This window comes from Bradyrhizobium sp. USDA 3315 (assembly GCF_054056795.1).
The window spans coordinates 7,863,127-8,320,840 of record NZ_JBSRYP010000001.1 but is presented as its reverse complement, the minus strand read 5'-3'; the positions used below and the strand labels follow the sequence as shown (position 1 = coordinate 8,320,840).

Annotated in this window: 410 protein-coding genes, 10 pseudogenes and 1 riboswitch (2 of these 421 running past the window's edge); of the genes and pseudogenes, 258 read left to right on the top strand and 162 right to left on the bottom strand. The window is 63.6% G+C overall.

The annotated features are described in order from the left end of the window. A protein-coding gene (locus ACVIYL_RS39075) for an autotransporter domain-containing protein (protein WP_456781064.1) crosses the window boundary here: on the bottom strand, positions 1–2,923 show its 5' portion. It extends 2,072 nt beyond the left edge of the window; the window shows 2,923 of its 4,995 coding nt (coding positions 1–2,923); the start codon lies at positions 2,921–2,923; its stop codon lies off the left edge, out of view. 325 nt (positions 2,924–3,248) lie between these two features. Next, positions 3,249–6,656, bottom strand: a complete 3,408-nt coding sequence (locus tag ACVIYL_RS39070) for an autotransporter outer membrane beta-barrel domain-containing protein (RefSeq protein ID WP_456781063.1) — start codon at positions 6,654–6,656, stop codon at positions 3,249–3,251. A gap of 267 nt (positions 6,657–6,923) precedes the next feature. On the opposite strand from ACVIYL_RS39070, the gene ACVIYL_RS39065 reads away from it, so the two are divergent. Beyond that, positions 6,924–7,721 (top strand): helix-turn-helix transcriptional regulator, encoded by a 798-nt coding sequence (locus ACVIYL_RS39065; protein WP_456781062.1) that lies wholly within the window; start codon positions 6,924–6,926, stop codon positions 7,719–7,721. 117 nt (positions 7,722–7,838) lie between these two features. On the opposite strand, the gene ACVIYL_RS39060 is transcribed toward ACVIYL_RS39065, so the two are convergent. Further along, positions 7,839–8,345, bottom strand: a complete 507-nt coding sequence (locus tag ACVIYL_RS39060; protein ID WP_456781061.1) for a DUF2147 domain-containing protein — start codon at positions 8,343–8,345, stop codon at positions 7,839–7,841. 133 nt (positions 8,346–8,478) lie between these two features. Here ACVIYL_RS39060 and ACVIYL_RS39055 point away from each other — a divergent pair, with 133 nt between their 5' ends. The 7 genes from ACVIYL_RS39055 to ACVIYL_RS39025 all read left to right on the top strand — a co-directional run bounded on the left by ACVIYL_RS39055 (position 8,479) and on the right by ACVIYL_RS39025 (position 13,623). Beyond that, positions 8,479–9,036 (top strand): DUF2975 domain-containing protein, encoded by a 558-nt coding sequence (locus tag ACVIYL_RS39055; protein ID WP_225642012.1) that lies wholly within the window; start codon positions 8,479–8,481, stop codon positions 9,034–9,036. A gap of 11 nt (positions 9,037–9,047) precedes the next feature. Next, positions 9,048–9,290 (top strand): helix-turn-helix domain-containing protein, encoded by a 243-nt coding sequence (locus tag ACVIYL_RS39050; RefSeq protein ID WP_026192543.1) that lies wholly within the window; start codon positions 9,048–9,050, stop codon positions 9,288–9,290. A 182-nt stretch (positions 9,291–9,472) separates the two neighbouring features. Then, entirely contained in the window at positions 9,473–9,658 is a 186-nt protein-coding gene (gene napE / locus ACVIYL_RS39045) for a periplasmic nitrate reductase, NapE protein (RefSeq protein ID WP_225163708.1), read from the top strand. 43 nt (positions 9,659–9,701) lie between these two features. Then, the gene (locus ACVIYL_RS39040; protein ID WP_256559050.1) at positions 9,702–9,989 is read left to right on the top strand and encodes a chaperone NapD; all 288 of its coding nucleotides are present in this window, start codon (positions 9,702–9,704) and stop codon (positions 9,987–9,989) included. Between the two features lie 18 nt (positions 9,990–10,007). Next, positions 10,008–12,521, top strand: a complete 2,514-nt coding sequence (gene napA, locus ACVIYL_RS39035; protein WP_310882813.1) for a nitrate reductase catalytic subunit NapA — start codon at positions 10,008–10,010, stop codon at positions 12,519–12,521. Next, positions 12,518–12,988: a nitrate reductase cytochrome c-type subunit gene (locus ACVIYL_RS39030; RefSeq protein ID WP_225163706.1), complete on the top strand. Its 471-nt coding sequence runs from the start codon at positions 12,518–12,520 to the stop codon at positions 12,986–12,988. Before napA ends, ACVIYL_RS39030 begins: the two co-directional genes overlap by 4 nt. After that, complete coding sequence (locus tag ACVIYL_RS39025; RefSeq protein ID WP_456781060.1) at positions 12,985–13,623, top strand: NapC/NirT family cytochrome c; 639 nt, start codon at positions 12,985–12,987, stop codon at positions 13,621–13,623. The genes ACVIYL_RS39030 and ACVIYL_RS39025 overlap by 4 nt, the downstream gene beginning before the upstream one ends. Positions 13,624–13,739: 116 nt before the next feature. Here the strand turns inward: ACVIYL_RS39025 and frc are convergent, their stop codons facing one another. From frc to ACVIYL_RS39010, 3 genes are all read right to left on the bottom strand, one after another. Next, complete coding sequence (gene frc / locus ACVIYL_RS39020) at positions 13,740–15,017, bottom strand: formyl-CoA transferase (RefSeq protein ID WP_456781059.1); 1,278 nt, start codon at positions 15,015–15,017, stop codon at positions 13,740–13,742. A 59-nt stretch (positions 15,018–15,076) separates the two neighbouring features. Then, entirely contained in the window at positions 15,077–16,810 is a 1,734-nt protein-coding gene (gene oxc, locus ACVIYL_RS39015; RefSeq protein WP_283062524.1) for an oxalyl-CoA decarboxylase, read from the bottom strand. 89 nt (positions 16,811–16,899) lie between these two features. Continuing rightward, on the bottom strand, positions 16,900–17,595 hold the full coding sequence (locus tag ACVIYL_RS39010) for a GntR family transcriptional regulator (RefSeq protein ID WP_050387017.1): 696 nt from the start codon (positions 17,593–17,595) through the stop codon (positions 16,900–16,902). A 217-nt stretch (positions 17,596–17,812) separates the two neighbouring features. Between ACVIYL_RS39010 and ACVIYL_RS39005 the strand changes: the two genes are divergently transcribed. The 6 genes from ACVIYL_RS39005 to ACVIYL_RS38980 all read left to right on the top strand — a co-directional run bounded on the left by ACVIYL_RS39005 (position 17,813) and on the right by ACVIYL_RS38980 (position 23,083). Then, entirely contained in the window at positions 17,813–19,942 is a 2,130-nt protein-coding gene (locus ACVIYL_RS39005) for an acetate--CoA ligase family protein (protein ID WP_456781058.1), read from the top strand. Positions 19,943–20,212: 270 nt separating this feature from the next. After that, complete coding sequence (locus ACVIYL_RS39000) at positions 20,213–21,010, top strand: sterol desaturase family protein (RefSeq protein ID WP_456781057.1); 798 nt, start codon at positions 20,213–20,215, stop codon at positions 21,008–21,010. Then, positions 20,997–21,374, top strand: a complete 378-nt coding sequence (locus ACVIYL_RS38995) for a hypothetical protein (RefSeq protein WP_456781056.1) — start codon at positions 20,997–20,999, stop codon at positions 21,372–21,374. The genes ACVIYL_RS39000 and ACVIYL_RS38995 overlap by 14 nt, the downstream gene beginning before the upstream one ends. A gap of 12 nt (positions 21,375–21,386) precedes the next feature. Beyond that, positions 21,387–21,584, top strand: coding sequence for a hypothetical protein (locus ACVIYL_RS38990; RefSeq protein WP_024579640.1), 198 nt, complete (start codon positions 21,387–21,389; stop codon positions 21,582–21,584). Between the two features lie 40 nt (positions 21,585–21,624). After that, positions 21,625–21,933 carry a DUF6166 domain-containing protein gene (locus tag ACVIYL_RS38985; protein WP_028345228.1) on the top strand — a complete coding sequence of 103 codons (309 nt, stop codon included), beginning with the start codon at positions 21,625–21,627 and terminating at the stop codon, positions 21,931–21,933. A gap of 40 nt (positions 21,934–21,973) precedes the next feature. Next, on the top strand, positions 21,974–23,083 hold the full coding sequence (locus ACVIYL_RS38980; protein ID WP_456781055.1) for a Zn-dependent alcohol dehydrogenase: 1,110 nt from the start codon (positions 21,974–21,976) through the stop codon (positions 23,081–23,083). A gap of 6 nt (positions 23,084–23,089) precedes the next feature. On the opposite strand, the gene ACVIYL_RS38975 is transcribed toward ACVIYL_RS38980, so the two are convergent. Then, entirely contained in the window at positions 23,090–23,848 is a 759-nt protein-coding gene (locus tag ACVIYL_RS38975) for a GntR family transcriptional regulator (protein WP_253609454.1), read from the bottom strand. A gap of 105 nt (positions 23,849–23,953) precedes the next feature. After that, on the bottom strand, positions 23,954–25,366 hold the full coding sequence (locus tag ACVIYL_RS38970; protein WP_057020275.1) for an MFS transporter: 1,413 nt from the start codon (positions 25,364–25,366) through the stop codon (positions 23,954–23,956). A gap of 365 nt (positions 25,367–25,731) precedes the next feature. On the opposite strand from ACVIYL_RS38970, the gene ACVIYL_RS38965 reads away from it, so the two are divergent. The 4 genes from ACVIYL_RS38965 to ACVIYL_RS38950 all read left to right on the top strand — a co-directional run bounded on the left by ACVIYL_RS38965 (position 25,732) and on the right by ACVIYL_RS38950 (position 29,078). Next, a complete protein-coding gene (locus ACVIYL_RS38965) occupies positions 25,732–26,139 on the top strand; it encodes a hypothetical protein (protein WP_456781054.1) in 408 nt (135 codons plus the stop codon). A 148-nt stretch (positions 26,140–26,287) separates the two neighbouring features. Continuing rightward, on the top strand, positions 26,288–27,067 hold the full coding sequence (locus ACVIYL_RS38960) for an NYN domain-containing protein (protein WP_253609452.1): 780 nt from the start codon (positions 26,288–26,290) through the stop codon (positions 27,065–27,067). Between the two features lie 214 nt (positions 27,068–27,281). Further along, a complete protein-coding gene (locus ACVIYL_RS38955; RefSeq protein ID WP_016842369.1) occupies positions 27,282–27,671 on the top strand; it encodes a DUF1236 domain-containing protein in 390 nt (129 codons plus the stop codon). A gap of 345 nt (positions 27,672–28,016) precedes the next feature. Continuing rightward, a complete protein-coding gene (locus tag ACVIYL_RS38950) occupies positions 28,017–29,078 on the top strand; it encodes a ketopantoate reductase family protein (RefSeq protein WP_456781053.1) in 1,062 nt (353 codons plus the stop codon). A 61-nt stretch (positions 29,079–29,139) separates the two neighbouring features. Here the strand turns inward: ACVIYL_RS38950 and ACVIYL_RS38945 are convergent, their stop codons facing one another. The 3 genes from ACVIYL_RS38945 to ACVIYL_RS38935 form a co-directional block, all read right to left on the bottom strand. Continuing rightward, positions 29,140–30,243, bottom strand: coding sequence for a tetratricopeptide repeat protein (locus ACVIYL_RS38945; protein WP_456781052.1), 1,104 nt, complete (start codon positions 30,241–30,243; stop codon positions 29,140–29,142). 232 nt (positions 30,244–30,475) lie between these two features. Then, a complete protein-coding gene (locus ACVIYL_RS38940; RefSeq protein ID WP_456781051.1) occupies positions 30,476–31,078 on the bottom strand; it encodes a thiamine pyrophosphate-dependent enzyme in 603 nt (200 codons plus the stop codon). A gap of 8 nt (positions 31,079–31,086) precedes the next feature. Next, complete coding sequence (locus ACVIYL_RS38935) at positions 31,087–31,638, bottom strand: thiamine pyrophosphate-binding protein (RefSeq protein WP_092079801.1); 552 nt, start codon at positions 31,636–31,638, stop codon at positions 31,087–31,089. 187 nt (positions 31,639–31,825) lie between these two features. Here ACVIYL_RS38935 and ACVIYL_RS38930 point away from each other — a divergent pair, with 187 nt between their 5' ends. The 4 genes from ACVIYL_RS38930 to ACVIYL_RS38915 all read left to right on the top strand — a co-directional run bounded on the left by ACVIYL_RS38930 (position 31,826) and on the right by ACVIYL_RS38915 (position 35,626). Next, positions 31,826–32,791, top strand: coding sequence for a Bug family tripartite tricarboxylate transporter substrate binding protein (locus tag ACVIYL_RS38930; RefSeq protein WP_456781050.1), 966 nt, complete (start codon positions 31,826–31,828; stop codon positions 32,789–32,791). A gap of 3 nt (positions 32,792–32,794) precedes the next feature. After that, positions 32,795–33,691, top strand: coding sequence for an amidohydrolase family protein (locus ACVIYL_RS38925; RefSeq protein WP_456781049.1), 897 nt, complete (start codon positions 32,795–32,797; stop codon positions 33,689–33,691). A gap of 15 nt (positions 33,692–33,706) precedes the next feature. Further along, the gene (locus tag ACVIYL_RS38920) at positions 33,707–34,756 is read left to right on the top strand and encodes a hydroxyacid dehydrogenase (RefSeq protein WP_456781048.1); all 1,050 of its coding nucleotides are present in this window, start codon (positions 33,707–33,709) and stop codon (positions 34,754–34,756) included. 657 nt (positions 34,757–35,413) lie between these two features. After that, on the top strand, positions 35,414–35,626 hold the full coding sequence (locus tag ACVIYL_RS38915) for a hypothetical protein (RefSeq protein ID WP_028345217.1): 213 nt from the start codon (positions 35,414–35,416) through the stop codon (positions 35,624–35,626). A gap of 241 nt (positions 35,627–35,867) precedes the next feature. Here ACVIYL_RS38915 and ilvD read toward each other — a convergent pair whose 3' ends face one another. Beyond that, entirely contained in the window at positions 35,868–37,712 is a 1,845-nt protein-coding gene (gene ilvD, locus ACVIYL_RS38910; RefSeq protein ID WP_456781047.1) for a dihydroxy-acid dehydratase, read from the bottom strand. Positions 37,713–37,930: 218 nt separating this feature from the next. Between ilvD and ACVIYL_RS38905 the strand changes: the two genes are divergently transcribed. The 3 genes from ACVIYL_RS38905 to ACVIYL_RS38895 are packed head-to-tail and all read left to right on the top strand — an operon-like array spanning position 37,931 to position 39,900. Next, positions 37,931–38,488 carry a carboxymuconolactone decarboxylase family protein gene (locus ACVIYL_RS38905; protein ID WP_456781046.1) on the top strand — a complete coding sequence of 186 codons (558 nt, stop codon included), beginning with the start codon at positions 37,931–37,933 and terminating at the stop codon, positions 38,486–38,488. Positions 38,489–38,492: 4 nt separating this feature from the next. After that, positions 38,493–39,356, top strand: a complete 864-nt coding sequence (locus tag ACVIYL_RS38900; protein WP_310882800.1) for an SDR family NAD(P)-dependent oxidoreductase — start codon at positions 38,493–38,495, stop codon at positions 39,354–39,356. 16 nt (positions 39,357–39,372) lie between these two features. Beyond that, positions 39,373–39,900, top strand: coding sequence for a VOC family protein (locus ACVIYL_RS38895; RefSeq protein WP_310882799.1), 528 nt, complete (start codon positions 39,373–39,375; stop codon positions 39,898–39,900). A 5-nt stretch (positions 39,901–39,905) separates the two neighbouring features. Here ACVIYL_RS38895 and ACVIYL_RS38890 read toward each other — a convergent pair whose 3' ends face one another. Further along, positions 39,906–40,898: a LysR family transcriptional regulator gene (locus ACVIYL_RS38890; protein WP_456781045.1), complete on the bottom strand. Its 993-nt coding sequence runs from the start codon at positions 40,896–40,898 to the stop codon at positions 39,906–39,908. 91 nt (positions 40,899–40,989) lie between these two features. Between ACVIYL_RS38890 and ACVIYL_RS38885 the strand changes: the two genes are divergently transcribed. The 10 genes from ACVIYL_RS38885 (at position 40,990) to ACVIYL_RS38840 (ending at position 54,639) form a co-directional block, all read left to right on the top strand. Continuing rightward, complete coding sequence (locus ACVIYL_RS38885) at positions 40,990–42,015, top strand: ABC transporter permease (protein WP_456781044.1); 1,026 nt, start codon at positions 40,990–40,992, stop codon at positions 42,013–42,015. 70 nt (positions 42,016–42,085) lie between these two features. Then, complete coding sequence (locus tag ACVIYL_RS38880; RefSeq protein ID WP_028331499.1) at positions 42,086–43,111, top strand: sugar ABC transporter substrate-binding protein; 1,026 nt, start codon at positions 42,086–42,088, stop codon at positions 43,109–43,111. Positions 43,112–43,406: 295 nt separating this feature from the next. Then, positions 43,407–45,539, top strand: a complete 2,133-nt coding sequence (locus ACVIYL_RS38875) for an ABC transporter permease (protein ID WP_456781043.1) — start codon at positions 43,407–43,409, stop codon at positions 45,537–45,539. Beyond that, positions 45,539–46,660 carry an SMP-30/gluconolactonase/LRE family protein gene (locus ACVIYL_RS38870; RefSeq protein ID WP_456781042.1) on the top strand — a complete coding sequence of 374 codons (1,122 nt, stop codon included), beginning with the start codon at positions 45,539–45,541 and terminating at the stop codon, positions 46,658–46,660. The genes ACVIYL_RS38875 and ACVIYL_RS38870 overlap by 1 nt, the downstream gene beginning before the upstream one ends. 11 nt (positions 46,661–46,671) lie before the next feature. Continuing rightward, positions 46,672–48,207, top strand: coding sequence for a sugar ABC transporter ATP-binding protein (locus ACVIYL_RS38865; RefSeq protein ID WP_229191393.1), 1,536 nt, complete (start codon positions 46,672–46,674; stop codon positions 48,205–48,207). Between the two features lie 566 nt (positions 48,208–48,773). Then, a complete protein-coding gene (locus tag ACVIYL_RS38860) occupies positions 48,774–51,089 on the top strand; it encodes a bifunctional salicylyl-CoA 5-hydroxylase/oxidoreductase (protein WP_456781041.1) in 2,316 nt (771 codons plus the stop codon). Continuing rightward, a complete protein-coding gene (locus ACVIYL_RS38855; RefSeq protein WP_456781040.1) occupies positions 51,086–51,865 on the top strand; it encodes an SDR family NAD(P)-dependent oxidoreductase in 780 nt (259 codons plus the stop codon). The genes ACVIYL_RS38860 and ACVIYL_RS38855 overlap by 4 nt, the downstream gene beginning before the upstream one ends. 11 nt (positions 51,866–51,876) lie before the next feature. Beyond that, entirely contained in the window at positions 51,877–52,716 is an 840-nt protein-coding gene (locus tag ACVIYL_RS38850) for an enoyl-CoA hydratase family protein (protein ID WP_193375388.1), read from the top strand. A gap of 1 nt (position 52,717) precedes the next feature. Continuing rightward, on the top strand, positions 52,718–53,113 hold the full coding sequence (locus ACVIYL_RS38845) for a RidA family protein (RefSeq protein WP_456781039.1): 396 nt from the start codon (positions 52,718–52,720) through the stop codon (positions 53,111–53,113). 284 nt (positions 53,114–53,397) lie between these two features. Then, entirely contained in the window at positions 53,398–54,639 is a 1,242-nt protein-coding gene (locus ACVIYL_RS38840) for a flavin-dependent oxidoreductase (protein WP_253609435.1), read from the top strand. A gap of 134 nt (positions 54,640–54,773) precedes the next feature. Here the strand turns inward: ACVIYL_RS38840 and ACVIYL_RS38835 are convergent, their stop codons facing one another. Both ACVIYL_RS38835 and ACVIYL_RS38830 read right to left on the bottom strand, forming a co-directional pair. Further along, positions 54,774–55,226, bottom strand: coding sequence for a cupin domain-containing protein (locus ACVIYL_RS38835; RefSeq protein WP_057015936.1), 453 nt, complete (start codon positions 55,224–55,226; stop codon positions 54,774–54,776). 21 nt (positions 55,227–55,247) lie between these two features. After that, a complete protein-coding gene (locus tag ACVIYL_RS38830) occupies positions 55,248–56,414 on the bottom strand; it encodes an ABC transporter substrate-binding protein (protein ID WP_456781038.1) in 1,167 nt (388 codons plus the stop codon). Positions 56,415–56,708: 294 nt separating this feature from the next. On the opposite strand from ACVIYL_RS38830, the gene ACVIYL_RS38825 reads away from it, so the two are divergent. From ACVIYL_RS38825 to ACVIYL_RS38815, 3 genes are all read left to right on the top strand, one after another. Further along, positions 56,709–57,203, top strand: coding sequence for a MarR family winged helix-turn-helix transcriptional regulator (locus ACVIYL_RS38825; RefSeq protein ID WP_016845834.1), 495 nt, complete (start codon positions 56,709–56,711; stop codon positions 57,201–57,203). 3 nt (positions 57,204–57,206) lie between these two features. Continuing rightward, positions 57,207–58,022 (top strand): alpha/beta hydrolase, encoded by an 816-nt coding sequence (locus tag ACVIYL_RS38820; protein WP_456781037.1) that lies wholly within the window; start codon positions 57,207–57,209, stop codon positions 58,020–58,022. Positions 58,023–58,179: 157 nt separating this feature from the next. After that, positions 58,180–59,823, top strand: a complete 1,644-nt coding sequence (locus ACVIYL_RS38815; RefSeq protein ID WP_456781036.1) for a benzoate-CoA ligase family protein — start codon at positions 58,180–58,182, stop codon at positions 59,821–59,823. A 45-nt stretch (positions 59,824–59,868) separates the two neighbouring features. On the opposite strand, the gene ACVIYL_RS38810 is transcribed toward ACVIYL_RS38815, so the two are convergent. Next, positions 59,869–61,482 carry a DHA2 family efflux MFS transporter permease subunit gene (locus tag ACVIYL_RS38810; RefSeq protein WP_456781035.1) on the bottom strand — a complete coding sequence of 538 codons (1,614 nt, stop codon included), beginning with the start codon at positions 61,480–61,482 and terminating at the stop codon, positions 59,869–59,871. Between the two features lie 8 nt (positions 61,483–61,490). Beyond that, on the bottom strand, positions 61,491–62,675 hold the full coding sequence (locus ACVIYL_RS38805; protein WP_456781034.1) for an HlyD family secretion protein: 1,185 nt from the start codon (positions 62,673–62,675) through the stop codon (positions 61,491–61,493). Between the two features lie 155 nt (positions 62,676–62,830). On the opposite strand from ACVIYL_RS38805, the gene ACVIYL_RS38800 reads away from it, so the two are divergent. Continuing rightward, positions 62,831–63,535: a TetR/AcrR family transcriptional regulator gene (locus ACVIYL_RS38800; protein ID WP_456781033.1), complete on the top strand. Its 705-nt coding sequence runs from the start codon at positions 62,831–62,833 to the stop codon at positions 63,533–63,535. Between the two features lie 9 nt (positions 63,536–63,544). Here ACVIYL_RS38800 and ACVIYL_RS38795 read toward each other — a convergent pair whose 3' ends face one another. Further along, positions 63,545–65,260, bottom strand: a complete 1,716-nt coding sequence (locus ACVIYL_RS38795; protein ID WP_456781937.1) for an ATP-binding protein — start codon at positions 65,258–65,260, stop codon at positions 63,545–63,547. Between the two features lie 139 nt (positions 65,261–65,399). Beyond that, on the bottom strand, positions 65,400–66,326 hold the full coding sequence (locus ACVIYL_RS38790) for a LysR family transcriptional regulator (RefSeq protein ID WP_076833602.1): 927 nt from the start codon (positions 66,324–66,326) through the stop codon (positions 65,400–65,402). A 155-nt stretch (positions 66,327–66,481) separates the two neighbouring features. On the opposite strand from ACVIYL_RS38790, the gene ACVIYL_RS38785 reads away from it, so the two are divergent. The 12 genes from ACVIYL_RS38785 (at position 66,482) to ACVIYL_RS38730 (ending at position 80,716) form a co-directional block, all read left to right on the top strand. Then, positions 66,482–67,513, top strand: a complete 1,032-nt coding sequence (locus ACVIYL_RS38785) for a class 1 fructose-bisphosphatase (protein ID WP_456781936.1) — start codon at positions 66,482–66,484, stop codon at positions 67,511–67,513. Between the two features lie 10 nt (positions 67,514–67,523). Then, on the top strand, positions 67,524–68,399 hold the full coding sequence (locus ACVIYL_RS38780; RefSeq protein WP_057015938.1) for a phosphoribulokinase: 876 nt from the start codon (positions 67,524–67,526) through the stop codon (positions 68,397–68,399). Further along, positions 68,396–70,417: a transketolase gene (gene tkt, locus ACVIYL_RS38775; RefSeq protein WP_456781032.1), complete on the top strand. Its 2,022-nt coding sequence runs from the start codon at positions 68,396–68,398 to the stop codon at positions 70,415–70,417. The genes ACVIYL_RS38780 and tkt overlap by 4 nt, the downstream gene beginning before the upstream one ends. Positions 70,418–70,432: 15 nt before the next feature. Beyond that, positions 70,433–71,515, top strand: coding sequence for a class II fructose-bisphosphate aldolase (gene fba, locus ACVIYL_RS38770; protein WP_057015872.1), 1,083 nt, complete (start codon positions 70,433–70,435; stop codon positions 71,513–71,515). Positions 71,516–71,545: 30 nt separating this feature from the next. Next, entirely contained in the window at positions 71,546–73,009 is a 1,464-nt protein-coding gene (locus ACVIYL_RS38765; RefSeq protein WP_456781031.1) for a form I ribulose bisphosphate carboxylase large subunit, read from the top strand. 12 nt (positions 73,010–73,021) lie between these two features. After that, the gene (locus tag ACVIYL_RS38760; protein WP_076833455.1) at positions 73,022–73,447 is read left to right on the top strand and encodes a ribulose bisphosphate carboxylase small subunit; all 426 of its coding nucleotides are present in this window, start codon (positions 73,022–73,024) and stop codon (positions 73,445–73,447) included. Between the two features lie 109 nt (positions 73,448–73,556). After that, positions 73,557–74,498 (top strand): CbbX protein, encoded by a 942-nt coding sequence (gene cbbX, locus ACVIYL_RS38755; protein ID WP_456781030.1) that lies wholly within the window; start codon positions 73,557–73,559, stop codon positions 74,496–74,498. Further along, positions 74,495–75,211, top strand: coding sequence for an HAD family hydrolase (locus ACVIYL_RS38750; RefSeq protein ID WP_456781029.1), 717 nt, complete (start codon positions 74,495–74,497; stop codon positions 75,209–75,211). Before cbbX ends, ACVIYL_RS38750 begins: the two co-directional genes overlap by 4 nt. A gap of 615 nt (positions 75,212–75,826) precedes the next feature. Beyond that, complete coding sequence (gene chvE / locus ACVIYL_RS38745) at positions 75,827–76,900, top strand: multiple monosaccharide ABC transporter substrate-binding protein (protein WP_057015877.1); 1,074 nt, start codon at positions 75,827–75,829, stop codon at positions 76,898–76,900. A 157-nt stretch (positions 76,901–77,057) separates the two neighbouring features. Continuing rightward, the gene (mmsA, locus tag ACVIYL_RS38740) at positions 77,058–78,638 is read left to right on the top strand and encodes a multiple monosaccharide ABC transporter ATP-binding protein (RefSeq protein ID WP_456781028.1); all 1,581 of its coding nucleotides are present in this window, start codon (positions 77,058–77,060) and stop codon (positions 78,636–78,638) included. Beyond that, positions 78,635–79,825 (top strand): multiple monosaccharide ABC transporter permease, encoded by a 1,191-nt coding sequence (mmsB, locus tag ACVIYL_RS38735; protein WP_456781027.1) that lies wholly within the window; start codon positions 78,635–78,637, stop codon positions 79,823–79,825. The genes mmsA and mmsB overlap by 4 nt, the downstream gene beginning before the upstream one ends. Before the next feature lie 57 nt (positions 79,826–79,882). Beyond that, complete coding sequence (locus tag ACVIYL_RS38730; RefSeq protein ID WP_456781026.1) at positions 79,883–80,716, top strand: inositol monophosphatase family protein; 834 nt, start codon at positions 79,883–79,885, stop codon at positions 80,714–80,716. A gap of 240 nt (positions 80,717–80,956) precedes the next feature. Here ACVIYL_RS38730 and ACVIYL_RS38725 read toward each other — a convergent pair whose 3' ends face one another. Next, positions 80,957–82,318 (bottom strand): glycosyltransferase family 87 protein, encoded by a 1,362-nt coding sequence (locus tag ACVIYL_RS38725; RefSeq protein WP_456781025.1) that lies wholly within the window; start codon positions 82,316–82,318, stop codon positions 80,957–80,959. Positions 82,319–82,529: 211 nt separating this feature from the next. On the opposite strand from ACVIYL_RS38725, the gene ACVIYL_RS38720 reads away from it, so the two are divergent. Continuing rightward, positions 82,530–83,225 carry a DUF4336 domain-containing protein gene (locus tag ACVIYL_RS38720; RefSeq protein ID WP_456781935.1) on the top strand — a complete coding sequence of 232 codons (696 nt, stop codon included), beginning with the start codon at positions 82,530–82,532 and terminating at the stop codon, positions 83,223–83,225. A 32-nt stretch (positions 83,226–83,257) separates the two neighbouring features. On the opposite strand, the gene ACVIYL_RS38715 is transcribed toward ACVIYL_RS38720, so the two are convergent. Then, positions 83,258–84,184 carry a GlxA family transcriptional regulator gene (locus ACVIYL_RS38715; RefSeq protein WP_456781024.1) on the bottom strand — a complete coding sequence of 309 codons (927 nt, stop codon included), beginning with the start codon at positions 84,182–84,184 and terminating at the stop codon, positions 83,258–83,260. A 104-nt stretch (positions 84,185–84,288) separates the two neighbouring features. On the opposite strand from ACVIYL_RS38715, the gene ACVIYL_RS38710 reads away from it, so the two are divergent. Then, positions 84,289–85,116: a dienelactone hydrolase family protein gene (locus tag ACVIYL_RS38710; RefSeq protein WP_283062426.1), complete on the top strand. Its 828-nt coding sequence runs from the start codon at positions 84,289–84,291 to the stop codon at positions 85,114–85,116. Here the strand turns inward: ACVIYL_RS38710 and ACVIYL_RS38705 are convergent. From ACVIYL_RS38705 to cobU, 5 genes are read right to left on the bottom strand one after another with little or no spacing between them, the layout of a single operon-like run. After that, positions 85,099–85,845, bottom strand: a complete 747-nt coding sequence (locus tag ACVIYL_RS38705) for a CbtA family protein (protein ID WP_456781023.1) — start codon at positions 85,843–85,845, stop codon at positions 85,099–85,101. The genes ACVIYL_RS38710 and ACVIYL_RS38705 overlap by 18 nt on opposite strands. A 10-nt stretch (positions 85,846–85,855) precedes the next feature. Next, on the bottom strand, positions 85,856–86,068 hold the full coding sequence (locus tag ACVIYL_RS38700) for a CbtB domain-containing protein (protein WP_141339884.1): 213 nt from the start codon (positions 86,066–86,068) through the stop codon (positions 85,856–85,858). Then, a complete protein-coding gene (locus ACVIYL_RS38695) occupies positions 86,065–86,409 on the bottom strand; it encodes a hypothetical protein (protein WP_456781022.1) in 345 nt (114 codons plus the stop codon). Before ACVIYL_RS38695 ends, ACVIYL_RS38700 begins: the two co-directional genes overlap by 4 nt. After that, the gene (gene bluB / locus ACVIYL_RS38690; protein ID WP_456781934.1) at positions 86,387–87,019 is read right to left on the bottom strand and encodes a 5,6-dimethylbenzimidazole synthase; all 633 of its coding nucleotides are present in this window, start codon (positions 87,017–87,019) and stop codon (positions 86,387–86,389) included. Before bluB ends, ACVIYL_RS38695 begins: the two co-directional genes overlap by 23 nt. Before the next feature lie 32 nt (positions 87,020–87,051). Then, positions 87,052–87,555 carry a bifunctional adenosylcobinamide kinase/adenosylcobinamide-phosphate guanylyltransferase gene (gene cobU / locus ACVIYL_RS38685; protein WP_456781021.1) on the bottom strand — a complete coding sequence of 168 codons (504 nt, stop codon included), beginning with the start codon at positions 87,553–87,555 and terminating at the stop codon, positions 87,052–87,054. A 148-nt stretch (positions 87,556–87,703) separates the two neighbouring features. Between cobU and cbiB the strand changes: the two genes are divergently transcribed. Then, complete coding sequence (gene cbiB, locus ACVIYL_RS38680; RefSeq protein WP_456781020.1) at positions 87,704–88,645, top strand: adenosylcobinamide-phosphate synthase CbiB; 942 nt, start codon at positions 87,704–87,706, stop codon at positions 88,643–88,645. 11 nt (positions 88,646–88,656) lie between these two features. After that, positions 88,657–89,625: a threonine-phosphate decarboxylase CobD gene (cobD, locus tag ACVIYL_RS38675; RefSeq protein WP_456781019.1), complete on the top strand. Its 969-nt coding sequence runs from the start codon at positions 88,657–88,659 to the stop codon at positions 89,623–89,625. 252 nt (positions 89,626–89,877) lie between these two features. Here the strand turns inward: cobD and ACVIYL_RS38670 are convergent, their stop codons facing one another. Together ACVIYL_RS38670 and cobO are read right to left on the bottom strand one after the other, a co-directional pair. After that, positions 89,878–91,326: a cobyric acid synthase gene (locus ACVIYL_RS38670; RefSeq protein ID WP_057015889.1), complete on the bottom strand. Its 1,449-nt coding sequence runs from the start codon at positions 91,324–91,326 to the stop codon at positions 89,878–89,880. Positions 91,327–91,337: 11 nt separating this feature from the next. After that, positions 91,338–91,991 carry a cob(I)yrinic acid a,c-diamide adenosyltransferase gene (gene cobO / locus ACVIYL_RS38665; RefSeq protein WP_168857103.1) on the bottom strand — a complete coding sequence of 218 codons (654 nt, stop codon included), beginning with the start codon at positions 91,989–91,991 and terminating at the stop codon, positions 91,338–91,340. 36 nt (positions 91,992–92,027) lie between these two features. After that, positions 92,028–92,239: riboswitch (cobalamin riboswitch) on the top strand. 94 nt (positions 92,240–92,333) lie between these two features. Here cobO and ACVIYL_RS38660 point away from each other — a divergent pair. The 7 genes from ACVIYL_RS38660 to cobJ are packed head-to-tail and all read left to right on the top strand — an operon-like array spanning position 92,334 to position 100,241. After that, positions 92,334–92,708 (top strand): DUF1636 family protein, encoded by a 375-nt coding sequence (locus ACVIYL_RS38660; protein WP_456781018.1) that lies wholly within the window; start codon positions 92,334–92,336, stop codon positions 92,706–92,708. After that, positions 92,705–93,739, top strand: a complete 1,035-nt coding sequence (gene cobW / locus ACVIYL_RS38655) for a cobalamin biosynthesis protein CobW (protein ID WP_253609414.1) — start codon at positions 92,705–92,707, stop codon at positions 93,737–93,739. Before ACVIYL_RS38660 ends, cobW begins: the two co-directional genes overlap by 4 nt. After that, a complete protein-coding gene (cobN, locus tag ACVIYL_RS38650) occupies positions 93,739–96,987 on the top strand; it encodes a cobaltochelatase subunit CobN (RefSeq protein ID WP_456781017.1) in 3,249 nt (1,082 codons plus the stop codon). Before cobW ends, cobN begins: the two co-directional genes overlap by 1 nt. Beyond that, positions 96,984–98,147: a precorrin-3B synthase gene (gene cobG / locus ACVIYL_RS38645; protein ID WP_456781016.1), complete on the top strand. Its 1,164-nt coding sequence runs from the start codon at positions 96,984–96,986 to the stop codon at positions 98,145–98,147. Before cobN ends, cobG begins: the two co-directional genes overlap by 4 nt. Further along, positions 98,147–98,776, top strand: coding sequence for a precorrin-8X methylmutase (locus tag ACVIYL_RS38640; protein ID WP_456781015.1), 630 nt, complete (start codon positions 98,147–98,149; stop codon positions 98,774–98,776). The genes cobG and ACVIYL_RS38640 overlap by 1 nt, the downstream gene beginning before the upstream one ends. Before the next feature lie 2 nt (positions 98,777–98,778). Beyond that, positions 98,779–99,510, top strand: a complete 732-nt coding sequence (locus tag ACVIYL_RS38635) for a precorrin-2 C(20)-methyltransferase (RefSeq protein ID WP_456781014.1) — start codon at positions 98,779–98,781, stop codon at positions 99,508–99,510. Then, positions 99,507–100,241 carry a precorrin-3B C(17)-methyltransferase gene (gene cobJ / locus ACVIYL_RS38630; protein WP_456781013.1) on the top strand — a complete coding sequence of 245 codons (735 nt, stop codon included), beginning with the start codon at positions 99,507–99,509 and terminating at the stop codon, positions 100,239–100,241. The genes ACVIYL_RS38635 and cobJ overlap by 4 nt, the downstream gene beginning before the upstream one ends. On the opposite strand, the gene ACVIYL_RS38625 is transcribed toward cobJ, so the two are convergent. Next, positions 100,217–100,966 carry a cobalt-precorrin-6A reductase gene (locus tag ACVIYL_RS38625; protein WP_456781012.1) on the bottom strand — a complete coding sequence of 250 codons (750 nt, stop codon included), beginning with the start codon at positions 100,964–100,966 and terminating at the stop codon, positions 100,217–100,219. The two genes, cobJ and ACVIYL_RS38625, sit on opposite strands and share 25 nt — an antisense overlap. Between ACVIYL_RS38625 and cbiE the strand changes: the two genes are divergently transcribed. From cbiE to cobF, 6 genes are read left to right on the top strand one after another with little or no spacing between them, the layout of a single operon-like run. Then, positions 100,965–102,146, top strand: coding sequence for a precorrin-6y C5,15-methyltransferase (decarboxylating) subunit CbiE (cbiE, locus tag ACVIYL_RS38620; protein WP_456781011.1), 1,182 nt, complete (start codon positions 100,965–100,967; stop codon positions 102,144–102,146). The genes ACVIYL_RS38625 and cbiE overlap by 2 nt on opposite strands. Next, positions 102,143–102,511 (top strand): cobalamin biosynthesis protein, encoded by a 369-nt coding sequence (locus tag ACVIYL_RS38615; protein WP_456781010.1) that lies wholly within the window; start codon positions 102,143–102,145, stop codon positions 102,509–102,511. Before cbiE ends, ACVIYL_RS38615 begins: the two co-directional genes overlap by 4 nt. Further along, a complete protein-coding gene (gene cobM, locus ACVIYL_RS38610) occupies positions 102,508–103,305 on the top strand; it encodes a precorrin-4 C(11)-methyltransferase (protein ID WP_456781009.1) in 798 nt (265 codons plus the stop codon). Before ACVIYL_RS38615 ends, cobM begins: the two co-directional genes overlap by 4 nt. Next, positions 103,302–104,612 (top strand): cobyrinate a,c-diamide synthase, encoded by a 1,311-nt coding sequence (locus tag ACVIYL_RS38605; protein ID WP_456781008.1) that lies wholly within the window; start codon positions 103,302–103,304, stop codon positions 104,610–104,612. Before cobM ends, ACVIYL_RS38605 begins: the two co-directional genes overlap by 4 nt. Then, positions 104,609–105,337 carry a uroporphyrinogen-III C-methyltransferase gene (gene cobA / locus ACVIYL_RS38600; protein WP_456781007.1) on the top strand — a complete coding sequence of 243 codons (729 nt, stop codon included), beginning with the start codon at positions 104,609–104,611 and terminating at the stop codon, positions 105,335–105,337. The genes ACVIYL_RS38605 and cobA overlap by 4 nt, the downstream gene beginning before the upstream one ends. 7 nt (positions 105,338–105,344) lie before the next feature. Then, positions 105,345–106,094 (top strand): precorrin-6A synthase (deacetylating), encoded by a 750-nt coding sequence (gene cobF / locus ACVIYL_RS38595; protein ID WP_456781006.1) that lies wholly within the window; start codon positions 105,345–105,347, stop codon positions 106,092–106,094. A 574-nt stretch (positions 106,095–106,668) separates the two neighbouring features. Here the strand turns inward: cobF and ACVIYL_RS38590 are convergent. Further along, positions 106,669–107,175, bottom strand: a complete 507-nt coding sequence (locus ACVIYL_RS38590; RefSeq protein WP_229189277.1) for a YkgB family protein — start codon at positions 107,173–107,175, stop codon at positions 106,669–106,671. 37 nt (positions 107,176–107,212) lie between these two features. Next, a complete protein-coding gene (locus ACVIYL_RS38585; RefSeq protein WP_253609403.1) occupies positions 107,213–107,749 on the bottom strand; it encodes a carboxymuconolactone decarboxylase family protein in 537 nt (178 codons plus the stop codon). Between the two features lie 131 nt (positions 107,750–107,880). Between ACVIYL_RS38585 and ACVIYL_RS38580 the strand changes: the two genes are divergently transcribed. Next, on the top strand, positions 107,881–108,873 hold the full coding sequence (locus tag ACVIYL_RS38580) for an AraC family transcriptional regulator (RefSeq protein WP_253610050.1): 993 nt from the start codon (positions 107,881–107,883) through the stop codon (positions 108,871–108,873). Between the two features lie 54 nt (positions 108,874–108,927). Here ACVIYL_RS38580 and ACVIYL_RS38575 read toward each other — a convergent pair whose 3' ends face one another. The 4 genes and pseudogenes from ACVIYL_RS38575 to ACVIYL_RS38560 form a co-directional block, all read right to left on the bottom strand. Continuing rightward, positions 108,928–109,599 carry a peroxiredoxin-like family protein gene (locus tag ACVIYL_RS38575; RefSeq protein WP_253609402.1) on the bottom strand — a complete coding sequence of 224 codons (672 nt, stop codon included), beginning with the start codon at positions 109,597–109,599 and terminating at the stop codon, positions 108,928–108,930. A 166-nt stretch (positions 109,600–109,765) separates the two neighbouring features. Then, entirely contained in the window at positions 109,766–110,644 is an 879-nt protein-coding gene (locus ACVIYL_RS38570) for a LysR family transcriptional regulator (protein ID WP_253609401.1), read from the bottom strand. 98 nt (positions 110,645–110,742) lie between these two features. Beyond that, positions 110,743–111,713: pseudogene (locus ACVIYL_RS38565) on the bottom strand (response regulator). Then, a complete protein-coding gene (locus ACVIYL_RS38560) occupies positions 111,703–115,071 on the bottom strand; it encodes a hybrid sensor histidine kinase/response regulator (RefSeq protein WP_456781005.1) in 3,369 nt (1,122 codons plus the stop codon). The pseudogene ACVIYL_RS38565 and the gene ACVIYL_RS38560 overlap by 11 nt, the downstream one beginning before the upstream one ends. A 169-nt stretch (positions 115,072–115,240) precedes the next feature. On the opposite strand from ACVIYL_RS38560, the gene urtA reads away from it, so the two are divergent. The 7 genes from urtA to ACVIYL_RS38525 all read left to right on the top strand — a co-directional run bounded on the left by urtA (position 115,241) and on the right by ACVIYL_RS38525 (position 121,932). After that, positions 115,241–116,503 carry an urea ABC transporter substrate-binding protein gene (urtA, locus tag ACVIYL_RS38555; RefSeq protein WP_057015907.1) on the top strand — a complete coding sequence of 421 codons (1,263 nt, stop codon included), beginning with the start codon at positions 115,241–115,243 and terminating at the stop codon, positions 116,501–116,503. Between the two features lie 171 nt (positions 116,504–116,674). After that, complete coding sequence (urtB, locus tag ACVIYL_RS38550) at positions 116,675–117,601, top strand: urea ABC transporter permease subunit UrtB (RefSeq protein WP_076833517.1); 927 nt, start codon at positions 116,675–116,677, stop codon at positions 117,599–117,601. Positions 117,602–117,618: 17 nt separating this feature from the next. Beyond that, the gene (urtC, locus tag ACVIYL_RS38545; protein ID WP_092079986.1) at positions 117,619–118,755 is read left to right on the top strand and encodes an urea ABC transporter permease subunit UrtC; all 1,137 of its coding nucleotides are present in this window, start codon (positions 117,619–117,621) and stop codon (positions 118,753–118,755) included. A gap of 12 nt (positions 118,756–118,767) precedes the next feature. Continuing rightward, positions 118,768–119,523 (top strand): urea ABC transporter ATP-binding protein UrtD, encoded by a 756-nt coding sequence (gene urtD / locus ACVIYL_RS38540; protein ID WP_057015909.1) that lies wholly within the window; start codon positions 118,768–118,770, stop codon positions 119,521–119,523. 12 nt (positions 119,524–119,535) lie between these two features. Beyond that, entirely contained in the window at positions 119,536–120,225 is a 690-nt protein-coding gene (gene urtE, locus ACVIYL_RS38535) for an urea ABC transporter ATP-binding subunit UrtE (RefSeq protein WP_253609398.1), read from the top strand. Between the two features lie 28 nt (positions 120,226–120,253). After that, positions 120,254–121,483, top strand: a complete 1,230-nt coding sequence (fmdA, locus tag ACVIYL_RS38530) for a formamidase (protein ID WP_253609397.1) — start codon at positions 120,254–120,256, stop codon at positions 121,481–121,483. A 101-nt stretch (positions 121,484–121,584) separates the two neighbouring features. Further along, the gene (locus ACVIYL_RS38525; protein WP_253609396.1) at positions 121,585–121,932 is read left to right on the top strand and encodes an FmdB family zinc ribbon protein; all 348 of its coding nucleotides are present in this window, start codon (positions 121,585–121,587) and stop codon (positions 121,930–121,932) included. 143 nt (positions 121,933–122,075) lie between these two features. Here the strand turns inward: ACVIYL_RS38525 and ACVIYL_RS38520 are convergent, their stop codons facing one another. The 5 genes from ACVIYL_RS38520 to ACVIYL_RS38500 all read right to left on the bottom strand — a co-directional run bounded on the left by ACVIYL_RS38520 (position 122,076) and on the right by ACVIYL_RS38500 (position 126,886). Further along, entirely contained in the window at positions 122,076–122,861 is a 786-nt protein-coding gene (locus tag ACVIYL_RS38520; protein WP_253609395.1) for an ABC transporter ATP-binding protein, read from the bottom strand. Beyond that, positions 122,858–123,631, bottom strand: a complete 774-nt coding sequence (locus ACVIYL_RS38515) for an ABC transporter permease (RefSeq protein WP_018270830.1) — start codon at positions 123,629–123,631, stop codon at positions 122,858–122,860. Before ACVIYL_RS38515 ends, ACVIYL_RS38520 begins: the two co-directional genes overlap by 4 nt. A 78-nt stretch (positions 123,632–123,709) precedes the next feature. After that, positions 123,710–124,654: an ABC transporter substrate-binding protein gene (locus ACVIYL_RS38510; RefSeq protein ID WP_253609393.1), complete on the bottom strand. Its 945-nt coding sequence runs from the start codon at positions 124,652–124,654 to the stop codon at positions 123,710–123,712. A gap of 133 nt (positions 124,655–124,787) precedes the next feature. After that, positions 124,788–125,531 (bottom strand): histidine utilization repressor, encoded by a 744-nt coding sequence (hutC, locus tag ACVIYL_RS38505; protein ID WP_253609392.1) that lies wholly within the window; start codon positions 125,529–125,531, stop codon positions 124,788–124,790. Then, positions 125,528–126,886 (bottom strand): formimidoylglutamate deiminase, encoded by a 1,359-nt coding sequence (locus tag ACVIYL_RS38500; RefSeq protein WP_253609391.1) that lies wholly within the window; start codon positions 126,884–126,886, stop codon positions 125,528–125,530. Before ACVIYL_RS38500 ends, hutC begins: the two co-directional genes overlap by 4 nt. Positions 126,887–126,971: 85 nt before the next feature. Here ACVIYL_RS38500 and hutI point away from each other — a divergent pair, with 85 nt between their 5' ends. The 15 genes from hutI to ACVIYL_RS38425 all read left to right on the top strand — a co-directional run bounded on the left by hutI (position 126,972) and on the right by ACVIYL_RS38425 (position 145,280). After that, a complete protein-coding gene (hutI, locus tag ACVIYL_RS38495; protein ID WP_456781004.1) occupies positions 126,972–128,186 on the top strand; it encodes an imidazolonepropionase in 1,215 nt (404 codons plus the stop codon). Next, the gene (gene hutH, locus ACVIYL_RS38490; protein ID WP_456781003.1) at positions 128,183–129,742 is read left to right on the top strand and encodes a histidine ammonia-lyase; all 1,560 of its coding nucleotides are present in this window, start codon (positions 128,183–128,185) and stop codon (positions 129,740–129,742) included. Before hutI ends, hutH begins: the two co-directional genes overlap by 4 nt. 27 nt (positions 129,743–129,769) lie before the next feature. After that, the gene (gene hutU / locus ACVIYL_RS38485) at positions 129,770–131,437 is read left to right on the top strand and encodes a urocanate hydratase (RefSeq protein WP_253609387.1); all 1,668 of its coding nucleotides are present in this window, start codon (positions 129,770–129,772) and stop codon (positions 131,435–131,437) included. 363 nt (positions 131,438–131,800) lie between these two features. Further along, entirely contained in the window at positions 131,801–132,955 is a 1,155-nt protein-coding gene (locus ACVIYL_RS38480) for a transporter substrate-binding domain-containing protein (RefSeq protein WP_253609386.1), read from the top strand. Beyond that, complete coding sequence (locus ACVIYL_RS38475) at positions 132,952–133,593, top strand: ANTAR domain-containing response regulator (protein ID WP_016845707.1); 642 nt, start codon at positions 132,952–132,954, stop codon at positions 133,591–133,593. The genes ACVIYL_RS38480 and ACVIYL_RS38475 overlap by 4 nt, the downstream gene beginning before the upstream one ends. Before the next feature lie 127 nt (positions 133,594–133,720). Beyond that, a complete protein-coding gene (locus ACVIYL_RS38470; protein ID WP_057015919.1) occupies positions 133,721–134,971 on the top strand; it encodes a transporter substrate-binding domain-containing protein in 1,251 nt (416 codons plus the stop codon). Positions 134,972–135,100: 129 nt separating this feature from the next. Continuing rightward, positions 135,101–135,970, top strand: coding sequence for an urea ABC transporter permease subunit UrtB (gene urtB / locus ACVIYL_RS38465; protein WP_253609385.1), 870 nt, complete (start codon positions 135,101–135,103; stop codon positions 135,968–135,970). Between the two features lie 16 nt (positions 135,971–135,986). Beyond that, positions 135,987–137,126: an urea ABC transporter permease subunit UrtC gene (urtC, locus tag ACVIYL_RS38460; protein ID WP_456781002.1), complete on the top strand. Its 1,140-nt coding sequence runs from the start codon at positions 135,987–135,989 to the stop codon at positions 137,124–137,126. Beyond that, positions 137,123–137,875 carry an urea ABC transporter ATP-binding protein UrtD gene (urtD, locus tag ACVIYL_RS38455; RefSeq protein WP_253609383.1) on the top strand — a complete coding sequence of 251 codons (753 nt, stop codon included), beginning with the start codon at positions 137,123–137,125 and terminating at the stop codon, positions 137,873–137,875. The genes urtC (ACVIYL_RS38460) and urtD (ACVIYL_RS38455) overlap by 4 nt, the downstream gene beginning before the upstream one ends. Further along, complete coding sequence (urtE, locus tag ACVIYL_RS38450) at positions 137,868–138,560, top strand: urea ABC transporter ATP-binding subunit UrtE (protein WP_050386944.1); 693 nt, start codon at positions 137,868–137,870, stop codon at positions 138,558–138,560. The genes urtD (ACVIYL_RS38455) and urtE (ACVIYL_RS38450) overlap by 8 nt, the downstream gene beginning before the upstream one ends. A gap of 33 nt (positions 138,561–138,593) precedes the next feature. Further along, positions 138,594–139,631, top strand: coding sequence for an aliphatic amidase (locus ACVIYL_RS38445; protein WP_028331418.1), 1,038 nt, complete (start codon positions 138,594–138,596; stop codon positions 139,629–139,631). 95 nt (positions 139,632–139,726) lie between these two features. After that, a complete protein-coding gene (locus tag ACVIYL_RS38440; RefSeq protein WP_456781001.1) occupies positions 139,727–141,061 on the top strand; it encodes a purine-cytosine permease family protein in 1,335 nt (444 codons plus the stop codon). A 34-nt stretch (positions 141,062–141,095) separates the two neighbouring features. After that, complete coding sequence (locus tag ACVIYL_RS38435) at positions 141,096–142,115, top strand: alpha/beta fold hydrolase (protein ID WP_225647402.1); 1,020 nt, start codon at positions 141,096–141,098, stop codon at positions 142,113–142,115. 34 nt (positions 142,116–142,149) lie between these two features. Then, complete coding sequence (locus ACVIYL_RS38430; RefSeq protein ID WP_051002629.1) at positions 142,150–142,977, top strand: CbbQ/NirQ/NorQ/GpvN family protein; 828 nt, start codon at positions 142,150–142,152, stop codon at positions 142,975–142,977. A 14-nt stretch (positions 142,978–142,991) separates the two neighbouring features. Further along, positions 142,992–145,280, top strand: coding sequence for a nitric oxide reductase activation protein NorD (locus ACVIYL_RS38425; protein ID WP_253609380.1), 2,289 nt, complete (start codon positions 142,992–142,994; stop codon positions 145,278–145,280). 8 nt (positions 145,281–145,288) lie between these two features. On the opposite strand, the gene ACVIYL_RS38420 is transcribed toward ACVIYL_RS38425, so the two are convergent. After that, complete coding sequence (locus tag ACVIYL_RS38420; RefSeq protein ID WP_253609379.1) at positions 145,289–145,876, bottom strand: ANTAR domain-containing response regulator; 588 nt, start codon at positions 145,874–145,876, stop codon at positions 145,289–145,291. Beyond that, positions 145,873–147,036 carry a transporter substrate-binding domain-containing protein gene (locus tag ACVIYL_RS38415; RefSeq protein ID WP_456781000.1) on the bottom strand — a complete coding sequence of 388 codons (1,164 nt, stop codon included), beginning with the start codon at positions 147,034–147,036 and terminating at the stop codon, positions 145,873–145,875. Before ACVIYL_RS38415 ends, ACVIYL_RS38420 begins: the two co-directional genes overlap by 4 nt. A gap of 423 nt (positions 147,037–147,459) precedes the next feature. Here ACVIYL_RS38415 and ACVIYL_RS38410 point away from each other — a divergent pair, with 423 nt between their 5' ends. The 9 genes from ACVIYL_RS38410 (at position 147,460) to ACVIYL_RS38370 (ending at position 156,931) form a co-directional block, all read left to right on the top strand. Then, positions 147,460–148,860, top strand: a complete 1,401-nt coding sequence (locus ACVIYL_RS38410; protein ID WP_253609377.1) for an amidase — start codon at positions 147,460–147,462, stop codon at positions 148,858–148,860. A 17-nt stretch (positions 148,861–148,877) separates the two neighbouring features. Then, a complete protein-coding gene (locus ACVIYL_RS38405) occupies positions 148,878–149,873 on the top strand; it encodes an acetamidase/formamidase family protein (protein WP_057015930.1) in 996 nt (331 codons plus the stop codon). A gap of 58 nt (positions 149,874–149,931) precedes the next feature. After that, complete coding sequence (locus ACVIYL_RS38400; RefSeq protein ID WP_092080051.1) at positions 149,932–151,146, top strand: urea ABC transporter substrate-binding protein; 1,215 nt, start codon at positions 149,932–149,934, stop codon at positions 151,144–151,146. Positions 151,147–151,239: 93 nt separating this feature from the next. After that, positions 151,240–152,106 (top strand): ABC transporter permease subunit, encoded by an 867-nt coding sequence (locus tag ACVIYL_RS38395; RefSeq protein ID WP_253609376.1) that lies wholly within the window; start codon positions 151,240–151,242, stop codon positions 152,104–152,106. A gap of 13 nt (positions 152,107–152,119) precedes the next feature. Beyond that, positions 152,120–153,193: a branched-chain amino acid ABC transporter permease gene (locus tag ACVIYL_RS38390; protein WP_057015931.1), complete on the top strand. Its 1,074-nt coding sequence runs from the start codon at positions 152,120–152,122 to the stop codon at positions 153,191–153,193. Positions 153,194–153,196: 3 nt separating this feature from the next. After that, on the top strand, positions 153,197–153,916 hold the full coding sequence (locus ACVIYL_RS38385) for an ATP-binding cassette domain-containing protein (RefSeq protein WP_456780999.1): 720 nt from the start codon (positions 153,197–153,199) through the stop codon (positions 153,914–153,916). After that, positions 153,906–154,616: an ABC transporter ATP-binding protein gene (locus tag ACVIYL_RS38380; RefSeq protein WP_016845725.1), complete on the top strand. Its 711-nt coding sequence runs from the start codon at positions 153,906–153,908 to the stop codon at positions 154,614–154,616. The genes ACVIYL_RS38385 and ACVIYL_RS38380 overlap by 11 nt, the downstream gene beginning before the upstream one ends. 63 nt (positions 154,617–154,679) lie before the next feature. Then, on the top strand, positions 154,680–155,441 hold the full coding sequence (locus tag ACVIYL_RS38375; protein ID WP_225647396.1) for an SDR family NAD(P)-dependent oxidoreductase: 762 nt from the start codon (positions 154,680–154,682) through the stop codon (positions 155,439–155,441). An 86-nt stretch (positions 155,442–155,527) separates the two neighbouring features. After that, entirely contained in the window at positions 155,528–156,931 is a 1,404-nt protein-coding gene (locus ACVIYL_RS38370) for an amidase (protein WP_456780998.1), read from the top strand. A gap of 5 nt (positions 156,932–156,936) precedes the next feature. Here the strand turns inward: ACVIYL_RS38370 and ACVIYL_RS38365 are convergent, their stop codons facing one another. Both ACVIYL_RS38365 and ACVIYL_RS38360 read right to left on the bottom strand, forming a co-directional pair. Beyond that, positions 156,937–158,526, bottom strand: a complete 1,590-nt coding sequence (locus ACVIYL_RS38365) for an ABC transporter substrate-binding protein (RefSeq protein ID WP_456780997.1) — start codon at positions 158,524–158,526, stop codon at positions 156,937–156,939. Between the two features lie 22 nt (positions 158,527–158,548). Continuing rightward, positions 158,549–159,751 (bottom strand): serine hydrolase domain-containing protein, encoded by a 1,203-nt coding sequence (locus ACVIYL_RS38360; protein ID WP_253609371.1) that lies wholly within the window; start codon positions 159,749–159,751, stop codon positions 158,549–158,551. 234 nt (positions 159,752–159,985) lie between these two features. Here ACVIYL_RS38360 and ACVIYL_RS38355 point away from each other — a divergent pair, with 234 nt between their 5' ends. Both ACVIYL_RS38355 and ACVIYL_RS38350 read left to right on the top strand, forming a co-directional pair. Next, positions 159,986–160,660 (top strand): helix-turn-helix transcriptional regulator, encoded by a 675-nt coding sequence (locus ACVIYL_RS38355; RefSeq protein WP_028345120.1) that lies wholly within the window; start codon positions 159,986–159,988, stop codon positions 160,658–160,660. A gap of 351 nt (positions 160,661–161,011) precedes the next feature. After that, entirely contained in the window at positions 161,012–162,301 is a 1,290-nt protein-coding gene (locus tag ACVIYL_RS38350) for an IS4 family transposase (protein WP_225642830.1), read from the top strand. Positions 162,302–163,098: 797 nt separating this feature from the next. Here the strand turns inward: ACVIYL_RS38350 and ACVIYL_RS38345 are convergent. Continuing rightward, positions 163,099–164,025: a D-alanyl-D-alanine carboxypeptidase family protein gene (locus ACVIYL_RS38345; RefSeq protein WP_456780996.1), complete on the bottom strand. Its 927-nt coding sequence runs from the start codon at positions 164,023–164,025 to the stop codon at positions 163,099–163,101. A gap of 504 nt (positions 164,026–164,529) precedes the next feature. On the opposite strand from ACVIYL_RS38345, the gene ACVIYL_RS38340 reads away from it, so the two are divergent. The 10 genes from ACVIYL_RS38340 (at position 164,530) to ACVIYL_RS38295 (ending at position 176,352) form a co-directional block, all read left to right on the top strand. Further along, the gene (locus tag ACVIYL_RS38340) at positions 164,530–166,107 is read left to right on the top strand and encodes a gamma-glutamyltransferase family protein (RefSeq protein ID WP_456780995.1); all 1,578 of its coding nucleotides are present in this window, start codon (positions 164,530–164,532) and stop codon (positions 166,105–166,107) included. A 547-nt stretch (positions 166,108–166,654) separates the two neighbouring features. After that, complete coding sequence (locus tag ACVIYL_RS38335; protein ID WP_456781933.1) at positions 166,655–168,181, top strand: amidohydrolase; 1,527 nt, start codon at positions 166,655–166,657, stop codon at positions 168,179–168,181. Further along, complete coding sequence (locus ACVIYL_RS38330; RefSeq protein WP_456780994.1) at positions 168,178–169,269, top strand: CobW family GTP-binding protein; 1,092 nt, start codon at positions 168,178–168,180, stop codon at positions 169,267–169,269. Before ACVIYL_RS38335 ends, ACVIYL_RS38330 begins: the two co-directional genes overlap by 4 nt. Before the next feature lie 45 nt (positions 169,270–169,314). Continuing rightward, on the top strand, positions 169,315–170,628 hold the full coding sequence (locus ACVIYL_RS38325; RefSeq protein WP_456780993.1) for an ABC transporter substrate-binding protein: 1,314 nt from the start codon (positions 169,315–169,317) through the stop codon (positions 170,626–170,628). 1 nt (position 170,629) lies between these two features. Continuing rightward, positions 170,630–171,361: an ABC transporter ATP-binding protein gene (locus ACVIYL_RS38320; RefSeq protein WP_456780992.1), complete on the top strand. Its 732-nt coding sequence runs from the start codon at positions 170,630–170,632 to the stop codon at positions 171,359–171,361. Then, positions 171,348–172,046 carry an ABC transporter ATP-binding protein gene (locus ACVIYL_RS38315; protein WP_456780991.1) on the top strand — a complete coding sequence of 233 codons (699 nt, stop codon included), beginning with the start codon at positions 171,348–171,350 and terminating at the stop codon, positions 172,044–172,046. The genes ACVIYL_RS38320 and ACVIYL_RS38315 overlap by 14 nt, the downstream gene beginning before the upstream one ends. A 16-nt stretch (positions 172,047–172,062) precedes the next feature. Further along, a complete protein-coding gene (locus ACVIYL_RS38310; RefSeq protein WP_057017060.1) occupies positions 172,063–172,929 on the top strand; it encodes a branched-chain amino acid ABC transporter permease in 867 nt (288 codons plus the stop codon). 5 nt (positions 172,930–172,934) lie between these two features. Beyond that, positions 172,935–173,954, top strand: coding sequence for a branched-chain amino acid ABC transporter permease (locus tag ACVIYL_RS38305; RefSeq protein WP_456780990.1), 1,020 nt, complete (start codon positions 172,935–172,937; stop codon positions 173,952–173,954). Positions 173,955–174,022: 68 nt separating this feature from the next. Further along, positions 174,023–176,035: a copper amine oxidase gene (locus ACVIYL_RS38300; protein ID WP_456780989.1), complete on the top strand. Its 2,013-nt coding sequence runs from the start codon at positions 174,023–174,025 to the stop codon at positions 176,033–176,035. Next, positions 176,032–176,352 (top strand): hypothetical protein, encoded by a 321-nt coding sequence (locus tag ACVIYL_RS38295; RefSeq protein WP_456780988.1) that lies wholly within the window; start codon positions 176,032–176,034, stop codon positions 176,350–176,352. Before ACVIYL_RS38300 ends, ACVIYL_RS38295 begins: the two co-directional genes overlap by 4 nt. Here ACVIYL_RS38295 and ACVIYL_RS38290 read toward each other — a convergent pair. From ACVIYL_RS38290 to ACVIYL_RS38280, 3 genes are all read right to left on the bottom strand, one after another. Further along, positions 176,338–177,690: an aminotransferase class III-fold pyridoxal phosphate-dependent enzyme gene (locus ACVIYL_RS38290; protein WP_456780987.1), complete on the bottom strand. Its 1,353-nt coding sequence runs from the start codon at positions 177,688–177,690 to the stop codon at positions 176,338–176,340. The genes ACVIYL_RS38295 and ACVIYL_RS38290 overlap by 15 nt on opposite strands. A gap of 118 nt (positions 177,691–177,808) precedes the next feature. Beyond that, the gene (locus ACVIYL_RS38285) at positions 177,809–178,474 is read right to left on the bottom strand and encodes an HAD family hydrolase (protein WP_456780986.1); all 666 of its coding nucleotides are present in this window, start codon (positions 178,472–178,474) and stop codon (positions 177,809–177,811) included. Beyond that, positions 178,471–179,733 carry a Tm-1-like ATP-binding domain-containing protein gene (locus tag ACVIYL_RS38280; RefSeq protein ID WP_456780985.1) on the bottom strand — a complete coding sequence of 421 codons (1,263 nt, stop codon included), beginning with the start codon at positions 179,731–179,733 and terminating at the stop codon, positions 178,471–178,473. Before ACVIYL_RS38280 ends, ACVIYL_RS38285 begins: the two co-directional genes overlap by 4 nt. Positions 179,734–179,950: 217 nt before the next feature. On the opposite strand from ACVIYL_RS38280, the gene ACVIYL_RS38275 reads away from it, so the two are divergent. The 5 genes from ACVIYL_RS38275 to ACVIYL_RS38255 all read left to right on the top strand — a co-directional run bounded on the left by ACVIYL_RS38275 (position 179,951) and on the right by ACVIYL_RS38255 (position 184,817). Next, positions 179,951–181,435, top strand: a complete 1,485-nt coding sequence (locus ACVIYL_RS38275) for an aldehyde dehydrogenase (RefSeq protein ID WP_456780984.1) — start codon at positions 179,951–179,953, stop codon at positions 181,433–181,435. After that, positions 181,432–182,820 carry a transaminase gene (locus ACVIYL_RS38270; RefSeq protein ID WP_456780983.1) on the top strand — a complete coding sequence of 463 codons (1,389 nt, stop codon included), beginning with the start codon at positions 181,432–181,434 and terminating at the stop codon, positions 182,818–182,820. The genes ACVIYL_RS38275 and ACVIYL_RS38270 overlap by 4 nt, the downstream gene beginning before the upstream one ends. After that, a complete protein-coding gene (locus ACVIYL_RS38265; protein WP_456780982.1) occupies positions 182,820–183,617 on the top strand; it encodes an SDR family oxidoreductase in 798 nt (265 codons plus the stop codon). Before ACVIYL_RS38270 ends, ACVIYL_RS38265 begins: the two co-directional genes overlap by 1 nt. A gap of 53 nt (positions 183,618–183,670) precedes the next feature. Beyond that, positions 183,671–184,441 carry an SDR family NAD(P)-dependent oxidoreductase gene (locus ACVIYL_RS38260; protein WP_456780981.1) on the top strand — a complete coding sequence of 257 codons (771 nt, stop codon included), beginning with the start codon at positions 183,671–183,673 and terminating at the stop codon, positions 184,439–184,441. Positions 184,442–184,553: 112 nt separating this feature from the next. Then, positions 184,554–184,817 (top strand): hypothetical protein, encoded by a 264-nt coding sequence (locus tag ACVIYL_RS38255; protein WP_076826182.1) that lies wholly within the window; start codon positions 184,554–184,556, stop codon positions 184,815–184,817. Between the two features lie 62 nt (positions 184,818–184,879). Here ACVIYL_RS38255 and ACVIYL_RS38250 read toward each other — a convergent pair whose 3' ends face one another. Next, positions 184,880–185,254: a hypothetical protein gene (locus tag ACVIYL_RS38250; protein WP_456780980.1), complete on the bottom strand. Its 375-nt coding sequence runs from the start codon at positions 185,252–185,254 to the stop codon at positions 184,880–184,882. A 329-nt stretch (positions 185,255–185,583) separates the two neighbouring features. Here ACVIYL_RS38250 and ACVIYL_RS38245 point away from each other — a divergent pair, with 329 nt between their 5' ends. Both ACVIYL_RS38245 and ACVIYL_RS38240 read left to right on the top strand, forming a co-directional pair. Beyond that, positions 185,584–186,168, top strand: a complete 585-nt coding sequence (locus tag ACVIYL_RS38245; RefSeq protein ID WP_456780979.1) for a DUF3617 family protein — start codon at positions 185,584–185,586, stop codon at positions 186,166–186,168. Between the two features lie 268 nt (positions 186,169–186,436). Then, positions 186,437–186,991, top strand: a complete 555-nt coding sequence (locus tag ACVIYL_RS38240) for a DUF3617 domain-containing protein (protein WP_456780978.1) — start codon at positions 186,437–186,439, stop codon at positions 186,989–186,991. Positions 186,992–187,035: 44 nt separating this feature from the next. On the opposite strand, the gene ACVIYL_RS38235 is transcribed toward ACVIYL_RS38240, so the two are convergent. After that, positions 187,036–187,476 carry a hypothetical protein gene (locus tag ACVIYL_RS38235; protein ID WP_456780977.1) on the bottom strand — a complete coding sequence of 147 codons (441 nt, stop codon included), beginning with the start codon at positions 187,474–187,476 and terminating at the stop codon, positions 187,036–187,038. Between the two features lie 238 nt (positions 187,477–187,714). On the opposite strand from ACVIYL_RS38235, the gene ACVIYL_RS38230 reads away from it, so the two are divergent. Continuing rightward, positions 187,715–197,383, top strand: coding sequence for a beta strand repeat-containing protein (locus ACVIYL_RS38230; RefSeq protein WP_456780976.1), 9,669 nt, complete (start codon positions 187,715–187,717; stop codon positions 197,381–197,383). A gap of 84 nt (positions 197,384–197,467) precedes the next feature. On the opposite strand, the gene ACVIYL_RS38225 is transcribed toward ACVIYL_RS38230, so the two are convergent. From ACVIYL_RS38225 to ACVIYL_RS38200, 6 genes are all read right to left on the bottom strand, one after another. Beyond that, positions 197,468–198,481 carry a transglutaminase-like cysteine peptidase gene (locus ACVIYL_RS38225; RefSeq protein WP_253609347.1) on the bottom strand — a complete coding sequence of 338 codons (1,014 nt, stop codon included), beginning with the start codon at positions 198,479–198,481 and terminating at the stop codon, positions 197,468–197,470. Between the two features lie 220 nt (positions 198,482–198,701). Further along, positions 198,702–199,952: an HlyD family type I secretion periplasmic adaptor subunit gene (locus ACVIYL_RS38220; protein WP_018270880.1), complete on the bottom strand. Its 1,251-nt coding sequence runs from the start codon at positions 199,950–199,952 to the stop codon at positions 198,702–198,704. 14 nt (positions 199,953–199,966) lie between these two features. Beyond that, a complete protein-coding gene (locus tag ACVIYL_RS38215; protein ID WP_456780975.1) occupies positions 199,967–202,093 on the bottom strand; it encodes a type I secretion system permease/ATPase in 2,127 nt (708 codons plus the stop codon). Between the two features lie 294 nt (positions 202,094–202,387). Then, a complete protein-coding gene (locus ACVIYL_RS38210) occupies positions 202,388–204,088 on the bottom strand; it encodes a TolC family outer membrane protein (protein ID WP_256558762.1) in 1,701 nt (566 codons plus the stop codon). Positions 204,089–204,358: 270 nt separating this feature from the next. After that, positions 204,359–204,817 (bottom strand): hypothetical protein, encoded by a 459-nt coding sequence (locus ACVIYL_RS38205; RefSeq protein ID WP_456780974.1) that lies wholly within the window; start codon positions 204,815–204,817, stop codon positions 204,359–204,361. A gap of 122 nt (positions 204,818–204,939) precedes the next feature. Beyond that, a complete protein-coding gene (locus ACVIYL_RS38200; RefSeq protein WP_253609343.1) occupies positions 204,940–205,476 on the bottom strand; it encodes a LabA-like NYN domain-containing protein in 537 nt (178 codons plus the stop codon). A 755-nt stretch (positions 205,477–206,231) separates the two neighbouring features. Between ACVIYL_RS38200 and ACVIYL_RS38195 the strand changes: the two genes are divergently transcribed. The 4 genes from ACVIYL_RS38195 (at position 206,232) to ACVIYL_RS38180 (ending at position 208,193) form a co-directional block, all read left to right on the top strand. Beyond that, positions 206,232–206,885 (top strand): hypothetical protein, encoded by a 654-nt coding sequence (locus ACVIYL_RS38195; RefSeq protein WP_456780973.1) that lies wholly within the window; start codon positions 206,232–206,234, stop codon positions 206,883–206,885. Positions 206,886–206,993: 108 nt separating this feature from the next. Continuing rightward, positions 206,994–207,203 (top strand): hypothetical protein, encoded by a 210-nt coding sequence (locus tag ACVIYL_RS38190; protein WP_456780972.1) that lies wholly within the window; start codon positions 206,994–206,996, stop codon positions 207,201–207,203. Positions 207,204–207,413: 210 nt separating this feature from the next. After that, on the top strand, positions 207,414–207,878 hold the full coding sequence (locus ACVIYL_RS38185) for a nuclear transport factor 2 family protein (RefSeq protein WP_456780971.1): 465 nt from the start codon (positions 207,414–207,416) through the stop codon (positions 207,876–207,878). Positions 207,879–208,034: 156 nt separating this feature from the next. Then, positions 208,035–208,193 (top strand): hypothetical protein, encoded by a 159-nt coding sequence (locus ACVIYL_RS38180; RefSeq protein WP_456780970.1) that lies wholly within the window; start codon positions 208,035–208,037, stop codon positions 208,191–208,193. Positions 208,194–208,863: 670 nt separating this feature from the next. On the opposite strand, the gene ACVIYL_RS38175 is transcribed toward ACVIYL_RS38180, so the two are convergent. From ACVIYL_RS38175 to ACVIYL_RS38160, 4 genes and pseudogenes are all read right to left on the bottom strand, one after another. Further along, positions 208,864–210,213 (bottom strand): IS701 family transposase, encoded by a 1,350-nt coding sequence (locus ACVIYL_RS38175; protein ID WP_253605578.1) that lies wholly within the window; start codon positions 210,211–210,213, stop codon positions 208,864–208,866. 296 nt (positions 210,214–210,509) lie between these two features. Beyond that, a pseudogene (locus tag ACVIYL_RS38170) lies at positions 210,510–211,970 on the bottom strand (IS1182 family transposase). Positions 211,971–212,095: 125 nt separating this feature from the next. Next, a complete protein-coding gene (locus ACVIYL_RS38165) occupies positions 212,096–212,578 on the bottom strand; it encodes a hypothetical protein (RefSeq protein WP_456780969.1) in 483 nt (160 codons plus the stop codon). A gap of 148 nt (positions 212,579–212,726) precedes the next feature. Then, entirely contained in the window at positions 212,727–214,166 is a 1,440-nt protein-coding gene (locus ACVIYL_RS38160) for an IS1182 family transposase (RefSeq protein ID WP_456780968.1), read from the bottom strand. Between the two features lie 178 nt (positions 214,167–214,344). Between ACVIYL_RS38160 and ACVIYL_RS38155 the strand changes: the two are divergent. From ACVIYL_RS38155 to ACVIYL_RS38125, 7 genes and pseudogenes are all read left to right on the top strand, one after another. Further along, positions 214,345–215,054, top strand: a pseudogene (locus tag ACVIYL_RS38155) (IS5 family transposase); the annotation flags it as partial. Between the two features lie 85 nt (positions 215,055–215,139). Next, complete coding sequence (locus ACVIYL_RS38150; protein WP_456781987.1) at positions 215,140–215,388, top strand: hypothetical protein; 249 nt, start codon at positions 215,140–215,142, stop codon at positions 215,386–215,388. Between the two features lie 1,008 nt (positions 215,389–216,396). Next, positions 216,397–226,011: a VCBS domain-containing protein gene (locus ACVIYL_RS38145; protein WP_456780967.1), complete on the top strand. Its 9,615-nt coding sequence runs from the start codon at positions 216,397–216,399 to the stop codon at positions 226,009–226,011. 406 nt (positions 226,012–226,417) lie between these two features. Then, entirely contained in the window at positions 226,418–227,638 is a 1,221-nt protein-coding gene (locus tag ACVIYL_RS38140) for a hypothetical protein (protein ID WP_456780966.1), read from the top strand. Between the two features lie 214 nt (positions 227,639–227,852). After that, positions 227,853–229,565, top strand: coding sequence for a type I secretion system permease/ATPase (locus tag ACVIYL_RS38135; RefSeq protein WP_456781932.1), 1,713 nt, complete (start codon positions 227,853–227,855; stop codon positions 229,563–229,565). A gap of 8 nt (positions 229,566–229,573) precedes the next feature. After that, positions 229,574–230,944 carry an HlyD family type I secretion periplasmic adaptor subunit gene (locus ACVIYL_RS38130; RefSeq protein ID WP_456780965.1) on the top strand — a complete coding sequence of 457 codons (1,371 nt, stop codon included), beginning with the start codon at positions 229,574–229,576 and terminating at the stop codon, positions 230,942–230,944. Positions 230,945–231,549: 605 nt separating this feature from the next. Next, positions 231,550–232,002 carry a pilus assembly protein N-terminal domain-containing protein gene (locus ACVIYL_RS38125; RefSeq protein WP_456780964.1) on the top strand — a complete coding sequence of 151 codons (453 nt, stop codon included), beginning with the start codon at positions 231,550–231,552 and terminating at the stop codon, positions 232,000–232,002. Positions 232,003–232,209: 207 nt separating this feature from the next. On the opposite strand, the gene ACVIYL_RS38120 is transcribed toward ACVIYL_RS38125, so the two are convergent. Continuing rightward, positions 232,210–233,427: a glycosyltransferase family 87 protein gene (locus ACVIYL_RS38120; protein ID WP_456780963.1), complete on the bottom strand. Its 1,218-nt coding sequence runs from the start codon at positions 233,425–233,427 to the stop codon at positions 232,210–232,212. A 583-nt stretch (positions 233,428–234,010) separates the two neighbouring features. Between ACVIYL_RS38120 and ACVIYL_RS38115 the strand changes: the two genes are divergently transcribed. From ACVIYL_RS38115 to ACVIYL_RS38025, 19 genes and pseudogenes are all read left to right on the top strand, one after another. Next, positions 234,011–234,805 (top strand): hypothetical protein, encoded by a 795-nt coding sequence (locus tag ACVIYL_RS38115; RefSeq protein WP_456780962.1) that lies wholly within the window; start codon positions 234,011–234,013, stop codon positions 234,803–234,805. Further along, entirely contained in the window at positions 234,798–235,082 is a 285-nt protein-coding gene (locus ACVIYL_RS38110) for a hypothetical protein (protein WP_456780961.1), read from the top strand. The genes ACVIYL_RS38115 and ACVIYL_RS38110 overlap by 8 nt, the downstream gene beginning before the upstream one ends. A 438-nt stretch (positions 235,083–235,520) precedes the next feature. Next, positions 235,521–235,721 carry a hypothetical protein gene (locus ACVIYL_RS38105; protein ID WP_456780960.1) on the top strand — a complete coding sequence of 67 codons (201 nt, stop codon included), beginning with the start codon at positions 235,521–235,523 and terminating at the stop codon, positions 235,719–235,721. A gap of 76 nt (positions 235,722–235,797) precedes the next feature. Continuing rightward, a complete protein-coding gene (locus ACVIYL_RS38100) occupies positions 235,798–236,016 on the top strand; it encodes a hypothetical protein (RefSeq protein WP_456780959.1) in 219 nt (72 codons plus the stop codon). A gap of 230 nt (positions 236,017–236,246) precedes the next feature. Further along, positions 236,247–236,753, top strand: coding sequence for an A24 family peptidase (locus ACVIYL_RS38095; RefSeq protein WP_456780958.1), 507 nt, complete (start codon positions 236,247–236,249; stop codon positions 236,751–236,753). 13 nt (positions 236,754–236,766) lie between these two features. Continuing rightward, the gene (cpaB, locus tag ACVIYL_RS38090) at positions 236,767–237,720 is read left to right on the top strand and encodes a Flp pilus assembly protein CpaB (RefSeq protein WP_456780957.1); all 954 of its coding nucleotides are present in this window, start codon (positions 236,767–236,769) and stop codon (positions 237,718–237,720) included. Beyond that, positions 237,717–238,913, top strand: coding sequence for an AAA family ATPase (locus ACVIYL_RS38085; RefSeq protein ID WP_456780956.1), 1,197 nt, complete (start codon positions 237,717–237,719; stop codon positions 238,911–238,913). The genes cpaB and ACVIYL_RS38085 overlap by 4 nt, the downstream gene beginning before the upstream one ends. Then, entirely contained in the window at positions 238,910–240,385 is a 1,476-nt protein-coding gene (locus ACVIYL_RS38080; protein ID WP_456781931.1) for a CpaF family protein, read from the top strand. The genes ACVIYL_RS38085 and ACVIYL_RS38080 overlap by 4 nt, the downstream gene beginning before the upstream one ends. Further along, the gene (locus ACVIYL_RS38075; RefSeq protein WP_456780955.1) at positions 240,382–241,317 is read left to right on the top strand and encodes a type II secretion system F family protein; all 936 of its coding nucleotides are present in this window, start codon (positions 240,382–240,384) and stop codon (positions 241,315–241,317) included. The genes ACVIYL_RS38080 and ACVIYL_RS38075 overlap by 4 nt, the downstream gene beginning before the upstream one ends. Before the next feature lie 56 nt (positions 241,318–241,373). Continuing rightward, positions 241,374–242,216, top strand: coding sequence for a type II secretion system F family protein (locus ACVIYL_RS38070; RefSeq protein ID WP_456780954.1), 843 nt, complete (start codon positions 241,374–241,376; stop codon positions 242,214–242,216). 15 nt (positions 242,217–242,231) lie between these two features. Further along, positions 242,232–242,714: a hypothetical protein gene (locus ACVIYL_RS38065; RefSeq protein ID WP_456780953.1), complete on the top strand. Its 483-nt coding sequence runs from the start codon at positions 242,232–242,234 to the stop codon at positions 242,712–242,714. A gap of 7 nt (positions 242,715–242,721) precedes the next feature. Then, positions 242,722–244,224, top strand: a complete 1,503-nt coding sequence (locus tag ACVIYL_RS38060; RefSeq protein WP_456780952.1) for a pilus assembly protein TadG-related protein — start codon at positions 242,722–242,724, stop codon at positions 244,222–244,224. Continuing rightward, on the top strand, positions 244,224–244,640 hold the full coding sequence (locus ACVIYL_RS38055) for a TadE/TadG family type IV pilus assembly protein (RefSeq protein WP_456780951.1): 417 nt from the start codon (positions 244,224–244,226) through the stop codon (positions 244,638–244,640). The genes ACVIYL_RS38060 and ACVIYL_RS38055 overlap by 1 nt, the downstream gene beginning before the upstream one ends. A gap of 486 nt (positions 244,641–245,126) precedes the next feature. Next, positions 245,127–246,788: a type II and III secretion system protein family protein gene (locus ACVIYL_RS38050; protein WP_456780950.1), complete on the top strand. Its 1,662-nt coding sequence runs from the start codon at positions 245,127–245,129 to the stop codon at positions 246,786–246,788. 12 nt (positions 246,789–246,800) lie between these two features. Further along, positions 246,801–247,205, top strand: a complete 405-nt coding sequence (locus tag ACVIYL_RS38045; RefSeq protein ID WP_456780949.1) for a hypothetical protein — start codon at positions 246,801–246,803, stop codon at positions 247,203–247,205. Between the two features lie 169 nt (positions 247,206–247,374). After that, the gene (locus ACVIYL_RS38040; RefSeq protein ID WP_198400107.1) at positions 247,375–247,911 is read left to right on the top strand and encodes a tetratricopeptide repeat protein; all 537 of its coding nucleotides are present in this window, start codon (positions 247,375–247,377) and stop codon (positions 247,909–247,911) included. 135 nt (positions 247,912–248,046) lie between these two features. Further along, a complete protein-coding gene (locus tag ACVIYL_RS38035; protein WP_456780948.1) occupies positions 248,047–248,583 on the top strand; it encodes a hypothetical protein in 537 nt (178 codons plus the stop codon). A 181-nt stretch (positions 248,584–248,764) separates the two neighbouring features. Beyond that, positions 248,765–249,889: an acyltransferase family protein gene (locus ACVIYL_RS38030; protein ID WP_456780947.1), complete on the top strand. Its 1,125-nt coding sequence runs from the start codon at positions 248,765–248,767 to the stop codon at positions 249,887–249,889. Between the two features lie 29 nt (positions 249,890–249,918). Beyond that, a pseudogene (locus tag ACVIYL_RS38025) lies at positions 249,919–250,759 on the top strand (IS5 family transposase). A 101-nt stretch (positions 250,760–250,860) separates the two neighbouring features. Here ACVIYL_RS38025 and ACVIYL_RS38020 read toward each other — a convergent pair. Genes ACVIYL_RS38020 through istA form a run of 3 tightly spaced genes read right to left on the bottom strand, consistent with a single transcriptional unit; the run spans position 250,861 to position 253,457 of the window. After that, positions 250,861–251,145: a hypothetical protein gene (locus ACVIYL_RS38020; RefSeq protein WP_456780946.1), complete on the bottom strand. Its 285-nt coding sequence runs from the start codon at positions 251,143–251,145 to the stop codon at positions 250,861–250,863. A gap of 18 nt (positions 251,146–251,163) precedes the next feature. Then, the gene (gene istB / locus ACVIYL_RS38015; protein WP_076828398.1) at positions 251,164–251,907 is read right to left on the bottom strand and encodes an IS21-like element helper ATPase IstB; all 744 of its coding nucleotides are present in this window, start codon (positions 251,905–251,907) and stop codon (positions 251,164–251,166) included. An 11-nt stretch (positions 251,908–251,918) separates the two neighbouring features. After that, the gene (istA, locus tag ACVIYL_RS38010; protein ID WP_456781930.1) at positions 251,919–253,457 is read right to left on the bottom strand and encodes an IS21 family transposase; all 1,539 of its coding nucleotides are present in this window, start codon (positions 253,455–253,457) and stop codon (positions 251,919–251,921) included. A gap of 305 nt (positions 253,458–253,762) precedes the next feature. Here istA and ACVIYL_RS38005 point away from each other — a divergent pair. Further along, a pseudogene (locus tag ACVIYL_RS38005) lies at positions 253,763–253,906 on the top strand (transposase domain-containing protein); the annotation flags it as partial. Here the strand turns inward: ACVIYL_RS38005 and ACVIYL_RS38000 are convergent. Then, on the bottom strand, positions 253,882–254,232 hold the full coding sequence (locus ACVIYL_RS38000) for a hypothetical protein (RefSeq protein WP_456780945.1): 351 nt from the start codon (positions 254,230–254,232) through the stop codon (positions 253,882–253,884). The pseudogene ACVIYL_RS38005 and the gene ACVIYL_RS38000 overlap by 25 nt on opposite strands. 67 nt (positions 254,233–254,299) lie before the next feature. Continuing rightward, positions 254,300–255,166 (bottom strand): cache domain-containing protein, encoded by an 867-nt coding sequence (locus ACVIYL_RS37995; protein WP_456780944.1) that lies wholly within the window; start codon positions 255,164–255,166, stop codon positions 254,300–254,302. 77 nt (positions 255,167–255,243) lie between these two features. On the opposite strand from ACVIYL_RS37995, the gene ACVIYL_RS37990 reads away from it, so the two are divergent. Then, the gene (locus tag ACVIYL_RS37990; protein WP_456780943.1) at positions 255,244–255,573 is read left to right on the top strand and encodes a hypothetical protein; all 330 of its coding nucleotides are present in this window, start codon (positions 255,244–255,246) and stop codon (positions 255,571–255,573) included. Between the two features lie 224 nt (positions 255,574–255,797). Here the strand turns inward: ACVIYL_RS37990 and ACVIYL_RS37985 are convergent, their stop codons facing one another. Genes ACVIYL_RS37985 through ACVIYL_RS37975 form a run of 3 tightly spaced genes read right to left on the bottom strand, consistent with a single transcriptional unit; the run spans position 255,798 to position 258,374 of the window. Then, on the bottom strand, positions 255,798–256,352 hold the full coding sequence (locus ACVIYL_RS37985; RefSeq protein WP_456780942.1) for a hypothetical protein: 555 nt from the start codon (positions 256,350–256,352) through the stop codon (positions 255,798–255,800). Next, positions 256,349–257,536 carry an ERF family protein gene (locus tag ACVIYL_RS37980; protein WP_456780941.1) on the bottom strand — a complete coding sequence of 396 codons (1,188 nt, stop codon included), beginning with the start codon at positions 257,534–257,536 and terminating at the stop codon, positions 256,349–256,351. Before ACVIYL_RS37980 ends, ACVIYL_RS37985 begins: the two co-directional genes overlap by 4 nt. Further along, the gene (locus ACVIYL_RS37975) at positions 257,520–258,374 is read right to left on the bottom strand and encodes a YqaJ viral recombinase family protein (RefSeq protein ID WP_456781929.1); all 855 of its coding nucleotides are present in this window, start codon (positions 258,372–258,374) and stop codon (positions 257,520–257,522) included. Before ACVIYL_RS37975 ends, ACVIYL_RS37980 begins: the two co-directional genes overlap by 17 nt. Positions 258,375–259,236: 862 nt before the next feature. Between ACVIYL_RS37975 and ACVIYL_RS37970 the strand changes: the two genes are divergently transcribed. Both ACVIYL_RS37970 and ACVIYL_RS37965 read left to right on the top strand, forming a co-directional pair. Continuing rightward, positions 259,237–259,458, top strand: a complete 222-nt coding sequence (locus ACVIYL_RS37970) for a hypothetical protein (RefSeq protein WP_456780940.1) — start codon at positions 259,237–259,239, stop codon at positions 259,456–259,458. An 804-nt stretch (positions 259,459–260,262) separates the two neighbouring features. Beyond that, a complete protein-coding gene (locus ACVIYL_RS37965) occupies positions 260,263–260,682 on the top strand; it encodes a hypothetical protein (RefSeq protein ID WP_456780939.1) in 420 nt (139 codons plus the stop codon). 160 nt (positions 260,683–260,842) lie between these two features. Here ACVIYL_RS37965 and ACVIYL_RS37960 read toward each other — a convergent pair whose 3' ends face one another. After that, the gene (locus tag ACVIYL_RS37960) at positions 260,843–261,088 is read right to left on the bottom strand and encodes a helix-turn-helix domain-containing protein (protein WP_456780938.1); all 246 of its coding nucleotides are present in this window, start codon (positions 261,086–261,088) and stop codon (positions 260,843–260,845) included. Positions 261,089–261,320: 232 nt separating this feature from the next. On the opposite strand from ACVIYL_RS37960, the gene ACVIYL_RS37955 reads away from it, so the two are divergent. Together ACVIYL_RS37955 and ACVIYL_RS37950 are read left to right on the top strand one after the other, a co-directional pair. Beyond that, positions 261,321–262,298 carry a restriction endonuclease gene (locus ACVIYL_RS37955; RefSeq protein WP_456780937.1) on the top strand — a complete coding sequence of 326 codons (978 nt, stop codon included), beginning with the start codon at positions 261,321–261,323 and terminating at the stop codon, positions 262,296–262,298. Between the two features lie 234 nt (positions 262,299–262,532). Then, positions 262,533–263,663, top strand: coding sequence for a hypothetical protein (locus ACVIYL_RS37950; protein WP_456781928.1), 1,131 nt, complete (start codon positions 262,533–262,535; stop codon positions 263,661–263,663). A 153-nt stretch (positions 263,664–263,816) separates the two neighbouring features. On the opposite strand, the gene ACVIYL_RS37945 is transcribed toward ACVIYL_RS37950, so the two are convergent. Next, entirely contained in the window at positions 263,817–264,815 is a 999-nt protein-coding gene (locus ACVIYL_RS37945; protein WP_456780936.1) for a DNA-methyltransferase, read from the bottom strand. A 138-nt stretch (positions 264,816–264,953) separates the two neighbouring features. Here ACVIYL_RS37945 and ACVIYL_RS37940 point away from each other — a divergent pair, with 138 nt between their 5' ends. Continuing rightward, a complete protein-coding gene (locus ACVIYL_RS37940) occupies positions 264,954–265,142 on the top strand; it encodes a hypothetical protein (protein ID WP_456780935.1) in 189 nt (62 codons plus the stop codon). Positions 265,143–265,220: 78 nt separating this feature from the next. Here the strand turns inward: ACVIYL_RS37940 and ACVIYL_RS37935 are convergent, their stop codons facing one another. The 5 genes from ACVIYL_RS37935 to ACVIYL_RS37915 all read right to left on the bottom strand — a co-directional run bounded on the left by ACVIYL_RS37935 (position 265,221) and on the right by ACVIYL_RS37915 (position 268,817). Next, complete coding sequence (locus ACVIYL_RS37935) at positions 265,221–265,670, bottom strand: hypothetical protein (protein ID WP_456780934.1); 450 nt, start codon at positions 265,668–265,670, stop codon at positions 265,221–265,223. Between the two features lie 52 nt (positions 265,671–265,722). Beyond that, positions 265,723–266,208: a DUF5681 domain-containing protein gene (locus ACVIYL_RS37930; protein WP_456780933.1), complete on the bottom strand. Its 486-nt coding sequence runs from the start codon at positions 266,206–266,208 to the stop codon at positions 265,723–265,725. Further along, positions 266,192–266,758, bottom strand: coding sequence for a hypothetical protein (locus ACVIYL_RS37925; protein ID WP_456780932.1), 567 nt, complete (start codon positions 266,756–266,758; stop codon positions 266,192–266,194). Before ACVIYL_RS37925 ends, ACVIYL_RS37930 begins: the two co-directional genes overlap by 17 nt. 424 nt (positions 266,759–267,182) lie before the next feature. Continuing rightward, positions 267,183–268,223 (bottom strand): hypothetical protein, encoded by a 1,041-nt coding sequence (locus tag ACVIYL_RS37920; protein ID WP_456780931.1) that lies wholly within the window; start codon positions 268,221–268,223, stop codon positions 267,183–267,185. A gap of 327 nt (positions 268,224–268,550) precedes the next feature. Then, entirely contained in the window at positions 268,551–268,817 is a 267-nt protein-coding gene (locus tag ACVIYL_RS37915; RefSeq protein ID WP_016846025.1) for a hypothetical protein, read from the bottom strand. A 726-nt stretch (positions 268,818–269,543) separates the two neighbouring features. Between ACVIYL_RS37915 and dinB the strand changes: the two genes are divergently transcribed. Together dinB and ACVIYL_RS37905 are read left to right on the top strand one after the other, a co-directional pair. Further along, positions 269,544–270,791 carry a DNA polymerase IV gene (dinB, locus tag ACVIYL_RS37910; RefSeq protein ID WP_456780930.1) on the top strand — a complete coding sequence of 416 codons (1,248 nt, stop codon included), beginning with the start codon at positions 269,544–269,546 and terminating at the stop codon, positions 270,789–270,791. Between the two features lie 114 nt (positions 270,792–270,905). Continuing rightward, positions 270,906–271,115 carry a hypothetical protein gene (locus ACVIYL_RS37905; protein WP_016846027.1) on the top strand — a complete coding sequence of 70 codons (210 nt, stop codon included), beginning with the start codon at positions 270,906–270,908 and terminating at the stop codon, positions 271,113–271,115. Between the two features lie 81 nt (positions 271,116–271,196). Here the strand turns inward: ACVIYL_RS37905 and pyk are convergent, their stop codons facing one another. From pyk to ACVIYL_RS37875, 6 genes are all read right to left on the bottom strand, one after another. Next, positions 271,197–272,612 (bottom strand): pyruvate kinase, encoded by a 1,416-nt coding sequence (gene pyk / locus ACVIYL_RS37900; RefSeq protein ID WP_456780929.1) that lies wholly within the window; start codon positions 272,610–272,612, stop codon positions 271,197–271,199. A 3-nt stretch (positions 272,613–272,615) separates the two neighbouring features. After that, positions 272,616–273,911, bottom strand: a complete 1,296-nt coding sequence (locus ACVIYL_RS37895) for a glycerate kinase type-2 family protein (protein ID WP_456780928.1) — start codon at positions 273,909–273,911, stop codon at positions 272,616–272,618. A gap of 30 nt (positions 273,912–273,941) precedes the next feature. Next, positions 273,942–275,300, bottom strand: coding sequence for an oxalate/formate MFS antiporter (gene oxlT, locus ACVIYL_RS37890; protein WP_229190205.1), 1,359 nt, complete (start codon positions 275,298–275,300; stop codon positions 273,942–273,944). A gap of 65 nt (positions 275,301–275,365) precedes the next feature. Then, entirely contained in the window at positions 275,366–276,148 is a 783-nt protein-coding gene (locus ACVIYL_RS37885) for a fumarylacetoacetate hydrolase family protein (RefSeq protein ID WP_253609300.1), read from the bottom strand. Positions 276,149–276,153: 5 nt separating this feature from the next. Further along, positions 276,154–277,173 (bottom strand): 2-dehydropantoate 2-reductase, encoded by a 1,020-nt coding sequence (locus ACVIYL_RS37880; RefSeq protein WP_253609299.1) that lies wholly within the window; start codon positions 277,171–277,173, stop codon positions 276,154–276,156. An 85-nt stretch (positions 277,174–277,258) separates the two neighbouring features. After that, positions 277,259–277,672 (bottom strand): CBS domain-containing protein, encoded by a 414-nt coding sequence (locus ACVIYL_RS37875; RefSeq protein WP_253610049.1) that lies wholly within the window; start codon positions 277,670–277,672, stop codon positions 277,259–277,261. A gap of 238 nt (positions 277,673–277,910) precedes the next feature. Here ACVIYL_RS37875 and ACVIYL_RS37870 point away from each other — a divergent pair, with 238 nt between their 5' ends. The 4 genes from ACVIYL_RS37870 (at position 277,911) to ACVIYL_RS37855 (ending at position 282,563) form a co-directional block, all read left to right on the top strand. Next, positions 277,911–278,759: an IclR family transcriptional regulator gene (locus tag ACVIYL_RS37870; protein WP_225159455.1), complete on the top strand. Its 849-nt coding sequence runs from the start codon at positions 277,911–277,913 to the stop codon at positions 278,757–278,759. Between the two features lie 181 nt (positions 278,760–278,940). After that, positions 278,941–280,728, top strand: a complete 1,788-nt coding sequence (gene gcl / locus ACVIYL_RS37865; RefSeq protein WP_456780927.1) for a glyoxylate carboligase — start codon at positions 278,941–278,943, stop codon at positions 280,726–280,728. 36 nt (positions 280,729–280,764) lie between these two features. Next, positions 280,765–281,550, top strand: a complete 786-nt coding sequence (hyi, locus tag ACVIYL_RS37860; RefSeq protein ID WP_057017099.1) for a hydroxypyruvate isomerase — start codon at positions 280,765–280,767, stop codon at positions 281,548–281,550. A 125-nt stretch (positions 281,551–281,675) separates the two neighbouring features. After that, positions 281,676–282,563 (top strand): 2-hydroxy-3-oxopropionate reductase, encoded by an 888-nt coding sequence (locus ACVIYL_RS37855; RefSeq protein ID WP_253609296.1) that lies wholly within the window; start codon positions 281,676–281,678, stop codon positions 282,561–282,563. 142 nt (positions 282,564–282,705) lie between these two features. Here ACVIYL_RS37855 and ACVIYL_RS37850 read toward each other — a convergent pair whose 3' ends face one another. From ACVIYL_RS37850 to ACVIYL_RS37750, 21 genes are all read right to left on the bottom strand, one after another. After that, positions 282,706–285,066 carry a xanthine dehydrogenase family protein molybdopterin-binding subunit gene (locus ACVIYL_RS37850; RefSeq protein WP_253609295.1) on the bottom strand — a complete coding sequence of 787 codons (2,361 nt, stop codon included), beginning with the start codon at positions 285,064–285,066 and terminating at the stop codon, positions 282,706–282,708. 15 nt (positions 285,067–285,081) lie between these two features. Further along, positions 285,082–285,540 carry a (2Fe-2S)-binding protein gene (locus tag ACVIYL_RS37845; RefSeq protein ID WP_253609294.1) on the bottom strand — a complete coding sequence of 153 codons (459 nt, stop codon included), beginning with the start codon at positions 285,538–285,540 and terminating at the stop codon, positions 285,082–285,084. Positions 285,541–285,556: 16 nt separating this feature from the next. Next, complete coding sequence (locus tag ACVIYL_RS37840; RefSeq protein WP_253609293.1) at positions 285,557–286,444, bottom strand: FAD binding domain-containing protein; 888 nt, start codon at positions 286,442–286,444, stop codon at positions 285,557–285,559. Further along, positions 286,441–287,454, bottom strand: coding sequence for an ABC transporter permease (locus ACVIYL_RS37835; RefSeq protein ID WP_253587235.1), 1,014 nt, complete (start codon positions 287,452–287,454; stop codon positions 286,441–286,443). Before ACVIYL_RS37835 ends, ACVIYL_RS37840 begins: the two co-directional genes overlap by 4 nt. Beyond that, on the bottom strand, positions 287,447–288,463 hold the full coding sequence (locus ACVIYL_RS37830) for an ABC transporter permease (RefSeq protein WP_253609292.1): 1,017 nt from the start codon (positions 288,461–288,463) through the stop codon (positions 287,447–287,449). The genes ACVIYL_RS37835 and ACVIYL_RS37830 overlap by 8 nt, the downstream gene beginning before the upstream one ends. Beyond that, a complete protein-coding gene (locus ACVIYL_RS37825) occupies positions 288,460–289,998 on the bottom strand; it encodes a sugar ABC transporter ATP-binding protein (protein WP_253609291.1) in 1,539 nt (512 codons plus the stop codon). Before ACVIYL_RS37825 ends, ACVIYL_RS37830 begins: the two co-directional genes overlap by 4 nt. A gap of 72 nt (positions 289,999–290,070) precedes the next feature. After that, the gene (gene torT / locus ACVIYL_RS37820) at positions 290,071–291,171 is read right to left on the bottom strand and encodes a TMAO reductase system periplasmic protein TorT (RefSeq protein WP_057017107.1); all 1,101 of its coding nucleotides are present in this window, start codon (positions 291,169–291,171) and stop codon (positions 290,071–290,073) included. 103 nt (positions 291,172–291,274) lie between these two features. Then, entirely contained in the window at positions 291,275–293,236 is a 1,962-nt protein-coding gene (locus ACVIYL_RS37815; RefSeq protein WP_253609290.1) for a hydantoinase B/oxoprolinase family protein, read from the bottom strand. 3 nt (positions 293,237–293,239) lie between these two features. Beyond that, on the bottom strand, positions 293,240–295,267 hold the full coding sequence (locus ACVIYL_RS37810) for a hydantoinase/oxoprolinase family protein (RefSeq protein WP_456780926.1): 2,028 nt from the start codon (positions 295,265–295,267) through the stop codon (positions 293,240–293,242). A 165-nt stretch (positions 295,268–295,432) separates the two neighbouring features. Then, a complete protein-coding gene (locus tag ACVIYL_RS37805; protein WP_057017110.1) occupies positions 295,433–296,392 on the bottom strand; it encodes an AraC-like ligand-binding domain-containing protein in 960 nt (319 codons plus the stop codon). 105 nt (positions 296,393–296,497) lie between these two features. After that, entirely contained in the window at positions 296,498–297,463 is a 966-nt protein-coding gene (locus tag ACVIYL_RS37800) for a LysR family transcriptional regulator (RefSeq protein WP_253609288.1), read from the bottom strand. Between the two features lie 218 nt (positions 297,464–297,681). Beyond that, positions 297,682–298,659 (bottom strand): 5-oxoprolinase subunit C family protein, encoded by a 978-nt coding sequence (locus ACVIYL_RS37795; protein WP_253609287.1) that lies wholly within the window; start codon positions 298,657–298,659, stop codon positions 297,682–297,684. Next, positions 298,649–299,524 (bottom strand): 5-oxoprolinase subunit B family protein, encoded by an 876-nt coding sequence (locus ACVIYL_RS37790; RefSeq protein WP_225646064.1) that lies wholly within the window; start codon positions 299,522–299,524, stop codon positions 298,649–298,651. The genes ACVIYL_RS37795 and ACVIYL_RS37790 overlap by 11 nt, the downstream gene beginning before the upstream one ends. A gap of 42 nt (positions 299,525–299,566) precedes the next feature. Beyond that, positions 299,567–300,967 (bottom strand): acetyl-CoA carboxylase biotin carboxylase subunit, encoded by a 1,401-nt coding sequence (locus tag ACVIYL_RS37785; RefSeq protein WP_456780925.1) that lies wholly within the window; start codon positions 300,965–300,967, stop codon positions 299,567–299,569. 16 nt (positions 300,968–300,983) lie between these two features. Continuing rightward, complete coding sequence (locus ACVIYL_RS37780) at positions 300,984–301,226, bottom strand: acetyl-CoA carboxylase (RefSeq protein ID WP_018270951.1); 243 nt, start codon at positions 301,224–301,226, stop codon at positions 300,984–300,986. Between the two features lie 40 nt (positions 301,227–301,266). Continuing rightward, on the bottom strand, positions 301,267–301,995 hold the full coding sequence (gene pxpA / locus ACVIYL_RS37775; RefSeq protein ID WP_028345053.1) for a 5-oxoprolinase subunit PxpA: 729 nt from the start codon (positions 301,993–301,995) through the stop codon (positions 301,267–301,269). A gap of 90 nt (positions 301,996–302,085) precedes the next feature. Continuing rightward, positions 302,086–303,273 (bottom strand): ABC transporter substrate-binding protein, encoded by a 1,188-nt coding sequence (locus ACVIYL_RS37770; RefSeq protein ID WP_028345052.1) that lies wholly within the window; start codon positions 303,271–303,273, stop codon positions 302,086–302,088. A 31-nt stretch (positions 303,274–303,304) separates the two neighbouring features. Then, positions 303,305–304,378 carry a branched-chain amino acid ABC transporter permease gene (locus ACVIYL_RS37765; protein WP_253609285.1) on the bottom strand — a complete coding sequence of 358 codons (1,074 nt, stop codon included), beginning with the start codon at positions 304,376–304,378 and terminating at the stop codon, positions 303,305–303,307. A 3-nt stretch (positions 304,379–304,381) separates the two neighbouring features. Further along, the gene (locus ACVIYL_RS37760; RefSeq protein WP_057017115.1) at positions 304,382–305,296 is read right to left on the bottom strand and encodes a branched-chain amino acid ABC transporter permease; all 915 of its coding nucleotides are present in this window, start codon (positions 305,294–305,296) and stop codon (positions 304,382–304,384) included. 1 nt (position 305,297) lies between these two features. Continuing rightward, on the bottom strand, positions 305,298–306,020 hold the full coding sequence (locus ACVIYL_RS37755; RefSeq protein WP_057017116.1) for an ABC transporter ATP-binding protein: 723 nt from the start codon (positions 306,018–306,020) through the stop codon (positions 305,298–305,300). Beyond that, positions 306,017–306,790, bottom strand: coding sequence for an ABC transporter ATP-binding protein (locus ACVIYL_RS37750; RefSeq protein ID WP_253609284.1), 774 nt, complete (start codon positions 306,788–306,790; stop codon positions 306,017–306,019). The genes ACVIYL_RS37755 and ACVIYL_RS37750 overlap by 4 nt, the downstream gene beginning before the upstream one ends. Before the next feature lie 100 nt (positions 306,791–306,890). On the opposite strand from ACVIYL_RS37750, the gene ACVIYL_RS37745 reads away from it, so the two are divergent. Next, a complete protein-coding gene (locus ACVIYL_RS37745) occupies positions 306,891–307,811 on the top strand; it encodes a LysR substrate-binding domain-containing protein (protein WP_092084505.1) in 921 nt (306 codons plus the stop codon). A 103-nt stretch (positions 307,812–307,914) separates the two neighbouring features. On the opposite strand, the gene ACVIYL_RS37740 is transcribed toward ACVIYL_RS37745, so the two are convergent. Both ACVIYL_RS37740 and ACVIYL_RS37735 read right to left on the bottom strand, forming a co-directional pair. Then, positions 307,915–308,277, bottom strand: a complete 363-nt coding sequence (locus tag ACVIYL_RS37740; protein WP_253609283.1) for a hypothetical protein — start codon at positions 308,275–308,277, stop codon at positions 307,915–307,917. Between the two features lie 8 nt (positions 308,278–308,285). Further along, entirely contained in the window at positions 308,286–308,816 is a 531-nt protein-coding gene (locus tag ACVIYL_RS37735) for a hypothetical protein (RefSeq protein WP_456780924.1), read from the bottom strand. A gap of 66 nt (positions 308,817–308,882) precedes the next feature. Here ACVIYL_RS37735 and ACVIYL_RS37730 point away from each other — a divergent pair, with 66 nt between their 5' ends. Together ACVIYL_RS37730 and ACVIYL_RS37725 are read left to right on the top strand one after the other, a co-directional pair. Continuing rightward, the gene (locus tag ACVIYL_RS37730) at positions 308,883–309,494 is read left to right on the top strand and encodes an exopolysaccharide biosynthesis protein (protein ID WP_225646071.1); all 612 of its coding nucleotides are present in this window, start codon (positions 308,883–308,885) and stop codon (positions 309,492–309,494) included. Positions 309,495–309,603: 109 nt separating this feature from the next. Then, entirely contained in the window at positions 309,604–309,876 is a 273-nt protein-coding gene (locus tag ACVIYL_RS37725) for a DUF2312 domain-containing protein (RefSeq protein ID WP_016842183.1), read from the top strand. Positions 309,877–310,090: 214 nt separating this feature from the next. Here ACVIYL_RS37725 and ACVIYL_RS37720 read toward each other — a convergent pair whose 3' ends face one another. Continuing rightward, positions 310,091–310,666 (bottom strand): alpha-ketoglutarate-dependent dioxygenase AlkB, encoded by a 576-nt coding sequence (locus ACVIYL_RS37720; RefSeq protein ID WP_253610048.1) that lies wholly within the window; start codon positions 310,664–310,666, stop codon positions 310,091–310,093. A gap of 528 nt (positions 310,667–311,194) precedes the next feature. On the opposite strand from ACVIYL_RS37720, the gene ACVIYL_RS37715 reads away from it, so the two are divergent. The 9 genes from ACVIYL_RS37715 (at position 311,195) to ACVIYL_RS37675 (ending at position 322,382) form a co-directional block, all read left to right on the top strand. Further along, entirely contained in the window at positions 311,195–312,181 is a 987-nt protein-coding gene (locus tag ACVIYL_RS37715) for an ABC transporter permease (protein WP_057017121.1), read from the top strand. Between the two features lie 59 nt (positions 312,182–312,240). After that, positions 312,241–313,263, top strand: a complete 1,023-nt coding sequence (locus tag ACVIYL_RS37710) for a sugar ABC transporter substrate-binding protein (protein ID WP_028334112.1) — start codon at positions 312,241–312,243, stop codon at positions 313,261–313,263. Between the two features lie 115 nt (positions 313,264–313,378). Next, positions 313,379–315,490, top strand: coding sequence for an ABC transporter permease (locus tag ACVIYL_RS37705; RefSeq protein WP_253609281.1), 2,112 nt, complete (start codon positions 313,379–313,381; stop codon positions 315,488–315,490). Between the two features lie 3 nt (positions 315,491–315,493). Then, complete coding sequence (locus ACVIYL_RS37700) at positions 315,494–316,612, top strand: SMP-30/gluconolactonase/LRE family protein (protein ID WP_253609280.1); 1,119 nt, start codon at positions 315,494–315,496, stop codon at positions 316,610–316,612. Beyond that, on the top strand, positions 316,609–318,150 hold the full coding sequence (locus tag ACVIYL_RS37695) for a sugar ABC transporter ATP-binding protein (protein ID WP_253610047.1): 1,542 nt from the start codon (positions 316,609–316,611) through the stop codon (positions 318,148–318,150). Before ACVIYL_RS37700 ends, ACVIYL_RS37695 begins: the two co-directional genes overlap by 4 nt. Further along, entirely contained in the window at positions 318,110–318,955 is an 846-nt protein-coding gene (locus ACVIYL_RS37690) for a GntR family transcriptional regulator (protein WP_309249274.1), read from the top strand. The genes ACVIYL_RS37695 and ACVIYL_RS37690 overlap by 41 nt, the downstream gene beginning before the upstream one ends. Positions 318,956–319,066: 111 nt before the next feature. Beyond that, the gene (locus ACVIYL_RS37685) at positions 319,067–320,743 is read left to right on the top strand and encodes an AMP-binding protein (RefSeq protein WP_253609279.1); all 1,677 of its coding nucleotides are present in this window, start codon (positions 319,067–319,069) and stop codon (positions 320,741–320,743) included. 11 nt (positions 320,744–320,754) lie between these two features. After that, positions 320,755–322,059: an acyl-CoA dehydrogenase family protein gene (locus ACVIYL_RS37680; protein WP_309144975.1), complete on the top strand. Its 1,305-nt coding sequence runs from the start codon at positions 320,755–320,757 to the stop codon at positions 322,057–322,059. Positions 322,060–322,193: 134 nt separating this feature from the next. Then, positions 322,194–322,382: a hypothetical protein gene (locus ACVIYL_RS37675; RefSeq protein ID WP_253609278.1), complete on the top strand. Its 189-nt coding sequence runs from the start codon at positions 322,194–322,196 to the stop codon at positions 322,380–322,382. A 128-nt stretch (positions 322,383–322,510) separates the two neighbouring features. Here ACVIYL_RS37675 and ACVIYL_RS37670 read toward each other — a convergent pair whose 3' ends face one another. Then, positions 322,511–322,912 carry a hypothetical protein gene (locus ACVIYL_RS37670; RefSeq protein WP_253609277.1) on the bottom strand — a complete coding sequence of 134 codons (402 nt, stop codon included), beginning with the start codon at positions 322,910–322,912 and terminating at the stop codon, positions 322,511–322,513. Between the two features lie 115 nt (positions 322,913–323,027). Here ACVIYL_RS37670 and ACVIYL_RS37665 point away from each other — a divergent pair, with 115 nt between their 5' ends. Beyond that, entirely contained in the window at positions 323,028–324,320 is a 1,293-nt protein-coding gene (locus ACVIYL_RS37665; RefSeq protein WP_253609276.1) for a c-type cytochrome, read from the top strand. 64 nt (positions 324,321–324,384) lie between these two features. On the opposite strand, the gene ACVIYL_RS37660 is transcribed toward ACVIYL_RS37665, so the two are convergent. Both ACVIYL_RS37660 and ACVIYL_RS37655 read right to left on the bottom strand, forming a co-directional pair. Continuing rightward, complete coding sequence (locus ACVIYL_RS37660; protein WP_456780923.1) at positions 324,385–324,666, bottom strand: hypothetical protein; 282 nt, start codon at positions 324,664–324,666, stop codon at positions 324,385–324,387. 16 nt (positions 324,667–324,682) lie between these two features. After that, positions 324,683–326,655: pseudogene (locus tag ACVIYL_RS37655) on the bottom strand (4Fe-4S binding protein). Between the two features lie 152 nt (positions 326,656–326,807). Here ACVIYL_RS37655 and ACVIYL_RS37650 point away from each other — a divergent pair. The 10 genes from ACVIYL_RS37650 (at position 326,808) to ACVIYL_RS37605 (ending at position 335,976) form a co-directional block, all read left to right on the top strand. Beyond that, complete coding sequence (locus tag ACVIYL_RS37650) at positions 326,808–327,563, top strand: biotin/lipoate--protein ligase family protein (RefSeq protein WP_253609273.1); 756 nt, start codon at positions 326,808–326,810, stop codon at positions 327,561–327,563. Further along, positions 327,560–328,099 (top strand): DUF6505 family protein, encoded by a 540-nt coding sequence (locus ACVIYL_RS37645; protein ID WP_253609272.1) that lies wholly within the window; start codon positions 327,560–327,562, stop codon positions 328,097–328,099. Before ACVIYL_RS37650 ends, ACVIYL_RS37645 begins: the two co-directional genes overlap by 4 nt. Then, the gene (locus ACVIYL_RS37640; protein ID WP_253609271.1) at positions 328,096–329,103 is read left to right on the top strand and encodes a DUF6352 family protein; all 1,008 of its coding nucleotides are present in this window, start codon (positions 328,096–328,098) and stop codon (positions 329,101–329,103) included. Before ACVIYL_RS37645 ends, ACVIYL_RS37640 begins: the two co-directional genes overlap by 4 nt. Further along, positions 329,100–329,615, top strand: coding sequence for a DUF3305 domain-containing protein (locus tag ACVIYL_RS37635; protein ID WP_253609270.1), 516 nt, complete (start codon positions 329,100–329,102; stop codon positions 329,613–329,615). Before ACVIYL_RS37640 ends, ACVIYL_RS37635 begins: the two co-directional genes overlap by 4 nt. Next, complete coding sequence (locus ACVIYL_RS37630) at positions 329,612–330,229, top strand: DUF3306 domain-containing protein (protein WP_253609269.1); 618 nt, start codon at positions 329,612–329,614, stop codon at positions 330,227–330,229. The genes ACVIYL_RS37635 and ACVIYL_RS37630 overlap by 4 nt, the downstream gene beginning before the upstream one ends. 130 nt (positions 330,230–330,359) lie before the next feature. After that, positions 330,360–331,139 (top strand): Cro/CI family transcriptional regulator, encoded by a 780-nt coding sequence (locus ACVIYL_RS37625; protein WP_253609268.1) that lies wholly within the window; start codon positions 330,360–330,362, stop codon positions 331,137–331,139. A 29-nt stretch (positions 331,140–331,168) separates the two neighbouring features. After that, complete coding sequence (locus tag ACVIYL_RS37620) at positions 331,169–331,387, top strand: twin-arginine translocation signal domain-containing protein (RefSeq protein ID WP_028334130.1); 219 nt, start codon at positions 331,169–331,171, stop codon at positions 331,385–331,387. A gap of 2 nt (positions 331,388–331,389) precedes the next feature. Further along, a complete protein-coding gene (locus tag ACVIYL_RS37615; RefSeq protein ID WP_253609267.1) occupies positions 331,390–334,332 on the top strand; it encodes a formate dehydrogenase subunit alpha in 2,943 nt (980 codons plus the stop codon). A 13-nt stretch (positions 334,333–334,345) separates the two neighbouring features. After that, the gene (gene fdh3B, locus ACVIYL_RS37610) at positions 334,346–334,942 is read left to right on the top strand and encodes a formate dehydrogenase FDH3 subunit beta (RefSeq protein WP_011088224.1); all 597 of its coding nucleotides are present in this window, start codon (positions 334,346–334,348) and stop codon (positions 334,940–334,942) included. A gap of 41 nt (positions 334,943–334,983) precedes the next feature. Next, complete coding sequence (locus ACVIYL_RS37605) at positions 334,984–335,976, top strand: formate dehydrogenase subunit gamma (RefSeq protein WP_253609266.1); 993 nt, start codon at positions 334,984–334,986, stop codon at positions 335,974–335,976. 30 nt (positions 335,977–336,006) lie between these two features. Here the strand turns inward: ACVIYL_RS37605 and ACVIYL_RS37600 are convergent, their stop codons facing one another. Next, a complete protein-coding gene (locus ACVIYL_RS37600) occupies positions 336,007–336,129 on the bottom strand; it encodes a hypothetical protein (RefSeq protein WP_256520575.1) in 123 nt (40 codons plus the stop codon). 698 nt (positions 336,130–336,827) lie between these two features. On the opposite strand from ACVIYL_RS37600, the gene ACVIYL_RS37595 reads away from it, so the two are divergent. Together ACVIYL_RS37595 and ACVIYL_RS37590 are read left to right on the top strand one after the other, a co-directional pair. After that, positions 336,828–337,481, top strand: coding sequence for an ATP-dependent Clp protease proteolytic subunit (locus ACVIYL_RS37595; RefSeq protein ID WP_253609265.1), 654 nt, complete (start codon positions 336,828–336,830; stop codon positions 337,479–337,481). A 442-nt stretch (positions 337,482–337,923) separates the two neighbouring features. Further along, the gene (locus tag ACVIYL_RS37590; RefSeq protein WP_028334134.1) at positions 337,924–338,241 is read left to right on the top strand and encodes a hypothetical protein; all 318 of its coding nucleotides are present in this window, start codon (positions 337,924–337,926) and stop codon (positions 338,239–338,241) included. Between the two features lie 36 nt (positions 338,242–338,277). Here ACVIYL_RS37590 and ACVIYL_RS37585 read toward each other — a convergent pair whose 3' ends face one another. Further along, complete coding sequence (locus tag ACVIYL_RS37585; RefSeq protein ID WP_253609264.1) at positions 338,278–338,697, bottom strand: hypothetical protein; 420 nt, start codon at positions 338,695–338,697, stop codon at positions 338,278–338,280. A gap of 360 nt (positions 338,698–339,057) precedes the next feature. Here ACVIYL_RS37585 and ACVIYL_RS37580 point away from each other — a divergent pair, with 360 nt between their 5' ends. Together ACVIYL_RS37580 and ACVIYL_RS37575 are read left to right on the top strand one after the other, a co-directional pair. Continuing rightward, positions 339,058–340,137, top strand: coding sequence for an AI-2E family transporter (locus tag ACVIYL_RS37580; protein WP_253609263.1), 1,080 nt, complete (start codon positions 339,058–339,060; stop codon positions 340,135–340,137). Further along, positions 340,137–340,574 (top strand): potassium channel family protein, encoded by a 438-nt coding sequence (locus tag ACVIYL_RS37575; protein ID WP_038374727.1) that lies wholly within the window; start codon positions 340,137–340,139, stop codon positions 340,572–340,574. The genes ACVIYL_RS37580 and ACVIYL_RS37575 overlap by 1 nt, the downstream gene beginning before the upstream one ends. Positions 340,575–340,580: 6 nt before the next feature. On the opposite strand, the gene ACVIYL_RS37570 is transcribed toward ACVIYL_RS37575, so the two are convergent. Next, positions 340,581–341,249: a helix-turn-helix domain-containing protein gene (locus ACVIYL_RS37570; protein WP_456780922.1), complete on the bottom strand. Its 669-nt coding sequence runs from the start codon at positions 341,247–341,249 to the stop codon at positions 340,581–340,583. A gap of 348 nt (positions 341,250–341,597) precedes the next feature. Between ACVIYL_RS37570 and ACVIYL_RS37565 the strand changes: the two genes are divergently transcribed. The 3 genes from ACVIYL_RS37565 (at position 341,598) to ACVIYL_RS37555 (ending at position 344,640) form a co-directional block, all read left to right on the top strand. Continuing rightward, positions 341,598–343,346 carry a sensor histidine kinase gene (locus tag ACVIYL_RS37565; protein ID WP_456780921.1) on the top strand — a complete coding sequence of 583 codons (1,749 nt, stop codon included), beginning with the start codon at positions 341,598–341,600 and terminating at the stop codon, positions 343,344–343,346. A 117-nt stretch (positions 343,347–343,463) separates the two neighbouring features. Next, the gene (locus tag ACVIYL_RS37560) at positions 343,464–344,096 is read left to right on the top strand and encodes a response regulator transcription factor (RefSeq protein WP_456780920.1); all 633 of its coding nucleotides are present in this window, start codon (positions 343,464–343,466) and stop codon (positions 344,094–344,096) included. A gap of 196 nt (positions 344,097–344,292) precedes the next feature. Next, positions 344,293–344,640: a response regulator gene (locus ACVIYL_RS37555; RefSeq protein ID WP_312009813.1), complete on the top strand. Its 348-nt coding sequence runs from the start codon at positions 344,293–344,295 to the stop codon at positions 344,638–344,640. Between the two features lie 16 nt (positions 344,641–344,656). Here the strand turns inward: ACVIYL_RS37555 and ACVIYL_RS37550 are convergent, their stop codons facing one another. Continuing rightward, positions 344,657–345,238: an invasion associated locus B family protein gene (locus tag ACVIYL_RS37550; RefSeq protein WP_456780919.1), complete on the bottom strand. Its 582-nt coding sequence runs from the start codon at positions 345,236–345,238 to the stop codon at positions 344,657–344,659. A gap of 27 nt (positions 345,239–345,265) precedes the next feature. Next, complete coding sequence (locus ACVIYL_RS37545; protein ID WP_456780918.1) at positions 345,266–346,153, bottom strand: alpha/beta hydrolase family protein; 888 nt, start codon at positions 346,151–346,153, stop codon at positions 345,266–345,268. 163 nt (positions 346,154–346,316) lie between these two features. Between ACVIYL_RS37545 and ACVIYL_RS37540 the strand changes: the two genes are divergently transcribed. The 3 genes from ACVIYL_RS37540 to ACVIYL_RS37530 all read left to right on the top strand — a co-directional run bounded on the left by ACVIYL_RS37540 (position 346,317) and on the right by ACVIYL_RS37530 (position 351,473). Then, a complete protein-coding gene (locus tag ACVIYL_RS37540) occupies positions 346,317–348,011 on the top strand; it encodes a SulP family inorganic anion transporter (protein WP_456780917.1) in 1,695 nt (564 codons plus the stop codon). Positions 348,012–348,196: 185 nt separating this feature from the next. Next, positions 348,197–350,947 carry a decarboxylase gene (locus ACVIYL_RS37535; RefSeq protein ID WP_456780916.1) on the top strand — a complete coding sequence of 917 codons (2,751 nt, stop codon included), beginning with the start codon at positions 348,197–348,199 and terminating at the stop codon, positions 350,945–350,947. A 91-nt stretch (positions 350,948–351,038) separates the two neighbouring features. Continuing rightward, positions 351,039–351,473 carry a hypothetical protein gene (locus tag ACVIYL_RS37530; protein ID WP_057017289.1) on the top strand — a complete coding sequence of 145 codons (435 nt, stop codon included), beginning with the start codon at positions 351,039–351,041 and terminating at the stop codon, positions 351,471–351,473. 42 nt (positions 351,474–351,515) lie between these two features. On the opposite strand, the gene ppk2 is transcribed toward ACVIYL_RS37530, so the two are convergent. Together ppk2 and ACVIYL_RS37520 are read right to left on the bottom strand one after the other, a co-directional pair. Next, on the bottom strand, positions 351,516–352,316 hold the full coding sequence (gene ppk2, locus ACVIYL_RS37525; RefSeq protein WP_456780915.1) for a polyphosphate kinase 2: 801 nt from the start codon (positions 352,314–352,316) through the stop codon (positions 351,516–351,518). A 23-nt stretch (positions 352,317–352,339) separates the two neighbouring features. Beyond that, complete coding sequence (locus tag ACVIYL_RS37520; protein ID WP_057017151.1) at positions 352,340–352,795, bottom strand: hypothetical protein; 456 nt, start codon at positions 352,793–352,795, stop codon at positions 352,340–352,342. A 155-nt stretch (positions 352,796–352,950) separates the two neighbouring features. Here ACVIYL_RS37520 and ACVIYL_RS37515 point away from each other — a divergent pair, with 155 nt between their 5' ends. The 12 genes from ACVIYL_RS37515 (at position 352,951) to ACVIYL_RS37460 (ending at position 362,383) form a co-directional block, all read left to right on the top strand. Then, a complete protein-coding gene (locus tag ACVIYL_RS37515) occupies positions 352,951–353,388 on the top strand; it encodes a hypothetical protein (RefSeq protein ID WP_194295332.1) in 438 nt (145 codons plus the stop codon). After that, positions 353,381–354,613: an HlyD family secretion protein gene (locus tag ACVIYL_RS37510; protein ID WP_456780914.1), complete on the top strand. Its 1,233-nt coding sequence runs from the start codon at positions 353,381–353,383 to the stop codon at positions 354,611–354,613. The genes ACVIYL_RS37515 and ACVIYL_RS37510 overlap by 8 nt, the downstream gene beginning before the upstream one ends. Positions 354,614–354,637: 24 nt before the next feature. Continuing rightward, entirely contained in the window at positions 354,638–355,051 is a 414-nt protein-coding gene (locus tag ACVIYL_RS37505) for a hypothetical protein (protein ID WP_253609252.1), read from the top strand. A gap of 91 nt (positions 355,052–355,142) precedes the next feature. Then, positions 355,143–356,465, top strand: coding sequence for a TAXI family TRAP transporter solute-binding subunit (locus tag ACVIYL_RS37500; protein ID WP_229189525.1), 1,323 nt, complete (start codon positions 355,143–355,145; stop codon positions 356,463–356,465). A 99-nt stretch (positions 356,466–356,564) separates the two neighbouring features. Further along, entirely contained in the window at positions 356,565–358,286 is a 1,722-nt protein-coding gene (locus tag ACVIYL_RS37495; protein WP_456780913.1) for a DUF3300 domain-containing protein, read from the top strand. Beyond that, positions 358,283–359,215 carry a DUF2950 domain-containing protein gene (locus ACVIYL_RS37490; RefSeq protein ID WP_456780912.1) on the top strand — a complete coding sequence of 311 codons (933 nt, stop codon included), beginning with the start codon at positions 358,283–358,285 and terminating at the stop codon, positions 359,213–359,215. Before ACVIYL_RS37495 ends, ACVIYL_RS37490 begins: the two co-directional genes overlap by 4 nt. A 28-nt stretch (positions 359,216–359,243) precedes the next feature. Then, positions 359,244–359,666: a hypothetical protein gene (locus tag ACVIYL_RS37485; RefSeq protein ID WP_456780911.1), complete on the top strand. Its 423-nt coding sequence runs from the start codon at positions 359,244–359,246 to the stop codon at positions 359,664–359,666. 97 nt (positions 359,667–359,763) lie between these two features. Beyond that, positions 359,764–360,285, top strand: a complete 522-nt coding sequence (locus tag ACVIYL_RS37480) for a universal stress protein (protein ID WP_456780910.1) — start codon at positions 359,764–359,766, stop codon at positions 360,283–360,285. Between the two features lie 53 nt (positions 360,286–360,338). Continuing rightward, positions 360,339–360,635, top strand: coding sequence for an HdeA/HdeB family chaperone (locus ACVIYL_RS37475; RefSeq protein ID WP_456780909.1), 297 nt, complete (start codon positions 360,339–360,341; stop codon positions 360,633–360,635). Continuing rightward, positions 360,632–360,952 (top strand): HdeA/HdeB family chaperone, encoded by a 321-nt coding sequence (locus ACVIYL_RS37470; protein WP_456780908.1) that lies wholly within the window; start codon positions 360,632–360,634, stop codon positions 360,950–360,952. The genes ACVIYL_RS37475 and ACVIYL_RS37470 overlap by 4 nt, the downstream gene beginning before the upstream one ends. 211 nt (positions 360,953–361,163) lie before the next feature. Then, a complete protein-coding gene (locus ACVIYL_RS37465; protein WP_456780907.1) occupies positions 361,164–361,430 on the top strand; it encodes a hypothetical protein in 267 nt (88 codons plus the stop codon). Between the two features lie 215 nt (positions 361,431–361,645). Beyond that, positions 361,646–362,383 (top strand): outer membrane protein, encoded by a 738-nt coding sequence (locus ACVIYL_RS37460; protein WP_229189086.1) that lies wholly within the window; start codon positions 361,646–361,648, stop codon positions 362,381–362,383. A gap of 105 nt (positions 362,384–362,488) precedes the next feature. Here the strand turns inward: ACVIYL_RS37460 and aspD are convergent, their stop codons facing one another. Further along, a complete protein-coding gene (gene aspD, locus ACVIYL_RS37455; RefSeq protein WP_456780906.1) occupies positions 362,489–364,114 on the bottom strand; it encodes an aspartate 4-decarboxylase in 1,626 nt (541 codons plus the stop codon). Between the two features lie 362 nt (positions 364,115–364,476). On the opposite strand from aspD, the gene aspT (ACVIYL_RS37450) reads away from it, so the two are divergent. Then, positions 364,477–366,168 (top strand): aspartate-alanine antiporter, encoded by a 1,692-nt coding sequence (gene aspT / locus ACVIYL_RS37450; protein ID WP_456780905.1) that lies wholly within the window; start codon positions 364,477–364,479, stop codon positions 366,166–366,168. Positions 366,169–366,194: 26 nt separating this feature from the next. Continuing rightward, positions 366,195–367,889 carry an aspartate-alanine antiporter gene (aspT, locus tag ACVIYL_RS37445; protein ID WP_456781927.1) on the top strand — a complete coding sequence of 565 codons (1,695 nt, stop codon included), beginning with the start codon at positions 366,195–366,197 and terminating at the stop codon, positions 367,887–367,889. On the opposite strand, the gene ACVIYL_RS37440 is transcribed toward aspT (ACVIYL_RS37445), so the two are convergent. Further along, entirely contained in the window at positions 367,864–368,799 is a 936-nt protein-coding gene (locus ACVIYL_RS37440) for an AraC family transcriptional regulator (protein ID WP_456780904.1), read from the bottom strand. The genes aspT (ACVIYL_RS37445) and ACVIYL_RS37440 overlap by 26 nt on opposite strands. A gap of 185 nt (positions 368,800–368,984) precedes the next feature. On the opposite strand from ACVIYL_RS37440, the gene ACVIYL_RS37435 reads away from it, so the two are divergent. From ACVIYL_RS37435 to ACVIYL_RS37335, 21 genes and pseudogenes are all read left to right on the top strand, one after another. Beyond that, a complete protein-coding gene (locus ACVIYL_RS37435; protein ID WP_456781926.1) occupies positions 368,985–370,160 on the top strand; it encodes an MFS transporter in 1,176 nt (391 codons plus the stop codon). A gap of 19 nt (positions 370,161–370,179) precedes the next feature. Next, positions 370,180–371,055, top strand: coding sequence for a glycine reductase (locus ACVIYL_RS37430; protein ID WP_456780903.1), 876 nt, complete (start codon positions 370,180–370,182; stop codon positions 371,053–371,055). Continuing rightward, the gene (locus tag ACVIYL_RS37425) at positions 371,052–372,362 is read left to right on the top strand and encodes a tetratricopeptide repeat protein (protein ID WP_456780902.1); all 1,311 of its coding nucleotides are present in this window, start codon (positions 371,052–371,054) and stop codon (positions 372,360–372,362) included. The genes ACVIYL_RS37430 and ACVIYL_RS37425 overlap by 4 nt, the downstream gene beginning before the upstream one ends. 91 nt (positions 372,363–372,453) lie before the next feature. Beyond that, complete coding sequence (locus ACVIYL_RS37420; protein WP_456780901.1) at positions 372,454–373,134, top strand: cupin domain-containing protein; 681 nt, start codon at positions 372,454–372,456, stop codon at positions 373,132–373,134. 352 nt (positions 373,135–373,486) lie between these two features. Continuing rightward, positions 373,487–373,687, top strand: a pseudogene (locus tag ACVIYL_RS37415) (acetyl-CoA C-acyltransferase); the annotation flags it as partial. Positions 373,688–373,812: 125 nt separating this feature from the next. Next, positions 373,813–374,865, top strand: coding sequence for an NAD(P)-dependent alcohol dehydrogenase (locus ACVIYL_RS37410; RefSeq protein ID WP_253609242.1), 1,053 nt, complete (start codon positions 373,813–373,815; stop codon positions 374,863–374,865). Between the two features lie 496 nt (positions 374,866–375,361). Continuing rightward, positions 375,362–375,568, top strand: coding sequence for a hypothetical protein (locus ACVIYL_RS37405; RefSeq protein ID WP_225646124.1), 207 nt, complete (start codon positions 375,362–375,364; stop codon positions 375,566–375,568). A 631-nt stretch (positions 375,569–376,199) separates the two neighbouring features. Continuing rightward, the gene (locus tag ACVIYL_RS37400) at positions 376,200–377,870 is read left to right on the top strand and encodes an aromatic/alkene/methane monooxygenase hydroxylase/oxygenase subunit alpha (RefSeq protein ID WP_225646125.1); all 1,671 of its coding nucleotides are present in this window, start codon (positions 376,200–376,202) and stop codon (positions 377,868–377,870) included. An 82-nt stretch (positions 377,871–377,952) separates the two neighbouring features. Beyond that, complete coding sequence (locus tag ACVIYL_RS37395; protein WP_225646126.1) at positions 377,953–378,993, top strand: 2Fe-2S iron-sulfur cluster-binding protein; 1,041 nt, start codon at positions 377,953–377,955, stop codon at positions 378,991–378,993. Positions 378,994–379,052: 59 nt separating this feature from the next. After that, positions 379,053–380,123, top strand: coding sequence for an aromatic/alkene monooxygenase hydroxylase subunit beta (locus tag ACVIYL_RS37390; RefSeq protein WP_225646127.1), 1,071 nt, complete (start codon positions 379,053–379,055; stop codon positions 380,121–380,123). Between the two features lie 6 nt (positions 380,124–380,129). Then, a complete protein-coding gene (locus tag ACVIYL_RS37385; protein ID WP_028345441.1) occupies positions 380,130–380,501 on the top strand; it encodes an MmoB/DmpM family protein in 372 nt (123 codons plus the stop codon). Positions 380,502–380,617: 116 nt separating this feature from the next. Next, entirely contained in the window at positions 380,618–381,640 is a 1,023-nt protein-coding gene (locus ACVIYL_RS37380) for an amidohydrolase family protein (protein WP_253609241.1), read from the top strand. Positions 381,641–381,646: 6 nt separating this feature from the next. Continuing rightward, entirely contained in the window at positions 381,647–382,450 is an 804-nt protein-coding gene (locus ACVIYL_RS37375; RefSeq protein ID WP_253609240.1) for an iron-sulfur cluster assembly protein, read from the top strand. 122 nt (positions 382,451–382,572) lie between these two features. Beyond that, positions 382,573–384,204, top strand: a complete 1,632-nt coding sequence (gene groEL, locus ACVIYL_RS37370) for a molecular chaperone GroEL (protein WP_253610040.1) — start codon at positions 382,573–382,575, stop codon at positions 384,202–384,204. A 110-nt stretch (positions 384,205–384,314) separates the two neighbouring features. Next, entirely contained in the window at positions 384,315–384,995 is a 681-nt protein-coding gene (locus tag ACVIYL_RS37365) for an MIP family channel protein (protein WP_225646130.1), read from the top strand. Positions 384,996–385,134: 139 nt separating this feature from the next. Next, complete coding sequence (locus ACVIYL_RS37360; protein ID WP_456780900.1) at positions 385,135–385,629, top strand: hypothetical protein; 495 nt, start codon at positions 385,135–385,137, stop codon at positions 385,627–385,629. A gap of 121 nt (positions 385,630–385,750) precedes the next feature. Continuing rightward, positions 385,751–387,790 carry a sigma-54-dependent Fis family transcriptional regulator gene (locus ACVIYL_RS37355; protein WP_225646132.1) on the top strand — a complete coding sequence of 680 codons (2,040 nt, stop codon included), beginning with the start codon at positions 385,751–385,753 and terminating at the stop codon, positions 387,788–387,790. 14 nt (positions 387,791–387,804) lie between these two features. Continuing rightward, positions 387,805–388,254 (top strand): hypothetical protein, encoded by a 450-nt coding sequence (locus ACVIYL_RS37350; RefSeq protein ID WP_253609236.1) that lies wholly within the window; start codon positions 387,805–387,807, stop codon positions 388,252–388,254. Beyond that, complete coding sequence (locus ACVIYL_RS37345) at positions 388,251–388,559, top strand: hypothetical protein (protein ID WP_225646134.1); 309 nt, start codon at positions 388,251–388,253, stop codon at positions 388,557–388,559. Before ACVIYL_RS37350 ends, ACVIYL_RS37345 begins: the two co-directional genes overlap by 4 nt. 8 nt (positions 388,560–388,567) lie before the next feature. After that, positions 388,568–389,677, top strand: coding sequence for a WD40 repeat domain-containing protein (locus tag ACVIYL_RS37340; protein WP_456780899.1), 1,110 nt, complete (start codon positions 388,568–388,570; stop codon positions 389,675–389,677). 49 nt (positions 389,678–389,726) lie between these two features. After that, the gene (locus ACVIYL_RS37335) at positions 389,727–389,912 is read left to right on the top strand and encodes a hypothetical protein (RefSeq protein ID WP_028345431.1); all 186 of its coding nucleotides are present in this window, start codon (positions 389,727–389,729) and stop codon (positions 389,910–389,912) included. A 512-nt stretch (positions 389,913–390,424) separates the two neighbouring features. On the opposite strand, the gene ACVIYL_RS37330 is transcribed toward ACVIYL_RS37335, so the two are convergent. The 9 genes and pseudogenes from ACVIYL_RS37330 to ACVIYL_RS37290 form a co-directional block, all read right to left on the bottom strand. After that, complete coding sequence (locus ACVIYL_RS37330) at positions 390,425–391,495, bottom strand: threonine aldolase family protein (RefSeq protein WP_456780898.1); 1,071 nt, start codon at positions 391,493–391,495, stop codon at positions 390,425–390,427. A 17-nt stretch (positions 391,496–391,512) separates the two neighbouring features. Continuing rightward, on the bottom strand, positions 391,513–392,049 hold the full coding sequence (locus tag ACVIYL_RS37325) for an ABC transporter permease (protein WP_375167145.1): 537 nt from the start codon (positions 392,047–392,049) through the stop codon (positions 391,513–391,515). A 333-nt stretch (positions 392,050–392,382) separates the two neighbouring features. Further along, a pseudogene (locus ACVIYL_RS37320) lies at positions 392,383–393,150 on the bottom strand (ABC transporter permease); the annotation flags it as partial. Beyond that, the gene (locus ACVIYL_RS37315) at positions 393,147–394,208 is read right to left on the bottom strand and encodes an ABC transporter ATP-binding protein (RefSeq protein WP_225648224.1); all 1,062 of its coding nucleotides are present in this window, start codon (positions 394,206–394,208) and stop codon (positions 393,147–393,149) included. The gene ACVIYL_RS37315 and the pseudogene ACVIYL_RS37320, both read right to left, overlap by 4 nt. Before the next feature lie 4 nt (positions 394,209–394,212). Beyond that, the gene (locus tag ACVIYL_RS37310) at positions 394,213–395,187 is read right to left on the bottom strand and encodes an extracellular solute-binding protein (RefSeq protein ID WP_225648225.1); all 975 of its coding nucleotides are present in this window, start codon (positions 395,185–395,187) and stop codon (positions 394,213–394,215) included. Positions 395,188–395,251: 64 nt separating this feature from the next. Continuing rightward, positions 395,252–396,322, bottom strand: a complete 1,071-nt coding sequence (locus tag ACVIYL_RS37305) for a pyridoxal-phosphate-dependent aminotransferase family protein (RefSeq protein WP_253609231.1) — start codon at positions 396,320–396,322, stop codon at positions 395,252–395,254. A gap of 104 nt (positions 396,323–396,426) precedes the next feature. After that, positions 396,427–396,924 (bottom strand): LeuD/DmdB family oxidoreductase small subunit, encoded by a 498-nt coding sequence (locus tag ACVIYL_RS37300; protein ID WP_253609230.1) that lies wholly within the window; start codon positions 396,922–396,924, stop codon positions 396,427–396,429. Next, positions 396,921–398,183, bottom strand: a complete 1,263-nt coding sequence (locus ACVIYL_RS37295) for a 3-isopropylmalate dehydratase large subunit (RefSeq protein WP_253609229.1) — start codon at positions 398,181–398,183, stop codon at positions 396,921–396,923. The genes ACVIYL_RS37300 and ACVIYL_RS37295 overlap by 4 nt, the downstream gene beginning before the upstream one ends. A gap of 2 nt (positions 398,184–398,185) precedes the next feature. Then, a complete protein-coding gene (locus tag ACVIYL_RS37290; RefSeq protein ID WP_225648229.1) occupies positions 398,186–398,866 on the bottom strand; it encodes an RraA family protein in 681 nt (226 codons plus the stop codon). A 91-nt stretch (positions 398,867–398,957) separates the two neighbouring features. Here ACVIYL_RS37290 and ACVIYL_RS37285 point away from each other — a divergent pair, with 91 nt between their 5' ends. Beyond that, positions 398,958–399,692, top strand: coding sequence for an IclR family transcriptional regulator (locus ACVIYL_RS37285; RefSeq protein WP_225648230.1), 735 nt, complete (start codon positions 398,958–398,960; stop codon positions 399,690–399,692). 342 nt (positions 399,693–400,034) lie between these two features. On the opposite strand, the gene ACVIYL_RS37280 is transcribed toward ACVIYL_RS37285, so the two are convergent. The 4 genes from ACVIYL_RS37280 to ACVIYL_RS37265 all read right to left on the bottom strand — a co-directional run bounded on the left by ACVIYL_RS37280 (position 400,035) and on the right by ACVIYL_RS37265 (position 403,803). Continuing rightward, the gene (locus tag ACVIYL_RS37280; protein WP_225648231.1) at positions 400,035–400,616 is read right to left on the bottom strand and encodes a hypothetical protein; all 582 of its coding nucleotides are present in this window, start codon (positions 400,614–400,616) and stop codon (positions 400,035–400,037) included. Beyond that, complete coding sequence (locus tag ACVIYL_RS37275) at positions 400,604–401,152, bottom strand: M48 family metalloprotease (protein WP_456780897.1); 549 nt, start codon at positions 401,150–401,152, stop codon at positions 400,604–400,606. Before ACVIYL_RS37275 ends, ACVIYL_RS37280 begins: the two co-directional genes overlap by 13 nt. A 255-nt stretch (positions 401,153–401,407) precedes the next feature. Then, positions 401,408–402,610: an ABC transporter substrate-binding protein gene (locus ACVIYL_RS37270; RefSeq protein ID WP_456781925.1), complete on the bottom strand. Its 1,203-nt coding sequence runs from the start codon at positions 402,608–402,610 to the stop codon at positions 401,408–401,410. 53 nt (positions 402,611–402,663) lie between these two features. Continuing rightward, positions 402,664–403,803: an acyl-CoA dehydrogenase family protein gene (locus tag ACVIYL_RS37265; protein ID WP_057017207.1), complete on the bottom strand. Its 1,140-nt coding sequence runs from the start codon at positions 403,801–403,803 to the stop codon at positions 402,664–402,666. A gap of 81 nt (positions 403,804–403,884) precedes the next feature. Between ACVIYL_RS37265 and ACVIYL_RS37260 the strand changes: the two genes are divergently transcribed. The 4 genes from ACVIYL_RS37260 to ACVIYL_RS37245 are packed head-to-tail and all read left to right on the top strand — an operon-like array spanning position 403,885 to position 409,073. After that, positions 403,885–404,751 (top strand): FadR/GntR family transcriptional regulator, encoded by an 867-nt coding sequence (locus ACVIYL_RS37260; protein ID WP_083714940.1) that lies wholly within the window; start codon positions 403,885–403,887, stop codon positions 404,749–404,751. Between the two features lie 57 nt (positions 404,752–404,808). Further along, positions 404,809–405,618 carry an enoyl-CoA hydratase/isomerase family protein gene (locus tag ACVIYL_RS37255; RefSeq protein ID WP_456780896.1) on the top strand — a complete coding sequence of 270 codons (810 nt, stop codon included), beginning with the start codon at positions 404,809–404,811 and terminating at the stop codon, positions 405,616–405,618. A gap of 13 nt (positions 405,619–405,631) precedes the next feature. Next, on the top strand, positions 405,632–407,869 hold the full coding sequence (locus ACVIYL_RS37250) for an acyl-CoA dehydrogenase (RefSeq protein ID WP_253609227.1): 2,238 nt from the start codon (positions 405,632–405,634) through the stop codon (positions 407,867–407,869). A gap of 10 nt (positions 407,870–407,879) precedes the next feature. Then, complete coding sequence (locus tag ACVIYL_RS37245) at positions 407,880–409,073, top strand: CaiB/BaiF CoA transferase family protein (RefSeq protein WP_253609226.1); 1,194 nt, start codon at positions 407,880–407,882, stop codon at positions 409,071–409,073. 21 nt (positions 409,074–409,094) lie between these two features. Here the strand turns inward: ACVIYL_RS37245 and ACVIYL_RS37240 are convergent, their stop codons facing one another. Further along, entirely contained in the window at positions 409,095–409,505 is a 411-nt protein-coding gene (locus ACVIYL_RS37240; RefSeq protein WP_225648240.1) for a MarR family winged helix-turn-helix transcriptional regulator, read from the bottom strand. 289 nt (positions 409,506–409,794) lie between these two features. Here ACVIYL_RS37240 and ACVIYL_RS37235 point away from each other — a divergent pair, with 289 nt between their 5' ends. The 7 genes from ACVIYL_RS37235 (at position 409,795) to ACVIYL_RS37205 (ending at position 416,683) form a co-directional block, all read left to right on the top strand. Beyond that, the gene (locus ACVIYL_RS37235; protein ID WP_456780895.1) at positions 409,795–410,070 is read left to right on the top strand and encodes a hypothetical protein; all 276 of its coding nucleotides are present in this window, start codon (positions 409,795–409,797) and stop codon (positions 410,068–410,070) included. Between the two features lie 65 nt (positions 410,071–410,135). After that, positions 410,136–411,455, top strand: a complete 1,320-nt coding sequence (locus ACVIYL_RS37230) for a Rieske 2Fe-2S domain-containing protein (protein WP_141342321.1) — start codon at positions 410,136–410,138, stop codon at positions 411,453–411,455. Further along, entirely contained in the window at positions 411,452–412,417 is a 966-nt protein-coding gene (locus ACVIYL_RS37225; RefSeq protein ID WP_253609223.1) for a PDR/VanB family oxidoreductase, read from the top strand. The genes ACVIYL_RS37230 and ACVIYL_RS37225 overlap by 4 nt, the downstream gene beginning before the upstream one ends. 27 nt (positions 412,418–412,444) lie before the next feature. Continuing rightward, on the top strand, positions 412,445–413,668 hold the full coding sequence (locus ACVIYL_RS37220; protein ID WP_253609222.1) for an ABC transporter substrate-binding protein: 1,224 nt from the start codon (positions 412,445–412,447) through the stop codon (positions 413,666–413,668). Positions 413,669–413,721: 53 nt separating this feature from the next. Continuing rightward, on the top strand, positions 413,722–415,005 hold the full coding sequence (locus ACVIYL_RS37215) for a CaiB/BaiF CoA transferase family protein (protein ID WP_057017215.1): 1,284 nt from the start codon (positions 413,722–413,724) through the stop codon (positions 415,003–415,005). Beyond that, positions 415,002–416,198, top strand: a complete 1,197-nt coding sequence (locus tag ACVIYL_RS37210) for a thiolase C-terminal domain-containing protein (RefSeq protein WP_456780894.1) — start codon at positions 415,002–415,004, stop codon at positions 416,196–416,198. The genes ACVIYL_RS37215 and ACVIYL_RS37210 overlap by 4 nt, the downstream gene beginning before the upstream one ends. Positions 416,199–416,281: 83 nt before the next feature. Further along, positions 416,282–416,683: a Zn-ribbon domain-containing OB-fold protein gene (locus tag ACVIYL_RS37205; protein ID WP_225648246.1), complete on the top strand. Its 402-nt coding sequence runs from the start codon at positions 416,282–416,284 to the stop codon at positions 416,681–416,683. A gap of 219 nt (positions 416,684–416,902) precedes the next feature. Here the strand turns inward: ACVIYL_RS37205 and ACVIYL_RS37200 are convergent, their stop codons facing one another. Then, positions 416,903–417,412: a ParB N-terminal domain-containing protein gene (locus ACVIYL_RS37200; RefSeq protein WP_253609220.1), complete on the bottom strand. Its 510-nt coding sequence runs from the start codon at positions 417,410–417,412 to the stop codon at positions 416,903–416,905. 188 nt (positions 417,413–417,600) lie between these two features. Here ACVIYL_RS37200 and ACVIYL_RS37195 point away from each other — a divergent pair, with 188 nt between their 5' ends. Continuing rightward, entirely contained in the window at positions 417,601–418,395 is a 795-nt protein-coding gene (locus ACVIYL_RS37195) for an enoyl-CoA hydratase/isomerase family protein (RefSeq protein WP_225648248.1), read from the top strand. A gap of 209 nt (positions 418,396–418,604) precedes the next feature. Here ACVIYL_RS37195 and ACVIYL_RS37190 read toward each other — a convergent pair whose 3' ends face one another. The 10 genes from ACVIYL_RS37190 to ACVIYL_RS37145 form a co-directional block, all read right to left on the bottom strand. Then, positions 418,605–419,024 carry a DUF2000 domain-containing protein gene (locus ACVIYL_RS37190; RefSeq protein ID WP_057017218.1) on the bottom strand — a complete coding sequence of 140 codons (420 nt, stop codon included), beginning with the start codon at positions 419,022–419,024 and terminating at the stop codon, positions 418,605–418,607. Positions 419,025–419,108: 84 nt separating this feature from the next. Beyond that, positions 419,109–419,927, bottom strand: a complete 819-nt coding sequence (locus ACVIYL_RS37185) for an SDR family oxidoreductase (protein ID WP_225648249.1) — start codon at positions 419,925–419,927, stop codon at positions 419,109–419,111. 4 nt (positions 419,928–419,931) lie between these two features. After that, positions 419,932–420,795, bottom strand: coding sequence for an enoyl-CoA hydratase/isomerase family protein (locus ACVIYL_RS37180; RefSeq protein WP_253609219.1), 864 nt, complete (start codon positions 420,793–420,795; stop codon positions 419,932–419,934). A 40-nt stretch (positions 420,796–420,835) separates the two neighbouring features. Beyond that, positions 420,836–422,038, bottom strand: coding sequence for an ABC transporter substrate-binding protein (locus ACVIYL_RS37175; RefSeq protein ID WP_456780893.1), 1,203 nt, complete (start codon positions 422,036–422,038; stop codon positions 420,836–420,838). Between the two features lie 92 nt (positions 422,039–422,130). Then, positions 422,131–422,883 (bottom strand): enoyl-CoA hydratase/isomerase family protein, encoded by a 753-nt coding sequence (locus ACVIYL_RS37170; RefSeq protein ID WP_253609217.1) that lies wholly within the window; start codon positions 422,881–422,883, stop codon positions 422,131–422,133. 45 nt (positions 422,884–422,928) lie between these two features. Continuing rightward, the gene (locus ACVIYL_RS37165; RefSeq protein ID WP_253609216.1) at positions 422,929–424,929 is read right to left on the bottom strand and encodes an acetyl/propionyl/methylcrotonyl-CoA carboxylase subunit alpha; all 2,001 of its coding nucleotides are present in this window, start codon (positions 424,927–424,929) and stop codon (positions 422,929–422,931) included. 16 nt (positions 424,930–424,945) lie between these two features. Further along, the gene (locus ACVIYL_RS37160; protein ID WP_456780892.1) at positions 424,946–426,553 is read right to left on the bottom strand and encodes a carboxyl transferase domain-containing protein; all 1,608 of its coding nucleotides are present in this window, start codon (positions 426,551–426,553) and stop codon (positions 424,946–424,948) included. Positions 426,554–426,720: 167 nt separating this feature from the next. Then, positions 426,721–427,137, bottom strand: a complete 417-nt coding sequence (locus tag ACVIYL_RS37155) for a Zn-ribbon domain-containing OB-fold protein (protein ID WP_253609214.1) — start codon at positions 427,135–427,137, stop codon at positions 426,721–426,723. After that, the gene (locus ACVIYL_RS37150) at positions 427,137–428,318 is read right to left on the bottom strand and encodes a thiolase C-terminal domain-containing protein (protein WP_253609213.1); all 1,182 of its coding nucleotides are present in this window, start codon (positions 428,316–428,318) and stop codon (positions 427,137–427,139) included. The genes ACVIYL_RS37155 and ACVIYL_RS37150 overlap by 1 nt, the downstream gene beginning before the upstream one ends. Continuing rightward, entirely contained in the window at positions 428,315–429,856 is a 1,542-nt protein-coding gene (locus ACVIYL_RS37145) for a class I adenylate-forming enzyme family protein (protein WP_253609212.1), read from the bottom strand. The genes ACVIYL_RS37150 and ACVIYL_RS37145 overlap by 4 nt, the downstream gene beginning before the upstream one ends. A gap of 132 nt (positions 429,857–429,988) precedes the next feature. Here ACVIYL_RS37145 and ACVIYL_RS37140 point away from each other — a divergent pair, with 132 nt between their 5' ends. Beyond that, entirely contained in the window at positions 429,989–430,798 is an 810-nt protein-coding gene (locus ACVIYL_RS37140; RefSeq protein ID WP_057017228.1) for an enoyl-CoA hydratase/isomerase family protein, read from the top strand. Between the two features lie 102 nt (positions 430,799–430,900). On the opposite strand, the gene ACVIYL_RS37135 is transcribed toward ACVIYL_RS37140, so the two are convergent. Next, positions 430,901–432,847, bottom strand: coding sequence for an AMP-binding protein (locus ACVIYL_RS37135; RefSeq protein WP_456780891.1), 1,947 nt, complete (start codon positions 432,845–432,847; stop codon positions 430,901–430,903). Positions 432,848–432,916: 69 nt separating this feature from the next. On the opposite strand from ACVIYL_RS37135, the gene ACVIYL_RS37130 reads away from it, so the two are divergent. Continuing rightward, entirely contained in the window at positions 432,917–433,729 is an 813-nt protein-coding gene (locus tag ACVIYL_RS37130; protein WP_253609210.1) for an enoyl-CoA hydratase/isomerase family protein, read from the top strand. Between the two features lie 7 nt (positions 433,730–433,736). On the opposite strand, the gene ACVIYL_RS37125 is transcribed toward ACVIYL_RS37130, so the two are convergent. Together ACVIYL_RS37125 and ACVIYL_RS37120 are read right to left on the bottom strand one after the other, a co-directional pair. Next, positions 433,737–434,501, bottom strand: a complete 765-nt coding sequence (locus ACVIYL_RS37125; protein ID WP_253636042.1) for a TetR/AcrR family transcriptional regulator — start codon at positions 434,499–434,501, stop codon at positions 433,737–433,739. A gap of 1,328 nt (positions 434,502–435,829) precedes the next feature. Further along, complete coding sequence (locus ACVIYL_RS37120; RefSeq protein WP_253609208.1) at positions 435,830–436,039, bottom strand: hypothetical protein; 210 nt, start codon at positions 436,037–436,039, stop codon at positions 435,830–435,832. A 760-nt stretch (positions 436,040–436,799) separates the two neighbouring features. Here ACVIYL_RS37120 and ACVIYL_RS37115 point away from each other — a divergent pair. After that, positions 436,800–437,306: a hypothetical protein gene (locus ACVIYL_RS37115; RefSeq protein WP_253609207.1), complete on the top strand. Its 507-nt coding sequence runs from the start codon at positions 436,800–436,802 to the stop codon at positions 437,304–437,306. A gap of 181 nt (positions 437,307–437,487) precedes the next feature. After that, entirely contained in the window at positions 437,488–437,703 is a 216-nt protein-coding gene (locus ACVIYL_RS37110; RefSeq protein WP_253609206.1) for a hypothetical protein, read from the top strand. A gap of 52 nt (positions 437,704–437,755) precedes the next feature. Here ACVIYL_RS37110 and ACVIYL_RS37105 read toward each other — a convergent pair whose 3' ends face one another. Both ACVIYL_RS37105 and ACVIYL_RS37100 read right to left on the bottom strand, forming a co-directional pair. Beyond that, positions 437,756–438,079 carry a hypothetical protein gene (locus tag ACVIYL_RS37105; RefSeq protein WP_456781986.1) on the bottom strand — a complete coding sequence of 108 codons (324 nt, stop codon included), beginning with the start codon at positions 438,077–438,079 and terminating at the stop codon, positions 437,756–437,758. A gap of 47 nt (positions 438,080–438,126) precedes the next feature. Then, positions 438,127–438,612 (bottom strand): annotated as a pseudogene (locus tag ACVIYL_RS37100) (3'-5' exonuclease); the annotation flags it as partial. A 258-nt stretch (positions 438,613–438,870) separates the two neighbouring features. On the opposite strand from ACVIYL_RS37100, the pseudogene ACVIYL_RS37095 reads away from it, so the two are divergent. Then, a pseudogene (locus ACVIYL_RS37095) lies at positions 438,871–439,308 on the top strand (TrbI/VirB10 family protein); the annotation flags it as partial. A gap of 3 nt (positions 439,309–439,311) precedes the next feature. Then, the gene (locus ACVIYL_RS37090) at positions 439,312–439,527 is read left to right on the top strand and encodes a DUF2274 domain-containing protein (RefSeq protein ID WP_212022616.1); all 216 of its coding nucleotides are present in this window, start codon (positions 439,312–439,314) and stop codon (positions 439,525–439,527) included. Between the two features lie 214 nt (positions 439,528–439,741). On the opposite strand, the gene ACVIYL_RS37085 is transcribed toward ACVIYL_RS37090, so the two are convergent. From ACVIYL_RS37085 to ACVIYL_RS37075, 3 genes are all read right to left on the bottom strand, one after another. Next, entirely contained in the window at positions 439,742–439,957 is a 216-nt protein-coding gene (locus tag ACVIYL_RS37085) for a dodecin family protein (protein WP_253609203.1), read from the bottom strand. Between the two features lie 442 nt (positions 439,958–440,399). Next, positions 440,400–441,749 (bottom strand): IS701 family transposase, encoded by a 1,350-nt coding sequence (locus ACVIYL_RS37080; protein ID WP_456780890.1) that lies wholly within the window; start codon positions 441,747–441,749, stop codon positions 440,400–440,402. Further along, on the bottom strand, positions 441,746–441,967 hold the full coding sequence (locus tag ACVIYL_RS37075; RefSeq protein ID WP_456780889.1) for a hypothetical protein: 222 nt from the start codon (positions 441,965–441,967) through the stop codon (positions 441,746–441,748). The genes ACVIYL_RS37080 and ACVIYL_RS37075 overlap by 4 nt, the downstream gene beginning before the upstream one ends. Positions 441,968–442,821: 854 nt before the next feature. Here ACVIYL_RS37075 and ACVIYL_RS37070 point away from each other — a divergent pair. Both ACVIYL_RS37070 and ACVIYL_RS37065 read left to right on the top strand, forming a co-directional pair. Then, positions 442,822–443,085, top strand: a complete 264-nt coding sequence (locus ACVIYL_RS37070) for a PilZ domain-containing protein (protein ID WP_375167096.1) — start codon at positions 442,822–442,824, stop codon at positions 443,083–443,085. Positions 443,086–443,199: 114 nt separating this feature from the next. Next, a complete protein-coding gene (locus ACVIYL_RS37065; protein WP_253609201.1) occupies positions 443,200–443,391 on the top strand; it encodes a hypothetical protein in 192 nt (63 codons plus the stop codon). An 8-nt stretch (positions 443,392–443,399) separates the two neighbouring features. On the opposite strand, the gene ACVIYL_RS37060 is transcribed toward ACVIYL_RS37065, so the two are convergent. Further along, a complete protein-coding gene (locus tag ACVIYL_RS37060) occupies positions 443,400–443,621 on the bottom strand; it encodes a hypothetical protein (protein WP_456780888.1) in 222 nt (73 codons plus the stop codon). A 108-nt stretch (positions 443,622–443,729) separates the two neighbouring features. On the opposite strand from ACVIYL_RS37060, the gene ACVIYL_RS37055 reads away from it, so the two are divergent. Beyond that, complete coding sequence (locus ACVIYL_RS37055; RefSeq protein WP_456780887.1) at positions 443,730–444,266, top strand: glutathione S-transferase N-terminal domain-containing protein; 537 nt, start codon at positions 443,730–443,732, stop codon at positions 444,264–444,266. On the opposite strand, the gene ACVIYL_RS37050 is transcribed toward ACVIYL_RS37055, so the two are convergent. Continuing rightward, positions 444,166–445,062 (bottom strand): tyrosine-type recombinase/integrase, encoded by an 897-nt coding sequence (locus tag ACVIYL_RS37050; protein ID WP_456780886.1) that lies wholly within the window; start codon positions 445,060–445,062, stop codon positions 444,166–444,168. The two genes, ACVIYL_RS37055 and ACVIYL_RS37050, sit on opposite strands and share 101 nt — an antisense overlap. A gap of 134 nt (positions 445,063–445,196) precedes the next feature. Here ACVIYL_RS37050 and dusA point away from each other — a divergent pair, with 134 nt between their 5' ends. Next, the gene (gene dusA, locus ACVIYL_RS37045; protein ID WP_456780885.1) at positions 445,197–446,192 is read left to right on the top strand and encodes a tRNA dihydrouridine(20/20a) synthase DusA; all 996 of its coding nucleotides are present in this window, start codon (positions 445,197–445,199) and stop codon (positions 446,190–446,192) included. A gap of 9 nt (positions 446,193–446,201) precedes the next feature. Here dusA and ACVIYL_RS37040 read toward each other — a convergent pair whose 3' ends face one another. The 5 genes from ACVIYL_RS37040 to ACVIYL_RS37020 all read right to left on the bottom strand — a co-directional run bounded on the left by ACVIYL_RS37040 (position 446,202) and on the right by ACVIYL_RS37020 (position 450,611). Further along, entirely contained in the window at positions 446,202–447,119 is a 918-nt protein-coding gene (locus tag ACVIYL_RS37040; protein WP_456780884.1) for a LysR substrate-binding domain-containing protein, read from the bottom strand. 165 nt (positions 447,120–447,284) lie between these two features. After that, positions 447,285–448,463 (bottom strand): muconate/chloromuconate family cycloisomerase, encoded by a 1,179-nt coding sequence (locus tag ACVIYL_RS37035; RefSeq protein ID WP_253609193.1) that lies wholly within the window; start codon positions 448,461–448,463, stop codon positions 447,285–447,287. 67 nt (positions 448,464–448,530) lie between these two features. Then, entirely contained in the window at positions 448,531–449,400 is an 870-nt protein-coding gene (locus ACVIYL_RS37030) for an intradiol ring-cleavage dioxygenase (protein ID WP_253609192.1), read from the bottom strand. 72 nt (positions 449,401–449,472) lie between these two features. After that, positions 449,473–449,997 (bottom strand): flavin reductase family protein, encoded by a 525-nt coding sequence (locus ACVIYL_RS37025; protein WP_076826430.1) that lies wholly within the window; start codon positions 449,995–449,997, stop codon positions 449,473–449,475. Continuing rightward, positions 449,994–450,611 carry an FAD synthetase family protein gene (locus ACVIYL_RS37020; protein WP_253609190.1) on the bottom strand — a complete coding sequence of 206 codons (618 nt, stop codon included), beginning with the start codon at positions 450,609–450,611 and terminating at the stop codon, positions 449,994–449,996. Before ACVIYL_RS37020 ends, ACVIYL_RS37025 begins: the two co-directional genes overlap by 4 nt. A gap of 251 nt (positions 450,612–450,862) precedes the next feature. Here ACVIYL_RS37020 and ACVIYL_RS37015 point away from each other — a divergent pair, with 251 nt between their 5' ends. Together ACVIYL_RS37015 and catC are read left to right on the top strand one after the other, a co-directional pair. After that, positions 450,863–452,440 carry a 4-hydroxyphenylacetate 3-hydroxylase N-terminal domain-containing protein gene (locus ACVIYL_RS37015; protein ID WP_456780883.1) on the top strand — a complete coding sequence of 526 codons (1,578 nt, stop codon included), beginning with the start codon at positions 450,863–450,865 and terminating at the stop codon, positions 452,438–452,440. 87 nt (positions 452,441–452,527) lie between these two features. Beyond that, a complete protein-coding gene (gene catC / locus ACVIYL_RS37010; RefSeq protein WP_253587165.1) occupies positions 452,528–452,818 on the top strand; it encodes a muconolactone Delta-isomerase in 291 nt (96 codons plus the stop codon). Between the two features lie 22 nt (positions 452,819–452,840). Here catC and ACVIYL_RS37005 read toward each other — a convergent pair whose 3' ends face one another. The 4 genes from ACVIYL_RS37005 to ACVIYL_RS36990 all read right to left on the bottom strand — a co-directional run bounded on the left by ACVIYL_RS37005 (position 452,841) and on the right by ACVIYL_RS36990 (position 456,655). Then, on the bottom strand, positions 452,841–453,431 hold the full coding sequence (locus ACVIYL_RS37005; protein ID WP_253609188.1) for a TIGR02281 family clan AA aspartic protease: 591 nt from the start codon (positions 453,429–453,431) through the stop codon (positions 452,841–452,843). A 19-nt stretch (positions 453,432–453,450) separates the two neighbouring features. Beyond that, entirely contained in the window at positions 453,451–453,654 is a 204-nt protein-coding gene (locus ACVIYL_RS37000) for a DUF1289 domain-containing protein (RefSeq protein ID WP_253609187.1), read from the bottom strand. A gap of 256 nt (positions 453,655–453,910) precedes the next feature. Beyond that, positions 453,911–455,518, bottom strand: a complete 1,608-nt coding sequence (locus tag ACVIYL_RS36995) for a sensor histidine kinase (protein ID WP_253609186.1) — start codon at positions 455,516–455,518, stop codon at positions 453,911–453,913. A gap of 264 nt (positions 455,519–455,782) precedes the next feature. Next, positions 455,783–456,655, bottom strand: coding sequence for an NAD(P)-dependent oxidoreductase (locus ACVIYL_RS36990; protein WP_253609185.1), 873 nt, complete (start codon positions 456,653–456,655; stop codon positions 455,783–455,785). A 200-nt stretch (positions 456,656–456,855) separates the two neighbouring features. On the opposite strand from ACVIYL_RS36990, the gene ACVIYL_RS36985 reads away from it, so the two are divergent. Beyond that, positions 456,856–457,293, top strand: a complete 438-nt coding sequence (locus ACVIYL_RS36985; protein ID WP_016843272.1) for a VOC family protein — start codon at positions 456,856–456,858, stop codon at positions 457,291–457,293. Between the two features lie 57 nt (positions 457,294–457,350). After that, positions 457,351–457,714: the 5' end (the start) of an Mrp/NBP35 family ATP-binding protein gene (locus tag ACVIYL_RS36980; protein ID WP_456780882.1), read on the top strand. Its footprint extends 767 nt past the window's final position; the window shows 364 of its 1,131 coding nt (coding positions 1–364); the start codon lies at positions 457,351–457,353; its stop codon lies off the right edge, out of view.

Here is a 457,714-nt window from a genome sequence, read left to right as displayed (position 1 = left end):
TGTTGTTGGTGATCGTGGTCAGGCCCGAGGTATCGGCGTTGACCACCTCGAAGGTGGCGTTGTTGAGCACGCTGCCGATGAGGTTGGCCTGATGCGTGGTATCGCCGAGCTGCAGCGTGCCGGCCTGGATCGTGGTGCCGCCGGTGTAGTTGCTGGTGCCGGCCAGCACCTGCTTGTAGCTGCCGTCCTTGACCAGCCCGCCCGCGCCGGTGATGGCACCATAGTAGAGCGCGGTGGTGATGGTCGAATTCAGGCTGGTGGTGAGATTGCCGGCGGCCAGATCGACGGTGCCGAAATCGGTGGCGCCGGACGACAGCGTTGCGACTTTCTCGTTGCTGAGCAGGCGCAGCGTGCTGTTGCCGAGCACGATGACGCTGGAATTGTCGCCAATGGCGTTGCCACCTTGCACGACCAAGGTGCCGCCGAGCAGCTGCGTGCCGCCGGTATAGGTGTTGTTCCCGGAGAGCGTCAGCGTGCCGGTCCCGCTCTTGGTGAAGAGGCCGCCGCCGCTGATCGAACCGGCAAAGGTGCTGTCGTCGGAGCGGTTGAAGATCAGCCGTCCGTTGTTGAAGACGTTACCGGTGATCGCGCCCGACGTGCCGCCATTGCCGATCTGCAGCGTGCCGTTCGCGATCGTGGTGCCGCCGCCATAGCGGCCGGTGCCGGTCAGGATGGTGGTGCCGCTGCCCTTCTGCACGAACCCGCCGCTGCCCGAGATGTCGCCGCCGAAAGTATAGGTGTCGGAGCGGTTGATGGCGAAGGTGCCATTGTTCACCACCTGGCCCAGGATGGAGCCGGAGGTGCCGCCGTTGCCGAGTTGCAGCGTGCCCGCGCTGATTGCGATGCCGCCGGTCAGGCTGCTGTTGCCGGTCAAGGTCAGCGTTCCGGCGCCGAACTTGAACAGGGTGCCGTTTCCGTTGATCGACTGGCCCAGAGTGAAATTGTTGGCGGCATCGGCGATATCGAACGCTCCGCCGCCGCTGCCCAGGTTGATGGCGCGCGTGGTGCCGGTGAAGGCTGTGCCGGTGACCCGCAGCGTGCCACCGCCGTCGAAATTCAGCGCGCCCGACGCGGCGCCGAGATTGGTGTCCGATGACACCTGCACTGTGCCACGCGACATAGTCGTGCCGCCGCCATAGCTGTTGGTGCCGGTCAGCATGGTGGTGCCGATGCCGATCTGCGCGAACGCACCGCTGCCCGAGATCGTCCCGCCGAAGGTATAGATGTCCGATCGGTTGACGGCGAAAATGCCGTTGTTCACCACGTTGCCGGTGATGGATCCGAAGCTGACGCCGTTGCCGAGTTGCAGCGTGCCGGCGGAGATGGTGGTGCCGCCGGAGTAGTTGTTGCTGCCGGTGAAGGTCAGCGTTCCGGCGCCGGACTTGGTCAGCCCGCCGTTGCCCGTAAACGAGTTGCTGACGACGAAATTGTTGGTGCCATCGACGATCTCGAAGCCGCCGCCGCCCCAATTGATGGTGCGTGACGTACCGGTGAAGCTCGTGCCGGTCACCTGGAGCGTGCCGCCGTTGAAGGTCAGGGAGCCCGAAGCCGCGCCGAGGTTGGCCTCTGACGACACCGACAGCGTTCCGCCCGCCAGCGTCGTTCCTCCGGTGTAGCTGTTGTTCCCGGAGAGTGTGAGCGTGCCTATTCCGGTCACGGCCACGCTGCCGGCGCCCGATACCACACCGGTGACTGAAAAATTGGCCGGCGTGGTGTTGAAGGCGACGAGGGAGCCGGAGCCGAGCACGATGTTGTTGCCGAGCGCGAACCCGTTGTTTTGTGCTGCAATCGTTGCAGCGGCACCCGTAATCAATTGAATATCGCCGACAAGCGTCGAGCCGGTCAGCAAATTCAGGACGTTGCTGGTTCCACCGAAACGGATCGCGGCCGCATGGGTTGCGCCGTCGGCGTTGAGCCCGCCGCTGATCGTGCCGGCATTGTTGATGGTGCTGTTTCCATTGGTCATGACACCGACGCCGGCCGTACCTGTGCCGTTCGCGGCACCGCCCGTGATGGTGCCGGTGTTGCCCAGTGTATTATCGCTGCTGACCAGATTGACGCCGGCGCCGCTGCCGCCGGTGCCGGCTCCGCCAAGGGAGCCGATCCCGCCGCTGCCGCCGCCGCCTCCGGTAATGCTGCCGGCGTTGCTGATCGACGTTCCATCGCCGAGCACCAGCAAGCCATCGCCGCCGCCCCCGCCGCCGCCGCCGAGTCCGGTCCCGCCGCCTCCGGTCCCGCCTTGCCCTCCCGTGATCGTCCCCGCATTCGAGACGAAGGCGCCAGCTGCGGTGGAGACCACGCCGGCGCCACCGCCGCCGCCGCCACCACCGCCACCGGCGCCGGGAGAATTTCCGCCAGCACCGCCGTTACCGGCGTTGACTGTCACTCCGCCATTGACGGTCAGGGATGTGCCCGAAAAATACACCCCGGTGCCGCCGCCGCCGCCGCCGGACCCAAAATGAAACCCGTCCGGTCCGGTGTCGCCGGTCACGCCGGTGGTTGGTGTCGTCACGACAGCCGTTCCGGTTAGTGCCGAGCCCGGCGCGCCGCCGTTTCCTCCAGCGTTCTCCCCCGCACCGCCGATCCCGCCGGTGCCGCCGCTGCTGGGGCTGCCAGGCACTTGCACGGTGTCGGCGCCCACCAGGTTGGTGCTGTTGCCGCCGACGCCATTGCCGTTGCCGCCGAAGCCGCCACGCCCGCCGGAGTTGGGACCACCGGCAGCGCTGCACGCCGTGGTGTCAGCCGTGCAGGCCGCCTGGGCGTGAGCCGGCAATGTCAGGCCGGCCGTGCCGAGGATCAGCGCAAGCGGCGAGACCGTGGCGAGGGTACGAAAATAACTCGCGCGCGACTTCGCATCGAGACGGGCGGTCTGCGCGCCACCGAACTGTCCTACAGCGAAATCCTTCGCCGCGTATTCCCGCATTGTCACCGCATTCCAGCCTTGCCAGACTTAAGATGTCGCCGTTTTCATCGGGCCTGCGCGTGCCAGGCCCTGATGATGTCGCGCGATGTGTCGGAGTCGACACCGTCGACAGATTCCGCAATGGACCACAATCTGGCCACTACCCGAAAGGGTACATCAACGTGCGCGCGTACGATCAGTCGCCAAGCGAGGCATAGCTGCAACAGAGCGGTCCGCAATCGCCGCGAATTGCGCGCAAAATCGAATCAAAGCTGCTGCTCTTCCCGCTAGCGGGAAGAGCGATGGTTGCAACTGTTCGGCTTCCGCGACGAACTCAAAACCGTCGTTAGAACTTCCAGCTGAAGCTGCCCTTCGCCGAATGATCCTGCACGCGATCGGCAAGCTGTCCGACATAGGAGATGCCGACGGTTGCCTGTGCGGTGATGCGCAGGTCGAGCCCGCCTTCCACCAGCGCCGCGTTGCGCGCGAGCGGCACGCCGTTCACCGTGAAGCTTGCGCCGGTGCTCTGGAACGCGAGCGCCGCGGTCGGCGAGACATCGCCGAACGCGTATTGCCAGGCGACCGAGGCGCGCGGCGTCAGCCACATGCCGTTGCCGAGCGCAAGATTGCTGGCGAAGCGCGCGCCGACAGTGGAATAGCCGACGTCCTGGTTGCTGCGGCCGCCGAACAGCGCCGCGCTGCCGCCGGTCTCGTTGAAGCTGTCGGTGTCGAGATGCGCCCAGGCGAGGCCGGCGAACGGCTCGAGCGCGACCTTGCCGAGGTTGAAGCCGTAACCGACCTCGCCGAACACCTGTGCTGACGTGGCGTTGTAACGCGCACGCGTGGTGTCGAAGAAATCCGGGAAGATGATCGAGCGGCTGGTGTCGAGCGTGCTGAAGCTGGCGCCAGCGCCGCCGCGCAGGCTGAGCGCGCCGTAGGTCGCGCCGACATAGCCGGCGAGATGCGCGGTGTCGATGTTGGCCGAGCTCGTGCGGTCGCCGATGCGCAACGAGGAATTGGTGTAGCCGCCGGCGATGCCGGCGATCCAGTTCGGCGCAAAGCGATGATCGACGCCGCTGAAGAACCCGGCGAGGTCGCGCGTCATGCCGCTCGCATTGCCGTCGCCGCCGAAGCGGCCCCAGGCGCCGACGCCCTGGGCCCAGAATGCGGTGTCGGGAATCCGCGCGGGCGCGGCGAGCGGCGGCGCCTTGATCGGGAAGCCGGGACGGCTCGCGCCGGCATAGGCGAGGGCGGAGGAGGCCGCCATCGAATCCATCGCCGCCAGCTGCGGACCGCCGGCGCTGAGCGCGGCCATCGGCCCTGCATCGCCGGCAAACGCGGATTGCCGCAACCGGCCGAGCACAGCGTCGCGCAGGTAGCGTGAATCGTCGAGCATTGCGGTCTGTGTGCTGGCATGCAACTCGCCCGACAGCGCATCGAACGCCTGCCGTGCGCCGGCGGCGTTCTGATTGAGGATGCTGACCACCAACGGGCTGGTCTGCGCGCTCGCTTCGAGTGCGTTCGACACCGCGAGCTGGTTCGGCGTCTGCGCGACGTCGGGGAAGGTCGTGCTGTTGCGCGCCAAGGTCAGATACACATTGCTCGGATCATAGGTCAGCGACGGGTTCAGGAAGGTAAGGCTGCTGGTGACATCGGCAAAGCTGCCGGTGACGCCGCTGTTCGCGGTGAGGATGGTGTAGGTGGTTTGCGGCGCATAGGTGCCGTTCTGCGCCAGCGCTAGCACGCTGCCGCCGCCGAGTGTCGCCTTGCCGGTGGCGACGATCCTGTCGGACTGGCCGGCGGCATTGGCTTCGACCTGATAGATCGAGCCGGCCGCGAAGCTGACATTGCCCGAGACGTTCAGCGTGCCGATCGAATTGCCCGGCGCCACGGTGCCGCCGCTGGCAATGGTGAGGTTGCCGACGGTGCCGTTGCCGCCGAGCGTGCCGCCCGCGTTGACTGAGGTGAGGGACGAGGACGCAATCGAGCCGTTGACGCTGAGCGTGCCGCCGTCGACCGTGGTGGTGCCGGTGTAGGTGCTGTTTGCGGTCAGGATGGTCTTGCCGGCCTCCACCAGCACCGACCCTGCGCCTGATATGGCCGGGTCGAAGCTGTAGCTCGCAGACGTGTGGTTGAAGACGATGCTGCCGGTGCCGGCGCCGAACGTGACGGTCGGCGTGTTCAACGTGCCCGGCGCCGCGGCGGCCTGACCGAGCCCGGCGCCGATGTTGACCGTGCCGGTCGAGCCGGCCTGATTGGCAACACCAAAAAGCGGCGTCGTTACGATGCCGCCGTTCTGGATCGTCAGCGTGCCGCTGCCGGCATCGCCGACAAACAGGGCGAAGCTGTTGGTCCAGGACGAGCCGGAGCCGGTGACCGTGGCCGTGCCTTTCGAGCCGGCGAGGAAGCCGATGTCGCTGCCGATCATGCTGGCCACTGCGCCGTTCCGGATGGTCAGCGTGCCGGTGCCGCCACCTCCGACATTGAGAATGCCGCCATGGGTCCAGGACGACCCGGCGCCGTCGATCGTCACCGTGCCGTTCGAGCCTGCAACGACGCCGATACCGGCAATCCCGCGCGTCGCGCTGGGGGCGGTGGTGACCGTGGCGTCATTTTGAATGTCGAGCGTGCCGGTGCCGGAGTAGCCGACATACAGGAAGTCAGCGCTGCTCAGCGACGAACCGGCGCCGGTGACGACAACGTTGCCGTTGGAGCCCACATTGGAGCCGATGAAGGTCGTGTCGTTGCTGACCGCGCCGCCGTTCTGGATGTTGAGGACGCCGGTGCCGACATAGCCGACATGAAGCTCCTTGCCGACGAGAAGCGATGAACCGGCGCCATCGACGGTTACGTTGCCGTTGGATCCGAAGATATAGCCAAGGTAGGCATTTGAGTCGGCGCCGTTGCTCACGACGCCGCGGTTCTCGATGTTCAGCGTGCCGGTACCGGCGGTGCCGACATAGAGCTCGGCGGAGTTGGTCCAGGACGAGCCGGGGCCGGTGACGGTGACGGTGCCGCTCGAACCGGGAACAAAGCCGACGCGGCCGTTGCGATCGCTCACGGTGCCGCCAGCCTTGATTGTCAGCACACCGGTTCCGTTTGTGCCGACAGAGAGATCGTCAGTCATGTTCCAGGACGAGTTGGGTCCGGTGACCGTTGCGGTCCCGCTCGAGCCAGGCAAGGACCCGATCAGGCCGTTGGTACCGGCCACGGTGCCGCCGTTCTGGATCGTCAGCGTGCCGGTGCCGGCCACGCCGACATTGACACCGACACTGAACCACACCGAGCCGAAGCCATCGACCGTCACGGTGCCGTTCGAACCGGCATTGTTTCCGATGAAGCCATTGACGTTGTTCATCGTGCCGCCGCCGCTGATCGTCAGCTCGCCGATGGCGTTTTGGCCGATATAGAGGTTAGTGGCCTGCCCCGCGGTCCCCGCGATCGTCGTGGCATGCGGCGAGGTGGTGTCGATCACCGCATTGTTGGGGGAGGCCGGAAGGATGTTCGGGAGCCAGTTGGTCGGGTCGGTCCAGGTCGACGAGTTGGCGCCGGTCCAGACGATGTCCGCCGCATGGGACGGTACCGGCGTTACCGTGAGCAGCGCGAGCGCGACCAGCGATGTCGTGCCCAGCAGCGCGCCGCGGAATAATGCTTGCTGGTGCTGCGCGCGCAGTCTCGCTTCAAAGCAACCGTTACGTGAATCTTCGAGCTGTCCTACAGCGGGACGTTCCGCTGCGTCTTCCAATGGGGTCACCGCATTCAGTCCCGATAGTAACTCGAATTGTTGCAACTTTCGCCGGGCCATGCGTGTTGCTGTCCCTGACGACGTCGCGCGATGTGTCGGGCTCGACACAGCGGAGAGATTCCGTAATCGAATGCGATCTGGCCATTACCCTAAGGGGTATACCAACGCGCGCACGAACGATAAGACGGCGAGCGAGGCTTTGCTGCAACATGTGGGCACGTCGCGACGTTGCAGTGATCGCCAAAAAATTAATCAAACCTGGTCGATCAGAATCCCATGCAACGGGACAGCACACTCGACGACGAAATCATTCGTCTCTACGAATCCGAGTCCAACCTGCACACGCTGCCGGGTGTCCTGTTCGCCGGCGTCGGCCGCCTGGTCGATGCGGAGGTGGTGAGCTTCACCGAGTTCCATCGTCCGAGCTGGGATTTCCGGTCGTTGATTTCGGTCGGCGACGATCCGGAGGTTCGTGCCGGCGGCATGCAGGCGTTTGCGAAGCACATGCACTCGCATCCGTTCTGGCAGCACGATCCGGCGTTCTATGGCGAACGCGCGCTGCGCGAGTCGGATTTCTTCAGCGACGAGGAATTCGTCGAGCTGCCGATTGCCAAGGAGGTGTTCCTGCCGTCGGGGGCGCGGCGGATCATGGGGGTCGCGTTCGAGCACGCCGGTTATGTGGTCACGGTTGTCGGGCATCGCGTGGTGGGACGGCCGGCGTTCAGCGACGAGGAGCGCGACCGGATGCAGGGTTTTCGTCCGCACATCCTACGCGGCTACCGCCAGGCGCAGGAGCGAACGCTGGCGGCGCTGACACCGAGCGACCGCCTGCGTCTGGCATTTCCCGCGCTGACGCCGCGCCAGATCGAGGTGGCGTCGTGGATCGCGCAGGGCAAGTCGAACGAAGAGATCGCGGGCATCCTCGGCGTCGGGCTCGATGCCGTGAAGGCGCACGTCAAGGCGATCAACAGCAAGATCGATTCCGACAGCCGGCGCGCCGCGATCGTCATCGCCCACACCACGCCGCCCTTCGCCGATCTGCCGCCGCTGTGGAAGCTCGGCCTCGAAGATTGAGGCGGGCGGCGCGTTTATAAAAGAAGGCCGCCCAAATGCGGCGGCCTCGAGTGAGCGGGTTTGCTTTTCTTCTTGGCCGATGAAGGGTCGGGGCCAAGTCCCTTCACCGCATTCGCTTCACCGCGTCCAGTCTTCGCCGGCGCACAGCGTTCCCATGCAGCCGCGAACGTTCAGCGTGCCCGGCGAGACCAGCGTCACCGAGCTCTCATAGGTCTTGCCGTCGTCGGCGTTGTAGATCCGGCCGGCCCATTTGTTCGGGCCGGCGGGCTGCATGTTGATGAACAGCGACATGCCTATGACCGGTCGGGTGCGCTGCGCGCGATCGGCGTTCTTGTCGTCGAGCTGCGGCTTGCCGGTGGCCCTGTCTGTCGGCTCCTTCAACCAGACGACGCGGCCGCACAGCGCGCTGCCGCAGCGGTGGACCTTGATCCTGGCGTCGCCGGATTGGGTCAGCCAGACGCCGGCCGGATCGTTGGCCTTGTCGCTCGCCTTGGCGGCATCGGCGGGGCTGCCGAGCAGCGGGATGTGGAACGCGGCCACGATCAAGCGGCGCGTGAGGTGAGCGTGGATCAATTGCTTCAGGGCCTTGCGCAGGCCGTTTTGGTCTGGGAATACCGTCATCATCCACCTACTTCATGAAAAATTTCATGATAAACATGAAATAAATCACGTTTAAGGTTGAGTCAATGACATTGCCTAGGCATGATGCAATCCGGCCGTACCGGCTTTTTGGCAAAGAATTTTTCGGATGGGTGCGATGGGGAAATCGGTTCGTGAGCAGCGCCAGCTCTGGTTTCGCAGGCTCGATCGGGCGTTCTGGTTGATCTGGGCGGCACTGCCGGTGGTGCTGTGGCTGGCCTATTACCGCACCACCACGGCGTCGGCGACGATCGCCGAGAGCCTGATCGGCGAGCAGGCGAAGTGCGCCAGCATCGTCGCCAACCCGCTGACCATGTCCGCCAAGGGCCAGGTGCTGTTCTGGTCGCTGTTCGCGCTTGGGGTATCGTTTTACGCCGTGCTGATCGGCATCCTACATCGCATGGTGAACCGATTCGCCAACGGACGGATCTTCGTGTCCGAAACGCTGCAGGGTGTCTGGTGGATGGGGATCTTCCTGGTGGTCTGGCCGTTTGTGGATACGATCACGACCATCGCGGTGACCTATGCGCTGTATCAGTTCGGCGACATCAAGTTCTTCCTGCCGAGCTACGGCGTCGACGTCGGCACGGTCGCGGGCGGCGTGTTCCTGATGGCGCTGAAATTCGTGATCGAGCAGGCCATCCTGTTGCAGTCCGAAAACGATCTGACGATCTGAGGGTGATGCTTGTGCCCATCGTGGTGAACCTCGATGTCATGCTCGCAAAGCGCAAGCGCCGCCTCGGAGACCTCGCGGACGCGATCGGCATTTCGATCCAGAACCTGTCGATCCTGAAGACCGGCAAGGCGAAGGCGATGCGCTTCTCGACGCTGTCGGCAATCTGCCGCGAGCTGGACTGCCGGCCGGGCGATATCCTGGAATATGTGCCGGGCGACGAGGGCGGTGACGGCGAGAGCGGCGAGGGTGGTTGATCCGGCGTGCGATAGATTACCACGTAGAGTCGTCTCGCTCGCCCGAGATATGTTTGCTGCGTGAGGCCGTCGCTCCGCACATTGATCTGAATCAATGTCCGCTCACCGCCGCTCCTTAGGTTGATGTCCAAGGCAGCGGCCCGGATGCCGTCCCCCCAACGTCCCAAGCGAGAGACACGATCATGGCGGTCGCAGACGGCGACGCAGATGCACGGCGTCGCCGAACGCGAATGGAAATCTTCGCCTTCCTGTTCCTGACCGCCATCCTGATGCCGGGGCTCGCGGTCGCGACTGTGGGGTCATACGGACTCGCGATCTGGATCTACCAAATGGTGGCCGGCCCTCCCGGTCCGCCCCCACCGCACTGACAGGGAGAGCATCGTTGTGCGCAAGACCGCGATCAATCGCCGTATGTTGATTACCGGCCGCGCCTTGACAGCGGAGCGCGTCGTGACGCCCCCGGGGGGCGAGATCGCCAGCATCCTGGTGCAGGCCCGCCCCGAGAGCCTTGATGCGGTCGAAGCCGACATCCTCGCCGTTTCCGGCTGCGAGATTTTCGGCCGCGACCCCAGAGGCAAGCTCGTCGTGGTGGTCGATGCACCCGATGCCGGTGCGCTCGGCGCGACGTTGAACACGATCGCTCTGTTACCGCACGTCCATTCCGCCTCGCTGGTGTTTCACGCCATCGACGTCTGCTGAAGTGCCGGGAGGCAAGCCATGACCGAAACCAAGCTCGACCGCCGCCAGATGCTGAAGCTGGAGGCCGCCGCGATTGCCGCTGCGGCCGGCGGAATGCCAGTTGCGTCGGTCGCGGCAAACCTCGTCGCTGACCGTGATGCCAGCGAACTCGACTGGAACAAGGCTCCCTGCCGCTTCTGCGGCACCGGCTGCAGCGTCATGGTGGCAACCAAGGACAATCGCGTCGTTGCCACCCACGGCGATATCAAGGCCGAGGTAAATCGCGGCCTCAACTGCGTGAAGGGCTACTTCCTCTCCAAAATCATGTACGGCCACGATCGCCTGACGCAGCCGATGCTGCGCAAGACGAACGGCAAGTACGACAAGAACGGAGACTTCACCCCGGTCGCGTGGGACGAGGCGTTCGACATCATGGCCGAGAAGTTCAAGGCGGCGCTGAAGCAGCGCGGGCCGAGCGGCATCGGCATGTTCGGCTCCGGCCAATGGACGGTCTGGGAGGGCTATGCGGCTTCAAAACTGTTCAAGGCCGGCTTTCGCTCCAACAACATCGATCCCAACGCGCGCCACTGCATGGCCTCAGCCGTGGTCGGCATGATGCGCACCTTCGGCATGGACGAACCGGCCGGCTGCTACGACGACATCGAGGCCACCGATGCCTTCGTGTTGTGGGGCTCCAACATGGCGGAGATGCACCCGATTCTGTGGACGCGGGTGACCGACCGCAGGCTTTCGGCGGCGCATGTGCGGGTCGCCGTGCTTTCGACCTTCGAGCACCGATCGTTCGACCTTGCCGACATCGGGATCGTGTTCACGCCGCACTCCGATCTCTACATCCTCAATGCGATCGCCAATCACATCATCAAGACCGGGCGCGTGAACAAGGATTTCGTCACCGCGCATACCGTGTTCAAGCGCGGCCAGACCGACATCGGCTACGGCCTGAGGCCCGATCATCCGCTGCAGAAGAAGGCGACGGGTGCGGCCAAGGCCAACGATGCCACCGATATGAGCTACGACGACTACGTCAAATTCCTCGCCGACTACACGCTGGAAAAGGCGGCGAAGATGTCGGGCGTTCCGCTCAATCGCCTGGAGGCGCTGGCCGAGCTCTACGCTGACCCGAAGACCAAGGTCGTCAGCTTCTGGACCATGGGTTTCAACCAGCACACCCGCGGCGTCTGGTGCAACAATCTGGTCTACAATCTTCACCTTCTGACCGGGAAGATCGCGGAGCCCGGCAACAGCCCGTTTTCGCTGACCGGCCAGCCCTCGGCCTGCGGTACCGCACGCGAGGTGGGTACCTTCTCGCACCGCCTCCCGGCAGACATGGTCGTCACCAACAAGGCGCATCGCGACAAGGCGGAGGAGATCTGGAAGTTGCCGGAAGGCACGATTCCGGACAAGCCGGGCTATCACGCGGTGTTGCAAAGCCGGATGCTGAAGGACGGTCTGCTCAACGCCTACTGGGTGCAGGTCAACAACAATTTGCAGGCCGGTCCCAACATCAACGAGGAAACCTATCCCGGTTTCCGCAATCCCGACAATTTCATTGTCGTTTCGGAAGTCTATCCGACCGTCACCGCGCTCGGCGCCGACCTGATCTTGCCGACCGCGATGTGGGTGGAAAAGGAAGGCGCCTATGGCAATGCCGAGCGGCGCACCCAGTTCTGGCACCAGCTCGTCACCGCTCCGGGCGAGTCGCGTTCAGATCTCTGGCAATTGATGGAGTTTTCCAAGCGCTTCAAGATCGAGGAGGTCTGGCCGGAAGAGTTGCTGGCAAAGAAGCCGGAGTATCGTGGCAAGACGCTGTTCGACATGCTCTATCGCAACGGCCAGGTCGACAAGTTTCCGGTCTCCGACGTCGCGTCGGGCTACGCCAACGACGAATCCAAGGCGTTTGGCTTCTATGTCCAGAAAGGGCTGTTCGAGGAATATGCCAGCTTCGGCCGCGGCCACGGCCACGATCTCGCGCCGTTCGATGCCTATCACGGCGAGCGCGGGCTGCGCTGGCCCGTCGTGAACGGCAAGGAGACGAAGTGGCGTTTCCGCGAAGGCTCGGACCCGTATGTCGGGCAGGGCAGAGGCGTGCAGTTCTACGGTTTTGCCGATGGCAAGGCGCGCATCTTTGCGCTTCCCTACGAACCGCCGGCGGAATCGCCTGATAGCGAATACCCCTTGTGGCTTTCCACCGGCCGGGTGCTGGAGCATTGGCACTCCGGCACCATGACCCGCCGCGTGCCCGAACTCTATCGCGCGTTTCCCGAGGCCGTCTGCTTCATGCATCCGGATGATGCGCAGGAGGCCAAGCTGCGACGCGGTGACGAGGTCAAGGTGATCTCTCGCCGCGGGTTCATCCGGGCGCGGCTGGAGACCCGCGGCCGCGACCGGCCGCCGCGAGGTCTGGTGTTCGTCCCCTGGTTCGACGAGTCGAAGCTGATCAACAAGGTGACGCTCGACGCCACCGATCCGCTTTCGCTGCAGACCGATTTCAAGAAATGCGCCGTGCGCATCGAGAAGGTGCTGCCGTCATGATCAGGGACCTGCGCGTCGTTCTGCTCGTCCTGGCGATAGGGGCCGGCACCGGCACATTGGCGGCGCAATCGCTCGATTCCGGGCTGCGGGGGCCGACGCCGCTCGATAATGAAGGCCCGGCTCCGCCGATGATGCCGACGCGCAACACGTCCGAGCGGGAGGTCAGGAACTATCCCGAGCAGCCGCCGGTGATTCCGCATTCGATCGACGGCTACCAGATCGATCTGAACAGCAACAAATGCCTGTCCTGTCACGCGCGCGCCCGCACCGGCGAGTCGCAGGCGCCGATGGTCTCGATTACTCATTTCATGGATCGCGACGGCCAGTTCCTTGCGTCGATCTCGCCGCGCCGTTTTTTCTGCACTGAATGTCACGTACCGCAGAGCGTGAGCAATCCGCCCATCAGCAACGACTTCGTCGACATCGACACCATGCTGAGCCGCGCGGGTCCGGGCGGCCGTCGATGAAGGCGGCCGACCCCCAAGCCTCGAAGGAGGGGCTCTTCCAACGCGCATGGGCCTTCGCGCGCGAGCTGTGGGACGTGCTGGTGCGGCCGAGCACGGTGTTTGGGCTCGGCGTGCTGGTGATCGCGGGCTTCGTCGCCGGGGTGATTTTCTGGGGCGGGTTCAATACCGCGCTCGAATTGACCAACACCGAGAAATTCTGCACCGGCTGCCACGAGATGCGCGAAAACGTGTTTGCGGAACTGAAGTCGACCATCCATTTCACCAATCGCTCCGGCGTCCGCGCCACCTGCCCGGACTGTCACGTTCCGCACAACTGGACCGACAAGATCGCACGCAAGATGCAGGCCTCCAAGGAGGTGTGGGGCCACCTGTTCGGTGTCATCGACACCCGCGACAAGTTTGTCGACAAGCGGCTCGAGCTCGCGCTGCATGAGTGGGCGCGTTTCAAGGCCAACGATTCACTCGAATGCCGCAACTGTCACAGCGCGGAATCGATGGATATCACCAAGCAGTCACCGCGCGCGTCGGTGGCGCACCAGCGCTTCCTGTTTACCGGCGAGAAGACCTGCATCGATTGCCACAAGGGCATTGCACATCACTTACCCGACATGCGTGGAGTTCCGGGCTGGCAATGAGCGCCGGCTTTCGCCGGGGACCTTGATCTCGCCACGACGGCTGAACTGACGACCGGCCGGAACGAAAATGGCCGCGGTTGCCCGCGGCCATTCGTGTTTCTGCTTGAGCGCTGCCCTTACTCGGCCGCCTGCTTGCGTGGCGGGTCGAGCGCGCCGGAGTCGTGGATCTCGGCGACCTGGTGATCGCTGAAGCCGAGCACCTCGCGCAGGATCTCGTCGGTGTGCTCGCCGAGCAGCGGCGAGCGCTGAACGTCGCTCGGCGAATCCGACAGCTTGATCGGGTTGCCGACCGAGACGTACTTGCCGCGGGTCGGGTGGTCGACCTCGACCACGGTGCCGGTCGCGCGCAGCGACTGGTCTTCGGCGATCTCCTTCATCGAGAGGATCGGACCGCAGGGGATGTCGTCCTTGTTGAGGATCTCCATCGCCTCGAACTTGGTCTTGGTCATAGTCCACTGCTCGATGCGGGCGAAGATCTCGTTGAGGCGCGGCAGGCGGGCCGGCGGTTTGGCGTAGTTCGGATCGGTCTTCCAGCTCGGCTCGCCGATCACGTCGCAGATCTTCTCCCAGACCGGGGCCTGGGTGATGAAGTAGATGTAGGCGTTCGGATCGGTCTCCCAGCCCTTGCACTTCAGGATGCGGCCGGGCTGGCCGCCGCCGGAATCGTTGCCGGCGCGCGGCACGGCATCGCCGAACGGAATGCCTTCGCCGAACTGGCTGTATTCCTTCAGCGGACCGTGGGCGAGCCGCTGCTGGTCCCGCAGCTTGACGCGGGCGAGATTGAGCACGCCGTCCTGCATCGCGGCGGTGACGCGCTGGCCCTTGCCGGAGTGGGTGCGATGGTACAGCGCGGTGACGATGCCGAGTGCGAGATGCAACCCGGTGCCGCTGTCGCCGATCTGCGCGCCGGTGACCAGCGGCAGGCCGTCGCGGAAGCCGGTGGTCGAGGCGGCGCCGCCGGTGCACTGCGCGACGTTCTCGTAGACCTTGCAGTCTTCATACGGGCCCGGGCCAAAGCCCTTGATCGAGGCGACGATCATCTTCGGGTTGATGGCCTGGATCTTCTCCCAGGGGAAGCCCATGCGATCGAGCACGCCGGGGCCGAAGTTTTCGACCAGCACGTCGCACTGCTTGATCAGCGCGGTCAACACTTCCTTGCCCTTCGGGTTCTTGGTGTCGAGCGTGATCGAGCGCTTGTTGTGATTCAGCATGGTGAAATACAGGCTGTCCACGTTCGGGATGTCCTGCAGCTGGCCGCGTGTGATGTCGCCGACGCCGGGACGCTCGACCTTGATCACGTCGGCGCCGAACCAGGCCAGCAATTGCGTGCAGGTCGGACCCGACTGGACGTGGGTGAAATCGAGAATGCGAACGCCCTTCAGCGCCTTGGTCATAATGTTTGCTCCGTACTCTGTCTGCCCCTGCACCCGCAGGGAGTGATGGGGGTTAGGGGTTACTTCTTCTTCTGCAGAACGCTCTGCGGATTGAGGTTGCCGATGCGGCCGCTCTCCGAGCCCGCCGCCGGATCGATCACCGCGTTGATCAGCGTCGGCTTGCCGGAATCCAGCGCCGCATTGACCGCGCGCTTCAACTCGTCCGGCGAGGTGGCGTTGACGCCGACGCCGCCGAAGGCTTCCATCATCTTGTCGTAGCGCGAGCCCTTGACGAACACGGTGGTCGCCGGATCGTCGCCGGCGCTGTTGACGTCGGTGCCGCGATAGATGCCGTCATTGTTGAAGATCACGACGCAGATCGGCAGCCTGTAGCGGCAGATGGTCTCGATCTCCATGCCCGAGAACCCGAACGCGCTGTCGCCTTCGACGGCGAGCACGGGCAGGCCGGTCTCGACCGCAGCGGCGATCGAATAGCCCATGCCGATGCCCATCACGCCCCAGGTGCCGACGTCGAGCCGCTTGCGCGGCTTGTGCATGTCGACGACGCCACGGGCGAGGTCGAGCGTGTTGGCGCCCTCGTTGACGAAGATGGTGTCCGGACGTTCCGCGATGATGGCGCGCAGCGCGCCGAGCGCGCCATGGTAATCCATCGGCGAAGCGTTGCTCATCAGCTTCGGCGCCATCTTGGCGACGTTGTCGTCGCGCTTCTTGGCGATGGTCGAGAGCCAGTCGGACGGCGCCGCGGTCCAGTTCGCGCCCATGGCGTCGAGGAACGCCGAGACGCAGGAACCGATGTCGCCGACCACGGGGGCGACGATCTCGACGTTGGAATCCATTTCCTTCGGCTCGATGTCGACCTGGATGAACTTCTTCGGAGCTTCACCCCAGGTCTTGCCCTTGCCATGCGAGAGCAGCCAGTTGAGGCGGGCGCCGATCAGCATCACGACGTCGGCTTCCTTCAGCACGGTCGAGCGCGCCGCACCCGCGCATTGCGGATGCAGATCGGGCAGCAGGCCCTTGGCCATGCTCATCGGCAGGAACGGCACGCCGCTCTTCTCGACGAAATTCTTGATCGCCTCGTCGGCCTGCGCGTAGGCCGCGCCCTTGCCGAGGATGATGAGCGGACGCTTCGCGCTCTTCAGCACGTCCAGCGCGCGCTTGACCGAAGACGGGGAGGGGATCTGCTCGGGCGCGGCGTCGATCACCTTGACCAGCGACTTCTGACCGGCGTCGGCGTTCATCACCTGCGAGAACAGCTTTGCGGGCAGGTCGAGATAGACGCCGCCCGGACGGCCCGACACCGCGGCGCGGATCGCGCGCGCAAGGCCGATGCCGATGTCCTGGGCGTGCAGTACGCGGAACGCGGCCTTGCACAGCGGCTTGGCGATCGCGAGCTGATCCATCTCTTCATAGTCGCCCTGCTGCAGGTCGACGATCTCGCGCTCGGACGAGCCCGAGACCAGGATCATCGGGAAGCAGTTGGTGGTGGCGTGGGCGAGCGCGGTGAGGCCGTTGAGGAAGCCGGGCGCCGACACCGTGAGGCAGACGCCGGGCCGCTTGGTCAGGAAGCCGGCGATCGAGGCCGCATAGCCGGCATTCTGTTCATGGCGGAACGAGAGCACGCGAATGCCCGCCGCCTGGGCCATGCGGCCCAGGTCCGTGATCGGGATACCCGGCACACCATAGATGGTGTCGATGCCGTTGAGCTTGAGCGCATCGATGACGAGATGGAAGCCATCGGTCAGTTCTTGCTCGGTGCCCGGTGCCTCGGACTTCGTAGCGGTATTCAGCATCGGCATCGTCTCCCTGATCGTTCTTTGTTCGGACGATCTGATTGTCGTCTGAAGCGGGTGTGGACTCTCAAACTTAAGTGAACGGTTCTCTACGTGAATAATTCTTGGCCGTGCGCCTCGACATAGGCGGCAAGCCCAAGCGTGTGGTCGCGCGCGCGCTTCTCGGCAAGCTCGGTGTCGCGCGCTTCCAGCGCCTCGATGATCCCGAGATGCTCGGGCAGCGAGGTCGCGGTGCGGTCCTTGCGGCCGATCGTGAGCTGGCGATAGCCGCGCACATGCAGCAGCAGGTCATTGGTGAGGTCGACCAGAACAGGCGATTCCGACAGCGAGATCAGCGCCTGGTGGAAGGCGATGTTGGCCTTGGAATATTCCTCGACGTGATCCTGCGGCAGGCGATCGTCGCTGAAGTCCTTGAAGAAGTCGCGCAGCGCCGAGATGTCCTTCTTGCGCGCGGTGGTCGTGATCAGGCGGGCCGCCATGCTCTCCAGCGCCGCCCAGGCGCGAATCATGTCGACGATCTCCGCCTTGGTGCGGCGGACCACGACGATGCCGCGGCGCGGCACGGTCTTCACGAATCCGTCCTGCTCGAGCATCGCGATCGCTTCGCGGATCGGCGTGCGGCTGACGCCGAGGCGCTCGGACAGTGCGCGCTCGTCGAGCATCACCGGCTCCGGCGTCGCGTAGATGTCCATCTTCAGGATCGCTTCCTTCAAGGCTTCATAGGCCTTGTTCTTGAAGCTCGTCTCCGGCGCGATCCGGACGATGGCGATATCTGTGTCAGCCATGGTGGGCGACGCCTTGGTCTGTTTCGGTTCTGGCACGACTCGTCTCCTCCTCTTGGAGACGTCTTCTTAGCAGAAGAAATTACCTTAGATTTTTGGCATGCCAAATACCAGAATGTCAAGCTGCCTATATTTTTCGATCTTTTTGGACCTCGACCGACCTTGACAATTGCGTTTTTGGCATACCAAATGCCACGAAATCTGTCCCAGGAGGAAGCCAATGTCAAATTCGAAGGATGCGGTCCGCAAAATTCTCGATGCGGTCAGGGCCGACAAGCGCACGAGCCTCACCGCGCCTGAAGGCAAGGTGGTGTGCGATGCCTACGGCATTCCGGTGCCGAAAGAGGGTGTCGCCAAGTCGGCGGCCGAGGCCGCCCGCATCGCCTCCGACATGGGCTTCCCGGTCGTGATGAAGATCGTCTCGCCCGACATCCTCCACAAGACCGAGGCCGGCGGCGTGGTGGTCGGCGTCAAGAGCGCCGCCGAGGCCGAGAAGAGCTACGAGACGATTCTCGCCAACGCCAGGAAGTACAAGGCCGACGCCAAGATCGAGGGCATCCAGGTCCAGCAGATGCTGGGCGGCGGCACCGAGGTGATCGTCGGCTCGATCACCGACGGCTCGTTCGGCAAGCTGGTCGCCTTCGGCCTCGGCGGTGTGCTGGTCGAAATCCTCAAGGACATCACCTTCCGCCTCGCGCCCGCGACCAAGGATGATGCGCTGTCGATGCTCGACGGCATCCAGGCGCATGAGATGCTGAAGGGCGTGCGCGGCGGCGAGGCGGTCAATCGCGAGGCGCTCGCCGACGTCGTCGTCAAGGTGTCGCAGCTGGTCAGCGATTTCCCCGAGATCGTCGAGCTCGACCTCAACCCGGTGTTCGCCACCAGCAAGAACGCGATCGCGGCCGACGTCCGCATCGTCGTCGACTTCAACTACAAGCCGCGCCCGGCGCCGCGTCCGACCGAAGAGATCGTCGCCGCGATGAACCGAATCATGCAGCCGAAGGGCGTTGCTGTGATCGGCGCCTCCGCCGAGGACGGCAAGATCGGCAACTCCGTGATGAAGAACCTCATCAACGGCGGCTACAAGGGCGAGATTTATCCGATCCACCCCAAGGCCGACGAGATCCTCGGCTACAAGGCCTACAAGAGCGTCAAGGACGTGCCCGGCGTGATCGACACGGCGGTGTTCGCGATCCCGGCGAAATTCGTCGCCGGCGCGCTCGCCGAATGCGGCGAGAAGAAAATCCCCGGCGCGGTGCTGATTCCCTCGGGCTTTGCCGAGGCCGGCGCGCCGGAATTGCAGGCCGAGATCGTCGAGGTCGGCAAGAAGTACAATATCCGCCTGATGGGGCCGAACATCTACGGCTTCTATTATACCCCGGCCAATCTCTGCGCCACGTTCTGCACCGCCTATGACGTCAAGGGCCACGCCGCGCTGTCGTCGCAGTCGGGCGGCATCGGCATGGCGATCATCGGCTTCTCGCGCTCGGCCAAGATGGGCGTGTCGGCGATCGTTGGCCTCGGCAACAAGTCCGACATCGACGAGGACGATCTGCTCGCCTTTTTCGAGCAGGATCCCAACACCAACCTGATCGCGCAGCACTGCGAGGACCTGAAGGATGGCCGCGCCTTCGCGGAAGCCGCCAAGCGCGTCTCCAAGAAGAAGCCGGTGGTCGTGCTCAAGGCCGGCCGCACTTCTGCGGGTGCGAAGGCGGCCTCGTCGCACACCGGCGCGCTCGCCGGCAACGACAAGATCTACGAGGACGTGTTCAAGCAGTCGGGCGTGATCCGTGCCCGCAGCCTGCGGCAGCTGCTCGAATTCGCCCGCGGCGTGCCGGTGCTGCCGACGCCGAAGGGCGAGAACGTGCTGATCATCACCGGCGCCGGCGGCTCCGGCGTGCTGCTCTCCGACTCCGTGGTCGACAACGGCCTGTCGCTGATGCAGATGCCGCCGGATCTCGATGCGGCGTTCCGCAAGTTCATCCCGCCGTTCGGCGCGGCCGGAAATCCTGTGGATATCACCGGCGGCGAGCCGCCGATCACCTACGTCAACACGGTCAAGCTCGGCCTGTCGGATGAGCGCATCCACGCGCTGATCCTCGGCTACTGGCACACCATCGTGACGCCGCCGATGGTGTTCGCGCGCAACATGGTCGAGGTGAAGAAGGAGATGGAGGCCAAGGGCTTCGTCAAGCCGATCGTCGCCTCGCTCGCCGGCGACGTCGAGGTCGAGGAAGCCGCCGAGTATCTCTACCAGAACGGCATCCCGGCCTACGCCTATTCGACCGAACTGCCGGTCGAGGTGCTCGGCGCCAAGTACAAGTGGGCGCGCGGCGCGGGCCTGCTCTGATCTTCTGATCTGTCGAATGCCACAGGCCGCCCCGGACACCGTCCGGGGCGGCCTTTTCGCTGGGCTGTCCCCATCCGCAATGGGCCGCCGAGATGAGCGGGAAGGGCGCGGTCAGCCCGATCGTGCGAAACCAAGCCAGGCTTTCTGATCCTCCTGCGCGGGTTCCGCGCACCATCTTCTTTTCCGGACCCGCGCGCGGCTGACGAAGCTTGCCTTCCGCATCTGATGTGCTACTGATATATCAGATCAGGAATGACGGAGGGACCCGCGATGGAGTTGGCTGCAACAGGGATGACCGACCGCCAGCGCAAATATCGCGCGACCTACCGCGAGCGCGTGGTGGGCTGGTACAATGGCTGGCTGCATGTCGTGCTGATCTACACGATCGGCTTCACGGCGCTGTATGTCTATCTGGCCAATGTGCACGACGTGAAATGGTGGGAATACCTCACCATTCCCGTGGTCTTCCTGATCGCAAACTTCTTCGAATGGGCGGTGCACCGCTTCGTCATGCACCGGCCCTCGAATGTGCCATTGCTGCGCGCGATCTACAGCCGCCACACGCTGATGCACCATCAATTCTTCACCGAAGAGGAGATGCGCTTCGCCGATCATCACGACTGGCGCGTCACCTTCTTCCCGCCCTATGCGCTCGTGGTGTTCACCCTGATGTCGATCCCGCCGGCGATCGTCGCGGGCCTTGTGATCTCGGCCAACACCGGCTGGCTGCTGATCACCACGACGACCTCGATGTACCTGATCTACGAGTTCATGCACTTCTGCTGCCACGTCGAGGAAAATGCCTTCGTGCGCAACATGCCGTTCGTCAACACCATTCGCCGGCATCATACCGCCCATCACAACCAGTCGATCATGATGGAGCGGAACATGAACCTGACCTTCCCGGTGATGGACTATGTGTTCGGCACCTCCGATCTCAATCGCGGCCTGCTTGGCCACATCTTCAACGGCTACAGCACGCGCTACGTGAAGACCGACATGCGCCGCACGGCGCGGACGCCGCGGGTCGTGGCGAAGGAGCAATCGGTGCCGCATGCCGCAGCTTGAACCCAATCTCGCAGGCCTCGCCTGGTTCGGCCTGCTGTGGAGCGTGTGCTGCATCGGCTTCCTGCAACTGGCCGGCATGTACCCGCTGCGCGGGCGCGCCGTTCTGCCGGTGACGATGACGACCGCACTATGGGTGGTGCTGCTCGCCGGCACGCTGGCATTCGCGCTGGCCGAATTGCGCTGGACAACAATCGTTATCGTCGGCGGCGTGCTGTTCTTGTTTTTGCCCGGGCTGTTTCAGGCGCTGCCGGAATGGTGGCGCGACGGACGCGCGGGGTTGCGGCTGTCCTGTTGCGCCATGATCGCCGCGCTCGCGCTGTTGGTCCGCGTGGCGGCACCGTCGTTTCACAACTGGATGACCTGAAGGGAGGTCTCGATGCCAAGCCACATCAAGCTCATGCTGTCGCTGGCCTGCCTCGCCACGGCGGCCTGCGGATATTTTTTCATGGTCTATCTGGGACAGCAGGGACCGAGCTATGCGGTAGCCTTCCTCGGCGTGTTCGCAACCGTCGCGATGTGGATATTCCCCGAGGTCGTCAAGAAGGACCTCAAGATGCGTCCGCCGGGATCCTGACCGAGCTCCTGATATGATGCTGCAGCACAGGGAGGATCCGATGGCGAGCTATACCGGGGACCGCACCATCGACGGCATTTCGGTGCTGGTCGACGGCAAGCCGCTGTCACCGCATTACGACCAGCTTCGTCTCACCGAACACGGCTTTGAATGGAGCTACGAGGGGCCCGAGCCGGCACAACTGGCCTTCGCGCTGCTCTATGACCATCTGCACGATGCCGCTGCCGCGAAAGCGTTGCACGAGAGCTTCATGCGGCGCGTCGTCGCCAATTTCGACAATGAATGGGAGCTCTCCTCGGCCGATCTCGACGAGGCGGTCGCGGCGCTGCGCTCCGGACAGACGGCCTGAGCCCGTGCTGATCTGATGCCCCCGGCAGAGAATTCCTGAGATGACCCTGACCTGTCGCGCGGCGGTGCTGCATCAAAGCGGAACGCCGCTCTCCGTCGAGCGCGTATCGCTTGCGCCGCCCATGCCGACCGACGTCGTGGTGAAGGTGCGCGCCGCGGGGCTCTGCCACACCGATCTGGAAGTCATCGACGGATCGCTGCGCTATCCCTTGCCGATAATCCTCGGGCACGAGGCGGCCGGCGTGGTCGAGGAAATCGGCAGCGCGGTGCGCGACATCAGCGTCGGCGATCGCGTCATCCTGTCCTGGAATCCGCATTGCGGGCACTGCTTTCACTGCGACCGCGCGCAGCCGATCCTGTGCGAGACCTATCTCGCGCGGGGCGCGGAAGGCGTGCATTTCGACGGCGCATCGAAGGCGCAGCTCGCGGACGGACGCAAGCTGACGCACCTGATGTTCCTCGGCGCGTTCTCGGAATATGTCGTGCTGCCGGCCCAGCAGGCGATCGTCGTGCCGAACGACATCCCGTTCGACCGCGCGTGCCTGATCGGCTGCGGCGTCATGACCGGCGTCGGCGCCGCGCTGAACGTCGCCGCCATCGGTCACGGCGATACCGTGATGGTCACCGGCTGCGGCGCGGTCGGGCTGGCAGCGGTGCAGGGCGCCCGGCTTGCCGGCGCAGGTGCTGTCATCGCGGTCGACCTCGATGATGCAAAGCTGGCGCTGGCGCGGCAGCTCGGCGCCACGCACGTCGTCAACGCGGCCCGCGAGGACCCGGTCCAGTTCGCAAAGCAGGCGACGGGCGGCCGCGGCGCCGACGTCATCCTTGAAGCGGCGGGCCATCCCAACGCGTTTCGGCAGACCGCGGAGGCGGTACGGCCGGGCGGCGAGGTGATCTGGCTCGGCAAGATCGACGTCACGCGGGACGTGAGTTTTCGCTGGGGCGCGTTGATGGGCGAGAAGCGATTTCGCCGCTCGAGCTATGGCGGCGCGCGGCCACGGCGCGACTTTCCCTTGCTGGCGCAGGCCTATCTGGACGGCCGGCTCAAGCTCGACGAACTGATCACAGGCCGCTGCAGCCTCGACAGCATCAATGACGGCTTCGAGGCGCTGCGGCGCGGACGTTCGATCCGCACGGTCGTCGAGCTCTGAGAGCCGTTACAGCGTCGAACGTGCAAAACTCTCGATGTAGTCGATCAGGCTATCGGAGGCCGCGCCCGCGGCGTCGACGCGGCGCTCGGCGACGGCTTCGGCGACGTCGGCATGCAGCCGCGCCGCGAGCGGCAGATCGGCCGCTTCTTTGTAATGCTGGTACCAGAACCGGCGCGACAGGCCATGCATCAGGCCCATGGCGCGGGAGGCGAACTCGTTGCGCGACGCCGCGGAGATCAGGGTGTTGAACTGGTGATCCAGCCGCATGAACAGCAGGTCGTCGGATTTCTCCGCCGCGCGCCGCATGCCGGCGGCGATCTCGGAGAACTGGGTGCGCTGCTCGCTGGTGGCGCGCTCGGCGGCGCCGCGCGCCATCAGCCGTTCCAGCTCGCGCCGGACTTCGAGCAGGCGCAGCTGGGCCCTGAGGTCGATCTCGGACACCAGCACGCCGCGGCGGGCCAGGATGTTGACGAGGCCGTCGCGCGACAGGCGCTGCAAGGCCTCGCGGATCGGGGTTCGGCCGATGTTGAGCCGCTTGGCGAGCACGAGCTCGGAGAGCGCGGTGCCCGGCGGCAGTTGCAGCGTCACGATCAGCTCTTCCAGCTCGGCATAGGCGCGATCGGTGAGCGTGACGTCGCTTTGCGGGAGCGGGGCCGGCGCGGAACCGCGCGGCTTGTCGCCGGCGGCGGACGATTGCCGTGCCGGCCGGCGGCTTCCTGCTGTGCGCACGCGCACCGTGCTGGATCGTTTGCTCGAATTTACCATCAGGATCGTGAGTGCTGCTGTACAGCAGATATCTCACACGCCCGATGGCAATGACAAGGCCGGTCGATCGGCCTAAGCCGAATCGGACGGCGCGCCGCGCGCCCATCAGTGCGAAATGCTTTCCAGCGTCCGGCCGCGGGTTTCCTCGCCGAGCAACAGCACCGCAAGCGCCGCCACCACGAACGCGCCGGCGCCGAGCGCAAACACGCCGCCTTGTCCAGCCGCCGGCAGGATCACGCCGATCACATAGGGGCCGATCAGCGAACCGATTCGGCCGACCGCGGAGGCAAAGCCCGTTCCGGTGGCGCGGACATGGGTCGGGTACAGTTCGGGCGTATAGGCGTAGAGCGCCGACCACATGCCGAACAGGAAGAACTGCATGCAGAGGCCGGCAATGATGAGCTGGGTCTGGTCCGCCGCCGAGCCGTAGAAATGGCAGGCGATCGCGCCGCAGAGCAGGTTCATCACCAGCGTCGCCTTGCGGCCCCAGGATTCGACGAGCCACGCCGAGACCAGGAAGCCGGGGATCCCCGCGAGCGAGATCAGGATGGTGTAGAACACCGATTTGGTGATCGGGAAGCCCTTGGCCTGCAGCAGCGCGCCGAGCCACGTGGTCAGGCCGTAGAAGCCGAGCAGCGCGAAGAACCACAGGGTCCACAACATCGTGGTCCGCTTGGCATAGATGCCCGAAAACAGCGTTCTCAGGCCGGTCACTTCGGACGCGGGGGCGGCCACCTGGCGCACCACCGGCGGCAGCTCCTTGCCGCCGAGACGGTCGCGGACCCTGGATTCGATGTCGCGCACGGTCGCTTCGGCCCGCTCCGAATAACCGTGGGACGCAAGCCAGCGCGGCGATTCCGGAACGAAGCGGCGCACCACCAGCACGAACACGGCCGGGATTGCCTGCAGGATGAAGACCCAGCGCCAGTCGGCGACCTGCAGCACGAAGTAGGTCAACAAGCCCGACGCGATGAAGCCGAGCGGCCAGAATCCTTCGAGGAACGCGATGTAGCGGCCGCGGTTGCGCGCCGGCATGATCTCCGAGACCATCGACTGCGCGACCGGAAACTCCATGCCCATGCCGAAGCCGAGCAGCAGGCGGGACGCACCGAGCGCGGTCGCCGTGGTGGACAGACCGCAGCACAGGCTGCCCAGTCCCCAGAAGATCATGCTGACCTGGAAGACGCGGGCGCGGCCGAAACGGTCGGCGAGCAGGCCGGCGGACGCGGCGCCCGCGAACATGCCAAGGAAGCTCATGCTGGACAGCAGCCCGGTTTCCGCCGTCGACAGGCCGAAGGTCTGGCGGATCGAACCGAGCACGAAGGTGAGCGCGGCCAGATCCATGCTGTCGAAGAACCACGCGGTCGCGATGATTCCGAAGATCCAGCGCTGATAGGAGGTGAGCGGCAGGCGTTCGAGCCGCGCCGCGATATCGGCGACCTGCTGCGCCTGCGCGGTTCGCGCAACGGCGGCAGGAGCCCGGCTTCCCGCTGCCGCGGTGACGTCGGAAATGGTCATTGCTGCCTCCCCAAGTGGAGATTGATGGGCTCTAGTCGGCCCCTTTTAATAAAATGTCACACGGATAGCAGTGATATGTCAATTGCTGATCACGCGCGAATTGGCGGCGGGGACCGGGCTGCGGCACCGGGCGGGGCCGCGGACACATCGGCGCGTAGCGCGGTCCTCCCGTGATCCGGCCGACCATCCTTGTCGCGTCGAGCATCCTGTGAAGCGGCATCAAGAGCCGGTTAACGGCATCCGAGAAATCGGGGGCTAACGGATAATCCGGCTTTAATGGGGAGCCGACTAAACGTCACGTAGTTGCAAGGTGCCGGATGCCTGGAGGTATCCGATGTTGCGTCGGGCGGAGGCGTTTTCCCCATATGTCAGTTCAGGCCGATCTGGATTTTGCGAGCGACGATCGCGCGAGGGCGCAGATCGGCGCGGCGGTGAACTATCTGCTCAGGGACGCGACCGGCGTCGCGCGTGAGCATGCCGTCGAGACCATTGTCGAGATGGTGCGCGACGTCGCAAGCCGGCCGCTCACTGTCGAAGCGGCATCGATTCAGCCGCTGATGAGCGGCGTCAGCTATCGGGATTTTGTCATCGATGCCTACCGGCGCGATGTCGATCGCTGGCGCGCGACCATCCGCCGTTCGAACGGCAAGAAGATCCGGATCGCTTCGCCGCCGTCGGTGCGCGACGAGGCGACGACCACAGCGGACGCGATCACCGCCGAGAAGGCCATCGAGTTCGCCAGGCGGGCGATCGACTTGGGCGAGGTAATCTGACCTCGCCGCCTCAAGGCTCGCATCGCCGCGACGTCTTGGCGATGCCGCCTATGCTTGGGACGCGCGATGTGCTCCGATACGGCAGCTGCGCCGGTTCCGCAGCTGTCTGCGGAATTGTCCATTCATCCTGTCCCAGCCGAGAAATGCCATGCCTTCCGAACTCCGTTCGCCTCGTCTGGCCGTCCTGATCGACGCCGACAACGCATCTGCCAAGATCGCCGATGGGCTGTTCGAGGAGATCGCCAAGATCGGCGAGGCCAGTGTGCGCCGCATCTACGGCGACTTCTCCAATCCCAGGTCCAAGGGCTGGGCCGACATACTGTCGAAGCACGCCATCATCCCGCAGCAGCAATTCGCCTATACGACCGGGAAGAATGCATCCGACATCACCTTGGTGATCGACGCCATGGACCTGCTGCACAGCGGCCGGTTCGACGGGTTCTGCCTGGTGTCGTCGGACAGCGATTTCACCCGGCTTGCCGCCCGCATCCGCGAGCACGGCATCGACGTGTTCGGGTTCGGCGAGCAGAAGACGCCGGAGAGTTTTCGGCAGGCCTGCCGCCGGTTCGTCTATACCGAGAATCTGCGCGGCGGCGCGCCGAGCAATCAGGATGCCGCCGTGCGGGCGCAGCCGTTGCAGCCGCCCGAGGCCGCCACGCCGATCATCAAGAAGGTCATCAGCCAGATGGCGAGCGAAGACGGCTGGGTCACGCTTGGCGAGGTCGGACGGCAGCTGGCCAATTTCGCGTCGGATTTCGATCAGAGGACCTACGGCTTCCGCACCCTCGGCGAGCTGGTGCGCAGGACCAACGCTTTCGAGATCGAGTCGAAGGGCGGGACGATGCGAATCCGCATCAAGCCAGCGGCTGCACCGCCGCCAAGACGGCGAGCTCCGAGACGGCGAGCCGATCAAAAGCCGTCGGAATGAACGGCGCGCCGCGCGCTCTGTTCTGAACGATCTCTGAATCTGAACCCAGGATGAATGCTGCTTCGGACATTGTTCGGAGCGGCATTTTCGTTTGTGTTGGAATCAAGCGAATTGCGCACGGAACTGGAGTTGCGCGGGTTGCAGCATTGGAACTGGAACGTTCTCGTTGCTTGCGATGTTGAGGGGGCATCGATCAATTCGGAGGAGGAGAATCATGAACAAGCGTTTTGCTGTGTCCCTTGTCGCTGCTGCGTCGCTGCTCGCGTCCGGCTCGGCCTTCGCGCAGTCCACGACCGCGGCGGGTGCCGCGAACGGCGCGCGGGCCGGTGGCGAAATCGCGGGCCCTGTCGGCGAGATCGTCGGCGGCACGGTGGGTGCCGCAGTCGGCGCCGGCCTCGAGATTCCGAATGCGGTGATCACCTCGATCCCGCGCAACGAGCCGTCGGTGGTGGTGCGTGAACGCGTCGTGGTCGGCGAGCCGCTGCCCGACACCGTCGTGCTGCGCCCGGTGCCGCGCTACACCGAGTATCGCTACGCGGTCGTCAATGATCGCCGCGTGATTGTGGAGCCGCGCACCCGCCGGATCGTCAAGATCATCGACTGATCGCGTGATCGCGCCTGTTCCACCGTCATTGCGAGGAGCTCGCGACAAAATTGCAAGCAATTTTGCGCTGAAGCGACGAAGCAATCCGTCGCGCCGCGTATGCTGAAGCATGGATTGCTTCGCTACGCTCGCAATGACGAAAGCAAGGAAATGACATCCTCGCGGGCCCATCGCCCGCGGGGATTTTCTTGGTCCGATTTTCGTGGGTCCCATGAATACCGGCATGGCACGGGCCCGCTTTTTTCATGAAGCGACCGGTTGGCCTGACGCCGCGATCCCCTAAACTGATCCGCAACGGATGGACGCAGCCAGCGTTCGTCTCAATCAAGAGCAGGGGATGGAGACATGGCTCGGAAGATCGCGATCGTCGGCGCGGGCGCTGTCGGCGGCTATGCCGGTGCGCATATGGCGCAGGCAGGGGAGGACGTCACCTTCATCGATCCCTGGCCCGCGCATGTCGAGCACATGCGCAAGCACGGCCTGCGCGTCACGCACGCGATGGACGTCGCGGAATTCTCGGTGCCGGTGCGCGCACTTGATGTCACCGACGCGCAGCAGCTGGCGAAAGAGAAGCCGGTCGACATCGCCTTCGTCTGCATGAAGTCCTACGACACCGCCTGGGCCACCATGCTGATCCGGCAATATCTGGCGGCGGATGGCTACGTCGTCTCGCTGCAGAACTGTATGAACGAGGAAACCATCGCCGGCATCGTCGGCTGGGGCAAGACGCTCGGCTGCATCGCAAGCAGCATCACCGTCAATTTGCCGGAGCCGGGCCATATCCACCGCGGCGCCGGCAAGGGCGGCGCAGCGCACACCGTGTTTCGCGCCGGCGAGGTGCATGGTCGCATCACGGCGCGGGCGGAGGAAGTCTGCCGCCTGGTCGGTTATTCCGACAGCGCCAAGGTGACCTCCAATCTCTGGGGCGAGCGCTGGTCCAAGCTCGTCGCCAACGTGATGGGCAACGGGCTCTCGGCCTGCACTGGTCTAACGGGCGGCGAGGTGCTGCAAAGCGAGCCGCTGCGCCGCTTCTCGACGCGACTCGGCAGCGAGGCGATCCGGGTCGGCCAGGCGCAGGGCTATCAGCTGGAGGAGATCCTGCATCTGCCGCCCGAGACCATCGCCCGCGCCGGCGAGGGCGACGAGGCCGCGACGCGCGCCTGCGACGAGCAGCGCTTCAAGGATGCCAAGCGCACCTCATCGGCGCAGCGCCCCTCGATGGGCCAGGACATGCAGAAGGGCCGCCGCACCGAGATCGAATTCCTCAACGGGCTCGTGGTTCGCGAAGGCGAGAAGCTCGGCATCACCTGCAATGCCAATGCCGCGCTGACCGACATCGTCAAGCGCGTCGAGCGCGGCGAGCTCGCGCCGGATCCGCGGCACATCACGGAGTTGAGGATGAATTGAGGGCGAGTTCAATATCGCGAACCGGCGCGCCACCGCTCTGATGGGGTAATGGGCATGGTCGTCACTTGATCCCATACCTTGCCAAATCGTCGGCAACATTTGGCCTCACCGCCAACGCAGCGGCAATATCGACGTCGCCGGCCTCGACGTCTCCCTTCTGGCGCTTGGCCGTTCCACGACCGTAAAGCGAAAGCCCTATTTTGGGATCGATTCGCAGAGCGGAATCATAGTCGGCGATGGACTTATCGAGTGCGCCTTTCTTGAGATAGGCAAGGCCACGACTATCGAGAATGCTGGCATCATCTGGCTTGATACGTAGGGCCTCATCGCAATCGGCCAGTGCGGCATCGAGGGCGCCCAGCATGACCCGGAGCAGGCATCGACTGTTAAACAAGGCGGCGTTGCGGGGCTCAAGCTTCAAGGCTTGCTCAAGGTCAATCAGGGCGCGATTATAGTCGTGCTTTCCCGCGTATGCACGGGCCCGACGCCAGCGAGCGGTCGCATTTCCGGGATCAGCGTCAAGAGCGATCGCCCGCTCGTAATCCGAATTGGCGCGCTCGCGATCGCCTCCTAGCTCAAACGCTTCGGCTCTCGTGCTATAGCCGGCCGGGCACATCGGGTCCAGCTTGATCGACTGGTCCAAGTCTTCGATGGCCCGTCCATATTCGCGCTTACTGATGTAAATCTGGCCGCGGATCACATAAGCGCGGGCGTTGCTAGGATACAGTCTGATGGCTTCGCCGGCGTCCTCAATTGCGTGCTCATGGTCCGCCATTCGGAAATAGGTCCCGGCACGTCCGAGCAAGGCGACCGAAGAACTGGGATCGAGAGCAATCGAACGATTGTAGTCCTCCAGTGCTTTGTCGGGCTGGCGGATTCCCAGATAAAGTCTGGCTCGTCGGGCAAATAGCCGCGCGTTGTCCGGATCGAGCTCAATCACGCGGCCAAGGCCTTCTATGGCTCTCTCGTAAGCGCCCGTGGACGATAGTGCGGTGCTCGCAACCATCGCACCAGCCTTTCTGCTTTTGGCGAGCGCAGGGGCATCGGGAATTCTGCCTTCGGCTGCTGGCGGTGCATCGTTACGGCAGGCCGACACGATCCTTTGCTGCTGCTGCGCGTTCTGCGCTCGAGCACCGTCAGTTCCACCAGCGATGATCAGGAGCACCGATAACGCGGAAGCCATAGTTGGCCGCACTATCGTATTCCCAAGGGATTGGAGACCTACAGACCTACACGCCATAGTGTCGTTTCAATCAAGGCTAGGTTCGCCTTGGGACATGGAGATGACGACATTCGAATGTCTCTACCGGGCATCGACGTGGCGCGTATTGTTCACATACCTAGCATTGCTGCGCGGTGTCTACCACCACGACCAGGATGCTTCGTGCGGCAGGCCCCTACAGCAGCTGCCTCACCCCCATCCCATGCATGAACCGCTCGCGGATCTGCACGGGGTCGCGGCGGGTGGTGCCGGTGCCGGGCTTATCGTCGATGCGGACGCCGATCAGGGTTGGGCTGGAGGCCTGTTTCGACTGCTCGATCAGTCGCTCGAAATCGTCCTCGTCGGCGGCCCATGAGCTGCTCGCGATGCCGCTGGCGATTGCGACCTGAACGATATCGGTATGGCCGGCGGCCGGCGTCGGCTGCGCGCCCGTGATCTGGTAGATACCGTTGTCCATCACCACCATGGTGAGATTCTTCGGCGCCAGCGTCGCGATGGTCGAGAGGCAGCCGAGCTGCATCAGCAGCGAGCCGTCGCCTTCCAGTGCGAACACGCGCCGCTTCGGCTGCGCCAGCGCGACGCCGAGCGCGATCGGAAACGCGAGTCCCATGCTGCCCAGCATGTAAAAATTCTGCGGGCGGTGGCCGGCGGCCCAGAGGTCGAAATTGGTGTTGCCGATGCCGCCGATCACGGCCTCGTCCTTCAGCCCGGCGACGAGGCGCTGGGTGAGCTCGAAGCGGTTCATCACCTTGGTGTTGCGCGCGGGGGTGCTGGTCATGGCTGATCTCACTTGTCGAAGGTCTTGCCGCCGGTCAGCAGCGGCGAGAGGATCAGCGCCACCGGCGCCTGGGTCGTGACGGCCTGCTTGATCGAGCGGTCGGCGATGAATTCGAGCTCGTCGAGCCGGGTGACGGTGTGATGCTCCATCGCGAGCGAATCCAGCACCGGGCGCATGGTGCGGCAGACCAGCGCCTGGCCGTAGTTGAACTCGCCGAGCGTGCCGCGCTCGGAGACGAACATGATCAGCGGGATCTGGTAGGGCACCGCGAGCGAGGCCAGCACGTTGGCGAGCGTGGCAAAGCCCGAGGTCTGCATCAGCACCGCGCCGCGGGTGCCCGCCATCCACGCGCCGGAGACGATGCCGACCGCTTCTTCCTCGCGCGCGGTCGGAAACGTCGTGAAATAGGGATCGGCGTGCAGGTCCTTGATCAGCGTGGTCAGCACCCGGTCGGGCACATAGGGCACCAGCTTGATCTCGTTCCGCTTCAGCGTCTGCAGCACGATGCCGTGCCAGGTGGTTGCCGTCTTCTGGGACGAGGCTTGTTCCGCGGCCGCCATCCTGTTCTCCCTGCTCGCGCGACGCTGGTGGCCGCTTGCCGCACGAAACTTGACGCGGTGCCTGCGATTGTCAACATGCCGCGGCCGCAACGCGATCTGCGGAATTCGGCCATCGCAGCGCCGAACCAACGTGCGATACAGGCGTAACGAAAAAGGGACGGTAGCGATCAAGGGACGGGAGGCGTCGATGGCCGGATGGGTCTGGCGGACCGCCATTGCGGCAGCGGCCACGGTTGTGGCCGGCCTTGCGTCCGCGCAGCCGTTCCCGGCCAAGGCCGTTCATATTCTCGTTCCCTATCCGCCCGGCGGCGGCGTCGATGTGCTGACGCGGACGCTTGCCGAAGCGGTGTCGAAGACCTGGACGCAATCGATCGTGGTCGAGAACCGGCCCGGCGCCGGCGGGGTGATCGCCTCGCAGGCGATCGCGACCTCCGCGCCCGACGGTTACAATCTGATCATGGTGGCGAGCGGCCACGCCACCAATCCGTTCCTTTATCCAAAGCTGCCCTACGACACCTTCAAGGATTTTTCGCCGATCTCGCTCTTGGCGTCGTCGCCGAACGTGCTGCTGGTGCGCGCGGATTCGCCGTTCAAATCGGTCGCCGACGTCATCGCTGCGGCGAAGGCGAAGCCCGGCAGTCTCTCCTTCGCCCATGCCGGCAACGGCACCTCGACCCATCTGGCCGGCGAGCTGCTCAACAATCTCGCCAAGATCGAGATCAGTGCGATCCCCTACAAGGGCGGAGCGCCCGCGATCAACGATCTGCTCGGCGGGCAAATTCCGCTGTCGTTCAACAACGGACCAGAATCGGTCGGGCAGCTGCAGGCCGGCACGGTTCGCGCGCTGGCGGTGACGACCGGCTCGCGTGCGCCGTTCCTGCCTGACGTGCCCAGCATGTCGGAGACCGTGCCGGGCTATGACACCGAGGTGTGGTGGGGGCTGCTCGGGCCCGGCAACATGCCGGCCGACCTCGTCGCCAAGATCTCGCATGATTTCGTCGCGGCGGTGAACACCGATGCCGTGAAGGAGCGGCTCGGCAAGCTCGGTGCGATTCCGATCGGCTCCACGCCGGACAAGTTCGCCGCCAAGATCAAGGCCGACTACGACAAATGGGGGCCGATCATCAAGGCCGCCGGCATGAAGGCGGAATAGAACATGGCTGCGTCGGAGATTCCCGCCTGCCTGCCGCCGCGTCCGGTGACGCCGCCAAGGGACAAGCTGCCGCCAAAGGCCTGCGATACGCATGCGCATGTGTTCGGCCCGGCTGACCGCTTCCCCTATGCCGGCGATCGCAGCTACACGCCGCCGGACGCGCCGCTCGCGACCTATCTCGGCATGCTCGATACACTCGGTTTCGCCCGCGGCGTGCTGGTGCAGGGCAGCGCGCACGGCCACGACAATTCGGCGATGCTGGATGCGTTGCAGCGTGAGCCCGCGCGGCTGCGCGGCGTCGCGGTGGCCGATGCCGATGTTTCGGCAGGCACGCTGCGGCAATGGCATGTGCTCGGCGTCCGCGGTCTGCGCTTCAACCATTTCTTCCGCGGCGGGCAGTTGCACTATCGCGGCGGCATTCCCCTGAACGTTGCCGAGACGCATGCGGGCGTGATGGCCGAACTCGGCTGGCATCTGCAGCTCTGGATCGACGTGAAGGATTTGCCTGACACGATCCCGACGCTGAAGACGCTCGGGTTGCCGGTCGTGGTCGATCACATGGGCCGCACCGATGCTGCCGCTGGCATCAACACCGCGGGCTTTCAGAGCCTGCTGCGTGCGGTGGACGAAGGCTGGTGCTGGGCCAAGCTCTCGGGCGCGCATCGCCTGAGCCGGCGGGCCCCTGATTATCCCGATGCGCGGCCGTTCCACGAGGCGCTGGTGTCGACCAATCCTGAAAGGCTGGTGTGGGGCGGCGACTGGCCGCATCCGCGGGTCGAAGGCGAAATGCCCGACGCTGGCCATCTGCTGACGCTGTTCCAGGACTGGACGCCGGACGCGGCGACCCGGCACCGTATCCTCGTCGACAATCCCGCACGACTCTATGGCTTCCCAAACTGAAAGCTGCTCGAAGACATGACCGTCAACAACAAGCGCGTGTTCTACGTCAAATACCTCGCCCACGAGATCTACGTCGATATCCTGAAGAAGCGGCTGGACGTCAGGCTCGATCGTCTCGAGAACGAGACGCCGGAGGCGACGTTCGCGCCGGTTCTTGCCGACGCGCATGCCTATCAGATCGGCGCGGCGCGCGATGAGCTGGCGCCGCATTTCCATGCCCACGCCGAGCTGTTGAAGCGTGCGCCGAATCTTCTGATCGTGTCGTCGAATGGTGCCGGCTTCGATCCCGTCGATGTCGATGCCTGCACCGCGGCGGGCGTGCTTGTCGTCAACCAGTCCGGCGGCAACGCCAATTCGGTCGCCGAACACGCGCTCGGCATGATGCTGACGCTGTCGAAGCGGATCATCCAGTCCGACCGCAGGCTGCGGCGCGAGGCCAATGTCAACCGCAACGACCTGATCGGCAACGAGCTGAAGGAGAAGACCGTCGGCATCGTCGGTCTCGGCAATGTCGGCCGCCGCATCGCCGAGCTGTGCAGAGGCCTCTTGCACATGAAGGTGATCGCCTACGATCCCTATCTCACGGCGGATGAGATGGCGAAGCGGGGCGGGGAGAAGGTCGAGCTCGACGATCTCCTGCGCCGCGCGGACTTTGTTTCGATCTCGTGTCCGCTGGACAAGAACAGCCGCGGCATGATCGGCGCGCGCCAGTTCGCGCTGATGCAGCCGCACGCCTACTTCGTCACCACCGCACGCGGCTTCATCCACGACGAGAAGGCGCTGGAGGAAGCGCTGCGTGACAAACGCATCGCCGGGGCCGGGCTCGACGTCTGGGACAAGGAGCCGCCGCCGCCGGATCATCCGCTCTTGCAGTTCGACAATGTGCTGGCGAGCCCGCACACCGCCGGCGTCACCCGCGAGGCGCGCATCAACATGGGCCGGATCGCCGCCGAGCAGATCCTCGATGCCCTCGACGGCAAGCGCCCGCCGCGCATCATCAATCCCGAGGTCTGGCCGGTCTACGCAAGACGGTTCGAGAAGGCGTTCGGGTTCATGCCGGGGTAGGGTCGGCAGTGCCCCTGCGGGGCCGCGGCTGCGCGCGGTCAAAAATATCGAAAACAACCCCATGCAAAGGAGCTGGCGGCTGTCGGCGTTCGAGCAGGCATCTTGACGCGTCGGGCAACTCAGGGGTACATTTCCAATATTCAGAAATCGTGCAAGCGCTGGGCTTTGCGGGGGGAGAATACCCGCAAGGGCGGAAGGGAACTCTTCCGCCGGTGCTTCCCTCGCACAAGCGGCCAGCCGTGCGAGGGTTGTTGCGCGGGCAAAAACACCGGAGAAAATCTCCTTCGTTGCAGCCTCGATCGGGGCAATAAACCCACTGCCGAACGACCGCCTCGCAACACGTCCGTTTTTATTTTCCCTGAGATATCGACGGCTTAGCCCGAAATCGCCATTTTCCGTCTGTGCCCGACCAACCCGGGCACGGAAGGAAGATTTTCATGCGACAGGTCCAGTCATTGCTCCGCAACGCGCCCGCCAGGATCGGCCGCCGTCTTGCGCAGATCGTCGCGATCGCCGCCGCCAGCCTGCCCCAGGCCGGCGCGTAGCTTTTCCCGCTGCGAACAGTCGCACGCGTATCAGCCGAATTAACTCACTACCCTTTCGTGTTAGTGCTAGCGTGGTACCCCCGGGCTCTGCCGGTGCAGCAGGGAGGGTTCCATGTCACGCTTCGTCGTTCATTTCATGAAAGACGTGCTCGGCGGCAATGGCCGCGAGCGCGAGGTTTGCCAGGGCGCGCTTGAGATCGACGCCTCGAGCGAGGGCCAGGCCACCGAGATGGCCAAGGTCAAGTTTTGCCAGGAACAATCGCTGTGCGACTGGTCACTGCATGCCGACCGCATCCGGATCGAGGCGGCCGACTTGCACGCCTGAACCAGATGGACCGCGTGTGGCGGCATCCGACCTCTCCCTGTGGGAGTTTGGGGCGCGATCCAATGGTGCCGTCATTGCGAGGAGCTCGCGACAAAATTGCAGAGCAATTTTGCGCTGAAGCGTGGAAGCAATCCATGGTTCCGCATGTGCGGACAGAAGGATTGCTTCGCTGCGCTCGCAATGACACAGGAGAAGCCAACTCGCTCTTGCGAAGTGAACGGCCGAGTTCAGCTCGCCCCGATCACTCCGGCAGGATGCGAACCGCGCCCTTGGCCGCGCTGCTGGCGAACGCCGCATAGGCCTTCAGCGCGGTTGAGACGGCGCGCTTGCGTGGCGCTGCCGGCTTCCAGGCCGCGTTGCCCCTGGCTTCCATCGCTGCGCGACGGCGCTTCAGCTCGGCATCGTCGACCTTGAGGTTGACCTTGCGGTTCGGGATATCGAACTCGATGATATCGCCTTCCTCGACGAGGCCGATCAGGCCGCCTTCGGCGGCTTCCGGCGAGACGTGGCCGATCGACAGGCCCGACGATCCGCCCGAGAAGCGGCCGTCGGTGATCAGCGCGCAGGCCTTTCCGAGGCCTTTCGACTTCAGATAGCTGGTCGGGTACAGCATCTCCTGCATGCCCGGGCCGCCGCGCGGACCCTCATAGCGGATCAGCACGACATCGCCGGCCTTCACCTTGTTGCCAAGGATGGCTTCGACCGATGCGTCCTGGCTCTCGAAGATGCGGGCCGGGCCCGAGAACTTCAGAATGCTCTCGTCGACGCCGGCGGTCTTCACGATGCAGCCATCCTCGGCAAGGTTGCCGAACAGCACGGCGAGGCCGCCGTCCTTGGAATAGGCGTGCGCGGCATCGCGGATGCAGCCCTTGGCGCGGTCGAGATCGACCTCGTCGAAGCGGCGGTCCTGGCTGAAGGCTTCCTGGGTCGGCACGCCGCCCGGCGCGGCGCAATAGAAGTTGCGTACTTTGTCGCTTGTGGTCCGCACGACGTCCCAGCGGTTCAGCGCATCGTCCAGCGTTGCGGCGTGCACGGTCGGCCCGTCGGTCGTGAGCAGCTTGGCGCGGTCGAGCTCGCCGAGGATCGCCATGATGCCGCCGGCGTGATGCACGTCCTCCATGTGGACGTCCTGCACCGAGGGCGCGACCTTGCAGAGCACCGGCACCTTGCGTGACAGGCGGTCGATGTCGGTCATCGTGAACGGCACTTCGCCCTCGCGCGCGGCGGCGAGCAGATGCAGCACGGTGTTGGTCGAGCCGCCCATCGCGATATCGAGCGTCATCGCGTTCTCGAACGACTTGAAGTTCGCGATGTTGCGCGGCAGCACCTTGGCGTCGTCCTGCTCGTAGTAGCGGCGGGCGAGGTCGACGATCAGATGGCCGGCCTCGACGAACAGGCTCTTGCGGTCGGCGTGGGTCGCCAGCACCGAGCCGTTGCCGGGCAGCGCGAGGCCGAGCGCCTCGGTCAGGCAGTTCATCGAGTTCGCGGTGAACATGCCGGAGCAGGAGCCGCAGGTCGGGCAGGCCGAGCGCTCGATCACCGCGACGTCCTCGTCCGACACGTTGGAGTCGGCGGCCGCGACCATCGCGTCGATCAGGTCGACCGCGCGCTTCTTGCCCTTGAGCACGATCTTGCCCGACTCCATCGGTCCGCCCGAGACGAACACGGTCGGGATGTTGAGCCGCAGCGTCGCCATCAGCATGCCGGGCGTGATCTTGTCGCAGTTGGAGATGCAGACCATCGCGTCGGCGCAATGCGCGTTGACCATGTATTCGACGCTGTCGGCGATCAGCTCGCGCGAGGGCAGGCTGTACAGCATGCCGTCATGGCCCATCGCGATGCCGTCATCGACGGCGATGGTGTTGAACTCCTTGGCGACGCCGCCGGCCTTCTCGATCTCGCGCGCGACCAGTTGGCCGAGATTCTGCAAATGGACGTGGCCGGGCACGAACTGGGTGAAGGAATTGACCACCGCGATGATCGGCTTGCCGAAGTCCTCGTTCTTCATGCCGGTGGCGCGCCAGAGGCCGCGTGCACCCGCCATGTTGCGGCCGTGGGTGGTGGTGCGGGAGCGATAGGCGGGCATCGTAAATCCTTCTCAAATCCTTGGGCAAAGGGCATTTTTTAGGGGAGTTGGCGCTCCTTATGCCTGCCCGTGGATGCGGATTCAAGCGCGGAACCGCATGGCTGAACCCCGCAATTCGGGCAATGTCGCGCGGGCGGCTTGATCTCGGTCGGCCCGGTGCATTAGCTGGTCGCACCGACGGCAAGAATAACGAACAAGCAAAAAAGGGAGAGACACGCGTGGCAAGGCTGCCCCTGATTGATCCGGAGACGACGAGCGGAGAGATCCGCGCCTCATTCGACCGCATGCCGGTCAAGCTCAACATCTTCCGCATGATGGCCCATGCCGAGGCCAATATGATCCCGGCGATGCGGCTCGCCAATTCGATCCTGCACAAGCAGAAGCTGTCGGCGGTCAACCGCGAGCTCTTGATCCTGCAGGCCGCGCAGCTCGAGGGCGGCGCCTATGAATGGCGGCAACATGTGCCGATCGCGCTCGGTGTCGGCGTCACCCAGACGCAGATCGATGCCGTCGAGCGCGGCGAATACGACGATGCTGCACTCAACGCAGCCGAGCGTGCGCTGCTTCGCTTCGGCCGCGAGGTGGTCGAGAAGGTCCGCGTCGGCGATGCGGCCTTTGCCACGGTGCGCGAGCATTTCAGCGATCAGGAGATCGTCGAGACGATCGTCGCGCTCGGCTTCTACATGATGATGGCGCGGCTGACCGAGGCGACCGAGACCGATCTCGATCCGGCCGCCGGCATGGCCGTGTTCGAAGGCGGCAAGAAGCGGGATTGACGAGATGTCGGAGATTTCGCAAGAGGCCAATAAAGACACGAAGCCGGAGCGCTATGTCAGTCCGCTCAGCGCGGAATCGGCCGGCACCGCGCCGGGCAGGGGGCGGCTCAACGGCCGCCGCATCCTCGTGGTCGGCGGCGGCCAGCGGGTGTTCGATGCCGCCACCGATCCGATCGGCAACGGCCGCGCCATGAGCCTGCTGTTCGCACGCGAGGGCGCGCATGTCGCGGTCGCCGACCTCAACCGCGCCTCGGCCGAGGACACGGTTGCGCGCATCGCTGCTGACGGCGGCCACGCTTTCGCGATCGCCGCCGATGTCACCATGGAAGCCGACGTCATCAGGATGATCGACGAGGCGCATCGCACGATGGGCGGGCTCGACGGCATGGTGCTGAACATCGGTACCTTCGGCAAGACCGGGCTCGACAATGTCAGCGCGGAGGAATGGAACAGGATCTACGACGTCAATGTCCGCGGCCCGATGCTGTGCTGCCGCGCGGCCTTGCCGAAATTCGAAGACGGCGGCTCGATCGTGTTCATTTCCTCGATCGCGGCGCTGAAGGCGGGATCGCAGATGGCGGTCTATGATTCCTCCAAGGCCGCGCTCGGCGGCCTGATGCGCAACATCGCACACACGGGCGCGCGGCGCGGCATCCGCGCCAATCTGGTCTATCCCGGGCTGGTCGACACCCCGAACGGCCGCGAGGCCGGCGCGGGCCGGCCGTCGCGCGGCAAGGGGCATATCCCGTTCGGCCGTCAGGCGACGGCGTGGGAGATCGCCTATGCCGTGCTGTTCTTCATGTCGGATGAAAGCGTCTATGTCACCGCGCAGACGCTCGCGGTCGACAGCGGGCTCAGCGGTTTGTGAGCGGCGGGGAGGGCGCATGAGCGCATTGTTCGGCAAGGTCTGTCAGAACGGCTACGTCGTTCGCGACATCGATGCGGCGCTGAAGTTCTGGACCGAGACACTGCGGGTCGGGCCATTCTTCCTGATCCCCTCGGTCAAGGTCGATTGGTTCCGCTATCGCGGCGTGGACTCCGCGGTCGAGATGTCGATCGCGCTGGCCAATTCCGGCGATCTGCAGATCGAGCTGATCCAACAGCGCAACGACGCGCCGTCGATGTATCTGGATTTTCTGGCGCGCCACGGCGAGGGCCTGCAGCACATGTCGTACTGGAGCACGGACTACCAGTTGCTCTATGACCGCGCCGTCGCGGCAGGCTTCACGGTCGGTCATGAAGGCCAGATCGGCGGCCCCAAGGGACGCTTCGCCTATTTCGACACCGCCGGCCATGCCGGCACCGTGATCGAGATCTCAGACATCTCGGGATCGAAGGGGCGGTTCTTCGAGAAGATCAGGACCGTGGCCGCGACCTGGGACGGCTCGGACCCGATCCGCGTGGTGGGCTGACGCGGCTATTCGGCGGCGAGGCTGGCCGGCGCCGGATATCCCACGCGGGGCCGCATCTTCGCGCGCCCGTTCTTGCGGCCGAACTGGCTGCCGGCCAGCAGCGCCGCCGCGGCGCGCAACTGCTCGCGCAGCCATTGATTGGTGGTGTCGTCCTCGGCGGTGGCGTGCCAGTAGAGATAATTGACGTGCGGACTGATCGGGAACGGGCAGGGGAAGCACTGCAGCAGCCCGGGATCTTCCAGCACGGAGGCGGCGCTCTCCGAGGCGGTCAGCAGCATGTTGCTGCGGCTCACGACGTGGCAGGCGGTTGCGAAATTCTGACAGGTCAGGCGAACAGTGCGGGTCAGGCCGAGGCGCTGGAGCTGAAAATCCTCGAACGACAGCCCGCTGCGCCGCGACGTCACGCAGACATGCTCCATGCGTAAATAAGCCTTCTTGTCGAGCCGGCTGCCGAGCTCGGGATGGCCGCGCCGCGCGAACACCGCGATATGCTCGGTCAGGATCTGCTCGCGCCGCACCTCCGCCGACAGCGGCAATAGCGTATCGATCGCGACGTCGAGGGTGCCGGCGGCAAGCTCGCGCTCGAGATTGTTGCGCTCGCTGCGCACGGTGGCGATCTCGACCAGCGGCGCCACGGTGCTGATCCGGTTGACCAGCGCGCTCAGCATCGGTGCCTCGAGATTGTTGCGCAGCCCGATCACGAACCGCTTCGGCGTCTGCGCCGGATCGAACCGGTGGGTGTGGGTCAGCGTCGTCTCGAGGCCGTTGAGCGCCTGGCGCACCGTGGTGATGATCTGCCGGGCCAGCGGGGTCGGCGTCATCACGTGGTTGCGGCGCACGAACAGCGGATCGTTGAACATCGCGCGCAGCCGGCTCAGCGCGTGGCTGACCGCGGGCTGGGTCAGGTTGAGGCGGAAGCAGGCGCGGCTGACGCCGCCCTCGGAATAGATCGCGTCGAACACGACGAACAGGTTCAGATCGACGTCGCGTACATGCATGGAAATGATCAATCCGTATCCGTCGAATGCATTTGACGAATACTAATCGGCACTCTTAAAGTCTCAAGCAAAATAATACCTGGAGGAAACGATGAGCGTGCAATCGCCATCGCGCGGCGTTGCTGTCCCTGCGGCATCATCTCGCCTGGGCGCAATGTTTGCGAAGCCGAGCCAGGAGCAGATCGTGCTCCTGATCACCATCGCGCTCCTGATCGTGTTTGGCCTGACGCTGAACGGCTTCGCCACCGTCTCCAATCTCCTGAATTTGTTGCGGAGTATTTCCATCCTCGGCGTGCTCGGCCTCGGCATGGGGCTGATCGTGATCAGCCGCGGCATCGACCTCTCCGAGGTCGCGATCATGGCGGGTTCCTGGGCGATCGCTTTGATCTACATGCAGAACGGCATGCCCGTTTTCACGGCAGTGCTGCTGGCGCTGGCGGTCGCGGTGCTGATCGGCGTCGTCAACGGCGTGATGGTCGCCTTCGTCGAGGCGCCGGCGCTGTTCGTGACGCTGGCTGCCGGCTTCGTGATCTATGGCCTCGCCTTCTGGATCGCGCCGGCCTGGGTGGTCTATGCGCCGAAGGATGCGCCGGGCCTGACGTATCTCGGCGCCGGACGGCTGTTCGGCATCCCGGTTCCGATCCTGGTGTTCGCGGCCTGTGCAATCGCGATGCATTTGTTCCTGTCGCGCACCTCGATCGGCCGCTTCATCTATTCGCAGGGCGACAATCCGGAGGCCGCGCGGCTGACCGGCGTCGCGCTGCGGCCGCTGATCGTGCTCGAGCACGTGCTGGTTGCACTACTCGCCTGGATTGCGGGCCTGGTCTGGGTCGGCACCACGGGCAGCATGCAGATGGCGATCACCCAGGGCACCATGATCTTCGACGTCGTGCTCGTTGTCGTGATCGGCGGCATCAGCCTGATCGGCGGCCGCGGCAGCGTGTTCAGCGTCGTGGTCGGCTGCATCCTGATCGGCACGCTGCTCAACGCCTTCACCATCATGGACGTCAACAGCGAGGTGCAGAACATCATCAAGGGCGTGGTGCTGCTGGCCGCCATCGTGCTCGACAACTGGCTGCATCCCCGCGACGAGGAGACCGCGCGGCAAGGGGACTGAGACGAGGCGACTGAGCCGGCCGCCGCGCCAAATAGATCAATCAAAAGAAATTGCTTTGTGGAGGGAGACGATGAAGACGACGACAAAATTCTGGACGATCCTGCTGGCCGGCGTGACGCTGGCCGCGATGCCGTTTGCGGCATCGGCGCAGGAGGAAGGCACCAAGACCGCGCGCGAGCTGCGTGCCGTCTACGACAAGGCGCTGCAGGGCAAGACGATCGCCTATCTGCCGATCGCGCTCGGCGTGCCGCTGTCCGACGAATGGGGCCGGGTGGTGCAGGAGGAAGCCGAGTGGCGCGGCATGAAATATGTCGTGCGCGATCCCAACAACAACCCCTCGGCAATGCAGCAGGCCCTGACCGCGCTGGTCGACCAGAAGCCCGACGTGCTGATCGTGCAGAATCCGAGCGTCACGCTGTTGATGAAGGATCTGAAGCGCGCCGAAAGCCAGGGCACGCATGTGATCCAGATCAACATGTCCTCGAACTACAAATCCGGCGCCTTTGTCGGCGCCGACTGGCGCGAGATCGGCAGGATGCTGGCGAACGAAGCCGTGAAGGCCTGCGGCACCGGCTCCGGCAAGTCGGGCAAGGTCCAGATCGTGCAGGGCGAACTGACCGCGGCCGCCAGCGTCGATCAGGTCGGCGGCATCATGGAGGTGTTGAACAAGGATCCGAACATCAAGGTGGTCTCGAACCAGGCCGCGAACTGGGACGCCAACACCGCGCTCAACGTCACCGCGACGGTGATCCAGCAGCATCCCGACCTCTGCGCTTCGATCGGGTTCTGGGGCATCATGGAATCGGGCGCGGCGCAGGCGATCCGCAATGCCGGCAAGATCGACGATGTGAAGGTGTTCGCCTCGGGTGAAGGCTCGCAGCTCGATTGCGACCAGGTCAATTCGGGCAATTTCTACAAGTTCCTGAGCTACAAGGCGACCGAGCAGGGCCACGACCTGATGTTCGCCGCCGAGACCCTGCTGGTATCAGGCGAGAAGCCGGGCAGCCGCAATCTCGTCTATTACACGCGTCCGATCTGGCTCGATAAGTCCAACGCCTCGGGCGCCAACTGCTTCGCGCTACCCAAGAAAAATTAACAAGGCGCGGACAGCCGGCGCGGGGGGCATTCCCGCGCCGGCTGTATCAAAGAGCACGATCCGGCAAGGTGGAGCCGGTTTTTCTCCGACCGACGCGCAGCGTTCACGGAGAGCGTGTTCATCAAGGGACGAGGTCGCGATACGATGGCCGATCGCGTCATGACCAGGAGCATGATCGGGGACGTGCAAGCCGGCTCTCCGCAAGATCGTGCGCGATCACGAGCACGATCCGGAAAAGTGGAAGCCGGTTTTCCGCAAGGTCGTGCTCAATCAAGAGGGTGCTTTGGCGATGTCGATGGCCGTTGATTCCTTTGCCGCGTCGGTGCGGCGATTTTCACCCCGGCTCCTGCTGTCGGAGCTGTTGCTGAAACAGTGGTTTGAGCCGGTGGTTCCCTTCACCGTGATGATCGGGCTGTGGACGTACTTCGCGCTCACGATTCCCGACTACGCCTCGGTGCAGAACTCGGTGTCGCTGCTGCGGCTGTTCGCCGAATTCGGCTTCGTCGCGCTCGCGATGGGGTTCTGCCTCGTCACCGGCGGCATCGACCTGTCGGTCGGCGCGATCTTCGCGCTGTGCAACTTCGCGGCGCTGTATTTCCTGCTCGTGCGCGAATGGCCGGTCGGCCTCGCGGTGCCGGCGACGCTTTTGGTCGGCGCGCTGCTCGGCAGCATCAACGGCTTCCTGATCGGCTTCCTGAAGACGCGACCGTTCCTGACCACGCTGGTGACGCTGATCATCCTGCGCGCCTCGGTCAACCTGCTCAACACCAGCTACGCCCAGGTGTTCGCGACCAACTCGGTCGAGAGCGACGCCTGGGATTTCATCGGCGGCGGCAGCGTGCTCGGCATTCCCGTCAATGCGGCGACGCTATTCGTGGTGCTGTTGATCTGCCACATCTTCCTGTCGCGCTCGCGCTATGGCTGGCATCTCACCGCGATCGGCGCCAGCCGCAAGGCAGCGCGCCACGCCGGCATCCGCGTCCGCGTGATGCTGTTCATGACCTATGTGCTGTCGGGAACGCTGTGCGCGGCGAGCGGCATCTTCTACGCCGCGCGGCAAGCCTCGACGGATTCCACCACCGGCGTGGGCTGGGAGTTCCAGGCGCTCACCGCCGTCGTGCTCGGCGGCGTGTCGCTCGCGGGCGGCAAGGGTACGGTATGGCGGGCGATGATCGGTGCGCTGATCATCTTCCTGCTGATCAACGGCCTCGTGCGGATGGGCATCCCGGGCTACGTCACCTCGGCGGTGACGGGCATGATCCTGCTCGCCGCCGTCGGCATCGACGTCAAATGGTCGAAGAACCGCGGCAAGGCGATCCAGAAGATCTATGTCAATCCAGCCTTCGTGCCGCTTGCCTCGGCGCCCGCGGTGCAGCCGGGCGCGACGTCGCCGTATGCGCAGAACGACCGGCTGATCAACGCGCAGGCGATCGGCGTCGATCAGGTCGAGGGGCCCGAGGACGTCATCCTCGACCGCCAGGGCCGGCTCTACGGCTCGACCCGCGACGGCAACGTGATCCGTTTCTCCGGGCCGAACTTCGAGACCCGCGAGGTGTTCGCCCATATCGGCGGCCGGCCGCTCGGCATGCAGTTCGATCGCGACGAGAATCTGATCGTCGCCGTCGCCGGCATGGGCGTCTATGGCGTCGCGCCCGACGGTCGCATCTTCAAGGTCACCGACGAGACCAATCGCACCTGGTACAAGCTGAATGACGATTCCCGCCTGCGGATGGCCGACGACCTCGACATCGCACCCGACGGCAAGATCTATTTCAGCGACTGCACCACGCGCTACGAGATGACCACCAACACCCTCGACATCCTCGAGGGCCGGCCGAACGGCCGCGTGGTCTGCTACGACCCGGCGACCAGGACCACGCGCACGGTGATCAACCACTTCTATTTCCCGAACGGGATTTGCGTCTCGCACGACGGCAAGTCGATCCTGATCGCGTCGACCTCGCTGTGCAAGGTGTTCCGGCACTGGATCGACGGGCCGAACAAGGGCAAGACCGAGGTGCTGATGGACGAGCTGCCGGGCAACCCGGACAACATCAACCGCGCCTCCGACGGCACCTACTGGCTGGCGCTGGTCGGCATCCGCACACCGACCTTCGACCTTGCCGCGCGAAAGCCCGGCTTCCGCCTGCGCATGGTGAAGCAGGTGCCGACCGACGAGTGGCTGGCGCCGGCGCTCAACCATGGCTGCGTGCTGAAGTTCAACGAGAAGGGCGAGGCGCTGGAATCCTGGTGGGATCCGACCGGCATTTCGCATTCGACGTTGACCTCGATGCGCGAGCACCAGGGCTATCTCTATCTCGGCGGGCTCGAGAACAACCGGATCGGTCGCATCAAGCTCGACGGCGTCGACGACAGCTGGACCGGCTACGATGCCTATTGGGGCGCAAAGAGCAGGGTGACGACGTAATGGGATTTTTCGATCATCTGCTGCGCGACATCCGCAGCGTCATCGACCGCGACGGCGGCCAGAACGCGATCCCGCCGCTCGACGGCGCGCTGAGCCCGAATGACCGGCTCGACACCGCAACCCCGATCGGCGAGCCGCTGCCCGGCGTCGACGACGTGATCGCCGCCGGCGACGGCACGGTTTATGTTTCCGCAGGACGCCGGGTGCTGAAGCTCGGCGGCAATGACTTGTCGACGCGTACAGTCGTCGCCGAGTTCGAGGATGATGCCGGCGGGCTCGCGCTGCATCCGGACGGCCGCCTGCTGGTCTGCGTCGCGGGCAGGGGCCTTGCCGCGATCGATCCGGCGAAGCCCGATCCGCGCTGGCTGGAGTCCGCCGGCGGCAGCGCGCTCACCGGGCTGTTGTCGGTGGCGGCGGCGCCTGACGGCCGCATCTATGCGGTCGAAGGCAGTAGCGGCCGACGTCCAGGCGAATGGCGGCACGATTTGATGGAGAAGCGCGCCAATGGCCGGCTCATCAGCTGCGGCGCCGGCCTCGACAATCCGCAGGTGCTGCTGCGCGATCTGCCCTATCCTTATGGCGTGAGTGTTTCGGCCGACGGCAACAGCCTGTGGCTCACCGAAAGCTGGGCGCATCGCCTCAGCCGGTTCGCGCTTGGCGGCAACGGGCTTGGTCCGCGCGAGACCGTCGCCGCCAACATGCCGGGCTATCCGGCGCGGCTGCATCCGGACGGCCACGGCGGCATGCTGCTCGGCATCTTCGCCCGCCGCACCCATCTGATCGAGTTCGTGCTCAAGGAAGACGATTTCCGCGAGGAGATGATGGCGACGATGCCGCCGGATTACTGGGTCGCGCCGGCGCTCGCCGGCGGCAGCGATTGTCTCGAGCCGATGCAGATCGGCAGCGTCAAGGCGCTCGGCATCCAGAAGCCGTGGGCGCCGCCGCGCTCCTACGGTCTGCTGGTGCATCTCGATGCCGAGGGCGATGCGACCGACAGCCTGCACAGCCGCGCCGGCGGCCGCTTCCACGGCATCACCGCCGCCTGCGCCACGCCATCGGGCGTCGTGATCGCGGCGCGCGGCGCCGGACGCCTGCTGCGCCATACGGGAGAGCTGCGATGAATGACGGTGTGATGCAGGCGGCCCCCGGCGCCAGGACGGCAGAGACCCCCGCAGCCCGCGAGCCGGTGCTGCGGATCACCAACGGTTCGAAGATCTATGGCGGCGTCCACGCCATCGAGGGCGTCAATTTCGACCTCTATCCCGGCGAGGTGCATGCGCTGGTCGGCGAGAACGGCGCCGGCAAATCGACGCTGTGCAAGGCGATCGCGGGCGCGATCCAGCTCACCTCCGGCGACTATCTGCTCGACGGCAAGCCGACCGGTTTCGAGCAGCCGCGCGACGCGCTCAATGCCGGCATCTGCATGGTCTATCAGGAGACCAGCCTGGTGCCGACCATGACCGCCGCGCAGAACATCGAGCTCGGCAACGAAAAGCTGTTGACCCGGTTCCGCACCCTGAACATCCAGGCCCAGCAGCTGTTGCAGTCGCTCAACTTTCACGTCGATCCGGCAACGCCGGTGGCGCTGCTCGGCACCGCCAAGAAGCAGATGGTGGAGATCGCGCGCGCGATCTACAACAAGGCGCGCATCATCATCTTCGACGAGCCGACCGCGTCGCTGACGCCGGAGGAGATCGTCCACTTCTTCCATCTGGTGCGCGACCTGCGCGCTCGCGGCGTCTCGATCATCTACATCTCGCATGCGCTGGAGGAGTCGCTGCAGATCGCCGACCGCATCACCGTGCTGCGCGACGGCAAGCTGGTGATCACGGCGCCGGCCAGGCAGCTGACGCGCGATGCGCTGGTGCAGCACATGGTCGGCCGCGAGGTGGCGCAGGCGGTCTATGGCGGCAAGGCAAAAACCCATCAGCGCCGCGAGAAGGTGCTGACGGTCGAGAACGTCACCATGGGCATGGCGGTCAAGAACATGTCGTTCTCGGTCTATGCCGGCGAGGTGGTCGGCATCGCCGGCCTGATCGGCTCCGGCCGCACCGAGATCGCCAAGATCATTTACGGCGCACTGAAGCGCAATCTGGTCAATGGCGGCACCATCCGGCTGCGCGGCAAGCCGATCCGCTACCGCGTGCCGCGGCAGGCGATCAATGACGGCATCGCCTACATCACCGAGGACCGCAAGGCCAACGGCTTCTTCGAGACCATGGTGGTCGACGACAACGTCTATATCGGCAGCCTCGCCACCGGAAAGGGCTGGAGCTTCCTGCTGTCGCGCGCCCGGCGCAGCAAGCTCGCCAGCTACTGGGTCGATCGGCTGAAGATCAGCGCATTGCAGCGCAAGGCCAGGATCATCGAATTGTCCGGCGGCAACCAGCAGAAGGTGGTGCTGGCCAAGACGCTGGTGCAGGACCCCTCGATCATCATCTTCGACGAACCGACGCGCGGCGTCGACGTCGGCACCATCCCGCACATCCACGGCGAAATCCGCCGCCTCGCCGACGAGGGCAAGGCGGTGGTGGTGATCTCGTCCTACCTGCCGGAGATCCTCGCGGTGTCCGACCGCATCCTGGTCGCCCGCACCGGCCGCATCGTCGCCGAGTTCGACGCGGCGGACGCGACGCAGGACAAGATCCTGTACGCCGCGGTGCATTGAGGGCGCGCGGCGCGGCCTGGGATCGGCGTCATTGCGAGAGGCGACAGCGACGAAGCAATCCGCCATCCTGGCTGCTGCCGCGTGCCGCGAGTATGCAATAGTTGGGTCACCGGTCGTGCACCAAATTCGGTGTCGTCCCTGCGAAAGCACTAGCGTATATACATATCCTCCGCAGTCTTTCCGGAGTCTTCTCAAAGAGTTGGCCGAAAACCGCAGAGAACTTACTCATCTGCACTAGGGTTGCGCCCGCCGATTTCGGCTCTCGCCTAGTAGCTAACCCCTTGATGATGAGTCGGTTTTCTAGCCTCGAAGAGATGTGTAAATGCCCTAGTGCGAAAGCAGGGACCCATAGCCGCCGATCGCTGTTGGTTCGCAGCGCCGGGGCCACAGCTTATTCAACAACAAAGGCCTGGGGTTATGAGTCCCTGCTTTCGCAGGGACGACAGTTGCACATGTGCGAACCGCCCTTGACAATTATTTTAAGTATAAAATAATATCCCCCGTCGGCTCCAGGGGAATGTGCCTCGTCCGCACCCCCGACCCGCCGAAGCCAACGGGAGAACGCCATGCGTATCGTTTGCATTGGAGGCGGGCCGGCCGGGCTTTATTTCGGCATCCTGATGAAGATGCTGGATCCCGCGCACGTCATTTCCGTGGTCGAGCGCAACCGGCCCTACGACACCTTCGGCTTCGGCGTGGTGTTCTCGGATGCGACCATGGACAACATGCGCAAATGGGATCCGGTCACCGCTGACACGATCGAGCAGGCCTTCAACCATTGGGACGACATCGAGGTCCTGATCAAGGGCCGGCGCATGCGCACCACCGGCCACGGCTTCGTCGGCATTGGCCGCAAGCGGCTGCTCAACATCCTGCAGGCGCGCGCCGAGGAACTCGGCGTCGAGCTGATCTTCGAGCGCGAGGTGAATTCCGATCTCGAATTCCCCGACGCCGATCTCGTCGTGGCATGCGACGGCGTCAATTCGAAGGTGCGCGTCAAATATGCCGAGACGTTCCAACCCGACATGCTGATGCGGCCGAACCGCTACATCTGGCTCGGCACCAACCGTCCGTTCGACGCCTTCACCTTCGACTTCCGCAAGACCGAGCATGGCTGGTTCCAGGCGCACATCTACAAGTTCGAGGAGGGCGCGGCGACCTTCATCGTCGAGACCACCGAGGAGGCCTATCTCGCCCACGGTCTCGACAAGATGGAGCAGGACGACTCCATCGCGTTCTGCGAGAACGTGTTCGCGGAAATCCTCGAGGGGCATCACCTGGTCTCCAACGCGCGGCATCTGCGCGGCTCGGCCTGGCTGTCGTTTCCCAGGCTGATCTGCGGCAAATGGACCGCGTTCAACGGCAACAGCCATGTCGTGCTGATGGGCGATGCCGCCCACACCGCGCATTTCGCGATCGGCTCGGGAACCAAGCTCGCGCTGGAGGATGCGATCGAGCTCACCAACCAGTTCAAGGTCCACGGCGCGACGCGGGACAGCATTCCCGCGGTGCTCAAGGCCTACGAGGAGCTGCGCCGGGTCGACGTGGCGCGGATCCAGAACGCTGCGCGCAACGCGATGGAATGGTTCGAAGTGGTCGGCTCACGCTATGCCGACACGCTGGAGCCCGAGCAGTTCATGTATTCGCTGCTGACCCGCTCGCAGCGCATCAGCCACGAGAACCTGCGGCTGCGCGACAAGACCTGGCTCGAGGGCTATGAGCGCTGGTTCGCGGAGCGCAGCGGCGTGGCCACGACCAACGACCGCGTCAAGCCGCCGATGCTGACGCCGTTCCAGATCCGCGGCCTGTCGCTTCACAACCGGATCATCGTCTCGCCGATGGCGATGTATTCGGCGGAGGAGGGCGTGCCGACCGACTTCCATCTGGTGCATTTCGGCTCCCGCGCGCTCGGCGGCGCCGGCCTTCTCTTTACCGAGATGACCTGCGTCTCGCCGGAAGCGCGGATCACGCCAGGCTGCTGCGGCCTGTGGAACGACGCGCAGGCGGCGGCCTACAAGCGCATCGTCGACTTCGTGCATCAGAATTCGCAAGCCAGGATCGGCATCCAGCTCGGCCATGCCGGCCGCAAGGGCTCGACGCGCGTCGCCTGGGAAGGCATGGACGAAGCGCTGCCGGACCATAACTGGCCGCTGGTGTCGGCTTCGTCAGTCCCTTATCTGCCGGACGGCCAGATCCCGGAGCCGATGAGCCGCGCCGAGATGGACGAGGTGCGCGAGCAGTTCGTCGCCGCAGCCAGGCGCGCTGCGGCCGCCGGCTTCGATATCCTGGAGCTGCACTGCGCGCACGGCTATCTGCTGTCGAGCTTCCTCTCGCCGCTGACCAACCGCCGCACCGACACCTATGGCGGATCGATCGAGAACCGCGCGCGTTATCCGCTGGAGGTGTTCCGCGCCGTCCGCGCGGTGTGGCCGGAGGACAAGCCGATGTCGGTCCGCCTGTCGTGTCACGACTGGGCCGAGGGCGGCAACACGCCCGAGGATGCACTGGCCTTCGCGAAGCTGTTCAAGGAGGCGGGAGCCGACCTGATCGACTGCTCCTCGGGGCAGGTCTGGGCCGACGACCATCCGGTCTACGGCCGACTCTACCAAACCCCGTTCGCCGACAAGATCCGCAACGAGGTCGGCATCGCCACCATTGCAGTCGGCGCGATCTCGGAGGCCGATCACGCCAACTCGATCATCGCCGCCGGCCGCGCCGATCTCTGCGCCATCGCGCGGCCGCATCTCGCCGACCCCGCCTGGACGCTGCATGAGGCCGCGAAGATCGGCGTCAAGCAGGTCGCGTGGCCGAAGCAGTACCTGTCGGGCAAGTCGCAATATGAAGCCAATCTCGAACGCGCAGCCGCGGGAGTGAAGGCATGATGAGGTTCTGGCCCAACGCACATGCGCTGGTGACCGGTGCCGGTTCCGGCATCGGCGCCGTGACGGCGATCGCGCTGGCAAAAGCCGGGGTGCGCGTCAGCATCGCCGGGCGGCGGATCGACGCGCTGAAGGCGACGGCGGCATCGCTCGACAAGCAGGTTGGCGCCGTGGTTTCGATCGACGTGACCGATCAAGCTGCGGTGACCAAGGGTGTCGCGCAGATCGAGGCTGAGGCGGGGCCGATCGATATTCTCGTCAACAATGCCGGCAAGGCCGGAAGTGCGCCGTTCGACAAGACGGATGCGGCGCTCTGGGCGGACATGCTGGCGAGCAATCTCTCCAGCGTGTTCCTGGTGACGCATGCGGTGTTGCCGGGCATGGCGCAACGCGGCCGCGGCCGCGTGATCAACGTCGCCTCGACCGCGGGTCTCACCGGCTATGCCTACGTCTCGGCCTATGTCGCGGCCAAGCACGGCGTCATCGGCCTCACGCGCTCGCTGGCGCTGGAATATGCACGGCGCGGCGTCACCGTGAATGCGGTCTGCCCCGGCTACACCGATACGCCGCTGGTGGCGGATGCCGCCGCTAACATCGTCGCCAAGACCGGCCGCAGCGAACAGGAAGCGCGCGCAGCGTTGGCAAAAGTCAATCCGATGCAGCGGCTGGTGACGCCGGAGGAGGTCGCCGACGCCATCCTCTGGCTTGCCGCCGAGGGCGCATCGTCAATCAACGGACAAGCCGTCGCGGTCGCCGGCGGCGAAGTCTTTACCGGGTGAAGGAACACGTCATGTCCGAGATGAAAGCAAAGCTCCGGCCGTTCAAGGATTATCCCGCCAAGCACTTCCGCTGGCAGGTCGATGCGAGCGGCCGTGTCGCGACCATCACGCTGAACCGGCCGGACAAGAAGAATCCGCTGACTTTCGAGTCCTATGAGGAGCTGCGCGATCTCTTCACCAATCTCAAATATGCCTCCGATGTCCGCGCGATCGTGCTGACCGGCGCCGAGGGTAATTTCTGCTCCGGCGGCGATGTGTTCGAGATCATCGAGCCGTTGACGCGGATGGCGATGCCGGACCTGCTGGCCTTCACGCGGATGACCGGCGAGGTCGTGCGGGCGATGCGCAAATGCCCGCAGATCATCGTCGCCGCGATCGACGGCATTTGCGCCGGGGCCGGTGCGATGCTGGCGCTGGCGTCCGATTTGCGGCTGGCGACGCCGCAGGCCAAGACCGCGTTCCTGTTCACCCGCGTCGGCCTAGCCGGTGCCGACATGGGCGCGTGCGGACTGCTGCCGCGCGTGATCGGGCAGGGGCATGCGGCCGATCTGCTCTACACCGGGCGTGCGATGAGCGCCGAGGAAGGGTTTGCGTGGGGCTTCCACAACCGTCTGGTGCCGCCGGCCGAGCTCGCCGGTGCCGCGCAAGAACTGGCGCGCTCGCTCGCCGATGGACCGTGGTTCGCGCATGGCGTGACGAAAACGATGTTCAACCAGGAATGGGCGATGGGCGTCGACGAGATGATCGAGTCGGAAGCGCAGGCGCAGGCGATCTGCATGGTCACCGGCGATTTCCGCCGCGCCTTCGAGGCGTTCGCCGCAAAGCAGAAACCGGCCTTCGAGGGCAATTGAGATGATCGAGATCCTGCAACCGGAAGGATGGGCCAAGCCGATCGGCTACGCCAACGGCATCGCCGCGCGCGGCAAACAGCTCTTCATCGCCGGCCAGATCGGCTGGAACGGACAATGCGTGTTCGAGACCGACGATCTCGTCGCGCAGATCGGCCAGACCTTGCGCAACATCGTCGCGGTCGCCGCCGCCGGCGGCGCCGGGCCGGAGCACATCGTGTCGATGACCTGGTACTTGCTCGACCGCAAGGAATATTCCGCGCGGCTGAAGGAGATCGGCACGGTCTATCGCGACATCATCGGCCGGCGCTTTCCGGCGATGACCGCGATCCAGGTTGCCGGCCTGATCGAGGATCGCGCCAAGGTGGAAATCCAGGCGATTGCGGTGGTGCCGGATTGAGGGCGACGCAGTTCCGCCAATCCCGTCATCCTGAGGAGCCGCGAAGCGGTGTCTCGAAGGATGCACGGCCCGGCTGGTGGCCGTCTACCCTTCGAGGCTCGCTGCGCGAGCGCCTCAGGGTGACGGAGATGGATCGGAGTACGCTGAAGCAATGTTAAGCCTAAGCCCAATCGTCGCGGGCCCGCCCAAGTCCCAGACGACAAACCCGCTTGCGGCGGGGCGAGCGGGCATGCGACCTTAGGCCAAAGCGTAAAAGCGTCCTGTTGTGAGTGGAGGTGAGGACGATGAAGGCGATTATCGTCGGAGGCGGAATCGGAGGCCTCACCACTGCGCTGATGCTGCGCTCGCGCGGCATCGCTTGCGAGCTGTACGAGCAGTCCGAGACGATCCGCGAGCTCGGCGTCGGCATCAACACATTGCCCCATGCGATCCGCGAGCTGGCGGGGCTTGGTTTGCTCGACAAGCTCGACGAGGTGGCGATCCGCACCTATGAGCTGTTCTATCTGACGCGACATGGCCAGCAGGTCTGGCACGAGAAGCGCGGGCTCGATGCCGGCCACGACGTGCCGCAATTCTCGATCCATCGCGGCCGCCTGCAAAGCGTGATCCATCAGGCCGTGATCGACCGGCTCGGCGCGGATGCGATCCACACCGGCTGCCGGCTCGGCTCCTTCACCCAGGACGAGGGCGGCGTCTCGGCCTATTTCTTCGACCGCAGCGGCGCCCATGTGCGCACCGCGCGCGGCGACATTCTGATCGGCGCCGACGGCATCCACTCGAAGGTGCGGCAGACGCTGTTTCCGGACGAGGGCGGGCCGTGCTGGAACGGCCTGATGCTGTGGCGCGGCGCGACCGACTGGCCGGCGTTCCTGACCGGGCGCTCGATGATCATCGCCGGCGGCCTGAACGCCAAGGCCGTGATCTATCCGATCGCGGCGGGCTCGAGCCCCGCGAGCCGCCTCACCAACTGGGCGGTGCTGGTGCGGATCGGCGACGGCACCTCGCCGCCGCCGCGCCGCGAGGGCTGGTCCAATCTCGGCCGGCGCGACGAGATGATGCCCTATGTCACTGGTTTCACGATCCCGCAGGTCGACTTCGCCGGCCTGATCAACGCGACGCCTGAGTTCTGGGAGTATCCGTGCTGCGACCGCGATCCCTTGCCGTATTGGTCGAGCGGCCGGGTCACGCTGCTCGGCGACGCCGCGCATCCGATGTATCCGGTCGGCTCGAACGGCGCATCGCAGGCGATCCTCGATGCGCGCTGCCTGGCCGACCTGCTGGCGCGGGCGGAGCATCCGCGCCACGCGCTGGCGGCCTATGAGCGGCAGCGGCTGCCGATGACCGCCGACATCGTCGCCTCCAACCGCCGCGGCGGGCCGGAGGGCGTGATCGACGCCGTCGAGCAGCTCGCGCCGCAGGGCTTTACCGACGTCGACACCATCCTCAATTACGAGGCGCGCGAGGCGATCGTACGCGGCTATGCGGCCAAGGCCGGCTTTGCCGCGCGCGTGGTGGCGCGGCAGTAGGTCCTTGGCAGGAGGAGACGTCCGGCAGGCCATCTCCACACCGTCATTGCGAGGAGCAAAGCGACGAAGCAATCCATCGTTCCGCGATCGCGGAAATATGGATTGCTTCGCTTCGCTCGCAATGACGGAATAAGCTACGCCGGCGGCGGCGGCAGGAAGTGGATGTTGTGCTCGGCGGCGAGCCGCACCACGTCGTCCGGGTTCTGTTCCTTCATGTTGTGGATCGCCCAGAACAGGTCGTAGAGCCTCCGCGTCGGCGACACCCAGAACAGCGTCTTGGCGGGCTGCTGCGACTTGTTGAAGATGCCGTGCGGCTTGCCCATCGGCAGCCGAACCAGATCGCCAGGAGTTGCGGATTCGTCGGCACCGTCGAGCATGAAGTCGAGCTTGCCCTCGAGGATATAGAGGTACTCGTCCTGGTCGGGGTGGATATGCGGAGGAACGAAGGTGCCCGGCGGGAAGGTGGCGTGCCAGGAGAATGAATGCTCGGTGCGGCTCTTCGGCACGTAGGTCTGGCCAAGGATGCTCCAGGAAATGCCCTGCATGCCTTCATTGGCGCGGGTGATGCCCGCAATCTCGTCTTTCATGCTCATGCTTGCTCCTATGATCTACTTCGCCGCGCAGTCCTTGGCGTAGCGATCGCCATAATTCGAAAACACCTTCTCGACGATCTCGGTCTGGAATTTGCCGTCCGGACGCTTCGCGACCTTGGTGAGGTAGAAATCCTGGATCGGATAGCCGTTGTTGCTGAACTTGAAGTTACCGCGCAGCGAGGTGAAGTCGGCCTTCTTCAGCGCCGCCGCGACCGCGTCCTTGTTGGAGAGATCGCCCTTTGTGGCCTTGACCGCGCTGTCGATCAACAGCGCGGCGTCATAGGCCTGCATGGCGTAGGTGCCGGGCACGCCGTTATAGGCCGCCTCATAGGCGGCGACGAACTTCTTGCTTTGGGGATTGTCGAGGTTCGGCGCCCAGTTCGCCCCGCCGAACATGCCGACCGCTGCGTCCTGCTGCGCGGGCAGGGTGGATTCGTCGACGGTGAAGGCGGAGAGCACCGGCACGGTGGCGCCGGCCTGCTTGTACTGCTTCACGAGATTAACCCCCATGCCGCCCGGCATGAAGGTGAACAGCGCGTCCGGCTTCAGCGCGGCGATCTTGGACAATTCGGGCTGGAAATCCAGCGTGTTTAGCGGCGTGTAGGATTCCTCTGATATCTCGCCCTTGTAGTCGAGCTTGAAGCCGGCGACGGAGTCGCGGCCGGCCTGATAGTTCGGCACCAGGAGGTAGACGCGCTTGTAGCCGCGGTCCTGCGCCACCTTGCCGAGGATCTCGTGCACCTGGTCGTTCTGGTACGACGTCACATAGAAGAACGGGTTGCACTCCTTGCCGGCGTAGCTGGAGGGACCTGCGTTCGGACTGATCAGGAAGGTCTTGCTGTCGGTGACCGGGCGGTGGATCGCCTGCAGGATGTTGGAGAAAATCGGGCCGACCACGAAATCGACCTTGTCGCGCTCGAGCAGGCCACGCACCTTGACCACCGCGCCGTCGGGCTTCAGTTCGTCGTCGGCGTTGACGATCTCGACATCGCGGCCAGCCATCTTGCCGCCGAGGTCCTTGATCGCGAGCGCAAAGCCGTCACGAACCTGCTGGCCGAGCGCCGCGGCCGGGCCGGAGGTCGTGACCAGCACGCCGATCTTGATCTTCTCCTCCGCGGTCGCCGGGGTGACGGCGACACCCAGCAGCGCCGCCAATCCCGCGAGCTTCATCAATTGTTTCATGTCTCTCCCCCGACCACTGCCTTGATGTTTTCGGCTTCAGCCCTATTGGCCGCAGCTTAGTCTGACGCATGCAATCGCCGCAAGCGATGTGGCATCGCGTCAGGGCGATCGTCGCGCATCATGCAGGCGCTGCACATGCAAGCGCCGCGCCAATTGCTTGAAGTTTAAAGAAATTGCAGGATTGCCCAGGCGCGTCCGGCACGATTCGCAATTGTCCTTGCGGGGCGCCGCGAATTGCTTGAAGCTCAAAACAATTGGTCCGACCGGAACCCGCCGCGGAGGCACGATCGCCGCATGATCCTCGATTCCGAAACCAAAGCCGTCGAACTGCCCGACGATCACGGCACCGAGCTCAGGCTGTGGCTGCGCCTCCTGACCTGCACCACGCTGATCGAAGGCGAGGTGCGCAGCCGGCTGCGCGAGAAGTTCGACGTCACGCTGCCGCGCTTCGACCTGATGGCCCAACTCGACAAGGTATCCGACGGCATGACGCTGTCGGACCTGTCGAAGCGGATGATGGTATCCAACGGCAACGTCACCGGGCTGGTCGAGCGCCTGGTTGAATCAGGCCATCTCGATCGCCGCACCTCGGAGACGGACCGCCGCGTGCAGTTCATCCGGCTCACAAAGCTCGGCCGCGCCGAATTCCGCAAGATGGCCGCCGAGCACGAGAAGTGGATCGCCGATATCTTCGGCGATCTCTCGCCGAAGGATATCCGCGAACTGATGCGGCTGCTCGCCAAGGCCAAGGGCTCGGCGCAGCGCTCCGCCAAGGCAAGGAGCGCTTAAGCCGTGAGCGAGGTCGATTACGAGGTCGAATACAACAACCGGGCGCGGGTGCCGGAAAATCCGGCGCTGATGGCCGGCTGGGCGAGGAACTCCGCGGCCTATCGCGAGCAGCATCCGCCGCGGCGGCTGACCTATGGTCCAGGCAGCCGCAACGTCATCGACCTGTTCGAAGGCGATCGTGACGGCCCGCTCGTGGTTTTCATCCATGGCGGCTACTGGCAGGCGCTCGACGGCTCGTCATCGAGCCACTGCGCGCGAGGGCTCAACGGCCACGGCATCAGCGTCGCGGTGCCGAGCTACGATCTTTGCCCCAGTGTCACGGTCGGCGACATCATCGGCGAGATGCGTGCGGCGTGCCGCGAACTGGCCAAGCTCGGCCGGCCGCTGGTCGTGTCGGGACACTCCGCAGGCGGACATCTTGCCGCATGCATGCTCGCGACCGATTGGCCGGCCTGTGATGCGTCGCTGCCGAAGGACCTGGTCAGGGCTGCTTACGCGATCTCCGGCCTGTTCGAGCTTGAGCCATTGGTCGGCACCTCCATCAACAAGGCGCTTGGCCTCGACCGCGCCGCAGCACGGGCGGCGAGCCCACTGTCCTGGACGCCGCCTGCGGGCGCGACGCTCGATGCCGTCGTCGGCGGCGCCGAGAGCGCGGAATATCACCGGCAGAGCCGGACCATCGTCGATGTCTGGCGCAAAGCGGGCGTCGCAACGCGGTTCGGCGTTGTGCCGGACGCCAATCATTTCACCGCGATCGCGCCGCTCGCCGACCCGGGCTCGGCGATGGTCGCGCGGCTGAAGCAGCTTACGCAAATCTGAGGTTCTGAAGGATCGGCCGGCGATTGCCGCGCGATTTCCACCCTTGCGCCAAACTATTTTAAGTATAAAATGATTGGCGATTGGAACGCTGCCGGGCGTCCTTGTTCTTCTCGACGTTGGTCTTGGCCTTTCTGGATGGAAAGCGAGGGGCAATCGAATGTCAGGTGAATTTCCCGGGCTCGGCCCATCCGGGCATGTCGACGATTTCGCGCGGCGCAACCTGCCGCCATCAGCGCAGTGGCCGCAGCTGCTGCTTGACCGGCCGGAGTTTCAATATCCGGATTATCTCAACGCCGCGGTCGAGCTGACCGACCGCGTCGTCGAGCAGGGGATGGGCGATCGCATCGCGCTGATCGGCAACGGCCGCCAGCGCACCTACAAGGAATTGACCGATTGGTCGAACCGTCTGGCGCATGCGCTGGTGGAGAATTACGGCGTCAAGCCCGGCAATCGCGTGCTGATCCGCTCGGGCAACAACCCGGCGCTGGTCGCGGCCTGGCTCGCGGCGACCAAGGCGGGCGCCGTCGTCGTCAACACCATGCCGATGCTGCGCGCCGGCGAACTGGCCAAGATCGTCGACAAGGCTGAGATCTCGCTGGCACTGACCGACAGCCGCATCGCGGATGAACTGGTGGCCTGCGCCAAGACCAGCAAGTTCCTCAAGCAGGTCGTCAATTTCGACGGCACGCAGAACCACGATGCCGAGCTCGATCGGATCGCGCTGAACAAGCCGGTCAAGTTCGATGCGGTGAAGACCGGCCGCGACGACGTCGCGCTGCTGGGCTTCACGTCGGGCACGACGGGCGAGCCGAAGGCGACCATGCACTTCCACCGCGATCTCCTGATCGTCGCCGACGGTTATGCGAAGGAAGTGCTCAAGGTCACGCCAGACGACGTGTTCGTCGGCTCACCGCCGCTTGCTTTCACCTTCGGTCTCGGGGGATTGGCGATCTTCCCGCTGCGTTTCGGCGCCACCGCGACGCTGCTGGAGAACGCGGCGCCGAGCGAGATGATCCGGATCATCGAAACCTACAAGGCGACGATCTGCTTCACCGCGCCGACCGCCTATCGGGCGATGATGGCCGCGATGGACAAGGGCGCCGATCTGTCGTCGCTGCGGCTCGCCGTCTCGGCCGGCGAGACGCTGCCGGCGCCGGTGTTCGAGAGCTGGACCAGGAAGACCGGCAAGCCGATCCTCGACGGCATCGGCAGCACTGAACTGCTGCACATCTTCATCACCAACCGCACCGGCAGGGCCGTCGGCGGCACTACGGGCACGCCTGTCACCGGCTACGAGGCGAAGATCGTCGACGAAGACATGAACGAGCTGCCGGCGGGCCAGGTCGGCAAGCTGGCGGTTCGCGGTCCGACCGGCTGCCGCTATCTCGCCGACTCCCGGCAGACCAAATATGTCCGCGACGGCTGGAACATCACCGGCGATGCCTTCGTCAGCGACGAGAACGGCCGGCTGTCTTTCGTGGCGCGCGCCGACGACATGATCATCTCGGCGGGCTACAACATCGCCGGCCCCGAGGTCGAGGCCGCGCTGCTCGGCCATCCCGATGTCGCGGAGTGCGCCGTGATCGGCGCACCCGACGAGGAGCGGGGGCAGATCGTCTCGGCGTTCATCGTGCTGAAGCAGGGCGCGCGCTGCGACGAGGTCGAGGTCAAGCTGCTGCAGGATCACGTCAAGGCGACGATCGCGCCATACAAATATCCCCGCGCGATCGCCTTCGTCGAGGAGCTGCCGAAGACCCAGACCGGGAAGATCCAGCGCTTCAAGCTGCGCGAGGCAAGCTGACAAGTAAAAGGGGAGGGCGACGGCCCGCGGCTGCCGCCCGACAGATCAATGCGCCGCGCCGCCGCCGGCCGCATTCTTCGGCTTGCCAGTCAAGAGGATCGCGATCGCGGCGAACACCAGCACGATGCCGATCACGGCAAAGGTGTCGCTGAAACCAAGCACCAGGGCTTGGCGCTTCACGATATTGCCGAGCGCCACGATCGCCTGGTGGTGCGCGGTCGCCGGATCGGAGATGCCGTGGCTGAGGAAGTAATTGGTCACCTCGGCGATCCGGGTGCGCACTTCCTCGCGGCCGAGGTCGACCGACTGGCCGATGATGTTGGAGTGGAACTGCTCGCGCTTGGTGACGATGGTGGCGAGCAGGGCCGTGCCGATCGCGCCGCCGAGATTGCGCATCATATTGGAGATGCCGGAGGCCGCCGCGGCATCCTGCGGCGCGACGCTGCCGAGGCTGACCGCCGACAGCGGCGCCAGCATGATCGCCTGGCCGATCGCACGGACGATGTTCGGGACGAAGAACTGGTCACCGGAGTAATCGAGCGACATCGCGATGTTCATGAAGGAGGAGACCGCGAACAGGATCATGCCGGTGAAGGCGATGAAGCGCGGATCGAAACGTTGCATCAGCTTCGGCACCAGCGGGATCAGGATCAGCTGCGGGAGGCCGGTCCAGGCCAGCACCTGGCCGATCTGCTCGGCGTTGTAGCGCTGCACCTGGCCGAGATAGGCCGGCAGCAGGTACACCGAGCCGAACAGCGCGAAGCCGACAAACACCGCCGAGATGGTGCCGAAGCCGAAGCTGCGCTGGGTCAGGAGGCGCAGCCGGATCAGCGGCTTCTCGACGACGAGCTCGATCCAGACGAACAGAGTGAGGCTGACGGCGGCGATCACCGCGAGCTTGACGATGAAGGGCGAGCCGAACCAGTCGTTCTTGTTGCCTTCCTCGAGCACGGCCTGCAGCGACGACAGGCCGATCGCCATCGTGGCGATGCCGAGCCAGTCGCCCTCGCGCAGCAGATGCAACTGCATCGGCTGGCGTTCCAGCGTGAAGTAGAGCGTGATGACCATCACCGCGGTCGGGATCACGTTGACGAAGAAGATGGTCTGCCAGCCGTAATTCTCGGTGAGGTAGCCGCCGATGGTCGGGCCGATCGCCGGCGCAAAGGTCACCGCGAGCGCGAACATGGCAAGGCCCACCGGTTGCTGGGCCTTCGGCAGCTTGGTGAAGACAAGCGTGAAGGCCATCGGGATCAGCACGCCACCAAAGAAGCCCTGCAAGCCGCGCATCGCGATCATCGAGGGCAGGTCGTGGGTGAAGGCACAGGCGACCGAGAAGATCGCAAACAGGGTGGCGAAGCCGATGATGATCTTGCGGAAGGAAAACACCCGGCTGAGATGGTCGGTCAGCGGGATCACCACGATCTCGCCGATCAGATAGGAGGTCGAGATCCAGGAGCCGTTGTCGACGCCGGTTCCGATGCCGCCCTCGATGTTGAGCAGCGAGGCGTTGGTGATTTGGATGTTGAGGATCGCCATGAACGCGCCGATCATGGCAGCGACGATGGAGATCCAGACGGCCATGCTGGCGCGGTTGGGATCGACCACTGCGGGTGCCGCGCGGGGCGCGGCAGCCGGGGAGGAGAGCGCGAGATCGGACATGACATCACCTATTTGAAGGAGGCGACAGCGAGCTTGGGAGAGGCGCCGGAGCGCGGCGCCTCGCCAGGTTGCGACAAGGTTGCGATGGTCGGGATGACCGACATGCCGGGCCGCAATTCGACCGCCGTCGCGTCGAGCGCGATCTTCACCGGAATGCGCTGCACCACTTTGGTGAAGTTGCCGGTCGCATTGTCGGGCGGCAGCAGTGCGAATTCCTGGCCGCTGGCGGGCGCGAGACTGTCGACATGGCCGCGCACCACCTGTCCGGGGAACATGTCGACGGCGATCTCGACCGGCTGACCCTTGCGGACATTGGTGAGCTGCGTCTCCTTGTAGTTCGCGATCACATAGGCGCCGGTGGCGGGCACCAGCGACATCAGCTGCGTGCCGGCCTGGACGAACTGGCCGGTGCGCAGGGTGCGGTTGCCGACCACGCCGTCGATCGGGGCTGATATGGTGGTGTAGCCGAGGTTCAACTCGGCCTGATGCTGGAGCGCGGTCGCCCGTGCCTGCGCCGCGACCGCCTGGGCAATGTCGGCCTTGAGCAACTCGACCTGGCGGAGCGCGGAGGCGAGGTTCGCGGTATCGCGGGCGACGGCGGCCTGTGCGCTGGCGTAGCGCGACTGCGCCTGCTGCGCGTTCTGCACGCTGCCGAAGCCGGTGCCGGCGAGGTCGGTGTAGCGCTTGTTCTCCTGCTCGGCGAAGGTCTGCGTCGCGGTGTCCACGGCGAGGGTCGCGCGTGCCGCTTCGATCACCGACTGCTGCACATCGAGCTGCGCATGCTTGCTGGCGATCGCGGCTTCGGCGGCGGCAACATCGGCCTTGGCCTGATCCAGCGCGACCCTGAAATCGCGATCGTCGATCCGCGCCAGCATCTGGCCGGCGCGCACATGCTCATTGTCGCCCACCAGCACCGCGCTGAGATAGCCGGAGACTTTTGGCGCGATCGTCGTGTTGTCGGCCTTCACATAGGCGTCGTCGGTCGAGACCTGGAAGCGGCCGACCGTCCAGTAGTCCCAGCCGTACCAGGCTCCGCCCGAAAGGACGGCGAGCGCCGCGCCGGCCAGCAGCAGGCGGCGAAGCCTGCCCTTGGCGGCAGGCGGCCTGGCGGCCTCCGGATTTGCGATCAATTGCCTGGCGGTCTCGGCCGGAACCTGGCTCTCGGCCTTGAATGATGTCTCATGCTGGCTCATGGCGGCGCTCCTGATCCGTCTATCTCGCTGGAAAGTCTTGCCAATTCCGGCCGACGCACACGGGATTAATTAGGAAACTTGATGTTTTCCAAAATAGAGACCATATTGGGAGTGTCAATAGAATGACAGGCATCATTTAGAAGCATGGCTCGCGGATGAACCGGAATGGCAAAGATCAGACTGAGCAAGGCGCGCCGGTGCGGCGCGGCCGGGGGCGGCCGCAGCTGCGTTCCGACGACGAGACGCGCGCGCTGATCTATGACGCCGCGCGGCGCGAGTTCTCCGAGCGCGGCTTCGCTGCGGCCAACATCGCCGACGTGGCCTGCCGCGCCGGCGTCTCCACCAAGACACTCTATCGGCTGATCCCGACCAAGCTGGCGCTGTTCGAGGGCACGGTGACGGACCGGATGGACCGATTCATATCCGCCGTAAATCTCGGCGCCTGCGACGGCCGCGATATCGCGGCGGCACTGGAGGCCGCACTCTCGACCTGTGGCGAGCTGATACTCGATGCCGAGGTCATCGCGCTCCAGCGCATCATCCTGGCCGACAGCGACAAATTCCCCGACATCGCCGAGATGTTCTACGACAAGGCGATGCAGCGGACCCTTGGCGCGCTGGCTGCGTGGCTGGGCGTGCAGCAGCGGAGGGGACGGATCGCGGTGGACGACGCGCAGGCTGCTGCGGGCATGCTGCTCGGCATGCTCGTGTTCCAGCCTCAACGCGACGTGATGTACGGCCACAGGCCGCCGCCGTCGCGGGCGCAGATCGAGGCCCGCGCCAAGGCCTGCGCGGCACTGTTCTTGTCCGGATGCGCGGTGCCGGCCGACCAGATCAAGAAGCAGAACGGAGACGCGTGACGCCCCGCCTCACTTGCCCATTGCCGCCGCCGGCGGCTGGGCCAGCACCTGCCGGATCATCCGCGCGAGATCGGATTTGCGGTAGGGCTTCGGCAGCAGCGTTACATCCGGGTCGAGACGGCCGTGGTGGATGATCGCGTCCTCGGTGTAGCCGGAGGTGAAGAGCACGCGCACCGAGGGCAGTTTGGCGATCACGGCGTCGGCGACCTGCCGGCCATTCATGCCGCCGGACATGATGACGTCGGTGAACAGCACGTCGCAGACGAACCCGTTGTCGACCGCAGCCAATGCTTCCGGGCCGTTGGCGGTGACCATGGTGTGATAGCCAAGTTGCTCGAGCTGGGCGCTGACGTAATTGCGCACCAGCGGATCGTCCTCGACGACCAAGATGGATTCATTGCCGCCGCGCGTGTCGACCGGAGGAGGCGGCTCGACGTCGATCATGTCGCCGCTGCTGCGCGGCAGATAGAGCTTGATCGAGGTGCCGTGGCCCTCTTCGGAATAGATCTTGAGGTGTCCGTTGGACTGCTTGATGAAGCCGTACACCATGCTGAGCCCGAGGCCGGTGCCCTTGCCGGTGTCCTTGGTGGTGAAGAATGGCTCGAACACCTTGTCGCGGATCCCCGCCGGGATGCCCCCGCCGGTGTCGCTGACCGCGACCATCACATATTCACCCGCCCGCACATCGGGGTTGGCGACGGCATAAACCTCGTCGAGGATGACGTTGCTGGTCTCCAGCATCAGCTTGCCGCCATCGGGCATCGCATCGCGGGCATTGACGGCGAGATTGAGCAACGCGGTCGCCATGTGGTTCGGATCGATGAAAGCCGACCAGGCGTCGGGCTCGAGCGCGGTATCGATCTCGATCTGCTCGCCGAGCGAGGGGCGCAGCAGCCGCGCGGTGTCCTGCACCAGGGTGTTGAGATTCGCTTCACGCGGTTGCAGCGGCTGCAGCCGCGAGAAGGCCAGCAGGTGCTTGGTCACTTCTGCACCGCGAAATGCGGCGTCGGTGATCATCTTGGCGACAGACGACAGCGCGGGATCATGTTCAACGGCTTCCGCGAGGATGTCGATCAGGCCGGTGATGACGGTCAGGATATTGTTGAAGTCGTGGGCGATGCCGCCGGAGAGGTGCCCGACGGCCTCCATTTTCTGCACCTGGCGGAGCTTTTGCTCGGCTTCGAGCTGTTCGCGGGCGGCCTCGACTTCGCGGGCGCGCATGAAGATTTCCGCTTCCATCTGCTCGGTGCGCTCGCGCAGCCGGTCGGTCAGCTCGTCCTGCTCGGCGCCGCGCTGCTTCAGCTGAATGAAGCTGGTGACGTCCTCGACCCGATGGATGATGTAGGTGAATTGCCCGTTCGGCCCCAACACCGGCGAATTGCGCGGGCTCCAGTAACGTTCCTCGAAGCCGCCGCCCTCCGACGCGGGCTTGCGGATATCGTATTTCTGCACCGTCATGGTGTCGGGGCGGCGGAACTGGACCACGCGCTCGAGCGAGGCGCGCAGGTTCCGCACGCCGTCGGCGGTCGGATCGTCCGGATTGTCGGGAAACACCTCGAACAGCCCGCGCCCGAGGATCGCGGCGCGCTCGGTCTTGGTGGCGCGCAGATAGGCGTCGCTCACTGCCACGATGCGGAAGTCGGGCTGCGTCAGCACCAGATAAAGGCCGGGCGCCGCCTCGAATAACGCCTTGAAGTCGGGCGTCGGCGGGGACTGGTTCTGCAGTTCAACCTCCCTCGCAGGGTGCGGTCCGCCGGGTGACCGCAGTCAAGATGTGACATGCGTTTCGCGGAACTTCAATGCCTAACATACGGCGCCACCTCGATTTTCTGGCTCGATCGGGCGTTGCGACGTCGCCCGGGCGCTAGTTTGAATTCGGCAGATAGCGCCAGCCCTCCTTGCCGAGGAAATCCAGCATGGCCTGCGCGGGCGGCAGCAGGATCTTGTCGGCGCGCCTGATCGCGTGCCACTGCCGGACGATCGGCAGGCCCTTCACCTTGAGCACCACCAGTCGGCCGTCCTCCAGCTCATGGAACACCGTGTGCTGGGAGATGAAGGCGATGCCGAGCCCGGCCATCACAGCCTGCTTGATGGTCTCGTTGCTGTCCATCGCCATGCCGAGTTTCGGCTCCAGCCCGACCCGCTCGAAATATTGCTGCATCAGCATCCGCGTGCCCGATCCTTGCTCGCGAGTGATGAAGGTTTCGTTGGCGAGCTCCGATGGGGCGACGTGCCGCCGCCGCGCCAGCCGATGATCGGGCGCGGCGACGATGAAGTGCGGATGCCGGCCGAGCGGCTTCATCTCGACCTCGATGTCGGCCGGCGGCCGGCCCATCACCGCGATGTCGAGATCATAGCCGCGCAGCGCGTCGCGAATCTCCTCGCGGTTGCCGATCCTGAGCGTGACCTCGATCTTGGGAAAGCGGCGCGAGAACGCCGCGATCGCGAACGGCACGAAGTATTTCGCGGTGGAGACCGCGCCCATCGCGACGCGGCCGCCGCTGCGGCCGGCGATCATGTCGAGCGACTGCTCGCAATCCTTCAGCGCCGCCTCGATCCGCTCGACCAGCGTCAGCACATGCGCGCCGGCATCCGTCAGCGCCATGCCGTCGCCGGTGCGCTGGATCAGCGGCAACCCTGCGAGCGCCTGCAGGTTGCGGAGCTGCAACGTCACCGCGGGCTGCGTCAGGTTCAACCGGTTGGCGGCCGACGTGATCGAACCGGCCTCGTGCAAGGTCGACAGTGCGCGCAGCTGGCGGATGGTGAGATCCCGCGAGAAGTTGCCGGCCATGACAAGCTCCATAAGAAATACTTTGCCCGGACCAAAGATAATAAAATTTCCCTAATTGGGCAATTCGCGCGTTGATAGGGCGAAGGCGACTCCCCTGAGGTCGCCTCTCGAAGCCTCGGGACAGAGGGCGCGATCATAGGGAGAGGCCGGTGGAGATTCGTCCAGCATTGCATGCCCATCTGGAGTGGCCCGCGCAGCACAACCCGTTGCGCGCCGCGACCGTTGTGGTGATCGAAGCCCTTGCGCGTGCGGCGATCGAGCTCTCGCGCATCATTGCCGCCGGGCCGCTCGCCGGCGTCTGCGGCGAGAGCGGCGGCGTCAATCCCGACGGCGACCGCCAGAAGACCATCGACATCGTCGCCGACGATCTGATGCGGAACGCGCTGCGCACCGCGCCGGTCGCCGCAGTGCTGTCGGAAGAAGTCGAACTGCCCGAGACGCTCGATTCCGACGCGCCGCTCTGTGTCGCGATCGATCCGCTCGATGGATCCGCCAATCTCGAAAACAACATCTCGATCGGCACGATCTTCTCGATCCGGCCGAAGGGAAACGACGTCATCTCGACCTTCTTCGAGCCCGGCACGGCGCAATGTGCCGCCGGCTGCTTCATCTATGGTCCGCAGACCGTGCTGGTGCTGGCGCTCGACCAGTGCGTCGACTGTTTCACACTGGACCCGCGAAGTGGCGAGTTCGTTCTGACCGCGCGCGATCTGCGCGTGCCGCAGGATGCGTCGGAATTCGCCATCAATGCCTCGAACCGGCGGCACTGGAGCGGCCCGGTGCGCAGCTACATCGACGATTGCCTCGCCGGAGTGAACGGCGAGCGCGGGCAGGACTTCAACATGCGCTGGATCGGCTCGCTGGTCGCTGAAGCCTACCGCATCCTGATGCGCGGCGGCGTGTTTCTGTATCCGGCGGATGCGCGCCAGGGCTATCGCGAAGGCCGGTTGCGTCTGCTGTACGAGGCGCATCCCATCGCATTGATCATGGAATGGGCAGGCGGTGCGGCGTCGAACGGCCGGTCGCGCATTCTCGAACTGTCGGCACGCACGCCGCATCAGCGTGTGCCCCTGATCATGGGATCGGCGCGCGCCGTGCGCGACGTCGATGCGATCCACCTGACCGTCGAGCCGTTGTTCGAAAGCAGCGATGCCCCGCTGTTCGCGCGGCGCGGCCTGTTCCGCTGAGGAGGACCGCATGTCACGTCGGCATCCCATCATCTCGATCACCGGCTCCTCCGGGGCCGGCACCACCTCGGTGAAGAAGACGTTCGAGAACATCTTCCGCCGCGAGAACGTGGTCGCCGCCTATATCGAGGGCGACGCCTTCCACCGCTACGACCGCGCCGAGATGCGCAGCCTGATGGCGGAGAGGGCCGAGCACGGCAACAAGCACTTCAGCCATTTCAGCCCCGAGACCAATTTGTTCGAGGAGCTGGAGAAGCTGTTCAGCGACTATGCCGAGACCGGCACCGGAACCACGCGGCACTATGTGCACGACGAGGAGGAGGCGCGGCTCTACGGCGCCAAGCCCGGCACCTTCACCGCCTGGGAGGCGCTGCCGGAGAATTCCGACCTCTTGTTCTACGAGGGCCTGCACGGTGCCGTGGTCACCGACAAGGTGAATGTCGCGCAGCATGCCGACCTCAAGATCGGCGTCGTGCCGGTCATCAACCTCGAATGGATCCAGAAGCTGCACCGCGACCGCAGCCATCGCGGCTACTCCACCGAGGCGGTGACCGACACCATCCTGCGCCGCATGCCGGACTACGTGAATTACATTTGTCCGCAATTCACCGAGACCGACATCAACTTCCAGCGCGTGCCGACCGTCGACACGTCGAACCCGTTCATCGCGCGCTGGATCCCGACGCCGGATGAATCGATGGTCGTGATCCGCTTGAAGAATCCGCGCGGCATCGATTTTCCCTATCTGCTCTCGATGATCCCGAACAGCTTCATGTCGCGCGCCAATTCGATCGTGGTGCACGGCGCCAAGCTCGACCTCGCGATGCAGCTCATCCTGACCCCGCTGATCCTGCAACTGATCGAACGAAAGAGGCGAACGATATGACCGCACTTGCGTCCGTTGCCAGCCGCCCCGAAATCAGCCACGACGAGATGGCGAACGCCATCCGCTTCCTCGCCGTCGACGCGGTCGAGCAGGCGAAATCTGGCCACCCTGGCATGCCGATGGGCATGGCCGATGTCGCGACCGTGCTGTTCACGGAGTTCCTGAAGTTCGACCCGGCCGATCCGGCTTGGCCCGACCGCGACCGCTTCGTGCTGTCGGCGGGGCACGGCTCGATGCTGCTCTACGCGCTGCTCTATCTGACGGGCTACGAGAGCATGACGCTCGATCAGCTCAAGGCATTCCGGCAGTGGGGATCGAAGACCCCGGGCCATCCCGAGTACGGCCACACCCCGGGTGTCGAGACCACGACCGGGCCGCTCGGGCAGGGGGTTGCGACCGCGGTCGGCATGGCGCTTGCCGAACGGCTGATGAACGCGCGCTTCGGCGACGACCTCGTCGACCACTACACCTATGTGATCGCCGGCGATGGCTGCCTGATGGAAGGCATCAGCCATGAGGCGATCTCGCTGGCCGGCCATTTGCGGCTGAACCGCTTGATCGTGCTGTTCGACGACAATCATATCTCGATCGACGGCGCCACCTCGCTGTCCTGCTCGGACGACCAGACGGCGCGGTTCAAGGCCAGCGGCTGGAACGTCAACCGCGTCGACGGCCACGATCCGCAGGCGATCACCGCGGCGATCAGGCAGGCGCGATCGAGCGATCGTCCGTCGTTGATCGCCTGCCGGACGGTGATCGGGTTCGGCGCGCCGAACCGGCAGGGCAGCGAAAAGGTGCATGGCGCGCCGCTCGGTGCCGATGAGGTGGCGAAGACCCGTGCCGCGCTGCGCTGGCCGTATCCGGCATTCGAGGTTCCCGATGCGGTGCTGGCGGAGTGGCGCGAGCTCGGCGGCCGCGGCCGCGACGCGCGGCGGGCCTGGATCGAGCGTTCGCGCGGCGCCTGCAAGGGCGACAGGGCCGAGCGGTCTCCGTTCCACGATGCGCTGAACCGGAAATTGCCCTGCGCCTATGCCGAGGCGATGGCAAAGTTGGTGGAGCGGTTCGCGACCGAGCGGCCGAAGCTCGCCACGCGGCAGGCTTCGCAGCAGGTCATCGACGTGATCGCGGAGGCGTTGCCCAATTTGCTGGGCGGCTCGGCCGACCTCACGCACTCCAATCTGACGCTGGCGAAGTCGCAGGTTTCGGTGCGGCCGGAAACGCTCGACGGCAGCTACATCCACTACGGCATTCGCGAACACGGCATGGCCGCGGCGATGAACGGCGTCGCCCTGCACGGCGGGTTCATTCCCTATGGCGGCACCTTCCTCAGCTTTGCCGATTACAGCCGGCCGGCGATCCGCCTTGCGGCGCTGATGGGGATCCGCGTCATCCATGTGATGACCCACGATTCCATCGGACTCGGCGAGGACGGGCCGACGCATCAGCCGGTCGAGCATCTGGCGGCGCTGCGCGCGATCCCGAACGTCCTGGTGTTCCGCCCGGCCGATGCGGTCGAGACGGCGGAAGCGTGGGACTGCGCGCTGAAGGCAGAGACCTCGCCGTCGATCCTCTGCCTGTCGCGGCAGGCGCTGCCGACGGTTCGCGACGGCAGCAAGGACAACCAGGTCGCGCTCGGCGCCTACGTTCTCGTCGAGCCGGCCTTCGCGCGTGACGTCACCCTGATTGCAACGGGTTCGGAGGTGGCGATTGCGCTCGAAGCCGCAAAGCTGCTGGCGGAAGACGGGGTACAGGCCGCGGTCGTCTCGGCCCCGTGCTTCGACCTGTTCCGCCAGCAGCCGAGCGACTATCGCGCCCAGGTGCTGGGCAGCGCCCCGCGCGTCGGCGTGGAGGCTGCGGTCGAGGGCGACTGGACGCGTTGGCTCGGAGACGACGGTGCATTCGTCGGCATGGCCGGCTTCGGCGCTTCCGCGCCGGCCGACGTGCTCTACCGCGAATTCGGCATCACGCCCGCGGCAATCGCTGCTGCAGCAAAACAGCTCATTCAACGAGCGAATTGAAAGGAGGACGCCACCATGGCGCGGATAACCCTGAGGCAGTTGCTGGACCACGCCGCCGAACGCGGCTACGGCGTTCCGGCCTTCAACATCAACAATATGGAGCAGGGCCTCGCCATCATGGAGGCGGCGGCTTCCTGCGATGCGCCTGTCATCATCCAGGCCTCGCGCGGCGCGCGCTCCTATGCCAACGACATCATGCTGGCGAAGATGATCGACGCGCTCGAGGAGATGCATCCGCAGATTCCGCTCTGCCTGCATCTCGATCACGGAAACGAAGAGGCGACCTGCGCCACCGCGATCCGTTACGGCTTCACCTCCGTCATGATGGACGGCTCGCTCAAGGCCGACGCCAAGACCGCAGCCGATTATGACTACAACGTCGATATCACCCGCCGGGTGGTCGACATGGCGCACTGGGTCGGCGCGTCGGTCGAAGGCGAGCTCGGCGTGCTCGGCTCGCTCGAGCATGGCGGCGGCGAGCAGGAGGACGGTCACGGCGTCGAGGGCAAGCTGAGCCATGACCAGCTGCTCACCGATCCGGACCAGGCGGTCGATTTCGTCCGCGCTACCAAGGTCGATGCGCTTGCGATCGCGATGGGCACCTCGCACGGCGCCTACAAGTTCACGCGGCGGCCCGATGGCGAGATCCTGGCGATGCGCGTAGTCGAGGAGATCCATACCCGCCTGCCGAACACGCATCTGGTGATGCACGGCTCGTCCTCGGTGCCGCAGCCGCTGCAGGACATGTTCAACCAGTTCGGCGGCGAGATGCCGCAGACCTGGGGTGTCCCGGTCGAGGAGATCGTCCGCGGCATCAAGCACGGGGTGCGCAAGGTCAATATCGACACCGATTGCCGCCTGGCGATGGCGGCGGCCTTCCGCAAGGTCGCCGTCCAATCGAAGAGCGAGTTCGATCCGCGCAAATTCCTGAAGCCCGCGATGGATTCGCTTCGCGAACTCTGCCGTGACCGCTTCGAGCAATTCGGCACGGCCGGCAATGCCGCCCGGATCAAGGTGGTTGCACTGCCGGAGATGGCCCGCCGCTATCGCGCCGGCGCGCTCGATCCGCAAATTGGAAAGATGACCCAGGCCGCCTGAGCAAATGGCGACGAACCACAGGAGATTTCGATGAATATACAGCAGTCGATCACGGTGCGCGGCAAGGATCGCTACAAGTCCGGCGTGATGGAATACAAGCGGATGGGCTATTGGGAGCCGAACTACGAGCCCAAGGACACCGACGTCATCGCCTTGTTCCGCGTCACGCCGCAGGATGGCGTCGATCCGACCGAAGCCTGCGCGGCGGTGGCGGGCGAATCCTCGACCGCGACCTGGACCGTGGTGTGGACCGACCGGCTGACGGCCGCGGAGAAATACCGGGCGAAGTGCTACCGCGTCGATCCGGTGCCGAATTCGCCGGGCAGCTACTTCGCCTACATCGCCTATGACCTCGACCTGTTCGAGCCGGGCTCGATCTCGAACCTGACCGCCTCGATCATCGGCAATGTGTTCGGCTTCAAACCGCTGAAGGCGTTGCGGCTCGAGGACATGCGGCTGCCGACCGCCTATGTGAAGACATTCCAGGGCCCGGCGACCGGCATCGTGGTGGAGCGCGAGCGGCTCGACAAGTTCGGCCGTCCGTTGCTCGGCGCCACCGTGAAGCCGAAGCTCGGCCTGTCGGGCCGCAACTATGGCCGCGTCGTCTATGAGGCGCTGAAAGGCGGGCTCGATTTCACCAAGGACGACGAGAACATCAACTCGCAGCCCTTCATGCACTGGCGCGAGCGCTTCCTCTACTGCATGGAGGCGGTCAACCGCGCGCAGGCCGCGACCGGCGAGATCAAGGGGACCTATCTCAACGTCACCGCGGCGACCATGGAGGACATGTACGAGCGCGCGGAGTTTGCCCATGAGCTCGGCTCCAACATCGTCATGATCGACCTTGTGATCGGCTACACCGCGATCCAGTCGATGGCGAAGTGGGCGCGCAAGAACAACATGATCCTGCATCTGCATCGCGCCGGCCACTCGACCTACACGCGGCAGCGCAGCCACGGTGTCTCGTTCCGCGTGATCGCGAAATGGATGCGGCTCGCCGGCGTCGATCACATCCATGCCGGCACGGTGGTCGGCAAGCTCGAGGGCGATCCGAACACCACCCGCGGCTATTACGACATCTGCCGCGAGGACTTCAATCCGTTGCACCTGGAGCACGGCGTGTTCTTCGACCAGAACTGGGCGAGCCTCAACAAGCTGATGCCGGTGGCCTCCGGCGGCATTCATGCCGGCCAGATGCACCAGCTGCTCGATCTGCTCGGCGAGGACGTCGTGCTGCAGTTCGGCGGCGGCACCATCGGCCATCCCCGCGGCATCCAGGCCGGCGCCACCGCCAACCGCGTCGCGCTGGAGGCCATGATCCTCGCCCGCAACGAGGGGCGCGACTACGTCCATGAGGGGCCGGAGATCCTGGCCAAGGCGGCGCAGACCTGCACGCCGCTGCGCGAGGCGCTCGACGTCTGGAAGGACGTCACCTTCAACTACGAGTCGACCGACGCCCCCGATTTCGTTCCCACGCCGAGCATGGCGGTCTGAGAGGAGGTTCTCATGCGCGTTACCCAAGGCTGCTTCTCGTTCCTGCCCGATCTCACCGACGAGCAGATCGCCGCGCAGGTGCAATACTGCCTCGACAAGGGTTGGGCGGTGAACATCGAGTTCACCGACGATCCGCATCCCCGCAACACTTATTGGGATATGTGGGGCCTGCCGATGTTCGACCTGCGCGATGCGGCGGGCATCATGAAGGAGCTCGCCGACTGCCGGCGGGTCTATGGCGACCGCTATATCCGGATCTCCGGCTTCGATTCCAGCCCGGGCTGGGAGTCGGTTCGCATCTCCTTCATTGTCAACCGGCCGCAGGAGGAGCCAGGCTTCCGGCTCGACCGCCAGGAGGCGGCCGGACGCAATCTGCGGTATGCGACCCATTCCTATGCAGCGGGCCGCCCTGAAGGCGAACGCTACACCGATCATTGACCGCGTCCGGCTTGCAAACCAGGCGGGTTGCTCCCTCGACCGTCCTGGTCCGGATGCACTTCTCCGTCGTCGCCGCCGCGGCGACGGAGCTTTTCCAGGCGAGATGATAATGACGCAGGCGCAAGAACAGATCAGCGAACAAATCCGCGAGACCCCGCTCGAGACCATCGACCTTCGCCATGAATTCGCCGACCTCGGCATCGGCGACGTGCTCGACCAGCTCGATTCCGAATTGATCGGCCTGAAGCCGGTGAAGACCCGCATCCGCGAGATCGCCTCGCTGCTGCTGGTCGAACGCATCAGGCAGAAGATGGCGCTGGCGACGACGTTTCCGACCCTGCACATGTCGTTCACCGGCAATCCCGGCACCGGCAAGACCACGGTCGCGCTGCGGATGGCCGGCATCCTGCACAAGCTCGGCTTCGTGCGCCGCGGCCACGTCATCAGCGTCACGCGCGACGACCTCGTCGGCCAATATATCGGCCACACCGCGCCGAAGACCAAGGAGATCTTGAAGAAGGCGATGGGCGGCGTGCTGTTCATCGACGAGGCTTATTACCTGTACCGCCCCGAGAACGAGCGCGACTACGGACAGGAGGCGATCGAGATCCTGTTGCAGATCATGGAACAGCAGCGCGAGGATCTGGTGGTGATTCTGGCCGGCTATGGCGACCGCATGGAGAAATTCTTCCAGAGCAATCCGGGGTTCCGCTCCCGCATCGCGCATCACATCGACTTCCCCGACTATTCCGACGGCGAGCTGCTCTGGATCGCCGAACTGATGTTGCAGCAGCAGAATTATCGGTTCTCTCCGGAAGCCCGCGAGGCCTTCATCCGTTACATCGCCGTGCGCAAAGAACAGCCGCTGTTCTCCAATGCACGCTCGATCCGCAATGCGCTCGATCGCATCCGGCTGCGCCAGGCCAACCGTATCGTGGCGAAGCTCGACCGCACGCTGACGGCCGACGACGTGATGTCGATCGAGGCCGGCGACGTGCTCGCCAGCCGGGTGTTCGTCAAAGGCGCGGGTGCGCCGGGCGAGGGACGATGAACGAGGCGCTCGCCGTGATCCGGTCCGCCGGGATGCGCGACATCATCGCGAGCGCCCGCGCCCTGATCTTCGATGTCGACGGCACGCTTGCCGAAACCGAGGAGGTGCACCGCCGCGCCTTCAATGAGGCCTTTGCCGAAGCCGGCCTCGATTGGTTCTGGGACCAGGTCACTTACGCGCGGCTGCTTCGGGTGGCCGGAGGCAAGGAGCGCATCCGCGCCTTCGACCAGCGCAACGCGGTCCCAATGCTGACATTCGCCGAGATCGCCGACCTGCACAGGATCAAGACCGCGCGCTACGCCGCGCTGATTGCCGCGGGCGGGTGCCCGTTGCGGCCGGGCGTCAGGGCCTGGCTCGCCGGCGCGCGCAGCCGCGGCCAGCGCCTGGCGATCGCAACCACCACCTCGCACGGCAATATCGATGCGCTGCTTTCGGTTTCGCTCGGGCTGGACTGGGCCGATCAGTTCGAGGCGATCGTTGCCGGCGACGACGTGCCGCGCAAGAAGCCGGCGCCCGATGTCTACACCGAGATCCTGGCCCGGCTCGGGCTCGGGCCGGGAGATTGCGTCGCAATCGAGGATTCCGGCAACGGCCTCGCCGCCGCGGCGCGCGCCGGCATCCCTGTCGTCATCACCCGCAGCACCTATTTCAGCGACGACGATTTTGCCGAGGCTCTGCTGGTTGTTGACGATCTCTCTGACATCGACGCCTGAAGATCGCTGCCGCCGGCCGGCAGCTCAGGCCAATTTATTCAGATGGTGAAATAAATGGCGCTTGCATCCATAGCAGGGTGAAGGCACAATCCGGCCAAAGGTTACCAGAAGCAGTGCTGCACCACCTGAGAGGCGATGGGACTTGCCAGCGATTCCGGACAGTACTCCTGCGACCCTCCGCGTCTCCGATCAATTTCTTCGGATAATTAAATAAATGGCCAGTCGGCGCTTGCGTCCACATTGCAGCGGCAACATCAACCAAAAGGTGCAGAAAGCGGCAGCGCACCGCCAGACGTCCTGTCGGACGCTGGCGCTCGCCAACGATTCCGGGAGACCGGCGCCTCATCATCCTCCACGTCATTCCTGCGCCTCGTTCGTCCCACGACATGACTCGCGGCTGAGCCCGGCATTGCGGGATCGACATGACCGACCATGCGGAGCGAGCATTGGCGCTGTTGACGGGGTCGATCGACATTCCGCAATTTCGGTTCGTGACGGTCTCGGCGCCGATCCGACATCGCCGTAGAATCTGCGGCCGGCCCACGAACGATCGCCGTCGATTGACGCTGTCCACGGCAACTGGAATCCCAACTCAAAAAAGCGAGGGAGTGAAGCATGTTCAAATTGAAGACCACCTTGTTCGCGCTTGCGCTGGCCGGCCTTGCCGCGACGGTGTCCGATCGCGACGCCATGGCCCAGAGCAAGCCGACCATCGGCATCGCGATGCCGACCAAGTCCTCGGCACGCTGGATCGACGACGGCAACAACATGGTCAAGGTGCTGAAGGAGCGCGGCTACGGCACCGATCTGCAATATGCCGAAGACGACATTCCGAACCAGCTCTCCCAGGTCGAGAACATGGTGACCAAGGGCGCCAAGGTGCTGGTCATCGCCGCCATCGACGGCACCACCTTGTCCGATGTCCTGAAGCAGGCCAAGGCCCAGGGCATCACGGTGATCGCCTATGACCGCCTGATCCGCGGCACCCCCAACGTCGACTATTACGCGACCTTCGACAATTTCCAGGTCGGTGTGCTGCAGGCCCAGTCGATCGAGAACGCGCTCGGGCTCAAGGAGGGCAAGGGGCCCTTCAACATCGAGCTGTTCGGCGGCTCGCCCGACGACAACAATGCGTATTTCTTCTACGACGGCGCGATGTCGGTGTTGAAGCCCTACATCGACAGCGGCAAGCTCGTGGTCGGCAGCGGCCAGACGGGCATGAACAAGGTTGCGACGCTGCGCTGGGACGGTGCGACCGCGCAGGCGCGGATGGACAACCTGCTCAGTGCGTTCTACGGCAAGAAGCGCGTCGACGCGGTGCTGTCGCCCTATGACGGCCTGTCGATCGGCATCATCTCCTCGCTGAAGAGCGTCGGCTACGGCAGCAAGGACCAGCCGATGCCGTACATCAGCGGGCAGGATGCCGAAGTCCCCTCGATCAAGGCGATGCTGCGCGGCGAGCAATATTCGACCATCTTCAAGGACACCCGCGACCTCGCCAAGGTCACCGCCGACATGGTCGACGCTGTGCTGAGCAAGAAGGAGGTCAGCGTCAACGACACCAAGACCTACAACAACGGGGTCAAGGTGGTTCCGTCCTATCTCCTCAAGCCGGTCGTGGTGGATAAGACCAATTGGGAGAAAGTCCTGATTGACAGCGGCTATTACAAGCGCTCGCAATTCGACTAGAGCGTTTTCGAGCGAAGCGGGTACCGGTTCGCGTGAGGAAAACGCGTCAAAACTAGAATCTGGAGCCCCGTTCCGATTTAATCGGAACGGAATGGGCTCTAGGGCGGAGCGGCAGCGAGCCGGGCCGGGGACGATCGACGCTGCGGGACATGATCCGATGACGGCAATGCTTGAGATGCGCGGCGTCAGCAAGAGCTTTGCCGGCGTGCAGGCGTTGCGCGACGTCAGCTTCATTGTCGAGGCCGGGCAGATCCATGCGCTGGTCGGCGAAAACGGCGCCGGCAAGTCGACCTTGATGAAGGTCTTGAGCGGAGTCTATCCGGCCGGCAGCTACGACGGGTCGATCGTGTTCGACGGCGAGGAGCGGCGCTTCCGCGACATCAACGACAGCGAGGCGCTTGGGATCATCATCATCCATCAGGAGCTGGCGCTGATTCCGCTGATGTCGATTGCCGAGAACATCTTTCTGTCGCATCCGCCGTCGCGGTTCGGCGTCATCGACCGCAACGCGGTGCATCGGCGGACCGCCGAACTGTTGGCGCAGGTCGGCTTGCGGGAGCCGCCGGACACGCTGATCACCGACCTCGGCGTCGGCAAGCAGCAGCTCGTGGAGATCGCCAAGGCCCTGTCCAAGCGGGTGCGCCTCCTGATCCTCGACGAGCCGACCGCCAGTCTCAACGAGGCCGACAGCGCCGCCTTGCTCGAACGTCTCCTGGCCTTCCGCGAGCAGGGCATCGCCTCGATCCTGATTTCGCACAAGCTGAACGAGGTTGCGCGGGTCGCCGACCGCATCACGGTGCTGCGCGACGGCCGCACCGTCGACAGCATCGACTGCCGGACCGAGCGGATCGAGGAGGACCGCATCATCCGCAGCATGGTCGACCGCGACCTCGCGCATCGTTTCCCCGAGCGGAAGGCGGAGATCGGCGAACCCGTGATGACGGTGGAGAACTGGTCGGTGTATCACCCGCTGCATACCGAGCGGCAGGTGATCAAGAACGTCGACTTCACGCTGCGCCGCGGCGAGGTGGTCGGCATCGCCGGCCTGATGGGGGCCGGCCGCACCGAGTTCGCCATGAGCCTGTTCGGCCGCGCCTGGGGTTATAACGTCTCCGGCAAGGTCCGCCTCGATGGACGCGAGACCGATCTGTCCAGCGTGCCGGCCGCGATCGATGCCGGCATCGCCTATGTCACGGAAGACCGCAAGCAGCTCGGGCTGATCCTTGCCGCCGACGTCCGCAAGAACGTGACGGTGGCGAGCCTGCGCCAGGTGTCGGAGCGCGGCGTGATCGACGATGTCGTTGAACTGAAAGCCGCGAGCGACTACCGCACCCGGATGCGGATCCGCTGTTCCGACGTCTACCAGGCGACCGGCGACCTCTCGGGCGGCAACCAGCAGAAGGTCGTGCTGTCGAAATGGCTGATGACCGATCCGAGGGTGCTGCTGCTGGACGAGCCGACGCGCGGGATCGACGTCGGGGCGAAATACGAGATCTACTCCATCATCAACGAGCTGGCGGAGGCCGGCAGAGGCGTCGTGGTGATCTCCTCGGAGATGCCCGAGCTGCTCGGCATCTGCGACCGGATCTGCGTGATGAATGACGGCGCCTTCGTCGGGGAGTTTGCAAGGCACGACGCGACGCAGGAGAAGATCATGCGCGCCATCATGCGCAATGTCAGAATGTCCGGACGCGGCGCCGACGAAAGGGCGGCACGCGCCGGAGGAGGGGCACCATGACCGACAAGACGCTATCACTTCCCGAGGCCCACAGGCATTCCGGCTTCATCAAGAACAATCTGCGCAACTACGGCATGCTGCTGTCGCTGCTCGCGATCATGCTGTTCTTCGAGATCGTGACCGACGGCACGCTGTTGCAGCCGCTCAACCTCACCAATCTCGTGCTGCAGAACAGCTACATCGTCATCATGGCGCTCGGCATGCTGCTGGTGATCGTCACCGGGCATATCGATCTTTCGGTCGGCTCGGTCGCGGGCTTCGTCGGCGCCGTCGCGGCGGTGCTGATGGTGCGCTACCATGTCAGCTACCCGATCGCCTTCGTCGCCTGCCTCTTGGTCGGCGCCGCGATCGGCGCGGCCCAGGGCTACTGGGTGGCCTATTTCGGCATTCCGTCCTTCATCGTGACGCTGGCGGGCATGCTGGTGTTCAAGGGCCTCGCGCTTGCGGTCCTGCAGGGCCAGTCGGTCGGGCCGTTCCCGCCGACCTTCCAGAAGCTGTCGTCGGGCTTCATCCCCGAGCTGTTCCCGAGCGCCGGCACGCTCTATCCGACGTCGCTCGCGATCGGCATCGTCCTGGCGTTTGTCCTGGTGCTGGCGACCGCCAGGAGCCGGGCGCGCGAGCAGGCGCACGGCATCGCCGTCGAGCCCTATGCGTTCTTCGTCGTCAAGAGCATCGCGCTGGCGGGCGCGGTGCTCTACTTCACCTATCTGATCGCCTCGCATCGCGGCCTGCCCAACGTGCTCGTCATCATGACCGTCCTGATCGCGCTCTATGGCTTCGTCACGCGGCGGACGGTGATCGGGCGGCAGATCTACGCGGTGGGCGGCAATGCCAAGGCGGCGAAACTGTCCGGCGTCAAGACCGAACGGCTCACCTTCTTCACCTTCGTCAACATGGGCGTGCTGGCCGCGCTCGCCGGGCTGGTGTTCGCAGCCCGGCTCAACACCGCGACGCCGAAGGCCGGCCTCGGCTTCGAGCTCGATGTGATCGCCGCCTGCTTCATCGGCGGTGCGTCGGCCTATGGCGGCGTCGGCCGGGTCGGCGGCGCGGTGGTCGGCGCCATGATCATGGGCGTCATGAACAACGGCATGTCGATCCTCGGTATCGGCATCGATTATCAGCAGGTGATCAAGGGCCTCGTGCTGCTTGGCGCCGTCTGCATCGATGTCTACAACCAGCGCCGCTGACCGCCACGCAGTCACAATTCCACGGTAGGATGCCGGCGCAACGCAGGAGAATGCCGCGTGAAACTGTCCCATGCCGACGCGCTTGATATCGGAGCCATCCTTGCCGAAGTCGGCCGCAGCGAGATCATGCCGCGGTTCCGCCGCGTGCGGGAGATCGAGGTCCGCACCAAGACATCGGCATTCGACGTCGTCACCGAAGCCGATGAACTTGCCGAGCAGGCGATATCGGCGGCGCTGCTGCGGGCGTTTCCGAATGCGGTTGTGATCGGCGAGGAGGGCACCGCGCGTGATCCGGCCACGCTCGATCAGGTCGGAACCGCGGAGCTTGCCTTCATCATCGATCCGATCGACGGCACGCGGAACTTCACCTCGAGTCTTCCGCTGTTCGGCACCATGGTGGCCGCCACCATGCGCGGCGAGATCGTGTTCGGCGCGATCCATGATCCGGTCAGCAACGACACCGCATTCGCGCTGCGCGGCGAGGGCGCGTGGCTCGCGATGCCGGACGGCCGGCGGCATGACCTCAAAGTGGCTCCCGCCGTGCCGGTCAAGCAGATGGATGCGATCGTCGGCGTCAACTTCCTGCCCGAGCCGCTGCGCACGATCGTCGCCGGCAATCTTTCCAGGCTCGGCGGCAGCGCCTGGCTCAGATGCGCCGCGCACGAATATCGCATGGCGGCGTCCGGACATTGCCATCTGCTGTTCTACAACAAGCTGATGCCATGGGATCATGCCGCGGGCTGGCTGTTGCATCGCGAGGCCGGCGGCTACAGCGCGCATTTCGACGGATCACCCTACCGGCCGGTCAATCTGACCGGCGGCTTGCTGTGCGCACCCGACGAGGCGAGCTGGCACGCGGCGCGAGAGGCGATCCTGATGCCGGCTGGATAGCAGCGGACGCCGGTTCGTCGCGTTGCGGCGGTTATGAGCCACATTGGTTTTCGGATTCAACTGTCAAACAGCTTGTTCGGTGCGAAAGCAGGGACCCATACGCCGCGGCAGGTGTTGTGAGTGGGACTCGTTGTCCCAACATCGTTCAACAATCAGCATTTGTGGTTATGGGTCCCTGCTTTCGCAGGGACGACACCCAATATGGGTCGTCGTTTGTGGGTCATAGCTTCGCTTAGGGCGTCAGGTCTGCACGATTTCGCCGTCCAAGGGTGGCAGATGCCTGATGCGGCGCACGACAAGGATGGCAACCGCCGCAACGGCGATCGGTGCCAGTTGCATGCCGTTGGCGCCCGCAGGTACCATGGCGAATGGCGTCAAATAAAGCGCCGCAAGGGCGATGCGTTCATAGGGCAGCCAGCCCTGTGCAAGCGCCTGCGCGATCAGCCACGCGCCCGGGATCGCCAGGATCACGACCTCATAGTTGCCGAGCGACGGCACGCACAGGCCGGTCATCGCCACCATCAGCGCGATCTCGGCGGCGCCGCCGGGACGTTTTCGCAGCACCAGGATCAGGACGGCGATCGCGATCGCGGCCGCGGTCACCTGGACGAGCCAGGCCGTGCTGCTGGATCCGCCGGCCAGCCTGACCGCGGCATAGGGGCTGGCGAACTTCTCGAAACCGGGGCCGCCGCCGAGGCTCCAGGCGCTTGCCTCCGGCAGAACGGCAACGAACTTGATCCACGGATCGATCCCGAAGGAGGCGGTGGCCGCCAGCACAAGCACGAGCGTCGTTGCGGCCGCAGCAGCCAGCGCGCGCCAGCGCCGCGTGAGGATCAGCACCAGCGGCGCAAGCAGCGCGATCTGCGGCTTGTAGCTGAAGCAGCCGAGCAACGCGCCGGCGATCACCGGGTAGCGGTCCAGCGTGACGGCCGATCCGCCGAGCAGGGCCGCCGAGAACAGCGAATTCTGTCCAAACAGCGCGCACACCCACACGGCGGGAAAGGCGAGCGCGGGAGCGACGGAGCCGCGCTCGAGCATGGCTCTCACCGCGGCTGCATAGGCGGCGCCGGTTGCGAAGATCCAGATGACGGCCGCCGTTGCAAAGGGAACCAGTGCAAAGGGCACCCAGAACAATAGCGACGTCGGCGGGTAGAAGAACGGTGCGTAGGTGTTCTGACCGAGCACGGCGGCTACAGCGGCGCGGCCTGCGTCGCCATAGGCGTCGCCGGCGCGGCCTTCGAGCGCGAGCTTTGCCGCGGTCCAGAACGCCGCGAAATCATGGCCGACTTCCATCGTCGGCGCGGCCCATGGGATGATCGCGATGCAGGCGATGAACAGGACGAGAAATACGCGGGTGAAGGCGGTGACACGGTCAGCCGTGAGCCAGTTGGCCTCACGCAGCGCGGAGACCAGCGCGCCCGCGCCGGACTGCGGTGAATGCGCGATTGCCGTCTGCGGCTGACCTGTGGACGCATTCGGGCTTCGGTTGATGGTTGCGCGCGGCATCGCAGCGCCACGACCTGCGTCATCCGCTGCGAGGTGACGCGCGGCGTCATCCGCGAAGGCCACCCTGTGTCCCTCGAGGTCCGACTTTTGCGACATCGGCCGCTTCATCCCAATCGCGTCGTGCACGCGCAACATTTGGATCAAATCGTCTAAGGTTGCGTAAACCCGATCGTTGCAATTGGCCGCGGCGCAATCGGAACCGATGATCGACATTGCCCTTGTCCGCGGCCTGTCACGCCGGGCATGGTAAATGAACCCGCAACGCCGGCGGCAGCATGCGGCGCTCTACGGTCAGGTTTCATCGCAAATGGCGATATTGCAGCGGTTCGGCCACGACATCTGGATTGCCGGGGGGCCGAACCTCGCGGTCGCCGGGTTTCACTATCCGACCCGGATGGCCATCGTCAGGCTATCGGACGGTGCCCTTTTCCTCTGGTCGCCGGTCCGGTTGACGGAGCAATTGCAGGCCGGCGTCGACGCACTCGGCCAGGTCAGGCACATCGTGGCGCCCAACTCGCTGCATCATCTGTTCCTCGCCGAGTGGAAGCAGGCCTATCCGGCCGCTGTGCTCCACGCCCCGCCGGGCCTGCGCAAGCGGCGCCGTGACCTCGACTTCGACGCCGATCTCGCGGACGCGCCGAGCCTCGACTGGGCCGGACAGATCGATCAGGTGGTGATACGCGGCAACCTGATCACCACGGAGGTGGTGTTCTTCCATGTGGAAAGCGGCACCGTGCTGTTCACCGACTTGCTGCAGCAGATTCCTCCCGGACTGGTCTCGGGCTGGCGGGCGACAATCGCAAAGCTCGACCTGATGGTCGGGCCGGAGCCGTCGGTGCCGCGCAAGTTCCGCGTTGCCTTCACGGGCCGCCGCGCGGCGCGTGCGGCCTTGCAGAGGATTCTGGCGTGGCCTGCCGAAAAGGTGCTGATGGCCCATGGCACGCCCGTCGAAAAGGATGCGCCGGCATTCTTGCGCCGCGCCTTCGCGTGGCTGTCGGCGTGATGATTTCATCGCTGATGTGGCGTCGTTGCGGATCAACCGCCTGAACGGAAATGCCGCGGCGAATGCCGCGTTTCGCGCCGGATCAGCCGGCGGAGGGTCGAGGGCTCGGCGTATCCGACCTTACCCGCGATCTCTTCGACCGACAGGCGCGTGGTCTCGAGCAACGATCGAGCCGTCTCGATCCTGATGCGTTGCACGAATTGAATGGGCGACACACCGCAGATCGACTCGAGCCGTCTGGCAAATGTCCGCGGCGCCAGCGCCACCGCGGCGGCGACGTCCCCGATCGTGAAGTCGCGCGCGATGTTGCCGCGCACCCATTTCTCGGCCCGGGCGATCTTGGGGTCCTGGCTGGCAAGATAATTGATTGCCATGAACGGCGCCTGCGAATGCCGCTCGCCAAGCAGCAGGTAATTGGCGCAGCCCTTGGCCAGCGCCGGGCTGCCGAAACGCGCGATCACGGCAAGCATCAGGTCCATCTGCGCCATCGCCGCGCCGGCGGTTGCGATCGGCCAGTCGGCCACCACCATCCGCTCCGTCATCAGCTCGACATTCGGATAGCGTTGCCGAAACAGCGGCGCGAACCACCATGTCGTGGTCGCGCGCTTGCCGTCGAGCAGGCCGGTCTCCGCCAGCAGGAAACTGCTGGCGCAGGACGCGGCGAGCATCGCGCCGCTCGCGAACGCCGTGACCAGCATGTCGCGGGCGTGCCGACATGCCGGTGTCGCCAGCTTCCGCTCCAGCTCACCGGCCGATGCCGAGCCGAGCCCGGGAACGATGACGAGGTCGGCGCCGCGCAATCGGGCGGCGCGCCGCCTCGGCCCATAACGCAGCGTCGTCACCTCGAAGCGCGTGCGCTTCGTCGTACTGATCCGGTTGGCGGTGGCCAGCACGTCGTGGGTGATGGCGGCCGCTGACGCGAGGCAGCCGTCGATCTCGACAACCGCAATCCTGGTCATGTCATAAAATCCGCGATCAATGTCATTTTTGACACTAGCTGCCGGGCCGGAAAATCGCAACTCTGACGCCGAGACGCTGCCGATCTCGATCAGGAGGACCGCCGATGCCGAACCGGCCGATGACCCAGGACGATCCGCTCGAGGATTTCGAGCGCCGCCAGATCACCCTCGATGGTGCCGGCAAGACCGTCCATGTTGGCGGCGGCGGTCCTGCGGTGATCGTGATGGCGGAGATGCCGGGTATCAGCCCGCATGTGGCGCGCTTCGCCCGCTGGGTTCGCGATGCCGGATTCACCGTCTATATGCCATCGCTGTTCGGCCGCGACGGCGCTATTGCGAGCGCGGAGGAGGGCGCCGCGGTGTTTCAGCGCGCCTGCGTCAGCGCCGAGTTTCGCGCGATGGCCGCAAACCAGTCCAGTCCCGTGACGCAATGGCTGCGCGCGCTGGCGCGATTTGCCCATGACGAATGCGGCGGTCCCGGTGTCGGGGCCATCGGGATGTGCTTTACCGGCAATTTCGCGCTCACCATGATGCTGGAGCCGTCGATGCTGGCGCCGGTGCTTTCGCAGCCGTCATTGCCATTGAACGATCCGGCGGGCATCGAGATCGCGCCGGAAGAGGTCAGGGCGGTGCGCGAGCGGTTGGAGCGCGAAGACCTGACCGTGCTGGCCTATCGCTTTGAGGGCGACAAGTTCTGCATGGCGCAGCGCTTTGCGGCCTATCGCGAGGCGCTCGGCGACCGCTTCATCGGGCGAGTGCTTCCCGACAGCGCGGCGAACCGCGATGTGCCGCCGTTCTTCCGGAATTTCGTCACGACACCGCACAGCGTCGTGACCGTGCATCTGATCGACGAGGCCGGCCAGCCGACCATCGCGGCCCGCGATGAGATCCTGGCGTTTTTCAGGCAGCGGCTGTCACCTGTGAGCGGATGAGCCCGGCCGATCGAAATAGGCGAATGCGGCGCTCGTCAGGCTGCCCAGCAGGGACCAGAACACCAGACTGGTCAGCGTGACGGCGACCATGAACTGATGCGACAGGGACGAAGGCACGTTGGTCTCGACGTGCTCCAGCTCGGGCGCGCCAATCAGATGCGGCAGCATGATCAGGACCACGCCGGCGATGGCGGCCGGCATCGAGCGCCGGAACACGATCAGCCCGAGGCCGGCTGCGGTCGCAAGCACCGCCGTCACCCACCAGATCTGGCGCGAGAGCAATGGAGCGGTGGGAACGCCCGGTAATTCAGGCGGCAGTCCAAGGCCCGGAGCAATTGTAAAGACGGCAAAACCCGCGAGGCCCCACATCAAGCCTTCATGCCACGAGATCTGCTCGCCGGTCGCGCCGCTGCGAACCGCGAGGAAGCCGCAGAGCAGAAGCGCAAAACCGATCGCGGTCAGGATGTTCGCCCCCGCGGTGTAGACGTTGCGTTCCAAACCGTCGCGCGGCTCCCAGGCCTCCGCGCCATGATCATGATCCGCATGATCATGCACGAGGATCGCCTGCGGTGGCGCGGCGGCGTCGTGCTTGTGCGTGGCCGCCTTCTCGTAGACCTCGGCCCTGAGGATCAGGGGAACGGTGCCGAACTGCTGGACCGCCGTGACGATCAGGCCGACGATGAACCCGGCAATGACCGACGAGAAGACGATCGAGCGAAACGTGCTCATGCCAAGGAGATCAGTGGCAGGGGAAGGCGTTGGAATGGCGCACGTCATGCGCGGCGTTGTGGATTACGTCGATGTGCGAGAAGCCGACCACGCCGACGATGAACAGGCCGAGCGTCATGGCTATCAACGACTGCGCAAGCCGTCCGACCTGTCGGGTAGCGATCGGAAGATGCGTGACCTGAGCTTGAGTAACCTGGGCTTGCGCGGTCTGGGACTGGCTCATGGTCGTTCTCCACATTCGATTTGATCGGCTTCTAGCAGCTTTCGGGTGATGTCGCGACTGGTAAGATGCAAATTTGTTCCAGGGGGAATGCGCTTGCGCTCGATCTTGGCGCGTGCGGCTGCCTTGAAGGCTGGTTCAAACCGCCTGAAATGGGCGAGGCATGCGTCCACCGTCGGGTCGATGCCAAGCAGCGTGCGAAAGGCGCCCCGATGCACCGCGCAGATAGCGCGGTGCTCCGGCACGGGAAAGACCAGCGAGGCGATGTCGGCGCGCCAGTGCGCGTCACAGCTCAAGGTGCCGTCGCCGGCAGGGGCTCGGTCAGCGTCGGATGATGAATTCATCCGGACCTCGCCGCGATTCCCATTTGGCCTGTTCGAGCTCCGGGCGGTCGCACTCGGTCTGGGGGTAACCGATGCAGAGATAGCCGATAAATTTCCAGGAGTCCGGGATTTCCAGAACGCCATGAATGCGTTCTGGATTGAGGATCGACACCCAGCCGATGCCGATGCCTTCGGCGCGCGCGGCAAGCCACATCGAGCAGATCGCGGCCACCACGGAATATTCCGACGTCTCCGGCATCGTCGCGCGGCCGAGACCGGCGCCGATCCGGTCGGTCTTCTCGGCAAACACGGCGAGGTGACCCGGCGCCTCCTCGAGGCCCGATAATTTCAACGCGGCGTATTTTGTGGCGCGCTCGCCCGAATAGGACCGCAGCGCATCGGCGTTGCAGGCCTTGAAGTCGTCGATGACAGCGCGGCGTCGTGTCTTGTCGTCGACAATGACGAACCGCCAGGGCTGGCTCAGGCCGACCGAAGGCGACAGGCAGGCGATCTCGATCAGCCGCTCGATCGCGCCATCCGGCAGCGGATCGGTTCGGAACCGCCGCACGTCGCGCCGCCACACGAACAGTTCGTGCAGTTGCCGGCGAAACGTATCGTCGAATGAGACCATTGCGGGGCCTTTGGCAGGATCGATCTCGGACTTCATTTAAGCTTCATCGGCAGGCCCGCAACGACGAACTCGACCTCGTCTGCGATGCCGGCGATGGTCTGGTTCATGATTCCTGCGGCGTCGCGGAACGTCCGCGACAATGCGTTGTCCGGCACGATGCCGAGACCGACTTCGTTGGTGACCAGCACGACCGGGCCGTGCTGGCGCGACAGCGCATCCGCCAGCCGCGTCACTTCCTGCGACCAGTCGCGCCCGGCATGCAGCAGATTGGATAGCCAGAGCGTCAGGCAATCGACCAGCCTTGCACCAGCGCCATCGGTCCCGGACAGCGCTTCAACCAGATCGAGCGGCACCTCGCGCTCGATCCAGTCGCCGCCGCGCCGCGCGCGATGTTTGGCGATCCGCTCATCCATTTCTGTGTCGAGCGCCTCGGCGGTCGCGATATAGACCGGCTGTCCCGGAAAGCTGCGCGCACGAAGTTCGGCGCGCCGGCTTTTGCCGGACCGGGCTCCCCCCGTGATCAGAACGACGGCCATATCATCTCCTGTGCGACCGGTCTGCACGTCGCTCGGAAACGCTCTAACCATCAATCGCGCAGAAAGACAAAGCCGAAATCCGTCACTGAGGGCTTGCGCTCGGCCGATGTCTTGCGCATCAGGGGGACCGCGGCGCGGAGAGGGTCAAGTGGGTTTTGCGGGAGCGATGGCGGTGGCGATGGCGGTGGATGCCTTGATCGGCTGGCCGGCGTGGCTGTTTGCCCGCATCGGCCATCCCGTGACCTGGCTCGGCCGGCTGATCCATCTTGTCGACAGCGCCTGGAACCGCGCCTCCGACCCGCCGGCGTTTCGTCGCGGCGCTGGTATTGCGGCTGCGATCCTCGTGATCGCGCTGGTGATTGCGCTAGGCTGGGCCATTCAGTCCGTGCTCGCATCCGGATGGGTGCGCGTTGTCCTTGTCGGCGTCCTGGCATGGCCGCTGGTTGCCGTGCGCTCGCTGCATGACCATGTCGCCGCGGTGGCAAGTCCCTTGGCATCCGGCGACATCGCGGCCGCACGTTCAGCGGTCGCGCAGATTGTCGGGCGTGATCCGGCAACGCTCGACGACGCCGGCATTGCGCGCGCCACCATCGAGAGCCTCGCCGAGAATGCATCCGACGGCATCGTGGCGCCGGTGTTCTGGGGCGCACTGTTCGGCCTGCCGGGAATCCTTGGCTACAAGGCGATCAACACGCTGGACTCCATGATCGGTCATCGCACCGAGCGGCACGAAGCCTTTGGCTGCGCAGCCGCCCGGATCGACGATCTCGCCAATCTCATTCCGGCGCGGTTGACGGGTGTTCTGTTCGTGCTGCTCGCGCCGAACCGTTCGCAGGCGTGGTCATGCATGTTGCGCGATGCGCAGCGGCATCGCTCGCCGAATGCCGGCTGGCCGGAAGCTGCGATGGCCGGCGCGCTCGGCGTGCGGCTCAGCGGTCCTCGCATCTATCACGGGCACATCGCCGATGAGCCCTGGCTGAACGAGGGGGCGCGCGATCCGGCTGCCGCTGACGTCCTTACCGGGCTGAAACTCTATCGTTACGCCATGATTCTGTTGGCTGGGGCGCTGCTGGTCCTGGCGCTGGCGTGAAGGAGCGGCGCATGCGTGAGCACGGCGGGAACCTTGATGTCGCCCGGCAGCGCTTCGGCGGCGCCGCGGACGACTGGATCGACCTGTCGACCGGGATCAATCGGGTGCCGTATCCCTTGGTCGATGTCGAGCCGCGGCAATGGAGCGCGTTGCCGTCGCGATCCGATCTTGAATCGCTGCACGACGCTGCGCGGCAGGCCTATGTCACCAAGGCGCCGATCGTGGCGATGGGTGGTGCGCAGGCCGCGATTCAGTTGCTGCCGCATCTGGCGCTCAAGGGGCGGGCGCGGATTCTGGCGCCGACCTACAATGAATATGCCGCGGTGTTGTCGGCCGCCGGCTGGGACGTCGCCGAGGTGTCCGATCTCGCCGCGCTGGCGGGAGCGGACATCGCCGTCGTCGTCAATCCGAACAATCCCGACGGACGACGCCATGATCGGCGCGAGTTGCTGGCACTGCTGCCGCGCGTTGGCCGGCTCGTCATCGACGAGAGTTTTGCGGACGCCGTTCCTGACCTGTCCCTTGCACCGGAAGCAGGACACGCGGGGCTGCTGATCCTGCGCTCATTCGGCAAGTTCTACGGACTTGCCGGCTTGCGCCTCGGCTTCGCGATCGGCAGCGAGGCGGACGTCGCCGCGCTTGCGGCGAGGGCGGGCCCATGGCCGGTTTCGGGAGCAGCAATCGCGATCGGGCGGCGCGCGTTGCTCGATCACGACTGGGCAACGGCGACGGCTGCGCGGCTCGCGGACGACTGCGTCAGGCTCGATGCAATGGCGCGATCGCGGGGCTGGACGCTGGTCGGCGGCACGCCGCTGTTCCGTCTCTATGAGACCGGCGATGCGTTGGCCGCGCAGGAGAAGCTTGCGCGCAGCCAGATTTGGTCGCGGGTCTTCCAGCAGAAACCGGGATGGCTGCGCCTCGGCTTGCCGGGCAGTGAGCCCGAGTGGTCGCGCCTTTCCGCCGTGTTGTCTTCGGTCTAGCGACGATCTCAGCGTCACCTCGCGCCGCGTGCGGGGAGAGGCATAGGCCGCCTTCGGCGGCCGTTCTCAAGAACGCCAAAGCAGAGCTTCGGCTATGCCGCATCGCCAGATGCGTTCCGGGTGAGGGGGAGTTTCCGCGAACGCAGCTATCACCGGATATGCGGAGACGGCCCCTCACCCCAACCCTCTCCCCGTGAAGAACGGGGAGAGGGGGTATAGCGCCGTCGCTGTTCGACCAGGAATCATCTCGCTTTAACGCGCCAGCGCGAGCAGGCCTTCGACATCGAGATGGGTCTCGATGTGCCCGGCGAGCGCGTCGAGCGCGCTCTCGACCCTGGCGCCGTAAGTCTGATCCGCCGCGGGGATGTCGAGCTGTGCAAGGAACGCCTTGCGAAATTCGTCCGAGGCGAACAGGCCGTGCAGATAGCTGCCGTGAACGCGCCCGTCTGCGGAGACCGCGCCCTCAGCCGTACCGTCGAGTGATGCAAAGGGCCGCGCGCGATCCGGCCCGTCGGTGCGCCCGATATGGATTTCATAGGCGCTGATCGGCTGGCTGGTCGCGGCATGCACCGCGCTGGAGCGCGTCAGCGTCTTCTGTTCGGTCATGGTGGTTGCGACATCGAGCAGCCCGAGCCCGCGCGTTTCGCCGGCAGGACCTTCGATCCCATCGGGGTCGGCGACGCTGTGTCCAAGCATCTGGTATCCGCCGCACAGGCCGAGGACATGGCCGCCGCGGCGATGATGCGCGAGGAGGTCGATGTCCCAGCCTTGCGCGCGCAGGAAGGCGAGATCGCCGCGGGTCGATTTCGAGCCGGGCAGGATGACGAGCTTCGCATCACCCGGGATGGCTTCGCCCGGACGTACCATCACGAGATCGACGCCGGGCTCGAGCTTCAGCGGATCGAGGTCGTCGAAATTGGCAATCCGCGACAGCGCAAGGAACGCGATCTTGCACTGGCCGGGCTTGCGCGCCTCGCCGAGCCCGAGCGCATCTTCGGCCGGAAGTTCGCCGGCGCGGACGAACCAGGGCAGCACGCCAAAGCCGCGCCACGCCGTGCGTTCTTCGATCAGGCGATAGCCGTCGTCGAACAATGTCGGATCGCCGCGGAATTTGTTGATGACAAAGCCCTGGATCATCGCGGCATCATCAGGGTCGATCACCGTCTTGATGCCGACGAGCTGCGCGATCACGCCGCCGCGGTCGATGTCGCCGACCAGCACCACGGGCACGTCTGCTTTGCGCGCAAATCCCATATTGGCGATATCGGCTTTGCGTAAGTTGACCTCGGCGGGACTGCCGGCGCCCTCGACCAGCACCAGATCGGCGCGCTGCTTCAGGCGCGCAAAACTCTCCAGCACCGCGCCCATCAGCGATGGTTTCATGCCGGCATATTCGCGCGCGCGTGCGGTGGCGATCCGTTTGCCGTGCACGATGACCTGGGCGCCGACATCGGTCTCGGGCTTCAGCAGCACCGGGTTCATGTCGGTGTGCGGCTCGACGCCGGCGGCGAGCGCCTGCAACGCCTGCGCGCGGCCGATCTCGCCGCCATCGACGGTCACGGCGGCGTTGTTCGACATGTTCTGCGGCTTGAACGGCAGCACGCGCAGGCCGCGCCGTCTGGCGGCGCGGGCGAGGCCGGCGACGATGAGCGATTTGCCCACGTCCGAGCCGGCTCCCTGGATCATCAATGCGCGCGCCATCGTGATGCCCGTCAGAACTCGACGCCCGGCTGGGCCTTGATGCCGGAGCGGAACGGATGCTTTACCAGCGTCATCTCGGTGACGAGATCGGCAATCTCGATCAGCTCCTCCTTGGCGTTGCGCCCGGTGAGCACGACATGGGTCATCGGCGGCTTCGACGTGGTCAGGAAGTCGACGACATCGGCGATCGCAAGGTAATCGTAGCGTAGCGCGATGTTGATCTCGTCGAGCACGACCATGCGCAGGCTCGGGTCCGCGATCAGCTGCCTGGCCTTTTCCCAGCCGGCTTGCGCCGCCGCGATGTCGCGGGCGCGATCCTGCGTCTCCCAGGTAAAGCCTTCGCCCATGGCGTGAAATTGACACAGATCGCCGAAATGCCCGGTGAGCAGGCGGCGCTCGCCGGTATCCCAGGCGCCCTTGATGAACTGCACCACGGCGCAGGGAAAGCCGTGCGCCACACAGCGCACGATCATGCCGAACGCGGAGGACGATTTTCCTTTGCCGGCGCCGGTATGAACGATGATCAGGCCCTTTTCACCGCTCTTGGTCGCCATGATGCGGTCGCGGGCGGCCTTCTTTTTCGCCATCTTGTCCGCGTGGCGCGCATCCGGCGAAAGATCGGTGCCGACGGCGCCGTCTTCAGCGTCCTTTCCATCAGAAGTCATCACATTCCTTCGGCTTGACAAGTGCGAGGCTTGGACGAATGGTGGTCCTGCGTTGGTTCCTGTCCTACGACAGGCGAAGAGGGAATGCGATAGGGCTCCGCTAAATCGGGCCCGAAGCGCAGCCGCCCCCGCGACCGTGACCGGAGAGATGCCCAAGCCACTGATTCCATACGGAGTCGGGAAGGTGGGCATCGAAGGGTAAAACCTGCTCCGCAAGCCGGGAGACCTGCCAACGCAGCATGTTGTGAAACCGGCGGACGGGGTGTTCCGCGACGGGGAACGAACCTGTCCAAAATCGGTTCGTGTGCCTCATCGCTTCCCGCTGTCAATCCAGGAAGGGCGATGAGCGTTACACTTCATGTCTGCATCACCTGCCGCGCCGGCCAGACGCCGGCGGAAGGTGAGCTCGCGCCCGGTGCACGCCTGCATGCCGCGCTTGTCGAGGCCGGCGTGCCTGATGACGTCAATCTGGTTCCCGTCGCATGCCTGTCGGCCTGCAGCCAAGGTTGCTCGGTCGCGCTCAGCGCGCCGGGGCGCTGGTCCTATGTCTACGGCCGACTGTCCGCTGATAATGCCGCGGATGTGATCGCCGGTGCCTCCGCCTATGCGGCGGCGCCCGACGGCATCGTGCCGTGGCGCAGCCGTCCGGAAATCTTCCGCAAGCAATCGCTCGGCCGCATTCCACCTCTTCCCGTCGTGCCGGAGGCCGCAGAATGACCACGCTCGCCAAAATTCCGGTCACCGTCGTGACCGGCTTTCTCGGCTCCGGCAAGACGACACTGATCCAGCATCTGATCCGCAATGCCAACGGCAAGAAGCTCGCGGTACTGGTCAACGAATTCGGCAGCGAAGGCGTCGACGGCGACATCCTGAAGTCGTGCGCCGACGCCAATTGTCCGGCCGAGAACATCGTCGAGCTCGCCAATGGCTGCATCTGCTGCACTGTCGCCGACGATTTCATCCCGGCGATGGAGCAGTTGCTAGCGCGGAACGTGAAGCCCGATCACATCGTGATCGAGACCTCGGGGCTCGCCCTGCCGAAGCCGCTGCTGAAAGCGTTCGACTGGCCGGAGATCCGTTCGCGGATCACGGTCGACGGCGTGATCGCGCTCGCCGACGCCGAGGCCGTCGCCGCCGGCCGTTTTGCGCCTGATCCGGCCGCGGTGGATGCGCAGCGTGCAGCGGACGACAATCTCGACCACGAGACGCCGCTGTCGGAAGTGTTCGAGGACCAGATCGCCTGTGCCGATATCGTGCTGCTGACCAAGGCGGATCTCGCCGGGGCGGAGGGGATCAAGGCAGCGAAAGCGGTGATCGCGGCCGAGATGCCGCGCGAGGTGCCGATGTTGCCCGTCGTCGACGGCACGATCGACGCGCGCGTGATCCTCGGGCTCGGGGCGGCGGCGGAAAGCGATCTCGCGGCGCGGCCGTCGCATCACGATGGCGAGGAGGAACACGAGCACGACGATTTCAATTCCGTCGTGATCGATCTTCCGGAAGTTTCGGATGTCGACGCGCTGGTCGCCTCGATCAAGGGGCTGGCGCGCGAGCAGAACGTGCTGCGCGCCAAGGGCTACATCGCGGTCGAAGGCAAGCCGATGCGGCTGTTGGTGCAATCGGTCGGCGAGCGGGTGCGGCATCAGTTCGACATGCCCTGGGGTGCCCGGGCGCGGCAGTCGAAGCTCGTCGTGATCGGCGAACATGCCGACATCGATGAAGCCGCGATCAGGGCACGGCTTGGTGTCTGATGCACGTCGTCTTCCGCGAGAGCCGCGGCCTTGAGGAGACCGCGACGCCAAGGGACCTCGGCCAGGATCCGGCCGATCTCGTGGTGTTGTCGTTTTCCGACAGCGATCTTGCTGCCTTCGCGGCCGGCTGGCGGCGCGGCCGTGCTGCGCTGCCGTCGCTGCGGCTCGCCAATCTCGCGGAGCTGCGCCATCCGCTGTCGGTCGATACCTATATCGAGCGGACGCTCTCGCACGCCCGCGGCATTCTGGTGCGGCTGATCGGCGGCGAGCCCTATTGGTCATACGGGCTGGCCGCGGTGCATCGGCTGGCGAAGGAGCGCGGCATTGCCCTGGTGGTGCTGCCGGCGGATGGCCGCGACGATCTGCGGCTCGATGAATTCTCGACCTTGCCGGTCTCGACGCTGCGCCGTCTGAAGGTGCTGTGCGACAAGGGCGGCCCGGTTGCCGCGCAGGCCGTGATCGCGCAACTGGCGCTGGCGTCCGGACTCTATGCCGGGCCGGTGGTCGGCGAGATCGATCTTCCCGAGATCGGCGTCTACGATTCCCGGCGCGGTGCCATCACGGCGTTGCCGGCACCGGACGGCCGGCCGCGCGTGCTGGTGACGTTTTATCGTTCCTACCTCGCGGCAGGCGATACGGCGCCGGTCGATGCATTGATCGATGCATTGCGTGAGAGGGGCTTTGATGCTCATGGCGTGTTCGTCACTTCATTGAAGGCGGCGGGCGTGGCCGATTGGCTGCGCGTTCAGTTCGCGCAATGCGCTCCAGCGGCGATCGTCAATGCGACCGCGTTTTCCGCGGCCGGTGACGACGGCACGGCGCCCTTCGACGCCGCATCATGCCCGGTGTTCCAGGTCGCGCTGTCGACCGCGCGGCGCGAGGATTGGGCCTTGTCGCTCCGCGGGCTCTCGCCCGGCGATCTCGCGATGCATGTGGTGCTGCCGGAGGTCGATGGCCGCCTGTTCACAGGCGTCGTGAGCTTCAAATCGCCTGGTGAGCGCGATCCCGAGCTGCAATTCGCGCATCTTGCGCATCGACCGGATGCCGAGCGCGTCGCTGCAATTGCCGCACGCGTGGCCGCCTGGCATCGGCTTGCCAGCAAGCCGGCACCGGAGAAGCGGTTTGCGCTGGTGCTATCGAACTATCCCGGCCGTCCACATCAGATCGCGCATGCCGTCGGCCTCGATGCGCTGGCTTCGGTCGAGGCATTGCTGGCTGATCTCGCGGCCGCGGGATTTGACCTTGAGCCGGTGCGGTCGCTAGGCGACATTCTTTTGCGGAGGACTTTGACGTGGAACGTCGCCGACTATCGCGCGGCGCTTTCCGGCCTTCCCGAGCTGCTGCAGGACGATCTCAGCCGCGCATGGGGCGCGCCGGAGGATGATCGGGATTGCCGTGACGGCGCATTTCATTTCGCTGCGATCTGCTGCGGCAAATCGGTCATTGCCGTTCAGCCGGAGCGCGGTGAGGTAGGGCAGCGCGACGCCGACTATCACGATCTCTCACGCACGCCGCGCCATGCCTATGTCGCGTTCTATCTGTGGCTCAGGCAGCAGGCCATCGATGTCGTCGTCCACATCGGCGCGCATGGCACGCTGGAATGGCTGCCCGGCAAGTCGGTTGCGCTGTCATCCGCATGCTGGCCGGAGGCGCTGATCGGAGATCTGCCTGTTGTCTATCCCTTCATCGTCAACGATCCCGGCGAGGCCGCGCAGGCCAAGCGCCGGATCGGTGCCGTGACGATCGGTCATCTGCCGCCGCCGCTCGCGAAGGCCGTAGTGCCGGAAGGCCTGCGCAATCTCGAGCGCTTGCTCGATGAGTATTCGACCGCCGATGGTCTCGATCCGGCGCGGCGGCGGCGCCTAATCGCCGCGATCCGCGACGAAGCGCGCATCGCCGGGCTGGAGGACGATCTCGGTCTCGCCGTGTCGGTCTCGGCGGCCGAGGCCATTCCGCAGATCGATCGTTTCGTCTGCGACCTCAAGGAAAGCCAGTTCGGCGACGGCCTGCATGTGTTCGGGCAGGGCGCTTGCGGTGAGGCGGAGAGGGCGGCGCTGCGCGATGCGCTCGCGGGGCGGCGCGTGGCGCCGGGGCCGTCGGGCTCGCCCTATCGCGGACGCCGCGACGTGCTGCCGACCGGACGTAATCTGTTTGCGGTCGATCCGCGCGCGGTGCCGACGCCGTCGGCGCATGCCCAAGGCGTGAAACTCGCCGAGGAGCTGTTGCGGCGTCATTTGCAGGATCACGGCGACTGGCCGAAGGGACTCGTGGTCGACCTCTGGGGCTCCTCGACGATGCGCACCGCCGGCGAGGACTTTGCGATGGCCCTGCATCTCGCCGGCATCGCGCCGCGCTGGGATCATGGATCGGGGCGGGTGTCGGGCTACGACATCATCGCGCCGGCGGAACTCGGCCGGCCCCGCATCGACGTCACGCTGCGGGTGTCGGGGCTGTTCCGCGACGTCTTCTCACGCCTGGCCCAGTTGTTCGAAGCCGCGGCGGAGGCGTTGTCCGAACGCAGCGATGAGGCGGACGAGAATCCTTACCGGCAGCGTATCGCGCGCGTGTTCGGTCCTCGCCCCGGACATTATGGCGTTGGCATTTCGTCGGTCCCCGACGTCTTCACACTGGAGGCGCGCGAGGCGGCCGGCGAAGCCTGGCTGTCGGCATCGTCGTGGGCTCTCGCATCCGACGGCGAGATGCGGCCCGATCGCGCCGGCATCGAGGCGCGGCTCGCGGCTGCGGACAGTTTTGTTCACACCCAGGATCTGCCGGAGACCGATCTGCTGCTGGCGGCCGACTACGCCGCGCACGAGGCGGGCATCGCGGCGGCGGCGAGGCGTCTTGGCACGAAAGCCCCATCGCTCTATCACCTCGATGCGACGCGGCCGGATCAGCCGCATGCCCGGGCGTTGACCGAGGAAATCTCACGGGTGGTGCGAGTGCGCGCGGCCAACCCTGCCTGGATCGCGGGCATGATGCGCCATGGCTTCCGTGGTGCCGCCGAGATATCGGCGACGCTGGAGCACATGGCGGCGTTCGCCCATCTTGCCGGCGCGGTGCCGCCGCATCTGTTCGATCTCTACTACGATGCGACGCTCGGCAATGACGAGGTTCGCGGCTTCATGGCGCGCGAGAACGCGGCGGCGCTGGCTGCGATCGAAACCTGCTTCATGAGATTGCATGAAGCCTCGCTCTGGCAGACGCGGCGCAATTCGATTGCGGCTGCGCTGCAGGAGGCCTCATGAGTGCGGTTGCGGTCAAGGGCTGGTGTCCAGGCGCGCTGCGGCCGATGCTATCAGGCGATGGCCTCGTGGTGCGCATTCGCCCGCGCGGCGGACGGTTGGACGCGGCGCAGGCAGCGGGAATCGCCAGGCTGGCGGCGCGATACGGCAACGGCCTGATCGACCTGACCAGCCGCGCCAATCTCCAGATCCGCGGCGTCAGCGATGAAGCTTATCCGCCCCTGGTCGATGGGCTCGCTGAGCTCGGGTTGCTGGACGCGGGCGCGGACATCGAGGCGCAGCGCAACATTCTGGTGACGCCGTTCTGGACTGCCGCCGACGAGACGCGCTCGCTTGCGACCGAGCTTGAGCAGGGGCTTGCCGGTGCCTCGCTTGATCTTCCAACCAAGTTCGGCTTCGCAATCGATGATGGCAATGCGCGGATGCTGGCGGATGCGTCCGCCGACATCAGGATCGAGCGCGATCGCAACCGGGGACTGCTGGTGCGGGCCGATGGCGCGCAGCGCGGGCTTTCAGTCATGCGGAGCGAGGCTGTGCAGGTCGCGCTGGCGCTGGCCGAATGGTTCGTCGCCTCCGGCGGAACCAGGGGTGAGCGGCGACGGATGGCGGCTCATCTCGCCGGCGGCGCGAGCCTGCCGCGGTCGCTTCGCGGTGATGCCGAGCCAGTCGGCCAATCATCGAGTCCCATGCCGGGCATCTATCCAATCGGCGCGCTGGTTGGCGTCGCCTTCGGGCAGATGCCGCACCAGACGCTCAGCGACCTTGCCGGGAGTGCGCAGGCTCTTCGCATGACGCCGTGGCGGATGATGCTGGTGGAGGGGATGCGCGAGATGCCCGGTGGGGGGGACCTCGTGACTGATGCCGGTGATCCCAGGCTGCGCGTGGTCGCCTGCAGCGGCGCACCGCGCTGCGGCGATGCGCATGCGGATACGCGTATGCTGGCATCGGCGCTCGCGCGGCATGTCCCACCCGATGCGCGGCTTCACGTCTCCGGCTGCGCCAAGGGCTGTGCCCATTCCGGTCCTTTGGATGTCACCCTCGTTGCGACAATTGACGGCTTTGATCTGATCCGCCGCGGCGCGACGCGGGATGCGCCGGTCCTCCGAGGGTTGATCAGTTCGTACCTCGTTGCAAATCCTACCGTGCTGACGGGAGGCCATTGATGCCGCACGTCTACGAGACCGACGGCGCGGCGATCTATCGCCAGTCCTTTGCCACCATCCGCTCCGAGGCCGACCTTGCCCGCTTCACGCCAGACGAAGAGCCGGTGGTCGTGCGCATGATCCATGCCGCCGGCATGGTGGGCCTGGAAGCGCATGTGCGCTTCACATCGGGCATGGCTGCACGCGCGCGAGCCGCCTTGCAGGAGGGCGCGCCAATCCTCTGCGACGCGCGCATGGTGTCGGAGGGAATCACGCGCGCGCGGCTGCCGGCCGGCAATGCAGTCATCTGCACGCTTGGTGATGTTAAGGTGCCTGCGCTTGCTCAATCGATGCGCAACACGCGCTCCGCGGCGGCGCTCGAGCTGTGGCGGCCGCATCTGGCCGGCGCCATCGTCGCGATCGGCAACGCGCCGACGGCGCTGTTCCATCTGCTCAACATGCTGGAAGATCCCGATTGCCCACGGCCGGCGGCGATCATCGGCTGTCCGGTCGGCTTTGTCGGCGCGGCGGAATCCAAGGCGGCATTGATGGCTGAGCCCCCCGCGCCGGCGCTAACGGTCGAGGGACGGCTCGGTGGTTCGGCGATCACGGTTGCCGCTGTCAATGCGCTGGCGAGCCGGAGCGAATAGCGATGGGACGCATCATCTGCTGCGGCCTCGGCCCAGGCGATCCGGACCTGATGAGCGTGCGTGCCGACCGCGTTGTGCGTGCTTCGAAGCACGTCGCCTATTTTCGCAAGAAGGGCCAGCCGGGGCAGGCACGCCGCATTGTCGAAGGCTTGCTCGCCGCAGACGTCAGCGAATATCCGATGGAATATCCGGTCACCACGGAAATCGCGTTCGACAGTCCGGACTATGCGCGCCTGCTGGCCGACTTCTATGACGAATGGGCCGAGCGCCTGGCGCGATTTGCGCGCGCGATCGACATCGTCGTGCTCTGCGAGGGCGATCCCTATTTCTATGGTTCGTTCATGCATCTGCATGCGCGGCTGCAGGGGCGTGTCGAGATCGAGGTGATCGCCGGCATTCCCGGCATGGTCGGCTGCTGGAATTCGGTGGGGCAGCCGATTGCGCTGGCCGACGATGTGACGACCGTTCTGATGGGGACGCTGCCGGAGGCGGAGCTCGCCGAGCGGATGCGCAGCTCCGACGCGCTGGTCGTGATGAAGACCGGTCGCAATCTTCCGAAGATTCGCCGCGCGCTGGCGTTCGCGGGGCGCCTCGATGATGCGTGGCTGGTCGAACGCGGCACCATGCCGGATCAGCGCGTCGCACGGCTTGCAGATGTCGGCGAGGCCGATTGTCCGTATTTTGCGATCGTGCTGGTGCACGGGCAGGGGCGGCGCAGGGAGGCCGCGCAATGACCGGCACGCTGACCATCGCGGGGCTCGGACCGGGCGATGAGGCGCTGATCACGCCGGAGGTCGCTGCTGCGCTCGCGGCTGCGACCGACATCGTCGGCTACGCGCCCTATGTGACCCGCGTGCCGCCGCGCGCCGGGCTCACGCTGCATCCCTCGGACAATCGCGTGGAGTTGCAGCGCGCCGCTGACGCGCTGCGGCTCGCATCGGAAGGAGGCCACGTCGTCGTGGTGTCCTCGGGCGATCCCGGCGTGTTTGCGATGGCATCGGCCGTGTTCGAAGCGCTGGAGGACGCGCCGCAATGGCACGACCTGCCGATCCGCGTTCTGCCCGGCGTGACGGCGATGCTGGCGGCGGCCGCAAGCGCCGGCGCACCGCTCGGTCATGATTTCTGCGCGATCAACCTCTCCGACAATCTCAAGCCATGGCCGCTGATCGAGAAGCGCCTGCGGCTTGCAGCCGAAGCGGATTTCGCGATCGCGATGTACAATCCGCGCTCGGCCAGCCGGCCGGAAGGTTTTGGGCGCGCGCTCGAGATCTTGCGCGAGGCGGGCTGTGACGAGCGGATCGTGGTGTTCGCGCGCTCCGTCAGCACGCCCGAGCAGCGGATCGAGACGGTCGAACTGCGCGACGCAAGGCCAGAGATGGCCGACATGCGGACGCTCGTGATCGTTGGCAATTCGGCGACACGGCGGGTCGGCCGCTGGGTCTATGCGCCGAGGCAGGTCCGATGACCGAGCCATTGCATCGCCTCGCTCACGCTTTCCACCCGCGGCCTCTCGGGCAGCAGTGGCCGCGTGATCATGATGACGGGAAGGCCGAGCACGCGGGCGGCGTCGATCTTGGCGCGCGCGCCGGTTCCGCCGGAGTTGCGGGCGACGATCCACTCGATGCGACGTGCGCGCATCATCGCGAGTTCGCCCTCGAGCGTGAAGGGGCCGCGCGAGACGATGACGTCGGCATCGGGCAATGGCAGCGCTTGCTCGGGCGGGTCGACGAAACGCAACGTATAGGCATGCTGCGGCCGGTTGCCGAACGGCGCGATATGCTGGCGGCCGATCGCGAGGAACACGCTGGCGCGGCTGTCCGGCAAGGCCGCGGCTGCGGATACGACGTCCGCGACCTCGATCCAGCGATCACCGGAGGTTTTGTCCCAGGGCGCGCGTTCGAGCGCGAGCAGCGGCGTTGCGGTCTGCGCGCACGCCGCGATGGCGTTGCGGCTCATCTCGGCCGCGAAGGGATGCGTCGCATCGACCACATGCGTGATGGCTTCGCGTTGCAGATAGTCGGCAAGACCGCTGACGCCGCCGAAACCACCGCTGCGGACCGGCAATGGCTGGTCAGCCGGCGCACGGGTGCGGCCGCCATAGGAATAGACCGCGTCGATCCCCGCGCTTGCGATCGCAGCGGCGAGCAGATTGGCATCGGCCGTTCCGCCCAGGATCAGGGCGCGCATCATGGATAATCCCTGGTTGACCATCATCGGCATCGGCGAAGATGGCCTTGCCGGCCTCTCCGATGCAAGCCGAAAGGCGCTCCGTGAAGCCGAAACAGTTTTCGGCGGCGAACGGCACCTCGCGCTCGCCGGCATCGCCGACCGTGGCCGTGCCTGGCCGGTGCCGTTCGATGCGAACATCGTGCTGAGCTGTCGCGGCCGTCCGACGGTGGTGCTCGCGTCGGGCGATCCGTTCTGGTATGGCCTCGGCGGAAGCCTTGTCGAGAAGCTGCAGGCCGGTGAGTGGGACGCGCACTCCGCGCCGTCGACGTTCTCACTGGCGGCGGCTCGTTTGGGCTGGCGTATCGAGAATGCTGTCTGTCTCGGTCTTCATGCCGCGCCGTTCGAGCGGCTGTTGCCGCATCTCGTGCGCGATGCACGGATTATCTGCCTGCTGCGCGACGGCAACGCGGCGTCCAACCTCGCGCGCTGGCTGACGGAGCGTGGTTGGGGGGCGTCGGCAATATGGACGCTTGCGGCGCTTGGCGGACCGCGTGAATCCATCACGCGGCATCGCGCCGACTCGTATGCGGGTGATTCAGGCGAGAGCCTGGTCGCGATCGCGCTGGAGGCGCGGGGAGCAGAGGGAATCGCACGCAGCTCGGGTCTTGCCGATGCGCTTTTTGTGCATGACGGGCAACTGACAAAGCGGCCGGTCCGCGCGCTTGCGCTGTCGGCGCTGGCGCCGCGGCCCGGTGAGCGGCTGTGGGACGTCGGCGCGGGCTCGGGCTCGATCTCGATCGAGTGGGCGCTTTGTGGAGGGGTGGCGATCGCCGTCGAAGCCCGTAGCGAACGCGCCGCCAACATCCGCAGCAATGCGGCGAGCTTCGGCCTGACACACCGGATCACCGTAATCGAAGGCGAGGCGCCCGGCGCATTATCGGACCTCGCCGCGCCTGATGCCGTGTTCATCGGTGGCGGTCTCGACGCCGCGATGTTCAATGCGATCTGGTCGCGGATTGCGCCGGGAACGCGGTTGGTTGCACATGCGGTGACCCTGGAGACCGAGGCGCTGCTCTGCGATCTGCACCGGCGTCATGGCGGCGAGTTGATGCGCCTCGAGATCGCGCAGGCCGAGCCATTGGGCCGCTATCGCGCCTGGAAGGCCGCACGGCCGATCGTGCAATGGAGCGCGCTCGGATGAAGGTCGCTGGTCTCGGATTCACGCGCAATGCCAGTGTCGCGTCCTTGCGCGACGCGCTCGACGCGGCCGGCGGTTCCGACGGCCTTGCGGCCGTTGCGACGGTGAGTGACAAGGCCGACGCGGCGGCATTGAGAGACTTGGCGCGGGAACTCGGGCTGCCGGTCCGGAGCATTCCGGCCGGGATCCTGGCTGAGATAAGGACTGCAACGCAATCCGAGTTCATCAAGGCAAGATTCGGAACGGGCTCGGTCGCCGAGGCTGCGGCAATCGCTGCAGCAGGGCGCGGTGCGCGCCTGATCTCGGTCAGGGCCGCGTCACAGGATCGGATGGCCATCGCGGCGATCGCGGAAGGAGACGGCGAATGACGGTGCATTTCATCGGCGCAGGACCTGGCGCTGCCGATTTGCTGACCCTGCGCGGGCGCGATCTCATCGCCTCGTGCCCGGTTTGTCTCTATGCCGGATCGCTGGTGCCATCGGGTGTTCTGGCGCATTGTCCGCCGGATGCGCGCATCGTCAACACCGCGCCGCTGTCGCTCGACCAAATCATCGCCGAGATCGCTGCCGCGCATGCGGAGGGCAAGGACGTCGCGCGGCTGCATTCGGGCGATCTCTCGGTCTGGTCGGCGATGGGCGAGCAGCTGCGCCGGCTGCGCGCGTTGCAGATTCCGTATTCGGTCACGCCCGGGGTGCCGGCCTTCTCGGCGGCTGCGGCGGCGCTGGAGGCCGAGCTGACGCTGCCGGGCCTTGCGCAATCGGTGGTGCTGACGCGCACGCCGGGCCGGGCGAGCGCGATGCCGGATGGCGAGACGCTCGCAGCCTTTGCCGCGACCGGCGCGGTGCTGGCGATCCATCTTTCGATCCATCTGCTCGACAAGGTCATGGCCGAGCTCACGCCGCACTACGGCGCGGATTGCCCGGTTGCGATCGTCTGGCGCGCGAGCTGGCCGGACCAGCGCATCGTGCGCGCCACGCTCGCGACGCTCGATACCGCCGTCGGCCCCGAGCTCGAACGCACTGCGCTCATTCTGGTCGGCAAGACACTCGGGGCGGACGAATTCGCCGAGAGCCGTCTCTATGCAGCCGACTACGACCGCCGCTACCGCCCGGTCGGGGCGGTGCCGCGTTTTCCGGAGTCTTCGCCGGAATCATCGCAATGACCGCGGGGCTCGTCATCTCCGCGCCGGCATCCGGTGTCGGCAAGACGACGCTGACCCTGGCGTTGGCGCGCGCCTATCGCAATCGCGGCGTGAGGGTGCAATGCCTCAAGAGCGGGCCTGACTACATCGATCCCGCCTTTCACGCGGTCGCCACGGGACGCGCGTCGGTCAACATCGATAGCTGGGCGATGGCGCGCGAAGCCATCGCGCATTTGGCAGGCCGCGGCGCGGATGCCGATCTCGTGCTGGCGGAAGGCTCGATGGGACTGTTCGACGGCGTCGCCGCGCGTGGCGTCTCGGGAACCGGCGCCACCGCCGACATCGCCGAGATGATGGGATGGCCGGTATTGCTGGTGATCGATCCCTCCGGCCAAGCACAGACGGCAGCGGCAGTCGCGGCGGGATTGCGTGATTTTCGCGCCGGCGTACGGCTTGCCGGCGTCGTCCTCAATCGCGTCGCGAGCGCACGGCATGAAGCCCTGGTGCGCAGTGCCATGGAAGGCGCGGGCATCCCGGTGTTGGGATCGCTGCCGCGCCACGCCGAGATCGCCTTGCCGAAGCGTCACCTCGGCCTGGTACAGGCCGAAGAGCAGGCTCAAATCGACGGTCTGATCGACGAAGCCGCAAGCTTCGTCGCCGAGCATGTCGATCTCGACGCCGTGCTGAAATCGGCCGAGGTCTGGTCGCCGCAATCCGCCGTGCCCAGCCTGGACATCACGCCGCCCGGCCAGCGCATTGCGCTGGCGCGCGATACCGCATTCTCGTTCGTCTATCCGCACATGCTGGAAGCCTGGCGAGCGGCCGGCGCTGAGATCGTGACGTTCTCGCCGCTTGCGGACGAAGGCCCCGACGCGGACGCCGATGTGTGCTGGCTGCCCGGCGGCTATCCCGAACTGCATGCCGGCCGGCTTGCGGCCAACAGGCAATTTCTCGGGCGGCTCCGCGCCTTCGCCGAGACGCGGCCGGTGCATGGCGAATGCGGGGGCTACATGGTGCTGGGCGCCGCATTGACCGATGCCGACGGCGTGCGCCACGAGATGGCGGGCCTGCTCGGCCTTGAGACGAGCTATGCCAAGCGCCGCATGCATCTGGGCTACCGGCTCGCCGAGCTCGCCGCACCGATGCCCGGCCACGGCCCAGGCGCACGGCTGCGCGGCCACGAGTTTCACTATTCGACGATCATCGCGCAGCCCGACACGCCGCTCGCGGTGGTGCGTGATGCGACCGGTACGATCGTTGCGGAGACCGGATCGCGGCGCGGCTGTGCGACGGGTACATTCTTCCATCTGATTGCGGAGGACCGGTGAGCGGATTCGTTTCCTTCGTCTCGGCCGGTCCCGGCGATCCCGAACTCCTGACCATGAAGGGAGCGGCGCGGCTGCGCGAGGCCGATGTGGTGCTCTATGACGATCTTGCCTCGGGCGCGATCCTCGATCTCGCGCGCGCCGGCGCCAACCTCGTCGCGGTCGGCAAGCGCGCCGGCCGCCTGTCGGCGAAGCAGCACCATGTCAGCCGGCTGCTGGTCGATTATGCCACCGCCGGCGTGCGGGTCGTGCGGCTGAAATCCGGCGACGCCGGTATTTTTGGACGGCTCGAGGAGGAGGTCGAAGCGCTGCGCGCGGCCGGCATCGGCTACGAGATCATTCCCGGCGTGACCTCCGCGTCGGTTGCCGCCGCGCAGGCCGGCATTCCGCTGACGCGACGGCTGACCTCGCGTCGGGTCCAGTTTGTCACCGGCGCCGATGTGACGGGCGAATTGCCCGCGGACCTGAACTGGGCGGCGCTGGCCGATCCGGAAGCGACCACCGTCGTCTATATGGGGCGGCGGACCTTCCCGGCATTGGCCGCAAGGCTGATCGCGCACGGCCTCGCGCCCGACACGCCCGCACTGCTGGCGGAATCGCTCGGCCACGCCGACGAGCGGCTGCTTCGCACCACGATCGCAGCGCTGGCCGAACAGCTCACGCAGGCAGGCGCGGCCACGGCGGCTGCCGTCATTCTGTTCGGTGCGCTGGCGCCGGAGCGAGGGTGACGCGGCCATGTTGACGCTGTCCCTGATCGGCATCGGTTGTGGTGATCCCCGGCAGCTCACTTTCGCTGCGACCGCCGCGATCAATGCCGCCGACCTGATCCTGATCCCGCGCAAGGGGACGGCGAAGTCGGATCTCGCCGAGTTGCGTCGCACCATCTGCGCAGAAGCGTTGACCAATGACCGCATACGCATTGCCGAGTTCGACCTGCCGGTGCGTGACGCTGGTGAGGAGGACTATCGCAAGGGCGTGGACGATTGGCATGATGCGATCGCCGCGACGTGGTCGCAGGAAATCGCGCGCCATCTCGGCGGGGAGGGACGCGTCGCCCTGCTGATCTGGGGCGATCCCTCGCTCTACGATTCGAGCCTGCGGATTGCGCGCCGGCTCGATCCGTTGCCATCGATCGAGGTGATCCCGGGCATCACGTCGATCCAGGCGCTGTGCGCGGCGCATGCGCTGCCGCTCAATGAGATCGGCGAGCCGTTCCTCGTCACGACCGGCCGGCGGCTGCGCGAAGGCGGCTGGCCGCCCGGCCTCGACACCGTGGTCGTGATGCTCGACGGCGGCGCCGCCTTCCAGACGCTGGATCCTGCCGGACTGCAAATCTGGTGGGGCGCCTATCTCGGCATGCCCGATCAGATCGTCATGGCGGGGGAACTGGCAGAGGTGGGCCCTCGCATCGTCGCCGCGCGACGAGACGCACGTGAGCGGCACGGCTGGATCATGGACAGCTATGTCCTGAAGCGGAGATCGTGATCCGGATTTTGCTCCGGCGGCATTCCATGCAGCGGGGCCGCTAGGTCTTCAACCCGCGAATCGAGGGTTGGATGGTCAGGCGGTAAGCGACAAGCCTGTCGCCATCGAACTGCTCGAGGGTCGTCTCGCAAACCGGGCAGCGATACTCGCCCTCACTTCCTGACCTGGATGCCAGCTCAAGGCGTCGGAATCCAGCCCCGCAACGCGGGCATGTGACGTCGTCCTTCTTCATCAACTCACCCCAGAACAACACCGGCGCTCCTTTTTAGCGCAGACCGCGCGGCGGAACTATGTTCATGGCCGGAGAGCTACCGGATCATTCGTGCATGGAAGCGGCGGTGCGTCGTCGAGCGGGCGACAGCGCAGCCGATCGCGCGGAGCGCGTGGCCGATTTTCAACGCATTATGCAAGTTCGGCAATGGGTTATGGCTCGGCTCTTAAAGAGCATGGGCCGCTGGACCGTGCAGCAATAGTGACTGCCATGTCGTTGTGTTCGAGAGAAATGCTGCGTCTGCTCAATACCACGCGCGATCGCCGGCACGCCCGAGGCCCACCGGCGATCAATCGCGATCAGCTATTGCCTGATCAGACGAACCACGTCCTGTCGCAGCAGGTAGAACGAGACGGCGAGCAGGACGACGTCCTTCATCAGGAACGGCACGTTGCCGGTCATCGCGGGGAAGCCACCGGCGGCAACGTCCCAGCCATCAGGCATGAACGGAATGATGGTGACCGTCGCGATGAAGGTTCCGGTCGAGCCGAGGGCGCCGAGCACGCCGAGCCGCTTGTCCCAGAAGCCCGCGAGCAGCAGCGAACCGAACGTCCACTCCGAGGCGCCAAGGAAGTAGCTGGCGCCGGCGTGGCCGAACGCTGGGTACAGCCACCAGATCAGCGGCCCGTTGCTGATGAACGGGACCAGCCGTTCGAATTCGTACGGAAACCACTTCTGGTAACCGAAGAACAGGAACATGATCACCATCGCGGCCCGGACGACGTGATAGTCGAGATCTTCCGCGAGCAGGCCGGACCTATGAAGCGCGCGGACAAGCGGATTTTGTGTGGTGTTGGCAAGCGTGGTCATGGTCGTGATCCTTTTCGCGTGACATCGCCCGGTCGCTTCACGCGACTGCCGGGAAGTCGATGTCGGTGTCGTTGATGCGGTTGAAGACGTTGGTGAAGACCGTGGTCGCAAACGCCAGGCTGATCTCGACCAGCTGTGCGTCGCTGTAGCCGGCGGACTTGATCGCGGCGAAATCCCCGTCGCTGACGGTGCCGCTCGACTGCGCGAGCTTGCGGACGAAATGCACGAGCGCATCGCGCCGGGCGTCACCGGTCGGCGCTCCGTTGCGGATCTGCTTGAGCACATCGGCATTCACGCCGGCGAGCCTGGCGAGATGCGAATGCGCGGCGACACAATAATCGCAGCCGCCGGCTGCGCTGATCACGAGCTTGACGACCTCCAGGTCGCGCCGGGGCAGGCTGCCGCCGGTCAGCACGGCATCGGCCGCGAGGATCGACTTGAGCGCGGCCGGACCGTGGGCCGCAATCGCCGCGTAGGTGTTCGGGACGGCGCCGATCGCCTTCTTGATCTGGGCGTAGATCTGGCCCGACGGGCCGGTATCGGTTTCGAGATTGGGGGTTGAGAGACGAGACATGGTGGCACTCCTTGTTCGGGGTGGTGAACGATTGCGGAGTGACATTAGGATCGAGATTTGAGACATTGAATGTTCATATTGCTCGTTTATATGCTCAATCGTCTCAAGTGCTGCTTCAGGGGAATTTGGCTATGGATTGGCTGAGCCGGCTGTTCGAGATGATGCCGGTGCGCGGGCGGCTCGACCTGCGCTGCAGCTACAGCGTCCCCTGGCGTATCGAGCAGGGACCGGGTGTAACCAGTGAAATCCCCTATCATGCGGTGCTTGCCGGCTCGGCGATCCTGGACGACGCCGCGGGCGGACGGCCGTTGCTGCTGAAGCCCGGCGATATTCTCCTGCTTCCCGGCAACCCGCGACACGTGATGCACGACGGAAGCGGGGCGACACCGCTGCCGGCGCGCAACCGGGCGGCGGAGAATTTCACGATCAGCGAAAACCTCGGATCGGACGAACGGCTTGACCTGTTGTGCGGGCACTTCGCGATTGCACCGCCACACGACCGTCTGTTGCGCGGTTATCTTCCGCCGCGTCTTGTCGTGCATGCCGGCACGCGTGCGGGAAAGGGAACGGCTGCGCAGCTCGCCGGGCTCGTGTCGCTGATGCGCAGCGAAACGGCCGACGATCATCTGGGCGGCCACGCCATGCTGAATGCGCTGTCCACGGCAATGTTCGCGCTTGTGCTGCGGCTTGCCAGCGAGACCGATGCAACGTCACGGGGACTTCTCGCCCTGGTCGGCGATCCCAGGCTCGCACCGGCCGTGGCCGCCATGTTCAAGGAGCCCGCGCATGCGTGGTCGCTGCCGGAGCTCGCACGGCTTTGCAACATGTCGCGCGCCACGCTGGCGCGGCAGTTCCAGGACAAGCTCGGGCGATCGGCCAGCGATCTGCTCACTGATATCAGGATGACGCTTGCGGCGAACGAGTTGAAGGGATCATTGCTTTCGACCGGCGCCGTGGCAGAGATGGTCGGATATCAATCGGAGGCCGCCTTTCAGCGCGCCTTCAAGAGCCACATGGGCGTGACGCCGGCGCAGTGGCGAAAGACGCAACACTCCGGGGATGTGTTGGCCGGCGCCGGCGCGCCCGCCGATCCGGAGGGGAGTACGCCGGCCGCACATGCCTAGCCTGCGAGAGGAAAGCAGCCGCTGGTCACTCGCCACCGGCCAATCTGCGCGCTGTCATGCTTTCACGGTCGCCTGCTGGAGGACAGCGATCATGTCCTCGGGCTCGGGTCGGCGGGTATAGTCGGGGTTGACTTCGGAGTAGAGGATCACGCCGTCTCGTCCGATGACGTAGCGGGCCGGCATCGGCAGCGTCCAGCTCGGATCGTCGTTGAACGTCGGCAGATCGTTCTTCAGCTGCTTGTAGAGCTCGACCAGATAGTCGGGCAGGTGGAAGCGCAGTCCGAAGGCCTCGCCGACCTGACCCTTCACGTCGGACAGGATCGGGAAGGAGAGCTTGTTCTGGCGCACCGACTTGCGGCTGTTCGGCGCGGTCTGCGGCGAGATCGCGACCAGCGCGGCGCCGTATCTATCGAATTCCGGCTTGGCCGCCTCGAGTGCCTGCAGCTCCATGTTGCAATATGGGCACCAGACGCCGCGGTAGAAGCTGAGCACCAGCGGGCCGCGCTTCAACAGATCGGTCGAGTTGACGATGTTGCCCTCGGGATCGCGGAGCGAGAAGGCGGGGGCGACATCGCCCGCCTTCCTGGCGCGCTGGGCGGTACCGGATGCGATCAGCTCCGCGGTGGCGCGGTGCATGATATCGATGACTGGTCGCGGAACGTTGTAGGGCGGCTTTCCGGCTTCGAAATCGGCCTTGAAAGCGTCGAGCCTGGCTTGCAGCGACATGACGGTTCTCCTTGGTTTCTGCGTGGTGGACGGCGGAGCCGTCCGGTTTGTTGAACTCACACGCAGGAAGCTAAAGGAGATGGCCACGTCGGGTAGCGCTGCCGTCCGACTAGCGCTTATTCCTGTCCAGAATAAGCATCGACCGCTTCAAGCCACCGATGACGCGTCATGCATTGAAGCTGCGCTCGAAGAAGCTCACGAATGCGCGTGCCTTGGCGGTCGCTGCACGTCCGGTCGGAAGCACGGCCCAGAGATCGAGGGCTGGGAGGCTCCAATCCCGCAGGACCGCGCGCACGATGCCCGATTTGAGCTCCGGGGTGAACATCCATTCCGATGCGATCGCGAGCCCAGCATCGGCGAGCACCGCAGCACGGACGCCTTCGGCTGCGGTCACCCGCAATCGGCTCCGCACGGTGACGGCCAATTCGGTACTTTCACGTTGAAAGGACCACACGCTGCCCTCGCGAAGATAGACGACGGCCTGATGCCGGCTCAATTCGCTTGGTGTCGACGGCGTGCCGGCGCGGTCGAAATAGGCAGGCGTGCCCAGCACGAAGCGCTGGCATCGCGCGATACGGCGCACGGTCAGCGTCGAATCCGTCATCTTGCCCATCCGAAGCGCGACATCGATGCCCTCCTGGACGAGGTCGATCTGGCGGTCATCGAGCACGACCTCGAGCTCCAGATCGGGATGCTGCGCGAGAAACCTCGGCAGCATCGGAATGAGATGGATGCGTGCGAAGGTGACGGCCGCACAGACCCGCAATCGGCCCTTGAGGCCGGCCCCGGCGCCACGCGCCGCCAATTCGGCTTCCGCAGCCTCTTCCAGCGCGCGTCGGGCACGCTCGAGATAGCCAAGCCCCGCTTCCGTCGGCGTGAGGCCATGGGTCGAGCGGGTCAGCAGCTTGACCCCGAGAAACTCCTCGAGCTGCGCGACCGATTTCGAGACCGCCGGCTGGCCCACGCGAAGCTGCCGCGCTGCGCCGGAGAACGAGCCGGTCTCGACCACCCGCACGAATGTCTCCATCGCCGCCAGACGATCCATGCATATTCTCCGCGGGAATGAACGTGTCAGCCTATCCTGTCACGGTCTGGCGCGATTGGCCATGTCAGGACGCGTCCCGGGGCAGTGGAGGCAGCAGGCTAGGATTTGCGATGCCTTGCGTTGACCGCGATCGCGGCGGCGGCGGTGCGGTTCTCGACCCCGAGCTTGGCGTAGATCTGCTCGAGGTGCTTGTCGACGGTGCGCGGGCTGAGGCCGAGGATCTGCGCGATGTCGCGGTTGGTCTTGCCCTTGGAGAGCCAGGACAGCACCTCGCCCTCCCGGGTGGTCAGGCCGAGCTCGCTGGAGAACTCGGCCGGCATGTCGCCGCTGGTGTCCTTGGCGAGCCGCAGCAGGAATTCGTTCGGGCCGAGCTTGCCCATATATTGTAGCCGAAGCTGCTCGTTGCCGGGGAACGACGCCATGGTCGCGGTCTTCGATCCGGTCTTGCCTTTCTGCGCCTGCTCGAGCCATTGCGGCATCGGATCCGGCAGCACGAAATTGTCGGCGGCGTCGGCGAGCGTATCCGACAGCAGGCGCTGTGCCTGCGGCGTCGCCCACAGCAGCGCGCCGGCGTTGTTCACGGCGAGCAGATAGCGGCCGGAGACGTCGAGCGCCGCGCGCGCGCTTTGCGTCATCCGCGCATTGGCGAGATGGACCCGGATGCGCGCCAGCATCTCCTCGACCACGATCGGCTTCGTCACATAGTCGACGCCGCCGGCCTCCAGCCCGCGCACGATGTGCTCGGTTTCGGCGAGACCCGTCATGAAGATGATCGGCACGCCGTCGAGCCCGGCATCGCGCTTCAGCCGCTTGCAGGTCTCGAAACCATCCATGCCGGGCATCACGGCATCGAGCAGCAGGTCTCGAAACCATCCATGCCGGGCATCACGGCATCGAGCAGCACGATATCGGGCGTGATCTGTTCGACGATGCGCATCGCGGAGGCGCCGTCAAGCGCGACCATCACGGTCATGCCGGCGCCGTCGAGCGCATCGGTGAGCAGGCGCAACGTCTCCGGAGAGTCGTCGACGACGAGCGCGACGTCGCGCTTCTTCTGTTCAATGGTCATAGCTGTGCAATGTCTTCAACGTCGCCATATATTGATCGAGATCGAACCGGTCGATCAGCGTGCGCATCTGGCCGACGAAATCGGCATGTTCGGGACACTCATTGCCGATCTCGTCGAGCTTGAGCTGGATCGCCCTGACATAGCCGAGCTGGCCGAGGCTGATCAGCTCTTCGACATATTTCACCGGCGGCCGCGAACCGCTCTCGGGCTTCCATTGCGGAGGCGCGGCCGGCTCGGCCTCATACTGCCACTCGATCTTGAGCAACTGGCGGATGGTCTCGAGCAGCCGCGGGATGTCGATCGGCTTCATCAGGTAGCCGTCATGGAATGGTTGCGCGAGCGGCGCGCCATGGGCCTCGAGCGCGCTCGCCGAGATCATCAGGATCCGCGCCTGGTGATGGCCTTCGGAGCGCAGGGTTTCGGCGACCGTCCAGCCGTCCATGCCCGCCATCGAGATGTCGAGCAGGAACAGGTCCGGCCGGCAATGCTGTGCGAGGGCAAGGCAGCCCGGTCCGTCCGGCGCGCTGAGCAGGATGAAGCCGAGCGGCGTCAGGATCTCGCGCAGGAGGTCGCGGTGGGTCGGGTCGTCGTCGGTGATCAGGATGGTCCTGCGCGGACCGTGATAGCCGTACACGGGAGCATCGACCGGCGCATCGCGCCGCGGATTGGTGACCTCCGACAGCAGCAGCTTGACGCGGAAGGTGCTGCCGGTGCCGACCGTGCTCAAAACCTTGATGTCGCCGCCCATCACACCCGCGAGCAGGCGGCTGATGGTCAGGCCAAGCCCGGTGCCGGTCTGCGGCTGGGTGACGCCGAGTGCGCCGCGCTCGAACGGCGCGAAGATCCGCTCGAGGTCGTCGGGCTGGATGCCCGGCCCGGTATCGATCACCTCGAACTCGGCAACCGGGCTGCGGTAATGCACCACGAACTGCACCTGGCCGGATTGCGTGAACTTGATCGCGTTCGACAGCAGGTTAATCAGGATCTGCCGCAGCCGCTTCTCGTCGGCATAGACCACGACGGGCAGCACGGCCGGCCGTTTGAACACGAAGTCGATGCCTTTCGCTGCGGCTTGCAGGCGGAACATGCCGACCAGCTGCTCGAGGAAATCGTTCAGCCGCACTTCGTCGCGCGACAGGTAGAGCCGGCCGGCCTCGATCTTGGAGATATCGAGGATGCCGTCGATCAGCCCAGACAGATGATCGGCGCTGCGGCGGACGACGCGCACTTGCTCGCGCGGCCGCACCTGCAGGCTATCGTCCTGCTCCAGCAATTGCGCGTAGCCGGAGATCGCATTCAGCGGCGAGCGCAGCTCGTGGCTGAGGCCCACGACGTACCGGCTCTTGGCGAGATTGGCTGACTCGGCGACTTCCTTGGCGCGCTGCAGTTCGGCATCGGTGCGCTTGTGGGCGTCGATCTCCTGGATCAGCAGCGTGGTCTGCCGCCGCGTTTCCGCTTCCGCGGCGCGCCGGCTCTGTTGCGCCAGCACGAACAGCCAGGCGACGACGCCGATGATCAGGGTCAGCGCAAAGAACACCTTCCAGAGCACGTCGGCCAGCAATTCGTTGGCATGCACGGCTGCCGTGGTCTGCAGGTAGATCAGGCCGAGCACCAGCGCCACGAGGCCGGCCGAGACGGCGAACACGCCGAGGTAATGCCCGAGCTGTGAATTGATGCGGGCGTAGATCGGCTGCGGCATCACCTTGCCCAGCGCGTCCGAGACCTGTGCGCCGATCCGGCCATGCGGCTTGCAGAGGTCATGGCAGCGTGCGTCGAGCGAGCAGCACAGTGAGCAGATCGGGCCGGCATAGGCCGGGCAGGAGGCCATGTCCTCGGGCTCGAACGCATGCTCGCAGATACAGCACTGGATCGATTCAATGTTCTGCCAGCTCCGCTTCGGCTTGCGGGCGATGTAGTACTTGCCGTCGGTGGCCCAGGCGATCAGGGGAGCCGTGACGAACGCGACCGCAAGCGCAACGAAGGCCGACAGCGCCTTCGCGGTCGGGCCGAACAGGCCGTAGAACGCGCTGATCGAGACCACGGTGGCGATCGTCATCGCGCCGACGCCGACCGGATTGATATCGCAGAGATGGGCGCGCTTGAACTCGATGTGCTGCGGCCGCAGGCCGAGCGGCTTGTTGACGACGAGATCGGCCACCAGCGCGCCGACCCAGGCGATCGCGACGTTGGAGTAGAGCGCGAGCGTCTGCTCCAGCGCCTTGTAGACGCCGATCTCCATCAGCAGCAGCGCGACGACGACATTGAACACCAGCCACACCACGCGGCCGGGATGCGAGTGGGTGAGGCGGGAGAAGAAATTCGACCAGGCGATCGAGCCGGCATAGGCGTTGGTGACGTTGATCTTGACCTGCGACAGGATCACGAACGTCCCGGTCAGCGCCATTGCCAGATCCGGCTGCGACAGCACGTAGCGGAACGCTTCGAGATACATGTTGGCCGGCTCGGCCGCGTGCTCGGCCGAGACGCCGTGGCTGAGCGCGAAGAAGGCCAGGAACGAACCGGCCAGTAGCTTGAGCGCGCCGAGCACGATCCAGCCGGGACCGGCGCTCAGCAGCGCGATCCACCAGGCCTTGCGCGAGGTGCGGCGGTCGCGCGGCAGAAAGCGCAGGAAGTCGACCTGCTCGCCGATCTGCGCCACCAGCGCGAACACGACGGAGGCGGCGGTGCCGAACAGCAGCAGGTCGAGATTCCCTGCGGGATCGCCGTGATCGCCGGCGAATTTGCGCCACTCGGTGAAGGAATGCGGATTGGCCCAGGCGATCGCCGCGAACGGCATGATGTGGAGGATGATCCACAGCGGCTGGGTCCAGAGCTGGAAGCGGCTGATCAGCGTGATGCCGTAGATAACCAGCGGAATGATCACGACTGCGCTGATCAAATAGCCGATCGGCCGCGGGATGCCGAAGCACATGTCGAGCGCGCTGGCCAGGATCACCGCCTCGATCGCGAAGAAGATGAAGGTGAAGGAGGCGTAGATCAGCGAGGTGATGGTCGAGCCGATATAGCCGAAGCCGGCGCCGCGGGTCAGCAGGTCGATGTCGATGCCGCTTTTCGCGGCATGGTAGGCGATCGGCAGCCCGCAGAGGAAGATGATGACGCTGACGACCAGGATCGCGGCGGAGGCATTCATCGCGCCATAGTTCAGCGTGATGGTGCCGCCGATCGCCTCCAGCGCGAGGAAGGAGATCGCGCCGAGCGCGGTGTTGGCGACGCGGGCGGCGGACCAGCGCCGCGCGCTCTTGGCGGTGAAGCGCAGCGCGTAGTCTTCCAGCGTCTGGTTGGCGACCCATTGATTGTACTGGCGCCTGACGCGGTCTATCCGCTGCCGCCCTGCCACTCGTTTGAACTCCTGGTCCACGATGCGCTGATCGCGGGCAAATCCCGTACCAAAAACCTACGTCGCTATTTTGCGGTGCAGTATACGCGATCTCACGTATCAGTGCGCTGCACAAAAGTGAGCAATCCTCGCCTGATCAATAAGCGTTCTCGAACCAGATGGGGTGCTCATGTCAGACGAACCAAAACCAGGCCTGAAGTCTCCGCTCCGGCGCAAGCTCTTGATGGGAATGGCGGCATTGCCGGCCGTTTCGATGCTGGGCCGTCCGGCATTTGCCGACGTTCCTGCAACCTCTGCGGTCAACACCACGGGTCTTGCAGTCACCGATAGCGAAGTCACGGTCGGCATCCTGCATTCCGTCACCGGCACCATGGCGATCTCCGAGACCGGGTCGGTCGAGGCCGAGAAGCTCGCGATCGAGCAGATCAATGCCGCCGGCGGCGTGCTCGGCCGCAAGATCAAGTTCATCCAGGAAGACGGCGCCAGCGACTGGCCGACCTTCGCGGAAAAGGCCAAGAAGCTGCTGGTCAACGACAAATGCGCGGCCGTGATGGGCTGTTGGACCTCGGCCTCGCGCAAGGCGGTGCTGCCGGTGTTCGAGCAGTACAACGGCATGCTGTACTACCCGACCTTCTATGAAGGCCTCGAGCAGTCCAAGAACGTGATCTACACGGGGCAGGAGGCGACCCAGCAGATCATCGCCGGTCTCGACTGGGTCAACAAGACCAAGGGCGCCAAGAGCTTCTACCTGCTCGGCTCGGACTACATCTGGCCGCGCACCTCGAACAAGATCGCGCGCAAGCACATCGAGAACCATCTGCAAGGCTGCAAAGTGGTCGGCGAGGAATACTTCCCGCTCGGCTCGACCCAGTTCAACTCGGTCATCAACAAGATCAAGCTGACCAAGCCGGACGTGATCTACGCGATCATCGTCGGCGGCTCCAACGTCGCATTCTACAAGCAGCTCAAGGCGGCCGGCATCGACTTGTCCAAGCAGACGCTGCTCACGATCTCGGTCACCGAGGACGAGATCGACGGCATCGGCGGCGAGAACATTGCCGGCGCCTATGCCTGCATGAAGTACTTCCAGTCGCTCGACAATCCGAACAACAAGGCCTTCGTGCCCGCGTTCAAGAAAATGTGGGGCGAGAAGACCGTGATCGGAGACGTCACCCAGGCTGCATATCTCGGCCCGTGGCTGTGGAAGTTGACGGTGGAGAAGGCCGGCTCCTTCGACATCGACAAGGTGGCGGCGGCGTCGCCCGGCGTCGAGTTCAAGGGCGCGCCGGAAGGTTACGTCCGGATCCACGAGAACCATCACCTCTGGTCGAAGACCCGCGTCGGACGCGCCAAGGCCGATGGCCAGTATGAGCTGATCTACGAGACCGCCGATCTCGTCGAGCCGGATCCGTTCCCCAAGGGCTACCAGTGAGCCAGTAGCCCTCATGAGCGGGGCGATATGCGGGACCGTCCCGGGTATCGCACCCGCTCACCCGGGCTACGAAGCTCCACAACGCATCGTGGCGTGGACGTCATCGTCCACGCCACGGAACGAGCGTCGCTTGACCGGCGGCGCGTGCCCCTTGGAATGACGGAGGACCAGATGTTCGGCGACTATTCGATCAGCGATCTCGGCGCCATCCTTGCGATGCAGGGATTTGCCGGGCTCATCCTGTTCTCCGTCTATGTGCTGATGGCGCTGGGGCTTGCCATCATCTTCGGCCAGATGGGCGTCATCAACATGGCCCATGGCGAGTTCATGATCCTGGGGGCGTACGTCACCTGGATGACGTCGAACGCCGTGCAGCACGTCGCGCCCTGGCTGTTCCCCGGTTACTTCTTCATCGCAATGATCCTCGCGTTCATTGCGTCAGGCGCGCTCGGCATGCTGGTCGAGTGGGCGCTGATACGCCATCTCTACAAGCGTCCGCTCGACACGCTGCTGGCGACCTGGGGCCTCAGCCTGATCCTGCAGCAGGCCTATCGTTCGGTCTTCGGCGCGCGCGAGGTCGGCGTCGAACTGCCGGAATGGATGATGGGCTCCTGGCAGGCGACCGACTCCATCCAGATTCCGATCAACGGCATGTTCGTGATGGCGCTGACCATCCTGATCACGATCGCGGTCGCCTATGTGCTGTTCTGGTCAAGCTGGGGCAAGCAGGTACGCGCCGTGGTGCAGAACCGCGTGATGGCGGGCGCCGTCGGCATCAACACCGAGAAGGTCGATCGTTACACCTTTGGCCTCGGCTGCGGCATCGCCGGGATCGCCGGCTCGGCCTTCACCATGATCGGCTCGACCGGACCGACCGCCGGCCAGCTCTACATCGTCGACACCTTCCTGGTCGTCGTGTTCGGCGGTGCGGCTTCGCTGTTCGGCACCATCGCCTCCGCCTTCTCGATCTCGCAGACCCAATCGACGCTGGAATTCTTCCTGTCCGGATCGATGGCCAAGGTGATCACGCTGCTGACGATCGTCGCGATCCTGATGGTGCGTCCGCAGGGGCTCTTCGCGCTCAAGGTCCGCAAATAAGAACAAGCAGGCTGGTCATGATCATCAACTCGCGCTTTTTCAATCGCTCCGAACTGCTCGGCTTCCTTGCGCTCGCGGTGCTGTTGTTTCTCGTCCTGCCGCTGTCGCTGGATATCTTCCGCCTCAACCTCGTCGCCAAATATTTGACCTACGCCTTCGTCGGGATCGGCCTCGTGCTGTGCTGGGGCTATGGCGGCATCCTGAGCCTGGGGCAGGGCGTGTTCTTCGGCCTCGGCGGCTACTGCATGGCGATGTACCTCAAGCTCGAGGCGTCGTCGGTCGCGAACACCAAGATCCAGTCGACGCCGGGCATCCCCGACTTCATGGACTGGAACCAGCTCACCTCGCTGCCTTTCTTCTGGAAGCCGTTCCACAGCTTCCCGGTCACGCTGCTTGCGATCTTGCTGGTTCCCGCGGTCTTCGCGCTGATCATCGGTGCCGCGATGTTCAAGCGCCGGGTCGGCGGCGTGTACTTTGCCATCATCACGCAAGCGATCGCCGCGATCCTCACTATCCTGATTGTCGGGCAGCAAGGCTACACCGGCGGCATCAACGGCATTACCGACTTGCGCACGCTGCACGGCTGGGACATCCGCACCGATCACGCCAAGTTCATTCTGTATTTCGTCGAGGTTGTGCTGCTGTTCGGCTGCATCTGCGTCGCGCAGTTCATCCGCCTGACAAAACTCGGGCGCATCCTGGTGGCAATGCGGGAGCAGGAGGATCGCGTGCGCTTCTCCGGTTACAGCGTCGCCAACTTCAAGATCTTCGCGTTCTGCGCCGCGGCGGTGTTTGCTGCGATCGGCGGCGCCATGTTCACGCTCGAGGTCGGCTTCATGTCGCCATCCTTCGTCGGCATCGTGCCGTCGATCGAGATGGTGATCTACACCGCGGTCGGCGGCCGGATGTCGATCTTCGGCGCGGTCTGGGGCGCCCTCCTGGTCAATTTCGCCAAGACCAGCCTCTCAGAGTCCTTCCCGCAGCTCTGGCTGTTCGGCCTCGGCGCGCTGTTCATCGCTGTCGTACTCGCATTCCCGAACGGGCTCTCCGGCATCTGGGCGGACCACGTCCAGCCGCGCATCGATCGCCTGCTGGCATCACGCAAATCGAAATCGGCGGCCGGCCTGATCGCCGACGGCGCACCGGCCGAGTGAGGAGGGATCATCATGCTCGTCGGCCATCAGCCCAAGGACTTCCTGCTCGCGGTCTCCGGTCTCACTGTGTCCTTCGACGGCTTCAAGGCGGTGAACGATCTCTCCTTCTATGTCGAGGAGAACGAGATCCGCGTCATCATCGGCCCGAACGGCGCCGGCAAGACCACGGTGCTCGACCTGATCTGCGGCAAGACCAGGGCGACGTCAGGCTCGATCCAGTTCCGTGGCCAGGAGCTGACCAGGTTGCGCGAGAACGAGATCGTGCAGGCCGGGGTGGGACGCAAGTTCCAGACGCCGTCGGTGTTCGAGGATCTCACCGTGTTCGAGAACCTCGAGATTTCCTTCCCGCGCGGCCGCACCGTGTTCGGCTCGTTGACCTTCCAGCGCGACGATACCGTCAGGCAGCGGGTCGAGGAGGTCGCCGAGATGATCTTCCTGAAGGACAAGCTCAATACTTATGCCGACCAGTTGAGCCATGGCCAGAAGCAGTGGCTCGAGATCGGCATGCTGCTGATCCAGGACCCGGACCTCCTAATGCTCGACGAGCCGGTCGCCGGCATGAGCGTGTCCGAGCGCGCCAAGACGGCCGAGCTGCTCAACCGCATCATCAAGGACCGTTCGGTGCTGGTGATCGAGCACGACATGAAGTTCGTCGAGGACATCGCGCACAAGGTCACGGTGCTGCACCAGGGACAGATCCTGTCCGAGGGGACGATGGAGCACGTCAAGAACGATCCGAAAGTCATCGAAGTGTATTTGGGCCACTGAGGAACTGGGACGATGCTGGCAATCAATGATCTTCACGTCGCCTACGGCCAGAGCGAGGTGCTGCACGGCCTCAACGTCTCGGTGGCACCCAACGAGATCGTCGCGATCATGGGCCGCAACGGCATGGGCAAGACCACGCTGATGAAGTCGCTGATGGGCATCCTGCCGGCCAAGAGCGGCAAGGTGACCATGGACGGCACCGAGCTCGGCGCGATGAAGAGCTACGAGCGGGTCGCGAAGGGGCTCGCCTATGTGCCGCAGGGTCGCATGATCTTCTCCACGATGACGGTGAAGGAGAACATCGAGACCGGGCTCGTGGTGTCAGGCGGCTCCGAGGTACCGGGCGACATCTATAAGCTGTTTCCGGTGCTGCTCGAGATGAAGGGCCGCCGCGGCGGCAATCTCTCGGGTGGACAGCAGCAGCAGCTCGCGATCGCCCGCGCGCTGGCGACCAAGCCGAAGGTGCTGCTGCTGGACGAGCCGACCGAAGGCATCCAGCCGTCGATCATCAAGGACATGGCGCGCACCCTGAAGCGGATCCGCGACGAGCGCGGGCTGTCGATCGTGGTCTCCGAACAGGTCCTGAGCTTCGCGCTCGACATCGCCGACCGCGTGCTCGTCATCGAGAACGGCGAGATCGTCCGCGACGATCCGCGCGCCAGCGTCGATGCCGCGCAGATCTCGAAATATCTGTCTGTGTAACCACCAGTAAACGAAGGGGAGCAATGCGATGCCAGATACACTGATCAAGGTCGATCTCAGCAAGTCGGCCTATGAAAACGACAAGATCCATAACCGCTGGCATCCGGAGGTTCCGATCGTCGAGTGGGTCAGCCCCGGCGACGACTTCATCATCGAGACCGTCGACTGGACCGGCGGCTTCATCAAGAACAACGATTCAGCCGACGACGTGCGCGATATCGATCTGTCGATCGTGCACTTCCTGTCCGGCCCGATCGGCGTCAAGGGCGCCGAGCCCGGCGATCTCCTCGTCGTCGACCTGCTCGACGTTGGTCCGTTGAAGGAGAGCCTGTGGGGCTTCAATGGCTTCTTCTCCAAGCAGAATGGCGGCGGCTTCCTCACCGACCATTTCCCGCTGGCACAGAAGTCGATCTGGGACATCAAGGGCCTCTACACCTCGTCGCGGCACATTCCCGGCGTGAACTTCGCCGGCTTGATCCATCCCGGCCTGATCGGCTGTCTGCCCGACGCCAAGATGCTTGCCGCATGGAACGCACGCGAAGCGGAACTGATCGCGACCAACCCGACCCGCGTGCCGGGCCTCGCCAACCCGCCGTTCGCGCCGACCGCCCATGCGGGCCGGGCCAAGGGCGACGTCAAGGCCAAGATCGGCCTCGAGGGCGCCCGCACCGTGCCGCCGCGCGAGCATGGCGGCAATTGCGACATCAAGGATCTGTCGCGCGGCTCGAAGATCTACTTCCCGGTTTATGTGCCGGGCGGCGGGCTCTCGATGGGCGATCTGCATTTCAGCCAGGGCGACGGCGAGATCACCTTCTGCGGCGCCATTGAAATGGCCGGCTGGCTGCACATCAAGGTCGATGTCATCAAGGACGGCGTCTCGAAATACGGTATCAAGAACCCCGTGTTCAAGCCGTCGCCGATCACGCCGAACTACAAGGACTATCTGATCTTCGAAGGCATCTCGGTCGACGAGGCCGGCAAGCAGCACTATCTCGACGTCCACATCGCCTATCGCCAGGCCTGCCTGAACGCGATCGAATATCTGAAGAAGTTCGGCTACTCCGGCGCCCAGGCCTACTCGATCCTCGGCACCGCGCCGTGCCAGGGCCACATCTCCGGCGTCGTCGACGTGCCGAATGCCTGTGCCACGCTGTGGCTGCCGACGGAGATCTTCGACTTCGACGTCATGCCGTCGTCGGCGGGACCGATCAAGCACATCAAGGGCGACGTGCAGATGCCGATCTCACCGGACAAGTGATCCTTTAGGTGATCCCTGCGCGAAGGGTGCGGGACGGCTGCGTATCGGCCGCCCCGCATCCATCGCCGAATGTCACGCACGACTGCGCAAGGATTAAGGAAATGCCGATCTACGAATATCTCTGCAACGACTGCGGCCCGTTCACCGACATGCGGCCGATGGCGGAATGCGACCTGCCGCAGGACTGCCCGCAATGCGAGGCGACGTCGCTGCGCGTGATCCTCACCGCGCCGGCGTTCTTCTGCATGCCCTCGGACAAGCGCAAGGCGCACGCCACCAATGAGCAGAGCCGGCACGCGCCGAAGACGCTCGATCAATATAAGGCCGCGCACGGCCCGGGCTGCGGCTGCTGCTCGACGGGAAGGAAGAAGCCGGCACGGCTGATGACCAAGACCAAGAGCGGCGCCAAGGGGTTTCCCACCGCGCGTCCCTGGATGATCAGCCACTGACAGCGCAGCCAATCGTCGGCTTTCCTCAACTGGCGCTGCTTCGTCATGGCCGGGCTTGTCCCGGCCATCCACATCTTTCTTGTCCGATTGAAGCAAAGACGTGGATGCCCGGCACAGGCCGGGCATGACGGAGAAACAGGCTCTCAGGCCTGTTCGGCGACCTTCAGGGCCTCGGTGCGGATCTCTTCCACCAGCCGCTCCTTCAGGGCGACGAATTCGGGCGTGGTCTTGATCTTGTAGGACCGGGGATGCGGCAGGTCGACCGCGATCTCGGCCTTGATGCGGCCGGGCCGCGCGCTCATGACGATGACGCGGCTGCCGAGGAAGATCGCTTCCTCGATGTCGTGGGTGACGAACAGCACCGTCTTCTGGTCGCGCTCCCAGATGCCGAGCAGCATCTCCTGCATCAGTGCCCGCGTCTGGTTGTCGAGCGCGCCGAACGGCTCGTCGAGCAGCAGGATCTTCGGATCGTTGGCCAGTGCCCGGGCGATCGCGGTGCGCTGCTGCATGCCGCCTGACAGCTGCTTGGGCCAGTGATTTTCGAAGCCCGACAGCCCGACCCGGCGAATGAACGCGTCGGCGATCTCATGGCGTTCTTCTTGCGCAACGCCGCGCTCGCGCAGGCCGAATGCGATATTCTCCCGCACCGTCAGCCAGGGGAACAGAGTGTAGGACTGGAACACCATGCCACGGTCGGCGCCGGGGCCGGTGACCTCGCGCCCGTCGAGCGTGACCCGTCCGCTGGTCGGCCGGTCGAGCCCGGCGATGATCCGGAGCAGGGTGGATTTCCCGCATCCGGAGGGGCCGAGGATGGTGACGAAGTCGTTGTCGCCGACGTCGAGCGTGGTCGGCTCAAGCGCTCTCGTCGGCGCGTTGCCGGCACGAGCGGGGAAGGTTCGCGAGACCTGATCGATCCTGAGCGCGGTCATGCGAGCTTCCAGGGGAACAGCCAGGCGTTGAAGGCCTTGAACAGGAAATCGGAGATCAGGCCGATCAGCCCGATCACGATGATGCCGAAGATGATCTGGCCGGTGTTGAGCAGCGCCTGGCTGTCGGTGATCATGTGCCCGATGCCGGATGACGAGCCGATCAGCTCGGCTACGATGACGTAGGTCCAGGCCCAGCCCAGCACCAGCCGGAGGATTTCAGCGATCTCGGGCGCAGCGGAGGGCAGCAGCACGCGGCGGATGATGCCGCGGTCGCGGGCGCCGAGCGTATAGGCGGCCTCCACCAGGTCGCGCCTTGTGGCACCGACGGTGACGGCCACCATCAGGATGATCTGAAACACCGCGCCGATGAAGATCACAAGCAGCTTCTGCAACTCACCGATGCCCGCCCACAGGATCAGCAGCGGGATGAAGGCGGATGCCGGCAGATAGCGCGCAAAGGACACAAACGGCTCGAGAAAGGCCTCGATTGGCTTGTAGGCTCCCATCAAAACGCCGAGCGGCACCGCGATGACGGCAGCAAGCACAAACCCGCCGATCACGCGCCAGATCGTCATCCCGATGTCGAACAGAAAGCCCTGCTTGGCGAGCAGCTCATAGCCTTCCTGCACCATGGTGAGCGGGTTGGCGAGGAAGGTCTTCGACACGTGGCCGCCGAACGTTGCCCAGGACCAGAGGGCGACGAACAGCACGAAGAAGGCGAGGCCATAGGCCACGCGCTGCTTCGATGTCGTGGGCTCGAGAGGACGCATCAGATGATCCGGGCGTAGCTTATGCGCCGGTCCCGCCCGCTGTGTCGCGATGCGGGACCGGTGGAAAGGGTTGCTGCGTTACTTGATGAAGCTGGCGTCGTAGATGTCCTCGACCTTCGGCGCGGCCTTGATGATGCCGACCTCGAGCAGCAACTCAGCGGCGTCCTTGTTGAAGGTGAGGAAGTCGCCGGCGAAGAATTTCTGGTTGGCGGCCTTGTCCTGCCAGCGCAGGTACTTTGCCGAGTTGCCGAACTGCTCGCCGGTCTGCTTCACGTCAGCGCCCATGATCTCGTAGGACTTGGCCTGGTCCTTGGCGATCATGTCGAGCGCCTCGAAATAGCTGTTGGCCAGCGCCTGCGCAGCTTTCGGATTGTCGGTCAGGAATTTCGGCGTGCAGCCGAAGGTATCCATCACGATCGGGTAGTCGAGCGTGGTCGCGATGATCTTGCCCTTGTCGGGAGCGGCGCGCACGGTCGACAGATAGGGTTCGTAGGTCATCGCGGCATCGTTCTGGCCGGAGACGAAGGCCTGCGCCGCGGCGGCGGGCTCCAGATTCACCACGGTGACGTCCTTCACCGTGAGGCCGTTCTTCTTCAGCATCCAGGCCAGCGCGAAATAGGGCGAGGTACCCGGCGCCGATGCCGCGACGGTCTTGCCCTTGAGGTCCTTGATCGCGGCGACGTCGTTGCGCACGGCCATGCCGTCGGCACCATAGCTCTTGTCGAGCTGGAAGATCTGCTTGGTCGCGACGCCGTTGGCGTTCCAGGAGATCCAAGTCTCGACCGTGGTGGCCGCGCACTGGATGTCGCCCGACGCAATCGCGAGATGGCGGTCCTTTTGCGGAATCTTCTTCAAGGTCACGTCGAGGCCGTTCTTCTTGAAGATGCCGGCCTCCTTGGCGAGCGTCAGCGGCGCGAAGCCGGTCCATCCGGAGATGCCGATGCCGACCTTGACGTCATCCGCAAACGCGCCCGTGGACGCGAGCAAGACTGCGATTGCGGGCAATAGCTTGAAGGAACGCATGATTGTCGACCCCTTGAACGATGGATTGAACCCAGTTGATGTCTTACGTCAGTCGCGGCGGATTGCCGCATGAAGCATGTCGGCGGACGATGGCCCATGATGCATTGCATGAAATATGCCGCGCAAGGCGTCCTCAGCCTCCCTTGAAGCGAGCCACCAGGCGATGCGTCTCGCCTGGATAATGCAGCCGCACCGCCGTCACCGTGCGTGCGCTGCGCCAGGTGTAGCGGTCGATCACGAGGCAGGGCGCGCCGACCGCGATGTCGAGCGCCTTTGCCGTGCGGTCGTCGGCGACGACGGCGCTGATCGTATGCTCGGCTTCGGTCCACGGCACGTGGTGCAGCAGCCATGATCCCGGCGGTTCGCGGGCGAAGTCCGCGGTTGCAGCTTCCGGGACCGTGGAGAGATCGATCAGTCTGTCCTCGACGGCGAACGGCACATTGTCGGCGCTGTGCCGGCAGGCGATCGCGACGACCTTGCCGGCCGTGCTGACGCCGAGCCGGGCGCGATCGGCCGATGTCGCGGTACGGCGCCGGCAATCGATCAGCTGATAGCCATAGCTGCGGCCTAGCGCGGTGATCTCGGCGCGGATGTCGGCGATCTTGAGCACCGCCGACAGATGCTGCGGACGGCGCACGAAGCTGCCGGCACGGCGCCGCCGCTCGATCAAATCGGCCTGCGCCAGTTCCGACAACGCCTTGTTCACCGTCATGCGCGAGCAGCGATAGCGCGCCATCAGCTGGTGTTCGAAGGGGATGCGATGCCCGGGCGGCCATTCGCCGGTCAGGATCCGCGTCTCGATGTCGAGCCGGATGCGCTTGTAGAGTGTCGGCTTGTTCGCCGCGCCGGGCTTGGCCTGGTCGGAGGCGAGACTCATGCGACGAGCCTCCGCACGCTCGCATTGAACCGCTCGCGCGCCTTGTCGCGCAGCCGGTGCCGTCCGCCCGCGACCACCTTGTCGCCGCCGGCCCAGACGCAGTCGATCGCGTCGCTGCCGGTTGCAAACAGCCAGCCGTCGAGAACCGCATCGCCCGACCGTCCCGCGAGGGACGGATGCGCGGTGTCGAGGCTGACGATGTCGGCGCGCGCGCCGGGCGCAAGCCCGGCCTTGGTCTGTGCCAGAGCCTGCGCGCCGCCAGCGAGCGTCTGGTCGAACAGGGCGCGGCCGGTGGATGTGCCGGGACGCCCCGAGAGCACATTGCGCTCGCGGTGTTTCAGCCGCTGACCGTATTCGAGCTGGCGCAGTTCGTCGGCGACGCCGACCAGCACATTGGAATCGGTTCCGATGCCGAACCGGCCGCCCGCGGCGAGGAATTCGCGCGCCGAGAAGATGCCGTCGCCGAGACTTGCTTCGGTGACGGGGCAAAGGCCGGCAACCGCGCCGCTGCCGGCGAGTGCATTGACTTCCTGCTCCGTCATGTGGGTCGCGTGAATGAGGCACCAGCGTCGATCGACGGGCGCATGTTCGAGCAGCCATTGCACCGGCCGCTGTCCTGACCAGGCAAGGCAATCCTCCACCTCGCGCACCTGTTCGGCGGCGTGGATGTGGATCGGGTCCGCCCCGGCAAGCGGGATGATCGCCGCCAGCTCATCCGGCGCCACGGCGCGCAGGCTATGCGGAGCGATGCCGATGTTGGCGCCGGGAAGTTTTCGGATTGCCTCGCGCGAGGCGGCCATCAGCGCGGCGAACTGATCGACCGAGCAGATGAAGCGACGTTGCCCGGCATGCGGTGCGGCGCCGCCGAACGTGCTGTGAGCATAGAAACTCGGCAGCAGCGTGAGCCCGATGCCGGAGGCGTCGGCGGCCTCCGCGATGCGTACGGCCATCTCGGCGAGATTGGCGTAGGGCGCGCCGTCCCGATCATGATGCAGATAGTGAAACTCGCCGATACGGGTAAAGCCCCGCTCGAGCATCTCGACATAGAGCAGGGTGGCGACGGCTGTGACGTCGTCCGGCGTCATGGTCAGCGCGAACCGATACATCGTCTCACGCCAGGTCCAGAACGTATCGGTCGTGTCGCCGCGCAGTTCGGCAAGGCCGGCCATGCCGCGCTGAAACGCGTGACTGTGCAGGCTCGCCAATCCCGGAACCGCCATTTGGTGACGTTCGTCGCCGGCGCTGGGCGCAACGCCCGCCGTCACCGAGGCGATCGCGCCATCGACAACGACGACCTGCACGTCATTGGCCCAGCCCGAAGGCAGCAGCGCGAATGCGAAATGCAGTCGTGTCATTTTTCCACGCCGGCTGGACAGAACCCGGACACGATTATATGTCTAGACATATAAGTCAAGCATCCCACCTCGAGGGGACGATCGCATGGCAGAGCGCTTCGACCGTATCTGGCACAACGCCCGGCTCGCCACGATGCGCAGCGACCGCACTGATCTCGGCGAGATCGAGCGAGGCCTGATCGCGGCGCGCGACGGCCGCATCGTCTATGCCGGCGTGCCGTCGGACTTTCCTGTGGATGCGGACGCCGTTGAACGGATCGATTGTGCCGGCCGCTGGATCACGCCCGGGCTGGTCGATTGCCACACCCATCTCGTCTTCGGCGGCAACCGCGCGCACGAGTTCGAGCTGCGCCTGAAGGGCGCGAGCTATGAGGAGATCGCGCGCGCCGGCGGCGGCATCGTCTCGACCGTTGCGGCGACGCGCAAGGCGACCGAGGCGGAGCTCGTCGCCGGCGCGCTGCCGCGGCTCGACGCGCTGATCGGCGAGGGCGCAACCACGGTCGAGATCAAGTCCGGCTATGGCCTCAATACCGAGACCGAGATGCGGCAGCTTGCGGCGGCACGCAGCCTTGCCCGCCTGCGGCAAGTTGCGATCCGCACGTCGTTCCTCGGAGCGCATGCGCTGCCGTTGGAGGCCAACGGCGACAAGGACGGTTACATCGATCTGGTCTGCAACGAGATGCTGCCGGCCGTGGCCAAGGCCGGCCTCGCCGATGCCGTCGACGGCTTCATGGAGGGGATCGCGTTTTCCGGAGAGCAGACGGCACGGGTGTTCGAGGCGGCGCGTGCGCTCGGACTGCCGGTCAAGCTGCATGCGGATCAGCTGTCCAATCTCGGCGGCGCGGCGCTGGCCGCGAAATTCTCGGCGCTCTCGGCCGATCATCTCGAGCGCACCGACGAAGCCGGCGCGGTGGCGATGGCGAAGGCCGGCACCGTCGCGGTCCTGCTGCCCGGCGCGTTCTATTTCATTCGTGAAACGCACAAGCCGCCGGTCGAGCTGTTCCGTAGCCACGGTGTGAACATGGCGCTGGCGACCGATTGCAATCCCGGCAGTTCGCCGCTCACCTCGCTCCTGCTGGCGATGAACATGGGCGCAACGCTGTTCCGGATGACGGTCGCCGAATGCCTCACAGGGGTGACGCGGGAAGGGGCGCGCGCGCTCGGCATGCTCGCCGAGACCGGTACGTTAGAGGCCGGCAAGTGGTGCGATCTGGCGATCTGGGACATCGAGCGTCCGGCCGAACTGGTCTACCGCATCGGCTTCAACCCGCTGCACAGCCGGGTGTGGAGGGGGCAATGAGCGATCGGGATGCGCCTGTCGTCGTGACGCCCGGAACCGTCGGCCTCGACGTCCTGGTGCGCGTGCTCGCGGGCGCGCCCATCATGCTCGATCTATCGTGCTGGCCGCGCGTCGAGGCGGCCGCGCAAATCGTGGCGAAGGCGGCGCATATCGACGTTCCCGTCTACGGCATCAATACCGGTTTCGGGAAGCTGGCATCGACGCGCATCGCGCCCGACCAGACTGCGCTGCTTCAGCGCAACCTCATCTTGTCGCATTGCTGCGGAGTCGGTCCGAACACGCCCGAGCCGATCGTGCGTTTGATGATGGCGTTGAAAGTGATTTCGCTCGGTCGCGGTGCATCTGGCGTGCGCCGCGAAGTGATCGAGCAGTTGCATGGTATGCTGGCGCGCGGCGTTTATCCGTTGGTGCCGCAGCAGGGCTCGGTCGGTGCCTCCGGCGATCTGGCGCCGCTCGCTCATATGACCGCGGTCATGATCGGGGAGGGACAGGCAATTCTTGATGGCAAAGCCGTGCCGGGCCGCGAAGCGCTTGCCGCCGCCGGCCTCGCGCCGCTGACGCTCGGTCCCAAGGAGGGGCTCGCGCTGATCAACGGCACGCAGTTTTCCTCCGCCTACGCCATCTCCGGCCTGCTGCGTGCGCATCGCCTGGCGTGCGCCGCGCTGGTGACCGGCGCGCTGTCGGTCGATGCGGCGATGGCGTCGACGGTGCCGTTTCGTCCCGAGATTCAATCTTTGCGTGGCCATGACGGGCAGATCGCTGCGGCCGCCGCCCTGACCGCGCTGCTTGACGGCAGCGATATCAGGCAATCGCATCTCGAGGGCGACGAGCGCGTGCAGGATCCCTATTGCCTGCGCTGCCAGCCGCAGGTTGCGGGCGCCGTGCTCGACCTGCTTGCGCAGGCCGCCCGCGGGCTGACCGTTGAGGCCAATGCCGTCACCGACAATCCACTCGTCCTGGTCGAGACCGGCGAGATCGTGTCAGGCGGCAATTTCCACGCCGAGCCGGTGGCGTTCGCCGCCGACCAGATCGCGCTGGCGCTTTCGGAGATCGGGGCGACCAGCGAGCGCCGGATCGCGACCCTCGTCGATCCCGCCTTGAACTTCGGCCTGCCGCCGTTCCTGACGCCCGAGCCCGGCATCAACTCCGGATTCATGATCGCCGAGGTGACGGCGGCGGCGCTCTATGCCGAGAACAAGCAGCGCGCGATGCCATGCTCGATCGATTCCACGCCGACCAGCGCCAATCAGGAGGATCACGTCTCGATGGCCGCACATGCCGCGCGCCGGCTGTCCGATATGGCCGACAATCTCGCCGCCATCCTCGGCATCGAGCTGCTGGTCGCCGCGCAGGGCATCACGCTGCGCGCGCCGCATTCAACGAGCGCGCCGCTCGCTGCGGTCATTGCCGCGCTCCGAGAGCAGGTTCCGGCGCTCGCCGCCGACCGCTACATGGCTGACGATCTCGCCAGGGCGGCCGCTCTGATCGAAGCCGACGCGCTGCCCGCCGCTGCGATCGCGGTGCTTCCGACCGATCCATTTCCAAGACTGACTTAGAAGACTTGCTTAGCAGGAACATCCGTCATGAACCGCCGACTGGATAACGAACGCATCATCCGTGCTCCCCGCGGCACCGACATCAGCGCCAAGAGCTGGCTGACGGAAGCACCGCTGCGCATGCTGATGAACAATCTGGACCCTGATGTCGCCGAGCGCCCGAGCGAGCTCGTGGTCTATGGCGGCATCGGCCGTGCGGCGCGCGACTGGGAGAGCTTTGATCGGATTGCCGCGTCCTTGCGCAAGCTCGAAGGCGACCAGACCCTGCTGGTGCAGTCCGGCAAGCCGGTCGGCATTTTCCGGACCCATGCCGACGCGCCGCGCGTGCTGATCGCGAATTCCAACCTGGTGCCGCATTGGGCAACGCTCGATCATTTCAACGAGCTCGACCGCCAGGGCCTGATGATGTTCGGCCAGATGACGGCAGGCTCCTGGATCTATATCGGCAGCCAGGGCATCGTGCAGGGGACCTACGAGACGTTCGTCGAGGTCGGCCGCCGGCACTATGGCGGCAGTCTCGCCGGCAAATGGATCCTGACGGCGGGCCTCGGCGGCATGGGCGGTGCCCAGCCGCTGGCCGCGACGATGGCCGGCGCCTCGATGCTCGCGGTCGAATGCCAGCCGAGCCGCATCGAGATGCGGCTGCGGACGGGCTACCTCGACCGCCAGGCGGCGACGCTCGATGACGCGCTCGCGATCATTGCTGAGGCGGTCAAGAGCCAGAAGCCGGTGTCGGTCGGCTTGCTCGGCAATGCGGCCGAGATCTTTCCCGAACTGGTGCGCCGCGGCGTGCGCCCGGACATCGTTACCGACCAGACCAGCGCGCATGATCCGATCAACGGCTATTTGCCCAAGGGATGGACGCTCGCAGATTGGGAAGCCAAACGCGCGGCCGATCCGAAGGCCGTTGAGACAGCGGCCAAGACCTCGATGGTCGATCACGTCCAGGCCATGCTGGATTTTCACGCGCAGGGAATCCCGACGCTCGATTACGGCAACAACATCCGCCAGATGGCCAAGGACATGGGCCTGAAGCAGGCGTTCGATTTCCCGGGATTCGTTCCGGCCTATATCCGTCCGCTGTTCTGCCGCGGCGTCGGACCGTTCCGCTGGGCGGCGCTGTCGGGCGATCCCGAGGACATCTTCAAGACCGATGCCAAGGTTAAGGAGCTGATGCCCAACGACAGCCACCTGCACAACTGGCTCGACATGGCCAAGGCGCGCATCAAGTTTCAGGGACTGCCGGCGCGAATTTGCTGGGTCGGGCTTGGCGACCGCCATCGGCTTGGCCTTGCCTTCAACGAGATGGTGGCGCGCAGCGAGCTCAAGGCGCCGATTGTGATCGGCCGCGATCATCTCGACAGCGGCTCGGTGGCGAGCCCGAACCGCGAGACCGAGGCGATGCGCGACGGCTCCGACGCGGTGTCCGACTGGCCGCTGCTCAACGCCTTGCTCAACTGCGCGAGCGGTGCCACCTGGGTGTCGCTGCATCACGGTGGCGGCGTCGGCATCGGCTATTCGCAGCACGCCGGCATGGTGATCGTCGCTGACGGCACGCCGGAGGCGGCGCGCCGACTGGAGCGTGTGCTGTGGAACGACCCGGCGACGGGCGTCATGCGCCACGCCGACGCCGGCTATGACACGGCGATCGAATGCGCGCGCGCCAACGGGCTCGATCTGCCCAGCCTGCGCTGATGGGACCTCCTCGATCGGGAGTTGCGGCATCTCCCGACCGGGGCGCAGCTTAACGAGCAATCCCGTTGCAGCTCTCAACCTTCCGGTTGATGTACGCGAGGTGACCGGCCGGACATGCCTTGATACGGGAAATCGGCGGTGCAGCTACCGGAGATAGGTGGTCCGTGGAGCGCTGCGCCTGTGACCCGTCGCGGGTGACACATTAGTCTGCCTGCTTTCGCGTCAGCTTCGCTGACAGGATGAGCGGCCAGGGTCCTTGTCTCGCGGCAGATGGCATGCAATCTTCCGCAGCCGGCAATGCTGTTCGAGAGCAACAAGAACAATAATCCCTCTCGTCCCTCCAATTCTGTCGAGGGCCTGATCATGTCGAACCTTACCCAAACGACATCCGCTCCGTGGCGGATAGGAGTGCTGTTCTCGCGAACCGGCTTCATGTCGGTCATCGAGGAGACCCAGTATCAGGGCACGCAACTCGCGATCGAAGAGGTGAATGAAGCGGGCGGCGTCTGCGGCCGCGAGCTGGTTCCCGTTGCCTATGACCCCGGATCGGACTCGGCCGCCTATGGTCATTACGCCAAGCGGCTGATGATCGAGGATCAGGTCAGCACGATCTTCGGCTGCTACACCTCGTCGAGCCGCAAGGCGGTGCTGCCGGTAGTCGAACGGCTGAACGGTCTGCTCTGGTATCCGACGCTTTACGAAGGGTTCGAGGCGTCGCCCAACGTCATCTACACCGGCGCCTCGCCGAACCAGAACAGCCTCGCGCTGTGCCGCTATTTGATGGATACGTTCGGAACGCGGTTCTATTTCGTGGGGTCCGACTACATCTATCCGCGCGAGTCCAACCGGGTGATGCGTGAGCTGCTCAAGAGCAACGGCGGCTCGGTGGTCGGCGAGCGCTATGTCAATGTTTACGCGCGCTGGCAGGATTTTGTGCCGATCATCCAGGATATCAAGCGTGTCAGGCCCGACGTGATCTTCTCGACCGTCGTTGGCGAGGGCACGGTGTTCCTTTATCAGGCCTATGCGAATGTCGGGCTCGATCCAAAGCAGGTGCCGATCGCCAGCCTGACCACGACGGAAGCGGAAATTGCCGCCATGGGCTTCGACGTCGGCGAGGGACACGTCACGGCCGCATCGTATTTCCAGGGCGTCGAGGGCAGCGCTAATAATGCGTTTGTGCAGCGCTTCAAGAAGCGGTTCGGCGCCGATATCTCAACCAACATGTGCGCCGAAGCATCCTATTTCCAGCTGCATCTGTTCGCGAAGGCGCTCGAGCAGGTCAATTCACTCGACACCGAAGTTCTCCGCTCGATGGTGTTCGGCACCAGCTTTGATGCACCGCAAGGTGCCGTCACCGTCAACCCGATGTCGGGTCATACCGACCTCTGGACCCGCATCGGGCGCGCCAACCGCCAGGGGCAGTTCGATGTCGTCAGCCAGTCGAAGGAGCCGGTGCATGCGGATCCGTTCCTGATCGGATATGGTCGTGCAACGCAAGCAGGAAGCGTCCAATGAACGAAATGTCGCGTAAGCCGTCGCTGAGCCGAGACGTCGGCGGACGCAAGACCATGGTTCAGGAACTTGCCGATCTGTCGGCGGTGGTGGTCGCGCCGGTCGACGATCAGGTCGGCATGTTGCTGCGCGAGTTGCAGCGGTTCCGGATGCGGGTGCGGCAGGTCTGGCCGATGCCGGAGAGCGTGCCCGCCGATGCCGACGTGGTGTACTGCGAATATTCCCCTGACCTGGCGCGGCGCCTGCCATGGATTCCCGGCGACGCGCGCTCGGCGCTGGTTGTGATCCTGCCGGCGACGGAAACCGTTCACGCCGATGCGCTGTGTCATGCGACGCCGAACGCCGTGCTGCCGCGGCCGTTCACGCAGAATGCCGTGCTGTCCAGTCTCGTGCTGGCGCGCAGTCAATTTGGTTATGAACGGCGGCTTCGCAGCAAGATCGAGAAGCTCGATGACAATCTGCGCTCGATGCGCACGGTGGAGCGCGCCAAGGCGATCCTGATGGCGACGCGGCAGATGCCGGAAACCGAAGCCTATGGCTTCATCAGACGACAGGCGATGGATCGTCGCGTGTCGGCAAGTGCAGTCGCCGCGGCGATTGTTGACTCGTTCGAACTGCTTGGCTACGATCATCAACAGTAAGCCCCAATAGCGGGGCCGGCGGCGACAGCGCCGCCTTCGACACAACCGGCAACAAAGCCCTCCCAATGCTCGCGTAAGCGCGCATCGGGAGGGCTTTTTGTTTTTTCAGTCCTGAAGGGAGCTAGGGATGAGCATTTCACGGCGGACTTTGCTGAGGAATACCGCGGCGCTGGGCGCGTTTGCCGGCGCCGGACTGCCGCACATCTGGATCAAGAACGCCGACCTCGCTTACGCCGCCGGCGGCGAGATCAAGGTTGGCGTGCTGTTCTCGCTGACGGGAACGACCGCGATCATCGAGGAATCGCTCAACAAGGCGACGCTGCTCGCCATCGAGGAGATCAACGCCGCAGGCGGCATCAAGGGCAGCAAGATCGTGCCGATCGTCGAGGACCCCGCGTCCGATCCGGCGACCTTCTCGGAGAAGGCTCGCAAGCTCGTCGTCGGCGACAAATGCGTCAGTGTGTTCGGTTCCTACACCTCGGCAAGCCGCAAGGCGGTGCTCCCGGTGTTCGAGCGGCAGAACAATCTCTATTGGTATCCGACGCTCTATGAAGGCCGCGAGTGCTCGAAGAACGTCATCTACACCGGCGCGGTGCCGAACCAGCAGCAGGACGAGTTCGTGCCCTGGCTGGTCAAGAAGTTCGGCAAGAAGTTCTACCTGATCGGCTCCAACTACATCTATCCGAAGGAAGAGAACAACTACTGCAAGAAGCTGCTTGAGAAACTCGGCGGCGAGGTCGTGGCGGAAGAATATGTGCCGCTCGGCCATTCCGAATTCTCTTCCGTCATCAACAAGATCCGCTCGACTCAGCCGAACGTGATCTTTTCCACCGTGGTCGGCGATTCCGTGGTCGCGCTGCATCGTCAGTACAAGGCGGCCGGCCTCGATCCCGAGAAGATGCCGATGGCGAGTCTCACGACCTCCGAGAACGAAGTCGCTGCGATGGGCGGCGAGGCGGCCGCCGGTCACTTCACCTCGGCGCCTTACTTCATGGTGCACAAGTCGCCGGAGAACGAGAAGTTCGTCGAGGCTTACAAGAAGCGTTGGGGCGCCGACAAGGTGACGCATTTCGTGTCGGAGGCCTGCTACTTCCAGACCTACCTGTTCAAGCAGGCGGTCGAGAAGCTCGCGACCAGCGATCTCACGCCGCCGAACATCCGCGACGCGGTCAAGGGCCAGGAAGTGATTGCACCGCAGGGCAAGGTCCGGATCGAGCCGGAGAACCTGCACACCTGGCTGTGGCCCAAGATCGCGCAGGCGAAGTCGAACGGACAGTTCGAGATTCTCGTCGAGGCCAAGGAGTGGCTGAAGCCGGTGCCTTACGCGGCCTATCCCGGACAGTCGTGCACCGAGAAGGGCCTGGTCGAGAAGAGCTGACGACGGGGGCTGACGAAGGCCGTCGGCGTGCGGCGCCGGCGGCCAGCGTCCCGAAACGAATGCTGCCTCTCGCACGAACGGGGGCGAGGGGCAGGGCGCACAACGCGAACATCGAAAGCGGATCCCGACGTGGACCAATTCATCGAACAAATCGTCACCGGCCTCAGCATCGGATCGATCCTGCTGCTGGTCGCGCTGGGCCTGTCGATCATCTACGGCTCGATGGGCATCATCAATCTCGCCCATGGCGAGTTCGTGATGCTGGGCGCTTACGCGGCCTGGGTGTTCCATACCTATTTCGGGCTCGGCCTGCTCGCGAGCCTGGTGCCGATCTTCTTCGTGGTCGCCGCGTTCGGCTGGGTCATTGAGCGTTACGTCCTGAGCCTGCTCAACAACCGGCCGCTGGACACGATCCTTGCGACCTGGGGCGTCGGCATCATGCTGCAGCAGGCGGTGCGGCTGATGGTCGGCAGCGAACTGCGCTACGTGCAGCTGCCGCCGGCGCTGTCCGACAGCATGGACGTGTTCGGCATCTCGGTATCGTCCTATCGGGTGTTCCTGTTCGTGGTGTCGATCGCACTGTTCGTGGCGACCTGGTTGCTGATGAACCGCACCACGGTCGGAATGAAGCTACGCGCGATCATCCAGGACCGTTCCGTCGCTGCCTCGTTCGGCATCAACGCCAAACGGGTCTATGCGCTGACCTTCGCCTACGGTGCGGGCCTTGCGGGACTGGCCGGCGCGCTGGTGTCGCCGCTGAAGAGCGTGTCGCCCGATATGGGCACCGGCTATGTGGTCGATGCCTTCATGGTGGTGGTGCTCGGCGGCGTGCAGAGCCTCGCCGGCACCGTGGCGAGCGCCTTCATCCTCGGCGAGCTCTCCGGCGGCATTGCCTTCCTGCAGAACGACACGGTGGCCAAGGCGATCGTGCTGCTCGCCATCGTCGTGCTCATCCGTTTCCGCCCCGAGGGGCTTTTCACCGCACGCGTGCGGGCCTGAGACAGATCGCTCATCTATGCCGTCGCATGTTCCTAACTCCAGCGGATTGCAGCGCCTGATCGCGCAGCTTGCGCCTCTGCTGATCGTCTGCGCCGTGGTGTTCGCGCTGCCGGTGGTGCTCAACAACGACTTCCTGCTCAACAAGGTCGCGCGTTATCTGGTGCTGGGCATCCTCACGGTGTCGCTCGGGCTGTCCTGGGGATTCGGCGGCATCCTGAATCTCGGCCAAGCGATGAGCTTCGGGCTCGGCTCCTACGCCATGGCAATGGCGCTCAAGCTCAAGACCGTGCCGGTGCACACGGGGGCGAGCGGACTGCCGGACTTCATGGTCTGGAATAATGTCCAGCATTTGCCGTGGTTCTGGGAGCCGTTCCGCTCGCTGACCTTCGCGATCGCCGCGGGCCTGATCGTGCCGGCGCTGGTTGCGGCGGCGCTCGGCTGGTTCATGTTCCGGGGCCGCGTCACCGGCGTCTATGTCTCGATCATCACGCTCGCCACCATGGTGGTGATCAATCTCGTGATCATCGACCAGCAGAGCTACACCGGCGGCTTCAACGGCATCACCGATCTCGCCCAGCTCGAGATCTTCGGCGTCGCGTTCGACGCCTATGGCCGCGCAACCTACTATCTCGTGGCCAGCTGTGTCCTGCTCAGCCTGCTTGTCGCCTTTGCCTTTACAAGGACCAAGGCCGGCCTGATCGTGCAGGCGATCCGCGACCATGAGAGCAGGGTGCGCTACTTCGGCTACGACGTCGCGCTCTACCAGATCTTCGTGTTCGCGCTGTCGGCGGCGATCGCGGGCCTTGCCGGCATGCTCTACACGGTGGTGATGGAGTTTGCCTCGCCGACCTTCCTCGGCGTGCAGCTCTCTCTTTCGGTCGTGGTGTGGTGCGCGGTCGGCGGCCGGCAGAGCCTGGTCGGTGCGTTCCTCGGCGCGGTGCTGGTGGCGGGTATGCAGGGCGCGCTGTCGGAGTCAGCGGCGTTCCTGGAAACCTGGACGCTGGTGATGGGCGCGCTGTTCGTGCTCGTGGTGCTGTTCCTGCCGAAGGGGCTCGCTGGCCTCGCACAGGTCATGCTGCGCTGGATCGTGCAGCGCCGCCATGCGGCCGCGGGCGGGGTGGCGCAAGGCGTCGGCCAGACGGAGGGCAGCACATGAGCTCCCATCTCGATCTCCGCGACGTCTCGGTCAGCTTCAACGGCTTCAAGGCGCTCAACTCACTCAACATGAGCGTGCGCAAGGGCGAGCTGCGCTGCCTGATCGGGCCGAACGGCGCGGGCAAGACCACCGCGCTGGACATCATCTGCGGCAAGGTCAAGCCGAGCGCCGGCACGGTGAGCTTCGATGGCACCGCGCTGCAGGACCTTGAGGAATACGAAATCGCCCGCGCCGGCGTCGGCCGCAAATTCCAGGTGCCGAGCGTGTTCCGCGAGCTGTCGGTCTCCGAGAATCTTGAAGTGGCGCGGGCGCGTCGCACCTCCGTGCTTGGCAATTTGCGCTGGAATATTGGCAATTCAGGGCGTGAGCATGTCGAGCGTCTGGCCGAGCTGGTCGGGCTCACCGAGCAGCTCGACCGGCCGGCCGCCTATCTGTCGCACGGTCAGACCCAGTGGCTGGAGATCGGCATGCTGGTCGCCCAGGACGCCGAGCTGATCCTGATGGACGAGCCCACCGCGGGCATGACGGTGCAGGAAACCCGCAAGACCGCCGAACTGTTCGCACGGCTGAAGGGCAAGCACACGCTGATCGTGGTCGAGCACGACATGGGCTTCGTCAAGGCGATCGGCGACATCATCTCCGTGATGCATATGGGTCAGATGCTGGCCGAGGGCACCGCGGCGGAAGTGGAGGCGCATCCGGAAGTGCGCCGCGCCTATCTCGGATCGGGAGGCATCAGCCATGCTTGAGCTGACCGACGTCGACGCCTTCTACGGCAACAGCCGCGCCCTGCAGGGCATCAACCTGATGGTTGGCAATGGCGAATTCCTCTCGGTGCTCGGCCGCAACGGCGTCGGCAAGACCACGCTGATGCGCAGCATCCTCGGCCTGATGGACCGGTGCACCGGACGGCTATCGCTCGACGGTGCCGACATCTCGCCGCTGCGGACCTATCAGCGCGCCAAGGCCGGTATTGCCTACGTGCCGCAGGGCCGCGGGATTTTGCCGCGCTTCACCGTGCGGGAGAACCTGACGCTCGGAACCTTCGCGGCGAAATCGGCCAACGGAATCGAGGAGTGGGTGCTCGAGCTGTTTCCGGTACTCAAGGACTTTCTCAATCGCTATGGCGGCAATCTCTCCGGCGGCCAGCAGCAGCAGCTTGCGATCGCGCGGGCGCTGCTGGCCAAGCCCAAGGTCATCCTGCTGGACGAGCCGACCGAGGGCATCCAGCCGAACATCGTCGAGCAGATCGAGGACGTGATCGTCAGTCTCAATCGCGAGCGCGGCATCACGGTCGTGCTGGTCGAACAGAATGTCGCGTTCGCGCGGCGCGCGTCTCACCGCTTCGCGCTGCTCGAAAAGGGACGCGTCGTCGCCAAGGGCGCGATCGGTGAGCTCACCGATGATCTCATCCAGCTGCACATGGCCGTGTAGCGGGAATTATCGCTCAGGAAAGGGAGTCGAGACATGTTGCATGGAGACATATCGAGCAGTAAGGACACGGTCGGCGTTGCCGTGGTGAACTACAAGATGCCGCGCCTGCACACCAAGGCCGAGGTGCTGGATAACGCGCGCAACATCGCCAAGATGGTCGAGGGCATGAAACTCGGCCTTCCGGGCATGGACCTCGTGATCTTCCCGGAATACTCGACCCACGGCATCATGTACGACTCCAAGGAGATGTACGAGACGGCGTCGTCCGTGCCGGGCGAGGAGACCCGCATCTTCGCAGACGCCTGCCGTAAGGCCAAGGTCTGGGGGGTGTTCTCGCTAACCGGCGAGCGTCACGAGGAGCACCCCAACAAGGCGCCGTACAACACCCTGATCCTGATGAACGACAAGGGCGAGATCGTCCAGAAGTATCGCAAGATCATGCCGTGGGTGCCGATCGAGGGTTGGTATCCCGGCGATTGCACCTACGTCTCGGACGGGCCCAAGGGACTGAAGATCAGCCTGATCATCTGCGACGACGGCAACTATCCGGAGATCTGGCGTGACTGCGCGATGCGCGGTGCCGAGCTGATCGTGCGCTGCCAGGGCTACATGTATCCGGCCAAGGAGCAGCAGATCCAGATCTCGAAGTCGATGGCCTGGGCCAACAACTGCTACGTCGCGGTCGCAAACGCCTCCGGCTTCGACGGCGTCTATTCCTACTTCGGCCATTCCGCGCTGATCGGCTTCGACGGAAGGACGCTCGGCGAGTGCGGCACCGAGGAGAACGGCATCCAGTACGCGCAGCTCTCGGTGTCGCTGATCCGCGACGCCCGCCGCAATATGCAGTCGCAGAACCATCTCTTCAAGCTGATGCACCGCGGTTACACCGGCCTGATCAACTCCGGCGACGGCGATCGCGGCCACGCGGTCTGCCCCTACACCTTCTACAAGAACTGGATCACCGACCCCGAGGGGACACGGGAAATGGTCGAGGCCATGACCCGTCCGACTGTCGGAACCGACGAATGCCCGATCGAGGGCATTCCGAACCAGAAAGTCGCACATCGTTGAGTGACATCGATGATCGGCGCCGGCGCGATGTTTCGCGCCGGCGTGGTTCCGTGCAACGGCGGACACTTCCTCGCGGAGGAAACAGGGGGGACATCATGAGCGGTCAATCGAATAGCGGGCTGGTTCAGCAGACCGAAGGGCAGATCGACGATCTTCTCGGCCATGAATTCGAGCACGAGCCGGTACCGATGAGCGCTCGGCGCAGCGCCTTCTCGGTCACGATGGTGTGGCTGGGCTTTCCGATGATCATCACCGGCGCGATGACCGGATCGTTGCTGGTGCTGGGCATGGGATTCAAGAATGCGCTAGTGGCGATGATCATCGGCAATTTGATCATGTTCGCCTATGTCGGCGCGCTCGGCCTGATCGGCACCCGGCGAGGCATGAACTTCGCGCTTATCGCCAGCATCGTGTTCGGAAAGAAGGGCTACGTGCTGGCGTCGGGCCTGCTGTCGACCCTGCTGCTCGGCTGGTATGCGGTGCAGACCGGCATCACCGGCGCATTGATCTCCTCGACCTACGGCCTCAACTATGTGGCGATGACCATCGTCGCCGGCGTGCTCTATATCGGGATCACCTTCGTCGGCGTGAAGGGATTGCACTGGATCGGGCTGGCGTCGGTGCCGCTGTTTGTCGTGCTTGGCCTCTGGGTCGCGGCCGATGCCGCCTCGACCACGACGTCGGCGGCGATCTTCGGCTATGCCGGCAACAATGGCGTCGCCAGCATGTCGATGGGCGTCGGGCTTACCGTGGTGCTCGCGCTGTTCATCGATGCAGGCACGGTGACAGCGGACTTCAATCGCTGGGCGCCGAGCACGCGGGCCTCGCTGTTTGCCACGTTCAGCGCATTTCCGTTCGCCAGTCTGGTGGCGATGCTGGTCGGCGGCGTGATGACGGCGGCGCTCGCCGTGCCGAACGCAAATCCGTTCGGTGTCGACAACATGTTCGGCTACATGAACGGCAAGCAGCTGACCTGGCTCAGCATCCTCGCGTTCATCTTCCTCTATGCCAATTTAGGCTCGGTCTGCTCGCATTGCCTGTACAATGCGGCGACCGGCTGGTCGCGCATCCTCGGGACCAATATGCGGCTGATGGCGGTGGTGCTCGGCGCGCTTGGTATCCTGGTCGCTGCCGGCAATGTCTGGGCGTTCTTCATCCAGTGGCTGTCGCTGCTCGGCATCCTCGTGCCGCCGATCGGTGCGATCATTCTGGTCGATCAGTATCTGCTACGGGCCGAGGCGCGCGCGGACGTCGACTGGCGTGCGAAGCCGTTCATCGCCTGGGGCATCGGGTCGCTGTTTGCCTTTGCGGTTGAAAACCTGATGCCGGGACTGTCCACTGCGATCTCCGCCGCGGTGGTCGCAGGCATCGTGTACGGTGCGATCGCACGGGTGGAGTCTCCGACTGAAAAGGTGGCGCGTCCGGCGTAAGCGATCAGCTCGATCAAGCAAGAAGGGTACATCAATGAGCGTCGACTATCAGATCCATGATCTCGGCAATTTGACCTTGCAGCGCGGCGCGACCATTCGCGACTGCAAGCTCGCCTACAAGACCTATGGCCAGCTCAACGCAGCCAAGGACAACGTCATCGTCTATCCGACCTGGTACTCCGGCCAGCACTACGACAATGAATGGCTGATCGGACCGGGCAGGGCGCTCGACCCGGCAAAGTACTTCATCATCATCCCGAACATGCTCGGCAACGGGCTGTCGTCGTCGCCGAGCAACACGCCGGAACCGTATAATGGACCGCGTTTTCCGCAGGTGACGGCCTATGACAATGTGCGCGCCCAGCATCGGCTGGTGACCGAGAAATTCGGCATCAAGCATATCCGTCTCGTCGTCGGCTGGTCGATGGGCGCGCTGCAGACGTTCCATTGGGGCGCGCTCTATCCCGATATGATGGACCTCTTGGCGCCGTTCTGTGGCTCGGCCAAATGCTCGCGGCACAACTTCGTGTTCCTCGAGGGCGTGAAGGCGGCGCTCACCGCGGATGCTGCGTGGAAGGAAGGCTGGTATACCGACAAGCCGGCCCGCGGCCTGCGCGCTGCCGCGCGTGTCTATGCCGGCTGGGGCTTTTCGCAGGCCTTCTATCGCGAGCAGCTCGACATCAAGACGCTGGGCTATTCGTCGCTGGAGGATTTCCTGGTGGCGTTCTGGGAAGGCTTCTTCCTGCCGAAGGATCCCAACAATCTGCTGACCATGCTGTGGACCTGGCAGCACGGCGACATCAGCGACAACGAAATCTACAACGGCGACTTCAAGGCCGCGCTGCGGGCGATCAAGGCCAAGGCCTATGTCATGCCGGGGCAGACCGATCTCTATTTCCCGCCGGAGGACAGCGCGTTCGAGGTCGAGAACATGCCGAACGCCAAGCTCGTGCCGGTGCCGTCGATCTGGGGCCACTTCGCCGGCGGGCCGGGGACCAATCCGGTCGATGTCGACTTTATCGACGGCAAGCTCAAGGAGCTGCTCGCATCGTGATATCGACCGGTTGCGAACGGCTGCCTGCGCGATCATGGGAGGCGTGAGCTTGTCCAATCCCGCTTTGCTGCTCGACCAGTACCGCATCCGGGAGGAGCCGTATTACCGGCCGCTCAAGGATGAGGTCGAACTGTTCGGTGCAGCCTACGCCAACCGCATGCCGGTGATGCTGAAAGGCCCGACCGGCTGCGGCAAGACCCGTTTCATCGAATATATGGCGTGGCGGCTGGGCCGCCCGCTGATTACGGTCGCCTGCCACGAGGACATGACGGCGGCGGATCTGGTGGGGCGCTGGCTGCTCGACGCAGAGGGCACGGTGTGGAGCGACGGGCCGCTCACCACAGCGGTGCGTCTTGGCGCGATCTGTTACCTCGACGAGATCGTCGAGGCGCGCCAGGACACGACGGTCGTGATCCATCCCTTGACCGACGATCGTCGTGTGCTGCCGCTGGAAAAGCGTGGTGAATTGATCCACGCCCATTCCGACTTCCAGCTCGTGATCTCCTACAATCCGGGCTACCAGAGCGCGATCAAGGACCTCAAGGAATCCACCAAGCAGCGCTTCGCGGCGCTGGATTTCGGCTATCCTGATCGGCCGGCCGAAACCGAGGTGGTGTCGCGCGAAGCCGGTATCGAGCCGAACCTCGCCGATCTCCTGGTGAAGATCGCCCAGCACAGCCGCAACCTGAAAGGCCAGGGGCTCGACGAAGGTGCCTCGACCCGGATGCTGGTCAATGCCGGCCGACTGATCGGATGCGGGATCAGCCTCGAAAAGGCCTGCGAGACCACGATCGTCGTTCCCTTGACCGATGATGCGGACACCAGGAACACGTTGCGCGACGTGATCTCGGCCTGTGGGTAAGTGGAAGATTGCAGGTGGCGGTCGCGCAAATCAGTTCGCTCGATAGCTTCCGGTCCGGACGTCGGCTTGCGGCACTGTTGCGCGGCCATGACGATGTAGCTGCGGCCGTGCAGGCGGCGCGCGCCGCTTTGCAGCGAACCGGTTGGTTCGATCATTTGGCGGTCTGGGACGAGGCCGTGCACGCCCTGTTCGAGGCCAATCTCGGTCAAGCCGTGGTGCAGGGTTTTCTGCGTCTATCGGAGCAATGGCCGGCGCAGCGATCGGCCGATGATCTGATCGCGATCGGCCGCGCGGTCAGGGACATCGGCTGCAGTGCCGGAAGCCGCGTCGCCCATGCCTTGCTGACCGAATTGTCCAAGGTGCTGCCCCGGCTTGCGGGTGCAGGAGAATTCACCGCAGTTCTCGCCGCGCTCGACGAACTCGCAGCCACCGGGCCGGAGTCGGCGGGGCTCGCGATCGGCCGGCTGGGGCAGTTTCTGACGCATGCCGGCGGCGACGAGTTTGCGGCGTGGGTCTCCGCTGGCTTGCGCGCCAGTGGCAGTCGCGCATCGCGCCGCCGCGCCTATTTCGCGCTCGACGATCAGCTTTCGGCGCAGCTGTTCGCAGCCGGTCGGAGCGGGGATGATTTCGCGCGGCTGGAGAAGCGCCTCGCTGCAACCACGATCGCGTTGTGGAACAGAAAGCCGCGTTTCCGCAAACTTGCCGTTGCACCGACGCCGGTGCCGCGGCGGACCTCGCTCGCCGCCGGCCTCGTCGGTCTTCCGCAGACCTTTCCCGGCTTCGAGGGCGAGGCGGCCGACGCCGTCTATCTCGCGGCGGTCGCGCATGCTGGCGCGCATCTGGTGCATTCCACCGTCCGCTTTCCGGTGAGGCGACTGAAGGCGCTGCAGATCGCGCTGGTCTCGCTGATCGAGGATGCCCGGGTCGAGGCGCTGGCGCTCCACCAGATGCCGGGGCTGCGCCGGCTGTGGCTGCCATTTCACAGCGCGACGCCAGCCGGCCAGGCAACCGCAGCCGGACTGATGATGCGGCTGGCGCGGGCGCTGATCGATCCCGATTATCAGGATCCGGATGCGTGGGTGACCAAGGGACGGACGCTGTTTGCCGCTGCCGCCGGCCGCTGGACCGATCCCGCCATCAGCCGCGAGATCGGTGGTTTGCTCGGCAACGACATCGGGCAGATGCGGCTGCAGTTCAACGCCAAGAGCTACGTCGTCGAACCTGCCTATCGCGACGACAATCTGGCGCTGTGGGATTTCGGCGACCAGCGGGACAGTCCGGCCGAGACGATCGAACTTGCCGTCGATTCCGTCCGGATCGAGCGGCGCGACGATGCGGGTGGCCAATCGGCCGACGACAACGCCAGGCCGGACGAGACGCTGCGCGCGAAGGCCAGCGCGGTAACGCTGCTGGACGGGTTTCCGGTCGCGACCTACCCGGAATGGGACTATGCGGCGCGTACCGAGCGGCCGGACTGGACAACGATTCTGGAAGCCGATGCAGCCGTTTCCGCGCAGCCCTTCGATTCCTCGACGGACGCCGAGGCGATGCGCTGGATCACGGAGTTGACCCGCGACGCGTCGATCGGCCGCCGGATCAGACACAAGGGCCAGCGCGACGGCGACGCGCTCGACATCGACGCGGCGATCGCCCTGACGATCGAGCGGCGCACCGGCAATATCAGCGAGCCCAGGGTCTACCAGCGCGATGCGCCGGGACCGCGCGATCTCGCCATCCTGCTGCTCTTGGACCTGTCGCAATCGACCGCCGACCGTGACCGCCGCGGCCGGACGGTCCTCGACGTCGAACGCAAGGCGGCTGCGATCATGGCGGCGGCGGTCGAGGCCGCGAATGATGCGATCGCGGTGCATGGTTTCAGCTCCGACGGCCGCGAGCGCGTGCGCTATCTGCGCATCAAGGGCTTTGCGGAGCCGATGGATGCCGTGGTTCGTTCACGTCTCGCGGGTCTTGGCAGCAGCCATTCCACGCGCCTCGGCGCGGCATTGCGCCATGCCGGGGGCTACCTCGCGGAACGACGCGCGTTCCGGAAAGTGCTGCTGGTTCTGACCGACGGCGAGCCGTCCGACGTCGACGTGCCGGATGCGCAATATCTCGTCGAGGACGCCCGCCGGGCCGCGCAGCAGCTGCGGCGGCGCGGCACCGATATCTTTGCCTTTGGTATCGGTGAGCACAAATTTCCCCAGCTCGATCGGATTTTCGGCGAGCGTTATGCGCTCCGCGTGCCGCGCATCGAGGTGCTGCCGCAACGGGTGATGCAGCTCTACGCAGAACTGAAGAAATAGTCCCGGCTCTAGCCCGTTGCCCGCGGCAGGGAACCCTTTGCGGTGATCTCCGCCGAGAGTTCCTCGATCGTCTTGCGCTGCTCCATGGCGGCGCGGCGGATCAGCGCAAAGGCAGCCGGCTCGGCCAGCGCATGGGTGTGCATGACCTGAAGGACCGCGGCGAGCACGACACGGCGGGATCGCAGGCGCTGCTCCAGCTTGAGCACCTGCTGCTTGAGCTCGCTGGTGCGCTCGCTTCGCTCGAAAGCCAGGACGAGCGCGGCATAGATGCCGGCCGATCGCAGCGGCTTTACCAGAAACGACGCCGGATCGAGGTCGAGCACCAGCTTCAGACGGCTTGGCGTCTCGGTGCCGAGCAGGGTGATGACCGGGCTTCGTCCAAGCGACGTCCGTTGCGCCGGCGAGGTGAGCGGCAGGAACTCGTCATCGATCAGCGTCACGTCGGGACGGCAGTCGATACTGGCACCGGGCTCCCATGTGACGATCTCGATCCCGAGACGCTCGAACTGGCGCCTGACGATCGAGGCATCGCGCTCATCCTTGATGGCGACGAGCGCCTTGCGCCCGCGCAGCGAAAATGACGACGGTTTGCTCATTTCACAACCCGCAAATGCGGCGCATTCGGCAACGTTCCATCCCTTGCCGGGCTGGCGGCGATGTCGAGCTGCGTCAGATAAGGATCCGGTCTAACCGGCGCTTCAGCTTCCCAGAAGATGTCAAACTGTCCTTCGGCGTTCGAGACGGCCAGCCGCGGCGTCAGGACGCAGTGGTTGTTGCTGCCGTCGATCCAGACCGGACCTTGCGGCGAATTGTAGCGATGGCCGGCCGCGGCGCGCCGCACCTCGCCGATATCGGATGTGCCGGCACGCTGCAGCGCGCGGGCCAGCAGATAGACCGCGACATAGGCGGATTGCCCGTCGACGGACGGGCTGCTGTGCTCGCCGTAGCGCGCCTTCCAGCGCGCCACGAAGGCCCGGTTCTCGGGCAGGCGAATGCTCTCGAAATAGGCCGACGAGGTGATGCATCCGGCCGACGCGGGACCCGCGATCTTGAGCTCGGGCTCGCACAGGCTGCAGCTCAGCATCGGGATGTCGAGGCCGGCCGCGGCGGTCGCCGCATGAAAGGCGCGGATGAAGTCATAACTCGAACTGCCGACCAAGGTGTTGAAGACGACCGGCGGCCGGCGCCGCACGATCTCGTCCACGATGTGGGTGACCGCGCTTTCACCGAGTTCGAGCAGGCGTTCGGCGAGAATGCGTCCTTTGGCCACCGTCACCAGCTCGCGGGTGACGCGATTGGTTTCCCAGGTCCAGACGTAGTTGGAGCCGACACAGAAGATCTCGTGCGACAGATTATCGAGCACGTAACGCACCAGTGGCAGCACGTTGTGATTGGGTGAGGCGCCGACATAGATGACATTGTCGGAGCACTCGAACCCCTCGTAGCGCGCCGGATACCAGAGCAGGCGATCGGTACGCTCGACGATCGGCAGCACCTGCTTGCGCGAGGCCGAAGTGTAGCAGCCGATGATGTGCTCGACGCCGACGTTGCGAATGAGGTCGTCGCAGACCGTGTGGTACTCCGAAATGATTCCGCGGGGATCGCGGACATGCGCAGATATCGCGAAGTCGAACTCGTCCTGATTGTTGATTTCGTCGACCGCCATCATGGCGCTCTTCAGGATCTCGCGTCCCATGGCCTGATAGGGCCCGTGCTGCGAGCAGATGATGCCAACTGGAATGGAGGGCTTGGTCATTGAGTGCTTTCGGCGGCGCAACGCATCAAGGAAATCATCTTCGCAGAGGTCGGTGCAAGAGGTCATGCCGATTTGCTGCGCATGCACCTCGCGAAATTTGTGCAGCCAGCCTCGTTGACAACGCGCTGCACACCTCCTTAGAATTTTCTCCTACAGGGCTTCCTGTCGAACCTTGCGTGCGTCGATTTGGCCGATGACGTCCCGATCGCCGCGCAGAGTGCTCCGTTCGACTTCGGACCCATGCGATAGTTCATAGCCGCGGCATTTGGGCCATTCGTCACCTTCGTTTCGGAGGGGCGGGTGGTTTTTTGCTTTTGCCGCTAAACAAATTGGCGACACGTCCGTGCCGCCAAGCCGGAGGCGCATGCGCGGTGATGGGCAGTGCCTGCGCTTGCGTCATGTCAAGTGCGGGGATGAGAAACGATGCCGACGACGGATCTTCACTATCTCGGGCTCATTGAGATCGGGCAGCAAATCCAGGCCAAAAAGCTCTCGCCGGTCGAGGTGACCAAGGCGATGCTCGGGCGGATCGAGCAGCTCGACGGCAAGCTCAAGAGCTACGCCTATGTGATGGGCGAGGCGGCGCTGGCCGAAGCGGCGGCAGCCGAGAAGGACATCGCGTCCGGCAAGATCAAGGGACCGCTCCACGGCGTGCCGATCGCCGTCAAGGATTTGTGCTGGGCCAAGGGCGCGCCGGCCGCGCATGGCATGACCATTCATCGGGACTTCCGGCCGAGCGAGGATGCCACGGTCGTCGCGCGGTTGAAGGATGCCGGCGCTGTCATCCTCGGCAAGCTGCAGCAGACCGAGGGCGCCTATGCCGACCATCACCCGAAGATCGACCCGCCGAAGAATCCGTGGAATGCCGATTTGTGGTCGGGCGCATCGTCGAGCGGTTCCGGCGTCGCCACCGCCGCGGGGCTTTGCTTTGGCTCGCTTGGCACCGATACGGGCGGCTCGATCCGCTTTCCATCGGCCGCCAACGGCATCACCGGGCTGAAGCCGACCTGGGGACGCGTGAGCCGTTATGGCGCGTTCGAACTTGCGGCAACGCTCGATCACATCGGGCCGATGGCGCGCAGCGCGGCCGATTGCGGCGCGATCCTCGCCGTGATTGCCGGCCAGGATCCCAAGGACACCACCTCCGTGCCGCTGCCTGTGCCGAACTATCTCGCCGGCCTGTCCGGCGATTTGCGCGGCGTGACGATCGGGGTCGATCGGCGCTGGACCAGCGAAGGTACCGACGAGGCTGCCGGCAAGGTGCTCAGCGAAGGGCTGCGCGTTGCTGCCGATCTGGGCGCGAAGATCAAGGACATCACGTTTCCTGATCCCAAGGCCGTCATCGAGGACTGGTTCCCCTTGTGCGGCATCGAAGTGGCGGTCGCGCACGAAGAGACCTATCCGGCCCGCAAGGACGAATACGGTCCGGCGCTCGCCGGCCTGCTTGATCTCGGCCGGGCGCAATCCGGCATGAACTATCAGAAGATCGTGCTGCGGCGCGAAGCATTCCGCGGCGCGGTGCGGCTGTTGTTCGAGACGGTCGATCTGATCGCCGTTCCGGCCCAGGCGTTCGCTGCGCCGACATTGGCCAAGATGGCGGCGCTGGGTGAGGACCCGTCGCTGATTACCGGGCTGCTGCGCTTCACCTGTCCGTTCGACATGACCGGCAGCCCGACCGTCACGCTTCCCGGCGGCTTCGCGCCGAACGGCGGGCCGATCGCCTTCCAGTTCGTCGGCCGTCACTTCGACGAAGCAAGCCTCGTTCGCGCGGGCGATGCTTTCCAGCGCGTCACCGACTGGCACAAGCGCCATCCCGCGATCTGAATTGAGGAGCCGACCGCATGACCGAGGATTGGTTGAAGAGTTCCATCATGGCCAAGCGCGCCCTTGCCAAGGGCGCGACCGGCACGACCCATAGCCTGACGATCGAGCAGCAGGGCGGCTTCCATTACGTCTATGGGCCCTATGCCAAGCCGACCCTTTCGATCGACCCAGGTGGGGTCGTCGTTGTCGAAACCGAAGACGCCTTCGGCGGCGTGCTCACCAGCGAAAGCGACAGCCCTACGGCGAAGCTGAACTTCCCCTATCTGAACCCGCAATGCGGACCGATCGCGGTCAAAGGCGCCAAGAAGGGCGATTGCCTCGCCGTCTATATCCGCGACGTCGAGACCCGCGGCGCGCAGCCGGCCGGAACGACCTGCATCATTCCGGAGTTCGGCGGCCTGGTCGGGACCGCATCCACGGCGCTGCTCAATCCGCCGCTGCCGGAACGCGTCAGGAAGCTGCATGTCGACCGCAACGGCGTGCGCTGGAACGACAAGATCACGCTGCCCTATGAACCGTTCATCGGCACGATCGGCGTCTCGCCAGAGATCGAGGCGATCTCCTCGCTGCAGCCCGATTATCACGGCGGCAACATGGACCTGCCCGACGTCGCACCGGGCGCGATTATCTATCTGCCGGTGCATGCCGAAGGCGGGCTGCTCTATGTCGGCGACTGCCACGCGACGCAGGGCGATGGCGAGCTCTCGGGCGTCGCGCTCGAGCAGCGCGCGACGGTGACGCTGCAGATCGATCTGATCAAGAACTGGAGCTTCGCCTGGCCGCGGCTCGAGACGCGCGACTTCATCATGACGATCGGCAGCGCGCGCCCGCTCGAGGACGCGGCGCGCATCGCCTATCGCGAGCTCGTGCGCTGGATGAGCGCCGATTACGGCTTCGACGAGATCGACGCCTACATGCTGCTCAGCCAGGCCGGCCGCATGCGGCTCGGCAACATGGTCGATCCCAAATACACGATGGGGGCGTCGATCCTGAAGAATTACCTCAAGGCGTGACTTCAAACATCCTTCAACGACAGAGGACATCGCGATGTATTCGGGGCGTATAGTCGGAATGGCTTTGCTTGGTGCAATGCTCGGGACCGCGGCAATAGGTGTCGCCCAGGCGGCGGAGCCGCCGCTGAAGGTCGGCTTGCTGGAGGACGTCTCCGGCGATCTCGCCTTCATGGGCATGCCGAAGCTGCACGGCTCGCAGCTCGCGGTCGAGGAGATCAACAAGAGCGGCGGCATTCTCGGCCGGCAGATCGAGTTGATCCATCTCGATCCCCAGGGTGACAATGCCCGCTATCAGGAGTTCGGCCGACGGCTGCTCAATCGCGACAAGGTCGACGTGCTGATCGGCGGCATCACCTCGGCATCGCGCGAGGCGCTGCGTCCGATCGTCGATCGCACCACCACGCCGTACTTCTATACGAACCAGTATGAAGGCGGTGTCTGCGACGCCAGCATGATCAGCATGGGCGCGGTGCCGGAGCAGCAGTTCTCGACCCTGATCCCCTGGATGGTCCAGAAGTTCGGCAAGAAGGTCTATGTCATCGCAGCCGACTACAATTTCGGCCAGATCTCCGCGGAATGGAACCGCAAGATCATGAAGGACCTCGGCGGCGAGGTCGTGGGCGAGGAATTCATCCCGCTCGGCGTGTCGCAGTTCGCGCAGACGATCCAGAACATCCAGAAGGCGAAGCCGGACTGGTTGTTGACGATCAATGTCGGCGCCGCCCAGGACTCGTTCTTCGAGCAGGCGGCCGCGGCCAACCTCAACCTGCCGATGGGCTCTTCGATCAAGATCATGCTCGGCTTCGAGCACAAGCGGTTCAAGCCGCCGGCGCTCAACAACATGCATGCGACCGCGAACTGGTTCGAGGAGATCGATACCCCCGAAGCCAATGACTTCAAGAAGCGCTGGCACGCAAAATTCCCCGATGAGCTTTACATCAACGACATGGGCTACAACGCCTATAACGCGCTCTACATGTACAAGGCGCTGGTCGAGAAGGCGAAGTCGACCAAGCTCGAGGACATGCGAAAGGTGATCGCAACGGGTGATGCCTGCATCGAGGCTCCCGAGGGCAAGGTCTGCATCGACCCGAAGAGCCAGCATACGTCGCACCGCATGCGCCTGATCTCGGTCGGGCCCAAGCATGAGGTGACGGTGGAGAAGGACTACGGGACGATCCAGCCATACTGGCTCGGCGAGATCGGCTGCGACCTCACCAAGAAGAACGACAAGGATCAGTACACGCCGAGTCATCTTCCCAGCAAGTCGTGATGCGCGCAGGCACGAATCTTGCTCGTGTTTGCATCGCGGCTTTGAAGCAAGCCGGCGCCGCAATGATGCGGCGCCGCGATCAGGGAGACCGGAATGTCGGCTGAACTCTTCTCGGTATTCTATCAGTTCGCCGATGTCTTCGCGTTCCTCATCCTGTCGGCGGCGGGCCTGGCCATCGTGTTCGGCATGATGGGCGTCATCAACATGGCGCATGGCGAGTTCATCATGTGCGGCGCCTACGTCACCGTGGGGCTCGTGAATCTCGGCGTGCCGCTTCCGATCGCGCAGATCCTGGCCGCGCTGACGGCGGGGATCATCGGCATGATCGTCGAGTACCTCGTCGTGCGGCGCTTCTACAAGCGACCGCTCGACTCGCTGCTCGCGACCTGGGGCCTCAGTCTGATCGTGACGCAGTCGATGCTGCTGATCGTCGGCTCCGCGGTGCGCGGTATTGGCACGCCGGAAGGAAGCTTCGCGATCGGGGGCTATACGTTTTCGACCTACCGGCTGGTGCTGTTTGCCTGTGCGGTAGCGGTCCTTGCGGGCCTCTACGTCATCTTCATGAAGACGCGCTTTGGCGTGATCGCCCGCGCCACGATGCAGAATGCGGCGATGGCCAAGGCGCTCGGCGCGCGCACCGGGCGGATCTATTCCATCAGCTTCGGTATCGGCACCGCGCTCGCGGGGCTCTGCGGCGCGCTCTACGCGCCGACCATGACGCTGATCCCGACCATGGGCGCGACCTTTGTGGTCGAGAGCTTCGTCACCGTGGTGATCGGCGGCGCCAATGTCCTGCTCGGAACCGCGCCGGCCGCGGTGTTCCTGGCGATGATCCGAATGGCATTGAATGCCAGCTACGGGCAGATCATCGGCCAGATCGGCATGCTGTTTGCTGTCATTCTGATCATACGTGTGCTGCCCGAGGGACTATCCAGCGTGCTGGTTCGTCGTGGGCGCTAGACGGGAATTTCTGATGTTGAAGCTGCTCGAGGGCCCGCAGACGCTCGGACGCGGGAAGATCTTCTGGTCCTGTTTCCTCGCCGTGCTGGCGGGGGCGCTGATCTATCCGCTGTTCGCCGATTCCTATGACGTCGGCAATTTCGCCTACTTCCTGATCTGGATATTCATGGCGCTCGGTCTCTGCCTGATGTGGGGATACGGCGGCATGCTGTCGTTCGGCCAGACCTTCTTCTTTGGCATCGCCGGCTACGGCTATGGCGTGCTCGCCATCAATATGGGCGGGGGAACGACCACGATCGCCGCGCTGGTTCTCTCCGTGGTCATCGCGATGATCGCGGCCGGGATCCTCGGTTACTTCATGATCTGGGGCGGCATCAGCGGGATTTTCTTCGGCATCGTGACGTTGTCGGCGACGCTAGTGCTTGCCTTCTTCCTCGGGCAGACCGCGGGACCCGAATGGCATATCGGTCCGGCCCGGCTGAACGGCTTCAACGGCATGAAGGGAATGGACCCGCTCACGGTCGGCGACTTCGACATCGAGGGCTCGGCGCTCTATTACGTCATGATCGCGCTGATCGTCATCGTCTACATCGCGCTACGCATGCTGGTGAACTCGAGCGTCGGCAACGTGATCGTGGCGACGCGGGAAAATCCGCAGCGCGCCGAGATGCTCGGCTATGATGTCCGCAAGTATCAGCTTTTGACCTTCGTGATCGGCAGCGGCCTCGCAGGGTTGAGCGGCGCACTGTACACGTCGTGGGGGCAGTTCATCACGCCATCCAGCATCGGCCTGCCGGCGGCGGCGATGCCGATCGTGTGGGTGGCGTTCTCCGGACGCAACGATCTGACCGCGACCTTGGTCGGATCGTTCCTGCTGCTGTTCGGCTTTCAGACCATCACGGTCTACAGCCAGCAAGCGGCGCTGGTGCTGATGGGCGTGCTGCTGCTCGCCACCGTGATGCTGGCGCCGCAGGGCTTCGTGCTCGGCATCGGCAAGCTCGTCGTCGATTGGTGGACCAGGCGTCGGCGCCGCGACGAAGCCCCCGCGCTGGCCGATACCGCCCGCCTGCAATCGGATGAGACCTGAATCATGGCGTTAGTCGACGTAAAAGGCGTATCGAAACGTTTCGGCGGATTGACCGCCGTCTCCGATGTCGACCTGACGGTCAATGCCGGCGAGGTCCACTGCTTGATCGGGCCCAACGGGGCCGGGAAGAGCACGCTGTTCAAATTGATCGTCGGGCTCTATCCGCCGACCACGGGCAGCATCTTCTTCGACTCGATCGATATCACCGTCGAGCGGCCCTACGCGCGGGTGCAGCGCGGCATGAGCATCAAGATGCAGGCGCCGAGCGTGTTCAAGGAGCTGCCGGTGCGGCAGAACATCCAGATCGCGCTGCAGGAACGCATTTCGGGCGCGGAATGCCGTGCTGAAGAGGAGCGGCTGCTCGCATTGCTCAACCTGGCTGACGATAGCGGCAAGCTCGCCGGTGCGCTGTCGCACGGCCAGCAGCAATGGCTGGAGATCGGGATGGCGCTGGCGCTGCAGCCGCAGCTGCTGCTGCTGGACGAGCCGACCGCCGGCATGTCGCCGGAAGAGACTTTCAAGACCGGCGAGCTGATCAAGTCGTTCAATGCCGAGGGCATGACCGTCCTGGTCGTCGAGCACGACATGGCGTTCGTGCGTCAGGTTGCCCAGCGCGTTACCGTTCTGCATCTTGGCAAGATCTTCGCGCGCGGCAGCTTGGAGGCGATTTTGGAAGACGAGAAGGTCGCAGAAATCTATCTGGGTAAGACTCATGCCCACTGATCGCATTCTGGAGGTGTCGGGGCTTTGGGCGGGCTACGGCGCGACGCCGATCCTGCAAGGCGTCAGCATGTCGGTGTCGCGCGGCGAGATCGTCGGCGTGATCGGCCGCAACGGCGTCGGCAAGTCGACCCTGATGCGGTGCCTGATCGGTCTGCTGCAGACCTGGCGCGGCACCATCAGCTTCATGGATCAGGATGTCACGCAGCTCGAGGCCGATGCGCGGGCGCGCGCCGGCTTCGGCTACATCCCGCAGGGCCGCGACGTGTTTCCGCAAATGAGCGTCGAGGAGAATTTGCAGGTCGGCGAGTTGATCGGCGGGCCCGAAGGCAAGAAGCTGCCCGAGCTCGTCTACGAGTATTTTCCACGCCTGAGGGAGCGCCGGCGCCAGATCGCGGGCACCATGTCGGGCGGCGAGCAGCAGCAGCTTGCGATCGGCCGCGCGCTGATCGGCAATCCGGCGCTGATGATCCTCGACGAGCCGTCGGAGGGCATCCAGCCGTCGATCGTGCAGCATATTTGCGAGGCGCTGAAATCGTTCCGAGCGGAGCTCGGGACCACGATCGTGTTCGTGGAGCAGAATCTCGACACCATCCTGGAGATCGCGCAGCGCTGCTACATCATGGAGAAGGGCAAGATCACGCGATCGCTGGCCGGTGAGGAGGTCAACGCGGACAACGTTCGCGCGCAGCTGTTGCTGTGATCGACCGCGCGATGCGGTGAAGATCAGTGCGTTGCATAATTGATAATAATGGAGGGAATGGACATGGATCTCGGACTCAAGGGAGCAAAGGTTCTCGTTACCGGCAGCACCAAGGGCATCGGCAGGGCGATCGCCGACACGTTCGCCGCCGAGGGCGCCAATGTCGGCATCTGTGCGCGCAACCAGGGCGACGTCGACGCTGCGGTCACAGCGCTCAAGGCCAAGGGCGTTTCGGCGTTCGGTAGTGCCGTCGACGTCTCAAACGGGCCGGCCCTGAAGGCCTGGGTCGCCGACATGGCGTCCAAGCTCGGCGGCATCGATGTCGTGGTCGCCAATGTCAGCGCGCTGTCGATCGGGCAGGACGAGGAGAGCTGGGAGAAGGAATTCTCCACCGACATGATGGGGACGGTGCGCCTCGTCAACGCGGCGATGCCGTATCTGGAGAAGAGCGGCGCCGCCGCGATCGTCACCATCTCGAGCGTGTCGGGACGCGAGGTCGATTTTGCCAGCGGTCCCTACGGTACGTTCAAGGCGGCGATCATCCACTACACGCAGGGCCTTGCCTACCAGCTCGCGGCCAAGGGCATCCGGGCCAATTCGGTATCACCGGGCAACACCTACTTCGAGGGTGGTGTCTGGAACATGATCAAGGACGGCAATCCCGAACTGTACAAGACAGCACTGGCGCTCAACCCGACCGGCCGCATGGGCACGCCGCAGGAGATGGCGAACGCCGCTGTGTTCCTGGCGAGCAAAGCGGCGAGCTTCATCACCGGGACCAACCTCGTGGTGGACGGCGCGTTGACGCGCGGCGTCCAGTTCTAGGCGGGGCGCGCCGTCAGCAGAGCCGCGAGATCGCCGCCCGCGGCGGCGGTCCGGACAGGCATATTCCGATAACAGCAGGGCGTCAGATGTCAGCGGATTCATTGCACTACAAATCCATCATCGAAGTCTCCGAGCTCATTCGCCGCAAGGAGGCGAAGCCGTCGGAGGTGACCGAGGCAATGCTGGGCCGGATTGCGAAGCTGGATGGACAGTTTCACGGCTATGCGCTGGTCCTTGCGGAGCGGGCGATGGCCCAGGCCAAGCAGTATGATGCGGAGATCGCCAAGGGTGTCTGGCGCGGCCCGCTGCATGGCGTTCCGATCGGGCTGAAGGACCTCTGCTACACCTCGTTTGCGCCGACCGCGGGCGGCACGACGATCCACGCCAAGTTCGTGCCGTCCTTCAATGCCACGATCGTGGACCGGCTCGAAGTCGCCGGTGCGGTGACGCTCGGCAAGCTGAAGATGACGGAGGGGGCCTATACCAGCCATCATCCGGCCGTTCAGGCCCCGCTCAATCCCTGGAATGTGAACTACTGGGTTGGCTCGTCGTCGACCGGATCGGGCGTCGCGACCTCGGCGGGGCTCTGCTACGGTTCTATCGGCAGCGACACCGGCGGCTCGATCCGCTTTCCGTCGGCGACCTGCGGGTTGACCGGGATCAAGCCGACCTGGGGGCGGGTCAGCCGCTACGGCGTCTTCCCGCTGGCCGACTCGCTCGATCACGTCGGGCCGATGTGCCGGAGCGCTGCGGATGCCGCGGCGATGCTCGGCGTCATCGCGGGCGCTGATATCAACGACCCGACCGCTTTGCGGACTCCGGTGCCGAACTATCTCGCTGGAGCGGGCGACGGCATCAGGGGCCTCAGGATCGGTGTTGACCGCAGGTACACCCAGGAGGGCATCGATCGGCAAGTCGTCGCTGCGCTGGTGCAAGCCGAGCGCACGCTCGCCGATCTCGGCGCCGACATCCGCGAGGTGCATGTCCCGCCTTACCAGAAGCTCGTCAGCCAGTGGATTGCGATGTGCTCGGTCGAGACGGCTGAGGCGCATCTGGACACCTACCCGTCGCGGAAGTCGGAATACGGACCCGATCTCGCGCAGCTGATCGAGCAGGGCAGGGCGACGAGCGGCGTCGACATCGCGGCCATCCATCATGAACGGCAGAAGTTCAGCGGCAGCCTCGTCGCCATGTTCGAGGATATCGACCTGCTACTGATCCCGACGATGCCGGTGCCGATCCCGACGCTCACCAAGATGAGCGAATACGGTGCCGACCCCAATGTCCTCCTGAGCATTCTGCGCTTCACGGCGGTGTTCGATTTCTCGGGCAGCCCGACCATTACCTTGCCGATGGGCATGGCCTCGGACCAGATGCCGCTCAGTATGCAACTGGTCGGCCCGCATCTGTCCGAGGACGTGCTGGTCCGCGCCGGCGCCGCGTTCCAGTCGGCGACGGATTGGCACACGCGGCGGCCGCCGATCGAATAGGGGCCTCAACCGGTCTTGTCGACGTTCCAGAACAGCGGCACCGGCGCGCGGACGATGTCCTTCAGCGCCTTGCGCGTCGCGGCCGGCTGATTGTACTGCCCGGTCGGGACGTGGGTGACCACCTCGTAGGCGCGTGCCTGGATCTTGTCGGCCAGCGCCTTCTGGTCCGGCGGCGCCGCGGTGCGGGCAAAGCTGTCGCGCAGCCGCTCGAGCTCGGTATCCTCGACCCAGCCGAAGAAGCCGCCGTTCTTGCCCTTGCCGTTGACGCAGGCGTTGCCGATCGGATTGACGAGGTCGGCGCTGGCCCAGGTCGAATGGTAGAGCGACCAGCCGCCCTCGGCCGGCATCGACTGCTTGGCGCGCCGCGCCACCACCGAACCCCAATCCATCGCGAGCAGGTTGACGTTCATGCCGATCGAACGCAGCGCCTCGGCGGTGACCGTGCCGAGCGCGGTGATGATCGGGGCGTCGGTCGCGTGCAGGATCGTGATCGGCTCGCCCTTGTAGCCGCCCTGCTTGAGCAGCTCCCTGGCTTTCGCGGTGTCCGCCTTGGTCGACCATCCGACCGCGCTTTCGAACGGCGTGCCGGCGACGAAGATCGCCGGCGTGATCTTGTAGTAATCGGGATTGCCGATCTGGGTGTCGAGCCAGTCCTTCTGGTTCACCGCGTGCAGCACGGCCTGGCGGATCTCCGGCCGGTCGAACGGCGGCACCAGCCAGTTCATCCGGCACATGCCGGAGAAGCCGAGCGTGTTGTAATCGGTCAGCTCGACATTGGAGGCGCGCGCGAGCATCGGATGATGGTCGTGCGGCGGCACCTCGAAGTAGTCGATTTCGTCGTTCATCAGCGCGTTGGTCGCGATCTGGAAGTCCGGCACGCTGATCCATTCATAGCGGCCGATCTTGACGACCTTGCCGCCGCCGGTGCCGTCGGATGGTTCGTAGCGGGAAACGTAGTCCGGGTTCTTCTCATAGGCGGCCTTGACGCCGGGCTGGAATTCCGCCGTCACGAAGCGGAACGGTCCGGAGCCGAGGTGATCTGATATGGCCTGGTCGGCGGGCGTCGCGGCGATCCGCGCCGGCACGATGAAGGGCACGTTGGCGGTCGGCTTGCCGAGCGCCGCCAGAACGAAGCCGCACGGCTCCTTCAGCACCATGCGAAAGGTGCGCTCGTCGATCGCCTTCAGTTCGGCGACGAATTCGAACAGTTTCTGGCCCATCGTGTCGCGCCTGGCCCAGCGCTGCAGCGAGGGGATCACGTCGGCCGATGTCACTGCGGTGCCGTCATGGAATTTGAGGCCGGGCCGCAGGCGGAAGGTGTAGGTCAGGCTGTCGGCGGAGACCTCCCAGGCCTCGACCATCTGCGGCTTGATCTCGAATTTCGAATTGGTCGAGAACAGCGTGTCGTAGATCATATAGCCGTGGTTGCGCGCGGTCCACGCCGTCGTCATGATCGGGTCGGTGGCGCGCAGCGGCGCGTGCATGACGGCCGTGATCGTCTTCGAACTGGCCCGCGCGATGCGCGGCATCGCAATGCCGAGGCTTGCTCCCGCACTGATCTGCAACAGACGGCGACGGTTGATCGATGGTCCCATGGTGTCCCCCTGTCGCAATCGGTCAGCTCTTGCCGGCAAGCCTGGCCGCGATCGCGCGATAGCCGCGCATCCACATGTGATCGAGATCGAGATCCATCGGCAGCGGCTGGGAGGAGACGCGTGCGATCACGGTCTCATTGGCCGGATCGATGTAGATCCACTGGCCATGGATGCCGACCGCGGCAAACGGCGTTTCGCGCCGATCGAGCGTGTACCACTTGTTGCGGTAATTGCCGTTTGGAAACACTTTCGTCAGGTCGCCGCGCGACCAGGCCTCCGCATTGCCGTTCTGCCTGATGTCGTCGATCCACCAGCCGGGGACGACCTGTCGTCCGTTGCTGATGCCGTGATTGCGCATCATCTCGCCGAAGCGGGTGAGATCCCGCAGTGTCGCGCAGATGCCGCCGGCGACGCGGCCTGCGCCGCGTGAATCGACCGTGATGTAGGCGTCGTGCTCGGCGCCCATCGGCTGCCACAGATAGTGGGAGAGGATCTTTGCGTAGGACAGGCCGCAGGCGCGCTCGTAAACCCAGCCGAGCACATCGGTGTTGGTCGAGACGTAGTGGAAGGTCTCTCCATGCGGTGCGCCGTTCGGCCGCAGCGTGCGCAGATAGTCGCGCAGATTGCTCGGCGGAATCGCCGGATCGGGCAGCTCCCAGCCGGTCGAGCGCCGGTAGTTCATGACGTCGCCGTCGCGCGCCATGTAATCCTCGTCGAAGCGGATGCCGACGCTCATGTCGAGCAGATGCCGTACCGTGCAGCCGCCGCCATAGACCGAGCCTTCCATCTCCGGGATGTAGCGCGTCACCGGCGCGTCGGGGTCGAGCTTGCCGTGATCGGCGAGGATGCCGCCGAGCGTTCCGGCGACCGACTTGCTGACGGAGAAGATCAGGTGCGGGGCATCGGGCGTGAGGCCATGGGCATACCATTCGAACGCGACCTGTCCGCGATGCGACACGACGATGCCGTCGGTGTGGCTGGCACGCAGCGCCTCGCCGACGCCGACCGTCTCGCCGCGCGGGTTGGCGAAGCTGACGTCGTCGAGATAGCGCGGCGCAAAGGACAGCGGCGCCGGCGCCGCGGCGCGCGCGATGTTCGCGGTGGGTAGCAATTCACGGACATTGCGGAATGCCCACTCGTTGAAGGGATGCTGACGCCAGTTGGCGAGCGTGACCTGTTGGTCGGCCGCCGACGGGAAGGCGGCCATGATGCGACGCGAATTCATTCTTGATCCAGCAATGACATCGGATGATGTACGAAAGTTCCGCATGGCTCGCGTCGCTCGCAATCAACCGGATGGTGGAGGGGGCCGTTGGGTTACTTCGGCGTAACCGTTTCCCCGGACGTGCGCTTCGTGCGTTTGGCCCGCAATTTGCTTGACTATGGCTCGCGCGTGCCCCAGCGTGACGGTCGCGCGACGCGCAGACGTTCGCCATCGGGAAACATCGGGAGGTAGGTCATGATCGCGCTTCTGGGCCGACCGGATCCGGCAACCACGCAGGCCATTCAGTTCGCGCGCGGCATTCTCGAGGGGTCGGCGACCGCGTTCTACGAGGTCGACGGCAATTTGACCCTCAACCGCTTCGTGCTCAGCAGCAACGTGCCGCCGAGTTTCCACGACCAGTATCTTGCCGGCATGAACCGGCTCGATCCGTTGCATCCGCGCTCGGCGAGCAACCGGCCGATTGCGCGGCTGAGCACAGCGCTCGACCAATGCGCGACCCAGGAGGCGGCGACCTACCGCGCCTTCGCCGGCCAATGCGGCGTCGCCGACATGATCGAGTTCTTCTTCCGCCGCAACGACCGCATCGTCGCCGGAATGAGCGTGCTGTGGGCGCCGGGCTGCGCGATCCCCGACGGCAGCATGCATATTGCGGAGAAAATCCACGACTACCTCGAGTTCAACCTGACCAGCCGCCTGTCGTCGAATGCCGACGAGCCGGCGCGCTTTGGCCTGACCTCGCGCGAGATGGAAGTCGTTGAGCTGTTGTGCTGCGGCCGAACCAACCGCGAGATCGGCGAGTGCCTGAACATCGGTCTCGCGACGGTGAAGACGCATCTGATCCATATCTTCGAAAAGCTCGGCGTCGAGACCCGCTCCGCCGTCGTGGCGATGATGTCGCGGCCGCATTGAGGCGCGGGCTGTCGATTAGAGTCCGCGGCTCTTCCAGCACGTCGTCCCTGCGTAAGCAGGGACCCATACGCCGCGGCGGATGTTGTGAACGAGATTCGTCACCCCAGCGTCGTGAAACAATAAACATCCGTGGTTATGGGTCCCTGCTTTCGCACTAGGGGATGCACACATCTGGTGCGACGGATTGACTCGGGTCAGAGATTGGGGATTCCAGAATCGGGGGGCTCGGTGACTTCTATTACGGCACTTCGGCTTGGGCGGAGGTGCCAGCATGTTGTCGCGGATTGACTGGACGTTGGGCCGGTTCGAGGATGGTCGTCTCGATAAAGGGGGGCGGCGCTCATCGGACGCATGGTCGCGGGCAAGGATGTATGCCTTCGGCGGCTTTCCAAGGGAGACCGCGCGCTGGAGGTGCGGTTCAACCGCTTTCTCGGTAACTCCAAGGTGACGAAGGAGCGCATCATCGAAAGCTGGAGCGAAAGCACGGCTGCGGCGGTTACAGGCCGCCATGTTTTGGCGATCCAGGACACCAGCGAGATCCACTTCAACACCACGCCGCAACGCCGGCGCGGGCTCGGGGAGATCGGCAAGGGCAATCACCACGGCGTGCTGCTGCACCCGATGCTGGCGGTGGATGCGGACAATGGCACCTGCCTGGGACTTTTGAGCGGCGAGGTGTGGACGCGTGAAGGCCCTCGGAGCGTCTCGCATGACAGCCGCGACCTGTCGGACAAGGAATCGCAGCGCTGGATTGCCACCGCCCTTGCGGCCAAGCCGCTGCTTACCGGTGCTGCAATGGTGACCCTGCTTGGTGACCGCGAGAGCGACATCTTTGCTCTTTATGCCAGCGCAGCCGAGCAAGACTACCGCGTGATCGCCCGCAGCATGCATGATCGCAAGCTGGCCGACACGACGGGTTTGTATGCGGCGATCGACGCCATGACGGCGGTAGAGCGTCGCATCATCGAGTTGCCTGCGCGTGCGGGGCGGCCTGCACGTCCGATGGACCTCGAACTTCGCTTCGGCGCAATCGAGCTGGCCCGGCCGCAAAGCAAGTTCCTGCGCCATTTGCCGAAAAGCCTGCATCTGGCCATCGTTGACGTCCGCGAGATCAATGCCGATCCCAACGTCGAGCCGTTGCACTGGCGTCTTCTCACCTCTCACGAGGTCACCAGTTCAGACGATGCCTGGCGCATCGTCGCCTGGTACAAGCAGCGCTGGATCATCGAGCAGTTCTTCCGCGTCCTCAAGACGCAGGGCTTCAAGCTCGAGGATAGCCAGATCGGCACCGCCGGCCGGCTTCTCAAATTGGTTGCCATCGCTGCCAAGGCCGCGATCATCACCATCCAGCTCCTGCAAGCGCGCAACGGGAGCCAGCAGTCGCTTCACGTTGCCTTCAATCCCAGCGAGATCGATGCGTTGACCGCCCTCAATCAGCAGCTTGAAGCCAGGAACAGACGACTGAAGAACCCGCATCCGTCCGATCGTCTTGCCTGGGCGGCCTGGATTATCGGCCGCATTGGAGGATGGGACGGCTATCCGTCCTCCAAGCCACCAGGCCCCATCACCTTCAAAAACGGTCTCGATTACTTCCGCGCCGTCGCTCTCGGATGGAGCCTCAGAAATGTGTGCATGCCCTAGTGCTTTCGCAGGGACGACGATGAGGATCGTTCTCGCGCGAGACAACGCACTGTCATTGCGCTCCCATCTTCGGTATCATCACCCGCGCACGCGCATGCGAGTGATCCAGTATTTCAGAGATGCCTGTGCTTGAATCGAGAGGCCGCGGCGTACTGGATCGCCCGGTCCCGTCTTCGCCAAGGCTTCAACGAGGCCATGCATCCTTGGCGCGCCGAAGCTTTAGCGGAGGCGGCGAGCCGGGCAATGACAGTGCGGATGCGACACACGATCGTCGTCCTGGCGAAAGCCAGGGGACCCATAACCACAGCATTTGATCATGAACGGGATCGTGGCCCCAGCGTCGCGCAACAATTGCGATCCGGGGAATTGGGTCCTGGCTTTCGCCAGGACGACATTGAGTGTGTGGCGCGGTCTGTGAGTCACACATCCGGAATTGGGCGGGACCGTCGCTCCGTGGGCCGAAGCGGCGATCCCTGATCGCGCGAGGTGCATGGTCGGGTGTGGGCAAAATGTCGGCCAATCCGCACGACTGGGGACATGATAGATCGACAAGCGCACGCGGCAATTGCCATTCTGGACTAGCCCCGAGTAACAGATTCAGCGGCAAGCAGGCTCCACAGCGCAGAAGTAGTAGCGCGGCGCAGCAATCGCGGTTCCTGGTAGATGAGAGTCCGAAGAGGGGCATAACGTCATGGGCGGAGGCTGGCCGCTACGGCCTCCGAAGCCGCCGTCAGCCCCAGCTCACCCCCTGAGCTGGGGCGCGCCGGAGCGCACGAAGCGCAGGAGGGGTAGGCCGATCAGAGGCGCGAGCTGAGTCTCGTCGTCGCGGCCCTCGACGCTGCCTTTGACTTTGCGCGCGTCGTCACGCCACGTCTGGAAGATGCTGCAATTCGGGTATGTCGCTTGCCGGCCAGCTTCGTGTGCCTTGATACCGTACGATGAGCAACATACTCCCGACCATCGACCGGTGCGAGATGCGCTGGGTCTCCATTCAAGTAGGGACGTCCGACTCCGAACTGCTTTTCGTGCTCGTCGATCCATTTCCATAATAGCTTGGTCTCGGTTGCACGCTCGTCCTTGCTGCCGCCATTCATGCTGACGACGTCTGCAGCGAGCCCGTGACCATAGCCCCCACGCGAGCTGCCGCCGTGATAAGACTTGTCATTTGCCGCCTTCAGCCCGCTTGCAATCGATTGGCGGTAGTCATCGCGGAATCCGCTTGTGATCCCGGGTGCCAGTCCGGCCTGCTCCGCTGCATGGAGCATATAGAACAGCTTTTGCTTGAAGGCTCGATCCATCCCTCCGATCACGTAATCCATCAGAGGCATCCCGGCTTTATCCGCGGCCTTGGGGTCCTTCCATCCGAAGTCATTTTCGACCCGTTTCGGGATGCTGCGCGTGACCGTGATCAGTTTACGCTTCCGTTTGATGATCACGTCCTTCTTTTCGTACACGACGATCCAGTCGGTCTTCGGCGCTCGCGTGTAGAGCGCGCCAAGGAACCGGTCAATGCACGCCTCGGCAACAAAGCATTCGTCCAGGACCAGAACTGTATCGACATTGTCCGGAGCGGCCTTGAACGAGTCGGCAACGTTGGCCGTGGATACCTGCTCAGGTTGCATCTCGCCTGGCGTCGTCGACGGAGCCTCGGGCGACGCTCGGTCCGCATCAGGCAATACACTCTCGTTGGCATCGGATTGAGCCGACGGTTCGGATGCCGTCACCTGTCGGCTCGACTCCTCATTGGGCGACGCCGCACGCACGTCGTGAACGACGGCGCAGCATGACAGTGAGACCAGAAACGAGACAATACGTAACCAACCAGCCCCGCAACCGAACCGACGTCGCCTGGCGCCATGAAACTCTTTGAGAGATGACATCGGCATTGGCAATCGACATGAGCTAAACTGATCATGGCAGCGTGCCATCGCGCTCCGGGCTTGGCAACCAGTTACCCACCACAGAATTGCCGCCGAGCACGCAACTATTCAGATAGGCCGAAAGAATTCCTCACGTGCAGGTTTGACAGGTGTTGCCGGGTTGCCCGCCAGATCAATCCGCCGCGTCCGAGAAGCGTCTGGCGGGACAACCCTCGTCCGTGTTCACCGATCCACCGTTAGGTGGATTGCTGCCTGCCCGGTGGCCGAACGAGAGTCCTCCGCGAGGACCGGTGTCGTTTTCGACAATGTTGGCGAGCGGCGGCCGCTCACAACATTGAAGGAAACGACATGCGCGATTTCATGGCCGTCGGCCGTTCGGTGGCGGTTGCGGAGCGTGGCATGGCCGCGACCTCGCACCCGCAGGCGACGCTGGCCGCGGTCGAGATGCTGAAGGCCGGCGGCAACGCCGTCGATGCCGCGGTGGCGGCGGTCGCGGTGCAGGGCGTCGTCGAGCCGCAGATGACCGGGATCGGCGGCGACTGCTTCGCGCTGTATTCGCCTGACGCCGGCGAGCCGATTGCGCTGAACGGCTCGGGCCGCACGCCGGCCGCAACCGATGCCGAGAAATTTGCCGCAAGCGACGCGCGCGACATTCCGCCGACCGCGCCCGAGGCCGTCACCGTGCCCGGCGCGATCGATGCGTGGTGCCGGCTGGTCGCCGATCATGGCAGCAGGTCGCTGGAGGAGATCTTCCGGCCGGCGATCGCGGCTGCCGAGCGGGGCTTTTGCGTGACGCCGCGCGTCGCGGAGGACTGGCGCCGCTTCCGGGCCCGGATCGAGATCGACGGCAATGCGGCGGCGCAGTTCCTGCCCGGCGGCAAGGCGCCTGAGGTCGGCGACATCCGTACGCAACCCGCGCTCGGCCGCACCCTTCGCCGGATCGCGCAGCACGGGCGCGACGCGTTCTACGCGGGCGAGGCTGCCGACGAGATGGTGGCCATCTTGCGTGCCCTGGGCGGCGCCCATAGCACCGATGATTTCGCCGCCCAGACCTCCGACTATGTGCGGCCGATCTCGGCGCGCTACCTCGACCATGACGTGGTCGAGTGTCCGCCGAACGGGCAGGGCCTGGCCGCGCTGATGATCCTGCGGACGCTTGCAGGCTTCGATGTCGGCAAGCTCGGAGAGGCCGATCGCATCCATCTGCTGGCCGAAGCCACCAAAGCGGCCTACCGCGCGCGCGACGCCTTCTTTTGCGATCCCGCCACCAGCAAGGTCGATCCGGCCGCATTCCTTGCCGACGACTATATCGGGAGAATCCGTGGAAAAATCGACATGCGCCGCGCATCCGCGCCCGCGACCTGGGACGATATCGAGCATCGCGACACCGTCTATGTCACGGTGGTCGACCGCGATCTCAACGCCGTCTCGCTGATCAACTCGCTGTTCTATCCGTTCGGCAGCGGCATCTACGCGCCGAAATCGGGCATCCTGCTGCACAACCGCGGCTGGAGCTTTCGCGCCAGGCCCGGACATCCCAATTCGCTCGCGCCGCGCAAGCGGCCGATGCATACGATCATTCCGGGCCTGCTGCGCAAGGACGGCAAGACCGTGATGTCGTTCGGCGTGATGGGCGGGCACTACCAGGCCGCGGGCCACGCCAATCTGCTGTCGAACATCTTCGACATGAAGATGAACATCCAGGCCGCGGCCGAGGCGCCGCGCTCCTTTGCCTTCGACGGCGCGCTGTCGCTGGAGACGACCATTTCTCCCGGGATACGCGACGACCTTCGCGCCCGCGGCCACGATGCGCGGTTCTCGGAGGAGCCGATCGGCGGCTGCCAGGCGATCCGCATCGACCATGCGAGGGGCGTTCTGTTCGGTGCCTCCGATCACCGCAAGGACGGCCTCGCGCTGGGGTTTTGAGGGGCGATGAGGCTATATCGACTAACGGCCGCAACGGAACTGCGCTACCTCGCCCCGTTCTTACGGGGAGAGGGTTGGGGTGAGGGGCTGTCTCCGCGTATCCGGCGATAGTGCGTTAGCGGAGGCTCCCCCTCACCCGGAACGCATCTACGATGCGTTCCGACCTCTCCGGGCGAGGTGAAGCGGGGCCTGCCGCACGATTTGAAATGAAGTCACCGCGCTCTAGGCGCCGCGCCGCCCGCATTGCGGGGACGCGGCGGAGCATCCACCGGACGGTGGATTGTTCCAAATGCCGACATGCCGAACGTTTGGCCATCATGCCGGCGTCGTGCGCGGTTCGGCCTTGTGCACCGCACGGTGAGAGGCTGATCGCTCCAGGCTTTCCCAATCGAGAAGTTTGATCCGTATGAACAGGACATTCGCCGACACGGTCTTCCGCAACGGCCGGATTTAGACGTCGAACCGCGGGCAACCTTGGGCAAGCTGCGCAGCCGTCAAGGCCGGCCGGTTCATCGCGGTGGGCAAGGAACGCGACGTCGCGGCGCTCATCGGCGAGGGGACGGCGACCGTCGATCTCGGTGGACGGATGGCGATGCCGGGGATCGTCGACATTCACAATCACATCATGATGGGCGGACAGGCCGATCTCTACGAGCTGCGCTTCTCCAACGCCGACAGCATTCCAAGGATCGCCGAGACCCTGCACAAGGCCGCATCGGCGGCGGCGCCCGGCGCCTGGATCGTCGGCGGGCAGTTCGGCAACAATCTCTTGAACGAGATGAACACCGCGGAGTCCTGCGCGCTGCTCGACGCGGCCTGCCTCGGCCATCCCGTGGTGCTGCGCGACGACACCTATCATAACCGCTGGGCGAGCTCGGCGGCGCTCCGGCTCGCCGGCGTTGCGGCCGACACGGCTGATCCGACCGACGGCGAGATCGGCCGCGACCTCAAGACCGGAACGCTGACCGGGATCATGATCGAGGCCGCCTCCGGCCTGGTCGAGCGGGCGCTCGCGGCCTCCGGTCACTACACGGCCGAGATGGACCGCGCGGCGGTGGCGCGCTCGATCTCGGTGCTGAACGCCTATGGCGTCACCGCCTTCATCGACGCCGCCAGCATGCAGCCGATCATGGCGGCGTTGAAGGGGCTCGACGATCGCGGCGAGCTCACCGCCTGGGCGGTGTGCGCGATGCCGGTGGTCGAGCCGGGTTTCATGTTCGGCAAGGCCGGCGAGGAGCTGTTCGCGCTGCGCGAGGATTACCGCGGCGCGCATGTGAAGCCCGATTATGTGAAGGTGTTCCTCGACGGCGTGCCGGGCGCCAAGACCGCGGCCTTCCACGAGCCGTATGTGGCCGACCCGGTGCGCGGCTGCTGCTTCCGCGGCGCGACCATGCTGACCGTACCAGACCTGATCCGTTGGCTCGGGCGCTGCGAGAAGCTCGGCCTTGCCGCGAAGATCCATTGCGCGGGGGACGCCGCGGTGACGCAGGCGCTCGACGCCATCGACGTCGTGCGCAGCTTCAACGGCCCGACCCATCTGATCCATCAGATCGCGCATGCGAGCTATATCGCGCCCGACGACGTCAAGCGCTTCGCCGAGCTCGGCGTCGCCGCCGACCTGTCGCCGATCATCTGGTATCCGACCGTCTTCCTCGAAGCGCACAAGGCCGCGATGGGCGAGGAGCGCGCGCAGCGCTTCTGGCCGAACAAGGATTTGAAGGAAGCCGGTGCACTGATGGCCGGCGGCTCGGACTGGCCGGTGATCCCGATCCCCGATCCCTGGCAGGGCATCGAGGGCATGGTGACGCGGCAGAATCCGACCGGAGATTTTCCTGGCAAGTCGCTGTGGGCGGAGCAGGCGCTCGACCTCAAAACCGTGATCGACATCTACACCATCGACGCCGCGCGCTCGGCCGGGCTCGGCCAGTCGATCGGCTCGATCGAGGTCGGCAAATCCGCCGATTTGATCGTGCTCGACCAGATGATCTTCGACATCCCGCCGGATCAACTGGCCGATACGCGGGTCGAGATGACCTTCTTCGAGGGCCGCAAGGTCTACGAGCGGGGCGCATGATGGCAACCGTGGATCAGATCCCGGTCACGGTGCTGACCGGTTTCCTCGGCAGCGGCAAGACCACGGTGCTGAACCATTTGTTGCGCCAGCCCGAGCTCAATGGCGTCGTCGCCATCATCAACGAGTTCGGCGAGGTGGCGCTGGATCACCTTTTGGTCGAGAGCAGCGAAGACCGCCTGGCGCTGCTCGACAATGGCTGCATCTGCTGCTCGGTGCGCGAGGACCTGATCGAGACGTTGGCCGATCTTGCTTCGCGATGTGCGGCAGGAACGATCCCGCCATTCCACCGGGTGCTGGTCGAGACCACCGGGCTCGCCGATCCCGTGCCCGTGCTGCACACGCTGATGACGGCGCCCGATGTCCTCAGTCGCTACCGGATCGACGGCGTGGTCGCGACCGTCGATGCGGTTAATGGTGCGCACACCCTTGCGGCCCATGGCGAGGCCGTCAGGCAGATCGCAGTCGCCGACCGGCTGCTCGTGACCAAGACCGACCTGGCCGCCGAGGACGCACTGGCGCGGCTTGATGCGCAGCTTGCGGCGATCAATCCGGTCGCGACGCGCACGAAAGTGCGGAACGGAATCGTCGATCCGGCGAAGGTCCTCGATGCCGGGCTGTTCGATCCGGCGGCGCGCTCCGCCGATGTCGTGCGCTGGTTCGATCTGGCAGCGCAGGCGGCGAACACGCCGCACCATCACGGGGATCACCATTGCGACGGCGAGGCGTGCAGCCACCACAGTCACCACGCGCACGACACCGGCGTATCGTCCTACAGCCTGATCATCGACGAGCCGATCCAGCGGGAGGCGTTCGCGCGCTGGCTCGATTATGTCGCGGCGCTTAGAGGCGAGGACCTGCTGCGCTTCAAGGCGATCGTGCATGTCGCCGAGCAGCCCGATGCGCCCATGGTGGTGCACGGCGTGCAGCACGTGTTCCATCCGCCGATCGCGCTGCAGGGCTGGCCGTCGGCGGACCGGCGCTCGCGGCTCGTCTTCATCGTGCGCGGCATCCCGCGCCAGATCATCGAAAACACCTTGTGCAAATTCGCCGCGGTGAGCCGTGCGGCGATCCAGCGATCGGCGGCGTGAGCCGCGGTCAGGCATTTTCATCATTGGTTGTGGAGGGAGAGGGACATGACTGAGACGAAGAACAATACGGCGTCAGGCCGGCTCGACCGGCGTACGCTGCTGAAAGCGGCCGGTGCCACCAGTCTCGCATCGGCGATGAACGTGCCGCTGGTCAATCTCGCGCGGGCCGCCGGCAACACCATCAAGATCGGCTGGGTCGGCTGCCTCTCCGGCGTCCGCGCGCAGTTCGCCGAGCCCGATCCCTGGATCCATGAGCGCATCAAGGCGCGGCTGAAGGACGGCCTGAAGATCGGCGGCAAGACCTATCAGGTCGAGCTGGTGTTCAAGGACAATCAATCCGATCCGAACCGCTCGTCGGTGATCGCGAGCGAACTGGTGCTGCGTGAAAAGTGCGACCTGATCCTGATCGAGGACGGCGACGCCCAGCCGCCGGTGCAGGAGCTCGCCGACGCCCGCGGGATTCCTACCATCTCGACCATGGTGCCGTGGCAAGGCTGGATGTTTCCGCGCAAGTCGACGCCGGACAAGGGTTTTCCCTACAGCTACCATTTCTTCTGGGGTGCCGACGACGTTGCGAAAAATTTCTTGGGCATGTGGCAGTCGGTCGAGACCAACAAGAAGGTCGGCACGCTCTACATCGACAACCCGCCGGGCCAGGCGTTCTCCGATCCGAAGCTCGGCCTGCCGGCGGGCATCTCGGGAGCGGGCTATCAGGAGTTCTCGGCCGGCAAATTCCAGATCGCGACCGACGACTTCACCAACCAGATCGCGCTGTTCAAGAACAACGGCGTCGACATCGTCTCCGGCTTCACCTTCAGCAATCACTGGGTGACGCTGTGGAATCAGGCGGCGCAGGCCGGTTTCAAGCCGCAGATCTGCACGGTGGCGGCGGCCTTCCTGTTCCCGGCCGCGGTGAATGCGCTCGGCGATCGCGGCGACGGCATGTCGACCGAGGTGTGGTGGACGCCGGCCTATCCGTTCAAGTCCTCGCTGACCGGGCAGAGCGCTGCCGAGCTCGCCGCGGAGTGGGAGAAGACCACCGGCAAGCAGTGGACCCAACCGATCGGCTACGCCCATGCGCTGTGGGAGGTCGGGCTCGCGGCGTTGCAGAACAGCGATCCCAAGGACAAGAACTCATTGCGCGATGCGATCGCCGGCCTCGACATGGAGACCGTGGTCGGCCGGGTCAAGTTCAAGGACAGTCCGATCAAGAACGTCGCGGTGACCTCGCTGTCGGGCGGGCAATGGCGCAAGGCCAAGGGCGGCAAGTCGAAATACGAGCTCCTGATCGTGCACAACGGAACGGCGCCGTTCATCCCGAAGCAGGCCGATCTCCAGCTGCTCTCCAAGCTGGCTTGAGATGGCACCGCTTCTGCGCGTCAGCGGTCTGTCCAAGCGCTTCGGCGAGATCGTGGTCGCCGACAATGTCAGCTTCGCGCTGGCGCGCGGCGAATGCCTCGGCGTGATCGGCCCGAACGGCGCCGGCAAGAGCTCGCTGCTCAACCTGATCGTCGGACTGCTCACGGCCGACGGCGGCTCGATCATGCTCGACGACAGGGAGATATCAGGCCTGCCGCCGCATCGCCGGGCGCGGATGGGGCTCGGGCGGGCGTTCCAGATCCCGCAGCCGTTCCCGCATCTGTCGGTCTACGAGAACGCGCTGGTCGCGGCATCCTACGGCGCCGGCCTCACCGGCGAGGCGGCGTCGAGCTGGACCATGGAGGTGTTGCAGCGCACCGGGCTCGACGCCAAGGCGGACAGGCTCGCCGGCGCCTTGCCGCTGATCGACCGCAAGCGGCTGGAATTCGCCAAGGCGCTGGCCTCGAAGCCGAAGCTGATCCTGCTCGACGAGATCGCCGCCGGGCTGACCGAGCCCGAGGTCGAGCGCCTCGTTGCCATCATCCAGTCGGTGAAGGCCGATCATGCCATGATCTGGATCGAGCACATTCCGCACGCGCTGCGCGCGGTGTCGGATCGCATCCTGGTGCTCGACTTCGGCCGCAAGGTGCTGGACGGGCCGCCGGCCGAGGTCATGGACAGCGCCGTGGTGCGCGAGATCTACATGGGATTGAAGGCCGATGGCGTTGCTTGATGTGAACGGCCTGCAGATCTTCTACGGCGATCTGCAGGCCGTGTTCGATATGAACTTCACCGTCGCGGACGGCGAGGCGGTGGCACTGGTCGGCGCCAATGGCGCCGGCAAGTCGACGTTCCTGAAGGCGCTGGTCGGTCTCAACGAGGAGCGTCGCGGCGCGGTGCAGTTCGACGGCGTCGATATCTCGCAGATGCCGGCCGAAGAGGTGTCGCGGCTCGGCCTCATCATGGTGCCCGAGGGCCGCCTGCTGTTCGATTCGCTGACGATCGAGGAGAACCTGTTGATGGGCAGCGTCAACCGGCGCAAAGGCAGCTGGACCTTGCGGCGGGTGTTCGACCTGTTCCCGATCCTCGAGGAGCGGCGGCGGATGTTTCCCGGCCAGCTCTCCGGCGGCCAGCAGCAGATGGCGGCGATCGGCCGCGCGCTGATGTCGAACCCGCGGCTCCTCTTGTGCGACGAGATCTCGCTCGGGCTCGCCCCCGTCGTGGTCGAGCAGATCTACCGCTCCTTCGCCGACATCCGCCGCGAGGGTACCGCGGTCGTGCTGGTCGAGCAGGACGTCAAGCGCGCGCTCGCGACCTCGGAGCGGATCTATTGCCTGTTGAAGGGGCGGGTGTCGCTGACCGGCCCGGCGCAAGGCTTGCAGCCGGAGCAGCTGACGCACGCCTATTTCGGTAACTAGCCAGGGTTGGCACGACATGATCTGGGTTGAGACGTTGATCAACGGGGCCCTGCTTGGCGGGCTGTATGGGCTGCTCGGCATCGGGCTCGCACTGGTGTTCGGTGTGATGCGCGTCGTCAACATCGCGCATGGCGAGTTCATGGTGCTGAGCGCGTTCTGCGCCGTGCTGCTGGCCAACCTGTTTCCGCAGGTGTCGCCGCTGTTGATGTTGATCCCGGTGATTGCGCTGTCCTTTGCGGTCGGATGGCTCTACCAGGCCGCCATCGTCAACCGGGTCGTGACGTCGCCCGATCCGCTGTCGCCGCTGCTTTTGACCTTCGGCGTGTCGGTGATCCTGCGCAACGTGATGGTCGAGGTGTTCGGCGCCGACGTGCGCAGCCTCCAGGTCGGCGAGCTCTCGCGCGCCAGCCTCGAGATCGCGGGCCTCAACATCGGCATCATGCCGTTGCTGACGCTGGTGCTCGCCGCGCTGCTGTTCATGGCGCTGCAACTCGTGCTACGCCATACCGAGTTCGGCCGGATCGTGCGCGCCACCGCCGACCGCCGCGATATCGTCCGGCTGTCCGGCGTCAAACCGGACCGGGTTTATAACTATGTCATGGGCCTGTCGCTCGCGCTCGGCGCGATCGGCGGCGTGCTGCTCGCGGTGCGCTCGAGCTTCACGCCGTTCTCGGGGGCCGAGCGGCTCCTCATCGCGTTCGAGGTCGTGGTGCTCGGCGGGCTCGGCTCGTTCTGGGGCGCGCTGCTCGGCGGCATCGCGCTCGGCATGGCGCAATTGATCGGGCTGAAAATCGATCCGAATGCCGGGCTGCTCTATGCGCACCTCCTGTTCTTCATCATGCTGCTGATCCGCCCGTCGGGTCTCGTGTCGAGCAGGGTGTGATGCCGATGCCGACACGTACCATTCTTGCGGCCTCTGCCATCGTGCTCGTCGCGGTGATTGCCGGCGCGCCCTTCGTGCTGAACGAGGGATTCCTGCGGCTCGCGACCGAGTGCCTACTCTTGCTGACGATGGCGCAGATGTGGAACCTGCTGGCGGGTTATGCCGGGCTGGTCTCGCTTGGCCACCAGGTCTTCATCGCCTTCGGCGCTTATGCGCTGTTCCTGACCTCGGGCTGGCTCGAGGTTACGCCGATCTGGGTGCTGCCGGTCGCGCCGCTGGTGGCGGGCGCCGTTGCGGCGATCATCGCCTTTCCGCTGTTTCGTTTGCGCGACGCCTATTTCTCGATCGCGATGTGGGTGTTCGCCGAAATCATCGGCGCGTTCACAATGAAGTCGCAGGCCGTCGGCGGCACGTCGGGCGTGCCGCTCGCGACCAGCAAGCTGATCGATTTCGACTGGTTCGAGCCGACGATGTTCTGGCTCGCCGGCGGCCTGACGCTCGTGACCATCGCGGCGCTGTACAGGATGATGACGTCGAGCTTCGGGCTCGGGCTGATGAGCGTGCGCGACAATGATCTTGCCGCGATGAGCGTCGGCGTTGACGTCCGGCACAATCGTTTCGTCGCCTTCGTGCTCTCGGCGGCGGGATGTGGGCTTGCCGGCGCGCTCAGCTTCATGGGCAATCTGTTCATCGCGCCGCTAGCGGCCTTCGACGTCAACTGGTCCGTCTACATGATGTTCATCGTGATCATCGGCGGTATTGGAACGCTGGAAGGCCCGATCCTCGGCGTCATCATCTTCTTCGGCCTGCGCGAGCTGATGACCGGACCGCTCGGCCTGTCCGGCGGCTGGTATCTGGTGGGGCTCGGCATCATCGCCGTCGTCGTGATGATCGTGGCGCCGCGCGGCCTCTGGCCGGCCTTGCGCGATCGCATCGGCGTGCGGCTGCTCGATGTCCACCGCGCCGCGCCACGCCCGGCCGCGGCCGCAATCCTGCCGGCGGCGTCGGAACAGGTTACCGGATGAAGGAGCGGGCCTTCACGTCGCCGCCGTTGCTTGTATTCTGGCAGTTCTAGCTTTGAGTGGAGGGCGGAATGGCTCTGATTTTCAGGCATGGCGTGTGGGCAGTGGCCGGTCTGATGGTCGCGACATTGGCGGCGCCGCTGCCGGCGCAGGCCGAGCGGCGGATGTGGCCGCAGGCGGCCGCAACGCACCCGATGGACGGGCTCACCACCGACGAAATCCGCTCGGTCTCCGATATCCTGCGCGGCGCCGGCAAGCTCGACGATTCGGCGCGGGTCGTCTCGATGTCGGTCGAGGAGGATCCCAAGGACGAGGTGCGGGCGTGGAAGCCCGGACAGCCCTTCACGCGCCGGGCCAGCGCGACGCTGCTGAGCGGCGGGCATCTCTACGAGGCGCATGTTGATCTCGCCACGCGAAGCCTGCTCGGCTGGCAGGAAGTCAGGGATCACGAGGCTGCGCTGACCATCGATGAGCTGATCTCCGCCGGCGACCTGCCGAAGCAGGACCCGCGCTGGATCGCCGCGATGGCCAAGCGCGGCATCACCGATTTCCGCAACGTCATGTGTCTGCCGCTGACGGTCGGTCCGGTGAGCGACCCGGTCCTGAAAGGCCGCCGCCTGCTCAACGTTCCCTGTGTCGACACCACGGGCGCCGCCAACAATCTCTGGGGCAAGCCGATCGAGAACCTGTTCGCTCAGGTCGATCTCAAGAGCAAAACGGTGCTGTCGGTGACCGATCTCGGCGTGGTGCCGCCACCGCCGCAGACGCCCTCGCACGCCTATGCCGACTCCGGAACATATCGCAAGCCGCCGAAGCCGATCGAAATCGCCGCGCCTGAAGGCAGCAACGTGAAGGTGGAGGGCGGCCAAGTCCGCTGGGACAACTGGTCGTTCCATGTCCGTCTCGAGCCGCGTGTCGGCGCCGTGCTGTCGCTGATCCGCTACGATGACCACGGCACGCTCCGCGACATCGCCTATCAGATCTCGGCGAGCGAGATGTTCGTGCCTTATATGGATCCGGCGCCGACCTGGTCGTTCCGCGCCTATATGGATATCGGCGAGTACGGCTTTGGCGTGCTCTCCAGTGAATTGCAGCGCGGCGTGGATTGTCCCGAAGGCGCGCATTATCTCGACCTGACGATCTCGGATACCAAGGGCGCGCCGGTCGTGTCCAAGGGCGCGGTCTGCATCTTCGAGCGCCCGACCGGCGATCCGATCTGGCGCCACAGCGAGCTGATCAACAACACCGCCGAGGTGCGGCCGAACAATGAGCTGGTGGTGCGGATGGCGCCGGTGGTCGGCAATTACGACTATCTGGTCGACTACGTGTTCGACCGTGCCGGCAATATCGATGTGCGGCTCGGCGCCTACGGCATCGATGCCACCAAGGGCGTCGCGAGCAAGACACTGAGCGACCCGACGGCCGCGCAGGATACCGCCTTTGGGACGCTGGTCGACGAACGGCTGCTCGCGGTCAATCACGATCACTACATGACGTTCCGGATCGACATGGACGTCGACGGCACCTCGAACCGGCTGGTCGAGGATCGCTTCAATGTCCGCCGCCTGGAGCAGGGTCAGCGCAAGAGCCTCTGGCAGGTCGACACCAGGCCGGTTGCGACCGAAGGTCCGATCACCATGCCGCTGAACGCGGCGCAATTTAGGGTCGAGAGCACGGGCAGGACCAACAGCCGCGGCTACCGCACAAGCTATCAGTTGATGCCCGGCCACTCCGACGTCTCGCTGCTCGCCAAGGACGATCCGATCCAGCTGCGTGCCGGTTTCAGCGCCTACACGCTGTGGACCTCGGCCTACGCCAAGGACGAGCGCTACGCCGCGGGCATGTATCCGAACGGAAACCCCGAGGTCGACGGCCTGCCGAAATGGACGGCGGCCAAGCGGCCGATCGAGGACCGCGACCTCGTGCTGTGGTACACGGTTGGCTTCCGCCACGTGCCGCGCGCCGAGGATTGGCCGGCCATGCCGGGCCTATGGCATGGCTTCCGGCTGCGTCCGTTCAACTTCTTCGATCGCAATCCCGCGCTCGACGTGCCGCCGATGGTGAATGCCAGGGAGACGAAATGAGCGGCCGCATGCATCGCATGGGAGCCGTGGTCGGCGCGCTGTTGGCGTTGCTGGCGACCGGCCCAGCCGCGCGTGGCGCAGCGGCCGAAAACAGCAGCGTTGACGATGCGTCCTTGCTCTATCTGAGCACCAGCGACTGGGAGAGGCAACCGGCGCCGCGCAAGGTCGCGCTCGCGGCCGACTTCATGCGCATCTTCTGCACCGACCAGCGGATGTCGGCCATATCGCTGGCCGATTGCCTTGACCGCGGCAGGGCGGATGGCGCGCTGTTCGAGCGCGCCATGGCTTGTGTGAGTGCGCTATCAGGAAGCCGCTGACAGCCCGGCGTCGATCCCTTCGGCGATCCGCCTCACGTCGGCCGGCGTCAGGATCAGGGGCGGCGACAGGATCAGGTTGTTGCCGGAGACACGCAGCATCACGCCGGCGTCGTAGGCGGCGTCGGCAACCTTCGCCATCGTCTTCTTGTCGGCGGGCTTCTTGCTGTCGCGATCGGCGAGCAGTTCGAGCGCGGCCATCAAACCCTTGCCCCTGACGTCGCCGACCAGCGCGTGCTTCGCTTTGAGCGCGGCCAGCGCCCGCGCAAGGTCCTCGCCGCGCGCGGCGGCATTCTCGTCAAGCTTGAGGCGGCGGGTCTCGGCGAGCGCCGCAAGGCCCGCGGCGCAGCCGACCGGATGGCCGGAATAGGTGTAGCCGTGGCCGATCGAGCCGAACGTGGTCGTGTCGGCCTCGAAGGCTTCCGCAACCTGCTCGCCGATCAGCGTCGCGCCGAGCGGGAAATAGCCCGAGGTGATCGCCTTCGCCATCGTCATCATGTCGGGCTTCACGCCCCAGAGCCGCGAACCCGACCATGCGCCGGTGCGCCCGAAACCGGTGACGACCTCGTCCGCGATCATCAGGATGCCGTGACGGTCACAGATCTCGCGCGCCAGCTTCATGAAGCTGTCCGGCGGCACGATCACGCCGCCAGCCCCGAGCACCGGCTCCATGATGAAGGCCGCGATGGTGTCGGCGCCCTGGAATGCGATCTCCTCCTCCATCGCCGCCGCGCACAGCTGCGCGAGTTTTGCGGGATCGGTCTCGTTGAAGGGATTGCGATAGGTCGACGGCGCGGGGATATGGAACACGCCGGGCAGCATCGGCTCATAGTTGCGGCGGAAATTGGCGTTGCCGTTGACGGAAGCGCCGCCGAAATGGGTGCCGTGGTAGCCCTTCTTCAGCGCCAGGAACTTGGTGCGGTCAGCCTGGCCCTTGATCTTCCAGTATTGCCGCGCGAGCCGCAGCGCGGTCTCGACCGAGTCCGAGCCGCCCGAAGTGAAGAAGGCGCGCACCATGCCTTCCGGCTTGAACCATTCGGTGAGCTCGTAGGCGAGCTCGATCGAGGGGCCGGATGAGGTGCCGCGAAAGCCGGAATAATACGGCAGCGCGCTGAGCTGGTCCGCAATCGCCTGCTTGATCGGATCGCAGCTGTAGCCGAGATTGACATTCCACAATCCGCCGACCGCATCGATCACGGTCTTGCCATCGATGTCGGTGACTTCAACACCTTCGCCTTTCATCACGATCCGCGGCGGCTGCGCCCGCATCTCGGCGGGATGGGCCATCGGGTGCCAGATCGGCTTGGCGTTGTTCTCAACCAGGAAGTTTCTGTCGCGCATGATCGTTCCCTGTCCGGCCGGAGCCTTTTCCGTTCCGATGGAATCGGGACGGGGCTCCAGATTCCAGTTTTGATGCGCTTTCTTCACGCGAACCGGTACCACTTCGCTCGAAAGCGCTTTAGTCGAATTGCAGCCCGAAATGCCGCAGCGCCTCGCTGTAGGACGCGGCAGGATTGCGCACATCGAACAGCACCGTGCGCATGTTGCACGCGGCGGCGCCTGCGATGTTGCGGCGCTGGTCGTCGACGAAGACGCAATTGTCTGCCTCCAGTGCCAGTTCGTCCAGCACGCTTTGATAGGCGCGGGGGTCGGGCTTCAGGATCCCGGTATGCGTGGCATCGACGATGGTGTCGAAGCGCTTGAGGATGGAGAGACGGCTGCGGAAATCGGTGCCGTAGAACAGGTCGAGCTCGTTGGAGAGGATGGCGAGCCGGAACCCGGCATCGGCGGCGAGGGTGATCGCGCGCGCTGCCTCGGGGCGGATCACGGTGTCGGGATCGGCGCCGCGCGCGCGTTTCACGAAGGTCTCCATGTCGCGCCAGTCCTCGCCGACCAGGCGCCCGACCTCGCGGCTGCGGATGAGCCAGTAGTCGCGTTCCGAAATCTCGCCACGCTGCATGCTCGTCCAGAGCGGATCGCTGTCGGGTGCGAACGGTCCGAGCCATTTCAGCGTGCACGGGGCGAGCCCGAGCGCGCGCTCGGCCAGGTCATGGGTCTCGAACAATGTCTTCGAGATCACCCCGCCGAAGTCGAGCACCAGCGCCTGGGCAAGCGGCCTCCTCATGCGGCAGCCGTGGTGCCGCCGCGAGGGACAATGCCGGCAGCGACCCATCGGTCGAAGATGCCGAGCACCGTTTCGTCGAATGCGGCGCTGTTGATGTGATCCTTGATCTCGTGCAGCTCGACCGGCGCCTTGATCGCCGATCGCATGGCGTCGACGAAGGCGGCGAGGGCGTCGGGATCGTGCAAGGCTTCGCCTTCGCGATCCCATTGCTGGATGCCGCCGGCGGGCAGCACGAAGGCAACGGGAGCGTTGGCCTGGGACAGTTTCTCGGCAATCGCGCGGGCGATCCGTTGGCGATCAGCGGATCCCGACGTTGCCGACGCAAGCAGCCGGTTATGCGCGTGGAACGGGCGATCCGACAGCTCGCTCGGAACCCCAAGCCATGCCGGGAAGTCGACCATGTCGATCGCCCCCGGCGCGACGATCTGTGGAATGCCGGCTCTGCCTGCATTCTCAAGCCTGTCAGCGCCGGAATTGACCACCGAGCCGGTGAGCTGGTTGGCGACCTCCTGCAGGCTGAGGTCCAGCACCGCGGCAAAGCCACCTTGCGCGGCGATCGATTCCATCGCGCGGCCGCCCATGCCGGTGGTGTGGAAGACGACCACCTCGTAGCCGCGCCGTTCGAGCTGCGGCTTGAGCTCGACCATATAGCGCAGGCAGCTCTTGCCGAGCGAGGTGATCGCAACGACCGGCCGGTCCTTACGCGGCTTGATTGCGCTTCTGGCGGCGCCGACGATCGCGCCGCAGGCCTGCGACAGCACGGCGGTGCAGGTACCGTTGAGGCCGTAGAGACCGCCGGCCCACAGGATCATCATCAGATCGGCGGCGACGCGCTCGGGCGGGATCAGATGCGAGAAGGCGACGGTCGAGACGATCAGCTTCGGCAGGCCGAGCGGCAGCGCCTGCGCGACGTCGAGCGCAAGGTCGGTGCCCATCGTACCGCCGATCGCGATCACGCCGTCGATGGCATCGCGCTCCGCGAGCGCGCGCGCCAGATTGGCGGCGCCAACCGCCATCAGTGACATCGCGGAATTCTCGTCGCCGCTCGATGCGATCGCCTCGATCGTGGTCTGTGCGGCGGCCGCCACCGCGTGCTTGTCATGTGCCGCCTGGTACGGCGGATCCCCGAGCACGCTAATGTCCATCATGATGGTTCGGCCACCGGCGCGCGCGATGCACTCGCTCATGAACAGCAGTTCGTCGGCCTTGGTGTCTCCCGTTCCGATCAGGAGAATGCGGGGCTGCGTCATCTCAGGCATGACCTTCGGCTCGCCGGCAGGCGTAAGGGATGGTGACAACCGGTTTGGATAACGCAGGCGGAGCGCTCGGCCATCGTGCGATCACGCTATGGGGACACGCCTTGCCGTGACATCCACCTATCGGTTGATTGCTGCCAAAGCCTTGATTTGGCGAGGATTGCGCCGTGCCAGCGGTCTTGCTCGGAAGCCGCTTTTGTTATCGTCACAGTTATCTCGCATGCAGCAAGCCCAGATCGATCGATTACGCGCGGCCGTCATTCCGGCCCAGCAGCTCTTCATCGGCGGCCGGCCGGCGCCGGCGATCAGCGAGGCGCGGCTTGATGTCGTGTCGCCGATCGACGGCCAGCCATTGACCAGCATCGCTGACGGCGATGCGGCCGATGTCGACGCCGCGGTGAGACATGCGCGGCAGGCCTTCGAGCAGGGTGGCTGGTCGCGCGCGGCGCCGGCGCAGCGCAAGAAGGTATTGCTGCGGTTCGCCGACCTCATCGAGCGGCATGCGCTCGAGATTGCGGTGCTCGGCGTCCGCGACAACGGCACCGAGATCAGCATGGCCTACAAGGCCGAACCGCTCTCGGCCGCCGGCACCATCCGTTACTACGCCGAGGCGATCGACAAGGTCTATGGCGAGATCGCGCCGACCTCAGGCGATGTGCTCGGGCTCGTGCATCGCGAGCCGCTTGGTGTCGTCGGCGTGATCGTGCCGTGGAATTTCCCGCTGATGATCGGAGCGTGGAAGATCGGCCCGGCGCTCGCCGCCGGAAATTCGGTCGTGGTCAAGCCGCCGGAGCTTGCCTCGCTGACGCTGTTGCGGTTTGCCGAGCTCGCGACCGAGGCGGGGTTGCCCGACGGCGTGCTCAACGTCGTCACCGGCCGCGGCGCAACGGCCGGCGAAGTGCTCGCGCTGCACATGGATGTCGATGTGCTTGCCTTCACCGGCTCGGGTGCGGTGGGCCGGCGTCTCCTGGAATGCTCGGCGCGATCGAACCTGAAGCGCGTCCATCTAGAGCTTGGCGGCAAGTCGCCCAACATCGTGTTCGCCGATGTGCCTGACATCAAGCATGCGGCCAAAGTCTCCGCGAGCGGGATCTTCCGAAACTCCGGCCAGGTCTGCGTGGCCGGATCGCGGCTCTTGGTGCAATCCTCGATCTATGATCGCTTCATGGCCGAACTGCGCGACGCCACCGCGAAGCTCCGCGTCGGCGATCCCCTCGAACTGAGCTCGGATATCGGCGCCATCGCGAGCAAGCCGCAGTTGCGCAAGAACCTGGATGCCGTTGCCGGCGCGGAAGCGCAGGGCGCGACGTGGCTGATCGGCGGCGAGCAGATCCGCGCCGAGAGCGGCGGCAACTTCATGGCGCCTACGATCCTCACGGAAGTGACGCCGTCGATGCAGGTCTGGCGCGATGAGGTGTTCGGCCCGGTGCTGGCAGTGACGCGGTTCGAGGGCGAGGAAGATGCCACAGCGCTCGCCAATGCGACCCCCTATGGACTTGCGTCGGCGGTGTGGACCGCAAGTCTGTCGACGGCGCATCGTATGGTGCGCGCCATCAAGGCCGGCGTCGTGCACGTCAACGCCTATGGCGGCGCCGACATCACGGTGCCGCTCGGCGGCTTCAAGCAATCCGGCTTCGGACGCGACAAGTCGCTGCACGCCCTCGACGCCTATACCGACCTCAAGACCGCCTGGATCGCGCTATGACATCTTTGGCTGCCGAACGCGCCGGCGTTCTGAACCGATTGCTCGATGCCGAGCAGGAGCGCTTTCGCGCGCTGCACCCGCGCTCGGCCGCGGCCTGGCAGGAGGGAAGGCAGCATTATCTTTATGGCGGCCCGTCGCACTGGATGCGGCGCTGGGCCGGCGGCTTCCCTGTCTATGCCGAGGAGGCGCAGGGCGCGCATATCAGGGATATCGACGGACGCGACTACATCGATTTCTGCCTTGGCGACACCGGCGGCATGTGTGGACACGCGCCCGAGGCGGTGACCGAGGCGGCGCTCGCTCAGCTCAAGCGTGGCGCGACCATGATGCTGCCGACGGAAGACAGCATCTGGGTCGGCGCCGAGCTGTCGCGGCGCTTCGGCCCGAAATACTGGACGCTGACGACGTCGGCGACCGACGCCAACCGTGCCGCGATCCGCATCTCGCGTATGATCACCGGCCGGCGCAAGGTGCTGGTGTTCTCCGGCTGCTATCATGGCGGCGTCGAGGAGGCGCATGTCGAGATCCGCGACGGCCGGGTCGGCCTGCGCAACATGATCCATCCCAACGGCATCGATCATGATGCCGTGAGCCGGGTCGTTGAATTCAACGATGTTGCGGGCCTCGAGGCGGCGCTTGCGCATGGCGACGTCGCCTGCGTGCTGACCGAGCCGCTGATGACGAATTTCGGCATGATCCCGGTCGATCCCGGTTTTCACCGTGCCTTGCGTGACCTGACCCGCCGCGCCGGCACCGTCCTCATCATCGACGAGACCCACACACTGTCCTGCGGACCGGGCGGCTATACGGAGAGCCATGGGCTCGATCCCGACATTTTCGTCGTGGGCAAGGCGATCGCGGGCGGCATCCCTGCCGGCGTGTTCGGTCTCAGCCAGGAGATCGCCGAGCGGCTCTGGAAACTCGTTCCCCACGTCAATCCGCGCGAGCGGCAATCGGCGCATCTCGGCTTCGGCGGCACGCTTGCCGGCAACGCGCTGACGGTCGCGACCATGCGCGCGGTGCTGGAGAAGGTGCTGACCTCTGCGAATTACGAGCGGATGATCGGAACCGCGACCTGGCTCGCGCAGGAAGCGCGCCGCCTGATCGCGGCGGCCGGTCTGCCCTGGCACGTGACGCAGATCGGCGCGCGCGCCGAGATCATGTTCATGCCGCAGCCGCCGCGCAGCGGCGCCGACGTCATTGCGGGCCGGCAACCCGATCTCGAGACCCTGCTGCATGCGTTCTACATCAACGAGGGCATTCTGGTGACCCCGTTCCACACCATGCTGCTGATGTGTCCGGCGACGTCGGCGCGCGACGTCGACAAGCACACGGCGGCGTTGGCGCAGTTCATCGACTTGCTGCGCGGCGCGGGGGCAATCTGATGCAGACGGCTCCGTTCAATCTTGACGGCCGGGTCGCCATCGTCACCGGCGGGGGCAGGGGGATCGGCGCGGCCATCGTGAGACGGCTCGCAGAGGCCGGCGCGACCGTGGTGATCGCCAACCGGACTCTTGATGTGGCCGAGGCGTTGGCACGCGAACTCGTGGCCGATGGACGGGCGGCGCATTGCGTTCCGTTCGACAGGCTCGATCGCGGCAGCTTGCGGGCGCTGGTTGACGGTGTGGCCGCGAGATACGGCCGGCTCGATATCGTCGTGCACAATGCCGGCGGCTGTCCGTGGTCATCGCTTGAGGAGCTCGATGAAGCCAAGCTCGAGGATACGCTGGCGCTGAACCTCAACGCCAGCATCTGGCTCGCGCAGGCCGCAATTCCGCACATGCGTGCCGTCAGGTTCGGGCGCATCCTCGTGACATCCTCGGTCTCCGCGCGCGTCGCGATGGGCGGCGGCGCGCATTACTCGGCGGCGAAGGCCGGCGTCAACGCATTCATCCGCGGCGCCGCCTTCGAACTCGCGCGCGACGGCATAACGGTCAACGGCGTCGAGGCCGGCTTCATCGAAAAGCCGGGCCGCGGCACCATGAGCGCGCCGGAGAACAAGGCGAAGCTCGAGCGCTTTATCCCGATGGGGCACATGGGTAGCGCCGACGACATCGCCTGCGCGATGCTCTATCTCGCCTCCACCGAGGCCAAATACGTCACCGGGCAGACCATCGTCGTCGACGGCGGCTCGACGCTGCCGGAGACCGGATTTGCCGTCGAACGGCAGTGGGGAGCCTAGATGAGCATGATCTTCTCGGAAAACCGGTTTCCACTTTTCCGGATCATGCCCTGATGCCGCGGCTCGACGGAAAGACGGCGCTGGTGACCGGCGCAGCCACGGGGATCGGCCGGGCGACGGCGGCGCTGCTGGCGTTGAGCGGCGCGCGCGTCGTGCTGTTCGGCCTCGGCGACGCCGAGTTGCAGGCCGCAGCAGTGGAGTGTGGCGGGCAGGCAATCCATGGTGACGTCACCCGGCCGGACGACATCGCAAAGGCCATCACCGCCTGCGGCGCGTGGCTCGACATCGTCGTCAACGCCGCCGGCCTGATCGTGCCGGATCAGCCCGCCAGCGTCTCCGACGAGGTCTGGGCCAAAACGCTTGATGTCAACCTCACGGGGACGATGCGTGTCTGTCGCGCGTCCCTGCCGCTGCTCCGGCAGCGCGGCGGCGCGATCGTGAACGTCGCCTCGGTTGCCGCGTTCAATGCCAGCCCGGACAGCGCAAGCTACGCCGCCAGCAAGGCTGCCGTCGTCGCCTATACGCGCTCGCTGGCCTATGCGCACGGCGCCGACGGCATCCGCGCCAATGCGGTGGCACCGGGCTGGGTGCGCACGCCGATGAGCGCCCATGAAATGCAGCTGCTCGCGGACCAGAACGGCACCACCGTCGATGCCGAGATTCGCGGCGTCGAACGACGCATTGCCCTGGGACGGATGGCCGAGCCCGCCGAGATCGCCGCGTGCTGCCTGTTCCTGGCCTCCGACGAGGCGTCCTTCGTGACCGGCGTGGTGCTGGTCGCCGATGGCGGCGGCCGGGCGCCGACGCAGAATCGCGCGGTGTAGGCGGCCGGTTGACGTCTTACGGCAGGCGGCCGGCAGCAGGCGGCCGGCACCTTGATAACGACCGGCGGATTTGGCACTCTCGTGCGGTCACGTCATTCCATCGAGGGGCGTTATGAACAAGTCATTTTCTGTGATCATTGCCGCGGCCGCTTCAATCGTCGTTCTGTCTTCGACGGCGGCGCGGTGCGGCGACTACTATCCGTTTGGCGATCCGCCGTACCGGCTGGACTACGTGCAAGAGCCCCAGATCGTATCGGGCTGCTGGAAATGGAATTGGCAGCTGTACCAGTGGCAGGACTACTGCCCGGTCTACGTCAATCCGAAGGCGTATATGTTCTCGCGCTCGTCGCGCGTCGTGCTCCGCACCAAGGGGTGAGGAGAGTTCGGCTGCTTGAGGTGCTCTGCGTCACGCCGATTGCAGCGACGCAGAGCGCGCACTCATGAATGCGCGATGGTGCACGCCACCTGGTGGCGCTTGCCGAAGTTGAGCAGCGCGTTTTCCCGGAAGCCGTCCAGCCAGACGCCGCGGCCCGCATAGCGATAGCCGACGCCCATCGGAACGTGCCGCACATGGATGCCGCCACGGCCGGTGAGCAGGGAGGCCGTGACCACTTCGCCCGCGACCGACACGGCGCGCGGGCACAGCGGATATTGATGGCCGTTCTCGCAGGTGAAGACGATCTCGGTGCAGGTGCCGACCGGTGCCTTTGTGACGAGACCAAGGTCCGCTGCCGCCGCCGGCCCCGAGTTGCCGAACGACGTTGCGCCCAACGCCAAAATGCCTGCGACCGTGTAGCCAAACCGAATACGCATCAGTGCCCCCTCGTCCAGCGATAGGCTAAGTAATTGAAGAAAATATCTCGCGCTAAATGAGCAAAAAAAACCTCTGAGGTCAAACCTCTCTGCCCAATCCGGTGCGGGGAAGATCGGCCGGCGCCATCGCGAATGGCGTGTCAGGTGTTGCAAGTTTGCTGCAGTGAGTCTGAATTCGGCTGCAAGCTGCCCGGTAGCGTTAATGCGCCTTTACTGGCCACAATTCGCCCTGCAAGTGGTGTGATCTATTGAGTCGTGTTCCGGAGATTGCTTCAATGCGCTGACCGGATCGCATCACGAACGCATTCGGACGGACATCGGGGGTGGGAATGGACTTCCGTGGTGGCATTGCACGTTCGCTACTGACTCTGATGATTGTCTCATTGCCTGCGCTGGCAGCTCATGCGCAGACTCAGGCTCCTAAACCGGCGAACGGCCGGGCGGCGGCGGCGCAGCCGGCTCAGGGCGATCAAGCCTTTTCTGGCCCGAGCTTCCGCAAGGGCTTGTGGCGCTTCGTGCGAACGCTCGATGTGGTGAGGACCGCCAACAAGAACTTCAAGTATCGGATGGTCAACGCGGAGACGACGCGCTGCGTCGACCCGACCCACGCCATGAAGGCGACCTTTGCCTCGGGATCGATCGGAAGCTGCGTCTCGGACAAGCCCGAAAAGGTCGGTAATCAATACACCTTCGGACACCGCTGCGATTACATGGGGACGGTCAGCACCGTCATCACCGTGCGCAGCGACGAGGCCTATACCGAGCTGAACGAGATCAGCACCGGAGAGCATCCCCGGACCGACACGGTTGTCGCGACAAGGATTGGCGACTGCGACGACGGTAGCGCGGCCAAGATTGAGGCCAAGTCCGAGGCCAAGACTGACAAGTCCGCTGCGGCGGCTTTGCAGCACTAGCCGGCAATCAAACGGCAGTGGCGGCGGACGAGGCGTCCATTCGTCCCCGACGACGCAGACGCTGCGCTTCCTTTCGCGCCGAAGCTGCCCCGGCCTGAAGCAAGCAACCGGGCATTCACCGTGTTTGGCGCAAGAGCTCGGGAGAGCTTCGAGAAGGCCAAGCATTTACGGGGTCTTAACACGAAATGCTCCTGAATGATGTGAGGTTGGACGTGCTTCAAGCGAAGTCACGCGATCCGCGTCAATCAGCCGGTTAGGGATTCAATAAATGACATCGCGTGAGGGCTTCGCCCCGTCGAAGATCTTCGCATCCGCGCTTGGCGTCGTGACCGCGCTTTCCGTGTTCGTGCTCGCCTCCCCGAGCGCCCTGGCGGAGGAAGGATTCAGCGGACCGACCTTCCGAAAGGGAATGTGGCGCTTCGTGCGGACGCTGGAAATCGCCACGTCCTCGAACGTCCGACAAACGCTGCTCGAGCGCGAAATGACGCGCTGTGTCGATCCAACCCAGGCGATGAAGGCGACCTTCTCATCTCCGTCCGTTGGAAATTGCCACTCTTCGCGGCCGGAGAAGATCAACAACAAATACGTCTTCTCCAACCGCTGCGACTATCTCGGGCCGGTCAGCACCGTCATCACGGTTCTCAGCGACGAGGCCTATACCGAGGTCAACAAGACCAATGTTGGTCAGGCGCCGCGGACCGACCGGGTGGTTGCCCGCCGAATCAGCGATTGCCACGAGGATAGAGCTTCGCTCAGCCAACCGGCCTCCGCACCGAGCGAGATGTCATTGCAGCAGGACGAAGCCGAGGGCGAGCCGCTGTAAGGCGATTGGTCGGGCGCGCGGGCCTCAGATCGCCCGCAACACCATCAGATCTTCTGCTGCCCGCCTGGTGCACTCACCTTGACGGTGATCTTCTGAATTTCGGTTCGACCGCCCTGATATTTGACCTCTATGGTCAGGGCGTCGTCGCCGAGAAATTCCGGCGGCGCCTTGTAGAAGGCGACATAGGCCGGCACCTCGAGCGCCAGGCAGGCCTTGTAATTGGTGGCCTTCGCCTTCGCCGACTTCACCACAACCTTTCCGGCAGCCGGCGCAGTGACCAGGCGGATGGTCGGCAGCGGCCCCGACGTGCAATCTGGTAACACGTTGAGATAGAGGCCAATCTGGGTGTCCCGGTTGGCCAGGGCGCGAACCTGGCGCTCCACCGTGGTCTCCTGCGGGACAGGTTGTGCAGGGGCTTGCGCGGCCGCCGCGCCGAAGCAGCCCCAAATCAAGACAGCGGCACACGCCTGAAGAATCACCCGCATCGACTTCTGCTCCAAATCGCCGGGAAGGACGAACGGGGGCCGGGGAAATACTGCCTTTGGCCAAGTTAATCCGGCTAAGCCGTTGTTCTTTCAGCTTCGACCTGTCCGATCTTTACCACACTTCCACGGAAAGCATTGATTAACCAAATACATTTCTTGACCGCGGGGAGGGTTAACAATAGCCTAAAACTAAATTTTTCTACAACTTTTCCTCTAATCGCATTTTGCGGAGTTGATAATGCAGGGTTCGTTTCAGGTCGCTCAGGCAACCGGCACCGGCAATTCCACCAATTCGGCTCCCGTACGAATTTACAAGCTGACCAAGCCGCTGACCGATCAGGCGGTGGTCGTCAATCTTGGATACGACCAGAAGGTGAAGGTCGACTTTTCGTCGATCGCCAATGAAAAGATCACGCTGGTCCACGTCGGCGAAAAGCTGATCATCCTGTTCGACAACCAGTCGACCGTCACGGTTGAGCCGTTCTTCGACTCCCGTACGGATGGACAGAAGAATGTCACGATCGAGATGGCGCCGGGACGCGAGGTCTCGGTCCAGGAATTCGCCAGTCTGTTTCCGATCACCACGGATGCCTCCGTGTTGCCGGCGGCCGACAATGGCGGCAACTCGAACGGCAACGCGCAGGCGAGCGGCGCGGATTTCCGCCCGTTTGCGGTTGATCCGCTAGCTCCTGTGCCGACCAACGTGTTGGCGCCGCAGGAAGAGTTGCCGAACCTCGTGACCCCTGTGCCGCCGACCGGCTTCGTGCTGGGCATTGCTCCGCCTCCGACCATTTCGGGCAACCCCCTGTCGGCGCTGATTGTCGACGAGAGCTTCCTGACCGCGGCCACCAACCATGGTGTCGCCGGTTCGGGGCTCGGACCAGCAGGGGCAACGGTCGCGTCTGTGCAGGTGTCGTTCAACGTCACGGTACCGGGCGGCCAGCAGTCGCTGACCTATGCGCTGTCGGTCACGACACCGAACGAAGATTCCGGTCTGATCGATTCGGCGACCGGTCAGCACGTTCTGCTGACGGTCAACGCGGCCGGCGTCGTGGAAGGCCGCACGGCGATCAGTGGCGATCTGGTCCTCACGGTCTCGGTTGACACCGCGGGTCATGTGACGCTGACCGATCTGCGCGCGGTTCATGAGGCAACACCGGGCAACTTCAATGAAGGGATCACGCTGGCGTCGGGTCTGATCACGCTGACCGCCACCGTGACTGACAACAACAATCAGTCGGCAAGTGCGAGCGTCGACGTCGGCTCGCATCTGACGATCCTTGACGATGGTCCGGTGGCGGGCACGGTGACCGGCGCGACCGACACGCTGGTGCTCGACGAAACGCGCCCCGTCGGCAGCGACACCGCGGGCGGCACCACGCCGACCGGCCTCGCCAGCGTGACGGCGGACTTCTCCAACAATTTCACCGGCGGCAGCTACGGCGCCGACGGTGCCGGCAGCACCGCCTACACGCTGCATCTCACCGGCACGAACGTCGCCTCGGGCCTCTATGCGCTGGATCCGACCGACACCAACCCGGCCCATTTCGGGCAGGGTGCGCAGATCGTGCTGAACCAGTCCGGTGACACCATCACCGGCTCGGCGAACGGCACGACCTACTTCACAATCACGATCAACGAGACGACCGGGATCGTGACCTTCACCCAGGTCAACAACATCTGGCATGCCGATCCGACCAACCCGGATGACGCGGCGACGTTGACCCTCTCCAGCGCCAGCCTGCTGCAGGTGGTGCAGACCATCACTGACGCGGACGGCGACAGCGTGGCAACGCCGATCAACCTCGGTGGCGGCGTGTTCACAATTCAGGACAGCGGTCCGACGGCCGGCACGGTGATCGAGAAGGAAGGCCCGGCCGAAACGCTGGTGCTGGACGAGTCGCGCCCGGTTGGCAGCGACACGCCGGGCGGCTTTGCGCCGAGCGGGCTTGCCAGCGTAACGGCGGACTTCTCCCACGACTTCACGTCCGGCAGCTACGGCAGCGACGGACCCGGCCATACCGCCTACACGCTGAAGCTCACCGGCTCGAACGTGGCTTCGGGTCTCTACGCGCTGGATCCGACCGACACGACCACTGCCGACGGCGACGGCATCGGACAGGGCGCGCAAATCGTCCTCAACCAGTCCGGCAACACGATCACCGGCTCGGCCGGCGGGACGACGTATTTCACCATCACCATTGATCCGTCGACCGGGATCGTCACCTTCACGCAGTCGAACAACATCTGGCATTCTGACCCGAAGAATCCGGACGATCCGGCAACGCTGACGCTGTCGAGCCCCAGCCTGCTGCAGGTGTTGCAGACCATCACCGACGCCGACGGCGACAGCGTGTCGACGCCGCTCGATGTCGGCACCCGTGTGTTCACGATCCAGGACAGCGGCCCGACCGCCGGCACGGTGACCGGCCCGACCGACACCCTGGTGCTGGACGAGACCCGTCCGGTTGGCACGGACACCGCGGGCGGCACGGCGCCGACCGGCCTTGATTCCGTAACCGCAGACTTCTCCAACAACTTCACGCCCGGCAGCTATGGCAGCGACGGCCCGGGCCACACGACCTACACACTGAACCTCGCCGGCGCGAATGTGGCGTCCGGTCTGTACGCACTTGATGCGACCGATACGACCACCGGCGACGGCGACGGCATCGGGCAGGGCGCGCAGATTCTGCTGAACCAGGTCGGCAACACGATCACCGGCTCGGCCGGCGGGACGACGTATTTCACCATCACCATTGATCCCTCGACCGGGATCGTGACATTCACCCAGCTCAACAATATCTGGCACTCCGACCCAACCAATCCGGACGATGCGGCGACGCTGACGCTGTCTGGCGCCAACCTGCTGCAGGTGGTGCAAACCATCGTCGATGCCGACGGCGACAGCGTGACGACGCCGCTCGATGTCGGCACCGGCGTGTTCACGATCCAGGACAGCGGCCCGAGCGCCGGCACGGTGGTCGCGGCGGCGGATACGTTGGTGCTGGACGAGACCCGTCCTGTCGGCACCGACACTGCCGGCGGCGCCGCGCCGACCGGCCTCGACACCGTCACGGCGGACTTCTCCAACAACTTCTCGGCCGGCAGCTACGGCAGCGACGGCGCGGGCAACACGGCCTACACGCTGAAGCTGACCGGCGTGAACGTGGCCTCCGGCCTCTATGCGCTGGATCCGACCGACACCGACCCGACCCACTTCGGCCAAGGTGCGCAGATCGTGCTGAACCAATCCGGTGACACGATCACCGGTTCGGTCGGCGGGACCGCCTACTTCACGATCACGATCGACGAGACGACCGGCATCGTGACGTTCACCCAGCTCAACAACATCTGGCACGCCGATCCGACCAATCCGGATGACGCCGCGACGCTGACCCTGTCGGCCGCGAACCTGCTGCAGGTGGTGCAGACCATCACCGATGCGGACGGCGATAGCGTGTCGACGCCGCTCGACGTCGGCACCGGCGTGTTCACGATCCAGGACAGCGGCCCGACGGCGGGCACGGTGACAGGTCCGACCGACACCCTTGTGCTGGACGAGACGCGGCCTGTCGGCAGCGACACCGCAGGCGGCACCGCGCCGACCGGCCTCGATACCGTGACGGCGGACTTCTCCAACAACTTCACCGGCGGCAATTATGGCAGCGACGGCGCGGGCAACACGGCCTACACGCTGAAGCTCACCGGTGCCAACGTCGCCTCCGGCCTCTATGCGCTGGATCCGACCGACACCGACCCGACCCATTTCGGGCAGGGTGCGCAGATTCTGCTGAACCAGGTCGGTGACACCATCACCGGCTCGGCCGGCGGCACCAACTACTTCACGATCACGATCGACGAGACGACCGGCATCGTCACGTTCACCCAGCTCAACAACATCTGGCATTCCGATCCGACCAACCCGGACGATGCAGCGACGCTGACGCTCTCGGCGGCCAACCTGCTGCAGGTGGTGCAGACCATCACCGATGCGGACGGCGACCACGTGTCGACGCCGCTCGATGTCGGCAACGGTGTGTTCACCATCCAGGACAGCGGCCCGACGGCGAGCGCGCTGTCTGGCGCAACGGACACGCTCGTGCTCGACGAGACGCGGCCTGCCGGCACCGACACCGCGGGCGGCACGGCGCCGACCGGCCTTGCCAGCGTCACGGCGGATTTCTCGAACGGCTTCGCCGGCGGCAGCTATGGCAGCGATGGCCCGGGCAATTCGGCCTACACGCTGAAGCTCACCGGCGCCAACGTGGCGTCCGGCCTCTATGCGCTGGATCCGACTGACACCGACCCGACCCATTTCGGGCAGGGTGCGCAGATTCTCCTGAACCAGGTCGGAAACACGATCACCGGCTCGGTCGGCGGCACCGATTACTTCACGATCGCGATCGATCCCTCGACCGGTATCGTGACCTTCACCCAGCTCAACAACATCTGGCACTCCGATCCGACCAACCCGGATGACGCCGCGACGCTGACTCTGTCGCGTCCGGAAATCCTGCAATTGGTGCAGACCATCACCGATGCCGACGGCGACAGCGTGACGACGTCGCTCAACCTCGGCTCCGGTGTGTTCACAATCCAGGACAGCGGCCCGACCGCCGGCACGGTGACCGGTCCGACCGACACCCTCGTGCTGGACGAGACCCGTCCCGTCGGCACGGATACGGCGGGCGGCACGGCGCCGACCGGCCTCGACACCGTGACGGCAAACTTCTCGAACAACTTCTCGGCCGGCAGCTACGGCAGCGACGGTCCGGGCAACACGGCCTATACGCTGAAGTTGACCGGCGTGAACGTGGCCTCCGGCCTCTATGCGCTCGATCCGACCGACACCGACCCGACCCACTTCGGCCAAGGTGCACAGATCGTGCTCAACCAGGTCGGTGACACGATCACCGGTTCGGCGAACGGCACGACCTACTTCACGATCACGATCAATGAGACGACCGGGATCGTGACGTTCACCCAGGTCAACAACATCTGGCACGCCGATCCGACCAACCCGGATGATGCCGCGACGCTGACGCTGTCGGGCGCGAACCTGCTTCAGGTGGTGCAGACCATCACCGATGCGGATGGCGACCACGTGTCGACGCCGCTCGATCTCGGGACCGGTGTGTTTACCATCCAGGACAGCGGTCCGACCGCGGGCACGGTGACAGGTCCGACCGACACCTTGGTGCTGGACGAGACCCGTCCTGTTGGCAGCGACACCGCAGGCGGCACGGCGCCGACCGGGCTCGATACCGTGACGGCGGACTTCTCCAACAACTTCACCGGCGGCAACTACGGCAGCGATGGTGCGGGCAACACGGCCTACACGCTGAAGCTGAACGGCGTGAACGTGGCCTCCGGCCTCTATGCGCTCGATCCGACCGACACCGACCCGACCCATTTCGGGCAGGGTACGCAGATCGTGCTCAACCAGGTCGGTGACACCATCACCGGTTCGGCGAACGGCACGACCTACTTCACGATCACGATCAATGAGACGACCGGGATCGTGACGTTCACCCAGGTCAACAACATCTGGCATTCCGATCCGACCAATCCGGACGATGCCGCGACGCTGACGCTGTCGGCGGCCAACCTGCTGCAGGTGGTGCAGACCATCACCGATGCGGATGGCGACCACGTGTCGACGCCGCTCGATCTCGGGACCGGTGTGTTTACCATCCAGGACAGCGGTCCGACCGCGGGCACGGTGACCGGCCCGACCGACACCTTGGTGCTGGACGAGACCCGTCCCACAGGAACGGATACTGCCGGCGGCACGGCGCCGACCGGGCTCGACACCGTCACGGCGGACTTCTCGAACAACTTCTCGGCGGGCAGCTACGGCAGCGACGGCCCGGGCAACACGGCCTACACGCTGAAGCTGACCGGCGTGAATGTCGCCTCCGGTCTCTATGCGCTGGATCCGACCGACACCGACCCGACCCACTTCGGCCAAGGTACGCAGATCGTGCTCAACCAGGTCGGTGATACCATCACCGGTTCGGCGAACGGCACGACCTACTTCACGATCACCATCAATGAGACGACCGGGATCGTGACGTTCACCCAGGTCAACAACATCTGGCACTCCGATCCGACCAATCCGGACGATGCCGCGACGCTGACCCTGTCGGCCGCGAACCTGCTTCAGGTGGTGCAGACCATCACCGATGCGGACGGCGACAGCGTGACGACGCCGATCAACGTCGGCACCGGCGTGTTCACGATCCAGGACAGCGGCCCGACCGCCGGCACGGTGACCGGCCCGACCGACACCCTCGTGCTGGACGAGACCCGTCCCGTTGGCAGCGACACCGCCGGCGGCACGGCGCCGACCGGGCTCGACACCGTGACGGCGGACTTCTCCAACAACTTCACCGCCGGCAGCTACGGCAGCGATGGTGCTGGGTCGACGACCTACACGCTGAAGCTGACGGGCTTGAACGTGGCCTCCGGCCTCTATGCGCTCGATCCGACCGACAAGACCGCCGGTGACGGCGACGGCATCGGACAGGGAACGCAGATCGTGCTCAACCAGGTCGGTGACACCATCACCGGCTCGGCGAACGGCACGACCTACTTCACGATCACGATCAATGAGACGACCGGGATCGTGACGTTCACCCAGGTCAACAACATCTGGCACTCCGATCCGAACAACCCGGACGATGCGGCGACGCTGACGCTGACGCGCCCTGAGTTGCTGCAGGTGGTGCAGACCATCACGGACGCCGATGGTGATAGCGTGTCGACACCGCTCAACCTCGGCACCGGCGTGTTCACGATTCAGGACAGCGGCCCGACGGCAGGTACCGTGACCGGTCCGACCGACACGCTCGTGCTGGACGAGACGCGTCCTGTTGGCAGTGACACCGCGGGCGGCACAGCGCCGACCGGACTCGACACCGTGACGGCGGATTTCTCCAACAACTTCACCGGCGGCGGCTACGGCAGCGACGGTGCTGGTAGCACGACGTACACGCTGAAGCTCACCGGTGCGAACGTGGCCTCCGGCCTCTATGCGCTCGATCCGACCGACAAGACCGCCGGCGACGGCGATGGTATCGGACAGGGTGCGCAGATTCTGCTGAACCAGGTCGGCAACACCATCACCGGCTCGGTCGGCGGCACCAACTACTTCACGATCACGATCGATCCTTCGACCGGCATCGTGACCTTCACCCAGCTTAACAATATCTGGCACTCCGATCCGACCAACCCGGACGATGCGGCGACGCTGACGCTGTCGGCTGCCAATCTGCTGCAGGTGGTGCAGACCATCACCGATGCGGACGGCGACAGCGTGACGACGCCGCTGAACCTCGGCACCGGCGTGTTCACGATCCAGGACAGCGGTCCGACCGCCGGCACGGTGACCGGCCCGACCGACACGCTCGTGCTGGACGAGACGCGTCCTGTTGGCACCGACACCGCGGGCGGCACGGCGCCGAACGGGCTTGTTTCCGTGACGGCGAACTTCTCCGACAACTTCACCGGCGGTAGCTATGGCAGCGACGGTGCTGGTTCGACGACCTACACGCTGAAGCTGACGGGCTCGAACGTGGCCTCCGGTCTCTATGCGCTCGATGCGACCGACAAGACTGCCGGCGACGGCGATGGTATCGGACAAGGTGCGCAGATTCTGCTGAACCAGTCCGGCAACACCATCACCGGTTCGGTTGGCGCGACGACCTACTTCACGATCACCATTGATCCCGCAACCGGCATCGTGACCTTCACCCAGGTCAACAACATCTGGCACTCCGATCCGAACAATTCGGACGATGCGGCGACGCTGACGCTCTCGAGCGCCAACCTGCTGCAGGTGATGCAGACCATCGTCGATGCCGACGGCGACAGCGTGTCGACGCCGCTCGACCTCGGCACCGGCGTGTTCATAATCCAGGATAGCGGCCCGACGGCGCCGACAGCGACGGTCAGCGCAGCTACGATCGGCGTGGACGAGACGCCCGGCGTGCAGACCACCGGCGGCGCGAGCGACGTGCTCGGCTCCACTGCGATCACGTTCAACGGTGCCGCCAGCACTGTCGCCGCGCTGTTCAGCACGGTTGCGAACAAGGGCGTCGACACCGACGTGTCGGCAGCGTCACTTGACAACGGTGCGCTCAGCTTTGCCTCGACGGGCGCGAGCAGCATCCTGACGGTGGCCGGCGGCAGCTTCGGCTCTGACGGCGCGGGGTCTACGACCTATGCGTTGAGCGTCCTCAGCGCTGCGTCAGGCCTGACATTGACGGATGGCACGGGGATCGCGCTATCGCTGGATGCCAGCGGCCGGATCATCGGTACTGTGGGCAACGATGCCGCCAACCCCAGCCTGACGGGCCAAACGGCCTTCGCGATCGCCATCGATCCGATCACCGGTCAGCTCTATGTGGCGGACTATCTCTCGCTCCACCACAACAGCACCGCCAGTTCGAACGATCTGCTGACGATGACGGCCGGCAAGATCGGCGCGACGGTCACGTTGACGGACGCCGATGGCGATCATGTGACGGCCACCGCCGACATCAGCACTCATATCAGCTTCCTCGACGACGGCCCGAGTTTCGGCACGATCGAGCATGGAATCATTGCCGATTACGCGGGAATGTCCGTGCTAGGTAACCTACCCGTGTTCTCCGGCGCCGATGGTTTTGGCGCATATGACTTCACCTTGACTGGAAACACGGCGCCGGCCGGCCTGACGTTCAATGGCCAGGCCGTGCACTATTCCATCGACGCGTTTGGACAGAATTTGACGGCCTATATCGGTGCGGCCCCATCAGCAGCGAATAATATCTTCACGCTGAATCTGGATGACACAACCGGTCACTACCTATTCACATTGCTTCAGCCATTCACGGAGACAACGATCCAGAATGTCGGCAGTTCATCTTCCTTCGGCTCGGGACCATCGGAAGAGCAGGTTCTTTCGTCGAACACCGATCAACTGGCGGTTGTTTCGGGAACGACCTCCGGCGGCAGCCAAGGCGGTGTGAACGGATCTACCAACGGTTGGGGCGTCGACAACAATAACTTCGACCCCAATGAAAAGCTGCTGTTCGATTTCACGAGCGGCGCAATCGCCAGTCCGGTCGGCAATGCGGCGTTCCATCCGCCGGCAAACGAATCGGTCGCGAACTACACGTTCTCCAACTACAAGGGCGGGGACGAAATCCATTACGTCGTATCTTATTGGGACGGAGTGCACGCCGCCTCCATCACATCGGTATCCGGTGATTTCGATCCTTCCACCCACACCACGGTCGCCACCGAATGGTCGACGCCCACAGCGCCGGCCGGCCTGCAGCTCTACACTGTCCAGTTCACGGACGTGACAGGCAGCGGCAAGGTCGACCTGGTTGGCGTCGGAGTTTCGTCGACCACGAACGTCTCCGAGGATCTGAGCTTCAACGTGTCGACGATTGACGGTGACGGCGACACGGCGTCGAGCACCATCAATATCAACATCAATGGCACCACGACCCTGCTGGGCACGGCCGGCAATGATGTCATTGTCGCCGGACCAACCAACGAGACGCTCACTGGCAATGGTGGGGACGACAAGTTTGTTCTCAATCTGACCGCCCACGATATCATCAGTGATTTCAACAGCGGTGATACACTCCTTCTCGACGTGGCCGGCCTGAGCCTGCCGACGGGCGTTTCAAACGCCCTTACGGCTGGCCAGTTCACGTCATCGGCAGTCACCGGCGGGACCGAGAACAACGCCAGCGCCTGGAACGAAAGTGCAAGCACGAACAAATTCTTCTTCAACAATACGACCCATGAGCTCTGGTACTCGGCAAATGGTACAGGCTCCGACAAGGTGGACCTCGCACATGTGAGCACCGGCTTGCCGGCGGCCACGAACGTTCATATTTTCTAGGCTAGGCTTGCAGCAAAATCGAAAATCCGCGGAGACCTCTCCGCGGATTTTTATTGATTGAATTGTCGCCTTTCTTGCGCGCAATCACATCAGCACGGGCAGGAAGCCCAAGAGCGGGCTTGCCGCGTCCAGCGCTTCCACGCCGGTCCATTCGGTCTCCGCCGCATTGGCGGCCGCCGGCGCCGCGTCAAGTTCATCGCCGAGCGGGAGCCGCTTGGCGTAAGGTGCCGCAAACAGCTGCACGCCGCGGTCGTTGATCGCGAACATCGGCGTGAAGTTGCCGAGCTCGCCGTCATCAATCAGTTCGGAGCGGCGGCTGTCCAGGATCAGCCAATGGCCGTCCAGGCGCGCCGCCAGCACGGCATGATCCTGGCGGATGGCGCGATCGCGGCCCAGCACCAGGCGCAGATCCTCGCGCGGGAAGCCGGCTTCGCTGAGCGCGATGTATTTTGCGATCGCATAGTCCTCGCAGTCGCCCTTGCCGGTCGCGAAGGTGGCGAGCGGGGCGGTCCAGCGGTCGGCCTCGCCGTGCTGGGCGAAGTCGCTGACATAGCGGATCGCCTGATTGACGGCGCGATTGGCCTCATCCAGCCGGTCGCGTCCGGCTTTGGACTTGACCGCGCCGATCAGGCGAAGGAATTGCGCGGCTTGCGACGGGCAGCCGGTCGCGCTCTCGCGGCATTGCTCGAGAACGCTCGCCTCCTTTGCGAGATCGGATTCGAGGCCGCGCCATTTGCGCCACAGGCCGTTTTCCGGTGCGCGGAAGGTGAACAGGCCAAACGGCTCGGCGCCGACAGGCGGAAGCGGCTTTGCCGCGGGCACCGCGTCGGTCGCGGTATTTGGCGGTGTGAGCGAGGCGGTGCGAATGGCGTTCGGACCCCGGCCGCGCTGCCGGTCGAGCTTGGCCAGGACGTCGGCGATGGTGAAGAAGGTGGCAGGCGGGCGGTTTGACGCGGCGTCCGCAGCGGGCGCGAGCTCGCCGGCGGGTTTTCCGACAGAGAGCCCGTCCGCGGCAAATGCGACAGGCGCTGCGCAAAGACCGATTGTCAGCGCAGCCGCGGCCATGACCGCCGACGAAGCAAAGTTCAGCGACTTCATATGACGTCCCCAATGTCGGGGACCGTCAACGTCTGTGCGTCGATCTGCGTCCCCGCTGTTATCGGGACGCAAACTGGCGCCTTGGCCGCTTAAGCGGAGTTAAGTGGAGGGGGGCGCCGCCTCGAATGTCGAAAAGGCGGTCAATCCGGGGTTTGCCGGTTCGTTCGAAATTGAACGAACCGAGGTCACGATCGGTTAACCACAGAATCCGTGGTCCCGATCAGCGTTCGCGCAGGGCCTCGTCACGCAGCAGGCGGGCGGGCTTCACGATGTAGTCCAGCACGGACTTCTCGCCGGTCAAGACCTCGACCGTGGTCACCATGCCCGGAATGATCGGCAGCGGATGCTGCTCGGTGCCGAGATGGTTCTTATCGGTACGCACCATGACCCGGTAGAAGGTCTCCTGGCGTTCGGTCTTTTCCGCCTTGTCGTCGACGATGGTGTCGGCGCTGATGCGTTCGACCTTGCCCTTCAGCGATCCGTAGACCGAGGAATCATAGGCGCTGATCTTCACCACCGCGTCCTGGTCGGGACGGATAAACGCGATGTCCTGGGGACGAATCCGGCCCTCCACCAGCAGCGTGTCGTCCAGCGGCACGATGTCCATCAGGTTGGCGCCCGGCTGCACGACGGCACCGATGGTGCTGATGTTCAGTTTGTTGACGATGCCGTGGACCGGCGCCTTCAGATCCGTGCGGCGCACCCGGTCCTGGGCGGACTTGATATTCTCGTCGAGCACGGCGAGGTCGGCACGCGATTTGGCCAGGTCCTCGTCGGCCTGTGAACGGAACGACGCGGTGATGTTCGCGATCTTCGACTGCGCTTCGGCCAGCTGTCCCTTCATTTCGGTTGCCTGCCGATCAAGTCGCAGCATCTCGATCTCGGGCACCACCTTCTGCTCATACAGCCTGCGCGTCAGGGTCTGCTCGCGCTCGAGGAGCTTGAGGGAGCCGGTGAGGCGAGTGACCTGCTGGTTGAGGACGTCGATGTCCTGCGCGACCTTCTGACCCCGCATCTTGAACACGCTGGTCTCGGTCGCGACGGCGGCGGGAACCATCTTGTCGAGATCGTCCGGGAAGGTGATCTCGGCTCGGCCGCGCGCCTCGGCGTCGAGGCGGGCCACCCGCGCCGCCATCGCCGCGCGGCGCTCGCGGATTTCGCCGAACTCGGAAGCGAATTTCGTATCATCGATCCGCATCAGGGACTGGCCCTGCTGAACGATGTCGCCTTCCCGGATCAGGATGTCGCCGACGATCCCGCCTTCGAGCGATTGAACCACCTGCATCTGCCGCGACGGCACGACGCGGCCGCTGCCGCGCTTGACCTCGTCCAGCACGGCAAAATGAGCCCAGATCAAGAACGTCGCAAGCAGCGCGCACGACGTCCACAGCAGCATGCGGGAGGTGCGCGGCGTGCGCAGCAGCGCCGCGGACCGGATATCATTTGCAAATGTGAAATCGGAAGACGCCATAATGTATTTGCTCGTTATGCGGATTTCGGCTGAATCGTATTCTCCGGCGACGGGGCCGCGGACGCCGGCCGGCCCTGGAGCAAAGCGAGCACCTTGTCGCGCGGGCCGTCGGCAACCAGGCGGCCATTGTCGAACAGCAGCAAGCGATCGACCATATTCAGCAATGACAGGCGATGGGTCGAAATGATGATGGTCATGCGATCATCATTGAGGCCCTTGAGCCGCTCAAGGAACTCCTGTTCGCTGCGAATATCGAAGTGCGCCGTCGGCTCGTCGAGAAAGAGCACGCGAGGCTTGCGGATCAGAACGCGCGCGAGTCCGATGGCCTGCTTCTGGCCGCCCGACAGGCTGCGGCCGCCTTCCGAGATGGGCATGTCATAGCCCATCGGGTGACCGGCGATGAAGCTTTCGACGCCCGAAAGCCGCGCGGCAAGCAGGACTTCCTCGTCGGTTGCTTCCGGCTTGCCAAGGGCGATGTTGTCGCGCAGCTTGCCGAAGAACAGGTCGGTATCCTGCATCGCAAAGCCGATGCCGGCGCGCAGGTCCGAGGGATCGTATTGGCGCGAGTCGACGCCATCGACCAGGATGCGGCCTTCCTTCGGCTCGTAAAATCCGAGCAGCAACCTGCCGACCGTGGTCTTGCCAGAGCCCACCCTGCCGATGATGCCGACCCTTTCTCCGCCCTCGATCTTGAAGCTGACCTTTTCGAGCGCGTTACCCGGCGCGTTGGGGTAGGCGAACGATACGTTCTCGAAGGCGACCTTGCCGTCTTCGATTCGTCTTGCGACGTAGGACCGGGTCGGCGAGCGTTCCCGCTCGATCGACATGATGCGATCGATCGCCTTGAGGGCCGTGATCGTCTGCGTACCCTTGGTGATCACCGAGGCGATCCCGGCGATCGGCGCCAGGACGCGCCCGGCGAGCATGTTTGCGGCGACCAGCGCGCCGACGCTCAGCTTGCCGTCGAGGATCAGGAAAATGCCGACGATGACGAGGAGCAGGCTCGTGATCTGCTGGGCCGTGCTCGCGCTCGTCAGCGACATCGACGACCAGAAGTGAACGTCCTCGCCGGATCGGGCGGTCGCGGCAACCGACCGTTCCCACAAGGTCTGCATGCGGGCCTCGGCGCCGGTTGCACGGACGGTTTCGAGGCCGGACAGCGACTCGACCAGCACGCCGTGCCGGGCGGCGGATTCGGCCTGCAGCCGCTTGATGGCGCGATCGAGCGGGCGCTGCAGCAAGAAGCCGATCAGCATGACCAGCGGCAGCATGATCAGCGGGATCCAGGCCAGCGGTCCGGCGATGAGGAACAGCACCCCAACAAAGAGAATGGCGAACAGCAGATCGGTCGCCGAAACCACGCTTCCGGAGGTGAAGAACTCGCGCACCGAGTCGAAGTCGCGGAGCTGATTGGCCAGGATGCCAACCGAAGTCGGCCGTTGCGCCATCTTCACCGACATCACGTGCTCGAAGATGTTTGCGGCCAGCACAACGTCGATCGTCTTGCCGGTCACGTCGATCATGCGGCTGCGGACCATGCGGAAGATGAAATCGAATACGATGCCGAGCCCCATGCCGATCGAGAGCGCGATCAGGGAGGGGATCGCCCCGTTGGGGATGACACGGTCATAGACGCTCATCGTGAACAGCGGCGTCGCCAGCGCGAGGATGTTGGTCAGAAAGGCCGCGACCGCGATGTGCCCGTAGCTGCGCCAATGCGTTTTCACCACGGACCAGAACCAGTGGCTCTTGGGGATGTCGCCTGCGGCGACGGCGCGCGCATCGGCCTGCGGCGCGCTTCTCACCAGGAACGCATAGCCGGTATAGTCCGTGGCGAGCGAGCCGATGTCGGCGACGCGCGGGCTGTTCGGCGTCGCCGGATCAACGACCTTGATCGACCTGTTCGCCGGGTCCACACCCAGAAGGATCAGCGCAGAGCCGTTCTTCATGACGAGGACGGCCGGCAGGACCAGCGCGGGAATGTCTGAAATGTCGCGCTTGACGGCCTCGGTCTCCAGACCGGCGCGCCTGGCCGCGCGGTCATAGAGCGAAACGGACAGGCGTCCGTCCGTGATCGGAAGTCCGCCGAGCAGAGCTTCGCGGCTGACCGCGCGGCCGTGATGGGCGGCGAGATAAGTCAACGATGCGGTGAGGGGATCGTCGCCCAGCGCGCGTGGCCCATTTATCGCGACAGGCTTTGAGGTTGAGTCATCCGGCGAGGGGCGGACGGCGTCGGCCGCCGCGCTGGGGGTTCGAAACAACAACTGAAACCTCGACAAGCAAAATGGAAATGCAGCAATCGCATTAGATTTCGGGCAGACTACAACAAACAGCGAACAAATTCAGCGAAACTTATCTTAACGATTAATAAGGAATCGAAAGGGCCCCGACTTGGGGCCCTTCCGGCAGTCTTGTCCTGAGCTTGTTGGCGGTCGCTACCGAGCGGAACTCGGGAAGGCCGACAGCAGCCAGTGGGGCTTGGTCGACGCATAGGAGCTCGCGTTCGCCGTGACCGAAGGGTCCGTGTAAATGACGTTCGGGCCGTCCGCAGCGGTCTTTTGCTGCTGCATCCATTCCGCTGAACCGGGCACCGCTGCGGTCGTCGTCGCACCGGTGAAGCGGTCCGCAAAGCCAACATCCTTCGGCTGGGCCGCCGCATAGGTCTTGGCAGGACGGGCGACAGGCGCCGGAGCGGCGACGCGCAGCGGCTCGGACCCGGTTTGCGGGAGGTTCACGCGAAGGGTCGGGAACGAGTAGCGGGGCAGGCCAATCGAAAGCATGTCCGTCGGCGCAGCATCGACCGGCGGCGGAGCCTTCAGGTACTCGATCAGGGTCCCCATCGCGGCCAGCAGCTGGTAGTCGGCGAAGACCACGACGCCGCGGGCTGAGGTGAGCGAGACCGACGTGTTGAAGAACTGGTTCTGCGCGTTCAAGAGATCGATCAGGGAGCGCTGACCGAGTTCGTATTCCTTCTGGTAGGCCGTGATGGTCTTCCTGGCTGCTTCCAGCTCACGGGTCAGAGCACCGATGCGCGTGGCCGTAATCGTACGGGCATTCCACGCCTTGTCGATCGACTCATAGGCGTCGCGTTGCAGGCGAGCGTGGCGCATGGTGGCTTCGGTGTAGCGCTCGGCCTTCTCTGACCGATTCCACGCGTCCTGGCCGCCGCGGAAGATGTCCCACGACATGACAACCTTCCCACTGTAGTCCTCATGCGTGATGGCGGGAGTTCCCGGGGCCGCCACGTATGGGTAGGAGTTGTCGTAATGGGTTGCCCGTCCCTCGAGATAGAATTTCGGACCGAAGGTGCCGTCGGTGGCCTTGAACGCGTGCTTGGCGGCGTCGGCGTCGGACTGTGCCGCCGCGATCGTCGAGTTGAACCGGAGCGTGGTCGCCAACGCTTCGTCGCGGCTGTGCGGCAATCCCGCGAGAGGGGCGGGGAACCGAACATTGATCGGCTCGAGGCCAACCGTCTTGCGGTACTTCGCCCTCGCGTCATCCAGGCTGCGCTGGAATTCGGCGAGTGCTGCGCGGGCGGCCTCGACACGCTCGCGGGCTTGCTCCAGGTCGCCTTCGCCGGCCCGGCCGCCCGAGAAGCGGGAGTTCACGTTTGAAAATATCTTCTCGTGATTGGCGACGTTTTGCTGGGCAAGACTGACCAGCCGCATGTAGCGCGTGACGTCGATGTAGCCTTCGGCGGCGTCGAGGGCCAGCAGCTCGGTTCTCTCCTTGACGCGGGAGGCGGCGGCATTGACCCGCGCGGTCTGGCGCCAGACGTCATAGATCGACGAAAAACCGTCCCACAGCAGCTGGCGCACCACGACCGATTCCTGGCTGCCATTGCGCCATGGTCCTGAACCCACGGTCGGCGCCGCCTGAATGTTCGGGGTGATGAAGCCCGGCGATTGATCGAATTTTTCCGGGCCGTAGCTGGCGTCAATGCGCACCTGCGGCAGCAGTGTGCTTTGGGTTTGCCGCAGCTCGCTTTCCGTCGCCCGCCGGTTCGCCGAAGCCTCGCCGATACCCGGGTTGGTCTGCATGGCCTGGCGCAAAGCATCATTAATAGAAAAAACCTCGGCACATGCTGGCGTTGCCGCCAAGCATAGGCACGCTATGACCGTGTATGCCGACTTCATAATCTCAGCCCCTACTCACAAAAATATTAGGTAGAATCCTCCGAAGGGTAACAAAGGACAGTTCCGCGACCTATGACATTTCAGCCACACAGGCGCCCTAAGTGGGGGACCGAGCCATCAGTCCCCCGTGAGCGGAAATCTAAACATCTTTATTAAAATTCAGTGGTTTATATGGTGATCTGTGATCGCGCGAACTGGTGCCCAGCCGCAACACCGGGGACCGGAACATGAAAGATCAGTTAAGCCTGTCTTAAGGTTGGCGGCAGCCGGCTACTGCTGACGACAGGTCGCCAGGTAGGTTGCAACGAAGGGCGCGGCCTTGGTGTCCGCGGAGGGGCCTCCCAGTCGGCTCGTTAGTTTGTAGAGCGACTTGTCGCCAAAATAGAACCGGAAGATCTCGGCCGTGGTGTCGTCCGTGCGGGTCGCAAAGATCGACGCGGCGGTACGGCGGGCGGCCGCAAAGACGTAGGTCGTGAGCTTGGCTCCTCCCTTGCCTTCTGCCGCGTCAGATGTCCCCCAGGTGACCGTGAGGGTGTCGCCATCGATCACGACGGCGGGCCGGACCGTATCGAGATCGTCATCGATCCACTGGGCGTCACCGCCTTTGCCTGACGGGCCGAGCTCGACCCGTTTGCCTCGCGGCGTGTCGCAGGTGAACCGGGACGGTTCGGCGATCGCAGCGCTCGTCGCCGCCAAGAACAGCAACAGGCAGCCAACCGACCTCCACATGGGTGTTACCCTCTGTTTCGTTGTTTGGAGGATAGTGATGTCAGCGCCTGACTCGCGCAACTCGGTGATTTACGGACAAACAGAGCTGCTTTGCTTCCTCGCCGGAAGAGGCGCCCGCGATTTTACTCGGGCGCGATCGGGTGCGCTGGACGTTCGATCGATGCCCTGAGGCTTTCGAGTTCGAGGAAGACGTCAGCTTGCCTGCGAAGCTCATCGGCGATCATGGGAGGCTTTGTTCGGATGCTGGAAACGACCGTCACGCGGACACCAGCCCGCCTGACGGCTTCGACAACGGCGCGCAGATCACCGTCGCCAGAGAACAGGTACGCGTGGTCGATGCGGTGCGCGATTTCCAATGCGTCGACCGCGAGCTCGATGCCGATGCTGCGCTTCATTCGCCGCCGCCCTTCGCCGTCATCGTGCGTTTTGGCTAACTTTCTCCTGACCGCATATCCGTTGTAATCGAGCCAATCCACCAGCGGCCGAAGGCTGCTGAACTCGTCGTCGTCTCTCACGACCGTGTAGAAGTAGGCGCGGACGATCTGTCCATGCTTGCCGAACTCCGACAGCAGTCGCCGGAAGTCGACTTCGAAGCCGAGGTTCTTGACCGTGGTGTGGAGGTTCGCACCATCAATGAAAAGTGCAATGCGATCGGCCATCTCAAATCCCCATGACGCCCGGATCAGTGTGTACGCTTCGGTTCTGAAAATTCCTCGAGCGCATCGTGGGTGAGCGCCAAAACTGACATGACTGATCCTAGAGCAAGGACTCGCCCTGGAAAAAGTGAAAATTTTCGCCAACCCGAATGCCATACGAATCGTGCGCCTGTTGATAACATAACGGTCGAAAGCGCGCGGCTGGCCGCCCACGCAAACAAAACGATTGTCGTTGAACAACGATGCGGCCGTTCGCGCCGACGAAGCACGAAGGCGCATTCGCCAGCGCAGAAAAATTGGCCGCCATGGCAATTCGATGGCATCGGCGGTTCGAGCACGTGCGCAACGCCGATTCTGATCTCTGCAGCGTCAGAAACGAACGCCCGCCGTCGATGCCGAGCAAAGGTGCAGCGCGGCCGTGCCGCCGCGCCGCTACTCACAAGGCCATTGTTGCGTCACCGACAAAACTACATCTAAAATCAATCTAGTGTAGCGGCATCATTTCGTGCCGGCGCGATATTTCGAGATACCACTTTTTTGCAGATGCAGGTTTTGGTCGATACCAATTTCGCCGCAGGAAGGACGGCCTTGCGTCCCCACATTACGCAGATGGTTATTCTAGCGGGCGGGCGTGAATGCGCGGCGGCGTGTCTGTCGCGCCGCCTCAACCAGTCTCTCGCATGCATTGCTAACGAGCCGTCGCGATCGACCCATTGCTCGATGTTCCGATCAGCAGGAGGCAGGGTGGGGCGCTCGCGATGGGGCTTGCCGTGATCGATGGGGCAATCGGGCGTCCGATCGAGGCGGGCACCAGGGAGTGTTGGGCAAGGCGCGCGAGATGCCTGGTCGTTCTCTCGTTCTGCATCATGCTGTCCTGTTGCGGGGCCGCTCGCCAGGCCATCGAGAAGGAGGCGGGACCGGCACCGGATCCAATAACGGAGACGGCAACAGCGGCCACAGAGCCGACACCAGCGGCGACAACGACACCGACGCCGACGCCGGAGGCGACAGGGACGCCGGCACCGGCGGCGGAACCGGTCAACCTGAACGGCGCACTCGCGGAATGCCGGAACGCGTTTCCGGATCAGATCGCGCAGGCGGTCGCGAGAGCGTCGTGTGTGATCAAGGCGACCGAGCTCGTCCGACCGCTATTGCCGTTTCCCGATCTGCTCGATCGGGAGAATGCGCTGCGCAAAGCGCTGGCCGAGCAGGTTCAAGCAAGAACAATGTCCCTGCTTGAGCGCAACATCCAGATTCAGAAGCTGCATTCGCAGCTCCTCGAAGAAGAGCGCAGTAGGCTATCGGCCGCGCCGGCGGACGGGAGCAAGCCGCCGCTGGCGGTCACGCAATGGCGGCAATCCAATGGGGAGAGTTGCGGCCGGCTCGGAGGCGACTCGGGGACGTGTTATTGAGTGGAAGGTCATAGGTCCGCCTCTTCCCGAGAGGTGGCTCGCCTACACTGCGGCAATTGGGCGGTCCGAGCCGATCCTCATCATGGGAGGACGAGCCGTGGCAGTTTGTTGAGAAGCTATGTCGGAATCGACGTCGCGAATCTGAAAAATGCCATCGCGATCGCCGAAACAAGCCGGGGAGGAGAGGTTCGCTTTTTCCGTGAGGTCGATGCGTCGGCAACCGGCATGCGTCGAGCCTTTAAACGGATCGCCAGCCGGCTTGTTGGTGTGCATCTCTGTGCGAGGCTGGTTCGACTAGCTACGGGCTTTATCGCCTGATCCTGTGGCTCGGCCACGAACACGACCGTGGGTGCCTCAGATAGCTTCCCACGTGGTGGGTGGGCTGTTAGAGCGCGTGCTGCGCGAAGCGCCCACAGGCCGACGCACTTTGATCTGCATCAAGGTCTAGGCGGGCGATCACAAACTAAGCAAGCGATGGAGGCGGGCCTCCGCCTCCATCCCTGAGGCTTCAACAGAGGGAAGAACATTATGCGCAAATTATTCGGAGCAGTATGTTTCTCACTGTTACTTTCTGCAGTTCCTGCAGATGCATTCGATCAAAGTCAGAAGGACGAACTCGGGAAGATTAGCACCGCCTATGAGCAGTATTTCAACAAGCAGGATGCTGCAGGCATTACTTCACTTTTTGCGAAAAATTACCTGCGCGTTACGCCAATGGGGATTGTTGACAACACGAAATACTATGAAGGAGCGTTCAAGGCCGGGATGAATCACTTGGAAATAAGAACAACCGACGTTCAGCTCTTGTCGGAGAACATGGCTATGCGAACCGGCGAGGCCCGCGTAACCGGCAAGAGTGAGAAAGGTGATCCTCTGGAATTGAACGCGTTCTGGACCAGTCTCGATGTTCGTGAGAATGGCCAGTGGAAAATTCGTATGCTGACGTCGATGCCCAAGGCACCGCCGCAGCCGCAAGAGGAAGCAGCCAAATAACCTGAGGCGTCGGCGAACTTCGGGGCGGCAAACTGCCGCCCCGCATTCCGTGCTACAACTCCGGGGATCCTTGTGGCCCGTGGCTTGGGTCTCGGCGGGCTTGATCCCGGGCTGCGCCGCCCTGCCGATGCGTGCGGCGGCACGTCGGAGACCAGAATGCGCCGGGTCGTTGAACGGATCGCCAGCCGTTTTGTCGGTGTGCAGCTCTGTTACGACGCCTGTCCGACTGGCTGCGGCCTTTATCGTCTGATCCTGTTGCTCGGCCTTGAATACGCAACCCTGATGCGAGGAAGATGGGGATCTGGTGAAGACTAACCGCCGAGGCGCCCATCAACTTGATCATGCGCGAGCCCAGAACGCGTCTGGCGGATCGAGAGTGAGCTTGGCGCGCCTTCGGCCTTCACCTGGGCGCAAACCAAGTGCTCGGCAACACCAAGGCGCACCTCGCGTCTTACGTCGCTGGCAAATGGAAGAGCCAGCGCAGGATCTGGCCTGGCGCGCAGGTGTCGACGTGTGGGCGTCATCTCGGAGATCCACGATCAGGCCTAATTAGCGTATCGCGTACCTGCGAGGCTGCGTCGGCATGCCCGGCGCCCCAGGTTTTTCTCGTCAAAGCCTGCGGATTGCATCGCGTGCCGGTCTCTCAAGGACACTTTCATATTCGCCCCATGATCCACGGTTCGTCCCAAGCGACAAGCACTGCAATGGTCAATGCGGCGATGACATAGAGGAGGAATTCGGTTCTCGTGACGTTGAACATCATTTGAATCTTCGTTTCGCCTCTGTTTGTCTCAGGTGGCGTGTGTGGTTCTAAAATTCCACGGGCGCATCGTGGGTGAGCACCCTACCTGAATGGCTAATCCTAGAGCAGGGGCTTGGCCGGGAAGAAGCGGAAATTTTCGCCAAACGCCAACACGGTTCTCATCGGGCGCACATACCGATCCGTTAGCACTACTTTGGCAGATTGTGTTTTCGCCGCTGTTTTTCACGGATCTGCTTTCGGCAATATGGGCACTGCTGAGACGGCGGCCGAAGGATGAGATCGACGATGGCGTGACGTACGGCTGGCATGGTTGGCTGAGGCGGAGGCCCGTTGATTCTTTTTTTTCCGCCCCGCGTATGCGAGGCGACGATGTTGCAGGAAGGCGTAGGCAATCATTGTCATCAAGGCGTGGCGATGAAGACCTTGCCATGATCGCCCTTCGAAGTGATCAAGTCCAAGTTCCTCCTTCAACTGCTGATGCGCCTGCTCACAAATCCACCGTGCCTTGATGGTGGCGGCCAGCGTGCGCAGATCCGTCGCCGCCGGAAGGTTGGCCAGATAGTATTTCTTCTCCCCGGACGCACGTTGCTCGCCAATGAGCCAGGCTTCGTCACCTGGGAGATGCTGCTGACCTTTATCCCATATCCGCTGCGGAGGGCCGTCGGCGGTCCGGACACGGAGAGCAGCAAATTGGGCTTTAAGCCGACCTTTCGTCCCGCTACGCCAACTCACGGTTTTCCATTTGGCGCTGGCGAGCATTTGTTCTGCGGCAATCGATAAGATATCGGGCACGTGGTGCTTTCGTGGTTTTCCGCGGACTTTGGTAATCGGCCAAATGAGCTTCACATCGACCGGATACACTTTCTGGTGCCGAGGGATGCCGACAGCCCAGGTCAGCCCGCGCTCTGTTAGCCCTTGTCGAAACGGTGCGCTGAGGCCGTATCCTGCATCCGCCAGCACACATCCAAAGCGCACGTTGGCTGCCATCGCGCGGTCAATCTCGGCTAGAGCAATCTCGGGCTTGGACCGTGCCGTTCGATGTTCGACTGGCACGCGAGCGCGCTTCAAACGAGATATGTCGCTTGTCCAACTGTCAGGCAGAAAGAGACGTAACGCGACCATCACGGGCACTTCGCCGCGAGCAAGCGTCAAAGACACCAGCGTTTGGCAATTTGCCGTTTTACCGAGAGCCGACGCGTATTGAGCCGCAACACCGACCGAGCGCTCACCCTTCTTGGGAAGTGAGGTGTCATCAATAACCAGCACCGCATCCCTGCCGCCGACAAGTCGGTCCGCCTGGTTGAGCAGCTCTGTCTCCAGCGGCGTCGCGTCCCAGACACCGTCCGCAATGAAATGGTGCAACTGGTCGTAGTTGCTCGTGGCAAGGCGTTCCGCCATCGGCTGAACGCTCTTGCGATCGCCCGGACCGATCAATCCCGCAACATACAGAGGACACATCCGCTGCCGGGTCTTATGACCCAGCCGGTCCAAGAACGGCATCAGCCAGCGTTCGAGTTCGTCTTCCCATCCGGGCATGGTCAGCCCTCCCAGAGCCGACCACCCATGAATCATTGAAAAATTGATTCGGGAATCCTATAAAACGCGGCAAAATCAACAATCTGCCAAAGTAGTGTTAGGGTGCGTACTCATAAAACTTGCCGCTAGGAGCAGGCGCATCTGATGTCCGCTTGTCCCCCAACAGCGGCGCGAAAGCGGACGTTATCGGACTTCCGAGAAGGGCCCAGGCTATGTGAGAACCCTGTTTTCAATTGGCGGGCGAGATGTTCCCGCACCGGTTTCGCAGCTCGTCTGGGCTGCCAATGAGCTGCCAGAAGGTTCTAAGCGCTGAGGCGCCGGTACAAGTCGGGTTACGTCTGCATCGCTTCCAGCAGTGTGGCGCAGCCCAGAATCGCTATTACGCGTTTCATGTTGTAGGCGAGCACATTAAGCGCCATTTCGGTCGCAACCTTGCAACCTTGTGTCGTCGTCGCATCAGGAAGTGCGTCGCACCCATCCAGGCCTTGATGGTCCCGAACGGATGCTCCGCCGTCTGCCGGCGTAAGGTCATCTTGTTGGGGTCTTGGTCAAGTCGCTGCTGAACCTTCTCCAGCACAGCTTCGTGCTCCCGTGCTCCCAACGCGTGATACGCCGTTCGGGGCCGGTCGTGCACTGAGCCTTGAGCGCGCAGGTGCGGCAAGCAGTCGTCCAGTAACGGCGGAGTATCTTGCCATCCTCCTCGACGGTGAAGCGATACGTCAGCCGTTCACCAGCAGGACAGCGGTAGATGTCTTCGGCCGCGGCATAGATGAAGTCTTGCTTGCCGAAACGGCCTGCAGCTTTCGCACCTGAGGTCATCGGTTTCGGCAGTGTGACCGTGATGCCAGCCTCCTCGCAGGCACGAATCTCTTCGCTGTCGTAGTAGCCGCGATCAGCAACGGCATCGAGTGTCTCGACAGCCATCTCGGCACGCGCCTGCCCGGTCATGTTGGCGAGCTGGTGGCGATCGCTGCCCACATTGGTCACCTCGTGAGCCACGATGAGATGATGCTGCGTATCAACTGCAATCTGCACGTTGTAGCCAACGATGCCAGTATCCTTGCCACTTGTCGCCATCGAGCGAGCGTCAGGATCGGAGAGCGAGATCTGCTTGTCTTCACTCTTCATCATCTCTGCGTTGATCGCGTTGAGCCGGACGATTTCCTCCTTGAGCTTCTCGATCTTGCCCTTCAACCGCTCAACCTTCACCTCCGGCACCGCATCGCCATGCCGATCGGCGGTCTCCAGTTGAGAGAGATAGCGGGCGATGCTCTCATCGATCCGCTCAAGACGCCTCTTCATCTCTTCATCTTGGCCTCGGTGAAGTTCTTGTCCCGGGCATTGATAGCCTTGAACTTCGATCCATCAATGGCGACGCTTGCGGCACTGAACAGATCAAGCTTGCGGCACAGCGCGACGAACTCGCGACAGACCTGACGGATGGCCTTGCCATTGTCCTTGCGGAAGTCCGCGATGGTCTTGAAGTCCGGTGCTAGCTGCCCCGTCAACCAGATCAACTCGATGTTGCGCTGGCATTCCCGCTCGAGGCGCCGGCTCGACGGAATCCGATTAAGGTAGCCATAGATATAGAGCTTGAGCATAGTGCCGGGATGATAACTGGGGCGGCCGGTGTCGGGTGGCTGGACACCTGCGAACCCGAGCTTGCGGAGATCGAGACCGTCAACGAACACGTCGACCGCTCGCACCGGATTATCCTCGGTCACATAATCGTCGAGCGATGCCGGAAAAAGTGTGCTCTGCCCGCGATCCAACCCTTCGACGAAGCGCTTCATCTGATCCCCCGCAAGTCGTCGGAGAATCTTATCGCCCGAATCACTTCAAACAGAAGGTTTTCACGGTTTTCACACAGCCTGGGCCGGAAGCAGACGTGACCCGAGCATATGTCACGTGGTCGTGCTCAGCCCGCCGTCTGCTTGCCATGCCCGCGCTTCCAGACGTAATCGTGCAGCACAGCGAAGCCATAAACACATCCGATTATTATTGCGTACATCGAACCGAGGAGAAGGAGCCGTATCCAGCCCCAAAGGTCATGCGGGCTTCCAAGCGGCAACTGTATCGCCGCCTCGCATGTGCCCATCTGTACGGCAAATTGAGCGTTCGAAAGCTTTGATGCTTCAGTGTCAACTGGGCCCAGCGTATAGGGGTCAATCTTGCAGTGAACTAGGCCTTGAGGGCTTGGTCGATCGAAATCGAGAGTAGCCACAACGTATCTAGAGCCTTTTGTACCGGAAACCTCGCGGTAGTTTGAGAAAAATCCCATTACGCGAGGACGATCTTTGATTTTTAGCGCCTGGCTACCCGCGTACGGTAGCACCCCGAGAAAGAATATTACCAGCCACGCCGCCAGTGCGAACTGGATGGAAGTGCGCACGGTTTTCATCGTGTCCTCTGGTGGTCTCCTCTCATCAAGTCTACCATAACTAGACGCTCAATAAAGCCTCTGCACGTGTGCAGGTCACGCCTTCGTCGGCTCTGGGTCTTGGTCGTGTAAAAACGCCAGTCCCGAGGCAGTCGGGACTGGATTGGTGTCATGCCGCGATCGCAGCCATCAGCGGCTTGATCCCGACGATGTTCATGACCCGTGTCAGATTGTAGGCCAGGACGGAGAGCGCCATTTCGGCCGCCACTTTCGGAAGCGTTTTGGTGAGGAAGTGTGTCGCTCCCATGCGGGCCTTCATGGTGCCGAACGGATGCTCGACAGTTTCGCGGCGCTGACGCATGGCGTGCGGGCTTGCATCAAGGCGCTGCTGCACAGCCTCGAGCAGATGCTCATGCTCCCATCGCGTAATCCGCCGTTCTGACCCAGGCGTGCATTGGGTCTTGAGCGAACAGCTTTGACAGGCCGTGGTCCAGTAGCGCCGCAGCACCTTGCTGTCTTCTTCATTCGTATAGCGATATGATAGCCGCTCCCCGGCCGGGCAGCGATAGACGTCCTCCTCTGGCAAATAGGCAAAGTCCTGTTTACCGAAGCGTCCGTCTGCCTTAGCGCCGGACGTTAGCGGTTTGGGCAGAGTTACCGTGATGCCCGCTTCGTGGCACGCAAGGATCTCTGGGCTGTTGAAGTAGCCGCGATCGGCTACAGCTTCGAGCGTCTCAGTCTTCAGAACAGCCTTCGCCCGCTTGGCCATATTGGCAAGTTGTGCCCGATCCGAGCCGCTGTTCGTCACCTCGTGCGTCACAATCAGATGGTGTTCGGTGTCTACGGCGACCTGTACGTTGTAGCCGACAACACCAGAGCCGCGCCCGCTCGTCGCCATCGAGCGGCTGTCGGGGTCGGTCAGGGAGATTTGCTGGTCGGGTGACGCAAGCATCTGCTTCTCGTAGACGGCAAGCTTGCCCATTTCCTCCTTCAGTTTCGTCAGCTTCTCGGTAAGCCTCGTCACCTTCGTGGCCAGGGCCTCGGTCGGCTCCTGGCGGTCGGCCGTGTCAAGTTGGCTCAGATAGCGCGCGACGCTCTCCTCCAACTGAGCACGCCGTCGCTCCATCTTCGCGCGCGTGAAGTTCCTGTCCCGGTTGTTCACGGCCTTGAACTTGCTGCCATCGATGGCGACGCTCGCCGTCGCCAGCAGACCCATCTCTCGGCAGAGTTCGACGAAGCGCGCACATACCCTGCGCAGCGCCAGGCCGTTGTCCTTGCGGAAGTCCGCAATCGTCTTGTGATCGGGAGCGAGCCGACCCAGCAGCCACATCACCTCGACGTTGCGCCCGGCCTCTCGTTCCAGCCGCCGGCTCGACTGTACCCGGTTCAGATAACCGTAAATGTAAGGCTTCAGGAGCACCGAGGGATGGTACGACGGCCGACCGGTGGCCGCCGGCTCCACACCCTCAAAGCCCATCTCAGCCAAACCGAGCGCATCGACAAATACGTCGATCACGCGAACAGGGTTGCTCTCGTCAATGAAGTCATCGAGGCATTCGGGCAACAGCGACCGCTGTCCACGATCCGCCTCTTCAACGAAGCGCCTCATCGATTCCCCCAAAGAATCACAGGAGAATCATAACAGCAGCCCAGCGTTTTCACACAGCCAGGGTCATGAACGACAAAACTCGAGGTGAGCATAATAGGTCTGCTTTCGGGTGCATAGCGACCAGTTGAGCCTGATGGCCGAACCATGATTCAAGCCTTCCGATCGGAGGGGCCGAATCATGCGCTACGAACTGACGGACAATGAGTGGTTTGCCATTAAGCCGATGCTGCCGAATAAGTCGCGCGGCGTGCCGCGAGTGAATGACCGTCGTGTCCTCAATGGCATCTTCTGGGTCTTGCGATGCGGAGCACCCTGGCGTGATCTGCCCCAGGCATATGGTCCGTACACCACTTGCTATAACCGCTTTGTTCGCTGGCGGCGGGCTGGCGTCTGGGGCCGCATCATAGAAGCGCTTGCTGCTACCCACGATGCCGCTGTCCAGATGATCGACACTTCGATTGTCCGCGTGCATCAGCATGGAGCCTGCATCACCAGAAACCAGCAGCAGTCGATGGGAAGGTCACGCGGCGGCTTGACCAGCAAGATCCATGCGGTGGTCTATAGCAATGGTCTGCCAGTACGGCTGGCGTTGAGCCCCGGCGAGGCCCACGACGTTCGACTTGCCGGAAAACTGCTGTCTCGTCTGAAATCCGGGCAATGCTGCTTGCCGACCGTGGCTATGACGCTGACTGGATCAGAGAGCTTGCAATGAAGAAGGGCGCCTGGGCCAACATCCCGCCGAAAAGCAATCGCAGCGAACCGATCTGCTTCAGCCCGTATCTCTACCGCTCTCGCAACCAGGTCGAGCGGTTCTTCAACAGGATCAAACAATGCCGTCGGGTGGCGACGCGCTACGACAGGCTCGCCGCCAACTACCTTGCTTTCGTTAGCGGAGCCAACAACGGAGACGGCAACAGCGCCCACAGAGCCGGCACCAGCGGCGGCAACGATACCGGAGGCGACACCGGTACCGATGGCGGCAACGGTCAACCTGAGCGGAGCGCTCGCGGAATGCCGAGCGAGTTTCCCGGATCAGATCGCGCAACCCGTGGCGCGGGCGTCCTGCGTGATCAAGGTGACCGAGCTTGTTCGGCCGCTGCTGCCGTTTCCCGAGCTGCTCGATCGGGAGAACGCCGTGCGCAAGGTATTAGCGGAGCAGGTCCAAGCAAGAACGATGTCCCTGCTCGAGCGCAACATCCAGATCCAGAAGCTTCATTCGTAGCCCCTCGAAGAGGAGGGGAGCAGGTTATCGGCCGCGCCCGCGGACGCCAGCAAGCCGCCGCTGGCGGTCACACAGTGCCGGCAGTCCAATGGGGAGAGTTGCGGCCGGCTCGGAGGGGATTCCGGAACTTGTTATTGAAGCGTCCGCTGCAGGCTGTTCTTGACCTTGCCCAGCATGCACTGCATTTGGAGACAGGTTCGCTATAAGCTCGAACTGTTCAGTGACGAAACAAGGCATGGTCGGGATGGCGTCGGAGCCCGCGGCGCCCAAACCGGCGCTACGCGTGGAGAGGACGTTTGGGGCGGCCCGTAAATCAACGGGGCATTGTTGAAGACAGGAGGGAACTCCATGGCGGCACGGCGTTAATCGTTAAAGTAGAGCAGATCGCACGGCTCTAGACGGCTGCGCAAATTTGCGGCAAATTGCATTCAATTAGGTTTAGAGGTTTGGCCGCCCGCAGTCTTGCGGACCAGGCGCCGAAGCCTCTCGAAGCTGAATATTGAAAGAAAAGAAAAATTGCGAGCATGCGGAGTGCAGGGCCGCACGCGAAACGGGCAGGGTAATGGCGGTCGGAGTCTTTTCACGGTAGGCGTCTAATGGCACATGGGCGGCCTTTGGCCGCGCGCCCCACGAATATTGCTGATGGGCATCGTGCGTGTTGTTGTGAATTGATTTTCGGGTGCGATCACGCCTGCTCTGCGTTAGCAGAGTTCAAGGAGTGTGTATTGAGTCGCGTCAATTTCATCCCGAAGGCCGAGCCGCTGATCAACTGGTCCGAAGTTGAATCGCGCCTCCAAGGAATTTCAAATTCTGCTTCTTCATCGTCAGCCGATCTTCCGATCGAGCCTGCGCTCACTCCGGCTAGTGATCGGCCGGCTCTGATTGCTTTTCCTGTCGCTCTATCAAGACATCATTCCCGGAATCGAGCCAGCTAATCACGCATCCGTTTGATCAAATAGCAGAAGCTGTGACGCGAATTGTACGAAAAGAATTATTGGAGCATCTCTAATGGCAAGCGCCAGCGGCGACACCACCATTATCATGACGGGAACCACTAACGACAATCTGGTCGGAGGTTCTGGCAACGACACGCTGTACGGAGGTGCAGGTAGCGATCGTCTCAACGGTGGTTCTGGAGACGACACCCTTAACGGCGGCAGCGGCTTTGATACCGTTTTGGGCGGATCAGGATCCGATACCCTGATATATAAGGCCTATGAAAATCAGTACATCTTGGGATCGACCGGCTTCACCGCCACCAACCAGCAAATCAGCGGCGGCACTATTTATTCAGGAACCGATCAGACGAGTCTCGGCATTGTTGGCGCGTCTACGGTCGTCTCAGGTACTACATTCCAGGGCTACGACTCCTACGACGGCGGAAATGGTGCTGTGCAGCTCGGCAAGGCGGGCGCGACGCCGGATGTCGATACGCTCCAGATCTGGCTGAGCGCCGCGCAGTTAGCCGATGCAGATATTCGGGCCGAGATTTCGTATTACAAGAACGTCTGGGTTCCTGCGCACATCAGTGCTCAAACCGGACAGGCTGACGGTACCATCTATACCTTCAAAACTCTCAATTTGCAGGTTTCTGCGATCGAGAAAGTTGAAGTACGTGATGCCTCGGGCAATCTTACGATCGCAGCCACTGCCGATACAGCATCGGCGACAGAAGCGGGCGGTATTAATAACGGCACTGCTGGCGTCAATCCGACCGGCAACGTCCTAACGAACGATTTCGATTTCAGTGCAGCTTCCAAGACGGTTGCGGGCGTTGCGGCGGGAACCACCAGTGTCTCGTTGAGTTCCGGCGCCGGCACCGATGTGGTCGGTGCGCACGGCACCCTGCATCTCAATACCGATGGCTCTTATACCTATACGGTGAACAACGGCCAGGGCGCGGTCGAGGCGCTGCGCACGTTTAGTGACACGCTGACGGATACGTTCTCCTATACGGTGAAGGATACAACGGGGGCGACGGCTACCACGACCCTGACGGTGACGATCCACGGCAGCAACGACAACGCGACCATCACGGTTTCGGCGACCGAGGACAACGCCGTCACCGAGGCCGGCGGCGTCGCCAACGCCACCGCAGGCGATCCGACCGCGTCGGGTCAGCTCACCGTGCACGACGTCGACAGCGGCGAGGACCATTTCCAGACGCCCGCCTCGCTGGCCGGCACCTACGGCACCTACACCTTCAACCCGACCACCGGTGCCTGGACCTACACGCTCGACCAGAGCCTGGCCGATCCGCTCACCGCGGGGCAGGTGGTGCACGACCACCTGATCGTCACCTCGTTGGACGGCACCGCCACCCACGACATCGACGTCACCATCACCGGCAGCAACGACAACGCGACCATCACGGTTTCGGCGACCGAGGACAACGCCGTCACCGAGGCCGGCGGCGTCGCCAACGCCACCGCAGGCGATCCGACCGCGTCGGGTCAGCTCACCGTGCACGACGTCGACAGCGGCGAGGACCATTTCCAGACGCCCGCCTCGCTGGCCGGCACCTACGGCACCTACACCTTCAACCCGACCACCGGTGCCTGGACCTACACGCTCGACCAGAGCCTGGCCGATCCGCTCACCGCGGGGCAGGTGGTGCACGACCACCTGATCGTCACCTCGTTGGACGGCACCGCCACCCACGACATCGACGTCACCATCACCGGCAGCAACGACAACGCGACCATCACGGTTTCGGCGACCGAGGACAACGCCGTCACCGAGGCCGGCGGCGTCGCCAACGCCACCGCAGGCGATCCGACCGCGTCGGGTCAGCTCACCGTGCACGACGTCGACAGCGGCGAGGACCATTTCCAGACGCCCGCCTCGCTGGCCGGCACCTACGGCACCTACACCTTCAACCCGACCACCGGTGCCTGGACCTACACGCTCGACCAGAGCCTGGCCGATCCGCTCACCGCGGGGCAGGTGGTGCACGACCACCTGATCGTCACCTCGTTGGACGGCACCGCCACCCACGACATCGACGTCACCATCACCGGCAGCAACGACAACGCGACCATCACGGTTTCGGCGACCGAGGACAACGCCGTCACCGAGGCCGGCGGCGTCGCCAACGCCACCGCAGGCGATCCGACCGCGTCGGGTCAGCTCACCGTGCACGACGTCGACAGCGGCGAGGACCATTTCCAGACGCCCGCCTCGCTGGCCGGCACCTACGGCACCTACACCTTCAACCCGACCACCGGTGCCTGGACCTACACGCTCGACCAGAGCCTGGCCGATCCGCTCACCGCGGGGCAGGTGGTGCACGACCACCTGATCGTCACCTCGTTGGACGGCACCGCCACCCACGACATCGACGTCACCATCACCGGCAGCAACGACAACGCGACCATCACGGTTTCGGCGACCGAGGACAACGCCGTCACCGAGGCCGGCGGCGTCGCCAACGCCACCGCAGGCGATCCGACCGCGTCGGGTCAGCTCACCGTGCACGACGTCGACAGCGGCGAGGACCATTTCCAGACGCCCGCCTCGCTGGCCGGCACCTACGGCACCTACACCTTCAACCCGACCACCGGTGCCTGGACCTACACGCTCGACCAGAGCCTGGCCGATCCGCTCACCGCGGGGCAGGTGGTGCACGACCACCTGATCGTCACCTCGTTGGACGGCACCGCCACCCACGACATCGACGTCACCATCACCGGCAGCAACGACAACGCGACCATCACGGTTTCGGCGACCGAGGACAACGCCGTCACCGAGGCCGGCGGCGTCGCCAACGCCACCGCAGGCGATCCGACCGCGTCGGGTCAGCTCACCGTGCACGACGTCGACAGCGGCGAGGACCATTTCCAGACGCCCGCCTCGCTGGCCGGCACCTACGGCACCTACACCTTCAACCCGACCACCGGTGCCTGGACCTACACGCTCGACCAGAGCCTGGCCGATCCGCTCACCGCGGGGCAGGTGGTGCACGACCACCTGATCGTCACCTCGTTGGACGGCACCGCCACCCACGACATCGACGTCACCATCACCGGCAGCAACGACAACGCGACCATCACGGTTTCGGCGACCGAGGACAACGCCGTCACCGAGGCCGGCGGCGTCGCCAACGCCACCGCAGGCGATCCGACCGCGTCGGGTCAGCTCACCGTGCACGACGTCGACAGCGGCGAGGACCATTTCCAGACGCCCGCCTCGCTGGCCGGCACCTACGGCACCTACACCTTCAACCCGACCACCGGTGCCTGGACCTACACGCTCGACCAGAGCCTGGCCGATCCGCTCACCGCGGGGCAGGTGGTGCACGACCACCTGATCGTCACCTCGTTGGACGGCACCGCCACCCACGACATCGACGTCACCATCACCGGCAGCAACGACAACGCGACCATCACGGTTTCGGCGACCGAGGACAACGCCGTCACCGAGGCCGGCGGCGTCGCCAACGCCACCGCAGGCGATCCGACCGCGTCGGGTCAGCTCACCGTGCACGACGTCGACAGCGGCGAGGACCATTTCCAGACGCCCGCCTCGCTGGCCGGCACCTACGGCACCTACACCTTCAACCCGACCACCGGTGCCTGGACCTACACGCTCGACCAGAGCCTGGCCGATCCGCTCACCGCGGGGCAGGTGGTGCACGACCACCTGATCGTCACCTCGTTGGACGGCACCGCCACCCACGACATCGACGTCACCATCACCGGCAGCAACGACAACGCGACCATCACGGTTTCGGCGACCGAGGACAACGCCGTCACCGAGGCCGGCGGCGTCGCCAACGCCACCGCAGGCGATCCGACCGCGTCGGGTCAGCTCACCGTGCACGACGTCGACAGCGGCGAGGACCATTTCCAGACGCCCGCCTCGCTGGCCGGCACCTACGGCACCTACACCTTCAACCCGACCACCGGTGCCTGGACCTACACGCTCGACCAGAGCCTGGCCGATCCGCTCACCGCGGGGCAGGTGGTGCACGACCACCTGATCGTCACCTCGTTGGACGGCACCGCCACCCACGACATCGACGTCACCATCACCGGCAGCAACGACAACGCGACCATCACGGTTTCGGCGACCGAGGACAACGCCGTCACCGAGGCCGGCGGCGTCGCCAACGCCACCGCAGGCGATCCGACCGCGTCGGGTCAGCTCACCGTGCACGACGTCGACAGCGGCGAGGACCATTTCCAGACGCCCGCCTCGCTGGCCGGCACCTACGGCACCTACACCTTCAACCCGACCACCGGTGCCTGGACCTACACGCTCGACCAGAGCCTGGCCGATCCGCTCACCGCGGGGCAGGTGGTGCACGACCACCTGATCGTCACCTCGTTGGACGGCACCGCCACCCACGACATCGACGTCACCATCACCGGCAGCAACGACAACGCGACCATCACGGTTTCGGCGACCGAGGACAACGCCGTCACCGAGGCCGGCGGCGTCGCCAACGCCACCGCAGGCGATCCGACCGCGTCGGGTCAGCTCACCGTGCACGACGTCGACAGCGGCGAGGACCATTTCCAGACGCCCGCCTCGCTGGCCGGCACCTACGGCACCTACACCTTCAACCCGACCACCGGTGCCTGGACCTACACGCTCGACCAGAGCCTGGCCGATCCGCTCACCGCGGGGCAGGTGGTGCACGACCACCTGATCGTCACCTCGTTGGACGGCACCGCCACCCACGACATCGACGTCACCATCACCGGCAGCAACGACAACGCGACCATCACGGTTTCGGCGACCGAGGACAACGCCGTCACCGAGGCCGGCGGCGTCGCCAACGCCACCGCAGGCGATCCGACCGCGTCGGGTCAGCTCACCGTGCACGACGTCGACAGCGGCGAGGACCATTTCCAGACGCCCGCCTCGCTGGCCGGCACCTACGGCACCTACACCTTCAACCCGACCACCGGTGCCTGGACCTACACGCTCGACCAGAGCCTGGCCGATCCGCTCACCGCGGGGCAGGTGGTGCACGACCACCTGATCGTCACCTCGTTGGACGGCACCGCCACCCACGACATCGACGTCACCATCACCGGCAGCAACGACAACGCGACCATCACGGTTTCGGCGACCGAGGACAACGCCGTCACCGAGGCCGGCGGCGTCGCCAACGCCACCGCAGGCGATCCGACCGCGTCGGGTCAGCTCACCGTGCACGACGTCGACAGCGGCGAGGACCATTTCCAGACGCCCGCCTCGCTGGCCGGCACCTACGGCACCTACACCTTCAACCCGACCACCGGTGCCTGGACCTACACGCTCGACCAGAGCCTGGCCGATCCGCTCACCGCGGGGCAGGTGGTGCACGACCACCTGATCGTCACCTCGTTGGACGGCACCGCCACCCACGACATCGACGTCACCATCACCGGCAGCAACGACAACGCGACCATCACGGTTTCGGCGACCGAGGACAACGCCGTCACCGAGGCCGGCGGCGTCGCCAACGCCACCGCAGGCGATCCGACCGCGTCGGGTCAGCTCACCGTGCACGACGTCGACAGCGGCGAGGACCATTTCCAGACGCCCGCCTCGCTGGCCGGCACCTACGGCACCTACACCTTCAACCCGACCACCGGTGCCTGGACCTACACGCTCGACCAGAGCCTGGCCGATCCGCTCACCGCGGGGCAGGTGGTGCACGACCACCTGATCGTCACCTCGTTGGACGGCACCGCCACCCACGACATCGACGTCACCATCACCGGCAGCAACGACAACGCGACCATCACGGTTTCGGCGACCGAGGACAACGCCGTCACCGAGGCCGGCGGCGTCGCCAACGCCACCGCAGGCGATCCGACCGCGTCGGGTCAGCTCACCGTGCACGACGTCGACAGCGGCGAGGACCATTTCCAGACGCCCGCCTCGCTGGCCGGCACCTACGGCACCTACACCTTCAACCCGACCACCGGTGCCTGGACCTACACGCTCGACCAGAGCCTGGCCGATCCGCTCACCGCGGGGCAGGTGGTGCACGACCACCTGATCGTCACCTCGTTGGACGGCACCGCCACCCACGACATCGACGTCACCATCACCGGCAGCAACGACAACGCGACCATCACGGTTTCGGCGACCGAGGACAACGCCGTCACCGAGGCCGGCGGCGTCGCCAACGCCACCGCAGGCGATCCGACCGCGTCGGGTCAGCTCACCGTGCACGACGTCGACAGCGGCGAGGACCATTTCCAGACGCCCGCCTCGCTGGCCGGCACCTACGGCACCTACACCTTCAACCCGACCACCGGTGCCTGGACCTACACGCTCGACCAGAGCCTGGCCGATCCGCTCACCGCGGGGCAGGTGGTGCACGACCACCTGATCGTCACCTCGTTGGACGGCACCGCCACCCACGACATCGACGTCACCATCACCGGCAGCAACGACAACGCGACCATCACGGTTTCGGCGACCGAGGACAACGCCGTCACCGAGGCCGGCGGCGTCGCCAACGCCACCGCAGGCGATCCGACCGCGTCGGGTCAGCTCACCGTGCACGACGTCGACAGCGGCGAGGACCATTTCCAGACGCCCGCCTCGCTGGCCGGCACCTACGGCACCTACACCTTCAACCCGACCACCGGTGCCTGGACCTACACGCTCGACCAGAGCCTGGCCGATCCGCTCACCGCGGGGCAGGTGGTGCACGACCACCTGATCGTCACCTCGTTGGACGGCACCGCCACCCACGACATCGACGTCACCATCACCGGCAGCAACGACAACGCGACCATCACGGTTTCGGCGACCGAGGACAACGCCGTCACCGAGGCCGGCGGCGTCGCCAACGCCACCGCAGGCGATCCGACCGCGTCGGGTCAGCTCACCGTGCACGACGTCGACAGCGGCGAGGACCATTTCCAGACGCCCGCCTCGCTGGCCGGCACCTACGGCACCTACACCTTCAACCCGACCACCGGTGCCTGGACCTACACGCTCGACCAGAGCCTGGCCGATCCGCTCACCGCGGGGCAGGTGGTGCACGACCACCTGATCGTCACCTCGTTGGACGGCACCGCCACCCACGACATCGACGTCACCATCACCGGCAGCAACGACAACGCGACCATCACGGTTTCGGCGACCGAGGACAACGCCGTCACCGAGGCCGGCGGCGTCGCCAACGCCACCGCAGGCGATCCGACCGCGTCGGGTCAGCTCACCGTGCACGACGTCGACAGCGGCGAGGACCATTTCCAGACGCCCGCCTCGCTGGCCGGCACCTACGGCACCTACACCTTCAACCCGACCACCGGTGCCTGGACCTACACGCTCGACCAGAGCCTGGCCGATCCGCTCACCGCGGGGCAGGTGGTGCACGACCACCTGATCGTCACCTCGTTGGACGGCACCGCCACCCACGACATCGACGTCACCATCACCGGCAGCAACGACAACGCGACCATCACGGTTTCGGCGACCGAGGACAACGCCGTCACCGAGGCCGGCGGCGTCGCCAACGCCACCGCAGGCGATCCGACCGCGTCGGGTCAGCTCACCGTGCACGACGTCGACAGCGGCGAGGACCATTTCCAGACGCCCGCCTCGCTGGCCGGCACCTACGGCACCTACACCTTCAACCCGACCACCGGTGCCTGGACCTACACGCTCGACCAGAGCCTGGCCGATCCGCTCACCGCGGGGCAGGTGGTGCACGACCACCTGATCGTCACCTCGTTGGACGGCACCGCCACCCACGACATCGACGTCACCATCACCGGCAGCAACGACAACGCGACCATCACGGTTTCGGCGACCGAGGACAACGCCGTCACCGAGGCCGGCGGCGTCGCCAACGCCACCGCAGGCGATCCGACCGCGTCGGGTCAGCTCACCGTGCACGACGTCGACAGCGGCGAGGACCATTTCCAGACGCCCGCCTCGCTGGCCGGCACCTACGGCACCTACACCTTCAACCCGACCACCGGTGCCTGGACCTACACGCTCGACCAGAGCCTGGCCGATCCGCTCACCGCGGGGCAGGTGGTGCACGACCACCTGATCGTCACCTCGTTGGACGGCACCGCCACCCACGACATCGACGTCACCATCACCGGCAGCAACGACAACGCGACCATCACGGTTTCGGCGACCGAGGACAACGCCGTCACCGAGGCCGGCGGCGTCGCCAACGCCACCGCAGGCGATCCGACCGCGTCGGGTCAGCTCACCGTGCACGACGTCGACAGCGGCGAGGACCATTTCCAGACGCCCGCCTCGCTGGCCGGCACCTACGGCACCTACACCTTCAACCCGACCACCGGTGCCTGGACCTACACGCTCGACCAGAGCCTGGCCGATCCGCTCACCGCGGGGCAGGTGGTGCACGACCACCTGATCGTCACCTCGTTGGACGGCACCGCCACCCACGACATCGACGTCACCATCACCGGCAGCAACGACAACGCGACCATCACGGTTTCGGCGACCGAGGACAACGCCGTCACCGAGGCCGGCGGCGTCGCCAACGCCACCGCAGGCGATCCGACCGCGTCGGGTCAGCTCACCGTGCACGACGTCGACAGCGGCGAGGACCATTTCCAGACGCCCGCCTCGCTGGCCGGCACCTACGGCACCTACACCTTCAACCCGACCACCGGTGCCTGGACCTACACGCTCGACCAGAGCCTGGCCGATCCGCTCACCGCGGGGCAGGTGGTGCACGACCACCTGATCGTCACCTCGTTGGACGGCACCGCCACCCACGACATCGACGTCACCATCACCGGCAGCAACGACAACGCGACGGTGACGGCGGGCACGCAGAGCATTCAACTGGTCGAGGCGGGGGTCGGCACCGCGGGCACGGCCTTGGCCAGCATCACGCTTACCAAAGGTGATCCGGACACCGGCGATACGGCCGTCTATGATGGCGCTGCGCTGACCGGAAACGGCTGGTCGACCAGCAATGCTGGCGCGACTTACACCAAGACAGGCACCTATGGCACGGCCACGCTGACCGCTGCCACCGGAGTGGTGAGCTACGCGCTGGACAATTCCGACCCCGATACCAATGCGCTGGCGCAGGGCGCCAGCGTCAGCGACAACTTCACCGTCTACGTCAAGGACGGCAGTACTGGCACTGCCAGTGCCGCGGTGAACTTCGCCATCACCGGCACCAACGACAATCCGACGGTTACCGCGGGCGCGCAGAGCGTTCAGCTAGTGGAGGCTGGTGTTGGCACCGCGGGCACGGCCTCGGCCGGTATCACGCTTACCAAAGGTGATCCGGATACCGGCGACGCGGCCGTCTATGACGGCGCTGCACTGACCGGGAACGGCTGGTCAACCGGCAACGGTGGCGCGACTTACACCAAGACAGGCATCTACGGCACGGCCACGCTCACGACGGCGACCGGCGTGGTGAGCTACGCACTCGACAACTCCGACCCCGATACCAATGCGCTGGCGCAGGGCGCCAGCGTTAGCGACAACTTCACGGTCTTCGTCAAGGACGGCAGCACCGGCACTGCCAGCACGGCGGTGAACTTTGCCATCACCGGCACCAACGATGCACCGACTCTAAACGGCGCAAATTGGCAGTGGGGAACAGGAAATCAGAGCAAAGTCCTAACCGTATCAGGCACGGTTTCCGACCCAGGACGCAGGTAACTTGACTAGCGATACGATCACGGTCAACTGGGGTGACAGCACAACGACAACCCTACATCCGGCAAGTGATGGTACGTTCAGTTTAAACCACACTTACTCGAACAGCGGGAATTGGACCGTTACGCTTACAGTTACCGACCAAGTTGGGGCGGTGGTCCAGCAGTCCACGGTAACTTCCAACAAGGGATCTGGATCGTTCCCCGCAGGAGTCTCCGGCGAACCGATGAATCTCGGTTTGATAGACCCCACGGGAAACCATGGCGAGGTGTCACTCACAATAACGGGGGCACCGTCCGATTGGACGATAAGCGGTGGAACACACAATTCAGACGGTTCGTGGACCGTAGTGACAAGCGACGTTGGTTCGCTAAGTGTAACCACGTCCACGTCCTTTACTGGCGCGCTCGTGCTCAACGTTGCGGAGTCGTGGGCCAATGCCGACGGCAGCACAGGGAACTCAATCGTTTTAGACAACATCGAAGCTTACGCTTCAGGCTCCCCCATCTTCGCCTGGTCAGGCAATGACACGCTGACCGGCTCGAGCGGCCACGACACCTTCGTGTTCTCGCAACCAATCGGCAATGATGTCGTGCACAGTTTCGAGGTATCCTCCGACGTCATCGACCTCATCAGCTACGGCTGGCAAAGCTTCGCGGACGTCCAGGCCCACACCGCGGACGATGCGAGCGGCAATGCCGTGATCACGCTCGCAGATGGTCAGACAATCACCCTGGACGGCGTCCATGCGGCGGACCTGACCGCGTCAAACTTTGAGTTTGACGTGACACCTACAGTCGAAAATCCCGGCCAGATGACAATCGGCGACGGCGCGATGCTGCCGCTGTCGGGTGTCATCCACAACACCGGCGAGATCGACCTGCAGGCCTCCGGCGACGGCACGCTGCTGCAGCTAATCCAGACCGGGATCACGCTCAATGGCGGTGGCCACGTGGTCCTGTCCGACGATGACCACAATATCATCGCCGGCACGGCCTCGAACGTCACGCTCGACAACGTCGACAACGTGATCTCCGGTGCCGGGCAGATCGGGCAGGGGAGCCTGACCCTGAGCAACGAAGGCACCATCAATGCCACCGGGACCCACGCCCTGGTGATCGACACGGGCGCCAACGTGATCGCCAACGCCGGCACGCTAGAGGCAACCGGTACGGGTGGGCTGGTGTTCGCCAGTGCGGTGGCCAACAGCGGCCTGATCTGGGCCAACGGCGGTAACGTCACAGCTGAGGGCGAGGTTACCGGCAGCGGCGGCGCTCTGATCAGCGGGGCCGGCACCATCGAGTTCGGGGCAGCCTCGGCGGCAGGCGTTACCTTCGATGTGACTGCCGCTGGCCACCTGATCCTGGATGACGCCTTCCACTTCTCCGGAACGGTGAGCGGCCTCGATGGCAATGACGACATCGATCTCAAGGGCATCAGCTTCGGCGCCAACACCGCGGTGAGCTTCGCGGAAAACCAGGCGGGGACCGGCGGCACCCTGACGGTGTCAGACGGCGCTCACACGGCGAACATCGTCCTGCTCGGTCAATACGATCCGGCCGGGTTTGCCGAGAAGGCCGACACAACGAACGGTACGGTGATCACCTATGATCCGCACCACATCGCTTGAGGGGCGTGAGCATCTACCATGGAATAGAACCGCGCGGGGAGAAGGAGAACCCCGTATGTTTACCCTCCTGCCTGTTTTGCGCCGGCGGCGGCTATCAACGCGGCCGTCGGCCATGCTAAATGGGCGGATTGGATGATTGATTTTTGAATCTTTCGACTGCTGCCCAGAGGCGGCCAGCGATCATGTTTAGAGGGTGGCTCCGGCCAATTTCCGCGTGAGTATCCCCCGTAAAAAAGCGGACGAATTCCGGCAGTCGCTGCAAGCCTGCCAAAGCTATTTCGTCACTGCGGCCATATTCAGCCTAGCCATTAACCTGCTCTACCTGGCGGGCCCGCTGTACATGCTGCAGGTCTATGACCGCGTGATCTCGAGTGCCAGCGAGATCACGCTGCTGATGCTTACCCTCGCGCTGCTGCTGGCGTTCATGGCACTTGCAGGTCTCGACGCGGTGCGCGCACGCGTGCTGACACGCACCAGCATTCGCCTTGATCGCAAGATCGCGCCGCGGGTGATGACCGCAATCATCGACCATTCGGCGAAAATCGGCGGCGCCCGCAGCCAGCTGTTGCGCGATTTTGATACGTTCCGCCAGTTCATCACTGGGTCCGGAATTCACGCTATCTTCGATCTGCCGTGGTCGCCGATCTACATCGCGGTGATCTTTTGCCTGCACCCGTTCCTGGGTGCCTTTGCACTGGGATCTTCGGTCATTCTGGTGCTGATGGCATTTCTCAATGAATGGATCGTCAAGCCTCCGCTCGCCGAATCCGGCGAGGCGGCGAACCGAAATTACGGCTTCACCGAGATGAGCCTGCGCAACACCGAAGTGGTGCGCGCCATGGGGATGACCGGTGGCCTCCTGAAGCGCTGGAGCCGGGACCGCGACCGCATGCTCGAGCGTCAGGTCGCCGCAAGCGATCGCGCGGCGACCATGCAGAGCATGATTCGTTTCCTGCGGCTTTCGATGCAATCCCTGATCCTGGGTCTTGGTGCCTATCTGGTGATCGAGCGCATGACCACCGCCGGTGCCATGTTTGCCGCCAGCATCCTGCTTGGCCGCGCGTTGCAGCCGATCGAACAGATCGTTGGATCCTGGCGTGGTCTCGTTTCGGCCCGCGGCGCATTCCTGCGGGTGCGCGAGCTGTTGGCGGCCAACCCGCCGCGCGAAACAGGACTGACGCTGCCGCGGCCCGAAGGCCGTATTTCCGTCGAAGCGCTGTCCTTTGCTGCGCCTGGAACGTCGAAGCCCATTCTGCGCGGGGTCACCTTCCAGATCGAGCCGGGTGAAGTCCTGGGGATAATCGGTCCTTCGGGCGCCGGCAAATCCACGCTCGCGCGTCATATTGTCGGCGTTCAGGCGCCATCCGCAGGGGCCGTTCGCCTCGACGGGTCCGACGTTTCGAGCTGGATCAGGTCATCGCTCGGCGAGCATCTTGGCTATCTGCCCCAGGATATCGAGCTGTTTGCCGATACGGTGGCAGCCAACATTTGTCGGTTCAAGGACGGTGACGACAAGGACATCATTCTGGCGGCGCGAATGGCCGACGTGCACGAGATGATCCTGCGGCTCGTCGACGGCTACGACACCCAGGTCGGGGAAGGCGGCGCGATCCTGTCCGGAGGCTACCGCCAGCGCATCGGCCTCGCACGCGCGGTCTACGGCAATCCAAGCCTGGTCGTGCTCGATGAGCCGAGCTCGAATCTTGATGCCGAGGGCGATGCGGCGCTCGCCGACTGCATCACGCAGCTGAAGAAGCGCGGGACCACGGTGGTGATCATTTCCCATCGGCCGGCCACGATCGGCGTGGTCGACAAGATATTGGTGTTGCGCGAAGGCGTGGCCGAGATGTTCGGACCGCGGAGCGAAATCCTGGCGCGCCTCACGCGGCCTGTGCCGGTTCCTGCAGTTCGGGGAGCGACCGGTTAGGAGAAATCATGACATTGCTTGATGTCACAGACCTGTCGATGCGTCCCGCTGCTGCCCCACGCGGAACAAAACGCGCCAACGAAGATGGATCGCCAAACGACTCCATTCGCAAGGTCGCAATAGCGGGTTGGCTGATCATCGCCGTCTTTTTCGGCGGGATCGGTACTTGGGCCGTGACTGCGCCGCTCAACGGTGCGGTAGTTGCCAACGCGGTCGTGAAGATCGACGGCAACCGCAAGAGCCTCCAGCACCTTGATGGCGGCATCGTCAAGGAATTGCATGTCAGAGAAGGCGACAGGGTCCTCGCAGGCGATCTGCTGATCGTTCTGGACGAGACCCAGGCTCGCGCGGAATTCGAGGTGCTGACGCAGCAATATGCTGTGCTGCGCGCAACGGAAGTCCGGCTTCTGACCGAGCTCGACCATGGATCCGCGCTGGTCATGCCGCCGGATCTGATGGCACGCTCTGACGATCCCTATTTCAAAAGCGTCTGGAACGGGCAGCTCAGTCAGTTTGACAGCCGCCGGGCGTCGCTCGAAGGACAAAGAAGCGTCGTCCGTGAGAAGATCAACCAGCTGGGGTCCCAGATCGTTGGCTCGGAAGCGCAGGTGAAATCGTTCACCAACCAGATCGACTCAGTGCGCAAGGAGGCCAAAGACATCGCACCGCTCGTCGAACGCGGGTTGATCGCCCGTCCCCGCATCCTGCAGCTGGAGCGGACGGCGTACGGTCTCGAAGGCCAGATCGCCGATGCGAACGCCAACATCGCCAAGGCCCGCCAGGCGATCGCCGAGCAGGAGCAGCAGATCGCCCAGTTCGACAACGATCGGATGACAGACGTCACGAAGGATCTGCGCGATACGCAAGCCAAGCTCCTGGAGGTTATCCCGAAGGCGACGAACGCCAAAGCTGTTCTGGGCCGGATGGAAATTCGGGCTCCCTATACCGGACGCGTGGTCGGCCTCAGCGTATTTTCGGTAGGAGGCGTGATTCAGCGCGGCGACAAGATCCTGGACATCGTGCCCGACGAGGATTCGCTCACAATCGAGGCGCAGGTGGCGGTCGAGGATATCAGCGACGTGCATCCGAACACGCGCGCGGAAGTTCACCTAACCGCCTATAAACAGCGAATAGTTCCGATCATTCATGGCGACGTCATTCAGGTCTCGGCGGACCGCTTGACGGATCCCAAGACCAACAATCCCTATTACACGGCCTTCGTTCGGATCGATCAGGACGAGCTGGCGACCATGCCCAACATTCGCCTTTATCCGGGAATGCCGGCAACGGTGATGATCCCGACGATTCAGCGAACTGCATTTGATTACATCGTCGGGCCCCTCCGGATGTCGTTTAATCATGCGTTTCGGCAAAAGTGATCGCAACGAACGAATTCGCAATGCTCGCGCTCGGTCTGGCAACGTGACTAGGGGAGAACATCCGTTGCGCGCTCGTTTATTCGGGCCTGTATCTTGCTGACCTGCCGCACGGCCGCGCGCCAAGCCATCGAAGAGAAGGCGGAGTCGGCGTCGGGAGCGGTCAACCTGAGCAGCGCGCTCGCGGAATGCGGCCGCGCGTTTCGGGATCAGGTCGCAGGCAATCGGGCGGGCGGCCTGGGTGATCGAGGCGACCGAGCTCGTTCGGTCGCTTGCTCGATCGGGAGAACGTCCTGCGAAACTTGTTGGCAGAGCAGGTTCAGGCAAGAACGATGTCCCTCCTCGAGAGAAACATCCAGATCCGGAAGCATTCGCAGCTCCTCGATGAAGAGCGCAGCAGGCTATCAGCCGCGCCGGCGGACGTAAGCAAGCCGCCGCTGGCGGTCACGCAGTGGCGGCAATCTAATCTGCGCTTAAGGGGAGGCCGAAACAAAGATTGACATCCTGCGCCAGAAGGCCATGCTTTCAAACAACAATCAGGAACGAGTGGCAATTTTTGATAGCCAACTCACGATCATGCTTGAGTTTTCTTTCAGGAGGAAATTTCTATGAAGCGATTGGTTCTGATAGTTGCAGCCTTAACATTGTCTGGTGGTGCACTTGCTCAACCTCGCGAGGTTATTCCGACAGATCAGATTTCGCTCGCCAGAGGTCAGATCAAGGTGCTGGTGTTCGATGAGCAGATCGGGCGTATCAATGTCGTTGGCAAAGGCATCGTTGAGGCTGAACCGCAGACGGACAAACAGATGTCGGTTGAAGGGATTGGGTCCGGTTCAAGTCAGCTTTTCGTGTTTTCCAAAGATGGCAAGCAGATATATAGCGCGGCCGTCGTGGTGACGGCGGAGTTGGGGCACCTGGTCAAGATCTACGGCAACAGTAAGAATGACGATCTGAACGCGGGTCACGCGCTGGTCTGGTGCAACGAATTTGGCTGCGGACGTCCCGATGGAGACCTATCGAAACCGACATCGTTTGGCGTCGAGCGAGTGCGCAATAGGTAGTCAGCCCGCGGTTGCAAGGGCGGTATTGGCAAGATCCGCCGGCCGGCAACGCTTGCGGCGTGATTTATCTCGTCGGCACGATAGCATCCGAAAGCAGCGGATGGACTTGCTCACCGAGGCCGGTCAGAATCCGTAGCCTCAAGACGATCGGCTCCACTTTGCGCGATTTGCAGGGGGCTAAATTCCACCACGTCATGATCGGATGGCTCATTCGCCCGCCATAGCCATGCCTGGCACTGGCCGCCGCCACCACGAGCCAATGCGAGCGAGGATAAGGGTTGAAACAATCAGCGTGACGCCGAGTCCCGTCGGCTTGGCCGCGAAGTAGCCCGCAACCAGAACGAGTGTGCAGGCGAGTGCCGGAAGTTCGTAGCTGCGAAAGCCCGCTCTTAGTCCGGTGCGGACTAAGAAGGCGACGGCGATAGCGAGCACCACCATGTCGTAGATGGCGACATAGGGTGTGGCCAGCAACGTTCCAGCGGCCAAAGCAGCAGCCTTTAAGGAATACGGCAGACGGCTTCGCCACATCAGCGCCAGCCCTGCTGCAACAAGCGCAGTGAGGATAAACTGGAATGTCCAGGCTAGTTGCTCGGCACCGCCGAAATAACGCACGATCGAGTAGAAGCTCTGCAACTTCCACCATGTCGCTTTGCCCTCGGTCATTATCGCCTGCGAGGATTTCGGCAGCCAGTAGAAGAACGCCAGCCAGCTCTCAGTGCCAAAGGTGAGCCATGAGGCTACGAATACTGCGATCGTCGTCACGGTGGCGCTGACGAACACGCGCCAATGCCCCGCCGCAATCAGCACGATCGGAAACAGCAGCCCGTACTGCGGCTTGTACGTCAATAATCCAAGACATATGCCGGCAAGTACCGGGCGAATCGGGATCAAAAATAGCGTGCCGCCGATCAGCGCCGCGGTGAGGAAGCCGTTCTGCCCAACCAACGCATTGATAAAAACAAATGGAGTTGCGAGCGCGAGCAGAATGCCGAAGTTATGCCCTATGATCGCGCGCATGACGGCGAGATAAGGCACAAGACTCGCGAGAATCCAGCCGAGATACGCCACCGAATAGGGCAACAGTGCCAGCCCGCATGCGACGAAGAAGAACGGTGGAGGGTAATGCCAGGGAAAATCGCCTTCAAAGTCCTGACCGAGCTTGGCGATCTCGACCCGCTTCAGAACGTCCCATTCAAACGCTTGCGCCGGAACACCCTCGAGCGCGAGATGCCCGCTCGCCCAGAAGCTGATAAAGTCCGTCGGGATGCCGAGGCCATTCCGATCATAAATCCACGCGCGCGACAGATACGCCATCAAGCAAATTGTGAGGTTCATGGCGCAAAGGGCAAAACTGACCTTCCGAAGCGCCGCGGGAATTTCGATTTGGCCCTGCGCGATCCTTAAGGGAGAGCCTGAGGCAGCCATGCAAGATCCTTGCTCGGAATCGCTTCCTGTCGGAGCGCTCAAAAGGAATACGGCGCGCAGAAACAAGTGTCCAGAATCTTGGGCGCTGTCGTGCGAGCGCGGGCATTAAGCACCGCGAGAGCTTCCCGTTGCGCCGACCGACCAAATTAGCAATGATGATGGCAGGACAGAGACATGCTTTCCAGCAACCATCTGGTTCGGGCGGATACAGAAACCAGGCCGAGTATGGCGCCTGCGCGCACCGATCACCTGCGGCCCTATCTGCCGCTCCTGAGCGCAGCGACGGTCTGGCTGACGCTCGTCACCAGGATCCCCAGCCTTTTGAGGGATGCAGATGTCTATTGGCATATCGAGGTCGGCCAGTGGATTGTGGATCACCGTGCCGTACCTCATGTCGATCTGTTCTCCTTCACGATGCGCGGGGCGCCCTGGATCACCAGTGCGTGGTTATCGGAGGTGCTTTACTTCGTTGCCTTCAAATTGGCCGGGTGGGTCGGACCCGCGCTGCTTTGCGCGCTGTCCGCGTCCGTCGCGTTCTTCCTGCTTGCATCCCTGTTGCTGAAAAGACTGCCGAAACGTACCCGTGATGGTGCTGGTGAGTGCCGGAATCGCAATGACGGCGTTCCACACGCTGGCTCGGCCGCATGTCCTGGTCTTTCCGTTGATGGTGCTCTGGGCCAACGCACTGGTAGAGGCGAGCGAAGCACGACGGGCGCCTTCACTCTGGTATGTCCTGCTCATCACGCTCTGGGCAAACCTTCACGGCAGCTTCACGCTGGGCCTGGCACTGATCGGGCCGTTCGCGCTGGAGGCGCTTTGGACCGCGGACAAATCCGCCCGCGTGACGGTCGCGCTGCAATGGCTTCGATTTGGCGCACTGGCACTTGCGGCCGCCTGCATCACTCCGTATGGGCCGGAATCGATCCTGGTCACATTTCGCCTTTTGGGCCTTGGGGCGACCCTTGCAACCGTCGGCGAGTGGAAGCCGGCGCTCGAGTTCGGCGCACTCAACCCGATCGTGATATGCCTGATTGCCGGTATCGGCTACGTCATGTACAGCGGGTTCAAGCTGCCCTCCGATCAGGCTGCTCGCGCTGCTCGCCGTCATTTGGCAGACCCTTGCCCACGTGCGTTATGTCGACGTTTGCGCGCTGGTTGCGCCGTTCTTCATTGCCGGTCCCTTGGCCCAGCACCTCGCATGGCTTCAGCTCGGCCGAAAGGTCATCCCCCCGACGAGGAAGGCGTTCATCGCAGTGATGGCCGTCCTCGTGATCGCGAGCGGCGTGATCCTGGCGACGAGGGATCATTCGCCGCCGCGTGTGCCGCGTTTCGCGGTGCAAATGCTCAAGGAGCGCCAGGCGAGCCGCGTATTGAATGACTACTTCTTCAGCGGTTATCTGATTTCCCAGGGCGTACCGCCATTCGTCGATTCACGTGCGGAATTGTATGGAGCGGCTTTCCTTATCCGCTATTTCCAGGCCATCTCGCTCGAAGATCTGGCGGATCTGGTCAAATTACTCGATGAGTACAAAATTGACGCAACGCTGCTCTTTCCGTCGACACCCGCGGTAGCCCTGCTCGATCGACTGCCGGAATGGGAGCGGAGTTATGCCGATGACATCGCCGTCGTGCACATTCGGCGCACGCCCCGGTAGGCCTGGATCGCGTGAATGAGGAGCCCGTAATCCTACGGGCGCCATGTCGCCGGAAGGTTGAAACGTTCGTCGCGCTGTCCCATCGCTGTGTGTTCCGTGACACCGTCACTTTTCCTGCTTCAATTCGATGCACTCTTAGGGTGAGTGAGCTGCACCTACGGCAAACCCGCCCGTATTCGCACGGAGTGGCGCGTCCGCGAGTCGCGCGCGCCGGGAATCACTAGATATCTCAAGGGATTCCGGCCACCAGCTAGGCGGCGTCTTGTGCAGTTCCGGGGCCGAGCGGCTGACATGGTAGGGTTAATAAAGGATTACCGATGACAGCTTTCGCGCGAGATATTATAAGTTGAACTTAGTTGGCATCGGAATTGCGCGCCAACGCTTGTGGCCTATTCATCTTAACCCAAGGGATATTTTCCTATGTTGAAATATTGCGTCATGGTTACCGAAACCTTCAAGCGTCTTCGCGACAACCAGGACGGCGTCGTGTCGTTCGAATACGTCATCGTCGCCGCCTGCATCGTGGCCGCTGTTGCTGCCGCGTTCGGCAGCGGTGGTACTGGTCCTCTCGTCGACGCACTGAGCAGTGCGATCTCGACCATCGGCAGCAAGGTCAATGCTGCTGTCTCGGCTGCCTGACTCCGGAGTGGGGCACTGAACGGTGCCCCACCCCACGTTGCGAAAAAAGATAATCCAGCGTCAAAGGAATTGTCTGATGTTGAAGTATTGCGTCATGGCTGCCGAAACCTTCAAGCGTCTGCGCGATAACAAGGACGGCGTTGTGTCGTTCGAGTACGTCATCGTCGCCGCATGTATCGTTGCCGCAGTGGCCGCTGCCTTCGGCAGCGGTGGTACAGGTCCTATCGTCGACGCCCTCAGCAGCGCGATATCGAGCGTCGGCAGCAAGGTCACGTCTGCTGTCACGGCTGCCTGACTCCGGAGTGGGGCACTGAACGGTGCCCTTCCTCTGGCGTACCAATAGGGGCGACGTGAAGCAGGCGTGTATGGGGTGCTGTGTCCAATTGCGGACCGGCCGGGCGACGTACGCTCTAATGGATTGCCGAAGATGATCGGCACGCATGAGACGACTGCACGCGGAGGTTGATACAGCGACATTGAGGGGCATCGGGATACTGCCGTCACTATTTTCAAGGCATTCATTTCATGAGTTGGATTGTTTCCATAACCTCGCTTCTAACAATCCTGTTGTTGCTGTACGTCGCAACGACCGACATCGCGACGCGATTGATCCGGAATGAGATCTGTCTGGCGGTGGCAATCCTCGGGATCGCCGGTCAACTGGCTGATCCGCCGCAAATTGCCCAGTCGCTGATCGTTGCCGCGATCCTGCTGCTGCTGCTGTTCGTCCTGTTCCAGCTTGGAAAGATCGGCGGCGGCGACGTCAAGTTGCTGGTTGCTTTGGCGGTCGGTCTGCCGCTCGCGGGCGTCGTCCAGTTGTTGACTGTGACCGCGCTTGCCGGCGGCGTTCTCGCCCTGGTGCATCTGATGATGCGCGCCCTGCCATATCCCAGGCTGGCGCCTGCCGGATCGTCGCTGGTGCGGCGCGTCTATGCGGTCGAGCGTTGGCGGCATTTGCGACACGCACCGCTGCCGTACGGGGTTGCTATTGCGAGTGGTGGTATTTGGACGATTTTGAGCAAAGGATTTTGAGATGTCATCCGCCTTGCGCCTTTCGATCCTCGCGGTGCTGTTGCTGGCAACCACTGCGCTCGGGCTGATTGCCTACAACATGAACCAGCCCAAAGAGGCGCCGCCTATGCACGTCGCGGAAAAGCCGCCGGCCCCGGCGCCCGCGACTGTCGGGTACTTCGTTGCGGTACGCCCGCTTCCGCGAGGTACCTTGGCCCGCGATGAAGACTTCACGATCCGCTCGGCAGCGCCGGAAAAGGTTCCGGCAGGCGCGATCCTCGAAACGCCCGACTCCAAGGCCGGCCTTCCCGGCTCCCTGGTGCGCAAGTTCGTCGACGCGGGCAGTCCCATCACATTGCAGGACATTCTTCGTCCGAAGGATCGCGGATTCCTCGCCAGCGTCCTGGCCCCCGAAAGCCGCGCCATCAGCATCAAGGTCGACGAGGAGTCCGGCGTATCGGGCCTGATCCGGCCGGGTGACTATGTCGACGTCGTGCTGACCCAGGTGTTCGAGAAGGCGGAGCCCGCGCGTCGCGCCTTGGCCGAAACCGTTCTGCGCAATGTGCGAGTCATTGCGATCGACCAGGAGATTGCGCAAGGCGGGCGAGCCATCAGCAACGCGGTTGGCAAGTTGGCGCAGACCGTGTCGCTGGAGCTCACGCCGGAGCAGGTCAAGAAGGTCACGGTCGCAAAGCAGCTCGGAACGCTCTCGCTCGCCGTTCGGTCCGCGGTCGATCAGTGGGAGAAGGCGGACGCCGGCGCGACGTCAAGCTGCGATGTGTCCCCCGAGCTTGCCCGTCAGAACGCAATTGCCGGTCAGACGGCGTCGATCGTCGTTCACACCGGCGGCGAGGTCAAGCAGTACTCGGTCAGGAAGCAGGATGCGGACGACGTTGGTGTCGCCGTTAACTGCGACGGAGCACCGAGCGTTGGCCGCCTAACTGCAGCCGCGCAGAATAATATCGGCAAGGCTACGGAGAAGCGATGATGAACATGGCCATGCTCGATCCCCCCGAAGCTGCGTCGCCCGTAACACGCGACCGTATCGTCTGTATCGTGAATGATGAGCTCAGTGCCGCAGCCCTGGGCAAGGGCCTCGAAGGCGGCAACGTGTCCATCAAACGTGGCACGATCCGCAACGCCATCAAGATGCTCGAAACCGACACCAATTTGTCCGGGTTGGTGACGGACATTACCGGGATCGACGATCCATTTGCCGAGCTTGAGAGATTGGCCAGCGTCTGCCCGCCGGATGTCCGGGTGGCCCTGATCGGCGAGAACAGGGAAATCAACTTCTACCGCGAGTTGATGGAGATCGGCCTCACCGAGTATCTTCCGACGCCGCTCACGCGGGACATGGTGCTGGACCAGTTCCGCCCGAAGCTGCTTACCGACTCGGCGCCCGTTCAGCCCGATCGCGGCGGCCACGTGATCTCGATCTGCGGCGCGCAGGGGGGAGCCGGGGCAACCAGCATCGCAATCAATCTCGCACTGCAACTGGCCGAGACCACCAAGGCCAAGGTCGCGCTCCTCGATCTCCATCTGCAAAACGGCGAAACGGCGGTGATGCTCGGTGTCCAACCCGGGCCGGGTCTGCGCATCGCTCTGGAAAACCCGATGCGGGCGGACACCTTGTTCATCGAACGCGCCGCCATCGCAGTCAACGAGCGGGTATGCCTGGTTTCCGCCGATGAGGACCTCGATGCACAGCTCGATATTACCGAAGCGGGCGTGCGACACGTTCTGGGTCTGCTTCGGCAACGGTTCAATTACATCGTCGTCGATGTGCCGGTCCCGTTCCCGCCATCGATCCATCCGGTGCTCACGGTATCCCGTCACGTGCTGGTGCTGCTGGAAGCCGAAGTAACCGGACTTCGCAACGCCCATGCACTCCGCAGCGCCGTCACCAACATTGCTGGCAAAGACCGCGTCTTTACGTTGCTCAACCGTGCCAATCGGCCCGGAGGCCTTCCCAGGGCCACGATCGTCAAGGCGCTCGGTGGCGAACCTGACATGGTCATCCCGGATCTCGGCAAGGGGATGACCCAGGCGGTCAATCTCGGAGTTCCGGCTCTGAAGCACGTCTCGGGACTCCGGCGTCATCTCGCTCCGATCGTACGGGAGATCACCGGTGTCGGTGGGCAGCGGAAGGCGCGGTGGAGGAGGCTGCTCGGGCTATGAAAAAATTCGGTCGGCGCGAAGACGATGTAACTCGTTTGCCTGCATTGTTGGCAGCCTTGTCGCCCCCTGCCTTGCCAAAAGAGCCGCCAGGCTTGCCCACCGCGCCAAATCTGGTCACGGCCGCGCCATCCGTTGCCGCGGCTGCGCCAAGCTCGGCTGCGCCCGCGCCAGCCGCGGCGGCACCGGCTCCGAAGCGGGCCGAGCCCTCGCATCAGCGTTCCGCGACCTGGGATTCCCTGCGTGAAAGGGTCATCGAGCAGATCGAGCCGGCAGCGGCCGTATCGGTCTCACGCGATGTTCTTCGGCGGCAGATCGAGGAAATCATCCATGGAATAGCCGACAAGGAACGGCTCGAACTGTCGGGACGCGAGCAGCTTCATCTGGCGGAAGAGATTGCCGACGACATGACCGGCTACGGGCCGCTCCGTCCGCTGCTGCTCGATGAAACCATCAACGACATCATGGTCAACGGACCGAGCAATATTTACGTCGAGCGCCGCGGCAAGCTGGAGCGCATCGCCGTTCGTTTCCGCGACAATGACCACATTGCGTCCGTGGCGCAGAAGATTGCATCGCAGGTTGGCCGGCGCGTCGACGAGTCCAGCCCGATGGTGGACTGCCGCCTTCCTGACGGCAGCCGCGTCAATATCATCTTCCCGCCGCTGGCGATCCACAGCCCCTGCATCTCCATCCGCAAATTCCCCAGTCACCGCTTGAACATCGCCGGAATGATCGCAAACGGCTCGATGACCGCGGCGATGGGACAGTTGCTGGAAATCGCCGGACGGTCCCGGCTCAATATTCTGGTCTCGGGCGGTACCGGCTCCGGCAAGACGACGCTGCTGAACGCGATGAGCCAATTCATCGATCACAGCGAGCGCATCGTGACGATCGAGGATGCGGCCGAACTGCAGCTTCAGCAGCCGCACGTGATCAGCCTGGAGACGCGGCCTGCCAGCATCGAGGGTACCGGGCAGGTGACGCAGCGCGATCTGCTGTGGAACGCCCTGCGCATGCGTCCCGACCGCATCATCGTCGGCGAGGTGCGCAGCATCGAAGCGTTTGACATGCTGCAGGCGATGAACACCGGCCATGACGGCTCGATCTCCACGGTGCATGCCAACAGCACCCGCGATGCCCTGACCCGCATCGAAAACATGGTGCAGATGGGACAGGTCAACCTGCCACCGCGGGCGATTCGAGCGCAGATCGTCGCTGCGCTTGACATCATCGTGCAGGTCGAGCGCATGCGGGATGGACAGCGTCGCATCGTCCAGATCAGCGAGGTGATCGGCCTGGAAGGCGATGTGATCACCACCAACGACATCGCTTCGTTCCAGTACCAGGAGGAGGATGTCCACGGCCGCATCGTGGGAACCTACAGATCCACCCACGCGATCCCAAAATTCAAGAGCCGCCTTGTCTATTATGGGCTTGACGGTGCCTGGGCCGAGGCCATGAGGCAGATATGATACCGCTGTATGTGATCGCTATCGTCCTGTTTCTGACGCTGGCCGCATCGGCCATATCGTTGACGCTCGACGCCCGGGAACGACGCATAGATCGTCAGGTGACGATAGCGATGCCCGCCTCGCGCACGGCCGGCATGACTTCCATTCGTCGCTCGGAGACCGGCTCTCGCTCGCAGTTGCTTCACAGCCTGTCCAATTACAGGGCCGAGGTCGTTTACGCCTGGCATCCCATCTACACGCTGCTTGCCGGTGCCATCGCCGCCGGGGCGATCTTTTATGTCAATGGTCGACTGCTGCACTGGTCGACCCTCAACGTATCAATCGCGGCTGGAATCGTGGCCTTCCTGACGGTGCGCGGTCTGTTTGGCTGGCAGCAACGCCGGTTCGCCAATCAGCTTTTCCGGCAGTTGCCTGACACGATCCAGCTGGTGACGAGCACGGTCCGCTCAGGGCTGCCCGTGAACGAGGCATTTCGCACCATTGCGCGCGAGATGCCGCAACCGACCGCTGGGCAGTTTGCGATGGTATGCAGCGAATTGAGCCTAGGGAGACCTCCGGAAGAGGCCGTGGAAGCCATCTATCGGCGAACGCAGGTCGCCGAGTATGCGATGTTTGCGGTGACGCTGGCAGTCCAGTTGAAGTCGGGCGGTAGCTTGGCCGAGACCTTGCAGACGCTCGGAGAAACCGTCACGCAGCGCGTTGCGCTGGCCGCGCGTGCGAAGGCCCTGGCAGGAGAGGTGATCTTCTCCTCGCGCGCGCTTTCGCTCTCGCCCCTCATCATCGGTGGGATGCTGTACTGGATCAATCCGACGACGGTCGATCTGTTGTTCTCGGATCCGACCGGAAACATGCTGCTGGCTTACGCAGCAGGATCGGTGCTGGTCGGGCACCTGGTGATCCGCTGGATGATCAGAAGGGAAACCTCGCTATGACAACCGGTCTCAGTCTGGTGACCCTCGCGATCGCGGCCGCGACTGTGACCTTCCTGTTGATCATCCGTGAAATACACCTTCGTGCACTGGATGCGCGGGTGTCGAAAGCTGTGTCGGGCCTTCCCGGCCAGCCGTCATCGAAAGACATGGTCGGCTGGTTTTCGTCGATCGGCGCGCGGTATCGGCGCTTCTACGCCGAGGAGAACCTGGATCAACTTCGAACTATCCTCCAGTCATCGGGCTTCATCAATTATCATCGCGTCTTGCCGATCTGGATCGGTGTCAAGACCGTCAGCACCTTCGCGTTCCCGATTCTTGCCGTGCTGCTCGCCCTGTTTTCGGGGATGAAGCCGATGGACGTGCTGTTCTACGGGCTGTTCGGCGTGGTGTTCGGGATCATGGGGCCGCGGCTCATTCTGTGGGTGCTGAAGCGGCGGTTTGACGCGGCGATTCGGCTGGGCACGCCCGATACCATCGATTTGCTGGTCGTGTGCAGCGAAGCCGGAATGGGTCTCGAAAGCGGACTGGAACGCGTGGCGGAGGAGATGGGCGCGTCGAATCCGGCAATGGCCCGGGTCTTGCGAGGCCTTCTTGACGATCTCCGGATATCGTCGAACCGTTCGGAGGCATTCGAGAAATTGGCATCCATCTCCGACGGACTTCGCCGTTTCGGCACCATGGTCAGCCAAAGCCTGCAATATGGCACGCCGTTGGCTCAGGCGCTGCGCAGCATCGCCGTCGATCTCCGCCAGGAGCGCATCACCAAGCTGGAAGAACGGGCGCACAAGCTCGGCGCCAAGCTGACCATTCCGATGGTGCTGTTCCTGCTTCCGGCCATGTTCGTGATCTTGGGAGCAAGTCCGTTTCTGCATCTCATTCGTTCGTTCAAGGGCATCTAGGACGGGACAGGAGCCATGAGCACGGTTAGCGCCTGTCGAGGTCGGCAAATCTGCCGCAAGGCGTCGTTCGTCGGGGATCAGCGCGGCGCCGTCGCGTTCGAGATGCCCATCGTTTTCGTCGTTCTGATCCTGGCTATGCTCCTGCCGCTGGCCGACTTGGCGATCGCCGGCTTCCAGTTCATATCTGCGTGGCAGGCATTGCGTGGTTTCGGGCAATTGATCCAGTACTCGCCGCCGCCTGACGTGACGAACACGACGGATTGGTCGACAGCCGCGCGCAACAAGGCTGATTCCAGATATCCCATTCCTAGCATCAGCGTGCTTTGCGGCAGCAGCACTGCTTCTGCCTGTGCCGCAGGCAACTTGGCGTCACCTAGATACTATTCTTACGGGACGAGCATCACCCTGTCGCCCATGATGTTGAGATCGGTGTTGTGCACGAGCGCCAATGCCAATCCCTGTACATACACGCTGACCTACTCAGAACGGTTTCTATAGGTGTTTTATGCGCAAACTTCTCCGTTGCCGTCGAGGTTCTGTCGCATTCGCAACCGTCACTGCGCTAGTGCCGCTGATCGGGGCGATTGCTCTCGGGGCCGAAGCGGGATCGTGGTACGTCACCAAGCAAAGTGCGCAAAATGCCGCTGATGCGGGAGCCTATTCGGGCGCCTTGACGCTGGCCTGTTCACTGTCCAGCGCAACTGCGAATTGTGATACGGCGCAAACCTATGACTATCGCGGCAGGCAATTTGTGGCGCGAAACGGGTTCTGCAACTCCGGTGATTCGTTTACCGGCGTCACCTGTCCGACAGGTCTGACACAAACCGTGTCGGTCGAGCGGGGCACCTACGCTTCGGGTACCTTCACCAGCTCGGGATCGGGCCGTTTTGTTCGTGCCACCGTTACTCAGACACAGCCCGCGTTCCTGGCGTCGGTGCTCGGCTTTTCTTCTGTCACCATAGGCGGTTTAGCTATTGCCGAAGTACAGAACCCCAAGGAGCTGTGCGCGTTGGGACTATCCTCGACCGGCATCGCACTAACACTGGGCGGCGGTGGCACCCTGACCGGAGACGGTTGCGCTTTGATGTCGAACAACACTGTCAAATACGCGAGTACCCCGACCTTCAGCGGCCCGGGTTGGGCCGTCGATGCGGTCAACGGCTGCACCAACTCGGGCAATTGCGATCCCGGCGTGCCGTACAATTACAGCATGCTGCCTGCAACGAATCCGTTCAACACGCTGGATAGTGCATCATTCAACACGATGCCGAATATTTCAGGCAACAATCCAATACCAACCCCGAATTGTTCCACCTTGTCACCTGCGCCGCCCGCTGGCACTACACAGTGTTATTTGGTGAATCCAAACAGTGCCGGTGCAGGTTACGGCAGCCTAAACTTGAGCAACGCAAATTATGCAGCTTTTGTCCAAGGAGCGCCGGGAACATACTTCTTCAATAAGAATATAAGTGTTAGCAGTGGCGCTACGATAAAGTTTGCCTCAGGAACATACTATTTTAACGGGAATTTCAACGGCAACGGGACCGTAGATTTCGCCCCAGGAACGTACTTTTTCAACAATTCGGCGGTGACTTTTGGAGGGGCCATCACCTGTAGCACCTGCACAGGGGCAGGCACATCAGGGGTAACGTTCGTATTGCTCGGCAATTCGACTCTTTCCATCAGTAGCAGTGCTCATGTTAATCTCACCGCGCCTGCAACGAACTCTTATTCTTCTCTTCTGAACGGCGTTCTGATCGATGATCAGGCCCCGAACAGGAGCAGCAACAATGTCACCATCAACGGCAGCAGCACGGTCTCTCTGTTCGGCGCGATGTACTTCCCCAACGTTGACGTCACGTGGAACGGAAGCTCCGCCAACGTCAATACGGGCTGCACACAGGTAGTCGCCAATACTCTCACCATAGGCGGGACTGCCAACTTCAGCACGGGCAGCTGTCCTTCAGGCACCGTTGGCAAGACCCAAGTTGTGGCTTTGGTCAGATGATGAGAAGGCTCGACCAGCGAGGCGCTGCGGCGATGGAGTTCTGCCTCGTCGCCGTGCCGCTATTCACGTTGATGTTCGCGATCATCGATCTCGGACGTTATGCCATCACGATGCAGTCTTTGCGCCACCTTGCGAGCGCGGGCGCCCGGCAGAACATGATCCAGTGCTATACGCCCGCCGTCGTCGCCGGCAATTCACCCTCGACCTGTACGGCTGATTACCTTTCGCTGACGCAGAAGCAGGATGCCGCTCCCTTCATCTATGGCGTCGGTCTTACGCCTTCGATGAGCACGACGTCCGGAGCCACGGCACTCACTGTTAGGGCATATTTCGCACCAGGGACGTTCTCCATGATCATGCCGATCTGGGGCACGACGTTGAATACGCCGAGCGCGTCCACCCAAATTCCATTTTAGCTGACGTCGTTCCCCGGTCGCGCCGCCGACAAGCAAGCGATAGATCGTCACTGCGGAGTGGCCGCTCGCGCTGATTCTGTCGTGCGACTGATCGGGCGTCATCCGCTGGTTACATAAGCCGGGAGGACGGTCGCGATGCGGTGGCATGCCGCAGCGGGCCCCCAAAAAGTGGTGCCGACTGGCAACATTGGGAAGCTTTCTAAGGGCTTGCGGCCTCCCGGCAAGGGTCTCGCCTTGCCAACGCAGCGCCGAAAGGATGATGATCTCCAGGCCGCGTTTGCGGCCGGCGGGTGAGGTGTCCCCAGCGGAGCCTGACCTGCCTTGTGCAATCGATCGGCCCTCGCCGGGGAATGGGATTTCATCGGTAACTATTTGTAGTTGGACACATTGTAAGCTCCATGGCGTAGCGTGCGAGGGAGAGTATTCAGGACGCCGGGGGCCGTAAATTTACGGGATAGTCGCGAATCTGCGGCGGAGGGGATCGAAATGAGTGGCGGTCGCGTGTGGGGTAGCGCGGAACGTGGTCTTTTTGCCTTGAGCTTGGTGGCTCTTGGCGCGGCGCTTGCCTTTTTTCCGTCCGCTAACCGTGCGACGGCGGCAGACCGGCGGGGGTCAACCAGCGGCGGCGTCTTCGTCAGCGAAATGAGCGACGTCCAGCGCGTCAAGGTAACCGTCAACAAGTCGCGCACCTTCCGGGTCGATACGGCTTTTTCAACGATTGTCGCAGGCTCGCCCGAGATCGCCGATGTGAAGTCGCTGAGCGACCACCTGATCTACGTCCAAGGCAAGAAGACCGGCACCACCAACGTCATCCTGTTCGACAGCTCGATGAAGCAGATCGGCATTCTCGATGTCGAGGTGACCGTCGAGATCGGCAATCTGCAGCAGAACATCCAGAACGGCACGGGCACGCGCGGCATTCGCGTTTCCGCATCCGAAGGCCAGGTGGTGCTGAGCGGAATCGCCGCCGATGCAGTCGCCGCGGAGCGGGCGCTGACGATTGCCAAGGGCAGCGTTCCCGAGGGCGGCATCGTCGTCAACGCCATGAGCGTTGCGGCGCCGCAGCAAGTGATGCTCGAGGTGCGCTTCCTCGAGGTCAGCCGGCAGGCGGGGCGTGACCTCGGCGTGAACCTTATGGCGGCCAACGCCAATGGGACCAATATCGGGATTTCGGGGCAGGGCGGCGTCGTAGCCGCTGGCCGGACTCCCATTGGCGGTATCAACACTAACAATGGCACCTTCGGTGCCGGGGGCAGCCCCGTTGGATCCGCTCCTACAGGCAGCCTTCCTGTGCTTGGTACGATCGGAACGCTTGTTAGTTCTGCCGGCGGCGTATCCCCGGCTCCGTTCGGAAGTCTGCTGACCAGCATCTTGCGGACCAGCAACGGCAGTTCTGTGGATCTACTGATCACTGCACTGGAAACGAAGGGACTGGCGCGCCGGCTGGCAGAGCCGAACCTGACCACGCTTTCCGGCGATGCCGCGCGCTTCCTGGCCGGCGGCGAATTCCCGGTGCCGATCCCGAACACGACAACGAACGGCTTCCCGACTGTCACGATCGAGTACAAGAAGTTCGGCGTCGAACTGGCCTTCGTCCCAACCGTGCTCTCGCGCGGCTTGATCAACCTCCGCGTCGAGCCCTCGGTCAGCGAACTCGACTTCGCCAACTCGATCACGATCCAGGGCACCTCCGTTCCGTCACTGACCCGCCGCGACGCGCGCACCACGGTCGAGCTGCGCGACGGCCAGAGCTTTGCTATCGCCGGCCTGCTGCAGACCCGCAACACGCAGGACGTCTCGCAATTGCCGTGGATCGGCTCGGTGCCCGTGCTTGGAGCCCTGTTCAGCAGCAAATCGTACCAGCAACAGGAAACCGACCTGGTCATCATCGTGACGCCGCGCCTCGTCGCGCCGGCGGCGCCCGGTCAGCAACTGGCATCGCCGCTCGACTCCCGTCTGCCGGCCAACGATGTCGACTTCTTTCTCAATGGCCAGATGGAAGTCCGCAAGCGCTATGACGACTACGTCAATTCCGGCGGCGACGTGAAAGGGCCTTACGGCCACATCATTGCGCCGAATGCGATTGTGCCCGCTCCGCCTCCGGCGGCCGTGGGTGCAAACCAGCCGGTCGTGAAGACCCTGAACTAGAGGAGGCGAGAGATGACCATCAGGTATCTGGCTCTGCTCGCACCCGTCCTGCTCGGCGGCTGCTACGGCGTCTACGGCCATGACGAGATGGACCGCTACGTCCAGCGTTCCGACACCATCACGATGAGTGCCGGCAACGCCAAGGAGGTCAACGCCGTCACCCACACCATTCACCCATGGCCGTCCTATGTCGGCGATCGCAGGATCGCGTACGACGCGCGGCGAACGAGTGGTGCAGTGACACGCTATGGCAATCAGCAACGCCCGCTGGATCAGCTCCCCGACATGGGCGAGCCGACCAGGGCGATGGGCCAGGCGCCGCCCGTCACCACGATTCAGAATGTCAACACAACCGGATTGGGCGCGGGGACCGGTGGATCGGTGGCCGTGGGGGTCGGAGGCGGAGGAGGCAGGTAATATCATTGCAGCGTCGGCCAAGTGCCGGGCAGGGATTCGGAAGGTAGCGCGACGTTAGGTTTCGGCAGACCTTGGTATTTCGGTCGTGCCGTCTGTTTTGGTAGGTAGTTTTGCGATGGATCTTCGAATGGTGCAGGGGATGCGCTGGACTTGGGGAGCGGGGCGAGGATTGCATCGCCTCGCGCCTGCGTTGATCTGTTGCGGCTTGGCGACCGGTCTTGGGGCTTGTGACTACACGACGCGGGAAGCTGCGATCGTCGCGCCCGTGGATCCTCCGGGCGGCGATCCCGTGCAGGAGCCGACCGACGTCAAATACTATCCCTCCGACGAGCCGGTGCGGATGGGGCTCGAGCAGTACAACCGCGGCAATTACGGAATCTCGCAGCGCTATTTCAAGGATGCGGTCGAGAAGGCGCCGAAGGACGTGACGGCCTGGGTCGGGCTCGCGGCGAGCTATGACAAGCTGCGCCGCTTTGATCTTGCCGATCAGGCCTACGCGCAGGCGATCCGGCTTGGCGGTGAGACCGTCCAAATCCTCAACGACCAGGGCTATTCCCTTATGCTGCGCGGCAATCTCAGCGGCGCGCGGCGGAAGTTCGAGAAGGCCTATTCGCTCGATCCGGGCAACCCGGTGATCGCCAACAATCTCGAACTGCTCAACGGCAGCCGGCGGTTCATTGAGCGGCCGCCGAATAATCAGCCTTGAATTGGTGGCGTAACCGGCTGAATTTGTTGATCTCTGGCGGGCCTCCCAAGGCCTTTGGAGTGAGGAACTCTTAAAGGAAGTTCAACGTTTTTGACGTAAGCCAGACTGGTATTTCCTGACCAATGGCTTCGTCTCATGAACCGTCTTTTCAAGCTGCAATTCCTCGGACCGTTGGCGCTTTTTGTTGCCACGCTTGGCGCCGAACTGGCCGCACGTGCCCTTCAATGTGCCCCGAGATCCGAACTTCTCTGGTTCATCAATCTAAGGGTGTTCGGCATCTTTCAGCGAAGCTACGCGCTGTTGAGCGACGCGGTCGCGTATGACGGGTTTCAGCTGTTCGGAATTGCGCTTCCGATCTTCGCGCTGGCCTGCTTCGGGCTGGTGGCCAAGTCCAGGCTGCCGTTCACGGTCGCAACCCACTTGAGCGCGGGTTATGCCGGCTTTCTGGTGCTCTCATGGCAGACCGGCGTGCCCGCCCTCTCGCAACAGGCTTCGCTTGTACCCGTTGCAGTCCCGTCGGGCGCCGGTCTGTACGTCATGGCGACCATTTTCGGGGCATGCTTCCTGTCTTTCGTCGTCACACACCTGTTGTATTTGAGTGCCATGCGCAAGGAATTGGGTGCTTTGGCAGGCTGGCTGCGGACTGTACTGTCTCATGCGACGACTGCATAGTCGTTTCGGATTACTTGACCCGATCAGCAATTCCTCCCCTGAAGCGATGTCGCAATTGGCAGCTCCTGCGGTCCTCAATATCTATCGCTAGGGGTCCACGTTCCTGGACCTCGCCGACGGGAAATTGTTTGCTCCCCAAGGTGGTATATAGTCGTTCCGACTAGGTGCAGAGGGTGGCAGATTGGAATCTCACCGGATTGGGCAGGGAAGCCCAAGACACCACCCGCAGCCGGAACTGAGGGCGTTAACAGGGCTTCGCGGCGTCGCGGCTACCGCTGTTGCCCTCGCGCATTTTCAGCAGCTTTATCCAAACTACTCTAATGTTCCTTTCATGTGGCATAATGCTGTTGATCTGTTCTTTTGCCTCAGCGGCTTCACGATCTGTTATGTCTATCGCCGCGAGACCTTCCAATTTTCAAGCTACTTGGCAGCCCGAGTTGCCCGAATCTATCCATTGTACCTTTTAACCCTCGTCGTGGCTGGAGTAAGCATCGTCTGGCCGCTGCAGATCAATCCAACGACCTACCCGGTAAAAAACGCACTTTCGGATCTCCTCCTTCAGGGGTTCATGTTGAACTCATGGCCACTGATCGGCTCCGGCGTTCATTGGATGCCGCCGGCTTGGTCAATATCTGTCGAGTGGTTTTGTTACGTTCTTCTGTTCCCCCTTCTGCTATTTCAGAAGGCGCCACGGTCGACCCCAATGAGGTTGCTCTGCATTGTCCTGCTATCGGCAACCTCCTACTCTGTATTCGTGCGTTTTTTCGACGGCAACTTGGCAACCCCGGAGATATATGAGCCAAGGAGCCAATGGAGCTACTGGGTAGGCTTACTGCGAGGCGTCTTCAGCTTTACAGCCGGTTGGATCGTTTTCTGGTGCTTTGAGAAGCGAGACGGGCTTTACACCTTCTGCATAAATTTCCCAACGTTGATTTGGTTGGCCGTCGTTCTCATTGTGCTCCTAGGGTATTGTGGAGGCATCAATCCGCAGGCTCTGGTATTCCTCTTTCCGTTCGTGCTGCTTGCAGCAACAAGTCCAACGTCAGTCACGTCGCGCATACTGGGATCGAAGGTGCTGCACTTCATCGGAGTTATTTCATACTCCATCTACATGATGCACTTTGTCCTTCTAATAGGCTTCCTTGCTGCTTTCGGTTCGCCTGATACTTGGTCGATATCCGTTTATGCCCTTTCGGCCGCGATTTCGCTTGTCGTCTTCACCGGCACCTATTTCGCGATCGAGATGCCGGCTCGCAACGCCATACGGGACCTTCGGCGCATGCGCCTTGTTCGGAGAAGCGCGTAGACCGAACTCGACTACAGAGACGCCAGCCTATCCAATCGCCCTGTTCCCGGTCCCGCTGTCAGCATGACAGACGAGCGCTCCGCTATGTAAGCGATTGTACGGATGCGGAATGGGCCTTGATCGAGCTGTTGATGCCAAGGCCGAGCAAGGTCGGACGACCGCGCAAGACCAGCATGCGATCGGTATGGGATGCGATCCAGTATATTGCGACGACGGGATGCCAATGGGCGCTTTTGCCGAAGGATTTTCCTCCCTTCACGACAGTCCAGTACTATTTTTATGGCCTGCGCGACAGCGGGATGTTGGATTTGATCAATGAAGCCTGGTTGAAATCGCGCGTAGGCTTGCTGGACGGGAGCCACAACCAACGGCGGCGATCATCGACAGCCAATCGGTCAAGACAACCGAGAGCGGAGGGCCACGCGGCTTTGATGCGGGCAAGGCAATCAAAGATCGCAAGCGCCACATCGTCACCGATACACAAGGAAATTTGCTGAGCGCCATCGTGCACCCGGCCAATGTTCAGGATCGGGACGGCGCGCCGACGGTCGTCACTTTGGCGAGTGCGAGCTAACCGACTATTGCACACTTGTTTGCGGACGGCAGCTACGCCGGCGAAAAGCTTGAAAACGCGCTCCGGAAAATCGACGGGCCCACGATTGAAATTGTCAAACGCCCGGAAGACGCAAAAGGCTTCATTATTGTTGCCCGACGCTGGGTCGTCGAACGCACGTTGGCAGGCTCAACCGCTGCCGACGTCTCGCCAAAGATTGGGAGGCCTCCGTCACCTCGGCTGAAGCATGGCTCCTTATCGCATCAACGCGAGAACTGTTGCGCCGCATCGCAAGATCGGCCAACCTCAAGTCATGAATTTGAGGCAGACTCTAAGGACGACAAGCCCCGGATCGTCGAGGAGGGCGCGGTCGTTTCCGAGGTTACCAAGCGCCACGAGCTGACCCCACAGCATGTATTCACCTGGCGCCAGCAAGCACGCCGGTTGCGGACGCCAGGCTGCGGATTCCGATGATCTCGCCCGGGTGTACCGATTTGATCTCGCCCAGGATTCCGAGATGATCTCGCCCACCATTCCGATTTGATGTCGCCCGGGGCGCGAGGCGTTCTGGCTGTTTGGTTTCTGGCATCGGTGAAGCCGCGGGGTCAACCTTGAATCGCGGCTTGAGGCCCTTCTTCGTCTGCTGTTGGTCTGCTGTGGGCATGTGGGCAACGCTCTTTGCGTTGTCCAAGCGCAGCGGCATGTCCACAGCGCCACTGGCTCAGGCCTTTCGATCGGGTTTGCGGGTTCGCCGCAGGCTCTCGCCGTTGAGATCGATCCGGTGGGCGTTGTGGACCAGGCGGTCGAGGACGGCATCGGCGTAGGTGGGATCGCCGATCAGCGCGTGCCATTGATCGACGGGGAGCTGGCTGGTGACGGTGGTGGAGCGGCGGCCGTAGCGGTCCTCGAGGATCTCGAGGAGGTCGTGGCGGGCTGCGGCGTCGAGCGGCTCGAGGCCCCAGTCGTCGAGGATGAGCAGATCGATGCGGCCGAGCGCCCGCAGGAGCCGCGGGTGGCGGCCGTCGCCGCGCGCCAAAGCGAGATCGGTGAACAGCCGCGGGACACGCTGATAGAGCACGGAGCGATTGTCGCGGCAGGCCTTGTTGCCGAGCGCCGAGGCGAGCCAGCTCTTGCCGACGCCGGAGGGCCCGCAGATCAGCAGGTTGGCGTGGTCGTCGATCCATTGGCCTTCGACCAGCATCGTCAGGAGGCTGCGGTCGAGGCCGCGCGGGGTGCGATAGTCGATGTCCTCGACGCAAGCCTGCTGGCGCAGCTTGGCGTATTGCAGCCGCTTCGATAGCCGCTTGTCGCGTCGCAGCGAGGCTTCGCGTTCGAGCAGCAGCGCGAGCCATTCGGCATGGCCGAGGCTTGCGGCATCGCCGCCGGCTTCGATGTCGGCAAAGGCCTTGGCCATGCCATGAAGGCCGAGCGCGTGGAGTTGATCGAGGGTCGGATGCGTGAGCAAGGCGTGATCTCCTAGTTGTAGTAGCGCGGCCCGCGGATGTTGGGATGAAGGACCGGCGCGTTGTCCGCGGGGCGCTTGGGTGAAGGACGCCGATCGAGGTTGTTGGCAAGGATCGATTTGACCGAGCCGTAGGTGCGCGCGCCGATGTCGATCGCCCGCATGGCGGCAGCATCGAGCCGCTCTTGCCCGTAGGATTGGCCGAGCCGGATGATGCCGAGGCAAGCGCGGAAGCCCTGCTCGGGGTGCGCCCGCTCATCGAGGATCAGGTCGCACAGCGCCGCGGTGGCCGGCCCGATCGTGGCGGCCTCCTTGCGAATGCGCTCGATGGTCCAGCCGGCGTAGCGCCGATGACTGGACGCCATGTGTTCCGGCACGGTGGTGTGCTTGTGGTTGCCGCTCATGCGCTGATGCGCGGCGATCCGCTCGCCCTTGTGGAAAATCTCGACGGTGCGGGCGGTGAAGCGCACCTCGACCTCGGCGCGGACGAAGCGATGCGGGACGCTGTAGTAATGCGCCTCGACCTCGACGTGATAGTCGATGCTGACCCGGCAGATCCGCCACTCGGCGAACACGTAGGGGCTCTCCGGCAAGTCCTTGAGCGCCGGCCGGTCGATCTCCTCCAATAGCTTGCGGCGGGTCACGCCGAGCCGCCGGATCGGCCGCTCCTCGTTGAGCCGGGTCATTAGCTCGGTGATCGCCGCGTTGACCTCGGCGAGGCTGTGGAAGGTGCGGTGGCGCAGCCGCCCGAGCAGCCAGCGCTCGACCATGAGGACCGCCTGTTCGACCTTCGCCTTGTCCCGTGGCCGTCGCGGCCTCGCCGGCAGAATGGCGGTGCCGTAATGCGCCGCCATGTCGGCGTAGCTGCGGTTGATCTGCGGGTCGTAGAAGCAGGCCTTGATCACTGCGACCTTGGTATTGTCCGGCACCAGCAGCGCCGGCACGCCGCCGATCGCCTCGAAGGCGCCGACGTGGCCGCTGATCCAGTCGGCGAGCCCCTGCGTCCAGGTCGCCTGCGCGTAGGTGAAGCTCGATGCGCCGAGCACCGCGACGAAGATCTGCGCGGCGCGTCGCTCGCCGGTGAACCGGTCGATTACCACCGGCACGCCGTCGCCGGCATAGTCGACGAACAGCTTGTCGCCGGCCGTATGCGACTGGCGCATCGTCACCGACAGGCGGCCTTCCCAGGCGCGGTAGAGCTCGCAGAACCGCGAATAACGATACCCGCCGGGTTCGCCCGCGATGTACTCGTCCCACAGGATCGACAGCGTCACATGCTTGCGCCGGAGTTCGCGGTGTACCGCCGCCCAGTCCGGCTCGGCCTGCCGGCGATGGCCCCGCCGGGTGCCGGGACCGGCTCCCGCGCTGGCGAACAGCCGGGCTTCCAGCGCAGCGTCGGTGATGTCGTCGGGCAATGGCCAGGTCAGCCCCGCTGCCTCGACCCGGTGGATCGTCAACCGCACCGTCGAAGGGGCTGTCCCCACCCGCCGCGCAATCTCGCGGGTCGGCATCCCGGCCGACTTCAATCTGATCACATCGCGCACATGGCGCATCGCAAACCTCTCCGTCGGCATCCAGGTCCCCCTTCGCAAAGCCGAAAGGCGGGACCGTATCGGAGCCAGAAGAGGCCTCGTCACCCCGGGTTCGCCCTTGCGATACCCCGGGCGACATCATCCCGGAATGGTGGGCGAGATCATCTCGGAATGGTGGGCGAGATCATCTCGGAATGGCGGGCGACATCAAATCGGAACGGTGGGCGAGATCATTCCGGAATCGTGGGCGACATCGAGCGGAATCAGCACGCCAGGCTGACGATCCGCCGCTTGTACCGGCCGTGGTAGCAGCAGTGGCGACTGCTGTCGCGTCCCTAGTCGAGGCCTGCAAGCTCAACGACGTCGACCCGCTTACTTATCTCACCGACATTCTGACCAGAATCGTCATAGGGTTAGAAGCAGCGCCGCCATATACGTTGGCAAATCATTCGCTGCCGTTGGATCTTTGACGGACGATACTCTCGTCGCGTCCCTTACCACGTTGCAGCATCGCAAACTCCTTCAGGACTTCATTTACTTCACCGATCTCTTTGGAGCTAATGTTCACGTCGTTCATGAGTTCGATATTTCCATTGCGTGCCAGCTGCGCGTTCGTGAGCAATTGGGTCATCGGCGCTCCGAGAGTCCGGCTCATTGCATATCCGACCGCACAAGCAAACAAGGTGGCGAGACCAATGACCCCGATTAAAGTAAGGGTACTTCCAGAGGTGGGCTTGAGCTGTGCAGTGCTCGATACCGTAACCACGAGCTGCCACGGCCAGTCGATGCTGGACATCTTGCCGACCGCGACAAAGTAACTTGTCCGTCTGCGTTCGCTTCCCAAACGTTCGCCGAGCGCGCGCCTATTGGTTTTCAGAGAGTCCTTTTTGCACCCGTTCATGTAGTTTGCCTTCGATGCCAGGCAACTCGGAAATGGTTCGAAACCGAAGGGCGTTGTTCCCTGCCGCGCTATCCGACAAGACGACGTTGGCGCTGCTGTGGGCAATCACCTTCCCCTCGGACGTGGAGATGTAGACCGATTTTCCCCTTAGCAGGCTGGTTTCGGCAAGGTGTCGCGAAATTTCGCTTATCTCCATATCAACTCCGAGCACGGCTTCAACCGCACCGTCTTTGCCGATAATAGCAGCGGCGAGCGTGATCCCGGGTTTCTGTGAGGTGAAGAAAATGTACGGCTCGGTCCATGCGCGACCGCGCCGTTCAACCGCGGAGCGATACCAGCCGCGTTCGCGTGGATCATAGTTATCGGCGGGATCCTGCTCGCTCTTGATAACGGCGTAGTCGGGCCGTCGCCACGTCAGCTCGACCTCGCGGCCACGGGAACCATTGCGTATTACCTTGGTGCGGGTGCCGCCTTCGACCTTCTCGTTGCTCCGCATTACGTAGAGGAATTCGCCTGCGGAGTTGCCAACATAAAGACCCGCTAAGCGCGGCTGAAGCCGAAGCTGCCCAAAGAGATAGCGCTCAAGCAGCTCGGGCCTATCCAACCCGAGGGTGTGCTTCGACAACAATATTTGACCAGCCTCCGCCACCACCTCGGTAGGCTTGAAGTAATCCTCGGTCGTCGCGATTGACTGCAAAGCGGCCTCTTCGGCCCTCTGCTGTGTCAGGGAAGTAAGTTCGGGCCGGAGTATGTAGAAATACCAGCCGAGAATTAGTGCAACGCTGACAACTTGGCTGAGGAGGACAGCGAGAAAAGCTTTCCGGCCCATGGCCTGCTGCTTCCTGCTGGAGAAATGGAAGAACTGGAGCTTAGATGCATGAAAACGCTTAGATTGCACGATTCCAAATGAGCATCGCGACTTACACAATTATGCCCCCCTGGGCTACCCAAGCAATCCAGAAACGGCGCGTCTATGCGGGCTTCCTAGTCTATTCTTGGCGTGCCGGTGTGCCCACCACGGCACAGGCTTCGCTCGGTTTGAACGCAATTCCGTCCGGCTCCGGCCTGTACGTGATCGCGACGATTTTGGGTGCTTGCTTCCTGTCATTTGGGATCACGCACCTGCTTTATCTCGAGGCCGTGCGGCGGGAGATCGGAGCCTTGATCCGGCGGCTGCGGCCTGTCTCGGCATGGCCGGCTTTGTCGGAATCCGCACCCGGCTTTTTGCTCGCGTAACCTCGCCGGGCTGGGCGCCAGAAATGACATGTGTCCAGCGGTGGACTTCGCGCCGAGAACGTTGGCAGAGCCATCTGTCGGCGCGCGAGCGGGACCGAGACGAGTCACCCTTGCTTGGTAGATCGCCAAGATCTTTTGCATCCCGGGCGCACACAACCACATCCGCTGGAGCACATCGCCGTCGGTCATAGCTGGTGGAATCTGCTTCTCGGCGATGACCTAGCCTATCGACCGTTCCGATAGCGGTCGATTTCCCGGAGCAAGAGCGTTCGGCGCTTCTGGGCCGCGATCAACAGCCCCTCGAACATCAAAAAGATTTCGCTGGCTTGGACGAAGACGTCCAGATTCAGCGTTTGCTGATCAAATCCGTAAGCGGTTAAGCGAGCCTCGATTTCGCGCGCGGCATCTTGATCTGAGCGCCAGCTCAACGCGTTTTGGCGGAGCTGGAAGGTTGCATCCTCGGCGAACTCCGGTTTGATTCCCGCGAGGTCAATGCGGCGCAGCGCGGTCTCGATCGCTTGCTGGCGGTGATCCTCCAGCAGCGCGTGGCGTAGCAGCCGGTAGCGGCGGATCTCCCATGTGAGCTCCGCGATATCAATGGCGAGCAGCCATTCGAGGGCCGATCGGGGTGCTATGTCGGCGAAGACGGCCTGCTGCAGCAAATGATACCCTTCGAGGCTTTCACCGGGCAGTAGCAGCGGCGCGGGCATTAAAGCCTCAAGCTCGAGCGGCAGTGCTGCAACTGCCAGCTGTCGGGCGGCGGGGACAGGCCGGTTCATGGCGCGGCGGCCTCCTGATCGACGCTGGCGAGGCGCGCGCCATTGGAGGCCGGTGCCGAGTGGGTTTGTTGGGCGGAGCTCGCCTGCCAAAGCTCCTTGGCGAAGGAGAGCGGAGCGATCTGCAGATTGGCCCACCAGGCCCTTTCGTTGCCGTGACGATGCAGATCCTGGTGGTGCGCTCGACAGAGCGGCACGGTGAACTCGTCGCTGACCTTACGGCCTAAGGTTCTGGGCTGGGCGAACTTGAGGTGGTGGGCGTCACTCGGAGTTCGTTTGCAGACAAGACAAGGCCGCCCGCGGACGAAGAGGAGATGCGCCTTGCTGCGCTTGCGGGGGCTTTCCTTTGGGAAAGCGAGCCCAGCATCGGAGGCATCGGCTTGAGCTTGCGCTTGGCCGGCCTCGGAGTCTGCCGTGGCTTCCGGCTGAGGCTGCGGCGCAGAGGACGGCGAGACCGATGCGGACGGCTCGCTGGTTGTTTCGATGGGCGCGGGAGGCGCGGCCTCGAGCCGTCGCTGGTAGGCGGCCTCGAGGCGCCGGGCGTCATCTTCGATGAGGGTGTTCTTGAGCGGCAGGCTCGCTTTGGCCCAAGCGAGTAAGGCCTCGGTGGAATATGAGGCCTCGAGCTGGGCTAACAGCCGCGCGCAGAGTTCGGCCGAATGCTGCGGCCCAAGCAGCGCCGGGCGGTTGAGGACGCCCTTGGCCGGCCTGGCCTTTGATCCGCCGACGCTTTGGGGCTCGGCAGGCGGCGGGCTCGCCATTGCGTCCGGGGCGTCGAGATCATCTTCACCGGCGATCCCGACGAGGGCGAACAGCGCGTAGCGCCGGGCATAGGTCAAGGCCGCGCCCATTCGGTGCGGCGCCTCAATGTCCTTGGCGGCGCAGACCGGAAGATCGGAGGAGATCCACTCCCCGGAGGAATGCGCGAGCAGGGTGGTCAGGTGAATCTGCCCGGTGGCTGCCTCCAGGCGGGTGGTCTGGACCGTGGCGATTTCCTGCTGGCTTAGGCTTTTGCGGACGATGTCGAGGCCGCTCGCGAGCGAGGCGTAGCGGAAGGTCCGGTCGTCCTCCCTGGGGAAGGGCGAGCGGATGGTGGCGGTGAGCGTCTTTTCGGGGTTGACGAGGTCGGCCTGGGCCCGCGCCAGGGCGGCGGCGATGGCGCCGATGCTCTCACTGGACTGCGGCATGGGTCGTCTCCACCTCGATGGCATCGAAGCTGATGGCGCCGGATTTCGACCGCTTGGCGCGCACGCCGTGGCCTGCCGCCTCCTTGGCATCCTCGGGCACGAGCGCCTTCAGCTCCGCTTTCGCCACCTCGTGGTCGCCATGGGCGAGGCGGGTGCGCAGATAGGTTGCGGCCAGCTCGGCCCAGAGATTGGATGACGTCATGTCGACGATCTTGACCGCCTCCAGGCGCGGTCGGGGCGGCTCGGCACCAAACAGGGCCGGGGGCTCGCCGGTTTTGACGCAACGCCAGAACCTCTTCTCGGCGGTCAGCAAAAGGTGCTGATAGAGCGGATCGGCATGGACGTTGATCTCGACCCATTTGCCGCCACCGGTGATGATCGACAGCACGGCCGAGCGCGCAGCCACCACCCACATGTTGTGCTGCAATTGCGCCATGTGCTTGTCGGCGGCACCCTCCTCGGTGAAGGCCCAGGGCAGCATGAATTTGGCTTCGAACACCGCGCCGGTCTGCTCGACGATGCCGTCGAGCGTTGCCGCCATCCATGTATGGACGGGGTGACGGACGCGCTTCTGGACGTCCTTTATGGTCTGGCCGCTATTGCGCTGATACCAGCTGCGATTGAGCTCTTCGGTGGCGGTGCCGAGCTGGACGATCAGATTGCCGGACAGGTCTTCAGGCTCGCTCTCGCCGCGCTTTTCCCGCCATAAGCGAATGAGGTCCGCCTCATCATTGCCCATGATGATGCGGGCATCCGAGCCGCCGATGAAATGGCGGCGATCGGAAGGGCTGAACTTGACGAGCTGGAAATGTGGCTCCGTTGCGCCACCGGCCTCAATGGTACTCACCGGTCTCTCCTGATGTGAACAGCGCGGCGATGGTCGCCGCACTGCTCAAACCCCGCGGAATGCGAGGGGAGAGATCGGGGCCGCTTGGTGCCCGGCCGACTCAGTAACGCTCCAATGGCACGCGAATGCCAGTCCTTTCTGCAGCAACAATCTTGCTCTTTTGCGCGCCAAAGCTTGATGCGGATAGCGGATCAGAGCGAGGTGGTGGACGTGACCGCTAAGGGGGAGAATGGAGCATGGCGACAGATCGACAAATCGAAGCCAATCGGAGAAATGCTAGGCACAGCACGGGCCCGAAGACAGGCCAGGGGAAGCTTCGATCAAGCCGGAACGCGCTCCGCCACGGTCTATCGCGGCCAGCGCCGCATGACGATGCGGGGTGTGAGGCGCTGACACGGGGCCTTCTGGATTGGATGGCGCGAGAGGCGCCCTCCATTGAGCCAGCGGACGTCGTACGTACCAAGTTGGAGTTCGCCCGCTTGCGCGCGGTTCGTCACGAACTACTGGCTGCTTTCCTAAAGACTCCTGACGCAAAATTGCGAAAACGGCTGCTGGGGCTGGAACGCTATGAGCGCGCGGCCTTTGCACGACAGACGCGGGCGATGCGGCGCAGCGGCTAGCGCCCCCGATTTGGCATCGAACAAAACAAAGCCAATCGGAATGCCGCCCGCCGGCGAATCTTACTCGAAGGCGTACCTTGCTGGCGCCGCCGCGTACGGTGCCGTGCCCCAAGGATCGGGAGCCTCTCGCGTAATCCTGCTCAACGGGCGATAAGCATCACTGCAGAATCGACTGGACCTGCGGCGCAAACGGAGCGTTCCTGCAATGCGAAGAGCAGGGAGGAGCGCGTGCGATGGACGACCCATGGATCGAACCGGCCATTACGGCCTGCCTTAAGAACGTTCACGCCAAGCTCAAGGAGGCCGAGCAGATTGCCAGAGCCGCAGCCGTCTGCGCCGAGACGGGCAGCGCCAGCGAGGGCGTGCGCGTCTCCATGGACATCGAGCAATTAATCTATGACGACGGGCGGCTCCAGGACGCGGCGTCTTTGTTGCGGACATTGCTGCGAACCTGAGACGACCTGACCTCGCAGGCCGAATTCGAAGACTTTTCTGGTCGGCTCGAACGCGAATGGGAGCAGCATCCTTTTTGTTTACCCGTTAGCGAAGCCTTCTAGGTTTGCTCATCTCAGCGAGTCCCTTTGGCGTAATCCGGTAACGGACTTCGTCGCCGGTCTCTTGAACTTCGATCCATTGATTGTGAAGCAAGGTCAGTTTCAGTTTTGGCTGATCGGGTAGGTCGGACGAGCGCATCCATGCCCCGTTCCGAAGGTACTCTAGAAACTGCCGATGGCGCTGGTTGAAGGGCACGGCCAAGTCAAACCCAAATTGAATTCGCAATCGATCACGAGGTGAGAGCAAGAAAATGCAATAAGGCCCCAAAACCCACTGAGACGACAATTGCGATCAGCGCAATGCGGATTGGCGGCAATCCACCCCACGCCACGGAAAACACTTTTAATAGAATCGCAGACGACGAGGAGATGCATCGTAGGGTCTCGATGCCGACGCGTCTTGGCCCATTTGGGTCACGGGCCAATCCAGTCAAGAGAGATGCGCTCCATGACGTCATTCGGCGCGTCAGCTATGCGCGCCAGCCGAGCACGTGGGATAGTCTCGCGCGCAACCTCAAGGGCAGCGACGTCTTCGCATTTCGCCCGGCCGTTGGATGTCCGCATTGACAATGATCGGGATAGAGACAACGTTTGGCGCAACGCGACATTGGATCGTGGTGCCTTAACCATGACCCGCTCCGATCGGTGAGCTCATGGCGGTTGATTGGAGCACGAGACCAACTTTGCAGTACGAGATCGATTTTGATGACCCAAGTTGTTTTCACCTGCACCGATTGCGGTGCGCTTTATTTTGCGGTGCAAGAACAGGGGCGTGCCCCGGCACCGCCGCGCAGCTTCAATTGCGCAGAGTGCAACGCGCCAGTCCATTCACGGGAAGGCCAATTCAACTACACCCGCTGGAGAAGGTTTGTCCCGGCCCGCAACGCGATCAGCGATCAGGGGGTGATCTTGACGACGCAAAGCGAGGCTGCCGATGCAGCGCAGCAAAGCGAGGCTGCCGATGCAGCGCAGGCGTTCAGGCTGCTGCGGGCCTTTCGCTCGATCCGCGACCGTGCCGCCCGATTTAGAATCGTCGAAAAAGCTGAGGCCATGGCGGAAAACCAATGGCACCACGAAACGGCCGACGAGCATCAGTGTTGGGTCTCGGATACCAGCCTGTACTGATCATTTTCCGCTGATATCGGATGATCGTGCCGGTGGCATGTCGCCGATGCCCGGGAGCGCTTAGCCTGCGCGTCGGTTAATGGCGCGGTCACGCGGTCGGCTTTTCGGTGGGTGGGCGATTCGCCGATTGCGCGAGGTGGGCGGCGGGCTTGCGTTATGCCTAGTGGCCCTTGCCACGCAAAAATTGCCTGAACAGCTTGGCTGGATCGGCACCAAGGGCTTCGGCGATTGCGATGAACTCGATGACATCGAGCCGCCGTTCGGCGCCCTCGTATTTGGCAACAAAAGATTGCGGCTTACCAAGTTTCTTGGCCAGCGCGTGCTGGCGAATGCCGGCCTTCTGTCGTTCCGCGACGAGGAGCGCGATAAGGCGTTGATATTCGGCAGACCGGAGGGATTTTTGCATCGCCGACGGGCAGTGAGGATTCGGGCGACAGACAATCTGATCCCAGATTCGGATTATCCAAAAATCGGATATTATTAATCGTAACTCCTTAAGGTTCGGGACATTCGCTCGACTTTAGGACCGGAACGAGCGAACTGATCGATCCGCGATGATGCTGTTGGGATTGGCGGAGATGGCGATACAGAGCAGCGGTGTAGGAGGGCCTATCGAGGAACAGAAGGGGAGTCGTTCCTTGGCCATACCGAGCGCGCGCCGATGCGAGAGCAGCGCGGATAAACCGTTCCCGTTCAATGTTGGCGAGGTGCGCTACATTAAGCTGGGTGAGCGCGGCAAATGGGCCAGCGAGGCGATAAGGGAAGGTATTCTGCCGTTTGGATATCGCGCCGTAACACATTCGACATGCGTGCAGGGCGATTGGGACGGGGTGCGCCAGGAACTCGCTGCGATGGGCCGAACGAAAGCCGGAGTAGGGCAGGGCCTGCGCGAGCTTCAGGCGTTTTATTCGTTGGGTGAAGATACCTTATGGGTGACCATCGCGGACGGACATCTTTGGTGGACGTTCGCGGACGCGGCCGTGGTTGCGGCCGGTGACGATGATGCTGCGGCGCCGGCTCGGTTTCGTCGCACGCGCGGCGGCTGGCGGTGTACCAGCCTGAGCGGGAAGCCACTGACCTCGCGTAGCTTAAGCTCAGCGTTGACCAGCACCGCGAACTACCAGATGACGATCTGCGCGGTCCGGCACGCGGATTATTTGCTGCGACGGATTCGCGGCGAACGCGAACCGCTACGCGCCAAGGCTGATCTCCTGCTAGCGGAAATGACCACAACGGTCGCCGCCATGGTGCGCCGCCTTGACTGGCGGGATTTCGAGACGCTGATCGATTTGATCTTCTCCCGCGGCGGTTGGCAACGAACAAGCCCGCTCGATGGCAACCAGGCCGACGTCGATTTGATCTTAAGGCAGCCGCTCATCGGCGAGACCGCCTGGGTGCAGATCAAATCACGAACCTCGCAGGCTGAATTCGAGGATTACCTTGGCCGGTTCGAACGCGAGGCGAACTGCGATTTCTTCTTCTTTATCTATCACAGCGCGCCTCGCCCGATTGATGGGCCTGCCCACATGAGGGTCCGTCTTTGGTCGGCCGACCAAATAGCGAGCGCGGCGATCGACGCTAGTCTGGTGCGCTGGCTGTCCGAACGCTCGACGTAAGGTGGTCAACTCTTGGCGTCTAATCCTCTCTCGCCGGCAGAAGTAACCTTTCGCGCCGTACCAATTTTAACGGTGTCGAAAAAGTGCCAACGGGCAACGAGTTGTATTCTAGCAACATCGTTCGGAAAGGTGCGTCGTTAACCTTCTTTGGCCATTGCGCGGCCGCGCGCTGTGCCGACAATCCGCCTCGTCACATGCTGCAATCTGGCTCCCGAGGAGCCCGTGGAGGCTGGGATGATGGACTCGCGGCAGGTGCGGGCGGCGGCGTTGGGCGGGACGATCGTTCTGTCGGGCTGTATTGTCTCGTGGTGTGCGGCGTTCGGTTCGGCTGGCATCGAAAAGATCGGCGCGTCAGTTGATGATTCCTACGCACCTGCTGTTGTCGCCGATGCCGTATCGGCGACATCTGCCGCGTCGAACGCTGTCGTCGATGATCCCAATGCCGCGACCATGAGCGAACAGGAAGCGGCGGCGACCACCAATGCTGCGCCGACCGTGCACGAGACGGAACCTGTCGTCGCGGCCGCGTTGACCGATCCGGCGCTGCCGGCGGACACTCAACCGGTGCAGGCGCCGGCAGCGAATACGCCGAATGCGGAACCTCGGTTGGTCAAGGCGGCGGTGGATTCCGTCGAAATCCTCGACGAGTGCTGGGACGTCAACGCCTGCATCGACCGCTATCTGTGGGCGCTCTATCAAAGGACGCCCAAGGAAGACACCATCAAGGTGCCGGAGCAGAGGCAGGTGACGGTCAAGAGAAAGAAGAAGATGGTGACGGTCACCAGAACCTTCACTAGGCTCGTCGATGAGGATTTCGCCTGGAAGGACACCAAGGCGGCCGAAAGAGCCGGCATGCCCATGATGGACTACGTCATGGGAGGCGTCGATCGGAGCTTCAAGCTGAAGCTCTTTCATGCGCTTCTCGCGGCGGAGCAGGCCGGCCTGTCGCCCGGCATCACCAGCGCTTTCCGCGATGACTACCGCCAGTCGATTGCAAGCGGGCTGAAGGCCGCCAGCAACAGGTCGTATCACGGCGGCAGCCTTCGTGGCGGCTACGGCCATGGGCTCGCGGCCGACATCGTCAGCATCGACGGCGCGACGCGCGACGACCGCTTTAGATCATCGGAAAAGCTCTGGAAATGGGTCGACGCGCACGGCCGGAAGTTTGGCGTCGCGCGCCCCTATCTCGATTTTGACCCGGCCCATCTGGCGCCGATCGATGGCCGAGAATATGCTGCCCACCGCGGCGGCGTCAAAACGCGCCACGTGGCGCTGGACGCGAAGACGCGCGGCGCGGCGCACGATAATCACGCCGCGGTGAAACGGGCAAAGACCGCGAAGTCATCAAAGCTGCGAACAATCTGAGCGGGATCACGATGGCCCCTATTGTGGGGTTAGCCCACCGGATCCGCGCAAAAGCGCGGCCCGATGACGGCTCCGGCATAACTTAAAGCAAAATATCGAGTTGATGGACGCGGTGTCCCGGCCATTGCACTTTGCTTTTGAGAGAACCATTCATCAATCGCGCTCGTTTTCAACAGCGACGGTGCGTGCTTGGAACGGCTCGCCCGTTGCCTTAAGGACGGCGTCGAGGCCGCAGGCGGTTTGCATGCGCCGCACGGCGATGTCGCAATATTGCGGGTCAAGCTCGATGCCATAGCCGACCCGTCCGGTTCGCTCGGCTGCGATCAGGGTGGTTCCTGAACCGACAAAGGGATCGAGGATGATGCCGTTGCGATGGGAGCAATCACGGATCGCGTCGGCGACTAAGGCAACGGGCTTGACGGTTGGATGCAGCACAAGGTCCTCGCGGCCATCGCCGAAGCCGCTTGCGCCGGCGTAGGTCCAGACATTGCTGCGGTTGCGGCCATACTTGCCAAGCCCGATGTTGTTGAGGTGCGGCGCCGTTCCTGCCTTGAAGACCAAAACGAGCTCATGCTGTGAGCGGTAGAGCGAGCCCATACCGGCGTTGCTCTTGACCCAGACGCAGATATTTTTGAGCTCGGTATAAGCCGCCTGGCCGGCGCTCATCATATGCACGATATGGCGCCAATCGATGCATTGAAAATGGATGGCGCCATCATCGGAGTAGGCGACGAGGTGGGCGAAGACCTCGGACAGAAAGTTTGTGAATTCGCCGTCCGACATCTCGCCCGAGGCCATGGCAAATTCGCGATGTTGAATCTGGCCAAGCCCCCCGACATGGCCTGCGATCGGGACATTGTAGGGTGGATCAGAGAACACCATTTGGGCATGCGCATCGCCGAGCAGGGCCAGGTAGGTCTCGCGCTTTGTGGCATCGCCGCAGATCAGCCGGTGCGGCCCGATGCACCAGATATCGCCGGTTTGGCTGATCGCCGGGCCCTCGGGCGGCGGGATCGGCAGGTCCGCGGCATCCTGCTGGGCGTTGGTCGCCTCGCCGATCAGGATGTCGATTTCCGGGAGCTCAAAGCCGGTGATCGTAACGTCCAGATCGATCTCGAGATCCGAGAGGTATTGCAGCTCAAGGCCGAGCAATTTCCGATCCCAGCCGGCATTCTCGGCAAGCTTGTTGTCGGCAATGACATAGGCGCGGATCTCGGCCTCGCTCATCTGTGAGAGGCGGACGGTCGGCACCTCGGCAAGGCCGATGGTCTTTGCGGCCTCGAGGCGGCCGTGCCCTGCGATGACGCCATTGTTGTCATCGACCAGGACCGGGTTGGTGAATCCGAACCGTTGGATCGCCTTGGCGATTTGGGCGATCTGCTGCTTGGAATGGGTGCGGGGGTTATTGGCGCGCGGGTTAAGATCGCAGGTGCTTTGGTAGGTCAGGTCGAGTTTTCTGGTCCAGCGTGGATTATCTAACATCTTGGTCTCCCGTTGTGGTTCACGCGGAAGACCTACAGATTCAGGACGGCTGGATCATTCAGGATAATGCGCGGTCTATTTGTCTGAAGAGATCCGATTGAGAAACGACCGCCAACTGATGGGGAGGCGCCACTTTTTGATGACGATTTTTGCAGCCCGCTCATGCGGCGGTCCGGACCACCAATCTTGGTGGCGCAGGAGCGACCAGCCCCGAAGGCCCGAAGTTCGGTCTCGCTTGGTTAGCCAGCCGAGGTGAGGCCCGTAATCCGCGGTGGCCGCGGCAAATCGAATTTGCTGGATCAGACGCTCTTTTGGTCGACCGGCCCTTCGTTTCAACTCGCCGCGGAGGGCTTTTGCGACCAGGTCCAAAAACCAGGCCGGCAAGGGTCGATGGGCGTTGGCCGACAGGATGTCAGCCAGCTGCTCTGAAGTTGGGATTTCGCCGGCATCGAGGAGCCGCTTGCAGTTTTGCAAGCTGGTCGCCTCGAACAAATCGAACAGCGTGGGTTGAGATTGATGGTCCACGGTATCACCGGGCTGTTTTGCGGGACGCGAACGGTTGCTCCCGATAGATCGGTTACGCCTGATATTTGTGATGAAATGCGAGCAACGCCTCGCCCAAGAGTGACGGTTCGCCGCGAACTGCTTTGAGGAACTCCTCGGTCCCCACGTCGATCTCGATACCCGGCTCTTTCTTGTGCTTGTTGTCTTCCAGCGCCTGCTCGATCCACTGCTCTGGTGTCAGCGATTCCGGCACCAGCAGCACTGGGCCCTCGGGCTCGGGTTGGCTCGGGGCAGTAAGGTCGCGTAACCAATCAAGCAGGGCGGCGGCCGTGGGGTGTCCGGTCGCAGCCAGCGCCTTGAGCTTGAGGATCGCGATCTCAAGCCGACTCATGGATTCGGTCTTGCCGGAGATCCTGACGGGTTGGGTTTTGAGCGCGACTTTGCGGGTGAGCCGCTCGATGCTGACCGCACCTCTGGGGCGGCCCTTCGGGTTGCCGGAGGTCCCTTTACGGAATTGCGTCGCAACCGGCGGCGATCTTCTTCTAGGCGTCTCGGCCATCACGCACGCCTCCTCGATCCATTACGCTCTGATAGGTCGCCTCAGCCTGTTCCTTTAGTTGTTCGATATGTGCGAGATCGCGCTCATATTCGCACCTGAATTGCTCGCAGAGATCGGGATCCCAAGGCGGCGGACCGACGCAGTTGAAAAGCCGTGCAGCGAGCGACATAGGGGTGCCATCGGGTACCACGACGACGGAGCGATTTACAATTTGCGGCGGCGGATCGAGCAATTTGGCGCGCTTGCATTCTTCCAGAAACCGCTTGATCGCGCGGATTTCGCCCCCGACCGCGCGCTTGAACAGCCCGTGCAGCATCGCCTCATGCGGATGCAGTTTGGTAAGTTTGCCGCCGATGCGGGCTTCGATCGGCCGTTCCAGCAGCGCGGCAATATCAGGGGCGTGCTGTTTGTCTCGGCGCCGTCTGGTCCGTAAAGGCTGCGCCCGTACCCCAAAACGGGTCGCCTTGGGCGGTTTGCCGTAACCGACCTCGTAGGTCTCGTTGCGCGGCTCGTCCTCGCCGCCGGGTGCCTCATCGCCGTCTTTGCTCATTGCGCCGCTCCATTGTTCGCGCTGCGGACGCGAGCGGGCCTTGGGCACAGCCCAAGAGCCAACGCACGCCGAAGCGCGGTTAACCGCGTTCAGTTGTGATCATCATCGATTTGGTTTCTGGGGGGCTACCGGTTAGGATCGACCGGGCGACTCAAAATTAGATATAGGCCCGGATTTTTGATCGTCAAACATATTTGGCGATGAGGTTAATATGCAAGGCGGCGGCGCCCTGCGGCAGGCACCTTGGGCAGGAGGTTTGCCGCGCCCGCAGCGGAATTTCCCGTGCCGCGAACGCCAATTTTCCCGTGACGCGTTTGTCGGGAATTGCCCGAAAAAATCCAAATCTCCCAGTGGCTTGGCACGAGAGGTAGCGTGTAAATGGGGGCACATTTTCGTATTTGCCCTGTTAATTCCCGTAAGTCCGCTAGTTCGGCATCAGCACGGCATCGATGCGGCGGCTGTTTCGTGTGCTGATGATGATGGCACCGTTGCGGGTCGCAAATCTCGCGCCGACAAGGCGCGGCACCTTCTCCGTCAGCGATGAAGGCAGCGGAATCATTCCGCCGGTGATGGGATCGCCGACATTGATCGGCGCGACAGCTGCGCCGGCCGAAGGCGCGGCCTTGATGTACTCCCTTATCAACTGAATCTCTTCACGCGAGAGGTTGAGCGCGGCCTGTTCGCCTGCGCCGTCAGGCAGCTTCTTTTCCGCCTCGGCCCTGTCTTGCGCATCTTGCTGCTGGGCAGCCTCGCGTCTTGCGACTTCGGCCTGTTCGAGTCTGGCGAGGCGTTCTCTCAGCGGCGCGATCTCCCGCCGCAACGCGGCCATGTCCGACTTCAGCGAAGAGAGCTGACCAAGCGCAATCGCGGCGGCAACGCAAGCGACGACCGAGATCAGGCTGAGGCACGCCACCGCCAGCCCCGTCAATCCGCCTCGACGATCGGCACGACGATCCCCGACATCCTCCACGGATCGCCGTTGCCGCGCGGCGGCGAATTTCGGCTTGATCGTGCCGAGCAAGCTGACCAGACCGGACAGCCGCGCAGCCACCACCCGGTTCGCCTCTTGAAAGGCGCCGAGTGCAGGCGCAGGGACGATCGGCGAGTGCGCCGAGGGGATGGCGGGAGCGGTAGCCGAACGGCCCGCGCCGGATGGCTGGCGGTCGTCGTGGTCCTCGCGCGTCATACCGGGGAGCTCGAGATCAACGTCGTCGGGGCGGTCGATCGCAGTATCCGCAACGTAATGGCGCGTGTCGGCCGCAGCGGCGTCCAATCGTTCCGTTTCCTGTTGATCGAGTCCTTGTTCGATGCGGGCGGCTTCAAGCGAGCGCCACAGCGAGAGCCCCGAATCGGTGATCTGCAGGCCCGCATCGTTGATCGATGCCCATCCCGATTGGAAGACGTCGGCGTCGCCAAGCTCGGACGGCCGCTTCGACTGCGTGGCTTCGTCGCCGGCCGCGATCATGCGCTTGACCTCGCGGCTGACCTCGTCGATCGCGATCCGCTGCCCGGGCCTTGCGGCCAGCACACTCAAGATCGCCAGATTGAACTTCATGCGGCGCCTCGCGATGCTCCTCAACCGGCCGTGCCGCCGTTCCGCTCCCGTGCAGGCGACGTGCGAGCCTCAGCGGGGTCGAAGCGGATCAATCATGCCGGCGCGGACGTCGGTCAGTCAGGGAGTCAAGCAAGTGTACCGGCTCACCAAGGGGCAAACAATCCGGCACCAGACCTACGACAGATGGATAAGTCGGCCCGCAAAGGGGACGCGTCGGGATCGCCTTCGCTGCGCGCCTCAGAGAAACTCGCGAAGCCTGGAGAGCTCGATCACATGCTCGGGCGACAGCACGTCGGGGACGAGGGGAGGCTGCGACTTGGTCCGGATCTCGTAAAGATGTCGCGTCTTCTCGGGCTTGCCCATGAAATCCCGAATGCATTGGTCGAGCGTTCCGTTGACGACCATATAGGGCGCGCGATCCTCTCGCCTGGAGTTGTTGAGAGAAGGCCATTTGTAAAGGTGGGCCGCAGCTTGGAAGTCCACCTGATGAGATTGGTCGGTCATTGCAAAATGTCTACCCGAAAAAGCCCTGCGCGGCAAAGTCAGCCAACTGATGAGTGAGCTGGTGCGGCAATACGCGCAAGCTGCGTGCGGTCGTCCATCGCAGAGGCCGCCGTCATGCATCTCGAACGATCGGCCGACGTGCCTCGCCTTCATGCCTCGCAGCAACTCCCACTTCGATCTCCCGCGGCCGAGATCGGGGGCGATGGGGCGAAGCCGGCTGAACGAAGTGCCGGCAGATCCCTGGCGCGGCACGCGCGCGCGCAGGGTCGCAACGCGCGTTGACGACCTGGCGTCGTTCGCGGCGCCAGCGGCCGCGACGACGTTGGTGGATTGACACGATTTCAGAATGTTCCTATTTTGTTCTAAAGCCAGTTAGGAACTAACCGACGCGTGCTGGCTTCACGTTCCATGAACGTCTTGAAAGAATACCTAGAACTAGCTGAGCGTTGCCGTAGCGCAAAACTCGATACTAGGGACCGATCCGATCGATACGTGCTTGAGTCGCTTGAACACAGCTATAGGGTGCTTGCGCAAAGCACAGTTGTACTGCGCCGATCGAGGAGGGCCTTGGCGAGACTTCGAGGCAAAACCACCTCAGTTCGTGGTCGCTAGATGTTTTTTATAGGGGCCGCGCTTCTTCGGTGCCCCTTCGCGCTTGTCGATCAGCGTCACGATATCAGCCATTTCCACCGGCGGCTTCGGTCAGGTCAGGGATGAGGGGGCGAGATGGCAGCCGCAGCCACCATCCTTCATGCGGACCTGGATGCATTTTACGCATCGGTCGAGCAACTGCTCGAGCCGTCGCTGCGCGGCAAGCCGATCGCCGTCGGGGGCGGAGTTGTGCTTGCGGCGTCCTATGAGGCCAAGGCCTTCGGAGTGCATGGCGGCATGTCGGGGCGGGAAGCGCGTCAACTGTGCCCGCAACTTGTTTTCGTCGGCGGCCATTTCAGCGATTACCAGCGGCTGGGTGACGCGGCCATCAAGGTGATCGGCGACTTCACGCCGCTGGTCGAGCGAATTTCGATCGACGAGGCGTTTGCGGACGTTGCCGGTTGCACTCACCTGTTCGGAACGCCTGCCGAAATAGCCGCGTCGATCCGGTGGCGCGTGCGCAGCGAGCTCGGCCTTCCGATCTCGGTCGGCGTCGCCCGCACCAAGCATCTGGCGAAGATCGCCTCGCAGGTCGCAAAGCCCGACGGACTCGTCGTCGTTGATCCCGACGCCGAGCTGAGCTTCCTTCACGAATTGCCGGTTGAGTTGATGTGGGGAGTAGGGCCAGTCACCAGGATGCGGTTGGACGCGATCGGCGTCGCGACGATCGGTCAGCTCGCCAAATTATCGGAACGGTCACTGACGCACTTGCTCGGTCCGGCAGCGGGCGAGAAACTCGCCGCGCTGGCCTGGAATCGCGATCCGCGACAGCTCAAGCCACACCGGCGCGCGCGATCGGCGGGGGCACAATCGGCGCTTGGCCGAAAGCCTGCGATCGAGCAAGTCATCCGGCCCACGCTGCTTCATCTCGCCGACCGCGTCGCCACGCGGCTTCGGGCGAAATCACGGCCTGGACGAACCGTGACGGTGCGCGTCCGTTTCGCCGACCTGAAGTCGGTGACGCGCTCGATGACGCTCGATGCGCCGGTGTGCACGACCATCGTCCTGGCCCGGCTCGCCGAGAATCTCGTGCGCGCTGCACTTGCCGACCATCCCGGCGAGAAGATCATCTCGCTGCTGGCGATCTCGGTGTCGCATCTCGAGGAGCATTGGGATCTTGCATTGGAGCTTCCACTCGGACTGGAGGACGAAGCGCTTCGCCCTGGAAGTCCGACAGGGATGGCCCGATGGGCGGCGGACCGTGCGATCGACAAGATCCGCGATCGCTTTGGCTGGGAGGCGATCGGATATGGTTCAGCGGCGCTGGAGGCGGTTCGTTCGGTGCCCGATGCGTTTCGCAAGCTTGCCGAGAGAGACCTCTAACGCTCGCCGGTTCACGTATCTGTCACTGCATTAAGAAAAGGCAACTTGGAATCGCGCGCTTGTGAGTGGCGACTCCGTACAGCCAGCCTATTTTGAGGCTGCGGAGGGACAGCCATGAAGTACAGCGCCGAACTGATCCAGACGATGCGCGATGCGTTGGATGCGGTCATGGCAAGCGTGCCGGCGGATCAATCCGTGTTCGGTCTCAAGGCCGCTGTTGCCGAATGCATCCTGCGAGCCGCGGCTCACGGCCAGACCTCGTTCGACGGGCTCGTGACGTCAGCATCCGATCAGCTTCAGTCGATCATCTCGATGCTGACCTAGGCGATCGGGATGTGCGCGACCATCGCTCACACCTTGCCGTGCGGCGCGCCGATGAGGCAATCGCTCGGGCTGACGGCTCTCTCAGGGGAGCGATACGACCCGTAGATTGTTGGTTGTTCCCGCTTGTCCAAAGGGAATGCCGGCGACCACGACCAGCAGATCGCGGCTCGATGCAAACTGCTCTGCTTGCGCGAATGCAGTTGCGCGCTCGACCATCTCCTCATAGCTCTGAACGTCGTCGGAAAGCACGCTGTGAGCGCCCCAAAGCAGGCACAGGCGGCGGGACACTTCGCGGCTTGGGGTGATGGCGAGGATCGGGCGGCTCGGCCGCTTGCGCGCGACGCGTGCGGCCGTGGTACCGCTCGACGTATAGGCCACAATGGCTGCGGCGTGAACGACGGAGGCGAGATCGGCCGCCGCCGTTGCCACGGCATGCGGTGGCGTTTGCTCTTCGCCGGGCTGGGTCGCCTCGACGATCGAGCGGTACATCTTGTGTTGTTCGGTGCTGCGGATGATGCGGTCCATCATCTCGACCGCCTCGCGCGGATATCGGCCTGTCGCGGACTCCGCCGACAGCATCACTGCGTCTGCGCCGTCATAGATGGCGGTCGCAACGTCCGAGACTTCCGCACGTGTCGGCGTCGGGGCTGCGACCATCGAGTCCAGCATTTGCGTGGCGACGATCACGGGCTTCACCGCGAGACGGCAGGCCCGCACCAGCTCCTTCTGGCGCCCCGGCACGTCCTCATGCGGGATTTCGACGCCGAGATCCCCCCGCGCAACCATGATGGCGTCGCACAGCTGGATGATATCGTCGATCCGTTCGAGCGCTGCCGGTTTCTCGATCTTGGCCATCAGACCGGCGCGGTCCCCGACGAGGCCTCTGGCCTCGATGATATCGGAGGGCTTCTGCACGAACGACAGGGCAACCCAATCCACGCCAAGTTTCAGGCCGAACTCCAGATCAAGGCGATCCTTCGCGGTCAGCGGTGAAAGATCGAGGACCGTGCCCGGCAGATTGACGCCCTTGTGATTCGAGATCGTGCCGCCGACGATCACCTTGGCTTCGATGAAATCGTCACCGAGCCCGGTAACGCGAACGCGGACCCTGCCGTCGTCGATCAGAAGGTCATGGCCGGGGGCAACGGCGGCAAAGATCTCCCGATGCGGGAGGGGAATTGCGGTTCGGTCGCCTTCCGATCCGGACAAGACGAACCGAATGGTCTCTCCGGCCACTGCGGCGATCTTTCCATCGCGCAAGGTGCCGACGCGGATCTTCGGACCCTGCAGGTCCATCAGGATGCCGATCGGCCGGCCGACTTCCTGTTCCAGCTTTCGGATCGCCGCGTGAATGCGTGCGTGATCGCTCTGCGTTCCGTGACTGAAGTTCAGGCGGAACGTATCGACGCCCGCCAGCAGCAGCGCCTCGAGCATCTCGGGGGAACTGCTTGCTGGACCAACGGTTGCAACGATCTTGGCTCGTCGATGACGACGCATGGATCACCTCGTCGGTGGTTGGCCGGCTGCGATCAGCACGGCACGGATATCATTGACGTTCGTAAGCGTCGGCCCGGTGCGCACGAGGTCTCCAAGGCGGTCGAAGAACGTGTAGCTGTCATGGGCAGCCAGATGCGCCCGCGCGTCAAGCAGATTCGCGGCGGCGCGCCGCAGCGTATCCGGACCGATCAAAGCGCCAGCCGCATCTTCCGTTCCATCAATTCCATCGCTGTCGCCCGCAACGGCCCAGATATCGGATGCGCCGGACAGGGCGACGGCAAGCCCCAGCAGGAATTCGGTGTTGCGGCCGCCGCGTCCCGCCGGACCGCGCCCGATCGTCACCGTCGTCTCGCCTCCGGACAGCAGCACCGCGGGGGCAGGGCCCGGCTGTGCATGCCCCGCGACCGACCGGGCGATGCCGGCCATCACGGTTCCGAGTTCCCGTGCCTCGCCCTCGATCGCGTCTCCAAGGATGATCGGCGTCAGGCCTTCGTCCCGGGCGGCGTTGGCCGCAGCGTCAAGCGCATGGAATGGAGCGGCAAGGATGCGGACGTCGGCATCGATCTCGCCGGGCTTGGGTGTCTCGTCAGCTTGTTCAAGCACAAGCCGCGCCGCTTCCGGCAGGTCGATGGCAAACCGGCCAACGATCTCCAGCGCAGCGGCTTTTGTGCTGCTGTCCGGCAGCGAGGGACCGGAGGCAATCGCCGCGGGATCGTCGCCGGGAATGTCTGAGATCACAAGGGTCGTGACGCGGGCGGGACGGGCGGCCAGCGCCAGCCGACCGCCCTTGATCGCGGACAGATGTTTGCGGACGACGTTCATCTCGGCAATCGTCGCGCCGCTTGCAAGGAGTGCCCGGTTGACCGCCTGCTTGTCGGCGAGAGTCATCGGAGATGCCGGCAGGGTCATCAGCGCCGAGCCACCGCCGGACATCAGGGCGATGACGAGATCGTCTGCAGAAAGCCCCTCGACGGCGCGCAGCATGCGAAGGGCCGCGGTCCTGCTCGTGTCATCCGGCACGGGGTGAGACGCTTCGAGCACTTCGATACGGCCGGCTGGAACCGAATGGCCGTGGCGCGTGACGACGACGCCGGAAAGCGCGACGTCAGGCCATGCCGCGTCGAGGCCCGCAGCCATTGCCGCCGACGCCTTACCCGCGCCGACGACGATGCATCTGCCCCTCGGCTTTGCCGGCAGGGCGTCGGCAATCGTGATCCTCGGATCGGCGCTCGCGATGGCGGCGTCGAAGATTCGCCGCAGGGCGGTCCGAGCCCGCACATCCGTCCATCTGTCGTTCAATCGCTTGCGCTCCGGCCGATAGGTCTCTTGTTATGGCGCCTTCTCGAGACGGTCGTAAGACATGGGTGCCTCAAGTCGACCGCCTTCACCGGGAAAGACCTTTGCGCGAGCGATTGCGGCACTTGCCGTCGCTTCACTGCCGAGAATGAACGCGCGCCGCATCGGCTTGATCAGGAACAACGCGGTGAGGGCAGCGGTCGCATTGAGTGCAACCGCGACGATGAACACGGCCTGCCAGCCGAGCTGGGAAGAGATGATGCTCGCGAGCGGCACGAGCAGCGCCGCCGTGCCCTTCGCCGTGTAGAGCATGCCGTTGTTGGTGGTTGCATATTTGGCGCCGAACGTGTCGCCCGACGTCGCGGGAAACAGGCTGTAGATTTCGCCGAAGACGCCGAAATAGATCGCCGTGGCCAGCACGAAGACAACCGGAATGTGACCGTAGGTGGACAGCGTCAGCAACATCAGCGCCGCTGTCGCGAACGCGATGAACATCGTGTGCTCGCGCCCGATATTGTCGGAGACCCAGCCAAAGAGCGGACGGCCGAAACCGTCGAAGACGCGATCGAGCGAGATGGCAAACGTCAGTGCCGCCATCTGGAAGCCCGCCAGGGTGACCGGCGTGTCCGCGATCTTGAAGTCATGGGCGATCGGCCCGATTTGCGCGGCGGTCATCAAGCCGCCGGAAGCCACCATGACGAACACCACGTACATGACCCAGAAGACCGGGGTGCGCAACACCTGGGGCGGAGTGTAGTCGATCGCACTCTGCGGCAGATTGAGACGCTTTTTCCTGGGTGCTTCGACGCCATGCGGTGGCCGGACGAACCAGGCCAGCAGGATGACGATGAGGCCTTGTCCGATCCCGAAGGTCAGGAAGGTGCTCTGGTAGCCGCTGGCGGCAATCATGTTGGCAATCGGTACGACGGTGAGGGCCGCACCGGCGCCAAACCCGGCGGCGGTTGCTCCTGCGGCCAGGCCGCGCCGGTCCGGAAACCATTTCAGGGCATTGCCGACGCAAGTGCCGTAGACGGCGCCGGCACCGATGCCCGCGACGACAGCTGCCGCATAAAGCGTGACGAGAGAGGAGGCGTATGAGTTCATGATCCAGGCCAACCCGATCATCAGCCCGCCGAACATGATGACGATGCGGGGGCCGTATTTGTCCACGAACCAGGCCTCCACCGGCACAAGCCATGTCTCCGTCATCACGAAAATCGTGAAGGCGAGCTGGATGGCCGGACGGCCCCAGTGAAACTTCGCGTCGATCGGATCAACGAACAGCGTCCAGCCATATTGCAGGTTGGCGATCATCGCCATGCAGACGATGCCGATCGCCAGTTGCAGCCAGCGGAAGCCGCCGGGCGATGATGCCGGGTTCGTGGAGATCATGTACGCTCCTAAGGCAGATAATCGTCGTTTGGGCCGGCTGCGTCGGGTTGTCGTCCCGCCGCAGCCTACTGACGGAATTCGTTGGTCAACTCGCCGATTCCGTCGATCGCGACGGTGACCGTGTTGACGGGCTCCTTCATCACCCCGACGCCAATCGATGTCCCGCAGCAGATCAGGTCGCCCGGCAACAGCGTCATGTCGTGCGAGATCTTGCTGACCAGCGTCTGTGCGCTGAAGATCATGTCCGCGATCGGGTAGTTCTGGCGCTCGACGCCGTTCAGAATGGTGCGCACCACGAGGCGTGCGGGGTCGAGGCCTGACGCAATCACGGGGCCGAACGGGCCGTATCCATCGAAGCCCTTGGCCCGCGCCCATTGCGGGAAGGTCGGGTCGCGATTGAGGATGTCCGCGGCGGTGACGTCGTTGGTGCAGGTGTAGCCGAAGATGAAGGCGTCGGCCTGCTCGGGCGCGACCGCCGTGCAGCTCTTGCCGATGACGATGCCGAGTTCACCTTCGTAGGTCGTCTTGCCATCATAGCCCAAGGGACGCCTGATGACGGCACCAGGCGCGGTGACGCTGGTCGGCGCCTTCAACAGGTACAGCGGTTCGGCAGGCTCAGGTGATTTCAGCTTCTCCGCAAGCGCGTGAAAATTGTTCCAGAGCGCGATGACCTTGCTCGGTTGCGTCGGGGCGAGCAGCTCGACGTTGTCCAGCGCCAGCGTTTGTCCAGTCGGTCGCATGTCGCCGAACATGTCCCCTTCGTGCACGGAGATGCCGGATGGAATGAGTTGCCCGAAGCCGATTTCGGCATGGTGGCGGAAGCGGACCCAGCGCGTAACATTGCTCATCGGGATCACGCCACCGCCAGCGTTTCTGCTGCTGCGGCGCCGGCCGCCCCGTCATAGAGGCCGGCCAGCCTGGTGCGCTGCGCGACCAGGGCCAGCACCGCATCGAGGGCGGGCGTCGCGATTCCTGTCATCCGGCCCATCTCCTGCACCACGGTGATCAACGGATCGATCTCGACCGGACGTCCGCGCTCGAGATCCTGCAGCATCGAGGTCTTGTGCGCGCCGACCTTGCGCGCACCTTCGATGCGGCGTTCGACATCGACCCGAAACTTGACGCCGAGGCTTTCCGCGATCGCCTGGGCCTCCAGCATGATCGCCCGGGACAGCGCGCGCGTGCCCGGATTGCTGCAGATCACGTCGAGCGTCGCGTGGGTGAGGGCGCTGATCGGGTTGAAACAGACGTTGCCCCACAGCTTGAGCCAGATCTCGTCACGGATACGGTCGAGGACCGGAGCTTTCATGCCCGCGGCCACGAACAGCTCGGAAAGTTTCTGGACGTCGGATGTGATCTCGCCGGAGGGCTCGCCCAGCGGAAAGTTGTTGCCGTAGACATGGCGGATCACGCCGGGCGCCTCGATCTCGGTGGCGGGGTACACCACGCAGCCGATGGCGCGCTCGGGGCCGAGCTCGTTCCACTGCTGACCGCCAGGATCGATGCTCTCGAGCGTCGATCCTTCGTGCCGACCACCGTGCTTGTGGAAATACCAATAGGGAATGCCGTTGACGGCGGTGACGATGCGGGTCCGATCGCCCAGCAGCGGCCGCATGGGCTCGATGACGCCGGTGATCGAATGCGCCTTGAGGCAAATGATGACGTAATCCTGCTCGCCGAGTTCGGCGGGGTTATCGGTGCAGTGAGGATGCACGACGCGCTCCTCGTCGCCGATCAGGAGCTTCAGGCCGTTCTGCCGCATTGCGGCGAGATGCGCACCCCGCGCGACCAGGCTGACATCGGCACCAGCGCGCATAAATTCGACACCGAGATAGCCGCCGATCGCGCCGGCGCCGTAGATGCAGATTCTCATTCGATCCTCGCAAGCAGAGTGGGGACACAGCAGGAGCCGCAGCGGCTCGAACCGAGTAGCGTGGCAATGGCCTTGGGAAAGTCCGTCAGGCCGCGCAGGCGGCTTCCTCGTAAGCAAGGGTGATGTCCCGCATGCTCACGACGCTGACGAGCCGGCCGTTGTCGATGACGGGGACATGGCGGATCCCATGACGGGCCATGAGGCGCTCGACATCCGTGAGCGCATCTTGCGAATTGCAGGATAGCAGCGGCCGCGGCGAGATAAACTGCGCGACTTTCATGGCAAGTCCATTGGTGCCGCGCTCGGCGATCACAGCGACGACGTCGCGCTCGCTGAACATTCCGATCACGGCGGCGTCCTTGCTGCGCGAGGCGTTCCTGACCACGAGGGCGCCGACATTGCTCGCGTACATCAGGTTCGCCGCAATGCTTACGGTTTCGTTCGAGCCGATCGTCACCACGTGCGCATTGTTGGCGCGAAGGATGTCCCCGACGTACATGGCATCGTCCTCCCGGTTGTTTGTTTGGATCGTCGTGAAATGATCGTGGTATACATTATTCCAGAAGTCAAACAAAAGAATCGAGCCATTTGGTAAGAAGAATGGCAAAAATACTGACCTATTCGCGAATACTGTCGCCTTGACTCCAAGGTCTTTTGGTATGCCATATGCCAATTGTGACGCTCGTTCTCGACGAGCAATTTCGTTCTGAACTGCAACCGGTTAGGGGCAAGTCGTGATGAAAAGAGAGCCGATCCGGCGCAAGCCGTCCGACCCCGATCTTCGCGCGCAGCCGGAGCCGGACGCGCGCGACGGCGGTGTTCAGTCCGTTGATCGCGCCATGCAAATCCTGGAGACACTTGCAGAGGATGATGAAGGCTATCGGCTGACCGATCTGGCGATCCGCACCGGCCTGTCGCCCTCGACCGTACATCGGCTGCTGACCACGCTCGAGAACCGCAGGTTCGTTCAATTCGACCGCGAGGAGTCCAAGTGGCACATCGGCGCGCAAAGCTTCGTGGTCGGCTCGACCTTTGTGCGCCGGCGGAATTTTGCCGCGCAGGCACTGCCTTATCTGCGCAAGCTGCGCGACCAGACCAGGGAAACGGCCAACCTTGCGGTGGTCGATGACGAATCCATCATCGTCGTGTCCCGCATCGAAAGCCGCGAGATCATGCGCTCGCTGACCAAGGTGGGTGGGCGCGTCGCAATGATCGCTTCCGGAGTGGGGAAGGCGGTGCTGGCTACCTATTCCGATGCCGACGTGAATGCGATCATTCGCCGTCAGGGCATGCCGCGGCTGACGGAAAAGTCGATCGTGCGGCCCGGCGAGTTGTTCAAGGAATTGGAGAGCGTGCGGCGTCAGGGTTATGCGGTGGATGATGAAGAGGCGCGCCTCGGCCTGCGCTGCGTAGCTGCGGTCGTCTTCAACGACTGCAACGAGCCATATGCCGCGATCTCGGTATCGGGCATGGCGGACAGGCTGACGAACGAACGCTTGCCGGAGATCGGTACGATCGTGCACCGGATCGCAGCCGAACTCACGGCCGAACTTCGCGGGAACCGCACGCAGCAAGCGCAGGCGTAAGGCTGGCTGCAATTCCGTCCGCAACAATTTCCATTTCTACGCTGACGCTAATCGCTTGAGGACGCGCAAGAAATCGCGAGCGTTGCCACAGCGCGGAAATTCCAATCGATTGCGTTGAGATCGATGCTCGCGGGCCCGATGATCCTGCTCAGGCCAACTCATAGCGAAGCGGGATCATCACATGAAGATGCGAGCAGTCGATGCAGCAGTGCGCATTCTCCAACGCGAAGGGATCGCGTGCGCATTCGGCGTTCCCGGCGCGGCGATCAATCCGCTTTACTCCGCACTGAAGCGCAACGGCTCGATCCAGCATATTCTGGCGCGGCACGTCGAAGGCGCCTCGCATATGGCGGAAGGCTATACCAGGGCGAAGGCGGGCAATATCGGCGTCTGCATCGGCACATCGGGTCCCGCCGGCACCGATATGATCACCGGCCTCTACTCGGCGATCGCTGATTCCATTCCGATCCTCTGCATCACCGGTCAAGCGCCGCGGGCGCGGCTCTACAAGGAGGACTTCCAGGCCGTCGACATCGAGGCGATCGCAAAGCCGGTGACGAAATGGGCCGTCACCGTGCGCGAGCCGGCGCTGGTGCCGCGCGTGTTCAGCCAGGCTTTCCATGTCATGCGGTCGGGGCGGCCGGGACCGGTGCTGATCGACCTTCCGCTCGACGTGCAACTGGCCGAGATCGAGTTCGACGACGAGACCTATTCACCGCTGCCGGTCTACAAGCCGACGGCGACGCGCAAGCAGATCGAGAAGGCGCTCGAGATGCTGAACGCCGCGGAGCGGCCGCTGATTGTGGCCGGAGGCGGCGTCATCAACGCCGATGCATCCGAGCTGCTGGTCGCCTTCGCCGAAGCGGTCAACGTTCCGGTCGTCCCGACGCTGATGGCATGGGGCGCTATTCCTGACGATCATGCGCTGATGGCAGGCATGGTCGGCTTGCAGACCAGCCATCGCTACGCCAACGCCACGATGCTCGAATCCGATTTCGTGCTCGGCATCGGAAATCGCTGGGCCAACCGGCATACCGGCTCGATCGAGACCTACACGAAGGGCCGCAAATTCGTGCATGTCGACATCGAGCCTACGCAGATCGGGCGGGTCTTCAATCCGGACCTCGGTATCGTCTCCGACGCCAAGGCTGCGCTGGAAATGTTCGTGAGCGTTGCCCGGGAGTGGCGGAAGTCCGGGAGGCTGCGCGATCGGCAGGCCTGGCCCGCCGCCTGTCGCGACCGCAAGCGTTCGATGCTGCGCAAGAGCCACTTCGACAACATCCCGATCAAGCCCCAGCGCGTCTACGAGGAAATGAACAAAGCCTTCGGCCGCGACACCTGCTACGTGACCGTGATCGGATTGTCGCAGATCGCTGGGGCCCAGTTCCTCAACGTCTACAATCCGCGCAACTGGATCAATGCTGGCCAAGCCGGTCCGCTCGGCTGGACACTGCCGGCCGCGCTTGGTGTGCGTGCCGCCGATCCCGACCGCGACATCGTCGCGCTGTCGGGTGACTACGACTTCCAGTTCCTGATCGAGGAGCTCGCGGTCGGGGCGCAGTTCAATCTGCCCTACATCCACGTCGTCGTGAACAATTCATATCTCGGCCTGATCCGGCAGGCGCAGCGCGGCTTCGACATGGACTATCACGTCCAGCTTTCGTTCGAGAACATCAACGCGCCCGAGATCGGCGTTTACGGCGTCGACCACGTGACCGTCGCGGAGGGGTTGGGCTGCAAGGCGATCCGGGTCACCGATCCGAATGACGCGCAGGCGGCGTTCGCGACCGCACGCGAGCTGATGACGAAGCATCGCGTGCCCGTGGTGGTGGAGTTCATTCTCGAGCGAGTCACCAATATCGCCATGGGAACGGAGATCGACAACATCGTCGAGTTCGAGGAGGTGCTCGATCTTCCGCTCGATGACGTGCCGAGTGCGTCACGATCCGGCACGCTGTTGCCGGCCTGACCACATCTTTCAGCGCTTCAAGCGGAGATACGACCCGTGCCTCAATTTGCCGCCAATCTCACCATGCTCTTCAACGAGCTGCCGTTCCTCGATCGGTTCGCGGCCGCCAAGGCGGCCGGCTTCAACGCAGTCGAGTATCTTTTTCCTTATGACTTCGAAAAGGGCGCGTTGCGGGAGGAATTGGCGCGCTGTGGGCTGACCCAGGTGCTGCACAATCTTCCAGCCGGCAACTGGGCCGCCGGTGAGCGTGGCATTGCCATCCTGCGCAATCGGGTCGACGAATTTCGCGACGGCGTGGTGCGCGCGATCGACTACGCAAAGGCGCTGGATTGCCGGCAGCTGAACTGCCTGGTCGGCATCGCTCCAGCCGATACGGATAGGGCAGACCTGCAGGAAGTCCTCGTGTCCAACCTGCGCTTCGCCGCAGGCGCGCTCGCCCAGCATGGCATCAAGCTCCTGGTCGAACCGATCAACACGCTCGATATTCCCGGCTTCTTCCTGAGCCGTACGGAACAGGCGGTGCAGCTCATTTCCGAGGTTGGCTCATCCAATCTGTTCATCCAGTACGACATCTATCACATGCAGATCATGGAAGGTGATATCGCGCGGACCCTGCAGAAGCATCTCGGCCGCATCGCGCATGTCCAGCTCGCCGACAATCCGGGCCGTTATGAACCGGGAACCGGCGAAATCAACTACTCCTATCTGTTCAAGCATCTCGACAGCATCGGGTATCGGGGCTGGATCGGGTGCGAATACAAGCCGCGGACGACCACGCTCGAGAGCCTGGGCTGGCACGCCGCACAGACTTTCGTGACCTAGAGCCTGTTCCGTTCCGATTGAATCGGGACGGAGCTCTGGAATTTTATTTAACGCGGTTTCTTCACGCGAGCCGAGAGTCGCTCGCCGGAAAAACGCCTTCATCCGGCTGACAGGGAGCAACGACAATGAAAGACATCGGATTCATCGGACTTGGCACCATGGGACGTCCGATGGCCAGCCACCTCCTGGCTGCCGGCTATCGCCTGTTCCTGCACGACGTCGTACCTGTTGCGCCTGAGTTGATCGCGGCCGGCGGCATCGCTTGCGAGTCCGCCAAGCAGGTGGCGCAGGAGGCGGACGCCGTGATCGTCATGGTACCGGACACTCCGCATGTCGAAGCCGTGCTGTTCGGTCAAGGCGGCGTCGCGGAGGGTATCTCCAAAGGCATGATCGTGACGGATATGAGCTCGATCTCTCCGCTGGCGACGAAGGAGTTTGCACGCTGGATCGATGCGCTCGGAGCTGACTATCTCGACGCGCCGGTCTCCGGCGGTGAAGTTGGCGCAAAGGCGGCCAGCCTGACCATCATGGTTGGCGGGCGGGAGCGGGCGTTCAATGCGATGAAGCCCCTGTTTGAAACGATGGGGAAGAATGTCACGCATGTCGGCGGCAATGGCGACGGCCAGACCACCAAGGTTGCGAACCAGATCATCGTGGCGCTGACCATCGAGGCGGTGAGCGAGGCGTTGCTGTTCGCCTCCAAGGCCGGGGCCGACCCCGCATTGGTGCGCCAGGCGTTGATGGGCGGCTTCGCGTCGTCCCGGATCCTCGAAGTGCACGGCGATCGCATGCTGAAGCGCAATTTCGATCCGGGCTTCCGCATTGAGCTGCATCAGAAGGATCTCAACCTCGCGCTGGAAGGTGCGCGCGCGCTCGGCTTGTCGCTGCCAGGCACTGCCGCAGCCCAGCAGCTGTTCAACGCCTGTACCGCCCTCGGCGGCAAAAGCTGGGACCATTCCGCTATTCTGAGAGCGCTGGAGGTCATGGCAGGCCACGAGGTCGCGGCTGCCTGAGCTCCATGGAAGGGAATGGACGAAAATGTCGTGGGCTTGGTCGGCGCGGAGACGGCAGCGCTTACCCGCCACGAATCAGGCGCCTGGTGCCCAAGTCGGTCGCTCAGCGTTCGGATTGTTTGCTGGGCATTCTCTGATGTTCCTAGGGCCACTGGTGAGGACGAACAAGGTTGTCTGCCCACACCTCGGCGATGTGAGACAGCGCCAGACCCGGCTTGCGCTCGAGCAGAAGCTCGAGCACGCGCGGCGGCGTCAGGGGTAATTCCTGCACCCGCTTTCCTGTCGCGTTGGCAATGGCGCATGCGACGGTGGCGCCGACATTGAGGATCGGCACCTCGCCGGCGCCCTTGGTGCCGAGCGGCCCCACCGACGCCGCGCCCTCATAGAGGCTGATCTCCACCGGTACGACGTCGAGCGCAAGCGGTACGCGGTAAGTCTCAAAGCCGCTTTGACTGACACGGCCATTGCTGCCGATCGTCACCTCCTCGTGCAGGGCGTAGCCCAGGCCCTGCACGACGCCGCCCTGGATCTGGCCGTGGATTGCGCGTGGATTCAGCGCACGGCCGACGTCCTGGACCACGCGATAGCTTAGCACCTCGACATGCCCGGTCTCCGGATCGACGGCGACCTCGCAGTCGTGGACGGCGAAGACGGGGATGTCGATCGCGTCGATGAAATGACCGGCAACGCAACCGGGCATCGCCGGCACGCCGGCGCCGGTGAAGGCGCCGGTGCCGGCGACCGGTCCGCCCAGCGCTTGAGCGCGGGTCGCGACCTCCGCGACGGTGCGGCCGGAGCCCGGCGCGCCCGCGATCTCGATCCGACCATCGCGCATGACGAGATCGCCGGGCGCGGCTTCGATCATCTCGGAGGCGATCCTCAAAAGCTTCGTGCGGACCTCCTGTGCCGCCGACAGGCTGGCGGCGCCGAGCGAGACGGTGGTGCGGCCGCCACCGACGCCGACATCATAACCGGCCGCATCGGTATCGGCGGCGCGGACGATCACTTGCTCGGGCGCGATGCCGAGCGTGCTGGCAACGATCTGCGGCAGGCTCTGCATCATCGAGCCGGATCCGATCTCGACACCCGACGTGACCAGGGTCGCCGTGCCGTCGGCATTCATGTTCACCGTCGCGGCCGATGGGCCGACGAAGACGAACCAGGTGCCGACGGTGGTCGCGCGTCCAAGGAGCTTGCCGTCGGTGCGCGCCGGCAGCGGCGCTGCCGCGTCGCGCAACGTATCCATCCGGTCGAGCATTGGGCCGAGCACATCGCCTTCGAATACCTGGCCGGTGGCGCCGAGATCCTTGTCGCCGAGCACGTTGCGGCGCCGGAAAGCAAGCGGATTCATTCCGATCCGCGCTGCGATCTCGTCGGTGTGCCGCTCGAGCGCGAAGGTGTTGTAGACGCCGTTGCAGCAGCGGAACGCACCGTTCGGCGCCGTGTTGGTGTAGACCGCGCGTGAGACCATGCGCACGCTGCCGAGCCTGTAGTTTCCGCCGAGCGTGTGTGCGGTCATGGTGGTCAGGAAGATCTGTTCGCCGCCATAGGCGCCGCAGTCCATCAGCACGACCGCCTCGCGGCCCACGATTTCTCCGTCGCGCGTCACCGCCGAGCGGATGCGAATATCGGCGTTCTCGCGGAACAGGCAGGTCAGCATCTCGTCCTCGCGGGAATTGACGAGGCGAACCGGCCGGCCGCTGGCGCGGGCGAGGAGGGCGGCGAAGGGCTCAACCGCCAGATCGAATTTGAGACCGAAGCCGCCGCCGACCGGCGGCACAGTGACGCGCACTTGCGATGCCGGCACGCCCAACGCGCGCGCGGTTGCATTGCGGACGCTCCAGGGAACCTGCGTCGACGTCTCGATATGGAAGCGGCCGTCCTCGTAGCTTGCGACGACCGCACGCGGCTCGAAGGCCACGTGGTTCTGCCGGCCGACGCGATAGAAACTTTCGACGATCTCGACGTCAGGCCGCGCAAAGGCGGCGTCGACGTCGCCGCGAACGACGGTCGCCTCCCAGGCGACATTGCCCGCACGCGCGCCGCCTTCGACCAGGACCTCATAGCCGCGCCAGTCCGGATGAACCAGCCGCGCATCTGGTGCCAGCGCCTGCGCCATGGTCAGCACCGCGGGGAGTTGCTCGATCTCCACGTCGATCGCCGCAAGCGCAGCCTGCGCCTGCGCCAACGTGACAGCTGCGACCGCGGCAAGCGGTTCGCCGTCGTAGCGAATGACATCGCGGGCGAACAGCGGGTGATCGGCGATGCCGATTCCGATCATGCCGGGCGCGTCTTCTGCCGTCACGATCGCACGTACCCCCGGCATGCGGGCAGCCCTCGACGTGTCGAGACGAATGATCCGCCCCGAGGGCACGCCGGCGCGCAGCACCGCGGCGTGCAGCATGCCCGGCAGATATCGATCGATGGTGTAGCGCGTGCGGCCACGCAGCTTGTCGGCGGCGTCCCGCCGGCGCAGATCCATCGTCGCGGAAACGTCGGACATGCTTGCGCCTCCCGATTATGCCGTGACCAAGGCGAGCAGCGTCGCCTCGACGATGCGTTCGTATCCCGTGCAGCGGCAGATGTTCCCGGTCAGTGCCGCCCGGATATCGTCACGGGTGGCGTCGGGCCGGGTCGTCAAGAGATGCGTCAGGCTCACCACCATGCCGGGAAAGCACATGCCGCATTGGACGGCATCACTGGCCTCGAGGGCCGCCTGGACGCGGTTCAGTTCGCCGTGAGGCGCAAGGCCTTCGACGGTGCGGATCTCGCGGCCATCGGCCAGCGCGGCGGGCAGCAGGCACGATGGCGTCGGCTCGCCGTCGACCAGCACCATGCAGGCACCGCAAAAGCCTTCGCGACAGACCGGTTTCGCGCCGGTCAGATGCATCTCCTCACGCAGAATGTCGATCAGCGGAGTGGCGGGATCGGCCGCGGAAGAAAGATGATCGCCGTTTACGGTCAGCTTGAATCCCATGTCGATCCCCTCCAGTTCAGGAGCCAAGCGCTGCGATCGCAGCGCGGCGGACGAGACCGGGTAGCACGCTGACCCGATACCAGGCAGGGGCATCGACGCTGTCGCGGCCGACGAAGTCGTCCGCCAACGCGGCCGCACTCTGCGCTGCCTCCGCCGCATCGAGCAGGCGTCCGATCAGCGCTGCCTCGAGCCGCTCCCAGCGGCGCGCCACCGGCTCGACTGAACCGACCGCGACGCGCGCCGCCTGGACACGGCCCGCTGCATCGATGCTGACCGACAGGCTGACGATGGCGACCGGGTAGTCACCCGATTTACGCAGCGGCAGGCGGGCATGGGCGCTTCTGCGCGCCGACCGCGGCAAGATGATCCGCGTCACCAGATGACCGGGGGGAAGGGACGATCGGATCTTCAGGAAATGCGCCAGGCCGATGCGCTCGCGGCCGTCGCGGGCCGACATTTCAACTTGGGCATCGAGGCAGAGCAGCGCCGGCACGCAATCCGCGGCGGCGAATTCCGACGTCGCAAGGTTGCCGCCGATCGTCGCCATCGCGCGGATCGCGGGATTGGCGGAGCGGCCGGCGGCGTCGACCAGGACCGCGAATTCCGCATGATGGGCCAGGGCCGCCGCGAGTGCCGCATGCGTAACCGCCGCGCCGATCTCGATTGCATCGCTGTCGATACGAACCGCGGTCAGCTCGGCGATCTTGCCGATCGCGACATAGTGCGGCTTCAACCGCTCGTGGCGGATCGGTGACCGCATGATCCATGTGCCACCGGCAAAGGCAGCGCCGGCTGTGCCGAATTCGCTCAGTGCGTCGAGTGCGGAAGCGAGCGAGGGCGCAACGTAGATCGAGGCAGGTGCAGTCTCGCCCGCGACGCTCTGCATGGGAGAACCCGTCGTCATTGGCGTCGCTCCAGTCGCAGGCGATCGAGCAGAACGCCGACGATGACGATCGCGCCGAGCACGACCATCTGGACGTACCCGTCGATCCGGGTGAGGTTCATGCCGTTGGACAGAATGGTGATGAACAGGGCGCCGAGCACCGCGGTGCCGACCCCACCGCGCCCGCCTGCCAGGCTTGTTCCGCCGACCACGGCGCCGGCAATCGCCTGCAGTGAAAGCGCTCCGCCGAGGTTCGGCTCGCCCGATCCGGTCCGCGCCGTCATCATGATCGCGCCGAGCGCCGCAAGCCCGGAGCACAGCACATAGGTCGCGATCAGGGTGCGCTTGACCGGCAGGCCGGCGACCGCCGCTGCGCGCGGGTTGGTGCCGATGAGGTAAAGCGAACGGCCGAACACGGTCCGCGTCAGGGTCCAATGGAGCACGGCGCCGACCCCGACCGTGATCGCGATGGCCGCCGGAATTCCGAAGACGCTGCCGCCGTAGAAGATCTGCGAGAACGGCGCCGGCACGCCTTGCACGGGCCGTCCGGACGACAGTGTGGTCGCAATCCCGATCGCGATATTGTAGCTGCCGAGCGTTGCGACGAAGGGGTTGACCCCGAGCAGCGCAATAACCACGCCGTTGAAGAGCCCGCACGCGGTGCCGAGCACGAAGCCGGCAGCGAGCCCGGCGAGCAGCACGGCGCCTGTACCATGGCCCGACGCCGTCGCGCCGGCCATCGCCAGCGCGGTGCCGACGCTCACCATCGATACGGTCGGGCCGAGTGCGAGGTCGAAGCCGCGCGTCAGGATCACCACGGTCTGGGCCATCGCGAACAGGGCCAGATAGCTGCTCTGTTGCGCGATGTTGAGCAGGTTGGCCGGCGACAACACGCCGCGGTCGACCGTGGCGAAGCCGAGCAACAGGGCCACCAATGCGACCGGCAGCACTGCGCTCCAGAGCCAGCGACCCGGCGCCAATTTCGGGCGATCCGCGTTCTTGGCGGCGACGGACAATTCGAGGTCAGACACGAGCCTTGCTCCGTCGGCTGAGTTCGTCCAGCGCCACGGCCGCGACCATGATGACGCCGAGAAAGACCGGCTGCAGCCGGGAGTCGACGTGCAGGAGGTTGAGCGCATTGCCCAGGATGGTCAGGAACAGGGCGCTGATGGCGACGATTTCGATGCGCCCGACGCCGCCGCGCAAGCTCACGCCGCCGATCACGGCGGCTGCGATCGATTGCAGCATCATCCGGTCGCCGCCGAAGCTGGCCTGGCCGGAGCCGACCTGCGCGGTCAGCAGGATGCCCGTCAATGCCGCGAGCATGCTCGAGACAACGTAGGTGCCGACGACGTGGCGCTGGATCGATACGCCCGAAACGATGGCCGCATCGACATTGCCGCCGATCGCGTAGATGTAACGGCCGAACAGCGTGCGCCGCTGCGCAAACACCATCACGATGATGATGACCAGCGCGACGTGGACGGCGGTCGGCAGGCCGAGCGCCTGGGCGCGCCCAAAGCCCTTCACGAAGATATCGGGCATGCCGTAAACCGGGATTCCGTTAGTGATCATCAGGCCGACGCCCGCAGTCGCCGACATCGTGCCCAGGGTCACCACAAAGCCGGATACCTTGAGCTTCGCCACGCAGAAGCCGTTGACGAGCCCGACTACGGCCCCGGAGCCGAGTCCGGCCGCCATCCCGCTGGCAATGATGAGGGCGTTGTTGCCGGGAAACGCGGTGGCTGCGGCGGCCATGGTCTTGGCGGTGACGACGCTCGCGAGCGCCACGACGGCGCCGACCGAAAGATCGAAGCCACCCGCGATGATGACCAGCGCCTGACCGCAGGCGACGATCGCGAGCAGCGACGCGTTGCGCAGGATGTTGAGGATGTTGATGATGCCGTAGAACTGCGGATCGATCGCCGACATGCCGGCGACGAGCAAGACCAGCAGGGCCGGCAGGAACCCGACACGGCCTGCGATCGATCGCAGGCCGATCGCGCCTTGCGGGTTTGCGGTGACCAGCGCGGTGTTCACGCGACCTCCGCGGCGAGATGGTCGCGGAAGAAGCTCGACAGCACGTTCTGCTCGGTCTTCTCGGCGCCCCTCAGCTCGGCGGCGACGCGGCCGTGATGCATGACGTAGAGCCGGTTCGACAGCGCCAGAACCTCCGGCAATTCCGACGACACCACGATCACGGCGGCGTCGGCCTCGACCAGGCGCTTCATGAACTGGTAGACCTCGAGCTTGGCGCCGACGTCGATCCCGACGCTCGGCTCGTCGAACAGGAACACGGTCAGCTCACGCGTGAGCGCGCGTGCCAGCATCACTTTTTGACGGTTGCCGCCGGACAGCGCGCCGGCGCTCCGTTCGATGTTCGGCGGCCTCAGTTGCAACCGCTCCATGATGTCCGCGATCGTGGCGCGTTCGGCGGCTTGCCGCAGCACGCCGAAGCGCGCGAACGCGGGCAGGTCGAGCACCGTCATGGATGCGTTCTCGCGGATCGGACGGGACAGCGCGAGCCCTTCGGCAACCCGATTGGCAGGAAAATAGGCGATGCCGCGCTTGAGGCTTTGCCTCGGGGTCGGGAATTCGTAAGGCAGACCGTCGATCCGGATCACGCCTGATGCCGCGGGCTCGATGCCGTAGACCGCGCGGATCAGCTCCGATTTGCCGCAGCCGACGAGACCGGCGATGCCGGTGATCTCGCCGGCGCGGGCATGGAAATTCACCTCCTGAACGCTGCCGTCCGCGAGCGTCAGGTTTTCGATGTCGACCATCACCTTGTCAGGTCGGTGGGCGATGGCCGGGAACAGCAGGTCGATCCTGCGGCCGGTCATCAGCTCCACCAGCTCGCCGTCGGTCGAGCCGGCGGCGTCGAGGGTCTGGATGTGGCGGCCGTCGCGCAGCACCGTCACACGGTCGGCAAGGGCGCGGATTTCGCGCATGCGATGCGAGACATAGATCAGCCCGACATTCTGGCTCTTCAGACGCGCGATCAGCTCGAACAGCCGTCCGGTCTCGCGCTCGGTCAACGAGGCGGTCGGCTCGTCAAGGATCAAAAGACGGACGCGGCCGAGCAGGGCCTTGGCGATTTCGGCCATCTGCTGGTGCGCGCGGGAAAGGTCGTCGATCCGCTGCGCCGGATCGAGATCGAAGCCGAGCTCGTCGATCAGCGCTCTGGCGCGCTTGCGCATCTCGCGCGAGCGCAGCACGCCGCCATGGGTGACCTCGCGGCCGAGGAACAGGTTCTCTTCCACCGTGAGGCTCGGGATCAGCGAGAACTCCTGAAAGACCGGGCTGATGCCGATCGTGCGGGCCCGCTGCGGCGTGAGATGATGGATCTCCTCGTCGCCAAAATGGAACGTGCCCTCGTCCGGCGGAAACGTTCCCGAGACGACATTGATCAGGGTCGATTTGCCGGCACCGTTCTCGCCGAACAGGACATGAAGCTCGCCGGCACGAACGTCGAGGTCGACCCGGTCGAGCGCGCGAACGCCGGTGAAGCGCTTTGATATCCCCCGCAATCGAAGCAGAGGCTCGGCAGGCTTCGGGTCAATCTCGACATCCATCCGCGTCTCCGTTGGGCCGTGAGCAAGACGGGTGGGAGCAGGTGCTCCCACCCGGCATCATTCGCGAGCGGCTTACTTGGCCTTGACCGAATAGACCGGTGTCCAACTCGCCGGAGCCAGCACGAGGTCCATCTGCAATTTCGGTACGGTGGTCTTGTCGATGACAGCGGCGATCGGCTGGACAAGGCTCATGACCGGCTTCTTCTCGATGAGACGCACCGCCTGATCGATCGCGACGGCGCCTTCTCCGACCGGATACTGGGTTGCGAAGGCGAGGATGTCGCCGCGGTTGAGCGCGTCAAGCATGGCCTGGTTTTCGTAAGACGATACGATCTTCAGGTCGCTTCGGCCGGCCTCGGCAACGGCGCCGATGGCGGCTTCAGCGGTGGGGGCGGTACCCCAGATCACGTTCATGCCGGGATAGGCCTGCAAGGCGTCCTGAATGAGCTGAAGCTGCACGGCGACGCCGGAGTCGCCGAATTTCTCAGCCAGAATCTTGGCATTCGGGTTCTTGGCAACGGCCTTCTTGAAGCCTTCGTTGAACGACTCCGCCCAGCCAGAGCCGGCCGGACCGGGGAACGTCACGATGTTGAGCTTGTCGCCGGGCTTGGATTGCGCCAGCAGGCCGGCGCCGGTGACTTCGCCCATGGCGACGAAGTCGACGTAGTTGGCCGCGGGCAGCGCGTTCGGCGGAAGCGGGTTGGTGACGCCGACGACCGGCACGCCCTTGGCCTTGGCTTCCTCGAACTTCTTGCTGAGGCCTGCGCCGGAGATGGCGCCGACGATGATGGCGTCCGGCCCGCTCGCCATGCAGTCATCGAATTGCGACAGCTGTTTCGGCAGGTTCTCGTAACCTCCGGCCTCGTAGAGGTTCATGTTGACGTTCATCGCCTCGGCCTGTTTGACGATGCCATAGGCGACGGCGACCCAGAAACTGTCCTTCATGTGCGGAAACAGCACGCAGAGCCTGTAGGGCTTCTCGGCCTTCGGCAGCGGCGTGTACTCGGCCGGCTTCGGTGTGCCGGACGACGCGTCGTAGACCTTCATCGGAAACCACGGCGTCTCGGCCGCAGCCGGCGCGACCGCAGCGGCAAGGGCGAGGCCTGCGGCAAGGCCGAGTGCGGGGCGGATTGGCCAAACTCGATTGGGGGAAAGGCACGTCGTACTCGTCATAGCACAATCCTCATGGCTCGAATGAAAGTGGAGGGGCGGTGTCGGATCCAGTTTTTCGTGAACGCTCTGTGCGGTCTGCCGACGTCGCGGCCGGCGATGGCATTCAGCCTGCTTTCCACGTTGCGACCGAGCGCCGCTCAAACACCTCGCGGAACTGGCGCGTGGATTCGGGAAGCAAGGCACCGGTGCCCCAATCGAGGATCACCGCGTGCTTGCGGATCGCGTCGAGCGCGTCGATTGCCCCGCTGCGATAGCGTTGCGCCACCAACTCCGGATCGAGCCGGACATTGGCGACACGCTCGGAGCGGATCTTCGCACGGAGCGCCTCGGTCGCGACCTTGTCGACCTCGTAGTTACAGAGCTCGGCGTCGATGGTGTGCACCACGACGCCATAGTCCTTGGCGGCACGCTCGACCGAGACATAGTCGTCCTTGATATCCTCGACGACGAGGTTCGGATCGCGCTCCAGCGGATCGCCAAATCCGCCGCCGCCGGCGGTCGGACGCGAGAAAGTGTCGCCTTCGCCGATCGGGACGTCCGAGAAGATCGAGCCGAGCCGCTCCGCGGCCGTGCTGCCGGCGCGCTTCAGGGTCAGGCCGTGCGGCATCGACGGCAGGCCGCCCTCGATGCCCCACACGATCGCGCGCTCGCGGTCGCAGATATAGGAGATCACGGTTTTCTCGGCCTGCAGCATCCGCGACGTCTTCACCACGCCGGCGCCGCCGCGCCACTTGCCGGGGCCGGGCGAGTCCTTGAGGATCTCGCATTCGGTGGTCAGGATCGGGTTGGCGCGCTCCTGGCCTTCGACCGGCTGCGACATCAAGCCGGTGCCGAAGCAGGCGGTTGTGACATTGCTGCCATCCTTGCCGTTGCGCCCGCCCCAGCCGCCGGGCAGCCAGTCATAGAACATGAAGATCGGCTTGTCGGAGCTGCGGGCATCGAGCCCGCCGGTGAGCAGATATTCGAGATTGAACGCGCAAGCAAGCGCGCGCTCCGGCATCAGCTTCGACCACATTTCGTAGATCGAGTTCATGATCTTCTCGAACGGCATCAGAAAGCCGGTGACCGCGATCGGCCATTTGGCGTCGACGATCGATCCTTCGGGGGCGATGATCTCGAAGCAGCGGTAGAAACCGGAATTGAGTGGCAGGTCGGGGAAGAAAGTCTTCATGCCGGCGGCGACGGCAGAGAAGGTTGCACCGAACGCCGAATTGTAGATCGAGCCGATGGTTGGATGGCTGCCGGTGAAGTCGTAGATTGCGCGATCGCCCTTGATCGTCATCTTGATGCGGATCGGGATCATGCCTTCGCCGCCGGCCGGATCGCGGTCGATGAAGTCGACGGTTTCCCATTCGCCGTCGGGGAGCGCCGCGATGCGCTGGCGCGCCGAACGCTCCACATAGTCCTGGACGGCGGCAAGCCCGGTCTCGACCGTATCACGGCCATATTTGCCGACCAGGCGCAGGATCTCGCGTTCGCAGACGGCGGTGGCTTCGGCCTGTGCCTGGATGTCGCCGATGATCGAGGCCGGGTCGCGCGTGTTCGAGGCGATCAGATGCGCGACGTCCTTGCGCAGGCCATTTTTGTCGAACAGGCGGACCGGCGTGATGCGTAGGCCCTCGCGGAACATCTCCCGGGCGGCGACGTCGAACGATCCCGGCACGCTGCCGCCGACGTCCGACCAGTGTCCGTTGGACTGGCTGAAGGCAATGATCCTGCCGTCGGCGAAGATCGGACGGATCAGGCGGACATCGGAGAAGTGCGTGCCGCCGGCATAGGGATCGTTGATGGCGAAAACGTCGCCCTCATGTATGTCGCCTTCGAAATGGCGCATGACATCCTTGCACGTGAAATGCAGCGTGCCGACGTGGACGGCGATATCCTGGTTGCCCTGCGCCGCGCATTCGCCGTTGGCGTCATGCAGCGCGCTCGAGAAATCGCGATTGTAGATGACGAAGGAGTAGCACGTCCTCAGGACCTGCTCGCCCATCTGGTCGACGCTGGTGATGAAGGAGTTCTTCAAAACCTCGAAGGTCACGGGGTCGAGCGGGAGAGCTCCGGCCATGGTTCACTCCTTCACGCGGATGATGATGTTGAGATATCTGTCGACCTCGGCGGCGGCGCCGGGCGGAACGACCGTGGTGGCATCGACCTGCTCGATGATCGCGGGGCCTTGAAAGGAGAAGCCGCAGGGCAGGTTGTCGCGCCGATAGACGGGTGTATCGAGCCCGCTGCCCTCGAACCAGACCCTGCGGCGGCTGACCGGCTCGGGGCTAGCGCCGATCGGCTCGTGGACGGCAAACTCGGCCTTGGGGACCACGCCCACTGCCTTCAGATTGAGACGGAAGAAGCTGACCGGCGCGCTGTCGCGGCGGAAATTGTATTCGCGCTGATGCTCGGCATGGAAGCTCTGCACCAGATCGGCGATCGCGCCGATCGGCCGCGGCGCGTTGACGGCAAGCGAACGCCACTGGCCGCGATACATCATGTCGATCGAGCGCTGCAGCACGATGTCCTGCTGCGCGACGCCCTCATGGGTCAACCGTGCGAGCGCAGCCTTCTCGAGCTCGGCGAACTGTGCCTCGATCTCGGTGGCGTCGGCCTCGGCGGCGTCGACCATGCAGCTTTGCGAAAAATCGTGCTGCATGTCGACGAGCAGGCAACCGAGCGCTGAGGTCACGCCGGGATTGGGCGGTACGATCACGACGGGAATCGCCAGCTCGCGTGCGACGTCGACCCCATGCAGGGCACCGGCGCCGCCGAACGCCACCAGCGCAAAATCGCGTGGATCGTAGCCGCGACTGATCGAGATCAGCCGCACCGCATCCGACATGTTGGCGTTGGCGACCTTGACGATTGCATCCGCGGCTTCATGCAGGCCGAGGCCGAACGGCTTGGCGACGCCGCCCTCGACCGCTTGCCGTGCCAGCTCGGGATCGAGCTTGACCTTGCCACCGGCGAGATCGGTGCCAAGCCGGCCGAGCGTCACATTGGCATCGGTGTTGGTCGGCTGCGTATTGCCGTTGCCGTAGCAGGCCGGTCCCGGATAGGCGCCGGCCGATTGCGGGCCGTTGCGCAGCGAGCCGGCCGGATCGGTCCAGGCCAGCGAGCCGCCGCCGGCACCGATGGTGAGCACCTCGATCGATGCGAAGCGGATCGGATAGCCGAACTCGATGTGCCAGTCCTTGGTGATCCGCGACTGGCCCTCATAGGCGAGCGACACGTCGGTCGACGTGCCGCCCATGTCGAGGCCGATCGAATTGGGGAAACCGCAAAGACCGGCGATATGGCGGCTGGCGATGGCCCCGGCGGCGATGCCGGAGCCGGCAAGGCGTGCCGCAAAATCCTTCACGCTCGCCGGCGTCATCACGCCGCCGCCGGTGTGCAGCAGCAGAAGATCGCGGGTGTAGCCCTCGTCCGAGAGGCGTTCGCCGAGCCGGCTGGTGTAGTTGACGACGACCGGGCTCACCACGGCATTGGCGACCGTAGTCGAGAACCGCTCGTGCTCGAAGATCTCGGGAAGCACCTGCGAGGAGATCGAGACCGGAATATCGGGCATCTCGGCCAGCAGAATATCGCGCATGGCGCGCTCATTGGCGCTGTTGAGATAAGCGTTCATGAAGCACACCGCGACTGCGGCGACGCCGCGACGCTTGAGGATGCGGGCGACGCTGCGCGCGGCTTCGACGTCGAGCGGCTCGATCACTGTGCCGGCAGCATCGACGCGTTCGGGCACGGTGAGGCGGTCGCGCCGTGGCACATAGGGCCGGACCACGTCCTTGTAGGTGTCCCAGAGGTCTTCCTTGTTGGCGCGCCGGATCTCGATGACGTCGCGGAACCCCTTGGTCGTGACCACCGCGGTGCGCGGCAGGCGGCGGGTGATCAGCGCGTTGGTGGCAATCGTGGTGCCGTGCGAGAACAGCGCCACCTTGGACAGGTCGATGCCGGCCTTGGATACGCCGCCCATGATCCCTTCGATCGGATCGCGCGTGGAGGAGGTCTTCTCGATGCGCACGAGACCGGTCGTCTCGTCCATGATGCAGATGTCGGTGAAGGTGCCACCGACATCGACGGCCACACGAAGGTTCTGCGCCATGCCTCTTCCTTTCGAACGAGCGTTTCGCCGATCTTAGGCAGAGCGGCGGCCTTCGTTCTTGACGCTGAGCGCAGGAAGATTTGTGCGAGAGAGCGAACCGTGCCGGTGCCCATGCATGCCCAGACCGGCGGCGGTGTGCCTAAGAATCGATCAGCAGGCCAGTCTTCAGGAGTTGGCTGTGCGCGAAATGGCGCGGGCCTCGCTCGGGGTGCATCCGAACCGGCCGCGATAATTGCGGCTGAACTGCGCCTGGTCGGCAAAGCCCCATTGATAGGCGATTTCCGAAATGCTCTTGCGGCAGTTCGCATCGCGCAGCAGGGCGTCGCACATTGAAAGGCGCTGGTTGCGGATGTAGGCGCAGACGGTCAGACCTTCGCCCTCGAAGATCTGGTGCAAATAGCGCAGCGAGATGCCGCAGCCGTCGGCAATCATCTGCGGCGTGAGCCGCATATCGTCGAGACGGGCCCGGATGAATTGCTCGCAACGCAGCAAATGGCCGTTGCGCACGGAGGACGAGTGACCGGTCAACACACGGTCGTCGGATTCAATGGCCATCGCAAGCAGCTCGATCAGGTGCTTGCCCATCATCGTGCGCGCCGTCTCGTCCATTTCCTCGATCCGTTCACCGGACAGGCGCAGCGTGTCGACGAACAGCGCGCCGACGCTGCGGCTGGCGTCGAATTGCAGCGTCGCGAGGCGCTCGGGCCGGGAAATGCGGGCGCGCAGCACCGCGCTCGGGATCTTCAGACACCACAGCGCCGTCGGATCCTGATGGCTGAACTCGTAGGGTAGGTGGCTGCGCTCGATCAGGAACGCGCCCGGGCGGCAATGCACCACCTTGCCGTCCTGCTCGAAACGGATTTCGGCGAGTTCGGGCACCGTGATCAGGAAGGATTCCTCCCGCTCGCTCAGGAGATGCCGCTCATGCCGCTTGTACAGCAGGCCGTTGGCGATGTTGCGGGACACCGAGACAGGGCCCATCGACCAGGCGCCAAGGCGCGCATTGAAGTCGCGCGTGCTCGGGAAACGCAGGTCGAGCGAGTAATAGGTCTTCGAGACGACCTCCTGCCAGTACTGGCGGCGGGTCTGCAACGGGATGTCGTTGGTCGTGTAGGTGACTTGCATGTCTCACTCCCGCCGCCGGCTGTGCCTCCGGTCGTCGTGTCCCCGGGCAAAGTTTGGCGAGGACAGCCGGACGGCGTCAAGTCGAATAAAACGGAAACTGATATTCTAGATTTCGATGGCCTCCTCGGCCTGGTGCCGGTGATCGATGCTGACGGGGGGCCGGGCCGGCCCGACGCCGGCAACCGCAAAGCGCATGAAATCGCGGAAAGCCATCGCAGCCTCCGATGGCTTGGTGTCGCGACGCCAGGCAAGACCGATGTCCATGCTGGGCACCTCGTCCTCGATGACGCGGGTCTCGATCCGCTGTCCTTCCAGCGACCAGGGCCGGTAGATCAGGTCGGACAGAATGGCGATCCCCATGCCGCCGGCGACCATGGAGCGGACGGCTTCGACCGAGGAGGTGCGGAACACCGTCTTCGGTTCGAGTGAGGCGTTGTTCCAATAGCGCATCGAGGTGTGCTTGGCCTCGTCGACCGTGAGCATGACATAGGGATAGGTCGCGATGTCAGCGAGGTGGACCCGCTCGGCACGGGTCAGGGGATGCTCGGGCGCAAGCCACAGCCGGCGCGGCGATCGCAGCAAGGTCTCGCTGGTGAGCATGGCGTTGTCGCGCAGGTTCGAGACCAGCATCACCGCGAGGTCGAGGGCACCATCGACGAGTGCGCGCTCGAGCACGTCGCGCGGCGCCTCGAACAGCTCGATCGTGATCCCGGGGAAACTCGCCTTGAAGCGCATCTGATGACGCGGCAGGAAGTAGCCCGACACGGTGTAGGTGACGCCGACGCGGATCGTCCCGAACAGGGGGCCGGCGGACATCTGCGTGTCGCGCACCGCCTCGGCGACGGCGGCGAGGATATGACGGCCCTGGGAGAGGAAGCGGCTGCCCTCCATGGTGACGGTTACGCCGTTCGGCGTGCGCTCCAGCAAGCGGGCGCAGACGGTGGCCTCGAGCTGCTGGATCGCCGCGGTGACCGCTGATTGCGAGACGTTGAGATCGATGGCCGCCTGGCTGATGCGCCCGGTCTCGGCGGCGGCGACGAAGTAGCGGATCTGTTTCAGAGAAACGGACATCGCGGTTGTTCCGATGTTTGCACAACTCATGAGCAGTGTTTCTCAGCCCGAATGTGTCCGCTGCAACTCTCGTGCCGTCCGGCGGACAGCACACCGTGGCACAGACCTCAGATGTGCGAGCGCGCAATCGACAGCCACAGGTTTAGACTTGACCATGCGCGATCGCTCCGGCGCCCGCGGCCGAGGTCCGTTGGCAGATGCGGTGGGCCCCCTCGCGATTACGCCATGGCGCTGCGAAGCTTGCCCAGCAGCTCGGTCCGGCTCTTGCGTGCCGCAAGCGCCTGATCCATGTCGACCTTGACGAACTTCACCGGCGTGTTGGGCTGAAGCTGACCGATCAGATCCATGTCCGCGGCGATCACGGTGCCGACCATGAAGTAGCCGCCGCCGGATACGGCGTCGCGATGCAGCACGATCGGTTCGGTGCCGCCGGGAACCTGGATCGAGCCGTAGGGATAGCAGGCATCGGTGATGTTGGACGGATCGGAGCCGGCGCCGAACGGCGGTTCGCGCGGAACGAATTCGAGCGCCTTGCCACCCTTGAAGCGGTAGCCGATGCGGTCCGCTTCCGGCGCGACCTTCCAGGTGTCGGAGAAGAACCCGCTGCCGGCGGCCTCGGTGATGCGGTGCCAATAGAGGCCGGGCATGGCGCGCAGCTCCGTCGGCATTCCCGCCGGTTGCCCGCGCAAATCGTTGGCGACGGTGCGGCCGTCCTTGACCGTCACGCTGGCACGGCCGACCGGGAATTCGTCGCCGGCCTCGAGCTTGCGGCCCTTGAAGCCGCCGAGCGCGCCGAGTGCGTAGGTCGATCGCGAGCCGAGCACCACGGGCACATCGATGCCACCGGCGACCGCGATGTAGCCGCGTGCGCCTCGCTTGAGGAAGTCGAAGGAGAGGATCTGGCCACGCTTTACCTTGAAGCTGGTCCAGGTCTCGCGCGGCTCGCCGTCGAGTTTCGGCGGCAGCTCCGCGCCGGTGACGGCGACCGTGGCGTCCTCGGTGAATTCGAGCTCGGGCCCCATGAACACCGCTTCAAGCACGGCTGCGCCCGCATCATTGCCGACGAGCAGATTTGCGGCGACCAGCGCGTGACGGTCCATGCCGCCGGAGAGCGGGATGCCGATGTGATAATAGCCGGGACGTCCGAGGTCCTGGACGGTGGTCGCAAGACCCGGCTTCAAAACCCTAACGGCCATGGAGAACTCCATCGAGCTTGCTGTTGTAGCCATCAATGTCGCGGTTGAACTCGGTCAGCGAGAATGAGACGTCGCGGATCACAGGCGCAAACCGGCCGGCGTCGACGTCGGCGACCGCGGCGTCATAGGCTGCCCGGTCGATCGGTTTCCATTTCACGATGTCGCCCGGCTTGAACAGGCACATGAAGTCGCGCAAATAGCTGATGGTCTGATTGGGATCATAGATCGGCATCGGCGTGATGCCGAACATCTGGTAACCGCCGGCGCCGCGCACCGAATAGATGCAGCTGAAACAGCCGCCATGTCCGACGGTGAGCTTTGGCGTATCCGTGCGCGGGCGCAGATATTTCGGGGCCTGAAGCTGCCGCTTGCGCTCGACCATCTGGTAAAGGAAGGGGAGGCCGGCGACGAAGCCGACCATCGAGACGAACCAGGGCGCGCTGGAATGCGCCTTGATGAAGGCATCGACGCTGTCGAGGCCGTTGATCCGCGCGGCGTATTCGAGGTCGGTGCCGTCAGGATCCTGGTGACGCTCGCGGAAGCGCATCAAGGTCTCACGGGTCCAGGGGTCGTTGTAGAGCACGGGAATCTCGATGATCCGCGTCTTGATCACCGGTTCCGATTTCTCGGATGCGGAATCCAGCCGCTTCAGCTCGGCGAGGAGATCGTCGGGCTTGATCCGCTCCGGATCGAACTTGACCTGATAGGACGCGTTCGCCGGACAGATCTCGGTGACACCCTTGATCCTGGCATCGCGCACCGCATTGGTGATGAACAGGCTCTTGAAAAAGGCCTCGAGCGACATCGCTTCGCCGACCTCGGCGAAAATGTGCTCATCGCCGCCGAAGGAAAATCGAGTTTGCATGCTAGCGGCCTCCTGTTGCTGACGGGGCGGATTCTCTCGCCATCATGAGGCGACCTTCGCAGCTGATGGCGGCTGAGCGGTGGCAAGCGTGGCGGCGTGGGACTCAAGCCAGGGTTCGAGCCATGCCGTATGGAAGCGTCCAGCCTGGACGTCGGCGTCGCGCGCCAGCGCCTGGTGCAGGGGTTTGGTCGTGAAAATGCCTTCGACGGTGAGCTCGGCAAGCGCGCGCTCGAGTTTCTTCATGGCGCTCGGCCGATCCTTGTCGTGCACGATCAGCTTGCCGAGCAGGCTGTCGTAGAAGGGAGGCACCGTGTAGCCCTGATAGAGCATGCTGTCGAAGCGAACGCCGTCGCCGACGGGCAGGCTGAGTGCGCTCACCGTGCCCGGGTTCGGCAGGAAGTTTCTGGCGGGATCCTCGGCGTTGATACGGACTTCGATCGAATGGCCGCTGACGCGCATCTCGTTCTGGCTGATGCGCAAGCGCTCGCCGCCGGCGATCTGGATCATCTCGCGGACGAGGTCGATGCCCGTGATCATTTCCGTGACCGGATGCTCGACCTGGATGCGGGTGTTCATCTCCAGGAAGTAGAATTCACCGGTGGCGTCGTCGTAGAGATATTCGAGCGTGCCGGCGCCGCGATAATTGACCGCTCGGGCGAGTGCCACAGCCGAGGTGCAGAGCCTCTCCCGCACGGCCTGGGTGAGCGAGGGCGAGGGGGCTTCTTCCCAGACCTTCTGGCGGCGGCGCTGCAATGAGCATTCGCGTTCGAAGCAATGGATCACGTCGTGTCCGTCGCCGAGCACCTGCACCTCGATATGCCGCGCGCCTTCGATCAGCTTTTCGACGTAAAGCCCGCCGTCGCCAAAGGCCGCGAGCGCCTCGGCCTGTGCCTGCGGCATCAGATGCCGAAACTCCTCGGGCGACCGCGCAATGCGGATGCCGCGTCCGCCGCCTCCGGCAGCGGCCTTGATCATCACGGGGAAGCCGGTTTTCTCGACCAGCGCGAAGGCCGCGTCCGCCGACTCCAGCCGCCCCTGGCTGCCGGGGACGGTCGGCACCCCGGCCGCGGCGGCGGCCTCGCGTGCCGCGACCTTGTCGCCCATCAGCCGGATCGATTGCGCGGTCGGACCGACAAAGATCAATCCCGCCGCTTCGACTGCGGCGGCGAACTCGGCGTTCTCGGCGAGGAAGCCGTAGCCGGGATGGATGGCGTCGGCGCCGGTGCTCCGCGCCGCGGCGAAGATCGCGGCCTGGTTGAGATAGGATTTCGACGCCTGCGGCGGACCGATATCGACCGCTTCGTCGGCGAGCCTGACCGCAAGCGAGGCCTGGTCGGCCTTGCTGTAGACCTGCACGGTTGCAATGCCGAGATCGCGCGCTGCGCGGATGATGCGCACCGCGATCTCGCCGCGATTGGCTATGAGGAGCTTCTTGATCGCCATGGCTGGTCGAAGAGCCCTAAACGTCGATTTCGGCGATCGGCTGGCCGGCCATCACGGCATCTTCATTCTCGGCCAGGAAGCGGACGATCTTGCCAGCGATGCCGGCTTTCACCTCGTTGAACGATTTCATCACCTCGATAAGCCCGATCGTGTCGCTCTCGGCGACGGCGTCGCCGTCGTTCTTGTAGACCGGCTTGTCGGGTGCGGGCTTGCGATAAAAGATGCCTGGGAGCGGCGAGAAGATCTGCTGCGTTGCCATTGTTTCCTCTTGAGAGTCTTTGGTTCGTTGCCGCGACGGTTCAGCGCGCGGTGAGATAGGGGCGCACCGCCTCGCGGACGGCCTCGGCGATGGCGACGGCGTTCGGCGTGTCGGAGTGGATGCAGATCGAATCGGAGCCGACCACGATGTCGTTTCCGGCCACCGTGCGCGTCTTGCCTTCATTGACCGCCCTTGCGCATCGGGTGGCGGCGTCGGCCGGATCCTTCGCCTCGTGCTCGCGGGTGATGATCAGGCTGCCGTCGGCATTGTAGTCGAGGTCGGCATAGTATTCGGCGACGAAGGCATGACCGCGCCGCTCGTAGACCTTCTGGTGCAACGTTCCCTTCATGCCGAGCAACGGCACCTTGTAGACGTCGGCGGCATCAGCCACGGCTTCGGCGATCTCCTCGTTGCGCGATGCCATGCCGTAGAGTGCGCCGTGCGGCTTGATGTGATTGAGCGCCATGCCTTCGGCATCCAGGAAGGCCTTGAGTGCGCCGATCTGATAGAGCAGGCAATTGGCCAGCTCTTCGCGGTCGATCTTCATCTCCCGGCGACCAAATCCCTGCAGATCGGGCAGCGACGGGTGCGCCCCGACCTTGACGCCAAATTGCTTGGCGAGCTGCACGGTCTTGCGCATGTGATTGAAGTCGGAGGCATGAAAGCCGCAGGCGACGTTCGCGACGTCGATATGAGGCATCAATGCCTTGTCGTCGCCCATCTTGTAGAGGCCGTAGGCCTCGCCCATGTCGCAGTTGATCACGACCATCTCCTGATTTCCTTCCAACTGGCTTTGCACATGACCGGCGAAGGCCGCCCCGGGGTATCACTGGCGCACCCAGGGCGGCGCATTGCCGGGTTACTTGGACACCAGATAGTCGAGCGGAATCTTTTCCGAGATCGTCCACTGGTCGATCACCTGCGGCTTGCCGGCCTCGGTGTCGACGATCAGGTAACGACCCTGGTTCTGGTGGTGGATGTCCTTGGTGAAGGTGCGCGGCCCGAACAGCGTGGACTCGTTGTTCATCTTCTCGAGCTCGGCCACGACGGCTGCCGCATCGGTCGATTTGGCGCGTTCGACCGCCTTGGCCCAGACGTCGATCAGGACGTAACCCGGATAGACGTACTGGCTGGAGGGGTCACCGCCGGTGACCTCCTTGTACTTCTTGTTGAACTCGTTGACCTTCGGGTTCGGATCGTCGCCATAGACCGAGCCCTGCACCGGGACGTAGAAGTTCGAGAGATCAGGAACGGCGTTCATCCAGTAGCTGCCGTCGACACCCGACCCGTTGAGGATCATCGACTTGATACCGGCGGCACGGATCTGCTTGATGGCGGAGACAGCGCCCGGCATCATTGTGCAGAGCATGATGGCGTCAGGCTCCTTCGGCAGGCTCTTGATGCGCGTGATCTGCGAGGCGATCGAGGCATCGTCGTTCTTGAAGGTGTCGCTGCCGACCAGCTTGGCCTCCTTCAGGCGCGGCAGCATCCAGTCGAAGCCGTCGCAGATGCCCTTGTTGTAGACGGTCCAGCTGTCGAGCAGCCGATAGAAGCTGCGTGCGTTCTTCTTGGTGTAAGCCCATTCGGACATGGTCGCTCCCTGCACCGGTGCCAGCACCGAGGCCGAGAACGAGAACGGGCCGACGCCGGGGATGCCGGCCTTGATCGATTCGGCACAGAGGAAGAAGGAAACCTTGCCGGCGGCCTGCGCCTGCAGCGCCGCGGGCGCGCCGAAATCATAGTCGCAGGAGACGATGACGAGGTCGGCACCCTGGTCGAGCACCGCAAGGCCGGCCTTGGCACCCTCGGCCTGATCGGTCTTGGTGTCGGCAAAGACGGGCTTGATCTTCTTGCCGAGCAGGCCGCCGGCCTTGTTGATCTCCTCGATCCGGATCAGCGCCGCGTCCTGCGCCGGCTTGTCGTAGGCTTGCATGAATCCGGATGCCGCGGTCGCAAACCCAACAACGATCTCGTTGGCTGCCCGGGCCGGCGTGAACCAGAGCGCGGATGCTCCGGCCAAGATGCTGAGTAATGTCGTAAAGCGCATATCCCCACTCCTCCAATTGTACAAACAAGCGTCAGTGCAGTTCCTTCAGCGCGGTCTGGACCGGTGGCGTCAGGCGGCGCTGCAACGGCCATCGACGCCAGGAGAATTCCTGGTTGCGGGTCAGTCCCGTCGGCAAGTACATCAGGATCGCGATGGTGATGATGCCGATCGCGATCTCCTGGACACCGTTCGGCAGGCCGACGGTGTGACCGCCGAGGCTGATGCCCTTCTCGAGATTGCGGAACAGCTCGATCAACACGGAGATCGCGACCACGCCCGAGACGGCTCCGCTGAGGCTGTACATGCCGCCAACCACCAGCATCGACAGCGTGATGAACGTCGTCCGCAGATAGAATGCGCCGGGATTGACGATGCTCAGGAAATGCGCGTACAGCGCGCCGGCGAGCCCGATGATGAACGCGCTGACGACGAAGGCGATCAACCGTTCGCGGACGATGTCGATGCCGGAGGCGCTGGCCGCGACAGCTTCGTCTCGCGTGGCGCGAAGTGCCAGTCCGGAGCGCGAGATCGAGTAGAGATAGGCGATCGCGATGGCCACGGCGCCGCCGATCCATCCGGTCCAGACGGTCATGGTGGGCGGAATGCCGACGATCGAACCCTGTCCGCCCGTCACCGAATCCCAGTTCGAATAGACATTGTTGATGACGCCGAGCAGGCCGAAGGTCGCGATCGAGGCGGCAATGCCCGACAGGCGCATGATGACGCGCCCGACGATCAGCGCGAACAGTGCCGCAAACAGTCCGGATATCGGCGTCGCCACCCACATCGGCAGTTGCGCGTGGAGCAGCCACGCCGGCAGGCCCTTGAGCGTGATCGACTTCATCACCGGCGGAATCGTGAGCCAGGCGGTCATGTAGGCGCCGAGGCACATGAAGCTGATATGGCCGAACGACAGCAGCCCCGAATTGCCGACGAAGACGTAGAGCCCGACCACCACCATGATGTTGATGAACATCTCGACCACGGTGCGGTTGAAGGCCCGGCTGCCGAATTGATAGGAGAGGGCGGCCATGATGAGCAGCGCCACGATCAGCACGATCGGCGTGATGATCGTTTGCCGGATGACGGACGGCCGCTGCGACATCGATCAGACCCTCTGCTTGGCGGATTTCGGTGCGAACAGGCCCTGCGGCCGCACCAGAAGGACGACGATGACGGCGCCGTAGACGAAGGCGTCGCGGAATACCCTGGCGTCGTGTGGCAGGGTCGCCTGGAACACGACGCTGGCCGCACCGATCAGGAAGCCAGCGGCAACGGCGCCGGGAATGCTGCCGAGGCCGCCGATCACGGTCGCGATGAACGCGATCAGCATCACGTTGGCGCCCATGCCGATGTCGGCGGTGCCGGAATTGGTCGCCAGGATCAGGCCGATCGCCGCCGCCAGCATGCCGCTGATGGCGAAGGCCAGCAGGATCACGCCGTTGGCGCGGACCCCGAGCATGCGCGCCATGGTGAAATTGTCGGCGGCCGCGCGCATCTCGAGCCCGTAGCGCGTGCGCTTGAGGAACAGGACGAGGACCACCAGCACGGCCAGCGTGATGATGATGGTCACGACCTGGAGCATCGGGATGTGAGCGCCGAGGAATTCGACCGGCAGGCCGAGGCTCGGCCACAGCGTGATCGACTTCGGCCGGCTGGAAAACAGCATCAGCAGGAGATGCCGGATCACGAAGCCGAGTGCGAAGGATGCGATCATCATCGTCGCCGGATTGGCATTGCGGAAGCGGCGGAAGACGACGATCTCCGACAGGATCGACAGCGCGGCGCCGATCAAGAGCAGCAGCGGGATCAGCAGATAGAACGGTAGCTGCCCGGCAAAGACGATCGCCGCCGCATCGATCGACGGCCACAGCATGGCGAAGACGCAAAACGCGATGAAATCGCCGTGCGCGAAGTTGACGAGCCGCATCACGCCGAAGATCAGGGCGATACCGAGCGCGCCAAGGGCGTAGAGGCTGCCGAGGCTGAGGGCATCGAAGATGATCTGGAGCAACTCGCGCATCTCAATGATCTCCGAAGCCGAAATAGGACTGCTTCAGACGATCATCCCTGACCATATCGGCCGCTGGGCCCTCGAGCACGATGCGGCCGCCGCGGATCAGGACCATCCGTCCGCCCGTCATCATGGCGCGTGTCGAGCTCTGCTCGACGATCAGGAGGGTGAGCTTGCGCTGCGTCCGCAGCCGCACCAGGATCTCGTAGACCTGGTCGATGATCTTTGGCGCAAGGCCGAGCGACGGCTCGTCGATCGCCATGATGCGGGGCGCGGCCATCAAGGCGCGGCCAATGACGAGCATCTGCTGCTGGCCGCCGGAGAGCATGCCCGCCGGCGTGTGGCGGCGCTCGGCCAGCATCGGGAATTCCTCGTAGACCTGATCCAGGTCGTCGGCGATCTTCTTGCGGTCGGTGCGCATGCCGGTTCCGACCTTCAGGTTCTCCTCGATCGTCAGCGCGCCAAAGACATTGCGTCCCTCCGGAACCAGGGAGAATCCACGCCGGGCGATGTCTTCGGGTGCGGCACCCGTGATCTTTGCGCCATCGATCATGATGGACCCGGAACCCGGTGGCACGACGCCGGCGATGGCGTTGAGCAAGGTCGACTTGCCGGCGCCGTTCGGGCCGGTCACGAACAGGATTTCGCCTTCGTCGATCTTCAGCGTCAGGCCGCGGAGAGCCGTCAGGCGCCCATAGCTGACGGTGATGTCGTCGACGGCAAGCAGCGTCATGACGCGACGGCCTGTTCGGCGCCGACCGGCGGAAGCGGCTCGTCGCGCTGCGTACCCATATAGGCGTGCCGCACCGCATCGCTGTCACGGATCTGAGCGGGCGGGCCGGCTTCGATGACCTCACCGGAATCGAGGACGTAGATGCGCTCGCAGAGCTCGAGCACGAGGCCGATATTGTGCTCGATCAGCAGCACCCCCACATTGAGCTCGCCGGCGATCCGCCGGATGATGGCGGCAAGTTCGTGGCTCTCATGCTCCGACATTCCTGCCGCCGGTTCGTCGAGCAGCAGATAGCGCGGTGTGCACATGATGGCGCGGCCGATCGCGACGCGGCGCTCGTCAGTATAGGGCAGGGCGCCGGCGATGGTATTGGACAGATGCGAAATGCCGAGCCAGGCCATGACGCGCTCGGCTTCACCGATCGCCTCCGGACGGGATTGGCCCAGGCCGACGCCGGTGACCTCAAGGTTGTCCATCACCGGCAGGTCGCGGAAAAGTCGGCCCGACTGGAAGGTCCGCGCCACGCCCTTGCGGCGCAACTTGTGCGCTGCAATGCCACTCAGCGTCTCGCCCTCCAGTTCCACGGTTCCGGCGCCAACCGGCTGGAAACCCGTCAGCACATTAATAAGGGTGGTCTTGCCGGCTCCGTTCGGACCAATCAGTCCGGCGATACGTCCCCGCGGTACGGTCAAGGTCACGTTGGACAGCGCCTTCAGGCCTTCGAATTGGACGCTGATATCGCGAGCGACCAACTCCAAACCATCGGACATGACCTCAATGCCTCTCACTCGCGAACCGATGGATTGATTTTTCCGGTCCGCCGGGGGATTGTAAAATTCGAAATATCGTTCGCTGATATCGGAAATTTTTATGTCTCTGACGTTCCGTCAGGTTCGGCATTTCATCGCAACCGCCGAGACCGGGCGCGTTTCGGCTGCCGCGGCGGCGCTCAGCGTGACGCAGTCTGCGGTCACCGCGTCCATCAAGGCGCTCGAGGCCGAGCTCGGCCACAAGCTGTTCGACCGTCACTCGAACGGCGTGACGCTGACCTTTGACGGACGGGAGTTCTTGCAGCGTGCCCGCGCGATCGAGGCCAGCGTATCGGATGCGATACGCGGGCCGCATCGCTGGGGAATGCAGGTGGACGGCACCGTCGATGTCGCCGTCAGCTACACCATCGCCGGATATTTCCTGCCGCCTTTGTTGTCGCGCTTCTGGCGATCATTCCCGGGCATCACGGTGCGTCTCCACGAGTTTCCGCGCGACGCGATCGAGCAGAGCTTGATCAGCGGTAGCGTCGATGCGGCCATCATGCTGGTTGCGAACTTGCATGACCGGCACTCCATTCGCTCGCGGCTCTTGTTGCGCTCGCCGCGTCGCTTGTGGACTTGCGTCAATCATCCGTTGCTTCGCAAGGACAGCATCAAGCTGGCGGACCTGGTGAGCGAGCCCTATCTGATGTTGACCGTCGATGAAGCCGAACGCTCCGCGATGCGTTACTGGCAGCATACGGCGTACGTGCCGAACGTCATCTTCCGGACCCTGTCGGTCGAAGCGGTTCGCAGCATGGTCGCAACCGGCATGGGAATTACAATCCTGTCCGACATGGTCTACCGTCCCTGGTCGCTCGAAGGACATCGCATCGATCTCAAGACGCTCGATGACGACGTCCACACCATGGATGTCGGGCTTGCCTGGAAGGACAAGGCGAAGCTTTCTCCGGCGGCTCGCGCGTTCTGCGAGTTCGTCGCTCATTCCTATCCCGGATCCGAGCCGGTCCAATTTGAATAGCGGACTTGCACGTGCCAAGGCAGGTTTGATGATGGATTGGACCGAAGGTTGCCGACACGTGCCTCTGCGCCAACGTCGAACAGGGCAAAGGCGGCGCAGGACGTCAGGAGGTACCTGTCGGCTTGGACATCGCTGAAAGCGCGCGTCTCAGGGCATTGGCGGCGACAACGCCTGCGCAGCAGCCGGCACCTTTGACGAATATGTCTTTTATGTAGCCATGCCTGCCGGCGAGCAGCTTTTGAATGAGTTCGAAGCCGACGATGACGGCGAGCAGTGCCAGCAGGATCGGCAGGACATGCTTCGGATAGGCGAGCGAAAAAACGGCACCGACGACGAAGAGCGCCGCAAAGCGATCGGCGTTTGGCGATATCAACGTGTGGGGACGAAATGCCAGCGTTGTATCGGTGACGATGAAGAGGCCCAGGATCAAACCCCAAGCCAAATATCGGAATACGGTTTGGGGCATTTCTGAACTCAACGGGCCATGCCGCCGGGCGCGGCATTGAGCGGTGCGCCGCCAATCGAAACGGGACCCGAAGGCCCGGCGGCCCGAAGCGGCGGCTTTCTCGGCTGCGGGGCGGGTGGCGGGATCGGGGCACGCGGCGCCTCGGCCGTAACAGGTGGCGGCGGCGCTGTCGGCGGGGGCAGATGCTGCAACTCTTCGACCTTCGAGGTCAGGACCGCCAACTGGTCGGTAATGGCCTTCAACTGCGCCTGCCCGTCGGCTACTGACCGATCGAGTGCGGCGAGGTCTTCCTCGAGCTTCTGTTGGGCCGCGAGGAGAGTTGGCAACGCCTCCTTGTCGCTCGTCGTCATCGCTCCGCCGGACGATTCGTGGCTTATGGCGGGGACCAATGCCGCGACTTCGGGCCAAGCGTAGACGCCGCCGGCGCCGACAAGGGCGACGACGACGATTAGAAGAAACCATGGCCAGCGGCGGCGATCGGCGGGCAGGGGGCTGTTCGGCGCATGGCCGTGCCACGCCTGGTCGGAATCGTTGTCCATCAATGCTTCCTAGGCGCCTCTGGCATTCGTTGCAATCGATACGGAGTTCGACCATGTTACCGGGTAATGCTTCATTTGCCCGCTCCCCTCTCAGCGCCTACCCGTACTTCCCAGCTCCTCGAAGAACTCGTCGCGCAAGCACCTGACGGCCCCGTCGACCTCGAATGGCTCCTCAGCCATCTGGACAGGCGCTCGTTCGGGTTGCTCCTGCTGTTGCTGGGGCTGCTCGTGATCGTCCCCGGCGTGGCCACAATTGCGACGCTGGCCCTCCTGTTTCCGGCGGTCGAGATGATGTTGGGGCACAGTGCTCCATCTTTTCCCCGCTTCCTGTCGAAGCGGCCGTTCGACTTCAAGCGATTCAAGCGGTTCACCGTCAGGGCGGGTCCGCTGCTGCGCGCGATCGAGAACATCAGCCGGCCGCGCTGGAACGCGCGCCATGACGTGACTGACCGGCTTGTTGGCTTGGTCGTGTTCCTGTTGGGTCTGCTGGCGGGCTGGCCCCTGCCTCTGGTCAACGTCATTCCCGGAATTGTGGTCGTCCTGATCGCGATCGCTTACCTGCAGGAAGATGGTCTGCTGCTGGCCGTAGCAATGGCGGCCGCGGTGATGTCCCTGCTTGGCCTTGGATGGACACTCTGGACGTCGGCCGCAGCCGTGATCAGCTGGATCGCGGTCTGAAATACCGCGGCAAGCCGCGGGATAGATGCGCTACAGGAACCGATGAAGCTTAAGACATTGGTTATCACTTTGCTTTCATTTTCACCGCCTCATTCAACAAAGAGGCACCATGTCTGACATCACCATTCCCGGCGGAAAAATTCGTTCCTTCATCGAGCGGATCGAGAATCTGGACGCTGAACTGCAGGAACTGAACGAGCAGAAGAAGGAAGTGTTTTCGGAAGCCAAGGGTGAGGGTTTCGACGTGAAGATCCTCAAGGAGATCGTCAAACTGCGAAAGCAGGATCAGGATGAGCGTGACGAGCGCGAATCCCTGCTCGATCTCTATATGCGCGCCATGGAAACGGCACCGGCGGACAAGGCTGCTGCGAAAGCGGCGTGAGAAGCCCGGTGCGTTCCCCGCGATCGACTCCGGGGACGCGCGATCTCTCGGCGGACGAACTTCCCAAGTTCGTCCGCCCCCGTCCCATCAACCATTCGCGCGGCGTTGGTCGCACCTTCCGCTCATGATTGCGTCTTCCGATTGGATCGAAGTAGCGCTCGATCAGGGTTGATGCGGCGATGCGCAGCGGATCGCTGGAACCGGCAATCCAAGGTCATCGCGACGCTTTGGCGCCCCGCGCCGTTTCGACCATGGTTCGAAAAGTGATCGAATATCTGGGGGCCTCGACCGGCGGAATGCTGTGCTCCCATATCTGCCGTGCATCACCGGCCATCAGATAGAGTGATCGGGACGCCGCCTCGAGCGTGAACCGCTCCCACCCGTTTTCCGTCCGGCGTCGGAAGCGGAACTTGCATGCGGATCCCAGGGACAGTCCGAAAATCCTGTCGAAATGCGGCTTGTCGCGGTGCCAGCCGATACCGACGCCGCGATCATACTCGGTGCACAGGATCTGCCCGATCTCGGTCGACGCGCCGCCGAAGGATTGGATCGCGGCGACGATGTCGCTTAACCAGGAGGGGATCGGTTCGGTACATTCCAGTCGGCGCGACCCATAGTCGTACCGGTAACCGAACGAGGCCACGCGGCGCTTGCCTTCGAACTGTCCGAACTGGAAGGGGGCAAGCGGAAGTGCCCGGATGTGGCGGATGAGCTCGCCCTCGGTTGCTTTGGAGATGAAATCCGGCGCGTAGCGCAGACCCGCCGGTCCTGCGGCGGGCGCATCGAACATCGACAGTTGCTCGGACAATCTGGTGCCGTCAGTGATTGCGAACCTGCCACGCATATGGGCGCGCCGAGACTGAATTTAAACCGGCCGTCAGGTCGCTCGGTCTTCCATCTGGCGCGGCTTCGATGGGCGAAAGGCGGCGTCAAAGCTCGGTCTCGGCATTCTCTTTCGCCACGATCTTCAGGCCTTGGCCAGGAGCGATTGCCGCAACGTCGTCGGCTTCGTTCCGTCGCCGCGGGTGACGGCGCTATGAGGACCAGTTGGCCTTAGGGACAGGCTCTCAAGCCGAATGTATCCAATATAGCAATGTCGGCTTCAAAAGGACCGATCGAACTCGGAAAATGCGCTTCGATCGCGGATCGCCAGAACATACATATATCCATGTAGATATAGACAGTTATGGAGGGTTTCAGGTGTGAATATATCCTCCGGTCAAACCAGCTGCTGTCCAAATCTTGGATACGGATGTTGACTTCTGGATACATTCTGTTCAATTTCCGCCCACAATAAAATCAATCCTGGGAGGACCCGGTGACCGGCAGTTCGGGCGCGCGCGGGGCGAAATTGACGCAGACGACGGCCGTGCTGGTGATGTGCGCGGTCCTGATCGTCATTTTTTCGATCTTCCTGAAGGGCTTCCTGACGCTGGGCAATCTGTTCGCGCTGGCGCGCAACATTTCGATACTCGGCATTCTCGCGCTCGGCATGGCCGTGGTCGTGATCGGGCGTGGACTGGATCTGTCGCAAGTCGCCTCCTTTGCCGCTTCCACCGCGATCGCGATCATCCTGATGAACTCGGGCTACGCGACGCCGGTCGCGCTGCTGATCGGCTTCGTGATGGCGATCGCCATCGGCATCCTGAACGGGTTTCTGATCTCGGTGATCGAGATGCCGCCGCTGCTGACGACGCTGGCGTCGAGCCTGGCGGTGCTGGGGATCGTGCGCACCACAGCGGTGCAGCACTATGTCGTCTATCTTTCCAAGGGGCATGACGAATTCCTGCGGCTCGGCGGCAACATCTGGGGCGGCGTTCCGATCTCGATCCTGATCTTCGCGGCCACCGCGGTCGTGGTGCATCTTTTCCTGTCGCGCACCGTGATCGGGCGCTTCGTCTATGCCCATGGCGACAATCCGGATGCCGCGCGTCAGACCGGTCTGCCGACCCGCCCGCTGACCATGATCGAGTACGCGCTGTGCGCCGCGATCGGGTATGTCGGCGGTGTCGTGATGGTCGCGCAGACGGCGCTGATGCATCTCCAGGTCGCGGAATCGACGATCATTTTCGACGTCATCATGGTTGTGGTGCTCGGTGGCGTCAGCCTCGTCGGCGGCCGCGGCAACGTGATGAGCGTCATCGCCGGAACGCTGCTGATCGGCGTGCTGCTGAACGGCATGACCATCATGGACATGGACGTGCAGACCCAGAACATCGTCAAGGGTGTCGTGCTGCTGATCGCGATCCTGCTCGATTCCCGGCTGCATCCGCGCGACGAGGAGACGTCGAAGCAGGGCGATTAAAGCTCTGCATCAACCAACGGGCCGCAACAGTCGGCCGACATAACAGGGGAGGAATTGACATGACGAAAGCTGTGCACAGGAGGGCGTTTGCCGGCATCGGGCTGGCCGCGATGGTGGCAACCGCCGCGCTGGTGGCTGCGCCATCGCAGGCGGCCGGGCCGCGCGACCAGCTGCGCGAGAAATTCGACAAGTCGCTCAAGGGCAAGACGGTGGCCTGGTCGCCGGTCTGGATGGGTGTTCTGGAATCCGAATGGACGCGCGTGATGAAGGATCGTTTCGACGATTACGGCATCAAGCTCGTCACCCGCGACGCCAACATGAAGTCCGACATCCAGCTTCAGACCGTCAGCGACTATATCAACGACAAGCCCGACGTGATCGTGGTGCAAAATCCGAACGTCACGCTGCTCGCCAAGGAGCTGAAGCGTGCGATGGACGCGGGCATCTATGTCGTGCAGGTCAACATGGCATCGAACACCCTGACCGACGCCTATGTCGGCGTCGATGCCAAGGATCTCGGCACCAAGATCGCGCGCGAGGTCATCAATCAGTGTGGCGGCGGCAAGGGCTCCGGCGAGGTTGCGATCCTCGAAGGTGAGGCGACCGCGGCCTATTCGCTCGACATGAAGAATGGCGCGATGGAGGTGTTCAAGACCGACCCGTCGATCAAGGTCGTGTCGTCGCAGCCGACCAGCTGGGACGCCAACAAGGCCGGCGACATCACGACCACCGTGTTGCAGCAGCATCCCAAGCTGTGCGGGATCCTCAGCGTCTGGGGACCGCAAACCGCGGGCGCGGCGCAGGCGATCAAGGCCGCCAACATGGGCGACAAGGTGAAGGTGTTCGTCGCCAGCGACGGCCAACCTGCGGATTGCGATCTGCTCGAGCAAGGCGCGTTCTCCGCGAACCTGTCGTATCGCGCCGACGTGCAGGGCCAGACCATCGCCGACGCGGTGATTGCGCTGTTGCAGAGCGGCGACAAGCCGGGCGCGAAGAACATCGCCTATTACACGACCCCCGCCTGGGTGAAGTCGAAGGACGATCGCATGTACTGCTTCAGCATCCCGAAGGGCGCGAAGTAAGTCGTTCCGGCGCCCGCGCCCACCGCGGCGCGGGCAGGCCGGAGCTGTCGATCCAAATCCCCCGTGTCGTCCCGCCGTTCGGCCGCTGCTGCGCCGAGCCCGCCGGAGTCTGTTGATGAAGAGCCTGCAACGAGCCTGGCACCGCCATTCGCCCCAGTTGTTCCTGGGCGAACTGCTTGAGAAGCGCTGGATGGAGCCGATCATTCCATTCACGCTGACGATCGCGGTTTTCCTGGCCTTCGCGATCATGATCCCGCGCTACCTGACGGCGGGCAGCCTGCAGGAACTGATGCGGAATTTCGCGGAGCAGGGCATGGTCGCGGTCGCGATGGCCTTCTCCGTGCTGTCGGGCGGCATCGACCTGTCGGTCGGCGCGGTGTTCGCGATGTCGAACTTCCTCGCGCTCTATCTGTATCTCATCCTCGGGCTGCCGCTGCCCGTGACGATCGTGCTTGTGGTCCTGTTCGGTGCGGCGATGGGCGCGATCAACGGCGGCCTGATTGCCTACGGCAAGACCCGGCCGTTCCTGACGACGCTCGTCGTCCTCATCATCGTCCGCGCCGCCTACAACAAGGTGACGGTTGCGTTCACGAACGAACTCGCGAGCATCGACAGCGGGTCCAGTACGTGGGACTTCATGGGCTCGGGGAGGGTTCTCGGCATTCCCTTCAACATGCTGGTGCTGATCCTGCTTGCGGTCGGAACCCACTTCTTCCTCACCCGCATCAAGCCCGGCGTCCACATCATGGCGGTCGGGTCGAGCCGCAAGGCGGCCCGCCACGCCGGCGTCAACGTCAAGCGCGTGCTGTTCTCCGCCTATGTGATGTCGGGCGCGATCGCGGCGCTGGCGGGGATCCTCTATGCCGCGCGGCAGAGCAGCTCGGGCACCGACACCGGCGTCGGCTGGGAGATCAACGCGCTGGCCGCGGTGGTGCTCGGCGGCATCAGCCTGGCCGGCGGCCGCGGTACCATCGCGCGCGCCGTCATGGGCGCGGCGATCATCTTCATGCTCACCAGCGGCATGGTTCGGCTCGGCATCTCCGGCAACCTGACGACCGCCATCATCGGCATCATCCTGCTGCTTGCGGTCGGCTTCAACGTGAAGTGGATCAAGAACAAGGGCAAGGTGCTGCAAAAGGTCTACGTCACCCCAAGCTGGGTTGATTTCGAGCCGCCGCCGTCGGTCGAGCGGGGCAGCGGCACGCCGTTCGCGGAGAACGATCGCCTGAAGAACGCGGAAGCGATCGCGCTCAACATGATCGAAGGCCCGGAAGACATCATCCTTGACCGCAAGGACAACCTCTACACCGTCAACCGCAACGGTTCGATCATCCGCTTTCTCGCGCCTGACTATACCGTGCGCGAGGAATTCGCACGCATCGGCGGCCGGCCCCTCGGGTTGGCGTTCGATCGGGATCAGAACCTGCTCGTCTGCATCGCGGGCATGGGCGTTTACGGTGTGAAGCCCGATCGTTCAGTCTTCAAGGTCACCGACCGCACCACGCGCACGCGTACACGCCTCAAGGACGATTCGCGGCTCTATCTCGCTGACGACCTCGACGTCGCGCCCGACGGCAAGATCTATTTCAGCGAGGCCTCGACCCGCTATGAACTGACCGACTGGGCGCTCGACGGCTTTGAGGGGCGCGGCAACGGCCGGCTGATCTGCCACGATCCGAAAACCGGGATCACCAGGACGGTCCTCAAGAACCTGACGTTTCCCAACGGCATCTGCATTTCGCATGACGGTCAGTCGGTGCTGTGGGCGAGCACCTGGCTATGCCAGATCAACCGCTTCTGGATCGCCGGCCCGAAGGCGGGCACCAGCGAAATCCTGATCGACAACCTTCCGGGCTATTGCGACAACATCAACCGCGCATCCGACGGCAAGTATTGGCTCGCTTTCGTCGGCCTGCGCACGCCGGTCTACGACCTTGCGATGCGCAACCCTGTTTTCCGTACTCGCATGGTCAAGCAGATCCCGCCGGACGAATGGCTGTGTCCGGGCATCAACTACGGCTGCGTGGTCAAGTTCGACGACAATGGCGTGGTGACGGAATCGCTCTGGGATCCGGGCGGGCTTTCGCATCCGACCATCACGTCGGTCCGTGAACACAAGGGCTATCTCTATATCGGGGGTCTGGAGAACAACCGCATCGGCCGTATCCGCCTGCAGGACGCCGACCCGACCTGGGAAGCGCACAAGTCCTATTGGGGAGGGGCCTGAGCCATGTCTCTGCTTGGCGATATCATCGATCGCGTGTTGTCCCCGAACCGGGAAGTTCACGGCATTCCGGTGCTCGACGGCGCCTTCTCCCCGAACCAGCGGCTCGATCAGGCCCGCCAGCTCGGCGAAGAGATCGAGCGGCCGGACGACATCGCGCTCGGGCAGGACGGTGCGCTCTATGTCTCGACCGGCAACCGCGTCCTGCGTTGCACGGGAGACGACTTCAACACGCGCGCGGCGTTCGCGACGCTCGACGGCCCGGTCGGCGGGCTTGCCTGCACGCCGGACGGCCGGCTGCTCGCCTGCGTCTCCGGCGTGGGGTTGGTGGCGCTTTCGCCAACTGGCGAGATCGCCGGCAAGCTCGAAAGCGTCGGTGGTGAGAAGATTGCCTGTCCGTTGTCGGTGACGGTCGCGCCGGACGGGGCGATCTACCTGACCGACGGTTCGCGAAACAATCGGCCAGAGCATTGGCTGACCGACCTGATGCAGAACCGCGCCCCGTCGGGCCGGCTCATTGCCTGCAATTCCTCGCTCGGCGGTGCGAGCGCGCGTGCGGACAAGCTCGCATGGCCGCTCGGCGTGGTCGTATCCGGTGACGGCAAGGATGTGTGGGTCGCCGAGTCCTGGGCCCACCGCCTGACCGCTTTTTCACGTGCGGGTGACGACAGGCGCGTGATCGTCAAGAATCATACCGGCTACCCGGCGCGTCTTGCCCGAGGCGAGAATGGTGAGGTCTGGATGGCCTTCCTCGCGCTCCGCACGCAATTGACCGAATTCGTCCTGCGCGAGCGGGCATTCTGCGAAGAGATGATGCGGACGGTGCCACCTGAGCTTTGGATCGGGCCGGCGCTGGATGGTCGCCTCAATCCGCGCGAACCGACCCAGATCGGCCGCATCAAGAAACTCGGCATCCAGAAGCCGTGGGCCCCGCCGCGTTCCTATGGCCTTGTCGCCCGGCTCGACGCCAGGGGCGCGGCGACCGAGACGCTGCACAGCCGGGTCGATGGTCGGGTTCATGGAATCACCGCCGTCCGCCCGATCGGCTCGCGTGTGCTGGCGGTGTCCAAGGGACGCGATTGCCTCGTCGAACTGCCGCCTGGCCGCGGCATGCAAGAAGGATGAACGCCATGCCGGCCGAACAACGGGCAGGGACCCAGCTGCTTCAGATCGTCAACGGCAGCAAGGTCTATGGTGGCCTGCACGCGATCGATGGCGTCAATTTCGATCTGCGGCCGGGCGAAATCCACGCGCTGCTGGGAGAAAACGGCGCGGGGAAATCGACGCTCTGCAAGGCGATTGCCGGTGCGATCGTGCTGACCTCCGGCGACTACCTGATCCAGGGGCGCAAGGTCTCGTTCGCGTCGCCAAAGGAAGCGCTCGAGGGTGGGGTGGCGATGGTCTACCAGGAATCCAGCCTGGTCCCCTCCATGACGGTGGCGCAGAACCTTGAACTCGGCATGGAGAAATGGGTCACGGTCTACAGCAAGATCAACATCGCCGCGACCCAGTCGCTGCAATCGATGAACTTCAACGTCGACCCGCTGGTGCTGGTGGAGAATCTCGGAACGGCCAAGCGGCAGATGGTCGAAATCGTGCGTGCGGTTCGCCACAACGCCCAGGTCTTCATCTTTGATGAGCCGACCGCATCGCTGACCCCCGAAGAGACGCAGCATCTGTTCCATCTTCTCAACACCCTGAAGGAGAAGGGCGCCGGGATCATCTTCATCTCGCATGCGCTGGAAGAGGCATTGAACATCGCCGATCGCATCACCGTGCTTCGCGACGGCAAGCTGGTCGCCACCGTACCGGCGAAGGACGTCACGCGGGACGCGCTCGTGCGGATGATGGTTGGCCGTGAGGAAACCGCAGCGCAGTACGCGACCCACGGGGCTGATCCGGATGCGCCGAAGCCGCATGCCTCCCGCGGTGAGAAGGTGCTTTCGGTCGAGAACGTGACGATGGGCAGCATCGTCAAGAATATGTCGTTCTCGGTGTTCAACGGAGAAGTCGTCGGGATCTTCGGGCTGGTCGGGGCAGGGCGCTCCGAGATCGCGCAGATCGTCAGCGGCGCCCGCAAGCGCAACTTCCTGCGCGGCGGGATGATCTATCTGCGGGACAAGCCGGTCCGCTACCGGGTGCCGCGGCAGGCGGTGCGCGACGGAATCGCCTACATCACCGAGGATCGCAAGGTCGACGGTTTCTTCGAGACGATGACGGTGGATCAGAATATCTATCTTGGCTATCTGTCGTCGCCGCGCGTCAAGCGGTTCCTTTACTCCGCGCGCGAGATGAAACGGATCGCCGATCAATGGATCTCGGCGCTCTCGATCTCTGCATTGAAGCGGACGCTGAAGATTGTCGAATATTCCGGCGGCAACCAGCAGAAAGTCGTGGTGGGAAAGTCTCTGGCCCAGGAGCCTACGGTGGTCATCTTCGACGAACCGACGCGTGGTGTCGATGTGAGCGCCATTCCACAAATTCACGAGGCGATTCGCAGGCTGGCGCGCGAGAACAAGGCGGTTGTCGTTATTTCTTCCTATCTGCCGGAGATTCTGGCTATCTCGGATCGGATCCTGGTCGCTCGCGGCGGACGTATCGTCGAGGAAATGGCACGGGCTGATGCGACCGAGGACAAGATCATGTACGCGGCCATTCATTGAAGGAGGGCCTTTCATGAGTCCTTATCAGCGGCCTCCCCATTGGAAGGACATGACGCGGGACGGCAATGAGGACGATCCGGAGTCCCGTCGCCTGATGAGCGAGAGGATCGCAAGCGAGATTCGCAGCGCGGTGCTGAGCGGCGAGATGCGGCCAGGCACGCGGATTCGGCAGGAGCTTCTTGCGGCCCATTTCGGAGCCAGCCGCATTCCCGTGCGCGAGGCGCTGAAGCAGCTCGAGAACGAGGGGCTCGTCGTGATGGCGCCGAACCGTGGCGCCTGGATTGCGGACGTCAATTCGGAAGAATCGATCGAGATCTACAAGATCCGTGAAGCGGTCGAGCCGCTTGCCATCGGCGAAAGCGTTCCAAATCTGACCGACGAGGATATCGAGACGCTTGACCGCATTGTGCGCGAACTTGAGCAGGTCACCACGCTCGAGGAATACATCCAGCTTGATCGGGAGTTTCATCTACGGACCTATTCGCGGGCGCGGATGCCGCAACTGCTCGCGATGGTCGAACGCTTCTGGAACAGCACGCAGCATTTCCGGCGACAGTTTGTGAGCGAGACCTATGCCAAGGACGGGTTTCCGTTCTCCGATCCCCAGCATGTCCTGATCATGGACGCGATCCGGGCGCGCGATGTCGAAGCTGCACAGGTGTTGGTGCGTCTCCACATCCGGCGCACGCGCGTTGTCATTCAAGCAAAAGAGAGTGGGGCGGCCCAGCCGCCCCTTGCAAGCCGTGCCGCGCTTCCGCATGCGCGTCTCGGCTCGGTCTATCGAGGAAAAAGTGCCAATGAGTAGTGGCGGCGAACGCCTTTTGCCACGGTTCCTGCTGCGCCAGGTGGCGGCGGGCTATAGCGGCCGCCGGCCCGGACGGGGCTGCCATCGTTGCGACAGTGGTGGCAAGCGGCGATGACTGTCGACCTGGATTCCGTGTCGCGTGCACGCGCTTACGAGGAAGCCGCGGGCCGGCTGCGCGCGCGGCTCGGGGAATCGGTCGCTCCGCCCGATCCCGGAAGGCGGACGGCGCTTGATCTGTTTCGAGCCGCGCCGCGCGAGGCGCCGGCCGTGTTCTATTTCGATGCGACGCAGACCTATGCCGATATCGATCGGCTCAGCGACCGGCTCGCCGCCCGCTTCGCGCAAAAAGGAGTCGGGCGCGGCGATCGGGTCGCCGTCATTCTTCAGAATGTGCCGCAGTTCGTCATCGTCAGCGTAGCGGCCTGGAAGGTCGGGGCCATCGTCGTCAGCCTCAACCCGATGTACCGCACGCCAGAGCTTCGCAAGCTGTTCGGGGATTGCGAGCCGAAGGCGGTGATCTGCCACGACGATCAATGGGAGAACGTTTTCCTGGCCGCCGGTTCGGTCGATTCCGAGCTGGTGTTCTGGACCGGCGCTCGGGAATTCCAGCTGCGAAACGATGTCCGGGTGCTGCCGGTGCCGGGCGCAGCTCCGCAGGCCCGGGCGCTGGCGACGGTTTTCGCCGAAAATGCAGCCGCACCACCGGCACCGGTTCTGACGTCCGACGACATCGCCCTTCTCTTGTATACCTCCGGAACCACGGGCGTTCCAAAGGGCGCCATGCTCACGCATCGCAATCTGGTGGCGACCGCGTTGATCTGTTGCGATCATTTCGAATTGAACGGCACGTCGTGCATCTTTGGGGTCGCGCCGCTGTTCCACATCACCGGCTTTGAAATCCAGATGGTCGCGGCGTTTGCCGCGCGTGCAGCGATGGTGCTGACCTATCGCTTCCAGCCCCAGGTCGCGCTCGATGCCTTCCTTGAATGGCGGCCGACATTCATCGTCGGTGCCATCACCGCATACATCGCGCTGATGAACCAGGCCGACGCAACGAGCCGGCATTTCGAGAGCTTCGTACATATCTATTCCGGCGGCGCGCCGATCGCGCCCTCGGTCATCGATGCCTTTGCGAGACGGTTTGGACGGGCGATCCGCAGTTCCTATGGAATGACCGAACTGACCTCTGCAAGCCATCTTGCGCCCAACGAAGGTCGGATTCCGGTCGATCCCGACTCAGGCGCGCTGTCGATCGGCAGGCCGACTTCGGGCGCCGATGCGATCGTCGTCGACGACGAGCGCCGCCCGCTCGGACCCGGCGCGCATGGCGAGGTGGTTGTGCGTGGCTCAGGCGTGATGGCCGGTTACTGGAGAAAGCCGGCGGAAACCGACGAGGTGCTGACCAACGGCTGGCTGCATAGCGGCGACGTCGGCTTCTTTGACGAGAGCGGCTGGTTCTACCTCGTGGATCGCAAGAAGGACATGATCTCCGCCTCCGGCTTCAAGGTCTGGCCGCGTGAAGTCGAAGACGTGATCTATGGCTTTCCGGGCGTGCGCGAGGCAGCCGTCGTCGGCGCCGCCGATCCCTATCGCGGCGAGACGGTGGTCGCCTTCGTCTCCGCTCAACCCGGCACCGTGATCGACGTCGCCGCGCTCTCGCGCTTCTGCCGCGAGCGACTGGCGGCCTACAAATGCCCGGTCGACATTCGCGTGCTGGACGACCTGCCGAAGACGGAATCCGGAAAAATCACCCGAAACACGCTCAGGGACGGCCTGCGCGGCCGGTAAGGAGAATCGACGTGGATATCACCCAAAGCGAGCGCAGCCAGCAACTGGCCGCGCGTCTCCAGCGCTTCATGATGGAGCACATCTATCCGAACGAGCGCCGATACTATCAGGAGGCCGAGCGGCTCGGGCCCTGGGCTGTGCATCCGGTCGTCGAGGAACTGAAGCCGCTCGCACAACTGGCCGGCCTGTGGAACCTGTTTCTGCCCACTCACGAGGACGGGCTGACCAATCTCGAATATGCCCCGCTATGCGAGATCATGGGGCGTTCGCATCTTGCTCCCGAGGTCTTCAATTGCAGTGCTCCTGACACGGGCAACATGGAGACCATCCTGCGCTACGGTACGGAGGCGCAGAAGGACCGCTGGCTGAAGCCCTTGCTGGCCGGCGAGATCCGTTCTTCCTTTGCGATGACGGAGCCCGACGTCGCCTCGTCCGACGCGACCAATGTGGCCAGCTCGATCGTCCGTGATGGCGACGATTACGTGATCAACGGTCGCAAATGGTACACCACCGGCGCCACCGATCCGCGATGCAAGATCATCATCTTCATGGGGCAGACCGATCCGCAGAATCCGGATCGTCACAAGCGTCAGTCGATGATCCTCGTGCCGAAGGAGACGCCCGGCGTGCATGTCGTCCGTTCGCTGCCCGTGCTCGGCTTCTACGGCGTACCGGATCGTGCATCCGAGGTGATATTCACCAATGTACGCGTGCCGGCCGCCAACATGCTGCTCGGCGAGGGGCGTGGGTTCGAGATCGCGCAGGGTCGGCTCGGGCCCGGACGCATTCATCATTGCATGCGGTTGATCGGCCTCTCCGAGCGCGTGCTCGAGCGCATGTGCCGGCGCGCGCTGAAACGTGTCGCCTTCGGCAAGCCTCTCGCCGAGCAAACCGTGACGCTCGAGCGGGTGGCCGAAGCGCGCATGAAGATCGACCAGGCGCGGCTGCTGACGCTCAGAGCTGCCTACATGATGGACACGGTCGGCAACAAGGCAGCGCGGCAGGAAATCGCGATGATCAAGGTCGTTGCGCCGAACATGGCGCAGACCATTGTTGACTGGGCGATCCAGGCGTTCGGGGGAGGCGGCACCAACAACGACCATTTCCTTTCGGCAGCGCTCGCGACGACTCGCTTGTTGCGACTGGCCGACGGCCCCGACGAGGTCCACCGCAACCAGATCGGCAAGCTCGAATTGCGCCGATGGCTCAATGTCGATCCCTCACGAACCGGCGGTGGCGCGGATTCGTTGTCGCCCGATGAATCCGAATCCTGGTCCGAAGGCGGTCTGTGGCCGCGCCCGAAAGATTTGCCATAGGCGGGTTGGGAGGGGGCTGGAGCCGAGGCATCGGCTCCAGCGCTGATCAACAAAAGGAGAGTTGTGAGCGATCTCACAGGGGGACGTCGAGTCCTGCACTAGTCAGGAATTTCTCAGAACCAACGGAGGTTCGCATGAAGCTCCTGATGATCGCCAGCCTGACCGCCCTCGCGCTTTTTCTGGCTGCGACGAATGTCCCGAGATCGCATCCATCGTCCGTGAGCCACACATCGGTGGCAGGGATGCCCGCTGTGCAAGATAAGCTGCCGGTTGAAGATTTCGACGATCGATCGCTGGTGTTTCCGAGGGGAACTCAGCAATAGAGAGAATGGTGCCGTCGCATCCGAACGCATTCGGTTCGGGATGAGCGGGCTGGAAATCGTCTGGCGTTGAACAGCGCGACGCGTCGGACGGCTTGTTCGCTTGCGCAGCCCCCGTCGCGCGCTGTGTTTCAAAAACTCATGAAGATCGGGTTGATCTCAGCGGGATCGCCGACATGTTCTGGGAATTGAAACGGCGCACCGTGGCGATCGACTATCAGAATTGCCAGTAGCAGCGCCAACACCGCAGCGATGTAGATCAGCAGTGGCGACGCGTCCCGGCTGGTGGGATTGCGATCCCGCGGCGGCAACACGCGAGAATGCCAAATGCGCGAGATGAACTGCAGATATGCTTTCGGATGTATTTGCATGTTCGACCTCGATTGTGAGGCGCCTTTACCAAGACTGCGACCGCGTGGGCCGCTCTTCAAGGCGCCGCTTGTCGCACCCCGAACCGAATACGAACTCCCTTGTTGATTACTGGTGAAATGGGCACGTTGTTGCCAGGGGCCAAGCCCGTCGCCCATGGACACGCCAGATTTTCAGAATGACCGCCGGCGGGGCCGATGGACGCCAGGGAGCACTTTGGCCGGGCAGCAAAAACGGGCAGAATGGCCCGGGGCTTCGCTGCGAGTGTCTCCGACGGCCATGGATTTGATTTTGCGCCTCGCCACGTTCCTTGTGACGGCATCGTTGCTTCTTGCGCTGCAACCCGCGCAAGCGCAATTGGCCGGACACGGCGGACCTGTCCGCGCGATCGCCGTTTTAGGCGACGGCAGGACGGTTCTGTCGGGCAGCTTCGACACTGCGGCGATCCGATGGTCGCTGGCAACCGAGTCGGCGGAGCAGGTGCTTCGTTTCCATTCGGGTGCGGTGAATGCGGTCGCCTTCCTCGGCGATGGAAGAATGGCAACGGCGGGTGCGGATGGCCGGATTGCGATCTGGACGTCGGGCCGGCCGCAGCCGGACCGGGTTTTCGCGGACCATACGGGACCCATCGTCGGGCTCGCCGTTTCTCCCGATGCATCCAAGCTCGCATCCGCCTCGTGGGACCATACCGTGCGGCTCTCGTCGTTGTCCGACGGGGGCTCGCGCGTGCTGCAAGGTCACTCGCAAAACGTGAATGGCGTGGCCTTTGCCCCCGACGGACAGTCGCTGGTGAGCGTGGGCTACGATCTGACGGTGCGGATCTGGCGCCTGCCGGACGGCAGCGCCGAGGTCGTCACGGTGCCGTTGCCGCTGAATGCCGTGGCCATCTCGCCTGACGGCGAAATCGTCACCGGCGCAGCGGACGGCAAGCTGCGCATGATGACGGCCGACGGCAAGGCAAGCGGCGAGGTCATCGCCGGCGCCACGCCGATCGTCGCCTTGGCGGTCTCGCATGACGGCGCCTTGATCGCCGCGGCGGCAATTGACGGCACGGTGGCGATCGTCGATCGCAAGGCGCGCAGCGTGCTGCGCACGTTCGCCGGGCTGGGCGGGCCGGTTTGGTCGGTTGCATTCCTGCCCGATGGCGTGACGCTCCTGACCGGCGGCGCCGACGGCAAGATCAGGCGCTGGAATGCACTGACCGGCGCGGCGATCGGATCGAACGTGGTGGGCACGCCGGGGGACCCGCTCGCCGCCTATGCCGACGACCACGGTGCCGAAGTCTTCAGGGCCTGCGTCGCCTGTCACACATTGTCGGAGACGGAGGTGCAGCGTGCCGGTCCGACCCTTGCCGGACTGTTCGGTCGGAAGATCGCCTCGCTGCCGGGCTATCGCTTCTCCGACGCACTCAAGACGATGGACATCGTCTGGACGCCGGACACCGTCTCAAAATTGTTCGAGATCGGGCCGAACGCCTACACGCCCGGCACGAAGATGCCGGAGCAGCAGATCGGCTCGGCCGAAGATCGCCGCGCGCTCACAGACTTCCTGGCGCGTGCGACGTCGAAATAGCCCGCGTTGGTGCTAGCCGCCTTGCGCATACTCAAGCGAAGGCGTCAAGCCGCGATATGAGACTTTAATACCCCGGCCATTGCTCCACCGGAATTTTCGTCAGCTCCGGGTTCTCCTTGAGCATGCGGGCGATACTAATGCTGGGATGTTCCTTGAGCGCCGCCACGACGCACTGGTTGACGTATTTGCGGCGGGACAGCCACTTGATCTTCTTGCCCTTCGCCTCGGCCTTGCAGGCGACCACCGCCTGCTTGAGTGCAACCTTTTCGGCTTTGGTAAGAGCGGCGGCCTCGACGGCTGTGCCGCCAAGGGCGGTGGTGACAAGGCACGTCGACAGAACCTTCATGAATCGAGGCATGCGGCTAGTCCTTGTTCTCGCGTTGACGCAGGTAGTCATCCGTCGTTCGTGGCGGCGCGCGTTCCGGCACGTCCTGGATCGGATCGAACTGCTGTTCGCTCATGACGATGACCCGGCAATCGGCGCACATCCGCAAGGCCTCGGTCCGGCGGTCCCCGGCAGGGTACATCCAATGCCGTCCCTCGAGTTTGGTCGCGATCCGATCGATCGTGCTCTTGACGCCGAACGGCGTGCCACAGCGAATACACAGGGCAGGTTCTTCTTCCTTGATCACCCGCGCCGGCGCGCGTCTTGCCCGGAAATCGATCTGCGGGGCGAGCCTGATGACTTTTTCAGGACAGGTGCTCTGACACAAACCGCACTGCACGCAGGCGTCCTCCACGAATTTGAGGACAGGGCGGTCGGGATCGGCGCGGAGCGCGCCGGTTGGGCAGGCCGAAACACAGGACAGGCACAGCGTGCAACCGGCGACGTCGACGGTGATCGCACCGATAGGTGCACCCTCAGGCAAGGCGATCACGTCAACCGGCTTGGGGGCGAGGCGATGCAGTTCGCTCAAGCCGAAGCGAAGCAGATCGCCGCGTTTGCCGACCGTCAGGAAAGTCGCGGGATTTTCGAGGCCGGCGAGGGGGCCAATCCCCGTCAGTTGCTCGGCCAGAGTGTCGGGATCGTCGGTTTCGATCGTGCTCACGCGGCGGCCGTCAAATCCGAGTCCGGCGAGAATGGTCTCGGCCATCCGGATCGTCAGCAACGATCCGGTCACGTCGTGTCGTGGCTTGGCGCGCAGCAGGAGCCGCACGGCAGCCGCGCCATAGGCGAAGGCGCCGATGATGGCTTCCAGGCCGACCTGCGTCAGCTCGTTGACGGCGAGGGGAAGCACATTGGCCGGCAATCCGTCGCCATGGCGGGCGAGCGCATCGATCAGCGGCGTGCCGTGCTGGCTGTCATGCAGCAGCAGGACCGGATGTGTGCCGCCGGCCTCGCGATAGGCGCGCAACATGGCGCGGAGGATCTGCAACTGGGTATCGGCGGGTGGCAGCGCGTAGGATGCCGCTCCGGTGGGGCAGGCGGCCGCACATTGCCCGCAGCCTGCGCACACCTCCGCGTTGACTGCGACATGGTCGCCGTCCGGCGTGATCGCGCCGGTCGGGCACAAATCGAGGCAGCGATGGCATCCGATCAGCTTCGAGCGGGAATGCGCGCAGAGGCTGGGTGTGAAGTCGACATATCTCGGCTTGTCGAAGCTTCCGACGAGATCGCGGGCGGCGAGCACCGCACGCAGCATGGCCGCGGGATCTCTCGGATCCGCGCGGAGATAGCCGTCTCGCAGATCGTGTGCGGGAAACAGAGGAGCGGCTCGCCGGAGAGGTCGAGCACGAGATCGCAGCGCGAGATCGCGCCGTTGCGCGGGGCTTCGAACTCGAAGCGGGCGCGTGAGGACGGGCGTGGCTGCGCGTAGTCGTCGATCGCGAGCTCGAAGCCGCCAAAGTGCCCCCGCGCATTGCGGATCGTGCCCTGCACGATCGGGAACACGGCCGCGGCAGGCGGCACGACGTCCGCCGGCTTCCTGAGCATGACCGTGACGTCGAGATGGTCCGCCAGCAGCCGGCCAGCCTCGATCGCGGTCTCGTCGCGCCCATAGATCAGGATGATGCCATCGCTCGACAATGTGACCAGCGGATAGTCCGGCGCGGGAACCGCCGCCGCTGCAAGCAGCGCCGCCATCTTCGGGCCCGCCTTCGCGCCGTCGCGCGACCAGCCCGCCGTCTCGCGGATGTTGACGAAGCTGATCGGGCCGGCGCGTTCGCCCATCTCATTGGTGAACTGGCCGGCCTGCTGCGTGCAGGCGACGGTCAGCGGGCCGTCGGCTTTCGCGGCGTTGCGGAAATCTTCGAGCTCGGCGCCGCAGAGATGACGATGGCTCCTGATCTCGCAGTTGGGACATCCACGCAGGATCGCGGCCACGTCAAGGCGCATCGTGTCTTCACACGAGCAGATCAGGACGGTCTTCGCTGGCTGCTCCAGGTCGATCCCTCCGCGGGTGCGGCGCCGTCTTGCGGACTCGCGCCATTCCTTCACCTCGTATAGATATTCACTATCGGAAGGAAAAGGAAAGTGGAGGACGGCCCTTGCGGTCGACCCCGACCAGCCGCGTCTCCGTGACGGAAGCGATCCATCTGCCGCCGCCATTCACGCTCGTCCGGTTGCGTGAGAGCGGAGACGCCTTTGCTCACGCTTGCCGCATTGCACCCAAAAGCGGTGCCGGCACGCTGGTGTATGTCGGGCGGTTCGATCTTGCCGAATTCGCCGTGGTGCTCGAGCCGGGCGAGCCCTTGGCCACCGCACGGCGCGCCTTCTATGCCGGCATGGTCGCGCTCACCGACGCCCTGCGCGCCTATGCGCCGCCGCACAAGACGGTCGCGATCGGCTGGCCCGACACCGTCGCGATTGACGGTGGGCTGGTGGGCGGCGGACGGCTGGGATGGCCGACGTCCGCGCGCGAGGACGAGCCGCCTGCCTGGCTGGTGTTCGGCGCCATGATCCGGACGGTTGCAATGGCCGATCAGGGACCAGGCGTCCATCCGCTCGCGTCCGCGCTGGATGAGGAGGGGTTTGGCGAAGCAGGAGCCGTGCAGGTGACCGAGAGCTTTGCGCGGCACCTGATGCGGGCGATCGATAGCTGGCAGACCGATGGCTTTGGCAGCCTCGCGCGCGACTATCTCAGCCGGATCCCCCGCGAGCGGCGAACCGTGCTGCGGATCGATGACGGCGGCGATCTCCTCACGCGCCGCGTCGGCGCCGACAGGATCGAACGCAGCGTACTCGTCAAGGCGCTCGGAACGCCGTCCTGGTTCGATCCGAAGCTCGGAGGGCCGCGGCTGTGAAACTGCTCCGCAGCATCGCGCTCGATCCCTCCGACACCTTCGTATTCGATGTGGCGGCCGAGCCGGGCGAATGGGCCGTCTCCGGTGCCTTCCGCTTCTGCGATCAGGATCCGACGAAGCTGACCGGCAAGGCCCGCGTCGCGTTCCGCAGTGGCTTCCTCGGCGTGCAGTCCTGGGGCTGGTCGACGCTGGTGCAGATTGTGCCTGCGACCGAGAACGATTGCAGCGCGCTGATCGACCGCCTCGCCAGGCAATTGATCGATCGTTTCGGAGCGCCGAATCTGGCGACCGCGCGGACGGCGGCGGAAGAGGAGGTCGCCTTCGCGCAGTCGCTCTGCAACCATCCGGTCAGCTCGCTCATTGCCGTTCACCGTTCGGTGAGCGACGGCGAAGTCCGGGAGTCGTTCCGCAGGCTGCAGCTGCGTCAGGGTCAGGGACACGGCAAGGCGTTCTCGTTCATGGAAGTCGAAGACGATGTCGAGCCTGACGGTGATCTCAAGCTTGCCGATATGAGTGGGGAGTCGCGGCACCGATGAATGATTTCTGGATCGCGTGCGGCCACCATCTGCTCGATCGCGACGAGAGCGGGGGGCTTTGCGTCACCGACGAGTTCCTGAAGGCCTATTTTGCTCGTCCGGAGCTGGTTCCGCCGGACGAAGCATGCCCGGTCGAGCGGCGGCTGCACCGCGCGCTGCTCGCGGCTCCCCGCAGGCCGGTCGGCGCGGAAGAGATTGACGCGATCGTCGATGCGGATGCTCGGGAGAACTGGCGGCTCGTGCTTGCCTTCCGCGATCTCCTCCTGCGGCATCCGACGCTGGAGCAGGCCTATCTTGCAACCGTCCGGTCCGGGACGAACGACTTGCCGCCGCTGTTCGTCAATCAGCTCGTCCACGTGATCCTGCGCAATGCGCTCGACGGCTGCGATGATCCGTTCGTGCTGCGCGCAGCCGAGCTGTTCTTCCGCCCGCAGCGCATCCTGCCGCAGGAGCAGGCCCTGCTGCTCGGCGATGAAGAGGTCGTCGGGGGACAGACTCCGACCCCGGTGCTCTCGCTGATGTCGATGCTGGGGGCGGTGACCGATGCCGAGCTCGACGTCTTGCGCGAGGACAATGCCGGCGATTACTGGCGCCGGAGCGACCAGTTCGACATGGCATTCGACCTCACCGCAGGCGGCCGCGGGCCGGCGGCGCTGGCGCAGGCGATGGTGCGCTGGATCTCCCATCTGCTCGGGATCGACGTCAGCATTGAGCCGCTGCGCGAGCTGCGTGATGCACGTCTCACCTGGTATGTCGGGCTCGACGCCGACGCGACCAGACTCGGCGACCGTCTCTGGCATGGCGAGCAGCTCGACGACCGCAGCGCAGGACGCGTGCTTTCATTGTTCCGTCTGATGTTTGCGGACACGAACGCGGCCGCAGACGAGATGCGGGGCGAGCCGGTTTATCTCATTCTGTCGATGAACGCCGATCAGAAGCTGCGGATGAAGCCGCAGAATTTGCTGACGGGGCTGCCGGTCAAACATCTGGAGATGGCGACATGAGTCCGGCCGCGCTGCCGCTTGTGCGCGTCCCCGTCGGCGTCGTGGTCGAGCGGCATCAGGCGGACTCGCCGTGGACCGATTTCGTCTGGCGCGCGGTTGCCGTGCTGCCTGACGAGCCGGACACCAAACCCTGGACGGTGCTTCGCGAAGAGAACGGGACGACGCTGTTCTATGCCGGCAGCGCCATGGTCGATCTCTATGGTTCCGAGACGGCGCGCTATCGCGACAATCTCGTCTCGGGCAGTCCGGCCATCTGGACCGTCTTGTCGCCGGCCGAAGGCGCCTGGCCCTACTCGGTGGCTGCCGCGACCGCCGATCCTTCGGAGGGCGAGGCGTTCACGGAGGCCGGTGCGAATCTGGTCGAGGCCGTCCCCATGCCCGAGATGCTGCGTGAGCAGATTGAAAGCTTCGTGGCCGAGCACCACGTCGAACGTGAGTTCTTCAAGCGCAAGCGACGGCAGGCCGATCCCGAGGCGCTCGCGCGCCGGCAGCATGAAGGCGGACACGAATGAGTGAGGACAAGTTCCTGACGCGCTGGTCCCGCCGCAAGCAGGAGGCAAAGGCGAACGCCACGCCACCGGACCCGGCCATGCGCGACGACATGCAGTCGCCGCCGCCAGCAGTCAAAGACGACGACGCGGAGTTCGATCTTTCGAGCCTGCCTTCGATTGACTCGATTACCTCGGCGACCGACATCACGGCGTTCCTGCGCAAGGGAATCCCGCAGGAGCTGACGCGTGCGGCGCTTCGTCGCGCCTGGAGCGCCGATCCCGTCATCCGCGACTTTGTCGGGCTTGCCGAGAACGCCTGGGACTTCAACGACCCGACCGCGATGCCGGGCTTTGGCCCGCTGGATTGCTCCGAGGCTGAGCTCACCGCGCTCATCGACAGGATCGTCGGCGGCCTCGGCAAGCCGGCCGAGGCGCCGCCTGAGCGTTCGGTTGAAGTCGCGGATTCTTCGCAGGAATTGCGCGAGGTCGAGTTGCCGGGCATCGCCGCCGAAGAAGCCGCGACCACGGGATCCGCGCCTGATCCTGCTGCAACGCAACGAACGGTCGCGGAAAGCTCCGACGGCGAACAGGTGCCGGTTGAGCGCCGCACGCACGGCAGTGCGCTGCCCCGCTAGGGACCGCGACGAAAGGCCATAGCCTCAGACTATAGCGAGCCGATTGACCCTCCGTTGGGCCGGGACTAGGCTTCGCTAGCGCTTTGTAAGAAAAGCAAAATCAGCACCCGGGACTTGGATGGAGGTCCACGTGCGCGATGCTGGCCTTGAGCGAGCCATTGACGCCGCCGGCGGCGTTGCAGAGCTTGCGCGCAAAATCGGCATCAGCCAGCCCTCTGTTTCGAACTGGAACAAGGTGCCCGCGCAACGGGTGATCGCCGTCGAAGCCGCCACAGGCATCTCGCGCGATCATTTGCGGCCTGATCTGTACAGCGAGCCGCTTCGTGCCGAAGCGCCGATCGATTTTGTCGATGTCGCGCGTGCGCAGGAATATCTGCTGCTCGCGACGCTGTTGTCCGCCGCACCATCGAAGAAACTGCTCGATCAACTGGCTGCGTTGACCGCCGATGCCACGCCGCTTGGGCGCGCGCATGCCGCGCTGGCCGAATCCGCCGCCAATGCGGTCGCGGCGAAGGTCGAACGCGAATATTTCGATCTGTTCACAGGTCTCGGCCGCGGCGAACTCTTGCCCTACGCCTCCTACTATCTGACCGGCTTTCTCAACGAGCGGCCGCTGTCGAGGCTGCGCGCCGACCTCGCTGCGTCCGGGATCGAGCGCATCGCGAACAATTCCGAGCCGGAAGATCACGCGGCTATCCTGTGCGAGATCATGGCAGGTTTCGCGGGAGGGCGTTTCCCGGCGCCGTTCGACACGCAGCGTGCCTTCTTCGGCAAACACGTCGCGCCCTGGATGGGGCGGCTGTTCGTCGACATCGAGCGCGCGGAGAGCGCCGTCTTCTATCGTGCGGTCGGTGCGCTTGGTCGCGCCTTTATCGAGATCGAGACAGAAGCATTCACGTTCGCGAACTGACCTGCATCCGCGGGTCCAGGAGAGATGCGATGAGTGAAGACAGGACTACCACAGTCGGGCGCCGCGATTTCCTGCGCAAGGTCGGCGTCGGCACGGTGGGCGCCGGCGCGACACTGGCAACGCCTCTGGTCGGCTCTGCGCAAGCCGACAGCGAAACCAACGATGAGAAGCGCAAGGCGCGCTACAAGGAAACCGATCACGTCAAGGCGTTCTACCGCGTCAATCGTTATCCGGCCAAGGGAGGTTGACCGTGCTGATCAAGCGAACAAACCAGCGTTCCCTGCGCCAAGGCTCCGCCGCCAGCTCCCTTGCAGATCAGGCCGGTGGCCTCGACCGCCGCAGCTTCCTGCGCAAATCCGGTCTTGCCGGCGGCGCGCTCGCCGCATTCGGCACCTTGCCGCTCGGCAGCGTGCGCAAGGCGGAAGCCGCGGCGGCCGGTCCGCTCACGGCGGGCGCGACCGTCCGCAAGAGCATCTGCACGCACTGTTCGGTTGGATGCACGGTGACGGCCGAGGTCTTGAACGGGGTATGGATCGGCCAGGAGCCGAGCTGGGATTCGCCGATCAATCGCGGCTCGCATTGCGCCAAGGGCGCTTCCGTGCGTGAGCTCGTGCACAGCGAGCGGCGGCTGCGCTATCCGATGAAGCTGGTGGGCGGGCAGTGGACCCGCGTCTCCTGGGACACCGCGATCAATGAGATCGGCGACAAGATTCAGGCGGTACGTGAGAAGTCGGGTCCCGATTCCGTCTATTGGCTCGGCTCGGCCAAGATGACCAACGAAGGCGCCTACCTGTTCCGCAAGCTCGGTGCGTTCTGGGGCACCAACAATACCGATCACCAGGCCCGCATCTGCCATTCAACCACCGTCACCGGCGTCGCCAACACCTGGGGCTACGGCGCGATGACCAACAGCTACAATGACATCCGCAATGCGAAGACGCAGGTCATCCTGGGCGGCAATCCGGCCGAGGCGCATCCCGTCTCGCTGCAGCATCTGCTCGAGGGCAAGGAGCTGCAAAGGGCCAACTTCATCGTCATCGACCCGCGCCTGACGCGCACCGCCGCGCACGCGACCGAATATGTGCGGATGCGGCCGGGTACCGACATTCCGGTGCTCTACGGCATGATGTGGCACATCCTGCAGAACGGCTGGGAGGACAAGGAGTTCATCCGGCAGCGCGTCTACGGTTTCGACGACCTCAAGAAGGAGGTCGAGAAATGGCCTCCTGAGGAAGTCGAGCGCGTCACCGGCATTCCCGGCGAGCAGCTCAAGCGCGTCGCCAAGATGTTCGCCACCGAGAAGCCGGCAACGTTGATCTGGGCCATGGGCCAGACGCAGAAGACCGTCGGCACCGCCAATGTGCGGGCGAGCTGCATCGCGCTGCTGATGACCGGCAATGTCGGCAAGGCCGGCGCCGGCGCCAACATCTTCCGAGGCCACGACAACGTGCAGGGCGCGACCGATGTCGGGCTCGATATCGTCACGCTGCCGTTCTACTACGGCCTTGCCGAAGGCGCCTGGAAGCACTGGTCGCGGGTCTGGGAGGTCGACTATGACTTCCTGAAGGCGCGGTTCGATTCCAAGCAGATCATGGAAACCCCCGGCATTCCGCTGACCCGCTGGTTCGAGGCGGTGACGTTGCCGAAGGAGCAGGTTGCGCAGAAGGACAACGTGAAGGCGGTGTTCGTGCAGGGACACGCCTCCAACAGCATCACCCGTATCCCTGAATCCCTCAACGGCCTGAAGGCGCTCGAGCTGCTCGTCATCGCCGATCCGCATCCGACGACCTGGGCCTCGCTCGCGGTCGAGGCGGGACGCACCGAAGGCGTCTACATTCTCCCGGTCGCCACCCAGTTCGAGTGCAAGGGGTCGCGTGTCGCTTCCAACCGCTCGCTGCAATGGGGCGAGCAGATTGTGAAGCCGATCTTCGAGTCGAAGGACGATCTCGAAATCATCTATCTGATGGCGAAGAAGCTCGGCTTCGCCGATCAGATGTTCAAGAAGATCAAGGTCGAGAACAACCTGCCTGAGGCCGAGGACGTGCTGCGCGAGATGAACCGCGGCAGCTGGTCGACCGGCTATTGCGGACAATCGCCCGAGCGCCTCAAGGCGCACATGAAGAACCAGGCGAAGTTCGACATGCTGACGATGCGGGCGCCGAAGGACGATCCCGAGGTTGGCGGCGACTATTACGGCCTGCCTTGGCCGTGCTGGGGATCACCCGAGGTCAGGCACCCCGGCACGCCACTGCTCTACAACACCAATCTGCACGTGATGGACGGCGGCGGCACGTTCCGGCCGCGGTTCGGCGTCGAGCGCGAGGAGAAGCTGCCGGACGGCACGACGCGGAAGGTAAGCCTGCTCGCGGACGGCTCGTATTCGTTGGGGTCGGGAATCCAGGATGGCTATCCGGAATTCACGCTGGCGAGCCTGAAGAAGCTCGGCTGGGACACCGAGCTCACCGAAGCGGAAATGGCCGTGATCAACAAGATCAATCCGGCCAATCCGGACACGGTGTCGTGGTCGCTCGATCTGTCGGGCGGCATTCAGCGCGTCGCGCTTGCGCACGGCTGCGTACCCTACGGCAACGGCAAGGCACGCATGAATGCCTTCGGCTTGCCCGATCCGATCCCGGTTCACCGCGAGCCGATCTATACGCCACGTGTCGATCTCGTCGCCAAGTACCCGACGCTGCCCGACGCCAAGCAGTTCCGGATGCCCAATATCGGATTCTCCGTGCAGAAGGCCGCGGTGGAGAAGGGCATTGCAAAGCAGTTTCCGCTCATCCTCTCGTCCGGCCGTCTGGTCGAATATGAGGGCGGCGGCGAGGAGACGCGCACAAACCCGTGGCTCGCCGAGTTGCAGCAGGACATGTTCATCGAGATCAATCCCGCCGATGCCGCCGATCGCGGTGTCAAGGACGGTGGCTGGGTCTGGGTCACCGGCGCCGAGAACAATTCCAGGGCAAGGATGAAGGCGCTCGTTACCGAGCGGGTCGGCAAGGGCGTTGCATGGATGCCCTTCCATTTCGGCGGCTGGCTTGCGGGCAAGGATCTTCGCGGCAACTACCCGAAGGGCACCGATCCGATCGTGCTCGGCGAAAGCGCGAACACGATCACCACCTACGGATACGATCCCGCGACGGGCATGCAGGAGCCCAAGGTCACTCTCTGCCAGATCGCGGCGGCATAAGGGAGCAACGACGATGGCACGTATGAAGTTTCTCTGCGACGCCGACCGTTGCATCGAGTGCAACGCCTGCGTCACGGCCTGCAAGAACGAGCACGAGGTGCCTTGGGGCATCAACCGCCGCCGGGTCGTCACCATCGCCGACGGCAAGCCGGGCGAACGCTCGGTCTCGATGGCCTGCATGCACTGTACGGACGCGCCCTGTGCGGCGGTGTGCCCGGTGAATTGTTTCTATACCACCGCCGACGGCGTGGTTCTGCACTCCAAGGATCTCTGCATCGGCTGCGGCTACTGCTTCTACGCCTGTCCGTTCGGCGCGCCGCAATATCCGAAGGTCGGCAATTTCGGCTCGCGCGGAAAAATGGACAAATGCACCTATTGTGCCGGCGGTCCCGAGGCCGATGGCAGCAAGGAAGAGTACGAGAAATACGGCGCGAACCGGCTTGCCGAAGGCAAGCTGCCGCTGTGCGCGGAGATGTGCTCGACCAAGTCGCTGCTCGCCGGCGACGGCGAGATCATTGCCCAGATCTATAAAGAGCGCGTGCTGAAGCGCGGCTACGGCTCAGGCGCATGGGGCTGGAAGACCGCCTATCGCGAGACGATCGAGTCCTGACGACGACCTGGCGCGGGTCGCGTCGATATCGGGAGGACCTTATGGCGTGTTTTGCACGATGTGTTCGGCTCGTCATTGGCGTGGCTGGACTCCTGCTGCTCGTCTCCGCGGCTTCCCCGTCCGTAGCCCAGCAGGTCAACCCGACCGCAAGCGCGGTCAAGGAGCAACAGCTCCTGCAGGAACTGAACCGGGTGCAGGGACGCGTCAGCATACCCGACCAGCGCTCGGGCGTTCTCGAACAGCCGGCCGGCCGTGAATGGCGCGAGTTCCGGAACGTGACGCTGCGCTGGATCGGCGGCATCGCCATTCTTGGCATGCTCGCGGCGCTGGTCATCTTCTATCTCAGCCGCGGGATGGTACGGCTGCAGAGCGGTCGTTCCGGCCGGACCATCGTGCGCTTTTCCGCATTCGAGCGCTTCGTGCACTGGATGACGGCGACTTGCTTCATCATTCTGGCGATCTCGGGGTTGAACGTCACTTTTGGACGTCCATTGCTGCTGCCGTTGATCGGCCACGAAGCGTTTTCCGAATGGTCGCAATGGGCGAAATATGTTCACAACTATCTCAGCTTCCCGTTCACCATCGGCGTCGTGCTGATCTTCCTGATGTGGATCGCCGGCAATATCCCGAACAAGGCGGATGTCGACTGGATCAAGCGCGGCGGCGGCATCGTCGGGCACGATCATCCGCCGGCCTATCGTTTCAACGCCGGCCAGAAGGCGATCTACTGGATCGTGGTCATCGGCGGAGGTCTGGTGGCGGCGACGGGATATGTGCTGATGTTCCCGTTCTACCTGTCAGGCATCGAAGGGATGCAGCTTGCGCAGATCGTCCACTCCATCGTCGCGATGCTTTTCACGGCAGTGATGCTGGCGCACATCTATATCGGCACGATCGGCATGGAAGGCGCGTTCGAGGCGATGGGAAGCGGCACCGTCGATGTCAATTGGGCCAGGGAGCACCACAGCCTCTGGCTGGAAGAGGAGAATGCGCGCGATGCTCGACCCCAGCCCTCCGTCACCGCGGCGGAGTAGGGGGGCGCGCAGCCGTTGAACGCGAACTTGCTACAGCCGTACGCCCGTCGTTGCAAAGGCCTGTGCGACCGGTTCTTGCACCCGGTTTAGCGCCAGGGCCCCGAATGCCGACACGACGACGGCGGCCACGCAGGCGAGCAAGAAGACTTTCATTGTCGTTCTCCCAAATCGATCGGGATGCAGTGGGAGTTTACACAAGATGACGCGTCGCGGACAGCGTTGTCCGGCGCGTGTGGGCGGCCATCGCTCAAGCCATGGGGCGCAAGCGGCGGCTTTCGGGACGCTGCACCATCGAGACGCCGCATCCCGCGTTAGGTTGCCTTGGCGACCAGCAGTTCGCGTGGAGCGTGGATTGATCGCGCATGTCGAGCCGGATGGGATTCCTCAAGCGGTCCAGTCCCCTCAAGGATCGGGGGAAAAAGAAATAAATGAAATGAATGACTTAAGGTGGAGATTGTCGGTGACCCCGATGCTGGATTGGACTGGCTGATCGTAGGGTCGCGGTAGATGATGTTCGCTCTCGGCACGGGGCGTGCGCTTGAGGGCCAGCGTCGCTCTCTAGACGTCAAAATGGCGCTCCCGCCTGCGCGCTTGCCGAATTGGGTTTGATTCAGATCAACCCACGATGCGCGTCGATGCTCTGTTTATCGTGCGAGGTCCCGGGTCCAATGGGGAGCGCCGTGGCAGCCTGGAAGCACGCTTTGAGGGTCCTCCGCGCGACATTTATCGACGGCGACGCAAACGGCCGGTGCGCCACGCATGGGTTGCGGCCACCCCGAAGCGATGTCGCAGCGGGTCAACTTCATTCTCGAGCGCCTGCAATTCGCTCGATGCGGATTGCAGGATGCGTTTTGAGCATCGCGGTCGTGCTGACCTCGACGAACTGTCTCGCGATGGAGTTCTCCCGTGTCCAGGGGTGCTTTGGAGATGTCTTGAAGCTCAGTGGAGATATCAGGGATGGGGACTTTGTCCGCTTTCGCGGATATCTGGCGACTGAGCGCCGGGTCGTTGGCCTCGATCTCGATTCCCGAGGTGGGTCCCTCTACGAAGGCTTCCGAATCGCCATGCTCGCGCACCAGAGGCAAATCGCCAGTTACGTTTCCGGAGAATGCGACTCGGCATGCGCTTTTATTTTCCTGGCGAGCAGGAAGCGTTATGTGGCGCCAAATGCCAAGATCGGCGTCCATTCGGTTTCCAATTTACACGGCAACGAGGACAGTCGAACGATTCGTGACACGATCAAGCTTGCGAGGTTGTCGGCCAAGCTCCGTATTCCTCCGTCGGCCATCGGCAGGATGGTCATGACTCCGCCGGGAAAGATCTCCTATTTGAACAAGGAGGAGCTCGCTTCGCTGAAGGTCATGGAGCGGAATCCATTTGATCGCACCGCTCGCGCGACGACCGTGGAATCAAGGAGTAGCTCCATGTGCGGCGCGGCGCCCTCGAAGAGCGCGTCGGAGGAGGAGCGGCCGATGCGGAACGCCGCCGGCTCGAAGGGCAGCTAGGGCGCGCTGGTTGAGCGGGCCTTGGCGCCGAACCGGCTCGTATAGCCCAATTGGGTCAGTTAAGCCGTCGCACGTGACCCTGACTGCTTGGCACAAGCTGCACTGGCCTCTCCATTCCACCGCGATCTACAATCGCAGCCATGGGGTATACCAGCGACAGATTTCGGCGAGTGCGTGGCGCAAGCCAGCCGGCTGGCGCTCGCAATTGGCTGCGTCGCTGGCTTGAAGCGGCCGACGGCGATATTGCCTTCAAGGTCGTGGTCGTGACGGCCGGGATGCTGTCGACCGCGGCGATCGCCTTTGGATTGCTATCGTCCTGAGCGCGCCTCTTGTTGGCCGTGCGTGATGCTGGAATCGTCGTTCTGAGGTGCTCCGCCCGCGAAGCTCTGACAATATGAGCTATCGTCTTCGGCACGACACGGATCATTCCCGGCGGCAATGAATGCACTTCGAATTAGCTGAAAAATCGAGCGGACGTCGAGACCGTCTGGCGGCCAGGTTGGGCGTCGGGGCCTGCGCCGCGACCTTCTTGTTTTGCTGCGCGCAACAGACGGCCGCGCTGCCGCTGACGCCATTCCGCTATGAAGCCCAGGCTCAGCGGCATTGCCCCGGCGATAGCGTGGTCTGGCTCGATTTTCGGCGCGGACGCTACTACCTCAAAGGGCAAAGCCGCTATGCCAGGGGCTTCGATGGCGGTTTCGTGTGCAGGAATGAAGCGCGCGAGAGCGGCTATCGGCGTTCGCTGCTCGGCCTTCGGTGACATCACCGAAGGCCGGCCTGTCACGTAAAGCCGGCACTACCATCCGTCATAGTAGCGTGGCCGAGCGTAATAGCCGTAGCCTCCGCCCGGCGGGCAATAGTCGTAGCCATAGCCGCCGCCATAGCCGTATCCACCGCCATAGTAGGGATACGCGCCATAGTAGGCCGAGCTCGCGATGGCTCCGCCAACGATCGCACCGGCGGCCGCAGCGCCCCAGCCTCGATAGCCCCATCCACGATAGCCTCCCCAGCCGCCGTAGCCGCGCCAACCGCGATAGCCCCAGCCGCCGCCGCGCCAGCCGCCCCAGCCGCCCCAGCGCACCTGAAGGGCGGTGTTGCTCTCGACCATGCCCTTCATGGCCGCGACATTGGTCGGCAACGGGGCCGCCTGGCTCGCGCCAATGCCGACCATGCTCGCAAGCAGGATCAAGGCCGGCAGGGTCTTGGTGTTCTTCATGACGTCCTCCACATCGGGGTGACACAGGCAGTCGCGACCGAAAGGCAGCCAAATCGAGAGCGGCTGTCCGATCCATGAGGACGCCGAGCCTGTCAGCCGCGGCCGGCCCGAAGCTTGATTTGAATCAAAGTGGCAAGAGGGCGGTGCGGACGATTGATCCTGCACCTGGGACAATTGCCGCGGATAGGCAGGCCGCCGCCTGATGGGGCGCGATCGCGCTCGTGATCTCCTGCCCCCGAACCGGGCCGCTTCTTCGGTGAAAGTCCGGACGCGTCACGCTTGATCTGAATCAAGCCGTGCGCAGCAAGGCGATGGCATCGCTTCCCGGGTAGCTGCTGATGCTCGATCGAAAGCACGCTCTTGAAAACCCTTCGCCAGCTCGTGACCGGAGACGAGTTCGTCCAGCTCGCAATTCGCCTCGGATTGCTGGCGCTGTTGATCTACTGGTCGTTCGTTCTGGTCAGCCCGTTCGTGCCGATCCTGGCCTGGAGCGTGGTGCTCGCGGTCGCGCTCTATCCCGTCTTCACCTGGCTCGCAGCAATGCTCGGCGGCCATACCGGCATCGCGGCGCTCGTGCTGACCTTGATCTCTCTGGGAGTCGTCATCGGGCCGGCGACCTGGCTCGGAATCGGAGCAGTAGAGGGGGTGAGGGAGCTCGCCGAACAACTCGGCGCCGGCCACGTTGTCGTGCCGTCGCCGCCGCCCGAGATCAAGGATTGGCCGCTGATCGGCGGCCCACTCCATGAGATCTGGGATCGGGCGTCGACCAATCTGCGTGCCGTGCTGCGCGAGGTCGTGCCGCAACTGAAGCCGTTGGCCGGGACCCTGTTTGCATTTGCCAGCGATGCCGGGATCGGGATGCTGAAGTTTCTGCTGGCGGTCGTCGTGGCAGGGTTTCTGTTTCCCTATGGCTTGCAGCTTGCGGCGGCGTGCCGGAGCTTCCTGTCCCGCATCGTGCCGGAGCAGAGCGAGCACTTCCTCGATCTTGCAGGTGCGACCATCCGGGCGGTTTCCCGCGGCGTCATTGGCGTCGCCGTCCTGCAATCGCTGCTGGCCGGCATTGGCTTCAAGCTGGCGGGGATCCCGAGTGCGGGGCTGCTGGCGTTTGTCGTGATGCTGCTCGCGATCGTGCAGATCGGGGCGGCAATCGTGCTGTTTCCGGTCATCATCTGGCTATGGTCGGCCAAGGATTTCACGACCGCACTCGCCCTCACGTTCTTCTTCCTGGTCGTCGGCGTCCTCGACAATGTGCTGAAGCCGCTGGTGATGGGGCGGGGCCTGACCACGCCGGCGCTCGTCATCTTTGTCGGCGTGATCGGCGGCACGCTTGCCCACGGCATCGTGGGCCTGTTCATCGGTCCAATCATTCTCGCGGTCGCCTGGGAATTGCTCACGGCATGGATCCGGGACGACCGCGCCCGGCTGGCGGGAGAGCGATAATGCTGTTTCAGCTCCTCGTGGGATCGGCGGTGAGCGCGATCAACATCGCGATCCATTCGCTGTGGACAGTCGCGGCCATCGGGTTGCTTCGCAACGTTGCCTTGAGCGCGGCCGGCCGGGCGGGGCTACAGCTCAGCGGCGTGATGGTCGCAACCGCGCTTGCGCTGATGCTGGCTCACACGCTTGAGATCGTGGTGTGGAGCCTGGCCTATTGGGTGCTCGGCGCCGCGCCTGCCGGCAGCAATCTGCTGTATTTCGCCTTTGTGAACTACACCACGCTCGGCTATGGCGACGTCATCCCGGTCAAGCAGTGGCTGTTGATCGGACCGATGGCGGCCATGAACGGCATTCTCATGTTCGGATGGTCGACCGCGGTCTTGTTCGAAGTGTTGCAAAAGACCATCGAGCGCCAGGCGGCGCTCACGAAATCCCCTTGACGTCGGCTAGTCGTCCAGCCTGGACAGCTGGTCGCGGTCGACCAGCATGATCTCGCGCTGGTTCGAGCCAAGGAAGTTGAGCGCGCCGTAGGCGTGCAGCTTGGATAGCGCACGTGACACGGTTTCGAGCGTCAGTCCGAGATAGTCGGCAATATCACGCCGGCACATCGGCAAGGCGACGACACCGACTCCGGTCAGCCGGCGATCCATTTCGAGCAGAAACGCGGCAACCCGCTCCAATGCGGTCTTGCGGCCGAGCAGCAGCATGTGCTCCTCGGCATGCCGCAGGTTGCTGGTCGTCATGACCAGCAGGTTGCGAGCCAGGGCGAAATCGGAATCGGCCACGCGTTCGAGGCTGATCCGCCTGATCAGGTGCACGTTCGTGTCGACGATGGCTTCGGCGGTAAAGCGGTGGGTTTCGGCATTCTCGAGGCCGAAAATATCCCCGACGAGGTGAAAGGCACCGATCTGGCGGCGTCCGTCGGAAAGCAGCTTGTAGCTGCGGACCGCCCCCGAAACGACCTGGTAGACGTACTCTGCCGGCTCCTTCTCCCCGTAGATCTCGGTGCCTTTCCTGTAGTGGAATTCGCTGGTGATGCAGTTGGCGTGCCGGACGGTCAACCCACCGAGGATGCTCGGCACATTGGCGGGTCTGGCATTGACGCGAGCAAACATGGACTAACTCTCTCGGGTAACAACTGATGCAGCGTCCGCGGCGGCTCGAAATGCTTTTGTCCGCGCGCAATAACTACGACAGGGCCCGGCCGGTCTCTATTGGTCTTGAGGTCATTGTCCTAAAGGACAGGGTGCGCGAAATGCGGCAATTTGTTCGTAAATTGGTGCGCACAGTCTTAGATTACTTTTCAATTTTCTCGGCGACAACCGGGTGCTAGGTTTTGAACCCGTTGGTCTCCGGCTCCGAACGTTATGGGCAGTGCAATTCGGCTCTCTGGACTGATCATCCTGCTGGCTGCTTTGTTGGCACCGGCTGATCTCCGGGCGCAACAAACGCGCCCGCATTCCATGCTGGTGCTGGACCAGTCCGATCGACGTGGCCCCTTCTACTACCAGGTGTTCGTTGGCCTAAGGGATGCGGTGAGCGCTCACGGGCACGCGCCGACCACCGTCTACACCGAAAGCCTCGATCTCAATCGCTTCGGCGGCGAGGCCTATCAGGAGGATTTCCGGCGATTCCTCGAGGCGAAATATCGCGATCGGCCGATCGGCGTGGTGGTCACCATTGGCGCGGCTGCGCTTGAGCTTGCGCTCCGCTGGCGCCCGCAGCTCTGGCCCGACACGCCAATCGTGTTTTCGCTGGTCGAAGAGGCCGATTTCAAGCGATTGCAGCCGCCGGCCTATGTTACCGGCGGCATCGTGAACTTGAAACTCAAGGATGCCGTCACGGCTGCCCGCGCCGTGTTGCCGGGCCTCAAGACCGTCGTGCTGGTTGGCGCGGATTGGGACCGGCAAGTTCTGTTTCGCAACTGGAAAGACCAGGCAGCGGCCGGCATTCCGGGCCTCGACATCGTCGAGATCATCGGACGTCCGATGCCCGAGATCGTTGAACGGGTCGCGGCGCTCCCCGATCATAGCGCGATCATCTACACGGGCCTCTATAGCGACGGCAAAGGCAACTATTATCCGCCGTCGGATGCCCTCGCATTTGTCGCGGCAAGAGCCAATCGTCCGATTGTCGTCGCCGCGGAGACCTTCCTCGGGGCGGGCGGCATCGGCGGATTCGTCATAGTTCCGTCGCTGATCGGTGCCGAGGCTGCGGGAAGGGCGCTGCGCATTCTGGATGGCGAGGCGCCGGAAAGCCTGCCACCGTCGGTCATCGATGCGGTGAAGCCGATCTTCAACTGGCGGCAGATGCAGCATTGGAACGTCAGCGAAGCCAGTCTGCCAAGAGGCAACGAAATTCGCTTCCGTGAGCCGTCCTTCCTGGAAAAATATCGTTGGCGGGCCGTTGCCCTGGCAGTGGCGCTGCTGGTTCAAACCGCGCTCATTGCGTTCCTGCTGCACGAGCGTCACATGCGGCGGAGTGCCGAGGTCGAAGCCCGCAGTCGCCTGTCCGAACTCGCCCATATCAATCGGCAGGCGACTGCCGGTGAGCTCTCGTCCTCGATCGCCCATGAGCTCAACCAGCCGCTGGGCTCGATCCTGACCAATGCCGAGAGCGCGGAGCTGATCCTCGCGTCGCCGACGCCCGACCTTCAGGAGGTGCGGGAAATCATTTCCGACATCAAGCGCGATGACCTGCGTGCAAGCGAGGTGATCCGCAGGATGCGCAGCCTGCTCAAGCGTGCGCCATTTGAGAAGAAGGAGATCGACCTCAACCAGACCATGCGGGAAGCATTTGATTTCCTCAAGCTGCAGGCCTCGACGCGCAACGTCGCAATCTATCTGCAGACCTCACCGCAGACCCTGCGGGTGAAGGGCGACCCGGTGCAGTTGCAGCAGGTCATTCTCAACCTCGTCGTCAACAGCATGGACGCGATGGCCAAAATGCCCTACGGGCGCACCATCATCGGCCGTACGGAAGTCAATGGGGACGCGTCGGCGGTGATTTCCATCAGCGATTCCGGGCCGGGAATTCCGCAGGACAGGCTGAACGACATCTTCGATCCGTTCTTCACCACAAAGGAGCAGGGCATGGGCATCGGCCTGTCCATCGCACGGACGATCGTTCTTGCGCATAGCGGCCAGCTCTGGGCCGAGAATCAGTCCGGAGGAGGGGCGGTATTCCACCTTTCACTGCCGCTGGCCGCGTAGCGCGTTTGGGTCTTGTTTGCCTTATTGCAAGGTTCAATTTACGACGAACGCAGCATTTTCAGATCGCCGCTGATGGTCATTCTACAGGTAGCGGCGATTTTGGCCGGTGGAGCAATAATGCACGCTTACGTGCACATAGTCGACGACGACGCCTCGTTTCGCGCAGCGCTCGAGCGCCGGCTCAAGCTCGCAGGCTATCGCGTCGCCACCTACGCATCGGCCCGGGAATTGCTCGACCAATTGCCTGACGACGAAGGGGCCGGCTGTATCCTGCTGGACGTACGCATTCCCGGAATGAGTGGTCCGGAGCTGCAGGGGCGTCTCAACGAACTGGGGTCGACGCTCCCGATCGTATTCCTGACCGGACATGCCGACACGGCGACCACCGTCCAGGCGATCAAGGCAGGTGCCGAAGATTTTTTGACCAAGCCGATCGCGTCGGAACAGCTGATCGAGGCGATCAATCGCGCCCTTGCGCGGCACGAACTGGCCCGTGGCCGGCGAACCAGGCTCGATTCGCTGCGCGCGCTGCTGGCGAAGTTGACCCCGCGTGAGCGGCAGGTGTTCGATCTGATTGTGTGCGGCCGGATCAACAAGCAGATTGCTCACGAGCTTGGCACGACCGAACGCACGATCAAGGCCCATCGTCACCAGGTCATGGAGAAGATGCAGGTGCAGTCATTTGCCGAGCTGGTTTCGATCGCCGAGCAGCTCGGCACGCGCGCATCCGGTGGCGAGGTCAAGGCTTGATCTGCCGGGCAGCTCTGCCCCTCCTGTCCCATGGTACAATATGAAAGCTCTGTGACGCGGCGTATCTCCGATCTTGGCCGCGAGAATATTGCGCGCCGGTAGCCGCTTGACGTGCCCTTTATCCATACGCGGGCGAAGGTCATTCAGCGATAGGTAGAGGCTTCAGGATTTGCCGACCGCGAAACTCGTTTTCGTCGTGGATGATAATCCCTCCATGCTCCGTGGAATCGGACGGCTTCTACGGCAGTGTGGATTTGCATCCAGGTTATTCGAGACCGGAAGCGCGTTACTGAGACATGGCAGCTTTGACAGCGCGGTTTGCCTGATATTGGACATCAATCTCAGCGATGGGTCCGGGATCGAACTGCGGCACCGCCTGGCGGATCAGGGCATCGAAATCCCCGTCATTTACATCACCGGAAATGACAACCCGGCGACGCGCATGGCGGCAACGGCATCGGGATGCGTGGCCTATCTGACCAAGCCATTCACCGCCAATTCGCTGATCCAGCCGATTGAACGGCTGTTGGCCGGCGTGGTCTAGCAGCTGCCGGTCTCAATCATTCATCGATCACTTGATCGAGTGTCAGCGCGGGTGCGCCCTTGCGCACGCTTGCAAAGCGGTCGAGCGGCACCAATGTCGTCATCGTCAAAATGCTGGTGTCGACGACCTCGATCGAGAGCGTCTTTCCGCCATCCATGTCCTCGAGAAGCTTGGGATCGGCGACATCGGCCGCGATGCACATGTTGGTCGCGCACCAGGTGTAGGGCAGCCGACGAACCGCCTTCTGGTCGACCGATAGCTTGACGCCGGCTTGCAGATACATCCCGACCGGCAGGAATAGCTGGACGCGGCTGCTGCCGTCCTCTCGCTCGATCAGATCGAGGCGAACGGCCGTCTGCCCGGTGGGGAAGGTGCCGGTGATCGTCGTCCGGCATAGTGTCTTGGCGCCGGCGGCGTTGAAGCAGACCTTTCGCCACTCGCCATACTTGATGTCCCGCACCGGCTGACGTGCCCCCCGCGGGGCTACTTCGCCGCCGTCCTTCACCGTAGCAGGCGGTGAGGACGTCTGTTGAGCGTGGGCAGCACTGATGCCGGCCGCAAACAGCGCCAACTTCGCCAAGGCACCATATCGGACCATGGATGCTCCTCCAGCGCGAACGGCCGCCTAGCGAACCTTGTCGAGAAATCGTTCGACCAAAGGCGACCATATGGGAATGGAATCGGGAGAGCCGATCAGGAAATGCCCTTCGTCGCCGAACGGCGGCAAAAGATGGTACTCGGCACGACCGCCGGCGCGCGTGAAGGCCTCGTGCATTCGCTTCGACAGGGCCGGGCCGAAGAATGTGTCGTTCTCGATGTAGAACCACAGCATCGGCACCCGCGACGTATGGCCAAACATGCCGGTGGCCTCGACCAGTCTGTCGGGGCCGCAATTGTTGTTGGGTTTGCCGTCGACACGGCCGCCGCGGCCTGCCGCGAAGGTGATGATGGCCTTGACCTGCGGCGGGTTGAGGCTCGATAACGCGATCGCAGCCCAGCCGCCGGCCGACTGTCCGACGACGATCACGTCCTTCGGCAAGGTGCGCTTTTCGGCGGCCATGTAATCAATGATCCAGAGATCGACCTGCGCGACGGCGAGGCCCGCATCGAGGAAATTCGGATTGGTGCATTTGCCGACCTTCGAGAAGAACGGGCCATAGAGACCGCGTTCGGGAATATCGATGGCCGCCGCGCCATAGCCGGTCCCGACCGGCGCCACCACGAGATAGCCGCGCCGTGCAAACCACATTGCGGCATCGCGAAATTCGACCAGCGGGAAGAAGCTGCGATCCCTGGCATTCAGTGACACGCCGTGGTTCATGATGACCAGTGGGAAAGGGCCATCGCCGAGCGGACGGACCAGATAAGCGAACATTGGCAGCGGGGTCGGCAACGCCCAGATCTCTTCCTGGATGCGCTGGGGCGACTGTCGGTCATCGGCGCGTGCTGGAGCGGTCAGGCCAAGCAACAGCAGCGCTGCGGTTGCGAGGGTCCGTAAGCGGTGCTGACGCATGTCATGCGCTCCGGCAATCATCTGGCAAATGTGCAGGTTACGACGATCGAGCCGCGCAAGATCAGAAGCACATTGTCGACTGCAAGGCTTGATCTGAATCAACGCGCATCGGGCCCGCCGGCGCAACCACATGCGACCATTGTGGCGTCATACGGCGGGCTTGATGTCGATCCTGGCAGAGACGAGTTGGATGCGCTGGTTTCCGCCGGCGAACTGGCTCGCCGACTACCGCGCATCCTGGCTTGGGGCGGACGCAATCGCCGGGGTCACGCTGGCGGCCTACGCGATCCCGGTGTCGCTGGCCTATGCGGGGCTTGCGGGTCTGCCGCCGCAGATCGGCGTCTATGGCTATCTGCTCGGCGGCGTGGGCTACGCCCTGCTGGGTTCGTCCCGGCAGCTCGCGGTCGGGCCCACGTCGGCGATCTCGCTGATGATCGCCGGCGCCGTCGGCATATTGGCCGGCGGCAACGCCACGCGTTATGGGCAGATTGCCAGTCTCGTGGCCTTCAGCGTCGCAGTGCTCTGCCTGATTGCCTGGCTGTTCAAGCTCAGCGTGCTGGTGCGGTTGATCAGCGACAGTATTCTGGTGGGCTTCAAGGCCGGAGCGGGGCTCACCATCATCATGAGCCAGCTGCCCAGCCTGTTCGGCGTCGCTGGAGGCGGCCACAACTTCTTCGACCGCGTGATCAAGCTTGCCGGCCAGCTGGGCGATACCAGGCCGCTGGTACTCGGCTTCGGTGTGACTGCGACGGTGCTGCTCCTGCTCGGCGAGAAGAGATTGCCGGGAAAGCCCATCGGGTTGGCGGTGGTCGCGCTCTCGATCCTGATGGTCTCCGCGCTCGGGCTCGCGCAAATGGGACTGCCGGTGACCGGGCCGATCCCGACCGGGTTGCCGACGATGTCGCTCCCGACATTTGGTCTGCTCGAATTTGACGATCTCTTTCCGATCGCTGCCGGATGCCTGGTGCTGGCCTATGTGGAAGGGGTGTCTGCCGCGCGCAGCTTTGCGGCAAAGCATGGATACCCGCTGGATGTCAGGCAGGAGTTTCTGGGACTCGGCGCGGCCAATCTCGCCGCAGCCTTCGGGCATGGCTATCCCGTCGCCGGCGGGTTGTCGCAGTCGGCCGTGAATGACGCCGCCGGCGCACGCACGCCGCTGGCGCTGGTGTTCTGTTCGGCAACCCTCGCGCTCTGCCTGCTGTTCTTCACGGGCCTCTTGACCAATCTGCCGAAGACCGTGCTCGCCGCGATCGTTTTCTCAGCCGTCTACAAACTGGTCGATATTCCGGCGCTCGCCAGAATGTGGCGGATCAGTCGGATCGATTTCTATGCCGCTATCATCGCGCTGGTGTCCGTGCTGTTCCTCGGGATATTGCAGGGCGTGCTGCTGGCCGCCGTCGCCTCGATCTTCCTGCTGCTGTTGCGGGCGTCGCAGCCCAATATCGCGTTTCTGGGCCGTCAAGCCGGCAGCGGGCGCTATTCCGACCGGGCGCGACACGATGACGTCGAGCCCCTGACCGGGATCATCGCGTTCCGCCCCGAGACCTCGCTCCTCTATGTCAATGCCGAGACGATCCTCGAAACGGTGCTGGCGGCGCTTCGGACGTCGCCTGACGTCAAGCTGGTGGCTTGTGACCTGTCGGCCTCGCCGTTCATCGACCTTGCGGGCTCGCGCATGCTGCACGACCTTCATCAGGAACTCGCATCGCGCCAGATCACATTCTGCATCGTGGGCGCGCACGCGCAGTTGCGGGATCTGCTTCGGGCGGACGGTCTTGCCGACAAGACCGATAGCGGCGACTGGACGCGTACGCTCGACAGCGTATTGAGCAACAGGAAGCCGCAGGCAAGCATCTAGCGTGCGCGGCCGTACGGACTGCTGCGACAATCCGGCCTTGTTGCGCCGCAAGACGTCGCGATCACGCGCGCCTGGGGGGCTGTCTCAATCCAGCTTGCAGCTTGACTTGGATCAAAGGGCGCAATGGGCCCGGTTTGTACGATTGGACAGAACCAGCGCTGAGATCACGAGATCGGGAGACACTCATGGCCAACGAGGCGAAGCCGGCACAGCAGCGCATCGACCAGTTCTTCTCCGGGCCCGGCGGACGAGCCGACAATTGGCGCGATCTGGTTGAGGCGGCGAAGGTATGGAGCAGGGGCGGCAACCGTGCGGCGTATGACGCGGCGCTGTCGGCGCTTGCGGTGACGGAGGAGTTTCACGGCTATCCGGGCCTTCGTTTGATGGCGGCGCTGAAGGAAGCTGCGGCGGCGGGCGACGCCGCCACCTCGCATATGCTTGCGACGCGGATTGCGCAGGCGCTTCAGACAAAATCCTTCCGCCAGCATGCAGGTGACTGGAGCACGCAGGACGAGGGCAATGGCGACGTTCCCGATCTGCTTCCCCCAACTCTCGGACAATCGGCGGCGCGCCGTCCTTACTTCGAGACCCTGATCGTGACCGGGGTGCCGGCCAGCAACTGGCCCGGGCTCCTGGCGGAATGGCGCAAGCTGCGGCGTCCGGTCGACGCCTTCATCTATGAGCCCGTGGTCGTGGGCAACCTCGAGGACGCCTTCTGTGCAGCAATGCTGAACCCCAATATTGCGGCGGTGGTGATCAATGAAGGCTTCGGGCTGCGCTCGCGCCACGATGCGCCGGTGCTTCGCGCCATGACCGGCGCCATGGGGCTCAGCGACGAGTCCGATGCGTCCGCGCTACGGTTGGCGCAAATCCTGAAGCGGGTCCGTCCCGAGCTTGACCTCTACCTCATGTCCAATCGCGACGTCGAGGAGTTGGCCGGCAATCCCGAAGCCGATGTGGTGCGCCGGGTGTTCTACTCCGTCGAGGATATCCTCGAACTGCACCTTTCAATTCTGGAGGGCGTGCAGGATCGCTTCGACACGCCGTTCTTCGACAATCTGAAGAAATATGCGCAGCGGCCGATCGGCACCTTCCACGCGCTGCCGATCGCGCGCGGCAAGTCCGTGTTCAAGTCGGACTGGATCCGCGACATGGGCGAATTCTACGGGCTGAACCTGTTCCTTGCCGAAAGCAGCGCGACCACCGGCGGCCTCGACAGCATGCTGGAGCCGACCGGCAACATCAAGAAGGCGCAGGAGAAGGCCGCGCGCGCGCTCGGCGCCGACCGCGTTTACTTCGTGACCAACGGCACCTCGACGTCCAACAAGATGGCGGTGCAGGCGCTGCTGGGTCCCGGCGACATCGCAATCGTCGACCGCAATTGCCACAAGTCGCACCATTACGGCATGGTGCTGGCCGGCGCGCAGCCGCTCTACGTCGAGGCATTCCCGATGACGGAATACTCGATGTATGGCGCGGTGCCGCTACAGACGATCAAGCAGGCGCTTCTGAACGCGAAGGCGGATGGCCGGCTCGATCGGGTCAAGCTGATCGACCTGACCAATTGCACCTTCGACGGCCACATCTACAACACGCGGCGGGTGATGGAGGAATGCCTCGCGATCAAGCCTGACCTGATCTTCCTCTGGGACGAGGCATGGTTCGGCTTCGCGCGGTTTTCGCCGTTCCTGAGGCGGCGAACCGCGATGGGCGCGGCGAATGAGATCGAAGCCTGGATGCGCGATCCCAAATCGGTCGCCGCCTATGAGAAACAGCAGGCCGAGCTCGGCAAGAATCCGTCCGACGAGGTTCTGCTCAAGACCAGGCTGATCCCCGATCCGCGCCAGATCCGGCTGCGCGTCTACCAGACCAACTCGACGCACAAGTCGATGTCGGCGATCCGCCAGGGCTCGATGCTGGCGGTCAAGGACATCGAATTCCACACCGTCGAAGCGCAGTTCAAGGAGGCCGTATTCACGCACGCCTCGACCAGCCCGAACCAGCAGCTGATCGCGAGCCTCGACGTCTCGCGCCGGCAGATGGAGCTCGAGGGATATGGACTGGTGGCCAATGCCATGGAGATCGCGTTCGCCATCCGCAACGCGGTCAACACCAATCCGTTGATTTCGAGATATTTCCGCGTTCTTGGCGCGGATGCCATGGTGCCGAAGCAATACCGCGAGAGCGGATTCACCGACTATCTGGCGGCCGGGACCAACTGGGCTAGCGCCCTGAAGAGCCTGAACGACGACGAGTTCTGCCTCGATCCGACCCGCATGACGCTGGTCTGCGGCACCGCCGGGTACGACGGAACGTCGTTCAAGGGGCTGCTCGCCAGCCGCTACAACATCCAGGTCAACAAGACCTCGCGCAACTCGGTCCTGATCCAGTCCAACATCAACAATACGCGGAGCGACGTCGCGCATCTCGTCCGGGTGCTGGCCGAAATCTCCGGTGAAATCGATCGCGGCCTGACCAAGGGCGGCGCGAACGCCAGGGTCGACTTCGACATGCGGGTCAACAGCCTAATGAAGGATGTCCCCGACTTGCCGAACTTCTCGCATTTCCACGACGCCTATCGCGGCGATGCCGGCGCGAAGACGAATGAGGGCGACATCCGTGGCGGATTCTATTCGGCCTATGACGCGGCAGGATGCGAATATATTCGCCTGCACGATCCCGAGATCGACAGGCGTCTGAAGAACGGGCCCGCTCTCGTCTCCGCCAACTTCGTGATTCCCTATCCGCCGGGCTTCCCGATCATGGTCCCTGGCCAGGTTATCACGCAGGAGACCATCGATTTCATGCGCAAGCTGGATGTGAAGGAGATCCATGGCTACGACGCGGCCGAGGGCTTGAAGCTGGTGACGACCGAGGCATTGGGCAGGATGGGCAAGCCGCGAGCGGCCGCGCCGAAGTTCAAGGCTGCATCATAGACGAAGGAGATTCCGCAAGGCGTCTTCGCATTCTTGCGGCGATGAGTCTTGCGCAACAAGGCGTAACGCAACCGGTTCCTGGAGGGACATGATGAGGAAAGTGAGTTTGATCGGAGCTCTTGCAATGCTGGCCATTGGATTGGCCGGCTTCAGCACGCCGTCGCTGGCTGAAACCGGCTCGGTCGCCGTCATCTTCACCAAGGGTGGATTCATCGTTGGTGTCGGAGGCGGCGAGGGCGTCTTGACGCTGCGCGGCAAGCACTATCCGTTCACGGTGTCGGGCATGAGCGTCGGCTTCACGATCGGCGCCTCGACCACCAAGCTGGTCGGGCGCGCCCTCAATCTCAGAGGGCCTGCCTCGATCGAAGGCTCCTACAGCGCGGCAGGCGCCGGTGGGGCGATCGCCGCGGGCGCCGGCGGCGTGCAGCTTCAGAACGCCAATGGCGTGATCCTGCAGCTCAGCGGCCCGAAGGTCGGCGCCGAAGTCTCGGCCGCCGTGGGCGGGGTTTCCATCCGCTTGAAGTAGGTCCAAGGGAGGCCGGCCGCGCGCCCTGCGCGGCCTGTCCTCTCAGTAGCGTTCCTCGACGAACTTCATTCCGCGCAGTCCGGCCTGATCGTTGTAGCGACCCTTGTTGGAGCGCTTGGGGAGCTTGACCTTGTCGCGCCTGACCCGTCCGTGAGGAATTGTCTTCAGCAGGAACGAGATGCAATTCAGCCGCGCCCGCCGCTTGTCGTCGGAACGGATGACGTTCCAGGGCGCGTGCTTCGAGCTCGTCGCCTTGAACATCAGGTCGCGCGCGCGGGAGTAATCATACCAGCGGCGATAGGATTCGGTGTCCATCGGGCTCAGCTTCCATTGCCGCATCGGATCGTCGATCCGCGCCCTGAAGCGGCGCTCCTGCTCCTCCATCCCGACCTCGAGCCACAGCTTGATCAGGATGATGCCGCCCTCGATGATGTATTGCTCCATCTGCGGGCAGAGGGAAAGGAATCGCTTGTGCTCCGCCGGCGTGCAGAACCCCATCACATATTCGACGCCCGCGCGATTGTACCAGCTGCGATCGAAGATCACGATCTCGCCGGCCGCCGGAAACTGCTGCATGTAGCGCTGGATGAAGAGCTGGGACTTCTCACGATCCGAGGGCGCGGGCAGGGCGACCACGCGAAACACGCGCGGGCTGACCTTCTCGGTCAGGGCCTTGATCGTTCCGCCCTTGCCGGCCGCATCGCGTCCCTCGAACAGGATGATGACCCTGAGCTTGTTCGCCTGTACCCAATCCTGGAGCTGGCAGAGCTGGGCCTGCAGCTTCTGCAGCTCTTCCTCATAGTCCTTGCGCTTCATCTTCTCGGTCGGCTTGTCTTTCGCCATGGATATCCGTCCATCGTTTTCAACTAGTCGCCCCAGGCAATGACGATTCCGATATCGCCGGGCATGCCGCCGGGGTAATCGACGATCTGATAGCGGATGCGGTAGCCGCGCGGCTGCAGGTAGTCAGCCCAAAGCTGGTATATTTCCTTAGGGATACCCGTCAGCGTCTTCTCCCAGCCGGCCTCCATCTGATTGATCGCTCGCCCCTTGTCGGAGCACAGCGAGTTCGGGAAGCGATAGACCTGGACCTCGCTCAAGCCATTGCGCACCGCCCGCTGAATCACCGTCGACGCCAGCTTGACCTTCTCGTCCTCGGTAAGCCCCGAGGGCTTGCTCAGCCGCTCGATCAACGCGCGCTTCTCGGCTTCGATAGCAGCCGCACGCTTGGCATGCTCCTCGGCCTTCTCCGCTTCCTTGAGCGCTGCCTGCTTCTGGATCTCGTGCGCCTTCGGGATCAGGTCATCGATCTTGTTTCGCATGGCTGGGGACTCCTAACCCGATCTTCCACCTTGCCCCCGGAACGGTAGGGATGAGCCGACCGGCTTCCTTGATCCAGATCAAGCAAGCGCGATAGGATCGTCAGCAGTGTCGATCAGGATTCGCCTGCGGTGTTATTGCGACCGGGAGACTTGGCTTGAGCGAACAGATGCATCCGGCGGCCCCCCATCATCTGCCGTTTTTCATTCCCGGCGCCGACGGGTCGGACACCCTGATGGTGGTGATGGGCATTTTCCTCGTAGCCACCGTCTTGTGGGTTGGCACTCTGTACTGGAAGCTGCACAGCCTGCCGGAGCGCATGGCGCACAAGAGCCAGAAACTTCAGTTTGAGATCGTCGCCGTTCTCGGCTTGATATCGCTTTTCACCCACATGCATATCTTCTGGGTCGCCGGCCTGTTGCTGGCACTCATCGACCTGCCGGATTTCGGCACGCCGATGCGCAGCATCGCAGATTCCGTCGAGCGCATAGCCGACGCCACGCCGGGCGCTGCCGAACCGGTAGCCGAATCCGGACCTGGCGGCGGTCCCGATGTCCGGACGCCCGCGAAGCAAGAGGTGCACAACCATGCTTGAGCTGATGATCTGCTCGCTGGTGACGATCCTGCCGGATTACCTCTACCGCCGCTATCGGCAAGGCAAGCGGTTCGGCAAGGAGATCACGTTCTTCTCTGTCTGGTATGAACTGAGATGGGGGATCACCGGCTGCCTGATGCTCACGATCTCGCTGATCACGATGATCTTCTACTTTCATCCCTCGACAACCTCGGCGGCGATCTACTTCAGGACCGTGCCGATCCTGCCCGAAGGCTCCGGACGTGTCGTCGAGGTCAATGTCGGCTTCACCGCGCCGGTGAAGAAGGGGGACGTTCTGTTCCGGCTCGACAGTTCGAAGCAGGAGGCGGCGCTCGAGACCGCCAAGCGAAAGATCGCCGAGGTGGATGCGTCGTTGATCGCGGCGCAGGCCGACGTCGTAAAGGCGGACGCTCAGATCGGGGAGGCGAAGGCCTCCTTGCAGCAGGCCAAGGACGAACTGGAGGTGAAGAGCGAGTTGCAGCGCCGCAATCCCGGCATCGTGCCGCAACGTGACATCGAGAAGCTGCAGGTGCTGGTTGATCAGCGGCAGTCCGGCGTCGATGCCGCCAGCGCCGCCAGGGAGTCGGCGACGTTGCGCGTCTCCACGCTGTTGCCGGCCGAGAAGGCGAGCGCCGAGGCTGCGCGGGCGCAGGCGCAAGTGGATCTCGACAAGACCTTCGTCCGTGCCGGCGTTAACGGCCGCGTCGAGCAATTCCTCGTTCGCCCCGGGGATCTCGTCGCCCAGATCATGCGGCCGGCCGGAATCCTGATACCGGACGAAGCGGGCCGCAACAGGTTGCAGGCGGGCTTCGGGCAGATCGAGGCCCAGGTGATGAAGCCTGGCATGGTCGCGGAAGCCACCTGTATGTCGAAACCCTGGGTGATCATTCCGCTGGTCGTCACCAGCGTGCAGGATTTCATCGCCGCCGGCCAGTTTCGGGCCAGCGAGCTGTTGATCGACCCGCAGAACCTGCAACAGCCAGGTTCGATCCTCGTGTTCCTCGAGCCGCTTTACAAGGGAGGCCTTGACGGCGTGACGCCGGGCAGCACTTGCATCGTCAATGCCTACACCAGCAACCATGATGAGATTGCCGATCCGAAAACCGGGGCGTTGAAAGGCTTTGCCCTGCACGCCGTCGACGCGACGGCACTCGTTCATGCCTTGCTGCTTCGGATTCAAGCTCTGCTGCTGCCGATCAAGACGCTGGTGTTAAGCGGTCACTGACGGGCGCGAACGGGGAGACACCATATGAAACCGGACTGTAAGTTTCGCGCAATCGTGGCGACGGGCATGATCTTCGGATTGCCGGGTTGCGCGCAGGCTTTCGATCTCACGGGTGCCTGGGCCACGAGCGCCGAGCAATGCCGGAAAGTGTTCGCCCACAAGGGCAGGGCGAACCAGCTGACCTTCACGAACTTCTCTGGCGTCTATGGCGGCGGATTCATCGCCGAGCCCGATCGCCTCCGGAGCAAGTTCGAGAACTGCAAGATCAAATCGCGCAAGGACGACGGCCAGACCATCAACATCATCGTCGGCTGCGCGTCCGGAATCATGGTATCGAATGTGCAGTTCTTCCTTAAGGCCGTCGACGACGATACCATTACGCGCCAATTCCCGGGCATCGAGGGGATGGAGGTCAACTATCATCGTTGCAAGATCTAGAGGCATCCGCTCCCCGCGCTGGCTCAGCGCCGCCGGACCGTTGTCGGCTGGCGCCGAACCGATCGAGTGATGCGCCGTGGATCCCAGCAGGTTGCCGAGGTCATTGCGCATCGCCCTGGTGGCCGGCCTTGTGCTTTTGGCGGGGGGTGCGAGCCTGTTCGCCTATCGCTGGTACGAGCGGCCGACGACCCTGACGATCGCGGTTGGGTCGCTGGACGGCGAGGCCGGGAGGCTGGTCTCGGCGATCGCAGGAAAGTTCGCCCAATCGAAAGCACCAGTCCGGCTCAGCCTGGTCCAGACGCCGGGACCGCTTGAGTCCGCCAAGGCATTCGCGTCCGGAAAGGTGGACCTCGCGGTCGTCCGTGGAGACGTCGGCGATCTATCGCAGGCCCAGGCCGTGATCGTGTTGGCCCACGCCACCGTCCTGTTGGTCGCGCCGCCCGGCGCTGCGATATCTGACGTGGCGGAGTTGAAACGCGTCGCGATCGGTGTGATCGGCGCCGAAGCCAATCAGAAGCTGATCAAGGTGCTGACCGACGAATACGATCTGACGCGCGCGGGCGTGACGTTCAAGCCGCTCGCCCCCGCGGATGCGCGCCGGGCGCTCGACACCAAGGAGGTACGGGCGATCCTGCTCGTCATGCCTTTGACTGAAAAATATCTTTCGCTGCTGCGCAATGTCTTCGCGCGCACCACGCGAGCCGGCCCGGTGATGATCGCCATCGAGTCCGCCGGAGCGATCGCCGAGAAAGAGCGCGCCTACGAAAGCTTCGACGTACCGAAGGGAACCCTGCGCGGCTCGCCGCCTGTTCCTGCTGATGACCTGACGACGCTGCAGACGTCGTTTTATTTGGTGGCACAGAAGAAGCTTGGGAATGACGTGATCAGCGACCTGACGCAGTCGATCATGAACGCGCGGCGAGAGTTGCTCGCCGAACTGCCGGCGCTCTCCCAGATCGCTACGCCTGATACCGACGCGGGCGCCTACATTCCCGTGCATCCCGGGGCGGCTGCGGTCTATGAGGGGACCAGGGAGAGCTTTCTCGATCAATGGGGCAATGCGATCTTCCTGGCGCCGATGATCGCAGGCGGGCTTGCGTCGGTGCTCGCGGCGGCGTGGAAATTTCTCCGCTCGAGCGAGGCACCGAGCCGGAAGGAGGCGCTCGACACGCTTTATGCACTGGCAGGGCGAATTCGGATGGCCAGGCGTGTGTCGGATCTCGAAGAGATCGAGCGCGAAATCGATCAGGTGCTGCGTACGCAGCGCGAGCAGCCGGTCGCGGACGACAAGGCCGAGCGCGCCGTCACGGCGGTGAACGTTGCGGCCCATCGGCTCGAGAACCTGATTCACGACCGCCGCATCCACCTTGCGTCGCGACAGCCGGGCCAGGCCGGAAGCCAGGTCGAAAGCTGAGTCGAAAGCTGAGCCGAAGGACAGTTTCCTTGATCTCGATCAAGGAGGGGAGGGGATCGTGGCCGATGCTGTCGACCGTTGGTGTCGATGGAGGTCGCGATGTTCCGTTGGGGCAAGATTCTGCTCGCGGTTGTGCTGGTGTCGGTGACGTCCGTTGCCGCATTCGCGCAAACGGCTGACAAGCCGCCCGCCCAGACCAGCCCGCCCGCCCAGGCTAGCCAGCCGGCTGCGGCAACCCAGCCGACCGATCAGCTCCTGAAGCCGGAACAGCTGGAAGCCCTGGTGGCGCCGATCGCGCTCTACCCGGACTCGCTGCTCGCCAACGTCCTGGCGGCGTCGACCTATCCGCTCGAGGTCGTGCAGGCCGATCGCTGGCTCAAGGAGCGCAAGAGTCTGAAAGGGGATGCGCTGAAGGCCGAGGTCGACAAGCAGGCCTGGGATGACAGCGTGAAGGCGCTCACGAGCACCGCCGACGTGCTCGCGATGATGAGCGACAAGATTGATTGGACGAAGAATCTGGGTGATGCCGTGCTGGCCCAGCAGCCCGACGTCATGGATGCGATTCAGCGGCTGCGCAGCAAGGCGCAGGCCAACAACAAGCTGGTGACGACCAAGCAGCAGAAGGTCAGCGTCCAGACCCAGGAGAACAAGCAGGTCATCGTCATAGAGCAGACCGATCCGAACACCGTCTATGTGCCCTATTACGATCCCGCCACGGTCTACGGCGCGTGGCCGTATGCCGCGTACCCGCCGTACTATTTCGGCTATCCGTCCTATATCGGCGCCGGTGTTGTCGCGGCAGGTCTTGCTTTCGGCGCCGGCTGGGCGATCGGGCGCTGGGGCAATTATTGGGGTGGCGGCTTCAACTGGGGCAATCGCAACGTCTATGTCAATCATCGGACCACCAACATCGCAAATGGCTGGCAGCACAATCCGGCGCATCGCCAGGGCGTCCGCTACAACAACAGCAACGTCCAGCAGCGCTTCGGCGGCAACGCCAATCGGGCCGGTGCCAGCGATCGGATGAACTTTCGCGGCCGTGACGGTCAGCAGGTTCTCAATCCGGGCGATCGCCAGGGTGCAGATCGCGCAGGTGACCGGGCAGGAGACCGCGGCGGCGACCGTGCGGGTGATCGCGCCGGAGATCGTGCGGGCGATCGCGCTGGAGATCGTGGAGGCGACCGCGGCGGAGATCGTGCGAAGGGTGGTGACCGTGCAGGTGCAGGCGATCGCGCCAAGGGCGGCGACCGCGCGGGTGCCGGCAACAAGGGCGGTGGCGATCGCGCAAAGGCCGCCAACCGCGGCAATGCCGGTAACCGCGCAGCTGCGGCGAATCGCGGCGGTGGCAGTCGTGGCGGCGCCATGAACGTATCGTCCGGACGGGCAGCGGCGGCGGCATCGGCGCGCGGGCGATCGAGTATGGCCAGCATGCCGCGCGGCGGCGGCGCAAGTTTTACCGGCCGTGGTGGCGGTGGCTTCAGCGGCGGCGGAGGTGGCTTCCGCGGCGGTGGCGGAGGCGGTGGTTTTCGCGGCGGCGGCGGTGGACGGCGCTCCGACATCGCGCTCAAGCACGACATCGAGCTGCTTGGGCATCTCGCCAACGGCCTCGGCTACTACCGCTTCAGCTATCTCGGTAGCAGCAAGGCCTATGTCGGCGTGATGGCGCAGGAGGTCGAGCAGGTCATGCCGGCGGCGGTGACGCGCGGCGCCGACGGCTATCTCAGGGTCTATTACGACAAGCTCGGACTCAAGTTCCGCAGCTACAACGATTGGCTTGCCGCCGGCGCGAAGATTCCATCCCCGTCGGAGGCATCACGATGACAGGCCCCTCGTACTCGCGACTGGATCATATTGCCTCCATCGGCGTGGCCACGGCAACAGCACTCGCCTTGCTGCTGACTCCGGCGCGCGCGCAGCAAGGCTTCCCCAATCCGGAAGACGCGGCGTCCGCCTTGGCAACCGCGGTCAAGACCGGCACCAGTCGGGCGATGCTGAAGGTGCTGGGCCGCGATGCCGCCGATATCATCGAGTCGGGCGACGATGTCGCCGACGCCAATGCGCGAGAGAGCTTTCTTTCTGCCTACGACGCCAAGCATTCGATCAAGGCTGATGGCAACAAGAAAGCCACCTTGATTCTGGGCAGGGACGATTTCCCGTTCCCGATCCCGCTCGTCAACAACAATGACGGCTGGAGTTTCGACGCCGCCGCGGGACGTCGCGAAATCCTCTACCGCAGGATAGGCCGCAACGAGTTGGCCGCGATCCAGACCTCTCTTGCCTATGTCGACGCACAGAACGAATACGCAGAGAAGGATCGCGGCGAGGGTGTGGGCGCCTATGCCCAGCGCATCGTCAGCAGGCCGGGCAAGACGGACGGGTTGTTCTGGCGCGACGACAAGGATCCAAGCCCGCTCGGCGAGCTGGCCGCCCAGGCCGCCGCGGAAGGCTACAAGGTCGGCGAGCAGAGCATGCCGTACCACGGCTACTACTATCGGATCCTGAAGGCACAGGGCTCCGACGCTCCTGGCGGCGCGCTGAACTATGTCGTGAGGGGCAAGATGATCGGTGGATTCGCGCTGGTCGCCTATCCCGCCGAATACGGCAATTCCGGCGTCATGACCTTCCTGGTCAACCACGCAGGCACGGTCTATCAGAAGGATCTCGGCTCACGCACCGATTTCCTCGCCAAGCGCATGATCGTTTTCGATCCGGATCACACCTGGAAGAAAGTGGATCCGACTAATCCCTGAGCGAGGAAGGGCTGCAGTGACGCGACCCATGATCCGTTCCATCATACTGGCGCTTGTCGCGATGGTCCTCTTGGTCGCGCCATGCTTCGCCCAGGCCGTCGGCCACGTCCAGGTCAAGTTCGTGAAGGCCGCGCTCGTGGTGGGCGGCGGCGGCGGCAGCGGCACGTTGACCTACCGCGGGCGGCACTATCGGTTCATCGCGTCCGGCTTCAGCCTCGGCGTGACTGCCGGTGCGTCGGTGACTTGGCTGGAGGGCACCGCCTCAGGCATCAGGGACGTCAACGATTTCGCCGGCAGTTACGCGCTGGTCGGGGCAGGCGGCGCGTGGGCCGCGGGCGTAGGCGGGGTGAGCCTGCGCAATGAGCACGGCGTCGTTCTCATGCTCAAAGGGCCGAAAGCGGGATTGGAGTTCGCCGCCAATCTGGGCGGACTCACGATTTCGCTGCGCTGAGCTCGGGCTCGATTCGCCCTGCCTCAGATGGGCCGCAGGTGGAAGGTGCCTCCGCCGCGCGACGACCAGCGTCCGGGGTGCGGCGCTGAGCGATGGATTGATCTATCTCAAGGCCGGGTCCGAGGCTCAGGTTCAACCTGCATTCGGCGGGGCGGCGATAGGTCATCCAGGTAACCGGGAGGTGGGAGGCATGTACCGGCACATTCTCACTCCGACAGATGGGTCGGAACTGGCGGAGCAAGGGGTGAAGCAGGGGTTGGCGCTGGCGAAATCTCTCGGAGCCAAAGTATCGGTCATCTTCGTCGTTGAGCCGCTCTCGGAAATAGGAGGGCGGTACCGTGATTTGCTCGCGAGATTTGCCGAGATACGTAAGGAAGAGGCCACGAGCGCGCTGGATCGTGCCGCACACGCGGCCAGGGAGGCCGGCGTTCCCTGCGAGACAAGCCAAGTCGAGAGCGGCCAACCCCATCAAGCCATCATCGCGGCAGCCGCGGATAAGGGCTGCGATCTCATCGTTATGTCATCGCACGGGCGCAGCGGGCTCTCCATGCTGCTCATCGGCAGTGTGACAAACAAGGTGCTGACGCAAGCAAGGACTCCGGTCCTTGTCTGTCAGTGAGGGTGCAGATCGGTGGATAGAAAGTACTGTGCATGGAGCTTGGGAGAAATCGAATGAACAAAATCGCTGTGTGCCTGGCTCTTGCCGGTGCGATGCTGTCGGGCCCGCTGCAAGCGCAGACGAGCGTCGATATGGCGCGGATAACCTGCGCGCAGTACCTCGCCATGTCCCCGGGCGATTCTTCCGTATTTTCTGCCTGGATGAGTGGCTGGTTCAATCAGAAGAAGGGATACGTCTTCGTCGATCTCAACGCGTATGCGCGAAATGTCGCAAGCGTAAAGGCATGGTGCGCGACCAATCCCACTCAGACCGTGATGGCCGGCCTTGAGCGCTCTACGGCCGGCCAGTGATCAAACAGGATTGGAAGATAACAATGAAACCATCGATTCTTGCCGTTGCGACCGTTGCACTGCTCGCCACGAGCGTCGTGGCCAAAGCCCAAGTCGTCGTCGATCTGTCCCTCATTACCTGCAAGCAACTGCTGGAGGCGGACCAGGAAAGACAAATGCTGATCAGCTCCTGGATGTCGGGCTATTTCAGCGCATCGAAGAACCTGACCGTCGTCGATTTTCGCTACGTCGAGCGAAACGGCAAGGTCATCGGCAAGTACTGCAAGTCGCACAAGACAGACACCGTGATGAATGCGATGCAAAAGAACTGGCGCTGACCATCGTCGCTGCGATCGCGCAGGCAGCGGACAGCATCCTTGTCCTTCTCGGGTCGGAGGTGAAGCCGGCGATGCCAACGGTCGGCAGGCTCGTCGCGGTTCACTCGCGCTTCCGATCGAACCGCTTCTCCCTCAACTCGGGCCGCAGCGCCCGTATTTTTACGGTCCGCGCCCTTGACCGAGGTCAAGGCGCGGCCACTGGCAAGATGGTGTGTCGCTAGGGCTGTTCGCTCTCTCCGGTGTCGCGGTGTCGGCCATCTGGTATGTCACTTATGAAATTCGCCGACGTGGTCTGCTGGCTCAAAGGGCGCGCAGTCCTCGCGAGACCAGGACATTTGCCAGCGAATCGGAAGCCAAGGCGTTCGCACGGTCAAAACTGGACGAAGGGCTGGTCGTGTTTGCCGGCACCATCAATCCGCACCTCCCCAGGCAATTGATCCCCTCGCAGAACATCGCCGATTGGCTCGTCGAACAGTGAGTCGGCTCCGGCGCTTCCTCTCCGGCAGCACGAGCTTCGTGCTGCACCGAATGTTGAAAGCACAGCCCAAGCACGGTGTTCGTTTGCCCTTGAGTGTTGCCATTTTGGCACGCGCCTTTTCGTGACTCACATCTAGGCTTCGATCACTGCCCCGATTGGGCGAGCGCAAGGACTGCTGTTCTCGATTTAACGCGAAGAGACCCGGAGATCATTCCATGAAGAGATTTTTGCTTTCTGTCGCCGCGATTATCGGCATGGCCACGCCGGCGTTGTCGGCTGACATGGCCGTCAAGGCGGCGCCTGTGCCGGTCCCTCCGCCGGTCTACAACTGGACCGGCTTCTATATTGGTGCGAATGGCGGCTGGGGTGAGAGCCGCACCTGCTGGGATTTCATCCCTGCCGTCGGTGGTGTCGTGGCCGACGGGTGCAGTTCGCGCTCCGGTGGCGTTTTCGGCGGACAGCTCGGCTATCGCTGGCAGGCCGGCCAGTTCGTCTTCGGCCTGGAAGGACAGGGTGACTGGGCGGACCTGAAGAGCTCGCGCCTCAGCCTGATCGATCCGAGGTTCTCGACGACAACGAAGACCGACGGACTGGGCCTTTTCACTGGCCAACTCGGCTGGGCCTGGGATGCCGCGCTGTTCTACGTGAAGGGCGGTGCAGCGGTCACCAGCAATCGCTATGACATCTTTACCACGGTCGGCGGAATCGGGGTCGCGTCGGCGACATCGACCCGTTGGGGCGGTACCGTCGGCGTGGGCTTCGAGTACGGGTTCACCCCGAACTGGTCCGTCGGGCTCGAATATGACCGTCTGTTCATGGGCGATGCCAACAACACGTTCTCGGTGGTCAATCCCATCGTGGCCGGCGCCGCCAACCGGATCGGACAGGATGTGGATCTGCTGACGATCCGCCTGAACTATCGGTTCGGCGGGCCGGTCGTCGCGAGATACTGATCTCCCTGGATGGATGTAATTTGGGCCCCGGCATTCTTGCCGGGGCCTTTCTTTTAGTTTTGGCGGCTACCGGACCAAATGTCCGAAGTGCGGCAAGCGCCGCTGTCAGCGCTTTGCGGCTGCGCCCTTCGCTGCTTCGTAGGCGTCGCGATAGCCTCTGGCGATGGTCCGAACGCCTCGCCCGATATCGTCATAGACATCGTCGGGCAGGTTCGCGAGCGAGACGCGAAGCGACCATTCGGGCGCATCGAATCCGCCACCGTTCAACAGCACGATCCCGTGGGCTTCAGCCAGCCTGAACGCGAGGTCCAGCGGATGGACGTTCTTCTTCAGGTATTCAACCGCCTCGTCGCCGATGTTCTTTCGGGCCCAGAACTCGAAATCGATCAGGGCGTAGTAGGCATCATAGCTCGGATTCGGGGTCAGCTTGTCGGCAAGCCCGAGGCCGTCGAGCAGCGACCACAGGCGCTTGTTGACGATCTCCATGCAGGCGGCCTGATAGGCCTTCTTTTCGTCCATCATCTCGGCGAGCGAGAACAGGCTCATCATCACCTGCTGCGGCAACGACAGGCCCGCGGTGTGATTGAGCGCCACGTCGCGGCTGTCGGCGACGATGCGGTCGATCAGCTTGAGCTTGCGCGGTTCGAGCGTGAGCGGCCCGTAGCGCTTGTCGAGCGCCTTCACGGCCTCGTCCGGGAGCTTGGCGATCATCTTGTCGAAGATGTTGTCCTCGTGGATGGCGATCGCCCCTAACCGCCATCCCGTGCAGCCGAAATACTTCGAATAGGAGTAGACGCCGATGGTGTTGTGCGGCAGTTCGCCCAGCAGCGAACGGAACCCGTGCACGAAGGTGCCGTAGACGTCGTCGGTGAGGATCATCAGGTCGGGGCGCTTGGTCTTGACCAGATTGGCCAGCTTGGCAACCGTCTCCTTGCTCAACGCCATCCCCGGAGGGTTGGACGGATTGACCACGAAGAAGGCCTTGATCTTCGGATCTTCCAGCTTCTTGATTTCCTCGTCGGTGAACTGGAACTTGTTTTCCTGCGGAGCCCTGATCTGAACGACCTTCAGGTCGTAGTCTTCCAGGTGCGTCATCTCGATGTAGGGCGTGAAAATCGGTGTCGCCAGTGCGATCGTATCGCCGGGCACCAGCAGCCGGTTGGCCTTCAGCGACTTGAAGAGGTAGCACATCGCCGCCGTGCCGCCCTCGACCGCATAGATGTCGAATTTTCCGGCCGGCCGGGGCTCGCCGCAAACCGCCCACATCAGGTATTCGTGCACGATCTTTTCGTTGTGCACCAGCATGCGGTCCGGCACCGGGTAATTGTCGCCGATGATCGAATCGACCAGCTCGTGGACGAAGGCGTCGGGGACGAAGCCGAATTTCTTGACCGCAAAGGGCAGCATCTCGGTCAGGAAGCTCGCACCCGGCATGTCCTTGTGCTGCTTGAGCCAGGCTTCGAACCGGCCGGCGATGCCGCTTGCCTGGGGCATGCCGCCGATGCCCGCCGGGTGCTCCATCACCCGCTTGCTCTCGGTGATGGCGAATTGTCCCAGCAGGAAGAAGCCTTCGCGCGGCGTCGTGGCCACCCAGTTCGGATTGCCCCGCCCGGCGTTCAGGAAGGGCATCTGGCTCCGCTTCGAATTGCTCTTGGCGAGGTTGATCAGCTCGTCCTTGATCTCGAAGGGGCTCAACGCCTCGAATTTCTTCAGGGTCAGAAGATCGGCCATTTGACACTCCCGGGGCGATGCATGCTGTTGGAATGGAGGCGACAGGCTCCGTTGCCTGCGCAATCGCGCGCAGCATGATCGGCGACCGGTTACGAGCCTTGATCTATGTCAACGGTCACGCGCAGGCGATACGATGCTGCGACGGATAGTCGCTCACGATGCGAGTGCGCGGCACATGTGTGGTGTCGGCAAGATCATGAAATCGCGAGGCTCTCGCAGCTGCGGTTGACATAGATCAACATCCTGCTCGCCAACCGCCGTCTGATGTCGACCGATACGGTTGCTCGCCCTTTTCGGCACCCGTGCACGAGATCGAAGCGGGCGCACGCCGAAGCCCCGGGACAGCATGAACGGGTGACATCATGATCGATTGGCTCTTCCAGACGCTCCGCACCTATCCCGAAATTGCGATCTTCCTCTCGCTGGCCCTGGGCTACTATTTCGGTTCCTTCACCTATAAGGGGCTTGGACTGGGCGCGGTCACCGCGACACTGGTCGCCGCTGTCATCATCGGCCAGATCGGGATCACTATATCAGGGCCGCTGAAGCCGTTCTTCTTTCTGATGTTCCTGTTTGCAATCGGTTACGGTGTCGGACCGCAATTCGTGCGCGGTATCGCGCAGGACGGCGTCCCGCAGGCGATTTTCGCGGCCGTGGTCTGCGTCTTCTGTCTGCTGTCCGCCTATCTCGGCGCCAAGGTCGCCGGTTACGACGTCGGATCGGCGATCGGGCTCTATGCCGGCTCGCAGACGATCTCCGCGTCGATGGGACTCGCGACCGACGCCATCAATCGCCTTGGTCTGCCCGCGGACGAAGCCAAGAAGCTGCTCGATGCCATGCCGGTCGCCTATGCCGTGACCTATATCTTCGGCACGGTTGGGTCGGCGATCGTGCTGGCGCTGCTCGGACCGGCGCTGCTCGGGATCGATCTCGAAGCCGCGTGCAAGAAATACGAGGAGGAGCATGGCGGCAAGAAGGAGCTGGGCGGCCCAGGGACGGCCTGGCACCAGTTCGATGTGCGCGCCTATCGCGTTCATGAGCGCGGACCCGTCGCCGGCAAGACCGTCGGGCAGGCCGAGGCGCTGCTTCCCGATCATCGCATCTTCGTCCTCCGGCTCCGGCAAGCCGGCAAGATCGTGGATGCAACCTCCGACACCGTGATACATGCCGGCGATGTCGTCGCCGTCGCCGGGCGCCGCGATGTGCTGGTGCAGCTGATCGGCGAGCAGGCCGAGGAAGTCGACGATCGCGAGCTGCTGGCGGTGCCGATCGAAGGTGTCGATGTCTACGTGACCAGCAAGGACGTCGACGGCAAGACGCTGGAGCAACTGGCCAAGGAACCGGGCGCTCGCGGCGTATTCCTGCGCAAGATCGCCCGGGGGGCGATCGCGACCGAGATTCCGATCCTGCCGAACACCAAGATCAATCGGGGCGACATCCTCACCCTGGTCGGCCGCACGTCCGATGTCGCTGCCACCACAAAGATGCTGGGCCGGCCGGACCGCGCAACCGATGTTGCCGACGTCGCCTTCATCGGGGCTGCGATCGCGATCGGCGCCCTGGTCGGCGCCTTCGTCTACAAGATCGGAAGCGTGCCGCTGACGTTGTCCACCTCCGGCGGCGCGCTGATCTCCGGCCTGTTCTTCGGCTGGCTCCGGTCCGTGCACCCAACCTTCGGCCGCATCCCGTCACCCACCGTGTGGTTCATGAACTCGGTCGGCCTGAACGTCTTCATTGCCGTGGTCGGAATCTCCTCGGGCCCGGGATTTGTCGCCGGCCTGCAAAAGCTCGGCTTCAGCCTGTTCCTTTGGGGCGTCGTCGTGACCACCGTGCCGCTGATCCTGGCGATGTTCGTCGGCAAATACGTGTTCCGCTTCCACGACGCGATCCTGCTCGGATGCTGCTCCGGCGCGCGCACCACGACCGCTTCGCTGGGCATGATCAACGACCGCGCGAAGAGCCAGATTCCCGGTCTTGGCTACACCGTCACCTATGCGGTCGGAAACACGCTGCTGACGATCTGGGGCATGGTGCTGGTGATGATGATGACATAGCCGCGGCGCGGGACCGTGTTGAGACGATGTTGACCTGGCTGGCGCAATTTCTCGTTCGGTATCCGGAGCTCGCGCTGTTCCTGGTGATCGCCGCGGGCTACTGGATCGGAAGCTTCAAGATCGGCGCTTTCAGCCTCGGCCCGGTGACGGGCGCGCTGTTCGCAGGACTCGCGGTCGGCGATTTCGCGCATGTGCCCGTCTCCAGCATGACCAAATCGTTCCTGTTCCTGCTGTTCCTGTTCGGGGTGGGCTATTCGGTCGGTCCGCAATTCATGCTGGCGATGAAGCGCGACGGGCTGAAGCCGATGTTGATGGCCGTTGTCGTCAGCCTCACCGGGCTTGCGGCAGCGATCGTCGCGGCACGCGTGCTGCGGCTCGACGCCGGCTTTGCAGCCGGGCTCATGTCGGGCGCGCTCACCCAAAGCGCGGCGATGGGTACGGCAACCGATGCAGTCAATGGGCTCGCCGTGACCGAAGCACAGCGCGCGTTGTTGGTCTCGCACATCGCGGTGGCCGACGCGGTCTGCTACATCTTCGGCTATGCCGGCGTGATCACATTCTGCACCCTGATCGTTCCGGCGCTGCTGAAGATCGATCTGAAGGCGGAGGCGCTCAAGCTGGAGCAGACCTTGGGCATCACGCGCGCCAAGCCCGGCCTGGCGTCTGCCTGGCGCAAATTCGAATTGCGTGCCTACCGGCTGGATGCTCAGGCGGCGATCGCCGGATTGTCGGTGGCCGCCGCCGAAGCTCGTGTGCCCGGGCAACGCGTGTTCATCCACCGCATTCGTCGCGGCGAGCGCATCTTGGAGACAGAGCCTGGAGCGGTGCTCGCGGCCGGCGATATCATCGCGCTGTCGGCGCCGCGCCAGACCATCGTCGAACTGATCGGACCGCGCGGCGAGGAGGTGGAGGACCGCGAGCTGCTCGACATCCCCGTGATTTCGGCGGACGTGTTCCTGATCAACCGGGAGCTCGCAGGCAGCAGTCTGCAGCAGGCGTCGGAACAGAGCTGGGCACGCGGCCTCTACTTGCGTTCGTTGAGCCGCGGCGATGAAGCTCTCCCCATCGCGGCCGGCGTTGTCCTGCAGCGCGGCGATATGCTTCGCGTCGTCGGTCCTGAATCGGTGGTGCAGAATGCAGCCAAGAGCATCGGCGTCATGGTTGCGCCCAGCACCAGCATCGATTTCGTGGTGCTGGGGCTCGCGATCTTCTTCGGCGGCCTCGTTGGCGTGCTCCTGAGCTTTTCGATTGGTGGCGTCACGATCTCGCTGAGCACCAGCGTCGGTACGCTGCTCGCTGGACTTCTTGTCGGCTATCTCCGCACACGTCTGCCGTATTTCGGCCGGATCCCCGATGGCGCCATCAGCCTGATGACGTCGCTCGGACTGGCTGCGTTCGTCGGCCTGACCGGGATCCATGCCGGTCCGGTCTTCCTCTCCGCCATACGGGAGTCGGGCGTCGGCCTGCTGCTGGGTGGCATGTTTGTAACCCTGCTGCCGCAGATCGTCGGCTTCTGTTTCGGCCATTTCGTGCTGCGCATGAACCCCATCCTCATGCTCGGCGCTTTGACCGGCGCACAGACGGTCACGGCCGCGATGGCCGCCATTCAGGAGCGCTCGGGCAGCTCCGTGGTGGTGCTCGGCTACACGCCCGCCTATCCGATCTCCAATATTCTGCTGACGACCTGGGGATCGATCATGGTCGTCGTTTTCGCTGGATGACGGGGCAGGGACGGCTCGCGCTTAGCTCACCATTGAGAGCCGCCCGGCGGGGCGAATCTTGAGATCCGGATCGACGCCTTGATGGAGTCCCTCTGCTGGCAGCATGGCCCAGACTGCGCCGATGTTGCAGGGGACTAACGCGCATTTCAGAGCGAAACATGAATGTGAATGCGGAGGCCGATGAGTAACCCAGACGCAACGCGATCTCCGTGATCGGCAGGTCGCTGCCCAACAATTCGATAGCCTTGAGCAGGCGGAGACGTTGACGCCATGCGCGCAAGCTCATGCCGACTTCGCGCTCGAAGTGTCGCGTCAAGGTTCGTGGCGACATGCCGATCTCACGCCCCCATCTCTCGGCGTGGCGCGGATTCGCAGGATCGGCGTAGAGGGTTTCACAGAGGGCCAGCAGGCCCGGGTGGGTGGGCCAAGGTAACGCTGCCGAGATCGGCGTCGCCCGCCGCAACTGATCGAGGATGAGCGCGATAACGCGAGCGGCGTAGCGACGATCCTCACCTTTCAGCGACGCGGCTTCCACGATGAGCGTCCGCAGGAGCGGGGACACATGGATGACCGTCGTGCCGGACGTCATGCCTTGGCCGGCCGCATTGGCGACCCAGAGGCTCCGGAATTCCGCTCCCATCAGGGAGCCGACCGAATGCTTCGTACCGGCCGGCAGCCAGACGGCCTGTTCCGGAGAAATGACGACGCGCCGTCCATCAGCCTTCACGGTGAGCGCGCCTGAGATCGCGTAGACCAGCTGATTCCAGCTGTGACTGTGTTCGGCGAAGTAGCTCCTCGCAGGAAGAGACTGCACCCGAACGATCAGAGGCTTCGGTGATCCGAGGCCGTGCGGGGCATCGACCGTCTTCCAGCCGGCGTTCCCTGGCGAAATGTGACGTTTCATCGACATAAATTGGCAATCTGTAGAAGGAAAAGTCCAGCGATTTCTCCTTAACTCCGCCGCGGGTAATCCACGGCCCGGTGGACCGGCCACCGGTCCTATCGGCCACGTCCGGTCGACGGACATCTAACGGCGGAGCAAGCCGCAGCGTGAACTTCAATTTTTCCGTTCCCAGCCATGAGGCGCCGACCGCCATTCGCCGCGAGCGCAACAATGTCGCAAGGCTTGCCGTCGCCCAGGCCCTCGCAGGCGCAAATTCCACGGTCGTCTACGCAACCGGGGCCGTGGTCGGCGACATGCTGGCGCCCACCAAGGCACTTGCGACGCTGCCGGTCTCGGTTTTTGTCGTCGGCATGGCTCTGTGCACGCTGCCGGCGGGCGTTGTCGCGCAGCGCTACGGCCGGCGCATGACATTCCTGCTTGGTGCAGGCAGCGGCGTCCTCGCAGGCTTGATTGCGCTCCTGGCGGTACTCAACGCGTCATTCCCGCTATTCTGCGCCGGGACCTTCTTTGGCGGCGTCTACGCGGCCGTGGTACTCTCTTTCCGCTTTGCGGCGGCCGATTGCGCAGCACCTGAACGGCGTCCGCGCGCGCTCTCGGCCGTGATGGCTGGCGGTGTGTTCGCCGGTGTGATCGGTCCACAGCTTGTGACGCACACCATGAATCTGTGGGCGCCGTACCTCTTTGCCGCAACGTTTGTCGGCCAGGCGGTGGTTGCAGCGCTCTCCGCGGTTATTCTGGCGGGCGTTGAGCTTCCTCCGTTGACTGCAACGCATCTCAACGCCGGAAGGCCGCTCGCTGTCATTGCCCGGCAGCCGCGCTTTATCCTGGCCGTGATCTGCGGGGTCGTCTCCTACCTGCTCATGAATTTCCTCATGACCGCAGCCCCGCTGGCGATGAAGCTCTGCGGGCTGCCTCAGGAATCGGCCAATCTCGGTCTGCAGTGGCACGTCATTGCGATGTACGCCCCGAGTTTCTGGACCGGCCGCTTGATCACGCGCTTCGGCGCATCCGCGATCGTCGCGGTCGGGCTGGTATTGATTGCGGCCTCTTCGTCGGTGGGCCTGCTCGGGATCGATGTCGTGCATTTCTGGGCGACGCTGAGCCTGCTCGGGATCGGCTGGAACTTCGGCTTCATCGGCGCCTCCGCGATGGTTCTGGAGTGCCATCGTCCCGAGGAAAAGGCGCGCGTTCAGTCGCTCAATGACTTCGTGGTCTTCGGCACGATGACCGTCGGCTCCTTCCTGTCGGGCGGGCTGCTGTCGTCCTTCGGCTGGTCGACCGTCCTGATGCTGTCGTTCGCACCACTCGTCGCCGCATTGCTGGCACTCATCGGCTTTTCATACCGGCCCACCGCACGACCAAGCTAGCGTCTCGAGGAGAATCCAAATGAGCGTAGCGGAAACCCCGGTTCAATATATGGAGCGAACGCGCCAATATTACCGTGCCCTTGGTTACGACAACGACTATGTCTGGGCGAGGTTTGATGATGTCCCTTTCATCAAACCTGCCAAACTGTCATCGGATCTGCGTATCGCACTGATTACCACGGCCAGTCCGCCGGATTTTGACGGCGTCAAACGGGTGTGGTCGGGTGAGGTTTCGCCGCCGCCCGGGAAGCTGTTTACCGACAACGTTGCGTGGGACAAGGAGTCGACCCACACCAATGATCCGGGCAGCTTCCTGCCGGTAGAAGCCGCTTTTGGATTGGTCGGCGAGGGCGCCCTTGTCGGACTGACCCGGCACTTTCACGGCGTGCCGACAGAATACAGCCAACGGAAAACGAACGCGGAGGATGCACCTGAAATCCTGGCACGGGTTCGAAAAGACGGGGCTGATGCTGCGATCCTTTGCCCCCTTTGCCCCGTGTGTCATCAGACCGTAAGCTTGGTGGCCCGGCATCTGGAAGCGAACGGCATTCCGACGGTCATTGTCGGCTCGGCGCAGGATGTCGTGGAGCACTGCGGCGTGCCACGGTTCTATTTCACGGATTTCCCGCTGGGCAATCCTTGCGGGCATCCCTGGCGACCGGACATGCAGCGCGAAATCATGCGCCAGGCGCTCGCCCTTTTTGACACGGCGACGGCGCCGCGAACGACTGTGAAAGCGCCATTTGCGTGGAAGGAGGAGGGTTCCCTTTGGCGGCCCCGGTATGGAAGAGTAAATCCAGAGGATCGCGAGCGGCTGCTCAAGCTGGGTGACGAGCGCCGCCGGCGGCAAGCCAAGGCCAAGCAGGTTTCCATGGAGGGAGTGTCATCAAAATGACCGAGAGTTCGATGGGAAATCGGGTGGGCGTTCTTGAAGACCGGTACGGCAACCCCTTGAGCACAAGCTCTGCCGCCGCCCGCGACGCATATGTCGCCGGCGTCGACAAGCTGCTCTCGGCTGGGTCGGGGATTGACCAGGCATTCCGCGACGCGATCGCCGCCGACGAAGGTTTTGCTCTGGCGCACATTGCGCTTGCGCGAACCCTGCAACTGCTCGGTCGCGGCAACGAAGTCAAAGCGCCGCTCGAACGCGCGATCGCGCTAGCGCCTGCTACGACTTCGCGCGAGCAAGGTCATATTGCTATCTTTGCCAAGATCCTGAGTGGTCAAGGCGCTGCGGCGGTTTCGGCGATCGCCGAACATATCAAGCACTGGCCGCGCGATGCCATGGTGCTGGCACCGGCCACCGGTGTCTTCGGCTTGATCGGCTTCTCGGGCAAGTCCGGCCGCGAGGTTGAGCAACTGGCGATGCTGGAGCCGCTTGCAACCCATTACGGCGATGACTGGTGGTTTCGAACCGTGCTCGCGTTTGCCGAAATCGAGCTGCACAGGCTCGACAGTGGTTTCAGGAATATCGAGACCGCCCTTCGTGGTTGTCCCCGCAACGCTCACGCTGCGCATATCAAGGCCCATCTGTTCTATGAGAAGGGACAGCGCGAGGAGGGGCTGGCTTATCTCGAGCAATGGAACGCCGCTTACCCACGCGAGGCGCAACTGCATTGCCACATCAGTTGGCATCTTGCCCTGTGGTCGCTGGAGACCGGCAGGCGGGATCAAGCCTGGAAGATCTATCGTGAGGCGCTGCATCCGGGCGGCTCGTGGGGGCCGCAAATCAATGTCCTCACCGATTGCGCCTCGTTCCTTGCACGCGCCGAGATGGCGGGCGAGCCGCGGTATCCGGAACTGTGGAGCGAGATCAGCCAGTATGCGGCGAAGTGGTTTCCCAACTCGGGGATCATCTTTGCCGACATGCACAGCGCGCTCGCCTTTGCAATGGCCGGCGATGCGGAGGCCTTGGCGAGGATCATCGAGAACCCGAAGGGACCCGCCGCGGACATGGTGGTGCCCATCGCGCGCGGCTTCGATGGTTTGGCCAAGGGCGACTGGACACGGGTCGTCGATGAGCTAACGCCCGTCCTGGCAACCCATGAAAGGGTTGGAGGCAGCCGCGCGCAGCGCGACCTGCTGGAATATTCCGTCACTTGCGCCTTGCTGCGCAGTGGTCGCGCCGACGAGGCGCGGCGGCTGATCGCGTCACGACGACCGCAGAATGCGGCGAGTGGCGTTCCGCTCGCGGGCATCTGAACGTGTCCTGGTTTAGGGACCTGCACTGGCCAAGAGATCCGAAATCGCGAAGTGGTGGGTTTCGGATGGCGCCGCCTGAGGGAGAGTAATGATGCGCATCAACGATGATCTGTCGAAGCCTGTTATCGTTCACGCCTCGAAGCTGGACTGGGTGGCCAGTCCGTCGGCCGGCGTGGATCGGCGCATGCTGTTCCGCATTGGCGGCGAAGTCGCGCACGCCACCTCGATCGTGCGTTACGCTCCCGGCAGCGCTTTCCCGCGTCATACGCATGGCGGTGGAGAAGAGATTGTCGTCCTTGAAGGTACCTTTCAGGATGAGCATGGCGACTATCCCGCGGGCAGCTACTTCCGCAACCCTCCGGGGACGTCACATGTTCCCGCCTCGAAGGACGGCTGCACCATCTTCGTGCGGCTCTGGCAGTTCCGGGACGAGGACCGGACCCAGGTCGTGCGTCAGCCAGGTGAGGGCCAACAGGTTGCGCCGCGCCCCGGTGCAAGCAGCGTCAGCATTCTATTTAAGGACGGCGACGAAGAGGTCCGCCTTGAAGACTGGCGACCGGGTGAGACGATCAGCCTTGCGAACGCGCGCGGGCTCGAGTTCTTTGTTCTATCGGGGGGACTAACGATCGGGGGCGAGACGCTGCAGCCGCAGGGCTGGGGTCGGCTACCCGCCGGCGTCGACCTGAAAGCGACGGTGGGCCCGCAGGGCGCGAAAATCTGGATCAAGGAGGCGCCGCTGCTGCATCCGGATGTCTGTCGACTTCCCGGGTAGCCGGTACAGTTCTGACCGCCTCCGTTGAGCTCCCTGCAATGGCGAAGCTACTTTGCATGGGGTTGTTTTCGATATTTTGGTTGGGCCGGGCCTGTTTCGGCCGGGCAGCGCTCCGAAACATCATGTTGCATTGAACCGATGTTGCGGCTAGGCAATTGAGATGACATAGAAATTTTCCGTTGCCCCGATGATGGATTGGAGCGAGAGTTCAAGATTTTCAGTTGGTTAGATGGCCGCGTGTGCACGACGTGTGCACCCGGAGATCAAGAAAAATCTCACGACAGGCAGCGCGAGCATGGGGCGCTACGAAGCGCTTCCCACTGTGCAGATTGTCGCGCCGGCCGCGGATATTGTTCCCGCAACCCTCAAGGTGCTCGCCAGGGCCGGACTGACTCTCGATGATATCGACCTGTTCGATGTCAACGAGGCGTTCGCCGTCGCCGTGGAGAAGTACATCCGCGACCTGCGGATCGATCGAAACAAGATCAACGTCAAAGGAGGTTCGATCGCGTTGGGTCATCCAATTGGCGTGACGGGCACCATCTTGATCGGGGCAAGTTTCCCGACAGGCACCCCGAGTCCTGCGTCGCGCTGCAATAGCAATTGTGCTGGCACAAAAAATGCTGAGGCGCCTCCGCGACGGCGAGCGCAAGGTTCGCTGGGCAGACGGAGGAGAACATGAGAGCCCAAGTATTGAGAGCGTATGACGAGAAGCTGTCCAACGACCGCTGGGTCATCGAAGAAAACGTACCTGATCCCAAGCTTGCGAAGTCGACCGACGTTATCGTCCGAATCGGCGGCGCGGGCGTATGCAGGACCGATCTCCATATCATCGAAGGCGTCTGGAAGCCGCACATGGATCCGTCCGGCGACAAACTCCTCCCCATCATCATGGGACACGAAAATGCAGGTTGGGTCGAGGAGGTCGGCAAGGAAGTCGAGGGACTGAAAAAGGGAGACCCCGTCATCGTTCATCCGAAGATCACCGGAGGGACGTGTCTCGCCTGTCGTCGCGGCTTCGACATGCATGGCCCCGGCACATTTCCTGGTCTGGATTGCAACGGCGGCTATGCAGAATTCCTCTGCACCTCGGAGCGGAATATCGTGCCGCTGCCACGGACGCTTGGCCCCAAGGAGGTGGCGCCTTACGCGGATGCGGGGCTCACCGCCTATCGCGCCGTCAAGAAGGCGACGCGTCACCTTTTGCCCGGCGAGTCTTGCGTCGTTATCGGTGCAGGTGGATTGGGCCACATCGCAATCCAGTGCCTCAAGGCAATGTGCGCCGCCGATATTATCGTCGTCGACAAGTCCGAAGCGTCGCTGAAGCTAGCCGAAAAGTCAGGTGCCGACCATCTGGTGAAAGCCGACGGCGATGAAGTGGCTGCCGTTCTGGCTCTGACTGGCGGAAACGGCGCAGAGGCGGTGATCGATTTCGTCGGCGAAAAGGGCACGACATCCAGGGGGCTGGCGATGACCCGTTCGATGGGCAGCTACTATGTCGTCGGCTATGGCGAGGACATCCGCATTCCGACCGTCGACATGGTGATCACCGAGAAGAACATCATCGGCAATCTGGTTGGCACATGGGCCGAACTGACGGAGTTGATGGCGCTCGCAGACCGCGGTCTGGTTGAATTGGCGACCGCCGAGTATCGCCTCGCCGATGCAAACAAGGCCTTGCATGATCTCAATGCCGGCAAGATTCATGGACGCGCCGTATTGATTCCGTGAAGTCGAACGTGGTCCACCGCGAGCATTTGCTCGTGGTGGATTTCACGGGCCCGGCCACCTGTCACAGCGAAGGAGCTCTCGTTCGGTTGTGTAGGCCGGAGATGGCTTGAAGGAAGGAGGTTTTTAGGACCGGGCGGAAGCAGCCAGTCGATCAAATCGGCTTCCAGGCATCCAACAGATGCTCATTTTGCATCGCAAAAACACCAACGGAAGTTCGCAGCGAGTCTCAATTTGCATATCGTTGTCGCAATTTGCGTCGCGGTCGCTCTCAAGTCGGGGCGGCGCGGTCATCCAGGATCACCGGCGATCACTTTGTTCAGGAAGCGGTGGTCGGGAGTCTGGCACGGCCGTTGCACGAACTATGCGCAGGCACCCATCGCAGCACGCATTGATCGATTCAATAACGCCGGGAGCCGACTGCAAGATGCTTCGCGGTTCCGCGGATGATTTGGGGCGATTGCCAGTGACATCGTTTCTTCGCATTGAGAGGCGTCACATGAGGTTCATTCTGGTGAACGGCATGAGGCTGCGCCCGAGAACCCTCTGCATGCTTTGCTGTGAGCCAATCGGCGCGAGCTATCTCAAGGAATTCAGCACCGGGCTGTCCTTCTGCGGTCATGACTGCTACGCACTCTATTGCGACCGCTGGATCTCCAAGGCGGCGCAGACGAAGCACTCGGCCGTTGCGGACACCTCCCGCTAGCTCGTCCAACCGTGTGGGGGAAGCGTTCGGGCAAGAAAGCCATCCAGGTCGAGATCCCGAAACATCGCGGCATCCAACGTGCGGTCGCTGCGGCTTCCGACGAAGCCACTTCGCTTTTGCGGTGCAAAAATTGCTGCGCACGCCGATGCTTTTGCATTGTCGGGATTCTCATTCTGCAATTTCCGTCGCAATCTGCATCTCCTTCACCCGCAAGCCGGGCGGATGTGACGGCTCCGTCCACTCAATATCAGCATCAGCGCCTCTGAAAGCGCGCTGGCCAGTGCTTCCAACGCGCTGGCACGCCCATTGCAAAGCTCCTGCTCACAACAATGCCGACTGCTCCGTCCGGGGCGAGCCGCGACAAGAACGAGGGAAGGGGACGCTTGGCTGAGGGCGCATGATGTGCGGGATGAAGCATTGCGATCGAAGGACCGTGGTTCGGAAGATCGCTCCTGATCATCGTTGCGGTGCACCACAGTCGTTCCCGAAACCCTTGCCGATATCAAGCGTCCGGCCGTGCAAACGGTCGCGAGGTGGCCCGTAACGCGCGGGTAAGCACTGCCCGGTCCTCGAAGGCTCAGGCAGGCGGAATATCGATGTGGTTTCTGACCCGATCAGGAGGAAAGACGAGATGTCTGGAACTTTAACACTCAACAAGATCACCGCTCAGCGCGGCATATCCGTCGGTGATGCTGCAAAGAAGATTGCAGATCTCGGATGGAACCCTTCCTACGTCCAGGAAGCGATGACTTTTCCCACGGACTACAAGATTGCGAAGGCGCCAAAGGATCCGATGAAGCAGGTCCTCCGCTCCTATTTTCCGATGCAGGAGGAGAAGGACAACCGCGTCTACGGTGCGCTCGACGCTGCGCTGCGCGGCGACATGTTCCGCAACGTCGAGCCACGTTGGGTCGAGTGGATGAAGCTGTTCCTGGCGATCATTCCGTTCCCGGAAATCTCCGCAGCGCGATCCATGGCCATGGTTGGTCGCCTTGCTCCGGGTGAAGATCTTCGCACCGGCTTCACGATGCAGATGGTCGACGAGTTCCGTCACTCGACGATCCAGATGAATCTCAAGAAGTGGTACATGGAGAATTACATCGATCCGGCCGGCTTCGACATCACAGAGGAAGCGTTCGGAAAGTGCTACGCCACCACGATCGGCAGGCAGTTCGGTGAGGGCTTCATCACTGGGGACGCAATCACCTCTGCGAACGTGTATCTGACCGTGGTCGCCGAAACCGCGTTCACCAACACGTTGTTCGTCGCCATGCCGTCGGAAGCCGCACGCAACGGTGACTATGCGTTGCCGACGGTGTTCCTGTCAGTTCAGTCGGATGAGAGCCGGCACATCGGCAACGGCCACTCGATGCTGATGTCGATGCTGAAGGAGCCGGAGAACCATCTGCTGCTGGAGCGCGACATGCGCTATGCGTTCTGGCAGAACCACGCCATCGTCGACGCGGCGATCGGAACCTTCATCGAATACGGCACCACGAACCGCGACAAGGCCAAGGAGTCCTATGCGGAGATGTGGCACCGCTGGATCTTCGAGGACTATTATCGCACGTACATGCTGCCGCTCGAGAAGTATGGCATCAAGATCCATCATGACGACGTTCAGACTGCCTGGAAGCGGCTGACCGAGAAGCATTACGTCCACAAGGTCGCGCAGTTCTTCGCGGTCGGTTGGTCGGCCAACTTCTGGCGCATCGAGGCCCAGACCGACAAGGACTTCGAGTGGTTCGAGCACAAGTATCCTGGCTGGTATGCGCAGTTCGGCGACTTCTGGAAATGGTACGAGAAGCTGTCGCACCGCGGACAGACCAACATCCTCTTCAACAGCGATGTCGGTTACGTCTATCCGCATCGTTGCTGGTCGTGCCTGGTGCCCTGCCTGATCCGCGAGGACATGGTCACGGGCGAGATCGACGGCAAGCTTTACACGTTCGCCCATGAGCTCGATCGGTGGACGGCCGTCGAAGCCTTCGCCGGCGAGTACCAGGGGCGTCCGACCCCGGCGATGGGACGGTTCAGCGGCCGTCGCGAATGGGAAAGCGTCTACCACAACGTGGATATCGCCGATGCCATCAAGGATCTCGGCTTCGTGCGCACGGACGGCAAGACCCTGGTCGCCCAGCCGCACCTGCGCTTCGACGAGAAGGAAATGTGGACGCTCGACGACGTCCGCGGCCACATCCTGAAGAGCCCGCTGCTCACGCTGCGGGAGATGAGCCCGGCCGACCGGGAGAAGCACCTCGCCGAGTACCGCAAGGGATTCACCATCAATCCCTGCAACTAACCGAGACGGAAGGAGCCGGCTCCGGCCGGCTCTTCCCGATCGATCTCCGGAAGATACGCAAGCCTTGGTTTGAGGAGGCCCTATGGGCACGCCCGCTAATGTCGTTCGCCTGCAGCCGGTAGGCATAGAATTCGAGGTCGAGGAGAACGAGACCGTTCTTGACGCCGCATTCCGCCAGGGCATCGCACTGCCTCATGGTTGCAAGGAGGGGCAGTGCTCGGCGTGCAAATGCGTTCTCACCGGAGGCGAAGTAGAACTCAAGAAGTATTCGACGTTCGCCCTCAACGAGATGGAGCGAGGCCAGGACTACATCCTGCTGTGCCGGACCTTGGCCTATTCGGATCTCGAGGTGGAGCTCCTCAACTATGACGAGGAGGTGCTGTCGAAATCGATCCCGGTCAGGGACTTCACGGGCACAGTCACGAGCGTCTCCGCACTGACCCATGACATCCGGCTTCTCGAGATTTCGCTCGAGCAACCTCTGAAGTTCTGGGCTGGTCAATATGTCGACATCACGCTCTCGGGGGCAGAGACGATTACGCGCTCGTTTTCCATGGCAAATTCGCCGATCGAGGGCGAAAAGCTCGCCTTCATCATCAAGAAGTACCCGAACGGACGCTTCTCTTCCCGGCTCGACGGAGACCTCGCCGTCGGAACCGCGGTCGGACTCCGCGGACCCTACGGGACCTGCTTCCGGCGAGAAAACAGAACCGGAGCCATAGTCCTGGTCGGCGGCGGATCGGGAATGTCGCCGCTATGGTCGATTCTGCATGATCACATCGCGTCTGGCGAAGAACGCCCGGTACACTTCTTCTACGGAGCACGGACGCGCAACGATCTTTTCTATCTCGATCGCTTCGCGGAGCTCGCCGCCAGGCATCCGGAGTTCCACTTCGTTCCGGTGCTCTCCCATGCGGCCGATGACACGGCCTGGGATGGAGCAAAGGGCTTCGTGCACGAAGCTGTCGGAGCGCATCTTCGCAGCGCGGGATATGGCGAAGACGTCGACGTGTATGCCTGTGGACCGTCGCCGATGATCGAGGCGCTGGTGCCAGTGCTGCAGATGAACGACGTCGAGTCGGATCGCATCTTCTTCGACAAGTTCACACCAGCCAACAACTGAGAGTTCCGACTAGCGAGCGTGCCTTTTGTAGAGCCCACCAAGGGAGGAGGAAGACGACCATGACTGCCGTTCAAAGTGTTCTAGCGAAATCCGGTGCAGCAGGAGCTGCGGTATTTCCGGATTCGGACAGCCGCAAGTACCGGTATTTCGAGCCACGCAGCAAGCGGGCGACGCACTATGAGGACGTGACCGTAGACGTTCAGCCCGATCCTGAGCGCTATTTGCTGCAGGACTGGATCATCTCGTTTCCCAACGGGAAGGGGGCCTACACCAAGGACAACACGGCCGCGTTGAGCTCGAATTGGCACGCCTTCCGTGCGCCCGACCAGGAGTGGGAGCGCACCCACTACCAGCGCCAGTCCAAGATCGAGACGATGGTCCAATCGGTGATCGCCAACGGCCGCAAGTCCGGCGCGCCGAAGGGGTTCGACAAGGCCTGGGTCAAGATCCTGCAAAACCATCTCGGCGCGTGGAAACATGCCGAGTTCGGGCTCGGCACGTCGCTGATGCAGGCTCAGCGCTACGGTTATACCCAGATGATCAACAACGCGACCCTGACGAACTCGTCCTACAAGCTTCGTCTGGCCCAGGACATTACGCTCTATCTCGCCGAGATCGGAATGGACATTCCGGGCTTCGACGACGCCGCAGGCAAGCGGGCGTGGTTGGAGGACAAAGGCTGGCAGGGCACCCGCGAAGCGATCGAGTCGATCATGGGGTCGGCCGACTATCTCGAACAGTACTTCGCCACCAACATCGTGTTCGAGCCGCTGGTCGGCGAGCTGTTCCGCAGCGGCTTCCTGATGCAGGTCGGCTCGCCGAACGGCGATTTCATCACGCCGACGGTGATTTCGGCGGCCGAGGCCGACTATGAGCGCAATCTCGCCAACACGATCGATCTGATGCATCTGCTGGTGAGCGACAATCAGTATGCCGCGCACAACAAGAAGTTGTTTCAGGGCTGGGTGAACAAGCACGTGGCGCTGGCAAGCAAGGCGGCCGCCGGACTGCAGCCGATCTGGTCGCAGCCACATTCGAAGCCGGTGCAGTACGCCGACGTCCGCGCGCAGTCGGTCGAGCGCATCAAGAAGATTCTCGGCGAGCTCGGTCTCGTCCTTCCCAAGGAGTAGACTGCAATGTCCGTTGCTTCAAGAAGTGCGACTAACCAGAACATCTTCCAGAAGATGGGAGATCTTCGTTTCGAACAGACGATTTCCCATCAGTGCGGCGTCACTATGAACGACAGCGTCGAGGCGCGCGCCATCGCTGAATTCATGGGCAAGAAGCCGAACGTGACCGTGACTTACCAGCCGGCCCTGATCCGCATCGACGGCGAGGGCAAGCTGATCTTCAAGATGGACGAGATCAGCGACATCCTCGGAAAGGACATGACGGCCGAGATATTCGAAGTGAATACCTCGACCCATTACGGCCGGATGGTGCGCATCGACGACAATACGGTGACGCTGTTCGGGAACATGGACGAGGTCTTCGAATACATCGAGTGAAGCTCACTCACTGGGGGCCGCATCCTCAAAGGTGTGGCCCGCCGCTTCCAAGGTGTTCGCGCAGCTACGACGCGTGGATTGATCGAACAGAGCTAATCAAATTCCTGGAGACCATCATGTTCATAACTCCCACGGGCGAGGAAGTCTTCGTCATCGACGGTCACACCCACTTTTGGGACGGCAGTCCGGCGAACCAGCTCAACATTCACGGCAAGCAGTTCATTGATTGCTTCTATGCCTACCACAGCTCGCTCAGTCCAAAGGACAAGCTATGGCCCAAAGAGCAGTTCGAGAAGTACAGCGCAGAGCAGATGTACCGCGATCTGTTCGTCGACGGTCCGGACGACATGGCCATCGTGCAGTCGACCTACCTCACGGAATTCTACAAGAATGGATTCAACACCATCGACCGCAACGCCGAAATGGCGAAGAAGTACAAGGACCGCTTCATCGTCAACGGCGCATTTGATCCGCGCGACGGCGAGCGGGCGCTGGAATATATTCACTACATGAAAGAAACGTTCGGCATCAAGGGCGTCAAGCTCTACACCGCCGAGTGGAAGGGCGAGTCGCGGGGCTGGAAGCTCACCGATCCGAACGCCTATCGTTGCTTCGAGCTCTGCCAGAAGCTCGGTATCACGAACATCCACGTCCACAAGGGGCCGACCATCATCCCGCTGGACAAGGATGCATTCGATGTTCACGACGTCGATCATGCGGCGACCGACTTCCAGGGCTTGAATTTCATCATCGAGCATTGCGGGTTGCCCAGACTGGACGATTTCTGCTGGATCGCCGTGCAGGAGACCAACGTCTATGGCGGCCTTGCGGTCGCGCTTCCGTTCATTCACGGACGTCCCCGGTATTTCGCGGAAGTGATCAGCGAATTGCTGTTTTGGGTCGGCGAGGACAAGATTCTGTTCGGCAGCGACTATGCCATCTGGACGCCCCGCTGGCTGGTCGAGAAGTTCTGGAACTTCGAGCTGCCGGAGGATCTAAAGCAGGAGCACGGTGTCGATCTGACGCCGCAGGCCAAGAAGAAGATCCTCGGTCTCAACGCTGCGCGGCTTTATGGCGTGGACGTCGAGGCGCAGAAGGCGAAGCTTGCCAAAGGTACCTACGCGACCGCGGCGGGGTGACATCACATGAACGCGCCGTTCTTGAAGCATGACCGAAGGACCAGCGAGGTGTGGCAGCGCCTCGCGTTGGTCACAGACCCCGAACTCGACGAGTCGGTGACCGATCTCGGATTCGTCGAGCATGTCACCGTCGACGACGATGGTGATGTCGATATCGTCTTTCGGTTGCCGACATATTGGTGTTCGGCGAACTTCGCATTCCTCATGGCCGACGACATGCGCCGGGCGGTGTCGTCGCTGTCGTGGGTTCGCGAGGCGCGGCCGCAGCTTCGGGACCATATGGTCGCGGAGCAGATCAACCTTGGTGTCCGCGAAGGGAGGTCGTTTGCCGATGCACTCAAGGAGTTTGCGCCTGGAGGCTCGCTTGACGAATTGCGGGATAAGTTCCGCCGCAAGGCGTTCGAGCGGCGCCAGGAGGTCATGATACTGGCCTTGCGGGGGCTGGGCTATGAGGATCCGGAGATCTGCCGGATGAGTCTGCGTAGCTTTGACGAGGTCGAGTTCGCTTCGCCGGATGTTGCGCGCCAGAAGCCCCGCTATCGCGAGCTTCTGATTGAAGCAGGCCTGGCCTGCCTCCCGGAGGATCGCACGTTTGTCACCTACGAGGGGGCCCCCATCAAACGGCACGAACTGGCGTCTTATCTGCAGCGGCTGCGGGGAGTGCGCATCAATATGGAGTTCAACAGTTCATTGTGCAGAGGCCTGCTTGCTGTCCGCGATCGCGGACTCAGCGACGGCAATCCTGGACGGACGCCGTCACCGTGCGGAGGCTGTGGCAGCCGCTGTGCTGCTTCATCGGGCAGCCCCTGACCTTAGAGGAGCTAGAAGCGTGGGAGTGCGTTTTGCGCGCTGCCCGGAAGCGCCAAGAACCGGAGCGGTCAGCAAGTCCGCCCAATCAGACAACAAGATCCGACCGCTTGGGAGCGAAGCCAATGCCGAAAGTATTACTACATCATACCGAAGCCCGCCGTGCTCTCGCGCGCGGGGTCCAGAAGCTTGCAGCGGCGGTCGAATCGACCCTCGGTCCCAAGGGCATGAACGCGATGGTCGACAGGCCGATCGGCACGCCCATCGTCTCGCGCGATGGCGTCACCATTGCCTCTGAAATCGAACTGCCTGATCGCTTCGAGAACATGGGTGCGCAGGTGGTGCGCGAGGTCTCGATGCAGACCAACGAGGTCGCCGGCGACGGCACGACCACCGCCATGGTGCTTGCAAATGGCCTCATCCAGGGAGGCGTTGCAGCACTGGAGCGGGGCGCCAAGGCCGTCGATCTCTGCAAAGGGATCGACCGGGCCGTCGAGGTCGTTGTCGATGCTTTGAAGAGCTCGGCAATCGTCGTATCGGACCGCAAGACGCTGGAGGCGGTGGCCACGATTGCGTCGACCGACGCCCATCTGGGCGGTCTGATTGCGGAGGCGGTCCAGCGCGTCGGCAAGGATGGCATCATCAGTTCCGACTACGGGTTGACGACCAGCACGACGCTCGAAGTCGTCGAGGGCATGTCGTTCGATCGCGGTTACATCTCCCACCACATGGTGACGGATGTCGAAAAGATGGAGGTGGTGCTCGATCAGCCGTACATCCTCCTGACCGACTTGAAGATCAAAACGCCGGCCGAGCTGGTGGCGGTGCGTGCGACCGTTGCCGCGACCGGGCGGCCGCTCGTCATCGTCGCCGAGGAGATTGCGCCGGAAGTGGTCGTCACGCTGCTCGGCGATGACAATCGCGGCAAGATCCTGGTGGTCAATCCGCCTGATTATGGTCATTGGCGCAAGGCAATGATGGACGATCTCGCCATCATCACCGGCGGACGGGTCATCGCGCGCGAGCTTGGCGGCAGACTGGAAGAAACCGGCCTGACCGATCTCGGGACCGCACGGCAGGTGCGGGCCAGCGCGCGGGAAACGGTGATCATTCGCGGTGGCGGCGACGATGCGGCGATTGCGGCGCGGCGTCAGCAGGTGGCCAAGCAGCACGATCTGGCACCGCCTAACATCGAACAGGACAAGCTCAAGGAGCGGCTGGCGAAGCTGTCGGGCGGGACCGCCGTGATCCTTGCAGGCGGCGTCACTCCCGTCGAGCAGAAGCGGACGATCCAGTTGATCGACGATGCGCTCAGCGCGGCCCGCGCCGCGGTCGAGGAGGGCATCGTGCCCGGTGGCGGCACGGCGTTGGCGCAGTGCGCGCCGGTGGTGACGCGCACACTCGGCAACATCAATGGCGATCTGGGTGAGGGCATCAAGCTGGTGCGCGAAACCCTGTCGCGTCCCGCCGCTTTCATTGCCCGGAACGCAGGCCATGATGCGGAGACGGTCATAGCCGATCTGCAGAGTTCCCGGGCAGGGGTCGGGTTCGATGCCGCCAACGGCGTATTCATCGACATGGTGTCGGCTGGCATCATCGACCCCGTCCGGGTGACCTATACGGCACTTCGAAACGCCGCTTCCGTCGCCACGCTCGTGCTGACCACCAACACCCTGATTGCCGATGTGCCGGAGTACATCGATCCGACACAAGGGCCGGCATTGGGCGGCGGAGCGGAGAAGCTTGGCCGCGCATGAGGCACGTGCACGCGGTCCGCGTTCCACCGCACCGTCTCAGGAGACGATGCGGGCCGCGACCAGGGGGACAGAGGCCTCGATATCGAATCCATCACCAGGGAGGGGGAGCTATGCAGAAGTATGTTGCGGAATTTATCGGTACGTTCGCGCTGGTGTTCTTTGGCTGTGCGACCGTGATCTTCATGCGAGCTGAGGTCGGCTTGCTGGGCGTCGCGTTCGCATTCGGCCTGACCGTGGTCGCAATGGCCTATTCGATCGGACATATCTCCGGTGCTCATCTCAATCCGGCCGTCAGCCTCGGGATGCTCGTCGCCGGGCGGATGTCGCCGCGGGATTTCTCCGGCTATATCGTTGCGCAATTCGTCGGAGGAATCGCGGCTGCAGCCGTGCTGTACCTCATCGCCGAAGGCAAGGTCGGAGGCTACGATGTCGCGGCGAACGGCTTTGGCCAGAATGGCTGGGGCCAGTACGGTGTTTTATCCGCGTTTGTGTTCGAAGCGTCGGCAACCTTCCTGTTTCTGACGGTGATCCTTGGTGCGACGCAAAACGGAGCGGCGTCTGCCTATGCCGGGTTGGTGATCGGTCTGACGTTGGTCGCGATCCATCTTGCCGGCATTGCCGTGTCGGGCTCATCGGTCAATCCGGCGCGCTCGCTGGGGCCTGCATTGTTTGCTGGCTCCGATGCGCTGTCACAGGTGTGGCTCTATTTTGTAGCGCCGTGCCTGGGGGCCGCACTGTCCGGTTACGTCTTCAAGGCGGGGGTGACGCGCCAGATGGTGGCGACGGCGTGACGTTCGCGATCGCATGACTGATTGCACCGTGACAACGATCCGGAACGGGTTACAATCTTGAAAGTCCCGGCATGAGCCGAAGGAGGCAGTGTAACAAGCCTCCAGGCTCATCCGATCAGCCGGGCGGGAGGAAAGGGACATGGTCTACATCATCTCCAAGCGCGACGGTCCGCACCGGGAAGAGGTGGCGGCCAAGGACTTCCTTCAGAAGAACCGCACCACGATCAACGCGCTCGCCAATCATCTGACACTCGGGCGTTGGCAGCAGCTGCGCAATCCGACGCCTCCTCCGCAACCGCAGCCATCGGGCAAACTCTGGTCCACGCCGCCGGCCCGTCCAAAGGAGGCCGAGCCCTATGTGCGGATCAGCCATAACGGTCGCGTCGTGATCGCCGATCTTGCATCGGGACGGCAGCTCGATTTTGTCGGCGAATTGCGCGGCAACGGCCAATCGCGATACTTCGCTCTGGCGACACGCGAGAACGGGATCTTCGAGCCGCTAGACGACGAATTGTACAGGGTCCTGGCCGACCTTGAGGGAGTGAGTGTGCCCGACGAGACGTCGGAAGCCCACCTTGAACAGGTCATCTCAGGTCGCCTCGGCCTGGACGCGATCTCCAGAAGCGTCGAATGATCTGCGTGAGCGGAGCCTGTAGGGAAAGTGATCCCGATGGGCTCCGGCTCAGTTTGTGTTTGCCGATCGGGTTGCTGTTTGCCAACGGACGTATGGTGCTCCAATGCTGACGGAAACGCTCATGGCCAAGCCGCCGTTTTCCCTGGAAGGCTACAAAGCTTCGGACGCGGAGCAGGGGCGGCCATACGATGAGGGCGAAACCAACAAGGCATGGGAAAATTTCCTGACCTTCGGAGACCTGAGGCGCGAAAACGCTCCGGTGCGCGGTCTCATCGAGGAGTCATGGCAACGCAGTGTCAAGTCCGGGGTCGATGCTCGTGGCAAGGGCAGTAATCTCCTCGCCTCGCCGGATGATCTCTATGAGCTGCGTTTGAAGAACGATGACCTGCTTGGTTCGAGCGCCGAGACTTTCCGCCGCATTGCCGAGGTGCTTGGTGACGCCGCAACGATGGTCGTCATCACCGACAGGAACGGCGTCGTGCTGGAGGTCGGGGGCGATCGGCGGACCATTGATGCAGGGCACGATATTCGCCTGGAAGCCGGCGCGGCCTGGGCCGAAGCGGTCACCGGCACCAATGGCATTGGCACAGCGCTGGTCACGGGAAAGCCGGTTCATGTCCATGCGGCCGAGCATTTCTCGGAGGGCATCAAGGCATGGACTTGTGTCGGTAGCCCCATTCGCAGTCCGATAGACCGCAGCATCATCGGCATCGTAGACTTTTCCGGACCTCAGGCAATCTTTCATCGGCACAATGTGGCCCTGGCGGTGGTCGCGGCCCATCACATCGAACTGGCGCTCTCGGAAAAGGTCCGCATCGAGAGAATACGGCTTCTCGAGGCGAGCATTTCCCGAATGCCGGGAATGAATAGTGCTGACGGGGTTGTCATTCTCGACCGGTTCGGCCGGGTCATTCACCACAACGACATGGCATCCGTCCGCTGGCACCGGATTGCGCAGTCGCATGACTTGAGTATCGGGCAGCAGCTTCTCCCAAGTGACGAGGGCTTTTTGGCGAGAGACCTCGCCAAAGGGCTGCCCGAGGAACTGCGCGAGCAGCGGATCGAGCCGTTGGTGGTCGACGGCGTGGTGAAGGGCGCGATGCTTGTGCTCGCGGCGAAGCCACGCGCCAGGCTTGCCCGATCCCAGATGTCGCCAGCAGCCCACACCGCACTTGTCTCGGCCAAGGAAGCGATTGTTGGATGCAGTGACGCGCTGGTGCAAACGATCGAGAAGATTGAGCGGGCGGCGCTTGGACGAACGGCAATCCTGCTCGAGGGTGAGACGGGCGTCGGCAAGGAACTCTTCGCCCGTCTGGTTCACGCCGCCAGCCAAAATACGGGCAAGGAGCCATTCATTGCCTTCAATTGCGGTGCGGTCTCCAAGGAGCTTCTCGGCGGCGAATTGTTCGGGCATGCGCCGGGCGCTTATACCGGCGCGACGCGCGAGGGCAGGCCCGGACGGTTTGAGTTTGCCAATGGCGGCGTGCTCAGCCTTGACGAGATCGGCGAGATGCCGATGGACTTGCAGCCTTACCTGCTCCGTGTGCTGGAGGAGCGCGCGGTGTACAGGCTTGGTGACAGCAAGGCGCGACCTGTGGACGTCCGGCTCGTAGCGTCGACCAATCGGAATCTGAAGCAGGAAGTGGCGGAGGGGCGTTTTCGCAAGGACCTGTACTTCCGGATCGGTGTCGTCAAGTTCACCATACCGCCACTTCGTGAGCGTTTGGGTGATGTCGATATCCTGATCGATCATTTCAACAGGCAGTTTGCGGAGACCTACAGCACCCAACCGCTACATTTCGAGGCAACGACGATGGAGTTGCTGCGGCGCTATAGCTGGCCGGGGAATGTTCGCGAACTGCGCAATCTGGTCGAGAACCTCGTGCTGATGACGATCACCGGCATCGTCGCTCCCCGGGATTTGCCGGAGGATTTCGTGGAAATGGCGTCGGCTCAGCCCTCCTCGGTGTCCGTGCAGGCGGGGCAGAGCTCGACGGGATCAGGAGGCGATGAGATTGCGCGTTTCGACGAAGTGGAACGCCGTACCATCGAGAGGGCGGTCGCGAATGCAGGTGGTAACATTGCCGCCGCTGCCGAGAAGCTCGGGCTTTCGCGCGCGACGCTGTATCGAAAATTGCACCAATACCGTTCCCGGACCTGAAGGCGGGATGAGGCATGGCGGCTGTCTGGAAAGAGCAGAGCGGCGGCGAGGGGGCGACCAACGCTGTGGCAATCGCATCGCAGATCCTTGCACGCGCAGACCGCGATGTCACTTTCGTGGTGCAACTGCTTGGCGAAAGCCAGAATCTGCTGGTTAGGCATTTCATCGTGTTCATCGAGGTCGAACTCGCAAAGCGCGATATCAGTTACGGTGCGCATCCGCTATTGCGTCCCTTCGTCGAAACGCATGCACGCGAGCTTTCGGAATTCGTCTTGAAGGGAATCGGCTTACGGCACCAGTTCGGCCTTCAGGTCATCGAGACGATGGCCGGCGATCCGGCGCGGTTGCTAAGGGTCGATCTGTGGGACTCGCTGCAATCTCACATCAATGACGCGCAGCAACACTTTGTATCTGGTGTCGGAGGCCTGCAGCGGATCCTGACTCAGATCGAGGCGGACTCATGAGTGACGATCCTCCGATCCTGATCGAAGTGCTGAAGGAACGATTGGCTGTCGTTCAGGAGATATCGGCCGCTCAATCGCGCAATCTTCTGAACTTCCAGCTTGGCGGTGGTGCGGAATTCGAGATTCAGGAGATTGAGCGTGAGATTGCCACGACAGGCGCCTCGCATGCGCTCGCCCAGGCGCTTGAGGAAGCACGGGCGCGCCTGAAAAGCGCAACCGCCGGCATGGCAGCATGCGACACTCAATGCGCCGTACTGGAACGACGCCTTGACGATCTTGACAGGCGGATTGCCGCCGGCAGGTGAGACGTTCGATGGACACGATGGAAGCAGAGACTGCAACGCTTTATGATTTGCTCGGGCGGCACTGGACGGTGCGGGCGCCCGTCACCAGTACGGCCTTCGCTGGAGACGCAGTCGCATTTGCGCTCACCGATGGCGCGCTGGCAATCGCTCCGTTGACCGATATCGAGCGGCCGCAGGATCGCTGTCGTATCGCGCTGGACGGAGGCCGCGCCACAATCTCGCCGCGGCGGAAACCGGTGCCCCCATTGACGAAGGTCGTCATTAGCGACGCACCGCTTCATCTCGCCTCGATCGGGTCGTCGGGCTTTGTCGCAAATGAGCGCAGCCGGCTGCTCGGCGTGTCGCCATCCGGCGTCACGCATCTGATCGCGGACCATGGGTCCGCAATCGATCTCGTCGCCCCGGTGCAGGCCGGGGGCATTCTGGCCGCTTCCGGTGGATCGGTCATATTTTACGATCCCAATGGCGAAGTCGGCTGGCTCCAGGAGCGCGCGGGCAGGAATGCATCGGCACTGGCTGTATCAAGTGATGGTCGGCGCTTTGCGATGGGAGTCGACGATTGCGTGCTTGTTCGTGCCTTCGGGGCACGACCAGAGCCGGTGGCCTCATTCGAGCTCGGCCCAATTTCCAATTTGGCGTGGAGTCCCGATGGAAGCTGGTTGGCCGCGTCTATCGTGGGGACTGGCGTCGTCTTGGTCCGCCTTGCCGATGCCCGGATCGTTCGGATTTCCAGTTATCCTGGGAACAATTCATCCCTGGCGTGGAGCACGGACTCCCGCGTTCTTGTCACGAGCGGAGCTTATCGAATAATCGCGTGGGACATTTCCAGCCTGAGCGACGACAGCGAACGGCCGGCCAGCCTTTCGACAGGCCATGCCCGACCCGTGCTCGTGGATGCAATAGATATAAACCCCGAGGGTCAGCTGATTGCAGCAGGGTACCGGGACGGCATGGTGGTTGTCGCCAAGATGGGGGAATCGGACGAACTGGTCGTCAAGCCACCTGGCGGGGGCGCGGTCCACGCACTTCGGTGGTCGGCCGATGGCCAGCATCTTGCATTCGGCTCGGATAACGGGGAGGCGGCGATCATTACGTTTCCTTCCCACATTTTCAAATAGCGGGTCCGCGCCAGAGCGAAAGTCTTCCGCTGTCATTAGGAGGGGTACCATGACGTCTACTCGATCGCTAAATGAAGCCGACAGCAAAGATCAGTACTTCAAGGAGCTGGCCGAGCTTTCCGAGCGGATGATCGCCGCGCATGGCAAGGAGTTCTCTATGGGCGCTCTCGTGCTGGCGGCAAGGTTCATCGCAGAAAACAAACCTTTCGAGCGAAGTGCGGCAACGACGAGCTGAGCGAAGCCAACGATTGATAGCCGTTGTTGCGGATATTGCGCTAAGCCGGACAAGAACGAACTGTGTGTGTCGATCAGCGAAGCCGTGATGGTAAGCGGTGCCCGCCCGTTGATTTTCTGCAATTTGGGGCGACCTGCCGCAATTTGGCTGGAGCTTGCGCAAACCAGCCCATGATGGATGGAGCGAGAGTTCAAGTCTTGAAAAAAGATAGCAGGCCGCGTGTGCACCGGGAGATCAAGAAAAATCTATCGTCGTCAAGTCTTGAGGGCCTCCTTGAATTGACGTGTGACGGCTGCAAAGCGGTGATGGGTAGAGAGAGGTCGAGCCGCTGGCTCGCGCATTGTGGCGAAGACGCTAGTGTTCCTCACGGCATTCGGCCGTTCGGGAGAAGCTGAACCAACTACAGTCGACGATAGAGTTAATGTGGGGTTTGGGTCGCTCCCTGTTCGCATGGGCTGCACTTTGTCCGCCACACTGCTCTTCTATGTTCATCAACAGGGGGCGCGCAGGCGTCACAAGTCAGCTGATGTTGGTCCCGTGACCGCGTGACGGACGAGGGCAATGACCTCATCGGCCTCCTGCTCGGTGCTGTCAAAGCGGGCGACGAACCGGATCACCTCGTCGCCTCGTCGCGCGAATTGCAGCCCGTTCGCCGTGAGCCGGTCGATGGCTAGTGCGGGCAGCTTGGCGAAAATCAAATTGGCTTCCACCGGAGCGACGAGCCGAACGTCAGGCAGTGCGGCGAGTCCTGCTCCAAGGTAGGCAGCCACGGAATTGGCCTTTGCCGCGAGTCGTAGAAAAAGGCGATCCTCGACATAAGCGAGCAGCTGTGCGGACGCATAACGCATCTTCGACGCGGTCTGTCCGGCGCGGCGAAGCCGATAGGACAGGGGTTCAACAAGGTCGTGGTCGAAGACCACGATCGCATCCGCTGACATCGCCCCGTTCTTGGTTGCTCCAAACGACAGGATGTCGACGCCCGCTCGCCAGGTCATATCGGCCGGGCTGCAGCCGAGCCGCGCCAAGCCGTTGGCGAACCGGGCGCCGTCCATGTGCAGCGATAGATTCTTGTCACGGGCGATTTCGCCGATCGCGGCGATCTCGGCGAGAGGGTAGACCGTCCCATATTCGCTGGCCTGAGTGATCGACACCGCATCGGGCTGGGCGCGATTGCGGACTCCCCAAGCCGCCCCGGTAACCACCTCGCGCAGGATTGGTGGCTCGATCCGAAAATGCCGGCCGGGCAACGTGAGAAGCTTTGCGCCACCTGTAAAGGCTTCGGTCGCGCCGCCTTCCGCCGTGTCGATATGTGCTTCCTTGTGACAATAGATCGCGCCGTAGGGCCGCACGCAGGCTGCGAGCGCCAAAGCATTGGCTGCCGTGCCGGTCGAGACTGGGAACACCGCGACCTCGGTCTCGAACAGCGTCGAGAAGCGCTGATTCAGCAATTTCGAATAATCGTCGTCGCCATAAGCGGCGGCTGAGCCACGATTAGCCTCCTCGATCGCTCGCAGTATCTCAGGGCTGACCGGCGCGACGTTGTCGCTGCGAAAATTCGGGAGCGCTTTGGTTGCTTCGTTCATGCCGTCCTCGGCCGCCGTCAGATCACGGTCGTTTCGTGTTTGCTTATGCGCCAGTTGATCAGGAGCAACGGGATTGCGGTGACCAGGATGAGCACCGCGGCTGCGGCGGCTGCGAGTCCCGCGCCAGTGCCCTCGATGGCATGGTACATCACGACGGTTGTGGTGACCCAGCCGCTCGCATAGAGCACGATAGTTGCGCTCAACTCGGAGGCTGCGGTGATCCAGACCAGCACCAGCCCGCCGACAAGGCCCCTCGCCATCAGCGGCACCGTCAGAGTCGCGAAGGTTTTGCTCGGCGAGACCCCGAGATTGATTGAGGCTTCCTCGAGCGAGGGATCGAGTTGATGCACGATCGCTGAGGACGACCGGATCGCGAAGGGCAATTTGCGGACGACGTAGGCGATGACCAGGATCAGCCAGCCGCCGGTCAAGATCAAAGGGCCGCTGTTGAACGCGATGATAAGTCCGATCGCCAGGATCGTACCGGAAACCGCAAACGGCACCATGCCGACGAAATCGAGCAATCCTGACAAGCGCGAGCGGTGCCGGGCCACCACGTAGCCGATCGGAGCGCCGATCAGCATAGTGGCGATGGCCGCAATGCTGGCGAGTATCAGCGTGTTGAGCAGCGGCCGATAGGAGCCCGACAACAAGGTCGCGTAATTGCCCAATCCGAACTCCCAGGTCAGCACGGGGCCACGGAAGCGCAGGACGGAGATCATCAACACGGCTGCAAAAGGCAGCAGCGAGGCAATCACAATGCCCCAACTCACGACCGTAGCCACCAGCCGCGGTCCCGGTGTCAGCGGCAGCTTCGCGGCCGCACTGCGGGCATTGGTTGAGAAGCGGCGCTTGCCGAGATAGTGCCGTTGAACGACAAGCGCGAGCGCCGTGCAGGCGATCAGGAGCACGCTGAGCGCACCCGCAGCAGCCGGATTGGCGTCAGATTCGCCGGCGAACAGCTTGAAGATGTCGACGGCCAGGAACGGGCGGTCCTCAGCCAGCACCGCTGGCACGCCGAAATTCTCCAGCGCCTCAATGAACACCAAAATTCCGCCGGCAAGTATCGCCGGCATCACGATCGGCAGCAGCACGGTGCGGATCACATAGGACCGTGAACCGCCGAGATTGCGGGCTGCCTCCTCCATCGAAGCATCGACGGCCTGGAAGCCGGCCATCACGGGCATGACGACGTAGGGATAGAGAGTCAACGTGAACACGATGACGATGCCGGGTAGGCCATAGATCGAGCCGATCGGGATGCCGAGTCCGCGCAAGGCGCTAGTGATGACGCCGGCATGACCGAACAGCAGCACGAGCGCATAGGCGCTGACGAAGGAGGGCAGGACCAGCGGCAGGGAGGCAAGCGTTAGCAGCAGTGCGCGGCCCGGTATGTCGATCCGGGCAAGACAGAAGGCGAGCGGGATGCCGATCGCGCATGTGAAGGCCGTCGCGAGCGCGGCGCAGAGCAGACTATTGCCGATGCCGCCAAGGTAGTATCGGCTCTTCACAATCGCCGCAAAATTCCCAAGCGTCAGCCCGCCTGTGCCGTCGATCCGTATGCTCGCATCCAGAACGAGAGCCAGCGGGTAGAGCAGAAAGACCGCGAGCAGCACCAGCGCCGCCAGCGCCACGATGGTGGCAAAGCGTTTCATGGCGCCGGATACGCCGTGATCTGGGCAGGATCGTAGGCAAGGGTGAGCGGCGCGCCGGGCAAGACATCAAGTACCTGGCCGCCGAGCGCTGTGATCCGTAGCTGGGTGCCGTCCGGCAAGGTTGCGTGGAGACGCTGCATCGGGCCCAGAAATTCGCGTAGCGCCAGACGTGCCTGGACGAGCGGACCCTCGGAACTGCTTCCCAGCCGCAGGGCCTCCGGCCTGACCGACAGCAACACCGGTGCGCCCGGTGACGCAACCTCGCCTCTGACCGAGAACTCCGTTCCGGCCGCCGCGACAGGGGTGTTGCGGCCATCGAAAGCGCCGGCGATGCCCGGCACCACATTGGTCGAACCGAGGAACTCGGCGACGAACGCAGTCTGCGGCATCCGATAGATGCGTTCGGGCGTGTCCACTTGCTCGATCTTGCCGCGACGCAAGACGGCGATGCGGTCGGAGATGGCGAGCGCCTCCTCCTGATCGTGCGTCACGTAGATCGCAGTGAGGCCGAGCGCCTGCTGGAGCTGTCGGACCTCGATTCGCATTTCGGTGCGCAGTTGCGCGTCGAGATTGGAGAGAGGCTCGTCGAACAGGAGCACGGCGGGTTCGATCACGAGCGCGCGGGCGATCGCCACGCGTTGAAGCTGGCCACCGGAGAGCTGGTGTGGCGAGCGTGGACCGTAACCTGCTAGGCGCACCCGCTCGAGCGCTTTGTCGACACGCGATGCGATCTCGGCAGCCGGGACCTTCCTGGCCTTCAGCCCGTAGGCCACGTTTTCGGCGACGGTGTGGTTCGGGAAGATCGCGTAGTTCTGAAACACCATGCCGGTGTTGCGGCGATGCGCGGGCACGGCATCGATGCGCCGGTCGTCGAAGGAAATGGATCCGGATTCGACATCCACGAAGCCGGCGATCATGCGCAGCAGCGTCGTCTTCCCGCAGCCCGAAGGCCCGAGCAGCGTGAACAGCTCGCCGTGCCTGATGTCGAGCGAAATGTCGTCCACGGCCCGCACCGCGCCGAAGGTGCGGGTCAGACTTTCAATCCGAATCCTGGTCATGGGATCAGCGCGTGTTCTGGATCGTGGTCTTCAGACGCGCGAGGGTGTCGCGCCGGGCCGCTTCCCATTTGGCGTCGTCATAAGGCAGCACCTTGATCGCCCGGAAGGGCAGCATCCCGGGTGCGACTGCCTCGAGCTCGATATCTTGACGGGCAGGGCGCCGGAAAGTCGCTTTCAGCAACATCTCCTGAACTTCTTTGCTGGCCAGGTAGTCGACCAGCCGCTTGGCGGGCCCGGGGTTCGGTCCGCCTTTCAGGATGGCCGCGCCCTCGACGCCCGCATATGTGCCCTCGGCCGGATAGGTGACGCTCACTGGCGCGCCATTATGGGCCCACAAGAAGCCGGCATATTCGAGGGTGATGCCAAGTGGATATTCGCCGCTACCGATCCCGTCGAACACCTGGGTCGAGCGGTTGAGCACCTTCGCATTGGCAAGCAACCCGTCCATCCTCGTCCAGGCCGCGTCATCCGCACCCCACAGCGACAGAAGTGTGGTCGCGGCCGCATATGAGAATCCCGAATTGGCCGGGTCGGTGAAAGCGAGCTTGCCCTTCCATTTCGGATCGAGGAGGTCGGCCCAGGATTTGGGCCCGCTGGTCTTGTCGATCGCCTTGGTATTCTGCCCGATCACAACGACCTGGATGTTGGTGCCCAGCCAAAGGTCGTTTGGATCGCGGAATTGGGCGGGCACGACTTCGCGGCCCGTGGCCGGGTAAGCCTGAAGATGTGGACTCGCCAGCCGCAGCAGCGTCGCATTGACACCCCAGATTACGTCACCCTGCGGATTGGCGGACTCAGAGGCGACACGGCGTACAAGGACACCCGATCCGGTCGAAACCACGTCGACTTTGATCCCCGTCGCCTTGGCGAAGCCTTCGGCGACAAGCTTGTTCACGGTGTCGTCGTTGGCCGAATAGAGCACGACGCTCTGCTGGGCCGCGGCCAGCCCGGCCGCGAACAGCGATACCGCGAGGGCCACGACTCTGGCGAGGACGGAGGCAGGACATCTCATCATAGTTCGCCTTTATCGGTTCAATCGTCGCTCATGTGGTGGCAGCGAGGTACACGGTGGCCGCCTTGAGCCCGGCGCCCGGCTCAATCGGCAAGCCGAGCTTCGTGAGTGAGTCTTCAAGATGCAGAAGGTCGGTCAGAATGGTCCCCGTGCTCAAAGCACCCATCGTGCCAAACCGGATGACACGGCCAGAGAGACGGTTGCGGGCGCCTGCGATCACCGTGCGGTGATCCTGGTAGAGCTGCCGGACGATGGCTCCGCCTTCGAGCCCGTCTGGGACCTTGAAGACCACGACCGTGCTCGAGCGCGGCCCATCGCGGCAAAAATCTGCTAGTCCGAGCGCCGCGCCGCCGGCGCGCAGCGCGGCTGAGAGCTTCTTGTGGCGCTCGAGCACATTGGCGAAGCCTTCCTCATGCATCATCGTCAAGGCCTCTCGCAGACCGTAGATGAGGCTCACCGGCGCCGTGAATGCGGTCTCGTTCTGCTCTGCGGATTTCAGCGCGCGACGGAAATCCCAATAGAAGGTCGATCGCTGCTTGTCCTGCCCGATCACGCGCCACGCCTTGGCGCTCACGCTGGCAAGTGCGAGGCCGGGCGGGCACATCAAGGCTTTTTGCGAGGCTGAGACCACGATATCGACGCCCCATTCGTCCTGCCGCATCTCGATGCCGCCAAGACCGCTGACAGAATCTGCGATCAGCAGCGTTGGCCGGTTGCGCACGAGCGCGCCGAGCGCTGCGAGATCGGCCACGATCCCGGTTGAGCTCTCATTGTGCACGGCGACGACGGCGCAATAGGTGTGCTCGCGCAACCGGGTCTCCACCGCGGCGATATCGATCGCCTGGCCCCATTCGATCGCGACCGTGTCGACCGTGATGTTCATGGCCTTCGCGATGGCGGTGAAACGCTCGCCGAACTGACCATGCTCGATCACAAGGATCCGGCTGCCGGGTCCGGCTACGTTGACGAGCGCGGCCTCCATAACGCCTGTTCCGGAACTCGCAAAGAACAGGACATGGTTTGTCGTCCCCAGGATCGGACGGATCATCTTCTCCGCCTCGCCGATCGCGGTCCGGCATTCGTGACCGCGATGGTTGACCATTATCCGGGCCAATGCATGCCGCACCCGCTCGGGCACCTCAGTTGGACCGGGAAGCCGAAGACGGTAACCTGTCGAGGCGATGGCGGAGGAAGTCTCTGTGGCCGTCATAGCTTGAAGTCACCGTTCTGACGCATGTAGGGAACCAGGCCGCCCGCGCGCAGGATCGCCAGCATGATCGGTGGCAGAGGATCCGGGCTGAGCATCTCGCTACTACGTTCGTTGCGGATCGCGCCGCTGCCGTCGTAGATCAGGATGTCGCCCTCACTAATCCCGCCGGTATCGCAGACGAGCGGCAGCAGGCCGTTGTTGATGGCGTTGCGGTAGTAGGTCCGCGAGAATCCTCGAGCCAGCACTGCCGGAATGCCGGCGCCGAGCACTGTCGTGACGGCGACCTCCATGGCCGAACCGCAACCGAAATTCTTGCCCGCCACCAGGATGTCTCCGGGCTGTACAGAAGCTGCGAAGGCAGGATCGACATGTTCGAACAGGAATTGCTTCAGAATGGCGGGATCGAGGCTCTCCCGCTTGCGGCTCGAGCTGATGATCGAGTCGGTGTTGACGTCGTCGCCAACCAGTCGCGCGCGTCCCCGCAGAGCTGTCATCGCGACTCCTCGCGGGGATCAGTCACCACGCCGCGTGTTGCCGTGGCTGCGCAGGCAGCCGGGGAGGCGAGGTAAATCGATGCCTTGGCGTTCCCCATGCGGCCCTTGAAGTTGCGGTTGGCCGTCGAGATCACCGAAACCCCGTCTGCCGGGATCACTCCGCAGGTTCCGCAGCAGGAGCCGCAACCCGGCTCGACCACCGTCGCGCCGAAGCCGACCAGGGCGTCGAGCGTGCCGTCGGCCGCCATAGCGTCGCGGACCTCGCGCGATGCCGGCGTGACCACGAGCTGCACGCCGGGCGCAACGCCTCCACCCGCCTCGAGCACGGCGCGGGCCTGATGGAAATCGCGTAGCCTGCCGCCCGTGCAGGTGCCGAGATAGACCATCTGCACCGGCGTACCGGCCACATCCTCGAGTGGCACGACCTGATCCACCAGATGCGGCAACGCGATCTGCGGCGGGAGTGCGTCGAGCGCGATCTCCACGGTCCGGGTGTAGCGGGCATCCGGATCCGGTGCGATCGGTTCGAAGGCTTGGCCGGTGCGACCTTCCAGATACGCGACGGTCTCTTCATCGGCCGGGAAGATGCCGGTCTTCGCCCCCATCTCGACCGCAAGATTGCTCAGGACGAGGCGGTCCTCCAGCGTGAGCGTGGCGAGGCCGGGCCCCGCGAATTCGAGCGCCTGATAGGCCGCACCGTCGGCGCCGAGTCGGCCCGCGAGCGCCAGCGCGACATCCTTCGCATAGACGCCGCTCGGCAGTTCTCCGGTCAGAACGACGCGGATCGAGTCAGGGACGCGCAACCACATCCGGCCGCACAGCATGATTGCGGCAAGGTCGGACGAGCCGATCCCGGTCGCAAAACAATTCAGCGCCCCGTATGTCACGGCGTGGCTGTCGGCTCCAACGACCAAGCTGCCCGGCAGCGCGCGGCCGGTCTCGACGATGAGCTGGTGGCCGATTCCTTCGCCGGCCTCGTGCAGTGTGACGCCGAAGCGTTTGGCGAAGTCTCGCATCACGCGATGCAGTTCGATCGTTTGCGGGCTCGCGGGCGGCACGTAATGGTCGAGCGCAAAGACCAATCGCGCGGAATCGTGCACGTTCTTCCCGCCCATCGCCTTGAAATAATCGAGCGCCATCGGGACTGAACCGTCGGTACCGAGCGCGCAATCGACCTCGCAGACCACGAGGTCCCCGGCCTGCGCATCCTGCCCGGATTTTCGAGCAAGTATCTTCTCGGAGATCGTACGCCCGGCCATCGTTAGACCTCTGGCATCTCGCAGCCGAGACGGCGGAGCGAGGCGTCGACCCAGCTACGATCGAGCGTACCGGCTTCGATCGCCGCCATTTGCTTGGTCTCGGCAGCCCCCTTGGCTTCGGCGGCCTCGATCACCGCTCGGCAATCGTCGACGGCAACTGCGAGGACGCCGTCGTCGTCGCCCAACACCAAATCGCCGGGCAGTATGACCATGCCACCGATCGCGATCGGCCCGTTGATCTCGCCCGGACCGTCCTTGTATGGACCGCGATGGGTGACACCCGCTGCGAATACGGGCAGCGGGTTCGCCCGGATCGCAGCGGCATCGCGGATCGCGCCATGGATGACGACGCCGGCGACGCCGCGCCTGGCCGCCTGCGCGAGCATCATCTCTCCGAAGATTGCGTTGCTAAGGTCGCCAGCCGCATCGACCACGATGACGTCGCCGGCAACTGCCATGTCGAGCGCCTTGTGAACCATCAGATTGTCGCCGGGGCGGGTCTTCACGGTCAGAGCGGGACCAGCCATGCCACCGGCCGCATGCATGGGCCGGAGCGTCGCGCCGCCCGAGGCCATGCGTGACATCACATCACTAATATTGGCGACCGGAAGGGCGCGAGCCCGCTTGATCCATTCGTCCGCGACAGCGCGCTTGCGGGAGTGGATCCTGAACCCTACGGCCATACCGAACCCCATTGAAAATGGAACGCCGTTACGCATAGTGTAATGGTGATACGCCGAGGTCAACCCGGAATCGGCGGAACAGGGGATTTCGATGCCGAAAACGCAGGGGGTCGCCGCCGTGCAGCGCGCACTGGCGATCTTGGATACGTTCGCTGGAGCCGGCTCGCGCAGCCTGGCCGACATCGCCAAGATCACGGGTTTGGCAAAACCAACGGTGATGCGTTCGCTGGTATCATTGGACGAAGCCGGCTACGTCGTCCGCCTCAGCGACGGCCGCTACGCACTCGGTGCGAAGACTTTCCAGCTCGGTACCACCTATCGGGCCAATTTCAATCTCGAACAGCATGTGCTGCCGGTGCTTCAGCGGCTAAGCCAGCAGACGTTGGAGAGCAGCGCGTTTCACGTGCGCGAACGTGACAGCCGGCTCTGCCTATTTCGGGTGGATTCGCCGCAACTAGTACGCGACGTCGCACGGCTCACAAATCTCGCGCCGCTTGATTTGACCTCGACAGGACAAGTGCTGAGGATGGCCCGTTGGGCGGACCGGGTAGATGACGGCGTGCACATCTTTGTCAGCTCCGGAATTTACGACGCCGTGACGGCCTCTCTCTCCACCGCTGTCTTCGGCCACGACAGAGCACTGGTGGGGGCCATGACGGTCAGCGGCCCCGTCGAACGCATACGTCGCGCCGATCTCGGGGCGTTGGCGGCCCGGCTCACCGACGCCTCGCATCAGCTGTCGCTTGTGCTCGGCGCGCCACTGCCCCGGGAGGTCGGCGCGCCGCGCATCATCAGCTTACCATCGGCGGAAACCGGCTCTCCCTGAACCTCCTCCAATTTGAGCTGTTTGGCGGAAGCTTGCCCGAGCTGGGTGGTGATGGATTGGAGCGAGAGCTCAAGGGTTTCAATTGGTTAGAGAGCTGCGTGTGCACACGGTGGTGCACCGAGAGATGCAGAAAAATCCATCAAGAGCACGTTCTTGCCGGTCTGAAGCCGCTCAGTGCGAATCGCGCGTACCCGTGCCAACGTGGGCTCATCGAGGCCCGTTTCGACAGCAAATGGCTTGGTCACCTCGTGAGTCTGAAGGCGCGCAAAGAGCGCCTGAAGGGCAGGCTCGGCACTCAATTCGCATCCTTTTCCCTGACAGAGGGAAATTCCCCACCGCTCTTTATGGGTCTCCTGGTTGATCATCTTTTTTCGGCCTTCCGCCCCCAGCAGCGGCCGGGATCGGTGGCGTGACCAAAATAACTTTGTAGTACTTCGCGCCGTCAGGGTCCGTCTCCTCAGCTTGCAGCACAAACTGATCCGCTGCTCCCTTTACTGACGTTCCGTCTATGGCATCGAACTCAATTCGGTCGTAACGGCCGCCGGTGCTAGAAGCTCCGGTCAAGCCTGTGTAGATCGCATCGCAGACAGCTACATGATTTGCAGCCGTTAAGGCGTCAAGCCCACTAATATTCGCCTTGTCGATGAACCAAGTCCATCTTGATATCGCGTTCGGCGCGGCCTTATCCTTGTTCTTGACTGGAAGAAAGCATTTGTTGTCGGGCCTGCGGGCGTGCCCGTGCTTTATATTGTTGGTGAGCCACAACAGGTCCTTATCTGTCTTGAAATACTCTTGGATCAACTGATTCTTGGGATCAACCATCGGATGTTGTGTACGAATGTCGTTAAGTCGGCTGCCACAAAATTCGTGATTGAAATGCTGGATGAGCATGCGTGTTCCGACAGTTCTGATCAGCGCTCCCATTTGCTCTCTCCAATGCCAGCAGACGAACTCTGCTGAATGCTAGAATAGAATTGAAGAACTCGTTCGTTCACCTCTTTATCGTCGCTATTTGCTCCGCATTGACATTGACGTTGCACCACGGCGATCTCGCAGGCACCTCGCAAGGTTAATCTTTTTGCTCTGCTACCAAACAGGCTAGGCATGCCTGAAACTGCAGCCCAATGGTCCGCTTGCGCTTCGCTAGTCATCCAGGTCATGGCCGGGTCGTAGGGCGCTCCCCCAAGATGGTGTCCCGTCTCATGTGCCAAGGCGAGCGCCAATCCGGCGCGCGTAATAGCAGGCTGCCGCACGAAACCGCCATAGAGATAGACGTTGCGCTGCTCTCCCAGTCGCCAAGCCTGCGCGTTTATTAGTGGCGAGTCCCAGATCAAGGTGTATGTGATCTGCGGAAATTTCCTTGCAAAACGGACGACGAGTTCTTCGGTCAAACGCTTGCGCCGCGCGTCTGCTTTGCGCGCGGCCTGTTGGACTTCAATGGGCCAATCCAAAAAGCACATACTGAAAAACTTCCGGCACAATAAAAACATTCTCCTCAAAGCTAGCGACAGAAGCAATCGCTAAGTTGAGGGAGCAGATGATGCGCCCCAACGTTGAGGTAGGATGGGCAAGAGGCAATCATGGCAGTAGTTATTGCGTCTAGCCCGTTGGGTTTGATCGGAAATCGGGTTTTACGGCGCGGGGCGGCTAGGCCAATTTATTGGGCTTTGCCGCGGCGAGAGCCTTGATGGCTCTCGCCCGCAGTCTGGTCTGGTCTAGTCGGCCGATAGAGGGGCGCCGGTCAAGGACCAGCTTTCTCCGTCAAATGTCGCAATCCGCAGAGCTCTGAAGGGTGTGTAGTCTCCGGGCCGGGTACTGATCGCGACGCCAGGGAGCATCATCGGCAATCGTTCGCCATTCAGCGAGGTAGCCTGCTTCATGAGGCTCTCGCGGGTCAGGTCGTCGCCGCATTTGCGCAGAGCCAGCTCCACAGCGTGCACGTTCATATAGGCCACGAGCACGGAATAGTCGTCCGGATTGGCTGAAGGTGCGTACGCCTTCAGGAACTCCTTGTAGGCCTTGACTTCATCATCATTTGCCCAGGCTGGATCGCCCGGTTGCTTGAGGAATTGCGTTGTGACCAGTCCTTTCGATGCTTCGAGGCCTGCGGGCTTCAGGATAGTTTCGACCGACGCGGTCGAGCCGCCGATCACGTGCAGGGGCTTCCAGCCGAGCTCGTAAACCTTGCGGATCGATTGCGCGGCGGCCTTCGACGACGACTGCTCGATCAGGGTGTCGACGCCGGCGGCCTTCAGCTGCACGATCTGCGAGTCGATCGTCGGATCGGCGAGCTCGTAGGAGGCCTGGGCGACGATCAGCTCGGCCTTCGGACCGAGGCCGGCGCGGAGGCCCTTCAGGTAGTCCTTGCCATAGTCGTCATTCTGATAAAGCACGCCGATTCTGGCGTCCGGCTTTACGGTGAGGATGTATTTGGCGACGACGCGGCCTTCGGTTTCGAAGTCGGGATAGAGCGGGATCGTCCAGGGAAAGGCCTTGGGATCGTTGAAGCGGCGTCCGCCGGCGGTGATGAACAGCTGCGGCACCTGCTTGGCGTTCAGGTATTTCTGGATCGCGACGTTGGGCGCGGTGCCGATCGTGCCGACCTCGGCCAATATGCCGACGTCCTCGATCAGCTTGCGCGATTGTTCGACCGCCTTCGGCGCGCTGTAGGCATTGTCGAGCTGCGTGAAGTTGATCTTGCGGCCGTTGATGCCGCCTTTGGCATTCAGCATCTCGAAGTAGCCGACCACCGCCCGCCCGGCGCCCGCGCCGAACGCGGATGCGGGACCACTCAGCGGCGTCGATTGGCCGAGCTTGATCTCGGTATCGCTGGCACCGGGACCGTAGGCTTTCTGAGCATAGGCAGGTACCGCCAGCAGTGCTGACACCGCGCCGGCTATCAGCGCCCGGTTGATGATGTGGTTCAAGTTCGTTCCTCCCTGCAATTGCTTCTTCTTGAAATCGATCCGCGCTAGCGCAGCAGCTCGCGGGCGATCACCACGCGCTGGATCTGGTTGGTGCCTTCAAAAATCTGGGTCAGCTTGGCATCGCGCATCATGCGTTCGACCGGATAGTCCATCGTGTAGCCGTAGCCGCCGAAGATCTGGACCGCGTCGGTCGTCACCTTCATCGCCATGTCGCTGCCGACACATTTGGCCATGCTGGCAAGCACGTTGAGCCGCTTCCAGTCGCCGGCATCGCCGGCGCGGGCACATTCGTAGACCAGCGCGCGGGCCGCCTCGATCTGCATGGCCATGTCGGCGAGCATGAACTGCACGCCCTGGAACTCGGCGATCGGTTTCTTGAATTGCTTGCGCTCCTTGGCGTAGGCGACGCAGGCATCCAGTGCGCCTTGTGCGAGGCCGACGGATTGCGCGCCGATGGTCGGCCGGTTGAGGTCGAGCGCGCGCATCGACGCGCGAAAGCCCTTGCCTTCCTCACCGACGAGGTTTTCCGCGGGAACGCGGACATTGTCGAAGAAGATCGGCGTGTTGGGCGCGCCGCGAAAGCCCATCTTGCGCTCGTGGCGGCCGAACGTGATGCCCGGCATTCTCTTCGGCTCGACGATGAAGGCGCTGATGCCGTCCGCACCGGCGCCGTCACTGGTTCGCGCCATGACCACGATGTAGTCGGCCGCGACACCATAGCTGCACCACTGCTTGCGGCCGTTCAGGACATAACTATCGCCGTCCTTGCGGGCGCGGGTGTTGAGCGCGGCGACGTCGGAGCCGGCCTGCGGCTCCGAGATCGCGATTGCCGTGACCACGCCACCCTCGGCGATGATCGGCAGATACTTCTTGCGCTGCTCCTCAGAGCCGAAATGCAGCAGCGGCATGATGAACATGGTGTTGAGCGCGGCGATCGACGCACAGGCAGGGGAGACCTTGGAGATCTCCTCGCGCGCGATGCAGGCCATGGTCAGGTTGCCATTCGGGCCGCCATAGCGCTCCGGCACCCAGAGCTGCATCAGTCCCATCTCGCCGAACAGCTTGACCAGTTCGAGCGGGAAGCGGTCGGTTTCGTCGATCTCGGCGGCGATCGGCGCCACGTGCCTGGCGACCATTCTGCGCACGTTGTCGCGGAACGCGACCTGCTCCTCGGAAAAACTCATGCGAACTCCCGTTTCGTTTTCTTTGCCGGAAGCTAAAAAAGGGCTTCCATTGAATGGGTGATCCATTTAATAATTCACCGCATGAGCACCAAGTCAAGCCCTCGCGCGCCGCGGCGCTCCCGTGCCGCCTCGCCGAGCCGCCGGGAGCGGGCCACCGATCATCGTGCGGCCGGCTCGCCGGCCGCGCCGACATTCAAGCCGATTCACACCAGGCGGACGTTCGAGGAGATCTGCGAGCGCATTCGCGAGCAACTCGCGCTCGGCGTGCTGAAGCCCGGCGACAAGCTGCCGGCCGAGCGCGAGCTGGCTCAGCAGCTCGGCGTCAGTCGGAATGTGCTGCGGGAAGCATTGCGCAGCCTCGAAATGGCCGGCGTGCTCCGGCTGCAGAAGGGCGTCAAGGGCGGCGCCTTCATCCAGCAGGGCGACACCCGCCGCATGAACGAGGTCATGCGCGACATGCTGAGCCTCGGCACGATTTCGGTGCGGGAATTGTCGGAGGCGCGGGTCCACGTCCTCGACCTCGTGGTGCAGTTGGCTTGTGCCAATGCCCGCCGGGCCGATCTCGATGCATTGGAAGCCAATATCGAGCGGACGGAGCTTGCGACCAAGGAGGGGCGGCTGCTCGACCGGGTCGAATGTTCGCGCGAGTTCTACAAGCTGCTGGCGGCCTCGACCGGCAACAAGGTGATTGCGATGATCGTGGACTCGGTCACCGAGATCCACATGCGCTTCGTCTACGCCAAGGTCGCTTCCAGCGGGGTCGCGATGGCACGGCTGGCCGAGAAGCGGCGGCAATTCCTGGCAGCCCTCAGCGAACGGAACGTCGATCTGGCAAGCCGATTGCTGCGATCGCATCTGGAATCCGTGCAGCGCATGCTCGAGCAGGATCCGGGCGCCATGTCGCTTCACGTCGCATTGGCGGATGTGCAGCCCGGGATGCGCCGCTAGCGCGCGCCTGCGTTGCCAATAATCAACAACTCAAACAGCGAAACAATGGAGGCAAACGTGTCCAATTACGCCAAATATGAATGCCTGACGGTCGAGGTCGCGGACAAGGTCGCGACCGTGACCTTGAACCGCCCGCAGGCGCGCAATGCCATCAATCAGAAGCTGATCCGCGAGTTGCGCACGATCTGGGACGACCTCGCCGACGATCACGCCGTTAATGCCGTGGTGCTGACCGGGGCGGGCGACTTCTTCAGCGTCGGTGGCGACGTCAAGGCGATGTCCGAGCGGCCCGGCGGCGACGTGCTCGAAGAGGGCGAGGTACACGATCCCATGATCAGCCGCCGCGGAGTCACCCGCCAGCTCGAGCTCGACAAGCCCATCATCGCGGCGATCAATGGCGATGCCATCGGCCTTGCGGCGACCCATGCGCTGCTTTGCGACATCACGGTGATGGCGGAAGACGCGCGGATCGGCGACACCCACGTCTCGCGTGTTGGCCTCGTCGCCGGCGACGGCGGCACAGTGATCTGGCCGCTGCTGGTCGGCATCAACAAGGCCAAGGAATTCCTGATCCGCGGCACGCTCCTGAAGGGAAATGAGGCGGAGCGGATCGGGCTGGTCAATCATGTCGCGCCGCGCACGGAGGTGTTGGCCAAGGCCCGCGCGATCGCGGTCGAGCTCGCCAACGGTCCGACCTGGGCCATTCGCTGGACCAAGCTGTCGATCAATCAGATCGTCAAGGAGCGCGTCAACATGCTGCTGGAGGCGTCGATGGCGCTGGAGCAGGTGACGTTCGAGACTGCCGACCACAAGGAAGCGACTATGTCGTTCAAGGAGAAGCGGAAGCCCAGATTCGGCCAGGCATAGCGCGGGCCTCACCATGGCGGCGATCGAAGCGTCGAATGACGATGTCGCAGGAATGCTGCGCGATTCCTTGCGCGGTTTCCTGGACGAGCATTGGCTTCCACTCGGTTTGGCCGCATCGTCCTCGCCGGACGAGGTGTCGGCGATCTGGCGCAAGCTCGTTGGGCAGGGCGTCGCCGCGCTTGGTGCGGAGAGCGGCGAAGGCGGGCTCGCCGAAATCTTCGTCGTCATGGCGGAACTCGGCCGGGCCGGCTGCACGGCGCCGATGTGGTCTGCGGCGCTCGCTAATCTTGCGATCTCCGGATCGCAGGTCGACGTCGCGGTGGATCTGCTGGAGCGGCTGCAGTCCGGGGAGGCGACCGTCGCCTTCTCATTCGGTGCGCTGGATCCGGACGCCCGCACAGGAGCGGTTGAGGTCACGGACCTCAAGGCAAAGGGCGTGCTTCGTTTTGTCGAGGCTGCCGGAGACGCGACGCATCTTCTGGTCGTTCTAGACCAGGCCCAGCTTGGGCTGATCAATCTTGACGGTTCCGGTGTCGAGTGCGTCGCAACCCGCGCGATGGGAGCGTGGGGACTCTACGAGGTCCGGCTGAACGAAGCGCCGCTCACGCGCATTCCCATAGATACGGTCGATCTCGACCATCTCCGCATCAAGGGCAGAGCGATGTTGACCGCGCGTGCCTATGGCGCTGCGCGGCGTGCCTTTGAGCTCGCCGTGGACTACGCCAAGGAACGGCACCAGTTCGGGCAGCCGATCGGCAGGTTCCAGGCCATCCAGCACAAGCTGGCCGACTGCCTGATTGCGCTCGAAGGCGTCAGGTTGATCCTCGACCATGCCGCCAGACTGCATGACGGCGGCGAGGGCGGCTGGCGCTACTTCGCCGATTGCGCATCGGCGTTCTCCGGTCATGCGCTGCGGCAGGTGTCGCTGGAGGTCCAGCATACGTTCGGTGCGATCGGTTATGCCGAAGAGCACGAGGCGCCAATCCACTTCAAGCGCGTGCATCTCGATACGATCGCGCTTGGCGGCGCCTCGGATGCCAAGAGCAGGCTGGCAGCGCGGCTGCTGGATGCGGGCGGCGTCGGGCTGCCGCAATATGACCTCGGGGCCGCTGGAAATGCGTTTCGCGAGCAGATCCGGCTCTGGCTCGAGCAACACTGGACTGGAGATACGAAGCAAGCATTCGACGGAAGACCCTTCGCCAAGCGTGAGTTCGATGCCGGCTTCGCCCGCGACATCGGTGAGACCGGATGGATCGGGCTCGGATGGCCAGAGCAATTCGGCGGCCAGGCGCGCTCGCCGCTGGAGCAGATCGCCTTCACGGAGACGATGGAGCGGGGCGAGGCGCCGCGGATCGGCGCGGCGATCCAAGCCAATGCGCTGATGATGTTCGGCACGGCAGCGCAGCAGCAGAAATACCTTCCGGAAATCCTGCGTGGCGAAGCGATGCATGGCATGGGCTACAGCGAGCCGCAGGCAGGGTCGGACCTTGCCGCGCTGCGCACCAGTGCGGCCAGGGACGGCGATCACTGGGTGATCAACGGCCAGAAGATCTGGACCACCACCTGGTGGGGCAAATACATGTTCCTCGCCGCGCGGACCGACAAGGACGCGAAGCCGCCGCACGCGGGCATCAGCATGTTCATCGTGCCGATGGATGCGCCGGGCATCACGATCCGTCCATCAGCAACCATGTATGATGGCACGTTTGCCAATATCTTCTACGACAACGTCCGCATCCCCTCGGAGAACCTGGTCGGCGAGGTCAATGGCGGTTGGAAAGTGTTGACCGGCGCGCTGGCCTTCGAGCGCGGGCTGGTTGGTGGCGGGATCGTCCTGAAGGTCGCGCACGCCTTCGAGCAACTGCGTTCGCATGTGATGGCGAAGCAAGGTGATCGGTCTCTCGCCGATGATCCAATCATCCGCGACAGGATGGTGACCTTGGCGTCAGAGATCGAGATCGGCCGTCTCTTGATGATGCATTGCGCCGAGCTTGCCGCCGACGGCGTGACGCTGCCGGAATATGGCGCGATCAGCAAGGTGTTTTCCGGTGAGCTGATGGAGCGATTCGGCGAGGCCGCGCTCGACATCCTTGGCATGCGGGCCGCGCTGTCCGAGCAGATGCCGGGCGCGATCGACAACGGTCGCTTCGAGCAAAACCTGCGGCATTCGCTGATGTGGGTCATCAGCATCGGGACCAACGAGATTCAGCGCAGTCTGATCGCGCAACGCGCGCTCGGACTGCCGAGATAGGAGAGATTGGATGCAGAAGGATGGCGTCAGGGCGCCGCTCGCCGGCGTGCGCGTGCTCGATTTCTCGATCATGGTGGCAGGGCCGTATTGCGCGCGGCTGCTCGCCGATGTCGGCGCCGAGGTCATCAAGATCGAGCCTCCGGAAGGCGATGACATGCGGTTGCGAACGCCGCTGCGGGAAGGCCACAGCACCTATTTCGGCCAGCTCAATGCCGGCAAGCGTAGCCTGGCGCTGGACCTGAAGAATGCCGACGCCATCAGGCTCGTACATCGCATGGTCGCGGAGGCGGACATTCTCGTCGAGAATTTCCGCCCTGGCGTGATGGACCGCCTTGGTCTTGGCTACGAGACGCTCTGCGAGATCAACCCGCGCCTCATCTATTGCTCGATCTCGGGTTATGGCCAGTCAGGCCCAGCAGCCGAGCGCGCGGCTTATGCGATGATCGTCCATGCCGAGAGCGGATTCGATCACTCCCTGATGCGTTATGCCGGTGACCGGGAGCGTCCCGCGCCGGGCGCGATCTTTGTCGCCGATATCCTCGGCGGCATCTTCGGCTATTCCGCGATCCAGACCGCGATGGTCCAGCGAACGCGCACCGGGAAAGGACAGCGCGTCGATGTAGCCTTGATGGACTGCATGATGAATCTGCTGGTCTATGAGCTTCAGGAGGCGCAATTCCCGATCCGTTCGCCGCGCCCGACCTATGGGCCGGTCCGCGCGCGCGATGGCGATATTCTGATCGCCCCGGTCACGCCGCGTAATTTCGCGGCGCTGTGCGAGGTGACCGGGCAGGAAGAGCTGGTGAACGATCCGCGCTTTTCGACCATTCCAGCGCGCGGCGCCAATTGGACCGCCATGATGCAGGTGATCGAGAAATGGACCGAACGCCACACCGTTGCTGAATGCATCGCGGCGCTGGATCGCGCCGGTGTTCCCTGCGCCGAGTACCGGACGCCGGGCGCGGCGCTGACCGATGCCCATTTGCGCCAACGTGGGGTGTTTGGGACCGTCTCGGACGGGGCAGGTGACTTCATCGGCGTCAATGCGCCATGGCAGATGTCCGGGGCCGATACGCCGATGGGACGTCGAGTTCCCGGGATCGGCGCGCAGCGGGACGATGTGCTGTCGCGGATCCTGGGCCTGTCGCCGGACGCAATCGCGACGCTCGCCGCTGCGGGCACGTTCGGGAAGGTGCAGGCGTAGGGCCGCTGGACGCCGGCGATTTCACGTATCGGCCGGACTGTCCGGCGGCGGAGCCTTCGCGATCGCCAGCAGGCATTTCAGGAAATGCGCGCGGTCCTCCTTGCGAAGGGGGGCCAGCATGATGTTTTGCAGCTCGGCGGCGGCCGGAATGACGGCGAGAAGCGCTTCCTCGCCTTTAGCCGTGATCTGCACCTGGAGCGAGCGGCGGTCGTCCGGATTGTCTTTCTTCGAGACCAGTCTGCGCGCGACCATGCGCTTCAGCATTTCGCTGAGCGTGTTGCGGTCGCAGCTGATCCGTTCGGCCAACACGGAGGGGGTTAGAGGACCTAACTGATACAGCGCCATCAGCACACCGAACTGCCGCGGCGTGATATCGCTCTGGCGCGTCATGCTTTGATAGAGCCCATCGTAGCGGGCCTCCAGCAGACGCAACAGGAATCCGACACCACCCTCGAGCTGCCAGTCGCGTGCAACGTCTGCCGCCGAGGTTGTCTGCTTGCCTTTATCGGCTGCCATGCCGTTGTCTGGATCCCAGCTGCGTTCTGCGAATTGCGTCCTAGCCGTTAGCAGCTTGGCTGATCGTCCTCAACCCTGTGGCGAACCACGTCACCAGCCTCTTCTGAGGGAGACAGGGTCGCCCTCGGCTCTTGTCAGCCTTCCGATAATGTAGTACGTATACGTATCAAATGCGAGCGAAGACGTCGTTCAGGGAGGTTGAAACTTGGACCTGCGTGAGCTGCTGTCGATTCCCTATTTGCTTGAGGCGGAGGCAGTCGAAACCGAGCCGGGGCAGTGGCGGGTTCGCCTTGCCTATCCGGAGCTGCCGGGGTGCACGGCTGAAGCCGCCGTCGTCGAGGACGCTCTGCGCGAGCTCGAGCGGCGGCGCATCGAATTGATTGTCGGCCTGGTGGAGGAGGGCAAGCAACCTCCCATTCCACGCCAGCCGCTCACCGCATCCCGATCCGCTCTGGACCGCCCAGGATCTCGGACTGTCTGACCGTGTCGCCGCGCTTCTCGGCGGCGCGGCAGGCCCGGCCACACGCAATTGAAGGAGGCAACCCCATGCTCTCGCGCGAAGACAATGAACGGCTGGTGAGGGTCGGCAAGGGAACGCCACTCGGCGAACTTTTCCGCCTGTACTGGATTCCTTTCCTGCCGTCGGCTGATCTCGCCGCGGACGGGCAGCCGAAGCGCATCCGGCTGCTGGGCGAGGATCTCGTCGCCTTTCGCGATTCCGAGGGGCGCATCGGGCTGGTCGACCAGGCCTGCCCGCATCGCGGAGCGCCGCTGGTCTTTGCGCGAAATGAGGATTGCGGGCTGCGCTGCGTCTATCACGGCTGGAAATTCGACGTCACCGGCGCCGTGACTGACATGCCGGCAGAGCCAGTGCGCAGCCGCCTCAAGGAGCGGGTGCGGATCAAGGCCTATCCCTGCAAGGAGCGCAACGGGATGATCTGGACCTATATGGGTCCCGACCAGGCTGAGCTTCCGCCGCTGCCGAACCTCGAATGGAATCTGGTGCCGGCCGAGCAGGTGCACATCTCGGTTCGCGTCCAGGAGTGCAATTGGCTGCAGGCGGTCGAGGGTGAGATCGATTCGGCGCACGCGCCGCTGCTTCATGGACGGCTGGATGCGCAGGGCACGACGAGCGCCTGGATCCAGAAGCGCGACCTGCGCCCGACCTTCGAATGCATCAAGCAGGATTTCGGCATGAGCATCGCCGCGCGGCGCAATTACGATGCCAACACGCTGTACTGGCGGGTCAACCAGTTCCTGCTGCCGTTCTATACGCTGGTGCCTCCGCTGTCTCCGTTCCCGGATTTGAGCGGGCACGCCTGGGTCCCGATCGATGACGAGAACACGCTCTGCATCATGTTCTCCTATCATCCATCGGAGCCGCTGCTGGAGAAAACCCGGCAGGTCTTCGCCGAAGGACACAAGGGCCGCGAGAGTGGTCATGCCAGCCGCCACGCGCTCGTCCAGCACCCGGTGACGGTCCCATACGCAGGCTACTGGACGAAATACAATCCGCAGAACGGCTTTCAGTTCGACTATGAGGCGCAGCGGACCACCTGGTTCTCGGGCCTGCCGGGGCTCTGGGTGCAGGACGGCGCCTGCCAAAGCGGCGTCTCGCCGATCTTTGATCGCACCAAGGAGACGCTCTGCTCAAGTGATACCGGCATCGCGATGACGCGACGTTTCATTCTTGAAGCGCTTGGCGCCTATCGCGATCACGCGATCAAGCCCAAAGGAGTCTTGGACCCGGACGTGTTCATGGTGCGAGCGGTCTCGCTGCGGTTGCCGCCGGAGGATTTGTGGGTTGACGTCGGCGCGCCGTTCATGCGTGCGAAGCTTGGCGCCGATTTCGGGTACGAGCTGTGAGCGCATTCAAACACACGGCTGGTACGCTGGAGGTGCTGGTCAAGCGTATCGGATATGAGGCCGAGCGGATCAATTCGTATGAGCTGATTGCCCCGACGGGCGGCGAACTGACGCCGTTCACGGCCGGGAGCCACATCGACCTGCATCTGCCGAACGGCATGATCCGCAGCTATTCGCTGGTAAACGACCAATGCGAGCGGCACCGGTATGTCATCGCGGTGAACAGGGATGGCGAGAGCCGGGGTGGGTCCAGCTTCGTCCACGACACCGTCGGGGTCGGGAACATCATAAGGATCTCCGAGCCGCGGAATAACTTCGCGCTCCGTGAGGAGGCCGACCATTCTGTCCTGATCGCCGGGGGCATCGGCATCACGCCGCTGCTGTCGATGATCCGACGGCTTGAGGCGCTTGGACGTCACTGGGAGCTGTTCTATGCCGCGAGGACGCGCGCCGCTGCCGCATTCCTCGACGAACTCGGCACGTATCGATCGAGGGTACATCTCGATTTCGACGACGAGCGATCGGGACGGGTGTTCGATCTCCCGGCGCTCGTCAGGAACGCTCCGCCTCGCGCGCATCTCTACTGTTGCGGTCCGGTGCCCATGCTCGAGGCGCTCGAGGCGGCGACGGCCGATCGCCCGGCCGATCACGTACATGTCGAATATTTCAAGGCCCGGGAAGCTCCAGCCACCGAAGGTGGCTTCGACGTCAAGCTGGCGCGAAGCAACCGCACCATCGCAGTCGAGGCCGGCAAGACCATTCTCGATGCGCTGCTGGAGGCCGGGATCGCCGCGAACTATGCCTGTACCGAAGGTGTCTGCGGCACCTGCGAGACGCGCGTGCTCGAGGGCATACCCGACCATCGCGACCAGTTCCTGAGCAACGAAGAGCAGGCGGCGAACAAGAGCGTCATGATCTGCTGCTCGGGCGCCAAGTCCCGGACGCTTGTGCTCGATCTCTAACACAACAACATACGACGGGTGGAAACAATGAAGTATCTTTCGCAGATAGCCGGAATAGCTCTCCTGGCCTTTTGTGCCGGTTCGCCGGCGACGGCGGTCGCCGCGCGGTCTCTGAAGATCGGCGTGCTCAACGACGCGTCCGGCCCTTACTCGGACAATGCCGGCGAAGGTTCGGTGACAGCGGCCAAAATGGCGGCCGAGGACTTCATGCGGCTTCATCCGGATTTCAAGGTCGAGATCGTCTCGGCGGACCACCAGAACAAGGCTGATGTCGGCGCCGCCATCGCGCGCCGCTGGATCGATCAGGAGAAGGTCGATGCGGTCGCCGACGTGCCGAACTCGGCCGTTGGGCTGGCGGTCAACGAGGTCATGCGCGGCACCAAAGCGGCGCTGATCGCATCGAGCGCGGCGTCGTCCGACCTGACCGGGAAATACTGCTCACCCAATACGATTCAGTGGACCTTCGATACCTGGGCGGCCTCTCACACCATCGGCGCCTATCTCGTGCATCACGGCGGCAAGAAATGGTACTTCATCGCCACCGACAATGCGCTCGGCAAATCGATGGTGCGCGACGGAACGGCGGTGATCGGTGCCGGCGGCGGGACCGTTCTCGGATCGGTCAATGTACCGATCAACAATGCGGACTATGCCTCGTTCATCCTGCAGGCCGAAGGCTCGGGCGCCGACGTGATCGCGTTCGCGACCGCCGGTGGCGACACCGTCAGCCTGATCAAGCAATCCGCCGAGTTCGGGCTGAAGCAGAGCGGGCGCACCTTCGCCGCGCTATTGACCACCACCAACGATGTCGAGTCTAGCGGGCTTGCGGTCGGGGAGGGGCTGATCATCACGCAGCCGTTCTACTGGGACCTCGACGATGCCAGCCGCGCCTGGTCGGCCAAATTCGGCGAGCGGCAGCATGGGCAGTCGCCGACCGCCTTCCACGCCGGCGTCTATTCCTCCGTGCTGGCCTATCTGAACGCGGCGCTGGCGGCGGGAACCAATGACGCGCCGGCCGTGATCCAGAAGCTGAAGGAGAAGCCGATCGATGACGCTTTGTTCGGGCCGGTCGTGGTGCGCGCCGACGGCCGCGCCATCCACAACATGTACATCTTCAAGGTGAAGAGCCCGAGTGCCTCGAAGAGCAAGTGGGACCTGCTGGAGCAGGTCGGCGCGCTGTCCGGGCCGGAAGCCTTCCGGCCGCTCGACCAGGGCGGTTGCTCGCTCATCGACCCGCCGAAGAGCAATTGACGACGACGGCCGCGATCCTTGGATCAACACTGCTCAAATTGACGGATATCCCGATGCTGGATCAGCTTGAAGCCGACTTCCCCGAGCACACGCCTCGTCCCGCCGGCGCGCCAAGAGCGCTCGAGGGGATCCGGGTGATCGATTTCTCGCATTTCATCGCGGGGCCGTTTGCCACCATGATCCTCGCCGACATGGGGGCCGAGGTGATCAAGATCGAAGCGCCGGGCCGCGGCGACGATCTGCGCCGTTATCCCCCGGTGCATCCCGATCTCAGGCACGGTGCGCCGTTCCTGTGGACCAACCGGAACAAGCGCAGCGTCGCCCTCGATCTCAAATCCCTGGAGGGCCTGAAGATCGCGCGCGAGCTGATCGCGACGGCGGACGTCCTTGTCGAGAATTTTTCTGCGAGCGTGATGGCACGGCTGGGGCTCGACTACGAGAGCTGCCGCAAGATCAAACCCGAGATCATCTACTGCTCGGTGTCGGCCTATGGCCGCGACGGGGCGTTTTCGGACCGGCTTGGCTTTGATCCGATCGCGCAGGTCGAGAGCGGCTTCGTGTCGATGAACGGCTATGCCGACCGCGAAGGCGTGCGGGCTTTGTCGCCGGTGATGGACATCAGCACTGCGATGATGGCCAGCAATGCGATCCTTGGCGCCCTGTTGGCGCGCGAGCGCAGCGGGCACGGCCAGGCCATCGAGGTGTCATTGTTCGAGAACGCCGTCCTGATGACCGGCTACGCGACCACGCAGTCGCTGTTCAGCGGTGCCGATCCGAGGCGAAGCGGCAACACCAGCCCGGACACGTGTCCGTCGGGTGTGTTCCAGGCCAGCGATTGTTCCTTCTATATCAACTGCGGCAACGACAAGATCTTCCAGCGCCTGACGGCGCAGGTTCTCGAGCGCGAGGATCTCGCGGGGGCCGAAATCTATGCAACCGGCCCCGATCGAATCCGCCGGCGCGAGGAGTTGTTCGCGATCCTCGGCGATGCCTTTGCCCGGCAGCCCTGGTCGCACTGGCAGTCGCGGATGCGGGCGGCCGGCGTGCCCTGCGGCCAGCTGCGCACCGTCGGCGAGGCGATCCGTTCGCCCGAGGCGAGGGAGCGCGGGATCGTCACCCGGATCCCGCATGAGACGGTGGGGTGGGTGCCGAACGTGAACCTGCCGATCCGGTATTCGCGGACACCGATCGTGGATCCCGTTGCGGCACCGGCAGTTGGGCAGCACACCGAGAATGTGCTGCTTGAGTTGCTCGGCTACGACAAGACGGAGATCGCGCGCCTTGCCGGAGGCGGAGCCTTCGGCAGCGAGGCTTCGCGACAGGATGCCAAACCGTGACCGGGCGCGCGCGAGACGAGCGGACGCTGCGGGGCCGTGTGGCCGTGATCGGGATCGGTGAAACCGAATATTATCGTCATGGCGCTTCTCCCGATCCGGAATTCAAGCTCGCGTTGAAGGCGATCCTCACGGCTTGCGAGGATGCCGGGCTCGATCCCCGCGAGATCGATGGCTTCTCGTCCTACAGCGACGATCGCAGCGAGGCGTCACGGCTGGCTGCGGCGCTGGGTACGCATCGACTGCGCTCCGCGACCATGCAATGGGGCGGAGGCGGCGGCGGTTGCAGCGCGGCGGTTGCCAATGCGGCCGCCTCGATCGTCGCGGGCCTTGCCGATTGTGTCGTGGTGTTCCGCTCATTGGCGCAGGGCCAATATGGCCGTTTCGGACAGGCAGCCGGGATTCACACCGTTTCGGGCGAACGGTCCTATCTGATGCCCTATGGGGTGCTGGCTCCCCCGCAGCGCTTTGCCATGCGGGTGCAACGCTACATGCACGAGCATGGCGTGCGACAGGAGGCTTTGCGCGCGATTGCGCTCGCCTCCTATCATCATGCCCAGGCCAACCCGCGCGCGGTGATGCGAGGCAAGCCGCTGGATATCGAGAAGTACGATGCCTCGCGCTGGATCGTGGAGCCCTTCCATCTTTACGATTGCTGCATGGAAAATGACGGCGCAGCGGCATTGGTGCTGGTATCGGCAGAGCGCGCCAGCGACTTCCGGCACAGGCCGGCCTATCTGCTCGGTGCGGCCTTCGGATCCGGACATCGTGCGGCGGCAACGGCGCACAATGCGCCGCTCTACGCCACCGCGAACTTCGGCACCGTTGCATCCGATTTGTACCGCATGGCCGGGGTAGGGCCGTCAGATGTCGGTGTGGTCCAGGCGTACGAGAACTTCACCGGCGGTGTCGTGATGGCGCTGGCGGAGCACGGCTTCTTCAGGCCCGAGAAGGCCAACGACTTCCTGACCTTCGACAATTTGATCGCTCCATCCGGGAGGCTCCCGCTCAACACCAGTGGCGGCAACCTTGCCGAATGCTACATGCACGGCTTTGAGCTGGTGCTTGAAGCGGTTCGTCAGGTGCGTGGCGCGTCGGCGAGCCAGGCTCGACGAAATGATGTGGCGCTGGTGATCGGCGGCCCGATGGTGACGCCGGCCAGCAACCTCATTCTGGGTTCAGAGGCGACGCTATGAGTGGGTCTTCACGTGCGCACTATCTTCCTGCCGGGTTGCCCATTCCGGTCAGTGACCCAGATGGGCTTTCGGCGCCGTATTGGATGGGCCTGCGGGAAAACCGCCTGCTGGTGCAACGCTGCGCCCGCTGCCGTTCCTGGCAGTTCGGGCCTGAATGGATTTGCCACAATTGTCATTCCTTTGACCTTAGGTGGACGGACGTCGAGCCGACCGGCCGCATCTACAGTTGGGAACGCGTGTGGCATCCGTCACACCCGGCGCTAAAGCAGCACGGCCCGTATCTCGCGCTGCTCGTCGAGCTACCACACGCCGGTGGCGTGCGCATGGTGGGTAATCTGCTGGGCGATCCGCGCCAGACCGTGGTCATCGGAACTGAGGTTGGAGGAGTCTTCGAACATCACCCGGAGTCCGATCCATCCTTTTCGTTGCTGCAATGGCGGCTGAAGCAAGGCGCTGACCGGGTGGACGGTCACTCGACCGGCTAACAAGTTTTGTGGATTGGCAAGAATAATCCAGACGCAGACGAGCCGGACCCGGTGTGTCGACGTTATTTCTCTTGGCTTAAGCTGGCTCAAACGAGCGCAGGATGGATGGGGCGAAAGTTCAAGTATTGCTGTGACTTAGAAGATCGCTTGAGCAGCGAGAGATCAAGAAAAATCCATCGCCAGCTAGATGACGTTGGATGCAGGACCGAAGGCGGGCAATCAATAACGGCCACCGTCGCGCTTCTGCTGGGCGATCCAATCCGACAACGTCTTTTTCGGCGTCGGCGCTGAGGTCCGGCTTGGCGATGTTCTCGGGTTCTCGCCCGCGCCCCTTGCCGAGCGGGCTCGCTGCTTATCCGTCCGGTTCAAGGCAGCACTCGAACTTTCTGCAGCTTCCTTCTCAAGACGCAGCTTTTTCAATCGCGCCATCTTGTCGCGTTCCGCATCTGCTTCGGGTCCCTCGGACAAGAGCGTCCTTTGCTGAGCATCCTCCGCCGAGACCACGATGCCCACAACCGTCGTCTCTCCAAGCGCCTTGCAAGCTTCGAGCCGCTGTAGTCCCTCGACCAGAACGAAGCGGTCTTCGTCGGGCCTGACGAGAATGGGGGTTTGTTGTCCGATTTCCAGAATGCTTCCAGCGATCTCCTCGACGACTTGAGGCTTGATTGCCTTCCTTCTTTTCACGGGAACGTAGATCTTCTCGATTGGGAAGCTTTCCGGCTTGGGCATAACGTCTACTCCGCTGTACAGGCCCGTCCGAAACGTATGCCGGGGAGGCAGATTTTAAGAATGAACCGCGCGGCTGCAATGGCAATCTTAGCGCGCCGAGGCTTGATCGGTGCGGGAGCCGGGCGCATTCTGAGCGGTGCAGCGCCAACGCGTGATTGTCCGGCGAGCGGTTGCAGTGAGAGTAGGCTATGCGCCTTGTTTCCATCCAGGATCACGACGCGATCCGTGTCATCACCTATGCTAACGCCCCATTCGGCACCATGACGGCCGTCGGGGCGGCTGAGATGTTCGATGCGGTAGCCGCTGCAGGGATGGCCCTATCAGTCCGGGTCATTGTCATTACAGGGGGCCTACCTGGCATCTTCATCCGTCACTACGACGTTGCGGAACTCTCCGAGGCCGCTGATGCGATTGAGCGCGGAGCGTCTCGCGCCCCGTCGTCGCCTGGTCCTCGGCCACCTGGTTTCCACGCGCTGACGGATGCGATTGCAGCCGTCGACAAGCCGGTCATTGCGGCAATCAATGGCCTGTGCATGGGAGGTGGCTTCGAGCTTTCGCTGGCATGCGACCTGCGCATCGCCGGGAGCAGTGTTACGGCGATCGGGCTTCCGGAAACGCGCATCGGCATCTTTCCGGGTGGTGGCGGTACACAGCGTTTGCCCAGGATCGTTGGAGAGGCCAGGGCGCTCGAGATGATCCTTCGTGGCCTGACAGTGACGGGACAGCGCGCGCACGAAATCGGAATTGTGCATGAGGTCGTCGCCGATCCGCTCGCGCGTTCCCTTGAGATCGGCGCTGAGCTATCGGGCCGAAGTGCCGAAGGCCTGGCCTTTGCCAAGCGCCTTACCCGGTCAGCTCTCGACCGTCCGTTGGCCGAAGGCCTGGCTGACGAGCGCAAAAGCTTTTCCACCGTGATGAGGACAGCTTCGGCTCGGGAAGGCCTGCGGGCCGGCCGACCACCAGCCGAAATCCAGAAGCTCTAATGTCACACGGCTCCTCTTGAGGTAGCCGGACGCTCGCACTCGAGGGCTTCCCGGTGAGCTTGAAACGTGGCTCACGAGGGCTGAAAGTCTTAATCTCCCAACGAGAGCACCTCGCAGCTATGCTTGAGCGGGGATGGCGCCATGGCGTAAGGGTACACGACCATGCTCATGATGAGGTCAGTCCTCAGGTTCACGACGGGGCGTTATCTTCAGCGCAAGAGCTTCAAATTGCCGGTCAGCGACCGAACCCATTTCTCGGGCCCGTAGAAGCCCAAGCCGTCAATCGTCTCGTTCGAGAGCGCGCGCAGCGGAAATTCGGCGAGATAGTCCTCAAAGCGGTGGAGTCCCCTGGCGAATTGAGGAAAGGGGACCAAAACGGCGCCGCTCGCCAATGGCTGCGCGCGCGTCAGCAGTACGGACAGCGCTTCGGGCGTGGCTTGCAGAATTGGTACCGGACGGTTTGCACTGGTCCAGACGGTGAGCCCGTTACCGTCGGTCAAGAGGTTTCCTCCGAGGTCCGGCTCTGCGGCGCCGATACCGATGCTCAAGGCCGCAACTGTGTTCGCAATCAACCCAAGCGGCAAGGCTGGATTCACAACAATGGCGATGCGCGCGCTGGCGGTATTCATTCGGAAACCATTCCTGCAGCCGGGTAAGTCCCAGTACACCTCGATGCTTCCCTGCCGAGAAGCTTTCCCTGATCGTTGCTGCAGTCATTCGATCAAGATGTCTGGCGCTAGCTGGCTGGCAGGATCTATTGCATAGACCGACAGGTCGTCGACACCCCGCGCACGCAAAACCTCCTCGTCGATCAAGGTCTTGCCCGAAAATGCGCGACTGTCTTGCGTAACGATAAAGTGTGCCGCATCGGCCATGATTGAAGGCGAGCGGCTGCGGCGATAATCCGACTGGTAGTGCACACGCACGGCGTCGGTCGCAATCATGGTCTTTGGCCAAAGAGCATTAGCGGCAATTCCAAACGATCGAAATTCCTCGGCCAGCGCCAGAGTGTACATCGTCATGCTGTACTTCGAGGTGGCGTACGCCGGATACTTGCCGAGCCAGATTGCCGACTTCGGCAGTGGCGGTGACAAGGTGAGAACGTGGGGATTTGACGACCGCTTCAGGTGCGGTACAGCATGATAGGCACAGATGTAGGTCGCCCTGCCGTTCACGGCACTCAGCAAATCGAACTTTTTGGCCGGAGTATCGAGCAGGCCGGTCGGACTGATGGCGCTGGCATTGTTCACGAGGATGTCCAACCCGCCGAATTCCTGAACCGTCCTTTCGATGGCGTTTGCGAGCGCATCGGCGTCGCGTACATCGACACGGAGGGGAAGGGCGGCGGTACCGAGCTTACGAATGTCCTCGGCCACTGTATGGATAGTTCCGGGAAGAGTTGGATGGGGCTCGCTCGATTTGGCCGCGAGCGCAACTCGCGCTCCTTCCGATGCGAATTTGAGCGCAATCTCCCGGCCTATGCCGCGGCTCGCGCCTGTAATGAAAACGACCTTACCGTCCAGGGATCCCATTTTCTCACTCTCCTGCGAATATCGGCGGCCGCCTATCGTTGAACGCCTTCATGCCCTCGCGAAAGTCCGCCGAGGAGGCGCAGTCGACGAATGAAGCTAGCTCGGCCGACAGTTGTTCGTCGAACGTTGCGGTATCGGCGCTCCAGACCAGGGCTTTCACCGCACGGCTTGCGGCGGGCGAGTTATCGGCTAGCGCCCGCGCCATTCGGGTCAGCTCGGCCTCGAGCTCCTGCTCTGCACATACTCTCGTGATCAATCCGCGCGACAGTGCCTCGCTTGCGCTTATGCGGTCAGAGAGGAGCATCAACTCCAGCGCTCGCCTTGGCCCCGCGAGGCGCGTCAGCGAGTGACTCATGCCGCCATCGGCGGGAACGCCCAGCCGCCGGTAGGCCACTGAAAAATGCGCCGTGTCGGCGGCTAGAACGAAATCACAGGCCAACGCCAGGGACATTGCTCCGCCGGCGCAAGCCCCGTGCACCGCGGCGATAGCCGGCTTTCCTGAGCGTCTCAGTGAAACGAGTGCGTCGTGGAAAGCAGTGATGATGTCCATTGCAAGCCGCGGGAAGGTGGCGCCGGCAGCGGAGAAAGCTCGTAGGTCTCCGCCGACCGAGAAATTTGCTCCGCGGCCTCGGATGACGACAACCTTGACGCTGGCGTCACCTTCGAGGTCGAAGGCAGCTGCCCTGAGCGCAGTCGCCAGCCCGAGCTCGACCCCATTGCCTCGCTCCGGCCGGTTCAGCCAAATCGTCCCGATCCTGTCGGCAACGACGAGTTCGATTGGAGATGGTGCTGTGGTCACGAACTGATCGTCCTTCTGATGTTCGGCAATGATTTGCCTTACTTGTTTCCCAAAATCCCGCCCGGCCAAGCAGTGGCCTTCGCTCGCTCTTTGCGCCGATCAGGTCGTTTCACTTCTTGAGAAGCGCGCACTTCGATTCGCTGACAGGCCGATAGGCGTCTTCACCTCGGATTGTCTTGACGATCTCGAGATAGTCCCACGGCTCCTTGGAATCTGATGGCTTCTTTACGCGCGCCAGGTACATGTCACGGATCACCCGCCCGTCCTCGCGCAGCCTGGCGCCATGTACGAATGTGTCCTCGACCGGAAGTTCGCGCATCTTGGCCATGACCGCGGCGGGATCATCTGTTCCGGCGGCCTTGATCGCCTTGAGATAGTGCAGCACGGAGCCGTAGACGCCGGTGTGAATCATGGTCGGCATGACGTTGGTCCGGGCGAAGAACCTCTTTGACCAGGCGCGGGTCTTGTCATCCATGTTCCAGTAGGAGGCCGTCGTCATGTAAGTGCCTTGTGCGGCCTGCAGGCCGACAGCGTGCACGTCGGTATCGAACATCAGCAGGCCAACAAGCTTCTGGCCGGCCTGAACCAGGCCGAATTCACCGGATTGCTTGATGGCGTTGTCGGTGTCCTGGCCAGCATTGGCAAAGGCCACAACATCCGCCTTGGAGTTTTGCGCCTGCAGTACAAATGACGAGAAGTCGGCGGTGTTGGTCGGATGCCGCACGTTGCCGAGGACCTTGCCGTCCAGCTCCTTGATGAAGCGCGTCGCGTCTTTCTCAAGTTGCTGGCCGAACGCGTAGTCGGCGGTGACAAAAAACCAGGACTTGCCACCCTCCTTGATGACAGCCGACGCCGTCACTTTGGACAGCGCGTAGGTATCGTAAGAAAAATGGACGGTGTTCGGGCTGCACAGCTCGTCGGTCAGGGAGCTCGCGCCCGGGCCGGAGAGCAGCGCAATCTTGTTGCGCTCCCGCACCATATTGTGAACGGCTATCGCAATTCCCGAGTTCGGAATGTCGGCGACTGCGTCGACCTTGCCGTTGTCGAACCAGTCGCGAACGATCTGCAGGCCCACGTCGGTCTTCATCTGGTGGTCGGCGCTCACGATTTCGATCGGCTTTCCGAGTACCGTCGGGCCGAACTCCTCAACGGCCATTTTTGCCGCCTCGACCGAGCCGGGACCGCTGTTGTCGCGTCCCCAGCTTGAAAGGTCCGTCAGCACGCCAATCCGGACCACGTCATTCGAGATTTGGGCCGACGCGGTCGACGCTGTCGCAACGATGATGGCCAAGGCCAAGATATTCCTCTTCACGTGTGCTCCCTCATTTTCTTTCATTGGACAGTGGAGTGTTGGTCACGCGGGCAGGATGTCTGCGCGACGAAGCCAAAACACAGATGTTGCAGCTACCCGTTTTCGAAACGTGGCGCGCGTTTCTCCAGAAATGCGTTGATACCTTCGCGTGCATCGGCGTGCGTCAGCAGGAACGGAAACCCATCGATTGCGTGGCGCATCTCGTCGCCGCCGAGACCGCGATTGTAGAAGGACTTGGCCATCTGCACAGCAAGGCGGGGCTGTGAGGCGATGCGCTCCGCGAACGCGATTGCGTCGGAGAGAAGGCGTTCGTCGGGAACGACGCGGGATACGAGTCCAAGGCGGCTCGCTTCCGCGGCGTTGACGGGGTCGCCGAGCATGCTCATTTCCTTGGCTTTCGCGCGCCCAACAATGTCCTGGAGGCGCACGATAGCGAAGCCAGGCAATAGGCCTAGCTTGATCTCGGGTACGGCGAAGCGGGCACTCTCGGCCGCCAGGATGAAGTCGGATGCGATGGCAAGCTCGAATCCACCGCCATAGGCGATCCCGTTCACGGCAGCGATCACCGGCTTGAGTGCGCGTTCCGGAGCGCTCAGGACCTCCATGGCGTCGATGAAGAAGGCGCGCGCTTTCTCCGGATCGAAATCGAAGGTACCGATATCGGCGCCGGCGCAGAATGCTTTGCCGCCGGCACCGGTGATGATGCTGACACGTACCCCATCGTCCTTGTCGGCCCGTTGCAGGCCCTCACGTATGCCTGCGCGAATGCCGGCGGTCAGTGCGTTCAGCTTTTCCGGTTCGTCGAGCGTCAAGATCGCGATCTTGCCGCGGACGACGTAATTCACGCTTCCTAATCGCAACATATGCTGTCCTGATCGTTCATAAGGCGGCTACTGCGGGATGAGTTCGGGCTCGACGATGGCGACGACGGCGTTTCGCTCGACGGTATCGCCGGGTTTGAAGTGGACGGCGGTCACCACACCGTCCACCTCGCTGGCGATGCGCAATTCCATCTTCATGGATTCCATGACGACGATCGGATCGCCTGCCTTCACGCGGCTGCCGACCTTGACGTTGATCTTCAACACGACGCCGGTCATCGGCGCGCGCAGTTCGCCGCTGATCTCGGCGCTGGCGCTGATGTATCTGAGGTAGGGGATCGCGGTCATGGTATGGGCGCGACGCGGATCGTGCACGAAGATCGCATGGTCTTTCTGGGTGATCCGCACCGTCTCGCAGCGCGCGTTGACTGCGGCAGCGAACATGTCATCGGCAAGCGGCGAAAGCTGCACCCGAATCCTGGCATCGTCCACGCCGATCAGCATCGAGCCGTCTGGCTGCAAGGGTGCAAAGCGGATCTCCGCGCTGTCGCCTGCGGTCTCGAGGTGGAGAATGGGGATCGGTGACAAGCCGTCATCGGCGGCCGCCATCTGCCAGCCGGTCAGGCTGCTGGACTGCCAGGGATTGCCGGAAGCGGCAGCGCGCTGCCGCTTCATCCAGAAATACGCACCAACCGCCAGCGCCTCCGGGTCAACGTCGCCAGCGGTGGCCGCAAGCGCATCGATCCGTTCGTCGATCAGACGGGTATGAAAAGTCGCGGCGCGGGTCGCGGGCAAGGCGATCAATCGACGGAGAAAATCCCGGTTGGTGACAACACCGAAGATCGAGGTTTCGCCGAGCGCGCGATCAAGTTGGTCGAGCGCCTGATCGCGGGAGGCGGCATGAGCAATCAGCTTGGCGAGCATCGAATCGTAATAGGGCGTAACGATCGACCCGCTTTCGACGCCAGTCTCGACCCGAATGCCGCTGGACGGGAACCTGACATGGGCGAGCTCTCCAGTGGATGGCATGAAGCTGTCATTCGGATCTTCGGCGCAGATGCGCGCCTCGATCGCGTGACCCTGGCACAACACTTCGCCCTGCTTCATAGGCAGGCCTTCGCCAGCGGCGATGCGGAGCATAGCCTCGACGATGTCGATGCCGGTAACCATTTCGGTTACGGGATGCTCGACCTGGAGCCGGGGATTGACCTCCAGGAAATAGTAGTCGGTGCCGGTGACGATGAATTCGACCGTGCCGACGCCACGATATCTGAGCCTGCGTCCGAGCCGGACGGCGTCGTCGAGGATACGCTGGCGTAAGGCGGAAGCCAGGTTGGCGGCTGGCGCTTCCTCGATCAGCTTCTGGTGGCGACGCTGCAGCGTGCATTCACGTTCGAACAGGTGGATCACGTTGCCGTCGCCGTCACCTGCGATTTGCACCTCGATGTGCCTGCCTTGCAGGATCAGTTTTTCGACGATCAGCCCTGCGTCACCGAAAGCATTCCTTGCCTCACGCATCGCGGACTCGATTTCGTCGCCAAGCCCGTCGTAGGTCGAGATCGCCCGCATACCCTTGCCACCGCCGCCGGCCGCGGCCTTGAGCATGACCGGCAGTTCGAGCCTGCGGACGATACGTTCGACTTCGAGGCGATCCTCGCTCGGAGCGTCGCTGCCGGGTACCGTGGGGACGCCGGCGGCGACAGCCTCCCGCTTCGCCGACGCCTTGTCGCCAAGTCGCTCGATGGTTTCCGGCGTCGGTCCGATGAACACCAGACCGGCTGCTTCGACCGCGCGGGCAAAGTCGGTGTTTTCCGCCAGGAAGCCGAAGCCAGGATGGATCGCCTCCGCGCCGGTGGTTTTCGCGGCGGCGATGACGGCATCGATCCGCAGATAGCTTTCCGAGGCCGGTGCGCCGCCGATCCCGATGGATTCACCGATCGCCCTGACGTGCAACGCGTCGGCATCCGCGGTGGAGTGCACGGTGGAGACCGCAACACCGAGGCGTTGGCAGGTGCGGGCGATCCGGCAGGCGATTTCGCCTCGATTGGCGATCAGAATTTTCCTGAACATGGCGGGTCCCCTGCGATTACATCCGGAACACGCCGAAATCGGTGTGCGGACGCGGGACGCGCCCGGCGAGGTCAAGCAACAGCGCCATCACGCTGCGGGTTTCGAGCGGATCGATCACCATGTCGCACCAGGTGTTGCGGGCGAAATTGTAGGCATTGGCGAAATCCTCGAACGTTCGCCGGGTCGGCGCCATGTAGGCCTCGCGCTCAGCGTCCGTCCAACTCGTTCCCTCGCGTTTGTGGACCTCGTCGCGAACCATCGCGAGCGTGGTTGCGGCCTGGTCGGGACCCATGATGGCGGAACGGGCATTTGGCCACATCATCATGGCATTTGGCCGGAACGCCCGGCCGCACATCGCGAGGTAGCCCGCGCCGTAGGCATTACCCATGATGAGCGTGTATTTCGGGACATTGGCGCTTGCCATTGCCGTAATCATTTTTGCGCCGTTCTTGGTGATGCCGCCTTCCTCGGCTTCACGGCCAACCATGAATCCCGTGACATCCGCCATGAACAGCAGCGGGATGTCGCGCTTGCAGCACAGCTCGATAAAGTGCGTCGCTTTCAGCGCGCTTTCGGAGAACAGCACGCCGTTGTTGCAGAGAATGCCGATCTCGAAGCCCATGATTCGCGCAAAGCCAGTCACCAGCGTATCGCCATAGAGCGGCTTGAACTCATGGAATTCACTGCCGTCGACGAGACGCGCAAGGACATCGCGATTATTGGTGGGAATGCGCGGATCCGAACTGATCAGGCCGTAGATTTCGTTGGGGTCGAAGTGTGGCTCGCGCACCCGGGCGACGGTCCGGGTTTGCCGGGGAATCTCGCCGAGACTGGCGACGATCTCGCGCGTGATGGCAATTGCATGGGCGTCGTTCTCGGCGAGATGGTCAGTGACACCGCTCACTCGGCTATGCATCTCGCCGCCGCCGAGTGCCTCGATGCCGACCTCTTCGCGGGTCGCCGCATAGACCAGCTGCGGCCCGCCGAGGAACATGGCGCCCTGGTTTCTGATGATGACGGTCTCATCGCTCAACGCGGGAATGTAGGCGCCACCCGCGGTGGAGGGACCGTGCACCACCGCAATTTGCGGGATGCCTTCAGCCGACATCCTGACCTGGTTGTAGAAGATCGAGCCAAACTGGCCATCGTCAGGGAAGATATTGGGCTGGTCGGGCAGGTTGGCGCCGCCGGATTGGACCAGGGTCACGCAGGGCAGGCGGTGCTGCCAGGCGAAGCGCTGCGCACGAACATGCTTCTTGCAGGTGATACCGTAATAGGTGCCGCCCTTTACGGTGGGCTCGTTGGCGATGATCATGCAGGGACGATCGGAGATCAATCCAACGCCGGTAATGATGCTGCCGCCGGGCGGCACGCCTTCGTACAGGCCGTCGCCGGCCAACTGACAGAATTCGAGGAACGGTGATCCGGGATCGATCAGCGCCGCGATTCGCTCGCGCGGCAGCAGCTGATCGCGTTCCTTGTGAAGCTTGCGTGCCCGTTCCGGACCGCCCAGTGCTGCCGCGGTCCGGCGCCGCCTGAGATCCGCAACGCGTTCGGCGTAGGCGCTGCGGTTGCGGGCGTAGTCCTCGGTCGAGGTGACGACGTCCGATTTCATGATTGCCATTGCGGGTGGTCCTGGCGGCTGCGCGGCGAGCCCGTCGGGGACCTGCCGCTGGTGTAAATCGACCGGTGGGTCGGCGGTGCGAGCGCCACAAAATCGAGGTGCTGCAAAATTCTAACAATTGTTAGAATTGATCGCACGCGGATGCAAGCAGAACTCATGCGAATCCCTCAGGCTTTCCGGAAGCGCGGCAGAGTTATGTCGTCAGAGACCTGGTCGAATGCGAGCTCGACCTCCATGTCGAAGGTGACGTCCGCCGGATCGCTCCCCGTCAGGGTGCTGATCATGCGTGGCCCTTCGTCGAGTTCGACGAGCAACACGGCATAGGGGACATCCGCCTTGAATGCGGGGCCGGGAGCCCGGTAGACCACGCTGAAGGAGTGCACTTTGCCGCGGCCGGTCGCGGGCCTGTGCACGAGCTCATCGCCGCCGCATTCGCGACATGTGGTTTGCTGGTAGTACTGCACGTTGCGGCATCGGCGGCAGTGCTGCAACAGGAGCTTGCCTTGGCGCAAGCCACGCCAGAATGCGGTCGTATCGGCATCCGGCGCGGGCAGGGGCTTTCGAGTGGAATTTTCGGATGCCATCACAGCGTTCCCTCAGTGCCCAGAATGGTCGTGGCATTGGTGGCGAATCCCGCTCCGAGGCTGTGCACCAGCCCGAGCGCGGCGCCGTCGACCTGCCGCTCGCCGCATTGGCCGCGCAGCTGCGCGATCACCTCATGGAAGTGAAACAGGGCGCCAGGCATTCCGGAATGCGCGAATGACAGCAGGCCGCCATGGGTGTTGGAGGGTATTTGGCCGCCGTAGCTCATTTGTCCGTCGGCGACGAACGGGCCGCCTTCACCCTTCCGGCAGAAGCCGAGGTCCTCAAGCATCATCACCACGGTGCCCGTGAAGCAGTCATAGATGCCGGCGACATCCATATCGCGCGGCTGGTAGCCGGCCATTGCATAGGCTCTCCGGCTGGATTCGACAGCACCGGTCGTGGTCAGGGACGGCATCAGGAAGATGTGCTCGTGGGTGTAGCATTCGCCGCAACCGAGGACGACAATCGGCTTCTCGATTCCGAGAGCCTTCGCATGTTCGGCCGACGTGAGGACAAATGCCGCGCCGCCGTCCGAGATCAGCGAACAGTCGAGCTTGTGATAGGGCGTGGTGACCATAGGCGAATTCAGCACGTCCGCTGCGGTGATCGGCGTCGTCTGCTGCGCGCCGGGGGTCCGCGCCGCGTGACGCCTGTGCACGACGGCGACCTCCGCCAGCTGCTCGGGCGTGGTGCCGAACTCCCTCATATGTCGGTGTGCGGTCATTGCGAAGGTGTTGGCAACCGGAATGCCGAACGGCATCTCGTATTGCTGATCCCGGCTTTCTGTGAGCGAACGCAGCGCCAGATCCGGCGTCAGCCCCGTCATCAGGCTGTCGGCAGCGACCAGCAGCACCACCTTGGCGAGTCCGCCGTGAACGGCGGCCGCACCAATGCTGAACATCGTCGCCGCCGTGGCGCCGGACACCTGCAACGTGTTTGAGAAGGTCGGACGCATTCCAAAATATTCGCTGAAGGCAACGCTGAAGCGATGGAACGGGGAAGCGAAGGCATGGCTCGACAGCACGCCATCCACCTGGCTCTTGGCGAGCCCGGCGTCGGCGAGTGCGTTTGCCGCGGCCTCTGCCGCAAGCGAGAGTGGACTGCGGCCTGGTACCTTGCCGACCGCCGACAATCCGATGCCGATGACGGCAACCTTTCCTCTCAGGCTGGTGTCGCTCATGTGGAGGCTTTCAGCAGGCGCTCGAGTTCGTGGCGCTGGACCTTGCCACTTGTCGAGCGAGGGAATTCACCAAAGGCAATGAAACGGAATTCGCGCGGCCGCTTGTAGCTCGCCAGCTCGCGGCGGCACAGTTCGGTGAGCTCGGCTACCGTCATTGCGGCCCCTTCGCGGCAAGCGACAAAGGCGACGGGGGCCTCTCCCCACCTTGGGTCAGCAGCGCGGACGACTGCGACTTCCGCGATCCGATCGTCACCTAGCAGGACGCGTTCGATTTCGGCGGGATAGATATTCTCGCCGCCCGACTTGATCAGGTATTTGGCGCGGTCGACGAAATCGAGCGATCCGTCGGTGTTGCGCCTGAACACGTCGCCCATGTGAAACCAGCCGCCGCGGAAGTCGCGCGTGTTAGTCTCGTCCGCGCGCCAATAGCCGGAGAATAGTGTCGGGCTGCGGATGGCCAACTCGCCGGGCTCGCCGAGCGCGACCTCGTTGTCGGAGGTGTCCACCAGCTTGATCTGGCAGAACGCATTTTGCCGCTTGGACAGGCTGGCCGGCACATCGCCTGGCGCAATCAGCGCGCGCGTCGCCGGCGGCAGGCCGGTCTCGGTCGAGCCGAAGCTGTTGAGATAGGGGGCGCCGAGCATTTCGGTGACCTCGGCAATGGCGTGCGGGGCGACCAGATCCGCCATGGCTCCGCACACCCGCACTCCCTTCACCTTGATGCGTTGCCCTTTCAGACCATCGATAAGAGCCTCTACCATGCCGGGAATGAGGACCAGCCAGCCGATGTCGTGTTGGGAAACGGCCGTCAGCAGCGGTTCAAGCTGGAAGCCGTCGATCACAACGACAATTCCGCCGCGCAGCAGGGTGGCGAGCGCATGATCGGTCGAGGCCATGTGGAACAAGGGGGCCCATGCGACGAATGTGTCGTGCGGAGCGATACCGAGTTCGGAGGAGAACACCAACGCCCGCATGACCATCGCGCGGTGCGAAATCACGGCACCTTTCGGCAGGCCGGTCGTTCCGCTGGTGTAGAGAATGACGAGCCCATCTTCCGGTTGGGCGACAGACGGGGGTGCCCGCCCGTCCGCTCGCGCGAGTTCGCTTTCGTATTGAGGTCCGATCTCCAGGACTGGATTCGCCTTGGCGGCCGGCAGAAGGCTTGCCGCGAGGTCTCCCTCGACCAGCAGCAGCTTGGGCGACACCAGTTCGATGCAATAGGAGAGCTCGCGCTCCGACAACCGCCAGTTAAGGCAAGCCGTGATGATCCCGAGATTGGCGGCCGCCAACTCGATCTCGAGATATTCGGGACGGTTGCGCGACAGCAGGCCAAGCCGGTCGCCGCGTTGCAGGCCCCGCGCGGCAAGCAGGACGGTCAACCGACGGACCCGGTCGCGCAACTCCCCATAAGTCACGTGCCGGCCGCGGTATTCGATCGCAGGCCTGTTGGCATGAAGCTCCGCGCAGGCCTCGAACAGTGCACCGACGGTTCCGATGCCGGATCCGCCGCCTGTCTGGATACTGAGCCCGGTTTCCATCAACGTTTCCTCGAGCGCTGTCTTTCGACCTTCTTGTTTCGAGCCAGTGCTTGCGCCGGCCGACTACAAATTCTAACATCTGTTAGAAATAATTGGTAGCGCTTCTTAGGCGCCAAAAGCGGGAAGATCAATATGTCCAATCGGTACGCGGCCTACACGAGGTTGAAGCTCGACTATCCGGCCGAAAGGATCCTTCGGATCACTTTCGACCGACCGGAGACCTATAACTCCGTCGACGCCGAGACCCATACACAGCTCACTCACATCTGGAGAGACATCGACAGCGATCCCGACATCAGCGCGGTGATTGTCACGGGGGCGGGCAAGGCATTCTCGGCCGGCGGCGATTTCGAGTTGATCAAGTCACTGCTCGACAATCCGGCCGCGCGGATGGCGACCTGGAAAGAGGCCAAGGATCTCGTCTACAACGTCATCAACTGCAACAAGCCAATCATCTCGGCGATCAACGGCGTCGCCGTGGGCGCCGGCCTCGTCGTCGGGATCCTTGCCGACGTGTCGATCTGTGGCAAATCGGCGCGGATCGTGGACGGCCACACCCGGCTCGGTGTCGCCGCTGGCGACGTCGCCTGTATCATCTGGCCGCTGCTCTGCGGACTGGCGAAGGCAAAGTACTATCTGCTCACGTGCAAGCCGCTGTCGGGTGAGGAAGCCGAGCGGATCGGCCTGGTTTCGCTGTGCGTCGAAGATGCGGAGCTGCAAGGCATCGCATTGGAAACGGCGCAGGATCTCGCCACCGGTGCACAGAGTGCGATCCGCTGGACCAAATATGCGTTGAACAACTGGCTTCGCGTCAACGGACCGCTGTTCGACACGTCAACCGCCCTCGAAATCCTCGGCTTTGCCGGCAATGAAGCCCGCGAAGGCCTGGCCTCGCACCTTGAGAAGCGCAAGCCAGCTTTCCCCAAGGACTGCCCGATCTAGGATCGTCTGATCCCCGTCAAGGCAACCGACCTGAGTGGTTGCCTTGATGTCTGGCTTCACGCCATGCGACGTCGCCTGGACCGGGCCAATCCGGGCCGACAGCTATCCCTTGAGCTTCTGACGGATATGGTCGATCGCCTCGGGGTTGGCGAGCGCCGACAGATCGCCGGGGTCCTTGTCTTCGAAGACTGCGCGAAGCACGCGGCGCATGATCTTCATGTTGCGCGTCTTCGGCAGGTCATCGACCAACAATACCCTTTCCGGGCGGTACGAGGTGCCCATTCCGTGCACCAGGGCCTGGGCAAGCTCTTCCGACAGCGCGCGGAGGTCTTTCGCACCAGGGCTCGGCACGCAAGCACAAACGATAGCGGAACCTTTGACTGGATGCGGGACGCTGAAGACGGCAGCTTCCGCGACCTTGCCGGTTGCGGTCAGCACGCCCTCGAGCTCTGCCGGACCGACGCGCTTGCCCGAAATCTTGAGGGTGTCGTCCGAGCGGCCAAGAATGTAGTAGAGACCGTCCTTGCCGCGCATGGCAAAGTCGCCATGCACCCAGATTCCCGGAATCGTATTCCAGTAGCTCTCGAGATAGCGCTGGTCGCCCTTCCAAAGGCTCTTGGTGAGCCCGATCGATGCATGACGCAGCACCAATTCGCCGACCTCGCCGTCGGGGACAGGGTTACCCGCCATGTCGACGATATCCGCGCCGACTCCGAGGGCCGGCCGGGAGAACGAACATGGGTTCATTGGATGGTTCGGGGTGCCGGTAAAGATGCAGCCGCCGACTTCCGTTCCGCCGGAGATATTGATGATTGGGATCTTTGACTTGCAGACGTGTTCGAAGAACCATCGCCACGGTGTCTCCGTCCAGGCCTCGCCGCCTGAAGCAGTCATTCGCAGACTCGAGAGATCGTACCGTTCGACCTCCTCGCCATGGCGCATCATGCCGCGCACGATGGTCGGTGAAACACCGAGATAGGTGACCTTGTGATCGGCGATCAGGCGCCAGAAGCGTCCCGTATCGGGATAATCGGGCGTCCCCTCGGCCACGAGGAGTCTGCCGCCAGCGAAGCTTGGAATGCAGGCGCACATCGCGCCTACCATCCATCCCATGTCGCTGAAGAAGAAAAACAGGTCCGTTGGCTTGAAGTCGCCGCAGATGATCATATCCCGCGTCACCATTGAGCCAATGAAGCTGATATGCGTCCACACGCAGCCCTTTGGTTCGCCGGTCGTACCCGACGTGTAAAGAAGGATGGCGGGATCTTCCGCGTCCATCTCGACGGTCGGAAGATTTGCTTCCTCCTTGGCGATCTCATCCCACCAGTGGTCGCGTCCCACCTGGATGGGGGTGTCGACGCCGAGCCCGCCGCGGTTTGCCACGATCACGTGCTGGACGGTTGGTGCGGTCTCCAGTGCCTCGTCGAGAACCGATTTCAGCGGAGCCGGCGCGCCTCGACGCCAGGTACCGTTCGCGGTGATGACGGCCTTCGCCTCACCATGGTTGAGCCGCGCCCTGATCGGGTCGGGACCGAAGCCGGAGAACAGGGGCATCACGATCGCCCCGATCTTCAGGATTGCAAAGAAAGCCATGAAGGTTTCGGGCAGGTTGGGCATGTAAATCGCGACGACGTCGCCCTTGCCGATTCCGAGCTTGCGCAGGCCCGATGCTAGCCGTTCGACAGCGGATGCGAACTCGGCGTAGCTCAGTCGCCGCTGCTCGCGTCTGTCTTCGCCTTCCCAGACCAGGAATGTCTTGTCCCAGACTTCAGTTCCGCGGTGCTTGTCGATGCAATTGAGGACGATGTTCGTGGTCCCGCCAACGCACCAGCGCGCCCACGGTTCGCCCTGTGCAAGATCAAGGATCTTCTCGGGCTTGCGATAGAAGCGAACGTCACAGAACCCGAACACTTCCTGCGCGAGCCAGGCTGGATCGATGTCGGCCTTGGCCGCCAGCGTGTCATAGTTCGGCTGCCCCGTGGCGCGAAGAAACGCGCTCAGGTTGCTCTTCTCCACCAGTTCCGCGGGGGGCGTCCAGAGATACGCCATCTTGCTTCCTCCTGCCTCAAGAGCTGCGCCATGTTCTTGCATCTGGCGTGCGGCGATGTATTCTAACAAATGTTAGAATTCAAGGAAGAAGATATCGTGGTTGAAAAAGAGCAAGTCAGCTATTCGGTCGAAGAGGGCATCGCGACCGTCACCATCGACCGTCCCGAACGCAAGAACGCGCTCTCGGTCGAGGCGATGAACGGCCTGACCGACGCCTGGGACAGGGTCGAAGCCGACGCCTCCGTCCGCGCGATCATCCTCACCTCAACAGATTGCGGGGTATTCTGCGCAGGGTTGGATCTGAAGCAGGCCGCAGAAATCCGGGCGAGGGACGGGGTGGATATCCTGACGCTGATGCGGGATCCCATGCAGCACGCGATGCAGAAGGTCTCCAAGCCCATCATTGCTGCCATGACGGGATCTTTGATGGCCGGCGGGATGATGCTTGCGCTGAAGTGTGACTTGAGGATCGGGCTGCGCGGCACCCGTGCGGGAATAACCGAGGTCAAGATGGGGCGCGGGTCCCCGTGGGCGGTGCCGATGCTTTGGATGGTGCCGCAGCCGCTGCTGATGGAGATGGTTCTGACGGGCGAGACGATCGCGATCGAACGGCTCGCGGAGCAGGGGTTCCTGAACTCGCTTGAGGACACGCCAGAGGCTGTGCGCGAACGGGCGCTTGAATTGGCGCGGAAGATCGTCGAGGGCGCACCACTGTCGGTCAAGGCGGCCAAGGCAAGCGTGCTTGCCGCAATGGACCTGGGGCTTGCACAGGGCCTCGTTGAGGCGGAGCGGCTGCATAAAGAGGTCTATGCCAGTCTCGATGCGATCCAAGGGCCGAAGGCGTTCGCAGAGAAGCGAAAGCCGGTCTGGCAGGGCCGATAGATTGCGATCAGGGCTTGTTGACGCCTTCGAAGATCAGCGTCTCCGTGCGACGGGCTAGTTCGAGCACGGCATCCCTGTTTTCCAGCCTGAACCATTCGATCGTCCAGTTGAGAGCGCCAATCACGAACATGCGCAATGGTACCACCTCCATGTCGGCGCGAATCTCGCCGGCGCGCCGCGCGTCGATGAAGAGCTGGTCCCAATATTCTGCGTATGCGCGCCGCAGCGGTCGGTGCGGCTTCTTCAGTTGCTCCGGCAGTTGCCCGTAGATTCGAATGTTGGCTGAGGTGAAGTCACTCGTCTCGAGGAGCGCGACGAGATGGGCTTCGATTGCAAGACCAATCTTGCGCCGGTGCGATACCTTTCCGGCACGTTCGACCGAGTTCTTCACGGTCTCGAACACGTGGCGGAGGCCGCGGTCCAGCACTTCGTCGAGAATCTGCTCCTTGGAGTCGAAATGGTAGTAAATGCTACCGGCCTTGATCTTGGCCCTGGCTGCGATCTGGCGCAGGGTGGTGGCTGAAAATCCCTGTCGGCGAAACAGCTGGGCCGCGGAATGCAGGATGAGGTCTCGCGACCGCTCGGATTTAGGGGTTGCGATCGCAGAGGTTTTTTCGGGCTCGGCCTTGCGCCCTCGGCTGGTGGATGGGACTTTCGGCCGGCGCGCCGCCGGCCTCGGGCCAGACCGGTCACCGGAACGCAGGGTTGACCGCACCGCCTTCATGCTTACCGCAAGCTCCATCTCGAAATATTGGCCTGCCGGCTCGTGCAACCAATGATCGCTGTCGAAGCAGATTCCGCTGCGTATGGCAACATCTGACAGAAGGCGTCAGCGATTGATCATTATCCATCGTCAGCCCTTTGCTCGGGCAGTGAGCGGGCCCCAGTGCTTTGCCTATGGTGCCGCTCGCTGGCGCCGTCCTGTTGAAATTTGCTCAACTTGGTCGGCAGTGGTTAGAACGAGAACTTAGGTTTTTCAATTGGTTAGGAGGTTGCGTGCGCACCGGGAGGTCAAGAAGAATCCGACGACAGTCAACGCGACAGCGCCCGCGCGCAATTATCGCGCCAGATAATTCCAAGAGTAATCGCCGCACCGTCACTCCGGCGGCTGCCAAGCGCACTTCGCTTGCTTACCGCTTCGCTGCTCTCGCAGTGCCCTTCGGGAAGCTGCGGGAAGACAATGACTCTTTGGACCCACGACGTGTTGATTGTCGCGACGGGGAGGCTTGTTTCGAACACCTGCTTAATGCTTGGTCAATCGGCCTCGAGAGGGGGACTGCTCTAGCGTCGCCGCCGCGCGCATAATTGAGTTAGCTGCGGCATCGATCGTCGCCGCGCGAAACGGAAGAATCTCGGCCTGTCGAGATTTCCTGAACGTCAATCGAGGTTTCAGAGCCCTGCGAATCGGGAGCAAATGGAAGTCCAAAAACGAGACATTGTCGCTTCGCATGCGGGCGGCAATCCGGCACCAGCGATACAAACAGCTATCGCAATTGCAGCGAGATGATCGATCCTCATGGCGATGGTCCTTGCATCGGCCCCATCAATCAACAGTACACTTTTGGAATTGGTTCCCGAGCGCGAGCGATTTCCTACCCGCGCCGGCGGAGCCCGTCACTCTGCAAGATCAATGCTTTGCTGCGGCTCTGTGCGCCCTAGACTCCTCATTCCATTTGCGATCAAAATTGGGGAACGAGATGCCTCGCCAGGACGTTAATTGGCCAATGAGACCGCCGCTCGCTGGTGAACAAACCGGCGCATGTCGCGGATAGCCAAAGGTCTTAGTAAAGACCCGCTGTCGTGAAAGCCAGCGCTCGCGCAAGATAGCCAAAGGCGGCGGTCTCCCGTTTTATTCAAATACGCCAGCCGCCCCCGAGCAGTTGCGGGGCGCGTATTGCGGCGTGATGGTTGCGTTTGTTCATTCCGAGCAGAGGTTTGTAATCCGCAGCCGCATCGACATCTACATCGACTACTTTTACAGATCGGCGAGATGCTGTGAGCGTCGCTGAAACCAGGGACGAAACTCTCACCCGCCTCAAATGGAGATCGACCGGGTTCGCGAGTTGTAAGAGCGTCGCTCTCAATGAGCCGGGAGCCGCTTCAAGAGCGGGTCGGATTGATAGATCGCCTGTCTTGGGGATGCTTGTCGATGGTCCTCTTCGCGGCAGCAATCGCTTCCTGCGTACTCTGATAGGTCATCGTCCTGACGGTTTGACCGCCCCCGAGAGGCGTGATCTCGACCAGGAAACCGCCACCAGGCTGTTCGATGACCACTAGTCGGTGCGCCGAATATTCGAGTTCGTCTGCCACGTCCGCGGTTCCAACCCTGTTTCCAGACAAAACCGCCGCAGGGTTCTGACGTTCCAATAGAGCAGGCTCGACCCACCGTGACCGCTCTCCGATCACGGCTCCACGATTATACGGAATGCGTTCCTTTGCGCGGCCATCGCTCGGGCTCGCTCCAGCGCCGCGGGGCCATGTCGGGGCCAGGATCGCCTACCTTGCAGACGGCAACGATCCGGCTGTACTGGTCTTTGTCTTTCGGACTGCAGATCACCGGTCGCTTAACCAGGTAGAGGAGAACGTCCAACGCGGTCGCAGATTGTTGCGCATCTGAAGGCAGGATCGAGAAAAGTCGCGCCTGGAGAACGCCAATCGACAAGCAGTCGGTCAAGTACACACTGAGCGCCGTGCCTCTTGCTCCGACTTCACTGAATTGCAGCCATAGCAACGAAACACATGGACCGCTTCGTACTTGCCGACAGAGGGCAGCTCGGCCAACAACGTCATATGACGCCCGCAAGCGTCACATTTGCATGCGAGCGCTTCGATCTCTTGCCTGGACATTGTTGGCTTAGCGAACGTCCCCATGCGCTATTTGCCGAGGGAACGATCATGATCCTCAAAACACGCCCGTTGTATCCGTGCGAATACGGACACTTCGTTTTTAGCAATACGATTCGCGATCTTGATAGACCGTATGGGTCATTCACATGCTCCAAATGGGCTAAGCGTCCGGCGCAGTCGCAGTGTGTAGAATGTTGGACGTCAACATCTCATAGTGAGCGGCATGACGATCAAGACGCCTCATTTTCAGCCCGCGAAGACAAAGGACGGTCGCTGGTTTGTCGCCGTCAAGACCGGCAATGGGCCCGATTCCCACATCGGAGATTTCGATACGGAAGCCGACGCCGAGCGCTGGATCGCAACCAAAGCGAAGTATTGGCCCGGTAGAGAGAGAGCTGAAGCGCCGGGCTCCACTCTCCTCCGGCCCCAGGCGAGCGATCCTAGCTCAAATGGATCAGATGAAAGCGAATGGCCGCCTTGCAGTGCGAAACCAAGGCAGTCTCATTTACGTTCCCGACTGGTCGGCTATCGCTTCTGTTTGAGGCAGGGGCAATTGGAACTGGCCGGCAGGGGCCGTCCGCTTTCCCAAGTTACGGACGGCCCCAACTTCGGCATCACAAACCAGAACCCATCGCAGCGGCAACTACTGGACTTTGAAAAGTGGGCGATGAGCTCCCGTCTCCGCCGGGACGCGGTGTGGGGCAAAAGTAGTAGCGCGCCGCAGCACTAGAAATCCTGGTGGAGGAAATCTGAGGCGAAGCCGTAATGAGGAGAGCAGGTTGGCGGCTGGCTATTGCAGCCCCAGGACGCTTAGGAACAGTCAGCGTGCGGTGGACGTTGATGCTCAGGCAAAAAGCCTGTTGGTGCGTGGATCACGTACGAGCGTCGCGTACAGGCGCAAGGAAGCTTACATGGCTGACGAATTTTCCATGGCGCCGACCGCTACGCCAGAACAGCGAATAAATCAGGCATCAGAAGCGATCCGTCGTATGGCTGAAGACAACGTGTTCGAACCTCAACCGCAGCAGGAGCGGTGGCTGCATCATTTGAGCAAAGCGACGAAGGTGGCTCCGCTTCAATCCATTGCAGCCGCATTTCTGCTTGGGGTCGTCCTGGCTCGTCGCTAGTTGCAACATTGGTTGGGCGTAAAAAAGCGCCGCGACGGCATCCATTCGCAGGTCAGCTTCTCACTGAAAAGCGGTCGAACGCAGTCAGTATCTGGATCTGGATATCAACTTCCGCCTGATAGATCGTTTTCTGCAGGTATTCGATTTCGATATTCTGATTGCTCTCGTCGACATCGATGTACCACGACCGCGGCCGGCCGTCGGCGCCATCGCTCCAGCGATAGCCCCGCCGCTTGAGCGCGTCCTTGAGCTCGAAGGGGGACCGCTCGGCCCAGATCCTGATTGTCTTGCGGCGCGCACGCTCGAGCAGCATGGAGAGCACGGTGCGATCGAGCCGGGGCAGGTTGATCGCGAGGATCTCCAGCAGGCCAGGCAATCGTCGACCGCTCGGTGCGCCTCATGAAACAGTCCGGCCTTCATCAGGAGGTAGGACAACCGCGAACCCTCGAACCCATGGCCGCGCCATTCGACCTCGCTGACCGAGCAGGCCCAGGCCTTGAGCGCGAAGAGTGCCGCGTAGCGCTCCATGAATTTGCGGTCGAAACCCGCATTGTGGGCGATAACCACGACCGCATCGGAGGCGAATTCGTTGATGCGCGCCTCATCGAGAGCATGGCCTTCGACCATCTCGTCGGTGATGCCGGTCAGCGCCGTGATCTCCGTGGGAACGGCGATCGACGGCTGGTTGAAGCAGCTGAAAGTATCTATGACCCGTCCGATCCTCCCGTCCGGAAGATAGGTGAACTTGACCATCCCGAGCTCGATGATCTCGTCGCGGGCCGGATCGAGGCCGGTGGTCTCGACGTCGAGCAGGACCGCGGTCTTGGTCGATTGCCCGTCGCTCGGCGTAAAGTCGGAGCGAGGAACCAGCCGGCGCAGCACCCGGTAGTCGGGTGACTGTTCCAGCATCCCGGCGATCTCGGCGAGGGGCGGTTGAACGGTCATGTCGTGTGGCGGACGATCATTGGGTCGAAAGTTCGCCAGTCTAGCCGATCGGACCAGTCCAGGCACCGCAGTGCCTGTGGATAGTTTTGCGGTGCGCGTAGATGGCCGCCGCTCCGCATGGACTTCTCCGTGGAACCGGCGCGTCGGTATCTCCGATCACATTATTCGGAAAAGCCGAAATAGAACTGGACGGACCACCCAACTCGCTTTTCGCAGGGGACGCGGCTCGTGGGCAAGTACGATAGCGTCGTGGCGTTCGGCCAGAAGCGTGCACTGGTCGTCTGGACACGGCTGATCCTGCCGAACGGCAATTCGATCGTGATCGAGAGCCTTCCGGCGACCGACGTCGCAGGCTACGCCGGCCTTGAGGACGAGGTGGACTTCCACACCTGGCAGTTGCTCAAGGGCGTGGCCCTGGCGACTTTGATCGGGGTCGGGACCCAACTTTCGATCGGCAACGATGAGAGCGATCTTGTCAAGGCGTTGCGGGAGAGCACGCAGCAAACGACCAATCGAGCGGGACAGCGGCTGGTGGAGCGGGAGCTCGATGTGCAGCCGACAATCACGGTGCGGCCGGGTTGGCCGCTACGGGTGATTGTTTCGAAGGATCTGGTGCTGAAGCCTTATCAGGACGTTGAGACAGTTGCGAAGGGCAGGTGAGGGATGAAGCTTGCGAAGTTGCCTGACCGCAGTCCCGTGAAGATCACCATTGTGTTTACTCCGGTACTTGCGCAACGGCTACGAGAGTACGCTGATTTCTATGCCGAGACTTATGGCAGTCGGGAGGAGGTTTCCGAGCTGATACCATTTATGCTTGAGGCGCTTCTCGCGAGCGATTCGGAATTCAAGAGAGGAAAGAAAAAATCAGGATCGCTATAATATGAGCAGCAGGTCTTGACGGTTGATTCTGAGAATTGGGCTCGGTACTAGCTTGGGCGAGCGCAGTCTTAACATACTCTGTCGTCAGCCAGACGGTAAGCAATCTCGAAACAAGTGCTCTGGGTAATGGCAGCAGCGGCGCGCAAGGAAAATGGATGTGCGCCTTTCTACAACGAGCCAACCTCGCCCCGCGAGCGGGGCGAGGTACTCAGGCTCAGGTGCCTTCGAACTTGAACGACACGCTGAGCTTGGCGCGATAGGCCTCTACTTTTCCCTTATCGTCCAGTTGCATATCGAGTTTGACGACCTCTGCAACACGAAGGTCTCGGAGAGATTTTGCAGCTTGCTCGACCGCATTGGCGGCGGCTTTTTCCCAGGAGTCTTTGCTAGTACCGACCAGTTCAATGACCTTGTAAACGCTTTCAGCCATTTCGTTCTCCTGTTCAGTAAGAAGCAGGCAGCAGGTGCTCCCTGCCGTTGACGAATCTAGCACCAAGACGTCGGCGCTGATACACGCGTCGGCGAACTCGAGCGGCCGGCCGTGTTGGGTCAGCGGATACCGCGCGGTATCATGGCCTTGATCGTGTGCATGCCAATGATGCGAAAGCAGTCGATCGTCGCCAGCCGAATTGGACAGGACGCCGATACGCGCGCTCCCACGACCTGCCGGAGATCTCGTCGATGCTGACGTCGGCTCGCGCTGGCTTTGACCGGGGTGGTTTCCCCGCGCCGGACAAGCCTGGGTCATTGAGTGTCGACATTGCCCCACCGGGAGGAGCTACTGATGGATCGCAGATCCGTACGTTAAAGGAATAGCCGCGGGGTCAGTGCTCTAGCACTACTTTGGCAGATTGTGTTTTCGCCGCTGTTTTTCAGGGATTTCCTTTCGGCAATATGGGCACTGCTGAGGCGGCGGCCGAAGGATGAGATCGACGATGGCGTGACGTACGGCTGGCATGGTTGGCTGAGGCGGAGGCCCGTTGATTCTTTTTTTTCCGCCCCGCGTATGCGAGGCGACGATGTTGCAGGAAGGCGTAGGCAATCATTGTCATCAAGGCGTGGCGATGAAGACCTTGCCATGACCGCCCTTCGAAGTGATCAAGTCCAAGCTCCTCCTTCAGCTGTTGATGCGCCTGCTCACAAATCCACCGTGCCTTGATGGTGGCGGCCAGCGTGCGCAGATCCGTCGCCGCCGGAAGATTGGCGAGATAGTATTTCTTCTCCCCGGAGGCACGTTGCTCGCCAATGAGCCAGGCTTCGTCGCCTGGCAGATGCTGCTGACCTTTATCCCATATTCGCTGCGGAGGGCCGTCGGCGGTCCGGACACGGAGAGCAGCAAATTGGGCTTTAAGCCGACCTTTCGTCCCGCTACGCCAACTCACGGTTTTCCATTTGGCGCTGGCCAGCATTTGTTCGGCCGCAATCGATAAGATATCGGGCACGTGGTGCTTTCGTGGTTTGCCACGGACTTTGGTGATCGGCCAAATGAGCTTCACATCGACCGGATACACTTTCTGGTGCCGAGGGATACCGACAGCCCAGGTCAGCCCGCGCTCTGTTAGCCCTTGTCGAAACGGTGCGCTGAGGCCGTATCCTGCATCCGCCAGCACACATCCAAAGCGCATGTTGGCTGCCATCGCGCGGTCAATCTCGGCCAAAGCGATCTCCGGCTTGGACCGTGGCGTTCGGTGTTCGACTGGCACGCGAGCGCGCTTCAAACGAGACATGTCGCTTGTCCAGCTGTCAGGCAGAAAGAGACGTAACGCGACCATCACTGGCACTTCGCCGCGTGCAAGCGTTAAAGACACCAGCGTTTGGCAATTTGCGGTTTTACCGAGAGCCGACGCGTATTGAGCCGCAACACCGACCGATCGCTCACCCTTCTTGGGAAGTGAGGTGTCATCGATAACCAGCATCGCATCCCTGCCGCCGACAAGTCGGTCCGCCTGGTTGAGCAGCTCCGTCTCCAGCGGCGTCGCATCCCAGACACCGTCCGCAATGAAATGGTGCAACTGGTCGTAGTTGCTCGTGGCAAGGCGTTCCGCCATCGGCTGAACGCTCTTGCGATCGCCCGGACCGATCAATCCCGCAACATACAGAGGACACATCCGCTGCCGGGTCTTATGACCCAGCCGGTCCAAGAACGGCATTAGCCAGCGTTCGAGTTCGTCTTCCCATCTCGGCATGGTCAGCCCTCCAAGAGCCGACCACCCATGAATCATTGAAAAATTGATTCGGGAATCCTATAAAACGCGGCAAAATCAACAATCTGCCAAAGTAGTGCTAGTTCGGCCTCCAGCTCGGCGAAGCGCTTGTATATCCAGGATCGCCCGTCGAACCGTCGCCAGACGCGTCCCCAGGCCAACTCGCTGCTGATTGTTCTCCGCGGGATGATTATGGTCCATACGTGCCAAAGCGACATCCAGTCCGGCTTCGTCATTCGACTTCTTCAATCATGTCGATCGTCCGTGTAGACGAAGCCGACGCGCCGAATATCCTGACGTGACGGCTTCGCCATGGTGGATCCGGATGGAGGGCAAAATCCGGTGCTTCAATCTCTGATCGTTTCTTGATCGAAGCAATCGAACTCGCCGGTTAAGCTTGATGTCGGGCGGAAAGGTTAAATCTGGAACCTCGCTGCTCGAACCAAGCCATTCTAGTTCAGGTTAATCTCGCGACGTCATTACACCTTCAGGTCGTGCCCGATCCATTGCGCCCATTAGGCATTCGGTAATTGCAATCTTTGATCGGCGGTTAACCGGTCTCGCCGAGACTTTACATCCAGCCTCACCGGAGACGTGGAAGTTGTCCTTCCAGCTGACCGTCTTGAAAGTGCTGGCCGGTCAGCCCGCCGGGCGAGCCTCTGTCGCCGAAATCCGGCATGCGGTCGAAATACTGATGAACAGCGGCAAGGATTGGACCGATCGCATGAAGCGATTGGCCGAACAAGCACCTGGTCTGAACATCTTCTCGGCCAGATTTGTGCTTCGCGATGCGGACGGTTGGGAGATCACGGAAGAGGGGCGGCAATTCCTCGGTGCCCTTCAGACAGCGGTCGCTGTTCGAAGGTCGCCGCTTCGCCCAGTCGACGATCCGCCAACGAGCGAGTCCGCTTCAACAAATGCGACGAAACTGTCTGATCCTCCTCGCAGGCACCGTCGCAGTGGTTCGCGGCGCCGCCGAGGGAAAAGTCGATCGAATCGGCGTACAGCGTGAAGCGCTTTGGCTGACTTCGTCGTTAGGAGAAACGCAACATTTCTCGCGCAGCATGAATCTTATTTGCATTAGTTATTGATGGGCACGGACATGATTGCTCTTCCGGACAGACGAAAGTCTGTGCGAAATCCATCGCTGGACAATGCGTTGATCAGATTTCGTGAGTTGTCATTGTGCTGTGTCGTGCGCGATGTCACAGAGCGTGGTGCAGCGCTCAAGGCAGAAGATCCGCCATCCCCCGTTCCTGATCAATTCACGCTTATCGTTCCGCCGAGCAAAACTTACTCGTGCAACGTTGTTTGGCGCGAGGGCGACTGGGTTGGTGTCTCGTTCGTTGCGTGACGAACTCCTCCCGGGATGCGCGTAAATTGCGTTGAAAACCCTTGGCGATGTAATCTGCTTCACACGCGACCCTGCCTGACTCGCACTATCCGGCTGTAATTTCAGCGGGACACCATGGACGACGAGTTTTGCAAAGAGAGAGCGCGGACTGTGCGGGCGCTTGCCGAGCAAGCTGATCCCTTCATCAAGAAGCGCTTGTTGCAGCTGGCCGATCACTACGAGCGGCGTGTCGTCATTCAGCCGGACGATGCCGATTGGGATCGGGCAGATTTGCCGGCGCTGGGCTCGCCCGTCCGGCCATCGTGACCTCCTCGTCAATCAATTGCCGACACCAGCGCGACGCCATGTTCAAGCGCGCGCTGAAACAGGGGCTTCAGGCGTTGATCGGCCAATATGGCTTCGCCGGGTCTGAAGTCCTTCGCCACGCGCCATTCGAAGCCTGCGTTTGGTAGGGGCAGCTTCGCAGGATCCAGGGCGTAGGCCGTCCGGCCGGGACCTTCAGTTCCTTGCTCAACGAATTTCTGAAGCCGGTTCATGTGTCCCCCTGATCACCAATTACGGCAGCCTGCCATGCCTGGAGGAGGCCAGCAACGGAGGACGCCATTGGTGAGGAAGCTGGAGGGTTCTTCCCGTTCGGTTCGACGATGGCCGCCTCCTTATCCGCTCCGGTCACGTTTCCAACGGGTCGGAATGCATTGCGGCCCCGAGGACACGGCTTACACTTGGATTGCTCCGATGCACGGAGCGGTAAGGTAAGGGTGTCTATGTCCGGATTGATCCTGCACCACTACGACTTCTCGAACTATTCGGAAAAGGTTCGCGTAGCTCTGGGCTACAAATCCCTGGAATGGTCGAGCGTAATCGTTCCGCCCGTGATACCGAAGCCGGATCTGACGGCTTTGACTGGCGGTTATCGCCGGGCGCCCGTCCTGCAGATTGGTGCGGACATTTACTGCGACACCCGGTTGATTCTTCGGGAGCTTGAAAGGCGGTACCCGCAACCGAGCCTGTTTCCTTCCGGGCAAACCGGTATTGCCAATGCCGTCGCGGCGTGGGCCGAGGGACCGCTCTTTCGTTCAGTTATGCTGTATGCGTGGGGTACCAACCACGACTTGATGCCGCACGAGCTGTTCGAAGATCGCGCCCGGATGAGGGGCTTACCCGACCCTGGCCCCGGGTGATGATCCGCTGTTGGAGCAGAATCTCCCAAGCGTCGTAGCCGGTCAGATTGAGGAGTGGGACTTTCTGATCGTTACCGTCTTTCTTTCTCGGATCCTTGCGATCGATGATCGTGAGAATTCTCTTCTTCATATCGACATGCGGCCAGTCAGGCCGGCAAATTTCCTCTTGCCTCATCGTGGTCGCAACAGCGTATCGGACGATGCGCCCCATCGGGATGACCTGTCGAGGATTGGTGTCGAAGTATTGGATGAGCTCGTCGAGCTCATCTTGAGTTGGGCGCCGGTCTCGCTCATCTGACTTTCCGACGAGACCTAGGTGTTTCAGTGCGAAGCGGGCCAGGCGAACTTCTTCGGCGGACACTTCGATGCCATGAACGGCCGCTGCATGCGTCGCGACGGTCCGGATAAACGACATATCGATTGCGAGGGTGGCAGGGCCGGCACCTTCCTTCGCTCGCTTCCTGCCGTACTCGATCAGCCGTGCACGATCGAGCCGGGGAAGCTTCGTCAATCCGAGATCCTCCTTAAGCGCCTCCAAGACGGCCGCCTTGGATCGGCGGGGAGGGCGGCCGACTTCGTGCATGTCCTCAATATGCAGATCGATGATGTCGCCGAACGTTTTAGCCTTGACGGCAGCGGGCGGCTTGGGGGACCCGCTGCGATCAATGCTGCGCTCCATTTCGAGCGCCCAGTCCTCACCGTCCTTGCGGCGGCGAAAGGTCTCTGCCACGTAGCGGTTCTTGCGGCGGACTTGGACCCGCCAGTTCCCGGAAGGCAGCTGAATGAAGCTGGCCACGGCCGTGTGCACTCCTTATTTCGTGTGCGCTACGTGTGCACTGACGGGTCAAAACGGGTACAAACGTGTGCAATTTCGGCTAGTTTGGAGTGCACATGTTCATGGTTCATCCTGTTGAAGCGTAAGGTAAATAATTGAAATCGCAAGACTATCGCTTTTCTGTGGCCCCCATGATGGACTGGACCGACCGGCATTGCCGCGTCTTCCATCGGCTGATGTCGCGGCGGGCGCGGCTTTATACGGAGATGCTGACGACCGGCGCCATCATCCACGGCGACCGGGCCCGGCTGCTCGGCTTCGATGCCAGCGAGCATCCGGTGGCGCTGCAGCTCGGCGGTTCCGACCCGCGCGATCTCGCGACGGCCGCAGAGATCGGCGAGCAGTTCGGTTACGACGAGATCAATCTCAATGTCGGCTGTCCCTCCGATCGGGTGAAGGATGGCCGCTTCGGCGCCTGCCTGATGGCCGAACCGGCGCTGGTCGCCGAAGGCGTTGCGGCGATGAAGCGTGCGGTGCGGATTCCCGTCACGGTGAAATGCCGGATCGGCATCGACGACCAGGATCCGGAAGTCGCGCTCGATACGCTGGCGCGCGGGGTGATTGCCGCGGGCGCGGCCGCGCTCGTCGTGCACGCGCGCAAGGCCTGGCTCAACGGATTGTCGCCGAAGGAGAACCGCGACATCCCGCCGCTCGACTACGATCGGGTCTATCGCCTCAAGGCGGCGCTGCCGCACGTGCCCATCATCATCAATGGCGGCATCACCAGCCTTGCCGAGGCAAAGCAGCATCTGAAGCATGTCGATGGCGTGATGCTGGGGCGGGCGGCCTATCAGGAGCCTTGGCGGCTGCTCACGGTCGATTCCGAGCTGTTCGGCGAGACTGCGCCGCACGTGACGATGAAGGACGTGTTCGCGGCGATGCTGCCCTATATCGAGCGGCAGCTTGCCGAAGGCACGCGGCTGCATTCGATCACGCGGCATTTCGTCGGCGCCTTCCATGGCGTCCCGGGCGCGCGTGCGTTCCGCAGGCACCTCGCGGAGAACGGCGTTCGGCCGGGGGCTGACATCGATGTGCTGCGCGAGGCGATCGCATGCGTCGACGATCGCACGCCGGCGGCGGTCGCGGCCTGAGGGCGATCGTTATGGCTTGCGCTGACGCCGCGTGACGTCTTGTGCGACCTTCAGGAAATTGAACAGATGCGGCATCCGGTTGTCGCGCCGGTAGTTCAGCGACAGCGCAGTGCCTGGATTGTGTCCCTCATAGGCGCGGTAGGCGACGCCGGGCCGCTCCGCCTCCGAGACCGATTTCGGCACGAGCGCGATGCCGACGCCGACCGACACCAGGCTGATCGCGGTCTGATAGTCCTGGGCCAGCACCTGCGATTTCGGAATGAAGCCTTCTTCGAGGCAGATATTGAGGATGTGGTCGGCGAAGCTCGGGCGCGGCTTGCGCGGGTAGAGGACGAACGTCTCGGCCTTCAGCGCCGCCAGCCGCGGGACCTTTTGATCGAGCAAGGGCGAAGTGTCTGAGAGCGCGAGAATCAGCGGCTCCTGCAGCAGCGGCTCGGACTTCAGCTCCTCGTCGTCGAGCGAGGGGCGGGCGATGGCGATATCGATCTCGCGCTGGATTACCGCGCGGTTCTGCTCGGCGTTGTTCATCGCCGACAGCGCGAGCTCGACGTCAGGATAGGCCGAACGAAACGCCTGGATCACGCTCGGCAGCACGCCATAGGTCGCCGATCCGACGAAGGCGACGCGCAGGTGCCCGGAAAAGCCTTCGCCGATCCGCTTGATCTCGCGGTGCGTGCGGTCGAGCCGCTCCAGCACGTCGCGCGCACGTTCCAGAAGAACGCTGCCGGCCTGGGTCAGCCGGATCTGGCTGCGGCTCCGGTCGATCAGCATGACGCCGAGATCGCTCTCGAGTTGCGCAATCTGCCGGCTGAGCGGCGGCTGCGCGATCGCGAGCCGCGATGCGGCACGGCCGAAATGCAGTTCTTCGGCGACGGCGACGAAATAGACCAGCCGCCTGAGATCCATGACATCGTCGCGATCGGTCACGGCTAGCCGAACGCTTGCTCGCGCGCTTCCGCGGAAGCGGCGGAAAAATCCTGCCGGGTTTGATATCGCGTGGTCATGTGCGCACGATCGAGACGATGGTTCCGACGCGAAGACTGGGCGTGGGTCCGTGGATTGTCAATTGTCCGCGGGAACGACGCCATCCGGCTAGTCCTTCCGGGCGAAGGTGCGGATCTTGTCCTCGTCGACCTCTACGCCGAGACCGGGGCCATCAGGGACGCAGATCTCGAACTCGTCGAATCTGATCGGGTTGACGACCAGATCCTCCACCAGGATTCGCGGACCGAAATGTTCGGTGCCCCATTCGAGCCTGGGCAGGGTGGCGAAGGCGGCGAGATGCGCCGCCGCGCCGATGCTACTCTCCAACAGGCAGCCGCCATAGAGCTCGAGCCCGTGCGCGGCCGCGACCGCAGCGGCGCGCTTCATCTCGAACAGGCCGCCGCTCTTGACGAGCTTCAGCGAGTAGACGCTGCCGCAGCCCATCGCGCCCGCGCGCGCGATTTCCTCCTTGGTGAAAGCCGCTTCGTCCACCAGCAACGGGATCGAAGTGCGGGCCGCGACCCGCGCCATCGCTTCCAGTTGTAGCGCCGACACCGGTTGTTCGATCAGGGCAACATCCAGCTCCTCCAGCGCGGGCATGAAACGGATGCATTCGGCCTCGGTCCAGCCCTGGTTGACGTCGACGATCAGGCGCACCTCATCGCCGAGACCGGCGCGCAGCGCCTGCAACCGCTTCAGATCGACCTGCGGGCGGTTGAAGCCGAACTTGATCTTGAACTGGCGGTGTTCGCGGCGCCGCAGCTTCTCTTTCGCTTCTTCCACCTCCTGGCTGCTGTCACCCGAGGCCAGCGCCCAGATCACCTCCATGCGTTCGCGCACGGCGCCGCCGAGCAGCACGCTGGCGGGCAGGCCGAATGTCTTGCCGGCGGCGTCGAGCAGCGCGGACTCGACGGCGCCCTTGGCGGCGAAATTGCGGGTGGCGGCCTTGCTCATCCGCAAGGCATTGGCTTCGAAGGCGAGGGCAGGCTGTCCGAGCAGCGCCGGCGCCAGATAATTCGTGACCGCGGCCTTGATCGACTCCACGCTCTCCTCGGCCCAGCGCGGCCCGCCGAGCGTCGAGGCTTCGCCGATGCCCGTCACGCCGTTGTCGAGCAGGACGCGCACCAGCACGTAACCCTGATGCGTGACTTCGGTGTTCGAGAGCTTGTGCCGGCGGCGGGTCGGCGCCTCGACGATGGTCGCGCGGATACTGCGGATCGCAGTGTCCCTTGCGTGAGCCTGCACTCGCTCCACGGGTTCGGCGATTTCGATCACGGCACGACTCATATGTCCTCGCAGGTCAGTTCAGAATGAGCCCTGCCAGGCTGGTGGGCCTGGCAGGACGTAACGGGTCTTACTCGGCCGCGACGAGCCGTTCGACGGCGGCTTTCTTGAGCTTGAAGTCGAAGTTGAGAACCAGATCGGTGTCGGCGCCGGCGGGGGCCTTGGCGAACCTGCCGATCAGGCTCTGCTTCACGGCGAACACCGAGTCGTTGTCGAGATACTTGGTCTCGGAATCGTAGATCTGCGAGATCAGCGATTGATAGCCGTCCTTCGAAAGCATGAAGTGGATGTGGCCCGGACGCCAGGGATGGTGGCCCATATATTTCAGCAGCTCGCCGCCGGCGCCGTCATAGGGGATCGGATAGGGCTCGGGGCGGAGCGCCACGAAGGCATATTCGCCGTTGGCGTCGGTCGTGAAGCGTCCGCGCAGATTGTAGGCCGGCTGTTCCGGATCCTGCAGGTCGTAGAGGCCGTTCGGCGCGTCTTCCCAGACGTCGATCGTGACGCCCTCGATCGGCCGCCCCGCGGTGTCGCTGATGCGCCCTGAGACCTTGACGGTCTGCGCGTTGTCGAACGTCTTCTTGATGATGGAGGCGCCCTTGGGCAGCACCGGCGGGTTTTCCCGGTAGAACGGTCCGAGCACGGTCGACTCGCTCTCGCCGTCGGTGACCCGGTGGTCGAGCATGTCGACCAGCACCTCGACGCCGAGGATGTCGGCGATCAGGATGAACTCGTTGCGCTTCTCGTCCGAGATGTCGCCGGCACGGCGCAGGAATTCGCATGCGGCGAACCACTCGGCGAAGGTCAGGTCCACCTCCTTGCAGAAGTCGTGCATGTGGCGGATCAGGCTCGTCATGATCTGCCGGTTGCGATCCGGAATGTCCTTGGAGAGCGCGGCGATCACGTGGTCGGTGATGGTGTCCTTGTTGACGTTCAGCATGGTCGTTCCTCCTTTTCTTGCAGTTTGCTCAAACTTGCATCCCCGTTTTTTCGGGAATATCGGTTGCTGGTCTCACCAGACAAATTCGTAAGCGGCATTCTCCAGCGTCGCGGGCGCGGGGTGCGGATCGGCAAGGCCGCCGAAGCGGCCGCGGAAGAACAGCAGCGGCTTCTTGCTGGGCTCCAGCGACATCTCGCGGACGTGGCCAAGGAAGATCGTGTGGTCTCCAGCGACGATCTCATCGGCGAGATCGGTCACGAAGTATGCCGCCGCGTTGGCGATCACAGGCAGGTCGTTGCGGCGTTCGAAGACGTTGCAGAGGTCGAGCCTTGGCTTGCCGGCGAAATGCCAGGCGAAATCCTCCATGCCCTCGGCGAGGATGCTGACCGCAAAGCGGCCGGTGTTCTGGATGTTGCACAGCATCTTCGCGCTCTTCGCGATCGAGATCGCGACCAGCGGCGGATCGAGCGAGACCGACATGAAGGCGTTGGCCGTCATGCCGTGATCGCGGCCCTGGCAATGCGTGGTGATGATGGTGACGCCGGTGCCGAACTGGCCACAGGCGTTGCGCAACTCTCGCGGATCGATGGCGGTCATTGGCTTGCGACCTCGAGTTGGGCCAAACCGGATCGGTTGGCCGGTGGCGCGGTCACGATATCCCGCCAGTTTTCCAGCGTCGCCGCGGTGGCGGCAAGGCCGGATCGTCGCAAGGCGCGAATCCGGCTGCTGGAGACGATCTCGCCATTGCCGCAGCGCACTGGCGGCAGGATGCGGGTGTTGAAGTGCTGCCGCAACAGCAGCGCGGTGCCGCCCTTGCAGGACCCGAAGCGGAAATCCTCGCCAACGATGACTTCGCGTGGTCGCAGAAGCTGCAATTCGGCGAGGAAATCGAGCGCGGTGCGCCGGACGTAGATCTGGTTGAAATCGGCGACGACGACGTGGTCAGGCGCGAATGTTGCGATGCGCTCGAGTTTTTCGCGAAGCGAAATCAGCGGCTCGGCCTGGCCGAAATACACTTTTGGCGGCGGATCGAAGGTGTAGACCACGGCTGCAATGCCGCGGCGCCGCGCTGCCGCGATGGTCTGCCGCAGCAGTTCCTGATGGCCGCAGTGGACGCCGTCAAATGCGCCGATGGTCACGACGCAGGCGTCGAGGGCCAATTCCCCATCGCGATGGAAAGCGACAGCGCTGCTGTCAAAACCCTTGCCCATGGTTCGCTCCCTTGCCGTGCTGCATCAGCTGCGGCTTGCGCCGGCCGAAAGATCCCTGCCGTCCGGTCCGTGCCATCGAGTCATAGCCCGAGCCGGGCCGGTCTGCGCGGTATGGTGTGATACCTTTCGCCCGCTCCGGGTGAGCGCGTAGCGTTTCCTCCGATGTCACGCCGTCCAAGAGCGTGACGAGATGGTCTTAAGGCCGGTGTGGCAACGCCGCCGGTCCAGCGACACAAGCGGAGGAGAAACCCATGACTACAGCAGCAGCCCTGCGGGCCGACGTGCCAGCGTCAACCACCAGCGTCTATACCGGTGCGGAATTCCTGGACAGCATCCAGGACGGCCGGGAAATCTACATCTACGGCGAGCGCGTCAAGAACGTCACCCAGCATCCCGCCTTCCGCAATTCGGCGCGGATGGTGGCGCGCTGGTACGACCGTTTCCATGAGAAGAAGGATCAGATCGGCGTCCTGACCGATACCGGCTCGGGACAGCTGACCCATCCGTTCTTCCTCGGCTCGAAGACGGCCGACGACCTCGTCAAGGGCCGCGATGCGATTGCCGAATTGCAGAAGGTTGCGTTCGGCTGGATGGGCCGCTCGCCGGACTACAAGGCGTCGTTCCTCGGCACGCTGGGGGCGAATTCAAGCTTCTATGGCGATTACGCCGGCAATGCGAAGAAGTGGTATGCCCGGACCCAGGAGCGTCTGGACTTCTGGAATCATGCCATCGTCAATCCGCCGATCGATCGCGACCGCGCCATCGAGGAGGTGCGCGACGTCTTCATGCATGTCGAGAAGGAGACAGACGCCGGCCTGATCGTTTCGGGCGCGAAGGTGGTCGCGACCGGCTCGGCGCTGACGCACTACAACTTCATCGCCCACTACGGTATTCCGATCAAGGATAAGTCGTTCGCGCTGATCTTCACGGCGCCGATGGATGCCAAGGGCATCAAGCTGATTGCCCGCTCGTCCTACGAATTCACGGCGGCGGCGACCGGCTCGCCGTTCGACTATCCGCTGTCCAGCCGCTTCGACGAGAACGACTCGATCCTCGTGTTCGACAAGGTGCTGGTGCCCTGGGAGAACGTCTTCATCTATGGCGATGTCGACAAGATCAATCAGTTCTTCCCGGCCTCGGGCTTCATCCCGCGATTCACGCTGCACGGCGTGACGCGACTTGCCGTCAAGCTCGACTTCATCGCCGGCCTGTTCTCGATGGCGGTCGAGGCGACCGGGTCGAAGGACTTCCGCGGCGTGCAGACGGCGGTGGGCGAGGTGATCGCCTGGCGCAATCTGTTCCACGGCATTGCGGATGCGATGGTGAAGTCGCCGATCGCCTGGCAGGGGACCGAGGGCTACAATCTGCCGAACCTGAACTACGGGCTGGCCTATCGCGTCTTCGCACCGATGGCCTATCCGCGGATCAAGGAGTTGATCGAGAGCCATGTCGCGAGCGGCCTGATCTATCTGCCGTCGAGTTCGGCCGATCTGGAGAGCGAGGCGATCCGGCCCTATCTCGACCGCTTCGTGCGCGGTTCCAACGGCTATGCCGCGATCGACCGGATCAAGCTGCTGAAGCTGCTCTGGGACGCGGTCGGCTCCGAGTTTGGCGGCCGGCATGAGCTCTACGAGCGCAACTATGCGGGCAATTACGAGAACCTGCGCGTCGAGACGCTGATGGCCGCGAGCGCCACCGGCGACCTTGGCGCCATGCAGGATTTCGTCCGCAATTGCATGAGCGACTACGACGTCTCCGGTTGGACGGCGAAGGACCTCGTCAACCCCGACGACATCAACCTCGTCAGCCGCGGTCTGGTGCAGGGCTGACGATCTGTTAGACGGATCAATGGAGCCGCCACAGTTGCGTGGCGGCTCCACGCTGTTCCATCTTGTCGCAGAAGGGGTTCACTTGTCATGCTGTTCCACGTCGAAATGGATGTGCGGATTCCGCACGATCTCCCGGTCGAGAAGGTCGACGCGCTGAAACAGGCGGAACGCGTCCGCGCCATGGAGCTGCAGCGTACGGGGGCCTGGCGCCATCTGTGGCGGGTGGCGGGGCGCTACGCCAATGTCAGTATCTTCGACGTGTCCGGCGCGCAGGAATTGCACGACATCCTGTCGAGCCTGCCGCTGTTTCCGTTCATGGAGATCCAGGTCACGCCGCTGTGCCGGCACCCGTCGTCGATTCACGACGACGATCGGTAGCGGTGGAGTAGGCGCCGTCGCGCTAGTCGACGGCCGTACGCGGGCGCCGGTGGCGACTTGAGGTGTTGATGCTGCCGGTGACGTCGGGGTAGCCGGTCAGGCTCAGCGTGTCGGCGCGAACGCCCCAGCTCTCGAGCCGGTCGAGGAAGCTCATGCCGAGCAGGTTGGTCTTCATCTGCCCGCGCTGCACCACCAGCGCCGGCACCGATTTCTCGACCAGCTTGCCGACCGCTAGCCGGTCGAGCGTCAGCCGAGCCGCCTTGGTGTGACCGCCGGCGGTCTCGAGGTCGACATTGTATTCGAGCATATCGATCGGCAGCCCGATCGCTTTCGCGGTTTCCCAGGTCAGCACGACCGAGGTCGCGCCGGTGTCGATCACCATCGGGGCGCTGACGCCGTTGATCTTGGCGCGGAACGCGAACTCGCCGCCCTGGCCGCGCGCGATCTGCACCGCGGGGGCGGAGCTGGAGGTGGAGGCTGCGGCGGTGATGCTGCGGCCGAAGATCTGGGTCAGATTCTCCCTGGCGCGGGCGATCTGCTCGGGGTCGCCATAGGCAACGACGGCGCCGGCGGTTGCCATCAGCAGCACGATGACGAGGAGGATACGGGTCACGGCGCAACTCCCGCCGCGATCACGCGCGCTTCGGACGCGGCTCCATGCGCTCGAGCCCAGCCTCGGCCATGCGGGCCGGCAGCGTCGCCATCACCGACAGCCGCTCCGTGCGGTCCATCCTGTGCCAGCGCGCGATCTCCGGGAGCGTGCGGCCACAGCCGAAGCAGAGCTTCGTCCTGGGGTCCATCATGCAGACTGCGATACACGGCGTCTCTGAGCTCATTGTTCAAGTGTTGAACGGTTTCGGCGGCCGGTGCAAGCCGGTTGACATGGGATGCAGCATCACGCCTCGGCATTTTGTCGCGAGCATGGTCCTGGCGCGAACGCCTTGGGTTTGTTGCCAAAGCGTTTTCGAGCGAAGTGGATACCGGTTCGCGTAAAGAGAACGCGTCAGAACCAAAATCTGGAGCCCCGTTCCGAATCCATCGAAACGGAAAGGGCTCTGGCGATAACCGCGTCACGATCTTCCGCGACATGCTCTACAATCCGGTGCCGGCACTCATGATCGACTTGCGGCGCACGCGTTTCCGGTCGGCGCCCATCGCGGGCTCGACGGGCTCCGGCGGCTGCATCGGCGGCGCTTCTTCAGTCATTGGCGCCAGCGCGCTCATCACCCGTTCCGGTGGCAAGGTGACGATCACCTCGGTGCCGATGCGCAGCTTCGACTTCAGCGTGAAGGTGCCGCCATGCATGTCGATCAGGCTTTTCGCGATCGGCAGGCCAAGGCCCGCGCCCTGTTCCGCCGACTTGATCGAGTTGGAGCCCTGGCCGAAGGAGGCCAGCACGACCGGGATCTCGTCCTCGGCGATGCCGCTGCCGGTGTCCTTGACGCTCAGATATTGCCCGCCCGACGCCGTCCAGCCGACCTTCAGCCAGATTTCGCCGCCCTGCGGCGTGAACTTGATCGAGTTGGAGAGCAGGTTGAGCACGACCTGGCGGATGGCGCGCTCGTCGCCCCAGATCCTGGGCATGCCGTGCTCGAACACCTCGTGGATGGTGATGCCGCGGCTGGAGGCGCGCAGCTTCAGGAGATGGTGGCAGTCGGCAACGACATGCACCAGCGCTACGGCCTCTTCGTTCAGCTCGTAGCGGCCGGCCTCGATCCGCGACAGGTCGAGTATCTCGTTGATGAGATTGAGCAGGTGCACGCCGGAATTATGGATGTCGGCGGAATATTCCTTGTACACGGGCACGGTATGCGCGCCGAAAATCTCGCTCTTCATCACCTCGGAGAAGCCGAGGATCGCATTGAGCGGTGTGCGCAGTTCGTGGCTCATCTGGGCGAGGAAGCGCGACTTGGCGACGTTGGCGGACTCGGCGCGGTGTCGCGCCTCGTCGGAGATCGCCTTGGCCTGTTCCAGCTCACCGATCAGCGCATCCTTTTCGGCGCGGGCCTCCAGCGTCGCCAGCGTGGTCGAATGCAGGCGGTGCGCGAGCAGGGCAAAATAGCCTTCGGCCGCAAGCGCCAGCAGCGCCAGCACGTAATTGTCGAACGCGCCGTTGAGCACGAGGTCGAGCGCGATCCCGACTGTTACCGGAACGGTCGCCGCAAGGGCTGCGATCGGCAGGCTCGCGGCCAGCATGCTGGAGACTGCGATCACCAGCAGCATCAAAAACATCATCAGCGTGTTGGAGGCGAGATCGCGCCCGGCGGGGTGGATCAGGATCGCGGTCCAGCACAGCCCGTAGAGCAGGTCGAGCAGCACGAAGCGGGTCCGCCATTTGCGGGTCACCGCGACCGAGGTCGGCTCGGCGAGGAAGCGGGCGCAGCTGCGGATGATCGCGAGATGGACGCAGAGGATGCCGACCGTCCAGGCGCCGGCCACGATCGGCCTCATCCAGAGGCCAAACAGCACGCCGGTTGCCACCACGAGCAGCATCACGACGTAGGACGCCGAGATCCGGGTCTGGGCGTATTGACGGAGCAGTTCGGCGTCGAACGCCGGGCGGGTTCCACTGGTTGACGTTAACCGATCCCGCGCCTCGCGCACCCGCTGCGCGGCGACGCGCCGGCTGTTCACCGGCGCCGTCACCTGAGGTCCTGCCGGAAGCGCTACAACTTCAGGCTTTTCTGCGGGATTACTCATCAACAACACAAATCCTGCCCACGAACCGCGCGGGCTTTTTGCATTGTCTATCTGTGACGCTAAATCATTAAGCGTTGCCTTAAAGAGCTAAGGAAAAGCGTAAACGGGAAGTTAAATTAACTTTTGCGCACGGGCGCCGCGCCGTTGCGAATGGAGGCTCGCAATCGCCACCGGTCGCGCCCCGGCGTCCGCAAACATAGGCGACGAGGTCACGTGGCAGGTGACCCGCCGGCGCGGATCACCATGGCCGTATGCGAGGAGGAACTAGCGCTGCAGACGGGCCAGCAGGCTCGACGTGTCCCAACGCTTGCCGCCCATCTTCTCGACCTCGGCATAGAACTGGTCGACCAGCGCGGTGGCGGGCAGGGTGGCGCCGTTGCGGCGGGCCTCCGCCAGCGCAATCGAGAGGTCCTTGCGCATCCACTCGACCGCGAAGCCGAAATCGTACTTGCCCTCGTTCATGGTCTTGTAGCGGTTCTCCATCTGCCAGGACTGCGCCGCGCCCTTGGAGATGGTTTCGATCACGGCGGCGACGTCGAGGCCGCTCTTCTTGGCGAAGTGGATGCCCTCGGACAGGCCCTGAACCAGACCTGCGATGCAGATCTGGTTGACCATCTTGGTGAGCTGGCCGGCGCCGGCCGGGCCGAGCAATTTGCACATCCGCGCGTAAGCGCCGGTGATGATCGGCTCGGCGCCCGCATAGGCGTCTTCGGTGCCGCCGCACATCACCGTCAGCACGCCGTTCTCGGCGCCGGCCTGGCCGCCCGACACCGGCGCGTCGACGAATTTGAAGCCGGCCTTGGTCGCGGCGGCATCGAGCTCGCGGGCGACCTCGGCGGAGGCGGTGGTGTGATCGACGAAGGTCGCGCCCTTCCGGATCCCGGCGAAGGCGCCGTCGGGGCCGATCGTGACCGCGCGCAGGTCGTTGTCGTTGCCGACGCAGCACATCACGAAATCCTGGCCTTCGGCGGCGGCCTTCGGGGTCGGCGCCGTCTTGCCGCCGAACTTGTCGGCCCATTCCTTCGCCTTCGCCGCGGTCCGGTTGTACACGGTGACCTCATGGCCGCCTTTTTTCACGAGGTGTCCCGCCATCGGGAAACCCATCACGCCGAGACCGAGAAAAGCGACTTTAGCCATATCTGTTACCTTGTGATTTGCCGTGGTGATCGCCCTTCGCCTGCCGGCAAATTCGCGGCGGGCAGGGCATTCCGTCCATGGAAGGAGCCGCACCATACCCCCTGTGCAGCGGAGGGCAACGGCCTTGGTGGGATGGCAGAAGGCGGTTTTGTGCTAGGATCGGCCCACCAGCGAACTTCACAAAAAAGGGAGTGTCTCGCATGGGCATGAGCGTCGGTGTGCTCGATCATTTCAATATCCGGACCCGGAATCTCTCCGCCACGGTGCGGTTCTATGAGGACATTCTGGGCCTGGAAAAGGGCGCGCGGCCGAACTTCGCGTTCCCCGGTGCGTGGATGTACAGCGAGGGCAAGGCGGTCGTGCATCTGGTCGATATTTCGGCGACCGACGAGGCACAAAAGCCTGACTCGGGCGTCGTCCATCACGTCGCCTTTGCCAGCCAGGGCTTCGATGGGATGCGGCAGCGGCTTCAGTCCAAGGGGATGGAATTCGACTCGCGCCAGGTTCCCGGCGGCGATCTCTGGCAGATCTTCGTCAACGACCCGAACGGGGTCATGATCGAGCTGAACTACGAGGCCGCCAAGGAAGGCGGCTCGGCTGCGCCGGCCGAGCGGCGGGACGACGTCGGAGCGAGGTAGCCTTTTGCGCTGCAACGCTCTATGGGTCGGTCTCTTGAACTTTCCAGGAGATGCGCGGTGAGCGTGACGCAGCAACAGGTTCTCGATTGCCTTGCCAAGGTGATGTCGCCACGCGGCACGGCCTTGACCAACGCCAATGTGCTGTCGGCGATCACGGTCACCGACGGCAAGGTGTTCTTCTCGATCAATGTCGACGCCGCGGAGGCGCGCGCCTGGGAGAGCGTGCGTGCGCAGGCCGAGAACGCCGTACGCGCCATTCCCGGCGTCAGCGTCGCGATGATCGCGCTGACCGCCGAGCGCAAGGCGGGCGGTGCGGCGCCCGCGCCGCGGCCGGCCGGCGGCGTCCCGCCGGCGTCCGCCCATCGTCATCCGCATCCGCCCGGCGGGCAATCGCCGATGGCCCGGCAGGCCGAGATCCCCG

Excerpts from the sequence above, each read along its gene's own strand:
- ACVIYL_RS39065 (WP_456781062.1), top strand. The coding sequence starts at position 6,924 with ATGCAACGGGACAGCACACTCGACGACGAAATCATTCGTCTCTACGAA.
- ACVIYL_RS39060 (WP_456781061.1), bottom strand. The coding sequence starts at position 8,345 with ATGATGACGGTATTCCCAGACCAAAACGGCCTGCGCAAGGCCCTGAAG.
- ACVIYL_RS39055 (WP_225642012.1), top strand. The coding sequence starts at position 8,479 with ATGGGGAAATCGGTTCGTGAGCAGCGCCAGCTCTGGTTTCGCAGGCTC.
- napE (WP_225163708.1), top strand. The coding sequence starts at position 9,473 with ATGGCGGTCGCAGACGGCGACGCAGATGCACGGCGTCGCCGAACGCGA.
- ACVIYL_RS39040 (WP_256559050.1), top strand. The coding sequence starts at position 9,702 with ATGTTGATTACCGGCCGCGCCTTGACAGCGGAGCGCGTCGTGACGCCC.
- napA (WP_310882813.1), top strand. The coding sequence starts at position 10,008 with ATGACCGAAACCAAGCTCGACCGCCGCCAGATGCTGAAGCTGGAGGCC.
- ACVIYL_RS39030 (WP_225163706.1), top strand. The coding sequence starts at position 12,518 with ATGATCAGGGACCTGCGCGTCGTTCTGCTCGTCCTGGCGATAGGGGCC.
- ACVIYL_RS39025 (WP_456781060.1), top strand. The coding sequence starts at position 12,985 with ATGAAGGCGGCCGACCCCCAAGCCTCGAAGGAGGGGCTCTTCCAACGC.
- frc (WP_456781059.1), bottom strand. The coding sequence starts at position 15,017 with ATGACCAAGGCGCTGAAGGGCGTTCGCATTCTCGATTTCACCCACGTC.
- oxc (WP_283062524.1), bottom strand. The coding sequence starts at position 16,810 with ATGCTGAATACCGCTACGAAGTCCGAGGCACCGGGCACCGAGCAAGAA.
- ACVIYL_RS39010 (WP_050387017.1), bottom strand. The coding sequence starts at position 17,595 with ATGGCTGACACAGATATCGCCATCGTCCGGATCGCGCCGGAGACGAGC.
- ACVIYL_RS39005 (WP_456781058.1), top strand. The coding sequence starts at position 17,813 with ATGTCAAATTCGAAGGATGCGGTCCGCAAAATTCTCGATGCGGTCAGG.
- ACVIYL_RS39000 (WP_456781057.1), top strand. The coding sequence starts at position 20,213 with ATGGAGTTGGCTGCAACAGGGATGACCGACCGCCAGCGCAAATATCGC.
- ACVIYL_RS38995 (WP_456781056.1), top strand. The coding sequence starts at position 20,997 with ATGCCGCAGCTTGAACCCAATCTCGCAGGCCTCGCCTGGTTCGGCCTG.
- ACVIYL_RS38990 (WP_024579640.1), top strand. The coding sequence starts at position 21,387 with ATGCCAAGCCACATCAAGCTCATGCTGTCGCTGGCCTGCCTCGCCACG.
- ACVIYL_RS38985 (WP_028345228.1), top strand. The coding sequence starts at position 21,625 with ATGGCGAGCTATACCGGGGACCGCACCATCGACGGCATTTCGGTGCTG.
- ACVIYL_RS38980 (WP_456781055.1), top strand. The coding sequence starts at position 21,974 with ATGACCCTGACCTGTCGCGCGGCGGTGCTGCATCAAAGCGGAACGCCG.
- ACVIYL_RS38975 (WP_253609454.1), bottom strand. The coding sequence starts at position 23,848 with ATGGTAAATTCGAGCAAACGATCCAGCACGGTGCGCGTGCGCACAGCA.
- ACVIYL_RS38970 (WP_057020275.1), bottom strand. The coding sequence starts at position 25,366 with ATGACCATTTCCGACGTCACCGCGGCAGCGGGAAGCCGGGCTCCTGCC.
- ACVIYL_RS38965 (WP_456781054.1), top strand. The coding sequence starts at position 25,732 with ATGTCAGTTCAGGCCGATCTGGATTTTGCGAGCGACGATCGCGCGAGG.
- ACVIYL_RS38960 (WP_253609452.1), top strand. The coding sequence starts at position 26,288 with ATGCCTTCCGAACTCCGTTCGCCTCGTCTGGCCGTCCTGATCGACGCC.
- ACVIYL_RS38955 (WP_016842369.1), top strand. The coding sequence starts at position 27,282 with ATGAACAAGCGTTTTGCTGTGTCCCTTGTCGCTGCTGCGTCGCTGCTC.
- ACVIYL_RS38950 (WP_456781053.1), top strand. The coding sequence starts at position 28,017 with ATGGCTCGGAAGATCGCGATCGTCGGCGCGGGCGCTGTCGGCGGCTAT.
- ACVIYL_RS38940 (WP_456781051.1), bottom strand. The coding sequence starts at position 31,078 with ATGACCAGCACCCCCGCGCGCAACACCAAGGTGATGAACCGCTTCGAG.
- ACVIYL_RS38935 (WP_092079801.1), bottom strand. The coding sequence starts at position 31,638 with ATGGCGGCCGCGGAACAAGCCTCGTCCCAGAAGACGGCAACCACCTGG.
- ACVIYL_RS38930 (WP_456781050.1), top strand. The coding sequence starts at position 31,826 with ATGGCCGGATGGGTCTGGCGGACCGCCATTGCGGCAGCGGCCACGGTT.
- ACVIYL_RS38925 (WP_456781049.1), top strand. The coding sequence starts at position 32,795 with ATGGCTGCGTCGGAGATTCCCGCCTGCCTGCCGCCGCGTCCGGTGACG.
- ACVIYL_RS38920 (WP_456781048.1), top strand. The coding sequence starts at position 33,707 with ATGACCGTCAACAACAAGCGCGTGTTCTACGTCAAATACCTCGCCCAC.
- ACVIYL_RS38915 (WP_028345217.1), top strand. The coding sequence starts at position 35,414 with ATGTCACGCTTCGTCGTTCATTTCATGAAAGACGTGCTCGGCGGCAAT.
- ilvD (WP_456781047.1), bottom strand. The coding sequence starts at position 37,712 with ATGCCCGCCTATCGCTCCCGCACCACCACCCACGGCCGCAACATGGCG.
- ACVIYL_RS38900 (WP_310882800.1), top strand. The coding sequence starts at position 38,493 with ATGTCGGAGATTTCGCAAGAGGCCAATAAAGACACGAAGCCGGAGCGC.
- ACVIYL_RS38895 (WP_310882799.1), top strand. The coding sequence starts at position 39,373 with ATGAGCGCATTGTTCGGCAAGGTCTGTCAGAACGGCTACGTCGTTCGC.
- ACVIYL_RS38890 (WP_456781045.1), bottom strand. The coding sequence starts at position 40,898 with ATGCATGTACGCGACGTCGATCTGAACCTGTTCGTCGTGTTCGACGCG.
- ACVIYL_RS38885 (WP_456781044.1), top strand. The coding sequence starts at position 40,990 with ATGAGCGTGCAATCGCCATCGCGCGGCGTTGCTGTCCCTGCGGCATCA.
- ACVIYL_RS38880 (WP_028331499.1), top strand. The coding sequence starts at position 42,086 with ATGAAGACGACGACAAAATTCTGGACGATCCTGCTGGCCGGCGTGACG.
- ACVIYL_RS38875 (WP_456781043.1), top strand. The coding sequence starts at position 43,407 with ATGGCCGTTGATTCCTTTGCCGCGTCGGTGCGGCGATTTTCACCCCGG.
- ACVIYL_RS38870 (WP_456781042.1), top strand. The coding sequence starts at position 45,539 with ATGGGATTTTTCGATCATCTGCTGCGCGACATCCGCAGCGTCATCGAC.
- ACVIYL_RS38865 (WP_229191393.1), top strand. The coding sequence starts at position 46,672 with ATGCAGGCGGCCCCCGGCGCCAGGACGGCAGAGACCCCCGCAGCCCGC.
- ACVIYL_RS38860 (WP_456781041.1), top strand. The coding sequence starts at position 48,774 with ATGCGTATCGTTTGCATTGGAGGCGGGCCGGCCGGGCTTTATTTCGGC.
- ACVIYL_RS38855 (WP_456781040.1), top strand. The coding sequence starts at position 51,086 with ATGATGAGGTTCTGGCCCAACGCACATGCGCTGGTGACCGGTGCCGGT.
- ACVIYL_RS38850 (WP_193375388.1), top strand. The coding sequence starts at position 51,877 with ATGTCCGAGATGAAAGCAAAGCTCCGGCCGTTCAAGGATTATCCCGCC.
- ACVIYL_RS38845 (WP_456781039.1), top strand. The coding sequence starts at position 52,718 with ATGATCGAGATCCTGCAACCGGAAGGATGGGCCAAGCCGATCGGCTAC.
- ACVIYL_RS38840 (WP_253609435.1), top strand. The coding sequence starts at position 53,398 with ATGAAGGCGATTATCGTCGGAGGCGGAATCGGAGGCCTCACCACTGCG.
- ACVIYL_RS38835 (WP_057015936.1), bottom strand. The coding sequence starts at position 55,226 with ATGAAAGACGAGATTGCGGGCATCACCCGCGCCAATGAAGGCATGCAG.
- ACVIYL_RS38830 (WP_456781038.1), bottom strand. The coding sequence starts at position 56,414 with ATGAAACAATTGATGAAGCTCGCGGGATTGGCGGCGCTGCTGGGTGTC.
- ACVIYL_RS38825 (WP_016845834.1), top strand. The coding sequence starts at position 56,709 with ATGATCCTCGATTCCGAAACCAAAGCCGTCGAACTGCCCGACGATCAC.
- ACVIYL_RS38815 (WP_456781036.1), top strand. The coding sequence starts at position 58,180 with ATGTCAGGTGAATTTCCCGGGCTCGGCCCATCCGGGCATGTCGACGAT.
- ACVIYL_RS38810 (WP_456781035.1), bottom strand. The coding sequence starts at position 61,482 with ATGTCCGATCTCGCGCTCTCCTCCCCGGCTGCCGCGCCCCGCGCGGCA.
- ACVIYL_RS38805 (WP_456781034.1), bottom strand. The coding sequence starts at position 62,675 with ATGAGCCAGCATGAGACATCATTCAAGGCCGAGAGCCAGGTTCCGGCC.
- ACVIYL_RS38800 (WP_456781033.1), top strand. The coding sequence starts at position 62,831 with ATGAACCGGAATGGCAAAGATCAGACTGAGCAAGGCGCGCCGGTGCGG.
- ACVIYL_RS38790 (WP_076833602.1), bottom strand. The coding sequence starts at position 66,326 with ATGGCCGGCAACTTCTCGCGGGATCTCACCATCCGCCAGCTGCGCGCA.
- ACVIYL_RS38780 (WP_057015938.1), top strand. The coding sequence starts at position 67,524 with ATGTCACGTCGGCATCCCATCATCTCGATCACCGGCTCCTCCGGGGCC.
- tkt (WP_456781032.1), top strand. The coding sequence starts at position 68,396 with ATGACCGCACTTGCGTCCGTTGCCAGCCGCCCCGAAATCAGCCACGAC.
- fba (WP_057015872.1), top strand. The coding sequence starts at position 70,433 with ATGGCGCGGATAACCCTGAGGCAGTTGCTGGACCACGCCGCCGAACGC.
- ACVIYL_RS38765 (WP_456781031.1), top strand. The coding sequence starts at position 71,546 with ATGAATATACAGCAGTCGATCACGGTGCGCGGCAAGGATCGCTACAAG.
- ACVIYL_RS38760 (WP_076833455.1), top strand. The coding sequence starts at position 73,022 with ATGCGCGTTACCCAAGGCTGCTTCTCGTTCCTGCCCGATCTCACCGAC.
- cbbX (WP_456781030.1), top strand. The coding sequence starts at position 73,557 with ATGACGCAGGCGCAAGAACAGATCAGCGAACAAATCCGCGAGACCCCG.
- ACVIYL_RS38750 (WP_456781029.1), top strand. The coding sequence starts at position 74,495 with ATGAACGAGGCGCTCGCCGTGATCCGGTCCGCCGGGATGCGCGACATC.
- chvE (WP_057015877.1), top strand. The coding sequence starts at position 75,827 with ATGTTCAAATTGAAGACCACCTTGTTCGCGCTTGCGCTGGCCGGCCTT.
- mmsA (WP_456781028.1), top strand. The coding sequence starts at position 77,058 with ATGACGGCAATGCTTGAGATGCGCGGCGTCAGCAAGAGCTTTGCCGGC.
- mmsB (WP_456781027.1), top strand. The coding sequence starts at position 78,635 with ATGACCGACAAGACGCTATCACTTCCCGAGGCCCACAGGCATTCCGGC.
- ACVIYL_RS38725 (WP_456781025.1), bottom strand. The coding sequence starts at position 82,318 with ATGTCGCAAAAGTCGGACCTCGAGGGACACAGGGTGGCCTTCGCGGAT.
- ACVIYL_RS38720 (WP_456781935.1), top strand. The coding sequence starts at position 82,530 with ATGGCGATATTGCAGCGGTTCGGCCACGACATCTGGATTGCCGGGGGG.
- ACVIYL_RS38715 (WP_456781024.1), bottom strand. The coding sequence starts at position 84,184 with ATGACCAGGATTGCGGTTGTCGAGATCGACGGCTGCCTCGCGTCAGCG.
- ACVIYL_RS38710 (WP_283062426.1), top strand. The coding sequence starts at position 84,289 with ATGCCGAACCGGCCGATGACCCAGGACGATCCGCTCGAGGATTTCGAG.
- ACVIYL_RS38705 (WP_456781023.1), bottom strand. The coding sequence starts at position 85,845 with ATGAGCACGTTTCGCTCGATCGTCTTCTCGTCGGTCATTGCCGGGTTC.
- ACVIYL_RS38700 (WP_141339884.1), bottom strand. The coding sequence starts at position 86,068 with ATGAGCCAGTCCCAGACCGCGCAAGCCCAGGTTACTCAAGCTCAGGTC.
- ACVIYL_RS38695 (WP_456781022.1), bottom strand. The coding sequence starts at position 86,409 with ATGAATTCATCATCCGACGCTGACCGAGCCCCTGCCGGCGACGGCACC.
- bluB (WP_456781934.1), bottom strand. The coding sequence starts at position 87,019 with ATGGTCTCATTCGACGATACGTTTCGCCGGCAACTGCACGAACTGTTC.
- cobU (WP_456781021.1), bottom strand. The coding sequence starts at position 87,555 with ATGGCCGTCGTTCTGATCACGGGGGGAGCCCGGTCCGGCAAAAGCCGG.
- cobD (WP_456781019.1), top strand. The coding sequence starts at position 88,657 with ATGCGTGAGCACGGCGGGAACCTTGATGTCGCCCGGCAGCGCTTCGGC.
- ACVIYL_RS38670 (WP_057015889.1), bottom strand. The coding sequence starts at position 91,326 with ATGGCGCGCGCATTGATGATCCAGGGAGCCGGCTCGGACGTGGGCAAA.
- cobO (WP_168857103.1), bottom strand. The coding sequence starts at position 91,991 with ATGACTTCTGATGGAAAGGACGCTGAAGACGGCGCCGTCGGCACCGAT.
- ACVIYL_RS38660 (WP_456781018.1), top strand. The coding sequence starts at position 92,334 with ATGAGCGTTACACTTCATGTCTGCATCACCTGCCGCGCCGGCCAGACG.
- cobW (WP_253609414.1), top strand. The coding sequence starts at position 92,705 with ATGACCACGCTCGCCAAAATTCCGGTCACCGTCGTGACCGGCTTTCTC.
- cobN (WP_456781017.1), top strand. The coding sequence starts at position 93,739 with ATGCACGTCGTCTTCCGCGAGAGCCGCGGCCTTGAGGAGACCGCGACG.
- cobG (WP_456781016.1), top strand. The coding sequence starts at position 96,984 with ATGAGTGCGGTTGCGGTCAAGGGCTGGTGTCCAGGCGCGCTGCGGCCG.
- ACVIYL_RS38640 (WP_456781015.1), top strand. The coding sequence starts at position 98,147 with ATGCCGCACGTCTACGAGACCGACGGCGCGGCGATCTATCGCCAGTCC.
- ACVIYL_RS38635 (WP_456781014.1), top strand. The coding sequence starts at position 98,779 with ATGGGACGCATCATCTGCTGCGGCCTCGGCCCAGGCGATCCGGACCTG.
- cobJ (WP_456781013.1), top strand. The coding sequence starts at position 99,507 with ATGACCGGCACGCTGACCATCGCGGGGCTCGGACCGGGCGATGAGGCG.
- cbiE (WP_456781011.1), top strand. The coding sequence starts at position 100,965 with ATGGATAATCCCTGGTTGACCATCATCGGCATCGGCGAAGATGGCCTT.
- ACVIYL_RS38625 (WP_456781012.1), bottom strand. The coding sequence starts at position 100,966 with ATGATGCGCGCCCTGATCCTGGGCGGAACGGCCGATGCCAATCTGCTC.
- ACVIYL_RS38615 (WP_456781010.1), top strand. The coding sequence starts at position 102,143 with ATGAAGGTCGCTGGTCTCGGATTCACGCGCAATGCCAGTGTCGCGTCC.
- cobM (WP_456781009.1), top strand. The coding sequence starts at position 102,508 with ATGACGGTGCATTTCATCGGCGCAGGACCTGGCGCTGCCGATTTGCTG.
- ACVIYL_RS38605 (WP_456781008.1), top strand. The coding sequence starts at position 103,302 with ATGACCGCGGGGCTCGTCATCTCCGCGCCGGCATCCGGTGTCGGCAAG.
- cobF (WP_456781006.1), top strand. The coding sequence starts at position 105,345 with ATGTTGACGCTGTCCCTGATCGGCATCGGTTGTGGTGATCCCCGGCAG.
- ACVIYL_RS38590 (WP_229189277.1), bottom strand. The coding sequence starts at position 107,175 with ATGACCACGCTTGCCAACACCACACAAAATCCGCTTGTCCGCGCGCTT.
- ACVIYL_RS38585 (WP_253609403.1), bottom strand. The coding sequence starts at position 107,749 with ATGTCTCGTCTCTCAACCCCCAATCTCGAAACCGATACCGGCCCGTCG.
- ACVIYL_RS38580 (WP_253610050.1), top strand. The coding sequence starts at position 107,881 with ATGGATTGGCTGAGCCGGCTGTTCGAGATGATGCCGGTGCGCGGGCGG.
- ACVIYL_RS38575 (WP_253609402.1), bottom strand. The coding sequence starts at position 109,599 with ATGTCGCTGCAAGCCAGGCTCGACGCTTTCAAGGCCGATTTCGAAGCC.
- ACVIYL_RS38570 (WP_253609401.1), bottom strand. The coding sequence starts at position 110,644 with ATGGATCGTCTGGCGGCGATGGAGACATTCGTGCGGGTGGTCGAGACC.
- urtA (WP_057015907.1), top strand. The coding sequence starts at position 115,241 with ATGTCAGACGAACCAAAACCAGGCCTGAAGTCTCCGCTCCGGCGCAAG.
- urtB (WP_076833517.1), top strand. The coding sequence starts at position 116,675 with ATGTTCGGCGACTATTCGATCAGCGATCTCGGCGCCATCCTTGCGATG.
- urtC (WP_092079986.1), top strand. The coding sequence starts at position 117,619 with ATGATCATCAACTCGCGCTTTTTCAATCGCTCCGAACTGCTCGGCTTC.
- urtD (WP_057015909.1), top strand. The coding sequence starts at position 118,768 with ATGCTCGTCGGCCATCAGCCCAAGGACTTCCTGCTCGCGGTCTCCGGT.
- urtE (WP_253609398.1), top strand. The coding sequence starts at position 119,536 with ATGCTGGCAATCAATGATCTTCACGTCGCCTACGGCCAGAGCGAGGTG.
- fmdA (WP_253609397.1), top strand. The coding sequence starts at position 120,254 with ATGCCAGATACACTGATCAAGGTCGATCTCAGCAAGTCGGCCTATGAA.
- ACVIYL_RS38525 (WP_253609396.1), top strand. The coding sequence starts at position 121,585 with ATGCCGATCTACGAATATCTCTGCAACGACTGCGGCCCGTTCACCGAC.
- ACVIYL_RS38520 (WP_253609395.1), bottom strand. The coding sequence starts at position 122,861 with ATGACCGCGCTCAGGATCGATCAGGTCTCGCGAACCTTCCCCGCTCGT.
- ACVIYL_RS38515 (WP_018270830.1), bottom strand. The coding sequence starts at position 123,631 with ATGCGTCCTCTCGAGCCCACGACATCGAAGCAGCGCGTGGCCTATGGC.
- ACVIYL_RS38510 (WP_253609393.1), bottom strand. The coding sequence starts at position 124,654 with ATGCGTTCCTTCAAGCTATTGCCCGCAATCGCAGTCTTGCTCGCGTCC.
- hutC (WP_253609392.1), bottom strand. The coding sequence starts at position 125,531 with ATGAGTCTCGCCTCCGACCAGGCCAAGCCCGGCGCGGCGAACAAGCCG.
- ACVIYL_RS38500 (WP_253609391.1), bottom strand. The coding sequence starts at position 126,886 with ATGACACGACTGCATTTCGCATTCGCGCTGCTGCCTTCGGGCTGGGCC.
- hutI (WP_456781004.1), top strand. The coding sequence starts at position 126,972 with ATGGCAGAGCGCTTCGACCGTATCTGGCACAACGCCCGGCTCGCCACG.
- hutH (WP_456781003.1), top strand. The coding sequence starts at position 128,183 with ATGAGCGATCGGGATGCGCCTGTCGTCGTGACGCCCGGAACCGTCGGC.
- hutU (WP_253609387.1), top strand. The coding sequence starts at position 129,770 with ATGAACCGCCGACTGGATAACGAACGCATCATCCGTGCTCCCCGCGGC.
- ACVIYL_RS38480 (WP_253609386.1), top strand. The coding sequence starts at position 131,801 with ATGTCGAACCTTACCCAAACGACATCCGCTCCGTGGCGGATAGGAGTG.
- ACVIYL_RS38475 (WP_016845707.1), top strand. The coding sequence starts at position 132,952 with ATGAACGAAATGTCGCGTAAGCCGTCGCTGAGCCGAGACGTCGGCGGA.
- ACVIYL_RS38470 (WP_057015919.1), top strand. The coding sequence starts at position 133,721 with ATGAGCATTTCACGGCGGACTTTGCTGAGGAATACCGCGGCGCTGGGC.
- urtC (WP_456781002.1), top strand. The coding sequence starts at position 135,987 with ATGCCGTCGCATGTTCCTAACTCCAGCGGATTGCAGCGCCTGATCGCG.
- urtD (WP_253609383.1), top strand. The coding sequence starts at position 137,123 with ATGAGCTCCCATCTCGATCTCCGCGACGTCTCGGTCAGCTTCAACGGC.
- urtE (WP_050386944.1), top strand. The coding sequence starts at position 137,868 with ATGCTTGAGCTGACCGACGTCGACGCCTTCTACGGCAACAGCCGCGCC.
- ACVIYL_RS38445 (WP_028331418.1), top strand. The coding sequence starts at position 138,594 with ATGTTGCATGGAGACATATCGAGCAGTAAGGACACGGTCGGCGTTGCC.
- ACVIYL_RS38440 (WP_456781001.1), top strand. The coding sequence starts at position 139,727 with ATGAGCGGTCAATCGAATAGCGGGCTGGTTCAGCAGACCGAAGGGCAG.
- ACVIYL_RS38435 (WP_225647402.1), top strand. The coding sequence starts at position 141,096 with ATGAGCGTCGACTATCAGATCCATGATCTCGGCAATTTGACCTTGCAG.
- ACVIYL_RS38430 (WP_051002629.1), top strand. The coding sequence starts at position 142,150 with ATGGGAGGCGTGAGCTTGTCCAATCCCGCTTTGCTGCTCGACCAGTAC.
- ACVIYL_RS38420 (WP_253609379.1), bottom strand. The coding sequence starts at position 145,876 with ATGAGCAAACCGTCGTCATTTTCGCTGCGCGGGCGCAAGGCGCTCGTC.
- ACVIYL_RS38415 (WP_456781000.1), bottom strand. The coding sequence starts at position 147,036 with ATGACCAAGCCCTCCATTCCAGTTGGCATCATCTGCTCGCAGCACGGG.
- ACVIYL_RS38410 (WP_253609377.1), top strand. The coding sequence starts at position 147,460 with ATGCCGACGACGGATCTTCACTATCTCGGGCTCATTGAGATCGGGCAG.
- ACVIYL_RS38405 (WP_057015930.1), top strand. The coding sequence starts at position 148,878 with ATGACCGAGGATTGGTTGAAGAGTTCCATCATGGCCAAGCGCGCCCTT.
- ACVIYL_RS38400 (WP_092080051.1), top strand. The coding sequence starts at position 149,932 with ATGGCTTTGCTTGGTGCAATGCTCGGGACCGCGGCAATAGGTGTCGCC.
- ACVIYL_RS38395 (WP_253609376.1), top strand. The coding sequence starts at position 151,240 with ATGTCGGCTGAACTCTTCTCGGTATTCTATCAGTTCGCCGATGTCTTC.
- ACVIYL_RS38390 (WP_057015931.1), top strand. The coding sequence starts at position 152,120 with ATGTTGAAGCTGCTCGAGGGCCCGCAGACGCTCGGACGCGGGAAGATC.
- ACVIYL_RS38385 (WP_456780999.1), top strand. The coding sequence starts at position 153,197 with ATGGCGTTAGTCGACGTAAAAGGCGTATCGAAACGTTTCGGCGGATTG.
- ACVIYL_RS38380 (WP_016845725.1), top strand. The coding sequence starts at position 153,906 with ATGCCCACTGATCGCATTCTGGAGGTGTCGGGGCTTTGGGCGGGCTAC.
- ACVIYL_RS38375 (WP_225647396.1), top strand. The coding sequence starts at position 154,680 with ATGGATCTCGGACTCAAGGGAGCAAAGGTTCTCGTTACCGGCAGCACC.
- ACVIYL_RS38370 (WP_456780998.1), top strand. The coding sequence starts at position 155,528 with ATGTCAGCGGATTCATTGCACTACAAATCCATCATCGAAGTCTCCGAG.
- ACVIYL_RS38365 (WP_456780997.1), bottom strand. The coding sequence starts at position 158,526 with ATGGGACCATCGATCAACCGTCGCCGTCTGTTGCAGATCAGTGCGGGA.
- ACVIYL_RS38360 (WP_253609371.1), bottom strand. The coding sequence starts at position 159,751 with ATGAATTCGCGTCGCATCATGGCCGCCTTCCCGTCGGCGGCCGACCAA.
- ACVIYL_RS38355 (WP_028345120.1), top strand. The coding sequence starts at position 159,986 with ATGATCGCGCTTCTGGGCCGACCGGATCCGGCAACCACGCAGGCCATT.
- ACVIYL_RS38350 (WP_225642830.1), top strand. The coding sequence starts at position 161,012 with ATGGTCGCGGGCAAGGATGTATGCCTTCGGCGGCTTTCCAAGGGAGAC.
- ACVIYL_RS38340 (WP_456780995.1), top strand. The coding sequence starts at position 164,530 with ATGCGCGATTTCATGGCCGTCGGCCGTTCGGTGGCGGTTGCGGAGCGT.
- ACVIYL_RS38330 (WP_456780994.1), top strand. The coding sequence starts at position 168,178 with ATGATGGCAACCGTGGATCAGATCCCGGTCACGGTGCTGACCGGTTTC.
- ACVIYL_RS38325 (WP_456780993.1), top strand. The coding sequence starts at position 169,315 with ATGACTGAGACGAAGAACAATACGGCGTCAGGCCGGCTCGACCGGCGT.
- ACVIYL_RS38320 (WP_456780992.1), top strand. The coding sequence starts at position 170,630 with ATGGCACCGCTTCTGCGCGTCAGCGGTCTGTCCAAGCGCTTCGGCGAG.
- ACVIYL_RS38315 (WP_456780991.1), top strand. The coding sequence starts at position 171,348 with ATGGCGTTGCTTGATGTGAACGGCCTGCAGATCTTCTACGGCGATCTG.
- ACVIYL_RS38310 (WP_057017060.1), top strand. The coding sequence starts at position 172,063 with ATGATCTGGGTTGAGACGTTGATCAACGGGGCCCTGCTTGGCGGGCTG.
- ACVIYL_RS38305 (WP_456780990.1), top strand. The coding sequence starts at position 172,935 with ATGCCGACACGTACCATTCTTGCGGCCTCTGCCATCGTGCTCGTCGCG.
- ACVIYL_RS38300 (WP_456780989.1), top strand. The coding sequence starts at position 174,023 with ATGGCTCTGATTTTCAGGCATGGCGTGTGGGCAGTGGCCGGTCTGATG.
- ACVIYL_RS38295 (WP_456780988.1), top strand. The coding sequence starts at position 176,032 with ATGAGCGGCCGCATGCATCGCATGGGAGCCGTGGTCGGCGCGCTGTTG.
- ACVIYL_RS38290 (WP_456780987.1), bottom strand. The coding sequence starts at position 177,690 with ATGCGCGACAGAAACTTCCTGGTTGAGAACAACGCCAAGCCGATCTGG.
- ACVIYL_RS38285 (WP_456780986.1), bottom strand. The coding sequence starts at position 178,474 with ATGAGGAGGCCGCTTGCCCAGGCGCTGGTGCTCGACTTCGGCGGGGTG.
- ACVIYL_RS38280 (WP_456780985.1), bottom strand. The coding sequence starts at position 179,733 with ATGCCTGAGATGACGCAGCCCCGCATTCTCCTGATCGGAACGGGAGAC.
- ACVIYL_RS38275 (WP_456780984.1), top strand. The coding sequence starts at position 179,951 with ATGCAGCAAGCCCAGATCGATCGATTACGCGCGGCCGTCATTCCGGCC.
- ACVIYL_RS38270 (WP_456780983.1), top strand. The coding sequence starts at position 181,432 with ATGACATCTTTGGCTGCCGAACGCGCCGGCGTTCTGAACCGATTGCTC.
- ACVIYL_RS38265 (WP_456780982.1), top strand. The coding sequence starts at position 182,820 with ATGCAGACGGCTCCGTTCAATCTTGACGGCCGGGTCGCCATCGTCACC.
- ACVIYL_RS38260 (WP_456780981.1), top strand. The coding sequence starts at position 183,671 with ATGCCGCGGCTCGACGGAAAGACGGCGCTGGTGACCGGCGCAGCCACG.
- ACVIYL_RS38255 (WP_076826182.1), top strand. The coding sequence starts at position 184,554 with ATGAACAAGTCATTTTCTGTGATCATTGCCGCGGCCGCTTCAATCGTC.
- ACVIYL_RS38250 (WP_456780980.1), bottom strand. The coding sequence starts at position 185,254 with ATGCGTATTCGGTTTGGCTACACGGTCGCAGGCATTTTGGCGTTGGGC.
- ACVIYL_RS38245 (WP_456780979.1), top strand. The coding sequence starts at position 185,584 with ATGGACTTCCGTGGTGGCATTGCACGTTCGCTACTGACTCTGATGATT.
- ACVIYL_RS38240 (WP_456780978.1), top strand. The coding sequence starts at position 186,437 with ATGACATCGCGTGAGGGCTTCGCCCCGTCGAAGATCTTCGCATCCGCG.
- ACVIYL_RS38235 (WP_456780977.1), bottom strand. The coding sequence starts at position 187,476 with ATGCGGGTGATTCTTCAGGCGTGTGCCGCTGTCTTGATTTGGGGCTGC.
- ACVIYL_RS38230 (WP_456780976.1), top strand. The coding sequence starts at position 187,715 with ATGCAGGGTTCGTTTCAGGTCGCTCAGGCAACCGGCACCGGCAATTCC.
- ACVIYL_RS38225 (WP_253609347.1), bottom strand. The coding sequence starts at position 198,481 with ATGAAGTCGCTGAACTTTGCTTCGTCGGCGGTCATGGCCGCGGCTGCG.
- ACVIYL_RS38220 (WP_018270880.1), bottom strand. The coding sequence starts at position 199,952 with ATGGCGTCTTCCGATTTCACATTTGCAAATGATATCCGGTCCGCGGCG.
- ACVIYL_RS38210 (WP_256558762.1), bottom strand. The coding sequence starts at position 204,088 with ATGAAGTCGGCATACACGGTCATAGCGTGCCTATGCTTGGCGGCAACG.
- ACVIYL_RS38205 (WP_456780974.1), bottom strand. The coding sequence starts at position 204,817 with ATGTGGAGGTCGGTTGGCTGCCTGTTGCTGTTCTTGGCGGCGACGAGC.
- ACVIYL_RS38200 (WP_253609343.1), bottom strand. The coding sequence starts at position 205,476 with ATGGCCGATCGCATTGCACTTTTCATTGATGGTGCGAACCTCCACACC.
- ACVIYL_RS38195 (WP_456780973.1), top strand. The coding sequence starts at position 206,232 with ATGGGGCTTGCCGTGATCGATGGGGCAATCGGGCGTCCGATCGAGGCG.
- ACVIYL_RS38185 (WP_456780971.1), top strand. The coding sequence starts at position 207,414 with ATGCGCAAATTATTCGGAGCAGTATGTTTCTCACTGTTACTTTCTGCA.
- ACVIYL_RS38180 (WP_456780970.1), top strand. The coding sequence starts at position 208,035 with ATGCGCCGGGTCGTTGAACGGATCGCCAGCCGTTTTGTCGGTGTGCAG.
- ACVIYL_RS38175 (WP_253605578.1), bottom strand. The coding sequence starts at position 210,213 with ATGATTCATGGGTGGTCGGCTCTGGGAGGGCTGACCATGCCCGGATGG.
- ACVIYL_RS38165 (WP_456780969.1), bottom strand. The coding sequence starts at position 212,578 with ATGAAAACCGTGCGCACTTCCATCCAGTTCGCACTGGCGGCGTGGCTG.
- ACVIYL_RS38160 (WP_456780968.1), bottom strand. The coding sequence starts at position 214,166 with ATGAGGCGCTTCGTTGAAGAGGCGGATCGTGGACAGCGGTCGCTGTTG.
- ACVIYL_RS38150 (WP_456781987.1), top strand. The coding sequence starts at position 215,140 with ATGGCGGCAACGGTCAACCTGAGCGGAGCGCTCGCGGAATGCCGAGCG.
- ACVIYL_RS38145 (WP_456780967.1), top strand. The coding sequence starts at position 216,397 with ATGGCAAGCGCCAGCGGCGACACCACCATTATCATGACGGGAACCACT.
- ACVIYL_RS38130 (WP_456780965.1), top strand. The coding sequence starts at position 229,574 with ATGACATTGCTTGATGTCACAGACCTGTCGATGCGTCCCGCTGCTGCC.
- ACVIYL_RS38125 (WP_456780964.1), top strand. The coding sequence starts at position 231,550 with ATGAAGCGATTGGTTCTGATAGTTGCAGCCTTAACATTGTCTGGTGGT.
- ACVIYL_RS38120 (WP_456780963.1), bottom strand. The coding sequence starts at position 233,427 with ATGGCTGCCTCAGGCTCTCCCTTAAGGATCGCGCAGGGCCAAATCGAA.
- ACVIYL_RS38105 (WP_456780960.1), top strand. The coding sequence starts at position 235,521 with ATGGTTACCGAAACCTTCAAGCGTCTTCGCGACAACCAGGACGGCGTC.
- ACVIYL_RS38100 (WP_456780959.1), top strand. The coding sequence starts at position 235,798 with ATGTTGAAGTATTGCGTCATGGCTGCCGAAACCTTCAAGCGTCTGCGC.
- ACVIYL_RS38095 (WP_456780958.1), top strand. The coding sequence starts at position 236,247 with ATGAGTTGGATTGTTTCCATAACCTCGCTTCTAACAATCCTGTTGTTG.
- ACVIYL_RS38085 (WP_456780956.1), top strand. The coding sequence starts at position 237,717 with ATGATGAACATGGCCATGCTCGATCCCCCCGAAGCTGCGTCGCCCGTA.
- ACVIYL_RS38080 (WP_456781931.1), top strand. The coding sequence starts at position 238,910 with ATGAAAAAATTCGGTCGGCGCGAAGACGATGTAACTCGTTTGCCTGCA.
- ACVIYL_RS38075 (WP_456780955.1), top strand. The coding sequence starts at position 240,382 with ATGATACCGCTGTATGTGATCGCTATCGTCCTGTTTCTGACGCTGGCC.
- ACVIYL_RS38065 (WP_456780953.1), top strand. The coding sequence starts at position 242,232 with ATGAGCACGGTTAGCGCCTGTCGAGGTCGGCAAATCTGCCGCAAGGCG.
- ACVIYL_RS38060 (WP_456780952.1), top strand. The coding sequence starts at position 242,722 with ATGCGCAAACTTCTCCGTTGCCGTCGAGGTTCTGTCGCATTCGCAACC.
- ACVIYL_RS38055 (WP_456780951.1), top strand. The coding sequence starts at position 244,224 with ATGAGAAGGCTCGACCAGCGAGGCGCTGCGGCGATGGAGTTCTGCCTC.
- ACVIYL_RS38050 (WP_456780950.1), top strand. The coding sequence starts at position 245,127 with ATGAGTGGCGGTCGCGTGTGGGGTAGCGCGGAACGTGGTCTTTTTGCC.
- ACVIYL_RS38045 (WP_456780949.1), top strand. The coding sequence starts at position 246,801 with ATGACCATCAGGTATCTGGCTCTGCTCGCACCCGTCCTGCTCGGCGGC.
- ACVIYL_RS38035 (WP_456780948.1), top strand. The coding sequence starts at position 248,047 with ATGAACCGTCTTTTCAAGCTGCAATTCCTCGGACCGTTGGCGCTTTTT.
- ACVIYL_RS38020 (WP_456780946.1), bottom strand. The coding sequence starts at position 251,145 with ATGCCGCTGCGCTTGGACAACGCAAAGAGCGTTGCCCACATGCCCACA.
- istA (WP_456781930.1), bottom strand. The coding sequence starts at position 253,457 with ATGCGCCATGTGCGCGATGTGATCAGATTGAAGTCGGCCGGGATGCCG.
- ACVIYL_RS38000 (WP_456780945.1), bottom strand. The coding sequence starts at position 254,232 with ATGTCCAGCATCGACTGGCCGTGGCAGCTCGTGGTTACGGTATCGAGC.
- ACVIYL_RS37995 (WP_456780944.1), bottom strand. The coding sequence starts at position 255,166 with ATGGGCCGGAAAGCTTTTCTCGCTGTCCTCCTCAGCCAAGTTGTCAGC.
- ACVIYL_RS37990 (WP_456780943.1), top strand. The coding sequence starts at position 255,244 with ATGAGCATCGCGACTTACACAATTATGCCCCCCTGGGCTACCCAAGCA.
- ACVIYL_RS37985 (WP_456780942.1), bottom strand. The coding sequence starts at position 256,352 with ATGAACCGGCCTGTCCCCGCCGCCCGACAGCTGGCAGTTGCAGCACTG.
- ACVIYL_RS37980 (WP_456780941.1), bottom strand. The coding sequence starts at position 257,536 with ATGCCGCAGTCCAGTGAGAGCATCGGCGCCATCGCCGCCGCCCTGGCG.
- ACVIYL_RS37970 (WP_456780940.1), top strand. The coding sequence starts at position 259,237 with ATGGACGACCCATGGATCGAACCGGCCATTACGGCCTGCCTTAAGAAC.
- ACVIYL_RS37965 (WP_456780939.1), top strand. The coding sequence starts at position 260,263 with ATGACCCAAGTTGTTTTCACCTGCACCGATTGCGGTGCGCTTTATTTT.
- ACVIYL_RS37960 (WP_456780938.1), bottom strand. The coding sequence starts at position 261,088 with ATGCAAAAATCCCTCCGGTCTGCCGAATATCAACGCCTTATCGCGCTC.
- ACVIYL_RS37950 (WP_456781928.1), top strand. The coding sequence starts at position 262,533 with ATGATGGACTCGCGGCAGGTGCGGGCGGCGGCGTTGGGCGGGACGATC.
- ACVIYL_RS37930 (WP_456780933.1), bottom strand. The coding sequence starts at position 266,208 with ATGGCCGAGACGCCTAGAAGAAGATCGCCGCCGGTTGCGACGCAATTC.
- ACVIYL_RS37925 (WP_456780932.1), bottom strand. The coding sequence starts at position 266,758 with ATGAGCAAAGACGGCGATGAGGCACCCGGCGGCGAGGACGAGCCGCGC.
- ACVIYL_RS37920 (WP_456780931.1), bottom strand. The coding sequence starts at position 268,223 with ATGATCGCGGCCGGCGACGAAGCCACGCAGTCGAAGCGGCCGTCCGAG.
- ACVIYL_RS37915 (WP_016846025.1), bottom strand. The coding sequence starts at position 268,817 with ATGACCGACCAATCTCATCAGGTGGACTTCCAAGCTGCGGCCCACCTT.
- dinB (WP_456780930.1), top strand. The coding sequence starts at position 269,544 with ATGGCAGCCGCAGCCACCATCCTTCATGCGGACCTGGATGCATTTTAC.
- ACVIYL_RS37905 (WP_016846027.1), top strand. The coding sequence starts at position 270,906 with ATGAAGTACAGCGCCGAACTGATCCAGACGATGCGCGATGCGTTGGAT.
- pyk (WP_456780929.1), bottom strand. The coding sequence starts at position 272,612 with ATGCGTCGTCATCGACGAGCCAAGATCGTTGCAACCGTTGGTCCAGCA.
- oxlT (WP_229190205.1), bottom strand. The coding sequence starts at position 275,300 with ATGATCTCCACGAACCCGGCATCATCGCCCGGCGGCTTCCGCTGGCTG.
- ACVIYL_RS37885 (WP_253609300.1), bottom strand. The coding sequence starts at position 276,148 with ATGAGCAATGTTACGCGCTGGGTCCGCTTCCGCCACCATGCCGAAATC.
- ACVIYL_RS37880 (WP_253609299.1), bottom strand. The coding sequence starts at position 277,173 with ATGAGAATCTGCATCTACGGCGCCGGCGCGATCGGCGGCTATCTCGGT.
- ACVIYL_RS37875 (WP_253610049.1), bottom strand. The coding sequence starts at position 277,672 with ATGTACGTCGGGGACATCCTTCGCGCCAACAATGCGCACGTGGTGACG.
- ACVIYL_RS37870 (WP_225159455.1), top strand. The coding sequence starts at position 277,911 with ATGAAAAGAGAGCCGATCCGGCGCAAGCCGTCCGACCCCGATCTTCGC.
- gcl (WP_456780927.1), top strand. The coding sequence starts at position 278,941 with ATGAAGATGCGAGCAGTCGATGCAGCAGTGCGCATTCTCCAACGCGAA.
- ACVIYL_RS37855 (WP_253609296.1), top strand. The coding sequence starts at position 281,676 with ATGAAAGACATCGGATTCATCGGACTTGGCACCATGGGACGTCCGATG.
- ACVIYL_RS37850 (WP_253609295.1), bottom strand. The coding sequence starts at position 285,066 with ATGTCCGACGTTTCCGCGACGATGGATCTGCGCCGGCGGGACGCCGCC.
- ACVIYL_RS37845 (WP_253609294.1), bottom strand. The coding sequence starts at position 285,540 with ATGGGATTCAAGCTGACCGTAAACGGCGATCATCTTTCTTCCGCGGCC.
- ACVIYL_RS37840 (WP_253609293.1), bottom strand. The coding sequence starts at position 286,444 with ATGACGACGGGTTCTCCCATGCAGAGCGTCGCGGGCGAGACTGCACCT.
- ACVIYL_RS37825 (WP_253609291.1), bottom strand. The coding sequence starts at position 289,998 with ATGGATGTCGAGATTGACCCGAAGCCTGCCGAGCCTCTGCTTCGATTG.
- torT (WP_057017107.1), bottom strand. The coding sequence starts at position 291,171 with ATGACGAGTACGACGTGCCTTTCCCCCAATCGAGTTTGGCCAATCCGC.
- ACVIYL_RS37815 (WP_253609290.1), bottom strand. The coding sequence starts at position 293,236 with ATGGCCGGAGCTCTCCCGCTCGACCCCGTGACCTTCGAGGTTTTGAAG.
- ACVIYL_RS37810 (WP_456780926.1), bottom strand. The coding sequence starts at position 295,267 with ATGGCGCAGAACCTTCGTGTGGCCGTCGATGTCGGTGGCACCTTCACC.
- ACVIYL_RS37805 (WP_057017110.1), bottom strand. The coding sequence starts at position 296,392 with ATGCAAGTCACCTACACGACCAACGACATCCCGTTGCAGACCCGCCGC.
- ACVIYL_RS37800 (WP_253609288.1), bottom strand. The coding sequence starts at position 297,463 with ATGTCCGTTTCTCTGAAACAGATCCGCTACTTCGTCGCCGCCGCCGAG.
- ACVIYL_RS37795 (WP_253609287.1), bottom strand. The coding sequence starts at position 298,659 with ATGGCCGTTAGGGTTTTGAAGCCGGGTCTTGCGACCACCGTCCAGGAC.
- ACVIYL_RS37790 (WP_225646064.1), bottom strand. The coding sequence starts at position 299,524 with ATGCAAACTCGATTTTCCTTCGGCGGCGATGAGCACATTTTCGCCGAG.
- ACVIYL_RS37785 (WP_456780925.1), bottom strand. The coding sequence starts at position 300,967 with ATGGCGATCAAGAAGCTCCTCATAGCCAATCGCGGCGAGATCGCGGTG.
- ACVIYL_RS37780 (WP_018270951.1), bottom strand. The coding sequence starts at position 301,226 with ATGGCAACGCAGCAGATCTTCTCGCCGCTCCCAGGCATCTTTTATCGC.
- pxpA (WP_028345053.1), bottom strand. The coding sequence starts at position 301,995 with ATGGTCGTGATCAACTGCGACATGGGCGAGGCCTACGGCCTCTACAAG.
- ACVIYL_RS37770 (WP_028345052.1), bottom strand. The coding sequence starts at position 303,273 with ATGCGCTTTACGACATTACTCAGCATCTTGGCCGGAGCATCCGCGCTC.
- ACVIYL_RS37765 (WP_253609285.1), bottom strand. The coding sequence starts at position 304,378 with ATGTCGCAGCGGCCGTCCGTCATCCGGCAAACGATCATCACGCCGATC.
- ACVIYL_RS37760 (WP_057017115.1), bottom strand. The coding sequence starts at position 305,296 with ATGCGCGAGTTGCTCCAGATCATCTTCGATGCCCTCAGCCTCGGCAGC.
- ACVIYL_RS37755 (WP_057017116.1), bottom strand. The coding sequence starts at position 306,020 with ATGACGCTGCTTGCCGTCGACGACATCACCGTCAGCTATGGGCGCCTG.
- ACVIYL_RS37750 (WP_253609284.1), bottom strand. The coding sequence starts at position 306,790 with ATGTCCGATGGTTTGGAGTTGGTCGCTCGCGATATCAGCGTCCAATTC.
- ACVIYL_RS37745 (WP_092084505.1), top strand. The coding sequence starts at position 306,891 with ATGTCTCTGACGTTCCGTCAGGTTCGGCATTTCATCGCAACCGCCGAG.
- ACVIYL_RS37740 (WP_253609283.1), bottom strand. The coding sequence starts at position 308,277 with ATGCCCCAAACCGTATTCCGATATTTGGCTTGGGGTTTGATCCTGGGC.
- ACVIYL_RS37735 (WP_456780924.1), bottom strand. The coding sequence starts at position 308,816 with ATGGACAACGATTCCGACCAGGCGTGGCACGGCCATGCGCCGAACAGC.
- ACVIYL_RS37730 (WP_225646071.1), top strand. The coding sequence starts at position 308,883 with ATGCTTCATTTGCCCGCTCCCCTCTCAGCGCCTACCCGTACTTCCCAG.
- ACVIYL_RS37725 (WP_016842183.1), top strand. The coding sequence starts at position 309,604 with ATGTCTGACATCACCATTCCCGGCGGAAAAATTCGTTCCTTCATCGAG.
- ACVIYL_RS37720 (WP_253610048.1), bottom strand. The coding sequence starts at position 310,666 with ATGTTCGATGCGCCCGCCGCAGGACCGGCGGGTCTGCGCTACGCGCCG.
- ACVIYL_RS37710 (WP_028334112.1), top strand. The coding sequence starts at position 312,241 with ATGACGAAAGCTGTGCACAGGAGGGCGTTTGCCGGCATCGGGCTGGCC.
- ACVIYL_RS37705 (WP_253609281.1), top strand. The coding sequence starts at position 313,379 with ATGAAGAGCCTGCAACGAGCCTGGCACCGCCATTCGCCCCAGTTGTTC.
- ACVIYL_RS37700 (WP_253609280.1), top strand. The coding sequence starts at position 315,494 with ATGTCTCTGCTTGGCGATATCATCGATCGCGTGTTGTCCCCGAACCGG.
- ACVIYL_RS37695 (WP_253610047.1), top strand. The coding sequence starts at position 316,609 with ATGAACGCCATGCCGGCCGAACAACGGGCAGGGACCCAGCTGCTTCAG.
- ACVIYL_RS37690 (WP_309249274.1), top strand. The coding sequence starts at position 318,110 with ATGCGACCGAGGACAAGATCATGTACGCGGCCATTCATTGAAGGAGGG.
- ACVIYL_RS37685 (WP_253609279.1), top strand. The coding sequence starts at position 319,067 with ATGACTGTCGACCTGGATTCCGTGTCGCGTGCACGCGCTTACGAGGAA.
- ACVIYL_RS37675 (WP_253609278.1), top strand. The coding sequence starts at position 322,194 with ATGAAGCTCCTGATGATCGCCAGCCTGACCGCCCTCGCGCTTTTTCTG.
- ACVIYL_RS37665 (WP_253609276.1), top strand. The coding sequence starts at position 323,028 with ATGGATTTGATTTTGCGCCTCGCCACGTTCCTTGTGACGGCATCGTTG.
- ACVIYL_RS37660 (WP_456780923.1), bottom strand. The coding sequence starts at position 324,666 with ATGAAGGTTCTGTCGACGTGCCTTGTCACCACCGCCCTTGGCGGCACA.
- ACVIYL_RS37640 (WP_253609271.1), top strand. The coding sequence starts at position 328,096 with ATGAATGATTTCTGGATCGCGTGCGGCCACCATCTGCTCGATCGCGAC.
- ACVIYL_RS37635 (WP_253609270.1), top strand. The coding sequence starts at position 329,100 with ATGAGTCCGGCCGCGCTGCCGCTTGTGCGCGTCCCCGTCGGCGTCGTG.
- ACVIYL_RS37630 (WP_253609269.1), top strand. The coding sequence starts at position 329,612 with ATGAGTGAGGACAAGTTCCTGACGCGCTGGTCCCGCCGCAAGCAGGAG.
- ACVIYL_RS37620 (WP_028334130.1), top strand. The coding sequence starts at position 331,169 with ATGAGTGAAGACAGGACTACCACAGTCGGGCGCCGCGATTTCCTGCGC.
- fdh3B (WP_011088224.1), top strand. The coding sequence starts at position 334,346 with ATGGCACGTATGAAGTTTCTCTGCGACGCCGACCGTTGCATCGAGTGC.
- ACVIYL_RS37605 (WP_253609266.1), top strand. The coding sequence starts at position 334,984 with ATGGCGTGTTTTGCACGATGTGTTCGGCTCGTCATTGGCGTGGCTGGA.
- ACVIYL_RS37600 (WP_256520575.1), bottom strand. The coding sequence starts at position 336,129 with ATGAAAGTCTTCTTGCTCGCCTGCGTGGCCGCCGTCGTCGTGTCGGCA.
- ACVIYL_RS37590 (WP_028334134.1), top strand. The coding sequence starts at position 337,924 with ATGCACTTCGAATTAGCTGAAAAATCGAGCGGACGTCGAGACCGTCTG.
- ACVIYL_RS37585 (WP_253609264.1), bottom strand. The coding sequence starts at position 338,697 with ATGAAGAACACCAAGACCCTGCCGGCCTTGATCCTGCTTGCGAGCATG.
- ACVIYL_RS37575 (WP_038374727.1), top strand. The coding sequence starts at position 340,137 with ATGCTGTTTCAGCTCCTCGTGGGATCGGCGGTGAGCGCGATCAACATC.
- ACVIYL_RS37570 (WP_456780922.1), bottom strand. The coding sequence starts at position 341,249 with ATGTTTGCTCGCGTCAATGCCAGACCCGCCAATGTGCCGAGCATCCTC.
- ACVIYL_RS37565 (WP_456780921.1), top strand. The coding sequence starts at position 341,598 with ATGCTGGTGCTGGACCAGTCCGATCGACGTGGCCCCTTCTACTACCAG.
- ACVIYL_RS37560 (WP_456780920.1), top strand. The coding sequence starts at position 343,464 with ATGCACGCTTACGTGCACATAGTCGACGACGACGCCTCGTTTCGCGCA.
- ACVIYL_RS37550 (WP_456780919.1), bottom strand. The coding sequence starts at position 345,238 with ATGGTCCGATATGGTGCCTTGGCGAAGTTGGCGCTGTTTGCGGCCGGC.
- ACVIYL_RS37545 (WP_456780918.1), bottom strand. The coding sequence starts at position 346,153 with ATGCGTCAGCACCGCTTACGGACCCTCGCAACCGCAGCGCTGCTGTTG.
- ACVIYL_RS37540 (WP_456780917.1), top strand. The coding sequence starts at position 346,317 with ATGTCGATCCTGGCAGAGACGAGTTGGATGCGCTGGTTTCCGCCGGCG.
- ACVIYL_RS37535 (WP_456780916.1), top strand. The coding sequence starts at position 348,197 with ATGGCCAACGAGGCGAAGCCGGCACAGCAGCGCATCGACCAGTTCTTC.
- ACVIYL_RS37530 (WP_057017289.1), top strand. The coding sequence starts at position 351,039 with ATGAGGAAAGTGAGTTTGATCGGAGCTCTTGCAATGCTGGCCATTGGA.
- ppk2 (WP_456780915.1), bottom strand. The coding sequence starts at position 352,316 with ATGGCGAAAGACAAGCCGACCGAGAAGATGAAGCGCAAGGACTATGAG.
- ACVIYL_RS37520 (WP_057017151.1), bottom strand. The coding sequence starts at position 352,795 with ATGCGAAACAAGATCGATGACCTGATCCCGAAGGCGCACGAGATCCAG.
- ACVIYL_RS37510 (WP_456780914.1), top strand. The coding sequence starts at position 353,381 with ATGCTTGAGCTGATGATCTGCTCGCTGGTGACGATCCTGCCGGATTAC.
- ACVIYL_RS37505 (WP_253609252.1), top strand. The coding sequence starts at position 354,638 with ATGAAACCGGACTGTAAGTTTCGCGCAATCGTGGCGACGGGCATGATC.
- ACVIYL_RS37495 (WP_456780913.1), top strand. The coding sequence starts at position 356,565 with ATGTTCCGTTGGGGCAAGATTCTGCTCGCGGTTGTGCTGGTGTCGGTG.
- ACVIYL_RS37490 (WP_456780912.1), top strand. The coding sequence starts at position 358,283 with ATGACAGGCCCCTCGTACTCGCGACTGGATCATATTGCCTCCATCGGC.
- ACVIYL_RS37485 (WP_456780911.1), top strand. The coding sequence starts at position 359,244 with ATGATCCGTTCCATCATACTGGCGCTTGTCGCGATGGTCCTCTTGGTC.
- ACVIYL_RS37475 (WP_456780909.1), top strand. The coding sequence starts at position 360,339 with ATGAACAAAATCGCTGTGTGCCTGGCTCTTGCCGGTGCGATGCTGTCG.
- ACVIYL_RS37460 (WP_229189086.1), top strand. The coding sequence starts at position 361,646 with ATGAAGAGATTTTTGCTTTCTGTCGCCGCGATTATCGGCATGGCCACG.
- aspD (WP_456780906.1), bottom strand. The coding sequence starts at position 364,114 with ATGGCCGATCTTCTGACCCTGAAGAAATTCGAGGCGTTGAGCCCCTTC.
- aspT (WP_456780905.1), top strand. The coding sequence starts at position 364,477 with ATGATCGATTGGCTCTTCCAGACGCTCCGCACCTATCCCGAAATTGCG.
- aspT (WP_456781927.1), top strand. The coding sequence starts at position 366,195 with ATGTTGACCTGGCTGGCGCAATTTCTCGTTCGGTATCCGGAGCTCGCG.
- ACVIYL_RS37440 (WP_456780904.1), bottom strand. The coding sequence starts at position 368,799 with ATGTCGATGAAACGTCACATTTCGCCAGGGAACGCCGGCTGGAAGACG.
- ACVIYL_RS37430 (WP_456780903.1), top strand. The coding sequence starts at position 370,180 with ATGAGCGTAGCGGAAACCCCGGTTCAATATATGGAGCGAACGCGCCAA.
- ACVIYL_RS37425 (WP_456780902.1), top strand. The coding sequence starts at position 371,052 with ATGACCGAGAGTTCGATGGGAAATCGGGTGGGCGTTCTTGAAGACCGG.
- ACVIYL_RS37420 (WP_456780901.1), top strand. The coding sequence starts at position 372,454 with ATGCGCATCAACGATGATCTGTCGAAGCCTGTTATCGTTCACGCCTCG.
- ACVIYL_RS37410 (WP_253609242.1), top strand. The coding sequence starts at position 373,813 with ATGAGAGCCCAAGTATTGAGAGCGTATGACGAGAAGCTGTCCAACGAC.
- ACVIYL_RS37405 (WP_225646124.1), top strand. The coding sequence starts at position 375,362 with ATGAGGTTCATTCTGGTGAACGGCATGAGGCTGCGCCCGAGAACCCTC.
- ACVIYL_RS37400 (WP_225646125.1), top strand. The coding sequence starts at position 376,200 with ATGTCTGGAACTTTAACACTCAACAAGATCACCGCTCAGCGCGGCATA.
- ACVIYL_RS37395 (WP_225646126.1), top strand. The coding sequence starts at position 377,953 with ATGGGCACGCCCGCTAATGTCGTTCGCCTGCAGCCGGTAGGCATAGAA.
- ACVIYL_RS37390 (WP_225646127.1), top strand. The coding sequence starts at position 379,053 with ATGACTGCCGTTCAAAGTGTTCTAGCGAAATCCGGTGCAGCAGGAGCT.
- ACVIYL_RS37385 (WP_028345441.1), top strand. The coding sequence starts at position 380,130 with ATGTCCGTTGCTTCAAGAAGTGCGACTAACCAGAACATCTTCCAGAAG.
- ACVIYL_RS37380 (WP_253609241.1), top strand. The coding sequence starts at position 380,618 with ATGTTCATAACTCCCACGGGCGAGGAAGTCTTCGTCATCGACGGTCAC.
- ACVIYL_RS37375 (WP_253609240.1), top strand. The coding sequence starts at position 381,647 with ATGAACGCGCCGTTCTTGAAGCATGACCGAAGGACCAGCGAGGTGTGG.
- groEL (WP_253610040.1), top strand. The coding sequence starts at position 382,573 with ATGCCGAAAGTATTACTACATCATACCGAAGCCCGCCGTGCTCTCGCG.
- ACVIYL_RS37365 (WP_225646130.1), top strand. The coding sequence starts at position 384,315 with ATGCAGAAGTATGTTGCGGAATTTATCGGTACGTTCGCGCTGGTGTTC.
- ACVIYL_RS37360 (WP_456780900.1), top strand. The coding sequence starts at position 385,135 with ATGGTCTACATCATCTCCAAGCGCGACGGTCCGCACCGGGAAGAGGTG.
- ACVIYL_RS37355 (WP_225646132.1), top strand. The coding sequence starts at position 385,751 with ATGGCCAAGCCGCCGTTTTCCCTGGAAGGCTACAAAGCTTCGGACGCG.
- ACVIYL_RS37350 (WP_253609236.1), top strand. The coding sequence starts at position 387,805 with ATGGCGGCTGTCTGGAAAGAGCAGAGCGGCGGCGAGGGGGCGACCAAC.
- ACVIYL_RS37345 (WP_225646134.1), top strand. The coding sequence starts at position 388,251 with ATGAGTGACGATCCTCCGATCCTGATCGAAGTGCTGAAGGAACGATTG.
- ACVIYL_RS37340 (WP_456780899.1), top strand. The coding sequence starts at position 388,568 with ATGGACACGATGGAAGCAGAGACTGCAACGCTTTATGATTTGCTCGGG.
- ACVIYL_RS37335 (WP_028345431.1), top strand. The coding sequence starts at position 389,727 with ATGACGTCTACTCGATCGCTAAATGAAGCCGACAGCAAAGATCAGTAC.
- ACVIYL_RS37330 (WP_456780898.1), bottom strand. The coding sequence starts at position 391,495 with ATGAACGAAGCAACCAAAGCGCTCCCGAATTTTCGCAGCGACAACGTC.
- ACVIYL_RS37315 (WP_225648224.1), bottom strand. The coding sequence starts at position 394,208 with ATGACCAGGATTCGGATTGAAAGTCTGACCCGCACCTTCGGCGCGGTG.
- ACVIYL_RS37305 (WP_253609231.1), bottom strand. The coding sequence starts at position 396,322 with ATGGTCAACCATCGCGGTCACGAATGCCGGACCGCGATCGGCGAGGCG.
- ACVIYL_RS37300 (WP_253609230.1), bottom strand. The coding sequence starts at position 396,924 with ATGACAGCTCTGCGGGGACGCGCGCGACTGGTTGGCGACGACGTCAAC.
- ACVIYL_RS37295 (WP_253609229.1), bottom strand. The coding sequence starts at position 398,183 with ATGGCCGGGCGTACGATCTCCGAGAAGATACTTGCTCGAAAATCCGGG.
- ACVIYL_RS37290 (WP_225648229.1), bottom strand. The coding sequence starts at position 398,866 with ATGGCCGTAGGGTTCAGGATCCACTCCCGCAAGCGCGCTGTCGCGGAC.
- ACVIYL_RS37285 (WP_225648230.1), top strand. The coding sequence starts at position 398,958 with ATGCCGAAAACGCAGGGGGTCGCCGCCGTGCAGCGCGCACTGGCGATC.
- ACVIYL_RS37280 (WP_225648231.1), bottom strand. The coding sequence starts at position 400,616 with ATGGGAGCGCTGATCAGAACTGTCGGAACACGCATGCTCATCCAGCAT.
- ACVIYL_RS37275 (WP_456780897.1), bottom strand. The coding sequence starts at position 401,152 with ATGTGCTTTTTGGATTGGCCCATTGAAGTCCAACAGGCCGCGCGCAAA.
- ACVIYL_RS37265 (WP_057017207.1), bottom strand. The coding sequence starts at position 403,803 with ATGAGTTTTTCCGAGGAGCAGGTCGCGTTCCGCGACAACGTGCGCAGA.
- ACVIYL_RS37260 (WP_083714940.1), top strand. The coding sequence starts at position 403,885 with ATGAGCACCAAGTCAAGCCCTCGCGCGCCGCGGCGCTCCCGTGCCGCC.
- ACVIYL_RS37250 (WP_253609227.1), top strand. The coding sequence starts at position 405,632 with ATGGCGGCGATCGAAGCGTCGAATGACGATGTCGCAGGAATGCTGCGC.
- ACVIYL_RS37245 (WP_253609226.1), top strand. The coding sequence starts at position 407,880 with ATGCAGAAGGATGGCGTCAGGGCGCCGCTCGCCGGCGTGCGCGTGCTC.
- ACVIYL_RS37230 (WP_141342321.1), top strand. The coding sequence starts at position 410,136 with ATGCTCTCGCGCGAAGACAATGAACGGCTGGTGAGGGTCGGCAAGGGA.
- ACVIYL_RS37220 (WP_253609222.1), top strand. The coding sequence starts at position 412,445 with ATGAAGTATCTTTCGCAGATAGCCGGAATAGCTCTCCTGGCCTTTTGT.
- ACVIYL_RS37215 (WP_057017215.1), top strand. The coding sequence starts at position 413,722 with ATGCTGGATCAGCTTGAAGCCGACTTCCCCGAGCACACGCCTCGTCCC.
- ACVIYL_RS37205 (WP_225648246.1), top strand. The coding sequence starts at position 416,282 with ATGGGCCTGCGGGAAAACCGCCTGCTGGTGCAACGCTGCGCCCGCTGC.
- ACVIYL_RS37200 (WP_253609220.1), bottom strand. The coding sequence starts at position 417,412 with ATGCCCAAGCCGGAAAGCTTCCCAATCGAGAAGATCTACGTTCCCGTG.
- ACVIYL_RS37195 (WP_225648248.1), top strand. The coding sequence starts at position 417,601 with ATGCGCCTTGTTTCCATCCAGGATCACGACGCGATCCGTGTCATCACC.
- ACVIYL_RS37190 (WP_057017218.1), bottom strand. The coding sequence starts at position 419,024 with ATGAATACCGCCAGCGCGCGCATCGCCATTGTTGTGAATCCAGCCTTG.
- ACVIYL_RS37185 (WP_225648249.1), bottom strand. The coding sequence starts at position 419,927 with ATGGGATCCCTGGACGGTAAGGTCGTTTTCATTACAGGCGCGAGCCGC.
- ACVIYL_RS37165 (WP_253609216.1), bottom strand. The coding sequence starts at position 424,929 with ATGTTCAGGAAAATTCTGATCGCCAATCGAGGCGAAATCGCCTGCCGG.
- ACVIYL_RS37160 (WP_456780892.1), bottom strand. The coding sequence starts at position 426,553 with ATGGCAATCATGAAATCGGACGTCGTCACCTCGACCGAGGACTACGCC.
- ACVIYL_RS37155 (WP_253609214.1), bottom strand. The coding sequence starts at position 427,137 with ATGGCATCCGAAAATTCCACTCGAAAGCCCCTGCCCGCGCCGGATGCC.
- ACVIYL_RS37150 (WP_253609213.1), bottom strand. The coding sequence starts at position 428,318 with ATGAGCGACACCAGCCTGAGAGGAAAGGTTGCCGTCATCGGCATCGGA.
- ACVIYL_RS37145 (WP_253609212.1), bottom strand. The coding sequence starts at position 429,856 with ATGGAAACCGGGCTCAGTATCCAGACAGGCGGCGGATCCGGCATCGGA.
- ACVIYL_RS37140 (WP_057017228.1), top strand. The coding sequence starts at position 429,989 with ATGTCCAATCGGTACGCGGCCTACACGAGGTTGAAGCTCGACTATCCG.
- ACVIYL_RS37135 (WP_456780891.1), bottom strand. The coding sequence starts at position 432,847 with ATGGCGTATCTCTGGACGCCCCCCGCGGAACTGGTGGAGAAGAGCAAC.
- ACVIYL_RS37130 (WP_253609210.1), top strand. The coding sequence starts at position 432,917 with ATGTTAGAATTCAAGGAAGAAGATATCGTGGTTGAAAAAGAGCAAGTC.
- ACVIYL_RS37115 (WP_253609207.1), top strand. The coding sequence starts at position 436,800 with ATGACGATCAAGACGCCTCATTTTCAGCCCGCGAAGACAAAGGACGGT.
- ACVIYL_RS37110 (WP_253609206.1), top strand. The coding sequence starts at position 437,488 with ATGGCTGACGAATTTTCCATGGCGCCGACCGCTACGCCAGAACAGCGA.
- ACVIYL_RS37090 (WP_212022616.1), top strand. The coding sequence starts at position 439,312 with ATGAAGCTTGCGAAGTTGCCTGACCGCAGTCCCGTGAAGATCACCATT.
- ACVIYL_RS37085 (WP_253609203.1), bottom strand. The coding sequence starts at position 439,957 with ATGGCTGAAAGCGTTTACAAGGTCATTGAACTGGTCGGTACTAGCAAA.
- ACVIYL_RS37080 (WP_456780890.1), bottom strand. The coding sequence starts at position 441,749 with ATGATTCATGGGTGGTCGGCTCTTGGAGGGCTGACCATGCCGAGATGG.
- ACVIYL_RS37075 (WP_456780889.1), bottom strand. The coding sequence starts at position 441,967 with ATGACGAAGCCGGACTGGATGTCGCTTTGGCACGTATGGACCATAATC.
- ACVIYL_RS37070 (WP_375167096.1), top strand. The coding sequence starts at position 442,822 with ATGGGCACGGACATGATTGCTCTTCCGGACAGACGAAAGTCTGTGCGA.
- ACVIYL_RS37065 (WP_253609201.1), top strand. The coding sequence starts at position 443,200 with ATGGACGACGAGTTTTGCAAAGAGAGAGCGCGGACTGTGCGGGCGCTT.
- ACVIYL_RS37060 (WP_456780888.1), bottom strand. The coding sequence starts at position 443,621 with ATGAACCGGCTTCAGAAATTCGTTGAGCAAGGAACTGAAGGTCCCGGC.
- ACVIYL_RS37055 (WP_456780887.1), top strand. The coding sequence starts at position 443,730 with ATGGCCGCCTCCTTATCCGCTCCGGTCACGTTTCCAACGGGTCGGAAT.
- ACVIYL_RS37035 (WP_253609193.1), bottom strand. The coding sequence starts at position 448,463 with ATGAGTCGTGCCGTGATCGAAATCGCCGAACCCGTGGAGCGAGTGCAG.
- ACVIYL_RS37030 (WP_253609192.1), bottom strand. The coding sequence starts at position 449,400 with ATGCTGAACGTCAACAAGGACACCATCACCGACCACGTGATCGCCGCG.
- ACVIYL_RS37025 (WP_076826430.1), bottom strand. The coding sequence starts at position 449,997 with ATGACCGCCATCGATCCGCGAGAGTTGCGCAACGCCTGTGGCCAGTTC.
- ACVIYL_RS37020 (WP_253609190.1), bottom strand. The coding sequence starts at position 450,611 with ATGGGCAAGGGTTTTGACAGCAGCGCTGTCGCTTTCCATCGCGATGGG.
- ACVIYL_RS37015 (WP_456780883.1), top strand. The coding sequence starts at position 450,863 with ATGACTACAGCAGCAGCCCTGCGGGCCGACGTGCCAGCGTCAACCACC.
- catC (WP_253587165.1), top strand. The coding sequence starts at position 452,528 with ATGCTGTTCCACGTCGAAATGGATGTGCGGATTCCGCACGATCTCCCG.
- ACVIYL_RS37000 (WP_253609187.1), bottom strand. The coding sequence starts at position 453,654 with ATGAGCTCAGAGACGCCGTGTATCGCAGTCTGCATGATGGACCCCAGG.
- ACVIYL_RS36995 (WP_253609186.1), bottom strand. The coding sequence starts at position 455,518 with ATGAGTAATCCCGCAGAAAAGCCTGAAGTTGTAGCGCTTCCGGCAGGA.
- ACVIYL_RS36990 (WP_253609185.1), bottom strand. The coding sequence starts at position 456,655 with ATGGCTAAAGTCGCTTTTCTCGGTCTCGGCGTGATGGGTTTCCCGATG.
- ACVIYL_RS36985 (WP_016843272.1), top strand. The coding sequence starts at position 456,856 with ATGGGCATGAGCGTCGGTGTGCTCGATCATTTCAATATCCGGACCCGG.